Origin of the sequence: Aminobacter sp. UC22_36, from assembly GCF_044056035.1 — a bacterium.
Lineage (GTDB): Bacteria > Pseudomonadota > Alphaproteobacteria > Rhizobiales > Rhizobiaceae > Aminobacter.
Map to the genome: position 1 here is coordinate 3809756 of NZ_CP171996.1, position 452478 is coordinate 4262233.

The window sequence follows — 452478 nt, forward strand, 5'->3', positions numbered from 1 at the left end:
TGAGTTCCCTGCCCGCGAACGATGCTGCCATTTTCGACCAGGCCACCGAGACGAATGCGCTGGCCTGGCTGCAAGGTCGCCGTCTGCAAGTCGCCGGGCATGTAGAAATAGGATGCCTTCTGGCCGAGCGCGTAGAAAGTCAGCGCCGTTGCCGCGCCCAAAAAGGCCAGCGCGCCAGCGATCACCGAAAGCCGCTTTTGCTTGCGCGTCATCGTCTACTCCGTGACCTTCAGGCCAAGCGACCCGGCCAGTTCCGTCAGCTTGCGGCCGTCCTCGCTGTCGCGGCCCAGAGCAGCATATGCCCGACCGAGCGCAGCCTGGGCCAGGTCGGTCTTGCCGAGCACCTGATATGAACGCACCAGCCGCAGCCAGCCTTCCGGATCGCGCGGGTTCTGGCGCAGCTTCTCGTCCAGCGTCGCCACCATGCCCTCGATCATCGCCGTGCGGTCGCCCGACGCCATGGAGGCAGCGGCATCGATATCGCCTTGGTTCGGGCCGGGCGCGCCAGCCGCCTCGTTTGGCAATGCCGTGCGTGCCGCGGCCTGGGCAATTGCCTGGTCAGTCGCGGGCCGCCATGGCGAGTCAGCCGGCAGGCTTTCGGCCAGTTGGCGCCAGGCCTTGGCTGCGTCGGCAACCTTGCCTTCCTGGGCGAGCGCCAGCGCCAGGAAGTAGCGGGCCTTAGGATTGGCAGGCTCCAGCTTGAGCGCGGTCTCAAAGGCCAAACGCGCGTCTGAAGTAACAATCCCGCCCGAAGCCCCGGCGATCGCTTCGCCAAAGCCGGCCTGGCGCGCAGCGGTCGAGCCCAGGATGCGGATTGCGTTACGGTATGCGGTGACGGCATCGTCTGCCCGCCCGATCCTGAGATAGACGGGCGCGAGTACGTCCCAGCCACGGCCGTCCGACGGGTTTGCGACAAGATGCGCCTCGGCGCGAGCGATCAATTCATCAACCGAACTGTCAGCCGGCTTCTGCGCGAGGCGTGCGCTCAATGGCTGTGAGGGCACGTCCGGCGAGCCGATCATCGTGTAGATGCTCCAGCTCAGCAGAGGAACGGCAAGCACGGCGATGACGCCGACAAGCCGCGGCACAAATTGAGATGCCGTTTTCGGCTCCCGCGCGCTCTCGGCATCGAGCCTGATAATACGGCGCGCGATCTCGGCACGCGCCTGCTCGGCATCGGATGGGGCAATCAGCCCGCGCGCCGCATCCTTGTCGACTTCGCCAAGCTGGTCGCGATAGACTTCAAGGTCGTGGCTGGTGTCAGCTTCGCCTTTGGCCTGCCGCGTCAACGGCAACAAAACGGCAAGGCTCGCACCAAGCGTCAGAACAGCGGCTATGACCCAGAACAGCATGTCACCTAAATAGCCAGCAGCCACCAAGCTGCCAACATCTCCGTGCTGCGGCTTATTGACGGTTCAGGCGCCTTTGCCAAAGCAACAACGCGTGAGAACTTAGGTCAGTGGCGTCCAGCTGCCATCAGCGTTGCGGCAGGCCGTTCCACGCGCCGTCAGCGGCGTTCCGGTCGTAAACACGGTCTGCGAATACTGACGGCAATCCTGCGAGCCGACGCGATAGGGCTGCGCGGCAACAACCTCTCCCCGAACGGCCTTCGCCTTTCCAGGCAACGGCTTGTCCACCCTGACCGTATTCCAGCGCGCGATACTCGGCCTCCAGCGCCTTGCGCCGGTCGCCGTCGTTCAGGCCGCCACCGATCGAACCGCCGATCAGGCCGCCATCCATCGCGTTGATGATGCGCGTTGCAACCTTGCCGCTGGAGGCGCCATCGCCGCCGCCGAGCGACGGTACAACGCCGCCGCCGCTGCCCAGACCGGTGGTTGTGCAACCTGAGCCGGCAAGCAATCCCGCAACCAGTGCCACCCGAAGTCTCATGCTCATCACCGGTCCCGAATTTGCGTCCGCTTACAAGGGCTTGGCGCCGCGTTAGATTGCATCTTTGGCCGAAATGGGGCCGATTCGGCCAGCCATTTCTCCAGCTGTTTCTATTGCACGCCGCGCAACTCAACGACGGCCTTCAATCCGCCCATCGTCGAGCGTTCCAGTCGAAGCGTACCGCCATACTCCTTTACCAGATCGGCGACGATGGCTAGTCCCAATCCGGTACCCGGCTTGGTCTCGTCGAGGCGCTTGCCGCGCTGCAGGGCCTCGCGCGCCTTTTCCTCCGGGATCCCGGGCCCGTCGTCTTCGATCAGGATCGAAAAGCGTGGTGGCTCCTCGGCCACTGGCGCCGCCATCTCGACGGAAACCCTCACCGCACTGTGCGCCCATTTCATCGCGTTTTCGAGCAGGTTGCCGACAACCTCTTCGAGATCTTCGCGCTCACCGGCAAACACGACCTCGCTTGCCGGCAAGTTCAGCGAGAACGTCGCACCACGCGAGAGCTTTTCCATCACCCGCACCATGCGCTGCAGCAGCGGCCCAACTGGCGTGCGATAGACAACACTTTCGCGCTGTGCCGCCACCCGCGCGCGCTGGAGATAGTGGTCGATCTGCTTTTGCATTGCCGCCGCATGGTCGGCGATGAGCTGCCCCTTGGTGCCGCCCAGTGCTCGCCCCTCGTTCAGCATCACCGCAAGCGGTGTCTTCAGCGAATGCGCCAGATTGCCGACCTGGGTTCGCGACCGCTCGACGATGCGGCGATTGTTTTCGATCAGGGCATTGGTTTCGTTGGCGAGCGGCTGAATCTCGGCGGGGAACCGCCCGGTCAGGCGTTGCGCCGTGCCCTCGCGCACCATGGCCAACGCATTGCGCACACGTGTCAGCGGTTGCAGGCCAAGCAGAATCGCGATCGCGTTGATCGCGATCATGCCCAAACCGAACAATGAGAGGTAAGTGAACAGGCGCCACTCGAAGCCGCGGATCTCGTCTTCGAGTTCGGTGCGGTTACCCATCACCCGGAAACGCGCGATGCGGTTTTGCGAATCGAGCACGAACTCGGTCTCGAAGACTTCGAGTTCTTCGCCGATGATGCCGCCGATACGGTAATGCCGCTGAAACTCGGCGTTGAATGGCACGTCGGCGACTTCAGGCGAAGCAATCGGCTCGGTCATCGAGGACGACCTGAGCTGCCCGACAAGCCCCTTGGAAACCGGCTCGACAGACCAATACCAGCCCGATTCAGGTTCGGAGAAGCGGAGGTCGCCGAGGTCGGGACCGCCGGTCAGCGTGCCGCTGTCTGACACACCGACAGAGCCAATGAGGTTGAAGAGATGCGCCGACAGCAGACTGTCGAAGCCGCGTTCGCTGGTCTGGCGATAGAGTGAACTGATGACGGTGAAGATCAAAGCAAAGGCCAGGATCGCCCAAACCGTCGAAAACGCGATGACGCGAAACGCCAGCGACTGCGGTCCGAGCCCCAGCGCGTAACGCTTCCAGCGCCCCAGTCGTTTGCTGAACTTTTCCGCCTTACGCCTCCGGCTCGCGCATGCGGTAACCCATACCGCGGACGGTTTCGATCATGTCGATGCCCATCTTCTTGCGAAGGCGCCCGACAAACACCTCGATGGTGTTGGAATCCCTGTCGAAATCCTGGTCATAGAGATGCTCGACCAGCTCGCTGCGGGATACCACCTCACCCATGTGGTGCATGAGGTAGGCCAGCAGGCGGAACTCGTGCGAGGTGAGCTTCAGCGGCACGCCATTGACGTCGGCCTTCGACGCCTTGGTGTCGAGCCTGAGCGGCCCGCAAGACAACTCGGACGAAGCGTGACCGGCGGCGCGGCGGATAAGCGCCCTCACCCGCGCCAGCACTTCTTCGATATGGAACGGCTTGGTGACGTAATCGTCGGCACCGGCATCGATGCCGGCAACCTTGTCGCTCCAGCGGTCGCGCGCCGTCAGCATCAGCACCGGCGTCTTGCGGCCCTCGCGGCGCCAGCGCTCGACGACGCTGATACCGTCCATCTGCGGCAGGCCGATGTCGAGCACGATCGCGTCATAGGGCTCGGTATCGCCGAGGAAATGCCCCTCCTCGCCGTCAAAGGCCTTGTCCACGACATAGCCGGCGTCGGTCAGCGCCTCTGATATCTGGCGGTTCAGGTCCTTGTCATCTTCGACGACGAGTATGCGCATGCGGTTTTGCGACCAGTGGAAAGATGACAGAGATATAGGCGATTCCGGCGTTACGGGAAATCCAGCCTAGTTGGCCGGCACGACGACCTCGACGCGACGCGGACGCTGGCCGTCCTTGGCGGGAACCAGCACCACGATCACGCAGACCGACTGTCCGCCCTGATTGGATTCGGACGCCCGTGCCAAGGTGCCGCCGTGCTGGTCGGCCACCTGTTGGCCAATCGAATAACAATCCGCGGCAGCCACAATGATCTCGCCACTTTCCGCAGAGCGCATGGGTGCTGCTGCCACTGAGGTGGCAAACAGACCAGCCGCGCAAAGCGCAGTCATGGCAGGCCGGAATATGGAGCGAAACGTTTTCATGCCCGGATTTCTAATACAGCAGTGCTGAACGTGGAATGAACGATGAATTCATGCAAACGCCCCCGATTGCAAGCCTGCTAGTTCTTGCCCATCCGTTGCTTGGCCGATACCGCATCGACCTTCGTACTCTCAACTCTCAAGCAGGACGCTCAGCGCGTGCCATCGCTCGTCCGCTTTTGCGACCAACGAAACCTCCATGTAGATGATTTGGGGATTTGACTGCCGGCGCGGCCCGTTTGGCTACACTTCTTTGACGATAGCCAGGCACTATCAAATGCGTTTTTCTTATCCCGTTGGTGTGTCCAACTTGCTCTTGTCGCGGCAACAAAAATCGGTGACAAGTCGGACATGGGCCGAGGGACGCGCGCCCTGAATTCGCCAGCAAAAGTGTTTTGGTATAAGCTGCAATCACGTGCCGGGCTCGTCTCGAATGGAAAATCCCATCGAACCACGCAAGAAGAGAGGCCGCATCGCGGCCGGCCTGCTGGCACTTGATGCCTGGCTCGACTCTTCTTTGTACGAACTCCGCTTCAGGGCGCAGCAGTTCTCGGGAAAGCTCCACCATCTTCTTCCGCCGTTTCCGCGTCAAAGGCTGGCGCCGCGGTGTCATCGAGGTCTTGAGCGAGTCATTCACAATGGCTGCCGGCGGTTCGGTGGTCATGCTGGCGCTCGCCATGCCGGCCTTCCAGGAAACCACAGGTAACTGGCGTAACCAGGACGACTTCGCCGTCACCTTCCTTGACCGCTATGGCAACGAGATCGGCCAGCGCGGCATCATCCAGCGCGACTCGGTCCCTGTTGACGAGATGCCGGATCATGTCATCAAGGCAGTGCTGGCGACCGAGGACCGGCGCTTCTTCGAACATTACGGCATCGACTTCCTCGGCCTTATCCGCGCCATGTCGGAAAATGTGCGCGCCAACTCGGTCGTCCAGGGTGGCTCAAGTCTCACCCAGCAGTTGGCCAAAAACCTGTTTCTTACCAACGAGCGCACCGTCGAGCGCAAGGTCAAGGAAGCCTTCCTGTCGATCTGGCTAGAATCGAACCTTTCGAAGAAAGAGATCCTGCAGCTCTATCTCGACCGCGCCTACATGGGCGGTGGCACGTTTGGCATCGCGGCCGCGGCCGATTTCTATTTCGGCAAGCAGGTCAAGGACCTCAACCTTGCCGAAGCGGCTATGCTGGCGGGCTTGTTCAAGGCGCCAACCAAATATGCCCCCCACATCAATCTTCCGGCCGCCCGCGCTCGTGCCAACGTCGTGTTGAGCAACCTCGTGCAGGCAGGCTTCATGACCGAGGGCCAGGTGCTGTCGGCGCGCCTGCATCCAGCAGACATCGTCGACCGTGGCGACCGCAAAAGCCCCGACTACTTCCTCGATTGGGCCTTCGACGAGGTCAAGAAGATCGCGGCGAAATCCGGCATCCACTCGCTGGTCGCCCGTACGACGATCGACATGAACATCCAGAAGGCGGCTGAAGAGTCGGTCGAGTTCCACCTGCGCCAGTTTGGCAAGGAATATCACGTCACCGAAGGTGCGGTGGTCGTCATTGAGACCAACGGCGCTGTCCGCGCCATCGTCGGCGGACGCGACTATGGCGCCAGTCAGTTCAATCGCGCCACCAGGGCGCAGCGCCAGACCGGCTCATCGTTCAAGCCCTACGTCTATGCCACCGCCATGGAAAACGGCTTCACCCCGGAATCGGTCATCTCGGATGGGCCGATCAGTTGGGGCGCCTGGTCGCCGAAAAACTACACCCGCGGCTATTCCGGGCGCATGACGCTTTCGACCGCACTGATCAAGTCGATCAACACCGTTCCGGTGCGGCTGGCCAAGGATCACCTGTCGATCCCGCCGATCAAGGCGATGGCCGAGGCTATGGGCGTCGAATCTCCAGTGAGTTCGCACAAGACGATGGTGCTCGGCACGTCCGGCCTGACGGTCATGGATCAGGCGACCGGCTACAGCGTGCTGGCGCAGGACGGCATGGTCGGTACCCGCCACGGCATCACCCAGCTCGTCACCCATTCAGGCCAGCTCATCTACGACTACAGCAAGGACGCGCCGCCGCCACACCGTGTGCTGTCCGAACAGGCGGTGGCTTCGATGAACTCGATCATGGTGCAGATCCCCGAGGTCGGCACGGCGCGCAAGGCAGCGCTTCCCAACATCCGCTCCGCCGGCAAGACGGGAACCACGCAGTCCTATCGCGACGCCTGGTATATCGGCTTTACCGGCAACTACACGGCCGCCGTCTGGCTCGGTAACGACGACTTCTCGACCACCAACAACATGACCGGCGGTTCGCTGCCAGCCATGGTGTGGCAGCGTTTCATGGCCTATGCCCACCAGAACATCGACCTGAAGCCGATCCCGGGCATCAAGGCTCCCTTCGTTGATCCGGCCGCAATCGCCAAGGCCGAGGAGGCCGCGAAGACCGGCCCGCAGCAAGCCGCAGATACCTCCGATCGCCCCCCGGTCCTTTCCAGCACGACCACGCGTGCTCTGCGTGACATCGCCGACTTCTTCGAAAAGGCGCCGGCAATCGCTGCGCCGCCCGAACCCGAGACGCTGTCTGCGTTGTGACGTCGCAAAGGTCAGGCCAGCACGTGTTCACCCAACAGTTGCAGCCTCTCCCCGCTTGCCTTCCAGTCAAAGAGCAGGATATTCCTCCGCCAACTCCATCCTGCGGCGGCTCATGCTGAAACAATCGCTCCTGATAGCTCTGGCCCTTGCCGTCGCGGTCGGCGGTGGTGCGGCAAGCGTGGGCATGGTGCTCAACTCACAAGAAGGCATCGGCGCCGTATCTGTCGGCCCATGGACGGCTTTTCCCGATATCGGCACGCCTGAAGCCGATCCCTACTCCAAGGCGCGCGTAGCGCGCGACGGCGTTCTTGCGCTCGGCCGCGCGGAAGGTCTCAGTTTTGTCGCGGATCGCGACTCCACCGGTGTCACGCTGAGAAGCGAATGCAGCTATCGCCTCGAGGGATCGCTGCCGGTTGCCAGGTTCTGGACGCTTTATGCGACAGACAGGGCGCATATGGCACTCAAGTCGGGGATACGTCGCGACGCTTCGTTGCATTCGCTGGAGGTGCTGCGCCAACCCGACAATTCCATCAGCGTTTCAGTCGGCGTACGGCCTGAACCGGGTAACTGGCTCGCAGTCGGAGGCGTCGGCGCAATGAACCTGGTGCTGACCCTCTATGACACTCCCATTGCCAGCAGTACTGGCCTGTCCGGCATCGAAATGCCGCGCATCGTCAGGGTTCAGTGCAATGCGTAGGCTTCTTCATGCACTGGCGATCGGGCTGTTAGGCGCAGGCATCGCCCACATCGTCATCCTGCTTTTGGTGCCCAGCTTTTCAGAAAGAGATGCCTGGTCGCGCCTGGCCATGGTAGCGGGCCCCAACAAGGTTGTCCGCCTCGACCAGGAGATCGGCGGGATGCCGGTGGTGAAGGCGCTCGATCCGTCCTTCTATGAAGCCGCCTGCCGCTTCGATCTCAATGAAGGTGTCGTGCGCATCGATAATGCCGGCAAGGTCCCCTACTGGTCGGCCTCGGTCTATGACCGTAGCGGGCAAAACATCTACAGCTTCAACGACCGCACCGCGACCGACGGCAACCTTGATTTCGTCGTGTTGACGCCGGCGCAGATGATCGACTTGCGCAAGGAATTGCCGCCGGAGTTCGAGAAATCGATCTTTGTCGAAACACCTATCGACGAAGGCATCGTCGTCGTCCGCGTCTTCGTTCCAGACGACAGCTGGAAGCCGATGGTTTCGCGCTTCCTTGACGGCATCAACTGCGACATCCAGTAAAAAGCCGGCATCCAGTCAGGCGCGCAATGCCTGCGCAGCGCAACCTACTGCCGCCGTCAGTGTCGCGGCAGCGGATCGTTGCGGCGGGATGCGTCGTTTCGCAACTCGCCTGCACTGGCAACCGGGCCCTTGGTTCGCTCGTAGCGTACGCCAGGAAAGATGATGATGGATGCTGAAGTTTCCGCTGTCCGGGGAGACCGGCGGATGGCCGCACGACGCGGCATGAATGACACAACGCTGCCCATGGTTCGCGATTTCCCTCTCGGTTCGACCGGAGTAAGCACGCAACGCCTCCGCCTCGATAAGGCCAGCAGAGAGTTAACAGTCCGTTACTGCCAAAGATTTGATTCAACTCCTGGCGTTGCCACTGCGTCTTTGGCACCCCCTTGATATCCGAGTGGCGTTAGAAGCGCGTGAAAGCAGCAGCATTGCCAATGCCGCGACCACGACGAGGTCCATTTGGTGAGCCTTGATAAAAAAACCTCGTAACTGATTGGTAACAAATGGATTCCTTAACGCGAGAGTTAACAGTGCGCTAACAAATCCTCGCTAAGTTTATATTCACCTTAGGGAGCCACGACGCATCCGCGTCCGACCGCTTCCAAGGCAGTGTCGAGTTTTTGTCAGGCGTACCCGTTCGTGTCAGCATCGGACTTCAGGCAAATTGCCATTGGACGCGAAACCGGGAAGCCAGAACGGCTGTTCCGGGCGGCGGTCTCGGCATTCTGCGCCCTGCCCCGGCCTTCACGCCGCGAGATCGCGCAACTGGAGGACCTCACACTCCCGCTGTTCGACAAGGTGTCGGTCGAAGCCCGCCGGTTCGTTGCCGCAGCGTTTTCCGAAAGCGAATACGCACCGTTTGGTCTGGTGCGAAAACTCTGTGACGAAAGCGTCGACATTGCAGCCCCGCTGCTTATCCGTTCGCCGCTTCTCTCAGATGTGACGCTCATCTCCTTGATCGGTCGCCACGGCCTGCCGCATGCACGCGTTATCGCGCGCCGTCCAAACCTGCACAAGACCATCGCCGACCTGATCAGGGTGCTCGAGCGCCCGCGCCTGGTCTATCCCGAGACAGCGGCGCTGGACGAAGCGCCGGCAGCCGCGGAAACCGGTTTGGCAGCAACTGCCCCGGCCGCGGCCATGCCCGGCGACCTCGTTCCTGGGCAACTCGCAGAGAATGTCCGTCGCCGGCTTCGCTCGATGATGGCGCCCAACGCTGCGCTTCAACCGGGACCGAACGAAGAGCAAGAACGCGCGCCGGCCTACGACACGCTCAGGGCGACCGCGCTCACAGGCAACGACACTTTTTTCCAGACCGCGCTTGCCAGTGCGCTGGAGATCGATTTTCAGACCGCCCGCTCGATCACCGAAAAGTCCGGATACTCTTCGCTTATCGACGCGCTCAAGGCGCTGGACCTTGCCGAGGAGCAAGCGTTCCTGCTCGCAGCCACGATCTTTCCAGGCCAATTCGCCCATGCCGAGTCGATCAGGCTGTTCCTCGAGCGCTACCGCGTTCTGCATCGCGATGTGGCGCTCGACCGCGTGCGTGACTGGAAGGCGGCGTCAGTCGGCGCCCGTATCCGCAGCAATGCCGAGCAGCCCAGAACCAGGTCTACCGGACCGAAAGGCAACCAGCTCAGGGCGTCGTAAGCGAAACCAGGTCTTTGATCTCGGTCTGGCCCGGCTCGATTTCGATCACCCAGATGTCGGGATCGAAACGGCGTTCGCGCTCGAGCCGCTTTTCAATCGCCGTTCCATCATCGTCGCTTTCAAGCAGGCTGAACTGGCGTTCTCCTGGCCGCGCCATGTCGTAGCTGGTCTGTGGTGCTGGTCCGTACAAATTCGAGCGGCCGAAGCGATCGCGGGTCAGGATGAAGACCGCGCCTGCCTCCAGCGCTCCACGATTGAGGATCGCTCCAAAGCCACCCTCGCCAAACACCCGACGCAGCAGGGCCGACACCCAAAAATCAGTGGTTAGACGCATAAGCCCGGCCCGCTCGCAGTTTCGACGAGGCCTCTATAGCGAGTTGAAATGCATGCGGACAGGGCAATCCGGCCCGAAGCCACCTGGCATCAGTTGGTCAGGCCGATCTCGCGCATCTTGACGTAGACGCCCGGATCGGGCTCGCCCGTTTCAGGCAAGCCGAAAAGGGTCTGGAATTCACGGATTGCCGCCTTGGTCCTTGCGCCGGGAACGCCATCGATCTCGATGCCGTCATTGCCAAAGGCCTTGAGCCCGGCCTGGATCTTCATGATCCGCGCGCTGATGCTGGCATCGGTCGTCGGTTCGAAGCGCGCAGGTACCGGAGCCGCTGCCGTCTTCGGCGTCGGCGCAGGCGTCGCTTGTGCGCGCGGCGTCGGCTTGGGCGCAATACCGGCGGTGGTTTCGGCAGCGCCGAGCTGTTGGAGCAGCGACGGATCGATCTCGCCAGTCGCGGCCAGACCGACTTTCTTCTGGTAGGCCTGGATGGCGCCGCGTGTCGCTGGCCCGTTCAGCCCGTCAACCGCCCCATCGTAAAAGGCAAGATCCTTCAGGATGCTCTGGACCTGCTCGATCCGTGGATCGCCCTGCGGCCTCACGACCTCAACAGCTTCCTGCGGGCGTTCGATCTTGATCGTGGTCTCGGGTGTATTTTCGTTCATGTCGGGAAACTCGACCGCTTCGCGGGTCGAGAAGAATGCGCCCTTGTGTGCATATGGCTGGTACCACAACGCATTCGCCGAGACATAAAACAGCGCCACCAGAAAGGCCGTCGAGCCGCCGACCAGAACCGGATTGCGTGCAATCAGTCCGCCAAGCGCCACGACGCCATCCTGCAGCGGGCTGCGCTCTTCAATGACCTGCCGTTTAGCTTGCTTTGCGGAGCGGGCCACTGCGCATCTCCTTGTTCCTGCCGGCAGGAAGCCTCATCAGCTCGCCCTTCGCAGGTTCAGGCCGGAAGGCCGGTCCCTCGATCGGCAGGCTGATGGTGACAGTCGTTCCTTCGCCCAGCGCACTCTCGATCGACATGGTGCCATCGTGCAGGGCAACCAGCCCCTTGACCAGCGACAGCCCAAGGCCTGTGCCTTCGAAGCGGCGCGTATAGTCGTTCTGGATTTGCATGAAGGGGGTGCCCAACCGCGACAGGTCATCCCGGGCAATGCCGATGCCTGTGTCGGACACCCAGAAGTGCAGACGCGAACCAAGACGCTTGGCGCCAATCTCGACCCTGCCGCCATCGGGGGTGAACTTCACCGCATTGGAAACCAGGTTGATCAGCATCTGCTGCACGGCGCGCCGGTCGGCCTTGACCTCGCCCGTGCCGGCAGCCACTTCGACAGCCAGGTCGAGCGCCTTGGCCTGAGCCTGCAATGCCAGCATAGAGGCGCACATGTCGACCGCCTCGCGGAACTTGAAAGGCTCCGGGTTGATCGCGTAGCAGCCCGACTCGATCTTGGTGACGTCGAGGATCGAATTCACCACGTCGAGCAGATGCTGGCCAGAATCGCGGACGATGCCGACATATTCCTTCTGGCGCGGCTCCTGAAACCCGCCGAACATCTCGTGCAGCAACATGTCGGAAAAGCCGATGATCGCGTTCAGCGGCGTGCGCAGCTCATGGCTGACGGCAGCGAGGAAGTTGCTCTTGGCAAGCTCTGCGCCTTTGACCGCGTCGGCTGCCTTGGCCAGTTGGTCACGCAGCTCCGCGACAGTGTCGTTGTCACGAATGATCGCAACAATCGCCTGACCTTCGGCCTTCATCAACTCGAGTGCAAATGGCCGGAAATTGTCGCCGGCATCGCCTTCATTCTGCCTGGGCAGGCGCAAGCGCAGTTCAACCTCGCGCAATTGGGCACCGTCGCGCATGTCCGCGAGCGCGCAGAGATAGCCGACACGATCCGCCACATGGATGCGGTCGAAAAGAGCCGTTCCCAGCAAGAGTTCCGGCTGCAGCCGCAGCATGGTCCGTGCCTGATCGGACACGTCGGTCACGTCGCCATTGTGGGCAACGCGCAGCACAACCGCCTTGAGGACCTTTTCCAGCATATCGGCCGGCGCTTCGTGCTGTTCAACGCGGCGATTCAGAAATGCAGCTGCGCGAGCAGCAAAAGTGGCAAGCCAGGCAACCGGCAGAAGCCAATGCCAGGCAGATATCGCTGCCCCCTCGGCGAAAGGCATGGCATCAAGGAAACCTTGAGACAGCAGAGCTACGACGGCTGCAATTGCTCCAAACATCGTCGCCTTGCGCGTACGCCACACCCACATCGCTTCCAGCGGAAGTGCTGCGACCAGAAGCGTCGCCGGCGAGGTCAGTCCGCCCGCAGCAGCTACGATTGCAGCGATTGCGGCCGTTGCGACAACCAGGGATGCCGCACCGATCTGCGTGGCCTTGCCCGTAGCGGCAATCAGCAGTGCAGCAAGCCAGCTCAGGCTGAAGGCGGCGAAAATGACAGCAAAGGTGGGCGCCGCGCCGAGAGTCGCTGAAACCGAGTCACGCCCGCCCCAGCCACGAGAAACGGGGCCGCCAGCAGCAGGCCGACGAGGCGTCTTTGGCGCGAACGCTCGGAGCCATCGGTCGACGGATGGACCAGCCGATCACAGCCGCCGGCCATCGCGCCGGAAAACTCACCGTATCTGGTCATGACAAAACTCAACGCTACGCACTCTTCCGTGGCTCGCTTTGCGGCTCTTCTGTAGTTGTCCCCAAACTCGCACCGAGCCTTTAATGAAGGGATAAAGCTGACCGACCGAAACCCGGCCACATGGCGAATATCGGGATCACAACGCCGACATTCGAGAACAGTTCTCGCCATGGTAAACGGGGGGTTATTTGCCGACTTGGGCCCGTCGAATCTGTCCCAAGCTCGCCCTCAGGCAGTTTCGCAATTTAAATCAATTGCTTACGAGTCTTGTGAGACATTGCCTTGGCGAACGGGCCCGCAGGCTGGGCCAGTCCGTTAAACTTTGGTGAAAAGCCTTCGCAAAATACCACCTTTTGCAGCAATCGCTCCTTCGTTCCTTCATGGCATTGTCGGCCCAACAAGATGTGAGGCCGCGAAACACAAACCGGCCCGCCAGACCACAAGAGGCACACCATGGGCTTTCTCATCAGGACCGCATTCTGGTTCTCGCTCGTCCTGCTCCTGCTGCCGCTGGGCACCGGGCCCGATGGCGAGAACAGCGTGAGCCCATTGCAGGCCATTTTTGCCGCGCGCGAGGCGGTCGGCGATATCGCCGGCATTTGCGAGCGCAAGCCCGACGTTTGCGAGACCGGCAAGGCGGCAATGCAGACCATCGGCGTCCGGGCCCGCGAAAGCGCACGCATCGCTTATGAGGCACTCGACCAGCAGTTCGGCAAGCCTGACACCGCCACTCAGACCGGCAGCGTGCCGGAAGTCCACAACGATCAGGTCGTCCAACCCGTGGCGCCGGCCAACTGATTCCTCTTTCGTCCCGCCCCCGCGCGCCAACGACACGCCACCAATTTTGGATCTGCCGTCGGACTTGCCAATATCGACCCGATTTGGCACCGACACGCCAGGCCCCACCGCAGGTCGCCCGCCTCTGGCGCCTGTGGTGTCTTTCTTTTTTCGTGACGGGCAGCGGCGCTGCCACTATATCCAAGGCATCATGACGACCTCGATCGACACCATCCGCGACGACTTCTCATTCCTCGACGAATGGGAGGACCGATATCGCTATGTCATCGACCTGGGCGAAGCGCTTCCATCGTTCCCTGAAAGCGCCCAGACCGACACCAACAAGGTCCAGGGCTGCGTCAGCCAGGTCTGGCTGGTGACCCATCAGGGCGACGGCGCCGACCCGGTCATCCGCTTCGAGGGCTATTCCGATGCCCATATCGTGCGTGGACTCGTCGCCATCATGCTCGCGCTGTTTTCCGGCCATCGTGCCAGCGAGATCAGGGCCATCGACGCCGAGGCGACCCTGAAGGAGTTGGGCCTCAACGAGCACCTGTCGCCCCAGCGCGCCAACGGCCTGCGCTCGATGGTCAAGCGCATCAAGCGCGACGCCGAGGCAGCGCTCCACCAGGTCGCCTGAGCCCCTGTCATCACAATCCGGGGCAGCCCTCCCCAACGCAGCATCTTGCGGTCCCGACCAGCGCCGTCGCCTGGATTGCAGTGACGTGCCAGCACGCAATGCAGGGTCCTTCAGAGGAAGTTGTAGCGTCAATAATAAGAGGCACCCTGAGCGAGCTTACCAACGCTCGGCAACGGGCTGCCTTGCAGCGCTGCTGCGGGATCGCGCTTTCGAGTGGATTTCGAGCAGAGCCGGCATAGGCATTGGGCCCTGCTCAAGCGGCTCGAGCGGGTAATCGCCTGCGAGCGGTTGAGCGGCGTTGATCGCCGCCGGAGCTATGAACTCAATCACCTCATGGCGCTCAAGCAGTGCGACCGGCTCAAGCGCGTCTTTCCTGGCCACCGGCAAGGCTGTCGCTGCTGTCGCGCCGTATCAGGCCAAAACGCAATGCGGCGCCCGAAGGCGCCGCAAGCCGAAAATCTTTCGAAGAGCGTTACTTGGTCTTGCGCTTGCGGCCCAGGCCCATCTTCTTGGCGAGTTGCGAACGCGCAGCCGCGTAGTTCGGCGCCACCATCGGATAGCTGGCGTCGAGGCCCCACTTCTCACGATACTGGTCCGGGGTCATGTTGTAGTGCGTCATCAAGTGACGCTTCAGGGATTTGAACTTCTTACCGTCTTCAAGGCAGATGATGTAGTCGTCATGCACCGAGCGCTTCGGATTGACGGCCGGCTTCTGCTTGTCGGCAGGCGGCGTCTCGGTGACATTGCCAACGCGGCCAAGGGCTGCGTGGACATCTGCGATCAGGCCCGGAAGTTCTCCGACCGGAACTGGATTGTTGCTGACATAGGCGGCCACCACATCGGCGGTCAACTCGATCAGCGTGTCGTTGTTGGTTGCAGGCGTTTCGGAAGTATCCATATGCTTAGGCCCCAATGTGACTGGATGTTTTTTTGCCCGATGTTGCGACCGGGATGCGGTGCGTTCTTGTATCGCAAATTGCCTTTGCGACTCGCACTCCATCACTTTAATGAGCCTGTCCACAGAACAAGTCAATTCACTATTCTTTGTGAACTACAATAACAATGGCTTCAACACATCTCTAACAAATGAACCTTTTTGATACGGTATCGTTATCGCATGAGATCAATTTGGACAACGCTGAAAGTTGTCCCATAGGGTCATTGTCAACGATCAGCTCCAATCGGGCCGTTCTTCTTTGACTCCGTTACCGTTTCAGCCAAATCGTCGTTCACAGAGCCTCGCCACATGCGATAACCCGCCGAATAGGCCGCCTTTGCAAGCAAATGTGCAGCGATGGGGGCAGTCAGCAAAAAGAACACAACACCAGCCAGCGCACGTAATGTTGTGGCGAATTCGCCGATATGCACAGCAAGTGCAATCAACATGAAGCAGGATCCCAATGTACCGGCCTTCGAGGCTGCATGCATCCGCGTATAGACATCAGGAAGGCGTAACAATCCGATAGACGCGGTCAGTGCAAACAACGCGCCGACGATGATGAGAGCTCCGGCTAGATAGTCGCCAACGCCATCGATCATGGCCGCTGCTCCTTGGCTTCTTCTTTTTGAGCGTCGACGCCACCACTCATCACAAAACGGGCGAAGGCGACGGTGGCGAGGAAGCCGACGAGGCCGAGCGCGATGGCGACGTCGACATAAAGTGTGAAGCCGGAACGCACGCCGAGTACGGCAATAAAACCGATAGCAACGGCAACAAGCATATCGAGCGCGAGGATCCGGTCGGGCAGCGACGGCCCCCCTCACGACGCGGACCACCACCAGCAGAAACGAGATGGTGAGAATGCCAAGCGCAAAGATCGCGCACATGTTCAAGAAAGCAGCTCCAGACATTATCGGAATGCCTCCAGTATTCTGCGCTCGAAACCCTGACTGATGTCGCGCCGCGCCTGTTCAGGGTCAGAGCAGTCCATTCCGTGCACGAACAGCGTGCGCCGATCATCTGAGACATCGACCGACAGCGTGCCAGGCGTCAGCGTGATCAGATTGGCGAGCAGGGTGATTTCGAAATCCCGGTCGACCTTCAAAGGATAAGCAAAGATGCCAGGCTTGATGTCCATGCGAGGCGACAGCACCACCCTTGCAACCCTGAATGCCGACAGGATCACTTCCTTGATGAACAGCGCTATGAGCAAAAGCAACGCGATGGGGCGGATGACGGCCTTTGTGGCCTGAAGCTGGTCGCGCACCAGAAACAAGACAATCCACCCGATTACAAAACCAAAGACCAAATTGGGGATCGAGTAGCTACCCGAGATGGCGACCCAGAAAAAGGCCAGTATCAGTTCGTTGCGGAACGGAATCATGATCCTGTCCCCGTCGGGAAGACCGCATGTACATAGGCCGATGCGTCAAGCAATCCGCTGGCGGCGGCCGTTGCGATGCGGATGAACGGCTCTGGGACAACCCCCATCGCAAGCATCGCCAAGGTCAGCCCCCCCAAGGCACTGCAACCGAGCACCGACATCGAGCCTGTAGCCGCCGTTTGTGCACCGGGAACCTCGATACGCCAGAATGCCAGGATGAATACGCGGCCGAGTGCGATGGTGGCCAGGAACCCGCTCAGCAGGATCGCTGCGGCGATCTGCCATGCGCCGCTGTCGAGTGCCGCCCGCACCAGCATCACCTTGGGCCAAAGCCCAGAGCCAGGCGGCAAGCCGGCGACCGCCAGCGAGATGATGAAAGCAAGCAAGGCGAGAAGCGGGCTCGCACCGTAGAGCCCTGACAGCTTGTGAAGCGAAAAGCTTCCGCCACGCTGGCGCATCAAACCGCCAAGCAAATAAAGCGCCGACAGCGCCAGCATCGAATGCAGCGCGTAGAATATCGCCCCTGAGAGCCCGCCATTGCTGCCGAGCGCGATGCCAGCGAGCATGATGCCGACGCCTGAAATGACCAGGAACCCGGCGATCCTGCGGATGTCGGACTGCGCCAGGGCGCCGAGCGCGCCGATCAGCATTGTCGCAACCGCCACCCAGCCGATCACTCCGGCGAGCGCCGCGCGCTCGACAGCAAAGATCATCACCAGCGTGCGCAGCAACGCATAGATGCCAACCTTGGTCAAAAGCCCGCCAAACAGCGCGCCGGTGATGACCGGCGGCGTATGGTAGGAGGCCGGCAGCCAGAAGTTGACGGGAAAGGCCGCCGCCTTCATGCCGAAGGCGAGCAGGAAGAGCGTCGCCAGCGTCATCAGCGGGGCGGCTTCGCCGATCTGTCCTGCCTTGGTGGCAAGGTCCGCCATGTTGAGCGTCCCGAAGGTTCCATAGAGATAACCGGTGGCGATCAAAAACAGCGTCGTGCCGACGAGATTGAGGATCGCATATTTGGTGGCGCCGTCGATCTGGGCCTTTTCGGATCCCAGGATGAGCAGGCCAAAGGACGAGATCAGGAAGACCTCGAACCAGACATAGAGGTTGAACATGTCGCCGGTCAGGAAAGCGCCGCTGACGCCTGCCATCATCAACATCAGGAATGGATAGAAGCCGTAGCGGCGGCCCGGTGTGTCGACATCGCGCACCGAATAGGCGCAGCAGACAAGCGCAACGAGCGCCGCCGTCAACGAGAAAGCAGCGCCCAACGCATCGACGGTGAAAGAGATGCCGAACGGTGGCAGCCAGCTTCCCATGGTCATGGAGATGGGCCCCTCGCCCAGCACACGCTGCAGCAAAAGACTGTTCGTGCCTACCATGGCCGCGAGCACGGCAAGCGCCAGCAACGCATGCCAGCGAATGTTGTGCCGGATCATCAGCAGCACCGCACCCGCAACGATCGGCAGCAATACCGGTGCGATGATCAGCCAGTCGGCCGCGGCCACCGGCCCGGCAATCATCGCTGCGGCCTTGTCGACGACCTCGCCTTGCACAGCCATTCGTTCAATACCCCATCGGCGGCAGGCCATCGTCGGCCGGTTCGGCAACACGCATGCCGTCGGTGTCGTCGGTGCCGATCTCCTGGTAGGCGCGATAGGCAAGCACCAACAGGAAAGCGAAGAACGAAAACGAAATGACGATTGCTGTCAGGATCAGCGCCTGCGGCAACGGGTTGGCCACGGCACCTGCCGGCACATCAAGCCCCTCGGTGATGATCGGCGGCACCTCGCGCATGAGGCGGCCGTTGGTGAAGATCAGCAGATTGACGGCGTTGCCGAACAAGACGACGCCGAGAAGAATGCGAATGATGTGCCGCGACAGCATCAGGTAAATGCCGGCAGCGAAGAACAGGCCAACGAGGATTGCGAAGACGGCTTCCATCAATCGTGCTCCCTGTCTTCGAGGGCGAGCGCGATCGAGGTGAACGATCCGACCACAACGAGATAGACGCCGATGTCGAAGACCATGACCGTCGACAGGTCGACGCTGATGCCGAAGAGGCTTGGCGCGCTCCACAATCCCGTCAGGAATGGCACGCCAAACAGCAGCGACGGCAAACCGGCAACAGCGGATGCAAACAGCCCGAAGCCGGCAATTGCCATGGGATGGAAATAGAGCGCGCGACGTACGGCAGGCACACCGAAAGCAATGCCGTGGATGGCGAAGGCCGATGCCGCGATCAGGCCGCCGGTGAACCCGCCGCCGGGCTCGTTGTGGCCGCGCAGCAGCACGAACACCGAAAACATCAGCATCAGGCCGGTGAGAAAGGGGGTCGCGGTCCTGAAGATCAGCGTCTGCATGCTACGCCTCCTCGGCCACGGTCGCGCGCACTTCCGTCTTCTTCGAGCGGATGCGCACCAAGGCCAGGATCGCCAGGCCAGTGACCATCACCACCGCGATCTCGCCCAGCGTGTCGAGGCCGCGGAAGTCGACAATGATGACGTTCACGACGTTGCGGCCATGGGCGATCGTCTTGGAATAGGTGCTGAAGAACTGCGACAGCCGGTCATCGAACGGCAGTTGCGTCACTTTCAACAGCAGCAAGGCGAAGCCAACGCCGCATGCGCCGGCGATGATCATGTCCGCCAGCTTCTGCCCGAACGGCCGGTGATCGGTTGGCGCCAGCCTGAGACGCGTCATCACCAATGCGAGGATGACCACCGACAGCGTTTCGACCATGAACTGGGTGAACGACAAATCCGGCGCGCCAAACAGCATATAGAGCAAGGCGACCGCAAAGCCCTGGATGCCAAGTGAGACGATCGCCGTCAGGCGACTGCGCGCATGAACCACGGCCGCAACGCCAATGACCGCAATGGCCAAGACACCCCATTCATAGAAGCGGAACTCGGGGATGCCTGGCATCGACGGTAGTTCGTCAAACAGCATCATCGGCAACAAAAGCGCCACCGCCACCGCCGCGAAGGTGACGGTCATGTAGATGTCGAGGCGGCCATTGTGGATGACGCGGGTCAGGCCAGTGGCGAGGCGCAGCAATCCGCGCAGCACCTGGTCGAAGCCCTGGTCCGGTCCCCCAGCCGATGATCCTGAGTACGCCAGCCATTGCTGCGCGCAGCCGGTCAAGCCCGAGATAGGCTGCGATGCCCAGCGCAACGGTAAGCCCCGAAAGCAGCAGCGGCACGCCCGGGTGCGGAATTGTCGAGATCGTGACGTCGATAGCGCTTCCGGCAACGGCACTGGCAGTCGGCGATGAGAAGAACGGGTGTACAATCGGCGAGGCAAGTGCTGCCGCAAGTCCGGCGACACCAAGCACGACCGGCCCAAGCCACAACGATATCGGCCCCTCATGCGCGGCCTTCGGCGTTTTTGCCAACTCGCCGATGAACGGCCGAAGCGCAACCGCAAAGCCGATGGCAAACATCAGCGCATTGCCGCAGATGGCAACGACAAGCAACGCGGCCTGCCAGCCTTCGGGCGAACCAAGTGCGGCGTAAATCTCTTCCTTGGCAAGGAAGCCGAAGAACAACGGCAACCCGCCCATCGAAAGCGCTGCGAGCATCGCCGCCGTGAAGGTGATCGGCATGGCTTTGCGCAGACCGCGCAACCTTGTGATGTCGCGTGTACCCGTCTCATGGTCGATCAGACCGGCGACCATGAACAGCGCGCCCTTGAACATCGAATGCGCGATAAGATAAAGCGCCGCCGCCTCTATCGCCTTGTCGGTGCCAAGACCGGTCAGCATCACCAGGAGCCCGAGCGAGGCGACGGTGGTGTAGGCGAGCATCAGCTTGAGATCGGTCTGGCGCACGGCCAGCAGCGTGCCAATGGCCAGTGTGACACCGCCAAACAGCGGCAGGATCGTTTCCCAGGCCGCTGTATCCCCCATGACCGGGTTGAGCCGCATCACCAGATAAACACCGGCCTTCACCATGGTTGCCGAGTGCAGATAGGCCGAAACCGGCGTCGGCGCCTCCATGGCGTTTGGCAGCCAGAAATGGAACGGAAACTGCGCCGACTTGGTGAAAGCGCCGCCGAGCACCAGCGCAAGCGCAACAAGATAGAGCGGGCTGTTGCGCAGGATATCGCCGGAGCTGAGCAGCGACGAAAGCTCGTTCAAACCGGTCACCTGCGCAATCACCAGCAAGCCCGCCAGCAGCGAAAGCCCGCCCAGGCCGGTCACCAGCAGCGCCTGCAGCGCCGCGCGTCGCGAGGCTTCCCGGGCATGGTCGAAGCCGATCAAAAGGAACGACGTGATCGACGTCAACTCCCAATAGACGAACAGCATCAGGAACGAATCCGAGACCACCAGCCCCAGCATCGCACCCATGAACAGCAGGATGAACGAGAAAAACCGCCCCTGATGCGGGTGGCCTTTGAGATAGCCGCCGGAATAGATGACGATCAGCGTACCGATACCCGAGATCAGCAGCGCAAAGGTCAAGGACAGGCCGTCGAGATACCAGGAAAAACGCAGACCGAGGCTTGGCGCCCAGTCAAACCCAGCTGAAACAGCAAATCCGGAGCCGACAGTCCCAAGCATTCCGGCGAAATGCACGAACACAAGCAATGGAACCGCAGCAAGCACCCAGCCGGCATTGTGTTTCATCACGCGGGTCAGGAGCGGAGCGAAAAGCGCGCCGACAAATGGCAGCATGAGGATAAGGAAGGTCAGCGCGCAGGCCCTCTTAGTGTCTCACGTTATTACAGCTAGGGCATAGACTCCCGGCCACGTGGGGGCAACCCTGAACGGACCTTGTCAACGACAAGTGTCGCCTTCAGCCGACCCGGAGCTGGACTGTCGTCAACATCCGGTCAATACGGCGTGATGTACTTGCCGTAGACCCAGCCGGTCACGAAATGTCCGTTCTGGGCAGGGTCATGCCAGACCTGGCACCAGCGATAGCGGATCCGCTGCTCCTGCTTCCAATCAGGCAGATGCGAGATGTCCCGCAGATCGACGCCGCCTGTGCATTTGCCGGTCATCTGCAGCACCATGCCATTGGGATAGGCAGCCTGCTTCTGTGAACCGTTGGAAGGGTATTTGCGGATGTTGAGTGTGTCGCCAAACGGAACATCGGCCACCTGCCAGGCGGCAAACGCCGCCGCATGGGATTGGCCGGCCAGCAGCCCGACAGTCGAGGCAACGACAACTGCTGCGGTAGCTTTCAAGAACATGTTCATCTCCCTCCGGCAGGACCGGTCAATTGAAACGTTGACGAACACTGCAACTCAGCCCTTGAACCCGCCCTGATCGGCGTGTTCATTCGCCATTCAAGATTCACCCATGCGAGACGTAATGACCAGACCTGCCATTTTCGCCGATATCGCCCCTCCTTCGACGGAGAAACGACCCGTTTCCGACACGCATCACGGCATCACGCGCGTGGACGAATATGCCTGGCTGCGCGCCGACAACTGGCAGGAAGTTTTCCGCGATCCGAGCCTGCTCGACCCTGATATCCGCAGCCATCTCGAAGCGGAAAACAGCTATCAGGCGGAGTTGATGGCCGACACCGCCGAACTCAGGAAGAAGCTCTTTGAGGAGATGAAGGGCCGCATCAAGGAAGACGACTCCTCGGTACCGATGAAGGACGGCCCCTTCGCCTATGGCTCTTCCTTCAAGAAAGGCGGCGAGCAGCCGCGCTACTTCCGCGTCTCCAGCGAAGGCGGCCCCGAAGAAATCATCCTCGACGGCGACAAGGAAGCCGACGGCCATGCCTATTTCCGCCTCGGCGGGCTGGACCACTCCTCCGACCACCAGCGCTTGATCTGGGGTTTCGACGACAAGGGTTCGGAGTTCTACACGCTCAGGGTCCGGGACCTCGCCAGCGGTGCGGAACTTGCCGACATCGTTGGCGACACCGGTGGTTCGGGTGTCTGGGACGCCGCCAATGCCGGCTTCTTCTACACTCGCCTCGACCCCAATCACCGGCCGTCGAAGGTCCTCTACCATGCGCTCGGCACCGAGCCCGGTTCGGACCAGCTGATCTATGAAGAAACCGATCCCGGCTTCTTCATGAATGTCGGCGGCACCCGCAACAATGACTGGATCATGATCTCGATCAGCGATCATGAGACATCCGAATACCGCCTGTTCCCGGCCGCCGATCCGCTGGCGGCACCAAAACTGGTGGCAGCGCGCGAGATCGGCCTGCAATACGACCTCGAAGAAGGCGGCGACATCTTCTTCGTGCTGACCAATGCCGACGGCGCCAAGGACTTCAAGATCATGACCGCGCCGGTCAGCGATCCGGTGCGCACGAACTGGAAGGAACTCGTCGCCCATGAACCGGGCCGGCTCATCCTGTCGGTGATCGGCTTCAAGGATTTCATGATCCGCCTCGAGCGCAAGGAAGGGCTGCCGCGGATTGTTGTCCATGAGCGCGCCACCGGCGCCGAGCACCACATCTCCTTTCCCGAAGAGGCATTCTCCCTCGGCCTGTCAGGTTCTTACGAATACGACACCGACATGATGCGGTTTTCCTATTCGTCGATGACGACGCCGACGCAGTTGTTCGACTACAATATGCGCACGCGCGAACGGGTTCTGCTGAAAACCCAGGAAGTGCCTTCCGGACACAATGCCGACGAGTATGTCACCCGGCGGCTGATGGCCCCTGCAGCGGACGGCGAACTGGTGCCGATCTCGCTGATCCATCATCGCGACACGCCGCTCGATGGCACCGCACCATGCCTGCTCTACGGCTACGGCTCTTACGGCATGACCATTCCGGCGTCGTTCAACACCAACTGCCTGTCACTGGTCGATCGCGGCTTTGTCTATGCCATCGCTCATATCCGTGGCGGCAAGGACAAGGGCTACGCCTGGTATGACGACGGCAAGCGCGCGACCAAGACCAACACCTTCGCCGACTTCATCGCCACGGCTCATCACCTTGTTGCCGAGCGCTACACCTCGCACGACCGCATCGTCGCCCAAGGCGGCTCGGCCGGGGGTATGCTGATGGGAGCGGTCGCCAACATGGCGCCGGAGGCCTTTGCCGGCATCATCGCCGAAGTGCCCTTCGTCGACGTGCTGACAACCATGCTCGACGACACCTTGCCACTGACGCCGCCGGAATGGCCCGAATGGGGCAATCCAATCGCCTCGGAGGACGACTACAGGACCATCGCTGCCTACTCGCCCTACGACAATGTCGCGGCACTCGACTATCCGCCGATCCTGGCGGTTGCCGGCCTGACCGATCCGCGCGTTACTTATTGGGAGCCGGCCAAGTGGGCGGCGCGCTTGCGCGAACGCAAGTCGGGCAGCAGCCCGGTGCTGTTCAAGATCAACATGGATTCGGGCCATGCCGGCGCCTCGGGCCGCTTCTCACGGCTTGAGGAAGTCGCCTTCAATTATGCCTTCGCGCTGAAGGTGGTCGGGCGTGCCTAGCCATTGAAATGGGACCGGCGGCCTCTGGTCGCCGGTTTACTCAACCGGCCGGCTTTGGCTGTTGCGCTGGGTAGCCGTTGGCATGCCCGGGGATCGCCTTGAGGTAGGCGGCGATCGCCTCACGGTCCTCGGCGGTCAGCCTGGCCATGTTCTTCTGCACCTCGACCATGGTGCCGCCAACCGAATCGAACTCCGGCGTGAACCCGGTTTCGAGATAGCTGGCGATATCGCCCTCCGACCAGCCACTGATGCCCTTGCCTTCGGGTGTGATGTTCGGCACGACACCGTCGCCTTCGGCGGCTTTTGCACCGGCCAGCCACTGGCCCTTCTCGGATCCGCCGGCAAGACTGCGCGGCGTGTGACATTCACCGCAATGCCCTGCCCCTTCCACGAGGTCGCGTCCAAGCAAAACGTTGTCCGGCGTGCCGTCAGCAAATGCGACAGCGGGCTCGTTGCTGAGGTAAAGCAGCTTCCACAACCCCAATCCTCGACGGACGTTGAACGGGAAAGCGAGATCGTGGCCCGGCGCCATGCCGGCCACCGGTGGCAGTGACTTCAGGAAGGCATAGAGATCGGCAACGTCAGCAGGCTTCATCCGGGCATAGGATGCGTAGGGGAATGCCGGATAAAGATGCTGCCCTTGAGGCGATACACCCTTCAGCATGGCGTTGGCGAAGTCTTCGAGCGACCAGTTGCCGATGCCGTCATTGGGATCGGAAGAAATGTTCGGTGCCACGAAGGTGCCGAATTGCGTCTTGAGCTCGACACCGCCTGCAAGCTGCAGGCGGGCATCGCCTTCGGATTTCGGCTTGGCGTGGCATGAAGCACAGCCGCCGGCATCGAAAATGCGCTGCCCACGGGTGGCATCACCTGTTCCCAATGCCGCCAGAGCCTCCGGCCCCAGCTTCTCTGGCACCGTCAGCCACCAGAAGATTGCGGCCCCGGCACCGCCAAGCGCCAGAGCCGCAACAGCGAGTTTCCTGAAAACAGCCATCCCTAGGGGATCAGCCCTTCTTCACGCGGAATGCTTCATGGCAAGTGCCGCATGTCTGGCCAATCGTGCCCACTTGCGCCTTCAGCGCATCGATATCAGCGGCCGGACTTGCGACCGCAGCGGCCGTGACGGCCTTGAACTTGTCGACCTGAGCCTGGAACCCGGCCAGGTCTTCCCAGATCTTGGGCGAAGCGGTGGTGTCGCCCTGGTCGCTCCCGGCGGGGAACGATGCTGCCACATCGATCTTCTGGACGTTGTTATTGAGAGCCGTCAGGGCCGCGACAACCGCCGCCGCATCGAACGGCGTTTCGCCCTTCACCATTTTCACCAGTGTGCCGACTTGCTTCGCATTCTCCTTCATCACCGCCTGGCGATCAGCAATCACATCGGCGAATGCTGCGGTGGTAGCGAGCGCGAGCGCTGCAACGGCAAACACAATCTTTTTCATTAGGTCCTCTCTGGGTTGCAAATGCTGCCTAGGGCCAACGGCGAAACTGGCCGAATTCGTCCAGAAATTCTCTTCACGCTTCCGTGACTGTTAGTCTTTTTCAGACATTGTCACCCAAACGCAAAAACCCCGGCGCTGGCCGGGGTTTTCGTTCGCAACATATGAACCGAGGTTAGGCTCAGGCCTTTTCGTAAAGCTCGAGCACGTAATCCCAGTTGATCAGGCTGTCGACGAACGCCTCGAGGTATTTCGGGCGGGCGTTGCGATAGTCGATATAATAGGAATGTTCCCAGACATCGACGCCGAGGATCGGGGTCGCGCCGTGAACGAGCGGGTTCTCGCCGTTCGGGGTCTTGGAGATGGCGAGCTTGCCATCCTTGACCGACAGCCAGGCCCAGCCCGAACCGAACTGGGTCGTGCCAGCGGCGATCAGATCAGCCTTGAACTTGTCGTAGCCACCGAGGTCGGCATCTACAGCCTTCTGCAGCGCGCCAGGCAGCTTGGTGCCGCCGCCGCCCTTCTTCATCCACTTCCAGAAGTGGACGTGGTTGTAGTGCTGGGCCGCGTTGTTGAACAGGCCGGCGTTCTTGCCGAACGACTGCTTCACCACCTCTTCCAGCGACAGCTTGTCCATACCCGCTTCGGCAGCCAGCTTGTTGCCGTTGTCGACATAAGCCTTGTGGTGCTTGTCGTGGTGATATTCGAGTGTTTCCTTCGACATGAAGGGCTGCAGCGCCTCGTAGTCGTAGGGCAATTCGGGCAATTCAAAAGCCATGGATCATACTCCCTTGCTGGCAATTTCGCGGCATGACTATGCCGTCTACAGATAGGTCGTCATCATCGTGGAAACAGATGAGAGGTACTGTTTTTTCTTCGCTGCACTCAAGCCTTGCCGGTAGAGTGCGCCCACTCCCAATATAGCTCGCGCGATTTTTTTGCTACCGGTCCCGGCTGCAGATTTCGATCTTCGATGCGCGTCACCGGAACGACCTTGGAGTGGTTGCCGGTGGAGAAGATTTCGTCCGCTTCGAGGAACTCGCGCACCGACAGCGTCTTTTCGACGACCGTGTAGCCGCGGTCGGCAAGAAGCGACATTGTGCGGCTGCGTGTGATCCCGGAAAGAAAAGTTCCGTTCGGTGCCGGCGTGAAAACCTGGCCGTTCTTGACAAGGAAGATGTTGGACGAGCCGGTCTCGGCGACATTGCCCAGCATATCGAGCACCAACGCGTTGTCGAAGCCGCGCATCTTGGCGTCGAGAATTGCCCTGCCGTTGTTGGGATAGAGACAGCCCGCCTTGGCGTTGGTCGGCATGGTTTCCATACTCGGGCGGCGGAATGGCGACAGGCCGATCGAAAATCCCGTCGGTGGCAGCATCGGTGATTCGTAAAGGCACAGGCAGAACCTGGTCGACGCCGGGTCGGCCGGCACGCCCATATAGCCGCCATGCTCGGCCCAATACATCGGACGGATGTAGACTGCCGTCTTGCCGTCGAATTTCTTGAGCCCGTCCCAGGTCAGCCCGATGATCTGCTCGGGGCTCATCGTCGGTTTCAGACCCAATGCGATGGCCGAGGAATTGACGCGCCGCGAATGCGCTTCAAGGTCCGGCGCCACGCCCTCGAACCAGCGACCGCCGTCGAAAACGCTTGAGCCAAGCCACATGGCATGACTGCGCGGGCCAATGATTGCAACGTTGCCCTCATGCCAGTCGCCGTCGACATAGGTCCAGGTCGTCGATTGTGCAGCCGCCGCGAGCGTCATGATTTGGTTTCCCGTCGCATCTTGTTGACCGCGGCATCGAAAAGGCTTTGGCAGGCCTCGTCAACCAGCACGGGGCCGAAATGTTGGAGCCAGATGCTGGTTGCGCTTGCACTCGGCACGAAGCCGTCGGAAAACCATTGGCATGCGCCACGCCGCCTACATATTCGATGCCTATGGCACGCTGTTCGACGTCCACGCGGCTGTTCGCCGCCATGCCGCCGACATTGGTCCTGATGGCCAGCTCCTGTCCGAGATCTGGCGGGCCAAGCAGCTCGAATATTCCTGGGTCCGCACCTTGATGGGCGCCTATCTCGATTTCTGGCAACTTACCGAGCAGGCGCTCGACTTCGCCTTCAGCAAGGTTCCGTCAGTCGATCCGGCGATGCGCAGCAAGCTGCTCGACGCCTATTGGCAGCTCGACTGTTACCCTGAGGTTCCTGCCGTCCTGCGCAATCTGAAAGACAATGGCGCGCGGCTGGCCATCCTGTCCAATGGTTCGCCTGACATGCTCGAAGCAGCCGTGCGCTCGGCAGGGCTCGACCTGATCCTCGACGAAGTGTTCTCCGTCGACAGCGTCCGCCGCTTCAAGACGGACCAGTCGGTCTACGACCTCGTCGCCAGCAGTTGGCGCCTCTATCCCGAGGCAATATCGTTCCAGTCGTCCAATCGCTGGGACATTGCGGGAGCGGCAAAATTCGGCTGCCGTACCGTCTGGATCAATCGCTCCGACCAGCCGGACGAGTACCGCGACTTGCCTCCTTCCCTGATCCTGCCGTCGCTAGAAGGTTTAGTTACAATTGGTTAGCTAACCATAGGTCAGCTATGTTGCCATAACGCAACAGTGATTGGCGCGTCACAGCTTCGCCATGCTTTGTCCACCCTAAGGTCAGATTTTGACCGGCCTATCTCCGTGAGCGTTAAGGGGGCGCCGACCGTTTCCCTTGAATTCACCATTTCTTTCGAACTGGAATCCTAGATCGCAGCCATGCCCACATTCATTGATTCATCCCGCCCCCTCAGCAGGCGCGGCTTTCTCAACCTGGCGGCCGCAGGTGCTGCCACGGCAGCACTTTCCGCCTGCTCGACCGTCAGCGGAGGCGGCCAGTTTGTTGACGCACCGCAGATCGTCCCGCCGACACCAACCATCGACCCGGCCTTTGGCGACTATGTCAGCATGTATGGCCCCGTCAGCGACGAGGGTTATGAGGTTCCCGGCATTCCGATCAAGAAGGTGAAGCCCCAGTTCCTTCGCCAGGTGGTCGCCGATCCGACTGGCGAGCGCCCCGGCACACTCGTCGTCGATACCTCATCGCACTTCCTCTACCTGGTCCGCGAAAATGGCGAAGCGATCCGCTATGGTGTCGGCCTGGGCCGCGCCGGCTTCGCCTGGTCAGGCCGCGCCGTCATCCAGTGGAAGCGCAAGTGGCCGAAGTGGACCCCGCCGGACGACATGATCGGCCGCGATCCGAAGCTTGAGAAATACAGCGTCCGCAATGGTGGCATGGCGCCTGGCCTGAACAATCCGCTCGGCGCGCGTGCGCTCTACATCTTCCAGAACAACGAAGACACGCTCTACCGAGTCCATGGTTCGCCGGAATGGTGGACGATCGGCAAGTCGGTGTCGTCGGGCTGCGTGCGCCTGATGAACCAGGACATCATGGATCTCTACGATCGCGTACCGTCCAAGACGCCGATCCTGGTCACCAACGGCCTCGGCATGGCCTGACCTTGGGCTAACTCACCAACAAAGACGGCGCGTCATCGACGCGCCGTTTTGCTTTGGGCTGTCTGGGACTGGCAGGTCAGAAGCCCTTCTTCAGGCTGCCTAGAATTCCGCGCACCAGCGCACGGCCGACCGACGAGCCGACCGAGCGCACCACCGACTTTAGCGCTGCTTCGGTCACCGTCTGCCGGTTCGAGGTCCGCGGCCTCGGTGCATTGCCGGTGTTGCGGCCGCCGGAAGCCGGTGCGTCATTGCCGAAGCCCGGAATGGTCCAGCCACTGCCGCCGCCGGTGTTCGCCTGCTGCGCCTCTTCCTGGGCCTTTTGCGCCTCGAGCGCCTTTTTCTGCAGCATTTCGAAAGCCGATTCGCGATCGACCGTCTGGTCGTATTGACCAGCAACTGGGCTCTCGTTGATCAGCTTTTGACGCTCCTGCGGGGTGATCGGTCCAAGCCGGGATGCCGGCGGACGGATCAGCGTCCGCTGGACCATGGACGGAACGCCCTTGGCTTCGAGCGTCGACACCAGCGCCTCGCCGGTGGCCAACTGGGTGATTGCCTTGGCGCAATCGAAATCCGGGTTGGGGCGGAACGTATCCGCTGCCGTCTTCACCGCCTTCTGCTCGCGTGGCGTATAGGCACGAAGCGCGTGCTGGACGCGGTTGCCGAGCTGCGCCAGCACGGTTTCGGGCACGTCGAGCGGGTTCTGGGTGACGAAATAGACGCCGACGCCCTTCGAGCGGATCAGGCGCACGACCTGCTCGACACGGTCGACGACGATCTTCGGTGCTTCGTCAAACAGCAGATGGGCCTCGTCGAAGAAGAACACCAGCTTCGGCTTGTCGGGGTCGCCGATTTCCGGCAGCACTTCGAACAGCTCGGAAAGCAGCCAGAGCAGGAAGGTCGCGTAAAGCCGCGGGTTCATCATCAACTTGTCGGCGGCAAGCACGTTGATGGCGCCACGACCGTCACGCGTGGTGCGCATGATGTCGGCGATCTTCAGTGCCGGTTCGCCGAAGAAATGGTCACCGCCCTGCTGTTCCAGCACCAGCAGCGAACGCTGGATCGCACCGACCGACGGCCGCGTGACATTGCCATAGCGCGCGCCGATTTCTTCGGCACGCTCAGCGATGTTTGCCAGCAACGACTGCAAATCCTTCATGTCGAGGAGCAGAAGCCCTTCTTCATCGGCAATGCGGAAGGCGATGTTCAACACGCCTTCCTGTGCGTCGGTGAGGTTCATCAGCCGCGAAAGCAGCAGCGGACCCATCTCCGAGACGGTTGCGCGGATCGGATGCCCCTGTTCGCCAAACAGGTCCCAGAAGATCACCGGAAATTCCTGGAACTCATATGGATCGAGCTTGATCGCCTGGGCCCGCGCGGTGAGGAAATCCTTGGCCTCGCCCATCATGGCGATGCCCGAGAGGTCGCCCTTGATGTCGGCGCAAAACACCGGAACGCCGGCGTTCGAAAATCCCTCGGCGAGAATCTGCAGCGTCACCGTCTTGCCGGTACCCGTTGCACCGGTAACCAGACCGTGGCGGTTGCCGTACTTCAGCAGCAACTCTTCCGGTCGTTGATAGCTATCGTCCGGCTTGCGGCTGGCACCAATGAAAATGCTCTCGTCCTGCGCCATAGGCCGACTCTCCGGCAATGCTCTGTCACGACCGCATCTGCAGTCAAACGAAAGGTATAGTGGCGGCTTTGCGGTGCGACAATGGCGGTCGCCAAAATGAGATGAACTTGCAGACCAGCAACCGCTCACGCACCTGGAAAGCCATTCGCGCTAGCCTTGGATCGCCGCGCCTCACCGAAGATGGCAACAAATCGCCAAGAACCATCCATTTGTCGACGGCGACAAATGAACGGCATTTGCCGCAGAACGGCTTAAGTGTCGAAGCATCATAACAGGACGCCATCCAGTTCGTGCTGATGGTCGCAGCCGGTGCCACGGCCTTCTTCCGCGATCACACGGGTCCGATCCAAGCCTAGCTGCCGAGCTCGACGATTTCCCACTCATGGCCATTGACCGAGGCTAGGTCGCCGACGGACTTGCCAAACAGCGCTATCGCCATGGGCGAGGCATGGGAGATACGGCCCTTGGCTGCGTCAGCCTCGTCCTCGCCAACGATCTGCCAGACGTTGCGCTTGCCATTGTCATCCTCGACGATGACCTTCATGCCGAAGCGAACAACTGTGCTGTCGGGCTCGGGAATGGAAACTTCGGCGGTTTCACGCCGTGACTGCCAATAGCGCAGGTCGCGCGACACAGTCGCGATGCGCTCTCGATCCGCGTCGGCCTCAGCCTTGGCCAGATCCTCGCGCAGGCTCGCAAGCTGGGTCTCGATATGAACCAGCCCCTGCTCGGTTACCAGGTTTCGCGACGCGCTGACCGGCCGCTCGCCAATGTCGGCGATTACGTTTTCGCTATCGTCTTCGCGGGTAAAAGCTCTGCTCATCAATCGAACCTAGGTGTTCGCTGCATGGATAACAAGCCAGCCAGGCTGACCCGCCCTTTGCGCCCTCAGCCGAATGCAGCGCTGGGCCGAAGCGACGCAACTTCAATGCCGTTCCAGTTTTTGAGCACAGGATTGGCAGCCTTGATCATGCTACCCGCCAGCACTTCGTCATCAGCCAGGAGCCTGGCCAGGACCGCCGCGATCATGATCTCGGCCGCCCTGCCCGCGCCGTCGTCGCATTTGAGCGCGATGCCAAGCCCGAGTTCGGGCACAGCCGCGCAGAAAACGCCTTCGGCGCCAACCTTGACGAAGATCCGTCCGGGTGCAGTCTGCATCAACTCCGTATCGGCCCTATCGGTTCCCGCGACCAGAAAAGGTTCGGCCATGCAGGCTGACATCAGCCGGCGCGCCGCCTTTGCCCTCGCCTCTCCAAGGCTATTTCCAGTGACCATCCGCGCAAAGCCAACGGCAAGGTTTTGCAGCGGCACCGCAAAGGTCGGGATCGAACAGCCGTCCGTGCCGCGATTGTCGTCGCTGTGGCGAGCCCCGGTCACGGCTTCCATCGTTTCGCGGATCATCTGCTGGAAACGATGTTCCGGCCTGACGTAACCCTGATGGGCGATACCAAGATGGCGGCAGGTGCAGACGAAAGCCGAGTGCTTGCCCGAACAATTGTTGTGAAGCGCACTTGGCGACGCGCCATTGCGCGCCAGCGCGATCGTGGCAGCATGGCTCGAGGGCCAGTGCGCGCCGCACTCCAACGCATCGACTTCAAGGCCGGCCTTGGCCAGCATGGCGTTGGCGAGTTTGGCATGCGCCTCTTCACCGGAATGCGACGAGCAGGCAAGGGCCAGTTCGCGATCGCCGAAGCCATAAGCGTCAGCCGCGCCGCTCTCGACAAAGGGCAGTGCCTGGATCGCCTTGACGGCCGAGCGCGGGAACACTGGTTGTTGCGTGTCACCGATTGACCAAACCTGCTTGCCAACGCTGTCAACGACGGCCACCGCGCCACGATGCACACTTTCAACGAGGTCGCCGCGCAGCACCTCTACAAGAACCGGATTTGTCATTGTTAACGAGCCTTCATGCGCTTGCGGACGATTTTGCCGGGCATGCCACCTGCCACACTAGCAGTGCAGCATCATGCCCTATCTCCCGATAGCGCGGCGGCAAGGAATCCGCCATCCACCGCAAGTGTATGGCCGTTGATATAACTCGCTTCGGGGGAGAGCAGGAAGGCGACCGCGGCGGCTATTTCTTCCGGCTCGGCATAACGTCCCTGCGGCATCAGGCGCGGTGCGATCCCACCGCCATTGGCTGATGCCTCGATCTCGGTCGGCCCGGCTGCAACGGCGTTGACACGAACACCGCGATTGCCAACCTCCAGCGCCAGCACCTCGGCCATCAGCTTGAGCCCGGCCTGCGATGCGGCAACGGCAAGCCTGCCACGATGGGCGCGCATGCCAGCGACCGAACCGACATTGACGATGGACAAGGAAGCGCCCATCCGCTCGAGCGCGGCACGTGCTGCAATGAACGGCCCAACCAGGTTGATGTCGAGCGCTTCGCGTAACATTTCAGCGCTGGTATCTTCGGCACTTGCATGGCGGTCGAAGCTGGGCACGGCCACCAACCCGCCGACGAGGCCGAGACTATCCACCACCTGGTCGAAAGCTTCGGCGACATTGTCCTCGTCGGTCGGATCGGCTTCGATGAAGACGACATCGTCATTGTCGATAACGTCTGCCGCCGCGGCAAGGGCCGCGGCATCGCCATCGATGATTGCCACCGGCCAGCCATCGGCAACCAGGCGTTCGGCCACAGCAAGGCCGATGCCCGACGCACCGCCGATGACGACGGCCGATTGCCTCATCTGATACGGTCCAGGATCGACACGTAGTTGGCGACCGCAGCCCCACCCATGTTGAAGATGCCGCCGAGCTTGGCGTCCTTGACCTGGATGCCGCCGGCCTCACCGGTAAGCTGCATGGCGGTCAGCACGTGCATCGAAACGCCGGTCGCACCGATCGGATGCCCCTTCGACTTGAGACCGCCGGAGGGATTGACCGGCAAGCGTCCGTCCTTGGCTGTGATGCCTTCCGTGGCGATCCGGGCGCCCTCGCCGCGTGGCGCAAGTCCCATGGCCTCGTACTCGATCAGCTCGGCAATGGTGAAACAGTCATGCGTCTCGACGAAAGACAGATCGTCGAGGGCCACGCCCGCCGACTTCAGCGCCTTGTTCCATGCAACCTCGCAGCCTTCGAACTGCAGGATGTCGCGCTTCGACATCGGCAGGAAATCCTGGACGTGCTCGTTGGCACGGAAGGCGACGGCGCGGCGCATGCGCAATGCCGTCGTGCTGTCGGTCAGGACGAGCGCTGCGGCCCCGTCAGACACCAGCGAGCAGTCGGTGCGCTTCAAAGGTCCGGCGACAAACGGGTTCTTCTCGCTTTCCTGGCGGCAGAAATCGAAGCCGAAATCCTTGCGCATCTGGGCATAAGGATTGTCGACGCCGTTCTTGTGGTTCTTTGCGGCAATCATCGCCAACGCATCCGACTGGTCGCCATAGCGCTGAAAATAGGCTTGCGCGATCTTGCCGAAGACGCCGGCGAAGCCGGCTGGCGTGTCGCCGTCTTCAGGCAAATACGATGCCTTGAGCAGGTTCTTGCCGATTTCAGGCCCTGGCGTCGTCGTCATCTGTTCGGCGCCAACCACCAGCACGATGCGCGAGCCGGTGTTCACGGCGCGGATGCCCTGTCGCACGGCTGCCGAACCGGTAGCACAGGCATTTTCGACGCGTGTCGCCGGCTTGAAGCGCAGCCGGTCGTCGGCCTGCAGCACTAGGCTGGCGGTGAAATCCTGGGCGGAGAAACCTGCATTGAAGTGGCCGAGCACGATTTCGTCGACGTCATCAGGACCAATGCCGGCATGCTCGAGCGCCTCGCTGGCAACCTTAGTGATCAGGCTTTCCAGCGTTTCGCCTTCAAGCTTGCCGAAGCGCGAATGCGCCCAGCCAACGATGCATGCGGTCATCACTGCCTCCAATCGCAGGGCGCATGTTGCGCCATTTCAGGGGTGAATCCAACGCCCCTATTAAGTTCAATATTGAACAAATCTCAACCAGTTTCAATGTCGTTCAACGTCGGAAATGGGGTATTACGCGGCGGAGTTTTTATTGATTGATGCGTCAATTAAAAATAGATTTGCCGGTGGAGGTTGCTGAATGCCCAAGGTCGGAATGGAACCATTGCGCCGCAAAGCGCTGATCGACGCGACGATCTCGGCGATCGGCGAGCGTGGCACGCTTGACGTGACAATGTCCGAGATCGCCGGACGTGCCGGCGTGTCCTCTGCGCTTGCCCACCACTATTTCGGCGCCAAGGAAGACCTGCTCGAAGCAACCATGCGCTATCAGCTGACGGAGTTGAATGCCGACGCCCGCATGGCACTCAAGTCAAGCATGACCGCACGGGCACGTGTTTCGGCCATCATCGCCGTCAATTTCTCCGAAAAGCAGTTCCAGCCCGAGACCATTGCCGCCTGGCTGGCATTCTATGTCGAGGCGCAGAAATCGCCCGCGCTGCGCCGCCTGCTGAAGGTTTACGCGCGCCGCCTTCATTCCAATCTGATGAGCGGACTTGCCGCCCTTCTGCCGCGCTCCGAGGCCGAGCGGGTCGCCGAAACCACCGCCGCGCTGATCGATGGCTTCTACATTCGCCGGGCCCTCAAGGACGGCGTGCCGGATGCGGCGACGGCCGCAGCGCTGATCGAGGACTATCTCGAAGCCAAGCTCAAGCACGCGAAGGTCTTGTGATGACCGAGAGGCCCAACATCCTGATCGTCATGGTCGACCAGTTGGCGGGGACGCTGTTCCCGGATGGCCCAGCCGATTTCCTGCACGCCCCACATCTCAGGGCGCTGACCGCGCGGTCGGCACGGTTCAGGAACAACTACACCGCCTCGCCGCTTTGCGCGCCGGGGCGTGCCGCCTTCATGAGCGGGCAGTTGCCGTCGCGCACCGGCGTGTATGACAACGCCGCCGAATTCGCTTCGTCGATCCCAACCTACGCGCACCACCTGCGCGCTGCCGGCTACCACACCTGCCTGTCAGGAAAGATGCACTTCGTCGGTCCCGACCAGTTGCACGGCTTCGAGGAGCGGCTGACCACCGACATCTATCCGGCCGACTTCGGCTGGACGCCTGATTATCGCAAGCCTGGCGAACGCATCGACTGGTGGTATCACAATCTTGGCTCGGCCGCCGGTGCCGGTATCGCCGAGACCTCGAACCAGATGGAATATGACGACGAGGTCGCCTTCCACGCCATCCAGAAGCTCTACGACTTCGCCCGTGTCTCCGATCAGGCGGAGCGGCGGCCGTGGTGCCTCACCGTTTCCTTCACCCATCCGCACGACCCCTATGTCGCGCGGCGTCAATATTGGGACCTCTACGAGAATTGCCCGGCGCTCGACCCGGAAGTCGGCTTCATTCCCGCCGAGCAGCAGGACCCGCATTCGCAGCGGCTCTATCTCGCCAGCGACTATGCCAGCTTCGACATCAGTGCCGAGCAGGTGCGCCGTTCCAGGCGCGGCTACTTCGCCAACATCTCCTACCTCGACGACAAGGTCGGCGAACTGGTCTCGGTGCTCGAACGGACCCGGATGCTCGACGACACGATCATCCTGTTTTGCTCCGACCACGGCGATATGCTCGGCGAGCGCGGCTTGTGGTTCAAGATGTGCTTCTTCGAAGGATCGGCGCGCGTGCCGCTGATGATGTCGGGCAAGGGTGTTCCCGCCGGGCTGATCGATACGCCGACCTCCAATCTCGACGTGGCACCGACACTGTGCGACCTCGCCGGCATCGACCTTTCTGCAATCATGCCATGGACGGACGGCCAATCGCTCGTCCCGCTGGTCAATGGTGTGCACCGCACCACACCCGTCCTGATGGAATATGCCGCCGAGGGTTCCTACGCTCCGCTGGTCGGCATCCGCGAGGGCCGTTTCAAGTTCGTCCATTGCGAGATCGACCCGCCGCAACTGTTTGATCTGGAATCGGATCCGCTCGAGCGCATCAACCTCGCCACCGATCCGTCCCATGCCAATCTGATCGCTGACTTCACGGCCAAAGTGCGAGCACGATGGGACATGGCAGCCTTCGACGCCGCAGTGCGCGAGAGCCAGGCGCGCCGCTGGGTCGTCTATCCCGCGCTGCGCAACGGCGCCTACTACCCATGGGAATTCCAGCCGCTGCAAAAGGCTTCCGAGCGCTACATGCGCAACCACATGGATCTCAATGTGCTCGAAGACAACAAGCGGTTTCCGCGAGGCGAATGATGACAAAGACGACGGTTCCGACGCTCGATCACCTCAGGCGGGCATATGCTGAAACGTCCCGCGCAACGCAGCTCACCCCGCTGCTGGAGTCGGCGGCATTGGCGCGTGAGACCGGTGCTGCGCGCGTCTTCGTCAAGGCGGAGTCGCTGCAATGGGCAGGCTCGTTCAAGGCACGCGGTGCCTATTGGCGTTTGAAGACTCTGTCGACTGAAGAAGCGCGACGCGGCGTTGTCGCCTACTCTTCAGGCAACTTCGCCCAAGGGCTTGCCGCTGCCGGGCAGGCGCTCGGCATCCCGGTCACCATCGTCATGCCGATCGACGCGCCTGCTGCCAAGCGCGAGGCGACCAAGGGGTATGGCGCGCGCGTCGTGCTCACCGACCACGGCGAGCGCGCCCGCGAGGAGGTTGCCTCCGCCAGGGCGCGCGAGATTTCACAGACCGAAGACCTTGTTCTTCTCCATCCCTTCGACGATCCCGAAATCGTCGCTGGACAGGCGGGTGCCGGGCTTGAAGCGCTCGACCAGCTTGCCGCCAAGAGTGTTGGCGCCGACATCGTGCTTTGTCCGGTGGGCGGCGGCGGACTGATCGGCGGCGTTGCGCTGTCGTTTCACTACCTGTCGCCGCAAACGCAGGTCTTTGCCGTCGAGCCGGAAGGCTTCAACGGCTTGGGCACCTCGCTGGCTCATGGCGCCCAGGAGACAATGCCGCTCGGCCCCAAGTCGATTTGCGACGGCTTGATGGCACGCCGGCCTGGCGATGCTCCTTATGCCGCCGTCATGGCCGCGAATGTGCGCGGCCTCACCGTTGACGACGCAGCCGTCCGGCGCGCCATGAAAGTGGCGTTCGAGCGACTGAAGCTCGTACTTGAACCCTCCGGCGCCTCATCGCTCGCCGCCTTGCTGGAAAACAAGGTCGATGTGTCAGGCAAGACCGTCCTCCTCGTTGCCACCGGCGGCAATGTCTCGCTCGCCGATTTCATGGTCCATGTGAACAATGCTTGAAGCAGATTACGTCATCATCGGCTCCGGCTCGGCCGGCGCGGCCATGGCCTACCGCCTGTCCGAGGACGGCAAGAATTCAGTGATCGTCATCGAATATGGCGGCACCGATTTCGGCCCGCTGATCCAGATGCCATCGGCGCTGTCGATCCCGCTCAACATGAGCCGCTACGACTGGGGTTACTCCAGCGAGCCGAACCGCATCTTGGCGGGCGCGTACTCGCGACCCCGCGCGGAAAAGTGCTTGGCGGCTCGTCCTCGATCAACGGCATGGTCTATGTCAGGGGCCACGCCCACGACTTCGACCATTGGGCCGAACAGGGTGCCGCCGGCTGGGGTTATGCCGACGTGCTGCCCTACTTCAAGCGCATGGAGCATGTCAGCGGCGGCGAAGATGGCTGGCGCGGCACGTCAGGCCCGCTCAACGTGCAGCGTGGCCCGCGCAAGAACCCGCTCTACCAAGCCTTCGTCGAAGCCGGCGAGCAGGCTGGATTCGAACTCACCGACGACTACAACGGCTCCAAGCAGGAAGGCTTCGGCGCCATGGAGCAGACCATCCACGGCGGTCGCCGCTGGTCGGTGGCCAACGCCTATCTCAGGCCTGCCCTGAAACGCGGAAATGTCCGTCTCGTCAATGGCTTCGCCCGGCGTGTGGTGATCGAGAATCAACGCGCGGTCGGCGTTGAGATCGAAGCTCGCAGAAAGATTCAGGTCGTTAAGGCACGACGTGAAGTGATCGTCGCTGCCTCCTCGATCAACTCGCCCAAGCTGCTGATGCTGTCCGGCATCGGCCCTGCGGCCCAGCTCAAGGCGCATGGTATCGATGTCGTCGCTGACCGGCGTGGCGTCGGCCAGAACCTGCAAGACCATATGGAGCTCTACATCCAGCAGGAGGCGACCCAGCCGATCACCTTGCACTCGGTCTTCAACCCGTTCTCCAAGGCGCTGATCGGTGCCGAATGGCTGTTTTTCAAGACCGGCCTTGGCGCCACCAATCATTTCGAGGCAGCCGCCTTCGTGCGCTCGAAAGCCGGCGTCGACTACCCCGACATCCAGTTCCATTTCCTGCCAGCAGCTGTACGTTATGACGGCAAGGCAGCGGCCAAGTCGCATGGCTTCCAGGCTCATGTCGGACCGATGCGGTCGAAGTCGCGCGGTGCGGTCACGCTGCGTTCGAACGATCCGTGGGCGAAGCCGGAAATCCGCTTCAACTACATGTCCCATCCCGACGACTGGGAGGACTTCCGCCACTGCATCCGGCTAACCCGCGAGATCTTTGCGCAATCGGCGTTCGACCCGTTCCGCGGCCGCGAGATTTCACCGGGCAAGGACGTTGCCAGCGACGAACAGCTCGACGCCTTCATACGCGAGCACTCCGAAAGCGCCTATCATCCCTGCGGCACCTGCCGCATGGGCCGCGCCGACGATCCGACGAGCGTCGTCGATCCCGAATGCCGTGTCATCGGCGTCGATGGTCTACGGGTCGCCGATTCCTCGATCTTCCCGCGCGTGACCAACGGCAACCTCAACGGCCCCTCGATCATGACTGGCGAAAAGGCTGCCGACCACATCCTTGGCCGCACACCGCTCGCCCCATCCAACCAGGAACCCTGGATCAATCCGCGCTGGCAGGTCTCAGACAGATAGAGCATCATCCGGCCCGACCGGATATGACCGCCACGACATACCAAACTGGAGCAGACGCATGCGCGCCCAACCCAAAGCTTCGCACTATGTAAATGGCCGCTTCGTCGACGATGAACGCGGCGCGGCGATCCCGGTCATCTACCCCGCGACAGGCGAAATCATCGCCTCGCTGCACTCAGCCACCGCCAACATCGTCGAACTGGCCGTCGAGGCTGCCCGCGAAGCACAGCCGGCCTGGGCGCGGCTGAAGCCGGTCGAGCGCGGTCGCATCCTGCGCCGTGCAGCCGACATCCTGCGTACCCGCAACGCCGAGCTTTCGCGGCTGGAAACGCTCGACACCGGCAAACCGATCCAGGAAACGCTTGTGGCGGACGCCGCTTCGGCCGCCGACAGTCTTGAGTATTTCGCCGGCGCTATCGCCGCCTTCAATGGCGAATATGTCGATCTCGGCGGTCCCTTCGCCTACACCAAGCGCCAGGCGCTCGGCGTCTGCGTCGGCATCGGCGCGTGGAACTATCCGATCCAGGTTGCCGGTTGGAAATCCGCACCAGCGCTCGCCATGGGCAACGCCATGGTGTTCAAGCCGTCCGAAAACACGCCGCTCTCAGCACTGGCGCTGGCCGAGGTCTATTCAGAAGCGGGCCTGCCTGACGGTCTGTTCAACGTCGTCCAGGGTTACGGCGACGTCGGTGCCGTCCTTGCGTCGCATGAGGCGGTCGACAAGATCTCGCTCACCGGCTCGGTGCCGACGGGCAAGAAGGTGCTGGCGCTCGCCGGCTCGCACATGAAGCACGCGACGATGGAGCTCGGCGGCAAGTCGCCGATCATCGTCTTCGACGACGCCGACCTCGAAAACGCCATCGGCGGCGCGATGCTCGGCAACTTCTATTCGACGGGTCAGGTCTGCTCCAACGGCACCCGGGTGTTTGTCCAGAAGGGCCTGCACGACCGCTTTGTCGAACGCCTCGTCGAACGCACCAAGACCATCCGCATCGGCGACCCGCTCGATCCGGAGACCCAGATGGGGCCGCTCGTCAACAAGTCGCAGCACGACAAGGTCACCGACTATATCGCTGTCGGCAAAGCCGAAGGTGCAACGCTGCAGACCGGTGGTGGCGTGCCTTCGCTGCAGGGTTTCGAAGGTGGTTTTTTTGTCGAGCCGACGGTCTTCACCGGCGTCACCGATAATATGCGCATCGCCCGCGAAGAGATCTTCGGCCCAGTGATGAGCGTGTTGTGCTTCGGCAGCGAAGAAGAGGTCGTTGCGCGTGCCAACGACACCGAATTCGGCCTCGCCGCCGGCGTCTTCACCAAGAATCTGCCGCGCGCCCATCGCGTTATCGCCGAACTACAGGCCGGCACCTGTTGGATCAACACCTACAACCTGACGCCGGTGGAACTGCCGTTCGGCGGCTTCAAGCAGTCGGGTATCGGTCGCGAAAACTCGCTCGCCGCCCTCCAGCACTACTCCCAGCTCAAGTCGGTCTATGTCGAGACCGGCGACGTGGCGAGCCCCTACTGACCTCTCAACTGAGCCGGTTAGGCTGCCGGCTCAGTTGGCAAACTCTTCGGTCTTGTCGAGATACTGCGTCAACGCGGTCACCAGGTGATAGAAGATGCTGGCCGGGACTTCCTTGGCCAGCGAGCGTCCGCGCTCGTCGATCTGGTCGATCCACAACCCTTGTGGCGCCGGATCGATGTGCCAGCGGAACAGGCGGCCGACTCGCGCCTCGATCTCGGGCTTGAGGTCAGGCCCACCAGTGCCGTCGAGGGCGACAGCAGCCTTGATGGCTTCGGTCTGCGGCCAGCTGCGCGAGATATTGTCGAGAGGCAGGCCCTGCCGCGACACGGCGCCGTAGGCGAGACCGGTTGCCCTGTTGAGGCCGTTGGCGACGGCCGAAGCGTAGAGCTTGCGGCCGTAGGCGACCAGATCCTTCTGGCCACTCTTGTCGGCGAAGTCGACCAGCAATGACGCCCATTCGAAGTGGTGTCCAGGCTCCGTCCACTGACCCTTTTCACCAGCGGCAGGACGCCAGTCGCGGTCAAAAAACTCGCCAAGCGTCCAGCTGTCGACTTCGAAGAAATGGCTACGGAACAGGTCAATGATGCGCGCAGCACGGCGCAGATAGGCACGGTCGCCCGTCACCGCGTGCCAGGCGAGAAACGCTTCAAGCAGGTGCATATGGGGGTTGGAGCGGCGCACGCCCTCTCCATCGGGGCTTTCCATGAAGCCGGTCATGCGCTCGTCCTCAAGATGCTGGTCGAGGAAAGCGAATGTTTCGGTGGCTAGCCCCAGAGCTTCGGCGTTACCCGAGCGATGGGCATGGGCAAGTGCCAGAAGCACACAGGCATGGTCGTATGCGTCTTCAACGGCGTCCAGGACACTGCCGTCGGGGTTCAAGGTGCGGACCCAGCCGCCGCGTTCGGTACGGCCCTTGTCGGCCATGAAGCGGATGCCATGGTCGATCAGCGCATCGGCCCTGCCGTCCCAACCGCGCTGCTTGGCGACAGAGAAGGCATAGACCTGCCGCGCCATGGTGCGCATGCGTTTCGGCTTGCTGAGTGGTCGTGCGTCGAAGCCAAGCGCTTCGTGGAAACCGCCAAACTGATCGTCGACACCAACAGTCGACCACAGCGGCAGTGTTTCCTCCATCAGCCAATGCTGGACACGACGGCGCCATGAACCGTTGGCCAGCACGCGACCGTGCGCGGGCGTGAACTTCGTCTCAAGGCGGCCGCTCTTTTCGAGCTGTTCGACGATCTTCTTGACGTTCTGGCTATGGCTGACCGGCGCAACGAAGGTCGCGTCCGAGGTCGAAACGATCGCCACATCCTTCAACCCGATTGCCGACAGCAGCCGACCTTCGCCGCGCAAATAGGAATTCTCGCAATCGATGGCGACGACGTCGCCCACGATCACGTTGCCATTCTTGTCGGAGGGGCTGACATCGAGCAGCGACTGCCACGAACCGAGATCGTTCCAGCGGAAGCTCGCCGGCACCATGGCAATGCCGCTGGTGCGCTCCATGATCGCGTAGTCGATCGAAATCGACGGAATGGCCGAATAGAGCTCGAGCGGCATGTAGACGCCGGAAAGATCGCTGGTCGCCGCCGCGAACGCGGCTTCGGCCTTCTGCCAGATTTCAGTCTGGTGCTTGAGGAAGGCGTCGCGCATGGCGCTCGCCTTGAACAGGAAGATACCGGCATTCCAAAAGAAGTTGCCAGCAGCAAGGTAGGCTTCGGCGGTCGCAAGGTCAGGCTTTTCGACAAAGCGGGTGACGTCGGCGACATCGCCGCTTTCGCCCCCTGCCTCGATATAGCCGTAGCCGGTCTCCGGCGTCGCCGGCTTGATGCCAAACACGACAAGGCGCCCCGCATCTGCTGCGGGCACGCCGCGCTCGACCGTGTCCCAGAACTGGCGCTGGGTCGAAATCTCGTGGTCCGAAGGCACCACGAGCACGATGCCGTCGCCGTAAGCCTTGATCGTCTGCAATGCGGCGATTGCCACGGCCGCTGCCGTGTTGCGGCCGGTCGGCTCGAAGATTGCACCGCCACCTGAGAGGTCGATTGCCGCGAGGTCGGCACGGACGCGAGCCGCATGGCGTTCGGAGGCGATCAGATAGATCGGTGTCTCACCCTCGTCGCGTGCAGCCAGGCGCTTCAGCGTCTTGACCAGCATCGAACCGTCGCCAGCGAGGTCATGAAACTGCTTGGGATTGTCCTCGCGCGACAATGGCCATAGCCGCGAGCCGACACCGCCGCTCATGACAAAACTGACGATCCTTTCAGCCATGCCCGCCCCTCTCAAAATGTCTGGTTGTAGGCGCCGACCGACGGATTGCGTCTCAGCACCTCATCCACACCTTCAAACATCTCACGTCGGCGTTCCGAAGACACAGGGCTTTCGACAACCACCACCAGTTCCGGCTTGTTGGAAGAGGCCCGCACCAGGCCCCATGTGCCGTCTTCGGCCACGACACGCACACCGTTGACGGTGATCAGATCGACAATCTTCTGGCCGGCGAAGATTTCACCGTCGCGTTTCATCGCCTCGAAGTCGGCGACCACTTTGTCGACGACGCCGTATTTCAACTCGTCGTCGCAATGCGGCGACATTGTCGGCGTGCCGTAGGTCAAGGGTAGCGCGCGATAGAGATCGGCCATCGACTTGCCGGGATTGCGGTCGAGCATCTGGCAAACGGCAATTGCAGTGACGATACCATCATCATAGCCGCGTCCGATCGGCGGATTGAAGAAGAAATGGCCGGACTTTTCGAAACCGGCGATAGCGCCGAGTTCGGCGACACGGCGCTTGAGATAGGAGTGGCCGGTCTTCCAGTAATCGGTCCTGGCACCGTTTGCGGCGAGGACCGTGTCGGTATTGAACAGGCCGGTCGACTTCACGTCGACGACAAAGGTGGAGTTCGGGTGGAGCGCCGAGATGTCACGCGCGAGCATGACGCCGACCTTGTCGGCGAATATCTCATTGCCCTCATTGTCGACGACGCCGCAGCGATCACCGTCGCCGTCAAAACCAAGGCCGACATCGGCACCCGTCTCCAGCACCTTGTCCCTGATGGCATGCAACATCTGCATGTCCTCGGGGTTCGGGTTGTAGCGCGGGAACGAATGGTCAAGCTCGACATCGAGCGGAATGACCTCGCAGCCGATGCGCTCCAGCGCCTCCGGCGCGAACGCGCCGGCCGTGCCGTTGCCACAGGCGGCAACCACCCCGCAGCTTGCGGCCGATGCGTTTGCCGGCAACCAGATCGTCGAGATAGGTCTTGCGGAAATCCAGGACGAATTCGTAGGAGCCGCCACCGATCAACTCGAAATCGCCATCGAGCACGATCGCCTTGAGCGCCGACATTTCATCTGGCCCGAAAGTCAAAGGCCGCGCGGCGCCCATCTTGACTCCGGTCCAGCCATTTTCGTTGTGCGAAGCTGTCACCATGGCGACCGATGCCGTATCGAGCGCGAACTGAGCGAAATAGGCCATCGGCGACAGCGCAAGACCGATGTCCTTGACGCGTGCGCCAGCCGCCATCAGCCCCGAAACCAGCGCCAGCTTGATCGACATCGAGTAGGAACGGAAATCATGCCCGACAACGATGTCAGGCCCTGCACCGAGACGCCGGATCAACGTGCCAATGCCCATGCCCAGCGCCTGGACGCCGATCAGGTTGAGCTCCGGCTCCTTGGTCGAATCCGGATGCCCAAACCACCAGCGCGCGTCGTACTCGCGAAAGCCGGTCGGCTTGACCAGGGCGCGCGTCTCGAATTCGAACGTATTGGGAGATGCTTGGGCAACAGGCTTGATATTCACGACTGCACTCCGGCGCGCCAAAGCCGCGCATAAATTCTATTCGGGATCGAATACCGCAAGATTGAGGCAGTGTCCCCTCCCGCCGTACAGGAACAAAGCCGAAAAAGCTCAACAAGATAACTCACTTGCGAAAAATTGCGCCAGTCAATCCTTTGCCGCTTGCAGGAACCAGAACCGGCAGCTATAAGCCCGCCCACTGGTCACGGAGTGTAGCGCAGCCTGGTAGCGCACATCGTTCGGGACGATGGGGTCGGCAGGTTCGAATCCTGCCACTCCGACCAGAAAATCCCGAAATCTCAAGTCTTTAAGCCTGGCGACAGGCGCTAGCCTTTTCTTGTGCTGGGTAACCTGTCGCGACAGCCAGTCAACGTCCGTGCTCATCTTAAGCAACGTTTCGCAATGGGCGTCTACAGGCTCATGCAGCGGCATCGAGAGTTGCGGTTTTCTTGCTGCTCCGGAGTAGACACTTTTCACGACGGCGCGAATTCTAACAACAACGACGATTCTCATACATTTCGCAGAATATTTTAAACGAATTTTAATATTCGAATTGAGCCTTTCTTGGTCATTTTCCACATCGAGGCGGCATATTAGCAAATCGATAATCTTCTGAGGCCACTCTGGCGTTGATCTTGTTCAACTCTGATCAGCGGGACAAAGATCTTGGCAGAAGCCAAACAGGTGGCATATGATTGAGCATAAATACTTTGCATGCATACAATATTTCCAAGGACTTTCAGCCTTTGCGGCGAGCAAGAACCCAAGGGTGCGACGTGCGTCCCGCCAGCGTCACAAACTAGGAGCAGACGGATCCGAGCCCTTTGCTGAACGGATCGGCTTCCTACGCAGATGGGATAGACCTCTGCGTCGTGTTCGCCCACCTGATTCCAGCCGTTTTCTTCACTCTAACTCCGGCACATCGGCAATCGAATTTGCAATTGTCGCGCCGATCTTCATCCTTCTTGTCTTTGGGATGATTGCATACGGCATTTACTTCGGCGCCCTGCATTCCGTCCAGCAGATGGCAGCCGACGCAGCCCGAACCGCGATCGGCGGGCTCAATGAGACCGAGCGCAAGACGCTTGCGCAAAGATACATCGATCTCAATGCCGACGGTTACGTCCTTATCGACAAGACAAAGCTGACAGTCGACGTCAAAGACAATGTCAACGACAGCGAGCAATTCGTTGTCTCGTTGAGCTACGACGCCCGCCAGCTTCCGATCTGGAACCTGCTTCCGATGCTTCCAATGCCGGAGCAGACCATAAAGCGCACTTCGACAATTCGGGTGGGGGGCATCTGAATGTTTTCGACTGTTCTCAACAAGCTACGCAGTTTCCGCGGCTCGAGAAAAGGCAACATGGCAACGATGTTTGCGCTGTCGCTGCCGATCGGACTGGCGGCCGCGGCGCTGGCGGTCGATGAAGGCTCGCTTTATGTCGAGCGTCGCGAGGCGCAATCGGTCACTGACCTTGCCGCGATCTACGCCGCTGCCAACATCGCCAAGGCCGACGCGGCCGTGTTGAAGGTGTTCAACAACAATCGGCAAAACAATGTGGTCCTGGTCGGCGATTCCAACGCCCAATCGATGACCGTCTGCTATCAGCGAGTGCTTGTAGAAAAAGGACGTTATGCGGCCGACCCGACGGTGGCAGCCTCGACACGCTTTGTCGTCGGCGCAACGCCGCCCAACGCGGTGCGTGTCACCTACTCAAAGGACGGAACCACCTTTTTCGCCAATATGCTGATTGGTGACCGCAAGATCGTCACCAGAGCCGTCGCTACGGCCCCGGCAGAGGCGGCATTCTCCGTCGGCTCCAGGCTTGCCAGTCTCAATGGCGGCCTCCTCAATGACGTTCTTGGCGGCTTGTTGGGCACCACCCTCTCGCTCAACGTGATGGATTACAATGCGCTGCTGGGAGTCGACGTCAACGCGTTGCAGTTCATCGACGCCCTGAAAACGGAACTGAACCTGACGGCTGGCACTTACAGCGAAGTTCTGCAGGCTGAGGCGGGTGTCGGGCAGATATTGTCCGCCCTCGCTACGGTGACCAAAGACCGTGACGCTGATATCGCCCTGGCGAAGCTGTTGGGCGCGCATATCCCAAGCTCGCTCAAGGTGCCGCTATCGAACTACATTGATCTCGGAGCTATCGGCAAACTCTCGACCGGCCGTGGTGCCGCAGGACTGGATGCCAATGTCGGCATCATGGAGTTGTTGGGTGCCGCGGCAGCGATCGCGAACGGCAAGAACCAGGTGGCTGTCGACCTTGGCGCCGACGTACCAGGACTTCTCGGCGTCAAGCTGAACGTTGCCATCGGCGAACCGCCGCAAGGCTACAGCTGGTTTGCTGTCGGCGAGCCGGGCAAGATCGTCCGGACAGCCCAGACCAGGCTGCAACTGGTCGTCACTGTCGGCGGCTCTGGCGGACTTGTCGACAGCGTGCTGGGCGGTTCGGTCCGAGTGCCGCTTTATGTCGAACTGGCCTATGCCGAAGCTCAGCTGAAGAGCGTCTCTTGCCCCACCGGCAAGCCGGCGAGTGCCATCGTGACGGTTGCTGCCCAACCCGGTGTCGCGGAAATCTGGCTCGGTGACATCAATCCAGCCGACCTCAAGATCTTTACCAAGAAGCCAGTGGTGCAAGCCGCGCAACTGGTAAAACTCAACCCGGTCGGGCTCAACGTCCTCACCGTCGACGTGAAGGGTGCCGCCAATGTGCGGATCGGCAACCTGACGCCGACGACGCTCACCTTCAACAAGAGTGAAATCGACGCCCGCACCATCAAATCGGCGTCGACACGAAACCTGACGCAGTCCCTGACCGCCTCATTGCTCAGTGGATTGACGCTCAATGTCGAGCTCAAGGTGCTGGGCCTCGGCCTTGGCTTGTTCGTGCCATCCGATGCGGCGGTCAAAGCCGCAATTGTCGGGCTGCTGTCGGGGGTCACTGCACCTATCGACGATCTCCTGCATAGCGTCCTGACGCTCGTGGGTGTGAAAGTCGGCGAAGCGGATGTCCGCGTCCACGGCGTAAACTGCGGCCGTTCCGTTCTTGTGCTCTGAACACAAACCGGCCCGGAGATCATCGATCTCCGGGCCGGTTTGTCATTTTTTCTGGCACGATGCCTTTGCCGATCAGGCCGACAGACGGAACTTGGTCTCGTCGATGGCTGCCGCCATCAAGGTCTTGGTGTAGGCTTCGCGCGGGGCGCCGAAGATCTCCTCGGTCAGCCCCTCCTCGACGATCTTTCCCTGCTTCATCACGATGATGTAGTCCGACATGGCGCGAACCACCGCCAGATCGTGGCTGATGAACAGGTAGGAAAGATCGTGATCGGCCTGCAGCTTGCGCAACAGTTCGACGATCTGCTTCTGCACCGATCGGTCGAGCGCCGAGGTCGGCTCGTCGAGTACGACGACCTTGGGCTTGAGGATCATCGCGCGCGCGATCGCGATGCGCTGGCGCTGGCCGCCGGAGAACTCGTGCGGATAGCGGTTGCGTGTTTCGGGCGAGAGCCCGACCTCGCGCAAAGCTGCCACCGCGCGTTGGTCGCGTTCCTTGGTCGACAGCGACGGCTCGTGCACGAGCAGGCCTTCGGTGATGATCTGCCCCACCGTCATGCGTGGCGACAGCGAGCCGAACGGATCCTGGAAGACGAGCTGAAGCTCCCGGCGCAGCGGGCGCATCTCGGCACGATCGGCCTTTGACAGATCCTTGTCGCCGAAGCGGATCGTTCCCTGGCTCGGCAAAAGCCTGAGCAGAGCGCGGCCCAATGTCGACTTGCCCGATCCTGATTCACCAACGATGCCGATCGTCTGGCATTGCTTGAGCGTTACCGAAATGCGGTCGACCGCACGCAACAGCATGGGCGGACCGGCAAGAAAGCCCCCACCGATCTTGAACTCCACCTCGACATTGCGCCCTTCGAGAAGGATCGGCGCAGTGTCCACCGGCGCTGCCTTGCGACCGGTCGGTTCTGCGGCGAGCAGCATCTTGGTGTAGTCGTGCTGCGGGTTGGCAAACAGCTCGTCGGCCTTGCCCTCCTCGACCACTTCGCCATAACGCATGACATAGACCCGGTCGGCAAAGCGCCGGACGATGCCAAGATCATGGGTGATGAAGACGATCGCCATGCCGAGCTTGCGCTGCAGTTCGGCAAGCAGCATCAGGATCTGCGCCTGGATCGTCACGTCGAGCGCGGTGGTCGGCTCGTCGGCGATCAGGATGTCAGGGTCGTTGGCAAGCGCCATGGCAATCATCACGCGCTGGCGCTGGCCACCTGACATTTCGTGCGGATACGACTTCAGACGGCGCTCGGGGTCTGGAATTTTGACCAGTTCGAGCAGCCTGAGGGCTTCGGCACGCGCCTCCGCACCGCTCAACCCGCGGTGCTTGCGGATCGGTTCCATCAGTTGGTTGCCGATGGTGTAGAGCGGGTCGAGCGACGTCATCGGCTCCTGGAAGATCATGCTGATCTTGCGGCCACGGACCTTGTTGAGTTCCGATTTGCCTAGCGTCAGCAGGTTCTTGCCGCGATAGTCGACAACGCCTGACGCCTCGCCATTGGATGCCAGCAGGCTCATCGCCGCCATCATCGTCTGGCTCTTGCCGGAGCCGGACTCGCCGACCACGGCGACCGTCTCACCGGCGTCGACGTGAAGGTTGATGCCCTTCACCGCTTCCACCACGCCGTCAAGCGTGCGGAAGCGGACGCGCAGGTCCTTGACCGAAAGAATTGTTTCGCCAGCCATCTCACCTGTCCTTCGGATCGAGAGCGTCACGCAGGCCGTCGCCGATGAAATTCAGCGCAAACAGCGTCGAGACCAGGAAGAAGGCCGGGAACAACAGCAGCCAGTTAGCGGTGCCGATGTTCTTTGCGCCCACCGATATGAGCACGCCCCAGCTGGTCATCGGTTCCTGCACGCCGAGCCCCAGGAACGACAGGAAGCTCTCCAGGATGATGACCTGCGGCACCAGCAAGGTCATGTAGATGACCACCGGCCCGAGCAGGTTGGGGATGACGTGCCGCTGGACGATGCCGCGCGACCCGACGCCGAGCGCCTCCGCCGCCTGGACATATTCCTGCCTGCGGATCGACAAGGCCTGGCCACGCACGATGCGCGCCATGTCGAGCCACAGTACCGCCCCCACCGCCAGGAACATCAGCACGAAGTTTCGTCCGAAGAAGACGACAAGCATGATGACGAAGAAGATGAAAGGCAGCGAGTAGAGCACATCGACGATGCGCATCATCACCTCGTCGGTCTTGCCGCCCATGAAGCCAGCGGTGGCGCCATAGACGACACCGATGACCACGGCGACGATACCGGCCAAAAGGCCGATCGCCAGCGAGATGCGGCCGGCCATAAGCGTTCGCGACAACAGGTCCCGACCGGTATTGTCCGTGCCGAACAGGAAATACTTCTGCTTGATCGAAGCGCTCATCACCGCCGTCAGCCCGTCGGCGGAGGTGCTCTCGAGCTTGCCGTTGTCGAAGGTGTCGGAACGGTCGAGATAGCGGATGTTGCGTTCGTCCAGCGGCTTGGCCGACGTCACGGTGATGAACACGCGTTCGCCTTCCTGGCGCCACTCCTTGACGTCGACACGCATGCGCTTGACGGCATCGTTCATGGCGGTTTCGATCATCTCCGGCTTTGGATAGGCCGAGAGACTTGGCGGGGTCCTGACGTAATCGGCGTAGATCGTGGTGTACTGATGCGGCACGAAGAACGGCCCAACGATACAGACGGTTGCCATGGCGATCAGGTAAAACAGGCTGAACATGGCAGCCTTGTTGCCCTTGAGGCGTGCCCAGGCATCGCCCCAGAGCGACCGCCCGACGACTGGTGCAGTGATGGCTGTATCAGTCATAGCGCACCCTCGGATCAAAGAAGGCGTAGAGAATGTCGACGATCAGGTTGAAGGCGATCGTAAACATCGCGATCACCACCACCGTGCCCATGACGAGCGTGTAGTCACGATTGAGTGCCGCATCGACAAAGTAGCGGCCGATACCGGGGATGGCGAAGATGGTCTCGACAATAATCGAGCCGGTGAGCAGCGCGGCAGCCGCCGGACCCGCATAAGACACGATGGGCAGCACAGCGCCCCTCAGCGCATGCTTGACCACAACCGACCAGTCGGACAGGCCAAGCGCTCTCGCTGTCCGGATGTGATTGGAGCGTAGCGACTCGATCATCGAACCGCGCATCAGGCGCGCCACGATGGCGATCTGCGGCAGCGACAGCGTCAGGATCGGACCGATCTTGTTGATCCAAGCACCGTCCCCCCATCCGCCGATCGGCAGCAGCTTCCAGGTCAGACCGAACAGCAGCTGGATGACCGGTGCAATGACGAAGGTCGGGATCGTGCTGCCGGCAGTAGCGAGCGCAATCACCGAATAATCGCCAAGCTTGTTCTGGTTGAGGGCGGCGACGATGCCGAGCACCGTCCCGACGGCAAGCGCCAGAACAAGGGCCGAAAGGCCAAGCTGAACCGAGATCGGCAGGCCGTTGGCGAACAGTTCGGTGACGGTGAAGTCGGGCAGGTTGTAACTGGGTCCGAAGTTACCGTGCAGCAGGTTCTTGAGATAGTTGACGTATTGAAGCCAGATCGGATCGCTGAGACCGAATTGCGCTTCGAGGTTGGCCTTGATCTCGGGACTGAGACCGCGCTCCTGATTGAATGGGCCGCCTGGGGCGACGCGGATCAGGAAGAAGGCCAGCGTGACGATGACGAACATCGTCGGGATGGCGGTCAGAAGCCGCCTGAATACATAGAGAAACATAGCTACCACGCCTTCGCAGGTTAGCCGGGACCGCCGCCCCCTTTGTCAGGGGGCAGCGGCAGAGCCGGGACTAGTCCTTGCTGACAAAGCGCGAAGGATGAACGTCCATGACGTTCTCGTCGAAGCCCTTGATCTTGGGCGAAACGAGGTTCTTGTAGCTATAGTAGAGCAGCGGGATCTGGCCGACATCGTCGATCAGGATGCGTTCTGCTTCTTCGAGGTCCTTGAGGCGGAGCTCCGGCTTGCCGCCATCGGCAGCAGCCTTGTTCATGGCCTCTTCAAACTTCGGGCTGTTGTAGTTCGAGTAGTTGTTGCCGGAAGCCTTGCGCGAGATACCGAGGAAGCTTTCCGGATCCTTGTAGTCGGCAATCCAGCCGGCACGAGCGACGTCGAAGTCACCCTTCTGTTCTAGGTGGCCATAGTGCGTCTTGGTGTCGGTGTTGAGCAGCGACACTTCAATGCCGAGCGGCTTGAGCTGTTCCTGGATGGCAACCGCGGTGTTCTTGTGGTTCTCCGACGTGTTGTAGCGGATTTCCATCTTCAGCGGCTTGTCAGGACCGTAGCCGAGCTTTTCGAGGACCTTCTTGGCCTCATCCTCACGGTCGATCTGCGACATCTCGGCGAACTTGGCCAGCGATGACTTGTAGCCGTCGATGCCCGGAGGCACCATCGAGTAGCCGGGCAGCATCGAGTTCTGCCAGACCTTTTCGGCGAGGAAGTCGCGGTCGATTGCCATCGAGACCGCATTGCGCAGCTCGACATTATCCCACGGCGCCTTGTCCGTCTTGATCGCGTAGTAGTAGGTACCGAGATAGGCACCGATGCGCAGCTGATCGCCGAACTTGGCCTTCAGGTCAGCCATCTGCTCGGTCGGGATATCGTCGTTGGAGTCGAGCTCGCCAGCCTCGAAGCGCTTGATGGCGGTCGAGCGGTCTTCCGTCGGGAAGTAGTTGACGGCGTCGAGCTTCACATTGGCCGCGTCATGGAACTTCGGGTTCTTGACGAGCTTGATGTGATCGTTCGGGACGAATTCAGCCAGCGTGAACGCGCCATTGGAAACCAGGTTGCCCGCCTTGATCCAGTCGGCACCGAGCTTTTCGATGGCAGCCTTGTTCACCGGATAGGTGGACTGGTGCGTCAGCATCTCGAGGAAATAAGGGGTCGGCGACTTGAGGGTCACTTCGAAGGTATTGGCGTCGACTGCCTTGACGCCGAGCTCCTCGGGCTTGGCCTTGCCGGTATTCACTTCTTCGGCGTTCTTCACGACATAGAGCATCGAGGCATACTCAGCGGCGGTTGCCGGGTCCTCGAGGCGGCGGAAGGAGTAGACGAAGTCTTCGGCAGTGACCGGGCTGCCATCCGACCAGGTGCCGCCCTGGCGAAGCTTGAAGGTGTAGACGGTGCCGTCGTCCGAAACGGTCCAGCTCTCGGCCGCGCCCGGAATGACTTCGGCATTCTGGTCCTGCATCACCAGTCCTTCGAACAGATCGCGCAGGATGTGAGCTTCGTAAACGGTCGATGTCTTGTGCGGATCAAGCGATTCCGGATCGGCCGAATTGCCGCGATTAAAGACGACCTCCGCAAAGGCCGGAACGGACAACGCTCCAGCAGACAGCGCAAGCGTCGTAGCGAACACTGTCGCTTTCAGCATGTTCTTCAGCATGTGTACTTCTCCCAAATAGGCGTGTTCCCCGTAAACACGGCCTCGCCTGGTTAGCGCCCGAATGCCGGATTTTTCCGGTTTCGTTGAGCGAGCCGGCAGCTCCCTACCGCCAGCGGTGGCTGACACTAGACACGACTTTTTTTATTTTCAACACGACTCGTGCTCACCTAAAGTCAACTTGAGCGACTTCAAACCAAGCGCCCGATAAAGTAATCGAGCGGGGCCAAGGTGATACGGTCTTTTTCGAGATCACCTATTGCTCCGGGAAACTCGAGCTGGGTCAGGCCGCCAAGCCTTGCCGGAATTGGCCATGACGCAGTTTTTTCAGCAAAATTGAAAACACACAGCAGCCGTTCGTGCTCCGCTTCACGGACGAACGCGAGCACATCGTCGCCGGCGTCCAGCAGGGAAATCGACCCGTGGACAAGTGCTGGAAGCACCCTGCGAGCCTCAAGCACCGACCGGTAGCGAGCCAGCACCGATTCCGCGTCCAGTTGCTGGCGATCGACCGCCAGGGCACGATGGTCGGCCGAAATCGGCAACCACGGTTTGCCATCAGAAAAACCGCCATGCTCCGCCTGAGCCTCCCACACCATCGGCGTGCGACAGCCATCACGCCCCTTGAAGCCAGGCCAGAAGCGGATGCCGTAGGGATCGCGCAGATCCTCAAAAGCGAGTTCGGCTTCCTCCAGGCCAAGCTCCTCGCCCTGGTAGATGCAGATCGAGCCGCGCAGACAGGCAAGCAGCGCAACCGAGAACTTCGCCACAGCCTCCGGATCGTCGCCGGGCCTCGTCCAGCGCGTCACGTGGCGGATCACGTCGTGGTTGGAAAAAGCCCAGCAGACCCACCCATCAGTCACCGCCGTCTCGAAATCGGCGATGCATTTGCGGACATGTTTGGCCGAGAATTTCGGGCCAAGCAGATCGAAAGTGTAGCACATATGGAGCTTGTCGCCGCCTGACGTATAAGCCGCCACGGTCTGGAGCGAACGCTCGCCATCTCCGACTTCGCCCACTGAACTGCGGTCGCCATACTCGTCGAGCAATGAGCGGAATCGCTTGAGGAAAGCGATGTTTTCCGGCTGCGTCTTGTCGAACAGATGGTCCTGGTACTCGTAGGGGTTGGGCTCCTCGTTCTCGCCAGCAAGGCTCTTCGGCAGGGGCGGGTTGTCGCGCAGCCACTTGTCGTGGACGTAGAAGTTCACCGTGTCGAGCCGGAAGCCGTCGACGCCGCGATCGAGCCAGAAGCGCACGGTCTCCAGAAGAGCGTCCTGCACCTTCGGATTGTGGAAGTTGAGATCCGGCTGCGAAGCGAGGAAGTTGTGCTGGTAGTATTGCTTGCGCGTCGAATCCCACTCCCAACCCGGACCGCCGAAGATCGACAACCAGTTGTTCGGAGCGGTGCCGTCGGGTTTGGGCTGCGCCCAGACATACCAATCCGCCTTGGGATTATCGCGGCTGGCGCGGCTTTCGACGAACCAGGGGTGCTTGTCCGACGAATGCGACAGCACCTGGTCGATGATGATCTTGAGCCCGAGCCGATGCGCCTCTGATATCAGCACATCGAAGTCGGCCAGCGTGCCGAACATCGGATCGACATCGCAATAATCCGAAACGTCGTAGCCCATGTCGGCCATGGGCGACTTGAAGAAGGGCGACAGCCAGACAGCATCGACGCCGAGCGAGGCGATGTGTGGCAGGCGCCTGACAATGCCGGCAAGGTCGCCGCTGCCATCGCCGGTACTGTCCTGAAACGAGCGCGGATAAACCTGATAGATGACACAGCCGCGCCACCAGTCGGCGTTAGGCCCCACATACTGGTTCATGGCTGATCTCCTTGGCTGTCGGCCAAAGGCCGTTCGATCGCGAATGCAACACTGCGCACTGGCACAGCGAGGCAGCCTCCACTCGGCTTTGGCCCGTTCGTCGCCGGCAGCCAGTCGAAAGCCGTACGCGCTGGCAGGGCAAAATTCGCCTCGCGCCGAGTGCCGTTGATCATGACAGCGAGCCGGCCGCCGGAGGCGGCGCCCTTTCCAAGCAGCATCGTCAGGCGGTGGCGGTCCGGTTCATGCCAATTGGCATCGGTCATGGGTCGGCCAGCCTCGGTCAACCACTCGACATCAGGCACCGCTCCGTCGCGGGGCACGGCTGCGAAAAAATCCAGTTCCGCCAGCGCAGGCACCTCTCGTCTCAGCCTGGACAGACCGGCGACGAAGTCTTCGAGCGCCGTATCGCGCTCGGCCCAGTCAAGCCAGGTCAAGTCGTTGTCTTGCGCATAGGCGTTGTTGTTGCCGCGCTGGCTCCGGCCGAATTCATCGCCGGCCGTCAGCATGATGGCACCTCGCGAGGCAAAAAGCGTGGCCAGCATGGCGCGGGCGTCGCGGGCGCGGTCGGCCACAATATCCGGATCGCGGCTTTCGCCCTCAACACCGTTGTTCCAGGAGAAGTTCTCGTTGTGGCCGTCGTGATTGTGCTCGCCATTGGCCTCGTTGTGCTTGCGCTCGTAGCGCGCGACGTCTGCGAGCGTCATGCCATCATGGGCAGCGATGAAGTTGACAGTCCGCGTGCCTGCGCCGGCGCCGAAAATGTCCGACGATCCGGCCAGCCGCGTTGCCAGTGCTCCTACCATTCCTCTGTCGCCGCGCCAGAAGCGCCTGACGTCGTCGCGGTAGCGGTCGTTCCACTCGAGAAATTCCTTGGAAAAGCCACCGAGCCGATAGCCGTTGTGGCCGATGTCCCAGGGTTCTGCGATCAGGATGCGGTCGCCAATGATCGGGTCGTTGCGCATTGCCTGAAGCAACGGCGCATCAGCCCGGAACTCGCCACCGACGCGCCCCAGCACCGGGGCCAAATCGAAGCGAAAGCCGTCGACGCCGGCATGGACGACAAAGTGCCTGAGACTATCAAGCACAAGTTGCTGTGCTGCCGGATGATCGCAGGCAAGCGTGTTGCCGGTCCCGGTGTCGTTGGCGTAACGACCTGGATCATCGACTGCCTCGCGATAATAGGCGCGGTTGTCCAGCCCGCGCAAAGAAAGCGTCGGTCCGATCTCGTCGCTCTCGGCAGTGTGGTTGAAAACGAGATCGAGGATGACGCCGATACCGGCCTCGTGCAGCGCGGTCGTTGTCGCGCGCAGATCGTCGATGCCATCAGGCGCCAGTCGCGGGTCGAGCGCCATGAAGCTCACCGGATTGTAGCCCCAGGCATTGGTCAGGCCGAGACGCGGCAAATGGCGCTCGTCCATCGCCGCGGTCACCGGCATCAACTCAACGGCGGATACGCCCAGCTTCAGCAGATGCTCGATGACGACAGGTTCGGCCAGCGCCCGGATCGTGCCGCGCAGGCGCTTGGCTACGTCAGGATGCGCCATCGAGAAGGCACGGACAGGCACCTCGTAGATGAGCCCACCGTGCCGGAAGGCCGGCGGCGCTGACGGCGCGCTCTGAAGTGCGGTCGCTACTGCCTTCGGCATCAGTTGGGCGGTATCGACGCCCTGCCCGCGTGCTGCAGCCAACCGAGCATCGTACCGATAGGCACGGTCGATGCGGCCGGCATATGGATCGACCAAGAGCTTGTCGGGATCGAACCAGAAGCCCTCGTCTGGCGCATATCGCCCGTCGGCGCGGAAGCCGTAGCAGGTACCTTCCGGCAGGCCCGGAACCGACAGCACGAAAACGCCATCGCTTTCGCGCTGAAGCTCCAGCCGGTCTGTCTCCGCCTTACCGTCGGCGCTGAAGATCGACACCCACATGCGTTCGGCGGCACCGGACCACGCGGCAAAACGGATGCCGCTGTCGGTAACGGTCGCGCCGAACCGCGGCCGATATGCAGCCGCCCGGTCCTTTGACATCAGGTGATGACGCTCGGCTTGTCGCGGCCAGTGTGACTGCGGATGCCGGCAATGTCCTCGGCAGCCTGGATCAGGTAGGCAAGCGCTGCCTGCGTGTCGAGGCCATGGCGGGCTGGCTCGGGCTCGTAGCGCTCGATATAGACGCGCAAGGTGGCGCCCGACGTTCCAGTGCCCGACAGACGGAAGACGACACGCGAGCCGCCTTCGAACAGGACACGAATGCCCTGGTTCTTGCTCACCGAGCCGTCGACCGGGTCGTGGTAGGCGAAGTCGTCGGCGCTTGCGATCTTCATGCCTTGCACGCTCGTGCCGGGCAGCGATGCCAGCTTGCCGCGCAACTCATCGACTAGTGCGTTGGCGCGGTCGGTCTCGACCTCTTCATAATCGTGGCGCGAGTAATAGTTCTGGCCGTAGGTCGCCCAATGCTTGGCAACGATGTCCTTGGCGCTCTCGCCACGCACGGCAAGGATGTTGAGCCACAGCAGCACCGCCCACAGCCCGTCTTTCTCGCGGACATGGTCGGAGCCGGTACCGGCACTCTCTTCGCCGCATATCGTCGCCATGCCGGCGTCGAGCAGATTGCCGAAGAACTTCCACCCGGTCGGCGTCTCGTACATGCCGATGCCCAGCTTTGCAGCGACACGGTCGGCGGCCCCGCTGGTCGGCATCGAGCGCGCAATGCCCTTGAGCCCGGACTTGTAGCCCGGCGCGAGATGGGCGTTGGCAGCCAGCATTGCCAGCGAATCCGAAGGCGTGATGAAGATGCCGCGGCCGATGATCAGGTTGCGGTCGCCGTCGCCGTCGGACGCCGCACCGAAATCCGGGGCGTTCGGCCCCATCATCTCGTCATAGAGTTCCTTGGCATGAACCAGATTTGGATCCGGATGGTGGCCGCCAAAATCCTCGAGCGGCACAAAATTGCGCGCCGTGCCTTCAGCGGCACCCAGCCGGCGCTCCAGGATCTCCTTGGCATAGGGCCCTGTTACAGCGTGCATGGCGTCGAAGCGCATGCGGAAGCCCGATTTGAACAGCGCACGCAACGCGTCGAAGTCGAATAGCGTTTCCATCAAAGCGGCGTAATCGGCAACGGGATCGACGACCTCGACCTTGATGCCGCCGACCTCGAACGTACCAAGCTTGTCGAGATCGACCGCGCCGATATCGGCTATCTTGTAACTCGAGATGACCTTGCTGCGGGCGTAGATCGCGTCAGTCATTTTTTCCGGCGCCGGGCCACCATTCTCGGCGTTGTACTTGATGCCGAAATCTTCGCGGGGTCCGCCCGGATTGTGGCTCGCCGACAGGATCAGGCCACCGAACGCCTTGCGCTTGCGGATCAGGTTCGAGGCCGCCGGCGTCGACAGGATGCCACCCTGCCCTACCACCACGCGGCCGAAACCGTTGGCCACTGCCATGGCGATGACCGTCTGGATCACCTCGCGATTATAGAATCGGCCGTCGCCACCGACCACCAGCGTCTTGCCGGCGAAACCTTCGAGCGAATCGAACACCGACTGGATGAAGTTCTCGGCATAGTTCGGTTGCTGGAAGACGGGCACCTTCTTGCGCAGGCCTGATGTGCCAGGCTTCTGGTCGTCATAGGGCGAGGTCGAGACGGTGCGAATCATTCAGGCATCCCTTTTTGAGAGAAGCTTGCGGTAAAGTGCGGCATATTTCTGGGCGCTTCGATCCCAGGAGACATCCGATTTCATGCCTTGCCGCTGCAATGACGCCCAGACCGTTGGGTCGGCATGGAGCGCATTGGCGCGGAGGATGGCGTGGTGGAAATCGCCCGCATTCTCCGGTGTGAACTGGAAACCCGTCGCAACACCAGCCGCGACCGCCGCTTCGTTAGCATCGATGACCGTGTCCGCCAGCCCACCGGTCCGCGCGACGATCGGCACGCAGCCATAGCGCAGGCCGTAGAGCTGGGTCAGGCCGCACGGCTCGAAGCGCGACGGGATCAGGATGCCGTCGGCGCCGCCCTGCAGCAGATGCGACAGGCCTTCGTCATAACCGATGACGACACCAACCCGGCCGCGATGGCGCGCAGCAGCGGCCAGCAGCGCGCCTTCCAGGCCGGCATCGCCCGATCCGAGGATCGCCAGCCGTGCGTCAGAGGCAACGATCGGATCGATGATGGAGGCGAGGATGTCGATGCCTTTTTGCCAAGTCAGGCGGCTGACGACGCAATAGAGCGGACCGTCGTCGCGATCGAGCGTCATGCGCTCTTCAATGGCGCGCTTGTTGGCCTTGCGCCCCTTCAGGGTCTTGGCGGTGTAGGTGGCGGCGAGATGACTGTCCGTCGCGGGGTTCCAGATATCGTTGTCGATGCCGTTGACGATGCCATGCAATTCGCCAGCGCGCAGGTTGATCAGCCCGTCGAGGCCCATGCCGAAAGCCGGCATACGTATCTCCTGCGCATAGGTCGGGCTGACCGTGGTGATCGCCCAGGCTGCCTGCAGGCCAGCCTTGAGGAAGCCGACGCCGCCATAATACTCGATACCGTCGAGCGCCATCGCCTGCTGCGGCAGAGCCAAACCGGCAAAGATGCTGGAAGCGAACTGGCCCTGGAAGGCCAGGTTGTGAACCGTCATCACCGACGGCACATTCGCCGCCTCGCCGTAGCGCATGTAGGCGAGCGTCATCGCCGACTGCCAATCGTGGGCATGGACGATATCTGGCTTGTATTCCTTGACCACACCGGCAGCGATGTCGGCGCCAACACGGCCAAGTGCCGCGAAACGCCGCCAGTTGTCCTGCCAGTCCGCACCCGTCGCATCGCCGTAGGGACCGCCCGGTCGGTCGAACAGATGCGGCGCGTCGAGCACCAGCAGGTCGAGGCCAGCCACCTCGGCAGCATGGAGCGTTGCCTTGCCGCCTTGCAGTGCCGTGTATTGATGAACCGCCTTTTTCTTTTTCAGCGCGCTCATCACCACGGGATAGCCCGGCACAAGGCTGCGCGTCTGGACGCCGAGCCCGGCAAGCGCTTCCGGCAGCGCACCGGTGACGTCGGCCAAACCGCCAGTCTTGATCAACGGGAAAATCTCGGGCGTGACCGAAAGCACCTGCACCAGTTACAACTCCAGTCTGTTGATCATGTCCTGGGTGATCAGGCAGATGCCCTTCTCGGAGACGCGGAAGCGCTTGGCATCCAGCACTGGATCCTCACCGACGACCAGCCCCTCGGGTATCTGTACACCATGGTCGATGACAACTCTTTTGAGCCGTGCGTTGCGGCCGACGTAGCAGGCCGGCAGCATCACCACATCCTCGAGCGTCGAGTAGGAATTGATGCGTGCGCCGGTGAAGATCAGGCTGCGCTTGAGCGAGGCACCCGAGACGATGCAGTCACCGGAGACGAGCGAGGAAATGGCGGACCCGCGCCGGCCGTCCTCGTCATGGACGAATTTGGCGGGCGGGGTCAGTTCCGAATAGGTCCAGATCGGCCAGTCGCGGTCGTAGAGGTCGAGTTCGGGCGTGATGTCGGTCAGGTCGATATTGGCTTCCCAATAGGCGTCGACGGTACCGACATCGCGCCAGTAGGCCTCGCCTTCCATGCTCGAGCGCACGCAGGACTTGGCGAAACGATGCGCCACGGCTTTGCCGTGCTGGACGATGTAGGGAATGATGTCCTTGCCAAAGTCGCGGCTCGATTCCGGCTCGTTGGCGTCGCGGCGCAACTGCTCCATCAAGAACTTGGTCTTGAAGACATAGATGCCCATCGAGGCCAGCGCATAGTCCGGCTTGTCGGGAATGCCGGGCGGATCGGCCGGCTTTTCGATGAAGGAAATGATGCTGTCCTTCTTGTCGACATGCATGACGCCGAAACCCGTCGCTTCCATGCGCGGCACCTCGAGGCAGCCAACGGTGACGTCCGCGCCGGCGTCGACGTGCTGACGCAGCATCAACTCGTAATCCATCTTGTAGATATGGTCGCCGGCGAGGATGACCATGTATTCGGGGCCGTAGGCCTCGATGATGTCGATGTTCTGGTAAACCGCGTCGGCGGTGCCCTCGTACCACTGCGTTTCCGAGACGCGCTGGCTTGCCGGCAGGATATCGAAACTCTCATTGCGCTCCGGCCTGAGGAAGTTCCAGCCCCGCTGCAAGTGACGGATCAGCGAATGCGCCTTGTACTGGGTGGCGACGCCGAGGCGGCGAATGCCCGAGTTCAAGGCATTGGACAGTGCAAAGTCGATGATGCGGGTCTTGCCGCCGAAATAGACGGCAGGCTTGGCGCGCCGGTCGGTCAGTTCCTTGAGCCGGCTGCCGCGCCCGCCGGCAAGCACATAAGCCATGGCATCGCGCGCCAGCGGCTGGTTTCTCTTCAGTTCCATGCCATCCTCCCTGCTCAATCCGCCACAAACTCAAGCATGACCGTCGCCAGTGGCGGCAGAAGCAGTGTTGCCGCTGCCCCTCCTCCATCCACCTGCCTGGCCGTGACCATGCCGCTGTTACCCTTGCCCGACCCGCCATATTCCAACGCGTCGGAGTTGAAGATTTCCCGCCACCTGCCGGCCTGCGGCAGTGGTATGCGATAGTTGTCGCGCAGAACCGGGGTGAAGCTTGAAATGACAGCGATCGGCGCAGCGCCCGGCGCCTTGCGCAGCCAGGCGAAAACCGAATTCGCCGCATCGTCGGCGATCAACCACTCAAAGCCCTCCGGCTCGCAGTCGCGTGCATGCAGTGCCGGGCGCGAGCGGTAGAGATAGTTGAGGTCGCGCACCAACTGTTTGACGCCGCGATGCGGGGCAAAATCGAGCAGGTTCCAGTCCAGCGCCCTCGCCTCACTCCATTCCGAGCGCTGGGCGAATTCCTGGCCCATGAATAAAAGCTTCTTGCCGGGGTAGCCCCACATGAAGCCGTAATAGGCGCGCAGCGTCGCGAACTTCTGCCAGTCGTCGCCGGGCATCTTGCTGAGCAGCGTGCCTTTGCCGTGCACGACCTCGTCATGCGACAGCGGCAGAACGAAATTCTCGCTGAAGGCGTAGAGCAGCCCGAAGGTGATCTCGCCGTGGTGGTGCTTGCGGTGGACCGGCTCCTTGGAGAGATACTCCAGCGTATCGTGCATGAAGCCCATATTCCACTTGAAGCCGAAGCCGAGCCCGCCCTCGTGAACCGGCTGCGACACCTTGGGCCACGAGGTCGATTCCTCGGCGATGGTCATGACGCCGGGATGGGCACCGTAGACGGCGGCATTCATCTTCTGCAGGAAACGCACCGACTCCAGGTTCTCGCGGCCGCCGAACTCGTTGGGGATCCACTCGCCTTCCTTGCGCGAATAATCGAGGTAGAGCATCGACGCCACCGCATCCACGCGCAGGCCGTCGACATGGTATTTCTCGGCCCAGAACAGCGCATTGTTGACCAGGAACGACACCACTTCGCGGCGGCCAAAATTGTAGATCGCGGTGTTCCAGTCGGGATGGAAACCCTGGCGCGGATCGGCGTGTTCGTAGAGTGCCGTACCATCGAAATGCGCAAGTCCGTGCTCGTCGACTGGGAAATGCGCCGGCACCCAGTCGAGGATGACGCCGATACCGGCCTGATGGGCGCCGTCGACAAAGCGGGCAAAGCCATCCGGATCGCCGAAACGGGCCGAGGGCGCATAAAGCCCGGTGGTCTGATAGCCCCATGAGGGGTCGTAGGGGTGCTCCGAAATCGGCAGGAACTCGATGTGGGTAAAGCCCATTTCTGCCGTATATGGGATCAGGCGGTCGGCCATTTCGTCCCACGACAGGAAAGTGCCATCGTCGCGCAATTGCCACGAGCCGGCATGCACCTCGTAGATGCTGACCGGTTCGCGCCGATGGTCGGCCGCTCTCCAATGGGCGCGGTGCTTGTCGTCGCCCCACTCATGAGCCTGCGGCCTGTCGGTAACTGACGCGGTGGCCGGCCTGAATTCCGAACGGATGGCGTAGGGGTCGGCCTTGAGCGGCAGACGCACGCCGCGGGCGCCGATCAGTTCGAACTTGTAGGGCCGGCCCGGACCGATGTCGGGGACGAAGATTTCCCAGATGCCGGTGTCCTGGCGCAGCCGCATCGGGTGGCGGCGGCCGTCCCAGTCGTTGAAATCGCCAACCACCGAGACGCGATGGGCGTTGGGCGCCCAGACCGCGAAATGCACACCATCGACACCTTCATGCGAAATCAGATGCGCACCGAGCTTGTCGAACAGCCTGAGATGCGACCCTTCTGAAATGAAATAGTCGTCCATCGGCCCAAGCACCGGGCCGAAACTGTAGGGATCGGTGATCCACCAGTCGCCGCCGGCATTGTGCGCATGCAGCCTGATCGGCTGGCGCTTGCGGATCGTCAGCTTGCCTTCGAAGAAGCCGACGTCATTGCGGCGCGTGAGCTCGCCGCAGGCCTTGCCCTCAAGCGTATGCGCGGTCACCGTTTCGGCGTGGGGCACAAAACAGCGCGCCTGAAAACCCTTGCCCACCTGCTGAAGCCCGAGCACGGCGAACGGATCGCCATGGGTTCCGTTGACGATCGCCTCGATATCGCCTTCCGTCGCCCTTTCGAGCTCCGGTTTGGTTTCGGCGGCCGCGCCCGGCTTCAACATGGTTCGGTGTCCCCTCCCAGGGCTGCTTTGGCGGGTCAGTTCATGCAATCACATCAGGCCGGTACGTTCCAGATTTCTTTGGCGTATTGGCGGATGGTGCGGTCTGAAGAGAACCAGCCGACGCGCGCCACGTTGCGAATGGCACGCGCGTACCAGTCCGGACTGTCGCGCCAGACAGCGTCCACCTGCCGCTGGGCTGTAGCATAAGAATCGAAATCGGCCGCGACCATGAACCAGTCGTGCTGATAGAGCCCATCCATCAGTTCGCGATAGCGGCCTGGATCGTCTGGCGAAAACACGCCCGAGGAGATCGCGGCCACCGCCTGCTTGAGTTCGGGCGAACCGTCGATCACCGCGCCCGGCTGGTAACCGCCGCTGCGACGCTGCTCGACCTCTTCGGTGGTCAGGCCGAAGATGAAGATGTTGTCGTCGCCGACATGTTCCTTGATCTCGACATTGGCGCCGTCGAGCGTGCCGATGGTGAGTGCACCGTTGAGCGCGAACTTCATGTTGCCGGTGCCCGACGCTTCCATGCCTGCGGTCGAGATCTGCTCCGACAGGTCGGCTGCCGGCATCAGGATTTCGGCGGCACTGACGTTGTAGTTGGGAACGAAGACGATCTTCAGCAGACCACGTACCGAAGGGTCGCTGTTGATCACCCTGGCAACGTCGTTGGCCAGTTTGATGATCAGCTTGGCGTTGTGGTAGCTCGGTGCCGCCTTGCCGCCGAAGAACTTGACCCTCGGCATCCAGTCGCGTTCGGGATGCGAGCGGATCTGGTCGTAGAGCGCCACCGCCTCGATGATGTTGAGAAGCTGGCGTTTGTACTCGTGGATGCGCTTGATCTGGATGTCGAACAGCGCCGACGGATCGACCTTGATGCCCAACCGCTCGGCGACGAGGTTCGACAGCCGCACCTTGTTGGCGCGCTTGACGCCAGCAAACTTATCGCGAAACGCAGCATCCCCGGCAAAACGGTCGAGCTCGCGGATCGCCTCGATATCGTCAAGGAACCGGTCGCCGATCGCCTCGCGTGCCAGGCCGGTCAAACCAGGGTTGCACTGGATCAGCCAGCGCCGCGGCGTGATGCCGTTGGTCTTGTTGTTGATGCGGTCGGGATAGAGGCTGTGCAGGTCGGCGAACACCGTTTCCTTCATCAGCTCGGTATGCAGCGCCGACACGCCATTGACGCTGTGCGAGCCGGCAAAGGCGAGATTGCCCATGCGGACGCGGCGCTCGCCATTCTCCTGGATCAGCGAAATGCGGCTGATCTGCTCGCCATTGAAGCGGCCTGTGGCTCGTGCCTCCAGAAGCACCTCGGCATTGATCGCGTAGACGATCTGCATGTGGCGCGGCAAAAGCCGCTCGAACAACGGCACCGGCCAGCTTTCGAGTGCCTCGGGCAGCAGCGTATGGTTGGTGTAGGCGAAGGTGCGCTTGGTGATGTCCCAGGCTGCGTCGAAGTCGAACCCATGCACGTCCATCAGCAGACGCATGAGTTCGGGCACCGCCACCGCCGGATGGGTGTCGTTGAGGTGGATCGCCGCCTTGTCGGGCAACGACTGCAGATCGCCATACTTGCTGACGTGGCGCTGCAGGATGTCCTGCAGCGAGGCGGTCGAGAAGAAGTATTCCTGCCGCAGCCGCAGTTCCTGGCCAGCCTTATGGGAATCGGCGGGATAGAGCACGCGCGACAGCGCATCCGCCTTGTTGCTCTCGGCCAGCGCACCGATGTGGTCGCCGGCGTTGAACTTGTCGAGCAGGATCGGGTCGAGCGGCATGCCCGACCACAGCCGCAGCGTATTGACCCGCGCGCCGCGCCAACCAACCACTGGCGTGTCATAGGCAACCGCCAGCACGCGGTCGATGGGCTTCCAGACGTGCCTTTCAAGCCGGCCATCCGGCGCCGTGATCGACTCGACCGAACCGCCGAAGCCGACTTCGAAGGCGCGCTCACGCCGCTCGAATTCCCATGGATTGCCATGCTCCAGCCAGGTTTCGGGCAGCTCAACCTGCCAGCCGTCATGGATTTCCTGGCGGAACATGCCGTTGGCGTAGCGGATGCCATAGCCGTGCGCGGGAATGTCGACGGTTGCCATGCTTTCCATGAAGCAGGCGGCAAGACGGCCGAGACCGCCATTGCCCAGTGCCGCATCAGGCTCCAGCTTGGCGATGATGTCGAACTCGACGCCCAGCGAGGCGAGCGCTTCGCGCATCGCTTCCATCAGGCCGAGATTGGAAAAGGCGTCGCGCATCAGGCGGCCGATCAAGAACTCCAGCGAGAGGTAATAGACCCGCTTGGCGCTCTGGTCGTAGGCTTCCTTGGTCGAGGAGATCCACTCGTCGACGATGCGGTCGCGCACGACCTTGATCGACGCGGTCAGCCAGTCATAGTCGGTGGCAACGGTGGCGTCCTTGCCGAGGCGGTATTTGAGCGCACTCAGGATTTCGGCGGCAAGTGCCTCAGGGCTGGTGTCGCCAAGCGGCGGATGGGGGATTTTCGGGGTCACTGCGCGGGTCATGTCGCCTCTCGCATCGTAAGCCTGTTTGGCCACAGTTTCACTAGCCTCCCTCGCCGACACCTAGCCTCCCGGTCTCATGTTAGCCATTTGGAATGCGATCTCAATCGATTTAAATCTCCGCGTCAATAGCTCGCGACGCGGAGACTTAGGGTTGTAGCCGGGCGGTCAGGCGGCGATCGCCGCCTCGGGTGGCGCCTTGGCTCCGGTCATGAAGGCCACGGCATCGGACATGGTGTATTCCTTCGGATTGATGACCGTCAGCCTGCGGCCGAGGCGGTGAATGTGGATCCGGTCGGCGACCTCGAAGACATGCGGCATGTTGTGCGAGATGAGCACGATCGGCAGGCCACGCCGCTTCACGTCGAGGATCAGTTCGAGCACGCGGCGCGATTCCTTGACGCCAAGTGCCGCTGTCGGCTGATCCATGATCACGACCTTGGAGCCGAAGGCTGCGGCACGCGCCACTGCCACGCCCTGGCGCTGGCCACCCGAGAGGGTCTCGACTGCCTGGCTGATGTTCTGAATGGTCATCAGGCCAAGTTCGGTGAGCTTTTCGCGCGCCCGCTTTTCCATCGCCGTCCGGTCGAGCATGCGGAACCAACTGCCCATGATGCCCGGTTTCCTGATCTCGCGGCCAAGGAACATGTTGTCGGCGATCGACAGCGCCGGCGACAATGCCAGGTTCTGGTAGACGGTCTCGATCCCGGCGTCGCGGGCTTCCATCGGCGCCTTGAAATTGACCACCTTGCCTTCGAGGCGGATCTCGCCTTCATCAGGGGTAATGGCGCCCGAGATCGCCTTGATGAGCGACGATTTGCCGGCGCCGTTGTCGCCGATGACGGCGAGGATTTCACCGGGATAAAGGTCGAAATCGGCCTGGTCGAGGGCGGTGACGCGGCCATAACGCTTGACCAGGCCGCGTGCGGTGAGAAGAGGTTCGGTCGACATTAGCCTGCAACCTTTCTGATCCACTGGTCGATGGCGACTGCGATGATGATGAGCGCGCCGATCAACAGATAGGTCCATTGCGGATCCGTGCCGATCAGGCGCAGACCGAGCGAGAAGACGCCGACGATCAGCGCCCCGAACAACATGCCGAGGATCGAGCCGCGACCGCCAAACAGCGAGACGCCGCCGATCACCACGGCAGTGATGGATTCAATGTTGGCGAACTGGCCGGCGGTTGGTGAAACCGAGCCGATACGTCCGATGAGCACCCAGCCCCCGAGCGCACAGATCAGCCCGGAAATGACATAGACTGAGATCAGCACCCGGTTGACGCGCACGCCGGAGAGCTGGGCCGCCTCGGGATCGTCGCCAATGGCATAGACATGCCGGCCCCAGGCGGTGTGGTTCAGGATGTACCAGAGGACCATGACCAGCAGCACCATGGCGACGACGCCGAAGGTGAAAACAGCACTGCCGATCCTGAAATTCTCCCCGAACAGCTGCAGGATCGGCGCCTGCGTTTCGATGTCCTGAGAACGAATGGTCTCATTGGCCGAATAGAGGAAGTTGGAGGCCAGCACGATCTGCCACATGCCGAGCGTCACGATGAATGGCGGCAGCTTCATGTAGGCAACCAGGACGCCGTTGACCCAGCCGCAAAAGGCGCCAACGGCAAATCCGCACAGGATCGCCAGCGACGGCGGCAAGCCGTAGCGGAAGGTGAATTGGCCCATGACCACCGACGACAGCACCATGATGGCGCCAACCGACAGATCGATGCCGGCCGTCAGGATGACCAGCGTCTGGGCTGCGCCAATGATGCCGACGATCGCGACCTGCTGGAGGATCAACGTCATCGAGAAGGCGGAGAAGAACTTGCCACCGATGATGATGCCGAAGGCGGCGAGCGAGGCGACGAGTACGATCAGCGGCACCGCCGCCGGATTGGAATGCAGGAAGTGCTGGACCTTCTCGATCGGTGAGCGCGTATGCGTATCGAAGCTTGCCACTGAGGTGTCGCTGGCCGAGAGAACCTTCTCGAACTCCTGCGGCCGCCTGGCATCTGCCGAAGCGTCAGTCATGTCGATTTCCTCCCACGAGGGATTTCTATCCCACTTGTAGGAAGGGCGACCAAGGGGCCGCCCTTCGTCTGCAAGAGAGTGTCACGCCGTCAGGCGGTCAGATCAACCCCAGCACTTCTCAAGGCCGGTCTTGACGTCGATGGATTCCACGCCTGCAGCAGGCTTGTCGGTTACCAGCGAGACACCGGTGTCGAAGAAATCCTTGCCTTCGGTCGGCTTGGGCTTCTCGCCGGAGTCGGCGAACTTCTTGATCGCCTCGATGCCGAGTGCCGCCATGGCGAGCGGATACTGCTGCGAGGTCGCGCCGATGACACCGTCCTGGACGTTCTTGACGCCTGGGCAGCCGCCGTCGACGGAAACGATCAGCACGTTCTTTTCCATGCCGACCGCCTTCAGAGCTTCATAAGCACCGGCTGCGGCAGGTTCATTGATGGTATGGACGACATTGATGCCGGGGTCCTTCTGGAGCAGGTTCTCCATCGCCTTGCGGCCACCTTCTTCGTTGCCGTTGGTGACGTCGTGGCCGACGATGCGCGCATCGTCTTCGTCGCCGATCTTGTTGGCGTCCTTCACATCGATACCAAAGCCCATCATGAAGCCCTGGTCGCGCAGGACGTCGACTGTCGGTTGCGACGGGGTCAGATCGAGGAAGGCTACCTTGGCCTCCTTGGCCTTGTCGCCAAGGGTCGCAGCGGCCCATTGGCCGATCAGCTTGCCGGCGAGCAGGTTGTCGGTGGCAAACGTTGCATCAGCCGCATCGGCTGGTTCAAGCGGGGTGTCGAGCGCAATGACCAGAATACCCGCATCGCGCGCCTTCTTGATCGCCGGCACGATGCCCTTGGTGTCGGACGCCGTGATCAGGATGCCCTTGGCGCCGTCGGCAATGCAGGTTTCGATCGCTGCGACCTGGCTTTCGCTGTCACCGTCGATCTTGCCGGCGTAGCTCTTCAGCGTCACGCCGATCTCGGCTGCCTTGGCGGTCGCACCTTCCTTCATCTTGACGAAGAACGGATTGGTGTCGGTCTTCGTGATCAGGCACGCGCCGACATCGGCGGCCGATGCCGGTGCAGCAATGCTTGCGAGCGCGGCAACGGCCGCACCAAAAACAGTCGTCTTCAGAACTGAAAATTTCATCGGGCACTCCTCCCAAAACAAAACCATGCGACCCCGGTCAGCGGGTGTCGTTCCGGATGCTCGTTCACTCTTCCCAGTCGAGTATCCGGCCCTGACGAAACACCAATCGGCACCCCGAGTCAATAATTAAATCACTCTTATTTATTATTGACAGGATTGCGGACGGCCCGCATTCTGTCCCAAAAGAAAAATGCGGATTTCCAGAGAGAACCGCTGAGCGGATCTCTAGAGAAAACCGCTGAGATGACGGGAGGAAGCCGGTGGAGGCCGGGAGTTCGAGGCACGGTTCGCCAGATGCCGCAGAGAGCCAGCAGTTGCGTGGCACCAACCAAAGCGGCATGCGCGATCACAACGAGCGGCTGGTGCTGTCGCTGGTGCGGCAGAGTGGTGCGTTGGCAAAATCCGACATTGCGCGGATGACAGGCCTGTCAGCGCAAACCGTCTCGGTGATCATGCGCGAGCTGGAGAACGAGGGCCTGCTGCTCCGGCAGGCGCCGGTGCGCGGCAAGATCGGCCAGCCCTCGATCCCGATGGCGCTCAATCCTGACGGCGCCTTCTTCATCGGGCTCAAGGTCGGGCGGCGCAGCGCCGAGCTGGTGCTCATCGACTTTCTCGGCAAGACGCGCGCCATGCTGCAGAACTCATATCGCTACCCGACCCCACGCGACACGATCGCGTTCGTCAATTCGGGCATCGCCCAGATGCGTGCCAGCCTGACGCGCGAGCAGGACAAGCGCATCGCAGGGCTCGGCATCGCCATGCCGTTCGAACTCTGGAACTGGGTCGACACCGCTGGTGCGCCACGCGAGGTGATGGAGGAGTGGCGCAATCACGACATCCGCACCGACTTGCAGGCGCTGTTTGCCTTCCCCGTCTATTTGCAGAACGATGCCACCTCGGCTTGCGGCGCCGAGCTGGTGTTTGGCGATATCGGCGGCTTGCGCGACTTCGTCTATTTCTACATCGGCGCCTTTGCCGGCGGTGGTGTCGTGCTGAACGGCAGGCTTTATAGCGGCCCGACCGGCAATGCTGGCGCGCTCGGTTCGATGCCGGTGCCAGGCCCGGGCGGCAGGCCGACCCAGTTGATCGATGTCGCGTCGATTGCCGTGCTTGAAAAATCGCTGAATTCACGCGGCGTCGATGCCTCGCATCTTTGGTCCTCGCCCGAGGAATGGGGCGACCTCGGCCCGGATCTCGGCATTTGGATCGCAACCGCCTCCGACGCACTGGCCTACGCCATCGTCGCCTCGGCATCGGTCATCGATTTCGAATGCGCCGTTATCGACGGCTGGATGCCGCCGGCGATCCGCGCCCGCATCGTCGCAACCGTACAGGCCTCGATCGGCATGATCGATATCGAAGGGCTGCGAGCCCCTGCCGTGCGCGAGGGCACGGTGGGCATCCATGCCCGCGCGCTAGGGGGTGCCAGTCTGCCGCTGTCCGAGCGTTTTCTTATCGGCTCGACCGCGCCATCACGAGGGGTCTGAACATGCTCATCGGCATCCCGCCCCTTCTCGGCCCGGAACTGCTCTTCACCTTGCGCGCCATGGGCCATGGCGACGAGATTGCCATCGTCGACGGCAACTACCCCGCCCTCGAACATGGCCGCCGGGTCATCCGCGCCGATGGCCTTGACCTGATCCCCGTTCTCGATGCCGTGCTGCAGGTGTTGCCTGTAGATGACTTTGTTCCGCAAGCGATCTTTCGCTCGTCGGTGAAGGGTGATCCAGCCGTCATCGATCCGGTGCATGAAGAGATCGAAGCCGTGTGCACACGCCATGCGCCAGGATCTGCCGTCGTGCCGCTCGCCGGCGACACGTTCTATGGCCGGGTCAAGGCGGCCCACACCATCATTGCCACCAGCGAGCCACGGCTCTACGCCAACGTCATCGTCCGCAAGGGCGTCATCTATCCGAAGGGAAACGGCAAGCCATGATCCTGTGCTGCGGCGAAGCGCTCATCGACATGCTGCCACGGCTAAGCCCGGCCGGCGAACCGGCCTTTGCACCTTATGCCGGCGGTGCGATCTTCAACTCGGCGATCGCGCTCGGGCGCCTGGGCGTACCCACGGAGTTCTTTTCCGGCCTGTCATCCGACCTGTTTGGCCAGCAGATTCGCGAGGTACTCGCCGCAAGCAACGTCGGCTCGCTCTATGCCGACCTGTCGAGCCGACCAACAACGCTGGCCTTCGTCCGCCTCGACAACGGTCATGCGACCTATACGTTTTATGACGAGAACACGGCCGGACGCATGCTCACCGAAGCCGATTTGCCAGTGCTCGGCAACGACATCGATGCGATGCTGTTCGGCGCGATCAGCCTCATCCCCGAGCCTTGCGGCTCGGCCTACGAAGCGCTGATGAAGCGCGAACACGAAAACCGCGTAACGATGCTCGACCCCAACATCCGCCCCGGTTTCATCCAGGACAGGCAGGCGCATCTCGAACGGATGCACCGAATGATCGGCATGGCCGACATCGTCAAACTTTCGGACGAAGACCTCGCCTGGTTCGGCGAAACCGGCGACCACGCGGACATCGCAGCCAGTTGGCTGGACAAAGGCCCGAAACTGGTCATCGTCACCAAGGGCAGCAAAGGTGCCACCGCCTACAGTTCCCGGCATACAGTTTCGGTGACACCCGAAAAGGTGACCGTGGTCGATACGGTCGGCGCCGGCGACACCTTCAATGCGGGCCTGCTGGCCTCGTTGCACGATCAGCACGTCCTGACCAAGAGCGCGATCTCGGAGCTTTCGGAATCAGCCATCGAAACGGCACTTTCGCTCGGCGCGCGGGCCGCCGCTGTGACCGTGTCGAGGGCCGGCGCAAACCCGCCCTGGCGGCGTGAACTGGCCTGAATCGGGCGTTTTCCGGCGATTTCGCCGATCACTTTATGTTTCGCATCGCCAAGCCGGCTTAGCCGCACCAACCGAGAAAACCGCTGTTTTCCGCCATTTTCGGCGCGAAATTGTTGCAACCGAAAGTAACAAGAACCGCAGCCGCGCCCTGCATGCCGCAGGGTGCTCGGCTTTTTCGGACTCATCAACTCTGCTATCAGCGGCCCGAAGAAACGAATGGGTTTTGGGGCCAAAATGCAGTTTATCGATCTCGGCGCGCAGCGCGAACGAATCCGCGACCGTCTGAAGGCGGCTATCGACAAGGTTGTCGACGAAGGACGCTACATCCTCGGCCCGGAAGTTACCGAATTCGAAAACCAGCTCGCCAAGTATGTCGGCGTCAAGCATGTCGTGGCCTGCGCCAATGGCACCGACGCGCTTCTGCTGCCATTGCTGGCTTCAGGCATTGGCCCGGGTGATGCGGTCTTCGTGCCCAGCTTCACCTTCGCTGCGACCGCCGAAGTGGTGGCACTGGCCAAGGCCGAGCCAGTGTTCGTCGACATCGAACCCGACACCTACAACATCTCGATCGAGAGCCTCGAAGCCGCGATCGCCATGGTCAAAGCGGAAGGCCGCCTCAAGCCCAAGGCGATCATCCCGGTCGACCTGTTTGGCATCGCCGCCGACTATGCCGCCATCGACGCCATCGCCAAGCGCGAAAACCTGCTGGTCATCGAAGACGCCGCCCAGTCGATCGGCGGCTCGCAGGACGGCAAGATGTGCGGTGCCTACGGCCATGTCGCCGCCACCAGCTTCTATCCGGCCAAGCCGCTCGGCTGCTATGGCGACGGCGGTGCGATGTTCACCAATGACGACGAGTTTGCCGCGAAGCTGCGTTCGTTTGCCTTCCACGGCAAGGGCGAAACCCAGTACGACAACATCCATGTCGGCCTGAACTCTCGTCTCGACACGCTGCAGGCGGCGATCCTGATCGAGAAGCTGGCGATCCTCGAAGACGAGATGCAGGCTCGCGCCGTCGTAGCCAAGCGTTACGCCGACGGCCTGGGCGATGTGGTCAAGGCATCGCGCGCGCCCGAAGCCGGCCGTTCGGCCTGGGCGCAGTATGCCATAGAGACCGCCGACCGCGACGGGCTGAAGGCTCATCTGCAGGCGCAAGGCATCCCTTCGGTCATCTACTACGTGAAGCCGCTGCACGTGCAGGTCGCTTATCGTGACTATCCGCGCGTGCCGGGCGGTCTGCCGGTGTCGGAAGCGGTGCCGGGCACCATCCTGTGCCTGCCGATGCATCCCTATCTCAGCGAAGCCGACCAGGACCGGATCATTTCGACGATCCGCAACTATGTCGGCTCGAACTCGGCCAAGATCGCGGCCGAGTAAGCAGGACTTTTCTGATCAGAATATGAAGGCCGGGTCGATGATCCGGCCGCTTGAGACGAAATGCGGATTGGCGAAGTCCGCATCGTTTTCCTGGTTGCGCTTGCCATAGACGAGCGGCGCACCGTCAAGCGTATGCGTGGTGCCACCCGCAGCGCGCAGCACCGCATCGCCGGCCGCCGTATCCCACTCCATCGTCCGGCCGAAGCGCGGATAGAGATCCGCCTCGCCGCTCGCCAGCAGGCAGAATTTCAGCGAAGAACCGACCGAGACGATCTCGGCGGCATGCACCCGCTTGATGAAGGTTTCCGTCTCGGGGGTCAGATGCGAACGGCTTGCGACGATGGTCAGCGGCTCACGCCCCTCGCGCACATGGATCTGGCGGCGCCCGAAAGCCTTGCCTTCAGTGATCTCGTAGGCTTCAGCCTTTCCAGGCCTGCCAGCAAAGAACCGGCCAGTACAGGGCGCGTAGACGACGCCGATTTCAGGGGCTCCGTCGCGGACCAGTGCAATGTTGACGGTGAAGTCGGTGCGGCGCTTGACGAACTCCTTGGTACCGTCGAGCGGATCGATGACGAAGAAGGCGCGACCAAGATCCGGTGGAACCACGCCTTCGGCGGTTTCCTCCTCGGCAACGCATGGCACGTCCGGAAAGGCCGCCCTCAAGCCTTCGAGAATGATCTTCTCGGCAGCCCTGTCGGCCTGCGTGACGGGCGAGGCGTCGGCCTTGTCCGTCACGGTGATTTCGGAATTGTAGACTTCCATGATCGCCTGCCCGGCTTGCACCGCCAGGCGTTCGAACACTGCAAGAATGGCTTCGTCAGATACCGCCGCCGTCGTCGTATTGATGCTCTGCAATGTCTCGCTCATTCAGCCAGGTCTCGACCGTCTCGACCATCTCTTCAGGGGTCTTGCCGAGTGTCTGGAGATGAATCTCAGGATTCTCCGGCGTTTCATAGGGCGAATCGACACCGGTGAAGTTCTTTATCGCGCCAGCCAGCGCACGGGCATACAGCCCCTTCGGATCACGCTTGGCGCATTCCTCGAACGGCGTGTCGACAAACACCTCGACGAACTCGCCCTGCCCCATCAGTTCGCGCGCCATGCGGCGTTCGGCACGGAACGGCGAGATGAACGAAACGATGACGATCAGGCCGGCGTCGGCCATCAGCTTGGCGACTTCGGCGACACGGCGGATGTTTTCGACGCGGTCCTCGTCGGTAAAGCCGAGATCGCGGTTGAGGCCGTGCCGCACATTGTCGCCGTCCAGCACATAGGTGTGGCGGCCGGCGGCGTGCAGCTTCTTTTCAAGCAGGTTGGCGACGGTCGACTTGCCCGAACCGGACAGGCCGGTGAACCACAGCACCGCCGGACGCTGGTTCTTGAGGTCGGCGCGGGCGTGACGGGTCACGTCGAGCGACTGCCAATGGATGTTTTCCGATCGCCGCAGCGGATGCAGGATCATGCCGGCACCGACGGTGGCGTTGCTGATCCGGTCGATCAGGATGAAGGCGCCGGTCGTGCGGTTGTCGGCAAAACTGTCGAAGGCCACCGGCGACTGGGTCGAGATGTTGCAGACGCCAACCTCGTTCATCTCTAGCGACTTTGCCGCCTCATGGGCGAAGTCGTTGACGTTGATGCGGTACTTCAGCTCGGTGACCGTCGCACTGGCCTGGTCGGTCTCGGTCCGCAGGATGTAGGAGCGCCCGGGCAGCAGCGCATGCTCGTCGAACCAGACGACATTGGCGGCGAACTGGTCAGCGACATGCGGCCGCGCAGCTGGCGCCACCAGCAGATTGCCGCGGGAAACCTCGACTTCGTCTTCGAGCACGATGGTGATGGCCTGGCCGGCGACTGCCATGCGCAGGTCATCGCCATGGGCGACGATGCGCTTGACCGTCGACGGCTTGCCCGATTTGGCGACGACGATCTCGTCGCCTTGCGAGATCGAACCGGACGCGATGGTGCCGGCGAAGCCGCGGAAATCGAGATTCGGCCGGTTCACATATTGCACCGGGAAGCGGAACGGACGCTCGACCGCCTCTTCTTCGACCACGACGGTCTCGAGATGCTCGATCAGCGTCGGGCCAGAATACCAGCCCATCTTGTCCGAGCGCCGCGTGACGTTGTCGCCAAAGCGCGCCGACATCGGGATCGGCACGATCGACTTGAAGCCGAGGCTCTCGGCAAAGGCCGCGTACTCGGCGGTGATGCGCTCGAAGATCTTCTGGTCGAAGCCGACAAGGTCGATCTTGTTGATCGCAACGACGATGTTGCGGATGCCGAGCAGCGAAGCGATGATCGAATGGCGCCGCGTCTGGCGCAGCACGCCCTGGCGAGCGTCAACCAGCACAATCGCGAGATCCGCCGTCGAAGCACCCGTTGCCATGTTGCGGGTGTACTGCTCGTGGCCGGGCGTGTCGGCGACGATGAACTTGCGCTTTGGTGTAGCAAAGAAGCGGTAGGCGACATCGATGGTGATGCCCTGCTCGCGCTCGGCCTCCAGCCCGTCGACCAGCAGCGCGAAATCGACGTCCTCGCCTGTTGTGCCGTGCTTGCGCGAGTCGCGCTCGAGCGCGGCGAGCTGGTCCTCGAAGATCTGCTTGGTGTCGGACAGAAGCCGGCCGATCAGCGTCGACTTGCCGTCATCGACCGAGCCGCAGGTCAGGAAGCGCAGGAGCGACTTCTGTTCCTGGCCGGCGAGATATTCGCGGACGCTTTCGGCGGCCTCAATTTTAGTGGCCATGGCGTGGCGCATTCTCAGAAATACCCTTCGCGCTTCTTCTTTTCCATCGAGCCGGCTTCGTCGCGGTCGATGAGGCGTCCTTGCCGCTCGGAGGTGCGGGCGGTCAGCATCTCGCTGACGATGCCTTCAAGGCTGTCGGCGTCGGATTCGATGGCACCGGTCAGCGGGTAGCAGCCGAGCGTGCGGAAGCGCACGAGCTTGTTTTCGACCACCTCGCCCGGCTTGAGCTTCATGCGGTCGTCGTCGCGCAGGATCAGCATGCCGTCGCGCTCGACCACCGGCCGATGCTTGGCGAAATAGAGCGGCACGATCGGGATATTTTCCTGCAGGATGTACTGCCAGATATCGAGTTCGGTCCAATTGGACAGCGGAAAGACGCGGATCGATTCACCGGCGGCGACGCGGGTGTTGAAGATCTTCCACATTTCCGGGCGCTGGTTCTTCGGATCCCAGGCATGCTGCGCGTTGCGGAAGGAGAAGATGCGCTCCTTGGCGCGCGACTTCTCCTCATCGCGGCGGGCACCGCCAAAGGCTGCGTCGAAGCCGTATTTGTCGAGCGCCTGGCGCAGGCCGACCGTCTTCATCACATGTGTGTGGGTGTTCGAGCCGTGATCGAACGGGTTGATGTTGTCGCGGACACCGTCGGGATTGACGTGGACGAGCAGGTCGAAGCCAAGCTCGCGCGCCATCGCGTCGCGGAACTCGATCATCTCACGGAACTTCCAGGTCGTGTCGACATGCAGGAACGGGAACGGCGGCTTGGCGGGGTAGAACGCCTTCATCGCCAGATGCAGCAGGACCGAGGAGTCCTTTCCCACGGAATAGAGCATCACGGGCTTGGTGAAAGTAGCAGCGACCTCACGGAAGATGTGGATCGCCTCCGCCTCGAGACGGTCCAGGTGAGTCAGTCTGGCAAGCATTGAAAAGCCTTCGGAAATCGTTCCTTGGCCGCGGTTTTTGAGCCGAAACGACCGATTGGCTGCAGTGTCTCACAAATTAGCTGTGTCGCAAGCAGCCCACGACCAAAATGCACGGCCAGCACAGTCAGTTTTTGCCCGTGTTCCACATCTTCTGGAATGCAATTCCATCGCGCAGTCAGACGGCTGCTCTTGGCGCCAAATTTGTCCACGGACAGACAGCCCGTCGCGACCTGGCAAGGCCAGCGATTCCTGTCGGCTCGAAGCGTGGATAGCCACGGCCGTTTTTCCACGCCCTTTCGAGTTGCCGTCCTGCGACGGAGGACGCGCTGCATCGTGAAGGGTCTGGAGATCCTGACGACAACGAGCGGCTTCGGGCTGAACGCGGAAGGCGGTGTGTCTGTGCAGCATGAGCTTCACTGGCTCGGCCACAGGTGTGCCCGCTACAGCGCAACGCTCAATGGCGTGGTCACGCCGTGGGCGGCGGCGCGACCTGTTTGCCGGGCAAAGCTGCAGGCAACATCGCCACAGGAGGTCAATCTGCCTAAGCCGTCGCCTTGCTATTGGACGCGGTAGTACCTGCCGTACCAGTCAACGAAACGGACCAGCCCCTCTTCAATCGGCGTGTGTGGAAGCTCGCCGATCAATGCTTCGAGGTCGCTGACATCGGCCCACGTGCTCAGCACATCGCCCGGCTGCAGCGGCATGAAATTCTTCACCGCCTCGCGGCCGGTCGCGCGTTCCAGAATGCGGATCATCTCCATCAGATGCTCCTTGCGGCGGTTGCCGATATTCATCACGCGGTGCGGCGCCCAGCTGCCAGAGGCCCCGCCAGTTGCAATGTCATAGTCAGGATCGGCCTTCGGCGGCTGATCAAGCAGGCGCATGATGCCTTCGACGATGTCGTCGATGTAGGTGAAGTCACGGTACATATCGCCATTGTTGTAGATGTCGATCGTCTCGCCGGCGAAGATGGCGCGCGTGAACTTGTAGTAGGCCATGTCGGGCCGGCCCCACGGGCCGTACACGGTAAAGAAGCGCAGGCCCGTCGCTGGAACGCCGAACAGATGGCTGTAGGTGTGCGCCATCAGCTCATTGGCCTTCTTGGTCGCAGCATACAAGCTGACTGGATGGTCGACGCCATCACGTGGCGAATAGGGCTGCTTCTTGTTGCCGCCATAAACCGAACTCGACGAGGCATAGATCAGGTGCTTCGGCGGCGTCGCGCGGCAATTTTCGAGGATGTTGAGAAAGCCGGTGATGTTGGCGTCGACATAGGCTTGCGGGTTGTCGAGCGAATAACGCACGCCGGCCTGGGCCGCGAGGTTGATCACGATCTCGGGACGGCTTTCGAACGCCGATTTCACTGCCGCCGCGTCGGCGAGATCAGCCTGGATGAAACGGAAATCGCTGTGTTCGGCGAGCATTTCCAGCCGCGCGCGCTTGAGCGTGGTGTCGTAATAGTCGGTGACGCTGTCGAAGCCGACGACCTCGTAGCCCTCGGCCAACAGCCGTTTGGCGACATGGAAACCGATGAAGCCGGCCGTGCCGGTGACGAGAACGGTCATGAATTCACTGCTCTTCAAATGCAAACGCCCCGGCCTTTCTAAGGCCGGGGCGTTGCTAAAACCAGTGGTCGGTTGCGAGCGGATCAGCCCTTCTTGGGCAGCAGCGCCCAGATGGCTGGCACAGCCGCAGCAGCCAGCGCCACCTTGATCAGGTCCGGCACGATGAACGGCACGACGCCGAACTGCCACGACTTCTCGGCACCGATCAGCAGCGACAGCCAGGAGAAGCCGAGCGCCATCATGACGACTTCGGCGACGAGCATCGCGCCGAGCATCTTGACGATGCTGCGGCCCCAGCCGCGGTCGACGGCCCAGCCGACGATTGCCGCCATGGCCACGAAGCCCAGCAGATAGCCGCCGGTCGAGCCGAGCATGTAAGCGATGCCGAGGCCTTTTTCAGGCGTGCTCTGGAATACAGGATAGCCCATGGCGCCCTGCGCCATGTACAGCAGCAGCGTCGCAACGCCGAGGCGCAAGCCATAGGCCGCGCCGATGCCGAGCACGGCAAGCGTCTGCAGCGACAAGTCGACCGGTCCGAGCACGACCTTGGTCTTGGCCGAAGCGATGAGCAGCAGCGAGCCTGCAACGGCCAGCAAAAGCTGGGTCGCCAGACGCATCGCGCCCTTTTCAGGCAATGCCGCAGAGATAAGCGCGGTGGAACTGGATGCAGCAGCCATGTAAATCCCCTTGTGGTATGCGTGCCGAGGCACGCCAAACATGGTTTTCCCTATATTGTCTTCCATGCTAAGCGGCAAACGAATTTGCCTAGGGCACCTCGAACTCACAGATATCGGCTGGCCATGTCTCTCGATTTCGATACACGTTTCGAACCCGCCTACGGCCAGCCAGTTGCTGTCGCCGACGGCGTCGTGCGGGTGACCGCCAACAATCCAAGCGCTTTCACCTTTCGCGGCACCAACAGTTATCTCATCGGCCGCGACACGCTGGCCGTTCTCGATCCTGGCCCCAACGACGACGCCCATCTCGAAGCCCTGGTTCGAGCCATCGCCGGCCGTCCAGTCAGCCACATCTTCGTCAGCCATACCCATCGTGACCACTCGCCGCTTGCTGCACGCCTGAAGCTGCTGACTGGCGCCGTCACCGTCGCCGAAGGCCCGCACAGGTCGGCACGCCCGCTGCGAATCGGCGAAGTTGCCCCGCTCGATGCGAGCAGCGACACGGACTTCGCCCCCGATCTGGTCGTAGCCGACGGACATGCTGTCGATGGCGACGGCTGGCGTATGCGCGCAGTGCTGACGCCGGGCCATGCGGCGAATCACGCGGCGTTTTCGCTCGAAGGCACAGGCATCCTGTTTTCGGCCGACCATGTCATGGCCTGGTCGACCTCGATCGTGGCACCGCCCGACGGGGCGATGTCGGATTACATGGCCTCGCTCGACAAGCTGATCGAACGCGACGACCGCATCTATCTGCCCGGCCATGGCGGTCCGGTCGCCGAGCCGCAAAAATTCGTGCTTGGATTGAAAGCACACCGCCAGATGCGCGAGCATGCGATCCTCGAGCGCCTTGCAGCCGGCGACAACTCAATTCCGGATATCGTGCGCGCGATCTATCGCGACACCGATCCCAGGCTTTACGGTGCCGCCGGGCTTTCAGTGCTCGCTCACCTTGAGGATCTGGTCGGGCGTAGCCAGGCGATCAGCGACGGCCCGCCTGCGATCGACACCATCTATTCCCTGCCCAAATAGACCTACGGCTGGGGCGTCGCCGTCGTCGCCGTTCCGGCCTGGTTGGCGATCTCCTGGTCGAGTTCGGCCAGGAAGCCTGTGATGCGTTCCGCATTGTCGCCGAGGTCGTGTCGGCCATAGCGCGAGGCCGAGCGCATGTCGACGAAGGTCGAATCGCCGTCATCTACCAGGCGGATCACCACGTCGGAGGGCAAGGCGAGGATAAAGGTACGCGCCACCGCTTCGATGTCGACCTCGCCCGCAGCCTGGTCGGCGGCCGGCGGCGGCACCACGATCTCCCAGCCCTGCCGCCCGAGCACGGTCGAAACACTTTGCAGCACCTGGTCGAGCGACAGGTCGTAGCGCCGGCCGGCAACCAGCGGATAGGCCTGGGCCTGCAAGGTGCGTTCGCCGGCCGATGGCATCTCCAGCCTGTTCATCGCCGGCGTGCGCAACGACATCGCCGCTGTCAGCGCCGGCGGATCTTCGACATCGGTCGAGATATCGCGCAGCATCGGCAAGGTGGCGATCTGATAGGCAACGAAACCAAAGGGCGCGAGCACTGCGAGCCCCAGCAGGGCCCCGATGGTCAGATCGTGCCCGCCCCGGTCGCCGAACTTCCACAGCCGCGAAAAGGCGAAGCCGGACAAAAGCAACGCGAAGGCAGCGAGCAATGCGACGATGCCCAGAACCCAGAAGAAGGCCGTGGTGTCGACCAGGCCGCGGCGATGGCCGAGCACCGCAGTAATCAGCAGGACCACCGAAAACGACGCCATGCCCCGCGAAAGCCCCGCCGAGCGCGTGGTACGCACTTCATGATATCTCGACTGATATTCGGCCATCGAACCCCGTTACCCACCCAATAGACATGGCAGCACTGCCGTCCCCACGGCAGAAAGTCGCTGCGCGTTCAAGCTAGAGGGTTTCCTGCCGCGGTTGAAGCGGAAAGGCGGCTTGTGCCCCCTTCCCGCACATGAACTTGTCTACCCAGCGGTGTCGGTCGGCAGGCGATAATCCTTGAACTTCTCGCGCAGCGCCGTCTTCAGGATCTTGCCGGTCGCCGTGTGGGGAATCTCGTCGACAAAGGCGACATCGTCCGGCATCCACCACTTGGCGACCTTGCCGTTCAGGAACGCCAATATGTCGGCCTTTTCAGGTTCCTTGCCCTGCTTGCGCACGATGACCATCAGCGGACGCTCCTCCCAGCGCGAGTGCTTGACGCCGATCACCGCCGCTTCCTGGACATCTGGGTGTCCGACCGCCAGGTTTTCGAGCTCGATCGAAGAAATCCATTCGCCGCCCGACTTGATCACATCCTTGGAGCGGTCGGTGATCTGCATGTAGCCATTGGCGTCGATATGGGCGACATCGCCGGTGTCGAACCATGCCTCGGTGTCGAACTGTTCGGCGCTGGCACCGCCGAAGTAAGAACCTGAGACCGCCGGACCACGCACCTTGAGGCGGCCGAAAGTCTTGCCATCCCAAGCCAGTTCATTGTTATCGTCGTCGGTGATCTTCATCTCAACGCCGAACGGCGTGTAGCCCTGCTTCTGCTGGATGTTCAGCCGGTCGTCGCCCTCGAGGTCGTCATATTCGGGCTTGATGGTGCACAGCGTACCGAGCGGCGACATCTCCGTCATGCCCCAGGCGTGAATGACCTCTACGCCATAATTGCGCTCGAACTTCTCCGTCACCATACGCGGGCAGGCTGAGCCACCGATCACCACCTTGTTGAGGTGCGGCAGTTTCTTGCCGGTTTCCTCCAGATGCTGCAGCAGCATCAGCCACACAGTCGGCACGGCTGCGGTGAAGGTAACACGCTCGCTGTCGAGCAGTTCGTAGATCGAAGCGCCATCCATCTTGCCGCCGGGCATAACGAGCTTGGCGCCCACCATCGGTGCGCTTTGGGCAAGCCCCCAAGCGTTGGCATGGAACATCGGCACGACAGGCAGGACGACGTCGCGAACCGAAATGCCCATGGCGTCGGGCATCACCGCGATCATCGCGTGCAACACGTTGGAGCGGTGGCTGTAGACGACACCCTTGGGGTCGCCTGTCGTGCCCGAGGTGTAACACATGCCCGCCGCCGCATGTTCGTCGAGCACCTTCCAGGCATAATCGCCATCGGCCTCGGACAGCCACTCCTCGTAGGCGACGACATTTGGCAGGGTCGTCTGCGGCAAGTGCGCGGCATCGGTCAGCACGATGACACGCTTGAGCGACGATACCTGTGGCGCGATCTTTTCGACCAGCGGCAAAAATGTCAGGTCAACGAACAGTGCCTGGTCCTGCGCGTGGTTCATGATCCAGACGAGTTGTTCGGGAAAAAGGCGCGGATTGAGCGTGTGATAGACCGCCCCCATGCCCATGATGCCGTACCACGCTTCCATGTGGCGGGCTGAGTTCCAGGCCAGCGTCGCGATACGGTCGCCGAGTTTGTAGCCGTCGCGCTCCAGCCTTTGCGCAACCTTCAGCGAGCGCGTGCGCAGTTCGGCATAGTTGGTGCGGACAATCGGCCCTTCGATCGACCGCGACACGATCTCCCGGTGCGGGTGCTGCCGTGCGGCATGGTCAATGATCTTGTGGCACAGCAGCGGCCACTCCTGCATCAGTCCGAGCATGTGGATCCTCCCAGATCGTACCAGGCCATTTTGGGCGCAATACGCGGATTGTCCAGCCTGACCCCAGGGAAGCCAAGCCGGCAAAATGCCAGTGGCCATATTGCGGCCACGGTCCCGGTTAACCTTTGTTACCGGCTGGTGTGGGTGGGTAGATTAATGTGAGGGTTCACATGGAAACGCAGCCCCGCGCGGAGGACGAAGTCCTGTCGCAGCATGACGCGCAATCTGAACAGCTTGTTGCCCCCGAGACATCCGAAACGGATTCCGGTGGTGAGACAGCTACAGACGAAACAGCTACAGGCGAAGAGGTCGTTTTGGCGACTAGCCCCGAAGTCGAAGCAGCCTCGGGCATCGAACTTGCCGACGAAGCCGAAAATGTCGAACTGTCAGCCGAAGAGTTGGCCAGCGACACGCCGACGGAGCTTGATGCCGTGGCCGAGGAGTCGCCAGAAATGGCAGGTTTTGAAGCACAGGCCGCCGCCATCGAAGAGACGCCTGCCAATGAGCCGGCCGTCGAGCTTTCTTCAGAAGAACTCAGCGTCGATGCCACCGAAGCGAGTGCCGAGACCGTCATGCAAATCGACGCTCCACCGATCATTGCCAGCGACGTATCGGAGGCGGAATTCACGCAACTCGTCGACGATGCGCTCGAAGCAGTTGGCGGCATCCTGTTGTTCAAGATGCGCCTCGATGAAGACGGCGACGACAAGCATGTCGCCGCGGCCTCGATCGGCGACGGGGGCCGGCGTCAGTTCCTGCTGCTCTCGCTTCCCGTCACCGGCGGCAAGCTGAAGGTGGAATCGGCCTCGCGCAGCAATAGCCCGCTGGCCAAGCTCGCCGAGGCCTATGTCGGGGTCGTCGAAGCGTTTCGCGCGGCAGCCTGAGCGGCAGCAGCGCGTTACGCACCTCGCTGCAAGTTTTCAGTTCGTGGTGTCGTCCGTGCCGTCGTCGTCGACGTCGTCCAGGCGAACGAAGGCGTAGCCTTTTTCCTTGAGCCTCAGCAGCCCCTTGACCAGTCCGCCACCGGCAGCGTGGGTGGGCTGGTTGATGTGCGCGATAATGACATCGCCATCCTTGGCTGAGGAAACGCGGCGTTCGGTCTCGCGCGCGCCGAGCAGCGAACCGCCGTCGCCATTGATCGAAAAGCCGGCAATCCTGAAACCCAGGCTGCGGATCAGCGCTATCGATGACGGGCTGTATTGCGCCGTTGCACCGCGAAACCACTTTGGCGCCGGCTCGCCGCGGTCAGTGAGCGCAAGCGCGCCTGCTACCACCTCAGCCTGCACCGCTTCTGCACTGCCTGCACTTTTCAGCCCGTAGATGCTGCGCGGCGTGTCGACAGCCGGGACATGCTCGGCGCCATGGTTCTCCAACTCGAACAGTTCGGGATGCGCCCTCATGATCGCGAGCGCCTCGGCGTTGCGCTTCAGCCATTTGCCGGTAACGAAGATCGTCGCCGGTATCTTGTTGTCGACGAGTGCGGAGAGAATGCGGCCGTCAGTCTTGCCACCGCATGCGTCCAGCGTCAGTGCCACGCGCGGGGCAGTTTCGGGAGAGGCTTTGAGATGCAGCCGGGGTTCGAGAAGTGCCGCCGAGGCTGAAGAACTCACCAGCGCCGCGAAACCGACGCCAATCAAAAACCTGCCAAGCATGCGCATGCGAACTTCCGGGAATTACAGTCTGGGACCGCGGCCACTGGCACCCGGATTTGGGCGCGAAGATGACGGCCGGGGACGCTGGGCAGCGGGCAAAATGGGGTGAGGCAATCGACGCGTCGCTCAGACAGCGGCCTCAATCGAAACAATGCTTGGCGAAGTCGCCTGACACCGACGGTTATACCCAAAACGCATTCTGGGTATAACCAGTGAAATCAACCCTTTGCGCCGTTACCGCTTCGCCTTGACCGCAGCCTGCGCTGCCGCCAACCGCGCAATCGGCACGCGGAAAGGCGAGCACGAGACATAGTCGAGCCCGACACTCTCGCAGAAGTGGATCGAAGCCGGGTCGCCGCCATGCTCGCCGCAGATGCCGAGCTTGATCTCGGGCCGGGTCGCCCTGCCCTTCTCGGCGGCAATCTTCACCAGTTCGCCGACACCGTCGATGTCGAGCGAGACGAACGGGTCCTGCTCGATGATGCCCTTCTGGCGATAGGTCTCCAGGAACGACGCCGCATCGTCACGCGAAATGCCGAAGGTCGTCTGGGTCAGGTCGTTGGTGCCGAACGAGAAGAACTCGGCCGCCTCGGCGATGACATGCGCGCGGATCGCCGCACGCGGCAGTTCGATCATCGTGCCGGTCAGGTAGTCGATCTTGGTGTCCTGCTCCTGCATCACGCTCTGGGCGACCGCATCGATGCGCGCCTTGACGAAGTCGAGCTCCTTCATCAGGCCGACCAGCGGCACCATGATCTCCGGCACTACGGGGCTTCCGGTCTTCTTGCCGGCCTCGACAGCCGCCTCGAAGATGGCGCGCGCCTGCATCTCGGCGATCTCCGGGTAGGAGACAGCAAGACGGCAGCCGCGATGGCCGAGCATCGGGTTGAACTCGTGCAATGCCTCGGTGCGCTGGCGCAGCTTGTCGGCCGACACGTTCATCGCAGCCGCGACCTCGGCGATCTCTTCTTCGGTCTTGGGCAGGAACTCGTGCAGCGGCGGGTCGAGCAGGCGGATCGTTACCGGCAGGCCGGCCATGATCTCGAACAGCTCGATGAAATCAGAACGTTGCATCGGCAACAGCTTGGCAAGTGCCGTGCGCCTGTCCTTTTCCGTGTCGGCGAGGATCATCTCGCGCATGGCGACGATGCGGTCGCCGTCGAAGAACATGTGCTCGGTACGGCACAGGCCGATGCCTTCGGCACCGAAGGAACGCGCCATGCGTGCATCCGCCGGTGTTTCGGCATTGGTGCGCACCTTCATGCGCCGCGCCACATCGGCCCACTCCATGATCGCGGCAAAATCGCCGGAAAGTTCCGGCTGCAGCATCGGCACCGAGCCCTTCAGCACCTGGCCATTGGAACCGTCGATGGTGATGATGTCGCCCTTGCGGAACGTATGGCCCATGGTGATCAGCGTGCCGGCGCGATAGTCGACGCGCAGCGAACCGGCGCCCGAAACACAAGGCTTGCCCATGCCTCGGGCAACCACCGCCGCGTGGCTGGTCATGCCGCCGCGCGTCGTCAGGATGCCTTCGGAGGCATGCATGCCGTGGATGTCCTCGGGACTGGTCTCGATGCGCACCAGAATGACCTTGCGGCCGGCCGACTTCAGCTCCTCGGCCTCGTCGGACGAGAACACGATCTCGCCGGTAGCAGCACCAGGCGATGCCGGCAGGCCAACCGCGATGACCTCGCGCTGCGCCTTCGGATCGATCGTCGGGTGCAGCAACTGGTCGAGCGCCGACGGGTCGATCCGGCAGATCGCCTCATCCGTGGTGATCAGCCCTTCGCCGGCCATCTCGGCGGCGATCTTGAGTGCTGCCTTGGCGGTACGCTTGCCCGAACGGGTCTGCAACATCCACAGCTTGCCGCGCTCGATGGTGAACTCGAGATCCTGCATGTCGCGGTAGTGCTGTTCGAGGCGATTGGAGATCGCCACGAATGCGTTGAACGCCTCCGGCATCAGCTTTTGCAGCGACGGTTTGTCGGAGCCGGCGGCAATGCGCGCGCCCTCAGTGATGTTCTGCGGCGTGCGGATGCCGGCCACCACGTCCTCGCCCTGGGCGTTCACCAGGAACTCGCCATAAAGCATCTTTTCGCCGGTCGACGGGTTGCGCGTGAAGGCAACGCCTGTCGCCGACGTCTCTCCCATATTGCCGAACACCATGGCCTGGACGTTGACCGCCGTGCCCCAGCTCTCGGGAATGTCGTGCAGGCGGCGATAGGTGATGGCGCGGTGGTTCATCCAGCTCTGGAACACCGCACCGATGGCGCCCCACAGTTGCTCATGCGGGTCCTGCGGGAACGAACGACCAAGCTCTTCCTCGACCTTGGCCTTGTAGAGCGCAATGACCGCCTGCCACTGGACGGCGGTGAATTCGGTATCGAGCTCGTAGCCGAGACGCGCCTTTTCCTCTTCGAGCAGTTCTTCGAAGACCTCGTGGTCGAGGCCGAGAACGACGTCGGAGTACATGGTGATGAAGCGGCGGTAGCTGTCATAGGCAAAACGCGCGTCGCCGGCATCCGCCGCCAGCGCCTCGACGGTGACGTCGTTGAGCCCGAGATTGAGCACCGTGTCCATCATGCCCGGCATCGAGGCGCGAGCACCGGAGCGGACCGAGACAAGCAGCAGGTTTTCCGGGTCGCCGAACCTACGGCCGGTGATCGCGCCGACATGGTCAAGCGCGGCGCGAACATCGGCTTCAAGCGTGCCCGGATAGCTGCGGCCATTGGCATAAAACCAGTTGCAGGCCGCGGTGGTGATGGTGAAACCGGGCGGCACCGGCAGGCCGAGGCTGCACATCTCGGCGAGGTTCGCCCCCTTGCCACCGAGCAGGTCGCGGTCGCTTGCGCGCCCCTCCGCTGCACCGTCGCCAAAACTGTAAACCCACTTGGTCATGCCTTCTCCTCGCCGACTGAGTGTGGAGCAAGACGGTGGCCGCCGCCCGCTTCTGGGCCGAGCGATATGATGCTGCGCTGCGAAAGGCAAGGCGCAGTTCCGCCACGGAACGTCCTACAATCGATTAATGAACTGGAGCCACCGCAGCCTTGCAGCAACCAGTCCCCTCATATAGAACATAACAAGAACAATCATGGGAGATGACAATGCGCAAGACCGGCAAACTCGACTATATCGAACTGGCGGCGGTTGGCGGCACGCTCGACCACGTGAAGTCCTTCTACAGCGCGGCCTTTGGCTGGACCTTCACCGACTACGGTCCCGACTATTCGGCCTTCGCCGAAGGCATCGATGGCGGTTTCCAGGCCCAGGTGCCGGCCAAGCCACTGCCGATTCTCTACTCCGAAGCACTGGAAGAGACGGCTGCAGCGGTGGAAGAGGCTGGTGGCACCATCGTCAAACCGATCTTTTCCTTCCCCGGTGGGCGACGCTTCCACTTCGTCGATCCGGCTGGCAACGAACTCGCCGTCTGGGGCGAATAGTCAGCACTTTGAGCTGGAAAAGCAGCAACGGCGCGATTGTGCTTTTGCCGCGCGCTGCATATAAGGCGGCTGTCGATTGAACTCGCCTGCGGCTCAATATTGCAAGCCTGCGGCTTGTTGGGGCGTCGCCAAGCGGTAAGGCATCGGTTTTTGGTACCGACATTCCCAGGTTCGAATCCTGGCGCCCCAGCCACCACCTGCTCCACATTCGTTTAGCTGCTGCCGTCACAAGCAGATCGCTTGCGCCATCGAATTCGCCTGCTGTGGGCTGGCATGCAACTTAGAAAAAAGGCCCCGGATTTCTCCGGGGCCTTTTTCATTTCACATCATCAGCTCAGTGATGAGCGGGTTCCGCCATCTGTGCTGCGTCAGGCTCTTCGACGTGAACCGCCAGATCCTTGCGCGAGATGAAGGTGTAGAACATCGGCACCACGAACAGCGTGAAGATCGTGCCGACGATCACGCCGCAGAAGATCACCAGGCCCATCGAGTAGCGCGCCGCAGCGCCCGCACCCGAGGCGATGATCAGCGGCACCACGCCCAGCGCCATCGCCGCCGTCGTCATCAGGATCGGCCGCAGGCGAACCTTGGCCGAAGCGATGATCGCCTCGCTGCGCGACAGCCCATGCTCCTCACGCTGCTGGTTGGCGAATTCGACGAGCAGAATGCCGTGCTTGGTGATCAGTCCTATCAGTGTGATCAGGCCGACCTGGGTGTAGATGTTGAGTGTACCGAGGCCCAGATTGAGCGGCACGATGGCGCCGAAGATCGACAGCGGCACCGACATCATAATGATGAACGGGTCGCGGAAGCTTTCGAACTGTGCCGCCAGAACCAGGTAGATCACAACAATGGCCAGGCCAAAGGCGATCAGGATGGTGCTGCCCTGCTCGCTTTCCAGGCGTGACTGGCCGGAATAGTCGACGAAGAAGCCGGCCGGCAGCAATGGCCGGGCGATGTCCTCGATCACCTTCAAGCCGTCACCGGTGGTGACACCGGGCACAGGCAGTGCCGCGATCGTCGCCGAATTGAGCTGGTTGAACTGATCGATCGAGGCCGGCGACGAGTTGGTCTTGATCGTCACCACCGCCGACAACGGCACCATCTGGCCATCGACGCTGCGGACGAAGAACTCGCCGAGCTTCTCCGGATTGTTCCGATACTCCTCCGGCACCTGCATGATGATGTCGTAGCTGTTCGAATCGCGGTCGAACTCGGCTATCGAACCGCCGCCGACAAGCAGGCTCAGCGTCGTGCCGATGTCACGCACCGACAGGTTGAGGGCTGCGGCGCGATCCCGGTCGATGGTCACAGTCACCTGTGGCGCGTCGAAGGACAGCGAGTTCTGCACGACGATGAAGCGTCCGGAGGCCTGCGCCTTCTGCTTGATCTGCTCGGCCACCTCGAAGACCTGGCTTGGATCGCCGGTCGACTGGATGACCATCGAGATCGGCAGACCACCACCGGCACCCGGCAGTGAAGGCGGTGCAAAGACCAGAGCTTCCACGCCACTGACCTTGGACAGGCGTGCCTGGATGTCGGCCTGGATCTCCTTTTGCGACCGCGTGCGATCAGCCCAATCCTTGAGCACCCAGACGGAGAAGCCTGAATTGGTGCCGCCGCCCATGCCAACGATCGAGAAGCTGGTCTTGAGCTCCGGCAGATCCTTGGTCAGGTCGCGGATCTGGTCGGTATAAAGACTGGTATATTCCGTAGTCGCGTAGCGCGGCGCCGTCACCAGGGCGAACAACGCACCGGAGTCCTCTTCGGGCGCCAGTTCGTTTGACGTCTTGAAGAACATGAAGCCGGTCACGCCGACGAGGGCGATGACGATCAGCAACGTCACCGGCCGATACTTCAGCGAGCCCGCCACCAGCCGCTCGTAGCGGTTGGCGATGCGCTCGAAAGTGCGGTCGACGGCCTGCGCGAAGCGGCTGTGGTTGCCGGACTTGAGCATGCGCGCCGACATCATCGGCGTAATCGTCACGGCGATGAAGCCGGAGAGGACGACAGCACCTGCAAGCGTGACCGCGAACTCACGGAACAGCGACCCGGTCAGGCCGCCGGTGAACATCAGCGGGGCGAACACCGCAGCAAGCGTGATGGTCATGGCGACCACCGGCCCGAAGATCTCGCGCATGCCCTTGAATGCCGCCTGCATGGGGGACATGCCGTCCTCGATGTGGCGATGGATGTTTTCCACCACCACAATGGCATCGTCGACGACCAGACCGATCGCCAGCACCATTGCCAGCAGTGACAAAAGGTTGATCGAATAGCCCATCATCAGCAGGATGAAACAGACGCCGATCAGCGATAGCGGGATTGTCACAACCGGCATCAGCACCGACCGGAACGAGCCCAGGAACAGCAGGATGACGACGATGACGATGGCGACGGCTTCGGCGATGGTCTTGAACACCTCGTCGATCGACGCGCTGATGGTTTCGGTCGAGTCATAGACCATGGTGATGGTCATGCCCTCGGGCAGGCTGGCACTGATCGCCGGCAATTCCTTGATCACCGCCGCTGCGGTGTTGAGAGGATTGGCCGATGGCGTCGGGAAGATGCCGATGAAGGTGCCCGGCTCGCCGTTGAAGTTGACGACGGTGTCGGTGCTTTCGGCAGCCAGCTCGACATGCGCGATATCGCGCAGCCTGACGACGTTGCCGTTTTCAGACTTGAGCGGCAGTTCGCCAAATGCCTCGGGCGTCTGCAGCGTCGACTTCATGGTGATCGAGTAAGCGACATACTCGTTCTTGGTCTTGCCCGGCGCCGACAGGAAGTTGGAGGCGTTGATCGCCTGCAGCACTTCGGCGGCGGTCAGGCCGCGTGCGGCGAGTTTCACCGGATCGACCCAGACACGCATCGAATAGTTGGCGGCGCCCAGCACCTGGACCTCGGCAACGCCCTCGATCGTCGACATGCGCGGGCGGATGACGCGCTCGATATATTCGGTCAGTTCTTCCGAGCTCATGTTCGGGTTCTGCATCGCCAGATACATGATGGCGAACTGCATGCCAGTGCCCTTGACGATCGTCGGGTCCTTGGCGTCGCTCGGCAGCTGGCCGCGCACCTGCTGGACCTTCGACATGACTTCGGTCAGCGCCGTATCGGGATTGGAGCCAAGCTCCATCTGCACGGTCACCGTGCTCGACGACGGCCGGCTCTGCGACGTCACGTAGTCGATGTTTTCGGTCGTCGCCACCGCAGCGGCGATCGGCGCGGTGATGAAGCCCTGGATCAGGTCGGCGCTGGCACCGGGATAGACGGTGGAGATGGTGATCACCGTCTCCTCGACCTCCGGATATTGCCGGACCGACAGGTTGAACAGCCCCTGGAAGCCCAGGAGCAGGATCATGAAGGCGACCACCGTCGAAAGGACGGGGCGGCGGATGAAGATATCTGAGAAAACTCATTTTGCGGCCGCCTTAGCGTCAGCGGAGGTAGTCGGCGAAACCGTGTTGTCGACCTTGACAGGGGTGCCGTTGGTCAGCCTGTTTTGGCCGGCGATCACCAGTTCGTCGCCAGCCTTGACGCCTTCGATGATCTCGACGCGACCTTCCGAACGGCGGCCGACCTTGACGAAGATCTGGTTGACGACAAGTGCCGGCTCAGCCTGTGGCTGGGCTGGCGCTGCCGACGCAGCGGCAGGAGCTGGTGTCGCTGCGGCTTCGGTCTTGGCCCCGGCGGGGCGCACGACATAGACATAGTCGCCGTAAAGGCTGGTGGTCAGCGCGGTCTGCGGCACTGCCAGCACGCCGTCTTCCCTGGGCAATTCGACACGCACGCGGACGAACTGGCCGGGGCTCAGCTTGCCTTCCGGATTGGTGATTTCAGCGCGCACCGAAACCAGGCGGCTCTGCGGGTCGACCTTCGGATCGATGCCGACAACTGCGCCCTTGAACGGCATGTCTTCGGCGGTCACGCCAAAGGTCACCGGCTGGCCCATTTTCAGCAGGCCAAGCTGCTGCTCCGGAACCGAAAAATCGGCCCGCATGGTGTCCAGATCCTGCAGCGTCGCAACGATGGTGCCGGGAGCGAGATACTGACCGTCATCAACCTTCGGAATGCCGATCGTGCCGTTGAACGGCGCGCGCAGCTGCTTCTGATCAAGCACCGCCTGCAGCTTCTGGACCTGCGAGGCCGATGTCGAGGCCGTTGCGCGGGCCGCGTCGAGCGCAACTTCGGAGCCAACGCCACGACGCTGCAGCTCGATGGCGCGGTCGAGCGACTGCTGGTCGAGTGCTGCCTGCGTCTTGGACGCAGCCAGGTCCGCCTGCTGGACCGTATCTTCGAGCTGGATCAGCACGTCGCCTTGCTTGACGCGCTGGTTGGCTGCGAAATTGATATCCTTGATGATACCTGCCTGCTCGACAGTCAGGTCGACGCCCTTCGAGGCGTTGACCGTGCCGATCGTTTCGATGCCTGGCGTCCACGGAGCCGGGTCGATCTTGTCGGTCGCCACGGTCACCGATGCGACCGGCATGTTGGCGAAGAATTGCTGGATTGCATTGTCGCGGAACATGTTGAATCCGACGATTCCGCCGCAAACAAGGACAAGCAATACGAGAGCGATGATGAGACGCTTAATCAAAGGAGATCCCCAATCGGTAAGGAATCGGCATCCGGAAGGCCGCGATGCACAGTGAACCTGTTTCTTGGAAAACCCAAGAGCGGCGGGCTTACTGTACCGTCTGGACGGTATTGTCAATCCACGATAATGTGATCCCAAGGAGGCACCACAATGTCGGGCCACAGACCAAGCTCTCGCGAAAAAATCCTCGCCGCAGCCAGCGAACTGGCCGACATTGTCGGCCCGGGCAACCTGTCGCTTGATGCGGTGGCGCAGCGCGCCGGCGTATCGAAAGGCGGACTGCTGTACAATTTCCCGACCAAGGCCAAGCTGATGCAGGCGCTGGTGCAGGACTACCTCAAAAGCTTCGAGGATGCGCTGGCGGCCGAATCAGCCAAGCGGAGCGATACACCCAAAAATAGCCTGATTGCCTACATTGAACTGTCCGCGCAGGAATGCGAACAGAAGCAGCCATCGGCCGCCGGCGTCCTTGCTGCGCTGGCCGAAGATCCCGATTTTCTCAAGCCGGTCAGAGAGTTCAAGCGCCAGCTGCTCGACCGGCTGAAGTCGGAAACAACAGATACCGCCAAGCTGATGGTGGCGTTCCTGGTGATAGAAGGGCTGCGCAGCATGAAGCTCTTCGACATGGACATATTGCATGACGACGAGCGCAACATGGCGCTTTCTTACCTGCTCGCCGAAGCTGCCGCCTCTTAGCCCGGAGCTGTCGACCGGGCGCGGCGTTTGCGGTATGCGCCATTTTCCTACTGTACGTTGCGTCCAGTTTATGAGATGCAACCACCGCACAAAATATCGTTGCATTCGGATGCGAGGCCATGTTGCCCAATGGTTGCGCGTAGTTTAGCGGTACACGCATATAAGTGAGCCACTACATGACTTCGTCGTTACCGGTCACGCTCATCGTGACAGTCGATGCCGAAGCTGGGCCCCGTCGCAAATCGGCGCACGCACAGCTTTCAGCGCTTTCGTGGCCTTTCGCGTTCGTCGAGGGCCTTACCCCTCAGTGCGCTGAAACAATCGACCTTTATGACGCCAAGCAGAACCGCAAGCGTTCAAAGCGCCCATTGGCGCCGGCAGAAGTTGCGGCCTATGCCAGCCATCGCAAGGCCATGCGCGCTTTCCTGGAAACAGACGAGCCGATGGCTCTCATCCTTGAAGACGACTTCCGCCTGCTGGAACCCGCTGCCTTTGCCGCGCGTATCGCAGCGCTGCAGCAGGCACCGGTCGAGTGGGACATCCTCAAGCTGTTCGACTTCCAGGATCGGCCAGTCGTGGAATCGGTCGCGGTCGCCGACATCGCGATTGTCTCGCATGGCAGCCCGACAGCCGGCATGGTCGGCTACCTGATCACGCGGCGCGGCGCTGAAAGCCTGCTGAGCCGCCCGACGATCTATCGCCAGATCGACGAAGACATAAAGTTCTTCTGGGAGCTGAAGCTGCGGGTTTTGTCGGTCAAACCCAATCTTGTGACCGATGTCAGTGCGGAACTCGGCGGCAGCCTGATCGAGGCCGATCGCAACGAGATCAAGCTGAAGCGGCACTGGACCGTTTCGGTCAAGGCGCTTGGCCAGACCGCTCTGCGCCAGATCAACTACCGGCGCCACCGCAAGCACTACAGCCTCAAGCTCAAGTAACGCCGTTCAAGATCAGCTTGCTTCGCGCAGGGTTTCGGCGACCTGGAGATCGACTGATACCAGCTGGCTCACGCCCTGCTCCGCCATGGTGACGCCGAACAGGCGGTTCATCCGCGCCATGGTGATCGGGTTGTGGGTGATGACGACGAAACGCGTCTCGGTCGACGCCGCCATCTCGTCCATCAGGTTGCAGAAACGCTCGACATTGTGGTCGTCGAGCGGTGCGTCGACCTCGTCGAGCACGCAGATCGGCGCCGGATTGGTCAGGAACACCGCAAAGATCAACGCCATCGCCGTCAGCGCCTGTTCACCGCCTGACAGCAGCGTCATGGTCTGCGGCTTCTTGCCGGGCGGACGGGCCAGGATTTCGAGGCCGGCTTCGAGCGGATCCTCCGACTCGATCAGTTGAAGTTCGGCAGTGCCGCCACCAAACAGGTGGGTAAACAGGCGCTTGAAATGGCCGTTGACCAGATCGAACGCTGCCAACAGGCGCTCGCGACCCTCGCGGTTCAGCCCCTGGATGCCCTGGCGCAGCTTGCGGATCGCTTCGATGATGTCCTCGCGCTCGGAGACGATTGCCTCCAGGCGGTCCGAAAGTTCCTTCTGCTCTTCTTCGGCGCGCAGATTGACCGCGCCAAGCCGCTCGCGTTCGATCTTCAGACGCTCCAGCGTCCGTTCTATCTCGGCGGGGTCGGGCATTGGATCGTCGGCTTCAAGACCGGTATGGCGGATCACCAGGTGCGGCGGTGTCGCCAGCACTTCCTGGATACGCGCTTCGACCTCGCGACGGCGTTCGTCGGCGGCGGTCAGGCGCTCTTCGGCACGGGCGCGGGCTTCACGCCCCTCGGCCAATCCCTGAATGGCGGCAGTCGCAGCCTTGTCGAGAACTGACTGCTTGTTCTCGGCATCCTGGAGACGGTCGGACGCCTCCTTGCGCAGCGCTTCCGCCTGCGTCAGCTGCGACATCAGCGCCCGGCGACGTGCGTCAAGCTCGTCAGGCGCCTCGGCCAGCACCTCGCGTTCGGCAGCGGCTTCCTCGCGCCGTTCGGCCAGCGCTTCAACCTGCTCGGCGGCACTTTCTGCGCGAAAGACCCAGCTCTGGCGTTCGGCGGCGATTGCCGCCAGACGACGCACCCTCGCCTCAGCTTCGCGGTTGAGGCCGTCATGGACGGCACGGGCGTCGGCGACCGCCGAGCGGTCGCGCGCGACGGCACCGGACAGTTGCTCGAGCCGCAGCTGAAGGTCGGCGAGATCAGGCGCCGAGCCAAGCATGTCCTCGGCTTCGACGTAGCCGGCCTGCGCCTCTTCATGTGCATCGGCGACGCGCGCACGCGCCTCTTCCAGGGCTGCGCGGCGGCTGGTCAGTTCGCCGGCAGCCTTTTCGGCCTGGGCCAGCGCATCGCGCGCAGCACCAACACGGTGCTGAGCGTCGCGCCACGCCTGGCGCGCCTGGCGCTCGGCCTCGGTGTTTTCGCGCACGGCATTTTCGGCGCGTGCCAGTGCTTCTTCGGCGGCCCGGACCAAGAGAGTCGCCTGGATTGCTTCGGCATCGAGTTCGGCAAGCCGGTTCTTCTGAGCAAGGCGCTGCGCTGCGGCCGTCGGGGCGTCGGCACTGGCTGTCAGTCCGTCCCAGCGCCACAGTCCGCCCTGCTTGCTCACCAGCCTCTGGCCGGGCGCCAGCAGCGGCTGCAACCTTGCCGCATCGGCGGCTTCGACGACACCGATCTGCGCCAGACGGCGCGCCAGTTGCTGCGGCGCGCGCACGACCTCGGCGAGACTGCGCAGGCCTTCGGGCAGCTTCGGGTCGCCCGCAGCAACTTTGGCATCGCCCCAGTGCACCGGCGCTGCGCGGTCGAGTGCTGCTTCGAGGTCGTCGCCAAGTGCGGCACCCAGGGCAGTCTCGAAGCCGCGCTCGACGCCAATCTGCTCCAGCACCGCCGGGAAAAGGTCGCCTGATGCCGCGTTGATGATCTTGGCCAGCGTGCGCGCTTCGGTCTCGATCCGCGCAAGCTCGGCCTTGGCCTCCTGCAGTGGCGTGCGCGACGAGGCCTCGGCCTGGCGTGCCTCGGTGACGGCGCGCTCGGCCTCGGTGGCGGCGAACTCGGCTTCTTCAAGCGCTTCCTGTGCCGCCTCGGCCAGCATCTGCTTTTCTACCGGATCAGCCAACGCGGAAATCCGCGCCGCAATCTCACCGGCTTCGCGGTCGAGCTCGCTTAACTGGCGAGCGAAGCGGTCGCGGCGTTCGGCGGCGTCGCGCATGGCACGCTCGGCCTGGGTGCGACCGGCGGCCGCTTCGGCGCGCTCGGCGGTCAGGCGGCCAAGCTCTGCCTCGGTCAGCGCCAGCGTCGCCATCGCCTCCTCGAAGGCGGCACGCGTATGCGTCTCGCGATCGGTCGCGCCGGCATTCTCGTCGTTGAGCGCCTTCTCCTCGGCATCGAGACGCGCCAGGATCGCGGCATTGTCACCGATCATGCGCTGCTCACGCGCAATGTCGGCGTCGAGTTGCTGCAGGCGCCGGTCGAGTTCGCTCTGGCGCGAATTGATGCGGCCGGCTTCTTCTTCGAGCTGCGAGCGGGCGATGGAGAGCCGCTGGAAGGTCGCCGCAGCTGCGGCAGCGGCATCGCGCATTTCCGGTAGCTTGTGGGCGCCGATGGCCTGGTCCTTGGCGGCCGCCATCTGGGCGGCGGCGCGGTCGCCGACAAGTGCCGTGGCAGTCGCAAGCGCCGACTGCGCTTCGCCCTCCTGCCCCTTGGCCAGCGTCCAGCGCAGATGCAGCAGCATCGCTTCGGCCTTGCGGATGTCGGCCGACAGGTTCTTGAAGCGCGACGCCTGGCGCGCCTGGCGCTTCAGGCTTTCGATCTGGCTTTCGAGTTCACCCACGACATCGTCGAGACGCTCGAGGTTCTGCTCGGCGGCGCGCAGGCGCAGCTCGGCCTCGTGGCGGCGTGTATGCAGGCCAGAAATGCCGGCCGCCTCTTCAAGCAGCGCGCGACGCGCCTGCGGCTTAGCCTGGATCAGTTCGCCGATGCGGCCCTGCCCTACCATCGACGGCGAACGCGCACCGGTCGACTGGTCGGCGAACAGCAGTTGCACGTCCTTGGCCCGCGCCTCCTTGCCGTTGATGCGATAGACCGAGCCGGCCTCACGCTCGATGCGGCGCGACACCTGCAATTCGTCGGCATCGTTAAAGGAAGCTGGCGCAGTGCGGTCGGTATTGTCGAGGAACAGCGTCACTTCGGCGGTGTTGCGGGCCGGTCGCGTGCCGGAACCGGAGAAGATAACGTCGTCCATGCCGGAAGCGCGCATGTTCTTGTATGAGCTTTCGCCCATCACCCAACGCAACGCTTCGACCAGATTGGACTTGCCGCAGCCGTTCGGCCCGACGATGCCAGTGAGGCCGCGTTCGATGACGAACTCGCCGGGCTCGACAAAGGATTTGAAACCGAGAAGGCGGAGGCGCGAAAATTTCATTCGCGCCAGTCCGCACGGAAGGGTGCACCGAAGCTGCGTGGCCTCGGTGCCATGAACCTATCAGAGCATGCCGTCGATAACCGCCGACATTTCCTCAATCGTCATTGCCCCCTTGTAGACTTTCCCGTTGATGAAGAAGGTCGGCGTCGAGTCGACCTTGAAATCGTTCTCGCCGCGGGCACGCACAGCCCTGATATCGTCCAGAAGCTTCTGGTCAGTCAAGCAGGCCTCGAACGACTCCTGTGTAAAGCCGGCGAGCTTGGAGATCTGCAGCAGCGCATCCTTGGGGTTCTGCGAACCGGCCCAGCTCTGCTGCTGCTTGAACAGCACGTCGACCATGGGGAAGTAATTATCCTTCGAGCAGCGCGCAAGCATGAAGCCTGCCTCGGCCAGCGGGTCGAAGGGGAACTCGCGATAAATCAGCCGCGCCTTGCCGGTATCGATGTACTTGGTCTTCAGCGCCGGCAGCGTCGTCTCGTGGAAATGCGCGCAGTGCGGGCAGGTCATCGAGGCGTATTCGACGATGGTGACCGGCGCATCGGCCTTGCCAATGATCATGTCAGGCAGGCTGCCGGCTTCAAGCAGCTTGGTCATGTCGACCGTGCCCTGTGCCTCAGGCACCTTCACCGCCTGGGCTGGCGTTGCCGGAGCGGCCGGCGTTGCAGCCGGGGTCGCCGGTTCGGCAGGCTTGGGCGTCGCAGCGTTGGCCTGCTCGCCGGAGTCGCTGCAAGCGGAAAGCAGCGCCGCTGCCGAAACGGCAGCCAGCCCGGTAAGTGCGGTCCTGCGAGAAATCGAACGAAGCATACGAATCACCTGACGATGGTTGGATTTTGCAATGTGCGGTTACGTGAAAGCGATAGTTGGCGCGAATTAAGGCATGGCTGTCCCCAAACCAATCGCAATTTGCCGCACTTTCAATCACGAAAGCGCGAGAAAGCCGGCATTTTCTACTTTCGGCTGCCCAGGATGCTCGCGCCCAGCTTTTCGAGCGATGCTTTCAGTCCTTCGTCCTCGATGAACCTTACTGCACCAGTAAGCTTGCCCTGCTCGGCATCGGTGAGCTTGCGCAGCCGCGGACGTGGCTTGGCGGCCGTGTTCGACACCGGCTTCTGCACGATGCGGATGCGTCCGATGGCGTTGAAGCCGAGATAGGAATTGACCCGGCCGATGATCTCGCCGGTCTCGTGCTGGAGATGAAGTGCCGCCGGTCCCGAGCAGGCGACGATCAGCACGGCCGGCTCGAACGGATCGTCCTCGTGCATGCGCCGCGGCCACTGGATCTTCTCCGGGCGGGTATTGTGGGCCAGGCGCGGACCGACGATCTCTTCCCATGACTGGACAAGCCCGACGGAGATGCCGGTGCGCTTGCGCAGGACGGGATCGAGAATGGCGTTTGCCAGATCGCTGACCGGAACGGGATTGCCCGTCCACCTTTTCCCTGCCATGTCGTTCTCCAGAAGTACCCCTGTCGACACGCAACGCCGAAGGCAATCCAGTTCATCAATGGCATCCCCGACCGACAGCCGCAAGCTCGCCACTGATGTCGACGGCAGGATCGCGACACTGCTGCTCGAATGGTATGATGCTCACCATCGCGAATTGCCTTGGCGCACGCCGCCAAGCGACCTGAAGCGCGGCATCCGCCCCGACCCGTACCGGGTCTGGCTCTCCGAAATCATGCTGCAGCAGACCACCGTCGAGGCGGTAAAACCCTATTTCCGGGCGTTCCTCGAGAAGTGGCCGGATGTCGCCGCACTGGCCGCCGCCGAGACCGAAGACCTCATGAAGGCATGGGCGGGGCTCGGCTATTACTCCCGCGCCCGCAATCTCAAGGTCTGCGCAGAGACTGTGGCACGCCTGCCAGGCGGCCGATTTCCCGACAGTGAAGATGGCCTGCGCGCCTTGCCCGGCATCGGGCCCTACACGGCGGCAGCGATAGCCTCGATCGCCTTCAACCGGCCAGCGGCGGTTGTCGACGGCAATGTCGAACGTGTCGTCACGCGTCTCTTTTCCATCGCCACGCCCTTGCCCCAGGCCAAGGTGGAAATACGCGCCCATGTCGCGCGCATGCTGGCTGCAGCGCGGCCCGGCGATTTCGCCCAGGCGATGATGGATCTCGGCGCCACCATCTGCACGCCACGTCGGCCGCGCTGCATGCTGTGCCCGTTGCGTTCGGACTGCAGTGCAGTCGTCTCAGGCGATCCTGAATTTTATCCGGTCAAGCCGGCCAAGGCGGAACGACCGCAGCGTCGCGGTGCTGCTTTCGTCGCCGTCAGGGGCGATGGCGCGGTGCTTCTGCGCAAACGCCCGGGCAAGGGCCTGCTTGGCGGCATGACCGAGGTGCCGACGACCGATTGGACCTCGCGCGTCGATGGCGCGACCGGCATCGGCAGTGCGCCCTTTGTCGCAAAATGGCAGCCCGCGGGCACCATCACTCACGTTTTCACCCATTTTGCCCTCGATCTCGACGTGTTTCGCGCCGAAGCGACGTCGGATCAGGCGCCCGACGGCCACTTCTGGTCGGCCGCCGCCGACCTCGCTGGCGAAGCCTTGCCAAGCGTCATGAAAAAAGTCATCGAGGCTGCCATACCGGGCGCAACGAAACGAGGACGTTAGCGAAACCATGAGCGAAATCCGCCACATCGTCTATGACATCGGCAAGGTCCTGATCCATTACGATCCCGACATTCCCTACAGCCGCATCATCCCTGACCCGGTCGAGCGCCGCTGGTTCTTCGATAATGTCTGCACCAGCGAGTGGAACATCGAGCAGGATCGCGGCCGCAGCTGGGAAGAGGCCGAGGCGTTGCTGATCGCCGACTTTCCAGAGCATGAAAGCAGCATCCGTGCCTTCCGCCAGCACTGGCACGACATGGTACCGCACCACTACGAAGACAGCGTCGCGCTGATGGAGAGTCTGGTCGCCGCCGGCCATGACGTGACCATGCTGACCAACTGGGCCTCGGACACGTTCCGCGAGGCACGCGGGCGCTTTCCGTTCCTTGAAACACCGCGTGGCGTCACGGTTTCGGGCGATATCGGCCTGATCAAGCCAGACCGCCGCATCTACGATCATCACGTCGCCTCCTTCGATCTCGACCCGAAGGCTTCGCTGTTCATCGACGACAGCCAGAAAAACGTCGACGGCGCCATTGCCGCTGGCTGGCAGGCGGTGCTGTTCACAAATGCGAAAACGCTCGAGGCGGACCTCGAGCGTCTCGGGATCGGACGGTGACTGGAAACCGGCCGATCTGCGAAATCCGGACTGGCTAGGTTGGCTGCCGGAATTCAAACTCTATGACAGGATGAGGATAAGCTCAGAAGGTCCAGAGCGCGCTACAGACGATGCCTGAACCAGCGCGCCGGTGCTTTCTCAAGCCCGGCGCGTGGTTGATCTCTCAGGCGCCCGCCTTTTCCATGCCGACGCGGACGATCCGGCGCAGTTCGTCGATCTGGGTCAGGCCCCCGGCCCGCTCATAGTGCCAGAAGGTCCAGCCGTTGCAGGCATCGAACCCTTGGACCGCGGCACCGACACGGTGAATCGATCCGGCAGTGTCGCCGCTCGCCAGCGTGCCGTCGGCGCGAACCTTTGCCGACCAGCGCTTCTTGGCGTCGTAGAGCGTCGTGCCAGGCGCCAGCAGGCCCATGTCGAGCAGGCTGCCGAAAGCGACGCGTGGCTCGGCACGCTTGCCGGTCAAGACGGTGAGCGACGGACCATCGAGCGGCCGCACCGAAGCGATGCGCTCATTGGCGGCGTCGATATAGGCCTGCTCGCGCTCGATGCCGACGAAGTGGCGGCCAAGACGCTTGGCAACAGCACCCGTCGTGCCCGAGCCGAAGAACGGATCGAGGACCACGTCGCCGGGCTTGGTCGAGGCCATCATGATGCGGGCGAGCAGTGCTTCCGGCTTCTGCGTTGGATGCAGCTTGTTGCCGTCGTCGTCCTTGAGGCGCTCGCCGCCGGTGCAGATCGGAAACAACCAGTCCGAGCGCATCTGGACGTCGTCGTTGGACGCCTTCAGCGCGTCGTAGTTGAAGGTGTAGTTCTTGCCCTTCTGGTCGCGCGAAGCCCAGATCATCGTCTCATGGGCGTTCTGGAAACGACGACCGCGGAAATTCGGCATCGGGTTGGTCTTGCGCCAGACGACATCGTTGAGGATCCAGAAGCCGAGATCCTGCATCGTCGCGCCGACACGGAAGATGTTGTGATACGAGCCGATGACCCAGATCGTGCCGTTGGGCTTCAACACGCGGCGGGCGGCAAGCAGCCAGGCGCGGGTGAATGCATCGTAGGCGGCGAAGCTCTCGAACTGGTCCCAGTGATCGTCGACCGCGTCGACCTTCGACTGGTCCGGACGATGCAGGTCGCCCTCAAGCTGGAGGTTGTAGGGAGGGTCGGCGAAAATGATGTCGACCGAATTGGCCGGCAGCTTGTCGAGTGCCGCGACGCAATCGCCCTTGATGATGGTGTCGAGCCATTCGGACGGCTTGGGCGTGCGGGAAAGCTGGTCGAGAGGACGCACTGCTGACATTCTGATACCCGGGATGACGCGTTACAATTTACTCGCCGTTATGGTTACCGATCAGCGTAAACAATTGATGAAGCGGGCGTTCTAATTTGCGGATCGGGCCAGAATGGTGTAATCGCCGCGCCTTGAACTTTTCCGCCAGCGCCCTTGGCGCCGCCCCAGTTTCCGGACCGTCATGACCCATCCAGACCTAGTGATATTCGATTGCGACGGCGTGCTCGTCGATTCAGAAAATCATCGCCGCCCGCGTCGAAGCGGAGCTCCTCACATCGGCCGGCTTCGAGATATCAGCCGAAGAGATCGCCGAAAGCTATGCCGGGCTGACTTTCAAGGACATCATGCTGAAGATCGAGGAGAAGGCGGCCATCCCCTTCCAGGCCTCGCTGATCAGCCATGCCGAGGAACTCGTCGACCGCAAGCTGAAGACAGATGTGCGTGCCATCGACGGCGTCCACGAGGCGGTCGCAGCCGTCACGACGCCGCGCTGCATCTGCTCCAATTCGACCAGCGAGCGCATCGAGATGATGCTTGAGCGCACCCGCATCCTGCCGCTGTTCAAGGGCCGCATCTTTTCGGCGCTGGAAACACCGACCAAGAAGCCGAAGCCGTCGCCCGACGTCTTCCTGCACGCCGCAAATACCTATGGCGCCAGTCCGGCCAAAACCTTCGTCATCGAGGATTCGGTGCATGGCATCGCAGGTGCGGTTTCCGCCGGCATGCGCGTCATCGGCTTCACCGGCGGTGCGCACAGTTATCCCGGCCATGCCGACATGCTGACCGAAGCTGGTGCTGAAACAGTGATTCGCCGCTGGTACGATCTTGGCGGCGTGCTCGAAGCACTCAGCATGTGGTCGGAGCACGCGTAGTTCGCGCGGTCGCGTTATGACCAAGCGGCTGTTGCTCATCAGCGAAAGCGTGGGCACGCCGACGCCGGCACGCGGCATTCTCAACTACAGTGCCGGGCTCCTTGCCTGCTGCAAGCGCCTTGGTGTCGAAACGACGCTGCTCGTCGAGACGCCCGAAGCCACGACGTCATCGCCTGAGCAGCTTGTTCGCTTCCTTGTCGAAGGCACTGTCGATGGCGCGATCCGCCATAAGCCGCATTGGAAGCATCTCTACGTCAAATACATCCAGTCGCTGCTGGAGCGCACGCGCCCTGCGGCGCTTGGCCAGTCGCCAGTGCGCAACGTCGTCACGTCAGGCATCACAGCCCCGCCACTTGCCGCGCCACACCTGGCCTGGATCGATGCCTTCATGCCCGTCGCACGCTTCTACAGCGACAGCACCTTGCGGGCATCCTACGGTTTGGCGCCCCCGATCGTCGACGCGCGAGGTTTCGATATTGTCGTGATGGACGCGTTTCACCACGCGCATCCAGTTACCGACCAAGGCGCCCGGGTCGCGCTCGTCATCCACGACCTCATTCCGCTCGACGAGCTCTCGGGGCGCTACAGACTAGCCTTCGACCAGAAGCTCAAAACCGCGCTTGAACAGGCAACCGAGTTGATCTTCGTGTCGGCCGCAACAGAAAATGAATTCGGCCAACGCTTCCCCAACCATGCCGCACGGCCCTCGTCAGTCTTTTCTCCGGTTATCCGGCCCGATTTGCTGGCGGCCTCAGCGGCCGCAAACCAGACGCCGAAAGCCGAACGACCAACAGTCGTCTCGATCCTTTCCGACGAGCCACGCAAGAACATCCCCCTTCTGCTCGAAGCCTTTGCCCGTGTGGGCGACAGGGCCGATCTGGTGATCATCGGCAACGTCGCGGCCAGCCGCTATCCAGACGCCCATTCGAATGTCCGCTTCGTTGGTCAGATCACGGAAACCGAGAAGACCGAGTTATTGCGTTCGGCCGTGGCCCTCGTTTTTCCAAGCCTGAGCGAAGGCTTCGGCATTCCCATCGTCGAAGGCGCATTGTTCGGCCTACCCGTGATCTGTTCAGACCTGCCGGTCTTCCACGAAATATCAGGCGGATTGGCCACCTTTTTCAACCCGAGCAGCGTCTCGGCGCTTGCCCAACTGCTGGACGAGGTCATCTCGAACCCCGATAGTTTCCAGTACAAAGCAAACGCCCTGCGCGAGCGCTGCCTGGCGACCTACGGAATCGACACGGCGACGGCGAGGCTGGCTCAACTTCTCGCGTCGGCACCGGCCTGACTAATTGTCCGCGCGCCAGATCCGATCGATGAAATCGGCGATCAGTGGCGCGATTTCGGGCAGGTTTTCCTCAAGCGCGAAGTGCCCGGTATCGAACAGGTGCAGTTCCGCGCTGGGCACATCGCGGAGATAGGCCTGGGCACCCGGTTCGGGGAAGAAGGGATCACCCCTGCCCCAGACAATCAGTGTCGAAGGCTGATGTTGCCGCAACCAGTCCTGCCATTCGTCGTAGCGCGCGACGTTGCTGTGATAGTCGAACGCCAGATCGACCTGCGGCTGCTTGCGGCCAGGCAGATCGAGGAAATGCTGATCGAGCGTCCAGCCATCCGGTGCCAGCAGTTCCGGGTTGTCGATACCGCTTTCATACTGGAAGCGCGTGCCCGAAAGGGTCAGCAGATCGTATATCGTCTGCTCGGCATTCGGCTGCTCACGCCTGAGCGCGATGAAGTCGCGCGCGCCGTCCGACAGCCCCTCCTGATAGGCATTGCCGTTCTGGACGATCAGCCCGGCGAACCATTCGGGATGCCGCGTAGCCAGGCGAAAGCCGACAGGCGCGCCGAAATCGAACAGATAAGCCACGAAGCGGTCCAGCCCCAACCCTTTGACAAACCCTTCCATCGTGTCGGCAAGCTGGTCGAAGGTGTAGGCAAAGGTCCCGCCCGCGCTTGCCGGCAACGGCACCTCGCTATGGCCAAACCCCGGGTAATCAGGCGCGATCACCCGGTAGCGGTTGCCAACGGCGTCGATCAGGCGACGAAACTGATGCGAAGCCGACGGGAAGCCGTGCAGCAACAGCAGCACAGGCGCGCCCTGGCCGGCCTCGGCCGGGATCGACTCGCGATAGAAGATGCGCACACCATCGACGTCGAGATAGCGATGGATCACGCGAGGGAATGCCTGGATTGTCATTTCACATGCCTTTGATGTATGTTTATGCATTAGCAACATCCGGCAAATTGACTAATGTGTCAATTGTATTTTTTGGAGTTAGCATGAATGCAGATATCACGCCGCTGACCGGCGAGCCGCTTGGGCTTGATCTGGTCAATACGCGCGCCCGCAGCGGAGCCGACAGCGTCGACCATCTGGCGACGCCGGCCGGCTTGCGGGCATGGATCGCGCTGGAGGCAGAACGGTTGCAGGATTTTGGCGGCGATGCGCTGGCAACGATCTCGCAGGCCGACCTTGCCCTGATCCAGGCGGTGCGCGAATGCGCCACCAGCGCCATCGACCACGTCCGGCAAGGCAGGACGCCACCCACCTCAACCCTGCGCGGGCTCAACCAGGCGCTGGAAGCAGCCCCGCTGCATCTTGAGCTTCAGTGGAACGGAACGTCGATGGCAGCGCTGCCACGGCGCACCGGTTCGGTCATCGCCGATCTCGCCGCCTGCCTGGCGGAAGCGGTGGCGAATGTGCTTACCGATCCCGCCGTCGCCAGCATCCGCAAATGCGAAGCCGAGGACTGCACCATGCTGTTTTTGCCAGCAAGCCCGCGCCGGCGCTGGTGCGCGGCAGCGCGTTGCGGCAATCGCGTTCGCGTCGCGCGCTATTACCAGCGCCACAAGGACAGCTGACCGTCATCGAGCCCGTCAACGCTCCTGGGACAGCGCATCGAGTAGCCATTCGCTCAGCATGCGAACCTCGGGCCGCGCTGTCTTGGGATGGACGAGATGAAAGTCGTAGCCGTCAATGACGTGCTCGAACGGCTGGACCAGAACCCCTGATGCCAGATCGTCGGCGACGAGCACGAGACTGAGCAGCGCAACGCCCTGGCCGGCAACGGCCGCCTGCACGGCATGCCCGTCATCGTTGAAGCTGATGCCGGCATCAGTGTCGATGCCCTGCATGCCGACCGCGTCGAACCACCGGCGCCAGGTCGGCGTGTCGGCGTTCGGATGCCGCCATCTGGAATGAAGCAGCGTGACATGCCGCAAATCTTCCTGCGTCTTCAAACCGAGGCGCGCGCTGCACACCGGCGCGAAACGGTTGGCCATCAGCCATGTCGAATTGAGATCCGGATAAGGTCCACGCCCATAACGCACGGCTGCATCGGCGATGCCGGTGCCGAAGTCGACAGGATCATCCGAGGCATGCAGGCTAAGATCGACATGCGGATACCGCGCGCGAAACGATGCCACACGCGGTACCAGCCAGCGCGCAGTGAATGAGGTCGTCGCAGAAAGCGTGACCACGCTGCGGCGCTTTTCCGAAATGCGGTTGAGCGCTTCGGCAAACGCATCAAAGCCGTCGCGCAACACCGGATAGAGTTCACGCCCTTCGCGTGTCAGTACCACCTGCCTGGTGCGGCGATCGAACAACCTCAGCGCAAGCGTTTCCTCCAGCAGCCGGATCTGGTGGCTGATAGCCGTCGGCGTGACGCCCAGTTCCTCGGCCGCGTGCTTGAAGCTCGCATGACGGGCGGCGGCTTCAAACGCGCGCAGCGTCGCGAGCGGCGGTAATTGGCGACGCATGAACTGACCTCATCCATTGCATGACGAATTCGATTTCGCCGTCCAGCCTATCACCCATTACTTTCATGTGGAACGCAATCGATACCTCAAAGGATCGCGCGCATTCGCATGAATTCACCTACCTTATGGGATAATTTGAAATGACCAACATCCTGCATATCGATGCAAGCGCCCGCCCGCATTCTTCAGCTGAAAATCCGTTCGGATCGCACAGCCGCCGCCTGAGCGAACGCTTTGCACTGAGATGGCGCGAGGCGCATGGCGGAGACGCCAGCATCGTCTACCGCGACGTTGGTCAGCAGCCACCACGGCCGGTGACCGGCAACTGGATCCACGCCGCTTTCACCAAGCCGGAACAGCGACTGCCCTGGATGACCGAAACGCTCGGCGAAAGCGACGTGCTGGTCGATGAGTTGCTGGCAGCCGACATCATCGTTGCCGGCGTGCCGATGTACAATTTCGCGGCCCCTGCGCAGTTCAAGGCCTGGATCGACAACATCGTGCGGGTCGGACGCACCTTCGGTTTCGACAGGTCGCGCGCTGGTGATCCCTACTGGCCGCTGCTGGCCAATGCCGGCAAGACGCTGGTCATCCTGTCGTCGCGCGGCGACCATGGCTATGGCAAGGGCGGCAGGATCGAGGCGCTGAACCACGTCGAAGCAAGCGTTGCGACGGCCTTCAACTATATCGGCATAACCGACATCAGGTCGGTGGCGGTCGAGTTCGATGAGTTTGCCGACGCCCGGCTGCGGGCGTCGATCGAAAAGGCCGAAGCCGAAGTCGACATGCTGGTCGAAGCACTGGTCAGGGAGCGCCAGGGGCGAAACGCCGCCTGACGCGGCGCCGGCCTAGAGCATCCTGAAGCCCGATTCCGATTCAATCGGGATGAACAGGCGCTAGTTCTTCGCGGGCTTCTTGGCCGGACCTTCGTCGTAGCCGACATAGATCACGATGTCGCGCGCGGTCGGGTTGGGAATCGTGATGTTCGGGACGGTGAACACCCACTGCGTCGCCGTCGCCGGATCGGTTACCTGCACGGCGTTCTTGTGCAGTTCGGAGTAAAGTACCTCTTCACCGCGGGTCACCGCAACGCGGATCGGCATGGTGATCGCGCCAGCACCGCCGGCAGGACCGACCACCACCTTGCCGGCAACGCCGACCTTGATGGTCATGGTGCCGTCGGCGCGCGTGCAGCTGCGGGTGACATCGGTGATCGCCGACTGATGCACAAGCTTGGCCGGATCATCCTGGCCGCCCTTGGCGTAGCTGTTGAAGAATGCCGTGCCGTCGCGCAGCGTGACATTCGGGCAATAGGCGAGCAGTTCGCTGGCCAGGATCTTGCCTTCGTCGGCAGCAACCTGCTTGGGATCCTTCGGAGTAGGACTTAAAAAGCTGCCGCTGCCGCCTGATTGGCAGCCTGTGACGGCGAGCATAAAGCCGGCGGTCGCCAAAGCCGTCAGAAAACGGCCGTCGATCAAACGAAACACCATGAACTGCACTTCCCTCTCGCAAAGCAGTCGTTCTATATCAACCGCGCGGCAAAAATGCGACTGACGGAGCGCAGTTTTCCCGTCCTGCCGACAGGCAGCAGGTCGCATCGCCTTGGATTGGACAGATATGCACTATGTCAGCACCCGTGGGGAAGCGCCCACGCTCGGATTTTCTGATGCTGTACTTGCCGGCCTTGCCCGCGACGGCGGCCTCTACCTTCCGGCGGAGTGGCCGACTTTCAGCGCCGCTGAAATCCGCGCCATGCGCGGCCTCAGCTATCCCGATCTCGCAATCAAACTCCTGACCCCGTTCCTCGGTGACGAAATCAAACCCGACGTCTTCAAGGCCCTGGTGCGCGAGGCCTATGGCACCTTCCGCCATGAAGCGGTGTGCCCGCTGGTCCAGACCGGCGCCAACAGCTTCGTGCTTGAGCTGTTCCATGGTCCTACCCTCGCCTTCAAGGACGTCGCCATGCAGTTGCTGGCGCGACTGATGGATCACGTACTTGCCGAACGCGGCCAGCACGCGACAATCGTCGGCGCCACCTCGGGCGACACCGGCGGCGCTGCGATCGAGGCTTTTGCCGGGCGCGAACGCACCGACATCTTCATCCTGTTCCCGCATGGCCGCGTCTCGCCGGTGCAGCAGCGCCAGATGACAACGTCCTCGGCAGCCAACGTGCATGCGCTGTCGATCGAAGGCAACTTCGACGACTGCCAGGGCCTGGTGAAGGACATGTTCAACGATCACGGCTTCCGCGACCGCGTCCAGCTGTCTGGCGTGAACTCGATCAACTGGGCCCGCATCATGGCCCAGATCGTCTATTACTTCTCTTCTGCGATCTCGCTCGGCGCGCCTGACCGGTCTGTGTCATTCACCGTGCCGACCGGCAATTTTGGCGACATCTTCGCCGGTTATGCCGCCAAGAAAATGGGCCTGCCGATCGACCAGCTGGTCATCGCCACCAACGACAATGACATTCTGGCGCGTACGCTCAAGAGCGGCGAGTACCGCCAGACCGGCGTTGTGGCGACTACTTCGCCGTCGATGGATATCCAGGTGTCGTCCAACTTCGAGCGCCTGCTGTTCGAAGCATCCGACCGCGATCCCGCAGTGGTGCGCCGCTACATGGCCAGCCTCAAACAGTCGGGCGCCTTCACCATCGAAGCGCAGGCGCTGGCCAGCATCCGCGGCGAATTCGGCGCCGGCCGCGCCGATATGGACGAAACCGCGGCGACCATCCGCGCAACGCTTGAAAAGAGCGCCTACCTGCTCGACCCACACACCGCAACCGCCGTCCATGTTGCTTCAGGCCTGCCCAAAAGCGATGTGCCGATGGTGGTGCTGGCCACCGCTCATCCGGCAAAGTTCCCGGCTGCGGTGAATGCAGCCTGCGGCATCGAGCCCGCTTTGCCAAAATGGTTGTCCGGGCTGATGGAACGTAAGGAAAAGTTCACGGTACTTCCATCAGAGATAAAAATGGTGGAAGATTACATTAGCCGCCGCACACGAGCGGCGGGTTAGGGAGTACGCTTAATGGGTGTTGAGGTAAGCCGTCTGTCGAACGGCCTGACAGTGGCCACTGAAACACTTCCAAGCGTAGAGACTGTAGCTCTCGGGACATGGGTCAAGTCAGGCGCGCGCAACGAGCGCGATGACGAGCACGGCATGGCTCATCTGCTTGAGCACATGGCGTTCAAGGGCACCAAGAACCGGACTGCCTTCCAGATCGCATCGCAAATCGAAAATGTCGGCGGCGAAATCAACGCCGCCACATCGGTCGAGACGACGTCCTTTTATGCCCGCGTACTGGCCGACGATGTTCCGCTGGCGGTCGACATCCTTTCGGACATCCTCCAGGATTCCGAGTTCGATCCGAACGAGCTCGAGCGCGAACAGCATGTCATCCTGCAGGAAATCGGCGCTGCTCACGACACGCCCGACGACATCGTGTTCGACCGCTTCACCGAAACCGCCTTCCGCCACCAGACCATCGGCCGCTCGATTCTCGGCACGCCCGAGACGGTGCAGTCGTTCACCTCGGCACAGCTGCACGATTTCATGACCCGCCAGTATGGCGCCGAACGCATGGTCGTGGTCGCTGCCGGCGACGTCAAACATGACGAATTCGTCCGCCACGTTGAAAAGCGGCTCGGCAATTTCCGCCCCAAGGCCGAAAGCGCAATCCCGCAATACGCGCAATATGTCGGCGGTGACTTCCGCGAGGACCGCGACCTGATGGACGCGCAGATCGTGCTCGGCTTCGAAGGCCGCGCCTATCATGTGCGTGACTTCTACGCCTCGCAGGTGCTGTCGATGATTCTCGGCGGCGGAATGTCGTCGCGCCTGTTCCAGGAAGTGCGCGAAAAGCGCGGCCTGTGCTACTCGGTCTATGCCTTCCATTGGGGCTTCTCCGACACTGGCATTTTCGGCATCCACGCCGCCACCGGTCAGAGCGACATCGCCGAGCTGATCCCGGTGATCATCAACGAATTGCAGCGAACCGGCGAAAACATCCTGCTCGAAGAGCTCGACCGTGCCCGCGCGCAATATCGCGCCGGCCTCATCATGTCGGCCGAAAGCTGCTCCAGCCGCGCCTCGCAGATCGCCCGCCAGCTTCTGCTGTTCGGCCGCCCGATCGCCAAGGAAGAGCTGATGGAGCGCCTGTCCGCGCTCACCGTCGAGCGCCTGACCGACCTGTCATCGCGGCTGTTTTCAACCCGCCCGACGATCACCGCCGTCGGTCCCGTCGGTACGCTTGCGCCTTACGAATCGATCCTGGACTCGCTGCCGGGCGCACAGGCGACCGCCCGCAAGCTCGCCGTCTGAGCAGCTTTTGCACGCATGTTTTCGCTCTCGCTTTTTCGCCGCGACACCCCGGCACTGAAAGGCGAACGCGTCAACCTGCGCATGCCAAACTGGCGCGACTATCACGAATGGGTCGCGTTGCGTGCTGAGAGCCGCTCGTTCCTCGAACCGTGGGAACCGCGCTGGGCGGCCGACGAGTTGGATCGCTCGGCTTGGCGCATTCGCCTCGCCCGCTACCAGGACGAATTTATCCAGGGCACGGCGGCCGCCTTCTTCATCTATGACAACGCAAGCGGCAAGCTCGTCGGCGGCATCACGCTCGGCAACATACGCTACGGCGTCGCCCAGACCGGGCACATCGGCTACTGGATCGGCGAACGTTATGCCGGCCGAGGGTTGATGGTCGACGCTCTCAGGCTGGTGGTGCGGCATGCCTTCGATACGCTTCGGTTGCACCGGATCGAGGCTGCCTGTATCCCCGACAATACGCGCTCGGTGCGCGTGCTTGAAAAAGCCGGATTCCGGCGCGAAGGACTTTTGCGATCCTACCTCAGGATCAACGGCGAATGGCATGACCACTACCTCTACGCACTGATCGCGGACGACCCGCAAGCTGTCACCATGAAGGCCTGAACTTGTCGAAGCATTTCCTGCTGGCGCCGTTGTTTGCGCTCATCGTTTCCATTGTCGCGAGCGTCTGCGCCGTGTCGCAGGCGCTGGCCGTGGAGCCGATCAAGATCTCACGTGACGACGTCGCGCTCAATCTCACCGGCGCCGTCGAGATCTACCGGAATCAGGGCGAGAACTTCCAGGTTTCGACGGCACCGGGTCTCGATGGCATCGTTCGCCGCATCGAGGTCGAGGCTAACGACAAGCGCCGGTCGACCGGTGACTGGGCCGTGTTCGCGCTTGCCAACACCACCGACCAGGTCATCGACCGCCTGATCGTCGCCCCGCACTTCCGCCTCGTCGGTTCCGGCCTGTTCTGGCCCGACCTCGGTTCAAGCCGCATCGCCGCCATCACGCCGAGCGAAGGCTTCGCGCTCGACCGCCAGGCTAGCCCCGATGCCGACGTGTTCCTGATCACGCTCAACCCGAACTCGGTGGTGACCTTCATCGCCGAGCTGGCCTCGCCCAAGCTGCCGCAGGTCTATCTGTGGGAACCCGAAGCCTACAAGGACACGGTCAATTCCTACACGCTGTTCCGCGGCATCGTCATCGGCATTGCCGGCCTGCTGGCACTGTTTTTGACCATCCTGTTCGTGGTCAAGGGAACGTCGATGTTCCCCGCCACAGCAGCACTTGCCTGGGCGGTGCTTGCCTATATCTGCGTCGACTTCGGTTTCCTCAACAAGGTCATCGAGGTCTCGCCCGGCAATGAGCAGATATGGCGAGCGGGCACGGAGGTGGCGCTCGCCGGCACCTTCGTGGTATTCCTATTTGCCTATCTCAATCTCAACCGCTGGCACGGCCATTTCAGCTACGGCGCCTTCGTCTGGGTCATCGGCCTACTGCTCATCGCCGGCGTCGCCATCATCGACCCGGCCGTTGCCGCCGGCATTGCGCGCATTTCATTTGCCGCGACCGCGCTCACCGGCCTTGGCCTGATCGTTTATCTCAGCATTCGCGGCTACGACCGCGCCATCATGCTGGTACCCAGTTGGGCGATGGTGCTGATCTGGCTCAGTGGCTCGTGGATGGCGATCACCGGCATCCTCGACAATGACATTGTCCAACCGGCACTCGGCGGCGGCCTGATCCTGATCATCCTTTTGATCGGCTTCACCGTCATGCAGCATGCATTTGCCGGCGGCGGCGCGCATCAGGGCCTGTTCAGCGACATGGAACGTCAGGCGCTGGCGATCTCCGGTTCGGGTGACATCGTCTGGGACTGGGACGTGCTGCGCGACCGCGTGGTCACCCGTCCAGACGTCTCGATCCAGCTCGGTCTCGCGCCCAACAGCCTGGGTGGTGCGGCGCGCAACTGGCTGCCGGTGCTGCACTCCGACGACCGCGACACCTTCCGCACGACGCTCGACGTGGTGTTGGAACACCGCCGCGGCCGTGTCTCGCAGAGCTTCCGCCTGCGCGGCGCCGATGGCCACTACCACTGGTTTTCGCTCAAGGCGCGGCCGGTGATCGGCTCGGACGGCGAAGTGATCCGCTGCGTCGGCACCATGGTCGACGTCACCGAACAGAAGAAATCCGAGGAGCGCCTGCTGCACGACGCCGTGCATGACAATCTGACCGGCCTGCCCAACCGCGAGCTGTTCATGAACCGGCTGGAGGCGATCATTTCCATCGCCCGCACCGAAGAGAAGGTGCGCCCGTCGGTATTCGTCATCGACATCGACCGCTTCAAGCTGGTCAATGACGGCCTCGGCATTTCAGCCGGCGACACGATCCTCCTGACCATCGCACGTCGACTGCACCGCCTGCTCAAGCCAAAGGATTCGCTGTCGCGCTTCGCCGGCGACCAGTTCGCGCTGATGCTGCTGTCGGAACAGGACCCCTCGCGCATCGCAGCGGTGGCCGATGCCATCAAGCAGGCGATCAAGGCGCCGATCACCTTTGCCAAGCGCGAGATCGTGCTCACCGCCTCCGTCGGCCTGATCACCTGGACCACGGCCCAGGCAACAGCCGAAGACATGGTCAAGGACGCCGAACTTGCCATGCACCAGGCCAAGCGTTTCGGCGGCGACCGCATCGAACCGTTCCGCCCCGCCTTCCGCACTGTCGGCACCGATCGCCTGCAGCTTGAATCAGACCTGCGCCGTGCCATCGAGCGCAAGGAATTCACCCTGGCCTACCAGCCGATCGTGCGGCTGGAAGACGGCAGCGTCGCCGGCTTCGAAGCGCTGCTGCGATGGGATCACCCACGCCGCGGCATGATCCCGCCTGGTGATTTCATCCCGGTTGCTGAAGGTTGCGGCCTGATCGTCCAGCTCGGCCTGTTTGCCATGCAACGTGCCGCCGAAGACCTGGCCGAATGGCAAAAGCAGATCAGCGATGCGCCGCTGTCGGTGTCGGTCAATCTGTCGAGCCGTCAGCTCATTCGCCGCGACCTCGTCAGCGACGTCCGCTCGGTCATCGCCCGGGCCAATCTCAAGCCGCGCTGTTTCCGCCTGGAGCTCACCGAGTCCCTGGTCATGGACAATCCCGAGCAGACCAACCACGTGCTGACCAAGCTCAAGCAGCTCGGCATCGGCCTGTCACTCGACGATTTCGGCACCGGCTATTCGTCGCTCGCCTATCTCACCCGCTTCCCGTTCGACACCATCAAGATCGACAAGAGCTTTGTCGACGACACCTCACCCAAGCGCGCGGTGCTGCTCAAGTCGATGGTCAACATGGCGCACGAACTCGGCCTATCGGTGGTCGCCGAGGGCATCTCCGATGAGAGCGATGCGCTCGAGTTGCGCCAGATGGGTTGCGAGTATGTGCAGAGCTTCATGTTTGGCGCACCGGTTCCCGGCGACCAGGCCCTGAAGATGCTGAAGGAGCAGTATCCGCTTGCTCAGGCGTGACCGGCAGCACTGCTGAGCCGCGCAAGGTCGATGCCGAGCGTGGCGAGGATGCGGTCGTATTTGCGGTCGATGTCGGTGTCGAACAGCAGCTCCGACGTCGCCGGGCAGGTCAGCCAGCCATTCTCGGCGATCTCGCTTTCAAGCTGCCCCGCGCCCCAGCCTGAATAGCCCAGCGCCATCAGCGCGTGGCGCGGCCCACGTCCGGCGGAAATCGCCCGCAGGATGTCGACTGTTGCGGTCAGGCAGATCTCTTCCGATACCGGCAGCGAGGATTCGACCTTGTAGTCGTCGCTGTGCAGCACGAAACCGCGGCTGCGGTCGACTGGCCCGCCATTGCGGACGATGAAGTCCTTGGCCTTCATCGGCAGCCGGATCGCCTCCTGCTCGTCAAGGATGCCGAGTTGCACAAGGAGGTCGGGAAAAAGCAGTGGCTGGACCTGGTTGATGATCAGCCCCATGGCACCTTCGTCGCTATGGGCGCAGATGTAGATGACGGCGCGCGAGAACCTGTCGTCCTTCATCCCCGGCATGGCGATGAGGAACTGATCGTCGAGAAAACCGCGCTGCGAGGCGCCCTTTTTCTGGCGTATGAGGTCCATGGCAAGAAGGTAACGCGTTTCAGGCTGTCTTGAAAGATGGCTCTCGAGACCATGCGTTCATCTTTTGACAGGCAACGTCACGCAAAAATGATGCGATGTGTTGGCGCCCCCTGTTGCGGACGCTGCGGGAGGCTATCAAATCACCGCCATGAAAATTGCGTTCAGTTCCGCGATCTGCCTCGGCACCACGCTGTTGGCCATCGCCCCGGCCCATGCGTCCTCGTCAGCCTGGTTCGAGGCCGAAGGCGGCCGTTTCCGCCTCGTCACATCAGGAGCGCCGGATGCCTCAGGCAAGCTGCAGGGCGTGCTCGACATCGAGCTCAAGCGCGGCTGGAAGACCTATTGGCGCGATCCCGGCAATTCCGGCGTGCCGCCGCAGATCGATGTTTCGGCAAGCCGCAACGTTTCTGGCGCCGAGTTCTCCTACCCTGCCCCGCAGCGGCATGATGACGGTTATTCCAAATGGGCTGGCTACGACCATCCCGTGCGCCTGCCGGTCAGCTTCACCATCCCCGCCCCCGGCGAGCCGGCGACAATCGCCGCCAACGTCTTCCTCGGCGTCTGCGAAACGATCTGCGTGCCAGTTCAGGCGCGGCTCCAGGTCGACCCAGGCGCCGATCCCGACAATCCCGGCGATGCCATCGTGGTCAAGGCTGCCACTGCCGCCCTTCCCGCCTCGGCACAGCCTGATTTCGGGGCGACGCTGGAAGCAGGTGAAGGCGAGCATGTCTTGATCGTGGCAACGGCGCCGGGCGCCCCGGAGGCCATCGACGTCTTCGTAGCCGGCATCGACGGCTACGTCTTCGGCACCCCTGAGCGCCACGTGGAAGCCGGAAAAGCGGTATTTACGGTCAAGGTGCTCGAACGTCCTGATACAAAGCCCTCAGGCCAGGGCCTGCCCTACACGCTGACGAGCGCAGCAGGCGCGGTGGAAGGTTTTTTGCCTTATCCTTGAACAAGGTGCAGTCAACTCCCTACATCCGTCCTGCCATTGGATAAAACCCTGATCTGAGATAGTTGGGGTGCGCGTTCATCTTGGATCATTCAACCACACCGCTTACGAGGAAATTCATGACCATTTCGATCGGCGAAAAGCTGCCCGCGGCAACCTTCAAGACGATGACCGCCGACGGCGCCAAGAGCGTCAGCACCGAGGAGATCTTCGCTGGCAAGAAGGTCGTTTTGTTTGCGGTCCCAGGCGCCTTCACACCGACCTGCAGCAACAACCACCTGCCCGGCTATGTCGAAAACCATGACGCAATCATCGCGCGCGGCGTCGACACCATTGCGGTGGTCTCGGTCAACGACGTCCATGTCATGGGTGCGTGGGCGCGTTTCAGCGGAGGCGAAGGCAAGGTGCAGTTCCTCGCCGACGGCAGCGGCGATTTTGCCCGCGCCATCGGCCTCGATACCGACCTCTCGGCTGCCGGCATGGGCCTGCGTTCGAAGCGCTACTCGATGATCGTCGAAGACGGCAAGGTTGCCCAGCTCAACCTCGAGGGCGCGCCCGGCCAGGCCGTCGATTCGGGTGCGGCCCGCATTCTCGAACAGCTCTGACGACTGCTCTTCGGCGGGGGCTGCTCGGCCCCTGCCTGCGGTGCGCCAGCAGGGTCAGAGAGGGGCAATCGGCAGGAACCGACAGCCGTTCGACTTCAGCCCTTGCCGCGACCGCCCTTGAAGGGCGCCATGCCCTCACGCGCCAACTCGTCGGCCCGTTCGTTTTCGACGTGGCCGGCATGGCCCTTGACCCAGTGCCACGTCACCTTGTGACGTTTGTTGGCCTCGTCAAGCGCCTGCCATAGCTCGCCGTTCTTCACCGGCTTCTTGTCGGCGGTCTTCCAGCCATTCTTCTTCCAGCCGTGGATCCACTTGGAGATCCCGTCCATGACGTATTTGCTGTCAGTGTTCAGGTCGACCGTGCATGGCTCTTTCAGCGCGTTCAGCGCCGAGATTGCCGCGAGCAGTTCCATGCGGTTGTTGGTCGTCTCGGCCTCGCCGCCGCAGAGTTCCTTGGTCTTGCCGTTGTAGCGCAGGATCGCGCCCCAGCCGCCAGGGCCCGGATTGCCCGAACAGGCTCCGTCGGTGAAGATCTCGATATGCTTGGTGGTCATTTCAGTCCGTATTCCTGGACGGATTTGATCGTCCGGTGGAACCGCATGCGGCGGATGTACTCCGACGGGTCACGCTTCATCACCAGCCCGCCGTCCGGAACGGTCAGCCAGTCGTAGAGCCGCGTCAGCATGAAGCGCAGTGCCGAGCCCCGCGCCAGGATCGGCAGCGCCGCCTTCTCGTCCTCGCGCAGCGGCCGCACGCTCTGATAACCGTCGAGCAGCGCCGTGCCCTTGGTCAGGTTGAAGGAAAAATCCTTCTCGAAGCACCAGGCGTTGAGGCAGGTGGCAAGGTCGTAGGCATAGGCGTCGTTGCAGGCGAAATAGAAATCGATCAGACCCGACAGCTTGTCGCCGAGGAAGAAGACATTGTCGGGAAACAGGTCGGCGTGGATCACCCCTGACGGCAGGTCCTTCGGCCAGTTCTTCTCGAACTCGGCAAAGTCGGCGTCGACTTCGCTGGCGAGCCCCGGCTCGACCTCGTCGGCGCGCGGGTGCGCGGCATCCCACAGCTTGCGCCAGCCGTCGATGGCGAGCGAATTCGGCCGCGTCATTGCGAAATCCTGGCCGGCAACATGCAGTTCCGCCAGCGCCCCGCCCACCTCGCGGCAATGCACCACCTGGGGCCGGCGCAGCCACATGCCTTCAAGGAAAGTAATGATCACGGCCGGACGGCCGGCCAGCGTGCCAATGACGTTGCCGTCCTTGCCGTCGACCGGCAGCGGACAGGACAGACCCTTGTGGGCGAGATGCTGCATCAGGCCGAGGAAGAACGGCAGGTCGGACTTTTCGACCCGTTTCTCATACAGCGTCAGGATGTACGACCCAGTCGTCGTGTGCAGCAGGAAGTTGGTATTTTCGGTGCCCTCGGCAATGCCCTTGTAGGACAGAAGCTCGCCCACCGGATAGTTGCTCAGGAACGCTTCGAGCTCGCCCTCGCCGACGTCGGTATAGACAGCCATCAGCCGTTACCGTTGACGAAGGCCATGTCGGCTGGCGTCAGCTCGACGTCGCGCAATACCCGCATCACCGGAAAGTCCTCCGTCTCGGTCGCCGTGATGGCGAGTTCCACGTTCACCTCGAAGCGCTCGCGGAAGGCGTTGATGATCTCGTCGACGATGATCTCTGGCGCCGAAGCGCCTGCCGACAGTCCCAGCGTAGCGATGCCGCCGATATCGTTCCATGGGATCTCCGACGCGCGCTGAACCAGCAGCGACATCTTGGCTCCTGCCCGCTCGGCGACTTCGACCAGGCGGCGCGAATTGGACGAGTTGGGCGCACCGACGACAAGATAGAGGTCGGCACCCGGGGCCGTCTCCTTCACCGCGTCCTGGCGATTGGTCGTGGCGTAGCAGATCGATTCGGCGGCTGGCGCCTGCAATGCCGGGAACTTCTCCTGCAGAGCCCTGAGGATACCTGCGGTATCCTCCACCGAAAGCGTCGTCTGGGTGACGAAGCCGAGCGCCTCGGGATCGGCCGGCGTGAAATTCTTCACGTCGGTCTCGGTCTCGATCAGCGTGACCGCGCCATCGTCCAATTGCCCCATCGTCCCGATCACTTCCGGATGGCCGGCGTGACCGATCAGCAGCACATGACGTCCTTTGCGCTGGTGGCGCATCGCCTGCTTGTGCACCTTGGAGACCAGCGGGCAGGTCGCGTCGAGATAGAACAGATTGCGCGCCACAGCATCCGCCGGCACCGACTTCGGCACGCCATGGGCTGAAAACACCACCGGCGCATCGTGGTGCTCGGTCGGGATTTCGCTCAGCTCTTCGATGAACACCGCGCCAAGATTCTGCAGGCCCTCAACGACGTAGCGGTTGTGCACGATCTCATGACGAACATAGACCGGCGCGCCATATTTCTTGAGCGCCAGTACGACGATCTGGATCGCACGGTCGACACCTGCGCAAAAGCCGCGCGGCTGGCAGAGCCTGATCGTCAGGGGCGGTTTGGTCAGCGTCTGGAGCATTTAATCCGGTTCTTCGTTCAGTGCCGAAATGATGTCTGTGCCCCCTTGCTGTCAAGGGAGGCTACAGCGCAGCGCGTCCTTTTGGGCGCGCAAAGGACGCAGTAGCATTTTGATCCTGGTGCATGATCCCGTGGCGAAAATCGCTGCCGATTTTCCGGGTCATGCACCGGCTCTCATTTGCCTTCGGGCCGGCGCAGCAGCCAGAAGCCCATGACACCCAGCAGCGCCGCCGCGAGCCCATACCATGTCACCGCGTATTGCAGGTGGTTGTTGGGCATGTCGACCATGGTCACGCCGCCTACCGGCAGGCCGCCAGGGTTCGGCGTCTTGTCGGCATCGATGAAGAACGGCACAACGAGCGCGCCTGCCGGCAGACCGGCGGTCGCCGCCATCACATCGCGGTCCTTCCAGTAGAAGACGTTCTTGACCGGATCGTTGTCAGGCACCAGTGAGCCCGGCTTGCCGTCGAGCGGATTGCGCGCCAGCCCAACGATGCTGACTGGCCCCGACACCTGGCCCACCGGCCGTTTGGCCGCATCCTTGAAATCGTAGGGAACAAAGCCGCGGTTCACGAGGGCAAAGCGGCCGTCGTCGAGCTTCAGCGGCGTGTAGACGTAAAAGCCCGACTGGCCTTCCCAGGTGGCGAAGAAGTGCCGCTCGCCTTCATGCATGAAGGTTCCGCTCAACCTCACAGGCCAATAGTCGACATCGCCGGTCGCGCGGTACTTCACTTCCATCTCGGACAAGGGCAGCGGCTGGGACTGGGTGCGCTCTGCGATCTGGGCGACCAGTTCCTCTTTCCAGTAGAGGCGCTGGACCTGCCAGCTACCAAGCGCGATCAAGAGTGCGAACGCGATCGTGCCGAGCACGAGCATCAACACAAGCCCCGAGCGGCGTGCCGGAGCCGGCATGGTTCCCTGTTCGCTCATTCGCCCTTGTCCAAACGCCCTTCGGCAGCCTTGTTGCGATATTGCAGCGTGATCAGCACGCCTTTGATGAGCCGAAGCGAGCCTAGGCTGAGAACCAAAGTCAGCGGTATCCATAAAAGCAGGTGCAGCCACAGCGGCGGCGCCAGGTTCACCTCCGTCCACAGCGCGAGACCGACCACGACGAAGCCGATGATCAGGATGACGAACACCGCCGGGCCGTCGCCGGCGTCGGCGAAGGAATAGTCGAGCCGGCAAACGCCGCATTGCTTGCCGACAGACAGGAAGCTGGAAAACAATTTGCCTTCGCCACAACGCGGGCAGAGCCCCTTGAGCCCGGCCGCAATCGGCTCGACCGGCGGCCAGATCGCCTGGTCTTCGCTCATGGATTTATCTCAATGGGAGTGCCGTCTTCGACCATCTGCCAGATCTCCGCCATGTCCTTGTCGGTAACGGCGATGCAGCCATTCGTCCAGTCGAACATCTGCAACAGCCACGACCACCATCCATACCCGTTAGGTTGACCGTGGATCATAATCATTCCGCCTGGATCGACACCTGCCCTCTTTGCCGCAGCGACATCGTGGGCATTGGGATAAGAGATGTGGATTGACCGATAATAGCCGCTGCCTGGATTGCGCCAATCGAGCACGTAGCGGCCTTCGGGTGTGCGCTCGTCGCCTTCCTCGCGCTTGTGGCCAACAGGGCTGGCACCAAGAGCCATGGCGTAGCTGCGCACCACCTTGTCAGCGGACAACAACTCCAGCCGGCGCTCCGACTTGTCGACCCGCACCAGGTCGACGGTGGCGGCGACAGCAGGCATCGTTGTGGCAGACAGGGCGATCATGAAACAGGCAAAGCGGCTGGTCGGCATGGCGGATGATTGCCGCACGAAAGCGCCCAAAAAGAGAAGGCGGTCGCGTTGCCGCGACCGCCTTGCAACAGAAACCGGAACGATCAGTGACCGGCAGCGATGGTGCCGCCCGCCGAACCCCAGATATAGATCGCGGTGAACAGGAACAGCCAGACCACGTCGACGAAGTGCCAGTACCAGGCAGCCGCCTCGAAACCGAAATGCTGCTTGGCATTGAAGCCGCCGGCCATGGCACGGAACAGGCACACCAGCAGGAAGATCGTGCCGATGATGACGTGGAAGCCGTGGAAGCCGGTCGCCATGAAGAAGGTCGCGCCGTAGATCGAATCCTTGAAGGCGAACGGAGCGTGGATGTACTCGTAGGCCTGCACGAAGGAGAACAGGATGCCGAGACCAACGGTGATCGCCAAGCCGTTGACCAGGCCCTTGCGGTCATTGTGCAGCAGGGCGTGGTGAGCCCAGGTCACCGCCGTGCCGGACAGCAGCAGGATGATGGTGTTGTAGAGCGGCAGGTGGAAAGGATCGAGAATTTCGATGCCTTTCGGAGGCCAGACGCCGCCGGTGAACTCGGCGCGCATTACCTGGTGAGCTTCGTTCGGGAAAAGTGCCGCGTCGAAGAAGGCCCAGAACCAGGCAACGAAGAACATCACCTCGGAGGCGATGAACATGATCATGCCGTAGCGCAGGTGCAGCGACACGACGCGCGTGTGATGTCCCTCATTGCCTTCCTTGATCGTGTCCGACCACCAGCCATACATGGTGTACAGCACGATCAGCAGGCCGATCGCGAAGATCCAGTAGTTGGCATCAGCCATGTTGAACCCGAAGATCGGGAAAACGCTGCCCTTCAGGTGCTGCATCCAGGCGACGCCGCCGAAAGCCATGATGAGCGCACCCAGCGAGCCGAGGAACGGCCACGGGCTGGGATCGATGATGTGATAGTCGTGTTGTGGTTTCGCGTGCGCGTCTGCCATATCAGCCCCCGGCTTTTCCGTCGGAATTAACATTTTTCGCTTCGCCGTCAACCTTGGGCGCGACAGCAACAGACTTCTCCCCGGCAATGGGGAAGAATGTATAGGACAAGGTGATCGTCTTGACGTCCTTCATTTCAGGCACGTTGACGATTTCCGGATCGACGAAGAACACCACCGGCATGTCGAGCGTTTCGCCCGGCTTCAGCGTCGTGTCGGTGAAGCAGAAGCACTCGACCTTGTTGAAGTAGGCGCCAGCGATCTCCGGTGTGACGTTGAACGTCGCGCGGCCCTGGGTCGGCGTATCGAATACGTTCTTCGCCGTATAGTGAATCTGCTTCGTCTCGCCGATCTTGATCTGGACGTCGCGGGCCACGGGCTTGAATTCCCACGGCAGGCCACCCGACACATTGGCGTCGAAGCGAACGGTGATCGTACGATCGAGGATCTTGTCGGAATACTGCTCGACGCGCTGCGTCGTACCGCCATAGCCGGTGATCTGGCAGAACATGGCGTAGAGCGGCACCGCGGCGTAAGCCATGCCGACCATGCTGCCGACGAAGGCGACGCACATGCCCGCAACCATCCGGTTGGAGCTCTGCTTCTTGGGATCGACGGCCTGCTTGTCGTTGGTCATGCCACTGCTCATAGCGGCCGATCCAGAATGCCCGGGCCCATCCTTGCGAAAGTCCCGATGTAGAAGATGATGACCAGCGCCCCAAGCGCCAGACCGATCGCGATGTTGCGGCTGCGGCGCGCCTTCTTCTGCTTTTCGGTGAGCGTCACCAGTTCATTATTGTCCGACATCATGCACCTCCAAGCGCAAAGACACGCTCGATGACGCTGTCTGCCAGATAAGCAGCGAAGATCACGAACAGGTAAAGCAGTGAATAGGCAAAGAGCTGCTTGGCGGGCTTCATCACACGGTCGCTGTCGGGCATCTGGAGAACCTTCCAGGCGTACCAGACAAAGCCGATGCCGAGCGCCAGCGAAACGGCGCCATAGCCGATGGTGGTGTAGCCGAGCAACCAGGGCGCCACGCCAACGGGCGCCAGCAACAGCGAATAGGCAAAGATCTGGCGCCGCGTCGAAGGCTCACCGGCGACGTTCGGCATCATCGGGATGCCGGCGCGTTCGTAATCCTGCGACTTGAACAGCGCGAGCGCCCAGAAGTGCGGCGGCGTCCACAGGAAGGTGATCAGGAAGAGCACGATGCTCTCGAAGCTGACGGTGCCGGTCACGGCAGCCCAACCGATGATCGGCGGCAGCGCACCGGCCGCGCCACCAATGACGATGTTCTGCGGCGTCCAGCGCTTGAGCCACATCGTGTAGATGACGGCGTAAAAGAAGATGGTGAAGGCGAGAAGTGCCGCCGACAACCAGTTGACGAGGACGCCGAGCGTCATCACCGAAAGAACCGACAGCACCAGGCCGAAGGTCAGCGCCTCATGCGGCGTCACCTTGCCCGACGGCACCGGCCGGCTGGCGGTACGGGTCATGACGGCGTCGATGTCGGCGTCGTACCACATGTTGAGGGCACCTGAAGCGCCGGCGCCGATCGCGATCGCCAGGATCGCGACGACGGCGAGGAACGGATTGATGGTCTCGGGCGCGGCAACCATGCCGACAAAGGCCGTGAAGACGACCAGCGACATGACGCGCGGCTTGAGCAGGGCGAAGAAATCGCCCGCCGTCGCTTCCGACATGCGGATGGTTTGATCTTCAAACCGGTTGTGGACAAGGGCCATGCGTACTTACGTCCAGTCGTTCCGTTTGGCCGAAACCGCCGGATATGCCGGCGGCTTCGTAGTTCAATCAGTGCCTTACTTGATCTTCGGCAGCTGTTCCCACTGATGGAAGGGCGGCGGCGAAGGCAGCTGCCATTCGAGCGTGGTCGCACCATCGCCCCAGGGGTTGGCACCGGCGATACGCTTCTTGGAGAAGGCTTCGAAGACACCGAACAGGAAGATCAGCACGCCGACGGCGGAGATGTAGGAGCCGTAGGACGACACCATGTTCCAGCCGGCGAACGCATCGGGATAATCGATGTAGCGGCGCGGCATGCCGGCAAGGCCGAGGAAGTGCTGCGGGAAGAAGATCAGGTTCACGCCGACGAACGTCACCCAGAAGTGGGTGTTGGCGATTGCCGCCGAGTACATGTAGCCGGTCATCTTCGGGAACCAGTAGTACCAGGCCGCGAAGATTGCGAACACGGCACCGAGCGACAGCACATAGTGGAAGTGCGCGACGACATAGTAGGTGTCGTGCAGCGAACGGTCGAGACCGGCGTTTGCCAGCTGCACGCCGGTGACGCCACCGACGGTGAACAGGAAGATGAAGCCGATCGCCCACAGCATCGGCGTCTTCATCGAGATCGAACCGCCCCACATGGTGGCGATCCACGAGAAGATCTTCACGCCCGTCGGAACCGCGATGACCATCGTGGCGAAGACGAAGTAGCGCTGCGTGTCGAGCGACAGGCCGGTGGTGTACATGTGGTGAGCCCACACGACGAAGCCGACGGCACCGATGGCGACCATGGCGTAGGCCATGCCGAGGTAACCGAAGATCGGCTTGCGCGAGAAGGTCGACACGATGTGGCTGACAATGCCGAAGCCAGGCAGGATCAGGATGTAGACTTCCGGGTGACCGAAGAACCAGAACAGGTGCTGGAACAGGATCGGGTCGCCGCCGCCTTCAGGCGCGAAGAAGGTCGTGCCGAAATTGCGGTCGGTCAGAAGCATGGTGATGCCGCCTGCCAGAACCGGCAGCGAAAGCAGCAGCAGGAAGGCGGTGATCAGCACCGACCAGGCAAACAGCGGCATCTTGTGCAGCGTCATGCCCGGAGCGCGCATGTTGAAGATCGTTGTGATGAAGTTGATCGCACCGAGGATCGACGAAGCGCCGGCGATGTGCAGCGACAGGATCGCGAGATCCATCGCAGGCCCAGGCTGGCCCGAAGTCGACAGCGGCGGGTAGATCGTCCAGCCGCCACCGACGCCATGGGCACCCGGCGCGCTCGGCATGAAGGCCGAGATGACGAGCAGGATGAAAGCCGGCGGAAGCAGCCAGAACGAGATGTTGTTCATGCGTGGGAACGCCATGTCAGGCGCGCCGATCATGATCGGAACCATCCAGTTGGCGAAGCCGCCGATCAAAGCGGGCATGACCATGAAGAAGATCATGACTAGGCCGTGCGCGGTGGTGAACGCGTTGAACATGCTCTTGCCGGCGTCGATCGCCGCATCGCCTTCAACGCCGTAGACCATCGAGGCCAGGCCGTGGAAAATCTGGATACCCGGCTCAGCCAGTTCCCAGCGCATCATGACGGACAGGAAGCCGCCGACGCAGCCTGCCATGATCGCGAAGATCAGGTAAAGCGTGCCAATGTCTTTGTGGTTGGTCGAGTACACCCACCGCACCCAGCCCTTCGGCTTGTGGTCGTGATGGTCGTGAGCTGCAGCGCCTGCCATGTTCCGCTCCGTTCCCTGATCCCTATTCGACCGTGGCTCAGTTGCCAGCGGCCGCGACCTTGGCCGCACCGTCCGTCTCGGCCATCAGCGCCTTGTTGGCGCCCGGCAGGTCGGACTTCGCGGCAGCCAGCCACGTATTGTACTGTGCGTCGGAGACGACGCGGATTGCGATCGGCATGTAGGCGTGGTCCTTGCCGCAAAGCTCGGAACACTGGCCGTAATAGAGGCCTTCCTTCTCAGCCTTGAACCAGATCTCGTTGATACGGCCCGGCACGGCATCCGTCTTCACGCCGAAGGCCGGCATGGCGAAGGCATGGATGACGTCGCTGGCGGTGACGAGCACGCGAACCAGCGTGTTGACCGGAACGACAACCTCGTTGTCGACGGCGAGAAGGCGCGGATAAGCGGCCTTGTCTTCCTTGCCGGCAGCGGCGCGATCACCCTCAGCCAGCAACGCCGAGTTGAAGGAGAGCGGCTCGGCGTTCTGGTACTCGTAGTCCCAGTTCCACTGGTTGCCGGTCGCCTTGATCGTCAGCTTTGCATCTTCCGGCGGCGAGTACTGCGCAGTGAGAAGCTGGAACGACGGAATGGCCAAAAACAGCAGGATGACAACCGGACCGACGGTCCAGATGACCTCGATCAACGTGTTGTGGCTGGTGCGCGAAGGCACCGGGTTGGCGCTCGCGCGGAAACGCCAGATGCAATAGGCCAGAAGCGCGAGCACAAACAGCGTGATCGGCACGATGAACCAAAGCGTGTAGCGCTCGAACCAGGTGATCTGTTCCATGATGCCGGTCGCGGCCGGCTGGAAGGTGGCCTGCCAAGGCGTCGGCTGTGCCGCATAGGCCGCGACGCTGGCAAGGGAAGCAGTCGCCGCGACGGCGCTAGCAAAGATCTTTCTCATCGCCCTCTGTATCTCCCATTTCCGTGCGGGCGTAGCCGCAAGGACATCGTGCCGCTCCGGGACGGAAATCCCAGAGACGTTCGGAGGTTCAAACCATACTCTCTTTGTAACCGCAAGGAAGCAGAGGCCTAACCCGTGCGGCATTTTTGCGCGCAGGCACGGAGGCTGGCGCCGCGACGCGTTTGGCGCTAGTTGAAGAACGCGCAGGCGTACGGGGCATTCGCCCGCATTGTGCTGCTATGCTCTTAAAAGGCGTCGCAATTCGGGCCAAATTGGCCTCGAATGTCTGGAAAACCTGAGATTGCGGGATGGCGAAGGCGCCGTCTTGTTATTTACTTGCTGCCTGCACGACCTGAATTGTCGTGATTCGCAATGGAGCCGTCATGAAGTCTGGGCTTTTGAAAACCGTGGCGAAGATGCTGGTCGCCGCTGCCTGCGTGGTTCCCATGCAAGCTGGCGCGCAGCAGAGCGGCACGGTCAAGTCCACCCATGGCGCCTGGTCGATCATCTGCGACACGCCCGCGGGCGCCACCAACGAACAATGCGTGATGATGCAGAACGTCATCGCCGAGGACCGCCCCGAGATGGGCCTCTCGGTGGTCATCCTGCGCACCGCCGATAACAAGGCCGAGATCCTGCGCGTACTCGCGCCGCTCGGCGTGCTCCTGCCCAACGGCCTTGGCCTCAACGTCGACCAGAAGGACATCGGCCGCGCCTATTTCGTGCGCTGCTTCCAGGATGGCTGCTACGCCGAGGTGATCCTCGACAAGACGCTGCTCGACACGCTGAAGACAGGCAAGTCGGCAACCTTCATCGTCTTCCAGACCCCCGAAGAAGGCATCGGCATCCCGGTCGATCTCAACGGCTTCGGCGAAGGTTTCGCCGCGCTGCCCTGAGCCAGACGCTGTTGACAGTTCGACTGCTCGCTCCCGACGACTACGAGGTTTTCAAGCGTATTCGCCTGGAAGCGCTGCGCACTGCTCCCGAGGCTTTTGCCAGTAGCGCCAGCGATTGGGAAAAGCTGCCCGACGACGAGTGGCGGCGGCGTATCGAAAACAATTCGGTCGTGGTCTGCTTTCGGCAGGACGAGCCGGTCGGCATCATGGGGCTGATGCGGCAGCAATCCAGCAAGATGGCTCATCGCGCCAGCCTCATCATGGTGTATATGCGCCCAAGCGAGCGCGGTGGCGGACAAGCCGCGGCAATGCTCGGCCTGCTTCTCGATCATGCCAGAGCCAGCGGCATATGGCAGGTCGAACTCGCGGTGAGCGCCGAAAATCCCGCAGCCATACGCTTCTATCGGCGCGAGGGTTTTGATGAGATCGGCCGCATCCCGGCTGGTTTTCTTCATGAAGGGCGCGAGATCGACGAAATCATGATGGCGCGGCGCTTGACCTAGACCAGCCTTTTCATTGCGATGATTGCCGAACGCTACCTTTGCACCTACATGCCCGTAAACCGGATATTGAAGAGCACGCCATGACCAGCCTTCTCAGCCAGTTCGACATATCAGAAGAGCGCGTGCGCAAGATCGTCGCCGAGACGATCGAAGGCGCCGATGACGGCGAGCTTTTCCTCGAACATAGCGAGGGCGAGGCGCTGATGTTCGACAATGGCCGGCTGAAGACGGCGAGCTTCAACACCGATCAGGGCTTTGGCCTGCGTTCGGTCGCCGGCGAAGCGACCGGCTATGCGCATTCGAGCGACCTGTCCGAGGCGGCATTGCTGCGCGCCTCCGACGCTGTCTCCGCCGTCAAGGGCGGCTATTCCGGCACGCTTGCTGCAGCACCTGCCCGCACCAATACTCATCTTTATGGCGATGAAAACCCGATTTCCTCACCCTCGTTCGAGGCCAAGGCCAAGCTACTGCAGGAAATCGACTCATGGCTGCGCGACAAGGACCCGCGCGTCCGCCAGGTGACGGCGTCGCTTACCGCGTCGTGGCAGCATGTCGAGATCCTGCGCGGCGACGGCCAGGTCGTGCGTGACATCCGCCCGCTGGTGCGCATGAGCGTTTCGGTGATCGTCGGCGACGGCGACCGACAGGAAAGCGGCTCCTACGGGGCTGGCGGACGCAAGAGTTTCGACGAGTTCCTGACTGACGAAAGCTGGAAGAATGCCGCCAGCGAAGCCCTGCGCCAGGCACTGGTCAATCTTGAGGCCATTCCCGCCCCTGCCGGCACGTTCGACATCGTCTTGTCGAGCGGCTGGCCCGGGGTGATGCTGCATGAAGCCGTTGGCCATGGCCTCGAGGGTGATTTCAACCGCAAGAAGACCTCGGCCTTCGCCGGCCTGATGGGCCAGCAGGTCGCTGCCAAGGGCGTTACCGTCGTCGACGATGGCACCATCGCCGAACGCCGCGGCTCCCTCACCGTCGATGACGAGGGCACGCCGAGCGGTCGCAATGTGCTGATCGAGGACGGAAAGCTTGTCGGCTACATGCAGGACCGCCAGAACGCGCGCCTGATGGGCATGAAGGCGACCGGCAACGGCCGCCGCGAAATCCTACGCGCACCAGCCGATGCCGCGCATGACCAACACCTACATGACCTCCGGCGACATGACGCCCGAAGAGATCATCGCCTCGGTCAAGAATGGCATCTACGCCGTCTCCTTCGGCGGCGGCCAGGTTGACATCACCTCAGGCAAGTTCGTGTTCGGCTGCACCGAAGCCTACATGATCGAGGACGGCAAGGTGACCAAGCCGATCAAGGGCGCGATGCTGATCGGCAACGGCCCCGACGCGATGCATCGCGTCTCGATGGTCGGCAACGACATGAAGCTCGACAACGGCATCGGCATGTGCGGCAAGGCCGGACAGGGCGTGCCCGTCGGTGTCGGCCAACCGCATCTCAGGATGAACCAGATGACGGTCGGCGGCACGCGCGTCTAAAGTTGGGTAAGGTGCGCCTTCATCGCCGCTTCTTCGGCTTTTCCAGAAACGCCACCGCCTCTACGTGGTGCGACCAGAGGAACTGGTCGATCGGCGTCACGGTCCTTAGCGCATAACCGCCGTCGATCAGGATGCGCAAATCCCGCGCCAGCGTCGCCGGATTGCACGACACGGCCGCGACATAAGGCACGTCCGAACGGGCGATCTGCTTGCACTGGTCCTCGGCGCCGGCACGCGGCGGATCGAAGACGATGCCGTCGAAGGCGTTCAGTTCCTTGAAGGTCAGCGGGCGCCGGTCGAGGTCGCGGCGCTCGACGGTGACGCGCTTCAGACCGTTGGCAAAGCGGAAGCCGCGATCAAGTGCCGCCAGCGCCGGCCCGTCGCCCTCCACGGCATGAACCTCGGAGTTTGCCGCGAGCCTGAGTGCGAAGGTGCCACATCCGGAGAACAGGTCGGCGACCTTCTTGGCCTTGCGCATGTGGCCGGCCACGAGCGACGCCATCGCGCCCTCTGCCTCGGCCACGGCCTGGACGAAGGCGCCGGGTGGCGGCGTTATCGTCGCATTGCCGAATGTCAGCATCGGCTTGACCGGTTCGACGACGATCTCGCCGTCGATGGAAAGCCTGGCGATCTTCGACCTGATGACGAAATCGGTCGCGGCACGACGGATCGCTTCGGTTGGTTTGCCGCAGTCGCTGGCTGCAATATCAAAACCCGACTCGGTGGCGGTGACCAGGAACCTGAACGGCTTCGACGTGTTGGCGATAATCCCGGCAAGGTGGCGCAGGATGCCAGCCGCCTCAACAATGGACGGCAGCAATACCGGGCATTCCTCGATGTCGACGAGGGTGTGGGAAAACGCCTTGTTATAGCCGAGGTGGAGCCCGGTTTCGGTGTTGCGCGCGGTAAAAGCCGCGCGCCTGCGGCTGTGCGGCGGGCATGCAACCAGTTCGCCTACCGCAGCATCGATGCCCCTCGCCTTCAGCGCATGGGCCACCAGGCCGCGCTTCCAGTCGCGATAGGCGCTGTCTTCCAGATGCTGGATGGCGCAACCGCCACATTCGGTGAAGTGCTTGCAAGCTGGATCGATGCGTTGAGCCGAGGGCTCGATCACCGAAATCAGTTGAGCGCGGTCCTTTTCGCGCGCAGCGGTCACCGTTTCGCCAGGCAGCGCGAACGGGATGAATATGTGCCCGCCATTGGCATCGACGACACCATCGCCATGCGCGCCCAGCCGCGCAATTTCGAAACGAGTCGTCATCAATCTTTCACTCCACCGAGCAGATATTCACGGTTGCCGTCGCCACCTTCGAGCGGCGATGGGCAGATGCCGAGCGCACGCCAGCCCGGAACAGCGTCAAGCCAAAGGCGCAATTCTTCGGCCATGCGCGGGCCGTCTTCAGCGTTCTTGAGCAGGCCGCCCTTGCCGATCGCCTCGCGGCCGGCTTCGAACTGTGGCTTGACCAAGAACACGCCCTTGGCTCCCGGTGCGGCCAGTTCGAGCGCATTGGGCAAGGCAAGGCGCAACGAAATGAAGCTGACGTCCGAGACCAGGAAATCCGGCTTCCGGCCGCCAAGATCGTCAAGCGTCAGGTTGCGGGCGTTGAGCCCTTCCAGGCAGGTCACGCGCGGATCGGCACGCAGCTTCTGGTCCAACTGGCCATGGCCGACATCGATCGCCACGACATGCGCGGCAGCGCGTTCGAGCAGCACTTGCGTGAAGCCGCCAGTCGATGCGCCAATATCCAATGCCACGGTTCCAAGTGGGTCGAAGCCGAAATGGTCGAGCCCGGCGACCAGCTTCAGTGCGGCGCGAGAGACATAGGCCTGCGCCGGGTCATCGACCGTGATGGCGACGCCTGTGGCGACGGTCTGTCCCGGCTTCTTCGCCGGCTGGCCATCGACGGTCACGGCACCGCGCGCCACCGCATCGCGGGCCCGCGAGCGGCTCGCAAACAAACCACGGCTGACGAGCAATTCGTCGAGCCGCAGGCTGGCCCCGGAGCGCTGCGCGTCCGTTTGGACGCGCAGCGCTCCAACTCCTTGTATCTGCGCATCGTGCTTTCCGAAGATCGACTTCGATTTTCGGGTCGATGCGCGCGCTTGCCTTGAGATTTCCATGGCTTTCAATGGCGAATGCGGGCCTGCAAGGCAAGCGCTCACTCGAAAGCTCAGGCGCGGACGGCCTGGGCCGACTTGCCGAGCGCTGCGAAGACGGTACGCACGATGCCACCCGAATCGAGGCCGGCATCGACATACATCTTGTCGGGATTGGCGTGGTCGACAAAGCTGTCGGGCAACGTCAGCGGACGTACTTTCAAGCCATTGTCGAGCAGCCCGTTACGGGCGAGGAAATCGAGAACCTGGCTGGAGAAGCCGCCAACCGAACCTTCCTCGACCATGACAAGCACTTCGTGCGAGCGCGCGAGGCGGCGGATCAGATCTTCGTCCAGCGGTTTGGCAAAGCGCGCATCGGCGACCGTTGTCGACAAGCCAGCGGCACCGAGTTCTTCGGCGGCGAGCAAGCAGTCCTTGAGCCGCGTACCGAAGGACAGCAGCGCCACCTTGGTGCCTTCCTTGACCACCCTGCCCTTGCCGATCTCCAGCGCCAAGCCGCGCTCGGGCATATCGACGCCGACGCCGTTGCCTCGGGGATAGCGGAACGAAATCGGGCCGTCGTCATATTCGACGGCGGTGCGCACCATGTGGCGCAATTCCGCCTCGTCGGCCGCCGCCATGACGACGAAACCGGGCAGCGAGGCGAGATAGGCGGTGTCGAAGGCGCCGCAATGGGTGGCACCGTCGGCGCCGACGAAGCCGGCGCGGTCGATGGGAAAGCGCACCGGCAGGTTCTGGATGGCGACGTCATGCACGACCTGGTCATAGGCGCGCTGCAGGAAGGTCGAATAGATGGCAACGAACGGCTTGTAACCTTCGGTGGCAAGCCCAGCGGCAAAGGTCACCGCGTGCTGCTCGGCGATACCGACATCGAAGGTGCGCGACGGGAATGCCTGACCGAACAGGTCGAGGCCGGTGCCCGACGGCATGGCGGCGGTGACGGCAACGATCTTGTCGTCGTCGCGCGCTTCCTGCATCAGGCTTTCGGCGAACACCTTGGTATAGGCGGGCGCATTCGCCGGCGCCTTGGCCTGGGCGCCGGTGATGACGTCGAACTTGTTGACACCGTGATACTTGTCGGCGGCGGCTTCGGCTGGGGCGTAGCCCTTGCCTTTCTGGGTCACGACATGGATCAGCACCGGGCCGGTGCCGTTGTCACGGACATTCTTCAGCACAGGAACCAGGTGTTCGAGATTGTGGCCGTCGATCGGGCCGATGTGGAAAAAGCCCATCTCCTCGAACAGCGTGCCGCCAGTCACAAAACCACGCGCGTGCTCGACGGCGCGGGTAATGGCGCGGTCAACGCGGCGGCCGAGATAAGACGTCAGCTTCTTGCCGAGCTCGCGCACACCGGCATAGGTGCGGCCGGAGGCAAGACGCGCCAGATAAGCGCTCATCGCGCCCGCCGGCGGAGCGATCGACATGTCGTTGTCGTTGAGGATGACGATCAGCCGCGCGTCGAGCGCGCCGGCATTGTTCATCGCCTCATAGGCCATGCCGGCTGACATGGCGCCGTCGCCGATCACCGCAATGACGTTGTTGCGGCCACCTTGGAGGTCACGGGCGACGGCCATGCCGAGGCCAGCGGAAATCGAGGTCGAGGAGTGCGCCGCACCGAACGGATCGTATTCGCTCTCAGAGCGCTTGGTGAAGCCGGAAAGACCGTTCTCCTGGCGCAGCGTGCGGATACGGTCGCGCCGCCCGGTCAGAATTCTTGTGCGGATAAGCCTGGTGGCCGACGTCCCAGATGATGCGGTCGTCGGGCGTGTCGAAGACATAATGCAACGCCACCGTCAGCTCGACGACGCCGAGACCAGCGCCAAGGTGGCCACCCGTCTGCGACACCGCGTCGATCAACTCGGCACGCAATTCGCTGGCCAGTTGCGGCAACTGGGTTTCATCGAGCGTGCGCAGGTCTGAGGGCAGGCGGACCTTGTCCAGCAGAGGCGTTTCAGGTTTCGCGTTCATCAATCCGCACTAACTCGGTTAACCACCCGGCAGATACGACCGCATGCTTGGAAAGTAAATGCGTGGCGGTGACGCGGGCCCAGCCAGGATAGCCTATCAGCTCTCGGGAAGCGGGATGAATTCGTCCTCGTCGCCCGGAACGATATCGAAGCGGCCGGTCTTCCATTCGTTCTTGGCCTGCTCGATACGCTCCTTGGAAGACGAGACGAAATTCCACCAGATGTAGCGCTTCGATCCAAGCGAGGCGCCACCGAACAGCATGAAGTGCGCGCCGGTTTCGGAGCTGACGACGATCTCGTCGCCGGGCTTGAACACCAGAAGCCGCTCGATCGGGAAGCGATCGCCGAGGATGTCGATTTCGCCGCCCAGCGTGTAGATGGCACGCTCCTCGGCATCGGCCGGGATCTTGATCCTGGCACCCGGCGCTAGCCTGATGTCGGCGTAGAGCGTGTCGGATGCCTGGCGCACCGGCGACTTCAGGCCCTTGAACTCGCCAATCACCAACCGGCCGCTTATGCCATCGGCTTCGAAGGTGGGAAGCTCCATCGCCGCCGTGTTCTCGAACAGCGGCGCGACCTCCTCCTTGCCGTCGGGCAGTGCCAGCCAGGTCTGCAGCCCCGACACCGACATCGGCGCGCCGCGCAGCTCTTCCGGCGTGCGTTCGGAATGAACGATGCCACGCCCTGCCGTCATCAGGTTCACGTCGCCGGGTGAAATGACCATTTCGGTGCCGAGCGAGTCGCGGTGCCTGATCTTGCCGTCGAACAGGTAGGTGACGGTCGCAAGCCCGATATGCGGATGCGGCCTGACGTCGAGCGCGTGGCCTGCCCTCAGGATCGCCGGGCCCATGCGGTCGAAGAAGATGAACGGCCCGACAAGCCGGCGTTTTGCCGTCGGCAATGCCCGACGCACCTCGAAGCCGTCAATATCCTTGGCATTGGGAATGACCATCAATTCGATCTGGTCACAGGAAAAGGCATCGCCCGGTGTCGGGTCTTCGGCTGGGAAGAAGCTCATGATTGTATCCTAGAGCGATTGGAGCGCTGCTGTCATCAGAGCTGTTGCTCTCAGGCAAACCTCAGCGCCGAACGTGCCTTCGCCTTGGCGGCTTCTTCCTCGCGGTTGCGCGGGTGCTGGTGGGTTTCCATCGCATGCAGCAATTCGTGCGCGGCTTCGGCGATCGTGTCGACCGCGCGGTTGAACGCCTCCTCATTCTTCTTGGAAGGTCTTGTCGAACCGCTCAGCTTGCGCACGAACTGCAGCGCCGCGTCGCGGATCTCGTCATGCGTGGCCGGTGGATCGAAATTGAACAATGTCTTGATGTTGCGGCACATCGCCTGCTCCCGGGCTTGCAACCTTGTGGGTGCCCATTAACTGGGCGCAACGTGCCGCGAGGTCAAGCCATTCGGCTGCCTGCAGGTTCATCCAAACATCAGGGCGGCGGCCCCGGCCAGCAGGGCGCCATAGGTTCCAACCATACCAGGCGCGCTCAATGGCGTGCGCCCTGTCAAAATCCCCGCGATATGCAGGCAACGGCCGACAACCAGTAAACCGGCGATGGTCCAAAGCATCGCCGCCGACGCCTGGCGGTACTCAGCCAGCGCGAGCAGGATAAGGGCGAGCGGGACGTATTCGATGAAATTGCCCTGAGCACGGATGCGCCGCATCAGCGCAATGTCCTCGCCGTAGCCGATCCTAACCCCGACTTTCTTGCGATGCAGGCTTACCGTGATGCTCAGGACGACCAGGGCGACGGCCGCGAGCGCGGCGGTGGTCGATGTGATCGGCAGCATGGCCTTGTTCTCCCCTACTGGATCTCGCCCACCAAGGTAAGCATTTCTTACTTGCATTTTGCAAGTTAAAAATTCACATTGCCGCCATGACCCAGTTTCGCTCCGCATGCCCCATCGCTTCGGCGCTCGACATCGTCGGCGACAAGTGGTCGCTCGTCATCATTCGGTCGATGGTGGTGGGGGCGACAAGCTATTCGGATTTGCTGTCGACGCCGGAAAAGATCTCGACCAACATCCTGGCCGAAAGGTTGCGGCGCCTGGAAGACGCAGGCCTCATCATTCAGGCACAGCCACGCCAAGGCTCGATTCGCGGCGCCTATGCCCTGACCGCGAAGGGTGCAGCGCTCATTCCAGCCCTGCAAGAACTCGCCCGCTGGGGCGAAACCCAGATACCGGGGCCGCTGGGCGCCGCCGGAACGCTTCTACGCGGCGCGACCCGGCGATTTTGCCGCCCGCGACGGCGATGCAATCGCGGGCTGAATTCGACTGCGATCACTCTCCGTCGAGCGGCTCGGTGCCCATCGGCTTGCCGTCGCGCGACAACCGGATCTTTTCGACCTTGTCTTCGGCTGTTTTCAACAGGCGATCGCAATGCGCCTTCAGCGCTTCGCCGCGCTCGTAGATCTTGATCGACTGGTCAAGCGGCACGTCGCCACGCTCGAGATCGTCAACGATCTTTTCCAGTGCCGCAAGCGCCTGCTCGAAGCTCATCGCCTTGATTTCGTCATTGGGCTCAGCGGCCATGGTTCATCCTTTCATGAGGCGAGAAACGTGGGCGGCCACGGAGAATGCCAGCCCCTGAAGATCGTAGCCGCCCTCGAGCAGGCTGACGAGACGATGCGATGAATGGCGCGCGGCAGCGTCCATCAACTGCCCGGTCGCCCAGTCGAAATCGGCTTCGGTGAGGTTGATCTCGGCCAACGGGTCGCGGTGATGCGCGTCGAAGCCGGCCGAGATGATGATGAGGTCGGGCGCAAAGTTCTCCAGTGCTGGCAAAACACGCGCGCGGAACGCCTCGCGGAAATGATCGCTGCCGGTATCGGGCGCAAGCGGCGCATTGACGATGTTGCCGACGCCCGTCTCGCTTTTCGCGCCCGTGCCCGGAAACAGCGGCATCTGGTGTGTCGAGCAGTAGAGCACCGACGGGTCGTCCCAGAAGATGTCTTGCGTGCCGTTGCCGTGATGGACGTCCCAATCGACGATCGCCACCCGCTCGGCGCCGTGCGTACGCTGGGCATGGCGCGCCGCGATCGCCGCGTTGTTGAACAGGCAAAAGCCCATCGCCGTGGTTTTTTCGGCATGGTGCCCCGGCGGCCGCGAGGCAACAAAGACATTGTCGATCTTGCCAAAAAAGACATCGTCGACGGCTGCATTGGCCGCACCGATCGCGGTCAGTGCTGCCTGCCAGCTTTTTGGGCTCAACGTGGTGTCGCCGTCGATCCTGGCCAGCCCTTCCACGGGCACCTGGCGACGGACGCTTTCGACAAAATCCTCGGGGTGGACGTAGAGAATCGTACGTTCGTCACCCATCGGCGCCTCGACGCGATCGAGCATCTCGAATGCCTCGTCGTCGAGTGCACGCTCGATGGCGCGCAGCCTGTCGGGCCGCTCGGGATGCCCCGGCGTCGTCAGGTGTTCGAGGTAGATCGGATGCGTGTAGAGCCGCGTGGTCATCGCCGCACCTTATCAGCAATGGCCGGCCAGACCACGCATAGCTGTCAAAGCCCTGGGGAAAACGGCAGCCTGGTCATGAACGAGCCCCATGGCGAGGTCGCCAACAAAGAGCCGAGCAACGCAGCACCCGGCATGTCCAGCCACGGCAGAGAAGATCAGCTGGCGGGCTTGCCGGTCACCAGCAGGCCTTCCATCAGCGCGCGGAAAGCTTTCACCGCCTTTATCGACGTCGCGCCAGGGTCGTCGGAATTGGCAATCCACTGGGCGGCATAAAGCGAGGCGCCGCTAATCAACCGCGCCATCGCTTCCGGATCGATGTCGCGGACAAGCCCCTCCGCCTTCAGCGCGACGAGGTTCGCCGTGATGGCCGAAATACAGGCGTTGGCGTTGGGCCATTGCGCCGGATCGCCGAGCACCGCCGGCCCGTCGCGCAGGACGATGCGCTGGATTTCCGGCTCGAGCGCCATTTCGACATAGGCGATGTTCTCGTCGAGAAAGCCTTGCCAACGCGTCTCGGCCCTGGCCGAGATTTCATTGAGGCGCGACAACATCTCCTGATCGATCTGGGCGAGCACAGCCTCGAACAGTCCCTTCTTGTCGCCAAAGTGGTGATATAGCGCCCCGCGCGTCAGCCCGGCCTCAGCGGTGAAATCATCCATCGACGCATTCGCATACCCCGTCGTCGCAAATGCCCGGCGTGCGGCGGCGATCAGCTTGGCGCGCGTTTCGGCAATCATCTCGCTGCGGGGTTTGTGTGCCGTCTTCATCGCCTTTTCCTTGCCGCGCCGCCATTCACATACGTCGCGTATATTTTTCTCGACATGACTCCCACGGTAATTGACATACGCTGCGTATGCAATTATTTCATTGACATACGTCACGTATGTAAGTGGCGCATCCTCGAAATTCCAGGAGTGCTCCCATGCGCAATCCTTATGCTGAGATATTCAGAGTTCCCGGGACCAAAGGCTTCGCAGCGGCGGCATTCATTGCCCGCCTGCCGATCGCCATGGCCCCTATCGGCATCGTCGCAATGCTGTCCCAGACGCACGGCGAATATTGGCTGGCCGGCGCAGTCTCGGCCATCTTTGCGCTTACCAACGCCTTTGCCGCCCCGCTGATATCGCGCCGGATCGACAGGCTCGGCCAGACATCAGTCGCTCTCCCCACCACTGTCATCTCCGTCCTCGCCTTTGCCGCATTGCTCATTGCAACCCATTACGACTGGCCGGCATGGACGCTGTTCGTCTCGGCATTCATCGCCGCGGCAATGCCGAGCATGCCGGCCATGGTGCGTGCCCGCTGGACCGAGATCTTCCGCGACCGCCCCGAACTCAACACCGCCTTCGCCTTTGAATCTGTCGCCGACGAGATGGTCTACATTGCCGGTGCCTCGCTTTCCGTAGGCCTGAGCGTCGCCTTGTTCCCGGAAGCGGGCATGGTGGTCAGCACGCTGTTTCTGGCCTTCGGCATGGCGGCCTTCATCCTGCAACGCTCTAGCGAACCCAAGGTCAGAGCGCCTGAACTCGCAAGTGTTGGTTCGGCTATCGCGCTGCGCCCTGTCCAGATCATCACCTTGGCGCTCATCTTCGTCGGCTCGATCTTCGCCACCGCCGAGGTCAGCGCCGTGGCGATCACCAAGGAACTAGGCCAGCCCACCGCAGCCAGCCTTGTCATCGGCGTCTATGCCGCCGGTTCGCTCATCGTCGGCCTGATCGTCGGCGCGCTGAACCTCAAGGCACCGAAGCAGCGCCTGCTCGCCATCTCGATCGCCATAGTCGCGCTGACCACGCTGCCCTTGCTCGTCGCCGACACGGTGCCGCTGCTGGCGCTCGCCATCTTCGTCAGCGGCGTTGCGATCTCGCCCACCTTCATCATGGCCTTCGGTCTGATCGAGCGGCGGGTGCCGGAAGCCATGCTGACCGAAGGCATCACCTGGGTGATGACCGGCATCGGCATCGGCATGGCGCTGGGTGCCTTCGTGGCAGGCTGGGTGGTCGACAATTTCGGTGCGCAGAACGGCTTCTGGGTATCGGTGGCCGCAGGCACGATCTCGTTCCTGATCGTCCTTCTCTCGCAGAAAGCACTCGCTGGCGAGCACGAAGTCGAGCTGCAGCAAGCAGCGCCACAAGCAGCGGAATGAGGCAACACACCCCAGTCGAAACCTCTCCCGCCTGTGCCAACGAGCCGCCTCTTCAGGCGGCTCGACTATATATGAAATCTCAGATATCTCCCTACCCGGTGAATCCAATGCGTAATCCCTACAACGAAATCTTCAAGGCGCCCGGCGCCAAGGCGTTCTCCGCCACAGGCTTCATCGCACGGCTGCCGCTGTCGATGATCACGCTCGGCATCGTCACGATGCTGTCGGAAACCCACGGCGAGTACTGGCTTGCGGGCGCGGTAGCCGCGACATTTGCGTTTTCCAACGCGCTGATCGCGCCTCAGGTGTCGCGCCTCGTCGATCGCTACGGCCAGCGCCGCATCCTCATTCCCGGCACCATCGTCGCCGTCGCGGCGCTGAGCGCCCTGATGCTCGCTACCCGCCATGGTGCGCCCAACTGGGCCTTGTTCCTGTTTGCCGTCCTCGCCGGCACCATGCCGAGCATGAGCGCTTTCGTGCGCGCACGCTGGACCGAGATCTATCGCGGCTCGCCGAAGCTGCACACCGCCTTTGCTTTCGAATCCGTCGTCGACGAGGTCATCTTCATGACCGGCCCGATCGTTGCCATCGGCCTCAGTGTCGGGCTCTTTCCGGAGGCCGGTCCGCTTGTCGCAACGACGCTTCTTGCCGTCGGCAATTTCCTCTTTGCGGCCCAGAAGTCGACCGAGCCGCCGGTCCACGCCCAGGACAAATCAGGCGGCAAGTCGGTCATCTGGCTCGGCTCGATGCAGATACTGGTGCTGACGCTGATCGCCATCGGCGCCATCTTCGGCACAGCGGAAGTGACGGCAGTCGCGTTTGCCGAAGCTCAGGGCGACAAGGCCTCCGCCGGCTTTGCGTTGTCGGCCTATGCCGCCGGTTCGCTCATCGCCGGCCTTGCCTTCGGCGCCCTCAAGCTCAAGCTACAGCTGCCGCGGCAACTGCTCGTGGCCATCGCCTTGGCGGCACTCACCACCTTGCCGCTGATGATCGTCGGCGACATCCCCACACTTGCCGTGGTCCTGTTCATTGCGGGCGTTGCCGTCTCGCCGACCATCATCATCTCGATGGCGCTGGTGGAAAAGCTGGTTCCTTCATCCAAGCTCACCGAAGGCATGACCTGGGCGATCACCGGCATTGGCATCGGCATGGCGGTCGGGTCCTCGGCATCGGGCTGGTTCATCGATCAGTTCGGCCCGACCAGCGGCTTCTTCGTCTCGATGCTCGCCGGCTTCATCGCCCTGCTCGTCACGCTTCTTGGGCAAGGCAGCTTCCGGCGATCGACACCAGGCCTGGCCCCGGTTCCGGCTGAGTAAGGCAGACATGGCGCGGTGCGCAGCAGCGGCTGCGCCATGTCAGACGTTCTTCGCAGACCCGTCCCAGCGCGACGCCTCGCCTGAACCGAAGGCCTTTTCCTTCAGTTCACGGAACTTCGACGACGTTTCTTCCAGCTTGCGGTCCCATTCGGGGTTGGGCACCTGGCCCTCGATGACCTTGAAATAGACCTGCATCAACGAAGCGACGGCAAACGGTTCGATCAGCGCCGACTTGAACGCCCAGGCAAAGACGATCGCCAGCACGAATGCCCAGCCGCCAAGCTCGCCCGGCATGAAATAGAGAATGGCGCCGGCCGGCGCGAGCATGAACAGGAAGATGAAGAGCGACACGACCCAGACCACGAGCGACAGCCAGATGGCGTTCTTGACCATGGTCTTGCCGTTCTGGGCGTAAAGCACGACGCCCTGCCGCGCGCTCTGCCACGGCGACGTGCTGCCGATACGGATGTTGTAGCCGAGGATGATCTCGTCGACATAGGTCAGCGACATGCGGACAATGGTGTTGAGGAACCGGACCAGGCCATCGAGGCCGGGGATCGGTAAGAAGGCGGCGATGCCGCCGATCAGACCGGTGATCGTACGGATCACGCCCTTCACCAGTTGATCGAGGACGAACAGGATGCTCGCCTCGCTGAAGCGTTCGGTGACGACCTCGCGCGCATAGGAAATCTGGTTCTGTCCGCCGGGTATTTGCCGCCCGTCGATCAGGTGGACCATCACAGCGATATGGCCGGCCTTGACGATGTAAAGGATGTACTCGCGGATCCAGTAGACCGCGACCGACACCACGCCGAACCCGGCGATGCCGCCCCACAGCGCGAATGAAACCGGCCCGTCGGGGTCCGTCGCGATATGTCCGACCCCGTAGCCGACGCCGGCACCTGCCCCCATCGCCACGATGTAGGCAAGCGTGATGCCGAAATAGACAACCATGCGCAGCACGATGAACGGCCAGGTGCGTGCCATGATCGCCAGGCTCTGGCCTATGCTGAAATCCCACATACCCGACTCTCCCCAAAGAGATGGGCAGGAGGATGCGCCGCAACCAGCGGAAGTCAATCACCCCCGAGGTGGGACAATCACCCCCGCAGGTGAAGCGAAGTCAGCGGATTTCGGTCTTGGCGATGCGAATGCCGAAGCCCTCGAGACCGACATAATGGCGCTCGCGCGAGGCCACCAGGTTGATCGACGAGATGCCGAGATCCTTGAGGATCTGCGCGCCGAGACCGATCTGACGCCATTCGTCCTCGCGGCGGCGGGCTTCTTCATGATCCTCGCGCTCGGCGACCGGGCGGTTGCGGCCGAGATTGGAAACGCCGACCGAACCTTCGCGCAGATAGACAATGACGCCGCGCTTGCACTCGCCAAACGTCTTCATGATGTCGCCGAGGCGGTTGCTGGTGCCGAACACGTCAGTCACCACGTCCTCGGTGTGCAGGCGTACCGGCACTTCCTCGCCGTCGCGGATGTCGCCGAAAACAATGGCGAGATGGTGCATGACATCCCAGGGCAGCGTGTAGGTAATGGCTTTCGCCTTGCCGGCCGGGGTGTCGATGTCGAAGCTGTCGACGCGCTGGATCAGCGTTTCCTGACGCTGGCGATAGGCGATCAGATCGGCGACCGAAACCTGCTTGAGCCCGTTCTTCTCGGCAAAGGCCGCAACCTGCGGGCCGCGCATGACCGTGCCATCGTCGTTGACCAGCTCGGAAATCACGCCCACCGGTGGCAGGCCGGCAAGCTTGCACAGGTCGACAGCGGCTTCGGTATGGCCCGACCGCATCAAAACGCCGCCCTCGCGCGCGATCAGCGGGAAAATGTGGCCTGGGCGGACGAAATCCGAGCCGCCGACATTGCCGTTGGCAAGGTTGCGCACGGTCAACGTGCGATCCTCGGCGGAGATGCCGGTCGAGGTGCCATGCTTGAAGTCGACGGAAACGGTAAAGGCAGTGGTGTGGGCGGAATCGTTGTCGGCGACCATCGGCGTCAGGTTGAGCCGCCTGGCATCTTCCTTCAACATCGGCGTGCAGACGATGCCCGAGGTGTGGCGCACGATGAAGGCCATCTTCTCGGCCGTACAGTGGACGGCGGCGACGATCAGGTCGCCTTCATTCTCGCGCCCGTCATCATCCATGACGACCACGATCTCACCGCGCTCGAAGGCCCGCAGCGCTTCGACAACTTTCTTCTGATCGTAGGCCATGGCTGGGTCACTCGGTGCGTGTGTTTGTTCTGGAGCAGAGTAGGGCATTAGGGCAGTAAGGCAGTAGCCTTTTTTGCATGCAGAGCGAATTGCCCTACTGCCTGCCCTAGACCCGTCCCGTCTGTCCGCGATGGCGGAGATAGTGGTCGGCAATGGCGCAGGCAACCATCGCCTCGCCGATCGGCACAGCCCGGATACCGACGCAAGGATCGTGCCGGCCCTTGGTCATCACATCGACGTCCTTGCCGTCGATGTCGATCGACTTGCGCGGCGTCAGGATCGACGAGGTCGGCTTGACGGCGAAACGGGCGATCACCGCCTGCCCGGTCGAGATGCCGCCCAATATACCGCCGGCGTGATTGGACAGGAACACGGGCTGGCCGTCATTGCCCATGCGCATCTCGTCGGCATTCTCTTCGCCTGTTATGCGTGCGGCCTCAAAGCCGTTGCCGATCTCGACGCCCTTGACGGCGTTGATCGACATCAGGTTGGAGGCAATATCCTGGTCGAGCTTGCCGTAGATCGGCGCACCCAAACCCGCCGGCACACCCTCGGCGACGATCTCGATGACAGCGCCGACCGACGAACCCGATTTGCGGATACCGTCGAGATAGTCGGCGAAGACCTGGACCGAACCGGCATCAGGCGTGAAGAACGGATTTTCGGCACTGCCGATGAAGTCCCAGTCCCAGTTTGCGCGGTCGATCGATTTCATGCCCATCGATACCAGCGCGCCGCGCACCACCAGTCCAGGCACGATCTTGCGGGCGATGGCACCGGCGGCGACACGTGCCGCGGTTTCGCGCGCCGAAGAGCGTCCGCCGCCGCGATGATCGCGCAGACCGTATTTGACGTCGTAGGTATAGTCGGCATGGCCTGGGCGATACTGCCGCGCGATCTCGCCATAATCCTTGGAGCGCTGGTCGACATTCTCGATCAGCATCGAGATCGGCGTTCCCGTGGAAATGAGGGTCTCGCCATCCTCGTCCATGATGACGCCCGACAGCACCTTGACCTCGTCGGGCTCACGCCGCTGGGTGACGAACCGCGACTGGCCCGGCTTGCGCTTGTCGAGCTCGTCCTGGATGTCCTTCAGCGTGAAGCGAATGCCGGGCGGGCAGCCGTCGACAACGCAGCCAAGCGCCGGCCCATGGCTTTCGCCCCAGGTGGTGACGCGAAACAGATGGCCGAAGGTGTTGTGCGACATGCAGACGGGCCTTTCCGGGTATTGCCGCGTTCTAGCGCATGCCCCCGAAAAGTAAAATTGCTTTTCGAAGAAGGATCATGTGCCGGTTCAAAATCATCAGGCTTTTGCGGCATGCTTTTGGGCGAGGTAGGCTCAATTTGCCGTTTTAGCAGTGGTCAAACCGTGATCGGAGCCGATTTAGTTTTGACACATTCGGTTGGTTTCTGCTTCCCTCCGACCGCCCGTTAATCGTTTGTCCCGCGTTGCGCGGGGCGCAGAGAAAAAGAGGACGACAATGCGTACCCTTATTGGCGCCGTTGCCGCCGTGCTCATGATATCAGGCGCAGCACTGGCAGCCGAGGCCGAAGGCCAGGTCAAGTCGATCGACAAGGACAAGGCCACGATCACGCTCGACAACGGCAAGTCCTACAAGCTGCCGGGCGAGTTCGATGTCGAGAACATCAAGCCGGGCATGGAAATCCTGCTCGCTTATGACGTGGTCGAAGGCGAGAACCTGATCACCGACATGGAACTGCCGCAGTAATACCGAAAATTCGAGCCGTCACAGCCAATCCAGGCGGCCGTTTTCCACTCTCAGCACGCGGTCTTGGGGGATCTCCAGGGCCGCGGCTTTGTTTTTGGGCAGATCTTCCACCAGCCTGAAGATCGCGCGCAAGACACCGCCATGCGTGACGCAGACCGTCGGCCGCGTTACCTCCACCAGCCAGGGGCGGATACGGCGGGTGAGCATCTCGTAGCTCTCCGCATCCTCGCCGGGTGGGACAAAATCCCATTTGTCGAGTTGCCGCGCACTGCTGACGCCAGGTTCGTGCGCTTCAAGCTCGGCGAAGGTAAAACCCTGCCAGTCGCCGAAGTTCACTTCGACAAGGCGCGGATCCGTCCGATAGGCCACGGGATCCAGCCCCATCGCCGCCCGCGCGCGTTCCATCGTCTCACGCGTGCGCCGCATCGGGCTCGCCACGAAATCGAAACCTGCAGGATTGGGTATGAGCTTAGCGAGCCGGCGACCGTTGCGGTCAGCCTGTTCGCGCCCAACCGCGTTGATATCGATGTCGGCCTGCCCCTGCAGCCGTTGCTCGGCGTTCCAGGGCGTCTGGCCATGGCGCACGAAGTAGATGAGCGGGGTCATGGCCAGGCTGCGCGAGAAGGATCAGTCCTTCACGGATGCAATGTCAGGCGCATCGACAGCCTTCATGCCGACGACATGGTAGCCGGAATCGACGTGGTGCACTTCGCCAGTGACGCCGCGCGACAGGTGCGACAGGAAGTAGAGCCCGGAGTCACCGACCTCTTCGATCGAAACGGTACGGCGCAGCGGGGCGTTGTACTCGTTCCACTTCAAGATGTAGCGGAAGTCGTCGATTCCCGACGCGGCAAGCGTCTTGATCGGGCCTGCCGAGATGGCGTTGACGCGGATGTTCTTTGGGCCGAGGTCGACGGCGAGATACTTCACGCTTGCCTCGAGTGCTGCCTTGGCAACGCCCATGACGTTGTAGTTCGGCATGACCTTTTCGGCACCGTAGTAGGTCATCGTCAGCATCGAGCCGCCATCGGTCATCAGCTTCTCGGCGCGCTGGGCGACAGCCGTGAAGGAATAGACCGAAATGTCCATCGTGCGCAGGAAGTTGGCATGGCTGGTGTCGACGTAGCGGCCGGTCAGCTCATCCTTGTCGGAGAAGCCAATGGCATGGACGAGGAAGTCGAGCTTGCCCCACTTCTTTTCCAGCGTCTCGAAGCAGGCATCGATGGTCGCCATGTCGGTGACGTCGCAATGACCGCAGACGAAAGCACCGATTTCGGCGGCCAGCGGCTCAACGCGCTTCTTCAGGGCATCGCCCTGATAGGTGAAGGCGAGCTCAGCGCCCTGGTCGGCGCAAGCCTTGGCGATGCCCCAGGCAATCGATCTGTTGTTGGCGACGCCGAGAATAAGGCCGCGCTTGCCGGCCATCAGGCCCTGTCCACCCGCCATGTGAGCGCACTCCAATGCATGAATTGTTCGGGAGAGCCTATCGCATAGGCAATCTGTGCCTTCAAGCCGTGAAACGTCGACGAGATCAAAGCCGGCACTGTTGTGCCGGCCGGCTTTCAGTCGCCGGACTTGCGCATCAGCTCTTCAAGTGCCGCATCACCACCCTCGGGCAGCATGACCCTGACATGGACATAGAGATCGCCGTGACCGCCTGCCTTTTCTGGCAGTCCGCGGCCCTTGAGGCGCAGGACCTTGTCCGAACTCGACCACTCGGGAACTTTCACCGCCAGCCGGCCTGTAGGCGTCTCCACTGCCGCCTTGGCGCCGAGCACCGCCTCCTTGAGGCTCACCGGGAGGTCGACATGCAGGTCCCTGCCCTCCAGCCGGTAGCGTGGATGACGGCGGAACCTGATCTTGACCAGTGCGTCGCCCGCGCCACCAAGCCCCTGCTCGCCCTGCCCCTTGAGCCTTATCGTCTGGCCGTCTTCGACATACTCCGGCAGCTTCACCGCCATCTTGCGCCCGTCAGGGAACATCGCTGTGACCTTTGGCGCGGTCGCGGCTTCCTCGATGGTCACGTCGAGTGTGACATTGACGTCGGCGCCCGGTTGAGCGCGCTGAGCGCCTGGGCCGCCGCCCATACCAGCGCCCGCAGCTGCGCCAGGTCCGCGCTGGTTGAAAGAATCACCAAAGATCTGGCTGAAGATGTCGCCGGCATCGAAGGACCCGCCACCTGGCCCGCCTGAACGGAACTCGAATCGCGATCCACCCGGTCCGGCCTGCTGACGACGGAAGCCGCCAAACGGATCGCCGCCAGCGCCGCCTTCAAAACCGTGGAAGCGGGCCTTGCCCTCGGCGTCTATTTCGCCGTGGTCGAAGGCGACCTTTTTCTTCTCGTCACCAAGAATCTCATAGGCCTGATTGGCTGCGGCAAAGCGTTCCTTTGCCTTCGGATCGTCCGGGTTCTGGTCCGGATGGTGCTTCTTGGCGAGCTTGCGGTAAGCCGCCTTGATGTCTTTGGCCGAGGCGTTCTTGGCAACGCCCAGCACCTCATAGGGGTCGCGCATGCGTCATTCCATAACAGAGAAAAGGGTTGGTCCCTTCCTATATGCGCTTGGCTAGGAAGAAATTCCAGAGGCGGAAAGCCGCAACCGTCAGGCCGGCTCGAAAGACAGCATCTGCCAGGCGCCGGACCCCGCTGCGCAGATTTCACCCTTGAACAGGCTGACACCGTCGAAACTTTCGCGCGAAACGGCAAAGCCGCGGCATAAAACGCCACGCTCGGTGCTTTCGACGAGCGCGCTGATGGCGCCGCGCGATCCTGTCTCGGCATTGGCCCAGGGAATCGCCTGACCTTTCAGCTCGGCAACGTCGGCGGACGAAACCGCGTTGCGGATCGTCGTCTCGTCGGACAGGCGATTCGCATCGGTAGTCCTGTTGATGTCGTCAGGAACCTTGCTGGTCACGAGGCTGCGGTCCACCTCGGCCTTTTCCAGGCTGAAGCCGCCAGCACCGCAGGCGCTGATCGTCGTCAGGCTCAGCAGCAGCACCACCTTGAAGGATCGGAACCCGAATTGTGGGAGGCAATGGCCCTCAAAGGCTTGCGCGAAGCGCGACAATAGGCATTCTCCCGGTCGGAAATGGCAGGTCGAGTAAAAGCTATGACGGACACAGAGTTAACAAGCGGTGACTTCACGGAGGCTGCTGAGCCTTTCCAGCTCTTTGCCACGTGGCTGAAGGACGCCACGGCCAGCGAGCCGAACGATCCTACCGCATTGGCGTTGGCGACTGTCGATACTGACGGTCTGCCTGACGTACGCATGGTGCTGCTCAAGGGATTCGACGAACATGGCTTCGTCTTCTACACCAATTTCGAGAGCGCCAAGGGCCGCGAAATCCTCGCGACGATGAAAGCGGCAATGTGTTTCCACTGGAAATCGCTGCGCCGCCAGGTGCGGGTGCGTGGTCCGGTGGAAATCGTCACTGACGCGGAGGCCGACGAATATTTCGCCTCGCGTCCGCGCGGCAGCCGGATCGGCGCCTGGGCCTCGAAGCAGTCACGCCCGCTCGAAAGCCGCTTCGCGCTGGAAAAGGCCGTCGCCGAATACACCGCACGCCATGTCATCGGCGAAATCCCGCGCCCGCCGCACTGGTCGGGTTTCCGCATCGTGCCGAGCCAGATCGAATTCTGGCACGACCGTCCCTTCCGGCTGCACGACCGCGTCGTCTTCAGCCGCACCGCTGACGGCGTCTGGGAGAAGGACCGGCTGTATCCGTAAGGGGTTCCCCTCCCCGCAAGGGGGAGGGTAACGGTCAGCCCTTTTTGCGCGACATGAAGGCAACGAGTGCCGCGCGCGCTTCGTCGGACTTGAGCCGGGCGCGGAAATGCGCGCCCTCTTGCTTGATGCGCTCGACGAGTTCGGTTCGGTCGCCGCGCATCAGGTCGCGCGCGATCTTCAGCGCTTCGGGCGGCTTTGCCGCGATCTCGCGGGCAGCGGCAAGCGTCGCCACCTCCAGTTCGTCTTCGGCGACGACCTTGTAGATCAGCCCTGCAGCCTGGGCACGTTCGGCCGCAAAACCTTCGCCCAGACCGAGCAGGGCAAAGGCCCCCTGCAGGCCCAGCACCTGCGGCGCAAGCAAGCTGGAGCCTGCCTCAGGCACGAGCCCGAGGTCGACGAACGGCGTGCGGAACACCGTGCGCGGCGTGGCAAAGGTCAGATCGCAATGCAGGTTGATTGTCGTGCCGATGCCGACGGCAATGCCGTCGACGCCCGAGACGACAGGCTTTTCGGTCCGGGCCAAAGCGAGCAGGAAATCCCATACCTCGCCGCCACCCTCGCCGCCCGTGGCGATCGCCATGAAGTCGGCGAGATCGTTGCCGGAGGAGAACGCACCCGGCACACCGAGAAAGACATGGCAGCGCACTGCTACGTCCTTGTCGCCTTCGACCAGTGCTGCCGCCATCTCGGCATACATGGCGCGGGTGATGGCGTTCTTCTTGTCCGGACGGTTCATCCGGATGATCTGCACGGCGCCTTGCCGCGAGATGAGAATGTGGTCGGTCACGTCAGTCCAGTCCCCCAGAAAAATTACGCCGAGATCAGCGCTGTGGCGGCGGCTGCAAGGCTTGCCGTGCCGCCGGTGATGCGGTCCTTGAGTGCGGCCGTCTCGCCAAGCAGGTTTTCGGCAAAGAAACGGCACAGCGCGATGCGCCGCTCGTCGGCGAGTGCCGCGCGCGCCAGATAGGCACCGCCCGCGACCAAGGAGAACAGCCTGAGATAGGGCGTGGCGCCGGCCAGCACATCGTCCGTTCGGCCGTCGCCAAGCTGCTTCTGCAGATGGCGCGTAACGCCCTGGAGATCGTCGAGCGCCTGTTCGAGAATGAGCGCCGTGCGGCCATAGGCTTCGCTGTTCATCGCAGCCACCGCGATGGCGACACCGTCGAGTTCGCCGATGTAGCCGAAGGCATGCTCGCCATTGCCGAGCGGCAGCTTGCGGGTGACGAGGTCGATGGCCTGGATGCCGTTGGTGCCCTCATAGATCGGGGCGATGCGGGCATCGCGCAGAAGCGCTGCGGCGCCGGTCTCCTCGATGAACCCCATGCCGCCATGGATCTGTACGCCAAGCGAGGCAACATCGACGCCGACATCGGTGGAGAACGCTTTCGCCAGCGGCGTCAGCAGATTGGCGCGGTCCTGCCAGTGAGCCTTGTCAGCGCCAGTCGACACGCGCGCCATGTCGATGGCATGGGCGCAGGAATAGGCGATGGCGCGTGCGGCCTGGGTCAGCGCCTTCATCGTCAGCAAATTGCGCTGCACGTCGGGGTGATGGACGATCGGTGCCATGCCTTCGCCGGCATAGGACGACGCCTTGCCCTGGCGGCGCTCATTGGCATAGGCGAGCGCCTTCTGGAACGCCGTCTCGGCAACCGCCACGCCTTGGATGCCGACCAGAAGCCGGGCATTGTTCATCATCGTGAACATGCAGGCGAGCCCGCGGTTTTCCTCGCCAATCAGCCAGCCGACGGCACCTGGTTCGCGGCCCTTGGCGAAGCCGTCGCCATAGATCATGGTGCAGGTCGGCGAGGCGTGGATGCCCAGCTTTTCTTCGATACCGGAGCAGAACACGTCGTTGCGCGCGCCCGGCGTGCCATCCTCGTTGAGCAGGAATTTCGGCACCAGAAACAGCGAGATGCCGCGTGTGCCGGCGGGCGCATCGGGCAACCGCGCCAGCACCAAATGGACGATGTTGTCGGTCAGGTCGTGCTCGCCATAGGTGATGAAGATCTTCTGGCCGAAGATGCGGTAGGTGCCGTCGCCGGCGCGCTCGGCGCGGGTGCGCAACGCTGCCAAGTCCGAGCCGGCCTGCGGTTCGGTCAGGTTCATGGTGCCCATCCACTCGCCGGAAACCAGCTTGGCGAGATAGGCGGACTTCAGATCCTCGGAGGCATGCTTCTCCAGTGCTTCGACCGCGCCCATCGACAGGGTCGGGCCAATGCCGAAGGCCATCGAGGCCGAGTTCCACATTTCGAGCGCCGCCACGCCCATCATCGTCGGCAGGCCTTGCCCGCCAAATTCCTCGGGGCCGTTCAGGCTGTTCCAGCCGCCTTCGGTCCAGTGCTTGTAGAGTTCCTTCCAGCCCGGCGGCATCGTCACCTTGGCGTCACTGAGCTTGGCGCCCGTGCGGTCGCCGACTGTGTAGAGCGGCGCCACCTCTTCGCTAGCGAAGCGCCCGGCCTCTTCAAGGATGGCGTCGACAAGATCCTCGCCGAGGTCACCGAAGCTGCCGGCATCGAGCGCCGCCTTCAAGCCGGCGACATGCTTCAGCGCAAACGCAATCTCTTCCACCGGGGCGCGGTACATGACGCTTCCTCCTGCTGACCTGACGATCTGCTGTTGCGGCCTCACCACCGCCTGGCGCGTACACTAGCCAACTTCCTTCTCCAAGGGGAAGTGACTTTTTACGTAAACGTCAACTTTTTGGCGACCCTTTGCACCAAAGCCCTGGCTTGGTAGAACGACCAAATCAACGAGGACAACAAATGCTCGCCCGGCCCGACGCCTACAGCTGCATCGAATGCGGCCTGCCCTACCGTTCCGAAGGCTTCTGGTATCACGGCGGCAAGATCGAGGACGGCGCCGCCTACTGGACGGATCGCGGCATCTTGTGCTCGCCGAAATGCTCGCTCGCCCATTACCGCAAGCGCGCGGCCGACGGCACGCTGCCGACCGAACCCGCGCCCGACCCGTTCGGGTGATCTGTCTCGACGCCGGCAAACTGTCGTTTTCAACCTAGAGGCGGTAGAGACGCATCAGCATTTCCTTAACCATGGCGGTCCACGATCGGTCATCGATCATTGAGGATCGCCTTTTGAGGGGATTGGCGTCTAAGTTTTACCGTCTCGCGCTCGCAGCGCTGACCGCTGCTTGGGCAGTCCACATCTCCGCGCAGGCCTCAACCTCCGACTTCTCCGAGCCATGGAAGAAGGTCGACCGGGCGCTGGTCATCGACGCTTACGAATACAACTCCATCGATTGGCAGAAGCTGTCGGGCGACAAGCGCATCGTCGGCTTCATCAACAAGGCCTCCGACGGCCTGCCGCCACCTTATTCCTGCTCCGGAGAGGAAACGGCCTACAAGCTGTGCAAGGCGCTGTGGAAACGCCATGCGGTTGCCCGCGAACTGTTTCACACCCGCAAGATCGTCGCCAAGGCGCTCGGGCTCAAATGGGGCGCCTACCACCTCGCCCGCCCCGGCAATCCGATCGAGCAGGCCGACAATTTCCTCGACTTCGCCGAACCAGGCCCAGACGACCTGATGGCGATCGACATCGAGGAAAACGACCCGACGAAATGGATGTCGCTGGAGGACGCCGAAGCGTTCGTGCGCCATATCTTCCAGCGCACCGGCCGCTACCCGATCCTCTACACCAACGGCACGACCTCCAGATATATCGCCGACAACCGCTACCGCTACAGGCTGCTGTCGCGCCTGCCGCTGTGGTATGCGCGCTACAAGCCCGAGATCGGCATCCATTTTCCGAAAGGCAACTGGCAGGGCTACTCGCTGTGGCAATTCTCGGCGCAGGCCAATTGCGGCAAGAGCCGCTGCCCCTACCGCGTTGCCGGCACGCCCAATGACATTGACGTCAATGTCGCGCCGATGGATGCCGCTGGATTGCGCAAGGTCTGGCCATTCGGCCAGCTGATCGAGTCGACCGATGACTTCATGCTCAATGTGCCGGTGCCGATCGCCAGGGATGACGGCCTGAAGGGCGAAAGCCGCATCACCTATGCCTCGGTCGCCTATCCGGTGCGCCTCGACCTACTTGCCAAAACGCTGCGGGCGAGCTGGGACACGGCCATGCTCGGCACCGTGCCGGCCATCAAGGCGCCGGCCAGCCGCTACATCAACGGCATGGCTGAATTTGTGGCGCTCAGGCGCGACCAGCTGGTTCGCGTGGATAGCCGCAGCCCTCGACTCGACCCTGTCGCCACCGCCTCGACCGAGACTGATCGGTCAGCACGCTAGGCCTGCTGTTCACGCTCGACAGCGCGCCAGCCGATGTCGCGACGGCAAAAGCCTTCCGGCCAATCCAAGGCATCGACAGCCGCATAGGCCTTGCGCTGCGCGTCGCTGACATTGCGGCCGGTCGAGGTGACGTTCAGCACACGCCCGCCATTGGCGATGATCTTGCCGTCGTTGACGGCCGTACCGGCGTGGAAGACCTGGGCGCCAGCGGCCTCCGCCTTGTCGATTCCAGAGATGACCGAGCCCTTTTCCGGCGCGCCGGGATAGCCTTCGGCTGCCATCACCACCGTCAACGCCGCCTCGTCGCGCCAGCGCGCAGAGACATGCGCCAACTGGCCATCAGCGGCAGCATTGAGCAGCACGAGGAGGTCCTCCTTCAGCCGCATCATCAGCACCTGGCATTCGGGATCGCCAAAGCGGGTGTTGTATTCGATCAGCTTCGGGCCCTGGTCGGTCAACATCAGGCCGGCAAACAGGACACCGGCAAAAGGCGCGCCCATCTCAGTCATGCCACGCATTGTCGGCTCGATGATCTCGCGCATCGTCTGCTCGATCAGTTCGGGCGTCATGACAGCAGCAGGCGAATAGGCACCCATGCCACCGGTGTTGGGACCGACATCGCCGTCGCCGACGCGCTTGTGGTCCTGCGCCGTACCGAACGGCAACGCCGTCTTGCCGTCGCAGAGACAGAAGAAACTCGCCTCCTCGCCGGTCATGAATTCTTCGACGACAACCGATGCGCCGGCACCGCCAAACGCGCCTTCGAAGCAGGCATCGACAGCTTCCAGCGCTTCGTCCAACGTCATCGCAACGGTCACGCCCTTGCCTGCGGCGAGGCCGTCGGCCTTGATGACGATCGGCGCGCCCACTTTCTCGACATAGGCGCGGGCATCGCCTGCGTTGTCGAAACGGCCATAGTCAGCGGTCGGAATGTCGTAGCGGGCGCAAAGGTCCTTGGTGAAGCCCTTCGAACCCTCGAGCTGGGCAGCTTTGCCGGAAGGGCCAAAGACCCGGATGCCGGCTGCGCGGAGGTCGTCGCCGATGCCGGCAACCAGCGGCCCTTCGGGGCCGACAACGACGAGATCGATGCTCTTGTCCTTGCAGAAAGCAGCGACAGCGGCATGGTCGGCGATGTCGAGCGCCACAAGTTCCGCTTCCTGGGCGATGCCCGGATTGCCGGGCGCGGCATAAAGCTTGGTCAGCATCGGCGACGCCGCAAGCTTCCAGGCCAGCGCGTGTTCGCGGCCGCCGGAGCCAATCAGGAGAACATTCATGCGGCGCATCCCTTTCCTGCAATCCCGTCTCGCGCTCCCGGTATGGCGCATGGCCCTCCGGGTCAAGCTTCGTTGAGGCTTGTCACGGACAAATCGTCCGCTTGACGCCCGCTCGCGCCGCTGGCACTCCCAACGCATGGAACAAATCCAATCGAAAGCCGGCCAGGGCCGGGTCGCCGACGCCCCCAGCGGCCACTGGGTTTACCGCGCCTTGCCGCGCGGCCTGTGGCCTTACGCCCAGCTTGCCCGCTGGGACCGGCCGATCGGCTGGTGGCTGCTGTTGTGGCCGTGCTGGTGGTCGACGGCGATGGCGGCAAGCGCTTTTGCGCGGCCCGGCGACAGCCTGATGTCGTTGCTGCCCTCGCCGTGGTTCCTGGCGCTATTCCTGATCGGCGCCATTGCCATGCGTGGTGCCGGCTGCACCTACAACGACCTTGTCGACGAGGGCATCGACGCTCAGGTCGAGCGCACGCGTTCGCGCCCGCTTCCTTCCGGTCAGGTCAGCCGCCGTCAGGCGTGGACCTTCCTCGTGCTTCAAGCACTGGTCGGGCTTGTCGTGCTGCTGCAGTTCAACAGCTTCGCTGTCCTGCTTGGCATCTCGTCACTGGTGATCGTTGCGATCTACCCGTTCATGAAACGTATCACCAACTGGCCGCAATTCGTGCTCGGCCTCGCCTTTTCCTGGGGCGCACTGATGGGCTGGGCGGCCGAGTTCGGCGACATCGACGGCCCGGCGGTGCTGCTCTATTTCGGTTCGATCATGTGGGTGATCGGCTACGACACGATCTACGCCCACCAGGACAAGGAAGACGACGCGCTGGTCGGCGTGAAATCGACTGCCCGTTTCTTCGGCGAAAACACCAAGTCGTGGCTGGTTGGGCTTTATGCAGGGGCGCTGATGCTGTTTGCCACCGCCTTTGCCATGGCCCAGGTGCCGATGCCGGCACTCGCTGGCCTTGTCGCCGCTGGCGCGCACATGATCAGGCAGATCGCGACGCTCGACATCGACAACCCCGACCAGTGCCTCAGGCTGTTCAGGTCGAACGGCCAGGTCGGCTGGATCATCTTCATCGGCCTGATCTGCGGCGGCGCCTGGGTGGCGCTGAAGCCGCTGATCTAGACTTGCACTACGCCCGGGCGATGATCTCTTCGCCGTTGATGACGAGACGGACACCAAGCGTGCCCGACTTGCGGCGGGCAAGGAAACGCGGCCTGCGCATCCGTGACACCCGGCCCTTGCGGCGCTCCTGCGCCGGCATGGTCTTGATCGCAGCGCCGAGCGACTCCTCGAGCGTGCGGGCAACGCCATCCGCCTCGATCAGCAGCATTGGCAGGTTGTAGTAGTCGGCCCAGGCGCGCCAGTCGGCGGCGACGTCGTCGAGATCGTCAGCAACCAGCAGCGGCACCGAAAGCATCGGATCGTTGTGCAGGAGCTCGAGTGTCACCGTGACGTTGAAATCCTCGTCTTCCATCGCACGAGCCGCAACGCCACGGAAAGCGCGTGCCGGCAGCGCAATGGTCGCCGGAAGCCCACTGAGCGCCAGCAGGCGGCGGATCACCGCGCCACGGTGATCGATGGTGAAAGTGACGTCGCCAAGGTCGTCACGCGTCGCGTAGCTGACCATCTGCGGCAAGCGGAACGGGTCGAGGCGCATGTTGCGTCCCGCCCAGACTGGCTTCAGTCCGGTGTTCATGTTGTGCCTTCCTGTTATCTCCTGAGAGCCGGTTTCCGGTCTCTCCGGACCAGTTTTCCCGGTCTCGTTAGGAAGGACACTAGCGGGATGACCTTACCGCCCAGCTTAAGAAAGTCGGTTAAATTTTGCTGATCTCGGCGATGGTTATCGGAATACAACCAGAGACGTTCAAATCATCTTGCCGGGGTTCATGATACCCGCAGGATCGAACACCGCCTTGACCCGGCGCATCAGATCGATGGCGATGGGTGGCGCGGTGGCAATCAGCTCGTCGCGCTTGAGTTGGCCAATGCCATGCTCAGCCGATATCGAACCGTTCATGGAGCGCACGACATCGTGCACCGCCTTGTTCATGTCGCGATACAGCGCGAGGAACGCGGCGCTGTCCATGCCGACAGGCTGCGAGATGTTGTAGTGCAAATTGCCGTCGCCCATATGGCCGAAGCAGACCACCCGCGCCTCGGGACAGACACGCGCCACAGCAACCGCTCCTTCGGCGATGAAGGCTGGAATGCTGGCGATCGGCACCGAGATGTCGTGCTTGATCGAAGCACCTTCGACTTTTTGCGTTTCCGGCAGCATCTCACGCAGGCGCCAGAATTCGTTGGCCTGGCCGACGCTCGCGGCAATCGCCGCATCGCCGACCTGTTCAGCCTCGAAGCCCGCCGAAAGAACGTCCTCGATCAGCGTGCGCGCGTCCTCGGCTGAGCGGCCCGACGAGATTTCCATCAGCACCTGCCAGGGCCAGTCGCCTTCCAGCGGCGGCCGGGCGTCGGGAATGTGGCGCATGGCGAATTCCATCGGCAGGTGCCCGATCAGCTCGAACGCGGTCAGGGCACTGCCGCCAAGGTCCTGAGCGCGATCGAACAGAGCCAGCGCTGCCTCAGGCGATGACAGGCCGACCCAGGCGACCTCGCGGCCCTTTGGCTTGGGATAGAGCTTCAGCACCGCCGCTGTGATGACGCCGAGCGTGCCTTCGGCGCCGACGAACAGGTTCTTGAGGTCGTAGCCGGTGTTGTCCTTCTTGAGCTTGCGCAGGTCGTCGAGCACCTCGCCGGTCGGCAGTACCACCTCGACGCCGAGGCACAGTTCGCGCGCATTGCCATAAGCAACCACACCTGTGCCACCGGCGTTGGACGACAGGTTGCCGCCAATCTGGCAGGAGCCCTGCGACGCCAGCGACAAGGGATAGAGCCGGTCGACCTCATCGGCTGCCTTGTGCAGCACATCGAGCACGACGCCCGTTTCGGCGATCACCGTATTGGAAACCGGATCGATCTCACGGATGCGGTTGAGGCGCGACAGTGACAGCACGATCTGGCCACCCGAGCGGTCGGGCACCTGGCCGCCAACGAGGCCGGTATTGCCGCCTTGCGGCACGATCGGCGTACGGGTTTCGGTGGCGAGCTTCATGATGGCGCTCACTTCCTCGACGCTCCCTGGGCGCAAGACCAGCGAGGTCGCCCCTGTGAACAGCCCGCGCGGTTCATGCACGTACGGTTCGATGTCGGTTTCCGAGCGCACGGCATAACGCGCGCCGACGATGGCAGCAAAGCGCTCGGCGAGCGCAGGATCGAGGCGAGCGAGGTTCTGGGTCATGTGATGAAAGCTAAGTTCAGATGTGGGGAATGTCACGCGGTGCTGCGGCGCGGGCCAGCCGGTCGTTGATCGCCTCACCGAGTTCGTCGAACGGTATCGGCTCGACGGCAATCAATTGGGCGCCGCTATGGTCGAGCGCCTGAAGATGGGCAAAGAGATTTGTCGCGGCTTCACGCAGGTCGCCAGCTTCGGAGAGATTGAGGAAGGCGCGAGCCTGCTGCCAGCCTTCGGCGCGGCACGGACCAAAACCCAGCAGCGCCTCTTCTGCCCCGACACTTTCCGCATTCAGGCGCATCTGGGCACCGGGGGCATAATGTGAGGCGAGCATTCCAGGCGCCTCGATACCGGCAGTCATGCCGCGCAGCAGCGGCGCGCCGCAGACAGCTTCGATGTCGCCTGCCGGAACACCACCCGGGCGGAGCAGCCGCACACGGCCATCCTCGACCTTGACGATCGTCGACTCGAGCCCGACCGGCGTTGCGCCACCATCGACGACAAGCGGGATGCGTGCCCCAAGATCGCTGGCGACCGCTTCACCGCTTGTCGAGCTGATCTTGCCCGAACTATTGGCGCTGGGCGCTGCCAGCGGCCGTCCAAGCCTCGCGATCAGGGTGCCGCCAAAGCCCTTGGGCATGCGCAGCGCAATGGTGTCGAGCCCGGCCGTGACCAGCGGGTGGATACCTGACCCCGGTCGAAGCGGCACCACCAGCGTCAACGGCCCTGGCCAGAATTTCTCGGCAAGCTTGCGCGACAGCGGATCGAACACGCCGATGCGTTCGGCCATGGCCATGTCGGCGACATGGGCGATCAGCGGATTGAAGCGCGGCCTGCCCTTGGCCTCGAAGATGCGCGCGACGGCTTCGCCATTGGTGGCGTCGCCGGCGAGGCCATAGACGGTCTCGGTGGGAATAGCGACGACCTCGCCCGCGCCAAGCAGCGCCAGCGCTGCGTCCATCGCCTTGTCCGCTGCGATCAGCTCCGCCACGTCATAGCTTCCAGTTGCATGCCCGGTCCCTACCCCGCGCGGCACGATGCGACAAGTGTACCGCCCAAGAATCCTGGCATTGCCTAAAATGCGCTGCATCTTCGCAAACCGGTTGCAACGGCCTGTCAGCTACATTGCGCTTCAAGGTTGATTCAACTCTGGGGGCCAAATGCGCCTGTTTGCTGCGTTTCTTGTTGCCGGCGTTGCTGTGTCCGGTTCGGTACACGCCTCGTCGATCGTCATTGTCGAGGGCAGCGCGGCCAGCCCGTCGTCGGTCGCCGTCGACGCTCCGAAATCGGCCGCAAGCTCGATCGTCGCGATTGGCGCTCCCTCGGTCGATACCGGCAAGGTCGCGGCAATTGACACCAGGCCCACAAGCATCAACCGGAAGATGGGGCCCGAATTGATGGTCATCCGTGGTGGCGAGGTCGGCAGCGCATCGCCGGAACCGGCAACGATTGCGCCTGCATCTCCCGATGTCGCACCGACGCAGCAGGCTGCAGCCGAGGGCCAGACACTTCTGCCGCCATCGAGCGACGGCACCGTCGGCGAACCGGCCCAAGCGGTGGTGCCAACCGAATAGGCGGCTTGACCGCACCTGAGCTGGCGTGCACCGTCGCGGCAGCATGCCAGGCCGCGTTGCGTTCTGGCACTTGAGCTGGGCAAGGGGTTGATCCATGAAGACTGTTCGCACCATCGCTGCGGGGCTTGTCGCCGCGCTTCTCCTGGGCTCGGGCGCAGCGCAAGCCGATACGCTGCTCGGCACCTATGTCGCGCGGATCTCGGAGAAGGATCATCTGGCCAGCGACGGCTACGTGCTCGACAGCGCGGCCCAGGTCGTGCGGCAGGATCGCGCCAATGTGCATAAGCACATCCAGACCGACGAGGAAGACGACATCGACGACTGGTTCACCACCAATGCCAAGCGCGCTCGCTTCGAGCAGTTGCTGAACAAAGCCGACGCGATGAGCAATTCGACCCGCAGCGCGATCCTTCACGGCGAGCCGCTGATCGAGGTCCAGGTCTACAGGCAGAGCGTCAAGGTCCGCCTGCTCGACTGACGCGTGTATCGGGCGGCTTTGCGCCGCCCTCGCATTATCCCGCGATCTTGGAGAAGTCGGCGACCTGATCGGTCGCCGCGCGGATGCGGGCGAGCAACGCCAGACGATTGGCGCGCACGGCGACATCCTCGTCATTGACGAGAACTTTCTCGAAGAATGAATCAACCGGTTCACGCAACACGCTAAGTGCACGCATGGCGGCCGAAAAGTCTTCATTGCGAATCGCTTGGCCGGCTTCGCTGACAGCCTGATTCACCGGCGCGAACAGCGCTTTCTCGGCCTCCTCGCGGAACAGGGCCGGGTCGACGGCTGCCGCAACCGCAGTGCCCTTCTTCTCCTCGGCGGCCAGGATGTTGGCCGCGCGCTTGGTGCCGGCGAGCAGGTTCTTGCCATCCTCGGTGTCGAGGAATTTGCCGAGCGCTTCAACCCGACGGGTGATGGTTAGCAAATCATCGGCCTCAGGCGTGATCACCGCATCGATCAGGTCGTGGCGGGCGCCGAGCTCGCGCAGATAGACCTTGAGGCGATCATGGAAGAAGGCGATCAGGTCGGCCTTGAGCGGGGCAGCACGGTCGATCGTTTCCTTGCGCAGCTCGGCCTCATAGGCGGCAATCGCGTTGTCGACATCCTGTTCGCCATCGACATCGCCGCTGTCGATCGCTGCCTGCGACGCCTCGAAGGCGGCGAGACGGCGCTGGACAGCGGCCTCCTCGAGTTGCCGCAGCGCCGCGTCGAACAGTGTCTGCAGCGGCAGCCGGCCGCGCGCCGAAAGGATGATCCTGACGATGCCAAGGGCGGCGCGACGCAGCGCGTAAGGATCCTTCGAACCCGTCGGCTTCTCGTCGATGGTCCAGAACCCGACGAGCGTATCGAGCTTGTCGGCGAGCGCCACCGACACCGAAACCGGATCGGCGGGCACGCGGTCGGACGGGCCCTGCGGCTTGTAGTGTTCCTCGAGAGCGGCAGCGACCGCCGGGCTTTCGCCCTGCAGCAGCGCATATTTGCGGCCCATCGCGCCCTGCAGTTCAGGGAACTCGCCGACGACTTCGGTCTGCAGGTCGGCCTTGGCCAGCACCGCCGCACGGTCGGCGAGCTTCGGCTCGGCGCCGACCAACGGTGCGATCTCGCGCGCCAGCCCGCGGATGCGCTGGACACGCGCGCCCTGCGTGCCGAGCTTGGCGTGGAAGGTCACGCCGAGATGGTCGAGGCGGGCCATGCGCTGGTCGAGCGGCTTCTTGAGGTCGAGGCCGAAGGCTTCGGCCGACCGCTTCAGCGTATCGAGGTCGGGCAAATCGCCCTGGTCGGTGTTCCAGAAATAGAGCGCGTCTGACAGGCGCGCACGCACAACCTTACCGTTGCCGTGGGCGATCTCCTTGCCACCATCCTTGGCCTCGATGTTCGAGGTCAGGACGAAGTGGTTGGACAATGCGTCTTCGCTGCCCTGCGGGCGCGTGACGAAGCACTTCTGGTTGGCGCGAATGGTCAGCCGGATGACCTCGGCGGGAATTTGCAGGAACGCGTCCTCGAACGTGCCCATCAGCACGACCGGCCATTCGACAAGGCCCGAAACCTCTTCGAGCAGTCCTTCGTCCTCGACAAGGTCGAGGCCATTGGCGAAGGCGAGATTGCGCGCGTCGGCCGAGATCATCTCCTTGCGGCGCTCGGCATCGATGACGACCTTGGCGGCCTCCAGCTTGGACGCGTAGTCTTCGAAGCGCCTGACCTTGATGGCCTCTGGCGCATGGAAGCGATGGCCGTAGGTGACGTTGCCAGAGCGGATGCCGTCGACCTCGAAGTCGATGACCACGGGCTCCTCGGTCTCGGGGCCGAAGGTGCAGACGATCGACTGCAGCGGGCGCACCCAGCGCAGGCTGCCCGGCTTGGCCGAGGCGGGGCCCCAGCGCATCGACTTCGGCCATGGGAAGCTCTTGACGATGGCCGGCACCAGTTCGGCGATGATTTCTTCTGCCGAACGGCCTGGCTTGGAGATATGGGCGACATAGAAATCGCCCTTCTTGGGATCGCTATGGACATGCGCCTCGGCAATCGAGTTCAGGCCGGCGCTGCGCAGGAAGCCCTGGATCGCCGCTTCCGGCGCCTTGGTGCTCGGGCCCTTGCGGTCCTCGTGGATATCCTTGGAGCGTGCGGTCAGCCCCCTGATGTCGAGCGTCAGCCGGCGCGGCGTCCAGTATTCGCGCGCCGCCTCATAGGTCAGACCCGCCTCGACAAGACCGTCGGTCAGCATCTTCTTGAGATCGCCCGCCGCCTTGCGCTGCATGCGCGCGGGGATTTCTTCGGAACGCAACTCTAAAAGCAGATCGGGCATCGGACGGGCTCACGCGGAAATGGTCCGCGCGGCATAGCAACTCAGCTGCCCGCTGTCACCTTCCCGAACGCGTTCGGCAAAATTCCATCCTCTGTCGGGCATCGGTCAATCAAATCGTCCTTGGGATGAAGATTTCCATGAACCGGATGCTGCGCTGGAGCGACCCACGCTCAGACAGACACCTATTGGCCGAACAACGATGAAAACCGCCACCGCCCTTGTCCAGATCCTCAGCCTCAGCGCCCTGCTCGCCATGCATGTGGCGGCCCCGGCCGAATTCAGGATGCCCGGCGTGCGCAAGGCCCTGCAGACGATCAATGGCGAGACCCTGCAGCCGCGCCTTCCGGAAGGGCTGGAACTCGCAGTCGTCGGCTGACCCAACAGGAATCGATCGAGACATCCGTTAGTCCCACCCGCCGCTTCGCGGCGACCTCCCCCATCGAGGGGAGGTAGATCAAGCCGCCAGGCCGCCCGCTTCGGTCAGCAGGAACGCCTCGCCGCAGGCCTTGGACAGGTTGCGGACGCGCAGGATGTAGCTCTGCCGTTCAGTAACCGAGATCACGCCGCGTGCATCGAGCAAGTTAAAGACGTGGCTCGCCTTGATGCACTGGTCGTAGGCAGGGAACACCATCTTGTGCTGGGCGTGATTTCCACCTTCGACCGGCGCGCCGGCATCGAGCAGCGCCTTGCACTCGGCTTCGGCATCCTCGAAATGCTTGAGCAGCATCGCCGTATTGGCGTGCTCGAAATTGTGCCTTGAATATTCCTGCTCGGCCTGCAGGAAGACCTCGCCATAGGTGACCTTGTCGTCGCCTTCGAGGCCGTTGAAATTGAGATCGTAGACATTGTCGACGCCCTGCACATACATCGCCAGGCGTTCGAGACCGTAGGTCAGCTCGCCGGCAACAGGCGCGCATTCGATGCCGCAGACCTGCTGGAAATAGGTGAATTGCGACACTTCCATGCCGTCGCACCAGCACTCCCAGCCAAGCCCCCACGCGCCCAGCGTCGGGCTCTCCCAATCGTCCTCGACGAAGCGGATGTCATGGACCAGCGGATCGATGCCGATCGCCTTGAGCGAGCCGAGATAGAGTTCCTGGAGATTCGACGGGTTCGGCTTCAGGATGACCTGGTACTGGTAATAATGCTGCAGCCGGTTGGGGTTTTCGCCGTAGCGGCCGTCCTTGGGGCGGCGTGAAGGCTGTACATAGGCGGCGTTCCAGCGCTTGGGTCCAAGCGCCCGCAACGTCGTTGCCGGGTGGAACGTGCCCGCGCCCACTTCCATGTCGTAGGGCTGCAGGATGATGCAACCCTGCGCGGCCCAGTAATTGTGCAGCGTCAGGATCAGCGCCTGGAAAGAGCGGCTGGGGTGCATGTGGGCGGGCATCTGGTCGGTCACGGGCGAAGCTCGATCATTGGCGCGCCCCGCAAGAAAACGGGGCCAGAGAAGGCCCCGTCCTATTCCGCCCGATTGTTAGGGTCAAGCTACGGTGCAAAGACGACCGCCGCGCAACAAGCTCACTTGCCCGGCAGTTGAAGCTCCTGACCCGGCGCCAGACGCGCGGGATCGCCGCGCAGCTGCGGGTTGAGATCGAGGATCTCGCGATAGCGGTCGCCATTGCCGAGCACGTCATTGGCGATCGACCACAGCGACTGGCCACGCTGCACCTTGTAGGCGGCAGGGATCACCTGGACGGCAGGTTCAACCGCCGGCATCTCCAGTTCGCTCTTCTTCTGGCTGTCCGGTGCCGGTGTTACCGGCTTGACCACAATCGGCTTGACCGGAGCTTCGAGCGCGGTCGGCTTCTCCGGCAGTTCCGGCAAGCCCTTGGCGAGCTTCAGTTCGACGTCGGCCAGGATCTTCGGCTCCGGCTTCATGTCGCGTGCATGGCTCCACTGGAAGGTCGCTTCGAGCTTGCGCCCGACACGCCAATAGGCATCACCGAGATGGTCATTGAGCACTGCGTCATCAGGCTTGAGCGATACGGCACGCTCGAGCTCGCGCACCGCGTCGTCGAACTTGCCGAGGCGGTAATAGGCCCAGCCAAGCGAATCGATGATGTAGCCGTCGCTCGGACGCAGATCCGCCGCCTGCTTGATCATCCCGAGGCCCTCCTCGAGATTCATGTTCATGTCGACCCAGGAATAGCCGAGATAGTTCAGCACCTGCGGCTGGTTGGGGAACAGCTTGAGCGCCTCGCGGAAATTCGGCTCGGCCTTGGGCCATTCCTTCAGCCGCTCATAAGCGATGCCGCGCTGGTAAAAGACGTTCCAGTTGGCATTGGTCGGCGTCTTCAACACACCGACTGCCTTGTCGTAGATCTCGGCGGCGGCGCGGTAATTGTCGGTCGCAGCGTAAACACCGCCGAGCGCGAGATAACCGCGCATGTCGTCGGGATTGGCATCGACAAGCGCCTTGAGATGCTTGATCGCCTCATCGTGGCGTTTCAAGTCGGCCAGGTTGAGGCCGAGCTGCAACTCCGACAACCGCTTGAGCGGCGAGGCCGCCGGCACGCGGCGGTACAGCTCGATCGCCTCTTCGCCGTTCTGCTGCTGCTCGGCGATCGCTGCGAGCTGCACCAGAAGCTCGTCGCTCTCAGGCTTCAGCGCCAGCGCATATTGCAGGTAAAGCCTGACGAACGGCTCGCCGCCGCCGCGGTTGAGCGCGGTCGACAGGTTGAGCAGGATTTCGGCAGCACCGTCGTTTGGACCGGACACCAGCGGCGCGATCTTCTCGCCTTTGGCAATCTTGTCGCGCAAGGCTGAAATCGGCAGCTTGCCGGGAGCGAACTCATCGGCGCGGTCGAGAATGGCCAGCGCCTCGGTCTTCTTGCCAGAGCGTGCGAGGAAGCCGGCATAGGCCTCGGCGGCGCGCATCCAGGTTTCGGGTGCGGCACTGCCGGCACCGAGATTGTCGATGGTGGCGCGGTAGATCTCGTCGGCCTTGGCATTCTGGCCAGCCGTTTCGGCGATCAGGGCGCGGTGATAGGTCTTGAACAGCTCGTACCATTCGGGACCGTCAAGCTTGTCGAGGAACTGCAGCCCGTCGCCGGCCTTGCCCTCACCCAGCTTTGCCCAGCCAGTCATGACGCCGGTGATCAGGCGGTCGAGGTCGGATTCGAGCGCCAGCTTGAGCCATTTCTCGGCAGCTTCGTAGTCCTTCTTGCGGAAGGTATCGACGGCCAGCGCCAAACGCGAGAAGCGCTCGACGTCTGGAACGGTCTTCAGCATCTGGGCGTAAGGCAGCGACTCATCGAAACGGCCTTGCGCGATCAGCGCCAGCATCAGGCTCTGCTGCAGGGCAGCGTCTTCGGGATCGAAGGCCAAGGCGCGCTTGTAATAGGCAATCGCGCTATCGAGGTCGTCGTCGGCCTCGGCGGTGCGTGCCGCCAGATACGCGCCGGAAAACGAGCTGATCTCGACCGGCTCGGTGAGCTGTTTGGCATATCCGGGCTGGGTCAGGGCGGTAAAGCCCGCCAGAGCCGCCATGCCCATCAGCCAGATCGCGCGTCGCTGCCGCATGAAAATCCTTCCTACCAAGGTCGTACGGTCGTCCTGACACCAGCAAGCCGGGTCACAACCGCTTGTCGATGCCAAGCATGGCCTTTTTGGGGTCGCGCTTCAATCCGCACCCGCTCCACAATCCGACAACCGGCTCACGGAATTCACAAGGCAGGTCCAACAGCGCGGCGAATCCCGGCCTCAAGCGACGCGGCTGATGCAGAAATCGATAACGTCGAGCAAGGCAGCCTTCTGCGGCGTCTGTTCTAGCGGCGCGAGTGCGTCGCGAGCAATCTCGCCGAAATGGCTGGCACGGCCGATCGTGTCGGCGATGGCACCATGGCGGACCATCAGGCCGACGGCCTTTTCCAGTGCAGCCTCATCCGTTGCGCCATCCTCGATCGCGCTCTTCCAGAACGCGCGTTCGGCAGCGGTGCCGCGGCGATAGCTCAGGATCACCGGCAGCGTGACCTTGCCCTCGCGGAAGTCGTCGCCGACATTCTTGCCAAGGTCCTTGCTCGAGCCACCGTAGTCGAGCGCATCGTCGATGAGCTGGAAGGCAAGGCCGAGATTCATGCCATAGGAGCGCAGTGCCGCCTTGTCGTTCTTCGACGCGCCGGCGATGACAGGCCCGACTTCGGCAGCGGCCGAAAACAGTGCCGCGGTCTTTGCCTTGATGACGGCGAAATGCTCATCCTCGGTGGTTTCGAGGTTCTTGGCGGCGGCCAGTTGCATCACCTCGCCCTCGGCGATGACCGAGGCAGCCGACGACAGGATGTCGAGCGCTTCGAGCGACCCGACTTCGACCATCATGCGGAAAGCCTGGCCGAGCAGGAAATCGCCGACGAGCACGCTCGCCTGGTTGCCCCAAATGGTGCGCGCCGTCTTCTTGCCGCGGCGCAGGTCGCTTTCGTCGACGACGTCGTCATGCAGCAAGGTTGCGGTGTGCATGAATTCGACCGATGTCGCCAGCCGCACGTGGTTTTCGCCGGAATAGCCAAACATCTGGGCGGCTGCGAGCGTCAGCATCGGGCGCAGGCGCTTGCCGCCCGAAGAGATCAGGTGGTTGGCCACTTCCGGGATCATCTCGACATCGGAGCCGGCCTTCGACAGGATCAACTCGTTGACCCGCCCCATGTCGGCCGAAGTCAGGTCGATCAAATCCTTGATCGACGCGGCGCCCCGCTTTCCCTTCTCGATGTTGAGAACGACACCCAAGGCCAACACTCCCAAATTACACAGGCGCGTGGTCGCGCGCGTAGCTCTTAGGCGATTCTAGGGCGGCATGCACCGTGCCCGCAAGTGGCGAATTGGCGCGGTGCAACAGGTAGCGTTTACTTCGCAGCCCCAAACTGCGAATTTCGTCGCATGATCGAACTCATCCGCACCAACGACGCCGTCATCATCTCCTTTGTGGAATCGCTGCTGCGCGACTCCGGCATTGGCTGCTTCATCGCGGACCAGAACATGAGTGTGCTCGACGGCTCGATCGGCATCCTGCCGCGCCGCATCATGATCGACGAGGACGACGCCGACGAAGCGCGGCAACTGCTTGCCGACGCCGGCATCGAGCACGAAATCCGCCAGAAGTGACAGCCGAGCCAACACCCGCCAAAGAGCTGGAATTGCCGCCGCATTCGGTGGATGCCTTCCATCGCGGCGACTTCTGGCTGGTGCAGCCCAGGGAAAGCGGCCACCGCGCCGGCATGGACGCGCTGATGCTGGCCGCCGCTGTGCCGGGTTTGTTTGCCGGCCGCCTCGCCGATTTCGGCTCTGGTGCCGGTGCCGTCGGCCTGGCAGTCGCCGCGCGCTGCAGGCAGGCAAAGGTGCTGCTGGTCGAGCTCACGCCCGAGATGGCGCGCTTCGCCGAGGCCACGCTGGCCCATCCCGGCAATGCCCAGCTGAGTAGCCGCATCTCGATGCTCGTTGCCGATGTCGGCCTTTCAGGCAAGGCACGCACCGAGGCAGGGCTAGCCGACGGCTCGCTCGACTTCGTCGTCATGAACCCGCCCTTCAATCCCGCGCATCACCGACAGACATCGGACGCGCTGAAGCGGCAGGCGCATGTCATGGGCGACGGGCTGTTCGAAAGCTGGATCAGGAGTGCTGCTGCCGTGGTCAAACCGCGCGGCGGGCTGGCCATCATCGCCCGGCCGGAGCAACTCGCCGCCATCCTGACGGCCCTGGACGGTCGCTTCGGCAAGGCCGAGATCGTTCCGGTGCATCCGCGAGCGGACGCCGCCGCCATCCGCGTCATCATTCGGGCGGTGCGGGCTTCGCGCGCGCCATTGGCGCTGTGCCCGCCGCTGGTCTTGCGTGATGCCAGTGACAGGTTCTCGCAACGCGCCGACGACATAAGCAACGGCCGCGCGTCGCTTTTCAGCGATTGAGCAACGCTTGAGCATTGCGGTTGTCGCAGGAATGCATACATCCCGCATGACACAGACCGGAGAGACCAAGTGAAGAACCTGTTCCGCCGCTTGCTGCCGAAATCGATGCGTGGTGGCGAGATCGTCATCCCCGTCATCAGGCTGCAAGGCGCGATCATGTCTGGCGGCGGCCAGTTCCGGCCGACCCTTTCGCTGGCAACCACAGCCGGGGTGATCGAAAAGGCGTTCTCGATCTCCAGCGCGCCGGTCGTCGCCATCTCGATCAATTCGCCAGGCGGTTCGCCGGTGCAGTCGCGGCTGATTTACAAGCGCATTCGCGATCTTGCCGCCGAGAAGAACAAGAAGGTGCTGGTCTTCGTCGAGGATGTCGCTGCCTCGGGCGGCTACATGATCGCGATCGCCGGCGACGAGATCATCGCCGACCCCTCCTCCATCGTCGGTTCGATCGGTGTAGTGTCGGCGTCCTTCGGCTTCACCGACCTGATCAAGAAGATCGGCGTCGAGCGCCGCGTCTACACCGCCGGCGAAAACAAGGCGACGCTCGATCCGTTCCAGCCGGAAAAGGCAGAAGACGTCGAGCGGCTGAAGAAGCTGCAGCTCGAAGTGCACGAGACCTTCATCGACATGGTCAAGGAGCGCCGCCGCGGCAAACTCAAGGACGACCCCGATTTGTTCACCGGCCTGTTCTGGTCGGGCAAGAAAGGCCTCGAACTCGGGCTCATCGATTCGCTCGGCGACATGCGAACCGTGCTCAAGGACCGTTACGGCGCCAAGGCCGAACTCAAGCTGATCACCGCACCGCGCGGCTTGTTCGGCCGCCGGCTCGGCCTCGGATCGTCAGCCCTGGGCTTCTCGCCGAGGTCGTGGGTGCGGCCGCCTCTGGCCTGGTGGATGCGGCGGAAGAACGCGCATTGTGGAGCCGGTTCGGCCTTTGAAAAGGCCATAACCGCGGACTATCATCCGGGGCTGGCTAGCCGGAGACGCCGGCAACCGAAGGGAGGAGAATGGAAATGCCGCAGCTCATCTTTTTCGCGCTTATCGGCGTGGTGGGATATATCGGCTATCGCTCCTTCGTCCGGGAGGCGGAGCGGGTGACGGCAAAGGTACGGCGCAACGAAAAGCAGCGCCAGACCGGCGCCAACGGCACGCTTGTCAAGGACCCGGAAACAGGCGAGTACCGGCTCGAGAAAGACTGACGACCAACCCGTGACCTTCAACAGCGTTCCGCTCGCCGAACTCGCCCCAGCCAAGATCAATCTGGCGCTGCACGTCACCGGCCGGCGCGCCGACGGCTACCATCTGCTTGAAAGCCTTGTCGTGTTCGCCGAGCTCGGCGACCGCATCACCGTTGCCGCATCTGCGGAAGACAGCTTCCTTGTTGTCGGTCCATTTGCCGGCGATGTGCCGCTCGACAGTGGCAATCTCGTTCTGCGCGCCCGCGACGCGCTGCGGAGTGCCTTCCCCGAAAGCACCACCCAGCCGGTTTCGATCGCGCTTGAAAAGAAGCTGCCGGTCGCCTCGGGCATCGGCGGCGGTTCGAGCGATGCGGCAGCAACCATGCGCGCGCTGAAGCGCCTGTGGCGTATCCCCACCGACGTAGCGGCGCTCGGCCGCCTCGCCTTGCCGCTCGGTGCCGACCTGCCGATGTGCCTGGCCGGACATCCGCTCGTTGCCCGCGGCATTGGCGAGGAGCTTGATCCGGTCAGCCATTTCCCCGCCTTGCCGATGGTGCTGGTCAATCCGGGTATCGCCGTCGAGACGCCCAAAGTGTTCCGGGCGCTGGCGTCGCGTGACAACTCCGCGCTTGCGCCGCTCGACAGTGCCGACACAGTGCTCGACTGGCTGGCCATGAGCCGCAACGACCTTGAACCGGCGGCGATTTCCATTGAACCCTCGATCGCTGAGGTGCTTGCCGCCCTTCGCGGCTCGGGGGCTGCCTTCGCCCGTATGTCGGGCTCCGGCGCCACCTGCTTCGGCATCTTCGACAGTGCTACTGCCGCCGCGCGCGCTGCCGCCACGATCGCAAACGAACATGCCAAGTGGTTCAGCGCCGCCACCACGACCCGGACCTAGGAGCCCAAAATGGCAAAAGAGCCCCGCCTTTTTGTGCCTGTCCGCATCGCCGTGCTCACCGTCTCCGACAGCCGCACGCTCGCCGACGACAAGTCCGGCCAGACGCTCGCCGACCGCATCACTGCTGCCGGCCATGTGCTGAAGGCGCGTGACATCGTCACCGACGACAAGGACAAGATCCGTCAATGCGTCACTGCATGGTCGCTCGATCCCGAGATCGATGTGATCATCACCACCGGCGGCACCGGCTTCACCGGCCGCGACGTCACACCAGACGCGCTGGAGCCGATCTTCGAGAAGCGCATGGACGGCTTCTCGGCCGTGTTCCACCGCATCTCCTACGACAAGATCGGGACGTCGACGATCCAGTCGCGCGCCACCGGCGGCGTGCTTAACGCCACCTTCGTCTTCGTGCTGCCGGGATCGCCAGGTGCCTGCCGCGACGCCTGGGACGGCATCCTCAAGGCGCAACTCGACTATCGCCATATGCCATGCAACTTCGTAGAGATCATGCCCCGGCTCGACGAGCACCTGAGGCGAGGCGGCGCGAAGCCAGCCTAAGCCTTAGCGTTGCGCGACGACGATTTCCGCGTCGAGCGTCTTCATCGCGAGCCCGCGCGCAATGCCTTCAGCATCGGCACCGTTGCGACCCAGAACCGCCGCCTGCTTCCTGGTGATGACCAGCCCCTGCTCCAGCGCACGCGGCCTTGAGGTCACGCGCTCCCAGAACTGCCGGCTGCTTGCCCGCGAACGGGTGAAGCGCGCCGCCATCGTCAACCGGCTCATGTGGCGCACCGCATCCTCTGTCCAGCCCTCGGCCAGCCGGGCACCGGGTTCAATCAGCAAAAGCCAGTCGCTCTTGGCCTGCGCGATGCCCGCCTTGATGCCGCCGCTGGCGAGGTAGGCGCAGCCGGCATGTTCGGCGACATAGTGGGTCTGGTCGGTCGAGCCGAGGTCGCAGACGATCACTTCGCGCACCACACCCTCGACGGCGGCGCCAACCAGCGAGGCCAGCGTGCGTGCCAGCCCCTCCTCGTCGTCCCTGGTCTCGATCAGAACGCTCAGCATAGCTAGCCGCATATCCGAAAGCCGGCCAAAGCGCCAGCTTCGACGCGCCGCCAACAAAGTTCTTGCTTTGTTCTCATTTGCAAAATAGGAATAGTTTCATGCCGAACGAATCGACGGGCGGCCTCTTTCCCTTCGGGAGACAGTGAAATGGAACCCATTGCACGGGCCGATATTGCCGCTTTCAAAGGTGGTGGAGCCGGAATGGCCAACGCCATGATCGAGGAAAGTGGCCTGCGCATCAACCATGAGCGCAGACGCGGCCGCGGTGCGGGCGTCAACCCATCGGGACGTTACGAGCCGGTCAGCCGTCACGTCTTCGACGATGGCTGGAGCACGATCGAGGAGCTGCCGCCGTTCAAGACCGAAGTCCAGGTCGAGAAGCCGCGCACCATCATCACCCGCAACGAGTCGCCCGACATTTCCTTCGACCGCTCGATCAATCCCTATCGCGGCTGCGAGCATGGCTGCGTCTATTGCTTCGCCAGGCCGACGCACAGCTACATGGGCCTGTCGGCCGGGCTCGACTTCGAGTCCAAGCTGTTCGCCAAGCCCGACGCCGCCCGGCTGCTCGACCGCGAATTGTCGAAGGATGGCTACCAGCCGCGTACCATCGCCATCGGCACCAACACCGACCCCTACCAGCCGATCGAAAAGCACTGGCGCATCATGCGCGAGGTGCTTGAGGTGCTCGAAGCGCGCAACCATCCCGTCGGCATCGTCACCAAGTCGGCAATGGTCACGCGCGATATCGATATCCTCTCCCGCATGGCCGAGAAGGGCCTTGCCAAGGTGGCGCTGTCGGTGACGACGCTCGACCGCATGCTGGCCCGCACGATGGAGCCACGTGCCGCGACCCCGACCAAGCGCCTTGAAGCGATCAGGCAGCTCTCCGACGCCGGCATCCCGGTGTCGGTGATGGTGGCGCCGATCATCCCCGGCCTCACCGACCAGGAGATCGAGCGCATCCTCGACTCGGCAAAGGCCGCTGGTGCCACCGGTGCCGGTTACGTCATCCTGCGCCTGCCGCTCGAAGTCAGCCCGATCTTCAAGGATTGGCTGCTGCGCCATTACCCTGACAGCTATCGCCACGTGCTGTCGCTGATCCGCTCGATGCGCGACGGCAAGGACTACGATTCGGAATCGGGCAAGCGGATGAAGGGCAAGGGTCCTTATGCCTGGCAGATCGGCCGCCGTTTCGAGATCGCGGCCCAGCGCCTCGGCCTCAATTCCGTGCGCACGCCGCTCAGGACCGACCTGTTCGAAGCCGCGCCCAAGGACCAGTTGCAGCTGACGCTGCTTTGAATGTCAGGGCGGACAAGCTTTGTCCGCTCTGTGCAAGAGATCCCGTCCGGCCTCTCCCCGTGGCCAGCTGACGGTGCCTTCCCGAACCGCCGCCCCAATCGGTCGGGAAGGACTTGCGGAGAATCGGGACCGATGCGAGCATCGCCGCACTATGGCTCGCCCGCGTTCCGATTCTCCGCCCCTCTTCGAATTCATCGACAAACCCGACTTCGCCTTCGAAACGAAAGCGATATCAGGTGGCCTGTGGCCATGCGCGGGCCTCGACGAAGCCGGGCGCGGGCCACTCGCCGGCCCGGTCGTTGCCGCAGCGGTGGTTCTTGATCCCGGCAACATTCCAACTGGATTGGACGATTCCAAGCGGCTGACCGCCGCGCAGCGCGAGGCGCTGTTCGACGAGGTCCTGCGCAAGGCGCTGGGCGTCGCCGTTGCCTCTGTCTCGGCCGACAGCATCGATCGTAGCGACATCCGCAAGGCGAGCCTGGAAGCGATGCGCCGCGCGCTGGCGGGTCTGCCTGTGACGGCCAGATCGGCCCTTGCCGATGGCCGCGACGTGCCGCCCGGTCTCGCTTGCACTTGTCGCGCCTTGGTCAAGGGCGACCAGCGCTCGCAATCCATCGCCGCCGCCTCGATCGTCGCCAAGGTGACGCGCGACCGCATGATGTCGGCCTGCGGCTCCAACGACAATCGCTATGGTTTCGAAGTCCACATGGGCTATGCGACCGCCCGCCATCGCGCGGCGATCGTCGAGCACGGCGCATCGCTTCGCCTGCACCGCATTTCCTTCGCGCCGTTCAGGGACTAGCTCCGACAGAAAATGCGGGCGCTAGCTCTGCTGGCTCTGAAGCGATGGCTTCTCAAGCCTGCCGTGAAGTTCTTCGAAGGCTGAAACAAACCAGATCGACTTGCCCTTGTTCGTTTCGCGCACAAAGTCTCGCAGTGCTCCGCTACTGTCGAGCGCTTGGGTGATGTCACCGACGATGGCGCACCCTAGACCGTAATTCACGAACTTCTGAAACACCTCGCCGGCAACGCCGGTGCTAAGTTTGAGAAAATCCGGGCCGAGCAGCGCCACGGGGATGGCGAGGAAGTCGGCCTCGTTCGACCATGCCGCGCTGATGAAGTCGTTGGCATCGGCAGCTGTCCGCAGGATCTGACCTTGCGGGCTGAAGTGGAGTACCCGTGAATTCCCAATTTCAACGATCTGAGTCATGTCGCCGGACTAGCAGCGGCGGATTTAAGCCGCAAGCCACGTCGAAGCAGTTCCTGACAAGCGCCAGGTGGCAGTCCACCAGATGTCCTGAAAACAAAAAAGCCGCCGGAATGTCCAGCGGCTTTTTCATATCTGTCAGGCTTGCTCAAACTAGTTGAGCTTGGCCTTCAGTTCCTGCACCGACCCCTTGAACAGGTCGGCATTGGTCTTGGCGTCAGCCTTGCCGGCGAAGATCTGGCGAGCCGCTTCGACCGCAAGGTCGACGGCATTGGCGCGAACTTCGTTGACGGCTTCGCGCTCGGCCTGGCCGATCTTCTGTTCGGCAAGTGCGGTCCGGCGAGCAACGTACTCTTCGGTCTTCTTGTGCGCTTCTTCGGCGAGAAGGGCAGCTTCGCGCTTGGCCACCTCGACGATGTCGGCAGCCTCCTTCTCGGCTTCCTTGCGCTTGCGCTGATACTCGGCGAGCAGCTGCTGGGCTTCTTCACGAAGCTTGCGTGCGTCTTCGAGTTCGGCGCGGATACGGTCGGCGCGCTCGTCGAGCGACTTCGACAGCATGCCCGGCACCTTCAGGTACAAGACAACGCCGACAAAGATGACGAGAGCGATTGTGGCCCAGAATGTTGCGTCCATGGCCTCTCTCCTACTTGCCCGCGGCCTTGACGGCAGCGGCGATGTCGGCCTTGTCGACCTTGCCGGTACCCAGGGCCTGGACGATCGCCGCAGCGGTGTCCTCGGCGATGGAGCCCACTTCCTTCATGGCGTTGGCCTTGATGGTAGCGATACGGGCCTCAGCCGTGGTCAGCTTCTGGTCGAGCCCGGCTTCGATTTCCTTGCGCTTGGCTTCGGCTTCCGCCTTGGCCGCGTCGCGTGCTTCCTGGCCGATGGCGTTTGCCCTGGCTTTCGCCTCGGCAAGCTCCTGTTCGTATGCGGCGACTGCCGCATCCGCCTCGGATTTCATCCGGGCAGCCTGGTCGAGATCCCCGGCGATGCGGTCGCGGCGCACCTCGAGAATGCCGCCGACACGCGGCAGCACGACGTTCTTCAGGAAGAGATAGAACAGGCCGAAAGTGATCGCGAGCCACAACAGCTGCGACGGATAGTTCGACGTATCGAAAGGCGGAAACAAGCCTCCACCGCCATGCTCCGCACCCGTTTCCGTGTGCGCTGCAGTACCGGCGTCGGTATGTGCTTCCCCAGCCGCAGGTGCGACTTCCTCGGCGTAACCCGGCGTGACAAACATCTCTTTCCCCTGTCATCCCACCGGCCGCGACACGCGGCCGGTCAACTCGCTTGCGCGGCTCTTATGCGAAGAGCAGGAGCAGAGCGACGAGGAGCGAGAAGATGCCCAGAGCTTCGGTCACGGCGAAGCCGAAAATCAGGCGGCCGAACTGGCCGTCAGCTGCCGACGGGTTGCGCAGGGCGCCCGACAGGTAGTTACCGAAAATGGTGCCCAGGCCGATGCCTGCGCCGCCCATGCCGAGACAAGCGATGCCTGCGCCGATTGCCTTTGCTGCTTCAACTTCCATTGTCCAACTCCTTGTGGATCGAAATTTAGTTACGGTATCCAGGACGGCGGCAAGCCGCCGACGAATTCTTAGTGGCCCGGGTGCAGGGCGTCGTTGAGGTACATGCAGGTCAGCACCGCAAACACATAGGCCTGCAGGAACGCGACCAGGACTTCAAGACCGGTGATCGCGACCGTCATGAACAGCGGCAGGATCGAGCCAACCACGCCGACAGCGCCGAACGCGCTGAGCGAGGTGACGAAACCAGCGAAAACCTTGAGCGTGATGTGGCCGGCCAGCATGTTGGCGAACAGACGAACCGACAGGCTGATCGGACGCGACAGGAACGAGATCACTTCGATCAGAACGACCAGCGGCACCAGGATGCCAGGCACACCCTGCGGAACGAAGAGCTTCAGGAACCCGAAGCCGTGCTTCATGAAGCCGTAGACGATGACCGTACCGATGACCAGCAGCGCCAGCGCGAAGGTGACGATCAGATGGCTGGTGACGGTGAAGAAGTAAGGGAACAGGCCGATCAGGTTGGCGACGAGCACGAACATGAACAGCGAAAACACCAGCGGGAAGAACCGCATGCCTTGCGAACCCGCCGCGTCTCGTAGCATCGAGGCGACGAACTCATAGGACATCTCTGAAACCGACTGCAGCCGGCTCGGCACCAGACCGCGGCTCGACGTCGTCAGGAACAGGAAGGCGCTGGCGACGATCACGGTCGCAACCATGAAGGCGGACGAATTGGTGAAGGAGAAGTCGAGGCCGCCGATCTCGATCGGAATCAATTTCGAGATCTGAAACTGATGAATTGGATCGTTGGCCACGCTGGCCCCCCTTCGCCTAAATTGCGCCTTGCGACGCTGCTATTTCTTTTCCGGTTCGTCAGGCCGCTTATCGGGCGACCGGATGCCGGCGTCAGTAACCATTCCTGCCGAGCGCAGGACATTGAGCACACCAGCACCAAAGCCGAGCAGCAGAAACACGATCAAGCCCCAAGGCGACGTGCCTGCCACCCGATCGATGATCCAACCCAGACCGACACCAACCGCGATCCCGGCGATGAACTCGCTGGACAGCTTGAGTGCCTGGCCGTAGCCGGTCACACCATTCGACCCTGTACCCTTTTCCCCCTCGCGGGCAGTCTGGCGTCTTGTCGCAAGCGTTGCTTCAAGCTGTTGCCGACGGCGCTCGAGTTCGTCATCGCGGCGATCGTTTTCGGCTCGATTTTCCGGCCGGGTGTTTCCAGTTCCGCCCGGCCCCGAAGGCTTGGCCATTGCAAACTCCCACCCGGTCCGAGCGTATCCGTTCGTCCGCTTCAAAGTCGCCGGCAACATAGTTAGAGGGCCCCTGCCCGTCAAGCCACGGGGAGGCCCATCTAACCAAGTATTTTATATAAGAAAATCAGTTGGTTGGCGAAGTGCGACATCCTGCCCGCGACTCCATCCGGCGATCACTCGCCGAATCCCGGCGCAATCTGGCCACTGGCCGACTCCGCGAGCCTGGCGCGGACGCGATCAGCTCCAGCCGCCGCCATAGGTGCGGTAGAAGATATGCAGGCCGATCTTGGTCATCTTCTTCATGCCGCGCGCCCAGCCAGGGTTGACGTAGTTGGCGTAATAATGGGTCGACGAGCCGACTTCCGGGATGAATATCTTGCCGGCGGTGACAGCCATGGCGACATCCTGCGCGGTCTTGTAGTGCGAGGCGCTGGCGACGCGGTCCTTGATGCCGTCGCAGGCGAACGAGAACTGGCAGCGGTTGAACCAGCCGTCATTCTGGTAGACGACGCCGCAGATGGTGCCGGGATAGGCCGGGTTGCGGACGCGGTTGAGGATGACCTGGGCGACAGCTGCCTGGCCGCGCAGCGATTCGCCGCGCGCTTCGAAGTAGATGCCGTTGGCGAGGCACGTTTGCTCGGCCTTGGAGAACACGCTCGCCGGCAGCGGGTTGGCCAGCCACCAGTGGTCACCCTTGCCCATCGGCGGCACAAAGCGACCATCCGCCTGGTCGTCGCTGCGCAACAGCGCCTCGAAGGGCGAAGCCTTGGCGTAGTCGGGCTCGGGCGGGGCATAGGCGGTGGCCAGGATGTCGGCCTTGTCGTTGTTGACCAGCGACGCCAGCATCGCCGGCACGCCGGCCGCAGGCCGCTTGGGTTCCTTGACATGGAAGGCGGCGGCGATCTCGACTTCCTTGCCCTTGATGTCAGGCTTGGCGAAGGTCAGCTTGAGGCCGCTGTCGAGTGCCGGACGCAGGAGCGAGCTGGTGCGCTCGAAGACCGAGCCGGCGGTGAAATTCTTCGGCGGATTGACCCTGGAAACGTTGACGATACGGCCCTTCTTGTCGACGCGGACGATGCGGTCCTCATCCGGCAGGTCGGACGAACCGAACTTCTTGCCGCGGAACGAGACCGTGCCGACGCCGGCGATCTTGACGCCCGAACCGGAGATCGGGCCGGTGATGATGCCGTCGACGAAAGGCATTTCGGCGGCGTGAACCGAACCAGCCGCGGCTTTCTCGACGTAGGAGCTCCAGCGGGTGTTCTGGCTTTCCAGGCCGGAGACCAGGCTTGTCATGTCCTGATAGGCGGCGACTGTGGGAAAGCCGAGCCAGATTCCGAGCCCGACGACGGCGGGCGCCAGGAACGAACGTCTGCCCTCGCGGGCAGCAGCAAACCGCCGCTTCAAAACACCTCGATGCACAGAAACTCTCCAGGACGCAACACACCCTACTGGAGAGGAAAATGATGCATTAACCTTGATGGAGCGTTAACGCGCGCAATGCTGCGGCAATGTAAAAAGGGCCCGCGCGAGGCGAGCCCTTTGATGTGTTTCATTTCCTCTTTTTCGCACGCCCGGCAAACGGATTGTCGGAGGTGCGCAGCGCCATGCGGATCGGCACGCCAGGCATGTCGAAGGACTCGCGCAGGTTGTTGACGAGATAGCGCACATAAGACTGCGGCATCGCATCGGGGCGCGAGCAAGACAAGACGAAGCCAGGCGGCCTGGTCTTTGCCTGGGTGATGTACTTGATCTTGAGCCGGCGGCCAGCGACGGCGGGCGGCGGATGATGCGCAAGGATGCCTTCGAGCCAGCGGTTGAGCTTGCCGGTCGACACGCGGCTGTTCCAGACCCTGTGGGTCTTCATCACCGCATCCATCAGCTTCTCGAGCCCGCGCCCGGTCTCGGCCGACATCGGCACGGCCTGCAGGCCACGCGCCTGCGGCAGCAGCCGCTCGGTCTTTTCGCGCAGTTCGGCAAGCGCTTCCTGCGGGTTGTCGATGAGGTCCCACTTGTTGAAGGCGATGACCGGTGCCCTGCCCTCGCGGATGATCAGGTCGGCGATCTGCAAATCCTGCTTTTCGAACGGGATCGTCGCGTCGAGCACGATGATGACGATCTCGGCGAAGCGGATGGCGCGCAGGCCGTCCTGCACCGACAGCTTCTCGAGCTTTTCCTGCACCCTGGCCTTGCGGCGCATGCCGGCAGTATCGAACATCTTGATGCTGCGGCCGTGCCAGTCCCAGTCGACCGAAATCGAATCGCGGGTGATGCCGGCTTCGGGCCCGGTAAGCAGGCGTTCCTCGCCGATCAGCGCATTGATCAGCGTCGACTTGCCGGCATTGGGCCGGCCGACAACGGCGATGCGCAGCGGCTTGGTCTCGTCGTATGCATGGACGTCCTCGGCGTCGGGATCGGCGATGTCCTCGCCGATCAGCACGTCGCTTTCAGCGATGTCGTCGGCTTCGTCCTCGTCGTCGGCGAAGACACGCTCCTTGCCGAGTGCCTCGACGACGGCGTCGCGCAGGTCGGGCATGCCTTGGCCGTGTTCGGCAGAAATCTGCACCGGCTCGCCGATGCCGAGTTCCCAGGCTTCGAGCGCACCGCTCGATGCACCGCGCGCCTCGGATTTGTTGGCGACGAGCACCACCGGTTTGCCGGAACGGCGAACGATCTCGACGAAGGTACGGTCGTCAGGGGTCAGGCCAGCCTTGGCATCGACCATGAAGAAGATGAGATCGGCTTCCTTGATGGCGATCTCGGTCTGCGCCCGCATGCGACCTTGCAGGGTCGCGGCAGCTGCATCCTCAAAGCCAGCCGTGTCGATGACGTCGAAGACGAGATCGTAGAGTTTCGCCGCATGGACGCGGCGGTCGCGCGTCACGCCGGGCGTGTCGTCGACAAGGGCGATCTTCTTTCCAACCAGGCGGTTGAAAAGGGTGGATTTGCCGACGTTGGGCCGGCCGATTATCGCGATCTTGAAAGCCATCGGGCCCGCATCACGTCGCGTTGCCGGAACCGCGGATCAGTTCGGCCAGGAGGTTGGAGCGCTGACGCGCATTGCGCGGCGCGCCTTCGTCGGAGGAAATCTGCTCGAACAGCTTGAGCGCATCGGCGAGCTTGCCTTCCTTCCAGGCGGCAAGGCCGAGTGCCTCGCGAGCCGAATGGCGCAGCGGATTGGTATCGTTGGTCAGCGCTTCGACGCGACCCGACACATCGGCATAAGAGCCGTGATCGACGAGCAGCAGGGCGGCGCGCAGACGGGCGACGTCGCGAATGACGTTGGGGATCGAGCTGTCGGCGGCCACTTCGTCGAAGCCGGCAACGGCCGCCTTGAAGTCGCCCTTGTCGGCCTGGACGGTGGCGGCGCGCATGCGAGCGAGCAGCGGATAGGCGCCGTAGCCGTCCTTCTCCAGCGCATCGAAGGCGGCAAGCGCTTCGTCGGCCTTGCCGGAATTGGCAAGCGTCAGCGCCTGCGAGAACTGGTCGCCGGAATTGTTGGCCTTGCTCTCGACCCAGTATTCCCAGGCCACGAACAGGCCGGTGCCGATGACGACCAGCACGGCGATGACGATGGCTGCGGGGCCATAACTGTCCCACAGGGCCTTCGCCTTGTCCTGGCGAATTTCCTCGTTCACCTCACGAAAGAAACTGTCGTCCGACATACTATCCAATCACCTTTGCCCCTCGGGGGCCGTTTGAGCCTGCGTTTTAGCGGAATTTTGCCGCCATGGAAGGGGGCGGGGCGGAAATTCGGTGGGAGGGGGCTCGCCCCGTTCACAGGGAGAGGGTGGCCCGGAGGGCCGGGTGAAGGACAGAGCCCATCCTCGCGTCAGTTCGCGCCGCCCCTCATCCGCCTGCCGGCACCTTCTCGCCGTATTGTGACGGGGAGAAGGTGCACGCTTGTTTACCGCCACGCGCCGTTGCCGGGTCTGGCCATTGCTTGTGAAAAGTTCGGGAAGCGGTGCGCGAGGCCGTGCCTCCTGCTTGGTCTCTGTCCCGAGGTTGGCCGGTCACCGCGCAGCTCCACGGATATTCCATGGACGATCGCCGCGGCTTCTCCGCATTCTCCCGCCGCGCAGCGTTCCATTTGCGGAAGCTGCGCCGGAAAACGCCGACCAAGGGATGCGGCGGGCTTGGTGCCCTACGAAGCAAATCTTCGACGTCGTGATCCTTCGCACCCCCCTCTGGCCTGCGGTGCGAAGGAATGAGGGGCAGCAGAAGGTGAGATAGGAGACCCCGTGGAACCCCTTTCCCACTAGCCCAAATGGACGCATAGGCGGCGGGACGCATCCGTGCCACATTTCGGCCCTAACCGGCTGACGTCGCCCAAACCTCCTGACAAGCCCCCCGAAATTGCATCGAAGTTCGACATGACCAAAGCGTTCCCAGTCCTCGTCTCCGCGTCGTTGATCGCGTCCTCCGCGATGGCCGGGCCTGCGCCCAAGGTCGAGGACGTCAAGACACCGCAAGTGGTGCTGATCTCCTTCGACGGTGCCCACGACCTCGCGCAATGGCAGCGCAGCCGTGAGCTTGCGGCGCGCACGGGGGCGCGCTTCACCTACTTCCTGTCCTGCGTGTTCCTGTTGTCGCGCGAAACGCGCGGCGCATATCAGGCGCCGGGCAAATCGGCCGGCAAGTCGAATGTCGGCTTTGCCATGACCAAAATGGAAGTTGTCGACCGGCTCGGCCAGATCAACCTCGCCTCAGCCGAAGGCCACGACATCGCCAGCCACGCCTGCGGCCATTTCGATGGCGGCAAGTGGAGCAAGGCCGAATGGACCAAGGAGTTCGACGCGTTTTCGACAATCATGCGCGACGCCTACAAGATCAACGGCATATCGCCCGAGCCATCCGGATGGGCCAGGATCGCCGCCTCGGTCAAAGGTTTTCGCGCGCCCTACCTCTCCGACAGCAAGGGCCTCTCTGCGGCCCTGCACGACAAGGGTTTCGCCTACAATGCCAGCGGCGTTTCGCGCGGGCCGGAAGAACCCAAGCTCGACGGCACGATGATGGAGTTTGCCCTGCCGTTGATTCCCGAGGGCCCGTCGGAACGGCAGATCATCGCGATGGACTACAATCTGTTCGTCCGCCACTCCGGTGGCATCGACAAGCCTGAAGAGGCAGCAAAATATGAAAACCGCGCCTATGGCGCGTTCCGGAAGGCCTTCGACACACAATATGCGGGCGACCGCATTCCGCTGCAGATCGGCTTCCACTTCACGCTGATGAATGACGGCGCCTATTGGCGGGCGCTGGAGCGCTTTGCCGGTGAGGTCTGCGTGAAATCAGATGTCGAATGCATCAGCTATGCCGACTATGTGGCGCGGCGCAACGAGGCGCCGGTGCAGACCGGCGGGTGACCAGCGATTGCCAGGCTCTTGCCCGTGAGGCATGGGTGCTGCGCCACTAGCTAGCGCGCCAATCCTGCACCGCTGCTGATTTCGTCTTCGTCACGGCATGGATTCCCGACAGTTGCGGCTCGTTCCACGCGCTCACGAGGTCGGCAATGGCGGGTTGCGAGGGGTGTCACCAACGTCGCGGCTGGCCGACATCTCGTCCCCAAAAAATCACCCCACCGGCTGATCTTCCGGCTTCAAGCCACCCTTTTCGCGTTCGAGGTAACGCTGGTCGATATCGGGCAGTGGTTCGCCCAACAGCGTCGCCTCGAAGGCGCGCAGGCGCTTGTAGACCGACAACAGCTCGACGATCGTCGACCAGGAATTGACCAGGAACTGAAACGAACTGGTGACCTGCGAGAAGGCATAGCTGATCTGGTTCATCAGGCCGAGCGTCAGCTTCTGCGCGGCGATCGAAGGCACCATGACGATCAGCGAGAAAATGTTGTTGGCCTGGAGGTAGGTGTAACGAACGACGTTGAAATAGACGTAGTGGAAATAGAGCCGGAAATAATTGCGCCGCACGTTGTTGAAGAGTTCGGCGACCGTCCCGGGTTGGGCGCGATCCTCATGATCCTCGCCATAGACCAGTTCCTTGCGGTAGGCCGCCTCGACGCGCTGATTGCGGAATTGCAGCCCCGGCAGCTTGTAGCCTGCAAGGATCAGGCTGATTGTCCCGAACACCGACCAGGCAAGGGCCGCGACCAGCAGTGGCTGCTTGATTTCGCCCAGCAACGGCAGGTGGGTGATGTGCGTCGACAGCTGTATGAGCACTGGGGTGAAGGCAATCAGCGTCATGATCGAATCAATGAAATTGACGCCAAGCCCTTCCATGATCTGGGCGAAGCGCATCGTGTCTTCCTGCACACGCTGCGAGGCACCTTCGATACGACGCAACCGGGGCCAATGCTCCATGTAGTAGCCGTTCATCGCCATGCGCCAGCGGAAGATCCAGTGGCTGACGAAGAAGGCGTTGACGACCGAAATGTTCATGCCGAGCAGCGCCAGACCGGCAAAGCTGGCGACCTGCCAATAGAGCTGCTCGTCGGTTGCCGTCGTTGTCTTGGACAGGATGTTCTGGATCAGGTCGAAGAACGGGCCGTACCAATTGTTGACGGCGACGCTGACCTGGACCTGGAAATAGACGACGAACAGGATGAGCGCGGTGCCGAGGACCGACCAGCGCTGCCAGGGATGCGGCGAGAACCAAGCCCAGAAGGCGTAAAAGATCATCACGCCGACAAAGAAGTAGATATAGAACCACAAGAAGGGCGGCGACCAGAACACCGAGATGCCGATGATCTTGGGCGCGTCCGCCGCTGCCGGACCCATGCCGAAGACGGCTCCCAATTGTTCGCCCCCGAAGAACCACGCCAGGACGAGCGCAAGGCTCCACAACGCTGCCGAGGAGAAAAACAGCTTCGGCTGCGGGAAGAAGGAGATGAACACGGTTCCGGGTTCCTTTCGGAGACGGTGGCATTGCCAGTTGGCCGCATGAAGTCACACTTCGTGGCACAAGGGAATCCCCTGCGGCGCCCGGTTATGGCAATGCGTGCCGGATCGTGGCGATTTTCCGCACCGGAATATTACAGTTTGGTCATTTAGACAGTCGGGTAGACAGTCGGGGGGCAAGATGAACCAGTCGGCATATGCGGCAGCGGCGCTTTATGCCGCGCTCAACACCCTGATCCTTGTGTGGCTGACGCTGGCGACAGCGCTGGTCAGGCGCAGGCACATGGTGCTGATCGGCGATGGCGGCGTGACCCATCTTGGCCGGACGATGCGCGGTCATGCCAACGCCATCGAGAACATTCCAGTGATGCTGGTGCTGCTGGGCTTTGCAGCAGCGCTCGGTGCGCCTGTTGTCGCGATCCATGTGCTGGGCGCGGCCTTCACCTTCGGCCGCGCGGTTCACGCCTGGCATTTCACCCATGAGCGGGCGGCGCAATGGCAGCGCGCGACCGGCTTCGTGCTGAGCCTGGCGACGCTGGCAGCAGCAGCACTCGGCGTGCTCGGCCACGCCATCATGTTGCTTTTCATCCAGACATGATCACCTGGGGATCATGCCTTAAGCCCTGCAGGCTCCCTCGCCTGGCACCGGCAGGGCCGGCCTGAAGCCGCGGCCAAGCGGCAGGTCACCGAGCTCGCGTGCATCCATGCGCGCGATGTCAGGGTGGGAAAGCGGATCGCGCAGCCAGGCGAGAAAACGCTCCGTGTCGATGCCATGGCTGTCACGTCGGCCCTGAAGCAGGTTGGAAAGGCTTGAGAAAATCTTCATCCGACTTCTCCTGAAGCATTGATCCTTTCACAGTATTTTCGCTACAAACGCGCACTCTTCAATCAAGAATGTCGCGGACGGAGTTTAGAAAATCTCAAGTCAGGCACTCAATCGCGTGCATCTGAACGGGCTCCGCGCGGTGGAGAGCGTCGCGCGCTGCGGCTCGCTGGTCAAGGCGGCAGAAGAGCTTGGCGTCTCGGCCAGTGCGGTGAGCCAGCAGATCGGCCGCACCGAGGCGCAATTGGGCCGCGCCATCTTTCAGCGCACCGGCACCGGGTTGGCGCTGACGGCCTTCGGGGCGGAGTTCTGCGCCAAGCTGACCAGCGGCTTCCAGGAGATCGGGCGCGCGGTGGCGCTGGCTGACGAGACGGCCACAAACGTGCTGGTGGTGTCGGTAGCGCCGGCTTTTGCCTCGCGCTTCCTGGTGCAGCGGCTCAGCCGCTTCAACCAGCGCCATCCCGAGATCAAGCTGAGGATCGACGCCTCGACCGGGCTCGTCGATCTCGACCATTCCGACGTCGACCTGGCGATCCGCATGGGCGACGGCAAATGGCCTGATGTGCGGGCAGAGCTGCTGTTGGCGCAGGAGGTGTTTCCGGTCTGCGCGCCGGCGCTTGCCGCAAAGCTGAAGCAGCCAGCGGACCTGGCACATCTGCCCGTCATCGCCGACGAGAGCACGATGATCAGCTGGGAGCGCTGGTTCGAGGCCGCCGGCTTGCAAAAGCCATTTCCGGTGCAGCCGGCGGGGCCTTCCTTCACCGACCCGATCCTCGGCATCGACGCGGCGGTGGCCGGCCAGGGCGTGGCGCTGGCCTGGCAGCTGTTGTCGGCCGATGCGCTGGCCGACGGGCGACTTGTGGCGCCGTTCGGCATCACGGTCGCCAGCGGGCTCGGCTACTATCTGGTCAGTTCCAGGCTGGAGCGGCCGGGCCGCAAGGTGCGCGACTTCTCGACCTGGCTGCGCGAGGAGGTGGCAACGACGATGGCGCGGTTCGGCACGCGGGCCGGTTAGCGAGGGGCGCGTCAACCCCGGGGGATCGTCACCCCGGGGATTTTCACCCCGGGAATACGGCCTCATAGGCCTCCGGCTTGAAGCCGACGATGCGGCGGCTGCCGAGGTCGAGCATCGGGCGCTTGATCATCGAGGGCTGGGCGAGCATCAGGGCGATCGCCTTGTCGGCATCGAGGCCTTCCTTGTCGGCGTCGGGCAACTTCTTGAAGGTGGTGCCGGCACGGTCGAGCACCGTCTCCCAGCCGAATTCCTTGACCCAGGCCTCCAGGCTTTTGCGGTCGATGCTTGATGCCTTGTAATCGTGGAAGTCGTAGGCGACACCGTGGCCTTCGAGCCAGGTCCGGGCCTTCTTGATCGTGTCGCAGTTCTTGATGCCGTACATTTTGATCGACAAGGCCGGGCCTCCGCAAGCGCGCGGCCGGCCGGGCGGACCCGACTCGGCCAATTTCAGGTGGCGGCTAGGTTCTACACCGCGCCCCGGTTTGGCAAGCGCGTGGCGCCAGGCAACCGCCTCGACCTCGACCATGATCTCGGGCAGGACGAGCGCTGTCACGACCATGGCGCTGGCTGCCGGCGGGTTGCCGGCGAAGATGCGGTTCTTGACCAAGGCGTAAGCCTGATAGGCGTCAGCGCTGGTCAGGTAGCAGCGCAGCGATACGACATGGGCGAGCGTCAGTCCGGCTTCGGCCAGCACCGCCCCGATGTTGCGGAACACCTGCTCGGTTTGCCCGGCCGGATCGCTGGCGCAGACGATCTGACCATCCTTGAGCGCCACCTGCCCGGAGACGAGCACGAAGTCGCCGCAGCCGACGGCCTGGCTCATGCCGGGGAAGGCCATGCCGGGCGGATTGAAGCGTTCGACGCTGGAGGTTTCGCTCATGGCCGTCCGGCTCCCCGTACAATGGCGCGGACAATGTCGATGCGCCCTCCCCTGAGTTTGGTCGTGACCTCGGGGGCGTGATGCGGGGCGACGCAGATGAACAGGTCGCGGCCATCTACGCCGCCGAGCATGCAGGCATAGGGGTTGGCATCAGCGATGACGACCCGCTCGACGATCTCGCCTGCCGGGCTGATGCGCAGCACCGCCTTCTCGTAGGGCGAGGCCGCCCAGACATGACCCTCGGCATCGAGGCAGATGCCGTCGGGCACGTGGCCATCAACGGCCGCGAACAGGCGGCGGTTGGAGAGGTTTCCATCCGCGCCGATGTCGAAGGCGGTGAGACGGGCGGCCATCGACTCGGCGATGATCAACGTGCGTCCGTCGGGCGCAATCACAGCCCCGTTGGGGCACATCAGGCCATCGGCGGCAATGCCGACCTCGCCATCCGGCGCGATCGTGGCAAGCACAGTCGGTGCCGGCGGCTGGCCGGCATAGAAGTCGAAGCCGATGTTGCCGACATAGGCGCGCCCCTTGCTGTCCACGACCATGTCGTTCGAATGGAACGGATGGACGCTGGCGAGATCGGCGTGGAGCGTGAGCTTGCCGTCGCGGCTGCGCCGAAACAGCTTGCGGTCATTCATCGACACGACCAGCAGGTCGCCATCGGGCAGCCAGCCCATGCCGGAAGGACCGCCCGGCACGGCAAAGCTGTCGCGGCGCGTGCCGTCACCGTCCAGCACATGGACGAGACCGTCATGCTGGTCGGCGAACCACAGCTGGCCGTCATGCCAGCGGGGGCATTCGGGATAGACGAATCCCCCCGCGATCGTGCGAACAGAAAGGGTCATGCCGCAACCCTGGCGCAGGCGCTGAGGATTTCGCCGAGCTTTTTGATACCGCGTTCAATGATGTCCTCGCTGACATGGCTGTAGGCAAGGCGCAGGAACTGGCGGCCATCGCTCTCGCCCATGAAACGCTCGCCGGGGCGGAAGAAGATACCTTCCTTGGCCGACAGCTCGGCGGCGCGCTGCCAGTCGACGCGTTCGTCGATCTCGAGCCAGAGGTAGAAGGAGCCTTGCGGCATGCGGAAGGTGACGTAGTTGCCGCAATGATCGCGCACGGCGCGCGCCGCCGTCTCGGCCTTGCTCTTGTAGACCTTGTTGACCTCGACGATGTGCGCGTCGAGCAGACCTTCTGATATGTAGGATGTCATGACGCGGGCGTGCCACTGGCCGACGCCGAGATCCTGGCGGACGGCGGCGATCGGTTCGATGGCCGCAGCCGGACCGGCGATCCAGCCGAGACGCAGCGCGGGCGCCACGATCTTGGAGAAGCTGCCGCACTGGATGACGCGGTCGTCGGTGTCGAGGCTGAGCAGTGTCGGCAGTTCCTCGCCGGCAAAGCGCAGATCGCCATAGACATTGTCTTCGATGATGAGGAAATCGTGCTCGCTGGCGAGCTTGAGCAGCTGACGCCGGCGCGGCACCGACATCTCGGTACAGGTCGGCGTCTGGAAGGTCGGAATGGTGTAGACGACCTTGACCTTCTTGCCCTCGGCCTTGACCCGCTTGAGCAAGGCCTCGAGCGCATCGATGTCCATGCCGTGGTCGTCGACCGCAACCGTGCGCAGGTCGCCGCCCGCCATCTGCATGAAGCGCAGCGCATAGGGGAAGGACGCGGCCTCGGCGACGACGACATCGCCCCGATTGACGTAACCGTTGGCGGCAAGTGCAATGCCCTGCACCGAGCCGGAGGTCAGGATGACGCCAAGCGTGCCCAACTGCTTGCCCTGGGTGCGCTCGATGCGGTCTGATATCTCTTTGCGCAGGCCCTTGAAGCCGTAGACCAGTTCCTCATAACCGGTTGCCGGGTCAAAGTAGTCGAGCACCTTGGCGCCGTGCTCGTCGAGCGTCTTGCGGGCGAGACGGACCAGGTCCTCGCTCGGAAAGGTCTCGGGCGCTGCCAGCCCCTGGTCGAAATTGAAGATCGCCGGCACTTCCGGATCGGGGAAAAACAGGGCGGGTCCTGAGCCGGAAAGCCTGGCACGCAGATGATCGACAGACATAGTTTCCTCCTTGGATTGTTGTTTTCAGCTTGTCGTGGTGTCCGGGGCGAAGGTGCCCGAGGTAACAGGGCTCTCGCGGTTGCGACGCTTGAGCGAGCGGGCGAGCGTGCCGCGGAAGGCCGTCCAGCGTTCGCGCCAGCTGGCGGCAAGGCCAGCCTGCACCACCCGCAGCGCGCCATGGTCGGGAAACGGCTGGGCCGTCAGGGCCAGGCCAGCCAGCCGCCACAGCACGGAGCGTTTCTTGGTGCCATGGTCGTCATGCATGGCCTCCAGTTCGGCGACCGTGAACGGCTCTTCGTGGAGATAGCCGGCAACGATCGCGTCCTCGATCAGCTGCCTGCCGCGCACAGTGCGGGCGATATGCATGTTCCAGCCGTCGCCGGCCTCGCGATGGCTCGGCTTGCCGTTGTCCATGACCCAGCAATCGCCGGCGACGACATCGGCATGTTCGCCTGTACCATCGGCGCAGATCTTGCAGCGGAACATCAGCTCGTAGGTGAGGTTCGAGAACCAGGTCTCGTCGTAGCTCTGGCGGTGCTCCCTGCCCTGGCGCGTTCGGACATAGGTCGGCCCTGGCCAGCCGTGGCCGCGATAGCGGAACTCGTCGACGTCGCGATGGTCTTCGCCGAAGCGGCGGACGATGTTGTAGGTGGCAACGATGCTCGGACTGCCGCCGCAGAACATTGCCAGCATGCAAGGGATCTGCGTTTCGACGCGCGGGTCGACCCGAGCCAGATTGCGCAATGTCGCGACATCGCAGGGCTTGCCGATGAAGGCGAAGCGCCTGCCGCTGTCGAGCATGGCTCTGATGTCCCTGAGTGGCGCTGTCGGCCCGTAGCGGGAGCCGGACGAGGCGACGATCTGCTCGCGGGTGGTGTTGAAGCTGACATCGTTGAGCAGCGGGTTTTCGCTGGAGACGCCGACCTGGAGGACGCCGTCGACCTCGCCGCTCTCGACAAGATAGACCGCGAGCGCCGTCAGCACGCCGCCGGTGGCGCTTCTGAAGCGGATTTGTTGATCGATCGCGTGGCCCTTGGCCAGATGCAGAATCGGCCGAAGATTGGGTGCGGTTCGGCATCTTCGTGCGCGGGCCCGGTCTGCCGGCTTGCGGTGCAGACCTGCATGACCGCGCCTTGTTCGACGTCCTTGAGCGGGCGGCGGCGGCGAGGCCGCATGAACCCCTCGGGGGAAAGATCCATGCCGAGCACGTCGTTGCCCAGCAGGCTTGCACAGGCGCCGCAGCCAGTGCAGAGCCCGCGTTCGACAATCTGCTCGATGCTCCCGGCAACACGCATGCGCCATCCTCCCCGGCAACGGCTTGCGGCCATCGCCCTAGCGACAGGTCTTCGATTTCGGCTGTTGGCCCCAGTTATAGGTTGGCGGTGTCAGGCGGGGCAAATTGCCATTGCGAATGACCGACATCAGCCGAAATGATCCTGGCCGGCTGCCACGCCGGTATCAGGCAACGGGAAGCAGTCGTCGAGCGCGCCGCGAACCCAATCATGGGCGGGGCTGCCTTCCGACGCCGGGTGCCAATAGAGCCAGGTCTGCAGCGGCGGCATGCGAAACGGCCTCGGCAGCGTGACGAAACCATCCTCGGGCAGGAAATGCCTGACGAAGGAGGTGGGAATGGTGAGACACAGGTCGCTGCGCGACAGGATGGCAGCAGCGGCCAGACAATGTTCGAGATGCACCGCCACCTGCCGTTTCAGCTTGAGCCGGGCGAGCGCGCCATCGACAAGATTGGCGACGCGCGGACGGTTGGAGATATGCAGGTGCTTGAGCGTGAGATAACGCTCGATGGTGAAAGGCTCGATGGCCGCTGGGTGTCCCCGGCGCATGACGCAGACGAAATCGTCGCTGAACAACAGCCTCTGCCCGAACCCGTCCTCGGCAAGGGGATGCGACTCGACGGCGAAGTCGATCTCTCCTGAAGCCAGCCCGGGGAACAGGTCGCGCTCGGCGAGGAAGCGGTTGCGGACCGCGAGCCTCGATCCGAGCCGGTTCAGTTCGCCAACGAACGGCCCGAGGACGACGGCCTCGGCATAATCGCTCATGCTGAAGCAGACGATGCGCTCGGAGCCGAGCGGGTCGAACCTTTCGTGCCGGGCCAGCGTCCGGTCGAGTGCGGTCAGCGCCTCTCGGACCGGGCCGATCAGCGTTTCGGCGAGCGGCGTGGGGGCGATGCCTTGTCGTGCCCGGACAAACAGCTGGTCGCCGAAGATGTCGCGCAAGCGCGCCAGACTGTTGGAGACCGCGGGCTGGGTGACGTTGAGCGTCTCGGCGGCCCGGGTAATGCTCGCCTCGCTGTAGACGGCCTCGAAGACGTGGAGGAGATTGAGATCGAGCTTCGCCAGATTGCGCAGGACCATCACATACTCCCTGATCTCCGGCCCCGGCAGCAGCCGCACCATTCGGCGCCAATGAGCATTACGTCGCGCAGGGTCGGCATTAGCCTCGTCCGAAGGGACTAGGCGGCGGTTCTTGTCGCAGTCACCTCCATGAATTACATAGGTAGCTAATGGTATTCATAAAAATAATTAAGGGAACAACATGAGCGCCGATGAACTGAAGAGCGCATTCTTCGACGAGCTGCTGAAGGTCAACCGCAAGCTCAGGACGATGTTCGACGCCCGGGTGAAGAAGCGGGGGCTGACGCTGGCGCGCGCCCGGCTGATGATGCAGATCGCCGAATGCGAAGGCAAAACACAGGCCGAGCTGGCCGAGCAGATGCATATCGAACAGCCGTCGCTGGTCGGCCTTATCGACGGGCTGGAAAAGAAGGGCATGGTGGTGCGCTGCACCACCGACGACGACAGGCGCGCCAAGCGCATCTTCCTGACGCCGACTGCTCGCCGCGAGGCCGACAGCATGATCGCCTATGTCGCCGAACTGCGCAGTCAGGTGCTGACCGGCGTCGCCGACGCCGACATCGAAAGCGCAACGCGCGTGCTCGCCATCCTGAGCCGCAACATCGGCGAGGCCGCGGGGGAGTAGTCTCATTTGCAAACAGAAAGGGCGCCGTCCATTTTGGCGCACGATCCTTCCGAAAATCGCTGACGATTTTCGGGGTCATGCGCGGACAGCGCCCTTTCCGTGCAAGGCGTCGGGGGCTTACGCCTTGCGATGGGTCGGGTAGGCCGACGAGAAGATTTCCTCGACGGGCGGGTGGTTGAAGGTGCGCAGCGGGTACTTGGCGACAACACCTTCGAACTGCGTCTGCGCGCGCTTGCGGTATTCGCGGTCGTCGACGCCAGGGATGATGCCACCTTCCATGACGAAGCGACCGGCGATCATGACAGTTGAGACCGATTGCGCCGAGGCGTTGAGCATCAGCGTCTGGATCGGGTCGATGGTCTGGCCCATGAACGGATCGTCGAAGTCGACGACGATCAGATCGGCGGTCGAACCAGCCTGCAGACGGCCGAGATCGGGACGGTTGAGCGCGTCGGCGCCGCCAAGCGTTGCGGCATCATAAAAATCCTCGGAGCGGCAGCCGTCGGTGCCGCCTTCCTCGATGCGACAGAGCATCATACCGACCTGCATGTTGAGGAACATGTCTGGCGGATAGGTGTCGGTACCGAGGCCGATGCGGATGCCCATGTCGCGATACTTGCGGAACGACTGCAGCGCGTTGCCGTGGCGGGCCGAAACCAGCGGGCAATGGGCGATGGTGCCGCCGCCGTCACGCAAGATCTCGAGGTCCCTGCCGGGCCGCTCGATGCCGTTGCGGCCACTGACATGGGTGCCGTGCGGAAGGATCGCGCGCGGCGACAGGAAGTCCAGGCTTTCCAGCCATTCGGCCGGGCTCATGCCGCGCAGCCTGAGCACGCTCTGGTACTCGAAGGGCGACTGGCAGCAATGCAGCCGGATCGGCACGTCGAGTGCTTCGGCGGCAGCGGCCGAAGCCTTGAGCAGTTCGGGGGTGCAGGTCTCGATGCGGTCGGGCGCCAGCATGGTGCGGATCAGGCCATTGGCCTGGCCTTCGAACTTGCGGCAGTAGGCAACCGCATCGGCGAGGCCGTCGAGACCGAGCTCCTCGTCGAAGTGGAAATCGATGCTGCCATCGCGGCGGACGAAGCTGTTGCCAGAGCGATAGGCGGGGCCGAGATAGACGCGCAGGCCGAGGTCGCGCGCGGCTTCGGCGGCGGCGCTGAACTCGCCCACCGTCTCGCCCCACTGGCGGTAGAACAGCGAGGCGATGGGCAATGCGGTGGTGATGCCGGAGCGGATCAGGCGCGAGAAAGCATAGCGCTTCTGGAACGCCAGTTCTTCCTCCGAGTACATCTCAAAGGGGCCGCTCTCCATGTAGGTCTCGGGCCAGATCCGGCCCTTCTTGACCGCCGGCTGATTGTCGTAGCCGAGCACCGTGGTGTCGAGGTCGGACAGCGCGTCGAGATCGACGAAGCCCGGGCCGATCAACGCGTTGCCATAGTCGATGCGGCGCGCGACGGGCCCCTCATAGCCGTGGCCGACGAAGAGCACGCGGTCACCTGACACGACGACCTCGCCGTTGGGATAAAGCGCGTGCCGGCCGTCGACATGGCCGACGACCCAGCGGGCGGTGATAAGCAATGGTTCGGTCATTTCAAATTCTCATTCGACTCTGAAAAGGGCCTTGCCGTCGCGCACCACCGGCTTGCCGCGCTTGAGCACCAGCTTGCGTTTCGGACGTGCGGCCACCGCCTCCGGCACGGTCTCGGCGTCGAGCACGATGTCGGCGAAAGCACCCTCGCGCAGGCCGTAGTCCTTGAGCTCCATGACGTCGGCGCCGCCCGTTCTTTGATTTCAGCACCGCAGGCATTTCGGATTTCGGTGATGCCGGGCTGAACGTCCGGCGCATTTTCTCGGTCAGCCGGCGACCTTCTGTGGCTTCGATACGGCATATCCCGCCACTTCCTCGTGATGGAGAAGCTCGAGTGGGGCGCTTGAGCACGAACTGGTTGTCGGCGACGATGTAGTTGTCGGCATGCAGCCGCGCGATCGGCTGATAGATCTCGGGCCGGACGTAGCGGCCACGCTCGTCGAGGCATTCGTCGCGGACATACATCTGCACGACCTCGCCGATGACGATGGTGCGGCGTCCATAGTCGAGGATCTGCGACACCTTGCACTCCATGGCACAGGGCGATTGCTCGATGCGGGGTGCCGCAACCTTGACCGACGGCGTGCTGGTCAAGCCGGCAAACTCGATCTCGTCGACGTCGCTGGGGAAGTTGATACCGGTGACGATCATCTCGTTGGCGATCGCCATGTCGACCATGTGGACGACGAACTCGCCCGAGCGCCTGATATTGGCGACGGTGTCCTTGGCGGTGCCGTCGGGTCGCGTCTGCATGCCCAGGATGAGCAGCGGCGGTTCGTGCGAAAAGACGTTGAAGAAGCTCATCGGCGCGGCATTGTTGCAGCCATGCTCGTCGATGGTGGTGACGAGTGCGATCGGCCGCGGCCCGACAAAGTTGGTGAGCAGCCGGTAGCGGTCGGTTTCGGGCAGCTCGGCGAAATCGAAATCCATTTTTTCTCCCTCAGACCGCTGCCTGCAGCGACTGCGCGGCACGTGCCTGTGCCATGATCGGCTCATTGCCACGCCCTTCCTCGACCGCATGGCAAGAGGCGCGCACATCCCCATCATACACGTGAAGCACCGGTGCCTCACGCCGGCAACGCTCATTGGCGAGCGCGCAGCGCGGATGGAAATGGCAGCCCGGCGGCGGGTTGATCGGGTTGGGCACCTCGCCAGCGGCCGGCTGGCGGTCGCGCTTCGACATGCCGAGATCGGGGATCGTGTCGAGCAGCAGCCTTGTATAGGGATGCTGCGGATTGGCGAAGAGTTCGGCTGCGGGCGAAACCTCGACGAGGCGGCCGAGATACATGACGCCGATCCAGTCCGACATGAAGTTGACCACCGCAAGGTCGTGGCTGATGAACAGGTAGGTCAGGCCGAGCTCGCGCTGCATCTCGCGCATCAAATTGAGGATCTGCGCCTGGACCGAGACGTCGAGCGCGGAAGTCGGCTCGTCGCAGACGAGGAATTCCGGCTTGGTGGAAATGGCCCGCGCAATCGAGATGCGCTGGCGCTGGCCGCCGGAGAATTCATGCGGAAACTTGTCACCGTCCTTGGCGTTGAGGCCGACGAATTCGAGCAGGCGGTCGACCTCGCGGCGTTCCTCCTGGCGCGAGGCGCACAAGCCGTAGGTCCGCAACGGCTCGGCGATGATATCGGCCACCCGCCAGCGCGGGTTTAGGCTGGCATAGGGATCCTGGAAGATCATCTGCATGCGGCGGCGGATGTCCGCGGGCTGGCCTGCCGGCGCACGCGAAATGTCAGCGCCATCGAACAGGATCGAGCCGCCGGACGGATTGGACAGGCCCATGATCAGGCGGGCGACCGTCGACTTGCCGCAGCCGGACTCGCCAACGAGGCTGAGCGTCTGGCCGCGCGGGATCTCAAGGTCGAGACCGTCGACAGCCTTGACCGTCTGCAACTCGCCGCCCTCGAGCAGACGGTTGAGGAAGGGCTTGGCCATGGCGAAGTGCTTCTTGAGGCCATTGACCTGAAGCAGCGGGGCTTCGCCGGTCTTGAGCTTGATCGGTGTGGGATTCATTGCGTCACCCCTTCATAGAGCAGGCAGGCAGCGGCGCCGTCAGCGACCGGGCGCAGTTCGGGCCTGACCCGGTGGCAATCGGCAAAGACCTTAGGGCAGCGCGGGTTGAAGGCGCAGCCGCTCGGGATGTCGGTCAGGCGCGGCATCGAGCCCTCGATCTGGATCAGTCGCTCGGGCCGTGGCCCGACGCGCGGGATCGAGCCCATCAAGCCAGCCGTATAGGGATGGCTCGGCTTCTGCAGAACATGCGCGACCGGGCCGATCTCGGCGAGGCGCCCGGCATACATCACCGCGACCCTGTCAGCGGTCTCGGCGATGACGCCCATGTCGTGGGTGACGAGGATCGCGGCCGCATTGCGTTCGCGGCAGACCCGCTTGAGCAGCGCGATGATCTGCGCCTGCACCGACACGTCGAGTGCTGTCGTCGGCTCGTCGGCGATGATCAGCCGCGGCTCGGCGCACAGTGCCAGGGCAATGACGACGCGCTGGCGCATGCCGCCGGAGAACTGGTGCGGATACTGGTCGAAACGCCGGTCGGGTGCAGGGATGCCGACCTCGGCGAGCCAGCCGATGGCGCGCTTCCTGGCTTCCGCCGCCGACATCGGCAGATGCGTGCGGATCGTCTCGACCAGCTGCTCGCCAACCGTGAACAGCGGGTTGAGGCTGGTCAGCGGGTCCTGGAAGATCGCGCCGATGTGGCGACCGCGGATCTTGCGCATCTCGTCGGGCGAGAGGTTGTCGATGCGCTTGCCGTCGAGGCGGATCTGGCCGCCGCCGATGCGGCCGGGCGGTTCGAGCAGGCCGATGACGGCAGCACCGGTCATCGACTTGCCGGCGCCGGATTCACCGACCACGCCCAGGATCTCGCCCTGTTCGACGGTGAAGGAGACGTTGTCAACGGCGGTGAGAACGCCCTTGCGGGTGGGGAACTCGACTTTCAGATTTTCGACTTCGAGCAGGGCCATGGCCTTACCTCAGCTTCGGATTGAGAGCGTCGCGCAGCCAGTCGCCGATCAAGTTGACGGCGAGGACCAGCACGGCAAGCGTTGCCGACGGGAAGATGACAACCCACCAGATGCCGGAGAACAGGTATTCGTTGCCGACGCGGATGAGCGTGCCGAGCGAGGGCTGCGTCGCCGGCATGCCGACACCGAGGAAGGACAGCGTCGCTTCCGTCAGCACGGCCATGCCGAGATTGATGGTGGCGATGACCAGCACCGGGCCGAGCACATTGGGCAGGATATGGGTGAGCATGATGCGCAGGCGCCCGACGCCGATGGTGCGGGCAGCCTGGACGTATTCGCGCTGGCGCTCGACCAGCGTCGAGCCGCGCACCGTGCGGGCATATTGCACCCAGTTGGTGAGCCCGATGGCCAGCACGAGAACGAGGATGGCCGCGCTCTCGTGCTGGTTGGCTGGGAGGATGCCACGCATGACACCGTTGATGAGCAGTGCAACGAGGATCGCCGGGAAGCTCAGCAGGACATCGGCAACGCGCATGATGACGGCGTCGACGATGCCACCAACGAAGCCGCCGACAAGGCCAAGGAAGACGCCGAGCACGGCAGCCAAGATGACCGAGGCGAAGCCGACGAAGAGCGAGATGCGCAGGCCATAGAGGATCGACGACAGCACGTCGCGCGCCTGGGTGTCGGTGCCGAGCCAGTAGGCCGGGTTGGCACCTTCCATCCAGGCCGGCGGCAATTCGCTGTCGAGCAGGTTGAGATGGGCGATGTCGAACGGATCAAAGGGCGCGATGACAGGTGCAAAGACCGCGCCGATGAAAAGCAACAGGAGCGCTGCCGCAGCAATGACCGTCGTCTTGGAACGGCGGAAGCTGTAGAACAGGTCGCTATCAGCGAAGCTGCGCAGACGTCCGGTGAAGGAGGTGTCACTCATGGTCATGGGTTCCCGTCAGGCGCCCTTCCCGGAGGCCCGGGTCGGATCGGTGCGAAGGCGCGGATCGATGACGTTGTAGAGAAGGTCGACGCTGGTATTGATGATGACGAAGATCAGCGAGACCATGACGAGATAAGCCGCCATGACCGGCACGTCGGTGAAGTTGACGGCCTGGATGAACAGCGCGCCCATGCCCGGCCACTGGAACACCGTTTCGGTGATGATGGCGAAGGCGATGAGGCCGCCGAGCTGAAGCCCGAAGATGGTGACGACCGGGATCAGCGTGTTCTTGAGCGCATGGCGAAAATGGATGGCACGGTTCTTCAGGCCGCGCGCCTTGGCAAACTTGATGTAGTCGGCGCGCAGCACCTCCAGCATCTCGGCACGGACCAGCCGCATGATCAGCGTCAACTGGAACAAGCACAGCATGAAGGACGGCAGGATCAGCGCCTTGAGGCCGGAGGCGGTGAGGAAGCCCGTCGACCACCAGCCGATGTCGATGACATCGCCACGGCCGAAGGACGGCAGCCAGCCGAGCCAGACCGAGAATACAAGGATCAAAAGGATGCCGGTGACGAAGGTGGGCAAGGAGATGCCGATCAGCGACATGATCTGCAAGCCCTGACTAAGCACGCCTCGGGGTTTGAGTGCGGTGTAGATGCCAAGCGGGATGCCAAGCACCAGAGACAACACTGCGGCAACCAGCACCAGTTCGGCGGTTGCGGGAAAACGCTCGGCGAGCAGCGCGCTGACCGGACGGCTGTTGCGGTAGGAGACGCCGAAGTCGCCCTGGGCGGCATTGATGACGAAACGGCCGTACTGGATGGCCATCGGGTCGTCGAGACGCAGGCGCTGCCGCACCTCTTCGCGCTGGGCCTGGGTCGCGTCCTGGGAGACGATGTTGTTCACCGGATCGCCGAGATAGCGAAACATCAAGAAGGCGATGAACGCCACGGCCAGCATGACCATGACGGCCTGCAGCAGACGGCGGACGAGGAATACGAACATCGTCGCAACTCCCTTGGAGGTGGCCCCGCTTCGTGGCGGCGGGCTTGCCGTTAGCGAAAGGCCCCTGCCCTGGTTGGACAGGGGGCTGGTTCGACTTACTTGACGTTGACGTACCAGAGGCGGAGCAGATCGTCGGCGGTCTGGACGACCTCGACATTGTCACGCACCGCCCAGGACAGCGGCTGCTGGTGCAGCGGCAGCCAGGCGACTTCCTGCTCGGTGATGCCGAAGGCCTCGACCATCATCGCGCGGCGCTTGCTCTCGTCGAGCTCGACGTCGATCTTCTTGACCAGCTCGTCGACCTTGGCGTTCTTGTAACCGCCGGGGTTCCAGGTGCCGAGCTTCTCTTCCGGCGAGTGCAGCATGGCCGACAGCACGGAGAAGCCGTCGAGCATCGGCAACGTCGCCCAGCCGATCATGAACATGTCGGTCTGGCCTTCTTGCGCCTTCTTGAAGTGCAGGGTGCGGGCTTCGGCGACCAGCTTGGCGTTGAGCCCGACCTGGGCCAGCATCGCCGTCATCGCCTGGCAGACTTCCTCGTCATTGACGTAGGCGTCGTTGGGGCAGTTCATGTTGAATTGGAAGCCGTTGGGATAGCCGGCCTCGGTCAACAAAGCCTTTGCGGCCGCCGGATCGTAGGGGAAACGCTCGTTGAGCTTGGCATCGAAGCCAGGCACCTCAGGCGCGATCTGCATGCCGGAAACGCGCGACTTGCCACGCATGATCTTGTCGCGGACAAGGTCCATGTTGATGGCCTGGTAGACGGCCTTGCGGACACGCACGTCCTTGAACGGATTGCCCTCGACATTGCCGTCGACAAGCTTGTCGCGCATGTTGAAGTTCATCATGATCGTGCGCAGGCCCGGGTTCTCCAGCACCTTGGTGCCCGGATTGGCGGCGATGCGCTTGGCATCCTGCAGCGGCGACGGGGTGATGATGTCGACCTCGCCCGACAGAAGTGCCGCGACGCGGGTGGCGTCGGAGGCGATCGGGGTGAAGATGACCTTGGTCAGATTGTGCTGTGGCTTGTCCCACCAGCCTTCGTTGGCGACCAGCACGGTCTGGGCGTCGGGGCGGCGGCTTTCGAGCTTGAAGGGGCCGGTGCCGTTGGCGTGGGTGGAGGTGTAACCTTCCTGGCCGAGCTCGGCGTTGATCGGCTTGACCGCGTTGTTCTTCTCCAGCCAGCCGGAATCGAAGACCGCGATGTTGGTGAGGTAGTTGTTGAGCAGCGGCGTCGGGCCGGCAAGATGCAGATCAACGGTGTAATCGTCGATCTTCTCGACCGATTTCAGCGCCGGCAGGTTGCCCTTGATCGGCGAGTTTTCGTCGATGGCGCGCATCAGCGACATGACGACGTCGTCAGCACTGAAGTCGGCACCGTCATGGAACTTGACGCCCTGGCGCAGCTTGAAGCGGACGACGTCGGGCTTGACGACTTCCCAGGACAGGGCCAGCGCCGGCTCGATCTTCAGTTCCTTGTTGTAGCGGACCAGCGGCTCGTAAATGTGCGCCAGGAAATTGTTCGAGAAGCTGTCGGTCATCGAATCCGGGTCGAGCCCGTAGATGTCGCCGGCGGCGGCGTAACGCAACTCGGCTGCGCTCGCATTGCCCATCAAGCCAAGCTGGACCAAAGCCGCGGCGGTGGCCGCGAGCAGGAACTTCTTCATGTAACTCCTCCCATTTAAGAACCGTGGACCCGCGCCTTTACGTCTGCAGGGCGCCTTTAGGCTCCATCCACTTCACGCTGACATCGTATCCAATTATTGTCAACAATCATTGTCGACAAATTTGTTGACTTGTGCCCAATTTGAGATTCAATAGGGTTCAGGGCTGGGTGTCTGGGCCCACTGGGAGGAGGGTTGGATGGACATTGAGGCCGGAAAGCGACACGCTACCGATCAGGAAATCTACGAAAAGATCTGGAACGCCATCGCCGAGCGGCAGGTAGGCCCCGGCACACGGCTCAAGGAAGAGCAACTCTCCGAGATCTTTTCCGCCAGCCGGGCGCGCATTCGCCAGGTTCTGCAGAACCTCGCCCGAGACGGCCTGATTACATTGGTTCCAAATCGCGGCGCGTTTGTATCCAAACCTTCGATCGAAGAAGCTCGTGATGTCTTCTTTGCCCGCCGCACTATCGAGGAGCGGCTTGTCGAGCGGCTGTGTGCGACCATCGACGACGACGGGATCGCCAGGCTGGGCGAACATGTCGACCAGGAACGCCAGGCGCATCAGGGCGGCGATGTCGCCGGCGCCATTCGCCTGTCGGGCGCATTCCATATGCTGATCGCCGAACTGGCGCAGTCGCAGATCCTCGCCACCCTGTTGCGCGACCTGGTTTCGCGGACGTCGCTGATCATGGCGATGTACCAGCAAAAAGAGGTACTGAACTGCGGTCCCGACGAGCACGCGGCGATCGTCCAGAGCATCACCGAACGCGACTCCAAGGAGGCGCTCGCCGTCATGCACCACCACCTCGCCCATATCGAAAACCAGCTCGACCTCGAGAGCGACCGCGTGTTCGCACGCGACCTGGAAGACATTCTCGGGCTCTAGTGCCCCGTCAAAGCGTGATCCCCGGTTCCCGCCTTCGGGATCACGCGCTGAAGACATTTGGAAAGCAGACCCCATGACAGACATACTCGTGCGCAACGTGACAGCGATTACCGTCGACCCGGAACGCCGGGTGATCGACCGCGCCTGGATCGCGGTCACCGGCGACCGCATCAGCGCCATCGGCACGGGACACGACGCCGAGCCGACCGGCGCCAGGGAGATCATCGACGGCACCGGCATGGTGGCGCTGCCCGGGCTGATCGACAGCCACTCGCATGCCGGCCACGGGCTGGTGCGCAATGCCGGTGCCGGCGTCGACACCTGGTTCGAGGCCTGCGAGGAGATCTATGCGCGCGGCTCGACGGCGGCTTTCTGGCGCGCCGAAGCGCGCATGACCCAGCTCGAAAGGCTGCGCGGCGGCATCACCACTGGTATGACGCTGCTCGGCGGTGGCGCCGACATCTACCGCACCGACGACCCGGCCTTCGGCGATGCCCATAGCGGAGCGACTGCCGAGTCCGGCCTGCGCACCTTCATGGCGGTGGGTCCGGGCCGGCCGCCCTTCCCGCGCAGCTATCGCCACTTCTCAGAGACCGGACAGCCTAGCGATGTGACCGTCACGTTCGAGCGCCAGCTCGAAGTCAGCGAGCTCCTGATCGACCGCTGGAACGATGTGCTTGGCCGCGGCACCGGCGTGTGCCTTGTCATGCCGGTCTACTACGCCGCCCAGATGGCCGATGCCGATGCCCGCCGGCAGGTCGTCGAGATGGGCGAAGCGGTCATGGATCTGCGCCGTCGCAAGAATGTGCTGTTCACCCAGGACGGCCATCGCGACGGTTCGATCGCGCTGGCGCGCGATCTTGGTGTCCTCGGTGAATTCGCGCTGTTGGGTCACAGCGTCGACCTCACCGAGGATGATTTTGCTGCGCTGAAGGAGACGGGCGCGTCGATCATCCACAATCCGAGCGCCATCATGTCGGTCTATGGCCGCTGCCCGGTGCCGGAGTTGATCGAGGCCGGCATCAATGTCTGCCTCGGTTCGGACGCGGCAGCGCCCGACCGCGGCTACGACATGTTCCGCCACATGGCGCAGTGCATGCACTATCACCGCCGCCACTTCCGCGACCCGGCCTATCTGCCGCCCGGCAAGACGCTGGAGATGGCGACAATCGACGCAGCCAAGGCGCTCGGGCTGCAAAACGAGCTTGGCTCGCTGGAGCCAGGCAAGAAGGCCGACATCGTGCTTGTCGACATGCGCAAGCCGCATCTCTACCCGCCCGTCATGCCGGTGACGCGCATCGCCCATTTCGCCAACGCCGCCGACGTCGACACCGTCATCGTCAACGGCAAAGTGCTGATGCGCGACCGCAAGACCGACCATCTCGACGCCGACGACATCCTCGCTGACGCCGCCGAACAGGCCACGCTGGCCTTCGAACGCGTCGGGCTCACCCACCTGCTCGAAGAACCGCAGGAGTTCTGGCGCAACGCCCGCCAGCCACTGCCAGCGAGCTGAGATCAGCAGAGCAGCGGCCAACGGCCAGGGTGGAGATAAATCCCCTGGCCGACCAGGCTATGGACGAGGGCTAATTCGCGCACGCGCCAGGTAACCGGTTGTTCGAGTCTCGTCGCCGGCACGGAGCTGCGGCCGTAGAGCAAGGTGCAATGCGGTTCGAAGCAGGCGCGCGAGGAAATGTTCAGCCCGACGGCTCCAAGGGCAGCACCAAGCTGGTGCTGCAATGCCATCAGTTCGGCTTTGCCGCCGTCACAGAGCAGTACGAGCGGCTGCCGGTCGCGACTCCTGAAGCTGACGAACCGGTCGAAGGTCAACTCGAACGGTGCCGCCGTGACCGCCCCGCCGGCCCGCGTGGCGATATTGAGCAGCCACGGGGACAGTCCGGCATGCTTGCCAAGCGAGCACAGCGAGACATGGAGCCGGTTGGCTGCCTGAAGCTGACCGGTCACGCCATGCTGCAAGCAGAGGCTCCGCGCCAAGGCGGTCGTGCGGGCCGCATCGTCCGGGCCGGCAAGCAAGCAGAAGAACAGATTGTCGCTGCGTTGGCGCGGCGGCGGCAGGCCAAGATCAAGCGACAACTGCTCGGCGCCACCATGTATTGCGCCAGACGATTTCTTGCTCGCCGACATATGTTGAACTCGCCTCACCTTGAGAACAAAACGAGATCAAACGTAAGTATTTTTTCCTACTCTGCAAGCCTTTGCGTTGGCAATCTTGGCGTGAGATGACGACGACCGGCGCGTGACCTCTCCTTGCGGTTCACCGCAACAGATGCAGCGCCGCGTATTGCAGCAGCATGATGGTCTTGGCGTCGCAGATGCGGCCGTCGGCGACCATGGCCAGCGCCTCTTCAATATCCACCTCGATCACTTCGATGTCTTCGCCCTCGCCGACATGGCCGCCGCCCGATGAAACGCGGTCGCCGGGCTCGTAGCGGCCGACGAAGAAATAGATCCGCTCGGTGACAGCGCCGGGGCTCATGAAAGCTTCGAAGACGCGGCGTACGTCACGGACGCGGAAACCCGTCTCCTCCTCGGTCTCAGCCCTGATGCGCTCTTCCGGGCTGGCATTGTCGAGCAGCCCGGCAGGCGTTTCGATGAGAAAATCATCGTAGCCGCTGACAAAGGCCGGATAGCGGAACTGCCGGACGAGAACGACCGTGCGGCGCGTGGGATCATAAAGCAAGATGGTCGCGCCATTGCCGCGATCATAGGTCTCGCGGCTCTGGCTTTGCCATTGGCCATCGTTGCGGCGGTAGTCGAAGACGGTCTTCTTCAACAGGTACCAGTCGTCGGACAGGACCTTGACGTCCTTGACCCGGACGCGATTGGCAATGCTCATGGCCACACTCTTAGTTGGGCTCCTGACGAGGAGCGGGGATTCGTGCGGCGCAACATAATCGGGGCCGCACCAAGGCGCGACCCCAGGGTGAGAAAGGCGTCAGCGCACCGGCGGGGCGTACATCAGGCCGCCGGCGTTCCACAAGGCGTTGATGCCGCGGTCGATCTTGAGGTCGCTCGACTGGCCGAGATTGCGCTCGAACATCTCGCCGAAATTGCCGACCTTGGAGATGATGTTGTAGCTCCAGCGCGGGTCGAGGCCGAGCTGCTGGCCGCTGTCGCCTTCGGCCCCCCAGGAAGCGCTTGATGGCCGGGTTTTCCGAGGTCAGGCCGGCTTCGGCATTGTCCTTGGTGATGCCGAGCTCTTCGGCCTCGAGCAGCGCGAACAGCGTCCAGCGGACAATGTTGAACCACTTGTCGTCGCCCTGGCGCACGGCGGGCCCAAGCGGCTCCTTGGAGATGATCTCGGGCAGAACGATATAGGCAGCGGGATCGGTGAGCTTGAGGCGTTGCGCGTAAAGCGCCGAGGCATCGGTGGTGTAGACGTCGCAGCGGCCGCCGTCGAAGGCCTTGATGATGCCGTCGGCGGAATCGATGACGACAGGTTCGTATTTCATCTTGTGGGCGCTGAAATAGTCGGCGACGTTCTGCTCGGTGGTGGTGCCCTGCTCGGTGCAGACGGTGGCGCCGTCAAGCTTGAGGGCGCTATCGACGCCGAGCTCCTTGCGCACCATGAAGCCCTGGCCATCATAATAGGCGGTGCCGACGAAACGGATGCCGAGGCTGGAATCGCGCGACAGCGTCCAGGTGGTCTGGCGCGACAGCACGTCGACGCCGCCCGACTGCAGCGCGGTGAAGCGCTCCTTGGTCGACAGCGGGACGTAGCTCACCTTTTCCGGATCGCCGAGCACGGCGGCCGCGACCGCGCGACAGAAATCGATGTCGAAGCCGGACCACTTGCCGGCATCGTCGGGCGCCGAGAAGCCGGCAACGCCCTGGCTGACGCCGCATGTGACCTTGTCGCGCTGCTTGACGATGTCGAACGTGTCGGCCGCCGCAGGCATGGCGATAACGGCCGAGCCGAGCAGAAGCGCCGTGGCGCAGATTTTCCTCATGTCTTCCTCCCTGGTGTTCGAGGCAAAGCCTCTTTCTGCCGCCGGCGCATGGACGCCGGAAGTTGGTGAATTCCCCTGTCGTTCAAGTTCCTCGCGCGAGGTCGTCGCGCGGGTCTGCTACGCGCCTTCGGCCGATGCTGCAGCGAAGGTATCCTCAAGCACGCCGACCAGATGGTCGGCATCGGTACGGCTGAAGATCATTGGCGGACGCATCTTGAGCACGTTGTCATGCGGGCCCTCGGTGCCGATCAAAACGCCGCGCGCCCTGGCTCCGTCATTGACCTTGCGGGCGAAGGCCGTGGCCGGAGCCTTGGTCTTGCGGTCGCTGACCAGCTCGATGCCGAGGAACAGGCCCTGCCCCCTGACGTCACCGATGACATCGTAGCGCGCCTGCATCTCCCTGAATCGGGCGACGAGGTAGGCGCCAATGTCGGCGGCGTTGTCGCGCAGCCGGTCGCGCTCGATGACATCGAGCACTGCAAGGCCCGCAGCACAGGACACCGGGTTGCCGCCGAAGGTGTTGAAATACTCCATGCCGTTGTTGAAGCGGTCTGCGATCTCGCGCGTGGTGACCAGTGCCGACATCGGGTGGCCGTTGCCGATGGGCTTGCCCATGGTGACGATGTCCGGGACCACGCCTTGCGTCTCGAAGGCCCACCAATGGCTGCCGACGCGGCCGAAGCCGACCTGCACCTCGTCGGCGATGCAGAAGCCGCCGGCGGCGCGGACCATGGCGTAGACTTCTTTCAGATAGCCCTCGGGGAGGAAAATCTGGCCGGCGACGCTGGGGATGGATTCGGCAATGAAGAAGGCCGGCGCGCGGCCTTGCTTGCGCATCGTCTCGATCTGCTCGGCGATGCTGTCGGCAAAACGCCTGGCATGCTCCTCGGCGGGCCAGTCAGCCGGCGCGCGGTAGCTGTCGGGGATCGCCGCCTCAAAGACATGGGCGGGCCGGCCCTTGCCGCCCTTGCGCTTGTATTTGTAAGGGCTGAGGTCGATCAGCTCCTGGGTGGTGCCGTGATAGGCCCAGTCGAGCACCAGCGCGTCGTCGCTGCCGGTCAAGGTGCGCGACATGCGCAGAGCGAGGCTGTTGGCCTCGCTGCCGGAGCAAGCGAAGGAGGCAACCGACAGGCCCTCGGGCAATGTCGCGGTCAGCCGCTCGGCATAGGTGACGATGGAGTCGTGCAGGTAGCGTGTGTTGGTGTTGAGCCTGGCCGCCTGACGGGCGATGGCTTCGACGACGTCAGGATGGGCATGGCCGAGATGGCAGACATTGTTGAAACAGTCGAGATAGGCGCGGCCACGGTCGTCGATCAGCCAGGCGCCCTCGCCACGCACGAACTTGATCGGCTCGGAATAGGAGATCGACAAATTGGGCAGCAGCGACGCCTTGCGTGCGGCGACGATCTCGGGGCGCGTCCGGCCGGTCTGGACGAAGGTCTCCGGCGGGATGCCGGCGAGTCCGGCGGCGTCTGGAAACAGCTCGCGCCAGACATCGAGGTAACGCGCCTCGCCCACGCCCAAGATATCGCGGGCGGCGAGTTCCGGATCTGCCGAGATCTGGAAATGCAGATGCGGCGCCCAGCCGCCGTTTTCGGCGGGGGGCGCCCATTTCGCCAACGAGTTCGCCGGCTTCGATCTTCTGCCCCGGCTGCAAGCGCGCCATCGCCTCATGCGCCATGTGGCCCCACAGCGTGACAAAGGGCGGGCAATCCTCGGGCTCGTGCAGTAGCGCTACGAGGCAGCCATAGCCGAGCGGATCCTCCTCGATCTCGACGCTTTTGACGGTGGCGGCGAGCGGCGTGAAAACCCTGGTGCCTGATGGCATGAACAGGTCGAGGCCAAGGTGATGCACACGCCGGGCGCCTTCGACGAAACGCGACCAGAAGATATCGGAGGTGTAGACCGTGCGCGCCTCGCCCCATGGGCCGATGCCGAGCGCGATGCCATGTTCGGCGCACCAGGCGTCCCACCAGGCGGTGGCCTTGTCGGGCTGCTGGCCGGCCGAGGTAACGGTCATCGGATGGGCCGGATCGCCGTAGGGCACAAGTGCCTTGGCAAGCGTCGCCGGATGCCGCTCGAGAACCGGCGCAAAGCCCTTCCTGTTGGCCTCGATCCAGGCGGTAATGGCCCGGGCGCCCGGTGCCGCGTCGAAACCGCAGGCGTGGCGCAAGATGGCGGTGGCGAAACGGCGGTTCATCGCGCCGAGGCGACGCAGCAGCCGCCAGGCCGGCGCCTCGGAGATGGCGAGATAGGGGTTTGCGCCGGTCTTTTCCTTGCGCTGCGCCGACAGCGTGACCGAGATGACCAGGCGCATGGCGATGAGGTCGAACAGGACGTCAAGCTCTTCCTCGCGCAGCGGATACTCGGCGTGGAAGCCGGCAGCCAAGGTCGCGGCGGCGCCGATCGGGTCCTCGACATCGAGAATGGAGTAGGCGCATGCGACCGCAACCTCGGCGATCACGGGTGAATAAAGCGCGTCGCCGAAATCGATGATGCCGGCGATGCGCTCGTGGTTGTCCTCATCGACAAGGACGTTCCAGTCATTGGCGTCGTTGTGGATGACCTGGGCGCGCAAGCCGGCCAGACGGGGTGCGACAGCGGCGTCGAAATGATCGAGCAGGCCACGCAGAAGCGCACGATCCGCGACATCGGGGATATGGTGCAGGCGCTGGCGCGCCGCGCCGGCCTGGCGGATGTCCCAGTCGAACGAACGCAACGCGCCGGGATGGATGAAACCCTGCAGGGCGCTGTCGAGCTGGCCAAGGGCGCGGCCAAGGTTTTCAAGCAGCTTCGGGGTCCGTGCTGCCTCGGCCAGAGGCAGGCCGGGCAGCCACGACACCAGCCGCAGCGCGTGACGCTCGCCGGCGGCATTTGTGGCCTCGGCCAGGGCAGTGCCGTTGGCGCAAGGTTTGAGGCGCGGTGCGGCGACGCCGGGGCTGGTGCGCGCGAGGTGATCGAGCAATGCGACCTGGAATGCGCTTTCGGAGGCAGGCTCGCTGGCGTTGACGACCTTGAGGATCCACTGCGAGCCATCGTCGGCCGACAGCTTGAAGTTCTGGTCACGCTCACTGTCGAGGGCTGTAACGCGACCACCGACGCCGAACCGGCTCGAAGCCAGGTCGGCGGCTTCGCCAAAGGAGAATGTGGGCGCGGGATGGGTCACGTCGGTCATGGGCTATCCGGAATTGCTGTCATTGGAGCTTGGCACGGGTCGAAAAATCGGGCATCCGGCAAAGCGTCGGTTGCACCGGCACTATGACTGCATGGACCGGCACTTTAACGGCGCGGATCGGAACCAGGCGATGAAGGAACTCGACGCCAAGGACAGGGACATTCTGGGCATCCTGTCGAAGGAGGCCCGCATCCCGCTGAAGACGCTTGCCGGGCGCATCGGGCTGTCGCGAAGTGCCACCAGCGAACGTGTCGCGGCGCTGGAAAAGAGCGGCGTCATCCGCGGCTATCGCGCCGATATCGGCCAGATGGACACCAACCTGGTCTCGGCCTTCCTGCTGGTGACGCTGGTGTCGACGCCGTCGATCGGCGTGCTCGACCAGCTGGCGCGCTATTCGGAGGTGCGGCGGGTGTCGTCGGTCACCGGCCAGCTCGATTTGATGGTCGAGGTCGAAGTGCCGTCGATCGACCGGCTGAACACGCTGCGCGACATCATCGCCACGCATCCAAGCGTCCAGGATCTGACGACGCTGATCGTGCTGCGCCGGGACATCGAGCGGCGGGAGTAGGCCCGGCGGACGCGGATGCCGCCGGGGGGCTGAGGTGGTCAGTCGGCCTGCAGGACGCGCCGGAGCGCCGATTTCCAGCTGGCGATGAAGTTGACCGAGATGCGCGCCGCAGGGACCATCGTGTCGAAGCCGTGATAGGCGCCAGGCACCACCGACATCTCGACCGGCACGCCGGCCTCGACGAGACGCGCAGCGAAGGCCATCGATTCCTGGGCGAACAGATCGAGCGTGCCGACACCGATCCAGGTCGGCGGAAGTCCGTGCAGGCTCTCAGCGCGCGCCGGCACCGCCCCTTCAGGCGCCGCATCCATCACAGGCTTGCGCCCGAGCACCGAAGCCCAGCCGAAGGCGTTGGACTGCCAGTTCCAGATGAAGGTCCCGACATGCGCCGGCGGCGTGTGCAAGGCGGTGCGGTCGTCGAGCATGGGATAACGCAGCGCCTGGAAACGGATCGGCAGTACATGACGCGCCTTGAGCGACACTGCGGCGGCAAGACCGGCGCCGGCACTTTCGCCGAGCAACGCGATACGCGCCGGGTCGATGCCGAGTTCTTCGGCCGATCCATGCATCCATACGAGCGCGGCATAGGCGTCATTCAGGCCGGCGGGGAAAGGATGCTCGGGCGCCAGGCGGTAGTCGACCGAGACTACCAAAGTGCCAAGTTCGGCCGCCAGTTGCTGCAGTTCAGGTATCGCCACCTCGGGTTTGCCGACGACCAAACCGCCGCCATGGATGTGCAGGATCGCCGGCTTGTTGTTGCCCTTCGGCGCAGGGTCGATGACCACGACACGCAGGCGCGGATTGCCGGCGCCGCCCTGGATGAAACGGTCCAGCGGCTGGATCGCCGGCAGCGACAGCGCCGGCGGAAACTGGACGCTGCGAACCGCCTGGAGATTGTCCATGCCGAGATCGAGCGGCGGGATCTGTTCGAGGATCGGGCGCAGTTCGGGATCGACCAGCGCCATCGGATCAAACGTGGCACCGGCCGATTCGAGCGTCGACGAGGTCGTATCGGCGTGGGCACCGGAGGCAAGGAAGAGTGCGGAGAAGGACATGGCGGCGAGGTCTCTGCGGTTGAGGCGCATCTTGGTCTCCTGAGGTGTGAGTTACTGGCCAGCCGAAGCGGCTTGGCGCGACGAAGGGGAAAAGAGGAAGAAACCAGCGACGGCGCCGACAAGCAGGATGACGGCGGCAGTCGTGAAGGTCGTGATGTGGGTAGCGGCCGTTGCAGCCGGCACCGCGGCGGTGACGGTGATCAACAAGGCCAGGACCGAAGCGCCGCCCATCTGCAGCGAGGTGTTGGCCAAACCGGAGACCATGCCGGCCTCGCCCTTGCGGGCCGAAGCGGTGGCGGCCTCGGTCAGGCTGACGAAGGAAAACGACGAACCGAAACCGCCGATGGCAAAGGCCGCTGTCGTGAGTAGCAGGTAGGGCCTATCCGCAGCGACCGGCAGGAAGGACAGTGCGAAAGCCGACAAGCTCATCAGGACAAAGCCGATGGAAGCGATGCCACGGGGGGCGATATGGGCCATAGCGACCGGTGCGGTACGGGCGCCGACGATCGAAGCGAGCGCGAAGGGCAGGAACAGCAGCCCGGTTTCGAGCGGCTGGAGGCCGCGTACCTGCTGGAAATACAGCGAGCCGAAGAACAGCGACGTCAGCGGGCCGGCGGAATGGACAAAGATCAGTGCGTTGGCGACGGCCACCGGGCGGTTGCGCAGGACGTTGAGATCGAGCAGCGGTGCAGGGCTGCGGCGCTCGACCACGACAAAGACAATGAGCAGGACTGCCGCTGCGCCCCACCAGACAAGGGTGGCGGGTGACGGCGCTGATGTCTGGGCGATGGCCAGCGTGAGTGCGCCGAAGCCGAGGGTTGCTGTGGCAGCCCCTGCCCAGTCCATGCGGGTGGCTGGGGCGACTTCGTCGCGGGCTTCGCCGGCCGCGAGTTTCGTCGACCAAGCCATGGCGAGACCGAGCGGCACGTTGATGAGCAGCACCGATGACCAGCCGAAGGCGCCGGTCAACAGGCCGCCGAGCAAGGTCCCGGAAGCGACGCCGACGGTGGCGGAGGATGCAAACAGGCCAAGCGCACGGAGTCGGGCCGGACCAGTGGGGAAGTGCAGCGTCAGCAAGGCCAGCGAATTGGCGGCGAGCATGGCCGCGCCGACGCCCTGCAACGCACGGGCGGCGATCAGCATCGGCATCGAGGTGCTGAGGCCACCAATGAGCGAGGCGAGCGCGAAGACCAGCGCGCCGGCGGCAAAGATATGGCGATGGCCGAGGCGGTCGCCGGCGCGGCCGGCAAGCAGCAACAAACCGCCGAAGGCAAGGGCGTAGGCGTTGAAGACCCATTGCAGGTCGAGTTCGGTCGCACCGAGCGCTTGCGCCAGCGCGGGGCCGGCAACCATGAGGACTACGACATCGATCACCACCAGGAATTGGGCGGCGCAAATGACGAGAAGCATCAGCGTCGCGGATTGTGCCGGCGTGCCGGCTTTGGGCGAGGAATTTGAAAACATCTGGTTCATGGGGACAAGATAGATTATCCCTTGAATTGGCATAATTCTTGAAAATTGGATTTAGAATCTACAATGGTAGATAATCGAAGCAGGACCAACAGCCCGACGGTCGAGCGGCTGCCGCCGGTCGAAGCGGTGGTGATCTTCACCCGCGTGGCGGAGACCGGCAGCTTCACCGCCGCGGCGCGATCGATGGGCGTGCCGCTGGCGACCGTCAGCAAAAGGGTAGCTGAGCTTGAGGAGCATCTCGGCGTCAGGCTGATCGCCAGGACGACGCGGCGTTCGTCGCTGACCGAGCCGGGCAAGCGCTTTCTCACCCACGGACGGCTGATCATCGATGCGCTGCAACGCGCCGCCGACGAAGCGGCGCATGCGGTGGCCGAACCGTCGGGCGGGCTCAGGCTGACGATGTCGTCGGTGCTCGTCGAGGCCGGGCTGGGGCGGCTTGTGGCGCGCTTCATCGCGGCCAATCCGAAGCTGCGCTGCGAGATCGACGTGTCGGACCGTTATGTCGACCTCGTCGCCGAGGGCTACGATCTCGCCATCCGGGTCGGCAAGCTCAAGGACTCGACGCTGATCGCCAGGAAGATCGGCAGCACCGAAGCCTCGATGTTCACGGCACCGTCGCTCATCGAGGCGCGCGGCCTCCCGTCAAACCCTAAGTCGCTCGATGCCTATCCGCTGATCGGCGAGCAGATTTCGCCCTCAGATACGCAGCAATGGCTGCTGCACCATGCGACCCAGCGACCGGCAAAAGTGGAGTTCAAGCCACGCATATCGGCCAACAGCGTGCGGGCCATCGCCGAAGCGATAGAGGCGGGACTGGGCATCGGACGGTTGCCAACATTCATCGGCCGGAAAATGGTCGAGGAGGGCCTAGCTGTGCCGGTGCTGCCTGAATGGGCCGGGCCAGGACTGGACATCTCGCTGGTCTACGCCGCCCATCGTGGCATGCTGCCTGGCGTGCGGCTTTTGATCGACAGGCTGAGCAACGAGGCCGGCGCAGTGCTGGCCGGGCACGCGACGCTGGAAGGGCGGTGACTTTCGCGCTATGGCGCCTGCGGATTGCTGCCCGAGGCGGAGAACAGACGTGACGATCCGTACAATCGTAAAATTTCCCGACCCGCGCCTGCGCCTGATCGCCGAACCTGTTTTGGTCTTCGACCAAGAGCTGCACCAACTCGCGGCCGATCTGCTCGACACGATGCGCGCGGCACCGGGCATCGGCATCACCGCGCCGCATATCGGCGTCTCCAGGCGGCTGGTCGTGCTGCAACTGGACGGGGGCGACAGCGCACGGACCTACGTCAATCCTGAGATCACCTGGGCATCGGAGGAGATGCTGATGCATACCGAAGGCAGTGTCTCGATGCCGGGCGTGACCGACGAGATCAGGCGGCATGCACGTCTCCGCATCGCCTATCAGGATCTCGACGGTACGGAACACACCGAAGAGGCGGAAGGCTTGCTTGCCGTCTGCCACCAGCACGAGATCGATCAGCTGGACGGCATCTTCTGGATCCAGCGGCTGTCGAAGCTGAAGCGGGACAGGCTGGTCAAACGCTATGAGAAATTGCAGCGGGCCTAGCAGCGCCTGATCCAAGAGATGCCGACAGCCCAACAAGGCCGCCGGCTGTCACATCCTGAAGCCGACGCCGATGTCTTGGCGGGCGCACCAGTCCTAGGCGGTAACCGGCCATTTCGGCAGCTTGATCCTTGTGTAAGGCAGGCTGGCGAGGTTGGAGGTGACGGTGCCCTCCGTCGCAGCATAGATGACGGCGCTGGCGATCTTCTCGTAGGACGCGCGGAAGTGCTGGGTGGACTTCACCACCACGATCCTTTTCTCGCTGAGGTCGCAGCCGATGCCGGTGAACAGGTCGGTGTCGATCGCCTGCGACCGCTCGGAGGCCAGAAGCACCTGGACACCGCCGCAGTCTACCAAAGCGCAATCGCCCATCGGCGAGGGAACGCCGCCGAGGCCGGTCATGACGAGGCCGCGCTTCAGCGCCACGACGCGGCAGGTGACGTCGACCGGATTGCCCGAGCGCGGGCCGACCTTGCCGCCGACACGCAGCGGCAACACGGCGCCCTCGCCCGCTTCGAAGACCAGGCGCACGGCGATCGGGTCCCACAGCGGGCCGATGACGGCGTCGGAGATGCCGCGCTCGATCATGCGGGCGAGGAAGAAGGTCGAGTCGCTGGCGGCACCGCCGCCGGCATTGTCGGCGGTATCGGCAATGACGACGGTTCCGGCGGGGGCAGCAAGCGCCTGGTCGAGCGCCTCGTCGACGCCGGGCATCGGCGGCACGATCTCGGCGCGCATGGCGTAGAGGTCGCCGGCAAGCCGCTGGGCCAGCGACTGCGCCAGGTCCTGATTGGCGTCGGTGTAGACAACGACGCGCGTGCCCATTTCCGGCACGTCGGCCCAGGGGAAGCCTTGCGCGATCGACACCGACAGCACCTTGTCCTTCTGCTCCATGGCGCGAATGCCGCGGATGATCGACAGGCCGGGCTCGGTTGTGGTGCGGATGAAAGTGACCATGCCGGTATCGACAAGGGCCGCCGTCGGCTTGATCTGGCCGGTGGCGATGCGATGGCAGAGATCGACGAGCTGGACACCGCATTCATAGACGTCGGTGTGGGGATATTCCTTGTAGGTCAGCAAGATGTCGACACTGTCGATCATCTCCGATGTCATGTGGCAATGCGGGTCGAGCTCACAGCCAACGACCGTATCAGGGCCGACGATCTCGCGGATGCGGGCGAGGATGTCGCCTTCGCAGTCGTCATAGCCTTCGGCGACCATGGCGCCGTGCAGCGACATCAGCACCATGTCGACGGGCAGGACGGCGCGGAGGTCATCGAGCAACTGGTCGCGCAACGTCTCATAGGCATGACGGGTTGTCGTTCCGCCCGGCTCTGCCGATGCGCTGAGACCTTCAAACAAGGTCCAGCCCTCGCGGCGGCCACGTTCGCGCGCCGCCCACAGCTGGCCGCCATAAAGCGTCATGTGATCGGGATGCTGGCCGGCGGGATAGTAGTCGCCACCCTCAACGAAGGCCGTCAGGCCAGTGGGGATGGGCGAGAACGTATTGGTCTCGGTCGCAAGAACGGCACTGAACACGCGCATGATGGGACAACTCCGGTTGCGGGTTATGAGGTAAAAATTTCGGAGAGCCGGGCATGCGCCGTCTCGGTGTCGATGACGCTGGCTTCGCCGATCAGGACAAGGCGGCAGCCGGGTTCGAATTTCGGAAACGGGCGCAAGGTGGCGCGGCGGCCGACCATCTGCAGCAGAAAACTCTGTCCGGGCCGCTCGATGAAGTTGACGATACCCTTGGCGCGGATGAGCCGTGGTGCAAGCTGATCCATGCCGGCCTGGAAGCGGTCGAGCGAAACCGGGTTCGACGACTGCCATTCGATCGAGGTGAAGCGCGATGCACTGACCTTGGTCTGGCCGGATTGGGCCGAAGGCCGGTCGGTCACAAGCAATGCTTCGATCGGCATGGCGTCGCCGTCGGTTTCGAAGACCAGCGTCTTGTTGAGCCAGACGAGTTCTGCCCGCAGGGTCTCGCCCGAGCTTTCGCTCAGCCCGGTCTTGGAAAGCGCGATGAAATCGGCAGCCTCGACCTGGGCGCGCCAGAGATCGTCCCGCATGCGGCCGGGGTTGGCCGCAACCTCGTCGGCATCGACGACGGCAACAACCGCATCGAGGCGGATGTCGTGCCACAGGATCGGGTCCATCAGGGTTTCGGTGATGCCCCTGGGATCGGCGACGCCCGATGCCTCGATGACGATGTGGTCGGGGCGGACGGGCTGCGACAGCACCAGCTTCAACGTCCGCAGCAGATCGCCTTGCAACGAACAGCAGATGCAGCCGTTCTTCAACCCCACCACCGTGTCAGCGGCGTCGGCGATCAGCTCGGCGTCGATGTTGATGGCGCCGAAGTCATTGACGATGGCGCTGATGCGGCGGCCTTCGGAACGCACCAGCAGCTGGTTGATGAATGTCGTCTTGCCGGCGCCAAGAAATCCGGTGACGACGAGGACCGGGACGCTCACGCATCACCTCGCCTGATCGGGCGGCCGGGGGCCGCGACCTCATCCAGCACACCGTCGCGGATGACCTGCTGACCGTTGACCAGCACATGGCGCATGCCTTCAGCCGGCAGGTTCATCTCGGCAAAGGTGGCGCGGTCGGCGATCGTTGCGAAGTCAAAAACGACGATGTCGGCATCGCAGCCCGGCTGCAGCCGGCCCTTGCGCTTGAACAGCGGCGCGCAGCTTTCAACGATTTGGGCCGGAATCAGCGTGCATTTGGCGATCGCCTCGACGAGCGGGATGGCGTCGCGCTCACGCACCCATTGGCGTAGGAAGCGGGTGAAGGTTCCCGACGAGCGCGGGTGCGCCGTCTTGTCTGCGCCGAGCGGCCACTCGTGCCCCTCGTAAGGCGAACCATCGGGCTGGCTCCACGGCATCGCGTCGGAAGCGATGGCACCGCCAGGATACATCACCGAGACGTCGAGCAGCGCGCGATGGCGCGGGTTGTCCTCGGTATCGAGGAAGTGCCAGAGCACAAGCGCCGACGGATCGGCCTGCCTGATTTGCTTGAGGTCGTCGATGCCGTCGAGGCGGCGGTGCGTGGCGACAAGCTCGATCGCATCGTAGCCGGTGCCGGTGCGGGCCGAAAACGCCGGATCGACAAAGAAGCCGGCGCTGACGACGGTCGAGCCGGTGCCATAAGGATAGGCTTCGGTGGTGATCCTGAGCCCTTGCGCCTGCGCCCTGGCGATGATCCCAGCGGCGCGCTCGACATCCTGCAGGCTTGTCGAGTTGAGGTGGCAGATGTGCATATGCGCGCCGGTCGCGCCGGCCAGCCCGATGAGGGTGACATAGGCCTCGATCGAGCTCTTGGGGTCGATGTTCGACATCTGCGCGATGTGGGTATAGGTCGGCGTGTCGGTCCCAGCGGCCAGGTCGCAGATCAGGCTCATTTCCTTGGCGCCGGCACCGGGCGCATAGCCGGCGGGAATACCGATGCCGAGCGCCCCTTGCTCGATGCCTTGGCGGGTGAGCGCGACGATCTCGTTTGCCTGCGCTTCGGTGGCGGCATCGGTCGACCAGCGCGGATCGTCGAAGCCGCGCCCCATGACTGATATCGGCGCTTCGCCCGGCTTGAGCTCCAGCCCGATCATCACCGCCTTGCGGGCGAAGATCCAGGCAGAGGCGGTGCCGTAGTTGAGCACGCGTGCGGTGTTGGCCTGCGCCTCATACCAGCCAGCGACGGGCAAGGCACCGACTTCCAATTCGAGTGCCGTTGTCACGCCATCGAAGGCCTGCATGCGGTCGGCCGGCAGGGACTGGCCATGCGCGTGCAGGTCGATGAAGCCGGGCGCAACGATCAAACCGGACGCGTCGATGACCTGACGCGCGGGTCCGAGATCGGCGCCGATGGCAGCGATCTTGTCGCCCGATACCGCGATGTCTGAAATCTCGTCACGGCCGGTCTCGGGGTCGACGACGCGCCCGCCTTTGATCACGATGTCATGCATGGACGACCCTTTCGGCGGCGCGGCGCTTCTTGCCCGGGACGGCGTCGATCAGCCGGCGGGTATAGTCGGACTTTGGCGTGCGGAAAATCTCTGATGTCGGGCCGACTTCTTCCAGCACGCCTCGGTTCAACACGCCGACGCGCTGGCAAAGATGATCGACCACCGACAGGTCATGCGAGATGAACAGCATCGCCAGCCCCTGTTCGGTGCAGATCTTGCGCAGCAGTTGCAACACCTGCGCCTGGCTGGAAACGTCGAGTGCCGAGACCGGTTCGTCGGCGATCAGCAGTTTCGGCCCGGAAGCGAGGGCACGAGCGATGGCGATGCGCTGGCGCTGGCCGCCGGAGAACTGGTGCGGGAAGCGCTCGAGCCAGTCGGGATTGAGGCCAACCTGCTCCATCAGTTCGGCGGCGCGTGCCGTCAGCGCGGCCGCCTTGAGGTCAGTGTAGGATCTGAGCGGCTCGGCCAGGATGTCGCGCACGCGCCAGCGCGGATCGAGCGAGGCATAGGGGCTCTGGAACACCATCTGCACGTCGCGGCGCTTGTCGCGCAGCGCCTTGCCGCGCAGAGCGAGCCAATCGCCGCCGTCGAAGCTCACCGAACCGGCGCTTGGTTCGGTCAGCCTGGCGATGATGCGGCCGATGGTCGACTTGCCCGAACCGCTTTCGCCAACCAGCCCGAAGGCTTCGCCCCGACCGATGGAAAAGCTGACGTCGTTGACCGCCGTCAGCTGGCGCGGCTTTTCGAACAGCCGGCCTGACAGGGTGAAGTGACGGACCAGCCCGCGCACTTCGAGCAAAGCGTCATCAGCCATGGCTCACCTCACCCTGCATGTGACCGGCGCCGAAGCTCGGCCGCGCGTTGAGCAATTGAAGGGTATAGGCATGTCTGGGTCGGGTCAGCACATCGTCGACCGGACCGGCCTCGACGATGATGCCGTCCTTCATCACCACGACATCCTCGCAGACGTCGCTGACGACATCGAGGTCGTGGCTGATCAGGATCATCGCCGTGCCCTGCTCACTGCTCAGTTCCTGCATCAGGCGCAGGATCTGAGCCTGCACGGTGACATCTAGCGCTGTGGTCGGCTCGTCGGCGATCAGCAAGGCAGGCTTGAGCGCGATCGCCGCCGCGATGACCACACGCTGGCGCATGCCGCCCGACAATTGATGCGGATAAGCGTCGATGCGGCGGGAGGCTTCCTGAATGCCGACGCGTTCGAGCAGGTCGAGGCTGGCTGAGCGGATCGCCCGGCGCGACATTTCAGGACGATGAAAGCGGAACACCTCGGCGATCTGGTCGCCAACCCGCATGACCGGATTGAGCGTCGCCATCGCATCCTGGAACACCATGGCGATGCGGTCGCCACGCAGCTTGCGCCAGTCACGGCCCGACAGGGCAAGCAGGTCGCGGTCTTCGAAGGTGACCGCGCCGCCAAGCGTGGCCCGCGACGCATCGGTAAGCCCCATCAGTGCATAGCCGATTGAAGATTTGCCCGAGCCGCTTTCACCGACGACGCCGAGCACGGACCCGGGAGCGACGGAAAAGCTGACACCATTGACGGCACGGACCGGGCCATGGCGGCTGGGGTAGTCGACCGTCAGGTCGCGGACCGACAACAAGGCAGAGGCTGTCATGGTCACATCCTCTCCAGCCTGGGATCGAAATAGTCGCGCAGAAAATCGCCGAACAGGTTGATGCCGACCGAGGAGATCAGCACGGCAATGCCGGGAGCGATGACGATCCATGGCTGTTCGTAGAGGAAATCGCGCCCTTCCGAGATCATCACGCCCCACGATGCCGTTGGCGGCTGCACGCCAAGGCCGAGGAAGGACAGAGCGGCCTCGGAGATGATGACCAGGGCGATGTCGAGAGTGGCGACGACAAGCACCGCCGGCAACACGTTTGGCAAGACGTGGGTGAAGATGATGCGCATCTGCGACACGCCCATGGTGATGGCTGCATCGACATAATCGAGGGTGCGGATGCGCATGGTTTCGCTGCGCACGATGCGGGCGAAATTGATCCACAGCGCAAAGGCCAGCGCCATGACCAGCGTGGCAAACCCCGCCCCTAGCACCGCCATGAAGATCAGCGCCAAAAGCAGGAACGGAAAGGCGAGCTGGAAATCGACGATGCGCATGATGATGGTGTCGACGATGCCGCCGAAATAGCCGGCCAATGCGCCGAGCGTCGAGCCGACAACAAGGGCTATCGACACCACGATCAGCGCCACCTGGATCGAGACCTGTGCGCCCATGATGGTACGGCTGAGGATGTCACGGCCCATATTGTCGCCGCCGAGCAGGTTGGTGGTGGTGCCGCCATCTTGCCAGACGGTGGGGGCATAGCGCCATTCGATCACCTGCTGGGCATGATCATGCGGAACGAGACTCGTCGCGAAGATTGCGCACAAGACAACGATGGCAATGAGGAACAGGCCTGACACGCCCTTGGCGCTTCGGCTCAAAGCGCTGAGGAAACGGCGTTCGCCGATTGCCTTTGTGGCGGCGGGGACGATCACGGCCTCAGTCATCACGCACCCTCGGGTCGATGAAACGATAGAGAATGTCGACGATCAGATTCAGAGAGATGAACAGTGCTGCCGAAATCAGCACCACCGCCTGGATGATCGGATAGTCGCGGACCTGGATCGAATCGACGGCGAGCCGGCCGATGCCGGGCCAGGCGAACACCGTCTCGATGACGACCGTGCCCGAGAGCAGCGCGCCCATCTGCAGGCCGGCCAGGGTGACAATCGGCAGCAGCGCATTGCGCAGCGCGTGTCGCAGGATGATGGTGAGGCGCGGCACGCCCTTGGCGGTGGCGAAGGTGATGTAGTCCTGTTGCAGCACCTCGAGCATGGCCGAACGGATCAGCCGCGCATTGACCGCGACCAGCACGAAGGCAAGCGAGATCGAAGGCAGGACGAAATAGCGAAAGGCATTCCAGAAAATGGAGAAGTCGCGTTCGACCACTGCGCGGCCAATACTCGTCAAGGCCGATCCGCGATAGCCCGAGGCGGGCAGCCAGCGCAGCTCGATCGAAAACCACAGGATCATCAGCACTGCGAGCAAAAAGCCCGGCATCGACACACCGAGCACGGCGACGAAGGTGCCGGCGTAATCGAGCCAGCTGTCGCGCTTGAGCGCTGTGACGATGCCAAGCGGGATGGCGATGGCGAAGGCCAGCAGCAACGTCCAGAAAGCAAGCTCGCCGGTCGCCGGCAGGCGGTCGGCGATCAGGCTGGTGACCGGAACGCCCTGGCGGATCGAGTTGCCGAGGTCGCCCTGGACGGCCTGGCCGAGATAAGCGACGAACTGCTCGGGCACGGAGCGCGTCAGCCCCATTTTTTCGCGCAGCGTGTCCATGTCCTGGACGCTCATGCCGGGATTGCCGGCGGCAATCACGTCGACCGGATCGCCCGGCACGAGCTTGACCAGCGAGGCCACCACAAGGATGACCCCAAGCAGGATGACGGCCGCATAAAGCAGCCTCGATACCAGCAGCCTCAGCATCAATCGGCGCGGGTCACGAGGTCATGCCGAGCTTGTCGATGCGCAACTCGCCGCCGGCATTCATGCGAGCGTCGACGACGTCCTTGGCGACGACGGCAAAGTTGAGCGGCTCGAACAACGGCTTCCAGTAAGCTTCGGAGACGACCTTGGCCTGGATCTTGTCGAGTACCGCCTGACGTGCAGCCGGGTCTGATGTCACGCGCTGCTCGGCGATCATGCCATCGAGCTCCGCATTTTCGTGGAAGGCCCGGTTCAGCGCGCCCTTGGTGTGCAGCACCGGATAGACGATGTCAGCATCGGTGTAGGAATAGGTTGAGATGACCATGTCCTGCCCGCCCTGTGCGGTGATCGCCGCCCATTGCGCGATCGGCAAGGTTTCGATCGCGATCTCGACGCCGATCTCGCGCAGCTGTGCCTGGATCACCTCGGCGGTGCGCCGGATGACCGGCGTGTCGTTGGCGACAAGCTTGACCTTGAGGCCTTGGGCAAGACCGGCTTCGGCCAGCAGTGCCTTGGCCTTCTCCGGATCGTAGCCGTAGGACAATTCGGCGGTCTTGGGCGAATAGCCCGCGATCGAACTCGCAATCGGCGAGGTCGCGGGCACGGCGAAACCGTCGAGCGCAAAGGCGATCAGTCGCTTCTGGTCGATGGCGTGCGCGAAGGCCTGGCGCACCTTCGGATTGTCGAACGGTGCGCGCTTCTGGTTGAACACCAGCGCGCGCATCATCTGGGCCGGGCGCTCGATCATGATCGCATCGGGATTGCCACGCAGGCGCCGCACGCTGTCCAGCGGCACCGAGGCACCACCGTACATGGCATTGATTTCGCCCGTTTCAAAGGCGGCGATGCGGGTCGAATCCTCGGGGTAATGGAACAACTCCACCGCATCGATGCGCGCAAGCGGGGCAACCGGGGCATAGTCGTCGTTGCGCTCCAGGCGCATGCCACGGTCGGTCGACCATGACACGAACTTGAACGGACCAGCGCCCACCGGCTTGCGGCCGAACTGGTCGCCGGCGGCTTCGACGGCGGCGCGCGAGATCGGTGCGGAATAGCCGAGCGTCAACCCGACCCAGACGGCGACGAAGGGCTCCTTGAAGTGATAGGCGACGGTCAGCGGGTCGATGACCTCGGCACGCTCCAATGGGCCAAGGAAGAAGGCGCTGGGCGACGCGGCTTCCGGCGCCAGATGGCGCGAAACGGTCCAGGCCACCGCCTCGGCATCGCATGGCGTGCCGTCATGGAACTTGACTTCAGGCTTGAGCTTGAAGGTCAGGGTCTTGTTTTCGTTGCTGAAGCCCCAGCTTTCGGCGAGACCCGGCAGGACCTCGCTGTCGTAGCCGGCGCGCGCCAGCGGCTCGTAGATCATGTCCATCGTGGTCGAGGACACCGACAGCGTGGTCTTGTGCGGGTCGAGCGTGTCGGGCTCCTCCGAGCGGCCGACGCGCAGCGTGCCGCCGGTCTGCTGGGCCAGCGCCTTGCCGGGCATTCCAAGCGTGGCAGCTGCCGCAAGGGCCGCCGCACCACCCAAAAAGCCGCGCCGCGACAGCGTTGCCTGCTTGAAATAGGCGCGTGTCAGCGCGTCGAATTCCTTGGGGGAGAGATTTCGAAGAGACATTGTAGACCTCGCCGTAAGTTGGTTGATCAGGCTCGCTTGAAGGCCAGTTTCTTGATGCGGTCGGAATTCATTTCAAAGCCTTCGGCGGTCACCGACAGCGTCGCATTCCATGGCAGGCCAGGTCGCATGTCAGTGCCGGGCTGCAGCAGGAACCACAGGTCGGCATCGGCGGCGACGATGGGGGCTGCCATGGCCCCGAGCCCCGAGCGCAGGCGGAATTCGCCCTTTTGCGTATCGCCGGTAACTTCCACCTCGATGCCCTGCGCCGGGTTGACATAACGCCCGACCAATGGACGCGCGGCAGTGGCGTTGGCTTGAAGCGGCGCATAAAGGCGCGGCGTGCCGCAGAAAGTACCGTCGACCTTGCCGTCGGCGCGCGGGCTCAGCACCAGATCGGTGATCGCGCGCTCGGGCTTGGCGCCGCCCTGATGGCCGAAATCGAAGCCGCCGACGCCGCCGGCATTGAGAAAGGTCGGCATGCCGTCCTTGGCGACGATCTCGAAGACGTCAGGGCCACCCTCCTGGCGGTAACGGCCAGGGGCGAGTGCGATCGGCGCAGGGAATTCGTCGCCGAAATAGATGTCGGCGATGCGCCGGCCGAGGGCGAAGGAGGCGACCTGGTCGTTGTTGGCGATGATGACGACACCGAAACCGTCGTCAACGAAGCGGGTCGATTCCGACTTGCCGCCGGCGACAGTTCCGCCATGACCGACAGCACGGCGGCCGCGATAGACGTCGGTGACGAGGCCGAGGCCGTAGAAGCCGGTGGCGCCATTGTCGAAGATGCATGGGGTGGCCATGCGCTCGTACATTTCCGACGTGCCGACCTTGGGATCGAACATGTTCTGCTGCCAGACGATCATGTCGTCGAGGGTCGAGATCATGCCGCCCTCGCCGCCGAGATCGAGACCCCAGTTGAGATTGGCCCAGCCATCAGTGCGCCTGGTGTAGTGCGCGGCAAGCCGCTTCATCGCAGCTCCATCACGGATCAAGAGCGAGGTGTCGTCCATGCCGAGCGGGCCGGTGATGCGCTTGCGCAGCACTTCGTTAAAGGTCGCGCCCTCGATCTGCTCGATGATCTCCGACAGCATGAAGAAGCCGGCGTTGCAGTAGGTCATGGCGCTGCCGGGCTTGAAGTTAAGCGCATCCTGGCGGGCAATGACATCGCGGCCGGTCTGCCGGTCTGACGGCGTGAAGATCGACAGGCCAGCGAAGATCATGGCCTCGAGATGGTCGCGGAAACCCGAAGTGTTTGACGCCAGATGCGCGAGCGTCACCGGCTGTTCGAGACGCGGTACGTATGGCAGGTGCTCCTGCACCTCGTCGGACAGGCTGAGCTTGCCCTCGGCTTCGAGCATCAGGATCAGCAGAACGGTGAACTGCTTGGTCTGCGAGCCGATGCGGATGATCGTCTTGCGGTCCATCGGCACTGAATCGTTGATGTTGGCGAGACCGTAGGTGTTGGCGAAAATCTCACGCCCCTTCTCGGTAACCGCAACGACGGCGCCCGGGCTATCGGGGCCAGTGAAATCCTGAAACAGCGCATCGATACGCGTAGCGAAATCGGCCGGTGCCTTGGTCATGCCGGTCACTCCCTACCAGTTGTCGGATTGCCGGCAGTGCAAAGCACTGAGCCGGATGTGCGTGGAAAGACGTTGCCGCAGCCCATTCCGCCTGGCGCCGACGCCGTGCCGTCAAGATGTCTGTCGCAACGCATGGTCCTGCCCTCCCGCAGTGGCCCTGGCAGTCCGCTGATGGCGTCCTGCGACGCAGGGAAGCCCTGCGAACATCAAAGTTTTTGCCGTTCCCGCTTTTTTGTGATGCAATCGGTAAGATTTCTTTTTGCATACGTCAAGTCGTTTGCGTAAACGCTAAATGCTTGCCATTTTCAGAAAATACAGCGCGCTCATGCCGCCAAAACCGGAGACCATGTGACCCACCAACCGCGACTGAGCGAATGCTTGCGCGCCATGCGCCAGCGCCATGGATTGAAATTGCAGGAGGTGAGCGAGCGCACCGGGCTGGCGCTGTCGACGCTGTCGAAGGTCGAAAACGACCTGATGTCGCTGACCTATGACAAGATCCTGCAGATCTGCACCGGGCTCGACATTCCAGTCACGGAATTGCTCAACTTCGAGCCGGCCAAGGGCGTGGAGCGGACAAGGCGCTCGGTCGTGTCAGGCACCAACACGCTGCAGCTGGCGACACGCAATTACGACTACCGCTATCTGTGCACCGACCTGATCAACAAGCGCATGGTGCCGATCATCGCCAGGATCCATGCCCGCACGCTCGAAGAATTCGGCCCGCTGGTCCGCCACGTCGGCGAGGAGTTCGCCTACGTCCTGGACGGCGAGATCGAGATCCATACCGATCATTATGCGCCGACGCGGCTTGGCGCTGGGGACGGCGTCTACATCGATTCGACCATGGGCCATGGCTACGTCTCGGTCGGCGCCGGCGAGGCGACGATCCTGTGCATCTGCTCGGCACCCGAATCCGGGCTGGAACAGGTGCTCATCGACCAGGCGTGAGTGGCGGTCGGCGCCAGGTCGCGCGGCGCGACATGATGGCGTAGACGGCAAGGCCACCTATGACGGAGACATGCTCCAGCGCTACCGTCATGTCGCGCAAGGCTTGCTCGCCCGCCTTGACCTAGAACGGATGGGCGATCGGAATGGTCAGCACGTTGAAGATGGCGAGCGCCCCTGTGGCGAGCCAGGTGCCACGGTCGAGGATGATCATCAGCGAGGCGCCGATCTGCAAGGCCAGCGTGGCTGCGTTGAACAGCCAGCCTGGCGTGAGCCCGAAGCCTTCCATGACGGCCGCGTTGCCGCCGAAGTCGATGAGCTTGGCCAGTCCGCTCGTCCAGAACATGAAGGTGAGAAGCACGCGTGCCAGGATATCGAAGGCAGCGCTGTCGAGGATCGCTCCGATAGATTTCGGCATGTCAGCCCCTCCTTCCGGTCAGGCGCACGACGCGAAGTGCTACCAGCACGCAGAGCGCGGGAGCGATTGCGAAGATCACCCCCAACCAGGCGGCGGCGTTGGCTGCACCGTCTGTCCCGCCCGGATCGGCGATGCCCGCGAAGTTGGCAACCATACCGGCGCAGGCGGTGCCCAGGGCCATGAAGAACAATTGCACTGTCGTCATGCCGCCGGCGGCGAGATCCTGCTCGGTGGGCGGGGCACTCTGGAAAATGCGGGTGACGAGCCCTGGCCAGGTGACGCCGATGCCGAAGCCGACGAGCAACAGGCCAAGGCCGATCGGCAGGAGCAGCGACCAGTCGCCGGCGCCGTTGATGGGCATGAACAGCGCAAACAGCAGCAGGCCGGCGAGCACGAGAACAGGGCCAAGGACGATGAGGCGATCGCCATGGGCCTGCCAGCGTGAGCTCAGGAATGACGCCAGGCTCCAGCCGATGGACATGATCGCCGCAAGATAGCCTGCCCAGAGCGGCGACTGGGCATGCAGGTTCTGCAGCAAGTAGGGCACGAAGATCTCGGGCTGTATCGCCAGCATCAGCAGGGCGATGGTGAGATAGAGCGCGCCCAGCGGCGTCGAGACGTTGAAGGCCCTTCTGGGCAGGAGGCGCGCTTTAGCACGCGCCTCGACGCCGGCGATCAGCACGATCATGGCGAGGCCGGCGCCGAGCCCGGTCAGGTTCCACGCCATCCCGGATGACAGGCTGCCGGCGGAAACCGCAAGTACAGCCGTCGTGAGCAAGGCAAGCTGCAGATAGGGAACGGCGACGCGCTCGTCGGAGTCCCAGCTTTTCCCAGGCAAAGTCATGTAAGCGAGGACGGCGAAGGCAACCGAGAAGGGCAGCAGCGACGAGAACGCCAGGCGCCAGGCACCATACTCGGCAAAGATGCCGCCTATGGCAGGACCGACGAGTGTGGCGATGCCGAACATCGCCGACACGAGCCCGATGGCGCGGGCCCAGAGCTGTTCGGGCAGGACGATGCGCGTCAGGGCATAGGCAAGCGCGAACAGGAAGCCGCCTCCGAGACCCTGGATGGCACGGCCGACGAGCATGACCAGCATGCTGGGTGCGATCGCGCAGGTCAGCGCGCCCAGCGCGAAGATCGACGTCGCGAGCACATAGGCGCCGCGTGGCCCGCTGCCGTTGAGCAGCTTTGCCGTCAGCGCCGAGCCGAGGATCGAGGCGACCACGAACAGGGTCGTTGCCCAGGCATAGAAGTCGAGCCCGCCGATGTCGGCGACGACCGACGGCATGGCCGTCGTTGCAATGTATATGTTGATGGCGTGCAGCGTGACGCCGCCAGCAAGCGCGAATGTGTAGATGCCATGCTTGCCGCTGAAGAGATCGCCCCAGCCGGCGGGTTTCGGTGCGACGGCAGCCGCCGCGTTGCCGGCCACGGCAGCCGGCTGTTCAAGATCGAAGTCCATGTCGGCCTTTCCATTTTACGAGCCGACACGATCCATAAAACCTCAAGCGCAATTGAGGTCAACAGAAGAAAAAACAAATGGAATGCGGCATGTTGGCAGGCAAGAGCGCGTCAGGCGAGCCCGAGATAGGTGGCAAGCTCGCGCGCGGCGGCCCCGCCGGCCCTGTTGGCGCCGATTGTCGAGGCTGACGGGCCATAGCCGACAAGGTGGATGCGCGGGTCCTTCGAGACCTGTGTCGCCAGGCGGCCGGACATGGTGATGCCGCCGCCCTCCTCGCGGATCTGCAGCGGTGCCAGGTGGTCGAGCGAGCTGCGGAAGCCGGTGTTCCACAAGATGACGTCGGCGTGCTGCACGCTGCCGTCGGGCCAGCGCACGCCGTCCCCGGTGATCTCGCTGAACATCGGCAGGCGGTCGAGCACACCACGGTCGCGAGCAGCCTTGAGGGCCGCCGTCCAGGGAATGCCGGTGACCGAGACGACCGAGCCCGGAACGAGACCCCGCCGCACCCTGTCCTCGACGATCGCCACGGCGGCACGGCCGTCGTCTGGCGTGAACGGGCGGTCGCGGAACTGCGGCTCTCGGCGGGTCACCCAGGTGGTGGTGGCGACGCGCGAGATCTCGTCGAGCAGTTGCAACGCGGAAATGCCGCCGCCGACGATGACGACGTGCTGGCCGGCGAATTCCTCGGCATTGCGGTAATCGCGGGTGTGGAGCTGGCGCCCCTTGAAACGCTCGGCGCCTGAAAAGGCAGGGATGACGGGCGTTTCCCAAGTGCCGGTGGCGTTGACGATGCCGCGCGCGGAAAAGGTCTCGCGGTCAGTCTCGACGCGCAGCCGCTCGCCGCGGTCGCAGACGACCTTGACCGTCACCGGGCGGTAGACAGGCAGATTGAATTCGCGCTCGTAGGCGGCGAAATATTTCGGCACGGCAACCGACGCCCTGACCTCGGTTGCCCCCTCCTCGACGACGTCGGCGAATTGCATGCCGGGCAGGTCGTGGATGCGGTTGACGGTCGACAGCGTCAAGGACGGCCAGCGATACTGCCAGGCGCCCCCGGCCTCGGGCGACTTGTCGAGGATGATGAAGTTGCGCCCTGGCTGAAGGCCGAGCTTTCCCAGATTGTAGGCAGTGGATAGGCCCGCCTGGCCCGCGCCGATGACGACGATGTCGGTCTTGTAGGCAGCACGGAGATCGCCCGTTGCGGGCGATGGTTCGGATGTGAGGCTTTTGGCATCTTGGTCGGACATGGCCTGGCAGAAATAGGCAGCCGCAGCGAACGGCGCAACGGTCCAGTCATCGTCGCCTTTGCGTCAACGCGATGCTTCAAGCATATGGCGAACATTGCCGCAACGCGACAACCATCGCTGATGCATTATCATTTCGCATGCGATTTCAATGCGTTGTCGGAAACCAATTGTGAACCATTTGGGGCCTGGCCAGCGGCAAGAAGCATTCGCCGGCCGCTCGTTGCGCAAGCCGACAGCCGCGCTCGCAATTGGAGCAACTCACTGACCCGCCAGGACGTAGCCGCGGCCGAATAATCCCGGCGCTAGTCCGTATGACGGATGACCTTTCCCGGCACCGGTTCGATCTGGTGACAGGCACTCTGCCGCACGGGCGCCTGCCATCCATCGAGCCGGGGCCTACACCATGACATCATACCACCAAGACGGGCGCCCCGGCGTGATGAGCGAGCGCCGCGTCACCATCGTCGGCGCCGTGCTTGCAGGTCTCGGTCCTGCCTCTCTGTCACTGTTCACGCCAGCCATGCCCGAAATCGTCCATGCCTTCGGCACCACCGAAGAGGCGGTGAAGATGACGCTCGGGCTCTATTTCGCCGGCTTTGCCCTGACCCAGCTGGTTTGTGGTCCGCTGTCCGATGGCTATGGCCGCAAGCCGGTGACGCTGGCCTTCCTCGGCATCTACCTGATCGGCAGCCTGGGTGCACTGGTTGCCCCCTCCATCGAGGTGCTGATCCTGTCGCGACTGCTGCAAGGCGCGGGTGCCGCGGTCGGCTTGTCGCTGTCTCGCGCCATCGTGCGCGACCTGTTCGCTCACGAGCAGTCGGCGCGCATCCTCAACCTCATCACGCTGATCCTGGCGCTCGCCCCGGCCATCGCACCGACGGTCGGCGGGCTGGTGATGCAGGTCGCAGGCTGGCATGCGATCTTCTCGATCATGTTCGTGATGGGGGTCGCGTCCTTGCTCACCGTCAGGTTCGCGCTGGTCGAAACCGTCGAGCGCGATCCGAGCCGGGTGCGGCCGAAGGTTGTGATCCAGACCTACGGAAAGCTGCTCGGCAGCGGCTATTTCCTGTTTTCCAGTCTGGTCATCGCCGGCACGCTGGGCGCCTACTACACGCAGGCCACCGTGTTGCCCTTCATCCTGATGGACCGGCTCGGCCTTACCCCGGCGCAGTTCGGCCTGGCAATGCTGTTCCAGTCGGTCAGCTTCATCTCAGGCTCGCTGGTCATGCGCAGCCTCATGCCACGCTACGGCGCCTATCGTATGGTGCCGGTCGGCCTGGCGGTCAGCGGCGCGGGTGCGGTGGCCATGGCGATCTTCCTGGGGCTGTACGAGCCGACCTTCGTGTCCGTCATGCTGCCGATGGCGATGTTTGTCTTCGGCAACGCCTTTGTCATGCCGGCCATGTCGGTGGCGACAGTCGCTGCCTTTCCCGACAATGCCGGCGCCGCTGCCTCATTGAGCGGGTTCCTGCAAATGGGCAGCGGCCTTCTGGGCACGGTCGTCGCCGGCATCCTCGGCGACGCCATGCTGGGCATGTCCGTGGTCGTGCCGCTGATGGCCCTGGGCGCGGTGCTTGCCTGGCTGGCCTGGCGCAAGCTGCCGGAGCCTGCACTGGCGCGTGCCGTCGCCACCAAGACCGCGCCGCACTGAGCCCGGCACTGCGACGCGTCGGTTGTTGGCACCAACTAAACGAATTCAGCAGCTCTACCCCCTCCATCGTCCAAGCGGACGATGTTCCGGACACATGGCCGTGACTGGTTGTCGGTCGAAGTAAGCGGAGGAGAAACGCATGAACTTCCAATGGAATAATTCCATTACACGTCGTATGGCCGTCGGAATGGTTTCGGTGGCAGCCCTTGCCCTGTCATCAGGCATTTCGCAAGCCGAAGAGACCATCAAGATCGGCGGCATCATGTCGATGACCGGTGGCGGCGCGTCGATCGGCAAAACGGCCGAGGTGGGCTGGAAGCTGGCCATCGAAGACATCAATGCCGCCGGCGGCATTCTCGGCAAGAAGGCCGAGCTGGTTCTCGGCGATACGATGACCGATCCGACCCACGCGGTGAGCGAAGTGCGCCGGCTGATCGAAAACGAGAAGGTCCAGGTGCTGGTCGGCCCCGCCACCAGCCAGGAGACCATCCCCGTCGTCCCCGTCTCTGGCGAAAAGAAGATCGCTCAGATTTCCTCGGCAGCATCGACGCAATTGACGCCTGAGGCAGGTCCGTTCCACTTCTCGGGTTCGGTCACCGGCCTGAACCAGATGAAGCCGAACATCGATTTCGCCATCGACGTGCTCAAGCTCAAGAAGCTGGCGCTGATCTCCGACAATGGCGGCATGTCCAAGGCTGCCGTGGTCGAGATCGTCGACTACCTGAAGTCCAAGGGTGTCGAGCCGACCGCCGTGCAGGAATTCGCCTTCCGCACCGAGGACATGACCCCGCAGCTGTTCCAGATGCGCAGCTCGGGTGCCGAGGCGATCCTCTTGATCAACTCGATCGGCGACGACTCGCGCAAGCTGCTCGAAAACCGCGCCGATATCGGCTGGGACGTGCCGGTGCTGGCCAACCAGACGATGACCAACTATGCGGTCGGCAACGCCGCGGTGGTCGGCGAAGAAGCGTTCAAGGACGTCTACAGCGTCCAGTTCGTCGGCATGACCTATTGCCCGAGCGATGCTGTCGGCGAGAATGCCTTCGCCAAATTCGTCAAGCGCGCCAAGGAGCAGGTCGCTGACGTCGACCGCATGGGCGGTGCCTCGGCGCTGATCCCCTACTACATCCAGCCGGTCGTTCTGGCGGCTGCGATCAATGGTTCGGGCAAGACCGACGGCGAGTCGATCGCAGCCTGGCTGCAGGCCAATGCCTCCAAGGTCGAGATGCTGACCGGTCCGATCCAGGCCAGCGCCAAGAGTCACTTCTTGCCAGCGCCCGAGTCGATCAAGGTCGTCAAAAACCCCTACAAGCCGCGTGAAGACGGCCTGGTCGAGCGCGCCGACTGCGGCGCCTGAGACTTTCAGCCATTTCCTGAACAAACGGGCCGGGTCGCAAGACCCGGCCCGTTTCGTTTGCAGCCTGGCTACACGGCAGCAATACTGACACTGTGTCAAAAATTCTACGCCATGCATTTCGGATTTGACGAGGTGTCAATTTAGTGACATAAACGTCGAAGTTAATCATTTCGCATTCGGGAGGAAGCGCGATGACCGGTTCAAGCATCATCAGCATGACAGCGGCGTCGTCGTCCGTCCGGCACCTCGCCCGACGTGGTTTCCTCCCGCCATCCTGATACGTCGAGCCTGGGCCGGCTGCGGCCCTCGCCACAAAGATCCAGCCTTATGACCCCGGCGCACTGTCGTCGGGCACCGGTCCCGCACGCCCCCGTGCGGCGGATATTGGGAGCACCTGCCTTGACCTTTCACGCCAGATCGATCGTCGAATTCGGCCACTTCCTCAATCGCGTGTCGGACAGCCTGATGAACGGCAAGCCGCTGCGCACCTCGCTCGAGCTGGTCCGCGAGCAGTTCGATGCCTATGCCGCCGTTCTCGTGATCGAGGATCGCCTGCGCACCGGCGAGACCTACTACGCCTTCACCGAGATCGACGAGCAGATGAACGATACCGCAGGCGCTGCCCTCGCCCGCCCGGCGCAACTGGCCTATCTCTCGGAGCGCTGCCAGCCCTTGTCGGCGACCCATGTGGCGGCCGACGACACCGCCCGCTACACGCTGTGGCTCTTCCGCGACCGTGCCGGAGCCAAGTTCGACGACGACGCCGCCTCGGTCTGCGAAATCCTCGTTTCCCAGCTGGCGCGCGGCGTGGAAACATCCTGGCGCATGGGCGCCACCGAAGTCGAGCGCCGGCTCTATTCCGACGTCATGGACAAGCTCTATGTCGGCGTCGTCATCCTCGACCATTCCGGCAAGATCATCCGTGCTTCGGATGCAGCGAGCCGTTTGCTGAAGCCCGCGACGGTCTGCAGATCCAGGGCAACAAACTGCGCGCCACTTCGGCCAAGGAAGACCGCGACTTCCAGACCGCGATCAAGGCCGCCATGCAGAGCGCTGCCGACGACGAGGGTACGAAGTCCCGCGGCCTGTCGCTGACCAAGCAGTCGGGTTCGCGCAACCTGGGTGTCATCGTGCGGCCGATCCGTGGCAGCAAGGACAATGCCGCGGCAGCCAGTTCGGCTGTCGCCGTCTACATCCGCGATCCAGAGGCCAATCTGGAGGTCGAGGGCGATCTGGTGCGCCAGCTGTTTGACCTGACGCCAGCGGAAGCCGCCGTCGCCCGCCGCCTGACCGCCGGCCTGTCGCTCGAGGATGCCGCGACCTCGCTCGACATCAGCCGCAACACGGCGCGCGCGCATTTGCGCTCGATCTTCTCCAAAAGCGGTATCACGCGCCAGACAGAACTGGTGCGGCTGGTGCTCAACAGCGCCGTCATCCTCGGCCACGGGCCGCGCCAGGCGGCCTGACCGACCATCCTCCCAACTCTCCCTGTGACCAAGCTGAAAGCGCCGTGGATCCTGTCCCCGGCGCTTCTTTTTTGCATTCATTTCCCGAACAGCGTTCCTGCCTTGCGCGGAAGAAAGGCGCCCCGGTTTATCGGCGGGGCGCGCCATTCCGTGGTCAGAACAGCGACCTCAGCTGTTCCTTGGAATAGCCAACACCTTCATCAGTCCGGCCTTGCTTGACCTTCACCGCCCAGGCCGGGTCGGCCAGCAGTGCACGGCCGACGGCAAGGATGTCGAACTCGCCGCGCGCAAGCGGCTTCTCGATCACGTCGAGCGGCGCGACTTCGGCGGCGTTGAGACCCGGCCGGTCGAGGCCGACGCCACCGACGGCGATGACGGGCAGCCCGGTGATCTTCTTCGTCCAGCCGGCGAGCGTCATATCGTTGTCTGCCGCGAAGCCCGGCTCCCACATGCGGCGCGTCGAGCAGTGCATGATGCTGACGCCCGCGTCGACCAGCGGTTCCAGCACTTCGGCCAACTCGCCAGGGGTTTCGCCAAGCACCGCCTTGTAATCCTGCTGCTTCCACTGTGAGTAGCGGAAGGAGATCGGGAAATCCGGGCCGACGCGGCCGCGCATCGCCTCGATGACCTCGACCGCGAAGCGTGTTCGCTCGCGGCGGTTGCCGCCGTAGCGGTCGGTGCGGCGGTTGGACGTCGACCAGAAGAACTCGTCGATGAGATAGCCATGCGCGCCATGGATCTCGACGCCGTCGAAGCCGAGCCGCCGTGCGGCCTCGGCTGCGTCGGCATAAACTCGATGACCTCGAAGATTTCCTTCTCGGTCATCGCCTTGGTGGGTTCGGAGTGACCGGTGAACGCATTGAGGTTTTCCGATGGACCGACGCCCGGAACACCCGGCTGAGGCGCCATGGCCGAATTGCGGAAGCTGCCGGTATGCCAGAGCTGCGGGAAGATCTTGCCGCCGGCGGCATGCACGGCGGCACGTACCTTGGCCCAGCCGGCCAGTGCTGCCTCGCCAGCGAAATACGGCACACCCTCGTAGCTCGGCGCCGTCGGGTGGCCAATGTAAGTCGCCTCGGTGATGATCAGTCCGACCTGGTTCAGCGCCCGCCGCGCATAGTAGCTCGCCACCTTCTCGTGGGGGGTGCCATCGGCGCAGAAGTATCGCGACATCGGCGCCATGGCGATGCGGTTGGAAAGCTCCAGCCCGCCGAGCTTGATCGGCTGGAACAGCTTGTCGGCGATCAGCCCATTGGCAGTCAGATTGTCAGCGCACACGGTTGCCACGGATCTCATTACCTCTGCGCATGGTTTCGATGAAAGCTTCGAGCGCTGCCGGCTCCGGCAGCGCTTCTTCGGGACCCGAGCGCGCCCAGAACTCCTTCCAGGACGGGAACAGGTCGTGGAATGAACCCTCATAGGGTTCGCGACCGGGCCAGCGCATCTTGCGCGAGCCGACAGGCGGCTTGTTGAGGTCGGTGGCGTACCAGTAGAGCGGCTGACGGCGGCGGAAGCACCAGCGGCCGTCGATGCGCTCGTAGCGGTCATAATACATCATCTGCATGATGACCCACTCGGCACCGCACTCGTGCTCGTTCTTGGAATAGACGACACCGACGGCATTGTCGGCATCGATGAACTCGATGATCGTCGAGCCGACATGATGCGAGGTGCCGTCGAACTGCTTGCGCATGGTTTCGTCGAGCCAGTCGCGAAGTGACGCCCTGCCCGACTTGCCGCCGCCGACCTTGACGTCAGGCGCGAACAGCGAGGCCATCGCGCTCATGTCGCGCATGTCGAGTGCCAGCGAATATTTCGAGATCAGCTGGCGGATCTCGTCACGCGAACTCAAGCCTGTCCAGCCGCGCCAGGATCTCCGCCTGGGCGTCGCTCGTCTTGTCCATTTTCACCTCCGTGGCTGAGGCGCCACGCGCCTCAGAAGTAGTAGCGGCCAACCATGTCGGCGACGCAGCCCGGCTTGGCCGAACCTTCGATTTCGATGGTCACGCGAACCGTCGTCTGCACGGCATTGCCGGCCAGCAACTCGGCATTGACCAGCTCGCCGACCGCCCTCACCTTCGAGCCAACCGGCACGGGTGCCGGAAAGCGCAGTCGGTCGCAGCCGTAATTGATCCCCATCTTCATGCCCTCGGCCATGAACAACTCGGGCAGGAAGCCGTTGATCAGCGAAAAGGTCAGGCAGCCATGCGCAACCGTGGTGCCGAACGGGCCGTCCTTGGCGCGCACGGGGTCGACATGGATCCACTGCTGATCGCCGGTCGCCTCGGCAAAGGTGTCGATGCGCTTCTGGTCGATCGTCAGCCATTCGCTGGCGCCAAGGTTCTGGCCGATCGCCGCCACGGCTTCTTCCGGCGAGGAGAAGACGAGCCCCATCGTCAGGCCCTCTGGCTGGAGACGGAGACGATCTCGCCGACCATGTAGCCGGCATAGTCGCTGGCCAGGAACATCATGACGTTGGCGATTTCCCAGACTTCCGCAGCGCGGCCGAAGGCCTCCTGGCTTGCCAGCGCGTCGAGCTGCTCCTGCGGCGCCGAACGCCTGAGGAAATCGTGCATGGCGATCGACGGCGACACCGCGTTGACGCGAATGCCGTATTCGGCGGCTTCCACCGCCGAGCAGCGGGTGAAGGCCATCACGCCGGCCTTTGCGGCGGCATAATGCGACTGGCCCTTCTGAGCGCGCCAGCCCAGCACCGAGGCGTTGTTGACGATGGCCCCCTTGCCGCGCGGCTGCATCTTCTTGAGTGCTGCGCGCGTCATCCGCATGGTGCCGGTCAGCGTGACGTCGAGCACCAGGTTCCATTCGTCGTCGGTCATCTCGACGACCGGTTTGAGACCGCCGAGGCCAGCATTGTTGATCAGAACGTCGATGCCGCCGAGCTTTGCTTCGGCCGCGTCGACCAATGCCTGGACCTGGGCCTCGTCGGTGACGTTGCAGAGCTGGCTGTAGATCTCGACGGAAGGCGAGACCTCGCGCAGCTTTTCGGCAGCTTCCGCCAGGCGGCGCTCGTGCACGTCCGAGATCATGATGGCGCGGCAGCCTTCCTCGATCGCCTTGCGGGCGGCAGCGAAGCCGATGCCGACACCGGCGGCCGCGGTGATGAGCACCGAGCGGCCCTTGAGCAGGCCGTGGCCTTCGACATAGGGCGGAACGGGAAGGATCTTGGTGGCGGTCATGTCGGAGCGTCCTGGTCTGGTTACTTCTTGAAGTCGGCGTCGCGCTTGCCGACGAAGGCGTCGCGCGCCTCCTGCGATTCCTGGGTCAGGTAAGCCTGGGCCGTAAAACCCTGCTCCCAGCGGTACTTCTTCTCGAGATCGCCGTCCTCGATGCCGTTCAGCGCTTCCTTGGCGAGGCGGATCATGATGCCGCTCTTGGCGGCAATCTTGCGAGCGAGTTCGATGGCCGCGTCGCGCAGTTCCTCGCGCGGCACGATCTTCTCGACGGCGCCGAGACGGTAGGCTTCGGTCGCATCGATCGGCTCGCCGGTGAAATACATCTGGCGCACCTTCTGCACCGGAAACAGGCGCTGCAGATGGGCGCCGGCGCCAAGCGCGCCACGGTCGACCTCGGGCACGCCGAAGGTCGCGTCAGGCGAACAGATGATGATGTCGGCCGAGCCGCAGATGCCGATGCCGCCGCCGAGGATGTAGCCGTGCGCGGCCACAATCACCGGCTTGAGGCCGCGATGCACGGCGCGAAAAGTTTCCCAGTTGCCGGCATTCACTTCGGGAATGCGCTCGGGATGTTTCTGCAGCTCCTTGATGTCGACGCCGGCGCAGAAGCCGCGCCCCTCGGCGCGGATGACGATCACGCGCACGTCGGCATTGGCGTTGAGCGCGTCGATCTCCTGCGACAGCTTGCGCCAGCCGATGCTGTCGAGCGCATTGACCGGCGGGTTCTCGATCACCAGCTCGGCGACGCCTGCTTCGATCTTGGTCCAGAACTGTTCGCTCATCGTTGGATATCCCTCACTTCGCGGCGACGAGCGCCGAAATTTCCCTGAGCCGCGCTTCGGCCTCGGCAACGATGCGCGTAATCAATTCTTCGCAGCTCTCGAGCTTGTCGATCATCGCCGCAGCCTGGCCGGATGGCAGCAGGCCGGTTTCGGTATTGCCCTCGACCACGCCGCGCTGCACCAAGGTCGGCAGGTTCGGCGCCATCACCGTCTGGGCGAAGCTGTTTTCGCCGCTCGACAGCACCTTGAGGCCAAGCTTGGCCATGGCGATCGGCCCAAGGCCGGATTCCTTGCCCCACTGACGGGCATATTTCATGCTCATGGCGAGGCGAGCCGGCAGGCCCATGCCTTCGAGACGCCTGATCTCGGCATTCTCGATGAAGCGCTGCGGCAGGCCATCGACGGCAGTCGTGGTACGGATCAGCGTCGGGTCCTTGGTGGCGAGATAGCGGTCGAGCGCCGAACGCGGCACCGGCGATTCCTTGGTCATCAGGAAGCGCGTGCCCATGGCGATGCCGGCTGCACCATAGCCGAGCGCTGCGGCCAGGCCGCGACCGTCAAAGAAGCCGCCAGCGGCGACGACCGGCACTTTCACCGCATCCAGCACCTGCGGCAACAGGATGGTTGTCGGAACGGCACCTGTGTGTCCACCGCCTTCGCCGCCCTGGACGGTGATGATGTCGGCACCTAGTTCCACCGCTTTGACCGCGTGCTTGACCGCACCGACGGTCGGCATGCAGACAACGCCAGCGTCCTTCAGGCGCTTGATCGTCTTGGCATCAGGGCCGCGACCGTAGCTGACGGCGCGGACCTGGTGCTTGATGACCGCCGCGATCACCTCTTCGGCGTTGGGCTGGAACATGTGGAAGTTCACGCCGAACGGACGGTCGGTCTTGGCCTTGATGGCGAGGATCTGGTTTTCGACATCGCCCGGCTCGGTGGTGGCGCCGGCGAAGAAGCCGAAGCCGCCGGCGTTGCAGGTCGCTGCCGTCAGATTCGCGTCGGCAACCCAGCCCATGGCAGTCTGCACCACCGGGTAGCGGCTGCCGAGGCGTTCGCACAATACGGTATGCAGGGACATGGGCATTCTTCTCTCGCTGGAAGTTCCGGCGACCGCCCATCGGCTGGTGGCATAAGGGCGATCGCACTGTCTTGTTTCAAATGATGCGCCGCACAAACCGGAACATCGTCTGAATGAACTAACGAAAACGATCAGTAGAAGACGCGTCCGCCGTTGACCATCAGCGTCTGGCCGGTGATGAAGCGCGACTTTTCGCTCGACAGGAAAATCACAGCGTTTGCAATGTCTTCCGGCTCGCTGAGTTCACCGAGCGGGATCATGTTCTTGGCCCGCTCATAAGCATCCTTGGGGATGCGCTGCATGGCGCGGGTGTTGGTCGGCCCCGGGCAGACGGCATTGACGTTGACCTTGAACGGCCCGAGCTCGCGGGCAAGCGCGCGGGTGAAGCCGAGCACGCCAGCCTTGGCTGAGGCATAGTCGACAGTGCCGATGTCGCCATTCATCGCCGAATCCGACGAGATCGAGACGATCTTGCCCGAGCGGCGCTCGCGCATGTCTTCGACGACCTGGCGCGTGCAGGTCAGCGTGGTCATCAGCGACACGCCGACGACGAACTGCAGCGTCTCGGGCTTGGCCTGCCAGAACTCCGAGTAATTCTCGCGCGCGGTCTGGCCGATGTTGTTGAGCAGGATGTCGACCGGGCCAAGTTCGCGCTTGATGCGGGCGAAGCTGTCGACAACCACCTCCAGGTTCATCATGTCGCCCACCAGCGGTAGCGCCTTGACCTTGTGGGCCCGCACCATCTCGGCGGTTTCGGCGAGTGCCTCGGCCTCGCGGTCGAGGATAGCAAGATCGGCGCCCTCCTGGGCGTAGGCGATGGCCGCCGCGCGGCCGATGCCGTTGCCGGCACCTGTCACCACCGCAATCTTGCCTGTGAATTGTCTTTGGTCAGTCATGCTTTCCCTTCCTGCGGAAATCGTCGTCTGAGAACTGCTTTCGGCGTCAGCCGTGGCGGCCGAAAAGCGTCAGGACCTGATAGGACAGGTCGTCGGGTCCTGGTCGGCCCGGCGGGCTGCCGGCGGCGAAGTCGCGGTAGGCGCCTGCGTCGACGGCGCGCTTGGTCGACCAGTCAAGCGTGATCGAGCGCCCGAGGAAGCGCCACGCGCCATCGTCGCGCTTGTAGCGATCGAGGCTGCGGCTGCCAGTGATCACTTCGTGCGCATCGGGCCCGTGCGTGCGGTGATAGTTGATCTTGTAGACCTCGCCTTCGGCTTGATCGCCTTCGATCTCGAAGCTGGTGTTGACCACGTAATGCGCTGTTGCCGCATAGCTGGACAGTGCCTTTTCGACGAAGGCCATGTATTGGTCAGGCCCGCCGGTGAACATGTCGCCATGCTCTTCAAATGCCTCGTCGTGGTAGAGGCTGCGCAGCAGCTTGAAGTCACGCCGGTCGACCGCTCGCGAGTAGGCGGTGACAAGCCGTCGCAGCGCGTCGCGCGCCGCTAGTTCGCCCAGATCCACTTCACGAATACCCATAAAGGTCCTCCCAAACCTGTGCGCCCAAACAGCCGCGGCCGTTACAGCTTGCCGCGCTGCTCCCTCGGCATGCCGAGCCCTTGTTCGGCGATGATGTTGAGCTGGATTTCGTTGGTGCCGCCATAGATCGTGTCGGCGCGGGCAAACAGGAACATCTGCTGCAGCCGCTCGCGGCGCGGATCGTCGGAGACGACGTTGCCGTCCTTGCCCAACACGTCCATGGCAAGCCTGCCGAGATCGCGATGCCAGTTCGACCAGTGGTATTTGTAGCCGAGCGCTTCCCGGCTTGTGTCCGCAGACGGTTCGTCGCTCAACACGCGCATGGCGAGATAACGCATGGCACGCAGTCCGACCCAAGCACGCGCGACGCGTTGGCGGATCGCTGGCGAGCGGTCCGAGCCGTTCTCCCTTGCGATTTCGACGATCAGGTCGAGTTCTTGCTGGAAGCCCATCTGCTGGCCGAGGGTGGAGATGCCGCGCTCGAAGCCGAGCAAGGCCATGGCGATCTTCCAGCCGTCGCCGGGCTGGCCCACGACATGTTCGGCCTTGGCGCGCGCGCCATCGAAGAACACCGAATTGAACTCGACGCCGCCACCGATCTGCTTGATCGGATGGATCTCGACGCCAGGCTGATCGAGCGGCATCAGCAGGAAGATCAGCCCGTTGCGACCGACCGAGTCCTCTTCGCAGCGTGCAACGACGAAGATCCAGTCGGACAGATGTGCAAGCGAAGTCCACACCTTCTGGCCCGACACGATCCAGTCGCCGGTCTCGGGCTCCTGCCTGGCACGGGTCTTGATGTTGCCGAAATCGGAGCCTGCACTTGGCTCGGAATAGCCCTGGCACCAGAACTCCGTGCCGTTGAGGATGCCGGGCAGGAAGCGTTTCTGCTGCGCCTCGGTACCGAAGGCAATCAGCGTCGGCCCCATCAGGCCCTCGCCGATATGCCCGATGCGGCCGGGGCCACCGGCTCGGCTGTATTCTTCCTGGAAGGCCACCTGCTCGGCAACGGCAAGCCCGCGCCCGCCATGCTCCTTCGCCCAGCCCGGGCAAGTCCAGCGCCCGGCGGCCAGCTCGCGTTCCCACTCCTTGCGCAATTCGGGCAGCGCGTCACCTTCGCCTGAACCGCCGCGGAATTTCAGCGCGGCAAACTTGCCAGTGAGATGGCTTGCCATCCACTCGCGCACCTCGGTGCGGAAAGCCTCGAGCCCGCTCATTTCAGGCCTCCATTGCCGAAGACAGATGCGGCAATGCGGTCGAGATGCACCTCGCGCGAACCGAGCAGCACAGAACTCGCCTGCGCTCGCTTGAAGTAGAGATGCGGGTCGTATTCCCAGGTGAATCCAACGCCGCCATGCAACTGGATCGCTTCCTCGGCAGCCAGATACTGCACGTCGGACGCGACAACGCGTGCACCGGCCACTTCGAGCCCACTCTCCTGAGGGTCGGCACTGCCAACTGCTGCAGCAGCGCCATAGAGCAGCGAACGCGCCTCGGCGATATCGACAACCAGCCTGGCGCAGCGATGCTTGATCGCCTGGAACGAGGCGATCGTGCGGCCGAACTGGACCCGCTCGGAAATGTAGGCGAGCGTGATGTCAAGCGCACCTTGCGCCGCCCCAACCTGCTCGGCGGCGAGGCCGAGATTGGCGAAGGCAAGTGCTGATTGCACTGCCGCATCGGTAAGCCCGCCAATGTCGATGCGCTGTGCTGCCGACACTGCAACGCCTGACAACTCAAGCGAGGCAATCGGGCGCGTGCCATCAATCGCCTTGAGTGGAGCGATCCTTTGTCCAGCGTCGCGTTCGAGCGCAAACAATGCCACCGTGCCGTCGTCAAGACGTGCCGGCACAAGCACCAGATCGGCTACCGCAAGGTCGATCACCTGCGCCACCTTGCCGGTCAGCATGTAGCCGTCCAGCGATTTCACCGCCGTGACCGAAACGGTGGCCAGCGGGTCGGCCGCGGAAAGATCGCCAAAAGCGACAGTCGCAGCCATCTCGCCCGCAGCGATGGCGCCAAGATATCGCGCCTTGGCATCCGCGCTTCCGGCCGCCTCGATGAGTGGTGCCGCCAGGCACACCGTCGACCAGAACGGGACGCAGGCGAGTCGCGAACCGGAGAGTTCCATGAGGATGGCCACCTCGGTCGCGCCGAGGCCGAGTCCGCCGAACGCCTCGGGGATTGCCATGGCGCACCAGCCGAGTTCGCGCGAAATGCTGTTCCACAGTTCGGCATCGTGGCTGGCGCCGGTGTCGACGACCCGGCGGATGGCTTCGGAAGACGACCTTTCCCGCAGGAATCGTGCGGCCTCCTCGCGGATCATCTGCTGGTCGGGTGTGAATTCAAGGATCATGCGGGTCCATCGGCGCGTCAGATGCGGCTTCAAGCGATCAGCTTGGCAATGAATGCGAAAGCGCTTCATGCCGGATGCCACCGCTGGGCGCCAGCAACATCGTCCGAATGTGGGATGCCGGTGCACCATGGCGGCTACTCTATTCCGACTTGGCGCAAATCGGCATCAAGCGACCGCGATTGAACTGGAGGACACAATGGGGCTCAAGCGTTTCGACAACAAGGTCGTGCTCATCACCGGAGCGGCGACCGGTATCGGCCGCGCCATTGCTCTTCGTCTCGCCGCCGAAGGTGCGACGCTGGTTCTCGCCGACCGCAATCTCGAAGGTGCACACCAAGTCTGCACCAGAGCCGCCGAAGAATTCGGTGTCCGCGCGGCTGCGATTGCCTATGACGCTGCCGACGCCGCTTCGGGCCGCCGCATGGTCGACGATGCGCTTGCCCTGCATGGCCGCCTCGACAGCCTGATCAACAATGCCGGCATCTATCGCCGCGATCATTTTTCGAAGCAGACCGGCGATGAGTGGTCGCTGGTCTTCGGCATCAATCTGGAAAGCGTCTTCCACATCGTCCACCAGGCCCTGCCGGCGTTGATCGCTTCGCGCGGCAACGTCGTATCCACGGCCTCGACTGCCGGCCTGGACGGGATCGCCTATGCCGCCGCCTATGCCGCATCGAAAGCCGGTGTCATTGCCATGACGAAGTCGCTCGCGACCGAATACGCACCGAAGGGCGTCCGGTTCAACGCCGTCTGCCCCGGTCGGGTGCGCACCGAGATCGGCACCGGCCTGTCGCCGATCGAGGACCAGGATCCCGCCATTTCGGTCCGCCCCTCGAAGCTGTTGGGCAAGATCGAGACCGGCGAGCCCGAGGACGTTGCCGGTGCCTTTGCCTATCTCGCTTCGGACGATGCCGCCTATGTATCCGGCGCGATCCTCGTGGTCGACGGCGCCCAGACCGTCGGTTGACACTCAGCTCGCACGAAAGGTCATGTCGGTGCGCCGGTGGACGAACCGCCAGCCATCGTCGGTGCGGACAAAGCGGTCGAAATAGCGACCGACGACGCGCGGTATCGTCGCTTTCGGGTCGTCGCGGCGGGTGCCGTAATAAGCGAAGGTGGCGACGCCGGTGGCATTGTTCGCGTCGACAACATCGATGACGATATTGTGCGCCATGTGGATCGTCGTGTCAGTCTGCGGCTTGGCGTCGAGGTAAGCGAGCATTGCGGCATGGCCGCTGAGCGGCCCCTTCCAGGTCTCCCATAGCCCGTCTCGTGCCCACAGCGCGACCAGCTCTTGGTGCCTGAAATCGTCGACAAGGATGCAATAACGCTGCACCAGCTTGGCGCATTCGTGTTCGATGGCGATCCGTTCTGCCAAGTCCATTCCAGTCCTCCCCTTGTCGTCCAGCGCTACCGTCGCGGTAGGGAAAAGCCGTTTCATCCTCCAAACGAACGATGGCGGACGCGTCAGGCCCGGCAGCTATGGGTCGACAGCGGAATTTGGAGGACAGCATGTCGGATATCGAAGCAAGGTTTGCGGCGCTCGAAACGCGCATCAAAGGCCTGGAGGACCAGCTCGCCATCTACCAGCTCTTCGCGACCTACGGACCTTCGGTCGACAGCCGCAGCGGCAGCGTCACCGCCTCGCTCTGGGCCGACGATGGCGCCTATGATTTCGGTGGCGAGCCGCTGGTCGGCGCGGAAAAGGTCGGCTCGCTGGTCAATATCGAACCCCATATCCACTACGTCGCCGATGGCTGCGCCCATGTGCTGAGCATGCCGTACATCTCCGTCGACGGCGACAAGGCAGTGGCGACCGGCTATTCGCGCGTTTACCTCAACCAGGACGACCATTGGCGCGTCGAGCGTGCCAGCGCCAATCGTTGGGAACTTGCCCGCACCGCAGCAGGCTGGCGCGTGCAGAACCGCGTCAACCGCTTGCTCAATGGCCAGGCAGAAGCGCGCGACTTGCTGTCGAGCGGCATCAAGCCGGTCGACTGAATCGCCCGGCAGGGCCAAGCGCCCGCTCCGGCATCGTCCGAATGTGGGATGCACTGGTCGTACCACACCGTCATGCTGGCTCGTCGAGAGGACAGGCAATGAAATCACTTGCAGGTAAGGCAGTCGTGATCACCGGTGCAGGCTCCGGCCTGGGCGCCGCCTATGCCCGTCACGCAGCCGCTTTAGGCGCGTCGATCGTGGTCAACGACATTGGCGCGCCTGCGGCGCAAGCGACTGTCGATGCCATCGTCGCCTCCGGAGGTACAGCCGTTGCCCATGCCGGCGACATCTCGTCCTGGAGCTACGCCCAATCGCTGGTCGACGCCTGCATCGACGCGTTCGGCGCCATCACAGGCATCGTCAACAATGCCGGCATCTTGCGTATCGGCAAGATCCTCGACCTCACCGAGGCCGACCTGCGCCGCATGATCGAAATCAATTTGATCGGCACGGCCGCCTGCGCAAGCCACGCAGCACGGCGCATGCTTGCCGCCGGCAAAGGCGGATCGATCGTCAATGTCGCCTCCGGCTCGCAGGCCGGCGATGTGGCGCTCGGCGGCTATGGCGCGACTAAAGGCGGAGTGGCTTCCCTCACCTACAGCTGGGCGATGGAACTGCGTGGTTCGGGTGTCCGCGTCAACGCGCTCTCCCCGCTGGCGGAAACCGCAATGGCCGCCCAGAACAAGGCACTGATGGCCGAGCAGGCAGCCAGCCGCGAGGTCCACTACGCCACCCTGCCCGACCCCGAGAGCAACGCACCGGTGGTCAGCTTCCTGCTCTCCGACGCCGCCGAAAAGATCAACGGCCAGGTCGTGCGCATCGCCGGCAAGCAGCTGTCTTTCGTGACCCATCCGCTGATCGCCGATCCGGTTGTTGAGGGCAACTGGAGTTTCGAGACGGTGAACGCTGCCTTCGCCGACACGCTGATCGGCCAGCAGCAACCACTTGGCCTCGGATATGCCAGGAAACCGAATTGACCAGCACGTTGAAAGACCGACCCGTGGCGGTCGTGACCGGCGCGAGCCGTGGCCTTGGCCGCGGCATCGCCATTGCACTCGGCCAAGCCGGCTTCACCGTCTATTGCACCGGCCGCAGTGACCGCAAGGCCATCGGTCCGTGGGGCGGAACCGTCCGCGACACGGCAGAAGCGATCGACAAGGCAGGTGGCAAGGGCCTCGTCGCCATCTGCGACCATCTCGACGATATCAAGACCGAGGCGCTTTTCAAGCGCGTCGATGCCGAGCAAGGCCGGCTTGACCTCCTCGTCAACAACGCCTTCGCCATGCCCGATTGGGCCGTACCCGACGGCAATTTCTGGGAACGTCCACTGTCGCTTTGGCGCGACATGATCGACGTCGGCCTGCGCTCGAGCTATGCGGCGAGCCATTTCGCCGCTCCGATCATGGTACGCCAGCGTTCAGGCCTGATTGCCAACACCTCGGGCCCCGGCGGCAAGATCTATCGCCACAGCCTGCCCTACGGAGTCGGCAAGGCCGGGCAGGACAAGCTTGCTTACGACATGGCGCATGAGCTGCAGCCGTTCAACGTCGCGGCGATCTCGCTGTGGCCGGGGCTGATCGGCACCGAACGTACCTTGGCTGGCATCGCTGCCGGCGGCGTGGTCGGTGACAATGCCGGCAGCCTGCCGCATATCGAAACGCCGTACTTCATCGGCCGCGTGCTTGCAGCCATCCACGCGGCCGGCGATGCCATGAGGCTCAGCGGCGGCACCTTCTATTCGACCGAGTTGGCCGACCGCTACGGCGTTGTCGATGCCGATGGCCGGCTGCCTGTTTCGCGCCGTCCGATGTTCGGTAACCCACTTTATGCGCCGCTCTCCGGCGAGGCCGTCGGGGCAATTTCATGAAGCATTCGTTTGATGACACAAATCCTGCATCGCAACGGGCTTACAGAAGCGCGAACCGTATTATATTCGGTTTGAGCAGTGGCTCCGGCTTTGGACGATTCGACCCTCGGTTGCTGAACAAACAAGCGCGGCGTCGGGCACAAAGCTTGGGGGTTCGGCCTTGAGCAGGATAGCGCGTATGGCACAAATGGATGGCGGCGCAGGCGCAGACTATCTCGATCGCGATGCTTCGGCCCGCGCGGCGACCAATCCGCGCAAGGAATTGGTGCGCGAACAGCTGATCGACATCGCTGCCGAGCTGTTCGACAGCAAGGGTTATGTCCAGACCAGCATCAACGACATTGCCCAGGCACTCGGCCTTGGCCGCTCGGCTGTCTATCACTACTTCCGCAACAAGGAAGAAATGCTGGCGGCCCTTGTCGAGTCGGAGGCGCTGACACCGTCGCACCGCCTGCAGGAGCTGATGGCCGAGCCCGGTCTGTCGGCTTCCGAACGGTTGCGCCGCGCTATTGTCGACGGCATCGTCAGGCGTTTATCGTCCGGCGCGCGCTTCATCCTGTTGTCGCGGCTTGAAACCCAGATTCCGGAAGCACTTGGCCCGCTCTACAACCAGGGCCGCCGCCACATCTACGATTTCTATGTCCGGTGCATTTCCGATGGCATCGCCAGCGGCGAGTTTCGCACCGTCGACCCCAAGGTCACCGCCTTCGCGGTGATCGGCATGGCCAACTGGACGTCGCGCTGGTATTCGCCGTCGGGCGCCAAGACACCCCAGGAGATCGGTGAAATCATCGCCGACATGGCGCTTGCCGGCCTGCGTGCCCATCATGACCGCCCGCGCGACGCCGAGGCCGTTCGCCAGACGATTTCAGGCTTGCGCCAGCAGATCGACGAGCTGGAAAAACTGGTCAAATAGAAACGGCCGCCGGTTTGCCGACGGCCACCGCAGTTTCAAAGCTTCTGACTAGTCGAACGTCACGCCGGCATGTTGGATGAAGGCGCTATAGGTGTCGAAGCGGATGATCGGATGAGCGCCCGTGTAGTCGCGGATATGTTCGAGCACGGCCTGGCGCGAACGCCGCCACATCGGTGGCACGATCTCCAGCATCGGCCCGTAGAGATCGGGCGAGCGGTAGTAGAGGATCGATTGGTCCTGGCCGGCGACGCGGATTTCGTAGTCGCGCTCGTATCCGGCAGCTTCGACCCGCGCGGTCGCCTCGGCGTGATCATGCACCCAGAAGCCGAGATGCTGCAGGCCTTCGCGGCCAGCCGCAAGGAAATCCGTGTAGGGCGATGATGCGTCGTTGGTCTGCTCGATCAGCTCGATCTGCACGTCGCCCATGTAAGCGAAGGCCAGGCGCAGTTCGACCTCAACCGGCTTGCCGCGATGCCAGGTGGTGCTGACCGGCTGGCTGACGCCGCGTTCCATGAAGATGAAGGGACCGACGCCGAACACGTCGATCCAGTGGCGCATCGCCCTTTCGATGTCGCGGACGACAAAACCGAGCTGGGTTGCCGGTCCCAGGATGGGCCTGAGGCCCTGTGCTAAGCCCAACTCCGTCATTGTCCGCTCCCCGCAATGCCTGATCAGTTGAAGATTTCGAACAGGCCGGCAGCCCCCATGCCGCCGCCGACGCACATGGTAACGACGCCGTATTTCACGCCACGGCGACGGCCCTCGATCAGGACGTGGCCGGTCGTACGAGCACCTGTCATGCCGAAGGGGTGGCCAACAGCGATGGCGCCACCATTGACGTTGAGCTTGTCCGGGTCGATGCCAAGCGTGTCGCGGCAGTAGACGGCCTGGCTGGCGAAGGCTTCGTTGAGTTCCCACAGGCCGATGTCGTCGATCTTGAGGCCATGCTTCTGCAGCAGCTTCGGCACGGCGAAGATCGGCCCGATGCCCATCTCCTCCGGTGCGCAGCCAGCCACCGTCATGCCACGATAGGCGCCAAGCGGCGTGAGACCGAGCTGTTCGGCGCGCCTGGCGTCCATGACGACCAGCGCGGCCGCACCGTCCGAGAGCTGCGAGGAATTACCGGCGGTGACGTATTCGCCAACCCTGATCACCTCGCCGTCGGCGAAAACCGGCTTGAGCTTTGCCAGGCCCTCCAGATTGGTGTCGGCGCGAAAACCTTCGTCCTGCGTCAGCGTCACGTCCTGGAAGCTGGTCTCGTTGGTTTCCTTGTTGACCACCATCTTGCGCGAGGCCATCGGCACGATCTCGTCGTCGAAGCGGCCGGCCTGATGTGCCGCTGCGGTGCGCAACTGGCTCGACAGTGAGAACTGGTCCTGGGCATCACGGCTGATGCCGTACTTCCTGGCGACGATCTCGGCGGTCTCGATCATCGTCATGTACATATGCGGCCACTGCGCGGTCACCGCCTGCGAGCGGGCGCGGTAGCTGTTCTTGTGCTTGTTCTGGGTCAGGCTGATCGATTCGACGCCGCCGGCGACGACCGTCTCCATGCCGTCGACGATGATCTGCTTGGCGGCGATCGACACCGCCATCAGGCCCGACGAGCACATGCGGTCAATCGACATGCCCGGCACGCTGTCCGGCAGGCCAGCGGCGGCGGCGGTCAGGCGACCGATGTTGTAGCCCTGCGTTCCCTGCTGGGCCGAGCAGCCCAGAATGACGTCTTCGACGGCGTCTGGTGCGATGCCAGCGCGCTTGACGGCTTCGCGAACCGCATGGCCCGACAGCGCCGGCGCTTCGGTGTCGTTGAAGGCGCCGCGAAAGGCCTTGCCGATGGGGGTACGGGCGACGGAAACGATGACGGCTTCACGCAAAGGATTGCTCCAGAACAGTTGTTTTCGGCGGGAACCGGGCAAGCAACGCACAGTCATTTCTGCTGCGCAGCGTCCGGAACCGAAGTTTTCCAACTACTTGCTAGGAGCGGCAGGGCGGCCGAACATCGTCTGAAAAGACTAACGGCGGGTCCGCGATACGCATCGATTGCGAAGCCCGAAGCGCAAGAGGCAACGGCGCAAGCAATGGAGCCCGGGCCGCAGAAGCGGTCAGACGTGATAGCCGCCATCGACATTGATGACCTCGCCGGAGATGAAACCGGCGCGGCTGGAGGCCAGGAACGACACGGCCTCAGCAATGTCGATCGCCTTGCCGTTGCGGCGCAGCGGCGTGTTCATGGCCGCCGCCTGCATGTATTTGTCGTCGATGTAGCCGAGCTTGCTCAGTTCGGTGTGCTGGCCGGTTTCGATGATGCCGAGCGCCACGCCATTGGAACGGATGCCATAGCGCCCCTCCTCCTTGGCCACACCTTTCATCAGCGCATGCACCGCCGATTTCGGCACGACGGACAGGCCGTCAGCCGCGGCGAAGCGGTATTGCGCCGAGCTCTGGCAGGCGACTACAGAGCCGCGCGCCTTGCGCAGATGCGGGATGGCGTAATGGACGACGTTGAAGAAGCCGAAGGCGTCCTGCATTAGGTGCTTACGCATCTGCTCGGGTTCTATCTTGCTGAGATGGATCAGCGGCACCAGCGGCCCGGCGGCGTAGACGATTGTGTGGATGCCGCCGGCAGTTTCCGCCACGCCATCGATGAAGGCGCGGGTCGCTTCGACGTCCTCGATGTTGAGCTTGTGGATCGAAGCCTTGCGGCCTTCGCCGCGGACAGCTTCGGCGGCGGCTTCGGCCTTGGCCTGGTTGCTGTGGTAGGTCAGAGCGACATCGCAGCCGTCGCGTGCCAGCACCCGGCAAATCTCGGCGCCGACGCCGCCGCTGCCGCCGATGACAATGGCCGTTCCTTCAGCCGGGTAAAGTCCGCTCATCTCCGTCCTCCCTATGATTTCATCGCCAGTTCGGCGTACTGCCACCCAAGCTCGGCCACTGGCCGTGCCAGCGCGCCGGCCTCACGGGCATGCGCGCTCGCCGCATTGCCATCGACCACGCGCTTCATGATGCCCTGGCGGATGCCGGCGACGCGGAACAGGCTATAGGCAAGATAGGCGTACCAATGCCGATCCGACACGCCTTCCTGCCCTGTCGCTTTGAAATAGGTGTCGCGATAGCCGCGCTCGTCAGGAATGCCGAGTGCGGCGATGTCGAGGTCGCCCAGGCCGCGATAGGGCTTGTTGGGCAGGCGCCAGGTCAGCATGTGATAGGCGAAGTCGGCCATCGGTTCGCCCAGCGTCGACAGCTCCCAGTCGACAAGTGCCACGACGCGCGGCTCGCTCGGATGAAACAGCATGTTGTCGATGCGGAAATCGCCGTGGATCAGCGACGTGCGGGTTTCGGGCGGAATGTTGTCAGGCAGCCATTCGATCAGCCGCTCCATCGCCTCGATGGTTTCGGTCTCCGAGGCGCGATACTGCTTGGACCAGCGCGCCACCTGGCGCGCCACGTAGTCGCCGGGCTTGCCAAAGCTTTCGAGCCCGCGCGCCTTGTAGTCTGTGTTGTGCAGCGCTGCGGCGACGCGGTTCATCTCCATGTAGATGGCGCGGCGCTCGGCCGGCGACTGCTCCGGCAGTGACGGCGCCCAGAAAGAGCGGCCCTCGACGAAATCCATGACATAAAACATCGCGCCGACGATGGTTTCGTCATCGCAGAGCAGCCGTGCGCCAGCGACAGGCACGTCGCTGTCGCGGAGCGCGCTGATGACGCGGAATTCGCGGTCGACCGCATGCGCTGACGGCAAAAGCTTGCCGTCAGGCTTCTTGCGCAGCACAAGGCGGCGCTGGCCGTCGAAGGACAACAGCATTGTCGGATTGGACTGGCCGCCGCGGAACCGCTCGACAGTCAATCGACCTTCGCAGCCTTCGATGTTGGCCTTGAGGTAGGCGTGCAGGCGCGCGACGTCGATCTTGCTGTCGGCGGCGAGCGGCTCGGTGCCGACGAAGCGGCTGGCATCCATGGCGCGCCCCCGGTCAGTCGGCGTATTTGGCGAGTTCGATGCGCCCGATCTGGTTGCGATGCACCTCGTCGGGGCCGTCGGCGAAACGCAGCTTGCGGGCATGCGCATAGTAGTTGGCGAGCACGAAGTCCTGCGACACGCCGGCAGCCCCATGCGCCTGGATCGCCCAGTCGATGACCTTGCAGGCCATATTGGGGGCAGCGACCTTGATCATGCCGATCTCTGCGCGCGCCGCCTTGTTGCCGACAGTGTCCATCATGTAGGCAGCCTTCAGCGTCAGCAAACGCGCCTGGTCGATCATGATGCGGGATTCGGCGATGCGCTCCAGCGTCACCGACTGTTCGCCGATCGGCCGACCGAAGGCGACGCGGTTCTTCACGCGCCGGCACATCAGTTCGAGGCAACGTTCGGCCAGGCCGATCAGGCGCATGCAGTGATGGATGCGGCCGGGTCCGAGCCGCCCTTGCGCGATCTCAAAGCCGCGCCCTTCGCCGAGCAGCATGTTGGCAACAGGCACGCGCACATTCTCGAAGGTCATGTCCATATGGCCGTGCGGCGCGTCGTCGTAGCCGAACACCGTCATCGGGCGCAGCACCTTGATGCCAGGCGTATCCATCGGCACCAGGACCATCGACTGCTGTTGGTGCTTGGCAGCAGTTGGATCGGTCTTGCCCATGAAGATCAGCAGTTCGCAGTGGCGGTCGCCGACACCCGATATCCACCACTTGCGGCCGTTGATGACATAGTCGTCGCCGTCGCGGACGATCGAGCTCTGGATGTTGGTGGCATCGCTCGATGCGACGTCAGGCTCGGTCATGGCGAAGGCGGAGCGGATCGAGCCGTCGAGCATGCCCGGCAGCCAGCGCGCCTTTTGCGCCTCGGTGCCGTAGCGTTCGATGGTTTCGATGTTGCCGGTGTCAGGCGCCGAGCAATTGAAGATCTGCGATGAGAAATGCACCCGGCCCATGACCTCACACAGCGGTGCGTATTCGGTGTTGGTCAGGCCTGCGCCGTGTGAGGAATCCGGCAGGAACAGGTTCCACAGCCCGGCCGCCTTGGCCTTGGCCTTGAGTTCTTCCAGCACCGGCGGATGGCCCCAGCGGTCGGCCTCGACCTCTTCGTGGTAGCGGCGTTCGTTGGGATAGACATGCGCGTCCATGAAGGCATTGAGCCGTTCAAGCAGGCTTTTCGTCTTGTCGCTGTATTCGAAATCCATCTCGCGTCCGCCACTGCCATTCCAGGAAAGAACCGCCGGCAAGATTTGGATGCCGGCGGCTGGTGTCGTCACGCGGCGCGGACGCCGGGCGGATTACCCTTCAGCACGGTGGCGCGGACATTGTGCGGGTCGAGCTTGGCGATGATCGCCATCTGCTCTTCGGTCGGTGCCGCGGTGGTGGTCATGCCTTCGGCGCGCAGCAGCGGGAAGCCGGTGGCGTCCTGCACCTGCTCGAAGGTCACGCCAGGATGCAGCGACAGCACCTGGGCTGCATGGTTCGGCCCATTGAAGTCGAACACGCAGAGATCGGTGATGACCACACCGAGCTTGACGTCGGCGGGCTTGGCGCCTTCGGGCCAGTTCTTGGCGTTGAAGCCGACGCTTGCCACCACATCAACCTCGCCTTCGACGAAGGTACGCTTGCTGTGATTGGGCAGGAACATCGAGTTCTTGTGGCAGATCGAGTTGCCGGGGAAGCCGCGAACGCCAAGCATGGCAACCTTGGGCTTCTGGAACTCGCCGCCAAGTGCGGAGATGTTGCCCTGGCCGTAGCGGTCGACCTGCACCGGCGTCACCATGGCGTGGCGGCGGCCGCTCCAGACGCTGTCGAAGACGCGGCTATAAGGCATCCAGCCGGAAAGCTTCGGCTTGTAGTCGCCGCGCGGTCCGAGCGGGATCGGGTCTTCGACGAGATAGGCCTCGCCGTCGGTCATCATGATGCCCGGGGCACAGGTGAGCTTGGCAAGGCCGGCCGCGAGGCGCGGCAGCGGGCCGATGCCGGTTGCCAGAACCTCGCCGTCGGAAGCCCATGCCTGTGCGCCAACAGCGACGATCAGTTCGGCAAGCGTGAATTCTTTTGCAGTCGTCATGTCGTGTCCGATCAGAAAATGGGGAGCGGCAGGGCGCGGATCTTGGCTTCACCGCCAACGCTCGCGGCGTAGCCGGCCTCGTCGCCCTTCACATATTGGTCGAAATAGCGCTGCCAGCCGCCCTCTTCGCCCGCCGATGCGGCATAGTCCTTGAGGTGACCCATGTCCCAGCCATAAGCGTCGTGTGCTGCGGTCGGGTGTGCGCCGAGCGGTGCTGATACCACGCCGGTGACCAGGCAGCGTTCGAACAGCTGCTGCTTGGCCTGGTCGGAGTACTCGGCGTCGATGCGGTCGACCAGCACCTCGGTGGTGACGAACACCTTGTCGGCGGCACGGGCGAATAGCCCGTCAAAGAACGGATCCGGGCCGTCGGTCTGGGTGTTGCCGAGACGGTCGGCGCGGCTGGTGTGGATCAGCGCCACGTCGAGCTTGATCGCCGGCATGGCCAGCAGCGTCTCGCCATCGTCATAGGGCGACTTCACCGTCTTGAAGTGCGGGTTGTACTTCATGACGTCGGAGCCGAGGCCGACGCGCGTTGCCGCGAACGGCAGATTGTGGCCGGCAGCCTGCAGGCCGAGCAGCAGCAGGCCCTCGTCCAGTTCCGAGACCTCGACCGCGCCGGCTTCGCGCGCCTTGCGGAAGTAGGGCTCGATCGGCATCGCATCGAGCGAGACGAAACCGTAGATCAGCTTCTTGACCTTGCCCGAGGCGCACAGCATGCCGATCTCCGGCCCGCCATAGGCAACCAGCGTCAGATCCTTGAGATCCGAGCGCAGGATCTCGCGCACCAGCGCCATCGGCTTGCGCCGCGGACCCCAGCCGCCGAAGCCGATCGTCATGCCGTCGCGCAGCTGGGCGACGACCGCTTTCAGGTCCATTTCCTTGTTCATAGCATCCTAGTCCGTCTGTTCTTCATTCTGGTTCGGCAGGATACGGCTCAGCCGTAGAAACCCCTGCCCTCGACAACCAGCCGCTCGATCAGCGCGGCCGGCTTGAAATACTGATCGCCAACGAGGCCCGCATATTTGTCGAGCGCCGCCTTGACCTTCGGCAGGCCGACCTGGTCGGCATGAACATCGGTCCGCCCAGATAGGTCGGGAACCCGAAGCCGTTGGTCCAGATGACGTCGATGTCGCCAGGCCGTGCGGCAGCACCCTCGTCGAGGATCCTCGCCGCCTCGTTGACCATGGCAAACAGGCAGCGTTCGAGGATTTCCTCGTCGCTGATGGCGCGCGCAGTGAAACCCCGTTCGCGGCGATGCGCGTCGAGCAGCTCGTCGACTGCAGGGTCGTGCGAAGCCTTGCGGTTGTCGTCATAGACGTAGTAGCCCGCACTCGACTTCTGGCCGAGCCGGCCGGCCGCGACCAGCCTGTCGACGATGTTGCACTGCTGCTCGCGTGGCGACATGCGGGCGACGCGTGCCGCCCGTGCTGCGGCCATGATGTCCATGCCGGCGAGATCGGCCAGCGCGAACGGGCCGATCGGGAAGCCGAAGGCGGTTAGCACGCGGTCGACCTGTTGCGGCGTCGCACCGTCCTCGAGCAGGAACTGCGCCTCGCGCGTGCGCTTGGAGAGCATGCGGTTGGCAACGAAACCTTCGGAGCGTCCGACCATGACAGGCACCTTGCCGAGGCGCTTGCCCAGCGCCGTGGTGGTCGCGAGCACATCGGGAGCCGTCTTGGCCGCCCGCACGTTTTCGAGCAGCTTCATGACATTGGCCGGGTTGAAGAAGTGCATGCCGGCAATCCGGGTCGCATTCTTGCTGGTCGCCGCCAGTTCCTCGATGTCGAGGAACGAGGTGTTGGTGGCGATGATGGCGTCGTCGCGCAAGACAGCGTCGAGCTTGGCGAACACCTCCTTCTTGACGTCGAGCTGTTCGGTCACGGCTTCGATGACCAGATCGACGTCACTGATGCCGTCATAGGCGGTCGTGGTGGTCAGCAGCGCCATGCGCCGCTCCATTTCTTCCGCCGTCAACGAGCCACGCTTGACGCTGCCCTCGTAGATCTTGCCGATCGCCTTGACGGCGGAAGCAAGCCCCTCATCCGTGAGGCCGATCAGCGTCACCGGAATGCCGATGTTGACGAAGCAGGAAGCGATGCCACGGCCCATCGTGCCGGGACCAACGATGGCGACCTTCTTGATGTCGCGTGGCTTCACCTCGGCATCGACGCCGTCAATCTTAAGCGCCTCGCGTTCGGCCGCAAAGATGTGGCGCAGCGCCTTCGACTGCGGCGACACCAGCAGCTCCTTGCAGGTCTTGTATTCGAGCGCAATCGCCTCGGCGACCGGCGTCTCGGTGACCATCTTGATCAGATCGACCGCAACAAGAGGTGCCTTGAAGCCCTTGTACTTCTTGGCCAACGCCGCGCGGCTGGCTTCCAGTGCAGCCGGATCGAAGCTTGGCACCGGCAGATCGGTCGTGCGGCGAACCTTGCCGCCGTCAGCGACGACCTTCGCGGCGAAAGCAACCGCCGCAGACCTGAGATCGCCTGACACGACTTCATCGACGATGCCCTTCTCGCGGGCGTCGCGCGCCGGAATCTGGCCGCCTTCGCTGATCATCGCCAGCGCCTGTTCAACGCCGGCGAGACGCGGCAGGCGCACAGTGCCACCTGAACCCGGCAGGATGCCGAGCTTGACTTCGGGCAGGCCGACCTTCGCGCCATCGAGTGCGATGCGGTAGCTGCAGGCGAGCGCCACTTCGAGGCCGCCGCCGAGTGCCGTGCCATGGATCGCGGCGATGATCGGCTTGGTGGCGGCGTCGAGCGTGTCGATCACTTCGCCCAGCAGCGGCGCCACCATCGGCTTCTTGAATTCGTGGATGTCGGCGCCAGCGATGAAAGTGCGGCCTTCGCAGACAATGATCATGGCGCGCGCCGCGGCATCGCCTTCGAGCGCCTTGACGGCTTCAATCAGTCCCGCCCGCACCGAATGCGACAGCGCATTGACCGGCGGGTTGTCGACGGTCGCGACCAGTATGTTGCCTTGCTTGGCGACCGAAACGGTCCTTGCGAGCAGCTCGGTCATGCCGGCACTCCTTCCCTGCTATTCACATTATTTCCGGTGACCAGCACCACTTTGCCCTTCACGGCACGTTCCATCACCACGTCCAAAGCTTCGGCGAAGCGGTCGAGCGGATATTCGGCCGAGATATGCGGCCTGAGCTTGCCCTGGGCGAACCAATCCATCAGTTCGGCAATGTTGGCCGCGTTCTTCTCCGGTGCCGAGCGCGCATAAGCACCCCAGAACACGCCGATCAGCGCCGACTGCTTGAGCAAAAGCAGATTGAGCGCAATCTTCGGGATGTCGCCGGCGGCAAAACCGATCACCAGATGACGACCAAACAGCGCGAGATTGCGCACCGCCGTCTCGGTCAGCGCACCACCAACCGGGTCGTAGACCACGTCGACGCCCACCCCGCTGGTCAGTTCCTTGAGCCGCTGGCGAAGGTCCTCGGTCGAATAGTTGATCGTCTCGTCGGCACCGTACTCCCGACACAGCGCGAGCTTCTCGTCGCTGGAGGCCGCGGCGATGACGCGCGCCCCCATCTGCCTGCCGAGTTCGACTGCGGTCAGGCCCACGCCGCCGGCAGCACCCAGAACCAGCAAGGTCTCGCCCGGCTTGATCTGCGCCCTGTCCTTCAACGCATGGTGCGAAGTGGCATAGGTGATGAGGAAGCCGGCCGCCTCGACGAAGCTCATCTCGGCGGGGATCGGAAACACCTTCCAGGCATCGACCGCGACCTGCTCGCCATAGCCGCCGATGCCGGCGAAAGCCAATACGCGCATGCCGACTTTCAGGCGCTCGACACCCTCGCCGATGGCAATGATGACGCCCGCGGCTTCGCTGCCCGGCGTGAACGGCAGTTCGGGTTTGGTCTGGTACTTGCCCTCGACCATCAGGCCGTCGAAGAAGTTGACGCCGCATGCCTCGATGCGGATGACCACCTGGCCCGGTTTCACCACCGGTTCAGGGACCTCTTCGATCCTGAGCTCCGCCCTTGGGGCGAACTCCCTGCAGATGACTGCCTTCATTTCCATACGCCGCTTTTTGCTGCCATTTCGGCACTGACAAATTCTTCAATCGAGGCAAGGAATGGGACAGGGGCAGACCGCTAACATCGTCTGATGAGACTAGTCGCGAGGAACCCCGTCTTTTGCGGCTGAAACGGCGGAAATGCCCAGCAATCATAGTCCCTTCGGACGATGTTGCCGACGTCCACGCGCGCAGGTTCGCCGGTACATTTCAAGGAGATCATCATGGCCCGTCTGGCAGGCAAAGTGGCATTCATATCAGGCGCGACCGGCGGCATCGGCGAGGCCGCGGCAAGGCTGTTTGCCAGCCAAGGCGCCAAGGTCGCGGTCGCCGGCCGCAGCCGTGACAAGGGGGAAGCGATCGTTGCCTCCATCAACGCTTCGGGTGGCACGGCACTCTACGTCGAAACCGACGTCACCGAGCCCGACAGCGTCGAAGCCGCGTTCAAGGTCGTGATGGACGCCTGGGGACGGCTTGACGTGCTCTACAACAATGCCGGCGGCTCGAGCTCGGCCGACGGTCCGGTGACGGTGGCGCCGTTCGAGGAATTCTGGCGCTGCATCAAACTCGACCTGTTCGGCACCTGGGTGTGCTGCCGCAACGCCATTCCGCTGATGCAGAAGTCGGGCGGCGGTTCGATCGTCAATTGCTCTTCCATCGTCGGCGTCATGGGCATTCCCAACCGCGATGCCTATTCTGCGGCCAAGGGCGGCATCATCTCGCTGACCCGGTCGATGGCCGTCGAGTTCGCCAAGGACAACATCCGCGTCAACGTGCTTGTACCGGGCGCGGTCGCGACCGACCGCGTGCTCGGATTTTTCGAGCGCGAGCCGCACCTCAAGGCACAGTTCGACGCCTATCTGCTCGGCATCGCCGAACCTATCGATGTCGCCAACGCGGCCCTTTACCTGGCCTCGGACGAATCGCGGAAGATGACTGGTCACCAGTTGCCCATCGATGGTGGCATCCTGATTTCGTGATAACGCTCGCCGTGACCGAAAACGAGTTCGTTCGAAAACTCGCTCCGCCGGGGCGGTTGGTGCGGCTTTCGAGAACCGGAGCGCAGCGGACACTAAGGTCCGCGAGCACCGGAAGCGGAGAAAGTCGCGGCAGACGCCCGGCGGAGTAGAGTTAGCGCGCGCGGGCTCGTAGTCTGTGCAGACGATGTCCGCATGGGCCTGCGGGTCTTGAAGTCGCTTCGGAATCCCAATTCGACTGCAGGAATACGAGCATGGAAATCCTGAGCCAGGTGCTGGCGCGAAACGCGCGACTCATCGGCGAGCGCAACTTCATCGTCACCGACAAGGAAACGATCACTTATGCGCGCTTTTCCGAGCTGACGGCGCGGTTGGCCAACGTGCTCAAGGCGCGTGGCGTGGCCAAAGGCGACCGCGTCGGGCTCTATCTGCCGAGCACGCCGATGATGGCGATCGGCTTCTGGGCCTGCCAGCGCCTCGGCGCGATCCCTGCCCCGCTCAGCGCCATGTTCCGCCACGCCGAACTGCGCAAGATCGTCAGCCAGACCGGCATGAAGGCGCTGATCGCTGACGGGTCGACCTGGCCCTATTTCTCGGAGATCAGAGCCGAGTTTGCCGATCTTGCCCATTGCCTGGTTGTGTCAGGCGATGGCGGCGCCGACGACCTTGCCACGTTGATGGCCGCAGCGCCCACGACGTTCGAGGACGCAGCCTGCCACATCGACGACATCTGCGCCCTGTTCTTCACTTCGGGCACCACGGGCGCCCCCGAGGGCGCGGCGCAATCGCAGTTCAACCAGTGCTCGACGCTGCGTGACATGATGGTGTCGCACCGCACGCGCTTCGCTCAGGAAACCTATCTCTGCGCCGTGCCGCTGTTCACCAATTTCGGCCTGACCGTGACACTCAACCTGTGCCTCTACACTGGCGGCACCATCGTGCTTCATGAACGCTGGGACACGCAGCGTGTCCTGACCGATATCGGCCGCTACCAGGCCACCTATTTTGGCGGCACGCCGACCATGTATGTCTACATGGTCAACGAGGTCGATCCCGCCAGGCACGACCTGTCGTCGCTGCGCATCTGCACCACGGGCGGCTCACCGGTGCCGCAGCCGGTCATCCGCCGCTTCGAGGACCTTTCAGGCGCCCGCGTCACCCAGGTCTACGGCTCGACCGAGACGAGCGGCCAGAACGTCATGGAACCGACAGCAGGCATCCGCAAGCCGGGATCGGCGGGTCTTGCAGTCGGCAGCTCGCGCATCTCGATCGTCGACGACGAGGGCCACGCCGTGCCGCAGGGCGAGATCGGCGAGGTCATCATTTCAGGGGATTGCGTCGCCCGGGGCTACTGGATGGACGACAAGGCGTCTGCCGAGGCGTTCGGCAATGGCGGTTGGAAGTCGGGCGATCTCGGCTATGTCGACGAGGACGGCTACCTGTTCATCGTCGACCGCAAGAAGGACGTCATCATCGCCGGCGGCCACAATGTCTATCCGCTGGAGATCGAGGCGCTGCTCTACAAGCACCCGGCGGTCGCCATGTGTGCGGTGGTCGGTGCGCCCGACGAGAGCAAGGGCGAAATCCCGGTCGCCGTCATCGTCAAGGCCGAGGGACAGGACGCGACGGCGGACGAACTCATCCGCTACTGCCGCGAAAGCCTCGCCGCCTACAAGGCCCCGCGCGCTGTCCACTTCATCGACAACATGCCCGTCGAGGCAGCCAAGATCCGCAAGCGCGAGCTGGTGCTGGCGTTGCGCGAAAACCGCATGGACGATTTCAGGAACAAATGAGCCTTACAAACTTCAAAACAGAAAAAGCCGCGCACTGCGCGGCCTTTTCTTGATCTGCCAGCCTGTCAGGCTGTCGCCACGTCCCCGGCGCCGCCAAAGGCGCTCCAGCCACCGTCGACCGGCAGCACCGTTCCGGTGATGTAAGACGCCCAGTCGGACAACAGGAACACCGCCGCCTGCGCAATCTCCTCCGGCAGCGCCAGCCGACCGAGCGGCGTGCGTCTTTCCAGGATCGTCGGGTCGAACGCCTTGCGCTCGAGCAGCGCCTGAACCATCGGCGTGCGCGTGTAGGCCGGCGCGATCGCGTTGACCCGGATGCCCAAGGGACCCCATTCGCAGGCCAGCGTATGCGTCAGGTGGTTGATCCCGGCCTTGGCCGCTGCATAAGCCGAGCGGCGCGGGAAGCCGCCGAGCCCGACGATGGACGACACATTGACGATAGCGCCACGCTTCTGCGCCAGCATCGGCCGCGATGCCGCCCGGCACATCAAATAGGTGCCACGCAGGTTGACGTCGATGACACGCTGCCAGCGCTCCACCGACTGCTCGTGCACCGGCACGAGGTCGTCGCCGATGCCGGCGGAGTTGAAAACAAGGTCGAGCCCGCCGAGCACCGCGATCGCCTCCCCGACCATGCGTTCGGCATCCGCTTCGCTTGCAACGTCGCCCTGGGTGATACCGGCTGCTCCAACACGCTGTGCCGCCGGATCGAGTTGTTCGCGGTTGAGGTCGGCAATGACCACGCGTGCGCCGAGATCGGAGAGCAGTCTTGCCACCGTTTCGCCAATGCCGCTGGCGCCACCAGTCACAAGCACGCGCTTGCCGTCGAACCTGATCGCCGGCGCGCTCATGCGTCGGGATCCCCGCCGTCGTCGACATCCTGCTTGAAGTGGAAATCCGGCTGCCACTTCTCGCGCGGCTGTAGGTGAAGCTTCCAGTAGGCGTCGGCGACGAGGTCGTGGTCGTAGGCCGTTCCGGCCTGCATCGTGCCGTGGATGGCGACGGTCGAGACATGGATACCGGCGGGGGAAAGTTCCTTCTCGAGCGAATGGCCGAGGCTGCGCAGGGCTGCTTTGCCGAGCGAGGTCACCCCCCATTCGATCCACGGGCCAAAGGCAAGCACACCGCCGGTGAGCAGGATGGTGCCGCACCCGCGGTCGATCATCCCTGATACCACCGCCTGCGCCGCATGCAGCGCACCCGCCACGTTGGTCCGGAACGCGTCGACGACATAATCGATGCTGGCTGGCTCGCCGTGCGACTTCCAGCCGTCGGCGGTGCCGTATTTCACGTCGCCGAGCCGCGACGGCGTGACAAACCGCGCCGGCTCGATGATGGCGGCGTTGTAGATCAGCGCCTCGGCATCGCCATGTCGCTCGCGGATCGCGGCATGGACCTTGTCCATCTGGTCCGGCTTGCCGGCATCGCCGACGAAGCCGGCGACGTCGAGACCCTCAGCCCTCAGTTCCTGCTCGTAGCGCGCTATCGCCTCGGCGCGGCGGCCGACGAAGGCGACCCGGTGGCCTTCACGGGCGAACTTCCTGACCAGCGCCTTACCAAGCCCAGGCCCCATGCCAATGACAACAGTCGATGGCGCGTTCATTGCGCCACCTTTGCCTTGGCCCGGACCAATGTGCGGTCGGCGCTCTGCTGGGCCTTGCGCTCGGCGCGGTTGGCCAGGAACTCTTCAAGCGTGCCGACGATACCCTTGCGCAGGAACAGCACGCACAGCACGAAGATGACGCCCTGCACGACCACCACCCAGGCGCCCAGCGTCGCCAGCTCGCGCTGCAGCGTCACCAGCACGGCCGCACCGACCACCGGCCCGAGCAGCGTGCCGACGCCGCCGATCAGCGTCATCAGCAAAACGTCGGCCGAGGTCATGAAGAACACATCGGCCAGTGACGCCAGCTGGAAGATGATTGCCTTGAGACCACCCGCAACGCCCGACAGCATTGCCGACAGCGTAAACGCGATCAGCTTGAAGCGGTCAGCGGAATAGCCGAGCGAAATGGCGCGCGGCTCGTTCTCGCGGATCGACTTCAGCGTCTGGCCGAAAGGCGAATGGATGATGCGGTAGACAAAGGCGAAGCCTACCAGGAACACGGCAAGCGTCACGTAATACATGTTCAGCGTGTTCGAGAGATCGATGACGCCGAACAGCGTGCCGCGCGGCACCGACTGGATGCCGTCTTCGCCGTGGGTCCACGGTGCCTGCACGGCGTAGAAATAGATGATCTGCGCCAGCGCCAGCGTGATCATGGCGAAGTACAGCCCTTGGCGACGGATCGCCAGCCAGCCGAACAGCGCGCCGATCGCGGTAGCCACCACGACGCCCAGGAGAATGCAGAGCTCGGTTGGCAAGCCCCAGGCCGAAGCCGCATGCGCCGTCACGTAGGCCGACGCGCCGTAGAAGGCGGCATGGCCGAAGGCGAGCAGGCCGACATAGCCGAAGATCAGATTGTAGGCCAAGGCGAACAGCGCCAGCACCAGGATCTTCATGCCCATGACCGGATAGACCAGGAAGGGCAGCACCACGCCGCCAACACTGAAGATCGCCAGCCACAGCCTGCCGTTTTCAAGGAAGCTGCCGGAGCGGCCCGACGAGACGTCGGCGACCGAGTGGCTTGATGTTTCCTTGCCGAATAGGCCGGCCGGGCGGAAGATCAGCACCAGCGCCATGATGATGAAGATCACCGTCGCCGACGCCTGCGGATAGAAGACCTTGGTCAGGCCTTCGATCACGCCGAGCATCAGGCCGGAGACGATGGCGCCGAAGATCGACCCCATGCCGCCGATGACCACAACCGCGAAGATGGTGATGATGATGCCCTGCCCCATCTGCGGGCTGACCTGATAGATTGGCGCCGCCATGACGCCAGCGAAACCGGCGAGGCCGACGCCGAAGGCATAGGTCAGCATCAGCAGCCTGGGCACGTTGATGCCGAAGGCGCGCACCAGATCGGGGTTTTCGGTCGCGGCGCGCAAATAGGAGCCGAGTTTGGTGCGCTCGACCGTGTACCAAGTGCCAAAGCACACGATGATGGCAGCAACGATGACCCAGGCGCGGTAGATCGGCAGGAACATGAAGCCGAGATTGATGCCGCCCTTGAGCGAATCCGGCACGCCGTACATCTGGCCGGCGGCGCCATAGTAGACGTTGAAGGCGCCTTCGATCGCCATGGCGAGGCCGACGGTCAGGAGCAGGCCGTAGGCATGGTCAAGGTCATAGACGCGGCGGATGAAGACGCGCTCCATCAGCGCGCCGATCACGGCGACCACCAGCGGCACGATGACCAGCGCCCACCAGTAGCCGATGGACGGCAGGCCAAGGCCGGGGAACAGCTCGGGCAGGCGCAGCAGATACCAAGCGCCGAACGCACCCAGCATGTATTGCGCGCCATGGACGAAGTTGCCGATGCGCAGCATGCCGAAGATGATCGCCACGCCGAGGCTCATCATGGCGTAGAACGAGCCGTTGATGAGGCCGACGAGCAGCTGGCCGAAAAGCAGTGCAGGCGGAACGCCAATCAGGTCCATCATGGCCATCACACCCCGAGATAAGCTTGGATCTTGGCTTCGTTGTCGGCGAGTTCATCGCGACTGAAGCGTTCGACGACCTTGCCGTGGTCGACGACGAAATGCCGATCGGCGAGTTTTGCCGCGAAGCGGAAATTCTGCTCGACCAGAAGGATGGTGAAGCCCCTCGCCTTCAGCTTTTCGAGCACGACAGCGATCTGCTTGACGATGACGGGCGCAAGGCCCTCGGTCGGCTCGTCGAAAATCAGCAACTTGGCCCCCGTGCGCAGGATGCGGCCGATGGCCAGCATCTGCTGCTCGCCGCCCGACAGCTTGGTGCCGGGGCTCTGCCAGCGCGCCTTGAGATTGGGGAACAGCTCGAGGATTTCGTCGACCGTCATGCCGCCCTTGGCAATAACAGGCGGCAGCTCGAGGTTTTCAGCCACAGAGAGGCTGGAGAAGATGCCGCGCTCCTCCGGGCAGTAGGCGATGCCGCGACGGGCGATGATCTCGGGCGCTCTCGCGGCGACATTTTCGCCGCGATAGGTAATGGCACCGGTCTTCTTGCGCACCAGGCCCATGATGCAGCGAAGCGCAGTGGTCTTGCCGGCGCCGTTGCGGCCGAGCAGCGTCACGAGTTCGCCCTCGCGGATGTCGAAATTCATGCCGTGAAGCGCTTTGCTCTCGCCATACCAGGCATGCAGGTCGGCGATGTCGAGCACCACCTTGGAAGTCTCAGTCATCTGCACCACCGATATAGGCTTCGATCACGCGCGGGTCGCGCGACACGGTCTCGTAGTTGCCCTCGGCGAGCACGCGTCCCTGTGCCAGCACGGTGATGGTGTCGGAAAGGGCGGCAACGACAGAAAGATTGTGCTCGACCATCAGGATTGTGCGGTCGGCCGAAACCTTGCGGATCAATTCGGCGATGCGCTCGACATCCTCGTGGCCCATGCCCGAGGTTGGTTCGTCGAGTAGCAACATCTCGGGATCGAGCGCCAGCGTCGTGGCGATCTCCAGCGCGCGCTTGCGCCCGTAGGGCAAGTTGACTGCGACGTGATCGCGATCATTCAGCATGCCGACGGAATCGAGCAACTCGTCGATGCGGTCGTTGAGCACGCCAAGCGTACGTTCGCTTTGCCAGAAGCGGTAGGACGAGCCTGTTGGCCGCTGCAGCGCCATGCGCACGTTTTCGCGCACACTCATGCGCGGAAACACCGCCGAGATCTGGAACGAGCGAACGATGCCCTTGCGCGCCACCTCTTCCGGCTTCAGCGCGGTGATGTCCTCACCGTTGTAGCGGATGGTGCCTTCGCTCGGCGAAAGGAACTTGGTGATCAGGTTGAAGGTCGTCGTCTTGCCGGCACCATTGGGGCCGATCAGGGCGTGGATGGTATTGCGCCGGACCTTGAGGTCGACGTCCTTAACGGCGGCGAAGCCGTAGAAATACCGGCTCAGTCCGGACGCCTCGATGATGTAGTCGTCCGCAGTGCCTTGTTGCACCTTGTCCTCCACGTTCTCTAGGAAATGCGCGGCACGGGTCGCCCGTCATGCGTCGACGAGAATGCCCTTGCCGCGTGATGCCAGCTGCCGCAGCGCCACCACCTTCTGGTAGTCGGCCGAATTGTAGAAGCGCCGGGCATCTTCGGTGGTCGGAAACTCGACCACCGAGATCGAGGCCGGCCGCCAGCCGCCTTCAAGGCTTTCGATGCGATCGCTCGACAGGACGAAGCGCCCGCCGCCGGCGGCCATGATCGGGCCCGCGACCTCGCGATAGTGCTGCCAGGCGGCGGCGTCGGTGATTTCGATCTCGAAGATCAGATAGCCGGGCAAGGTACGCTCCCCAAGGACGTTGCCGGGCCATCGAACGACGGCCCGGCAATCAACCTCAGCTCTTGCCCAGCTTGCAGGCGCTCTTGTCGATGGAGCGGAAGGCCTGGTCGGCCGGGACGGTGGTCACAACCTTGAACACGTCCTGCGCGTCGGCCGCCTCACCGGGCGCACGCACTTCCAGCAGTTGCATGTCGTGCGCCAGGCGGCCGTTGGGCAGCAGCGTCGCGTTCTTGGCGAACAGGTCGTTGATCTTGCCTTCGCGCAGCTTGGCCAGCACGGCGGTCGGCTCATCGGTGCCGGCAGCCTTGACGGCGTTGAGGTAGTTGGTGGCAGCCGAATAGGCACCGGCTGCGACCCAGCCCGGCGCATTGCCGGTCTTCTTCTGCATCTCTTCCTTGAAGTGCTTGGAAGCGTCGTCGGTGTTCCAGTACCAGGCAGCGGCGAACTGGATGCCCTTCAAAGCCTCGAGCCCGATGGCGCGTGCGTCCGACTGGTGCAGCACGGTCACCGCCACGCGCATGCCCTGGTCGATCAGGCCGAACTCCTGAACCTGCTTCAGTGCGTTAATCAGTTCGGGGCCGTTGACGGTCAGCGCCAGCACCTTGGCGCCCGATGCCTGCGCCTGCAGGATGTAGGACGAGAAATCGGTGGTGCCGAGCGGCGCGCGTACCTGGCCGAGGATCTTGCCGCCTTCGTCTTCGACCGCTGTCTTGACGCCGGCTTCCATCACCTTGCCGGCCTCGTAGTCGGGCGACAGGATGAACCAGGTCTCGCCACCTGCCTTGAGCTGGGCGCTGACCGACGAGCGCACCTGCGAATAGGCGTCGTAGGCCCAGGCCAGGCCATAGCCATTGCAGTCGGCCTCGGTCATCTTGTCGGTCATCGGCGAGACGAAGAAGCCGAGCTTCTTCTGCTCGCCGAGCAGGTTGTTGACCGAAAGCGCGATCGCCGAGTTGGCGACGTCGAACAGCGCATCGACATTGTCGCGCTCCAGCCATTCGCGGGCGATGGACAACGCAATCTCGGGCTTGTTCTGGTGATCGGCCGACACCAGTTCGATCGGCTTGCCCAGCACCTGGCCGCCGAAGTCGGAGATGGCGAGCTTGACCGCTTCGGTCACCTCGGTGCCGCCGAGCGCAGAGAAGGACGAGCTCTGGTCGTTGAGCACGCCGAGCTTGACGCTGGCATCCTGTGCGGCGGCGGTCAGCGCGGTCGACAGCAGCAGTGCTGCCGCGAGAATGGATTTCTTCATGTCATTCCTCCCCAGGAACGTAGGCTTTGCTGCCGGTCTGGATGCGCGCCGGCGCTCATATGCGCGCAAGGCCGCCACGCTCGTTGGCGTGGAGACTCCTCAGAGTGAAATCACAGGATGCGCGAAGGCCGAACATCGTCCATGCGGACTAGCGCATATGCTGGCACAGCTGGACGCGGCGATCTTCGCCTGGGCTAGTTCGTTTGCGGGATGCGAGCAGTCGGTCTCGCCTTCGACATCGCGGCATGAGCGAATTCGATACCATCATCGTCGGCGCCGGCTCGGCCGGTTGCGTTCTGGCCAATCGGTTGAGCAAAGACCCGGGGCATCGCGTGCTGGTGTTGGAAGCCGGCCCCTCCGATCTGCATCCGCTGGTGCGCATGCCCCGGGGCTGGGTCAAGCTCACGAAGCACCCCCGGCGCTCTTGGAATTTCCCCGTCGAGCATGAAGAGGGTCGGCCTCGGGGCGAAACTTGGGCACGCGGCCGCGGGCTCGGCGGATCGAGCTCGATCAACGGCATGCTCTATTGCCGCGGTGCGCCCAAGGATTACGACGGCTGGGCAAGCTTCGGCGTGAGCGGCTGGAGCTGGTCGGACATGGCACCGGTCTTCCGCAAGATGGAGAACCACCAGTTCGGCGGCAACGCCATCCGTGGTGGCGACGGCCCCTTGCAGATCAGCGTCCGCCCTCTCGCCGATCCGCTCGGTCAGGCGATCCTGGATGCCGGCGCCTCACTCGGTCTCGACCATCTCGACGACCTCAACGGCGACAGGCGTGAAGGTGTCGGCACTTACACGCATACGCTCGACCACAAAGGGCGGCGCATGAGCGCTGCCCGGGCCTTCTTGCGCCCTGCCATGCGGCGCGGCAACCTCGTCGTGCGCACTGGAGCTCAGGTGCGACGCATCCTCTTCGAGGGCCGGCGGGCCGTCGGCGTCGAATATTTTGCCGGCGGTATGAAGCGCACAGCGCGCGCGGCACAAGAAGTTATTGTCGCCTGCGGCGCGATCCAGTCGCCGCAGCTGCTGCAGGTCTCGGGCATCGGCCGGCCAGAAGCGCTGTCAAGGGCCGGCGTCGGCATCATGGCCGAACTGCCCGGCGTCGGGCGGAACTTCGCCGAACATCTTGTTGTCGCGCTGCCCTATCGCCTCGCCGGACTCGATGGCCACAACCGCCGACTCAGCGGCCTGCGCCTCGTCGGCGAGGTGCTGCGCTACTATCTCGCCGGCGCGGGGCTGATGAGTTTCGGCGCGTCGGAGATGGGCGGCTTTGTCAACTCCTCGCCTGACGTCGCCTATCCGGACCTGCAGCTGTCGCTGTCGCCCTACACCTTCGCCCGTGGGCTGTTGCAAGGCAGGCTGAGGCTGGAGGACCAGCCCGGCATCACCATCATCGGCTACGCACTTCGGCCGGAAAGCCGAGGCGAAATCACGATCCGCACACCCGACATGCGCGACATGCCCTCGATCCGGCCGAACTGGCTGGCGACCGAGCATGACCGGCGTGCCGCAGTCTCGATGATGAGGATCATGCGCGACTTCGTTGCCCAGCCGTCCTTGCGACCCTTCGTCAAGGACGAGCTTTGGCCGGGCAAGGCTCTCCAAACCGACGACGAGTTGCTCGCCGCCTTCCGCTCGACCTTCGTGTCGGGCCTGCATGCGGTCGGGACCTGCCGCATGGGCACGGACGCAAACGCCGTGGTCGACGAGCGGCTGCGCGTCCACGGCGTCGAAGGCCTGCGCGTCGTCGACGCCTCGGTGATCCCGGCACCGATCTCGGGCAATACAAACGGTCCGGTCATGGCGCTGGCCTGGCGTGCTGCTGACCTGATCCTCGAAGAAAGGCGCTGAACTCTCAGAAGTCGAAGAATTCAGAGCGCGTGCTGCTGAATGCCTTTTCAAGGCGATGCAGCATGCGCCAGCCGGTTTCAGTCCTGCGGTAACGCACATCGTACTGGCCGCAAGCCGTGCGGCTCATGCTGTGGTTGGCAGCGATCCGGCCAATGGCGACGAACTGGAAATGCAGATGGCCCGTCGCCTCGTCGCCCTCGATTTCGAGCAGCGGCAGGCCCGGTACATGCACGCCTGTGAACTTGGCCGTGAACTCCCGGCAGAAGTCCGACAGCTGGTCCCTGCCCGCCACCATGAGCGGTGGACGATCTCCAACCGCAGCGATCTCGAACACGCCATCCTCGGTGAAGACGTCGGCCCAGGCATTACCGTCGCCGCTGTCCCAGGCGCGGGCATAACGCGCCTCGAGCGCGATGATGTCGAGCATAGCCTCGGCGCGCCCCAGCCGTGCTTCCAGCATGTCAGCCCCTCGCCGCAAATGCGTCGCGCAGCCGCGTGCCGCCATGATCGATGGCCAGCCTCGCCTTGCCGATCAGGCCGACCATGCTGGCAAAGCCGTGCGAGACGCCGTCATAGCGCCGCGCCTCAACGTCGGCGCCTGCCTCAATCAGCGCCGCACAGAATGCCTCGACCTCGCTGCGCAGCGGGTCGAATTCGGCAATGGCAATCGTCGTCTGCGGCAGCTTTGCAAGATCGTGCGACCGCAGCAATGCGACACGCGGGTCGGTCAGTTCCTCCGGTTCGCCGAGATACTGGCGCCAGTACCAGCGCATCATCCCGGCACTGAGGAACGGCGTCTGCGGGAAGGTTTTGTAGGTTTGGCCGGAAGCCGTTGGGTCAGCGGCGGGATAGAACAGCAAGACGTGCCGCAGCACCCGGCGAACATCAGGCGATGCATGCAACGCCGCTGCTGCCGCCAGATTACCGCCGGCGCTGTCGCCGGCAAGCGCCAGCCGCTGCGGATCGCAGCCCAGTGAGGACGCGTTGACTGCGGCCCATTCAAGCGCTGCCAGCGTATCCTGGTAAGCTGCAGGGAACCTGTGCTCGGGGGCCAGCCGGTAGTCGACCGAGAGCACCGCACAATCGCCCGCCGTGGCCAAGGCCCGGCAGAAATTGTCATGGGTGTCGAGCGAGCACAGCACGAACCCACCGCCATGGCAGAACACCAACAGCGGCAACGCCTCGTCACGACGCGGCTTGTAGAGCCGCGCCGGTATCGTACCGGCGCCACCGGCGACACCAATGTCCTCAACCGAAGCCATTTCGGTGCTTTCAGTCGGCCATCCCGCGGCGTTCACCGCCGCGCGCAGGGCAGGAATGTCGACATTGGCGAGGTCGAGCGGCGGCCGCCTGGCGATGATCTCCGCCATCTCAGCAATGTCCGCATCGAGAACCATGTCCATCGCCAACCTCCCTGGCAGTCTCCCAGCAGGATGAAGGCCTGACACGAGGCCCAGATACATCGTTCGATCGGGTGAGCCGACGAAAAAGGCGCCGCCGGATACCGGCGGCGCCTTCAAAGACGAGCCGTCGCTGCCTACTATGGGCAGTCGGCGCGCTCAACGAGGCCATCGTCACGTGGCTGGTCCGGGTTCTTGACGATCTTCAGGCTGGTCGCAGGTGGCAGAAAATGGTTACTCGTGCTGGCCGACAGCCTGCCAACGATCGTGTCGACCGTCTGAACGTTGTTTTCCAGCCAGGCAGTCAGCGACGGACCGTCGGTCTTGCCTGAGCCATTCATCGCAGCAGCCAGCAGATAGGGCTGGATGTAATAGAGCTGAAGCGAAGCCGGCCCGCCGATACGTTCGAGATCCGGGACTGCAGCCTTGGCGCGCTTGGTGTATTGCGCGAACAACGACCCGCCAAGCGGATCTCCATCGCAATAGGTCAGCCCTTCGAACTGCAGGCTATAGACACCCTCGAACGGCTCGTGTCCGATGACGGTTGCGTTGCCCACGGCAGTCGTGGTCATGGCCGGGCTGGCCAGCACCGGCACGTCCCAGCCGATATCCATCCGGTTTTCGAGGAACTTGCGGGCATCGTCTCCGGTCGAGTTCATCAAGACCAGCACTTCCGCCCCGGAACCGCGTAGCCCCAGCAGTTGAGGTGTCATGTCTTCGGTGCGGAAGGTGAACTCCTGCACGCCAGCAGGTTCGACGCCTTTGTCCTTCATGTAGGGAACAATGTCGGCGATGGCTGATTTCGCCGCCCCGCCATTGTCGGAGATCAACCCGATCCTGGTGACCTTCAAAGTGTTGAGCGCATATTCGATGCTGGGAATGAGCTGGTTGGCACCGCGTGGCGAGGTGGTGAAATGATATGGCGCCGTTTCGACCGTGATCTGGGTCGACGCCGCAGTTGAAATCTGCGTCACCTTGCCTTCTGTGGTCACTGCAAGTGTCGGAACCGTTTCCTGGCTTGTCGCCGGACCGAGCACGGCATCCACCTTTTCGCTATCGACCAGGCGTCGCGCCTCGTTCAGGGCATGCGTCGGATCACTCATCGTGTCGGCCATGACCAGTTCGAGCTTCTTGCCCAAGACACCGCCCGATGCATTGATCTCGTCGATCGCCAGCCTCCAAGCAGTCTCGGCGATCTTGCCGATCGATGCTGCGCCTCCGGTGACCGACACCAGGCCGCCGATCTTGATGGTGTCCTCGGCCTTGGCGCTTCCGACAGCCAGCATCGTTGTCGACAAAAGTGCAAGCGCAAGTGGATGTAGCGCGGCTTTCCTAAAAGCGGTTCCAGGCATTGCAACTCCTCCAATTTGCATGATTGCGTCTACGATGTTCCCCACCCGACAGCCCGATGGCCTACCGGTCGGTTTCCATGATGTTTGTTGCTTGAAGCCCCCGTTCAGCGGGCCAGAAACCCGCCATCGACCGGCAGGCAGACGCCGTTGACGTAGACGGCGGCAGGCGAGCACAGCCATACGACAGCTTCCGCCAGGTCGTTCGGCTGACCGAAGCGTGATTGCGGGATCGTTGCCAGTGCCGCGCGGCCAATATCGGCATTTTCGAAAAAGCGTCTGGTCATGGGCGTTTCGACCACACCTGGCGCAACCGCGTTGCAGCGGATGTTGCGCCCGGCATATTCCTCGCAGACCACCTTGGTAAGGCCCAGCACCCCATGCTTGGCCGCGACATAGGCTGCGATGTTGGGACTGCTGCGAAACCCCATGATCGAGCTCGTGTTGACGATCGCCCCGCCACCGCTCTCCAGCATCAGCGGGAGCTCGTATTTCGTGCAATAGAAAACGCCTGACAAGTTGACGTCCATGACCTTGCGCCAGACATCGAGATCGTAGGCAGCAACATCGGCGCGGTCTGGTCCACCGCCGGAAATGCCGGCGTTGTTGAAAGCCATGTCGAGGCGACCAAAACGCTGGCGTGTGACCTCGACCATGTTCTTGCACTGCTCGGCATCGCCAACGTTGGTCAAAACCGCAATCGCCGCGCCGCCCGCCTGGTCAATTTCATTGGCCAGGGCACGAATGCCGGCTTCGTCCGTGTCAGCAAGAACCACCGACGCGCCCCGGCTGGCGAAAGCGAGTGCCGTGGCGCGGCCGATTCCGTTGGCAGCGCCGGTCACCAGCGCCACCTTGCCCTTCATTTCGGCCATCAACTCCCTCCCTGATACCTGGCTTCGATTGAAGCCAACCAGAGGCGTTGCAGCATCGTTCGATCGGGTGAGCCCACGAAAAAGGCGCCGCCGGATACCGGCGACGCCTTCACAAGTCGACCTGTTTTCTGCTTACTGCGCGCAGTCGGCACGCTCGACGAGACCGTCCTCGCGCAGCTGGTAGGGGTTCTTGACGACCTTGAGGCTTTCCACCGACGGCAGGAAGTGGTTGTCGGCGCTGGCCGCCAGCTTGCCGGTCAGTGTCTTGATCTCGCCGGCATTGGCCTCGATCCAGGCAGCGACCGACTTGCCGTCGGTCTTGCCCGAACCGTTCATGGCGGCGGCCAGGATGAAGGGCTGGATGTAATAGGGCACCAGCGCCGATGGCCCGCCCATGCGGTCGAGATCGGCGATGTCGGCCTTGGCTTTTTCGGCGAATTTGGCGAATGCCTTTTCACCGAGCGCATCACCCGGGCAATAGGTCATGCCTTCGAACTGCACCGAATAGACGCCTTCGAACGGCTCGTTGCCGATGGTGGCGGCGTTGCCGACGGCATAGTTGGTCATGGTCAGGCTCGCCAGAACGGGTACGTCCCAGCCGATATCGTAGCGGTTTTCCAGCATCTTGCGGGCGTCGTCGCCGATCGAGTTGATCAAGAGCACCGCCTCGGCATCGGAGTTGCGCAGCGAAAACAGCTGCGGGGTCATGTCCTCGGTGCGGAAGGCAAATTCCTGCACGGCTACAGGCTCGACGCCCTTGGACTTCATGTAGTTGGTGATATCGGAGACGGCGGCTTTCGACATGCCGCCATTGTCCGAAATCAGCGCCAGCTTGGTCAGCTTCAGCGTGTCGAGCGCATAGGCGATGTTGGGGATCATCTGGTTCTCGCCGATCGGCGAAGTCGAGAAGTGATACGGGCCGACCTCAGGTGTCAGTGCTGTCGACGCGGCGCTCGAAATCTGGGCGATGTTGGCCTCGGTGCCAATCGGCATCAGCGGCGTCGTTTCCTGGCTGGTCGCCGGGCCGACAACCGCCTGCACCTTCTCGCTTTCGATCAGGCGACGCATTTCGCTCACGCCATGCGTCGGGTCGGTCATGGTGTCGGCCAGCACCAGTTCGACCTTCTTGCCCGAAAATGCCGCCGGCCGCGTTGATATCGTCGATGGCGCGCTTCCAGGCCACTTCGGCATTCTTGCCGATCGAGGCGCCCGCGCCGGTCAGCGACATGATACCGCCGATCTTGATCGTCTCCTCGGCCTGGGCAGTACTGATACCCGCCAGGGCGGTGAACGACATCAGGGCGGCGACGAGCGCACGCCGGCTGCGAATGCTGGAAGTCATAGTCTGGTCTCCACGGAAATCGATGCCGCCGTTTCGGCCTAACGCGATTGCCACACATCGTCCATAAGGACCATTGAATTGAGCCAGCGGGTTTCGGTGCTGGCCCAACATCCCGTCCATTGGGGAAACGCCCTCACCCGATCGAACGATGAATTTCCGGGGCTCCCGCCTGAGGATCGTGCCCATGCCGAGAGGGCATTTGTCTCAAGCGGAGGAGCTTGCCAGTGAAATTTTCCATGATCTACGAGGCACAGATCGCCGAAACCCACCGCGAGGCCGAACAGCAGGTGTTTCGCGAGATGGCTGAACAATGTGTCCAGCTCGACAAGCAAGGCTTCGACGGCGTCTGGTGCGTCGAGCATCATGGCCTGACGCAGTATTCGCACATGTCGGCGCCCGAGACGTTCCTCGCCTTTGTCGCCGGCCAGACGAAAAGGCTCGAGATCGGCCACGGCGTCGTCTGCCTGCCACCGGCGATGAACCATCCGATCAAGGTCGCCGAGCGTATCGCCATGCTCGACATCCTGTCGAACGGCCGCGTCAATTTCGGCGTCGGCAAGGGCGGCAGCCAGCAAGAGGCCGGTGCCTTCGGCTATCAGCTTTCCGAACTGCAGCCGCTGATCGACGAGAGCATGTACCTGATCCCGCGCCTCTTCACCGAAGAGAGCGTCGAACATGACGGCCAGTACATCAAATTCCCCGCCCGCCCGGTGCACCCTAAGCCTCTGCAGGATCCGCATCCGCGCATGTACATGGCCTGCACGCGTTGGGAAGCGGTGGTGACTGCAGGCTCGCGCGGCCTTGGTGCGTTGGTCATGGGCTTCGGCGGACCGGACGAGATCAGGACCAAGAGCGACGCCTATCGCAAGGCCTTTGCCGAGCGCAAACCAGAGGATCAGGTCGGTTTCCGCCCGACCGAGCATCTTTCGGCACTGTGCCCTGCCATCGTCATGCGCGACCGCGACAAGGCCCGGCGCATCGGCCTGCGCGGCCAGCGCTTCTTCGCCGAGGCGCTGTCGCATTGGTACCAGGGCGGTCCCAGGCCGAAGGTCGATGATATGAGCCCGCAGGAACATCTGGCTGCGCTCGACAAGGTGCGCGAGCACAAGTTCGCCAAGCTCGGCGAAGACAAGATCGCCTACAATCCCCAGGCCTATGGTTATCTCGACGACATCAACGATGCCTACGGCACGCCGGAAGACTGCATTCGTTATGTCGAGCGGCTGTTTGAGGCTGGCGCCGACGAGATCATGTTCCTGTCGCAAATGGGCACGGTTCCGCACGAGGCGATCATGGAAACGATCGAGCTGATCGGCAGCGAGGTGATCCCATATTTTCACGGCAAGAAGCTGCGCGTCGCTGCCGCCGAGTGATCCGTACAGGCGACCGGCACATCCAGCCGGCCGCTTCTCTCTGCCATCAAAACGAAAAGGCCGGCACTTGGTGCCGGCTTTTTTCGTTTCCATGGGTCTTACGAACCCATGGTCACATGGCGAGATGAGCCCCGACATAGCGGGCGTCGGCATAGATCAGCGGTTCGATGCTGCCAAACAGCGCCACATCGGTGACCCGTCCAACGAACACGCCGTGGGTGCCGTAATAGAACTCGCCGTCATTGGCGCAGAAGATGTTGGCCTGGGCATCGCCGAGATAAGGAATGCCGTCACGCTCGCGCCAGTCGCCTTCGGCAAAGCGCGCCTCGCCCTTGACCTGGCCGCCGCAGCGTTGCGCCAGCGCCTCGTGCGTACGCGCCAGTATGTTGACGCAGAAAGGCGACTTGGCCTGGAAGGCGGCAAAGATCGACGCGCTGCGATTGACGCAGGCAAGCAGCGACGGCGGCTCCATACTGAGGCTGTCGACAGCGGTTGCCGCCATGGCCAGCCGTTGACCATGGTAATTCGTGGTCAGGATGACGACCGATTTCGCCAGCCGGCGCATCGCCGCCCTGGTGTCGGTCACCAGTTCGTTGATCTCAATGGACATTGCGCGCTCCTCCTGCCGACGTCCTTCAATGATTGGATCATCGCGCAGGGCTCGCTTTGCGGCATCGTTCGAACGGGCGAGCCAAGCAATTCCAGGACAAGTGTGACGCGGTTTTCCCTCCGGAATTGCGTCAGAGCAACAAGCCAGAGCCTTTCCGCGTTTCGCAGAAAAGTGGAAAGGCTCTAGCTCAGTTCGTCGACCGAACGCAAAAGCAGTCGGACCAGCTCGCTCTGCCTGGAAACGCCGGTCTTGGAAAACACCATACGCAGATGCGCCTTGGCCGTGTTCTTGGTGATGCCGAGCGCTGCGCTGGCGTCATTGAGGTCGAGGCCCTGCCCCATCAATGCGGCGAGTTCGGCTTCGGCCGGCGTCAGCCCGAACAGCCGGACAAGGATAGCCGGATGCGGCGCCACCGTGCTGCCGGCGTCGGCGATGATGACGAGTGCCGCCCCGCGCAACGGCGCTTGCAGCTTGGCAGAATGTGGCGCCGGCCGGACCACCAGCCCGAGCGCTTCGCCGCTGGAACGGTGGATCGAAAACGCCCGCGAGCCGGCAAACGAGGCGGGGTCCGCTTCCGCGATCTCGGCTACAGCCGCAGTGAACTCGCCGCTTGGCCCTGCCTCATCGAGCAGGCGCAGCCGGCCACGGTCGTTCTTCAGCACGTCCTTTTCGGCGAGGATCGCCTCTGCCTGCGGCGTCGCCTGCAGGATGCGGCACTCCCTGTCGACGATGATGGCGCCGACGGCCAGCCGCCCCAGTGCGCCGGCAAAAAGCTCGCGTTCGGATTCGAGACTGTTGAGCCGCAGGAACAGGCTCATCGCTTGCGTCAGATGCGGCAGCAGCCGCTGGAACGTCTCGCGCTCACTAGTGCCGAAATTGTCGCGGCCCAGCACCCGCGTTGCGCGCATCCGCACCCTTGCGCCCGACGCCTCCACAATGTCAGCGCCAACGACATGCATCCAGCCAGAGCCGGTCATGAAACCGGTCATGAACTCTGAACGCGAAAAGCCTTCCTCGCCGACGAGCTCGGCCAGCGTCGTCACCGTGCCGAGCGGCAGGTCGATGAATGGATCCTGCTTGTAGAGGGCGTTGTAGCGGGCGATGCGCTCTTCGGAGGCCGCGCCAGAATAGATGGCGCCCGGCCTGTCGCGGCGCTGGCGCTCGATGATCAGCGTACTGCTCTCGGCGTCGACCGTCGCGCGCAATGCCTTGAGGAAGCCGTCGAACGGACTGGCCTCGCTGATACCGGCATAAAGCAACGCGACGAGCCGGTCATGATCGGGCCCGGCGCCGTGAGCTTCCGCCCGATCGGCCACGGTCAGTTCGCGTCCGGGGCGTAACGCTTGATGAGGTCGAGAAACAGCGGCGTCTCGCCGCCGCCATGCACCTCGAGCGTCGCGCCGGTGACGAAGGTTGCGGTCGGGCTGGCGAGATAGAGTGCTGCACGTGCGATGTCGTCGCCGCGCCCCATGCGCCGCATCGGCACCGATGCGGCAATCGCCTGCTGGGCTTCGCGCGAACCGTAGGTCTCGTCGGCCTTTTCGGTTTCGATCAGGCCGACGATGATGGCGTTGACACGCACCTTGGGCGCCCATTCCTGGGCAAGGCTGGTGGTCAGGCTGAGCAGGCCGGCCTTGGCTGCACCGTAGACCGATGTGCCCGGCGACGGTCGCCGGCCGGAAACGCTGGCGATGTTGATGATATTGCCACCTTCCGGCAGCTTCGCCATCCAGTGATAGACCGCCTGCGACAAGTAGACCGGCGCCATCAAGTTGAGGTTGACGATGGCGTCGGAGAAGCGTGGCGACACGGTCGCCGCATCGACATGGGGCGAGCCGCCGGCATTGTTGACCAGGACGTCGATCCGGCCATGTTCTTCGCCGACGCGATCGACAAGTTCCTTGCAGGCCTGTGCGGTGCGTACGTCGCACTGCATGAAGATCGCCCGGTGTCCGTTCGAATGTGGCAGGCTGTCAGGCTCGGTGCGGGCGCAAACGACGACAGTGGCACCCGCGCCCAGGAAGCCCTCGGCAATCGCCCGGCCGATGCCCTTGGTGCCACCGGTGACGAGGACCACCCTTCCCTCGAAGGTCGCCAAGGCCGGTTGCGGGGCATTGCTCATGTCGAAACTCCAGGCTGCTCGGGCGTCGTCGCGCATCTGCCGTTGCGCGCAGTTCTACACGGCTTTAAGTCGATCTTTGGCGGGATTATTCGTCCCTTCGGACGATGCTGGGCGGCCTGCCATGCCTATGTTCCGGCAAACTAGCCCGGTTGGCACACAAGCGCCCAGCCAAATCGTCGTATCGGCCCGCGCCCGACAGGTAACCAGATGATATCAGAAGACGCCGACTGGAAATTCACCACCATTCCAAATCTCTGCGCGCGCGCCGCCGAAGTCTACGGCACGCGAACGGCGGTCGAGGATGGCGGCGTTACGCTGAACTTCGTCGAGCTCGACGCCATGCGCCGCCGCGTCGCCAAGGCAATGATCGCCGCTGGCGTGCAGAAAGGCGACCGGATCATGATCTGGGCGCCCAACACCTGGCAATGGTTCGCCACAGCACTCGGTCTGGTGACGGCAGGCGCTGTCCTCATTCCCGCCAGCACCCGCTTCAAAGGCGCCGAGATCGCCGAGCTGGTCAAGCGCAGCGGCACCTCCATGCTGTTTTCTGCCGGCACGTTCCTGGGGACCTACTATCCGGACCAGCTGAAGGCCGAAACGCGCGACACCCTGCGCCAGGTCGTGGTCATCGGCGAAACACGCGGCGACAACAGGAGCTGGGACAGCTTCGTTGCATCAGGCGACAGCGTCAGCGACGCTGAACTTGCCGAGCGCGAGGCCGCGGTCGGCCCGGACGACCTGTGCGACATGCTCTTCACCTCTGGCACCACGGGATACCCAAAGGGTGTCATGTACGGCCACCAGCAGTGCCTCAAGGCGATTGACGCATGGGCCACCCGCGTCGGCATCCGCGAGCACGACCGCATCCTCGTCATCCCGCCCTTTTTCCACGCTTTCGGCTACCGCTCGGGTGCCATCGTTTCGATGATGCGCGGCGCCGTGCTGATGCCACATCTCACCTACGATGCCGGCGAGATCCTGAAGCGGGTCTCGGAGGAAAAGATCAGCGTCATCCCCGGTCCACCTGCTATTTTCCAGGGCATGCTGCAGCATCCGGAACTGGCGAAGTTCGACACATCGAGCCTGCGCCTCGGTGTCACCGGCGGCGCCGTGGTTCCTTCGATCCTGATCCGCCGCATGCGCGAGGAACTCGGCTTTGCCGGCGTCGTCAACGGCTACGGCCTGACCGAATGCGGCGGCTACGGCACCATGTGCCTGGCGACCAATAGCGACGACGTCATTGCCAATACCGCCGGCAAGGCCGCGCCCGGCGTCGAAGTCCGCATCATGGACGACATCCGCAATTTCCTGCCCGACGGCCAGCCGGGCGAAGTTGTGGTCCGCGGCTACATCGTCATGAAGGGCTATTTCAACGATCCCGAGGCAACCGCCAAAACCATCGATGCCGAGGGCTGGCTGCACACCGGCGATGTCGGCTACTTCGACACCGACGGCAATTTGCGTATCGAAGATCGTCTCAAGGACATGTACATCACCGGCGGTTTCAACTGCTATCCGGCCGAGATCGAACGCATGCTGAGCACGCATCCTGCGATCGGCATCGTCGCCGTCATCGGCGTGCCTGACGAGCGCCTTGGCGAGGTCGGCAAGGCCTATGTCGTGCTGCGGCCAGGCACCAGCGCGACCGAAAAGGAGATCATCGACTGGTCGCGCGCCAATATGGCCAACTACAAGTGCCCGCGCAGCGTCGAGATCCGCCCGTCGCTACCCACCAGCCCGCAAGGCAAGGTGCTCAAGAACCTGTTGCGCGATGAGGCTCCCCAAGCGGCATGAGTTACCGCTCCTCCCTCCGATCGGGCGGCAGGCGACAGAAATCCGGACCGGAAGATTGCGGCGCTTCGGCGCCGTTTTCTTTCGGCCGAGCCTGCCGCGCGTTGGGCACAGCGAGACCTTATCGAAGGCAAAAAGGGCGCCGGTTGCCCGACGCCCTCTTCAGGTCCTTGCGGATGCTTGGCTTATGAACCGTAGACTGGCTTCGGCTCTGGCCGTGTTATCACCAGTTCGCTGATCTTGTCGCCAAGAGCCGCGGCATCCCAGCGGCTGCCCTTGTCGAATTCGGGCCCGTCGTTCCAGCCGAGGCAAACCCGGATCTTGCCACCGATCAGCTCGAAGATCTGGCCGGTGACGTCGGCCGAGGCCGCGCTGCACAGCCAGGCAACCAGCGGCGCGGTATTCTCGGGCGCGAAGATATCGAACTCGCCGTCCTTGGCCTGCATGGCGTCGGCAAAGGCGGTCTCTGTCATCCGCGTGCGGGCGTTGGGTGCGAGGCCGTTGGCGGTGATGCCATAGCGGCGCAGCTCGGCCGCCTGCACCAGCGTCAGCGAAGCGATGCCGCCCTTGGCCGCCGAATAGGCGCTCTGGCCGACGCTGCCCTGCAGGCCCGCGCCCGACGAGGTGTTGACGATGCGGGCATCGACCTTTGCGCCGGCCTTCTGCTGGGCGCGCCAGTAGTCGACGGCATGGCGGCTGACACAGAAATGGCCGCGCAGATGCACGCGCAGCACCGCATCCCATTCCTCGGGCGTGCACGACACGAACATGCGGTCGCGCACGAAACCGGCATTGTTGACCACCGCATGCAGGTCGCCAAAGGTGTCGAGTGCTGCCTTGACGATGCGCCCGCCAGCCTCGAAATCGGTGACGTCGTCATAGTTGGCGACGGCCTGGCCGCCCATCGCCTTGATCTCGTCCACCACCTGCTGCGCCGGCGTTTCCGTTGTCGCATCGCCATGGGTGCCGACGCCGAGATCGTTGACCACGACCTTCGCGCCTTCCGCCGCAAGACCGAGCGCATAGGCGCGGCCGAGGCCACGGCCGGCGCCGGTGACGATCACAACCCTGTTTTCGCAGATCCCTGCCATGTCAGTCCTTCTCACTTTGTCTTTGTCGACAGCCGTACGGCACGCGCCTGCCCGGCATTGCGCTTGCGGTCGGGCTCTGCCGTGCGGAGCGGTTCGCATTCCACGAGATCGGCAAGCGACCGGTCGGCCAGCCGCTGGTACTCGCCGTCGCCATTGTTGCGCCAGATGATCGCCGCCTCGGGCATCTCCTTGATCACCCTGGCCGGATTGCCGGCGATCAGGCTGCGCGGTGGCGTCACCACCTCGTTCTTGACCAGGCTGAGGGCCGCCACCAGGCTGTCGTCGCCGATGACGGCACCATCGAGCACCACCGCATTCATGCCGATCAGCGCGTTTTTCGCCCACCGTGCAGCCATGCAGGATGGCGCCATGGCCGACAGTCGCTCCGCGGCCAACGATACAGTCGGAGCCCGCCCCGGTATGCAAGGTGCAATTGTCCTGCACGCTGGCATCGCCAATCACCGTGATGCGGCCAAAATCCCCCCGGAGCGAAGCGCCCGGGCCAATGTAGCAGCGCGGCCCGATGGTCACGTCGCCGATCAGCACGGCCGTCGGATGCAGATAGGTCGAGGGTTCGACCACCGGCACGATACCCTGGAAGGAATAGACCGGCATGGTCAGAGCCTTTCGATAATGGTCACATTGGCCTGGCCGCCGCCTTCGCACATGGTCTGCAGTGCGTAACGGCCGTTGCGGCGCTCGAGCTCGTTCAGCATTGTCGTCATGATGCGCGCGCCGGTAGCGCCAAGCGGATGGCCGAGCGCGATCGCGCCGCCATTGACGTTGACCTTGTCGCGCGGGATGCCAAGGTCCTTGATCCAGGCGAGCGGGACCGACGCAAAGGCCTCGTTGCACTCGAACAGGTCAATGTCGTCGATCTTGAGCCCGGTCTTCGCCAGCGCATGACGGGTCGCCGGGATCGGAGCGGTCAGCATCCAGACGGGATCGTCGCCGCGCACGCTGATGTGGTGGATGCGGGCGCGCGGCTTGAGGTTGTGGTCCTTTACCGCCTGCTCAGAGGCGATCAGCAGTGCCGCCGACGCATCGGCGTTCTGGCTGGCGACACCGGCATGCACGCTGCCGCCTTCGATCAGCGTCTTCAGCGTCGCCATCTTCTCGAGCGAGGTGTCGCGGCGCGGAGTCTCGTCGACGGCGAAGTCGCCAACGGGCACGATCTCGCTCACAAAACGGCCCGCGTCTATGGCGGCAATCGCGCGCTGGTGGCTTTCGAGCGCAAACTGCTCCATCTCGTCGCGGCTGCACTGCCACTTCTCGGCGATCATCTCGGCCGATCGGAACTGACCGACCTCCTGGTCGCCATAGCGGGCGAGCCAGCCCGGCGAGGTGCTGAACGGATCGGGGAAGCCGAACTGCGGCCCGACCAACATGGCCGACGCCATCGGGATCATGTTCATGTTCTGCACGCCGCCGGCAACGACCAGGTCCTGCGTGCCGCTCATCACCGCCTGGGCGGCGAAATGCACCGCCTGCTGGGCCGAGCCGCACTGGCGGTCGACGGTCACGCCGGGCACATGGTCGGGCAGGCCCGCCACCAGCCAGCAGGTGCGGGCAATGTCGCCGGCCTGCGAGCCGATCGTATCGGTGCAGCCATAGATCACGTCGTCGACCGCGTTCGGGTCGATGCCGGTTCGCGCCATCAGCGCCTTGATCGGCTGGGCACCCAGATCGGCCGAATGCATCTGCGCGAGCGCGCCCTTCTTGCGGCCGACAGGCGTGCGGACGGCGTCGACGATATAGGCTTCAGGCATTTTCGGCCTCTCTGGCAAAGGTGTGTTCAGGTCCGAGCGGACGCGCGAAGACGCGGCGCGCGACGCGCTCACGATGAAATGCGGTGCCGCCCCACCAATTGGTCAGCGCGATGCCGCGCTTGAGGAAGAAGTGGACATCCACCTCCCACGAATAGCCCATGGCGCCATGCACCTGGATCGAGGTGCGGGCAGCGACGTCGGAGGCGTCGGTGCAGGCGAGCTTGGCCTGCGAGATGCGGGCACGGCAGTAGAGGTCGCCCTGTTCGAGCAGCGCGGCGGCGGCATGCAGCACCGGCCGAGCGAACTCGATCTTGACCTGCGCCGTCGCGAGATGATGCTTGACCGCTTGGTACGAGCCGATCGGCTTGCCGAACTGCTGCCGCTCCTTGGCATAGGCGACACCGAGGTCGACGCAGCGCTGGGCGATGCCCTGCATCTGCGCGGCGGCAAACAGCGCGCCCCGGTCGAGCGCGGCAGCGAGCGGAGCCGCAGCTTCGTTGGCTTCGGCGATCAACGTCTCGGCGCTCGGCTCGGACTCGACAGTGAACAGCCGGCGGAACGGATCGACGCTCGGCTGCGCCACGATCCTTGCCTTGGAGGTCTCGACCAGATGCACAGCACCATCGCGCACGACGAGCACGGCTTCCGCCGTGTCGGCGTCGGCGACGAACGGATTGGCCGGATGGGCAACTGTGATCGTCACCTCACCGGCAAGCGCCCGTTCGAGTAAGGTAGCGGCGCGGGCATTGTCGGAGAAGGCCGCGAGCAGCGGCAAAGCGACACCGGCATTCTCGACCAGTGGCTCGGGCAAACAGGCATAACCACAGGCCTCGGCGATCTGCACGAAGTCGATCGCCGACAGGCCGAGCCCGCCCTTGTCTTCGGCCACCAGCGCGCCGGCAAGGCCCATCTCCAGAATCTTGGCCCAGCGGGCCTCGTCGCGGGCAGCGCCCTCGCCCATCAGCCGGCGCAGGTCGGCCGGCTGGCAGACGTCGGTCAGCAGTTCGCGCACCACGTCCGCCGTCATCGTCTGTTCTTCGGAGAAACGGAAATCCATCTGTCGTCCCTCCCTCAGGCGCGCGGCAGGCCGAGCATACGCTCGGCGATGATGTTGCGCTGGATCTCGTTCGAGCCGGCATAGATCGGCCCGGCCAGCGAGAAGAAGTAGCCGTCCAGCCAGCGCCCAATGTCGCCGGCCTCTGGCGCACTGCGCAACAGCTCCGCGCGGGCGCCCAGGATCGACAATGCCGCCTTGTGCATGGCGATGTCCATTTCCGACCAGAAGATCTTGTTGGTACTGGCCTCGGCGCCGATATGGCCGCCTGCGGCAAGCCGCGATGCGGTGGCGTAGATCGACAGCGCGTAGGCCTCGGCATCCATCCAGGACTGCAGCACCGCAGCGCGAACCGTCGGTTCTACTTCTGCCTCATGCGCCTTGAACAGCTCCACCAGCTTGCGCGCCGCCACCTGGAAGCGCGCTGGGCTGCGCAGCATCAGCCCACGCTCGAAGCCGGCGGTCGCCATGCAGATGTTCCAGCCCTCGCCCTCGCCGCCAAGACGGTTGAAGGCGGGCACGCGCACATCGTCGAGGAATATTTCGGCAAAGCCGGTCTCGCCGTCGATCTGCGGGATCGCCTGCACCCGCACGCCGGGCGCATTGAGCGGGAAGAAGATCAACGACAGTCCCTTGTGGCGCTGCGAAGCCGGATCGGTGCGGAACAGGCCGAAAGCCCAGTCGGCGAAGACGGCGCGCGACGACCAGATCTTGTGCCCCTTGAGCACATATTCGTCACCTTCCAGCACGGCCGTGGCGCGCACGGCAGCGAGGTCTGAACCGGCTTGCGGCTCTGACCAGGCCTGCGCCCAGATCTCGTCGCCCGAAGCCATCGCCGTGAGGAAGCGTGCCTTCTGCTCGTCCGTGCCGTACTCCATCAGCGTCGGGCCGAGCAGGAAGATGCCGTTCTGGTTGACACGCAGCGGCGCTCCGGCGCGGTAATATTCTTCCTCGAAGATCAGCCACTGGATCAGGTCGAGCCCGCGCCCGCCATAGCTTTCCGGCCAGGTCACCATGCCCCAGCGACCGTCGGCCAACACGCGCTCCCAGGCGCGATGCGCCTCAAACCCCTCGCGGCTGGCGTCGAAGGACGGCAGCGGCTTGCCGGGCACATGCTTTTCGAGCCAGGAGCGCACTTCCTGGCGGAAGGCCTTCTGCTCTTCGGTATAGTTCAGATCCACGCTTGGAAATTCCCGTTGGTCGGCAGCGGCAGGCTCAGGCCTCGCCGGCCTGCTTCTTGTTGGCCGCGGCCATGCTCTTGGCGTCCTGCCCGCCCAGCGTGTTGCCGGTTGTCAGGTCGTTCTGGGCATGGGCGAAATGATGCATGTGGTAGTGCGCATCCATGGCGGTGCGCTTGCCGCGCAGGTCCTCGACATGGTTGATCGCCTGCTTGGACAGCCAAAGGCCAAGGCGCGGATATTGCGCCAGCTTCTCGGCCATCGCCCGGCCGGCCCCTTCGAGCTCGTCGCGGGTCACGACCTTGTTGACCATGCCGTACTGTTCGGCCCGCGCCGCCGGCATGCGCTCGCCCATCATCAGGAATTCCTTGGCAATGCGCGGCGGCAGCTCGAAGGCATGCGCGAAATACTCGACGCCGGGAATGCCCATGCGCACGACCGGATCCTGGAAGAAGGCGTCGTCGGTCGCCACGATGAAGTCGCAGACCCAGGCCAGCATCAGCCCGCCGGCGACGCAGGCGCCCTGCACCAGTGCGATGGTCGGCTTGGGCAGATCGCGCCAACGCCGGCACATGCCGAGATAGACTTCATGCTCCCTGGTATAGAGCATCTCTGCCGCCGGCTTGTTGGTGTGGTCTGCCCACATCAGGCGGCGGTCGAAGGTCTTGTTGACGTCGCGGCCCGGCGTGCCGATGTCATGTCCGGCCGAGAAATGCTTGCCCGCACCGCGCAGGATGATGACCTTCACCGCATCATCGTCGACGGCGCGCTTGAAGGCGTCGTCGAGCGCATAGGTCATCTGCGAGTTCTGGGCGTTGTTGAACGTCGGACGGTTCATCGTCACCCAGGCAATCGGACCCTCGGTTTCGAACAGAACCGGCTGATCCGTCTCATAGGTGATGTCTGCCGTGCGCGGCTCAACCAGATCACTCATTTCAAGGGTTTCCGCTGACAATTCAACTCAGTAGCTGACGGGAAACTACGTTCCCCGCCAAGCGGTGCAATCGTCCAAAGGGACTAACGCATGGGCGGCGCTGAGCACCGTCCCATCATTTGCAGATCGTATCGATCTCGGCGAGTTCTTCCGCTGACAGCTTCCACGACGCCGCCGCTGCATTGGCCACCACCTGCTCCGGACGGGTTGCACCGGCAATCACGCTGGACACGATCGGCTGGCAGGCCAGCCAGGAGAACGCCAGCTCCAAGATGGCGCGCCCGCGCGCCGCGCTGAAGGCGATCAGCTTCTCGACCTTGTCGAGATTGGCGTCGGTCAGGCCAGACTTGAAATAGGCCATGTTCATGCGCGTGTCCTCGGGCAGCGCCTGGCCCTTGCGGTACTTGCCGGTCAGAAGGCCGCTCGCCAGCGGGAAATAGGGCAAAAGCGTCATGCCGGTGCGGCGCATTGCCGGGAACAGCTCGGTCTCGGCCGCGCGCGAGATCAGATTGTATTCGGCCTGGGTGGACTGCAGGCTGTGCAGATTGTGGTGGCGAGAGGTCCAGCTGGCATCGACCAGCATCCACGCCGGCAAGTTCGAGCAGCCGAGATAGCGAACCTTACCCTGCTTCACGAGATCGTCCAGCGCCCTGAGCGTCTCTTCGATCGGGGTCAGCGCATCCGGAAAATGGTACTGGTAGAGATCGATGTAGTCGGTCTTGAGCCGGCGCAGGCTGTCCTCGACCGCACCCATGATGTAGCCACGCGAGCCGTTGTAGCGGTTGCTCTTCTCGCGGTTGAGCGGCGAGGCGAACTTGGTCGCCAGCACCATGTCCTTGCGCCGGTCGCCAAGGATCTCGCCCAAGGTGGTCTCGGAGCCGCCGTTGACGCCATAGGAGTTGGAAGTGTCGAGCAGCGTGATGCCGGCATCGAGTGCGGCGAACACAACCTTGCGGGCGCCTTCGGTATCGAGGCTTTTGATCATGCCGCCGAAGTTGTTGCAGCCGAGGCCGACCACCGAAACCTCGAGGCCCGAGCTGCCCAGAACGCGCTTTTCCATCTCGCTACTCCATCATCATCAGTGGCTAAACAATCGAATTCGTTGGGCTATGCAGCCGCCTTGATCATGTCGGCTGCCTTCTCGGCGATCATGATTGTCGCCGCATAGGTATTGCCGTTGACCAGGACGGGCATGACAGACGCATCGGCAACGCGCAGCCTGTCGACGCCGCGCACACGCAATTGCGGATCAACCACAGAATCCGCGTCCGCACCCATCCGGCAGGTGCCGGCGGCATGGTAATGCGTCACCGCAGTCGCCAGGATGTCCTCGGCGATGTCGTCGAGCGAACGGATCGGCCGCGCGGGCAACAGCTCCTTGTCGAGCGCGCCGCGCAGTGCCGGCTGGTTGACGATCGCGCGGGTCCGGTCGGCTCCCTCGGTCAGGATGCGCAAGTCGCGCGGATCGGAGAAATAGTTGGGCAAGATCGCCGCATGCACCAGCGGATCGGCCGATTTCAGCATCACCTGCCCACGGCTGTAGGGCGAACCGTGGTTGAGCAGCAGGGTGAAACCGTGTTCCCTCGGCAGGATGCCGAGCACGCCCTGGCCGCGCCGGATCACCGTTGCCGGCGCCATGCAGACCTGGATCTCGCTACCCGGGTCGCCTTCGATGGCGTGGAAATAGCCCGACGTCGGAAACAGCCCGCGGCTCAGCACACCGCGGCGCTGGAACAGGTATTGCGCACCAGCCTTGAGCGCACCCCATGGCCTGACGTGGCTGTAGGCACTGACCGGCTTGGTCGTCGTGTACATCAGCCGATACATCGGGTGGTTCTGCAAATTCTGCCCGACCTCGGGCCTGTCGGCGGCGACCTTGATGCCGATCTCCTGCAGTCTCTGGGCGTCGCCGACGCCCGACAGCATCAGCAACTGCGGCGAGTTGACCGCACCGCCGCTGAGGATTACCTCCTTCACCGCCCGCGCTACGCGCGTTCGACCTTCATGCCCGAACTCCACGCCGGTGGCGATGCCCGCCTCGATCACCACGCGCTTGACCGGTGCATCGACAATCAGGGTCAGGTTCGGCCGTTTCAGTGCCGGGTGGAGAAAGGCTGCGGCCGTACTCGACCGCTTGCCGCGCCCGATAGTCAGGTCGACATGGCCGAAAGCCTCATGCGCGTCCTTGTTGAGGTCGTCGGTCAGCGGCAGGCCTTCCCCAGCGGCCGCATCGAGGAACATGTCGCAGACAGGTGCCGTGCCCTGTCCCTTGGAAACCTGCAGCGGTCCATTGTCACCATGGATGTCGCTGGCGCCGCGCTCATTGGTCTCGGATTTCTTGAAATACGGCAGGACGTCGTCATAACCCCAGCCGTCGCAGCCAAGTGCCTTCCAGTTGTCGTAGTCGCGCCGGTGCCCACGCATATACATCATGCCGTTGATCGAACCCGACCCGCCCACAATCCTTCCCTGCGCCCAGTAGAGCTTGCGTCCGCCCAGAGCCGGCACCGGCTCGCTTTCATAGCTCCAGTTGTAGGCCGGGTGCGTGCCGGTCACGACATTGGCGCCGGGGATGCGGATCAGCATGCCCTTGTCGAGCCCGCCGGCTTCGATGACCGCAACCCGTACATTCGGGTTCTCGGAAAGCCGGGCAGCAAGCACACAGCCGGCTGCGCCCGCGCCGACGATGACGTAGTCGAATTCGAGATCGGCGCTGAAACTCACGGCTATTTCCTGAAATCGCGCCGCACGACACCCTTCGGCCAAGGCAGGCGCTCATGTTCCCAGGCGAGCCTGGTCAGCGGATCGGCAACGCCGGGTTCGACGATCCTCACCGCCTTGCGCACCCGCAGGTCGACATGGATCGACAGCCCTTCCACCGTCGCCGCGCGGTAGTTCTGGTCGACATTCCACAATTCGTGGAAATGGTGGACGCGCTTGAGGTCGGTCCAAAGCACGTAGCTTCGTGCTTCGAGCCGGGCATCGGGCATCAGTTCGCGTTCATAGCGAACGCTCTTTTCGAGACGGAAGAAGCTGTAGTTCGTGCTGCGGATGTAGTCGTCATGGATGCCGAACACTTCAAACAGGTCGCTTTCGGCGATGTCGAACACGTGGTCGTACCACGACACATTCATGTGCCGGTTGACGTCGAGCCACAGCGGCTCGACCCTGCCGCGGAAGCTGATATAGGGGCCAAACACGTCTTCGGCATCCCGGGCATTCGCGCCCGACACCCCGTCCCTGGCCGCACCGTCGTCGTTCATCCGCCCTTACTCCGCGGCTGCAGCCGACGGCGCGCTGAGCTTCTCGTCGAGTTCAGAAGCGAGGCAGGAGAACTTGACCTGGCCACGTTCGATGATCATCGCCCGGTCGGCGTAAGGTGCCGTCACCGCGAGATGCTGTTCGACGATGACGACTGCCGTGCCGGTCTGTGCCCAGCGGCGCAGGAAGGCGAGGATCGGCGGCAGCAGCGCCTGGGCGAGGCCCATCGAGGGCTCGTCGCAGAGCAGCACCTTGGGCTGGGCGATGAAGGCCTGGCCGAGCGCCAGCATCTGCTGCTGTCCGCCCGACAGGTCGCGGGCGTAGAGCTTCTGCTTCTCCTTGAGGATCGGGAAGACCGCATAGATCTCCTCGACCGCATTGTTGAAGCCGGCGCGGTCGCCGCGCCGTGCCGCAGCCCCCATGCGCAGATTGTCGAACACGCTGAGTTCGGGAAACACCCGGTGCCCGTCAAGCACCAGGCGCAGACCCGATTGCGCCACCTTCTCGGGGGCCTGCCCAGCGATCGGCTTGCCGTCGAGCATGATCACGCCGCTGTCGGGCTTGTTGAAACCGGCGATCGCCCGCATCAGCGTCGACTTGCCAGCACCATTCTCGCCGCCGATGAGCAGGATTTCGCCTGCCTTGGCGGCCAGCGAGACATCCCGCAGCACCGGGATGGTGCCATAGCCGGCAACCAGATTCCTGACCTCAAGCATGGCGCGACCCCACAAACATATGCTGCACTGCCGGGTCCTTGGCGACCACATCAGGCTTACCGGACGACACCACGCGCCCCTGCTCCAGGACCGTGATGGTGTCGGCAATACCCCAAACCAGATCGAGGTCGTGCTCGACGAGGATGACGGTCTTGCCCATCTGGCGGCTCAGGAACCTGACGAGATTGGCGAAATTGGTGCGCTCGCCCTGCGACAGGCCGGCGGCCGGCTCGTCGAACAAAACGATGGTCGCTTCCTTCAGCACCGTACGCATCACTTCCACCAGGCGGCGTTGGCCGTGCGACAACAGGTTGGCGCTGTCCTGGCCGAAGCTATCCTCCATCGCCTTGGCGAGCGCCGTGATGTCGGTGCTTGCCGGACCGACGCGGGCATCCATGCCGATCTTCAGATTGTCCCACAGCGACAGCTGGCTGAAGATGCGCGGCGCCTGGAAGGTACGGCCAAGGCTCATATTGGCGATACGGTCGGCGGCCATGTTGGTGGCATCGACGCCGTTGATCATGAACGAGCCGGAGTTCAGCCGGGAAAGGCCGCTCAGCACGTTGAGCAAGCTGGTCTTGCCCGAGCCATTGGCACCGATCAGGCCATGCACCTCGCCCTTGCGGACCTTGAGGTCGACAGCGCTGACCGCAACCACCTCGCCGAATTTCTTGGTGCCGTTGCGCACCTCGACAGCGATCTCCTCGCTCGGCTCGCTTGCCACCTTGCCCGACTGGAGGTTGGCCAGGAAACCATCGATGCGGAAGGCCTGCTCGCCACCACCTGATTGCTTGCGCTTGGCGCGCAGCCGCTCGATCGAGCCGACGATGCCATCGGGGAAAATCAGCACAGCCAGCAGCGTCAAGGTGCCGTACATCAGCAGGCGGTATTCAACGAATTGCGCCAGCAGGATGTTGGGCAAGATGAAGACGATCCAGATGCCGATGATCGGCCCGAGCATCTGTCCGCGTCCGCCGACGACGACAGCGAAGAAGAACACGAACGACAGCTCGATGTTGAAGCCCTGCGGACTGACGAAAGCAACCGTCGGCAGATAGAGAACCCCGCAGATGCCGGTGCCGATCGAAGCGACGATGAAGGCGATGAAGCGCATCACGCCTGGCTTGATGCCTAGGGAACGCGCGGCCTCCGGGCTCAGGGCCGCCACGAACATGCTGCGCCCGAGCTTCGAGCGGCGGATCAGGTAATGCGCTGCAAGAGCGATCATCGGAAACACCGCGACCGCGATTGCCAGCGGCGACATGCCGAAGACGGCAGGATTGGTCAGCTCAGGGACGGAAACGCTGATGCCGTTGATGCCGTTGGTCCACCTGTCGAGCGTGACCAGAAGCTGCGGGAACACGATTGCCGCGCTCATGGTGACGAAGCCGAGGTGGAAGCCCTGGACGCGAAGCGCCGGCAAGGCAAACAGCAGGCCGCCGAGCACCGCGGCAACGATGCCACCGACCGAAGCAGCCGCGAAGGACCAGCCATGCAGACCGTAGAGGATCGCAGCTCCATAAGCCGCAAGGCCGAGGATCGCACCCTGGCCGAACGACTTCTGGCCGGCATCGACGAACAGCATGTTCTGGAAGATCGCCGCGGCGATGTAGATGTTGACCAGCTGGAATGTATGGATCCAGTAGGAGTTGCCCAGGATCACAGGGCCGAAGCCGGTGATGGCGATCAGCGCCACGCCGATCCAGACCTGCGTCAGGTCGGAGTTGAAGCGGCCTTTCGGCTTGGTCTCGGCCATGGCAATGGGTCCGGTCTGCACGTTTGTACTCGCCTGCATGGTCACACCCGCCTCGCGCCGACGCGGCCAAACAGGCCCTGCGGCCGGAACATCAGGATGATTACCAGCACCAGCAGCGAAGCCAGGTCCTGGTAGGCACCGCCGACCTTGTAGGCCGTCAGCATGGCGACCACACCGACCAGCGGACCGCCAATCAGCGTTCCAGCGTTGGAGCCGATACCGCCGACCACAGCCGCAACGAAGCCGTTGAGCACGTATTTCAGGCCGGCATCGGGGCTAACCGAAATCACCGGCGCCACCAGGAAGCCGACAGTGCCGACCATCAGGCCGCTGATGGCGAATGAAATCAGCTGCAGTCGGCGCACCGGAAGGCCGGCGGCACGGGCAGCATCAAAGTCTTGCGACAACGCGCTGATGGCGAGGCCGATGAAGGTCTTGCGCAAGAAGAAGCGCAGCGCGAAAAACCAGAAGATCATCGCCGCGATCGCCAGCGCATAGGCGCCTGGCGTACGTGTGCCAAGAATGCGGAAGCTCGGCACCACACTGGACACCGAATAGGCGAACGGCCCTTGCGTGATCATCAGCAGCGCCGCGACGATGACCGAGACCGAAACCGTCGAGATGAGCCAGCTGTCCTGCTCGACGGACGAGCGCAACGGCAGAAGCGTGATGTAGCCTTGGATGGTGACCACAGCGGCGATCAGCAGCCCGCTCAGCACCAGCATCAGCGTCCATTGGCCGAAGCCCACCTGGTTGGCCAGGAAATAGGCCGCGAAACCGCCCAGGATGAACATGTTGCCCTGGGCAAAATTGAAGATGTTCGTCGCGCCGTGTACGATGTTGAAGCTCATCGCGATGGTGGCGAAGATCGAGCCTATGGCGATCCCGCGTATCACGATGATCAGTATTTCACTGAGCATAAGCTCGCCTCCCTGACCACACTTATGAACCCGTCCCTGCCGGCGCAGGGCAAGCCCGAACGCATGATGAGGGATGGGTATTTTGGGACGAGCTTATGCGGTGTGACGGCCACCGCAACATCGTTCGAACGGACTAACGGACGGACGCGAATTTGGGGCAGCAAAATCAGTCACGAAAACCCTGGAGCGTGCGTCTAGAGCCTGTCGAAACAGCGGCTTGCGCTCGACAGGGATACTTTCGCTGCCTCCTGAAGTTCGCGCGCCAACTGCTCGGAAGAGATGATCTCGACGCTCAAAGGGACTTCGACGCCCATGCTGTCGAGTGTGCCGACAAATGCCTCCAGGTCAAAGGCGCCCTGTCCACACAATCTGCGGTTCATCGTGTCTTGGGCAAGCGTTCCTGTCGGTTGAGCATCGGCGTCGTTGACCTGCACGCAAAGCACGCGTTCAGCCGGAATCCGCCTCAGGTCGCCCAGCGGCACGCCGGCGCGAAAGACATGCCAGGCGTCGATCGCCAGCCCGGCGTTGGCAACACCATCGATGATGTGTAATGCGGTGTCGACGTCGCGGACATTTCCCCAGGCGACCAGTTCCAGCGCGATGGCGATGCCACGCTGCGCGGCACGCGCGCAAAGTGCCGCAAACCGCTCATGCATGATTTCCACGGGAACGTTGCGGCCGACCAGATCGGGCCCGACATTGAGCGATGTGGCGCCAAAGGCCGTCGCCGCCTGGAACGCCAGCACCTCGTTGCGGCGTGCGATCTCGCCTGCCTCGCCATCGATGAACCAGTCGGTCAGGAACTCGACCGAGATGTGCTTCATGCCATGCTGATTGAGGGCGGCGCGCAATTCAGCATCGCTGACGCCCGCCTGCCGCTGCTCGGCATAGTCGCGGAAATGCAGGCACATGCCGGTGTAGCCAGCGGCAGCGCATGCCTCGACCCGCGCTGCAAAACCATGGCGCGATGCCACTGCGCTGCCAGGAGCAACGCCGCTGATGGTATGCGAGCTGCAGATGTATTCGCGGATCTTCACAGATCGGGCTCCGGCATCCGTCCTTGTTCGTTGCATGAACAAATGTCGACGCCGCCACCCGATCAAAGGTCCGTTCGGACTATCTATGCCTGGTTGGCTTCGGCCGCGCTACACAGTGGCGGCCGAACGCCATATTCCCACTCGGATATTCTTGGTCATGCTAACCAATTGAATTTATTATTGAAAATGTTTTTGCGCTCAAGAACTTCCGGCCTGAGACCCGTCAGATAACTACGTTCTTGATTTCGCTAGAGAATTTCCGACAGCGCCTGCAACACGTCGATCGACGACTATCGGCACTCGACGTGCACGTGACGCGTGATGCGTCCTGAGATCATGATCTCGTAATCTCCACTCCCGCTTTAGCGGCACTAGACCAACACGAGCCCCTGCCGCATCGCTGTGGCGATGGCATCAGTGCGGTTGGCCGCGCCGAGCTTCACTAGGATCGCCGCAACGTGGAACTTGGCGGTATGTACGGAAATGTCGAGATGCCGCGCGATCACCTTGTTCGACGCGCCCTCGGCAAGCAGTGCCAGTACCTCCGCCTCGCGTGGTGACAATCGGATCGGGGAAGCTTCGTGATCTGCCTCTCCACCGGCCAGCAGACCGCCACCCAGACGGTCATCGGTCGCGCCACCGCGCCCATCGATTTCAGCTGACGCATGAGCAATGTGATAGCCCGCAGCAGCAAGCCGTGCGGCCGCCGCGATCAGCGCCGTGTCCGCGTCCCGCGGCAGCACCGCCCCGATAGCGGCCGGCCGCTGCGTCGCTTGGGAGCCGAGGACAAGTAACGGTACGCCTTGTGCCCGCACGCGGCCCACGGTTTCGTCATCGACGATCGCCACGTCGGCGTGATCGCCTTCCGCCAGGTCCTCGGCCGTCACCGGCACCAGCCCGTCGTCCTCCGACAGGCGAAGGACAAGCTGCTCGCTCGACGCCGCGTCGCCGAGTGCCACCAGAACGAGCAGCCTGTATTGTGTCTCCGGCATAGCCAGCACCCGGCCCTGTCAGATCAGGGGTTTTTCGCCGATCGTGACCGCCACGTCACGCGCCTCGCTGCCGCGCAAGATCTTCAGCGTCACCGCCGTGCCTGCGCTATCTGGTCCCAGCCGAAGGATCAGTTCGCGCGGCCCGCGCACCGGCTCTCCGTTCCAGGCGGTAATGATGTCGCCCAGCGCAATGCCGGCGGCCTTGGCCGGCCCTTCATCGTCGAGCCCCATGACCATGGCGCCCTGCACTTGGCCGTGGTGGATGGGATACAGACCGGCGCCGAGATAGCCACGCAGGACATGGCCTTTCTCGCGCAATGTCGCAACGGTACGCTCGATCGTCTCGTAGGGGATGACCAACGCCCGACCGCGCGGTCCGAAAAGCAGCATCCCGACCAGTCCGCCACTGGCGTCAAGCACCGGCCCCCCCTCGAACCGAGCGCCCGCCATCACCGCAAGGTTGATGCGGCGGTCGATAGCGCCGCCGCGCCGCGAACGCCACATCGGCCCGACCTCGCCCACAGTACCGAACACGGCAAGAGGCGAAGCGCCGTCACGCCCGGCCGCGACGACGACGTCGCCGAGGCGAACCGGCCCGGCCTTTTTGAAGCTTGTTCCGATGGCTGCCGTCGAAGGCTTCAGCAAGGCTATGCCGGTCGAGGGGTCGCGACCGATCAGTTCGGTCTTCACGGATTCGCCGCTGGGCAGGGCAAGCTGCAATTCCTCGTCTGGTTCGACAGACTCCTCGGCGGCGACATAGAGGCCCTCTCCCCAGCGGAAGGCCGTCGCGGTCCGACCATGATGGGTCAGAAAGCTCGCAGTCTCAGACGCCGCTTGTCCGGCGATGTCGGCGACTGCATTGGAAAAGGCGGCAAGGTCGAACCTGGTCATCACGCACTCCTGGGTTGGGCCGTTTAGGGGGCAGGCCGTTTGTGGCTTCCTGAACCCAGATATTGCCGCATCGCATCGCACTTCCAACTGGCCTGACGGCTAGGGACCGCATTCACTAGCCATCAGGTCAGGTCGCGCCGCGCTGTGGCACGCAGCACATATAGGCATTGATTGTTCTACTGACATGGAGGCTTCCAATGGCCCTGCCAGCGACTGACCCACAATCCCACGATGCCGGCCTGCTAGACGCTTACTCTTCCACCGTTGCCGATGCAGTCGACCGCATCGGCCCGGCCGTGTGCCGTATCGGACCGGTGGCCGACGGCCGCCGCGCCGCCGGCCAGGGTTCAGGCTTCGTCATCTCGCCGGATGGGTTGATCGTCACCAATTCCCATGTTGTTGGCGAGGAACGCGCCCTGCGTGTCGCGATGCCCGACGGCACGTCCACGGAAGGGCGCGTGCTTGGCCGCGATGCCGATACCGATATTGCCCTGGTGCGTGCCGACGGGCATTTCCCCGACTTCGCCCCGCTCGGAGATTCGAAGCGCCTGCGCCGCGGCCAGATCGCTATCGCCATCGGCAATCCGCTCGGCTTTGAATGGACGGTGACGACCGGCGTCGTCTCGGCCCTTGGTCGGTCGATGCGCGCCTTGAGTGGCCGGCTCATTGATGACGTGATCCAGACCGACGCCGCGCTCAACCCAGGCAATTCCGGTGGACCGCTGGTATCGTCCGCTGGCGAGGTGATTGGCGTCAACACCGCCACGATCCGCGGTGCCCAAGGCATCGCTTTCGCCGTCGCCTCGAACACCGCCAATTTCGTCATTGCGGAAATCATCCGCTTTGGTCGCGTGCGCCGGGCCTTTATTGGCGTGTCGGCCGACACGGTCGCCCTGCCGCGCCGCGTGGCACTGCTTGCCAGGGTGACCAGCCGGGCAGCGGTGCGGTTGCGCTCCGTCGAGGCGGGCGGGCCGGCTGCGAAGGCCGGGTTGAAGGAAGGCGACATCATAGTCGCCATCGACGGCCACGCCGTCGGCGGCGTGGACGATCTGGTGCGGATGCTGAACGCCGAAAGGATCGACAGGGAAACGGTGTTTGCGGTGGTCGGTCGTTCCGGAGTCAGCCAAGTGACAATGACGCCGGCTGCACGGCCGCTGACGTAAAGGCTTGCGGATCTCGCTGCGCTTCGGTCGGTTTGTCGCGTGGGGCGGCGTCGGCCGCTGCATTGCGGCAACTCTCCGCTGCTGTCCCGTTCCCGAAAGCATCGTAGTGAGACGGCGCCGCATCAATTGCATGCGGGCAGGCTCTCTTCACGGTTGGCAGGTGCTGTAGCTCGGTTTTGACATGCATCTCTCCGAGAGCGAACTGGACACGCCCGACGCCACCGAAGATCAGCCGCCTGCCCGCACGACAAGTGGACCCGCGATAGGAAGCTACTTCCTCGGCCCAATGCGCTAGGCCTCGCTGCGCTCCATCGCCAATTCTGCCGTGAGGCTTTCCAGGTCTCGGAAGATAGTGGCGACCGCCAGCGTGCGTCCGCCGCGCTTGAAGCGCAGGAGGCAGTCCCTGGCGGCAATATCGCCCTCGACCTCGATTGCGTCCCATCCCTCGGCATGGCCGACATAGTTGATCGGAACATCGTAGTGCTGGCTCCAGAAGAACGGCACATCTGTGAACGGCTTCTGCTGTCCGAGCATGTTGAGCGCGGCAGTTGCGCCTTGACGCTCCGCCACCACCCAATGCTCGACCCGGATGTTTTCGCCGCTATGGGGATCCGGCCAGCGTGCAATATCGCCGGCTGCATAGATGCCCGGCATGCTGGTCTCGAGATAGGCGTCGACCAACACGCCGCGATCTATGGCGAGACCGGCCGCCTCGGCGAGACCGATCCGCGGGCGCACGCCAATGCCGGCCACGACCACATCGGCGGCCACGGTTCCACCGCTGCTCAGTTGCACGTCCTTTGCATCGATGCTCGTCGCGGTATTCTCAAGGTGGAAGATGACGCCATGCTCCTCATGCAGGGTACGAATGAAATCGCCCATCTGCGGGCCGAGCACGCGTTCCATCGGTCGTTTGTCGGGCGCCACCACATGCACTTCGACCCCGCGGGTCCGAAGGGCAGCGGCGACCTCAAGGCCGATGAAACTCGCGCCAAGCACGACGGCGCGGCGGGCCGTTCCGGCTTGGGCGATGATGCTGCGGCTGTCGGCCAGCGAGCGCAAAGTGTGGACATGGGGCTGGTCGGCGCCGGGTATGGTCAGCCGAACCGGTTCGGCACCGGTCGCGAGCAGCAGCTTGCCGAAGGCGACCCTGGTCCCATCGGCGAGCACGGCTTCGCTGGCGCTGACATCGAGGTCGGCAACCTTGGCTCCGAGACGCAGATCGATATCGTTCTTGGAGTAGAAGCCCTCCTTGCGTAGCGGGAGCCAATCCTCTGGCGCCATGCCGGCGAGGAAGTCCTTGGAAAGGTTGGGCCGGTCGACTGGCAGCGCTGCGTCATCGCTGAGCATGATGATCGAGCCCTGATATTGCTCGCGCCGCAACCTCTCAGCGGCGGCAAATCCGGCGGCACCACCGCCGACAATGACGATATTCTTCGGGGTCTTGGAGTCGCCTGCGCTGGGAGCAAGCGAGAGCTTCTTGCGTTTCTCGCCGACGATTATCCTGTCGCCCTGTTGCTCGACCGACCAACAGGCAAGAGGCGTGAGGGCCGGCGCACGCAACGCCTCTCCGGTGCGCAGGTCGAAGCAGGCGTGGTGCCAGGGGCAGCGGACTGTGTCGCCGACGACGAGGCCTTCGGCGAGTGGTCCTCCATAGTGCGAGCAGGCAGCAGCGACAGCGAATATCTCCGCACCGCAGCGCACCAGCAAAACAGGTTCGCCGTCGCGATGGCCGAGAAACCTGCCGCCATCGGGAAGATCGGCGATCGCAATGCCTTTGGCGAGATCGGGTCCGCTCGCATCTGAATGACTGCCGGCCATTTTCTCCCTCCTTCAAAGGGGCGGCTGCCGGAGTGGTCAGGTGACGCTGGGCTTGCCCAGCGGGGCAGCTTCCTGGAGTTTTCCGCCTTTCCATCCGGCAGGCAAATGAATTCAGCCTGCTGTCGAATGCAATCTATTGAGATATGCGCGCCTGAAACCATGCGCTTACGATTTGGCAGCCGGGGCGTCAGCTGCCGTTAGGAGGATATGGCCCCTCGAAGTGGCCGCCGCTGGTGATCTTGGACATCCGATCGACGCAGCGGTCACTGGGGCGTTCCGGGAGACACCTCCTCCTTGCTGCATTCGACCGAAGAGATCGGAATTGGTGGGCGCGCAATCGCGTGTCGACGGCAGAGAAGGCGCTCATCGAAGATTTGCCATCTGGGAAGCTTCAGGTGCTCTGGAGGCCCTTGGATGTTGATGCGGCGATGGGCCAGACGTGTGAATGTCGGGAACCGGGCCGGACTCGGACTGTCTGCTTCTGGTGGCAAGTCGTCGGAAGACAGATCCGCCGTTGTCGACCTCTAGTTAGTCATTCAGACTTGTCCGTGCGCTACTTGAAACCGGACGCTGGCCGGATCGGGCAGCCCGATCTGGTCAGACTATCACCATTCCGAGTCCGCAATGGTAACAGCCAGCCACACACCCTCCGCTACATCCCCTGCGTGGGTAACGTCGGTGGGCTGTTAGGATGAGGCAGATAAGGCTTGCTGGCGCAGGTGGCATAGGCTTCGGGTACGGCATTCTGCGCGAGCGCAGAAGGATGCCTCTAGTGCGCGGCCCAGTCGTACCCGTGCCCCGAACGCTCGACCTCCAGCGCGAAATTTTCAGTAGACGCCGCCGCCTTGCTGGCAGCATAGGCCGAGAGCATTGGCAACGGCTTCAAAGTCACAGCTGATGACATATTGACGATCACGCCCGCGCTCAGCGACGCGACTGAAATCTAGCCTCTATCTTGATCGTCGGCCGATGATTTCATCGGTATTCGCCAAAAGCTTGCGGACCGCATTGCGCGCGGCATTTGGCTTCTGCAGCCGAATGCACTTCTCGATGTTCTCGTGAAGTTTCTGCGCGCGAAGCAGGCTGCTGTCTTCGCGGGTCACGTGAACAAACAGGTGGTTCAACGCGGATTCAATCAGGACACCGAGTGGTACCAAAAGGTCGTTGCCCGAGGCGCGCAGGACCGCCATGTGAAAACGTGTGTCGGCCTGTGTCCGCTGCTGCAGTGAAGCGGCATTGCCCATCTCGTGCAGCGCCTGGCTTATCTCTGCCATTTGCGCTTCGGTCCGGCGTTCGGCAGCCAGTGCCGTCGCTTCCGGCTCGATGATGTGGCGGAATTCCTGCACGGTCCTGAGAAAGCCCTCGCGATCCGGCGAGGCGGCGTACCAGCTCAGCACGTCGCGATCGAGCAGGTTCCAATGTTCCTTGGGCTCCACCCAGCTGCCGATCTTGGGGCGGGACGCAAGCAGGCTCTTGGCCATCAGCATCTTGATCGCCTCGCGCACCGCCGAGCGGCTGACGTCGAAGATCTCGGTCCACTTGGCCTCGTTCGGCAGGATCGTTCCAGGCGGGTAGTCGCCACGGACGATCCTGAGGCCGATCTCGCTGGCAAGTGAAGCGTGCACGCTCGACCCGGTGATGCGGGTGGCATTCGCCCGGCGGCTCGTAAGCGGCTTGTCCTCAACAGATACGCCGGTCTGGCTTGTTGGCACCTTTGATTTCCGCTCCGGCATATTCCCTCGTTCTTCCTGCTGTTGCCCGCCGGTAGCATGGTGCGCCACCCATTCTCTCTTTGTCAGTCGCCGTTGCGAAAGCTGTCAATCAGCCTGGGATACATATTTCCGCCAGCTGTGCTGGCTGCGAAAACCGAGAACCTCCTTGGCCTTGCGGTTGGAAAGCAGAGTCTCGAACTCGCCAAGTTCGTGCTTCAGCGGTACGCCAGGATAGAACCGGTCAATCAACTCCCTGGTCGGCAAATCTGACGAGGTGTCGTCATTGGCCGCATTGAAGACCTGATAGCCCAGACCATCCTTCTGGACCGCGAGATCGGTGATCTGCCCGAGGTCGCGGGCATCGATGTAGCTCCAGGCGATGCGCATGCGGAAACCCGGATCGGCAAACCATTTCGGAAACAGCTCGTACTCGTGCGGCTCGATGACATTGCCGATGCGCAAGGCATAGATGTCGAAGCCGCTGCGCAGGGCAAAGGCGCGCGCCGTCTTTTCATTGACGACCTTGGACAGGGCATAACTGTCCATCGGATCGACGTCATATTCCTCATCGAGCGGGAAGTGGCTGGGGTTCCGCGGTTCATTGGCGAAGACCAGCCCATAGGTCGTTTCACTCGATGCAATGACGATCTTGCGGATGCCGAGCTTCACCGCAGCCTCGATGACATTGTAGGTGCCGAGCGCGTTGATGCGGAACACCTCGTTGTCAGGGGTGAGCATGATGCGAGGAATGGCGGCGAAATGCACGACGGCATCGACCGGCTGGGGCCGCAGCGACGGATCAAACTCGTGCAGGCCCATATAGCTCGACAGCGCGTTGAAGACCTGGCCGCTGTCGGTGATGTCGGTGATCAGCGTCCGCACCTTGGGATTGTGGAGCGGCTTGCTGTCGAGATTGAGCACCTGATGCCCCTGGTCGATCAGGTACTGCACGACATGCCGTCCGGCCTTGCCGCTGCCGCCGGTGAACATGATCCGCTTTGACATTTTGTCCTCCACATTCTGCCAGATCGGTGGATATTGTCAGACAATATCATCGGTGACGACAGCGCTGTATTCAACCTGCGAACAGATGGGCACGAAAGATGGCAACGAGCACGAATGCAAGCGAGCAGATCGGTTTCATCGGCCTTGGCCTGATGGGGCACGGCATTGCCAGGAACATCGTCGAAAAGGGATATCCGCTGACCTTTCTCGGCCGCCAGAACCGCGGCCCGGCAGAGGACATGATCGCGCGCGGCGCCGTCGAGGTCTCGACCGCGGCCGAGGTCGCCGCCCGCTCGACCGTCATTTTCATCTGCGTTACTGGTTCACGCCAGGTCGAGGAAGTCATTCGCGGCACAAGGGGCCTCAAGGAAGGGCTGAAGCCGGGATCGGTGGTTGTCGACAGTTCGACTTCCGACCCCGTTTCGACGATGGTGCTGGCGGCCGAGCTTGCCGCCCTCGATGTCACACTGGTTGACGCGCCGCTGAGCCGCACGCCGAAAGAAGCGTGGGAAGGTACGCTCGACACGATGGTCGGCGCTTCCGACGCGATGTTCGCCAGGCTGTTACCGGTACTTGAAACCTGGGCAGGGCGTGTCGTCCATGTCGGCCAAACGGGCGATGGCCACCGCATGAAGCTGTTGAACAATTTCCTGTCGCTTGGCTATGCCGCGCTCTACTCCGAGGCGTTGGCGCTTGCAGGCAAGGTTGGCATTTCGCCCGCCCGTTTCGACAGCGTCATCCGCAACGGCCGCATGGATTGCGGTTTCTACCAGACCTTCATGCGTTGGACGCTGGAAGGCGACCGCGACGCCCACAAATTCTCGCTCGCCAACGCCGTCAAGGACCTGACCTATCTGGAATCGATGGCCGATTCCGTCGGCATGGCGAACCCGCTGGGCAATGCGGCCAAGAATTCGTTCGCAAGTGCCGTTGCCGCCGGCGGGGCCGAACTCTACGTGCCGATGCTGGCGACGCATGTCGGGCGCATCAACGGCGTCGACCTGACGCCACCGGAAAAGACCTGATTCAACCCGGCTTGGGACAGGCGCCTATCTTCCCGAACGGGCGATCACTTCGTCGGTATTTGCCAGCAGCCTGTGCACCGCGTTGCGCGCCGCCTTGGGGCGGCGCAGCCGGATGTTCTTCTCGATCGCTTCATGCAGGCTTTGGGCGTACGAGTCCTGGCCTTCACGCGTGACGAAGGCAAAGAGGTGGTAGAGCGCGGATTCGATCAGCACACCCAGCGGCACCAAAAGGTCGTTGCCAGATGCACGCAGTATGGCAAGGTGGAAGCGGGTGTCGGCCAGGGTGCATTCCTGCAATGATGTCGCTTGGCCCATTTCCCGGCAGCTCTGGCTGATCTCGTCCATCTGCGCTTCGCTGTGGCGTTCAGCGGCGAAGGCGGCAGCTTCCGGCTCGATGATGTGGCGGAACTCCTGCACGGTGCGCAGAAAGGTTTCGCGGTCGGGTGAGGCGGCATACCAGCTCAGCACATCACGATCGAGCAGGTTCCAGCGCTCCTTCGGTTCGACCCAGCTGCCCACCTTGGGGCGCGATGCCAGCAGGCTCTTTGCCATCAGCATCTTGATCGCCTCGCGCACCGCCGAACGGCTGACATCGAAGGTTTCAGACCACTTCGCCTCGTTGGGCAGAATGGTACCCGGTGGATAGTCGCCGCGCACGATCCTGAGACCGATCTCGCTGGCGAGCCAGGCGTGCACGCTCGAGCCGCTCATGCGCGCGGCGTTGGGGCGGCGCATCGCCGGTGGGCGGTCGGCGGCCGTTTCCTGAGGCCTTTTGGAAGTTCCGTCTGCCATAGACCGAGTTGATCTCGTCTCGACCAGTTCCGTTCTGATTGGTGTGCAGCAAAAGCCGGCGCGTGCGGCGGAACCGTCCGCGCTCCACGTCAACCCCATAGGCTTGTCGGAGCGCCGGTGAGCGGGCGCTCCGACCTGCAACCCCTACTTCTGAATGCAGGTATCGACCGTGTCCTTGGTGCATTCGTCGAGGCCGGTGAAGACCGGATCCTCGACCTTCTTGCCTTCGATCAGGTCGATCATCACTGTTGGTGCCTTGTAGCCCATTTCGAACGGCCGCTGGCCTACCAGCGCAGTGACAAGACCCTCCCTGGCGATTGCCACTTCGTCGCCGATCGTGTCGGCAGCGCCGATGACGAATTCGTTGCTGGCGATCTTGTCGGCCATCGGCTTGAACAGGTCGCGATAGGGCTGCGGTGCGCCAAACAGCGGCCAGCCGCCCATGATGCCGAAGGCGTCGAGGTCTGGATTGGCAGCCAGGATATCGGTCATCGCCTGGACGCCCTTGGCACCGTCGTCATTGGTAAAGACCGGGCAGCCGGCGACTTCGGTCCAGCCGCCCTCACCCTTCAATTCGGTCAGGCCCTTCTGACCGGTCAGCGTGTCGCGCATGCCCTGGGCACGGCGCAGAATGTTGTCGGCGCCTGGATTGCCTTCGATGGTGCAGATCTTGCCGCCATCGGGCTTGGCCTTCTTGATGTACTCGCCGATGCGAGCACCCATCAGGTAGTTGTCGGTGCCGAGATAGGTCTTGCGCAATGCCGCGTCTTCGGCGGCCAGGTCAGCGTCCAGCGTCATGACAGGAACCGTGGGGTTCGCGGTCTTGATCGTCTGGGCGATCAGCTTGGCGTTCGAAGGCGAAATGGCAATCGCAACGGTATCGGCCTTGCCTAGCATGTCTTGGACGATCTGCGCTTCGCCGGCCTCATCCGAGGTCGACGCCGGGCCAGTGTAGAAGCATTCATATTCCGAACTGGCGTTTTCCTTGTTCCACTTCTGGCAACCCTGGTTGATTGCTTCGAAGAACGGGTTGTCAAGGCCTTTGACGACGATGACGAGTTGCTTCTTGGCCAATGCATTTCCAGCACTGAGTGCCAGGACTGCTGTAGCAAGCAATAATGCCTTCCTCATTGTTTCCTCCCTTTTGAACAAGCGGGCACAGCGTGCCCGCGACGAAATCAACCCGGATACCAGACAGTGCGAGGATCATTTTCCGAACGCTCGTATTGCCAGGCCGAGTCGATGAGCATTTCCAGGTCGTATTTGGGTTGCCAGCCAAGCAGGTACTTGGCCTTGGCATTGTCCATCCAGTTCGAGTGGTACTGGCTCGGCATGTCGACGGAGCCGAGGTGACGGGTTCGGGCGAGATGGTCGGCGACCTCGCCATAATCGACCGGACGATCCATGCAGACGTTGAAGAGCTGTTGGTTGGCGCGCGGATTGTCGATCGCGGCCAGGATGGCTGACACCAGATCGTCGACGTGGACGAAGTTACGTTTCAGTGGCTGCCCGTCCGCGTCACGCAGCAGTGGCACGGTGCCTTCGCTGGCATAGCGCCTGGCGTCTGCCTCCGGCACCAGCTTCTTCCAGGCTGGGCCGCCAAAGACGTCGTCACCGAAGGACAGCGTGTACCGGAAGTCGTCCTTCTCCATGATCCAGGGTGCGCGCAGGCAGCACCAGTTGATGCCGTACTGGATGCCGAACTGCTCCAGCATGACCTCTTCGAGAACCTTCGACAGCGCATAGCTGCCGGGATAGGCCCGATGCCGTGCCGCTTCGGTGAGTGGCGCATCGTTGCGGTAGTAGAAATGGCCGATCGCGGCGTCGCCGCCGATGAGGATGAACTGTTGAGCGGTTGGACTTGGCCGAAACTCCTCGAGCAGCCAGAACAGTCCCTTGACTGTGACGTCCATGACGTCGCTTGGCGTTTCCTTGCATGTGGCGAGGTGCACGACGTGGGTGACGCCGACGAGGGCGTTGGCCACGACTTCGCGATCGGCGATCGAGCCGCGGGCCATCTCGACGCGGTCGGTTTCATCGCATGAGCGGTTGTGACAAAGCGCGCGGATGCGAGTGTTGGAAAATCGCGGATCGTCAAGCAGCCCGGCGATGAAGTGCTGCCCGACCTTGCCCGTTGTACCGGTAACAAGGATCAGCATGCTCTTCCTCCGATGCTTAGCTAATATCCGCGCGCCGTTGTCGTCAATTGCTATTTGTCCGACAAAACAGATTTTTGAGACATTTATGCCGAGTTCGCCTGACAATCGATTGACGCTGTCGAGACGTTTTGCATAAATGCAGTCTTGGCGCTTCATGGGAGGAAATTGGGAGCGTGAATTCGCAGAGCCAGACCGAGACGATTGCGGGACGGCTGCGAGGCTTGCATGTTTCGGGAGGCTAGAGGCTGGTGGCAGTTCTCGAACTCGCCAACATTTCCAAGCATTTCGGCGCCATCCAGGCGGTCAACGACGTTTCGTTCTCACTCGAGGCGGGACAGGTCGTCGGCCTGATGGGCGACAACGGCGCCGGCAAGTCGACCTTGGTCAAGATGATCGCCGGCAATTTTCGGCCGAGCCATGGCACCATGCGGCTCGACGGTTCCGAACTGATCATGCATCGCCCGGTGGAAGCGCGGCAGCATGGCATCGAGATCGTCCACCAGGATCTCGCACTGTGCAACAATCTGACGGCGGCGGCGAACGTCTTCCTTGGGCGCGAGCTGCGCCGCGGCTTCGGACCGCTGCGCGTGCTCGACTACAAGACGATGTACAAGCGGGCAGGCGAGATTTTCAGGGAACTGAAGTCCGAGACGCGGCCGCGCGACCTGGTACGGCAGATGTCGGGGGGGCAGCGGCAGGCGGTAGCCATTGCCCGGACCATGCTTTCCGAGGCAAAGATCGTGCTGATGGATGAGCCGACGGCGGCGATTTCGGTTCGCCAGGTGGCGGAAGTCCTCAACCTGATCCGCCAGTTGCGCGATCGCGGCATCGCAGTCGTGCTGATCAGCCACCGCATGCCTGATGTCTTCGCGGTGGCCGATCGGGTCATCGTCATGCGGCGCGGCAGGAAGGTTGCCGACAAGCCGATTGCCTTGAGTTCGCCGGAGGAGGTGACGGGGCTTATCACCGGTGCCATCGAACAGGTATAATCAATCCTGCCGGTCGCATCGGAACGAAACGAAGGTCGACGATGGCTATTACCCTTGACCAGACGATTTCGCAGAAACAGCAAAGCTGGCTGGCTACGGTTCTCGGCAGCCAGACCTTCTGGGTCCTCATCGCCGTCGTCCTCGCCTGCATCTTCCTGTCCTTCGCTACCGATTCATTCGCGACGACGAAAAACCTCTACAACATCACCCGAAACGTCACCTTCGTCGCGATCATCGCGCTCGGCATGACCCTGGTCATCATCACAGGCGGCATCGATCTCTCGGTCGGTTCGGTGCTGTGCCTGTGCAGCATGGTGCTGGCGGTGGTCATGCATGCCGGATACAGCATCGAGGTCGGCATTGCGGCGGCCATCGGCACTGCGCTGGTGATCGGGGCGTTCAACGGCATTTTGATCGCCTATCTCGACTTTCCACCATTCGTGGTCACGCTCGGCATGCTGTCGATCGCGCGCAGCCTAGCCATGGTCGCATCCAACAACACGGTTGTCTTCCAGTTCGGCCCCGACCACGACAAGCTTTTGGCGCTGGGAGGCGGCGCCTGGTTCTTCGGCATCGCCAATCCGGTGCTCTACATGATCGTTTTGGCGCTGCTCACCGGTTTTGTCCTGCGCTGGACCAGATTTGGCCGCTACGTCTTTGCCATTGGCGGCAATGAGCACGCAGCGACTCTGACCGGCGTTCCGGTACGAAAAATCAAGGTCGCGGTCTATATGATCTCGGCGCTGTCAGCTGGTATCGCCGGCATCATCCAGACAGGCTGGCTCGGCGCCGTCACCACCAACATTGGCGCCGGCATGGAACTCCAGGTGATTGCAGCCGCCGTCATCGGTGGCGCCAATCTGGCCGGCGGGGTGGGCACTGCCTTCGGTGCCATCATTGGCGCGGCGCTTATCGAAGTGATCCGCAACAGCCTCGGCCTTCTCGGCATCAATGCCTTCTGGCAAGGCACATTTATCGGCAGCGCCATCGTGCTTGCCGTGCTGTTCGACAGGATCCGAAATTTCCGACTGAGCGAATAGGGGTTCTGTGGGAACTGACCCTCTACTACCGACATGGCGCGCGTTGCCGAACTGGGGCCGGTCGCAGGCGGCCTGTCGGTGTATACTACGGCAAGTGCCTTAATACCTTCGACAAGCCGCCAATCGGATTTCGACATCAATCGGCGGTCATGCCGCCAAGCAATCGTTCTCCAACACGCCGCACGCAAGAAAAAGTACCGTCAAGTCGGCAGTTCATTGCCACGATTTGGGCTGCCCCAAGAGGGCGCGGCTAGGCAACCTTCGCTCCTTGGAACGGTCGACGTATCGCTTCGACGTCGTCGATAAGGTCTTAACCCTTTACGACAATGCCTTAGGTATCCACGCTGCGGCAGCCCTCTACCACCTCACAGGTGTCATTCGGGTATATTAGTCGCTTCTGGCAGAGCTGTTTCAATTGCTGTACGCTCTGCCACGGAGGAACGAGCGCTGGCGCAGCCGGCGCCATAGGCCGACGAATCTGGGAGGGTTCATGGTCGAAATCATCTCTAAGCGGGATGGCCCGCGGCGCGAGGATGTGCAGATCAAGCGATTGGTCGAGCAGAACCGCGCCACGATAACGCGCCTTGCCGACCAAATCAGTTCCGGTGCCTATTCCGCCAGCAAAGCTCCGCGCGAGGCGCCTAAGGTTCGGGGTCTGATCTTCCATCACGTCACCGTAGGCACCTCGCCCGCCGAGGCTGATCCGCACGTTCGGGTAAGCCTCAACGGGCGCGTCATCGTAGTCGATCAGACCTCCGGCAAGCAGCTTCACCACATTGGAGAAATTCGCGTCAGGAATGGCGTCGACGTCTTCGTTCTCGCCACCAGTGCCAACGGTTTCTTTTCCCCTTTAGACGGCGTCATTGCCGAGGCATTGTCCGAACTGGACGGCATGGCAATCGCCGGCGATGGCGGTGAAGAGCAACTTGCCGCCACGATTGGTGCCAGGTTGGGATTTCCCTGACATGCCAGGCAACAAGATCATGCAACAACTTGGGGCCCATGATGTGATCGCTGGATGAAAAAAGATACCGGCCAAGACGAAATCCAGGTCGCTGCCCGCCCTTCGCGCTCAAGGTCGGGCCCAGGAAGCATAGTCCCTGTTGGAGCGGACTATGACGAGCGCATCACGATGCGCGCATGGGAGACGTTGCTGTCAGGCGAAATCGGCGACGCACGCAATCGCTTTCCCGTTCGTTCACTGATCCACGATTCCTGGAGCCGCTGCGCCATTGGCGGGATCAATGCCCAGCAGGGTGAAGCTCCCATCAACAGCGGCAAGGATGAGATCGAACATCTCACCCGCGTCAACAACGACCTGCTCGCCGCCGCGCGCCGATCGTTCGCCACCATCGGCCGTCTTCTCGACGGGACAGGCGCGATGCTGGTTTTGGCCGATGGCGACGGAATGCTGATTGACGTAATCGGCGACAAGAAGACCATGCATGATGGCATGGATATCCACCTCGCCATTGGCGGCAAATGGACCGAGGACGTCGTCGGCACCAACGGCATCGGCACGGCACTGTGGACGGGCGAGCCCGTCTTCGTTCATGCCGCCGAGCACTTTTGCGCAGGCATAAAATCGTGGACCTGTGCCGGCTCGCCGATCCGCGACCCGTACGACGGAACAGTCATCGGCGTGGTCGACCTTTCCGGCCACCCCGACATCTTCCGCCCCCACAACACGGCGCTTGTCACCGCAGCCGCCCGCGAAATCGAAAAGGCTCTTGCCGACCATCAGAATGCCGAGCGCACGCGGCTGCTCGAAGCGTTTATCGCTTCCGCTCCGCACTACCGCCGTTCCGACGGCCTGATGATCGTCGATCGACGCGGCCGCACGATTTATTGCAACAATCTGCCGGACTACGCCGCCGGCAATCCGCTCCATGAGCAATTGCCACAAGGCCGGGGTTGGCGCCTGCAATTTCCAGAGGCGGACACCGTCGCGGCGCTGGCCAACGCCCTGCCCCAAGGCCTGCAGGCATGCAATATCAGCCCGCTCAATCTCGACGGCGATCTTCGCGGCGCAGCTCTTGTCTTTCCATCGGGCAGGATTGCGCGCCGCATACATCCCTCACGACCGGCAGCACTTCACCTGCGCGAAGCCGCGGCAGAGATCGTCGGGGAGAGCGATGCGCTGCTGGCAGCCATCGACGTCGCTTGCCGCGTTGCGCAATCGAAGGAAGTCACCTCGGTGCTGATCGAGGGAGAGACCGGTGTCGGCAAGGAGTTGTTCGCGCGCCTGGTCCACGCCGGCTGCCGACGCACACCCAACGACCCGTTCGTCGCCTTGAACTGCGGCGCCATCACAAGGGAACTGTTCGGCAGCGAATTGTTCGGCCACGTCGCCGGCGCTTTCACCGGCGCCAGCCGCGAGGGCAAGCCGGGCGTCTTCGAACTGGCCAATGGCGGCGTGCTCAGCCTCGACGAAATCGGCGAGATGCCGCTGGAGATCCAGCCCTTCCTGCTGCGCGTTCTGGAGGAACGGGTTGTCCACCGCCTCGGTGATAGCCGCGGCCGCCCGGTGGACGTGCGCCTGATCGCTTCGACAAATCGCGACCTCAAGCAGGAGGTCGCCGCCGGCCGCTTCCGGCGCGACCTCTACTACCGCATAGGCACCGTATCCATACATGTGCCGCCCCTGCGCGAGCGCGGTGACGACTTGCTCTTGCTGCTCGACCACTTCAATCGCAGGATTGCCGACCGGATCGGCGGCACGCTTCTGGAATTCTCCGACCCCGCGTTTGAAGCATTGCAGGCCTATCAATGGCCCGGCAACGTACGTGAGCTGCGCAACCTGGTCGAACGGCTGCATGTGCTTTCGCGTGGCAACCTGGTGGAGGTTGCGGACCTGCCCGAGGAGATAGCCTCGCCTCTGAAGCCTGAAATGCCTGCGAAAATCGCGGAATCAACTGCAGTGCCGGTCATCAGTTTCGAGGACGCCGAGCGTCAGGCAGTCCTATCCGCGCTGGCAGCCGAGGGCGGCAACCTCAGCCGCGTTGCGCAGAGGCTCGGCATTTCGCGCCCCACGCTGTACCGCAAGCTCGACCAGTTCGGCATTCGCCGCGGCTTCGTCTGACTGTCAGTCCAATCCGTGTCGGCAAAAAGAACCCCATGGCGTGAGCCATGGGGCGGGGGAAAAGCGGCGCGTAGCCGCACGCTCTCAGGCGGCTTGAGCGGTAGTGTCGCCGATAAGAATGGCGCGGTTGCGCAGCAGGAGGCCAGCTGCGGCCGCGCCAAGGCACGGGGCAACGATGTAAAGCCATAGCTGCGACATTGCGGTACCGCCGGCAAACAGCGCCGGCCCGAGCGAACGGGCTGGATTGACCGAGGCGCCTGAGACCACGATGCCGGCGAGATGGATCGCCACCAACGTCAGCCCGATCGCCAGTCCGGCAACCGGTCCGGCACTGCCCTGCGACGTTGCGTTCAGGATCACTGTGACGAACAGGAACGTTGCCACCAGTTCGAACAAAAAGGCCGAGACAACGGAATAGGCTGACCAGCCGTTCTGGGCAAAGCCGTTCGCCGCCACGTCGAAGCCGGAGACCTTGCCCTGCGCGATGACATAGAGAACGCCGGCGGCGACGATCGCCCCGAAACACTGGGCGATGACGTAGCCGACAAAATCACCCGTGCCGAGACACCCGGAGACCAGAAAGCCAAGGCTGACGGCAGGGTTGAGGTGTGCGCCGGAAATAGGGCCGATCGAATAGGCCATCGCCACAACCGACAGGCCGAAGGCAAGCGCCACGCCGAGTAGCCCGACTTCAGAGCGCATGAATAGAATGGTCGCGCAGCCGAAGAAGACCAGCGCGAAGGTACCGATGAATTCGCAGACGTATTTGTTCACTTTCCACTCCCTGGGTTGATTTGCCGGATCGGCCGTCTTTTTCTGTTGGGCCGACCGATCACGAGGACCTCGTGATCGTTTGCCTTCGATAAGCGCCTACGCGCGGCCGAGATTTTCGGCGCCGCCGCCCAGCGCCGGGCCGGCTGTCGGGTCTTCGTTCTCGGCTATGTCGCCGACGAGCGTTTCCGTCGTCAGGATAAGCACGGCGACCGACGCGGCATTCTTGAGCGCCGTGTAGGTGACCCGGACCGGATCGATGATCCCTGCTTCGTACATGTTCTGGAATTTGCCGAGGGCGGCGTTGTAACCGTATCCGCCATTGACCCGCGACACCTCCGCCACGACAGCTTCCGGGTCGCCGCCGGCATTGGCGACGATGCGCCAAAGTGGTCGCGTCAGGATCGACTTGACCAGGCGCACGCCCTCGGCGACATCGCCTTCCACCGCAGCGAGCACCTCGTCGAGCACCGGCGCGATCTGCGCGAGTGCAGAGCCGCCACCTGCAACGACGCCCTCTTCGGAGGCCGCTCTGACGGCGTGCAGGGAATCCTCGATCAGCTGGATGGTTCGCTTCTGCTCGACCGGGGTTACGCCGCCGGCATAGAGCACGGCCGTGCCGCCGGAGAGTTTTGCCAGACGTTCGCGCAGCTTGTCCTGTTCGATATTAGGCGGAGCCGCCTCGTATTGGCGCTGCACCTGGGCGCGCCGTGCCGCGATCGCTGCAATGTCGCCGCCGCCGCGGATGACCGAAGTATAACTTGCACTGGTCTTGACACGCTCGGCCGTGCCGAGGTCTTCCGCGGTGATGTCTTCGAGGCGTCCTCCAAGGTCACGCGCCATCACTTTGCCACCGGTGAGGATGGCGAGATCCTCCAGCATCGCCTTGCGCCAGTGACCGTATTCCGGCGGGTGGACCACGAGATACTTGCCCGGCCCGTTCTTGCCGAGCAGCGTGATCACCACCTCCGGTGACACTTCTTCCGCCACGATCAGCAACGGGCGGCCATCCTCGTCGGCAATGCGACGAACCGCATCCAGCGCCGCCGGATCCTTGATCTTGAGATCGGTCATCAGGATGTATGGCCGGTCGAGCACCGCCTCCATCCTCTCCTGGTCGGTGACCATGTGGTGGGAAAGATAGCCGCGCTCGAAGGACATGCCTTCGACCACTTCGAGAGTAGTCTCCGTCGTCACGCTGAAGTCGGTGGTAATGACGCCTTCGGCGCCCACGCGCTCGTAGGCCTCGGCCACCAGTGCGCCGAGTTTGGGGTCGGTGGCGGCGATATTGGCGACCGCCGCCAGATTGCCGTTGGCCTTGGCCGGCTTGGCCGAAGCCTTCAACGCTTCGACGACCCTCGTCACGGCAAGGTCGATGCCCTTGCACAGGTCGACGGACTTCGCGCCGCGCTCATTGGCCTCGACGCCCTTTTGGATCAGCGCATTGGCAAGCACGATCGCGGTTGTGGTGCCATCGCCAGCGACTTCGTTGGTCTGCATCGAAACTTCGCGCACCACCTGTGCGCCCATATTCTCGAAACGATCGTGGAGTTCGATCTCCGAAGCGATGCTGACGCCGTCACGGGTGACCATCGGCGTGCCGATCGGCCTGTCGATCATCGCATTCATGCCTTTCGGTCCGAGCGTCGGCTCGACAGCGGCCGCGAGTTGGAACACGCCGCGTGCAAGCGCACGTCGGGCATGGGAATTATGGATCATAATTTTAGGCATGACTCCTCCTTCCGCCTTACGGGCGGTTTGTTGATTAGGGGCCTCGTGCGAGGGAGGCCGTTGTCTCAGGTCAGCGTCGGTTGGGTTGTCCGTGCCTTGTCCGGAATCCGATCCAGGATGAAATCGACAAGGGTGGGTTCACCGTCGACGACATCCGTTTCCTTGTATCGCGTGTGCTTGAGCCCCCGGCACAAGGCGCCGTTGAACTCCATGTTGATGCGAACCCCGCGCAGTTCCGCGAGATAGGCGCTCAATGCCGAGGTCGGGATGCCAGCCCCTTCACAGGTCACGAAGACCGGATCCTCAGGCCGCCGCTCGGGAAAACGCTCGAGCAGCGCTGCGCGGTATCGCGGCTTTTGCCTCGCCGCCTCACCCGGCTCGAACCGGACGACATCGAGTGCTGCCAGGTCCATGCCGAGGATTTCCCGATCTGTCAGGCCGTGCTGCCGCAGGCCGCACAGCACCGCTTCCTGGCGCCGCTTGAAGGCCTTCATCCTGAAGGTCTCGCGCAGGCTTTCGAGATCCTGGTCGCCAGAAAGCTCGCCGAAGATCTGGCCAAACGTCTTGCCGGCCTCGATGCCACGATTGACCTCGTCGGCGAACATGTGGTCGTGCAGCCAGACGCGATAGGCCGGCGACCACGAGAGCCCGTCGAGCGCCTTACGGATGCCGTCGAGCATGAGATAGGCGAAGTTGGGTGAGCACCAGTAGGTCGGCAGGCGGAAGTCGACCTCCACGCTGCCGTCGCCCTTGACCTCGGCCCGCTCGACGAACCCCATCTCGGTGACGGGTTCGTCGAGTTCAGGATCGTTCACCTGTGCGAGAAGCCGCCGGAGTTCCTCCTCGCGGCTGATCGAAACGCCGGCGGTTGCCATGGCCCCTACTCCGCTGCGATGCTGAACGGAGAACGAGCGAAGGCCGCCTTCTTGGCCTCGATGTCGATGTCGTAGAGCCGGGCCGCGTTCAGGCCAAGGATCTTCTCCTTGATCTCAGGCGTGAGGTCGACGCCCCGTTCCTTCTTGATGTCTTCCGGCAGTTCGAAGGCCCAGAACTTCTCGACCAGCCAGCGCGGCGTCCAGATCGCGTAGTCGGAGCCGAACAGAATCTTCTCCGGGCCGGCCCAGAACAGCAGTTCGGAAATGACCTCGGCGAAATAGCGCGGGCGCGAGTGGATGAAGGGCAACGCCACGGCGAGGCCGCCATAGACATTGGTCTCCTGCACGGCGATCCAGCAGAAATCATCGAGGCGCGGCAGGCCGCAATGTTCGACGATCCAGTTCAGGTTCTGGAAATCGGTCGCCGCGTAGTCGACGTCATGGACGTCGAACGCATCCTTGTTGAGCGGGATGATTGTCGGCCCCTTGTGGACATGGATGTTCTTGATGCCAAGCTTCTCGCAGAGCTCGAAGCATTTGTAGGCCTCGGGGTCGTTGAGCCGCCATCCCTTGGAGGCGCCGTTCCACTCGGCTGTGTACATCTTCACGCCCTTGATGTCGTAGGTCTCCTTCATGAAGTGGATGTATTCGAGCGCCTTTTCGCCATCGCGCGGATCGAAGGAGCCGTTGACGATGAAGCGCTCAGGATAGCGCTTGGCCATTTCCGAATTGCGCTCGACGGTGTTGAAGCCATTCTTGTAGAAGTCCTTGAGGTAGGTCGACTGCACGATGGCGACGTCATCCGGACCGTCGATGAACAGGTCGCGGTAGAGGTCATCGGCGCTGTACTTCTCGAACTTGCTCTTCTCCCACAGCTGTTCCTTCGGGCTGAGCGCCGTGTGATATGCGTAGAAGCACTCGACGAACTGCTTGCCGTGGATGTTGCGCTGATTTTCCGGGCTGCCATCCCAGAAGTGGGTGTGGCCGTCGACGACGAAGATTTCCTTGCCTTCAGGTGTGATGAACATTGCTGCCTCCGCAAAAGTCGCGTTGATCGGGCCGGCGCGCCAGTGCCTGGCGCGCCGGATCTGCCGCGTTTCCTCAGATGTATTCGAAGACCTCGTCCATATCGCCGAACAGGATGACCTCGTTGTCGTCGATGCGAACCATCCGGCCGTAGTGGGTGGAGGTGTTGACCTCGAAGATTTCGGCCGTCATCTCGCGGCCGAGATATTCGCCGATTTCGTCCATCTTGAAGATCAGCTTGCCGTTGCCGTCGATGCGGATCATCGCCGGCTGGTAGGTGACTGTGACCCCGGGCTTCTTGCCCATGAACTCGGCAATCGCCCGCGCTTCGACGGAGTCGTTCATCGTAACCCCGCACTGATGCGAGATCGTCTGCTCGAAGGTGATGTCCTTCATCGACTTGAAGATGTTGGACTGTGAGGCGTCGCGTGCTGCAGTTGACATGGCAATTGCTCCTTGTTCAGCGCTTGAGGCCGAGTTCGCCGAGGATCTGGCCAATCCGTTCCTCGGACTGGGCACGAACGTCCGCGAAGGAAATCGGCTTGGAATGCGGCATCGACCAGATCGGCTGAAGGCCGATGGCTGCCTTGTCGGCGAGCGCGCTGTGCTTCTTGACCCAGCCCTGGAAGAGCTTCTTGTTGGCCGCGCCGTGCTTTTCGTCGTTGGCCAAGAGGTAGATGAGGTCGATCGTGTTCGCGAGATTGCGCTCGTAGTCGGCTTCCGCCGCCGAAATCACCGGCGGCGTGATGAAGTCGTGGTTGGCGGCAGCCGCTTGCATGAGGAAGCCGGAACGAAAGAGTTCGCCGACCAACGGCTCGAAGATGATGTTGATGGCGAAGTACTGCTCGAGATAGTCGGTCGCTCCCATAATGGTTTCGATCGCCTCACGCGTTCCCTGCCAGATGCCGTCCTCGAGCCAGTGCTTCTTGCCGAGCTCATCATCCCAACCGGCGATGTCCATGCCGATCTCGGCAAGGTAGAGCGTGATGTCTTGGGCGAGGCGCAGCTTGTAGGACGAGTTGGTCAGCGTCGCGTTGTTGATCATCTGGGTGTAGCCGTAGCGCTGTGCCTGCATCAGCGACGTGCCGAGGCCGAACTCGGCATGCTTCCAGGCACCCAGATGCGCCTGCAGGATCTTGACCCAGACCTTGTCGAAGGTTTTCGGTGCGCCAGCCCTGCGAGCGTTGGTGATGACGCTCTGGACCATCGTCTCTATCTTGGACTGGCGCTGGTAATGCGTGCGCTCCCATTCCTGGTCGGGCGCACGGAAGGCATGCCAGTTGGAACTCTGTGCAGCCGTGTTGTCCTTGATGTAGGCGCCCTTGCCATTGGAGAAGGAGATGATCCAGTCCTGGATCAGGTAGCGCTCAGGATCGGGCTGAACGTCGACGGTGACGTCCTCGTAGTGGGTGGCGCGCTGGCCTTTGGGGTCGAAGTACCGGTACTTCCGGCTGTCGGAGTCGGCGAAGATCGCCGCCCCGGCGGCCCCCGATCCCACTGAACTCGAAGTTGCTGGCATGGTCTCACTCCCTTGTTGCAGTTGCTCTGGTATTGTCCGGTTCCGGTCCGGCTCAGTGAGCCGATGTGCCGCCGGACGATGTGGTGAACTTGTCGAAGAAAATGCGCTCCAGTTCGAAGCCGTTCATGAACAGGACCGGCTGCAGCGCATCGATCATCGGCGGCGGGCCGCAGGCATAGACATCGCCCTGTCCGTCGACCGCGAGTTGCTTGAGCTTGGCGTCAACGCTCTCGTGCACGAAGCCACGCTCGCCATCCCACGCCTCACCGTTGACGTGCGAGAGAACCGGGATGAAATTGACATCTGCATGCTGGCCGACGAGTTCGGCGATCCTGTCGAGATAGAACAGGTCGTCGGGTGTACGGGCGCCGTAGAAGAAGTAGACCGGTCGCCTTTCGCCGCTCTTGAGGTGATCATTGAGGATCGACCAGACCGGCGACATGCCGGAGCCGGCGCCAACCAGGACTAGAGGTCCTTCGCGCTCTTCCCGCCGAAAGCAGGTTCCATAGGGTCCGACGACGGTGACCTCGGCTCCGACCTTGATGCCTCCGGAGTCGAGCTCTCCGGAGAACTTTCCTTCGGGGTATTTCTTGATGATGAAGGAAAGTTTTTGGGTTTGGTCCGGCGTATTTGCCATGGAGAACGAGCGCGTAATCGTCTCCCCTTTTTCCGTGGTGACCGTGATGTCGACATATTGCCCCGCCCAGAACTTTATCGGGGAGCCGAGCTCGATCTCGATGCCGCGAATGTCATGGGTCAGCCGCTCGATATGAGAGATCCGACCCGCGAATGTTTTCACGGCAATCGATTTCGCCAGAACCTCCTCGTCATAGTTGAGAAGTTCGACTTCCATGTCGGAGTAGGCGATCGCCCGGCACAGCAGGATGTGGCCGGTGTCCTTCTCCATGTCGTTCAGCGCGAAGGTCGAGTATTTGAGCATGTCGACTTCGCCGTCGAGCAGCACGCATTTGCAGGCTGAGCACTGTCCTTCCTTGCAGCCATGCGGCAGCGCAATGCCTTGGCGAAACGCCGCGTTCAGCACCGTCTCCCCGTTCTCGACCTCGAACTCGACGCCGACGGGCTCCAGGCGCACTGTGTGAGCGTCACTCATTAAACTAACCTCCCGATAGCGAGTATCTTCACTGGTGCTCTTGGTTTCTGACCGAGCGAGCCCTTGTAGCCGGCCGTCACCTTTCTCCAGTCGTCGGCGGGCGGATGGGCCCCTGTGACGGTGAAGACGGTTGCGGCGATTGCAGCCCAGGCCGCGATGGCGATGGGCAGGGCGAAGCGGGCGCGTGTCATGTCGACCACCAAGCGGTGGGCGGGCCGGCGGTGGCCGGCCCGCCTGACCGTCAATTGAACGGCGAGATGGTGAAGCCAGCGCGATACTCGGCGAGGTGCTTTTCGCGATCGGCCGGCGACATTGCGCGGAGCGCGTTCAACGGCGATCCGAGGGTGTGGCCGCGCACGTCATCGAGCGTCCACATCTCCTTCGGGTCGAAGCGCAGATGCGGCTGCGGGACAAGCGTCTTGCCATCGGAACGGACGAAGTTCAGGTCCTTGATCGCATCGGCCAGATCCCAGCCATCATAGAGCGTCTCCCACTCGCGCTTGCCGCTGAAGCGGCCCATCGCCGGCGTCGGCCGGCCCTGGTACTCGTCGGCGAAGGCCTCGACGGCCGTCCAGCGGTCGAGTTCATGGGCGAAGGTGTGCAGCTTACCGTCGATCTCATCGACCACCATGTCCTCGCGGATGAGGCAAGGCACGAGGCAGCTCCAGCAGCGGTGCGGATAGACGTAGCCGACGTCTTCGTTGAAGGTGATGATCTTTTCGCCGCGATGGCTGAGCTTGTCGTACCACTTCCAGAAGTCGCCGAACTGCGCGTACCAGCCCGGATACTTCTGTTCGAACCACTCGAAGTCCTTGTCGGTCTGGGCTTCGATGCGCCAGAAATTCACCGGCCAGCCGACCGCGAAGAACTGCGCGACCTTGTGGACGTAGAGCTTCTTGGTGATGCGGTTCCACGCTTCGTGGACGTCATCGTGATGGATCTTGATGCCGTACTTCTCCAGCGGCAGCATGTAGGTGCGGTAGTAGTCTTCGAAGATCCAGCGGTGCCACATCTCCGCATAGGACTCCTTGTCCTTGTCGCGGTTGGTGGTGCCGTATTCGATGAAGGTGCCGATCGCGGCGTCGACAATGGCGTGGTTCTGCCAGAAGGCGTAACGCAGGTCGCGCTCGAGCAGGAGATGGTTCTCCGGCTCCTTCAGCGCAGCCATCAGCAGCGAGTGACCATTGCCGATATGCCGGCTCTCGTCGGACTGAACCGACAGGAACACTGTCGGTAGCGCATAGTCGCCGTTGCGGGCGGCTTCCGAGGGCATTGCGACAAAGAGCGTGTTGGTGAAGGCGGTCTCGGCGACCACCGTCAGGTACATACAGGCCGAAGTCATCGTGTCGCCGGTGATGAAACCTTCACCGAACTGACGGCCAATCGTCGTGGCGTAGCACTTGCCGAAGGCTTCTTCCGTAATGTCGAAGCCGGCCGGATCGATGTAGTTCTCCATGTACCATTTCTTCAGATTCATCTGGATGGTCGAGTGACGGAACTCATCGACCATCTGCATGGTGAAGCCGGTACGCAGGTCTTCGCCGGGGGCCAGGCGCGCCACCATTGCCATGGAGCGGGCGGCCGAGATTTCCGGGAAGGGGATGATGGCGAGGAAAAGCTTCATCCACTCGACCCAACGCGGCTCGACGTTTCGGAACATGTCGCCGCGCAGTGCTGCGTCGAGCGCGCCGTAAACGCGATTGTCTTTTTCTTCCTGCATCGGGAAATAAGACCGCAGCACCTGCTTCATCGGATCGCGCGGTGCCTTGGCAATCTTGTAGTCCGTCGGAAACGTCATCGCTTCCTGGACGTAAGTCGGGTTCCAACCAAGGTCGGATATCTTCTTTGTCGCCTCGCCCACGGAGATGCCGCGTTGCGAGGTAATCTTGTTGAGCGTCAAAGACGTCATAGCAATAAGCCTCCACCAGGTTTGAGCCGCAGGTCACCTGACCCGGGCATGAAGCGGCGCTCTGCACCGCCAGCGAGATTTCGAGCGGCATGACAAAGGGATGCGCATTCAGGCGCGACCCGGGTCCGGCCGTTCAAGTGGATCGTGGCAAAGGTGCCGGAAGAGCCGTTCGGCAACCCGCTGACGCCGCCCGCATCATGGGCGTACTATCGCTCGGGACTGACCGAAACCTGCCTCCTCCATTCCTTCGTTCTTGTGGCACCGCGTCGATGCGGCGGGCTTCTTATGCGAAAGTACTATGCAAGGGGTGTGCCAACTCGGCGAAACGCCCGATGGGCCGCCTAAACGCGGCCCAGTGACTGCAGGCAAAGGATTGAGGCAACGAAAGTGTAACGTTATTTTACATACGTAATTTACATGTGTAACGAACGTTTATATTTCGCATTTGCAGTATCATTTGTTCGCAAACGCACAACAACCATCAATAGACATCAACCGTTATTTGGAATATCTAGACCGGATCGCGAGCAATGGCTCGCTGCTTCATCTGGAAATGACCATGACGGACAAGGATGGACTGCCGGAGCCGCTAGGCCACGATCAGGACGTGGCAACTGATCTGGTCCGCCTGATGCCGCGCGACCTGATCTTCACCATGCGGTTCCTCGGCGAAAGCCAGCATCGGCTGCAACGCCATTTCCAGGATTTCATCGAAAACGAATTGGGTTCAGCCGGCATGACCCCGCAGACCCATCCGATGATCCATTCGTTCATCGAACGCCATGCCATCATGCTGCGCGACTTCGTCTTTTCAGGTGTCTCGCTGTCGCGTCAGTTCCATGTCGATGAGATCGAGCGGCTCATCGGCGACACCACCTCGTTGCTTCGCGTCGACATCTGGGATGATCTCAAGAGCCACATCGAGGCGGCGGAAAAGCAGGTCAGGTCACAGGTTCCAGGTCTGCCAAATCTGCTGTCCAGATGGGAAAGCCCGACGTCCAACACTCCGGAAGACGGGCAATGACAAGCCTTTCAGTGCCGGACGCCGCCGCCTTGCCACGCGCCCGGCATCGACACGGGGCTTTCGCGCAGCGGCTTGTGGGCATCGGCCATCAGGCTGGCCAGCATATCCGGATCGAGGGCGGCGAGTGTGGCTTGCGCCTCCACCGTAGCGTCCCCGCCACCCTCTCCCGCCGCCCGTTCAATCGCAGCGAGGCAAGGATGTTCGCGTCCCAGTCTTGGTTCGGCAGCCGCGCGCAGAGCCTCGAAGAATGGCTTGCCGATCGTATCGAACATTCCGCCGCCTCACCTTCCACCGATCCGGGCCCGTCCTCGCATTCAGTTCGTAACGATAGGGGATTGCAATGAACGATCAAGTTCCCTCCGCGACCGAACTGCTCCAGCAGCGCCTGATGCTGGTCGGCGAGATTTCGACACTCAACGCGCAGGCGCTGAAGCTTCTCCAGTCGCTTGCCGGCACCGAGATGGAAATGCTGCGCATCGAGCTTGAAATCGGCAAAACGGGTGCCTCCGCCCAACTGGTGCGGGAATTGCATAAGGCAGGGAAGAACGCCGAGGCGATCCGGGCCACGCAGACCGAATGCGACGATCGGATTTCCGATGCCGAACGGGAGGTCGCCGAACTGGACCACCTGCTCGCGACGGCGCAACAGACCTGACGGGAGGAAGACATGAACCAGCAGACCATTCGCAACTTGACCCTGTTCGAGCTCCTGGCGCGCAGCTGGAAGCGCCCATCTCCTATCGCCGATGTCCGCTTCAGCGCCGACGGGACGGTCGTTGCGTTTTCCGGCACCGATGGCAGCGTGGCCATCGCGCCAACCACTGATACCGAGCCGCCTGAGGAGCGGATCAGGGTCAGTGCCGATCTCGGCCAAACGACGATCAGGCCGCGAAAGAACCCGCCCGCGCCAATCATCGCCGCCACCATTCGCAACGATGGCGATGCCCCTCTTGCAGCATATCGAGGGTCGGGATTTGTCTGCGGTGGCGGAACCGGCGACGTCCTGTGCCTGAGCCACTCGGGCGAGGTTGAGAGCACGTTGTTTAGGACAGAGAATGGCCCGATCATAGCGGTCGACCATTCCGAGCAGACCGGCATCACGGTCGCGACCGACGGCGACCATCTCTATCTTTCGCGCGGATCGGGCGACATTGCGCGCTATGGACGCGGCCCCGGTTCGCACATAGAGGCGCTCGCCATATCCCCGGACGGGAACCAGGTCGCCGCATCGTACGCCGACGGCCTGTCAATCTGGAGGCTCGAAAGCGGGGCGGCAGCACTGCAGGAAATCAGCCTGCCCTCGCGCCCGCATTCATTGCGATGGAAGGCTGATGGCACGACGCTTGCCTGCAGCCTTGAAAGCGGCGGCTTCGGCTTCGTCGACCTATCCGGCGGACACGTCGAGGTGATCCCCGACTTCCCTGCGACGGTGCGAACCCTGTCCTGGAGCGGCCCGGCAAACGCGCTGGTCGCCTCGGGTGCGTTCCGCATCGCGGCATGGTCTTCGGGAGCGCCGCGGACCGGCGACGGCCGCGCAGCGCTGGCGACCGGCCGCCCTGGCCTCGTGCTGGTCGAGGCCGTGGCTGCCCACCCGAAAACCGGGCTCGTGGCAGCCGGCTACGCCAATGGACAGATCGTGATTGCCCAGATCGGCGGGCGCGACGAAATGCTGGTCCGGCCCGCAGGCAGCCCGGTCACGGCAATGGCCTGGTCTGCGGACGGCAGCCACCTCGCTCTTGGTGACGCCAGCGGCACCGCCGCGCTCGTCACCTTCCCTCATCAGATGTTCAAGTAACACGCAACCAGGAGGAAACAATGCAAACCCAACTCACCACTGATGAACAGAGCAAGGACGAGTTCTTCCAGCAGCTCGCAAAACTATCCGAGGACATGGTGGCGAAGCATGGCAAGGATTTCAGCATGGGCGCGCTGGTGCTGGCGGCACGCTGGATCGCCGAAAACCGGATCGGCGAAAATCGGGCCGGCGAGGCCAAGTCGAACTAGAGCATCATCCCGAGCCGCAGGTCCGCGTCGCGAACAACGGCAACCGGTTTTCAGATGAGATCATGTTCCGGGAAGAAGTACAGAGCCTCGTTCCGATTCAATCGGAACGAAGCTCTGGGGCACCAGGCGGACTGGCGAACAGGTCATGCCCGAGCCTGCCGCCCGTCTGCACTCCCTGCCTGTTCCCTCTGATGGAGCAGGCAGACCGTCCGCAACATCGATGCGAGGTTCGATACGCCCTCATGGATTTCGACAGCTTCATCGTGCAGCGCAGAGATGAGCTTCGAGGTCGACAACCCCTCGCCTCGGGCGATCTCGTCGAGCACGTTCCAGAAGGCCGATTCAAGCCGGATGCTGGTCGAATGGCCGGCAATCCGGAGCGAGCGGCTCACCTGCTGGAATCGCTGCGGCGCCTGGGTTGCCAGGACTCTGCAGCATATTGGTCTCTCCCACCTGTGTCTTCCTCCCGTTGCAACACAGTCGTTGGGCGCGAGCGCTGTTGCCGGCTCGCCGGCGCGCCGTCGCCCGAGCGCTCCGCCGCCGGCCCTACATCCGGCAGCGGAACTGTCGATCTCTCGGCCAGGCCTGGAGCCGCGCCGGCAAACAACCTTACGGGATCAGCACGGCGCGGCCGTGGATCTTGCCGTTGTTGAGGTCGTGCAGCGCGCGGTTGGCATCGGCGAGCCGATACTCGACAGTCGTCAGTTCGACGAGGCCGCGGTCTGCAAGCGCCATCAATTCGACCAGCTCGGCCCAGGTGCCGACCAGGTTGCCGATGATGTTCTTCTCGGTAATCACCATGTCCACCGTGGGCACGCGGATGTCCTCGCCATAGCCAACAACATAATAGCTACCCATCGACCGCGTCATGGCGAGACCCTTGGTGGTGGTGCCGCGCTCGCCGACGAAGTCGATGACGGCCTCGGCACCTTGCCCCTCGGTCAAGGACAGGACAGCCTCGACCTGGTTGCCATCGGCAAGGACCAGCTTGTCGGCGCCGATCTTGGCAGCCAGAGCCAGCGAAGCTTCGGACTTGTCGACGACGATCACATCTGCCGCACACATCGCCTTCAGGCACTGGATGCCGATATGACCGAGGCCGCCGGCGCCGATGACGACACAGGCCTCGCCTGGCAGAAGATGGCGTGTCGCCTTCTTGACCGCACGGTAGGCCGTCAGGCCGGCGTCGGCATAAGGAGCGACTTCCTTGGGCGACAGCGTCTTCGGCAGCGGCACGATGTTGCGTTCGGAGGTGCACAGATACTCAGCATAACCGCCGTTGCAGTCGAGCCCGGGGAACTTGCCCGGCCCGTGCATGTCGAAGCCGCGCCGGCATGCCAGGCAGGTGCCGCCCGAAATCTTGGGATGAACGATCACCGGATCACCAACCTTGATGCCTTCCACTTCCTTGCCCACCGCCTCGACCCAGCCGGCATTCTCGTGGCCCATGATCAGCGGCAACAACTGGCTGCCGTTGGGATCCATATGCGGACGCCAGACGCCCTCGATGATGTGCAGGTCGGTTCGGCACACGCCGGCGCCGCCGATACGGACGATCACGTCGGTCGACTTGTTGATCTTCGGGTCGGGAACATCCTGAAGCGACACCCACTGGTCGGCCTTCAGGCTGTCGTCGTAGTTGGTCAGAACCTGCGCTTTCATCTTTCTCTCCCTTGCAGCCGGAAACCTTGGTCCGGCCGTCGCCAAGATGCGACGCAAGTCATGTGCCAACTGCACATCGGCAATAGAATCAATACGTTGTGCGAAAGGCACCGTTTCGCATCCGTCCATCGAATGAACGGTCGAACCGACAAACTGTTCAGTTTCTGGCTACCGCAAACCCGCAGTTCCGGCCGGGCCTTCTGGCCGGCAAAATCATCTGGGAAGAACCATGCAACACCTGTCCGGAATTGACCGCGCCCGCGCAGCGCTCGAACGAGGCGACCGCTTTCCCGCCGGCGCGCTGTCCCCGGCCGTTGCCGAAAGCTGGCTGCGCTGCCGCGACCTCGGCCTCGATCCACGCGCCACGCCGCAAGGCGGAGTGATCGCCTTTGTCGACGTCAATCGCCGGCGCGAGGCGAGTGCTGCCCTGCGGCGCCTGGCGCTCGCCGAAATGCAGCTCCTGCACTCCCAGATTGCCGGCTCGAATTTCATGATCGCGCTGGGAGACGCCGACGGCGTGGTACTCGACACGATCAGCGACCAGCGCTTTGCCGACAGCGCAGCCGGACGTTCGATCATCCCCGGAAGCGTCTGGAACGAAAGCGATCGCGGCACCAATGCGCTTGGCCTCGCCGCGTTGAGGCGCGAGCCGGTCGCCATCTATGGGCGCGAGCATTATTTTTCCTGTCACGGGCATCTGAGCTGCATGGCAGCGCCGATTCTCGATTCCGGCGGCCGCACTCTCGGATTGCTCGACGCGTCCTGCTCCGAAGAGGCACGCCAGCAGCACACGCATGCGCTGGTCAGGATGGCCGCCTCGCAGATCGAGAATGGCTTGATCTTCCAGGAGCGTGCGGAAAGCTTCATCTTCGCCTTCCATCCGCGAGTGGAGTATCTCGACACGTTGTCGGCAGGCCTTCTGGCCGTATCCAAGGACGGCGAGGTCTTGTCGCTCAACCGCCCCGCCACCAGCCTCCTTGCCGGGCTGTCGACAGCACTCGGCGTGCATTTCGACGCCTTGTTCGAAGCGGGTTTCGGCGCGGCGATGGACGGGCTTCTGAATGGCGGCGTCATTCGGATACGCGACCGCGCCGGCAGCTGCGTGTTCATGGTGTGCCGACAGATCGGCCAGCGCGGCACCATCGAAACGCCGTGCCGCAGCAGCACAGTGACAGCGTTGCTTGCCTCGCCAGGCGCGCCGAACTTCGTATGCGAGGATCACGAACTCAAGCGAGCAACGGCCGAGCTTGCAGAGGCCGTGGCGCTGCGCATGCCCGTCCACGTGACCGGTGAAACCGGCACCGGCAAGGAGTTGATGGCGCGGCATGTCCACGCCCTCAGCGGCCGCAAGGGTGAGTTCGTGGCACTGAACTGCGGTGCCGTGCCCGAGGCTCTTTTCATCGCGGAGATTTTCGGCCACGAGCGCGGCGCCTTCACCAATGCGCGTGCGGAGGGCGCACTGGGTCTTGCCCGCACGGCCGACCGCGGCACGCTGTTCCTGGATGAGGTCGCCGACATCCCGCCTTCTGCGCAGACGGCCCTGCTGCGATTCCTCGACAGCATGGAGCTACGCGCGGTCGGCGGCCAGAAGACGCACAAGGTCGACGTGCAGATCGTCTCGGCGACCAACCGCAACCTTGAGGAGATGGTCGCATCACGCGCTTTTCGCGCCGATCTGCTTTATCGTCTCAACGCCTATACCGTCCGCATGCCGCCGCTGCGATCTCGGTCGGATTTCGCCTTGGTCGTCCAGCATCTCATGCAGAAGATCGCGCCGGGTACTGCCATCACCGATGCCGCGATCGCGCGGCTGTCGCGGCGCAGCTGGCCGGGCAATATCCGCGAGCTGCATTCGGTCCTGCAGCGCGCGCTGGTGCGGCGGCATCTCGAATTCGTCGACGAGGAATCCTTCGCTGACCAGGAGAAGGCGGCCGAAGACTGTTGTGAAGATTGCCGCGACCATCCGCTGAGCCGGCACAAATGCCGCGAGATCAGAAGCGCGTTTCGCGCTGTGGGTGACAATGTTTCGAGGACTGCGCGGATGCTTGGCCTCTCCCGCACCACTGTCTACAAGCACGTCCGCTGACCTTTGGTAGCCGGCTACTACCCGTAGGGACAATGGCTCGCGCGGCCTAAGCTCGGAAGCCCCTGGATCGCTATGCGCCATCAAGGCTACGACAATGGAGTCCGACGACCATCGTCGAAGACGAGGAGCCGCGGTGCCTCGAGGCCGGCATACTCGTCGATCCACTTATTGAACGCCGAGCGGCCGCCCGCCACTTTTTTGCCTGATTGACGCTACGGAATGTCATCAACGCTTGCCCGCAAATAAGCAGGCGACAAAGGGAGAAAGTAATGAGAGCTCAGGCCTTCGACCGCTCCATATTCGTACGTGATGCAAGCAACTCGAATTCGTGAGATTGAGTGCATTGGCGATGCTCTGGCCTTCCTGGCCTCGTGGCCGGAAAGCAGGCGCGGACCGATCTATCAGTCCGCCTATCGTGCATGTCAGGCCGTGCGCGAGAACCGACTTCACCTCGACGGTGCTCGGAATGCCCTGCACTGCTTTGCGCGTTCGGCAGGCATCCTGGAACAGGCGCCCGTGTCAATCGAGCCATGGATGATCATGTCTCGAAACGGACGCGGCGGCATTCTTGCCTGAGGAACCCTGAAGCCAGTCGTCAACGATATTTGCAAAGAGGCTGTCGGCAATTCCTGTCGGCGGCGCAACCGCGTGGCAGTTCCGATCCGTGGGCACTAGGGAGCAGAAACGCTGCGGCACGCAGTACAAATCCGCGGAATTTCAATCTCTCCCAGCATGGTTTGCTTTCGGTTGGCAGGCGTTGACAGTTTCCAATTTCGCCCGGGAGGCCATCCCGTGGCAGGGACAAAACGCCGAGCGGTGATCGATGCCACGCGTTGAAAACACCGTCAGACGACAGCTAACGCCTGCGTAAGGTCGGCGACCAGGTCGTCGGGGTGCTCGACGCCGATCGACAGCCTTATTGTCGATTTCAAGAACGCCGATCCGTTCCCGGACGTCTTTGGGCACACCCGAATGGGTCATCGCGGCCGGGTGGCTCGCCAGTGATTCCGTGCCGCCGAGGCTCACGGCAAGCTTGAATATCTGCAAGGCATTGAGAAAGGCGAACGCTGCGGCCTGCCCACCGACAATGTCGAACGAGAACGTCGACCCGGCGCCTGTGCATTGTGTCTTGAAGACATTGGCAGCGGGGGTGCCTTCGCCGAGGAACGGCAGATAGGCCACCCTTGCGACCTTCGGATGCTCTGCCAGGAATTCGGCGGCGATGCGGGCGTTGGCGTTGGCCTTCTCCATACGAATGCTCAGCGTTTCCAGCGAGCGGCCGAGCATCCAGCAAGAGTGGGGATCGAGTTGCGTGCCAATCGCTCCCCTGAGTGCCTTGATCGGTTTGGTGACGGCCTTGCTGCCGAGGGCCGCCCCGGCGATCAGGTCTGAATGGCCGCCAACATATTTGGTCAGGGAATAGACCGAAATGTCGACACCGTGGTCGAGCGGGCGCTGGAACACCGGTCCGAGCAACGTGTTGTCGCACACGATGACTGGGCGATGGCCCTGTTTGGCGGCGATCTCATCGGCGATGCGTGCGACAGCCAAGAAATCGACCAGCGTGTTGGTCGGATTCGACGGCGTTTCGATAAAGATCACCGAGACGCGGCCTTGCTGGCAGCCTTCATCCGCCGCCGCGCGAATGGCGGCTTCATCAACACCGTCGGCGAAGCCAACAGCATGAATGCCGAAATTGGCCAAGGTTTTAGCAAACAGCGTTTCGGTGCCGCCATAAAGGGGCTGTGAATGCACGATGGCATCACCCGGACGCGCGAAGGCCAGCAAGGTGGTCGCGATCGCTGACATGCCGGACGAGAACAAGATGCAGGCCTCAGCACCTTCGTAAATGGCCAGGCGATCCTCGACGATTTCGCTGTTGGGATGATTGAAGCGCGAGTAGACGAGTCCGGCTCCGGTTCCGCTCGGCGGCTCCTTGCGGCCGGAGACGAAATCGAAGAAATCGCGCCCCTCTTCGGCTGATCTGAACACGAAGGTCGAGGTGAGGAACACCGGCGGCTTTACCGCTCCTTCCGACAGTTGCGGATCAAAGCCGTAACTCAGCATCAACGTTTCGGGATGCAGCCGATGGTTCCCGATGTGTGTCTTGGAAGGTCGTGGGGCGGTCATGGCGGTCCTCGAGCTTGAAGCCTCAGCCGCATTTTATATCAGTGCCGCAGCACTTTTGATGCCGGCACCGATCAACTCCTTGGCAATCGCCATGTCGACCATATGGACGAAGCTGACGAAGAGGTCCGCGCACTGGCCCGTCTGCATGACATGCTCGACATAGAGGCTCTGGGGCCACCTTGCATATCCGGCACAGGCGGGTCCAGCGCTAACGCCGACGGGCGTTCAGTGACGGTTCTCGACGTCGAGTTCGATCATGTCACCATTCTCGACGAGTGCCAGCCGGCCGCGGCCACAGGCGTCGCAAGCAGCACGACCGTGCCGAAAGCGGTACCGGACATGCGTGCATCGGGGACGCGGACCATGTGGCGCACGCCCTTCTCCAGCAGAAATGGGGCGCGAAGCCGTCCGTCCCTGCGGTTGCCGCATCTCCTGCGCTCGTCAGGCAAAAAATGCAGGATGATCAGCCGCCGCCGGCATCGAGCGGTTGAACTGCTGCCCCCGGGAATATCTTCTGGAGGTTGCCGGAAATGATCTTGTCGCCTTCCTTGATGCCGGTGGTCAGCGTCACGAGATCGCCGTCGGTGGGGCCCAGGGCGACGACGCGCTGTTCGACGAGGTTGTCCTTGCCGACGACATAGACATATTTGCCGAACTGGCTGGAGCCGAGGGCCGTCTGCGGCACCATCAGCGCGTTCGGCAATTCCCTGATGTGCAGGCGGATGCGGACATATTGGCCGGGCAGCAGCGACAGGTCGAGGTTGTCGATCGTCGCGCGGGCGGCAATGGTGCCGGTGTTGCGCTCCACGGCATTGTCGATGAAGGTCAGCTTGCCTTCACGCGGCTTGCTGTCGCTGCCGGGGATGATGACCTCGGTTTCGACAGTGCCATTGGCAAAGGCCTGCTGGATCTCGGCCAGTTCGGTCTCGCCAGGGTTGAAGGTGATGTAGATCGGCGAGAGCTGGACGAGATTGTTGAGCGGCGTGCCGGCTGAGCTGGTGACCAGCGTGCCTTCCGGCGCCTGGTTGCGTCCGAGGCGGCCGGCGAAGGGGGCACGGATCTCGGTGTTCTTCAGATTGATCTCGGCGGTCCGCAAGGCCGAACGTGATATGGCAAGTGCTGCTTCAGCCTGTCGCACCGCGCTCCGGCGTTGGTCGAAGCCGTCCTTGGCGAGATAGCCGTTGTCGGCGAGCTTGTTGCCGCGGGTGAGGCTCGACTTGAGGTATTCGAGCGATGCCTGGTCGCGCTCGATCTGCGCCTTGGCCTGATCAAGTGCTGCCTGATAGTCCGAGGCCTCGATGCGGTAGAGCAGGTCGCCCGCCTTGACGTCGGTGCCATCAGATACCGGCTGTGCCTGCAGATAGCCTGACGCCTTGGCGCGCAGCGTGACATTGCGGATGGCTTCGGTGCGCGCGGCATATTCGAGATAGATGGGAATTGTCTTCTTCACCACGCCGACCACCGGCACCGGCATGGCCTGGGGCGCCGGTGCCGATGGGGCGGCGCCGGCAGTCGTGCTGCCGACGTTCCAGCCAGCGAGGAGGTAGCCGCCCGCCACAGCCAAAGCGAGAAGGCTGCCGTTCAGACCGAGTTTGAAAATGCGCATCTGGATACTCCTGATTATTCGGCCGGCTCGACCGCCTGGGTGGGCAACGAGCGGCGCGCGAAACGTTCACGCCAGGTTTCGAGGACGACGTAGAAGATCGGAACGAAAGCGAGGGTCAGCACGGTTGCGATCAACATGCCGCCGAAGACGGTGGTGCCGATCGACTGCCGGCTTGCCGCGCCGGCGCCTGACGCCAGCATCAGCGGCACGACACCGAGGATGAAGGCGAAGGCCGTCATCAGGATCGGGCGCAGCCTGAGGCGCGCGGCTTCGACGGCCGCAGCGACGATTTCTACGCCTTCCTCGCGCCTGCGCTTGGCAAACTCGACGATCAGGATCGCATTCTTGGCGGCGAGGCCGATCAGCATGACGAAACCGATCTGCGAGTAGACGTCGACCTGCAGGCCGCGCACCCAGATCGCCAGCAATGCGCCGAGCAAGGCAAGCGGCACGGCGAGCAGCACGACGAAGGGCATCGACCAGCTTTCATACTGCATGGCCAGAACCAGGAAGCAGAAGACGATCGCGAGACCAAAGACGAGGTTGGCGATCGAGCCGGCCCGGATCTCCTGATAGGTGATGCCGGTCCATTCGAAGGAGAAGTCCCTGGGCAGGGCGGTTGCCGCGACACGCTCCATGGCAGCGACCGCCTGGCTCGAACTGTAGCCTTCGGCTGCCGCACCATTGACGAGTGCCGAGGGATAATTGTTGTAGTGGGTGACCGTTTCCGGTCCCGAAACCGCCTTCAGCGCGCCCAGCGTGCTGAGCGGTACCATGTCGCCTGTATTGCTGCGGACATAGAGCCGTGAAATGTCGGTGGCCTCAGCGCGCGCCTGCTGTTCGGCCTGAAGGGTGACGCGGAAGGTGCGGCCGAACAGGTTGAAGTCGTTGACATAGAGCGAGCCGAGATAGATCTGCAGCGTCGAGAAGATGTCGGGCAGGTTGAGGCCGAGCAGCTTCGCCTTGTTGCGATCGAGGTCGTAGGAATATTGCGGGGTCGAGGTGCTGAAGGTCGTGAACAGGGTGAACGGGTTCAATTCCGGCTGCTTGCGGGCCTCGGCAAGCAGGGCCTGCGTCGCCTCGTCGAGTGCCGTGGCACCGCGGCCGGTCAGGTCCTCGACCTGAAACTCGAAGCCGCCGGTCGCACCCAGACCCTGGATGGAGGGCGGGTCGAAGGCGAGAACCAGCGCTTCCGGAATCTGGATCAGCTTGCCCTGGGCGATGTTCTTGAGCTCGGTCGCACTTTCGCCGGCGCCGCGCTCGTCCCACGGCTTGAGCACGGCGAACTGGACGCCGGCATTCGACTGGTTGGCGAAGGTGAGGAAGGAGAAGCCGACGACGGAGCCGACGGATTCGACGCCGGGCAGCTCGCGGAGAATCGCCTCCGACTTCTTGGCCACCGCTGCCGTGCGTTCCACCGACGCACCGTCAGGCAATTGTAGGACGACGAAGAAGTAGCCCTGATCTTCGACCGGCAGGAAGGTGGAGGGAATGCGCTGGGACAAGGCGTAGGTTGCGTATAAGGCGAGCCCGAACAGGCCGATGAACGCCCAGCGCCAGCGGACGAAGCTGCGAATGCTGCCGGCATAGGCGTTCGACAGCCAGTGGAAACCGGCATTGAACCAGCGGAACAGGATGAATTTCGGCGCGCCGCGATGGCGCAGGAACACCGCACTCAAGGCCGGGCTGAGCGTCAGCGAGTTGAAGGCCGAGATGGCGAAGGAGATCGCAACCGTCAGCGCGAACTGGTTGTAGAGCTGGCCGGCGACACCAGGTATGAAAGCGACGGGGACGAAGACGGCGAGCAACACGCCCGTCGTCGCGATGATCGGGCCGGTGACCTCCTTCATCGCGATTTTTGTCGCTTCCAGAGGCGGATGGCCGTCTTCGAGCTGGCGTTCGACGTTCTCGACGACAACGATCGCGTCGTCGACGACCAGGCCGATCGCCAGCACCATGCCGAGCAGCGACAGCATGTTGAGCGAGAAGCCGAGCAGATACATCACCGTCAAGGTGGCGATCAGCGACACCGGAATCGCGATGATCGGGATGATGGTGGCGCGCCAGCTCTGAAGGAAAATGAAGACGACAAAGACGACGAGCAGCAGCGCCTCGACGAGCGTCTTGACCACGTCGTCCATGGCAGCGGAAACGAAGCGCGTCGTATCGTAGAACATGTTGTAGGACATGCCGGAGGGGAAGCGCTGCGACAGCTCGTCCATCTTGGCCTTGACACTGCTCTGCAGGTCGAGCGCGTTGGAGCCCGGGGCCTGAAGCACCGCGAGCACGACGCTGTCCTCGCCGTCGAGGCTGAAGGACGAGGAGTAGGACAGCGCGCCGAGTTCGATACGCGCCACGTCGCGCAAATGGATTGCGGCCTGCGTTTCCGGATCGACGCGAAGGATGATCTCGCCGAACTGCTTGGGGTCGCTCAGGCGGCCGACGGCACTGACCTGCATCTCGAACGGCGTTCCTGATGGCGCCGGCGACTGGCCGATCTTGCCGGCCGCGACCTGGATGTTCTGCTCCTGGATGACGTTCTGGACATCGACGGCGGTGACGCCGAGGCTCGCCATCTTGTCGGGGTCGAGCCAGACGCGCATGGAATAGCGGCGCTCGCCGAAGAACTGGACGTCGCCGACGCCGGGCAGACGCTTGATCGGGTCGAGGATCTGCAGATAGGCGTAGTTCGACAGCGTGGTGAAGTCGACCGACTTGTCAGGCGAACTGAGATTGACCAGCACGTTGAAGTTCGGGTTCTGCTTGATGACGGTAACGCCGGCCTGGTTGACCAGGGCGGGCAAAGAGGGGGCTGCCTGCGAGACGCGGTTCTGGACGTCCATGGCGGCGATGTCGACGTCATAACCGACCTGGAACGAGATGATGATGCGCGCCGACCCGTCGTTCGAGCTCGTCGAGGACATGTAGAGCATCCCGGGCACGCCGTTCAGCTGTTGCTCCAGCGGGGTCGTCACCGTATCGGCCACGACCTGCGCGCTGGCGCCGGGATAGTTGGCGGCGACCACGATCTGGGGCGGGGTGATGTCGGGAAACTGCGCGACGGGCAGAAGGAAGTAGGAGATGGCACCTGCCAGCACCATGATGATGGCGATCGCCGAAGCGAAGATCGGCCGCAGGATGAAGAAGTTGACCATGATGGCTCTCTCCGAGGCGGCTCGTGATGGTCGATGGCTGCCTTGGGGACGGCAACGAAAAACCGTTGCAGCACACGGAACCGTGCGCTGCTCCTGAACAACCCGATATTGACTTCAGAATGTGGATGTTACTATCTAGTAACAGGATAAATGTTACGGTTCGGTAACATTGTCAAGAGCGTTCCAGCGACAAGATTGGAAGCGAGGAAACGTTGATGACAGCTGCTGTCAGATGTCCACCACGGGAACGGATCATCGACGCTGCGCGCGACCTTTTCAGAAAGCATGGCATCAAGGGCATTGGTGTCGATGCCATCGCCGAGGCCGCAAGCAGCAACAAGATGACGCTCTACCGCCACTTCGGCTCGAAGGACGACCTGGTGTTTGTCTGCCTGCAGGAGGCAGCAAGCGAAGCTGATGCCTTCTGGGAGGGCATCAAGGCCGCCAATCCCGGTGATCCCAGGGCGCAACTGAGCGACTGGGTCCGCCGCGCCGGTGAATTCGTCACCGTCGAACATTGCAATTGCGAGCTTCTCGATGCCGCAGCCCAACTGGTCGAGATCGACCATCCCGCGCGGCAGTTCGTCGAGGACCTTCGCAGCCTTTACCGGGAGCGATTGATCGAGCTCTGCAGTGCCGCCGGCGCCGCCGACGCCGAACTGCTGGTCGATGCGTTGACACTTCTGGTCGAAGGCGCGCGGACGAACTGGCGCAGCGCCGGGCCAGGCGGCGCCGCGACGCGCTTCGTGAAGGTTGCGGATATGATCGTCGGCGATTTTTTGATCTAGCATGGCGGTATCCCGGCGCCGACGGCCGGCCGCCTGGAACCTCGCATCAGATGTCTGCTCCTGATGTGACGGTCCGAGAGGCGCGGTCATTTTCGGGTCTCAGCCGTCACCTCCGCTCTTGCGCGGCCGCCGATGGCGTGAATCCGGAGCCGCGGCCAGACTCTCTGCCTAGCCCGCCTGCTGGTCGCCCTCAAACGTCATTTTGGTCATTTGGCAGGAGCTGCTCGCTGAATACCGATGTGGTTGTTTCGGCGGCATCTGGCCGCCGCAGGCCTGAATGGCAGAGTGATCTCAACCGGACAAGCCTAGCCCTGCTGTCCTTCCGCGCCCGCCTTGTCGCTGAGGTCGAACATCCACAGACCGCCATCGTCGATGTGAGGCGGATGATAAGGACGGTCGGCCGGGATGGGCTCGAGTTGCACGCCGGTTTCGTCGGCCAGGTAATCATAGCCGATGGCCTGGTCGCGGCTGTCAGGATCGAGAAAGCTGTAGAGATCACGCCGCGCGCTGCGCCGCGCCGGGTCGATCATCTTCAGATGATAGAGATTGAGCCCGCTCTGCAACTCCCTGAAGCCGGCGTTCTTGGGGTACCACAAATCATGCAGGCCGGTGTCGGTCCGTTCGGCCGGGTCGAAGGCCCGGAACAGGCAATGGCGGATCTTGGTCCCCCAGATCCCGTCGACGCGGTAGCTCAGCGGTGCATAAAGCTCGCGGAAATTGAAACCCCAGGCGATGCGCCCCTTCTTCCTGGTCAGGTCCGACATCTCGGCTGCCACGGCGGTTTCAAAGCGTTCGTCGGGATCGACGGCCAGGATCCAGTCGGCGCCGGCCTGCCGCGCCGCCTCGAGCAGGCATCGCCGGCGCCCGACCTCGCTGCTGAACACGCCGGTCGAGGCACGGTCGTCGAAGGCCACCCAGCCGTCGACGAAGGGATCGATATTGGCGAGCAGGTCGGGGACCAGATGGGCGTCGAAGCGGTAGCTGAAGACGGCGATCACCCTTTGCTTGCGCCGCAACAGCGTCTTCCAGCGCGGCAGTTTCGGCTTGATTTCGCAGGAGATCATCGAGGGGCGGCCTGTCGCGCGGTGATGGCTGAGATGGCTGGATGTGGCCTGTCGGCAGACCATTGCGACACCAGCACGCCGCCGGCCTTGGCGGCCAAGGTGAGCCAGAAGATCGGCATCGACAGCCTGACATAGGTCAGGTCGCTGCCACTGAGGCCGGCGCGCGCAAGGGTTCGTGCCGGCCGCCACTGGCGCAACACGTCGCGGGCAATCCTTGGATGAGACTTGCCGAGGATCCGGCGCATGTCGCGGCCATAGCGGATGCCGCGCCGGAACTGGTCGACCATCAGCCGCATGAGCCGCGTTTCGTTGAGGTGGATGGTCTGGACGCTCGGCTCCCAGACGGGCTGCAGCTCAGGCGGCAGCCGTTTCAGGAACTCGGTGTCCTCGCTTGCCGGAACGGATTCGTCAAACCGGCCGAAGGCGTCGAACAGCGCGCGGTCGAACGAGGCGCCGAAGCGGATCGCCATGGTTTCAGGCAGGCCGGGCAGGCGCCGCATGAACATGCCGATATAGGCGGCACAGGCGACCAGGTTGCGCGGGTGGCTGTTGGCGATGGCGCTCGCCACCGCGCGCGCGCCGGAGCGGTGGCGGACCAGGCGCTGTTCCACCCAGCCGGGACAGGCGCGACAATCACTGGCAAGGAAGGCAATGAAGGGGGCCTTGGTGTTGTCGATGCCGCGATTGCGCGCCGCCCCGACATAAAGCCGTTCGGGATACTCGATGCAGGGGACGGTGATGCCTGCGCGCCTCAGCACGGCGTCGACATTGCCGCCGCCGGAATTCACCACGACGATCTCCGTCGGCAGGTCCTGGTCGAGCAACGAGCGCACGGCGCCGACGACGTCTTCCGACGCCTTGTAGCAAAGCACAATTGTTGCAAGTTCGATCTGTTCAGCAAGCACGCGCAATAAGCTCCGGGGGACAGCCTGGATAGGCCGCCCTTTTAGCCAAAACAGCGCAATCTGCAATAGGTATCGGACGCAACCTGAAATCAATCATTGGTTGTGGTACAGCGAGAAGCGACGCGTTCCCGTCGGGCCGCCGCGGCGCTCACAGGGCCTAAACCGGTTGCAAAGTCGCAGTGGTTTTGCGTTGCGCCTGCTGCTGCCGCGATGCAGGATGCGGTCGGTCGGCCTTTCTCAGGGAGCCTTTGCGTGGCGCGCTTCTTCTTTGGCATGAACCAGTCCCTGGATGGCTTTGTCGATCATGATCGTTTCCCCTACGCCCCGGGGCCGGAGCTCTATCGCCGGTTCGTCGACCAGACACAGAACCTCGCCGGCAGCCTCTATGGCCGCCGCCTCTACGAGACGATGCGCTACTGGGACGAGGATCAGCCCGGCTGGGATGCGGAAAAGCGCGCCTTTGCAGCGGCGTGGCGCAAGAACCCGAAATGGGTTGTCTCGCGGACGCTGAAGGCGGTCGGGCCCAATGCAAGACTGCTCGGCGCCGATACCGAAGCCGAAATCCGCCGGCTCAAGGGCGAACTGGAGGGCGAGGTGGAAGTCGGCGGCCCTGAACTGGCGCGTTGCCTGACAGCATGGGGCCTGATCGACGAATACAGGATCTACCTGCACCCGGTCGTGCTCGGCCACGGCACGCCCTTTTTCGCCGGCCCCCGGCCGCCGCTGCGCCTGACCGGCACCGAGCGCTTCGACGGCGACGTCATCCGGCTGAGCTATGTGCCGGCCTGACTGGGCGGCAGGTCAGTTGCCCGCGTTGGATGGCGCCGGGCGCAAAAGCCGCACATAATCAAGACACGCCCGAACCGTTGCCGAACCAGCAGAAGACAGCGTCAGGGCTCTGGATGATCGGAGACGCGCCATGGATATTCGGTCGCAGCTGGGCGAGCTGAGCGACGCTTTCAACGCGCATGATCTCGATCGCATCATGGCGCTTTTTGCCGATGATTGCGTTCTGGAGATGCCGAGGGGCAATGCGCCGTGGGGCGCACGGTTCGAGGGCAAACTGCAGGTAAGACAGGCACTGGCATCCCGCTTTGAAGGGCTGCCGGACGTTCACTACGGCAATACCGAGCATTTCGTCGATGCGGCCGCCGAAACCGGCATGTCGAAATGGACCCTGACGGGCACGACCCGCGACGGCGTTCGAAAGCAAGTCCGCGGCTGCGACTTCTACACTTTTCGCAACGGGAAAGTGATCCGCAAGGACTCTTACTGGAAGATTCTGGAGTGAAGCCGGCGGCGTGCCAAGTGCCACGCAGAGCCACCGCTGCCGAGCCCCGGCACCGCCCTGGACGTCCGGATCAAAGGGCAAGGGCGGGATATGTTCAGGATTTTCGCAACCCGGACACATCGAAGCTGCCTTGATGTGATGGCGAAAGGCAGCGGACCAGGGTCATGCCGTCGCGCAGTACAATCTTGGTGCCGTTTTTTACAATGGGATCGATGTGGAACGGGACTATGAAGAGGCGGCTCGCTGGTTCAGCAAGGCTGCGGCTCAAGGTGATGCTGACGCACAGGCACGCTTGAATTGGATGAAGGAAAGAGACCTGATCCGGTCGCAAGACACGCTGTAGTTCTTGTTGGGGCCTTCCGGGTCGATCAGGCGATCTTGGACCGCATCCTGACGGCACGCTCTCGGCAGCGCCGCGAACGAGTCTCCTGCCGACTACTGCGTCTGCCATTGCCAGGGGCAACAGGGACTGGAGTGGGGCCGTGGGCTGACAGTCCGGTTTCGAGCCTCTGATGTGGGATAGCTGCCGGCAAAAAAAGCGCGTCGATCCCAGAGACCGCTTCCGCCCCACAGACAGCAATAGCTGCCATTCCTCTCCCCCACCCCATTCTCGCCGAACCATGCATGGTTAAACGATCAGACAGCAACCCATCTCATTCGGCACCTGTACTGTAGTCGCAATTACGTACCGCAGAATGTCTGGAGGACGCGCTCTTCGTCTGCTGGTGGCCGCGCGTATTCCTCGATCTCGGGCTGCTCGTCGAACGGGCGCGCCAGGACGGCGAGCAAGCTCTGGAAAGGGCCAAAATCGCCTTCATCGGTGGCGGCGGCGATGGCAGCTTCGACACGGTGATTGCGTGCTATGTACTTCGGGTTCACCGTGCGCATCCGAGCAGCGCGGTCGGCTGCATTCTCCGGCTCGAGAGCCAGCCGTTCACGCCAGCGCGAAGCCCAGCTATCGAAAGCAGTAGGGTCGATGAAGTGGTTGCGCAATCGGCCGGCGCCGTCGACCTCATGAGCGAGATCGCGAAATGTAAGGGTGAAATCCGCCCCGTTGCGCGCCATCAGGTCAAGCAGTCCGGCAGCAAGGTCAAGGTCGCCCGGCTGTTCGGTAAACAGCCCGATCTTGTGACGGATGCCTTCATTAAACGCAGCCTCGTAGCGTGCCTGGAACGATCCGATCGCCGCTTTCGCCTGCTCAAAGCCTTCATCGTCTCCGCCTGCTTCGCTTCCCAAAATGGGCAGCAGCGCTTCGGCCAGTCGCGCCAGGTTCCAGACGGTGATGCGGGGCTGGTTTGCAAACGCGTAGCGGCCTTGATGGTCGATGGAACTGAACACAGTCGCCGGATGATAGGCATCCATGAACGCACATGGACCATAATCGATCGTCTCGCCAGAAATTGCGACGTTGTCGGTATTGAGGACGCCATGGATAAAGCCGACCAGCATCCATTGTGCCACCAGCTTCGCCTGCGCTGCTACAACGGCATTGAGGAACTCAAGGTAGCGACGGGGGATTTCGGCGAGATGCGGATAGTGCCGCGCAATTGCGTAGTCCGCCACCGCCCTCAGGCCGTCGATGTCTTCCCGTACGGCAAGGTACTGGAACGTGCCGACGCGGATGTGGCTCGCGGCAACGCGCGCTATCAGCGCCCCGGGAAGCCTGGTCTCGCGGTAGACGTGCTCGCCAGTGGCAACCAGCGATAGGGTTCGCGTGGTTGGGATGCCGAGTGCGTGCATCGCCTCGCTGACGATGTACTCGCGCATCATCGGTCCGAGCGCAGCGCGCCCATCGCCATTGCGGGAAAACCGGGTCGGACCGGAGCCCTTCAATTGAACGTCGCGCAATTGGCCGCTGGTATCGAGCAACTCTCCGACGAGGACGGCACGACCGTCGCCAAGCTGCGGCACGAAGTTGCCAAACTGGTGACCCGCATAGGCCTGGGCGATGGGGCGCACGTCAGCGGGGAAGCGGTTGCCGGCCAGCATTTCGATACCGTCATGGCTACGCAACCAGCCGATGTCGAGGCCTAGTTCCGTCGCCAGTGTTTCATTCAGTTCAACCAGACGCGGTGTCGCAACCGAGGATAGATCCGGACTGCTGTAAAGCCGTTCGGGGAGGTCGGCGGCATAAGTGTGTTGGAACCGGGGACTGCGCATGACATCTCGGGGCTTGTTCAGGTTACCAGCTAAATAAGGATGCCGCAGGTCGCGGACCAACAATTTGAGAGGGGCTGTTGGGTCGCAACCCAATCGCAGTTTTTGATATTGGACGTCCAGCCAGGAAGCTGCTGTCAGTTGTCGCCGTTAGTGCCATTCCATATCCAGAAGGAAGCGAACGGCCAAGGGTCTGATGGGTACTCTTGACCTAGTCCTCGTTCTGGGTCCCCAAGCGCGGGCCAACGACTCCGAAGTCAGCATCTCGCCAGTGTCAGCGAGGGCTGATAGTTCTGGGCTCTATGAACACGCTCGGTGTGATTTCAGATACTCACGGCCTTCTGCGTGAGGACGCTGTTGCGCTTCTCCAAGGCGTCGACCACATCGTCCATGCGGGTGACATTGGAAACCCCGCCATCATCGAGAGATTGGAGCGCGTTGCGCCGGTCTCGGCAATTCGCGGCAATGTCGATGTCGAGCCGTGGGCGTCTATGTTTCCAGATACCCTTCAAGTGACGCTGTTCGGGCAGAAGATATTCGTGATCCACGACCGAAAGGATATGACGTTTACTCCAGCAATGATGGGCATCAATCTCGTGATTTCTGGTCATTCTCATCGTGCCAGTATCGAGAGCTGCGATGGCGCTATTTATCTCAACCCGGGCAGTGCAGGCCCGCGCAGGTTCAGGTTGCCCATCACATTGGCAATGGTCCAGATCATCCACGGGCGATTGGTGCCCAAGATTCACGAGATTGCCTCAGATCTTCACTGAAGCCGTCAGCATGTCTGACAAGGGGCCGCAAGCAGACCCGCTTTTGCGCACGTTGTTCTACGCCAGGGCTCCCGCCCCTTGAGGCGACTTTACATCATCTCGAAAATCGGCGCAGATCGAACTGGCAAGGCAGAGATGGAGAACGCCAATTCACCGGAATGAGCTATTCAACGACATTGCGCGACGGCTGAATTCGCCGCCGAAACTACGCTGTCGCCGCCGTTTGCACGCTCACTCCCACTCTATTGTTCTTAACCCAGCTAGGTCATTGATCTAGCTGGGTTTTTTCTTATTTATGACCGCCAACACCGCCCCGAAGGCCATCAAAAAATTACGGTGTTGAATTTAAAGGGAAATTTTCGCGAATTTTTTTTCGTGGGTTCAGCATCAATCGAGACCAATCGCCTTTCCGGTCGACTTTCGTGCCGGTATCTCGTCCGCGCCAGTCTGAAAAAGTACCGTCAGCGCCCCTTCATCAGCATCTCCTCGAACAGGCGAATTCGAGGTTTACCAAACATCCTCCAACCACAGGAGGAAAGACATGAGTAAGAAGCCAAGCCGCGTACGCGTCCTGATGATGCCCTATCATGATGACGGTGACAAAGATCCAGTTGGATATTCGGGTCCCGCAACCGTCCTAACGGGCCTGCCGCGAACGATCAGGCGGCACGAGTTGCGGCTCATCGTGCCGCTCGCCGACAGCACCATTTACGAGATGGAGAAGCGCGGCGAATTCCCTCGCCGCTTCAATCTCACGCCGCGATGCGTTGTGTGGGATCTGGAAGAGGTCGAAGCATGGCTGGAGCAGCGCCGCCAGGCTTATATCGAGGGTCGCGCGAAGATCGCGCCGGGGCCCGACGTCCATCGGCGCAAGAGCCGCCCGGTTAAACGGACCGACGACCGGTCAATCTGAAACGGAGGACCATCGCGTCGGCACGGGTGCGATGGTCCACTCATCACGACGACAAGCCACCTAGCTCGAACCGCCTCCGTTCCTTCAAAGCCAAGTGTTCGCGCATTTCACCTGAAGGAAGGATCGAGAGGCACCCCGACGTTCCCTCGCTACGTTGGGTACCACCCCCTAACGGGAGGATTCTCATGTCGTACCGAACGGATGCTCGCGGAGTTCACGAAGGCGCTGACGACGCATGATGTCGAATGCGAAATCGTTTGTGCGCTTACCCATGACATCAAGCCGGGAGCGCTTCAGACATGGATTAGAGAACGACTGCCATGGGGCCGGGAGCGGACCGACAGCTTCGGCTCTCGGATTTTAGATAGCAGACCTTCAAGTCGGCGCGAGGATTGTCTTGACCTGACCCTGAGCTGCGGCTGTCCGATAGCCGGCATTCGTACCTTGTGAGAGTTGGCCTGGCCGCGCCGCCGCACACGACAGACAGACCTCGACAAAACGGACCGCCGCGAGCTGTCTCACTGATTGCGGTAATCAGCCAGCAAAGACAAGCAGCCGCTCGTCCGGCAGCTCCACACGCATCGAAGCACCCACTGCGATGCCGAGCCTGCGAACTGCGTTGATCGAGAAATCGGCAACCAGCTTGTGCTGGCCAAGTCGGTTGGCGACGAGCCGCGTCCGCCAGAAGGCGCCGAGGAACTCCATCTCGGTGACGGTGACGTCGATCAGATTGCCTGGGTTTATCGTCTCGTTGGCGCCGCCTGGGGCCTGGGGGGATAATATCTACGGGTCGAATGACCGCTACGGCCGCAGCTCCGGAAGGCAGCTCATGCGGCGCGCAATCTAATACGGCTCCGGCGATCGCCACCTCACGCGCCGACACGATCTCGACGGGAAACTTGTTGGTTTCCCCGATGAAGTCAGCGACAAACAGCGACCTTGGGTGGCGATATACCTCTATCGGCGTACCCACCTGCTCGATGACGCCCTGGTTCATCACCACAATGCGATCCGCCATCGACAACGCTTCTTCTTGATCGTGCGTGACCATGATCGTCGTCACGCCCAGTTTTCGCTGCAACTCCTTGATTTCGTGACGTAGATGCACCCGCACCTTTGCGTCGAGCGCCGAAAGCGGCTCATCAAGCAGCAACAAGCCCGGTGAGATTGCTATCGCGCGGGCCAAAGCGATGCGCTGCTGCTGGCCACCGGAGAGCTGTGCCGGATACTTCTTGGCTTGAGCGGACAGGCCGACAAGGTTCAGCAATTCGCCAACCCGCGCCGCGATCTCGGCGCGCGGACGCTTGGTGTTTTCCAGGCCGAAGGCGACGTTCTTCTCGATCGTCAGGTTAGGAAACAGCGCATAGGACTGGAAGACGATGCCATAGTCACGCTTGGAAGGTGGCAGTGTCGAGATGTCCTTGCCACCTTGCTGGATCGTCCCGCGAGACTGCAGGTCCAGACCGGCAATCGCGCGCAGCAGTGTCGTCTTGCCACAGCCGGAAGGACCCAGAAAGCAGATGAACTCACCCTGCTCTATGGCCAGCGAGACACCCTTGATGGCCTGGAACTCGCCGAACGACTTCCAGAGGTCCTTGATCTCCAGATAGACCGCAACCGTATCATTCCCGACTATGCTCACGAGCGCCCCGTTGTTTGCTCTGGCTACCGGCAAGCTCAGATGGCTCAGCGCACGGCTTCGCTGATCGTCCGTCCGAGCTGTTCGAGTTCCGCAGCTGCCAGTTTGCTTGTGTAGCGTGCTCTCAGGAAGCCATGCATTGCGCCTTCGACGCAGCGATACTGGACCGATACGCCCGCCGCCTCCAGCTTCCTGGCGTAGATTTCGCCCTCATCCATGAGAGGGTCATGATCGGCGGTGACGATATAGGCCGCAGGCAAGCGCGAATAGTCCGGGCAACGCAACGGCAGTGCATAATAGTCGTCAAGATCGTAGCGACCACCCAGATAGTCCTTCCAGAAACCCATCATCTGCGAGCGCTTCAGGAAAGGGTCGTTTTTGTTTTCAACATAGCTGCGCAGGTCGAAGTCAGTGTCCAGGCAAGGAAAGATCAGATATTGCAGACGCACGACGGGCCCATCCTTGTCCCGGGCCTTGAGGGCGCATGCGGCAGCCAGATTTCCGCCCGCGCTGTCACCGCCGATGACAATGCGTTCGGGGTCGATCCCCATCACGGCACCGTTCTGCGCAAGCCACTCGAGCGTGAAGTAGCAATCATCGAGAGCTGCCGGATACGGGTTTTCCGGCGCGAGGCGGTAGTTGACGCTGATGACTTGCAGGCCAGCCGTTTCGGCTATGCCGGCCGCATAGATGTCATGGGTGAAGACACTTCCGGAAACAAAGCCGCCGCCGTGAAAGAACAAGACTGCGCCGCCGCCTTCCTGCCAGCCGGCAGGTCGATAGATGCGGATGCCGATCTGCCGGCCCGGCGCCTCGATGAAGCGGTTGTGGATCGTCATGCCGGCTGCAAACCGCGTCGGAAAAGACTCCATCAGCGATTCACGAAACTCCCTGTGTCCAGCGGCGCTGTCGGGCGCTGCCATCCTGGAAAGAGTGCTGTTGACCTCGTCAACATAGGCCTGAATTCCATGCTCAAGCATGTCTTTGCTCCGTCTGTTGGGCGCGTGGAAGCGGCCGACGATGTCGACACAACCCGCGGTCTTGCTGGATATTGGTGGGTTGCGCCGAGGGCGGCGCAACATTTTGCAGGAAGCGGCGAGCCGTCTTAGGGCTTGGGTTCGGACTTGACGCCGAAGCGGTCCTGCCATTGCTTCAGCACGGCATCGCGGTGCTCGGCGGCCCAGCGGAAGTCATTGTTGATCATCAACTTGTCGGGCGCGTCGCGAAGACCTTCCACCGTCCCTTTCAGCTCTGGCCGGCCGATCACTTCCCAAAGCCCGGCATAGACCTTGTTGGCTTCGACGCCGACTGCCCAGTCCATGAACTTCTTCGCAGCTTCCGGCTGCTTCGACGACTTGAACATCGCTGCCGACGAAAGAGCCCAGCCGACACCTTCGGTGGGCATGACGACCTCGATCGGCGCGCCGCGCTTCTTGAGCTGCAGGGCCTCAGAGGAGAAGGAGATGCCTACGGGAAACTCACCGCTTGCCGCCTGGATGCACGGCTTGGATCCGGAATGCGTGTACATGGCGACATTGTCGTGAAGGCCGGTCATGAACGTCCAGGCCTTCTCTTCGCCCAGTGTCTGGAGCCATCCCGAGACCGAGATGTAGCCTGTGCCTGACGAACTGGGATTGGGCATGACGATCTTGCCCTTGAAGCGGGGATCGAGAAGATCTTCCCAGGACTTGGGCAAAGGCAAACCGGCCTTCTCCGCTTCGATCGTGTTGAAACAGATCGCGGCCATGTATGCGAATACACCAGACCAATGCGGCGGTGTCTGATTGTCCTTGAACTTAGGATCGAGGCCCTGATAGCCGGCCGGCTCGTAAGGCTGCAGTAAGCCTGCCTTGTCGAGCTGGATCACATTTTCCGAAGCAAGTGAAAAGACGATGTCCGCCGGAGTGTTCGCACCCTCGGCCAGAAGTTTCGCTGCAATCACCCCGGTCGAATCCCGCACCCATTTGATGGAGATTTCCGGGTTGGACGCGCGAAAACTCCGCTCATAGATCGGCAATTGTTCGGGTGCCACCGTGGTGTAAACGGTGATGGTTTCGGCGGCCTGTGCCGCCGTGCTCAGGGCCGGAGCGATCGCGAACAATCCTGCGACCAGCGCTGCCGAGATAGCTGTTTTCTCTTTTGACATCCTCAACTCCCATTGGTGGTTGGTCGTGCTTTTCTTGGTGGCGGTCTGGCCTTGCGAGCCGGCAGGCTCGGAACTGGCGCCAGAGACCCGTTCACCACAAAACGGTACTACCGATTTGCGACCGTTACAATGTGGTTTTTGATTATTTCTGGACAGTTCGGTAATTTTCGGTCATCTGTATGACCAATCGGGCTTCCGAAATGGCCGACTTGCATCGATAACGGGGAAATGCGCAATGAGCACTTTGGACGGAATGCCTGGGCTGTTTGAGAGCAGGAAAGCACGTGCCATGAGCACCGACGAACGGTTGATGCGCTGGATCTGCTGGGCCTTCGTCGCCTTTTTTCTCTGTGCCTATCTCATGCCTCTGGCAGCGCTTTTTTCAAAAAGCCTGATGACTTCGGACGGCCTGTTTGCAGGCGCGGCCAATTTCGCCACTTATCTGGCCACGCCGGCGCTCGGCAGCTCGATCACCAACAGCCTGCTGCTCGCGCTCACCGTATCGACGATCAGCACGGCGCTGGCCTTTGCCTATGCTTATGCCTTGACGCGCAGCTGCATGCCGATGAAGCCTCTGTTTCGCACGCTGGCGCTGTTTCCGCTTTTCGCACCCACCATGATGCCTGCGATTGCCCTGCAGTACCTGCTCGGCAATCAGGGCTTTGCGAAATGGCTGCTCGGCGGCTACAGCGTCTACGGTGCGATCGGCATCACCATTGGCCACGTCGTCCTGATATTTCCGGTGGCCCTTCTGATCTTGACGACCGCCCTGCGCACCGCCGACGCTCGCCTCTATGAGGCTGCGTGGTCCTTGAGGACCAGCAGGTTTCGCATCTTCTGGAACGTCACTCTGCCGGGGGTAAGATACGGCTTGCTCAGCGCATTTACCGCCGGTTTCACCATCTCGATCACCGATTTCAGCATCCCCAAGATCATCGGTGGTGAGTTCAACGTGCTGGCGACGGACATCTACAAGCAGGTCGTCGGCCAGCAGAATTTCGAGATGGGGGCGGTTGCGGGTGTCTTCCTGCTGATCCCGGCCGTGCTGGCATTCTGGGCAGATCGGTACATCACCCGCCGGCAGGCATCGACGCTGGGAGCGCGGACCGTGCCGCTTCAGCCAAAGGCCAGTCTCTATGGTGACGGTGCAGCGCTGCTCTACTGTTCGGTCATTGGCGGAATGTCGGTGCTGATGGTCGGCACCTGCGTTTACGCATCGCTGGTCGGCTTCTGGCCTTACGATTTGTCCTTCAGCCTGGCGCATTATGATCTCAGCGCGTCCAGCGGCCAGGGCTGGGAAGTCTATGTCAATTCGCTCATTCTGGCTTCGGCAACGGCAATCATCGGAACGGCCATCGTCTTTCTTGGGGCGTACCTGGTCGAAAAAGGTCAGAACAACACGGCGGTCCGCCAGCTTATCCACTTTTCGGCGACACTGCCGATGGCGATTCCCGGCCTCGTTCTGGGCCTGAGCTACATCTTTTTCTTTTCCAGTCCGCAGAACCCGCTGAATTTCTTCTACGGCACGATGGCGATCCTAGTCCTGAGTTCCATCATTCATTATTACCCGGTCTGCCACATCATCGCATTGACCGCTCTGAAGCAGATCGACCCGGAGTTCGAATCCGTATCGGCCTCCCTTCGCGCGCCCTTCTACAAGACGTTCTTGCGGGTGACCGTGCCGATCAGCCTGCCCGCGATACTGGAGATTTCGTCTTACCTGTTCATGCATGCCATGACGACGACATCGGCCGTCATCTTCATCTACACGACCGACACGATGTTATCTTCGATCGCGATCCTGAACATGGAGGAGTTCGGCTACACGCAGAGTGCGGCCGCGCTTTCGGTGCTGATATTCCTCAGCTCGTTGTCGATACGCTTCGTCTTCGATCGCCTCTCCAGGAGGCTGATGCTGCGCACGCAGCGCTGGCGCCTGGCATAGCGTCCGTCGCGGGCACAAGCTTGACCGAAATATGCCCGATCGGGCATACGAGACCAAACTGCAAAGGGTCGTGATATGAGTCTGACCGAACAGCGCTGGGACCGTATCCTTTCTGTCGCGGCCGAGCGTCAGAAAGTGACGGTGAATGACCTGGCGCTCGAACTCGATGTTTCGCGCGAGACCATCCGCCGCGACCTGTCACAGCTCGACGAACGTGGCCTGCTACAGAAGGTTCATGGCGGCGCCGTACATGTGCACTCCGCATCCGAAGGCGCTTTTCGCAAGCGCCAAGGGCAGAACGCCAAGGAAAAAAATACCATCGCCCAGCTGGTCAATGATCTGTTGAAGCCGGGCGAAAGTGTCATGATGAACGCGGGGACCACCGTCTATGCCGTGGCCAATGCCATTGCCAGCCGTGACGACCTGACAGTGATTACCAACTCGCTGGACATAGCATCACGGCTTCTGCACGGACATGGCGGCAACAGCGTCGTGCTCTTGGGGGGCAATCTCGGTCGGGATTCCCAGACCTATGGCGAAATGACCATGGAGGAAATCCGCCGCTTTAGGGTCGACCATGCCGTGCTGACCATCGGTGCCATGGACACGACCTCCATCTTCTTTGACTTCTCCATCGAGATTGCGTCGGTGGCGCGGGCGATGATGCAGCAGGCGCGGCAGACGACGATTGTCGCGGACAATCAGAAACTCGGCCGCACCGCTCTTGTTGAGCTCTGTAAGATCAAGGATCTCAGCAGGGTGGTGACGGATGCGCCGCCAAGCGCTGAAATGAGCCGGGCATTCGCCGAGGCAAAAGTGGACGTGATATTCCCGGACGGCAGCTAGAGTTCACTCGAGGCTATTCTCTTCTGTCGACATCATTGCGCGGCCCAGCCCAATAGCTCCTAGTCCCAAAGGGGCCGGAAGCGGACTGGCAGTTCTTCAGAAAAGCGGGCCATCAAGCGGGCGTTTGCGCACTGCCCAACAGCAATTATTGGTACGAGATCTTCGATCGGATCGTTGCCGGTCGGTCGTTCAATCACCAACCCTACGCTATATAGCGATAGCTGAAGTCTGGTCGCGGGGGACTACCCATCACACTGCTTGGGGTCACCCAGAAAATCACGCACTAATCACTTGTTCCTACTGCTTGCCGCAAGATAAGTATTTGTTCTAATTTCGTTCATATGCAATGGCGAGCGCTGATTTGACCACCGAACCGACATCGATCGACGTTGTTCGGGCATCACGCGACGGCCATCAATTTCATGAGGCGTGGGCGGCACGGATTGCGCTTGAGTTGCTGCCACCGGACACGAGCCTGGCCGCAATCGCGATCGAGGGGTTCGCGGTCGAGGACGCAGCGGAAGTCTCCGACGCCGCCCACGAGATTGCCGATCTGGTCCGCTATCGTGGCGGCCAAACGCTGGCCACCGCGCACCGGGTGGAGACGCTACAGTTCAAATATTCGATCGCTGCCGTCGATCGACCAATGCGCGCATCGGAAATGACGAAGACGTTGCGGAAATTTGCAAGCGCCGACGTCGACATTACCAAGGCGCGACGTGATGCGCCCAATCTGGCGCATTTCGAACTCGTCACGAATCGACCGATCGATGCGGACACACTCATAGCGCTTGCCGCGCTACGCGGCGGCGACCATCTTGAGGGACGCGCAGCGGATCAAGCAAGCCAGATTGCGGCTGCGACGGCTCTTACGGGGGCGGCGCTGCAGGCCTTTGCAAACAAGCTGACCCTCACTGGTGCTGGGGGCGAATTAGCGCGGGTCGAACACGTCAATCTTCGTACGCTAGCCTCCTGGTCCGGTGCGACCGATAATCTCAGCCATGCGCGGCTCGCCAATTTGCGCAGGCTCGTACGCGACCGCGCAGGCAGTCGGGGCCAGAGCGACAACCGGATCGGTCGGGTCGATGTGCTGGGCGCTCTCGATATCGCGCATGAGCGTGAGATCTATCCGGTCCGAGCTGCTTTTCCGGTTGTTGAAGCCCAGATCGAGCGGCCCGTTCTCGACGAGATTATCGATCTCGTGTTCGCCGACCCGCGAGCGCTGCTGATCCATGCGGTGGGCGGTGTCGGCAAGACGGTGCTCATGCAAGCCTTGGCGGACAAGCTCTCGGCGAACCATTGTGTCCTGCTATTCGATGGCTTTGGCGCCGGAATGTGGCGTGAGCCGTCCGATGGCCGGCATCTCCCGCGAAAGTCGCTGCCGCACCTCGCCAATCTGCTCGCCGCCAATGGCCTGTGTGACATCATGCTTCAATCAAGCTATGTCGAAGAGAGCCTCGCAGCACTGCGTGAACGGCTTGCGGCAAGTGTGGCGACGCTGCGCCAATTCGATGCCAATGCCAATGTCGTCCTCGTGCTCGACGCCATCGACCATTGCGGCATGCAAGCCAAACGAACCGGGACGGCATCGTTCGGCCATATGCTACTGCAGAGCCTCAACATCGCCAGCATTGCTGGGGTTAGGGTCGTTGCTTCATGCCGCACGCATCGCCGCCATGACGCGCAAGGCGACGCGCGGTGCCGCGAGTTCGCGGTACCGACCTTCTCCCGAGAAGAAACGGCAGCGCTGGTGCAGAAGCGCTACCCTTCGGCGACGTCGAACGATGTGACGGTCTTGCAACGCCGGTCGAACGGGAACCCGCGGTTGCTCGACCATCTTTTGCGGCGAGGCGCACCGTTCGATGTGGCGCAGCCGGGCCAATCGTCGGAAACGCTTGAACAGCTTCTTCGCGAACAGATCGGGGCCGCCGAGGAACAGGCCATCGATCGCGGCGCGACCGCGAGCGAGGCGCGCGGCCTGTTGGCCGGCATGGCCATGCTGCCGCCGCCGGTGCCGGTCGACGAGCTGGCGCCCGCCCTCGGACTTTCGCAATCGGACGTGGAAAGCTTCGTCACCGATCTGTTCCCTCTTATTGAACTTACCCCGACCCGGGCTGATCTTCCGCGATGAACCGACCGAGACGCTCGTGGTCGAAATGATCGGTGCCGATGTTGCGGCGCGCGCTGACCTGCTTGCGAGGCTCGATGCGCGGCAGGCGCACTCGATTTACGCTGCGCGCGCGCTGCCCGGGATCCTCGCTGAAGCAGGCGAGGTCGATGCGCTGGTCACCTTGGCGTTCGACGCGCGGGCAATGCCGAACCTCAGCCGAGTCGCGCATCGCTCCATTCGGCTCGCACGGCTCAGCGCAGCAATCTCGGCGTGCGCGACCGCCGATCGGGTCGATGACCTGACGAAACTTATGCTGGAGGCCGCTCGCATTTCGAGCGCGACCGAACGAAGCGATGCCTACCTGCGCGCGCACCCTGATCTGGTCGCCTTGAGCGGCGATGCGGAGGCGATCCGGCGATTCCGCGACGATCGATCGACTTGGGCGGGTCGTCGCCATGCGTCGTTGGCAATGCTCGACAGCTTTGGCGGGGACCAGCACGCTGCGGCACTGGAATCGGATCGCGCACTGACTTGGTTTGATTGGTCCTTGCGCGAGAAGCGTGAGGGTCGCGGGACCGATCGCCGCGATTCGGGTAGCCTCGAGGCAGATGCCATCTTTGTGCAGCTGTTGCGCGGCAATGCAGTCAGGATCGACCGCTGGCTGGCGAAGCTCGATGATCGCCACGCTTTCGGAATCGCGGAGAAGATGCTCGGATATGCTGATCGGCTCGGACGCCTCGGCACCGAAGGTGAACCCGCGCGGCAAGTCGTGCGCGATCTGACGCATTGCCGAACCGAATCACCCTCCGTGATCGCAGCCATTGCCTCGCGCCTTGAACTCGATCCGCAGGTTCGGCGAACCTTGTATCGGCGGCTTGCGAGTGTGAAGGCGGAGCCCGCCGAACTCGGCAGCTATCATGATTATCGCCGGGAAAACCAGCTGACAGACGGGCTGCTCGATGCTGCAGGCCAAGCCGTTGCGCTTGGCCTGGTACGCGATGCACAGCAGATCGTCGCGCATGCCGCGAGCCCAGCGCTCAGAGCCTATCAGCTAGATGATCCCTGGCCGCTCATTGGCGGCCAAGTTGCGCAACATCTAAAAATTGCCACGGTCGCTGCGGCAGCGCGACGGCGCAATACGCATGTGACGGACCTGCTACCGGGCGATATGGCGGAGCTCGTGCCGCTGACGGTGCGTCGACGTGGCCCTGTCGCGTTCGAGCGCAATCTCAGACAAAAAATCCAGGCTGCCAAGAACGAGCGCAAGAAACGTCCGGGCAAGCGGCCGATCGATGCGGAAGAGGCGCGGCGCTGGGAACAATGCTTGGCAACACGCCTTGCGCCACTGCCGCAATTCGTGGATCAAGTCGTTGCGATCCTCAAAAACCCCAATCCCGCACCTGCGATTGCAAATGCGTTGGCGGTTGCGACCACCGCAATCACATCGGCTGAAACCTACCCGTACCGGGATCAGCCACGCTTCTTAACGCGGCTCTACCTCGATGTCATTCGCTGGGCGGCATCATGCCGCGCGCCCTTGGACCAGGCAAGCGGGGCCGGACTGGCCGCGTTTCTAGAGGCATCGCAAACGCAGTTCGTCGCGGACTGGATCGGAATGATCGCCTTACTGGCGCGCACCCCAGCATCGCAGGCCTCGGCACTGCGGCTCGCCCGCTTGGCCGAACCGATCATTCGCGCAGACACCGACGTCTCGGCACAGATCCAGGGCTATGGTTCGCTGGCGCGGGCGCTGTTGCCGATCTCGGCGGAGGAGGCTCGGCCCTATTTCCGCATTGGCCTCGAACTGGCGGATGCGGTGGGGTCTGATGATCAGGAACGGATCGGCGATTTTGTTGAGTTCGCCGGGCAATATTCCGGTGAACCGTTGTCGCCGGAGACTGCGCACGCCTTTGTGCGGCTGGTCGAGCTCAATATCCCGGATGAGGCGGAGGCGTTCGACTGGCGCCGGTTCACAACCGCGCTGACCAACATCGCGGGATTGGCAGGTCTGGCACCGCTGGCGCGCATGGCCCATCGTGAGAAGATCGGGTTGGGATGGACCTTGCCGCCGATGCTCAAGGCGCTTGTCCTACGAAACCGACTGACGCCCGCGCTTGCCGCTGGTCTTATCGGTGTCGCGCAATTTGAAGCAACCTGGAACTGGTTTCCCCCTCAGGTTGCGCAGGTCATCTTACCGCGTCTTGCAAACCCTGCACGCGAACGCTTTGCGCAGGCCTTGCTCGTCGAGCTCGATCGTGATGATGGTGCGGCCGTTCGTTCCGAGGTCCTCGACCAGTACAAGCGCCTTTTCGATGCCGAGCTACCGAGCGACTCGCCAGTGCGCGCGCGGATTGACGCGTTTGTCGCCGCCAAGGTACGCCAATTTCGCTTGCCTGAGGCAACTGCGCTTGAGCGGCCGGGCGAAATGCCCGCATTTCTGAGAGATGTGACCACGGTTACGCCGGCCGCGCTACGTGCCGCGATCAACGAGGCGGCAGCGACGTTCAGCGGGAACCGACCGACAGACGGCTTCATCCTGCAGAACTTCGTGCCGTCAACGATCGACCCGGTACCCCGCATGGCCCTGCTGAATGCAGTCGCCGCTGATGACCTCCTGCGCTTCCAAGACAAGGTGTGGTTTCTAGAGGGTGCGCGCGAGCACTGGTATGGCACCTCGCGCGCACTGGATGAGGCGCTTGATGACACCGCGATCCGCGTCGCGTTGCGGCACATCGATGACGTCGTTCGATCGGGCGACAGCTGGCGGCGCCCCTTGGCGCAGATCTCCAATCTCGCGGGCGCCCAGCGCGACGATCTGGTTCGAGAGGTGCTCAAGGCGCTGCCGGTTCAAGGCGTGGATATCTCCAGCGACTTCTGGATGGCCGGCGCCATCATTCTGGCTAAGTCGGCTTCCGCGCAGGCGATTGGAGATGCGCTCGCTCGTTATGCCGCGCAATCAACCGCGCTCTTCCCGGACCCGATAGGCGATGGACCCTATTCGAGCAAGTTAGCGGTCGACGGCGGTGCGCCAGCCCTCGTTGCCGACCTGCTCTGGATGCGATTGGGGTCACCCGATGCCGGCGATCGCTGGCGAGCGGCGCACGCGGTCCGGGCGCTCTGTGCAGAAGGTGAGCATCAAATTCTTGCGCATTTGTTGAGCGGTATCGAGAGCAGATCGGCCGGCGCCTATCAAGATCAACCCCGGCCATTTTTTCATCTCCACGCTCGTACCTGGCTGCTCGCTGCGGTTGCTCGCATCGCCGCGGAGACGCCTGTGGCAGTCGCATCGCACCGCACCACCCTTGAGGCGATCGGCACGAGCAACGCCTTTCCCCATGTGCTGTGCCGCCATTTCGCGACGGCGGCGCTGCGTGCGCTGGCGGCAAGCGGTCACATCGCCAACGCCGCCTCATATGCCGCATGGCTCGATACGCTCAACCGACCCGGGCTTCCCCCGCAACGGCGCACCTCGCACCGACCCAGCTTCTACAGCGCGCGTCCTGACGACCGGCCGGAGCCGCAGCCGCGCTTCCACTTCGACTATGATTTCGACAAGTATCAGGTCGACTCTCTCGCCAGTGTGTTCGGTCTGGCCAAATGGGAAGTTTCCGACGCCGCCATTGCCTGGATCCGCCACTACGACACGACGGTCGGATCGATGTATGATGGACCGAGCAGTCGGTCGGGCGACGACCTGCGCTACGGGTCGAGCACCTTTCCGCCGGTAGACTTGCATGGTGGCCAGTTGGCGTGGCACGCCCTCCTGCTTGTCGCTGGCCAATTGGCACGTGAGCGTCCGGTGAGCGGCGAAGCGTGGGAGCGAGCACCTTGGGACAGCTGGCTGTCGGAGCGCTTGCTCTCGCGCGACGACGACCTCTGGTTGTCTGACGGGACCGATTTGTTCCCAGTCGAAATCGCCGAGCCAGTTTTGCGGTGCGAATCGAAAGCAGACGGCCGGGTGTTGGTGCCGCCGCATCCCCTCGACCTTCTCTCGCTCGCCAACTTCGATGACACGCTGATTACGCCAGAGCGCTTTCTGGTGAGTGCAAGCTGGGAGTCGTGTGACGGCCTCGATGTCACGATCGGATCGCAGTTGGTTGATCAAGCAAGAGCTCGTTCCGTTGCCCATGCGGTCTACTCGGCTGATCCCTTCTTCGCGTATCTTCCGGCCGACGACGAAGCAGAAGAGGCACATGATCGGCGCGGTCCGAGTGAGCGCACGTTACTGACGCGATGGCTATCGAGCGGCGAGCACAGTTACACCAAGCTCGACGGCCGCGACCCCTACGGCTTCGCCACGGCGCTGCAACGCGCACGCCCATCCGCGGCGACGGTGGCCAAGATGCGGCTCCAGCAGGCGGATCCGTTTGCTCGTCGTTGGATTGACCCGGCAGGCAAGACGATCTTCACCGCCGAGTCCTGGGGAATGCGCTCAGGTCGCGGACGGCATGAGACCGAATGCGGCGGCACGCGGCTTTCCGTTGATCGAGACGCGCTGGCGGCGATGCTGAAGGCGCAGGATCAGGCATTGCTGATGCTGATCAAGGTGCGTCGCTATGTTGAGAAGGATCCGAATAATGACCATTTTCGACACCAAATGCTGGCGGTGATCGTTCCGCCGGAGGAACCGCTCGAACTCGTGTTTACCGTTCCACCGCGATTACGAGCCGCCCTTTCGAAGCTCGAGCATTATGAGCGCGGCGAGTTCGCCGATCGCTTCGCAGCGGTGGAGGTGCTCGGCGTGCCCCGTCGACAATCCTGGCCGCGCGGCCGCGCGCGGCGCGCGAGACCGCTGGCCGGAAGCTGAGCACTGCATGCTGCAGATCAACACAGGGAAGCTCTTTGCGCGCGGCATGGGTCGGACCAACCAACTCCGCGGCGTGCTCTATTCCAACCTCGAACTCTGCTATGGCTATGACGTGGCGACAGCTGCTGGGACGCTGCGGGAAACCGACGGCATGCGCGGCAATCGCGCGATCGTCTATGAGATTGAAGAGCGTATCGAGCAGGCGGAAGTCGGCCCTGGCTTCCTGATCTCGCACACAATTGGCCCTTTCCTGACCGACTTTGCCGCTTTGGCGACATTTGGCCTGCGTGCGATCGTCTCTCCCGATCCAGCGGTGGTCGACCGGCTGACATCGAAGGCGCCGGGTCTTGCATCGTACGATCCGCCGAGCAAGTTCATCCGGCGATATTTCGATGAACGGATCGCACTGCAGGAAGTCGAGATCGCGCCCTTCAAGGAACTGGTCGATCAACTGCTCGCGCTGGATCGACGCCATTTTCTTGGCGCGATGCGCGCGATCCGGACTTTCGTAACCGCGCTGCACCGCATGCGCGATGATCTGGCGCTTGCGTATACGTTGCTCGTCTCAGCGGTGGAATCGCTCGCGCAGGAGTTCGATGGGTACACGACCAACTGGAAAGATGTCGACGAACGCAAGCGTATACCTGTGGACCGGGCTTTGGCAAAGGCGTCAAAGCGTACCGGAAGCGCAGTTCGCGAGGCTATACTTGGTTCGGAGCACGCGTCACTGGCACGGCGCTACCGTGCCTTTGTTCTCCATCATGTCGATCGCGACTATTTTCGCGCGCCGGACCTAATCGGAGGCGCTGCCATCGCTCGGCATGAATTAGGTGAGGCGCTGCGTCAGGCTTATGTGCTCCGCTCACGCTATGTCCACAATGTCCGCCAATTGCCGGACGCAATTACGCTGTCGGACAGCGATCGCGAAACGGCCGAGGTGGATCGTCGCCCGGTACTGAGCTTCCAGGGGCTAGTCCGCCTTACTCACCATGTGATCACCGCGTTTGTCGCCAGCGGTCCGACGACCACACACGAGCCTTATGATTATGCGCGTGAGCAAGCCGGGGTGGTCACGGTCCCGCTTGCCCCGGAGATGTGGGTCGGCATGCCGCTCATGAACGCGAAGCAAGCTCGACAACGGCTTGAAGGGCATCTTGAGCAGCTTGTGCCTGTGCTCATGAACACGCCAAACGCGACCGTAACGGATCTTCGACCGATCTTTCCCGACATGGAGCGGCTGGCAAAGTCCTGCGCCAAGCTGGAGCGCTGCCAGCTGCTGACGCTGTATGCACTATTTGCGCGTCTGCTTCCGAAGCATGATCGCTCCGCCAAGCTGGACGTTTTGATCGAGCAGCACATGGATCTCATCGGAGCGCCAAGCAGCGAGGCGCTCATCGCTCGTACGATCTTCGGCATGCTTGAGGGTTGGTCGATCGATGTGCATCGTGAGGCACTAGACAAGTATTTTGCTGCCCGCGTGAAGCCTTCAGGATTGCAGGCGCCGCGAATTTTGGAGGCGGCTATGTGTTTGGCGCTCGCTGAACGCTTTCGCGTAGCGCGTCGTTACGAGGAAGCGCGGGAATGGATCGGACTTGCCGTCGAAGTTTGCCCAGGACACGAAGCCATTCGCGATCTTGAGGAGCGGTTCTCGTATCGCAAGCGCGTTGACTGGCAGACCGCGTTGATGCCGCGTTTGGCGCTTCCTCGGACAGTAAAGCACAAGCGAGGCCCTTCGGCGATTGGTGATAGTTCCTCCGAGCCATAGCAAGTGAATTCTTGATCGAGGAGACGACTCGTCAGCCTTCGAAGTTGAGCTCTCGTGCGCGGGCAAACATGTCCGAGCTCGCGCAGTCTCAAGACGAACGACGCAGTCGTAACCAACGGCCGGTTTCAGGCAGTCAAAATGCGCGCCGGAACGGCCGAAATGGGGCGCGAAGCGGACGTCCAGCTGCGGCCGCGCGCCGGCTTTATAGAGCGCCCGGGTTTCGTCGTAGGCAAAACTCCGCTACCGGAGCTTGGTATCCGAGTACTCTCCGGAGGTGATGTGATGACTGAAGTATTGCTAAAGCCCAATAACCAGCTGATTGAGCTCACTGCCGATATCGTGGCGGCCTATGTTTCGAACAATCCAGTCCCGGCCGGAGAACTGCCTGGCTTGATTGCCCAAATCCATTCCAGCATCAGCAATCTTGGTGTGGCGGTAGCGCCGCCGGAAGAACCATTGACGCCGAGGATATCGATCAAGAAGTCCGTCACGCCCGACTATCTGATCAGCCTTGAGGACGGGAAGCGATACAAGACGCTGAAGCGTCACCTTACCATTCGCGGTCTGACGCCTGACCAGTATCGCGCCAAGTGGGGGCTGGCGGCGGATTATCCAATGGTTGCGCCTAGCTATTCGGCCCATCGATCACAAATGGCCAAGAGCCTTGGTCTTGGCCGCAAGCCGGCTGAAAAGATGCCGGTAAAGCGGGCTGGACGCAAGACGAAGGCGTAGCTGCGTCTCCCACGTACTCGGGTCCTCTCAGGATGCAGCACCACAGCCAGGTCGCTCGTTGGTGATCTAGGCGCCAGGCCGGAAATCGCGCCTGTTTGTCAGCGCCTGGCTTCGATAGTTCTGGTTCGAGTACAGATTCAGGGGAAATAGCCGGAACGCTGCCCGGCCAGGATTAGCTGGGCTGAAAGGCTAGGCATTCGCAAGTTGCGCTAGATCTCGCCTAAGACACGCTTGCGTTGGTTGACCTTGCGTTAGCTGTGACTAATTTGCGGGCAGGCTCCTGCCGCCCCCCCCAAGGCAACACACGAGCTTAGCGCCAGCTGCGGCTAACCCCCACCCCGCCCGGCTGCAGTTGGCGCGCCCTAGGCCCCTTAGCAAAATACATGTCGAGGCCCCCGGAAGGCGAGCGCCGACCTTGTTGCCAGAGCAACCCGGTTGCTCACGGCTTACTATCGGCCTAGCGGGTGCGAAGCTGCTTCGTGTCCGTCAAACGCTGGAACGCCGGACAAGGCGCGCGCCAGCTCCACCGCCGTTTTCGGGGATGAATTTGATGCCGGCTTTGACCAGGGCATTGATTATCTTGGCAATAGTATCAGGGCGACCACCAAAAACACCATCCTAAGCCGCCATTTGTATTTCCTTCGTGGTGTTGCTAGCTATCATAACCTGTCGAATACCTATCAACGACGGATGAGCAAGAATTAACCATCGTTAAAACATTTGTATATTTGCCAAACTCGTTAGATTTACCTTGGCGATAGCCGATGGATACGACCACGTACCGCTCGCCAAACAGCGAACTGATCAGGGGGTTAGTCAAAAATGGATGGTTCCAGCGAGCTATGACGCAGCAATCAGGATGCTCAGTCAGATACGTTGAGGCGTCTGACAGATCATTGAGGTCTTCAGGAAATTTCCCTCGCCTAGCCTCATCAAGGAGCGCTGTCGAGATTAAGTGAGTATCTGAATAAAATTCACAGGAACTGTAGCAATATCCATACAATTTTAACGAGTACAGCAATAGCGCTGAGAAGCCAGAAATTAAGAATGCGCTAATATAAAGCCATCTGGCCATGTACATAACTTCCTGCAATGCAGGCTGTATTTCTAGTCGCAAACCTGCGCCCAATCTTTTTGCTTCGCAATAGGTGAACGCGAAATATTGCGCCCCCGAGCCTTCAACGGATTGGGGTCATGCGACGGCTCTGTCATGGTGAGTATGGCGTGGTGCCTTTGAGTTTAGCTAGCATTCATCACCGCCGCTGCGGGAGGACGTCTTCGTCCGCCAGAGCGAGCGGTTGACAGCTCGGTCTGCGGTTAGACCGCGAGCATCGATGGTCTAGGGCATGCTTCAGTGCCGACGGCATCATCCTCAAAGCAATCGATTTTGCGGGACACGAACATGAGTTAATGCACGGCGAATAGGGATGACACTCGCATCTGGCGGCGCGGGCGCCGCACGAAGCGAAGCAGACGTGAGTATGTCCGCTTTCAAGGATAGGTCAGGACTTCCGGATGACCGAGATGGGGCGCAAAGCAGACCCGCCATTGTGCACGCTACTCTACTCCACGGCACTCCCGCCCCTTGAGGCGACTTTACATCATCTCGAAAAAAGGCGCAGATCGAACTGGCAAGGCAGAGTTGGAGAACACAAACTCAGAGGAATGAGCTATGCAACGACACTTCGCGACGGCGGAATTCACCACCGAAACTACGCTGTTGCCGCCGTCTGCACTCTCACTCCCACTCAATTGCCAAAAGCAGCCCTAAGCTTCTGATTTTGCAACGAATTTCTCCAGCAAGCGCAAGTAAATCCTGACAGTCGGGCCGTCAAATTGTTACGCTGTTGATTTCATTGAGGATTTGCCGAAAACTTTTTTTGTGAATATTCGGCGTCTGTCGACATCAATCGCCGAGTTTGCTCGCAAGTCCAGTTCCTCGCATCCAACGACTTGCAAGAAAAAGTACCGTCACTCCGAAACCTTACGCCCTTCCCTCTTCAAGGATGCCGGCCGGGACCTTACGCACCCGACCGGCCAGTCAGCGATCACTTGCTGGTGTTGATTGTGATGCGCTTGGCGTTCGCCCGCGCCCTTTCCGTCTTGGGCAGGGTCACGGTGAGAACGCCGTCCTTGAATGCCGCCTCCACCTTATCCTCATCGACTTCGCGACCGAGAGCAAGGCGCCGCTCGAAACGCCCATAATAGCGTTCGCTGAACTGACGATCTTTGTCTTCGGTTTCCGATTTCTTCTCGCCACGAAGTGTGAGAACACCGTCTTCAAGCAGAACCTCGACGTCGTTCTCGTCGAGCCCGGGCATTTCCGCGACCAACCGGATCTCCTTGTCATTCTCCGAGAGTTCGACGTTTGGCCAGGCGCCATTGCGAGCCGCCATGCGGCCAAGAACCGACGGTGTGTCAACCCCCCGGAACACCTCGTCGAACAGCCGGTTGACGTTGCGATGCAGCGACATGAACGGATCCATGTCTTCGCTGCGGTAGATCGTCGGAGCCTGGTTGTTGCCACGGTTCCATGGAATCAGGTCACGTACACTCATTGTCTTTTCCTTTCGCCTTTCCTGGTTGTCCTTTCTCGTTAGGTCGCGACGACACCCCACCCCAGATGGGGTGTCGCACTGGCCGGTTCAGGTAAGATCAGGCTGCTACGTTGCCTTCGATCCGCTTCGACGCAGACTTGTCAGCGTCGGCGTTAATCGCGATCCGTCGCGGCTTCATCTCCTCGGGAATTTCCTTCTTGAGGTCGATGATCAGCAGGCCGTTCTCGAGCTTGGCACCCATGACACTGACATGGTCGGCGAGTTCGAAACGACGGTCAAAGGTCCTCATCGCCAGTCCATGGTGGAGATACAAAACCTCGCCATTTTCTGTCTTCGAGCCGTTGATGACGAGCAGGTTCGGCTCATGGGTGATCGAAAGCTCGTCTTCTGCGAACCCAGCTACCGCAAGCGCGATGCGATAGGTGTCTTCACCGAGCTTGACGATGTCATAGGGCGGCCAATTGTCGGCCTGCGGTGAACTGGATTTCTCGAGCAGATCAAAAATCCGGTCGAAGCCGATGCTCGACCTATAGAAGGGAGAGAAGTCCATATTTGTTCTCATAGCTACATCCTCCTTGGAGCAACATAGGTACGAGGAAGCGCCAAGAAGCCTGGCGCTCCCTGACCGTGCCGGCCCTTTGCAGCGGCCGACGAATTATGAGTTGGGAAGCGATTTGCGCTACGTCAAGGGGCGAGCAATCGAGCCGACATTTTGACGGCGTGGTGGTGGATTCACAGGCCGAGGCGGCTGGAAAGCGCTCCGTCCAATGCCCATCTAGTTCGCTGGCGAATCGATGGAGGCAAGCAATGACCATGACGCGGGAAGACGTTGTCTCGGTCCTCGGATCGGTGGACGATACGATGATTGCAGAAGTGATCCTGTCGGGCGCTTCGCTCGATGAACTCAGGGAGGCGTCGGGTTGGGCTTTCGGCGACGACGCGTTGATGAGGCAAGGCCGCCCTCTGCCCGGAACGCGGGTAGCGGCACTGATTGACTTGATTGATCCCGACGACGAGATAGAGGGCCCGGCTGCACCGGGCCCCGGTGCTCAGTGAAATCGTAAACACCCCGTCCACTGCCTGCCATTCTGCAGGTTTGATCAGGCGGTGGTGGGCAACGCGCACGGAATGGAGCGCGCCTTCAAGTTCCTGTTCCCAGTATCTCAGGAAAACTTTCAGCGTCGGGAATTCCGGTGCCAGGTCGTATTCCTGCCAGACAAAAAGTTGCAACAACCGCGGGTAATCAGGAAGGTGATAATGAATCTCCGCGGTCGTGAGGCCGTAACCCTCCATCTGCAGCCGGAATTCTCTGCTGAGCACAAGCTTGTTCTCGGTCACCATCAAGCGTCCAATCTTTCCGGACGTTCGCGGTTGCCGCCCTGGTCGAATTTGGAGGCGACGTCGGCGCCGATTTCATCGAGCCGGCGAAGCGCATCCATGACGTCATCGAAAGTCATAGGGGACGCAACGCCTGGTGGCTTGCGCAGGGCCGGTATGGATTCGACTGCGCATGCATCCGATGCCCAAGAGGCAAGAATGGCGCGCTTTTCCTGAATGTCGAGTTGATCGTCCGTTATCACATCGTCGGGATGGCTGAAGAACCGGGCCGGGAAAAGCAGACGGTCCAGTGACAGATCCGTGGTTTCAGGGGCGATCGAGGGGATGATCGTCGGGACAGTTCGTTCCATCGATGGTCCTCCGTTACAAAAATCTCCTTTACGTTGACGTTCCGACGGGTCCCTGGGCGGATCATCGTCGGACAAAAATTTTGGAGGATTCGAACGAAATTTCAAGCCCCCTCAATCACGCATTCGCGGCGGATAGCTGCATGAATTCAGCGCGCTAGCACTCGGCATGCCCGAGTGCCAAAATTTTTGCAGCCACCTCTTGAAACGCAAAAGCACCTTACCCAGATCGATTGCGCACGATGCCGAAGAGGGTCGCGCACCCCGCGCCGGATCCGCTTCGGATGCGGCGCGGAGGAACCTCAAAAATCTGTTTGTCCATGAGGAGAACGACATGACGTTCCGTCCATTGCACGACCGTATTCTGGTCCGCCGCATCGAGGCCGAGGAAAAAACGGCCGGCGGCATCATCATCCCCGAGACCGCCAAGGAAAAGCCGCAGGAAGGCGAGGTCATCGCCGTTGGTCCGGGCGCCCGCGACGACAGCGGCCAGTTGCTGTCGCTCGACGTCAAGGTTGGCGACCGCATCCTGTTCGGCAAATGGTCCGGCACCGAGATCAGGCTCAACGGAGAGGATCTCCTGATCATGAAGGAGTCCGACGTTATGGGCGTGATCGATGCCGCGGCCCAGGCCAAGAAGGCCGCCTAAGGTGGCACCCGGCGTTTAAGAAGGAGCAAGAAAAATGGCTGCTAAGGAAGTCAAATTCCATACCGAAGCCCGCGAGAAGATGCTGCGCGGTGTCGACATTCTCGCCAACGCTGTGAAGGTCACGCTCGGTCCCAAGGGCCGCAACGTTGTGATCGACAAGTCGTTCGGCGCCCCTCGCATCACCAAGGACGGCGTCACCGTCGCCAAGGAGATCGAGCTGGATGACAAATTCGAGAACATGGGCGCGCAAATGGTGCGCGAGGTCGCGTCCAAGACCAGCGACATCGCCGGCGACGGGACCACAACGGCGACAGTGCTTGCCCAGGCGATTGTCAAGGAAGGCGCCAAAGCTGTCGCTTCCGGCATGAACCCGATGGACCTGAAGCGTGGCATCGACAAGGCGGTCGACGCCGTGGTCGCGGAACTCAAGGTCAATGCTCGCAAGGTCACCAAGAACGACGAGATCGCCCAGGTCGGAACCATCTCGGCCAATGGTGACGCCGAAATTGGCCGTTTCCTCGCCGAGGCGATGCAGAAAGTCGGCAACGAGGGTGTCATTACCGTCGAGGAGGCAAAAACCGCCGAAACCGAACTCGAAGTCGTCGAAGGCATGCAGTTCGATCGCGGTTACCTGTCCCCCTATTTCGTCACCAACCAGGACAAGATGCGCGTCGAGTTGGAAGAGCCTTATGTTCTGATCCACGAAAAGAAGCTGTCCAACCTGCAGGCTTTGCTTCCGGTGCTTGAGGCGGTCGTCCAGTCTTCCAAACCGCTGCTGATCATCGCAGAGGACGTCGAGGGCGAGGCGTTGGCTACCCTTGTCGTCAACAAGTTGCGAGGCGGCCTCAAGGTCGTTGCCGTCAAGGCGCCTGGCTTCGGTGATCGCCGCAAGGCGATGCTGGAAGACATCGCTATTCTGACCGGCGGCACGGCGATCTCGGAAGATCTCGGCATCAAGCTCGAAAACGTGACGGTGAACATGCTCGGCCGCGCCAAGAAGGTGGTTGTCGAGAAGGAAAACACCACCATCGTTGACGGCGCTGGCTCCAAGACCGAGATCCAGGGGCGTGTTGCCCAGATCAAGGCTCAGATCGAGGAGACCACCTCGGACTACGATCGTGAGAAGCTGCAGGAACGCCTGGCCAAGCTCGCCGGGGGCGTCGCCGTCATTCGCGTCGGCGGCTCGACCGAGGTCGAGGTGAAGGAGCGCAAGGATCGCGTCGATGACGCCATGCATGCCACCCGCGCCGCAGTTGAAGAAGGTGTGTTGCCGGGCGGCGGCGTTGCCTTGCTGCGCGCAGTAAAGGCGCTCGACAATGTCCAGGCCGATAATTCCGACCAGAAACATGGCGTCGAGATCGTGCGGCGCGCGCTCGAAGCGCCAGTGCGACAGATCGCGGAAAACGCTGGCGCCGAAGGCTCGGTCATCGTCGGCAAGCTGCGCGACAAGGCCGAGTTCGGCTATGGCTGGAACGCACAAACCAACGAGTTTGGCGACCTCTACACACAGGGCGTCATCGATCCGGTGAAGGTGGTGCGTACGGCCCTTCAGGACGCTGCGTCCGTCGCTGGCTTGCTGGTTACCACCGAGGCGATGGTGGCCGAGAAGCCCAAGAAGGACGCGCCGCTGCCAGCGATGCCGGGCGGTGGCATGGACTTCTAAGAAGACAGAGAGGCTGTGTCTGCGTCCATCCGGGCGCGGACACGGCCCCAGACGGGTGATGACATGGATGCGATCAACATCAACAAGATTGCGCCGCCGCAACGTGCGGCGACCGAACTGAATTATGAAGCCGATCTGAAAACCGTGCTGGAGCCAGTACTGACCGAGGTGCTCGACATGGCTGAGTCCGCAGGCTGGGACCGGCAGAAGGCAGCGTACACGGTGATGTTCTTGGCGGCGCGGCAGCTGTCCGACGCAAAAGCGAACCCGAAAACGGATGTTTGACGCGGTCGCAAACTGAAACTGGCGTTAGCCGGCAATCGAGAGGAACGGACAATATCGTCCGTTCACGGTAGACCCGCTGTCTTTGGGCACAAAACTGTTGCTCCTTTTGAATTTGCTAATGAAATATGGCGTCTCGTCGCAATCAACGTGGCATGCATCCCGCCAGCGAGCGGCTGACCGGTTAACTTCCGGAGACGCTGGCTAGCTTTCCCATTTGTGCGAGATTCCCGCCAGCGACCGGCGAAACGTTCGATGACGCGCATGATCGCTGTGACCACGAGGGCCATGCCGAAATACATGAACAGCAGCATCGTGTAGATCAGCGTGCTGTCCTGGGTGAAATTACGTATCTGTTCGGCACGGAAGGTCAGGTCGCCGAGGCTGATCAACGACACCAGCGCGGTGTCCTTGAGGTTGGGCTGCATAGGCTCTCTGCCATGTACAAGGCCGACTTCATGCCCTGGAGCAAAAGCTGGCATTGCGCCAAGCCTACGGGCCGGCTCTGCGGAACGCGCACCTGGCGACCCTGTGAGAGAATGGCGCTTAGCGATTGACGCAAACATGTCGGCATCGCGATACGCTCGATCGTAGATCGAGGGCGCGTAAGTGCAACTACCCTATGAGATCGCCGTTTCTGTTGGATGGATATGGTCCCAGCGCTAAAAGTAAGGATTGGAGGGATCACGATCCTTCACATCACAACCTTCCAGGAAGCATCTCAGTTTCTTGAGGAATGGGACACTGGTGCTCGCAACGCATTCTACTATCTCGCGGCAGATGCGCTTGCGGGGTTCGATGAGGGGATTGTACCGCCCGAAGTGGCACGACTGGCGTTCGAAACTTTCTGCCGCGAGGTCGGCATTCTCAGCGTTCAGCCGTGAATCGGAATTGATCTCCTCTGTCACTATTTTGACGAAATGACGTAAGGGAATACATGGCAGGCCCGCCGCAAGGACAAGAAGCGGGCCACGGGAGAACGTCATGAGAGCTCAGGTCTTTGGCCGAGCGGTGTTTGTCCGCGACGGCGCTCACATTCGCGAAATCCAAGACATTGCAGATGCGCTGGCGTTCATGTGCGCGTGGCCACCCAGTCGCCGCGCTCCGATCTATGAGTCGGCCCTTCGTGCATGTCAGGCAGCGCAAGCGGGGCAGTTTCACGCCGACGGCGCAAGCGATGCCATACGTGCCTTCGCACGTTCCGCGGGCATCCTGGAACAAACGCCCATTGCAATCGACCCATGGGTGATCGCTGCCCAAACCAGGCGCGGCGCACCTGTTTGATCAGAGCGCAGCAGGCTGAGATTGCGTTACCCCTTTGGGGAATCCTTCGACACTCGCCTGTCGCAGGAACTCTTCGGCGACTGATCAGTTACCGATCTGCTCTCGACACGAAGGAGCCGCGGAAACGCTGCTCGACTAGGCGGCAATGCGCGCGCACCCACAGCCAGGGAACGAATACCTTGGAGTAAGTCCGATGTTGCTGAATGGAAAGCTTGTCGAGCTGGATCAGCCAGCCACCTTCTACGAAAACCGCTTCAATCACGGGACGTTCTTCCCCCACCTCTCCCAAGCCGTCCGCCACGCCATATCAATCCCATCGGCAAGACACAGGGAAGCTGCGAGCATCGTCACTCAGTCAGGCGAGCAGTTTGGGTGGGCGGAAATCAGCTTGCTGAACGACCACATCCGCACCGCTGAGCCCAGACAACGGATGTAACCAGATAGGCATAGGAGGATCCTATGGAACAGTTCAAGATGGTACCATTTGAAGGATCGGTGACCGTGTTCTTTGCGGATTCGGTAATAGCATCTACGGCAAATGCCATGGTGCAGTCAGGTTATGGCGGGCCGGACGTTTTCTACATTCCTATCAAGGACATCTACTTCGAGTTTCTGACACCGATGAACAGGAAGGTTGATCGGCCGGGTTGGGGCGTTGCCAACTCATGGCGTGTGTCGGCCGCCGGCGAAGCTGCTCAGGACTTCATGTGGACTGTCGTGGATCCAGACGTTTCAGTGCTGACGGAACATGGCACCTTCAACCCCGAGATTGCTCGCATTGAAGCCACTTCCGCCGGAAACCGTGTTCAGATGCCGGCAATGGCCACCGACGACAGCTTGGTAAGGCACTTGGTTGAGACCTCCGACCTTTCGCCGCTACAAGCACAAGAACTTGTTCGTCGTCACGGGCACGATAGGGCCAAGCTCGAAGAGATTGCCAGGACGTTCAAAGCCGAAAGCTGACATCGACACCTGTTCACTGGCGCGCCAAAGATCGGAACCTCCCTGGTGGTGAGATGTTACCTCCTCATGTCCCAGCAATGGAGAAGCGTCATGATACGACGACTATCAGCTGCGGCCATTCTGGTCGCGATGACAGGTTCCGGCCTTTACGCAGAGACCATAGTGCTCGAACCTGAGCAGCAGACGATCGTAAGGGAGTATGTGATCGCCCACCCTGTCACACCCGTCCAGCCGCCCCCCGACTTCCAAGTAGTAGTGGGCGCAGTTGTGCCTGACATTGTCGAGATCACGCCTCTCGACGCGCCGGACCTAGGTGCAACTTACAGCTATGTGGTGATCGACCAGCAAACTGTCCTGGTCGACCCGGGCACGCGCAAGATCGTCCAGATCATCCAGTAGCGGGTGATGTCGGGGGCCCATCGAATAGGATGGGCCCTTCTTTTGGCATGCGGACAGCCTAGCGTGCCGGGTGTCCTTCGTTCCGGGCCAGCCATTTGCCCGCAATAGCTTCCTCCGGGTCCATCCATTTGTTGCCGCGGGTCCTGATCGAACCGAGTTGCGATTGCAGTTTCCCTGCAGACCAGGATTGGATCACCCCCGGATGAATGTAGCCCTTCCTGCAAACAGCTCGCGTGTTGCCGAGACGAAGCGCCACCTGATCGATGACCTCATTGGAAACAAGGGCGGCCGCTCGTTTGCCTGCTGGCAGAGAGCGGTCGGCAAACAGCGTCAGCGCCCTTACGGTGCCGCCCCAGGTTCGAAAGTCCTTCGATGAAAACGGCCCGCATGCAGCCTCGCGGATGTAGTCGTTGACTTCGTCGGAGTTGACGGCCGTTCGTTGGCCATTGTCGCCCACATACTGAAACAAGCTTTGGCCCGGCAGCTCCTGGATCTGTCGGATGACGCGCGACATCCGACGATCACTGAGCTTGACCAGCCATTCCCTGCCGGACTTGCCCTTGAAGGCGAATTTGAGCTTCGATCCTTCAATTTCGACATGGCGGTTGCGGAGCGTCGTCAGGCCGAAACTGCCGTTGTCGCGGGCATACATGGCGTTGCCGATCCGGATCATCGCATTGTCGAGCAGCCAAACGATCGCCGCGAGAACCTTATCGCGTGGAAGGCCGAGCCTTCCGAGGTCACGATTTATCCGTTTCCGCAGTCGTGGAAGTGCTTTGGCAAAGGAAGCGAGACTGGCAAACTTTGCCTGACCGCGGTTCTCCGACCATTTGGGGTGATACCGGTATTGCTTGCGGCCACGCTGATCGCGTCCGGTAGCCTGGATGTGTCCTTTGGCATCCCGGCATATCCACACATCCGTCCAGGCTGGGGGGATAGCAAGCGTATCGATCCGATGAATGACGGCAGCCTCCGTCAACCATTGCCCGCTGGCGTTCTTATAGCGGAACCCCTTGCCTGAACGGTGGCGTGAGAAGCCTGCTTCTCCGTCATTCACATATCGCAAAGAAGCGGCCGCCGCCGCGTCCTCCCTTGGGTGCTGAATCCGGTTGTCCACGCTGGCGCCAGGCCCCGCGGCCGGCAAACGCCGGCCGATCAGATCACATTGGAAGCTATTGCTCGCTATGCCGCCCGTGCTGCGGTCGTGGACTTGTTGATGGTCGTTACAGCCAGATTCGTCAGCTTGTTGTTGGTCGCTTTTTCCTGATCGAGGATTTCAGTCAGCAGCGTATGGGCTTCCTCGTGGCCGAGGTCCTTCGCCCATTCGCGAAGGGATCCATAACGCGAAATCTCGTAATGCTCGACAGCCTGGCAGGCGGCGAGAAGCCCCGCATCCAGCGCGGTGCTTGAGGCTTCCTTCATCAGTCCGTCGGCTTCTTTGATCAGGCCCTCAATCGCATCACACTTCTCGCCCGATGCTTTCTTCCCGATCGACTTGAAGACCTGCTCGAGCTTCTTAATTTGCCCCTTCGTTTCCTCGAGGTGATCCTCGGCCGCCTTTTTCAGCTTGGTGTCCTTTGCCGCCTTCGCCACTTTCGGGAGAGCCTTGGTGATCGCGTTTTCGGCGAAGTACATGTCCTCGAGGGTATGCTCGAAAATCTCAGCCAGCGTCTTCATGGTGGGAATCCTCCTGCCGGAATTGGCAGGTATGAATGGATCAGGCGGGCAGATGGTTCCCCTCCCCAGGCATCGTAGTGAACCTTCCGCGCATTGATGCGTTCCCGTCTCGCTGCGGGTGTGTCAACCGGGCCTGACGGTACGATGAACAGGAAGTCTTTTTCCCGGTTTCTCCTCCTGGCCAACGAAATGGCAGACGAGCATCTACCCCGTCCGACCCGTAGCACTCATCGGGTGCACGTTTGCAGCCCAGGGAACGATGGTGCTGACCCAGCGTTCGCAAGCCAACAACAAGGGGAAGTCTCATGTTGCGCCTCGTTGCCCTGCTACTGTTCGGATACTGCACGTACCGTATCGGCCGCGAGTTCATTGACAGCGTTCCGGACGAATTCGAGCTCGAGGGTGAGCCTCGCGCGCTGCTGCCGTCGCCAGAGCGACAAAAGCACGATGCCCACGTTGCCCGCAAAAGTCGGGCACTGCGGAAACGGCGCTAGGTCTCAGACGCTGTCGATCACTTTTTTCCTGTGCTGCAACCCCGACGCGCCGACGGCCATTTCGTATCACTGACTTCGGGAGGCTCAGATGGCCAGGCAGCCAACGTTCCACACTGTTTCGTGCAAGGAAGGGTGGAGGGTGAAGGAGGGCGGCGAGGTCCTATCCACCCATCTGACGCAAAAGGCAGGTTGGGCAGCAGCGATTAGGGCAAGCCGACTTACCCTCGCTCAAGGCAAGCGATGCAAGGCGATCCTTCACCGCATCGACGGGTCCATTCGGGAAGAACGCGCCTATGGGCGTGCGCTTCCATGAAAGCAGGATTCCCAATGCAGAAGTCCAATCTCGCCTATGCATTCATCGCCATTGTGGCGGCGGCCATCATCGGGCTGTTCACCGTCGGAGCGTTTGATGAGGCGAAAGACGGTCACACTCCGGCAAACGGCGCGTTGAGCTGAAGCTGGATTAGCCGCGCGATCACATTTGCATTCCGTTCGGAACGGATTGCCAGTTGAGGGGTTGGTCGAACTCACCAAACCAAGGAGTTAGTGATGGACCATACAAATCACGTACGTCTCACCGAGGCAGAGCTCACTCCCGACATCTTGGAGAACGCGACAGTCTATGGGCTCGATGACGAGGACATCGGATCGGTTTCGCACGTGCATGGCGCGGGTAGCACCGCCCAAGTCGTCATCGATGTCGGCGGTTTCCTCGGCATCGGCGCGAAACCGGTCGCGGTTCCCGCGAGCCAGTTGGATTTCATGCGGGACGAAGATGGCGAAGTTCACGCCGTAACCTCGTGGACGAAAGAGCAGCTCAAGGACATGCCTGAGCACATCGACTGACACGAAATGGAGGCTGCCATGCCGCGCGGTGACATGGACAAATACACCGACAAACAGAAGCGTAAGGCCGAGCACATCGAGGAAAGCTACAAGGAAAGCGGTGTGTCTACCGACGAAGCCGAGCGTCGAGCCTGGGCAACCGTCAACAAGGACTCCGGTGGCGGCAACAAGTCCGGTTCCGGCAGGGGCAAGCCGGACACCAATGTTTCCGCAAAGAAGGGCGGCCGCTTGGGTGGCGAAGCGGCCGCCCGGCGGCCCGCCGCGGCACGTTCTGCGTCGGCAAAGAAGGCCGCGGCTACGCGTAAGCGCAACGAGGTTCACTGAGTAATTGGAGACGGCGATGTCGGCGCAGGCAGAAGCGAAGAAGCAGCGGTCGATCCAGCGGAGGGTGGCAAAGGATGACCGCAGCGATCGGAAAATCGACGGCAAAGCCATGCAAGCGGGCGCCAGGCTCTATCCCGTGCCGCCTTACCCGAAACAGCAGCTCCCCAAACCCGGGCAAGAGGCGAAGGTTAAGCCCGCGCCTCTGTTCGATGCCCCCTATTACAAGGGCTCCGAAAAGCTCGCCGGCAAGGTGGCCCTGATCACAGGCGGAGATTCCGGTATAGGACGAGCCGTCGCTGTGCTCTATGCGCGCGAGGGCGCGGACATCGCCATTAACTACCTCAACGAGCACCAGGACGCGGAACGCACCCAGGAAGCAGTCGAAGCTGAAGGCAGGAGATGCATTCTCCTGCCTGGAGACGTAACCGACAGGACGATCTCCCGGAAAGTCGTTGCGGACACTATGAAGACGTTTGGTCGGCTCGACGTGCTCGTGAACAACGCCGCGTTCCAGGTTCATTCAAGCGATTTCGCCAACCTGACCGAAGAGCATTTCGACACGACGCTCAAGACCAACCTGTACGGTTACTTTCACATGAGCCAAGCGGCCATTGCGCATATGGAACCCGGCTCGGCGATCATCAACACCGGATCGGTGACCGGGATCCGTGGCAGCAAGGAACTCGTGGACTATTCGATGACCAAGGGTGGCATTCATGCTTTCACTCGGGCGCTTGCCGCCAACCTCATCGACCGCGGCATCCGCGTTAACGCGGTAGCTCCAGGACCTGTCTGGACACCATTGAATCCTTCGGACAAGGAGCCGGAAGACGTGTCCACGTTCGGTGCGAAGACTCCGATGAAGCGCCCGGCTCAGCCCGAAGAAATCGCGCCCGCCTACGTCTTCCTCGCCTCGCCACATTGTTCCAGCTACATCACTGGAGAGATCCTACCCATAATCGGCGGGTACTGAAGATCGTCCAGCGGCCGCTCCATTCAGGCGATAGGACGCATTTCGATACAACACGCGAGGTTACTGCCGCCTCAGCTGTAGTCTGATGTAGCCGTCGCGGGGGTAGGCAGCGTTTCAGGCAGCTGCGCACATTACTCCCGCGACAGCAGATGGGTCTTCAGGCGGGAAATTCTAGGTCGTGCGATCTCGGCCAAAGGGATCGCCAAGCACTGACTCCGTATGTAGGGCAGCAAGCCACTCACCATCTTGGCGAATCCAAGTCGTGGCATCGGCTGCCCTCAAAGTCAGTGGCTTGCCCTCAACTTCCATATCCTCGGTCACCGTATAGGCAACAACGGCGACATCCGTGGATGGGAACATCACCTTAATATCGTCGAGTTGGAAGGCCTTCAGTTGCCACAGGCTATCCCCTTGCCTCGCCATGCCACGATAATCGTCATGGGTGAGCATTGCCGTACCCTGAGCTCCCGCAACGATGGACTCGTCGGCCAGCATCGCTACCGAACCTTCGATGTCCTTATCCACCATTGCCCGCCAAAATTTTCGTTCCAGATCGATGATTTCTTGGGGGTCATGTTGTTCCATCGTTCGTCTCCTCGGGGTGGAGTATGATGAACTATGTGTTGAGCGGAAAAGTTCCCGGCCGGGCAGCCCGCCGTTGGACCGTTCTCCTATCGCCGTGGGATCGCCAGGAGAATTCTAGACTGCCCGGACGCTTTGCCTCGGCAGCGCTCGCGCTACTGAGAAATCCTGTCCGCTGAAACACAATGAGGCCAGAGGGAGATCGTCGTCGATGCGATATCCAACGCGCTCAAGCAGTCTGCTGCACGACCAGCGTTAGAACGTCATCCTCACTAAGCCCTGCTGCCACCACTTGGCTGGGGTCAAGTCCGGCCGAGGCCAACGTCAATACCGCCCGCCTTGACTGCCCGATTGTGTCCTGCATTCCCTTGAGATCGTCTGCGGAAGTTTGATCGATGATGTCCTCGACCTCATGCTTGGCAGGCAGCTCCAAGGTTTCCACCGCTCGGCGCTCGTCGGCGGAGATTTTCCGTCGCATGATCGTGAATGGCGCCGCAGCGATGGGGGCTACGCTGGACACCGAGGCGCGGGCGCAACTAACCCTCCGGCAGCAGATCGCGACCGATGTGGTGCGTCGCTATTTTGATGCGGGCTTCACCGTGGTCTACCAGGACATTCTCATCGGGCATGACCTTGTCGCTGCTGTCGAGCGCCTTTGCGACCTCAATCCGCGGGTGGTGGTGCTGGCCCCTTCGGTGGAAATATTGGCTCAGCGTGATAGAGAGCGGCCAAAGACCGGCTACTCCGATGGGTTCCCTCCCTCCGTCCTTGCCGGTGCCCTTGCCCGCGAGACGCCACGCATTGGTCATTGGATCGATTCCTCGGCTTTGGACGTGGAGCAGGTGGTAAACACCATACTCTGCGATTGAAGCCCGCCGGCCTGCGCTGTCGTCTTACGTGCTGTTGCGGTTGCAGAAGAGGATTTGAACCTCGACCGATGAGGCTGGCGAGCTAGCCTGCTCCGTAGACAGGAACCTTACTCGACACCGCAGGTTGCCGTACAAACTTGAAATCGCAACTCGCAAGCAAGCGCGAAACTTCCGCGGCCCCAATGACAACGTAGGCCGCCGAAAACAGGAGCTCTGCGGACAAGGACGGCAGCACTGAGCCAGTTGATGAGACCAACGAAAAGACGCGTCGCTCAGGCGGTAAAAATGCGCCAGGTTTGGCGACGCCCTGCGGCAGACGGCCTGGCTACCGGATGAAACGGGCCCGCTTTTGGCAATCTTGACGCCTGGATCGACCGGTCCATGATGTCCAGCCCGTGCTTTCACTCCAGCTTTGTGGTCTGCCAGGATGTGAAGCATCGCCAAATCCTTGGCGAAATCCCAGCCTTGGATGACTGCGTGGCTGCAAACGAGGTGGGTCTGCTCACTCCACAACTTGTGGAGTGTGCTGCCGATCTTCCTTAGGCACCGCCTCTATACGGGCGCGCTTGCTGTCAAAGGCTCCATGCCGCGCGATCATAGCGGCTTGCGGTTCGGGCGTTTCATAGGCCCACATGAAGTTTTCCGCCGCTTCGCCTACCGCATTGACACTCCAATAGCCGACGCTGCCGAGTTCCGTCTGAAAGGTCGTGGTGTTGGTTTTTGCGAGAAAAGAAAGTCGAAATAAATATCTTCAAACGGGATGAAGAACACCGAGTCCTTTCCCGGCTGCAACATCATCATCGCGTTCTTTGTCGACGCGATCATGGCATCTGAGAACGAAACGTTCACGGTTCCATCGAAAGGTTTAATCGTCGTTTGCACATCCATGGGGTCGGCCATCTGAATCATCCTCATTGTAATCGCGCGCGGCCCTCGTTTCGCGGTCGAGGACCATCATAAACCCTGGAACGGCCAAGACAGGGAAAGGTTCATGAGGCCCAAATTCATCTCAATCGTTCATCTTCGCTTCGGCCAGAATGCCTGCTTCACGGCAAAACAACTCAAACACCTCGCCCGCCTCATGGGGATCGATCGAACCCGCGGCTGCTGATTGAAGGCTGTTTGAGGCGAGATAAAAGAAGGGCCCTCGCCTGTTTGGCGGCCATGCGGCGAGGAATTCGAGCGCTTCGGCAAGGGAACTGATAACGCAGATCGCGAGATCGCTCTCCTTCACCCAAATATGTGACCTGAATTCCATCAAATCCAACGCGCGTAAAGAGATTTTGGTTGCGTCATTAGGCCTTCCAGATCGAACGGCTTTTGAACGTGCGCGCGGCCCTTGGCGTTGGCGGCGGGTGCACAACGCAAAGCCTACGTCCTCGGCGGCGGCGATCCCGCACCGGCGATCGTCACCTTCACGACCGAGATGGCCTCGGTGGCCGTCGAGTATCCTTGCGCCCCCAGGACCGGCGAGCGGAACAAATTGTAACAAAACGCGTTGGGGTCCGTTCAAGTGAGGCAGGAACGGAATGAATGAAGGACCGCAGGCGAGCGCCATCGCCTCTAAGGCACCGGAAATGTCCGGTGAAGATAGTCGGGACTTCGATTATCAGGATTTTTTCGAGAACGGGGCGGTCGCACTCCATCTGGTGAACGCAGATGGGGTGATTCTGCATGCCAACAGGGCTGAGCTTGACCTTCTGGGCTATCCAGCAGAGGACTACGTCGGCCGGCACGTTGCCGAATTCTATCCTGACAGGGCCGTGATCGACGACATTTTGGAACGGCTCGCGCGCGGCGAGCGGATCGCGAGATATCCGGCTCGATTGAGAGCCCACGACGGATCAATCAAGCATGTCGAGATCACGTCGAGCGGCCATCTTCGGGATGGCAATCTCATCAACACCAGATGCTTCACGGTTGACGTGACCGACCTTGAACGGACACGCACGGAGCTAAGGCAGCAAGACAATACCTATCACCAGATTCTCGACGGCCTTCCGGTTGCCATATACACGACCGATCGGCACGGGACGATCACCTACTATAACCGCGCCGCCGCCGAGCTTGCCGGTAGGGAGCCGGAGCTCCGGAAGGACAAATGGTGCGTGACGTTCAAGTTGTTCACTCCCGACGGCAAGGAATTGCCCCATGACGAGTGCCCGATGGCGATCGCGCTCAAGGAAAACCGGCCGGTTCGCAACCAGGAAGCCATAGCCCAGCGTCCAGACGGATCCTTCTTTCCGTTCCTGCCCTATCCGACACCGATACAGGATGAGGACGGCAATCTGATTGGTGCCGTCAACATGTTACTGGACTTGACCGACCGGCACCGAGCCGAAGAGACCAGCCAGCATCTGTCAGCAATTGTGGAGTCCACGTTCGACGCAATCGTCAGCAAAGACCTCAACGCCGTCATAAAGAGCTGGAACCATGGCGCCGAACGGCTATTCGGCTACACCGCCGACGAGGCGATAGGCAGGCCGGTTACCATGCTCATCCCAGATGACCACCAGGATGAGGAACCTCGCATCCTCGACCGCATTCGCCGTGGCGAGCGGGTGGAAACATACGAAACAATTCGTCAGCGTAAGGATGGCAGCCTGGTTCCTGTCTCGCTTACGGTCTCACCCGTACGCAACGCAAGCGGACAGATCATCGGCGCATCGAAAATTGCCCGGGATATCACCTCGGCAAGGGAAAACGAGCATCGGATTCGCTTGCTGATGCGCGAGGTCAACCATCGCGTCAAAAACCAGTACGCCGTCATCATTTCGATGATCCGCGAGACAAACAAGCGGGCGGAAACTCTAACCGAGTTTGAACGACAGCTTCGCGAGCGGATCATGGCTTTGTCGCGCTCGCACGACCTGCTCGTCTCCGAAGACTGGAAAGGCGCCACGGTTTTCGAACTCCTATTGGCACAGGCCAAACCATTCGGCAACGAAGAGCGAATTTCAATGTCCGGACCATCAGTCGTCCTCAGCCCCAACGCGGTCCAGTATCTCGGGATTGCATTCCACGAACTCGCGACAAACTCGGCGAAATACGGGGTGCTTTCTGGTGACGAGGGCCAGATTTCCGTCAGATGGAACATCACCGGCTCTGGCGCCTCCAAGCTATTTCACATGACCTGGGACGAAACAGACGGGCCGCAAGTTCAGACCATCGGACAAGGCGGCTTTGGAACCGTGGTGCTGAAGCGGGTGGCGCCTGCGGCAGTCGGCGGAAAAGGAGATCTCGAGCACGGCTCGCATGGAATCACTTGGAGCTTGCGGGCACCGTTGGCTGAGGTGGAAGCGTCTGTCGCGCACGAAGCCTAGAAACTTTGAGAGGCTCCTCACCGCCCTCGACATTTGCCACATTGCCCACGCTGCTCCGCAGGGCACTTGTCAATGAGGCTACCCGCCCGTTCCTCCTAAGGGCGGAGCAGCCCCCGGTTTGTTTGAGCACGGCGCCCAAGAGCACCGCCGCAGAGTGTCGGTACTCTTGAGCGCGCTGCTCAGAGGTCGCGGCGCTTCTGTTCTTCCTGCGTGAAGCGCGTCAAGCGCCATTTTCTCCATTAGAACAGCCCGCTCCCCGATTACCCGGAGTGCAACGCGGAAAGCCTCATCGACAGAACCCTCCTGCTCGTTAGCCAAAGCTTCGGCGGTGTAACGATGACCCACCTGACAGCGGAAACGTAGCGGCTGCCAGTGGCGTTAGTTCGCTGCGGCAGCAGCCGACCGTTTGAAAACGATAGCTACCCGGGTTCCCTCCGTGGCACTTGAGTTGACGTCGAATTCCGCCTTGGCATTCTCAGTCAGCGAGTGCGCAATCAGCGCCCCCAGCTTACCACGCTTGGGCCAGCTCTCCCCTTCAGGCAGCCCGATCCCGTCGTCCGCAACGACGACCCTGCAACCATCGCCGTTGACGATGCTGTGGAGGGTTATTGTGCCACCGTCACGCCCGCGGAAGGCATGTTTGAGCGAATTGGTCAGCAGCTCGTTTACCACCAGCCCTGTCGGCATGGCGACGTTGATTGAAACTGGATATGTATCCACCTTCATGTCGAGGCGAATGCCCTCGACCGCATGCGAGGTCATCACCGCTGACGCGATCTGGCTGAGATAGACGCCGAGATCGACCTCATCATTCTGCTCGTCAGCTGACAGCGTCTGGTAGAGGATCGCGAGTGCGTCGACGCGGCCTGCGAGTCTTTCGAAACGCTTCTGATCCGGCTCGGTGGCATTTCGGGTTTCCAGACGGATCAGCGCGGTGATCATCTGCAAATTGTTCTTCACACGATGCTGCAACTCGCGCAACAGCGTGTCCTTTTCGCGCATGCGCTCGTCGACCGTGCGCGGATCCTCAGTCTCGCCATGAGCGGACACGTCGACAAGCGCCACGAGCCGAAAGCAAATCTTGCCGTTGTCGTCCTCGATAAGATTGGAATAGACGTCGACAAGCGCCTGCTTGTCCTCGTCGCGCTCCATCCGAAAGGTGCCGACGAAATCGGCTTCCTCGATCACGGCCTCGGCCAGTGGCCGGTCCTTTTGCTGGTGGAGGCCGACGCCGGAAAGTGCGGACCAGTTTTGCCGGGTAAGGCCGGCCGCCGTCAGGCCCGAGAGTTTTTCAAATTCGGGATTGGCATAGACAACGCGCTCCTTCGCCTTAAGGTCCGAGACCGCTATGGCAATCGGCACCTGGTCGAGAAATTTCTTGAACTGTTCGCTTTCCAGCGCAGTGGCAAGGTCAGCTGTATCGAGCAGTTGCTCGACAGCCTCGGCTTTATCTGCATCGGATGTCATCTGCGGCGCCTGTTCTGGAAATGGGCGACATCAATACCAGCGATACGGTACTCCCGCTATTGCCAAAGCAAAAGGCGGCAAGGCCCCCGGTCAGGATTAGGAGGCCTGGTGTCGCGGAGCGGCAGGAGTGAAATGCAGTCTCTCGCGGTCGTAATTCAGTTCGACTTTTCCGTCGCATTGCAGGACAATCGTCCATGGGCCGAACGATTTAGTTGGTGCCAGCTTGGCTGAATACAACCGTTCCGTCGTCCTTGCGCACCTCCACCGCTACGATACCCTCCTGCTTTCTAGCGGAGAAGGCCGCCAGCGCGTGGTCCCGTGCGGCCTTCTCGGCGTCGAACGGCACTTTCTCCACAATGCCGTGTTTGCCGTACCAAATGAGCGTATAGGCCATTGTTGGGACGTTCCTTTTCAGTCGTTTTCTCCAGCGCGGTGGGCCGCTGGATTTGAAACATCCCGCGCATCAGTCTCACATTGCGTGACAGATTTGCTTCTGGCGGCGCCGATCTCAACTACTCTGAAAGCACCCTCGGTGCTTGCTTGGGGCACTGAGGCAGCGGCACTACCCAGCGCCCCCGTCTCGATTCGTCCTGGTGGCCGCCGCTGACAATGTTGCGAGCGCTTCAGCCTCAGATGATCCAAGAGGCCATCAAAAACTCGGCGCCCATTCAAAAATGCCAGCAACTCCTCACTGCTTGGCTCTTTCTCGCACGAGACGATGCCCCCTTAGGGGAACCGCACCTGGCAACCGAAGGACCCGCGGCTCGTTGTCAAGCCGCGGGTCTTCGGACTTATTTAGCTGCTGCCACAGGCGCCACCAACGGCGTGATGCGACGGACAGCAACGCGCCGATTTTGGCGGTTGGATTCCTCGGTGTTCACCTTGAGATACCGCTCCCCATACCCCTGTGGCGCCAAGTTCTCCGGTGGGATTGCGAAGCTGTTCGTGAGCGCCTCGGCGACCGCTTCTGCACGCCTGTCCGATAGGGCCAGGTTATCGAGGTCGGAACCCACGGCATCGGTGTGGCCTTCGATTAGGAAGGTTTCCGCCGGATTCTTCTCAAGCAGCCTTTCCATCGCCTTCGCGACACCTTCCAGCTTGACGACCTCGCTCTGAGGGATTTCCGCGGAACCAAACTCGAACGTCAGGGTGTCGAGATCGACGCGGCGGGCAATGTCACGGACACGAGCGGAGCGCTTGACCTCGTCGATCGAATAGAGCCTTTGCACTCGCTCTACCGGTGGTTTTTCAAGGAACTCATAGTAGTCATCCGGTTCCTGGACGTTCGCTGCCACCAGGATGTATTCGTTGGCCGGAATGGTTAGGTGGATCGGTCCCAAGTCAAGACCCGGATCGCGCCAGTCCCCGACTCGATCGTAATTGAGCTCATCGACGTAAACGAGCACGTATTCGCGGCCATCTGGGGTGATCCGGGAGCGGCGGATGACGTCGCCATATCGGTTGCGTATGGTAACAATCTGCGTCCCGTTCTCGCGCACGATCGTTTCGCGTGTCCGTCCGCGCGGCAGGTCCTCATAGTAGACCTCGCGCGCGCCCCGGCTCATACGCGGCCGGTCATTGCTCTCGACGATCACCTGATTGTTGATCTGGATGATGATGCGGTCGCCAATCTCACGCAGGACATCGACGCCTTCTGGCCTTTCCCGACGGCGCATATCTTGGTCGGACGCTCGCTCGACGCGAGTACCCTTTTCGACCGTGACTGGTTGGATTTCCGCCGGCTGTGCGGCTTCGGTGGCGGCCGCGTCGGATGCGGGCGGCGGAGCCTGATCCAGCTGTGGGGCCGGCTGAGCTGCCTTGTCCCCAGCCTGGCCCAGTTGGCCACCGCCTTCTTCCGCTGGGGCTTCCTTTTGGCTGTCAAGGAGCGGTGCTGGATTTGGATCAGCGGGCTTTTCGCCCGATTGCGGAGCTTGACCTCCAGTAGTCGGCTGCACAGGTTGGTTGGCCGGAGCCTCCGGAACTGATGGCCCAGCGGCAGGCTGCTCCGCTGGTGGCTGATCCGACGGAGCCGGTGCGGGTACCGCCGCAGGGACCTCTGGAACTGGTTGCTCAGCGGCAGGCTGCTCGGCCGGTGGCTGATCAGACCGGACCGGCGCGGGTTCGGCCGCAGGCGCCTCAGGCGCGGGCTGATCAGACGCCGGAGCTTCCGGCGACGGCGTTGCCGGCGCTTCAGGCGCAGGGTTTGTCTCCGGCACCGGGGCGGGCACCTGTTCAGCTGGAGCCCCTTGCCGCAGGCGCAATGCACACGCTTCCGCTGTCTCGCCCTCGAGGCAATCGGCTTGAACCACCATCTCCAGTGTTCTCGTCAAGTTCGGCGAGGCTGCCAACTCGTTGCCAATCGACATTGCACCCGATTGCGAAGAGGCCATCAGCAAGCTGAGTGCAGTCCCCGCCAGAATCCTGGGGTGGAATTTCATTATCAATCTCCAGCAAAAATAGGTCCCGTCCGTGTCGTAACATCTCTCAGACGCGATGGTTCCGCTGGACCGAGTAGGCATTCCTATCGAATTATTCTCTTTCAGCGCCGTTCCACCGAACACTGCTGCAGCCGCCGCCTGGGAGGCGCAGCGGTCGGGTGGTGATGCCTCCTCCTAAGAAACCGCAGAAGGTCCTGCTTTGACCGATTTCGAGGTATGGCGGCGCCACCTACAGCGCAGCACGGTTCACAGGCGGGTCAGGCCAAGCAAGCCTTTTGCCAATTTGCTCCCGGTAGCGGAATTCGTGCAGAAATCGAGCCTGCTTGAGAGGCCGCCCAGCTACCTTTGATACACCTGTAAGAAAAGGGGCCGCCAATGGCGGCCCCATAACCACTATCTTACAATGTAGACAATCTGGCGGGACTTAGCGTCCACCAGTACCGGCTGTCCGTTCACATAAACATACCGGTACTCGTAGTCGGGGATTTCTCGAAGCTCCACCGTCTCGGGCAGGCCTGCACCGACCACCACTTCGCCGTCTAGGTAGATGGGGTCGATCTTGTTTGTGGTGACATAGGTCCGCACCTTCTCCGGCGGATCGATTACTGTGCCCGCAGCACCTCCGGCAACAACACCGGCTGCGCCGCCAACTGCAGCGCCTACAGGCCCGGCAATCAGTGCGCCTGCTACGGCTCCCGTTACCCCACCCGCGACTGCCCCTGCATCCCCGCCGCCCTTGTCGGCCGGCTCAACAACCTTGACTCCTGAGTCAGCAGGACGCTCCGTCACGATAACTTGGGTGCCGCCGAAATCCCCGGTCAGGTAATCGGAGTAAACCCAACCTTCCCCGTTGGCGGTTGCCACCGAGCACCACTTGCCACTTTTGAGGCAGCCATTGAGGGTCGTCGACTTCCCTGCTCCGATCACGCCTATTACAGGGTGTTGGGGCCCCGGGCCAGCTCTGACATTTAGATCCGTTGTTGCCGAGACACTTGTCTGGGCGACTGAAATTCCCGAAAGCGCCAGTAGCGTTGCCGCAGCAGTAGCGGCGATTGCGAAATTGCTATTCATTTCAATTCTCCATTCGACGTCCCTTCCGCAAGAACGGAACGGGCTGACTTCCGTTCCGCAGAAATAAGAGCACTACCAAAAGACCCCGAGGCCAAAGACCACGGTGCCGCCGTACAGAATCAGGAGGGCTCTAGGGACAAGAAATTAGCCAGCCTTGCTCTGCCTCGACCGACCTTCGGCACTGGCGGCAATGGCTCGGTACTGATCAGAACGCCGGCAATTCTGGCGAAGCTGATAAAGGCCTGTCGTGCCTGTTCGACGGATATTTGCCCGGCGATTTGCCGCATTGCAGCTTCTCTCGGCGCAGGTGAACACCGGCGTGTCAGCGGCTCCGTCATCGACTCCTCCTCGTCTGAAGCACGGGCTGCCCGACCTTCCACTGTCGAAGCGCTCCAACCAGGCCGCTCATGCTAAGATGACTGGCGTAATGCGAGCCCCAGCCGCCTGATCCTGATAGCGCGATTGATCTCGCCGCCAAATATAAGGACCAGCGCTGCCAGATAGAGGAAGTACAACGCCGCGATCACCCCCGCGATCCCGGCATAATAGCTCGCATAGTTCCCAAAAATTGTCAGGTACCAGGAGAAGGCGATCGCCAACATCAACCAGACCAAGACGGTGAACAGCACCCCCGGCCACATGTTTGAAAATCGTGTTCGACGTGCTGGAAGAAAAACGTGGGCTGCGAACAGCGCGATCATCAAAATAATGGCCGCGGAGGGATATCGAACAATATCGAAGATGGAAAAGGCAGGCTGGATTCCAGGAAAAAGGCGATGAGCAATCAGACCAACAAGGGGAGCCGCTACCAGGAGAAAGGCGACGATGACGAAAGTCAGCCCGCCTCCAAGCACAACCAACACCTGAGTGACGAAGACGGCAAGCATGGAGCGGTCCTCTTTGACGTCGTAGGCGCGGTTGAGCCAGACGACAGGTGGATGTTCTAGACCATCTGCAGCAAAAACCCGCGTCGCTTGGTGGTCAGCTACCGGTTGATCGCCCTTTGAGACGAGAGCAAGGGCTGCGTGCGAGCGTGAGAAACGATCAGTTGGTTGTGCTCGGACTGTTGGGTCTCAATCGGATTTACTCTCCTGGTCTGCAGCGGCCATCCGAACAGCGAAATCGACGACCTCGTGCCCTGGGACTAAATCGTCGACCAGGGAACTAAAGGCCGTCGCCTGAGAACAGCGCTCACCATTCAACGCTCCGCCTTCAAGATCCTCGCCTCTCGCAACAATGACGCACGATCAGTGCCAACCATCTCGATCAGTTTTCGCGCCTGAGCCTCGGTGATACCCGTTTCCCTTGCCAGGAAACGGGTAAGAAAGTCTTCTTGCTCCTCCCTGTGTCCACGATCGCGCCGTTTCTCATCGGCGATGTAGGACGACTTGGGCTGCTCTACCGAACGGAGCGATGGGGCGTCGCCATCGCGTTGAACGCGTTGCACGTTGAGGCCAGCCTCATGCGCGGCTGCTAAAAATGCGCGGCGGGCATTTTCAACATCGTCCGCGGTAGACAGTGAGCCACTGCAGGCCTGCAGCGCGTCCCGGTAGCTTGAGCCGTGCTCCTCGGGCCACTTCTCCATCATAAAGATGGCAGCCTCGGAAGCACTGCGCAGCGTACGAGTATCGCCAGATGCCAACTGAACTGTCACTGGAATTCTGAAGAATGCATCGTGCATGGTGTCACCCCGTACCTGCCCAACTCAGCAAACGGCGTGCGACGTCATTCGTTCCACGGACAGTGTAGTGCAGTTTTGTAATCAGGTGGCCGGACGCTCACAATGATTCCGGCATGTTGTCCGGAGCTTACGTCCGATCGGCGCGGCGATGATGGGCCGGCCTCGATGAAAGGTTCTTCCTGACGCATCCATCGGTGACTTGAGACGTTGAGACTCACGTCAGCACGCTATCTATCGAAGTAGGTAGCCGACGATTGGCGCAATTTCGGAGATTCCCATGATTATTCCCAAAGGCGCCATCGTTGCAGTTGCTGACGGCGAGAGGCTCAACTTGTTTCGCAACTCAGGAGACGAAGCCAATCCAAAACTCACTGCTTCGGCAGTGGAAGACGTAACCAACAGTAACAAGGGGTCCGGGGCCCGTCATCAGAGCAGCTCCGGCAATCCAGACAACAGTCAAATTGACGAAGACAGTTTCGCAGCCGGGACTGCCGACATGCTCAACCGACAGGTTCTCGGCGGACAAATCTACAATCTGATCATCATCGCCGCTCCTCGAACGCTTGGGGAACTGCGTAAGCATTATCATCAGAAACTATCGGCGGTGCTTGTTGGCGAAATCGCCAAGGATCTCACGGGCCATTCGGCCCAGGAGATAGAGAAAGCAGTGGCCGGCGCCTAGACGCGCGAACAGGCCACCTACACCCCGCATATTCTCACGCCTGCGCTGATTGAAGTATCGCGCATGCTAACCTGAAAGATTCAATCATGACAAAAACCCTTTGGCTACTGGCCGCAGCAACGCTTTGCATCGCGGGGCCTGCGCATGCCGCCGACGGCGCCTTTCTGAAATCGCTCGCTGGGAGCTGGGTTGGCAAGGGCATGGTCAAAGTCGATGCTGATTCCCAGCCCATCAAGATCAACTGCAAATTTGCGTCTGACGCTACTGAGAGCTCGTTGTCACTTGATGGCAAATGTACAGGTTACGTGGTCTTCTCGCGAGCGATCGGCGCCGACGTCAAGACCAATGGCAAAACCTATACGGGCACATACACTGGATCGAGCACTGGCCCTGCCGGCCTCAGTGGCAAGCGCTCAGGTAACGCCTTGGTTCTTGGCATACACTGGGCGAAAGAAGTCAATGGCGACCGGGCAGCCCAGTTGAGGCTAGAAAAGGTTGGAGCCAATGGCATGCGTCTGACGACGATTGATGAGGACCCTGCGACCGGCAAAAGCATTGTAATCAGCAAGATTGACCTCAGCCGTTCCTAGTGTTTTTAATCGGTCAGGTTCGGGCGTTAAGATAGCGGCCGCGCCGTATCGCGGGCCGCAGCGGCTGTCATTAGGCGTCGTGCCAGACGCCGCCGCTACAATTCGGACACGGCGTAATGACCTGGTCGGCAGAGCTCTCGGTCATGGTCGCGCATCGAGCGCACGCCAGCCGGCCTTGTCGAGGCGACGTGTTGCCAGCATGTACCTTCCGGGGTTCGCTTACGTCCCAGGGAGGTTGGATGGAAAGCCCTGGCCGATTGGTGTCAGTTTCGAACTTGAACACTGAAATCGCGCCACTCGTTTCCAAGTATGCGCCGCGCACTTGTCCCAGATGCGCGACATCCTTCAATCGGAGCTGTTCAAAAAGCTCGTCATGTCCAAGATTCAGGGCTTGAAGCACGCGGTAAGCGATAACTCCATCTCGCACAACCTCGACGCTTTTTCCCTCGATCACGTCTTCCAGTACCGGGTTTCGTGCCACAAGATAGGCCAGCCCTTTGTCGAGCAGCACGACCAAGGTTATGACAACGAGGCCATGGACCAGCGGCACATCGGGATAAAACATTGCATCGCCGACGGCGGAGCCCAGCGCAATCACCAACAGGAACTCGACGAGCGACAGCTGTGCGATCGATCGACTTCCAATCCATCGGATCAGGATCAGCGTGTAGAGGTAAATTACGACTGTTCGGAAAGCTATTTCCAAGAGGAACAGAGGCGGCTCATCGCCCAAAAGCATCCGCCCCACATCGAATGCAATGACGGGTTCGTTCATGCAATCCCCCTTAGGGACCCCTTGCGGATCGCAAAGACTGGAGCATCCAGGGGTAACATTGAAAAAATCGATACTGCAGATGCCGCGTCAGCAGCTTGGTTGAACGCAACGTCACTAACTCTCACGTTGACTAGCTAGCGAGGTATTCTAATCCGAGCACCTCCAACGGTCATTCCAACGAGCCAAGGCGATGGCAAATGAGCCTTCATTTCCTCGCCTCTTTTCCGCTCAGCTTGCCTGCCCGCCGTGGTCCTTGCGATATACAGCCATTACCTAACTCGAGCAGCACGTCCTCCCGCCGCGATCTCGTGCCCGGATCCTCGGCGCTCCAGCAAGGTCAGCGACTGGAGCACCGACCTTGCCTAAACTAATCGTCCGCCCGGGGGATGTGATCGGAGGCTACGGTGCCTTTTCCACCTGCCCCCTGATTTCCCCATCGGGGAACTTCTGGGTATGGATGTTCAGGTACCATTTGCCCGCCTGCAGATCTGCCAGTTGCTGATCCGTTATGTCCGCCGTCCCACTGGCAACGGCCGCTGAAATGTCCACTACGGGATCCGCTTTTTCACCCGCTGCCGCAGGGCCGTGGAAATGCGCAGCTGTTGCGTCCCCGGTCAAACCGCTCGAGGTAACCGTCCATGACAGTTTCTTGGTAGTTGTATCCACCGTGACGTCTGCCGAGCCAGTGCCACTGCTGTCGGTCGGCGGAACCTCGCTCGCAGCCTTCAGATCAGCCTTGAATTTCATTGTCTCCGCATACAGAGGGCTGCTCAAGAATGCTGTTCCCAGTATCAATGCGACCGTAAGTTTCTTGAAAGGCGACATCATTTCCTCCCTAAGAGCGGCTCACCCTTAGAGCTCGCTTGTTCGGTAGAAACGCGAAGCGCACCGGGCAGTTCCGGAGATATTATGCTTTGGCCCTCGTTGGTGAGCAGAACTTTTGAAGCAGAGCGATTCCGTCACGCTGAGACGGGTTGGCAACGAGAAGGGCCCGCCCACCTTTCGGCAGCGGGGCAATATGCGGGTGCTATTGGTCAGGGTAGTTTGGCGTCTCCGCCCCAATGAAGGCGACGGTCGTCTCGCAAGTGAACGCAGATTGTCTCCCCATCGTCCATGACGGCCTGCAAACCTGATTGGCAGCGCGCGAACCTCACAACGTTTTCCGATGGAACCTTTTATCGTGCCGCGCGCTTTTGGTCTTGCTCCTTCACGCCTCCGTGAAGTGCAGCATGCGCACATAGATGCGCTCCCAAAAGGAAGCCCCGCTCCCGAAAGGAAACTCCCCATGCCCAAAGATAAGACACTCGAAGTGCTGTTTCACGACACTTTGAAAGACATCTACTATGCGGAAAAGAAGATCCTGAAGACGCTACCGAAGATGGCACGGGCCGCGCAGTCCCCCAAGCTCAAGGCGGCGTTCGAGAAGCATCGCGACGAAACCGAAGGACACGTCGAACGCCTGCAGCAGGTGTTTGAACTGATGGGCAAACGCGCGCAGGGCAAGACCTGTGATGCCATCGAAGGCATAGTCTCCGAAGGCGAAGAAATCATCGACAATTTCAAGGGCATGCCGGCGATCGACGCTGGTTTGATCTCGTCGGCCCAGGCCGTCGAGCACTACGAGATTACCCGGTATGGAACCCTGAAGCGCTGGGCTGAAGTGCTTGGGATGGGTGACGCGGCCAAGCTGCTCGGCCAGACGCTTGCCGAAGAATCGAAGACGGATGAAGCCCTGACCGGGCTGGCCGATTCCTTCGCCAACGACATGGCCAAAGCGGCCTGAACCTTCGCAGCCATCGGGGCAACGCCCCGATGGCTGCTTCAATTTCAAGTTTCATCTGACAGGAGGCCCCCATGGGTCGCGGTATCTTGCTCTGGCTGCTCGGCATTCCAATCCCGATCATCATCCTCATTCTTCTTTTCGTTCGGTAGGAGACTTCCATGCAAACCAACGTATCCCCCGTGGACGTTTCCACTCCGGTAGAATCCTCCGTTCCCGCCGTCAGCTGGGGCCCGGTCATTGCCGGTGCTTTCACTGCTGCGGCAATCACGCTCATCCTGATGCTGCTGGGCTCTGGGCTCGGCCTGACGATGATCTCGCCTTGGTCCAGCCAGGGCGTTTCCGTCACCACCTTCGCCGTCTCCACAGCCATTTGGCTGGTCGTGGTGCAATGGCTGTCGGCAGGGTTGGGCGGCTACCTGACCGGCCGGCTGCGCACCAAATGGGTCGGGATACATACCGACGAGGTGTATTTCCGCGACACCGCTCATGGCTTCCTCGCCTGGGCCCTGGCGACGCTTCTGGTCGCCGGCGTGCTCGGTTCGGCACTGTCCGCAGCCGTGGGTGGCGGAGTTCAGGCCGCATCGAACGTTGCATCGGGCGCGGCCATGGGCGCGGCCGCAAATGTAGGATCCCAGACAGCTGACAGTGCTACTTCCTACTTCGTCGACACGCTGTTCCGTCCGTCGGATCCAGCCAGGCTTGCCTCCGCCAATGCCGCTGATTCCGAACAAGCCACGATGCAGGCGTCTCGGATCCTGGTTGCGAGCGCGGCTTCCGGTGAGGTCTCGGCCGCGGATCGTACCTACCTGTCGCAGTTGGTTGCTGCCCGCACAGGCTTGTCGGAAACCGACGCTCAGGCGCGGGTCGATGCCATGATTGCCAGCGTCAACGACGCCAAGGTCAAGGCACAGGAAGCTGCAGACACAGCGCGCAAGGCCAGCGCCACATTCGCGCTCGTTGCAGCACTGTCGCTCGCCATTGGCGCGTTCATCGCCAGTGCCGCAGCCACATTGGGTGGCAAGCAGCGCGACGACGAAGAGACGGTCTACCTGTCGCCCCGATGAACTCGGACTGATCGGCCAAGACTTCGTTCTGCAGCAAGGCCTGTTGGGGTGGCATCCTCAGCGGGCCTTTTTCGTGCCTGCGAGGCTGGCAACTGAGCCGCGCGATTTATTGTGCAGTGCAGCAACGATAGGTGCTCATCGACGTTGTGGAAGGCGCGCTCTCCGGTTCGGACTGCGAAAACAGGACACCCCTCATGAGAAACCTATCTGACACGATCTCGCGCCTGGCCGCACGCCGCGTGCAAATGGTCGAGCCTCAGCGGCATAACGACCACCTGCTTTCGGATCTGGTCAACTTCGGCTCAAACCCTGGTGCCCTGCGAGCCAGAAGCTATGTTCCGGAGAACCTGCCCGGGTCAGCGCCGCTGGTCGTCGTGCTTCATGGCTGCACCCAGACCGCGGCTGGCTACGACAATGGCGCTGGCTGGTCCGCACTTGCCGACAGCCAAGGCTTCGCACTGCTGTTTCCAGAGCAGCAGCGCGCCAACAACCCCAATCTCTGCTTCAACTGGTTCGAGCCGGGCGACATGATCCGCAATGGCGGCGAGCCTCTCTCGATCCGGCAGATGATCGAGGCGATGGTCTTGGCCCACGGGCTGGATCGCAGTCGGATCTTCATCACGGGGCTTTCGGCTGGCGGCGCGATGACCTCGGTAATGCTGGCGACCTACCCGGAGGTCTTTGCGGGCGGCGCCATCATAGCCGGACTGCCCTATGGTACAGCCAATTCGATCCCCACGGCTTTCGACCGCATGCGGGGCCACGGCGGCCCCTCGGTGGCTCGGCTTCAGCAACTGCTGCGCGCAGCGTCGCCCCACACAGGCCCATGGCCCACGATATCCGTCTGGCACGGGTCATCCGACCAGATCGTCGCTGGATCGAACGCCGACGACATCATTGGGCAATGGCGGACCATTCACGGAATTCGCGGTGGGTCGACGCCATCCACGACCATAGTGGACGGCCACAGCCGTAGCGTTTGGAAAGACAGTTCAGGACGGGACGTCATGGAACAGTATCACATCAGGGGGATGGGGCACGGCACGCCGCTGGCTACAAACGGCATCGGGGCAACAGGTCCGTTCATGATCGACGCCGGCATCTCGTCAACGCAGCGCATCGCCCAATTTTGGCTAATCGCAGATCCGGAACGCGAGGTCTTGATACCCAATCAACGAGAAAGAGCTCCAGCTCCCGCCAAACCCGCTCCAGCAGACGGAATAAGGAAAACGATCGAAGATGCGCTTAGATCAGCAGGGATTCTGCGCTAACTTCCGGTCCCAACGGGCACCGAGCGCGCACCGGCAAAGAGAGAGCGGGCTATCGGGCCCGCTCTCTCGCTTTCCATAAGGCTTGGCTCAGCGAGCTTTGAGAGAAGGTTCTCGGCTCCACATCCGCAGTTTTCCCAGAGCCTTGACGAAGGCTGGCATATCCTGGGGCGTCGAGAGGCGAATGATGCCCTCGTCCAGCGCCTCGCTACCGCAGACCTTCTCCAGTAGCGCGTTGGCCGCCGTGACATGCCCGATGAACTTGCTGTGCACGAAGGCGTCGGAAACAAAATCGCGGACAGCCGGATCGTTGGCAATGGCCGCCGTTGCTTTCTCCGCAGGCAGTAGCGCGACTGCGTCATAGAGCACGGAAGGCGCGCCACCGATCATCTGATCAGCCGCGACGACACTGCCATCGCTCAACTTGGCACCACCGACTTTTGGCGCGATGATCTCGCAGCTGGCACCCGCTTTGGCAAGCGCGTCCTTTAGGGCGGAAAGCAGTTCTGCATCGGTGCCATCGGTGACAAGAATGCCGAGTTTTCGTCCTTCGAAACGCTCCGGTCCTTTGGCAAGAATGCTGAGTGAAGCTGCCGGCTCGAGATCCTGGCGCGTTGCCACCGCGGCATCAGCTGCCTTGGGCATCGCCTTGAGGCCCAGATCGGCGGCTACAGCGTTTGCCAGACCCCGATCGATGTTGAGCAGATGGGACACCATTCGCTCACGGATGACTGAGGTCTTGACCTTCGAAAGTTCAAAGGTCAGCGCCGCCGCGATATGGGCCTGCTCCGGCGGGGTCTGGCTCAGGTAAAATTGTCGTGCCTGGCTGTAGTGATCGGCAAAGCTTTCGGCGCGTATCCGCTGTTTGGGACCGTCCTCGAGGTCGGCAAACGAGCGGAACCCGGCTTGAGGAGATTCACGCGGCCCCTCGCCCCAGGAATTTGGCTGGTAGTTGGCGCGGCCGACCGGGTTGCGCATGGCCATGTGACCGTCCTGCTGGAAGTGATGGAACGGGCATTTGGGCGCGTTGATCGGGATATGGGTGAAATTGGTGCTGCCCAGCCTTTTGATCTGGGTGTCGAGATAGGAAAAGTTGCGGCCCTGCAGCAGCGGGTCGTTGGAGAAGTCGATGCCGGGCGGCACGTTCTGCGTCATGAACGCGACCTGCTCGGTCTCGGCAAAGAAATTGTCGGGCATGCGATCGAGCACCAGGCGGCCAACCGGGATCGGCGGCAACAGCTCTTCGGGAATGAGCTTGGTGGCGTCGAGCACGTCGAAGTCGAAACTGTCGGCGAAATCCTGGTCAAACAGCTGGACCTGCAGTTCCCACTCAGGGAAATTGCCTGCCTTGATCGCGTCCCAGAGGTCGCGGCGATGGAAATCGGGATCGGCGCCGTTGATCTTGACCGCCTCGTTCCAGACCACGGACTGGAGGCCAAGCTTCGGCTTCCAGTGGAACTTGACGAAGGTCGATTCATCCTTGGCGTTGACCATCCGGAACGTATGGACGCCGAAGCCTTCCATGAACCTGAACGAACGCGGGATCGCCCGATCGGACATGACCCACATGATCATGTGCATGCTCTCGGGCGTCAGCGAAATGAAGTCCCAGAAATTGTCGTGGGCCGATTGCGCCTGCGGAAAGCCACTATCCGGCTCGGGCTTCACCGCATGGATGATGTCCGGAAACTTGATCGCATCCTGGATGAAGAACACCGGAATGTTATTGCCCACGATGTCCCAGTTGCCCTCCTGGGTATAGAGCTTGACCGCGAAGCCGCGGACGTCGCGCGCCAGATCGACCGAGCCCTTGCTGCCGGCAACGGTGGAGAACCGGACAAAGGCTGGGGTCTTTTCCCCGGCACGCTGGAAGATGTCGGCGCGGGTGTATTTTGCCAATGACTTGTAGGTCTCGAAATAGCCATGTGCGCCATAGCCGCGGGCGTGGACCACGCGCTCGGGAATGCGCTCATGGTCGAAATGGAAGATCTTCTCGCGCAGGTGGAAGTCTTCGAGTGCCGTCGGTCCGCGTGAACCGATCTTCAGCGAGTTCTGGTCATCGGCGACCGGGCCACCCTGGGCGGTGGTGAGCACCGGGGTCGCGCCTTCGGCCAGCTGGTGCAACTCGCCGCCTTCGCCGCGCTGAAGTTTCTGATCATGGATCGTGGCAGGCTTGCCCGACGAGCGGTTCGTTGACTGGGCCATGGCTGGTTCCTTGGAGAGGGGGTGCGGTTCCGCACATCCTCATCAATGCCGCCGCGTCGGTGCGGTTCCATTTTGATTAATTAGTGCCCTCGCCCCCCATCCACAGCGTCAAGCTCATGGACTAAATCCGGCCGGTTGTGGAACCTTTCTTCCTCTCGGCGGTTCTCCTGTTGGCAATTTCACGGAGAAAATAATGAAAAATCTGATACTTAGCGCAGCGCTTCTCGCTGCCACGGGTTTCCATGCCCAGGCGCAAACCCAACCGTCAGCCGATCCTCAGACGCCGGCTGTTGCCACGCCTGACACTGTCAATCCGACGGCTCCGGTAGCCGGCGCCAACAGCTTCACCGAAGCGCAAGCCAAGGCCAAGATCGAAGAAGCGGGCTTTCAGAACGTGACGGCACTGATCAAAGCCGACACCGGAATCTGGCAGGGCAAGGCCACCAAGGACGGCAAGGCAATAGCCGTCTCGCTCGACTACCAGGGCAACGTCGTCGCCCAGTAATCGCGCCCAACAATCTCATCCCATCATTTCACGACGTAGAAGGAAGATCACAATGGTAAGTGTGACAGGACTGTTCGACAACTATTCCGACGCGCAAGCGGCGGTTGAAGAACTGCAGCAAGCCGGAATTTCGCATGACGACGTCAGTGTCGTGGCGAGCAACGCCGATGGCTCTTATGATGCGGACTCGTCGGAGACGGCCGAGGCAGCCGGCACCGGAGCGGGCATCGGCGCCCTGGTTGGCGGCACAGGCGGCTTGCTCACCGGCCTCGGCGTCATGGCAATTCCTGGGGTTGGCCCGGTGGTGGCAGCCGGGTGGCTGGCAGCGACCGCCGCAGGCGCTGCGGCCGGTGCATTGGCAGGTGGTGCTACTGGCGGCCTCATCGGGGCACTGACTGATTCCGGCATCCCCTCCGACGACGCCCATGTTTACGCCGAAGGTGTCCGACGGGGCGGCACGCTCGTGACGGCACGGGTCACTGAAGGCGCTGAAGAAGACACCGCAAGGTCCATTCTGCACAACGCCAATCGGGTCGATATCGGCCAGCGTCGGGCTGCATATGCTGACGATGGGTGGACTGCCTTCGATGAGACAGCCGACCCCTTCTCACCACAAGAGATTGACGAAGAACGCCGGCGTTACGCCTCACGCATCCCGCCGGTCGTTTAAGCCTGAAACGCTGCAGTCCGCTCTTCGACCGGCGCCAAAACCATAGAGATGCTGACGGCCCGATCCGGTATTCCGGTCGGGCCGCTTCGCTATGGTAGCACCCGCTTGCCTCGTGAGGGATCGAATAGTCCGAACGCGCGTTTTAACATTTTCTAATGCAGGAGGCCGACGTGCCAGACGACCCAAAGAAAACCAAGCAAGACCGCAAGCTCGTTTCAAGGCAGGAATATGAGATCGAGGAATTTGCGCGCAAGTATGACCTGATGCGCGGAGAAGCTGCAGCGATGATAAGGCGATACGGCCCGTCCCGTCGCAAACTTGACGCGATAATAACTCAGCGTCCTCGCGGGTAACAGATCAGCGCAGGTCTGCCTCAAGAGGCGTGCATGTCATGCATGGACGGCCCAACCCACCCGCGTTTGGCGTCGGCGAGACAGTGAGTTTTGTTTCTCGCTCTGGATTGTCACCGGGCACGCGAGTCACCTTCACCATCATAACAATTCTGCCAGGCGACGACGGCCAAACTCAATATCGGATCCGAAGTATGGACGAACCATTCTACCGGATCTCGCCGGAGTCATTCGACTTCGAAATTGCCCTCGGCGCCTTGCGCCGGATATCCCCATTGCCAACCGACTTTCGTGCGCTGGCACCAGGATTGATCACTGAGTTTTGTCCCGACGAGACGTACCCGGATGAGCTCGTGGATGCGTTGGTTAAGCTGTTGCAACCCAACCTCAAGCTATTCGTCGGTACGCCGCAGAATAGCCAGGTGTTGTTCGACATGCGATTCCCCGACAACAGGATATCTACGTCATCCAGCCAGCGATACGTATCCTTAACAGCCCGAAGTTTCAGCGTCACTCAGGTGATTGCTGGGTGTAGTCATTGAATTCTGCCTATCGTGTGCGCCTGTTGGCGTGGCAAGAAAATAGGCACCACAAACCCGCGCGGAAAACGGCCCCCCCGAAGGCTCAAGGCTCGAATGGTAAGTTCAATGAAAAAGGCCTGCCGGACGGGTACATCCTGGCAGGCCCGCTGCAGAGCATCGGCCGGAGGGGGGATGGCCATGCTCTCAAAGGCTAGAACTTTCATCGCCTTAATAAGTTCCAACCGCGATGCCGGAGGGCGACCTCGGCAGTACACTCTGCTAAGCGCCTGACGGTTCGGGTTGTTGCTGCCGTGCGCTCCAAACCCAAAACGCCTCGCTGTGACTGTCGTTCCTAAGTCGAGAATAGACCTGTCGGAACTCCGGCAGGTCTATTCGACAGCGGATGAGGGATCCGCAGACGTAATTTACTGAGCCGGGGCGGCTGGCGCTGCCGGAGCAGGTGCCGGTTCCGCTGGCGCAGCCGGTGCGGCGGTGGTCGGCGCTGCGGGTGCTGCAGGCGCCGCCGGAGCGGCGGGGGCAGCTGGTGCGGAGGGTGCTTCGATCTTCACATCGACATCTCTACTACCGCCCCAATTTCCTTGGGTGAAGACGAAAAATGCGACCACTGCGCCGATAATGACGATAATAGCAACCGCCCATCCTGCTCCGCCGCTTCCTCCAGAATTAACTACAGTGGGTCCATCGGCCATAACTTGGTTCCTCCGTTTCAAGTAAAAATAACGCCAGCCGTGAAAATGGCGGCGCAAATTCCGAATATTGGCGCAAGTATCCATCGCGCCTGATGCACGCTTTGGTCCATTAGGACCTCCTGAATTTATCTATGTATTTGAACGGCTTCTTGCGCGTTTGGTTCCACGGGCCCGGTGCCTAAGGAAATCACTGGCCTGCCCGAGAATGCCACAGAGCGTGGAAAAGCCCCGTCGGGTTGCCCGGCGGGGCTTCTAAGGGCGTGGAGAAAAGGAGTGAGCCACGCCGTGGCCTCTCAGAAACAAACGGACGAACCGATGTAAGGTTCCTTGTCAGCACGAGGCCTGCCGGTATCGCGGGCGACAACGGCAGGCCCGCTGCTTGGAACGCGGCTGAGGGGCACGCGCTCCGCTACCACAATCGCCCTACTGCGCCATGGTTCCGGACCATCGCGCTCTTACGCACAGCGCACCCGCTTCGGCCTTTGGCTAATTCAACTCTTGCCCATCACTGAATTTTAGCGCTGTCTAATATCGATTGAGGGATATTCCACCAGGAGCACTGCCATGAGGCATCGCGAGGTCCAGGAGCAGCTAAGGGTTGTCGGAATTTTGCTCAGCAAGAAAGGCGGTAGTTTTCGGGTCAACCATTTCGGGGGCGGACCTGACACTGCATACTTCGCTTCCGATTTAGAGGAGGCGCTTCGCATAGGCCTCTCCATGGCTAAACCAAAACATCTGCCCAAGACTTGGTGCTCTCGGCGCTAAGCCATGAAAGTGTGGGCCTCGCCACTTTTTCGGTAACAGGGGGATTGGGTGGTTGGCGATATGCCCCGGTGCGAGCTAGGCGAACGCTCATGAACCCTTTGCCTTCTCCATTGCCGCAATGGCGATTGCAGGCTTTGCGATCTGGCATCGCTCCTTCATCGGCTTGGCCATTGCGGCCGGCGCTAATGCGACAGCTATCTGGCTGATGTGGCCAAACCTCCAACCGACAAAAAGGCCCCGCCAGCCGAAGCCAGCGGGGCAGTACAGTAAGAGAATTGCCGACTTCCTGCAGTGCGCGGAATGTCGGAGAGCTCACCAATACGGCCGTGCTCCGTAGTAGTCATAGATCCGCCGATTGTTGTCGTCTGACCAATCGTATTCCGTATCGGCGGTGTATCGGGGGGCCTCTTCAAGCTCATCTTTAGTGATGTCGATCTGGAATCCCCCAAGGCCTTCATTGTAGCTGAGTTTGCTCCATGGCACAGGATAGTAGTCCTCGCCCATCCCAAGGAAGCCGCCGAAACCCAGCACAGCATGAGCCACTCGGCCGCCAACCTTCTCCAGCACCAACCGCTTCACTTCACCGATGTGAGCCTCATCAGGGCCATACACTTCCGTCCCGATGACCTTGTCGCTCTCGATCAGATTATTCATTTCTCGCTCCTGCGGATTCGAATGACGTACAGGATGCGCCAACGCGTCGTGGAGCGAGTGGTTCCGAGATCGCGCGGTAAACTCTTTCCTGACCTCAACCGACTGATCACGTGGAGGGGCGGACGGTACCGGGCTAGAATTTCAGCACTCTCTCACCGAACATTCCACCCCTGCAAACTGGCTGAGAATGCCGACGATCAGCCATATGACCAACCCGCCGACGGTCATGGTCGCGACGGCGAGTTTCATGGCGCGACAGGGCCAATGGGCCTCAGGGCCCGAGCCCATCTGAGTGATCGGCTCTCGCGGTTGCCGAAAATTCCTAGCACTCGGGTGGAGGGTTGCCGGCGTCTGTTCGATAGATGAAGTCGTGGAGGAGCCCCGCGCCCGGCGGAACGGTTTTGTCTCGGGAACGAACCCCTGTTGTAGGGAGGTAATCGGGCTGTTTAGGGAGGCGAAAATGACGACCGACCTGAAGTCGTCGCGGAGCCAAGTTGACTGTCGAAGACGTGCAGTTGATCTCCGTGGTTCTGGGTGCTCTCGTAACGACCAAATGGCTCCTGTCGGCCATTTGAGCGACATTCCAGGGCCACTATGGACTGACCTGTTCTACGTCGCAGTCGCGTTTGGTACGGCGAGCGGTATTTTCTGGTTGGCCGGCTATTAGGCAGGTAGCCTCGGTGGCAGCGCCGCCAGCTACATGTACCGAAGCACCGCACGACCAGCTGGGCCAGATGCCACGCGACACCGGTGGAGCCCGATCACCAGCGCCGCCCCACAGTTGGGAACCATTCTGCCCATTGCGATATCCTTGATTAGATGCGATTAATTTAGCGACCGCGGGGGCGTTGAGCTGGAGTTGCTTTGATGAGCGACCGACCCGTGAGCGCAGGTGGCCATGTCCTTGTGCGGCTTGAAGTAACCCACCGACTGAACGACGGCTATCTGATTGTGGCGAGACCTGGCGTCAGGCCGATAACCGTTCATGAGGACGACGTTCTATCAGTTGAGGCAGTGCCGGAGAGGCGCGCGAAGGCAAAGCCTTCCAGACTAACTGCGGTTGGGTAATCCACATCTTGACGATGGCAGAAGCTCGGTTCCTGGTCCTAAGGTCCGAGCTTGCCCACAAACCAGAACAGAGGGTGTGTGGCAGCGTGGCAACATTTGATGACCCAAATATCACTTCAAATATCGGTTTAAGTATACTCTTCAAGGATGTCTGTTATGTTTTAGCGGGGGCTAAAGTGGAGCGTTACCGTGAAAAAACTGTTCCTGACTTCCGCTTTCCTGCTCGGTCTTTCCGGCATCGCTTCGGCGGCCGATGCAGTCGTTCTTGAACCGACACCAGAAGCGAGCCTCGCTCCGGTTTTTACCTGGACCGGGGGTTACGTTGGCTTGCAGGCCGGCTACCTGTGGGGCGACGGACACAGTTCATATCCTACCGGAGCATTCGCAGACCCTGACATCGACGGTTGGCTTGTCGGCGGATACGTTGGCTACAACTATCAAATGGCCAACAATATCGTGCTAGGCATCGACGCCGATCTGGCATGGAGCAATGCAGACGGGTTTGGCGACGGAATGCTGGCGGGCGGGGTTCCAGTTGGGCCGGGCAGCGGTGATCTCTACGAACTAAACTGGTCCGGAGCCGCTCGTCTCAGAGTGGGCTACGCCATGGATCGGTTCCTCCCGTATCTTGCAGGCGGGCTAGCCTTTGGCGACGTTGACGTTACCCCGTTCACCGCTGGCGTTGCAGGCACTACGGTTGGAGACACCATGGTCGGATGGACTGTCGGCGCGGGCGTTGAATACGCATTCACCGACAATCTGATCGGTCGGGCGGAATATCGCTACACGGATTTTGGCGATTTCGACATTGCGCCCGGTGCTACGGCGGAATTGACGACACACGACGTTCGTCTCGGCATCGCGTACAAATTTTAACCGGGACGTTCCCTGCCCGGGCCGCAGCCTAGTGGCAGGAACATGCTCGTGCAGAAAGGCCTGCCGGACGGAACGTCACAGGCCTTTCTGCACGGGGCGTGAGCTGGAGGGGTATGGCCATGCCCCAGGAGGCTCCAGGTCTTGGCGGTCATCATGCATCAGGTGGTGCGCTTACGTGTCGCCGTGCGACCGCACGGGCAAGGATGGGAAAGTGCGCCTGAACTGTCCCCGACCAAGAGTGAGAGAAGGGCGGACAATCGATGACGGGTTGAGGTCGGAGGAGAGGCTTCCGGCGCCGTCATGGAGATTGTGCCATGAACACGCAAGTTCTCGGTGTTACTCACAAGGTCGATGGTAGCTTCAAAGTGGATGTGTCCCGCGGCGAGCGCATCGGCCGTGTCTCGTCGGAATGGTTCTCGCGGCCCGACGACGAGCGCTTTTTATCTCTGAACGAATTGGCACGCACGGTTCGCGCGCGGGCCGAAAGCAGCAGCACTCGCAACATCGAAAGTGAGAGCATCCGAGTCGAGGCGAGCCGTGGCGATCCGGAACGGCTGACGCTCATTCTCCCCGGCGCCGAAGCACCCGTCGCCCCAACGCACTGGAGTTTCGGACAACTGGCAAGCCTCGTCGGCGCGCCTGCGGCCTATCTGCGCCAACTCCCCGCATCGCTGGCCGGCATCAATCTGCAATACGGGCTGGCAACGCATCGCGCAGAGCAGCTCAAGACCCTTGAGACGGGCGACGGTCGCATCGAACTGCGGGCCGTCACCGGCCCGGACTACGGCCGCATCTACGACCACGAACTCATCGAGGCCGTCCAGCGTATCGCCGGCAACGGCACCGGCGACACCCGATGGAAGGTTCCCGGCGTGCTCGACTGGTCGACCGGCGTCTACAATCCCCGTGTCGACATCACCAAGGACACCACAACGCTTTACGCCTCGGACCGTGACGTCTTCATCTTCCTTGTAGACGATCTCAATCCGATCGAGGCAGGCAAGCTTCCGGATGGCTCGCCCGACCTCTATTTCCGTGGCTTCTATTGCTGGAACTCCGAAGTCGGCGCAAAAACGCTGGGAATTGCAAGCTTCTATCTCCGCGCCGTGTGCCAGAACCGCAACCTCTGGGGGGTCGAGGATTTCGAGGAGATCACCATCCGACACTCGAAATATGCCGCCTCCCGCTTTGCCCATGAGGCAGCACCCGATCTGCTCAATTTCGCCAACTCCTCGCCGATGCCCTTCATCAATCGCATCAAGGCATCGCGTGAACGGATCGTCGCGCGCATTGACGAGGACCGTACCGAATTCCTGCGCCGGCGCGGCTTCTCCAGGGCCGAGACGGCGAAAATCATCGATACTGTGCTAATCGAGGAAGGCCGCCCGCCCCAGAGCATTTTCGATTTCGTGCAGGGGATCACGGCCGTCGCGCGCGACAAAACCCATCAGGACGCCCGCCTCGATATGGAGGCGAAGGCCAAGAAAATGCTCGATCGAGCCGCCTGATCGTTACTGCAATCCCGGAGGCAAGGTCCCGCTCTCCTCCCCTTGTGTTTACGGGTTCGCCGGATGTGTGGTGCCGCCCTCCAGAGGAAAAGGGCGGCGCTTCGCTTCGTGACGGATTTCAGATCCGAGAGAGACGCTCTCGGGGTCCGTCGTGGAGAACCACCATGGCCAAAGCTGCCAAGAAGAAGTCCTCCGTCGCGATGATGATCGTCTTTTCGCAGTCGCGCGACATTCCGTTCAACCGGATATTCCTGTCGGACAGCAACGTGCGTGAGATCAACGTCGAAGAAGGTCTCGACGAACTCACCCATGATATCGACCGCCGCCAGGACATCCTGCAGGGTCTCAATGTCCGCGCCATTGTGGACGCCGACGGCAACGAGACGGCGATTTCGAGACACCGGCGGGTGGGCGCCGTTACAGGGCAATCGCGCGACTGGTGGAAGCCGGCCGCTTTCCGGCCGACGGTCCCGTCCCATGTCTCGTCAAGAAGGCCAACGCGAAGACATCCGCCGTCGATGACTCGCTGGCGGAAAACACTGTGCGCCTTGCCCTGCACCCTCTCGACCAGTTCAAGGCGTTCAAGCGCATGCTGGACGGTGGCATATCGAAAGAGGAAATCGCGGACGCCTATCGCACCACGCCGCGCTACATTTCCCAGCGCCTTCGTCTCGTTGCGGTTGCCCCATCCCTGCTCGAAGCGTATGCGCGCCAAGAAATGACGCTCGCGATGCTGGAGGCATTCACCGTCAATCCCGATCATGCGCGACAGGAGCAAGTCTGGGAGCGCATCTGCGGCTCCTGGCAGAAGGAGCCTTGGCAGATCCGCCGCCTACTCACCGACACGACGGTCCCAACGACTGACAAGCGTGTTCGCTGCATCGGCATCGATCCATACAAGGCTGCCGGCGGTATCGTCCTGCGAGATCTCTTCTCGGACGACGACAGCGGCTGGTTGGAGGACGTCCCTCTCCTCGACCGCCTCGTCGACGACATGCTGCAAGGCACTGCAACCGAACTGGCCAAACAGGGCTGGAAGTGGATCTCAGCATCCGTTGAGCTGCCTTATGGCCACGCCAACGGCCTACGTAAGTTGGCCGGCGTGACTGAGGCACTCAACGAAGAGGAGAGCTTAACCCGCGAAGCCTTGCGCAACGAACAAGAAAAGCTCGAAGCCGAATACAGCGAAGCCGACGACCTGCCCGACGCCGTCGACCAGCGGCTTGCCGAGATCGAAGCGGCACTCTCGGCCTTCGAGAATAGGCCTGTGAGGTTCGATCCCGCCGAGATCTCGCGCGCTGGGGTCTTCCTCAGCATCAATCGTGAAGGCGAGCTTGTGGTCGACCGTGGCTACATCAGGCCCGACGACGAGGCCCCGATCGTCTCCGACGGAGAAGAACACGGGGATGGCGACGAGGATCACGCCTTGCGAGAGGTCGACCGCGACGGGCCTCAGCGCACCGTCATCTCCATCGGCGGCCAATTGGTCGATAAGGAGGAAGTGGACGACGAGGTCATCAAACCCCTTCCCGAGGGCCTGGTCGGCGAACTTACCGCCCACCGCACGCTCGCGCTGCAGAACGCACTCGCCGGCAATCCCCATGTCGCAATGACGGCGCTGCTGCATCGCATGGTGATGGAGCGCTATCATTTTGCGGCTCCCACCGGATGCCTGGAAATCTCGGTGCGCCAAGCCTGCTTCTCGGCGCAGGGCAAAGATCTCAAGGAAACGCAATCGGCCAAGGCGGTCAGCGAGCGCTACGATGCCTGGAGGGCCGACCTGCCCTCAGACGAAAGCGCACTCTGGGATTGGATCGCCGCATGCAGTGACTCGAGCCGGATGGCTCTGCTCGCTCATTGCGTCAGCTACGGTGTCAACGCGATCCAGGAGCGCCCAAACCCTTATGGCGGTTCCGGCCCAACCCCGCACAGCCTCAGCTGCCGTCTCGCTGGCGCAGACCGCCTGGCGCGCGCTACCGGATTCGACATGGTGAGCGACGCCAACTGGAAGCCGACCGTCGAGAACTATCTCGGCCGGGTCACCAAGGCGCGGATCCTTGCAGCCGTCCGCGAAGGTGCAGGTGAGCGCGCCGCCTCGCTTATTCAGCATCTGAAGAAAGGCGACATGGCGCAGGAAGCTGAACTCCTTCTTAGCGATGCTGGATGGCTGCCCGAACCGCTGCAACTCCTCGCGACAGACGTCGAGGAATTGGCGGCAAACGGTGGCGCAACGGCTATCGGCGAAGATGACGACATGCATGACACTGGGACCGACGAGGTTCCTCCCATCGCGGCCGAATGAAGCCACCCTGCCCCCAATACCTGGCCCGCCGGCGACGGCGGGCCAAATCTTTTGAGGTCCATCATGGCTGAGACACCACGCGATCTCGCTGCTCGCCTGGCAGATCGGGCTGAGGCGGTGTGCCGGCACTATCTGTCAAATGGGCGTCGTCAAGGCCGCTACTGGCTTGTTGGCGATGTCCGAAACAGTCCCGGCCGCTCCATGTTCGTCCGTCTGAAGGGACCGGGATCAGGAAAAGGAGCTGCGGGAAAATGGACGGATGCCGCGACTGGCGAGCATGGTGATTTGCTCGACGTCATCCGCGAAAGTCTTTGTCTCGTCGACTTCAGGGACGTTTCCGAGGAGGCAAGGTCCTTCCTCTCCATGCCATATTCTGACCCGGGCAACTGGCTCGGCGGTCACATGCCAGCACCGCGGGGATCGACAGAGTCCGCATGCCGCCTCCTTGCCATGACGCAGCCTATCGGAGGAACCCTCGTCGAGGAATATTTGCGTAATCGCGGCATTACGGCCCTGGGCGAAACCGGTGCCCTCCGCTACCACCCACAATGCTACTACCGCGCAAACGACTACGCTCCGACCGAAACCTGGCCGGCGATGATCGCTGCCGTCACCGACCTTTCCGGCAAGCTGACGGGTGCACACCGCACGTGGCTCGATCCCAGCGGCTTCAGCGAAGCCGATCTAGGCCGAGCGCCTCTCTCTACGCCCCGGCGCGCCATGGGCAACCTGCTCGGTCACGCAGTCCGTTTCGGCGCAGGCAGCGAAGTCATGGTGGCCGGCGAAGGCATCGAAACGACATTGTCGGTCAAATCCGCGTTGCCTCATGTAGCTTCGATGGCGGCGCTTTCAGCCGCACACCTATCTGCAATCGTCTTTCCACACACGCTACGCCGACTCTATGTCGCTCGTGACAACGATCCGGCAGGCGACAATGCGATAGCAACACTGCTCGAGCGCACCGGTGTGGTCGGGATCGAGACTATCATCCTCACGCCTCGGCTTGGTGACTTCAACGAAGACCTCAGACTGCTCGGTCACGAGGCATTGACTTCACGGTTGAAGTTGCAGGTCGCTCCTCAGGACATCGCACGCTTCATGTCCTCGGCCGTTTGACCAGTACGGGATCGAGGGCGGGACCACGGCATCGTGCGCTGTCGCGTAGCGGACGCCAGCCTCACCACTGCGAGGCCACATCTACGGCCTTCGAAAGGGCGATCGGGCGTCAGTCGTGTCGGACAGGCAATGGCTTCGTCCGACGATTTTCCGGCGCGCCTCGACGAGGCGCTTTCCATCGCGAAACAAAATCGTCGGCCGTCGCCATCCTCCACTGCGTTCCGGCCTTCCACTGCGCTCCAGGTGCAGGTCCATCCCGGCCGACGCCTTCGTCGCCAAGAAGGCCGCGTTGGGCGTGGCCACGAGCGAAGGAAGACCTCCATGACCGAAGAGCACGACACGGCCAACGAGCCGCACCACACCTCCCCGACCGAACACGTCCTCCAGGAACTTCAGCTCTACGGCTACCGTCCCTTCGAGGATGAACCTGACCCACGTCCACTTCCCGAAGGCCACGTCGTCTCTGGCAGCGTTGCCGACATCTTCGACGCCCTTGTGGTGGCACTTTCCGATACCCGCCTCGAACCCGACCTCGAAGAACTACTCTGGGGCACGGTCAATCTCTTTCACCGCGCAGTCGGCCGAATTGAACGCGAGCTCGACGACAACGAAGTCGCCCAGCACCGCCTCCAGCGCGAACAGGACGGGTCCGAGGTGAAATCGGTCGAACTCGAACGCCTGACAGCACAGGGTCAAACCGTTCTAGAGAGGCGCAATGTTTTCGAGCTGATGCGCGACCAGGCAGCCGAACATTTCGAACGCTCCACCCACTCGATCTGGCGGCCGCGCACTGGCTCGATGGTCAATCATCGCAACCTTACCGCAGCGCTGATCGACAGCCGGGACTTCATTGCCGCCAAGCGGCGCAGCGAGAACGAGACACTCCTGCCGCCCGGCCCCAAAATTGCCTTCACTGGCGGGCTCGACTTCAACGACCATCACCTGATCTGGACCAAGCTCGACCAGGTCTATGCCAAGCATCCTGACATGGTGCTGTTGCATGGTGGAAGCCCGAAGGGCGCCGAACTCATTGCCGCCAAATGGGCCACCCATCGCAAGGTTCCGCAGATCGCCTTCAAGCCCGACTGGACCAAGCATGCCAAGGCAGCGCCGTTCAGACGCAACGACGCCATGCTCGAGGCGATGCCGATCGGCGTGATCTGTTTTCCGGGTACCGGAATTCAGGACAATCTCGCAGACAAGGCTCGCAAGCTCGGCATCCCCGTCATGAGATCCAGCGGCACATGAGTGCCGCTTTTGCCTTTCCCGATTACAAGACAAGTCCCATCTTGTTAGCCGCTCGAGTCGCGAGCTTCTTGGCCCCGCTATCATTTGGATGAATCTCATCATGCCAAAGTCGGCCGATGGTGTTTCGGAAATCCACGACCATCGCCCGACCTCCGCTCCCGCTGGCAACGCTTAGCAGCGCATCGTAGAAGCGGTCCACGAGGACCTTGACTATTTCGCGGGGCAAACGAGTGGCGGTGTCAAACCCCAACTCCTCAAACCTTCGCCCGAGATACTGCCCCCCGGGTTTTGGGATGGAATAGTCGTATCCATGCATGACAAGCTTGGTACGCTTCGGTGCACTCCACGTTATCGTCTCGCGAAGAACGGTGCGATAATCGCGGGCTACTCCACGGAGAAAGTAATCGAACTCATCCTTGACATAGGTTTTGGCGTCTTTGGAGCCGCTCCCTTCGCTATGCGGGCGCACAAAATTCTTCATGGCGTCGCCGCCAAAGAAGTCGACCCCGCCACCCGAAAAGACGAAGAAATCGAACGTTCCCGCGCTCAGCGGCTGCTTGTACTGCTTAGCCCCGAACGTCTCTCGAAACGTATCTCCAGGCCAGCCAATATTGTTTACATAGTACTTTTTCGCGATCACATCGACGAAGGTGTCAGGCTGCCCTGGGATATCTGTAAATATATTTACCCATGAATCGCCCTCAGCCAAGATCCTCTTCTTGGTCGAATATGCTCGATCGGGCTTGTCACTGAACGCCCTCTCGAAAATGGCTTGGTCAGAGGCATCTTGATGCTCTTTTTCAACACGCTTCTTGCGGCGGATCGTCAACATGAATGCGTGATCTGGGTGTGGAACTACCTCAACCCCTGATGCAATTATCTTCGCACGCTCTTCATCATAAGCAGCCATCGTTAATCCCCCCCAATTGTGAAATTCACGGCAAGTATATTGTCTCCAAATATTTGAGATGTGAAGCACCCATTCGGAACCAATCGGCACGTTGCTGGGTAGTTGCGCCCGTTCAACGGATGGTGGGCAGAACATTCTGAGCAGACCTCACCATCCTTCATCGTCATAGGTTTGCGCAAAGAGACCGCATAGAGTTCCTGCCATCAGCTGGAGTTCCAGAGGAGCCGCAGCCTCACCGGGCATTCTCGGTTATTTCGAGCGACGACAGCAGGGCAGCCACAGTCCCAGAGACTCGTGTGGTGTTGGCAAGTGGCGCGAACACGTTTGACGAAGCTTTGAAACGGCCGGAACCGCAGAGCTTCAAACGACGCGCAAGCGCAGTGTTGGCGGCGAGAGATCAGGATGGCACGAGGTTGCCAGAGCTCCCCCCTTGATCCATCAAACTGACGCGCACCAAAGCGGTCTCATCGATGGGTGCTTTTTGCCTGGGGCCGGCTTCGCCTGATCGCCTTCGGCGCAATGGCTTGTCGCGACTTTCTTCCCCTGCCGCTGCGCGCCATTCCTCGCGGGCAACAAAGTCACGCCAGCGCCATCCTCCGCGTCCGCTTCGGCCCCATGGGTGCGCCGTCGATCGCCTCCAGCCTGTCGATCACCATCGAGACCGCAATGGTGCGGCTCGAAACAGACTGGATCAAGGAGAACCACCATGGCTACCATCGGCACCTTCAAGAAGTCCGCCAACAACGAGTTCACCGGCGAAATCGTCACCCTCAGCGTTCAGGCCCGCAGCGTCCGCATCGTCCCTGAAACCCGCGCCACCGGCGACAACGCCCCCAGCCACCGGGTCTTCGTCGGCCGTGCCGACATCGGCGCCGCCTGGACCAAGCGCTCCAACGAGGGTCGCGACTACCTGGGCCTCAAGCTCGATGACCCGAGCTTCAATGCTCCCATCTTCGCCAACCTCTTCAACGACGAGGAAGGTGAAGGATACAGCCTCATCTGGTCTCGCCCGGGTCGCCGCAAAGGCGAGTAATGCCCCATCAAGCCCCGCCCGGATCATCCGGGCGGGTGCTTTCCGCTCAAAACAGCCAATGGCCAAATAGTCGCCTGGCGTCGGAGAAGATGGGTGCCGGCAATTTCCCGCTACCGATCAGCAACAAACTTTTTCAGAAGTTCGGACACGTCACAGGATAAGACGATTTCCGTCCCCAACCGTCCGGCGAAAGAGCAACCAGAGCTCTCAAAACCACAGCGGCGATAAAGCCGGAGCGCGCTGGAATTTTCCTCGTTGACGCTCAACGTTAAAGCGGAGCTCCGTGGACGATGCACAGCGATCCAAATCGCGGCAAGTGCGATAGCGGCGGTGCCGAAGCCCCTCCCCTGCGCCTTACGGCTGATGCGGAAGTTGTGCAGGCTGATTGAACCAGGGTTTCCCCAGTACGGCAGCGCTGGTCCCTCTCGCAGCATCAGGAACCCCACTGTCGCGCATTCCACCGTCACGATGAATGGATGGCACGAACTTAGTTCGGGCCGCCGCCTCAGCCTCTTGTAGATCGTGGCCATGCTGCCGCCGGCGAGATCTTCGTCGTGCTCATCCAGTTCGATGCCCGTCACCGAAGCAACCTCATCGACCTGGAGCAGTTTGAGAGCGATCTTCATGCGCCCGCACCGGCCAACGCGCTCGCGTTTCCAAGCCCGTAGGCAACGCGAGTGGACTGCAGTGCGCCTCCGTCGACATCGATGAGAAGAGCAACAATCCTGCCGTGAGGATGATCAAGGACCTCGCCAAGGCGGGTAACCGACCAGCCAAGCTGTTCCAGCCGTGCCGGCCAGAAGTCCTCACACACGACACTCAGCTTGGCTATCCCTAACCTCAGGCATGCTTCGAGAAGCCCGCACAATACGATGCCGGCTGCTTGTGACGATCCACCCGTCATTCGCAAAGATGGCACGATGAAAAATCGCGTCCATTCATAGAGATCGGCGTCTCTCGGCGGTGCACCTCTGGCAAGCATTGGGAAGACATCCGAAAGCAAATGCGGTTTCGTCGTCGGCACCAGACGAGACCCAGCGACTATGTTTTCGCTGCCGGCTATTCCGAGCAGGTAGATAGCGTCCCTGGTATCGAACGCGTCGATCTCCAATGGAATTGGCCTGTCGATTTCCTGCCATTTTCGGCCAATGACGTAGATTTCATATCGAATGCGAAAATAGCGTTCGAGATGATCCTGATACATCAGGCGGTTTGACCAATCGACGATATGAAGTTTGAACATGGTACGCACCAGAGGACGCGTACCCCAGCTGCCCAGGCTGGACTATTGCGGTTTTCTGGTATTGTCAGGGATAGATTTCGCCTCGCCGCACGGCTTCCATAGCCGCCTGGATCGTATTTACCGCGTCGCACTTATCTCTGACGTTGCTCAGATGTCGCTCGACCGTGAATCTCGAAATCCCAAGAATGCAAGCTACGTCCTCAGCTGCCTTGCCGGCTGCTATCCAGGTCAGCACTTCTCGCTCTCGATCAGTCAGGTTGATCTGAGGTGATTGCTCACCTCGGTCACGCAGCCGGCGAAGCGCGCGGTAGGCATGCACGCATACCGTTTCAAGGATTGGAATGTCTTCGGGCAAAACCTCGATACGTTCGCCCGCGGCGGTCACGACCGAAGGAGATCTTCGAGGCTCATGGACAGGAACGCACAAGCCATTCCTCAGTCCGAATTCTGCGGCCTCGCCCATGACCCGCAGTTGTCCAGTGGTCATCTCTTTGGGCGACAAGTCATGCCAGACAAAGGGCTGGCCAACCATGCGGCTGCGCGAAGCACAAGGATCTTGGGTGAAATGCTCGCTGGCCAGGTAATGCTTGAGCCATTCCACTGGCCAGCCGTCATAGAGGATTTCGCGCTGCCACGGCCCAATCTGCGGTGAAGGCAGGCCTGTTATGAGCAGATGACGAAAGCCGAAGGGGCGCAGGATGCCAAGCAGTTCTTTCAAAACGTCCGCTGGTGCAACTGCGGCGTCAATTCTCGCGAGCGCACCTGTGAGCCTTGCGAACACATCGGGGTTCATCACCCACGCTCCAAAACCGCTGAATATGCAACCAGCCCGCATCGATGATGGCAGGGCAGTTCAGCCTCGTCAGGCGAATTCAGCGTTTTGCATGCAGATTGCTAACTATAATTTTCATTTGTCGGCGCTTTGAAAGCTTTCGCCTAAATGCCCGCCTGAGGACCGCGCTATCTCGGTTCCGGCCTGGTTTCCGGATCCTTCAGAAGGTCCGCAGGCTCCACCTCCAGCACCGTGGCCAGCGCCTCCAACATGTCGAGCGTCGCATTGCGGCGCCCGGCTTCAGCACCGCTGAGGTAAGCTCGGGCGCAACCGGCGAGATGAGCCAATTGCTCTTGCGACAACCGCTGTTCCCGGCGCAGCCGCTGCAGATTCAGACCGAATATTTTGCGAAGGTTCATCGCGTGATCTTGCCGAATGTGCACTATAATGCAACGCACTATAGTGCACATTTTCGTTGACACGCGCGGCATATGCTGTTTGATCGGCTGCGGAAACCAGACCCGAGACAGGGACCCGGAGGCGTCCGGATAGTCGCTAGCAGCCTGATGCCACAAGCAGCGTTCGGAAGGCCTTCTCTCCAATCATGCCGCCCGACAGACCAATATTGCGTAGACGGAGCTTTCGACCACATGGCGACTATTTCCGGATACAGCTGCATCCGATGTGGCTCCGAACATGCAAGCGACATCAGGATAGATTCCAGAGGCTGTCCCAGGTGCGTTGAACAAGCCCCGGCAAACCTCCAGCCGATCTATACGCGCGGTGCAGATGCGGTTGACGACCAGGCCGAGGGGAGCGTTCTCCGCAGTTCCCTTTGGCGTTACGGATCATTTCTGCCGCGCCCTAGCGGTCCGGTGGTGTCCTTGGGAGAAGGTTTGACCCCACTGCTGCCAGCAGAGCGACTTGGGGAAGCTTTGGGCGTCCCTCAGCTCTTCATCAAGGATGAGGGGCGCAATCCGACCGGATCTCACAAGGATCGATTTTCCACAGTCGCGGTGTCGATGGCGCGCGGTCAAGGGGCAAGGGTGCTGGCGACGGCGTCATCAGGCAATGCCGGCGCATCGCTGGCGGCCTACGCAGCCAAGTCTGGGCTCGGCTGTGTTGTCGCGACATTTGCCGGAGCCGCTGGTCCGATGTTGTCGCAGATTCATGCCTATGGGGCTTCCGTGATCCCGATGGCCGACAAGAGCGACAGGTGGAAACTTCTTGAGAAGGCTGCCGATCGTCTCGGCTGGTTTGTTACCTCCCCCTATCAGCACCCCGTCGTCGGCAGTCACCCTCTTGGCATCGAAGGTTACAAAACGATCGCCTATGAGATTGCGGAGCAGGCGGACGGGCATCTGCCAGACTGGTGTGTGCTTCCCGTTTGCTATGGGGACGCCCTCGCAGGAGTAGCGGCCGGCTTCCACGACCTGCGTAGCAGGGGCAAAATCGCAAGAGTACCAAGGCTGGTTGCTGCTGAAGTGCATGGCTCGCTTTCAAAAGCCCTCGAGAATGGCTTTGACCGGATCGAGGAGCAGGAACCTTCCTTCGAAACAATTGCTCTCTCAATCGGCACGACGCGCAGCACATACCAGGCGGTGAAGGCACTGCGCGACACCGGGGGCCATGCTGTCTGCGTATCCAACGAGAAGCTCATCCGCATGCAAAAGACGTTGGCTGCCAGAGAAGGTCTTTTCGTAGAACTGGCTTCGGTCGCACCTCTGGTCGCAATCCAGGATTTACGCGATCGGCAGATCATAGTGCCGGGGGATCGGGTGGTGGCAGTGGTGACTGCCACCGGCCTGAAGGACCTCGACATTTCTGCCAATCCGGCTGCCACCCAAGCTCCATTTGAGAGTGTCGAGGCAGCGTGGCAGTGGGCAACGGGGAGACACGGCGCAGAACCGGCTGCTGCGTGAGACTTGATAGACTTCCGATTGCAGATGTTCAGCCGTGCCCGAGCGGCGGTGGCAAGGCGTGGTCCAGCAACCTCCTTGAACAATCGGACCGCTTCCCATCCCACGGGAGGTTCGATTGTGACATCGGCGCAGCAACTATCTCGTTTCCCGTCCCGCTGCCGGATCCTTCAGCAAATCCGCAGGTTCTACCTCCAGCACGGTCGCCAGCGCCTCCACCATGTCAAGAGTTGCATTGCGGCGCCCAGCTTCTGCCCCGCTGAGATAGGCCCGAGCGCAACCGGCAAGATGAGCCAGCTGCTCTTGCGACAACCCGCGTTTACGACGCAGTCGCTGCAGGTTCAGACCAAATGCATTGCGAAGGTTCATCGCGGGAATTTGCCGAACGTGCATTGAGCGGGGATGGCAACAAATTGTTCGCCGGCAATAATCCCCAGCAGCCACGACATATGGCGTCTGGGCAGCTCAACTGCCGCTAAGCGAATGTTCCGTCCAATAGGACCGCCACCAAGTTGGCGTGGAACCTGAATGGCAGTGGCTAAGTGGAACAGCTTCTTCCGAGCAGAACACGACCTGAGACTGGCCCGCTTTCGGTTGCGTTGTTTTAGCTTGTCACTAATGGCCGCGGAACTTCGTCCAGCAATCTCCTGGACCACTCGAACCGCGTCCATTCCCATTCGTCACGCGGCTCGATTGTAAAAAGGGTTTCGGGTTCGCGAACGGGAGGACACGGCCAACCTGGGAGTGCAGCCAACCATTTGTCGTCATAGACCGTGTTGGCATGACGATGTCCTTCATCGGGCATGATGACGGCGACGACTGAACCCGGGTTGGTTCGGCCGATCCATTCGCCGACGAGAGCCGCAGCTCCGCTCGTCGGCCCCATGAATATCCCCCGGTTGCGAAAGAGCGAATGGGCGGAATGATAGGCGGCATAGGCACCAACCCAGTGTACTTCGTCGACCAGATGATGCCGGACATTTGCCGGAAGGACGCTATTGCCCAGCCCGCGCAGCATTCGTTTGCCCAGGGGTTGCCCGAACAGCACGCTGCGATGCGTGTCGACAGCGACAATCTTCAGATGCGAATAAACCTGGCGCAGGAAAGTACCGGTCCCGCACAGCGAGCCGCCGGTGCCAATGCAACCGACAAGCCAATCAACCTGGCCCATCGAACGAACGAACAGTTCGGCTAGGCGGGCATAGGATTGCCAGTTACCCGGACTGTCGTACTGGCGCGTCCAGAAAGTGTCCGGCTCATTCTCCATGACCGCCCTGAGATGTGCCAATCTACCAGTCTGGCTCCCATCGCCGCGCTCGTCCGCAAGTGCGATCACCTTCGCGCCCAATCGTTCCAGCCTTTCCTGATACGTCTGATCGATTAGGGTCGCCGCGGTCACCAGCGTCAGCCGAAAACCACGTGCTGCGGCTAGAAGGGCTACGGCCATGCCGAACGTGCCCGAGGTTGTCTCGACAATGTGGGCGCCGGGCTTCAGCTCTCCCGACTTCTCGGCCTGGTCGAGGATGAAGCGAGCCGGCATCAGCTTCATCAAAGGGAACGCCGCCGCAACGACGTTTGAGCCAAGCCGAGCAAGACGCGGCGTTTCCAGCGCCCTGAAGTAGTCGACGTCAAAGGACATGGGCGGCCTCCTCCGCATTGATTGGGAAGATGCCGATGTCTTGGAACCCGCGGCTCCCCAACGCAGCGATGATTGTATGAATACTCTCGCGACTGGCTGATTGGGCATCGAGCATAAGCCCGAACAGGGATCCGCTATGCGCCACCTGGATCCCGTAAGCATGATGGTGAGCTGCGATATCAACGACGACATCGAAATATGGTTTGGGAAGGTGCCTCTGGCTGATACGCGCACTCATTGTCGCCGCCTGGCCAAGCAGGTGCGCATCCTGATAGCGCACGGAGCGTGCAACCATCCCTCGAAGAACGCGGAAGAGCTGGATTTCCTCGGAGCTGTACCGTGCCGGAACCAGTTCGAGCGTATCGACCCCAGCAGTAGCGTCTCCCTTGAAACCTACGAGGACAAATGGCGGCAACGAACCGCCGAAGTGCTCGAGCACCACCCCTTCCCGTTGCGCGAATAGCAACGCCTCAGTTTCAAACGCGATCGCGTCTGACGCAACTTCAGCGGCGACCGCCAACCGACTGCTCGTCGAGGGCAGCAATCTCGCGCCCAACGCGGCTGCCACCGCTCGCACTGAAGCGACGACATCGGCCGTGGAAGAGCCATAGCCATGCCCCACCGGAATATCGCTCTCGATCTTGAGACGCCCACCAAGGGAAGGATACCCGAGATGCGCCAGCGCCAGTTGCGCAGCACGTAATGCTTTTTCCCGGCTTGGCGGCTCGACGCCGAGATCGCCGCTCTCATCGAGCACAATCCACGCAGTGGACCGAAGACTATCAATTGGAAGGGTTACCAGGCCACGGTGCAAGCGCCCAAATTCATCCTCAAATACGCCCTGAAGGAGCTCGCCGTGATGGCCATATGCATGACCTTTTGCCGGCTTGGCCAGCATCGTACGTTCTGAATCGTTGGCGACAAGGGGCATAGACCCACCTCCGAACGACTGGTGCGGTTCGAATGATGGACTAAGGTTTCGGCGTGTCACTTCCTGGAAACAGGTATTGACCTCACTTGCGTCCGTTTTCCGCTCGAACACACAAGCTCGAAATCTTGGTGTCGATGCGGGAAATGCCTTTGAGCCATCCGAAGCGACGGACGCAGACCCAAAACAGCCCGGCCGCTCAGGTGGGGCACGAACTGCTCTGCGCCCCAACCAGGACGTTCAGGCAAACTTTGCCTTCGCTCAAAGGCGGACGTGACGGCTGAGACCCGTGAATGGTCGCTTCGCGCCCCATGACGGTCGTTCACGCCGAGTTAGCCAACTTCCATAACCGGACATCGCCTGCGATACATTTAGCGCCGTCCGGCGGCGATGACATTGCTACGGTGGTACGCTTGGATCCGGTAACCAGGAGGGGGACAGATGCACGATTACCGTGAGGCTATCAAAGGATATGTGGATCAAGAGGCGGTGCTATTTTTCTGCCTGTTCTCACGCATTGAGTTCGCGTTGAAGAGAGGCGGCTTCTTGAGGGGCCAGGTGGGTGACAAGGCTGAACCACATTGGGATGGCTTCGCGAACGCACTGGGGAATGATTTCTTTGACGAGCTGGCCAAAGCCCCTCAGGTGAGCATCTTTTTCAAACAGCAACCAAAGCGCCTAGTTGTCAAAGCCGCCAACGAGGTGGAGTTCGTCAAGCCAGCCGACATCAAGAACCTCCAGATGCTCTTCGAAGCCGTCCGATTGGTTCGCAACAATCTGTTCCACGGCGAGAAAGTCTATGTCAGCCAGCGCGACCTGGACCTCATGGAGGCATCGATATTCATTCTTAACGCCGCGATTAACGCCTGTTCTGAAAACGATCAGTGTAAGGCGGTGCCCGTCGCCTTCATGTTTGCGTCAGTGGCGGGATACCCATAGGTGATAGCTTTAGCGGCTGCCGTTCTGGTCGGCCGTTGGGCAATCCCGGCGGGGTTAGTTTCCCTAAATCAAACCGAACCTCCGTAATTCACCGATCTATTCATTTCGAATGAAGACAAGACGCGAAATTGTAGTACTGCTGCATTAGGGGGGACATCAAATGATACTTGCCGATAATGAGACCGCCGTCGATTACCTCTACTATGAGACGGTAGCAAAGACAGTCGTCACGCTGATAAGAGCAACGTCAGGTGAGCCCTTGACGATTGGGCTTCACGGGGACTGGGGTGCTGGTAAGTCTAGCACGCTGTTGATGATCGAAACCGCGTTCGGCGGTGATGACCGAACGCTTTGCGTTCGATTCAATGGATGGCTCTTTGAGGGTTACGAAGACGCCAAGGCGGTGCTGATCGAAACCATCGTCGCGGAGTTGTTGAAGAAGCGTTCGGGCATTACGAAAGTCGCCGATAAAGCAGCCGACGTTCTGAAGAGCGTGAACTGGTTCAAGGTTGCGCGCACGGTGGGTGGCGCGGCTCTAAGCTTCGCAACCGGCTTGCCCAATCAAGATATTGTTCAGGGCATTAGCAGCGTCGCCAAGGGCATCATTGCGAATCCGTCGGAAGTTTTGACGGGTGAGATGTTCAACAAAGTCCTTTCAGACGCAGCCGATCATTTCAAGGCGGTGTCTCCGGGCGAGACCGCTCCGCAACGCATGCATGAATTCCGCGAGGATTTTGCGGAACTTCTTGAACGTGCGGACATCGATCGGCTGATCGTGCTGATCGACGATCTCGATCGCTGCTTGCCGACCACAGCGATAGCGACCTTGGAAGCGATACGTCTATTTCTATTCGTCCCCAATGCGGCGTTCGTCATCGCAGCGGACGAGGGCATGATCGAATACGCGGTCCGCAACCATTTTCCTGACCTACCGGCTTCCACCGGGCCGAACAGCTACGCCCGCGGTTACCTGGAAAAATTGATTCAGGTGCCGTTCCGGATGCCCGCGCTCGGGTCTGCCGAGACGAAAGTTTATTTGACGCTGCTACTCTATCTGAGCAACGGCGTAGATCCGTCCTCAGCCCAGTTCGAGGCAGTCTTGCTGCAGGTGGCCTAATCCAGGGGTTCCTGGTATGTAATTAACAGCAACGCGAATTTCTGCCATAATTAGTTTCAATTCTATTTGAAATTATATTTGTACCTTACAGATACAGACCCACCTGCATTCCATCTAAAAGAAAATGTCTGAGATTCTGCAAGCATCCAGATAGAAATTGACTCCACGCCTGCTTTGTATAGAAGTCCATTTCTCTTAATTGACCAATTGGAGGATAGAAGAATATCACTCTTCATAGAATGCGTTTTCAAGAATGACGCACGAAACCCTCGCTGGATCAGCCAATCCTTCATACCTATGTGACCAAGGCTGGTAGCGAGGGCGTGCATACAGCCTATGGCTTGTTCATTTGACCGCACTGATTTCCATAGTATTTCCGTTTTGGCCGGATCGGCGTGACGAGTTATGGCTTCAGGAGGGCATGCCATAATATTTGCATCCGCTCGCCTAGCGTCGATTTTCGCCAGTTGAAGTGCATCATCACTCGTTTGCGTGCCAGGCGAGGAATGAAATCCGGCGAGAACTTGGCCTGCGGCCGCGGTCTGAAAAGCAGTAGTGCTTGGTGACTGCGCTAGCCCAGGTTCCGAGCCAACTGTCGCGCACAACAAGATTAGCAGAACTATTTCTCGAGGGCTCAGTGTATCGTTCTCCAGCTTGTTGGCGAGGCCATGAGTCGCGACCGTTAGTGTAACGTTCATGATATGGTGTATATGTCAAGCCTAAATAAGGAATCACGTGGATTAATAGTTGCGCTCTGCGTGGACATACTACATTTCCTAAATTATGCACCACAGCTAATGTTGGCGACATTCCGTAAAATTAGCGGGAAAACCAGATCAGGATTTCAAAGTGAGCAGGCCAATGGAGAAAATTTGATCGGGCGAATTGGCATGAAGGAACCCCAAGACAGTATGCCGATCCGTTGTCACGACGACGACGGACAGTTCAAGCAAGCTCTCTATGTCGAGCTGTTAAGCAGGTCTGTCTCGGCTCTCCAGTTCACGGAGATGGTCAATAGCCAAAACAACAGGATCGCAGCTGGCGTCGCTATTGCTGCACTTGGCGCAGCGGTGGCAGTGCGCGCCAACAACGATTGCGGGGGGCTGGAAGCCATCGCCAAGCTGTTATTAAGGGGCTGATTGGGATGCCTTCTACAATCAGTACGGTCAAATTGTCTGGGCTTGTCGAGAGATGGCCTCGGATCGCTTCACCTGCGACACGAGCTGCTCTGGCAAATCCCAGTCTCATTGGCAGTGGCCGTCAAAGTACGTCTGAGGAGGCGCTAGGCATGGCGCCTGGTGGTCTGCTTCCTCATCCAATCACCCAGAACCGGACCGACCGTAAACGGCCCCCGTCATCGCCGACGGCAATCGGGCCGTCAACGGTGATGATTCCTTCCTCCGTATAGGTAGCTTTGCCATTGGTTACGTCCGAATAGCTGGGAGGGGCAGCAGCCAGCTGCTGCCCCCGCCGATCAATCAAGCGTGGGCAGATCGAGACCCCGCACTTTCCAGGGGCATCTCGCCGTCCTGTACCAGGATGTCTTTCTTCCGAGCAAAGGCGGCGAAGACACCCCTGGCTGTCTCAGCGTCAATGTCTCCAGACAATGCAGCTTTACAGGCCTTGATTGCCGCTCGCTGCTCAGGACTATTCCCGCACCACTCCATCGCGAATTGAAAGGCATCGACGACGGTATTGAGTCGGCGAGGGAAGCCAAGCCCGACCCAAACACGGATGGGCTTTTCGAAAGATTGTGCGAGCATCGCGCGTCCTCCGCTTATGCACCGAGACCGCTTGCGCCAGCCTTTCCCCCTGTCATCCATGGCAGCGGGATGCTGACCTCTTCGAGAATGTTGGCGGATTTGGCGAAGCCGCAGAATGCTTGTCTAGCGGCGCCTAGGGGGTAGTTGCTATCAAAAGCTCGTTGACACGCGCGGAGAGCCTCTCGTAAATCGTGCCGCGTCGGTTCTTTGGCCATTCGTAGAGAAATTCGAGGGCGTCCTCCAGACAAGCTATTTCCTCGATAAGGCTGTTTCCGGACTTTACGAAAACAGGGCTGTCGAACATCCGATCGCTCATCAGATCCTCCAAGTCGAACGAAAGATTGCGGTTTTGAATAGGCCGACGCCGACAGCGGCAGCGACCCGCAATCGATATGTGTCGTCAGATTTCCGGTTTCAAGATCAGTTCGACTCAGGGGTCAGCAATGGAGCAATGTCGGGTGCAGCACCGCCGGCTTAGGCGATTTTCGCAAGAATTTGGGCATCGATACAGAAATCAAGAAATGCCTGGCGAGCTTCTGTGGTGAAAAGCGGCGAGGCCCGATCGGCAGCGAGTGCCCCCCAGCGTGCAAAATTCCCTCTTCCCGCCCTCCACGCTCCACGATGTATGAAATGAATGGCCGGGGTTGGTTCGAGACCTCGGTCATACTTGAATTGATGTCAGCTATCGCTTCTGGTCGGCGGAAGCTGCCTGTCCGCAAGCGGCCCCAGACCAGCCGTTCACCGCAATATCGCGAGGCGTCCGCAATAGCTGGATAGCAAACAGCAGAGCTAAGCCAATCCTTGAGCCAGCATCGGCAGACTGATAGCACTTGCGCGCGGAGGGCAGTCTGTCCGCAGGCCGGCGCAACTTTGGAAGACTTCAGCCGGGAGGCGCCGGCCAAGTTGGAGCGCCGCATGCAGGACCGCCTCCAACCGACAACTGATTGTGGTTGCCGCCTTTGAACGCTCCGGGGACCGTGCATGTCACTCGAACCTACATTAGTACGACTAATGTTCAGGCTGAGTTCAAACCCTTGCCGCCATTCCCCCCTAGCCTTGGCTGCTGAGCCCAGCGCCCGCGCTTTAGCCGCCAACCCCTCCAAGGTGGGCGCACCCTTTTGTGATTCTCGTTGTTTGCTCCACCCTTGCCCATCAGTTCATTTTAGTGCTGACTAACTTTGCTTTGGGGCATTCACGCAATGGCGGGGAGTACAGCCAATGAAATATCGCGAGGTGCAGGAGCAGCTAAGGCTTGTCGGCATCCTGATCAGCAAGAGAGGCGACAGCCTTCGGGTCAATCATTTTTCTGGGAGCCCCGAAACGGCATACGTAACATCAGATTTGGAAGAGGCACTTCGGGCCGGCCTCACCATGGCCAGACCGAAACATTTGCCCGCGAACTGGTGCGCGCAACGCCACGCATGAGTAATCGATGCCCGCCATCTCACGATGACGGGGCGCGAACGTTGTTGCTCATTCTCGGCCCAAATAGCCCTCGAATAGCCGATCGAATGGCTCAATTGGTTGAGGACGAAGGATACATAACGCAAGCCGCCATAGGTGGACCATTCGTCGGAGGTGATCAGGCCCGGTTCCCGCGGCGCGGCGCTATGCTGAACCTCCTTAGGTCACCTTGTTAACCGAGCGAATTGGCCGCGAATTTGCTTCGACCTCGTCCCGGCATTGCTGCTGTCGGACGGTCCGGGGTCTTTGCTTTATGCGCTGCGTCTTATGAGGTCGGTGTGAACAGGCGTATCCGGTACGGCCCTCCATTCACTGGTGCATTACCGCCATCCAGCTACGCTCAACCTTAGCCAGTTGTTTGAGACCGGCCGCGCGGCCTTAACCCCGGACCGCCGGCTTGGACGTGCTCCAATTGAATCTTACCCGCTCAAGCTCTGTCATAGTTCCTCTGGACTCCATCTAGTAGGTAGCTTGCTCAGCAACTTCACGACACATTTGTGTTTCGCTGTTGACAAAAGTCCGCTACCGAAACGGCATGACGGTTTGGCCCCGGAGGTGATGTGATGACTGAAGTATTGCTAAAGCCCAATAATCAGCTGATTGAGCTCACTGCCGATATCGTAGCGGCTTATGTTTCGAACAATCCCGTCCCGGCGGGAGAATTGCCTGGATTGATTGCCCAAATCCATTCCAGCATCAGCAATCTTGGCGCGCCGCTAGCGCCGGTCGAAGACCCATTGACACCGAGGATATCGATCAAGAAGTCCGTCACGCCCGACTACTTGGTCAGCCTTGAAGACGGCAAGCGATACAAGACGCTGAAGCGTCACCTCACCATTCGCGGTCTGACGCCTGACGAGTATCGCGCAAAGTGGGGGCTTGCCTCGGATTATCCAATGGTTGCGCCCAGCTATTCCGCCCGTCGATCACAGTTGGCCAAGAGCCTTGGTCTTGGCCGCAAGCCGGCTGAAAAGAAGCCGGTGAAGCGGGCTGGACGCAAGACGAAGGCGTAGCTGCGACTCCCACTTACGCGGGTCCCCTCAGGATGCAGCACGTCAGCCAGGTCGCTCGTTGATGATCTAGGCGCCAGGCCAGAAATCGCGCCTGATTGTCAGTGCCCGGCTAGTTCCGGTTCGAGTACAGATGTAGGGGAAATCACCGGAACGGTGACCGGCCAGGATTAGCGGGTCTGAAAGCCTAGGCATTCGCAAGTTGCGCTAAATGTCTCGTCAGACACGCTTGCGTTGGTTGACCTTGCGTTAGCTATGGCTAATTTGCGGGCAGGCTCCTGCCGCCCCCCAAGGCAACACATGAGCTTAGCGCCAGCTGCGGCTCACCCCCACCCCGCCCGGCCGCAGTTGGCGCGCATCTGGATGGATTAGGTGTGCTGACTACACCGGCCGATTTTTTGATAATCGAATCCCGTTGTCAGGTAGCAATTCCACACCAGCTCTTTCCAACGCTCCAGCCATACTTTTGAGGTTGTTCACGATGGGAATCCGAGCACCTCGTTCATAGTCTGCGACTGTCTGTCGAGATACATCTGCCGCCTGCGCCAAATCCTCTTGGCTCCAGCCAAGCATCGCTCGAGCGCCGCGGCACTGCTCCATCGTCAAAACTGGCGATTTCAACTAAACATTCCGATTGACATCAATCAATTTGTATAAGAACTTGCCCCTGAAGACGGCCGAGTAGTTGCTGGAACACCTACTCGGCCTGACCAAACCCAAGCTGGTTGGAGCTCGGATCATGGCTGATTCCGACAATACCACAGCTTTGCCTTTCGTCATCCAAGGGGGACGAAGGAAGAGCTGTGCTGTGGATGACGTTACGAGAAGTAACGACGCGACACGCGCCGAGCGTCTCCTTACGCCGGTCGACCCGTGTGTTGTTCTTCTGCAGGAGTGGGAGCAGGCCCACCACATGGCGGTGGTTTTGTGCCGACTACAGCAGCGCCTAGAGATCAGGATCAGGAACGCCCTGCGGACTGCCTCGGCCCATGGCGAAGCGGATGCCACATCAGCTGCTGAGGCAGTGGCACCTGTAGACCGTCAGACACGTTGGGACGAGTTCGACCAAGAAGTTGGATACTCGCGAGCTCGTGCCGCCGAGGCGCAGGCCGTTGAGGCTGAAGAAGAGATCCTCGACGCTGTTGCGGCCACTCCCGCCCAGTCACTCGCCGGCTTGGTCGCCAAACTGAAGATCATCGTCGGCGGTGGCGACAGCATGGGGGACACGTCGGCATTCCCCTGGCCGCAAATCCAGTCGGTTTTGGTGGATCTCAATGAACTGGGCGACGTGGAAGTGCTGCCGCGCTCAAAGGACGGCCGGCCCTACTCTGGCAGCGGCTGTGGCCTGGACGGTTCTGCCAATCGCGTTCGCCCGTCCATATCAGACGGCAACTTTGCCGTCGAAAGTCATCCACGGCGAAGCTGACCGCACGCAGGATCACGGGAGGTGAGACTGCGATGGGTGCGTGGCCACGTGCGGCGCCCCCACGTCGACCGCCGACGCAACCTTGTACAACAATGGGAGAGAGAGAATGAGCTTTAGAAGTCCTATACGCCTGCTGCTTGCATCCACGTGGAGCGCATTGGTCGCACTCATCGTCGTCATGCCTAGCGGTACGGCCATTGCCGAGACCACCAAGGAGCGCGTTCTGCGCGAGGGCAAGATCGTCATTGGCATCCACAACCGGACGCCATGGGGCTTTCGTGATGAAGCCACGGGTGAGGCAAAGGGATGGCATCCGGACCTATTGAGAGCTGCGTTCTCAGAACTTGGCGTCAAGGAGCTCGACATCAGGGTCACCGAGTTCGGCGCCCTGATCCCTGGGCTGCTGGCTGGCCGCTTTGACGCCGTGGCCTCCGGTCTTTCCATCACCCCGGAGCGATGCCGGCAGGTCGCCTTCGGTGCACCCGATCTGAAGGTGCATGACGCAGCCATCGTGCTCACTGGTAATCCAAAACAGATCCATGGCTTCGACGATATCGTCAGGCAGAAGATCATCATGGGTGCCGGCCGCGGCAGTGTGTCGGTCAGGAATGCAACTGCGGCTGGTGTGCCCGAAAGCAACATGCTGCTGTTCCCCGACATCGAGGCAAACATCTCGGCCCTGCGCTCGGGCCGCATCGATGTGACGGTGCTGTCGTCTCCCACCGCAATCGGGCTGTTTGCGAGCGGGAAGCTTCAGGGCCTGGAGAGTGCCAAACCCTTCGTGACGACAGACGAACAGGCAACTTATGCCGCTGTCGCCTTCCGCAGCGAGGACCAGGATCTGCGGGCACTCTGGGACGAACGGCTTGTTGCCCTGACGAAGGACGGCACGGTCACCAAGGTCATGGCCAGATATGGCTTTGGCGAGACCGAGATCGTGCCCGATACCGTGACCGTCGAGAAGCTGTGTGGCACGGCTGGTGCCGGCAAATGACCATCCTCGAGATATGGCTCGGTATCCTGCAGGGATTTCGCGTCACCGCTCTGGTGACGCTCTATGGCCTTGTCTTTGCCATTCCCTTCGGACTCATCTTCGGCGTTGCCCAATACATGACCACCGGCCCGGTGCGGTTCGTGGTGACCTCGGTCATCGAGTTCTGGCGCAGCTCCGCCGTCATCATCCTGCTCTTTGTGTTCTATTACGCTTTGCCCATCGCCGGTCTGGCACTGTCGGCGATGACCGTCAGTGCCATGGTGCTGGGGCTCAACATTGGTGGTTATGCCAGCCAGGCCGTGAGAGCCGGTCTGCAGGCACTGGACCGTGGCCAGAAGGAAGCTGGCCATGCGCTTGGACTGTCGCGCGCCACCATCCTGTTGCGCATTGAACTGCCCCAGGCGCTGGTGGCGATGAGCCCGACCTTCATCAACCAGCTCATCCAGCTGGTGAAGGCGACATCGCTTGTCTCGCTGGTCACGCTCACAGACATGACCTTCCGCGCCAAGGAGATCTCGCAGATCGAGTACGATCCGGTACCGATCTACACCTCGCTGCTGCTTGCCTACTTCATCGTCTGCTATCCGGTCGCCCTGTTCGGGCGCTGGGTGGAACGACGCATCAACCCGGCAAGGGAGGCGCGTCGTGCAGTTTGATTTAGCCTTTGCGCTTTCGATCGCGCCAACCATCCTTGGCGCCATCGGCATGACGTTGCTTGTCGCGGCAGTCAGCTGCGTCGGAGCCTCGGCAATCGGCTTCGGCTTCGAGCTCGTCCGCCGCTCCGGAGGCTGGGGCGGGCTGTTCGTCGGCTTTGTGATCGACTTCATCCGGGCGACGCCGGTGCTGGTCTGGCTCTACTGCCTGTATTTTATTCTGCCGTTCTACGGCATTCGCCTTGGCGCGCTTGCCACAGGCATGATCGGGCTCAGCCTCTATTACAGCGGTTATCTCGCGGAGGTGTTCAAGGCGGGCATCGATGCCATCCCCAATGGCCAGGCGGAGGCCGCAAGAGCACTGGGTCTCGGCAGGATCGATATGACCGTCTTTGTCATCGCCCCGCAGATGCTGCGCAACATCGCTGCACCCATGGGCAACTACTTCGTCTCTATCCTCAAGGCGACACCCTATCTCGCCGTGCTCGCGGTGCCGGAGATGCTGGGCCGTGCCTTTGACATCGCATCCGACACCTACCGCTACGCCGAGCCACTGACGGTGGCCGGCCTGATCTTCCTCGGCCTCGCACTCGTCATCTCGCAAGCCATCAAACGGCTCGAGATCAGGCTGCTTGGGCCGACAGCCAGGTAGCCGAGCGACCGGCAGCCCGCCGGCTGATCACGTCCTCACAAAACCAGACACTGAGATCGCTGCCTTCAAGCGAACTGTAGAGAGACCCCATGACCCATGCAGACGACAAACCTGCCGTCCAGATATCCTCGCTCAACAAGTGGTACAGCGCCTTCCATGTGTTGAAGGAGGTCAACCTCACCATTCCAAGCGGATCCCGCTTTGTGATCTGCGGACCCTCCGGTTCGGGAAAGTCCACCCTGATCCGCTGCCTGAACGGGCTTGAAGCCTACCAGCAGGGAACCGTGACGCTGGGCACCACCCGGCTGGGCGATAATGCCAGGGAGACAGCACTCGCCCGCCGGCAGACCGGAATGGTGTTCCAGAGCTTCAACCTGTTTCCGCATCTGACGGTATTGTCGAACTGTACGCTCGCCCTTCGCCGCGTCCTTCGCATGCCACGCAACGAAGCCGAGAGCCTGGCGCGGCATTTCCTGGAAAAGGTCCGCATTCCCGAACAGGCCAACAAGTATCCCGCACAGCTCTCAGGCGGACAGCAGCAGCGGGTGGCGATCGCGCGTGCGCTCTGCATGAACCCGCGCCTGATGCTGTTTGACGAACCAACCTCCGCGCTCGATCCCGAAATGGTCAAGGAGGTGCTCGACGTCATGACCGGACTGGCTCACGAGGGCATGACGATGATCTGCGTCACCCATGAGATGGGTTTTGCCCGCGAGGTTGCCGATCAGGTCGTGTTCATGGATCAGGGCAGTATTGTCGAACAGGCTTCGCCAGTAGCGTTCTTTTCGACACCCAACCATCCCCGCGCCCGGTCCTTCCTCAACACGCTGCTGCATTGAGATGAAGATGTCGCCGGCGGGCGAGACGCGCATCTGGACAACTCTTGACTTCGACCGGGATGGCAAGCAGCACGATTGGCTGCGATTGCCGTTTTCGACAGACCTGTCCGCCTATGGCGTCATCCCGATCCCGATCACCAACATCAGGAATGGGGCCGGGCCGACCGCACTTTTGATCGCCGGCAATCATGGCGATGAGTATGAGGGCCAGGTGGCACTGGGCAAGCTGGCCCGGCAGGTCGAAGCCCGCGACGTGCGCGGCCGTATCCTCATCCTGCCTGCGCTGAACTATCCCGCCGTCGTTGCGGGGCGACGCCTCTCCCCGCTCGACGAAGGCAATCTCAACCGGCTGTTCCCGGGCGAGGCTAACGGCACCCCAACCCAGATGATCGCCCACTATGTCAGCTCGGTTCTGCTTTCGATGGCCGACATCGTCATTGACCTGCATTCAGGCGGCAGATCCCTGTCGTATCTTTCCTGCTGCCTGATACGCGTTGGCAAAACGGGGGCCGACACCGCAAGGCTCATGGAACTCATGCAGGTCTTCGGCGCTCCCATCGGATCCATTAGCGACGGCAGCGGTGGCGGAGGGGCAACCACTCTTTCTGCAGTTGCCCAGGCTCTTGGCGTTCCAACCCTCACAACCGAGTTGGGAGGAGGCGGCACCTTCTCAAGTGCTGGCGAGGCCATCGCCAGCCAGGGTATCTACCGCGTCCTCAAGCACATCGGCGTCTTGCCCAATGCCGAAGCCAAACCGGCGTCGCCTGTCCGGCTGATGCGGGTCGCCGGGAGGGGCGCGTTCACCTATGCCCCCATTCATGGCATCTTCGAACCTGCTGTCGAACTCGGCGACTCTGTCGACACCGGTCAGACCGCAGGCTTCATTTTTCCTGTCGAAGGCTCCCAGAAGCCGCCCGAAGAAGTCTGCTTTTCTCAGCCAGGCCTCGTGGCCTGCCGCCGCGCGCCGGCCCTTGCCGCCCCCGGAGACTGCCTGTTCAAGCTCGTGACCGATGTCGGGGCGATGTGAGTGGCCAGCACATGACAAAGCCTCAAGATAAAACATGGTGGTCGGGCGGCGACTTCATCCCACGGCCCGCGTAAGCGCACAGCCCATCAATCACTTCCGGTCAATCCCGGTTTTTTCGGGATTCTCTCTGCTTTTCCACTGCTTTACGCGGATGGTCCGCAAATCGCAGGAGGATGCATGAAGCCGGATTCGTCTGAGTGGCGTAGCTCGCAGGCCTATGATTTCATAAGCAACGTGCCTCCAGATGCCCTCGCCTGGGAATTCCTCCGCCGCAATCCAGCCTATCAGCGTGAATTCGCAGACATGCAGCAACTCAACCCTACGCCGAATTCCCTCTCCCCGAACGAACTGCGGTCGCAGTGGGGGCTTCGATTTTCCAGCAAATCCTGATCGCCCGGCAACCAAGCAGCCGGTTTACTGGACACCCGAGGTCGATCCGGGTGTTATCCTGCTCATCAACACGCCGCCGCTGCTGGCAGACGACGCGGACGTCGTCGCCGCTTTGCCGCCGGCGGTTTCAATGCGTGACGAGCTCGGCGAGCATCTGCGTGCCATCTCGACAGCAAATAGCTGCCAGATCACGCTGCTTTACGGCACCGACTGCGCGCATCCTCTGGCTGCGATAGTACCCCTCGACGGCAAGGCCTCCGAACGGCTGTCATCCCTGGATAGATTTATCAGATCGTCCATGGGAAGCAGCGTTCCCGACAAACGGCTGACATCGTCGCAACGCACGCGCCTCGGCCATATGCTTCGCGCTCTCGACGGCCGAATCGAAGGCGCTTCCCATTTCGAAATAGCCCACGCCCTGTTCGGTCCCCGCTTCATCGTCGCTGAAGAGTGGCAGGATTCGCCATTTCGTTACACGACGCTGCGCCTGGTTCGCGATGGCCACAGAATGATTGACGGCGGCTACCGACAGCTCCTTCGGTTCCGGCGGCGCGAAGCCTGAATGCCAGTGCACATGTCCGGCGGCAATGTGCCTGTCCGTGCGAAATAGGCTCCATCCATTTCGCACCTGAACAACGCCGGAGCCCTTCTCCATCATCGCCCTTGTCCGCCGCTTTATCCCTGCGGCTCTCACAAACGCGATGGAGATATCCCGATGAACGGTCGAAACGCCGGCTTGCCACCGCGCTTTCTGCGCACCAAGGAAGCCGCTACGTTTCTAAGCCTGTCGGCAAGGACGCTCGAAAAACACCGCACCTACGGGACAGGCCCCGGCTATCGCAAGCTCGGCGGCCGGGTCGTCTACTCCATCGACGATCTCCAGGCCTGGGCAAATCGCGGAGCCATGACCTCAACCTCCGACCCGCGAGGTACCGTCCTGCCGGCCAAACGCCATTCTCTCATCCCCGCGGCACATGCCGGCCGATTGGCCCGCTGATCGCTCGGCTCTTCCCCTTGACGGCGCGTACTTGTCCACCTTCGGAGCGCGGACAGCTTGACCTGTTCCATGCGCTCCCCGGCGACTTCGCTCCCCGCGATGCACAGGATCTCATGGCCTATCCATTCTTTTCCCTCGCAAAATCCCGACGCACGGCACCCATCGATTTCAAGGCCGGTGGCGTAACGATCAGGGTGGAAGCCATACCAGATCATGGCATGGCAACGATCTGGGACGCAGACATTCTGATCTGGGCGGCCAGTCAGATCGTCAACGCCCGTGACGCCGGACTACGGACATCACGACTGATGGCTGCGACACCCTATGAAATCCTGACCTTTACCGGGCGCGGCGTCAGCTCACGCGACTATCAGCGCCTGAAATCCGCGCTTGATCGTCTGCAGTCGACCACAATCGCGACCTCCATCCGCCAGCCAGCCGAGGGCCGGCGCCATCGCTTCTCCTGGCTCAACGAATGGCAAGAGCGGACCGACCGGGATGGACGGCCAGTCGGCGTCGAACTGATCCTGCCGGATTGGTTCTATCGCGCGGTCCTAGATGATGCGCTCGTGCTAACCATCGACCGGACCTATTTCGATCTTACCGGGGGCCTCGAGCGTTGGCTTTACCGCATCGTGCGCAAGCATGGCGGACACCAGCAATACGGCTGGAGGTTCGATTTCGCCCATCTGCACCATAAGTCCGGCAGCCTCTCGCCGCTCAAGCACTTTGCATACGACCTGCGCGACATCGCCCGACGACAACCCCTGCCCGGCTACCGCCTCGGCATCGAACACCAGGTCGACGGTCCTGATGTCCTCACCTTCGTCGCCACCAATCCGGCCGCTTTCACCTCGCCACGCCCGGCTCGGAAACCATCAACCCGCTTCGGGGACAAGCTGTGAATATGCTCGTGCTATCGGGGACGACCCCAGTCGTGCCATCGGGGACCCGACCTTCGTGCTATCGGGGACCGGAATTGACGATTCCTCGTCGGATTCCAGTGCCTTGCGGCCGCCGTAACGTCTCTAACCCAGATTCTTTCAGAATCTTTCTAACGCACCCCTGCCTTCGCCGGCATGAGGATGACTGCCCCACAACTGCGGGGAGCTCGTCATGAACGCAGCGCTCCTCACCCATGTCGAACTTACCTTTGTCGAGAAGAGGATCGAGCATTGGATCCGCTTCGGTCGGGCAGCGCACGAACAACGTATCGATCGCCGCCGTCGCATCCTCTCCTTCCAGCCCGGCACGATCTTCGCCTTTGTCCGTTGGGCTTCCAATGACTTCGGCACAGTGATCTCACGGATCGACATTGTGCGTGCGGTCGCCCGCGGCGAAGCCTATCAGACGCTGCCATTCGTGCGTCCAGGCGGCGACATCCTGCTCAAGATCGACAGCTGGCCCAAAGTCGAGCGCGTGCTTCAGGCGATTGATGCGATTGAACGTCTCGGCATCGATCCCGAAGCCGTATCGCCCGATCACTGGCGACACATCCACAACCGAATGACAGCGGGCCAAGAGCCACGGGCGTACACGCTCGACCAGCATCGTGGCTTCCTTCTGCGCCTGAAAGCGAAGCCATGAGCCGCCTCGGCATCGTCCTGGCAACCGCACTCGCGGCGACGGGCATCGGCTATCCGGCGCTCACGCCGATGCCGATCAGGCTGATCTGGAATGTCTCGGCCAGTGCACCGATCGGCCTTTACTTGATCGACTTCGACAGTCCTCTCGAAGTCACTGATCTTGTCGCCGTCGACGCGCCGGAGCCGCTCGCGATCTTCTTCGCCGCGCGCAACTATCTGGCCAAAGGCGTTCCGCTCCTGAAGCGCGTTCGCGCGGTCTCCGGGCAAACCGTCTGCCGTTCGAACGTTCTCATCACAGTCGAGGGCATCGAGGCTGGCACCGCGCTCGAGCACGATCGCGCGGGCCGTACACTGCCGACATGGAGTGGATGCCTGCGCATCCCCGCTGACGAAATCTTCCTCATGAACTGGGAGGTCCGCGACAGCCTCGATGGTCGCTACTTCGGCCCCATGTCCATCGACCGCATCATCGGCCGCGCCATCCCTCTTTGGACCGACGAGGAGGGTGACGGTCGCTTCGAATGGCGCGCGTCAACGCGGTGAGCGCGCCATCGGCAGCGCACGTCTCGCCGCCGCCCCCTACCACCGCCGAACTAGCAAGGAGTTACCCATGCCACAGATCGGACTGTTCACGCGCGAAGGAGACAGCTACTCCGGCCGCATCTACACATTCACGCTCGACCTCGAACTCACCATCGTACCGGTCGAACCGGGCGACGGTGACAACACACCCGACTATCGCGTGCTGCGCGGCATCGATGACGGCCAGGAGGTCGGAGCAGGCTGGACACGCACCAGCGACAAGGCCGGGGAGTATGTTTCGTTGCAGCTCGACGACCCGACCTTCCACGAGCCGATCCGCGCACGCCTGTTCCGTAATAGTGACGACCCAACCGCATGGTCGTTGCACTGGAGCCGTCCACGCGACCGCAGCGAGACGGCTTGAGACATGCCCTGTCGCAACGTTCCAATCGCTTGTCGGCTGCGCCCAACGCGCAGCCGATTGGTCGCCCGACAGCGACAGCCGGTTCGCCGGTTCGCGCTTCGTCTTCTTTCCGGCCTCCTTTTGTCGGCCTGCTCGGTGGGCCCGTGCATCGCGCAAGCCAACGCGGTACATCAATCGGAGCCCAGTGATCCTTATGCCGCCCACATCGCCGAAGCTTCTCGACGCTTCGCAGTTCCGGCTGCCTGGATACGCGCCGTCATAGGCAAGGAAAGCGCGGGCGACGAGCGCGCCGTGTCCAGCGCCGGCGCGCTTGGTCTGATGCAGATCATGCCTGGCACTTGGTACGAGCTACGTGCTCGATGGCCGCTCGGACAGGACCCGTTCGATCCCCGCGACAACATCCTGGCGGGCACCGCCTATCTGCGTGAGATGCACGATCGCTTCGGATCGCCGGGGTTCCTCGCCGCATATAATGCCGGCCCGGCACGCTACGAAGCCTATCTCGCCGGACGCCCTTTGCCGGCCGAAACCCTGGCCTATGTCGAAACACTTTCCCCTCTGATCGGCGCCGGTCCGCTCGCGGAGCCGGCGTCGACGCCGGTGGCATCTGGCGGTGCGGCAACGCTGCCGTGGCCCAGCTCGCAGCTTTTCGTTCGAGCCGCCGCCGGCACTGGGCCGACGCCGTTCGAGCGCGAGAATAGTGCAGCCGCGGAGCGCTCCGTTATGCGCGATGCCGTTGCCATCAAGCCGCGCTCGGACGGCCTCTTCGCCGCGCGCACCGGTAAGGGAGACCCGTTTTGACTGTCGTCGTAGAATGGCGATGTCTGGCGGGCATCCGGCAGCGCTGGGCAAGGTACGGCGTTGGTGCTGGAGAAAACGACAGAGGACGGCGAGATAAAAGCGCATACCCGAAACGCGTTAAGCCATTGGCATGGCTTGCGTTTTCCGGTGCATGCAGGTCGGTCGCGGGCATATAGCCCGATTTTTTCCAATACTTTCAATGCTTCGACATGCACGACCAGCCTCCGGTCACAACCTCCGGCACAGTCATGAGAGAGGTTGACCGCGACTTCCTCATCAAGCCAGGCCGTATCCGTTCGACGAAGACGCCGAAGGCCAAGAGCTTCGTCAGTCAGGTCCTCGCCGCGGCCAAGCGCGCCGGTCACACCTCTGGCGGCGCTCCATCGGGCAAGCCGGCCCCCGGGCTCGGCCACTCCACCTTCGGACGCGGGCGCAACGTCTTCGGACGATCCCGCATCTTCTCCTCGCACCGCCGCGTCGTCATCAAGGCGCGTGTCGCTCGCCATCAGGGGCGGGCATTTCGTTCAGCACCGCTCACCGCCCATGTCTCCTATCTCAAGCGCGAAGGCGTCAGCCGAGATGGCGAGAAGGGCGTGATGTTCGACGCCAACACCGACCGTGCCGACGATCTCGCCTTCGCCAATCGCTGCAAGGACGACCGGCATCATTTCCGTTTCATCGTCTCGCCGGAGGACGCAGCCGAGATGACTGACCTCAAGGCCTTCACCCGAGATCTAGCGCGCCAGATGGAAGCCGATCTTGGTACGCGCCTCGACTGGATCGCCGTCGACCACTGGAACACAGACAACCCGCATGTGCATCTGCTCGTGCGCGGCGTCGACGAAGTCGGCGCCGACCTCGTCGTCTCTCGCGACTATATCAGCCGCGGCTTGCGCTCCCGCGCCGACGATCTCGTCGACATCGAGCTCGGCCCGAAGCCGGAGCACAAAATCCGAAGTGCACTTGAAAAGGAAATCACTGCCGAGCGTTGGACGCGGATCGACCGAGAGATTCAGCGCGCCGCCGATGAGACCGGCTATGTCGATCTCAGGCCAGACCGATCCGCCCCAGCTGATCCGGAACTACGTCGCCTCATGATCGGCAGGCTCCAGCATATCGAGAAGTTGGGGCTCGCCATCCGGGGCGATCCAGGACATTGGGTGGTTGGTCTCGAAGCCGAACGCACGCTGCGCGATCTCGGCATGCGTGGCGACATCATCAAAACGATGCACCGGGCCTTCACCGAGCGCGGCCATGATCGCAGCGTTGGCGATTATGTGATCGACGGCGGAGCCTCTGGCTCGCCCATCGTCGGGCGCCTCGTCGATCGCGGCCTCTACAACGAACTGACCGGCGAGGCATACGCCGTCATCGACGGGGTCGACGGACGCGCCCACCATGTCCGCTTCCGGGGGGTCGAGGCATTCGAACAGGCGCCCGCAAATGGTGGCATCGTCGAAGTCCGTCGCTTTGGAGGTACGGACGACCAACGCCCGACATTGGTGCTTGCGATGCGATCTGATCACGATCTTCAAGCGCAGATCACAGCGCCGGGTGCTACCTGGATCGATCATCGGCTTGTGGAGCGAGATGCCATATCGCTGTCGCAGGCCGGTTTTGGCCGCGAGGTACGCGAGGCCATGCAGGCGCGGGCCGAACTTCTCGCCGATCAAGGACTCGCCCGGCGCGACGGCCAGCGTATCATCATGCAACGCGAACTCCTCGCCACGCTTCGACGCCGCGAGCTCGAGGCCGTCGGCGAGAAGCTTTCGGCCGAGACCGGCTTGCCGCATGTGAAGACGCAAGCCGGGCAGCGCGTCGCGGGCGTCGTGCGCCAGCGCCTCGCCCTCTCCTCCGGCCGCTTCGCAATGATTGAAGACGGTCTCGGCTTCCAGCTCGTGCCCTGGTCGCGTGATCTCGACCGCAAGCTCGGACAGCAAGTCGCCGGCGTCGCGAAGGTGGCCGGCGGCATCGAACTGTCGGCCGGACGCAAGCGCGACCTCGGCCTCTGACAACGACGGAAAAGGATCACCCATGTCAGCCACCAAAATCCTCTGGGGCCAAATCACGGTGGTCTTCCTGATCGTGATCGCCACCACCTGGGCCGCAACCCAATATGTTGCCTGGCAGCTTGGGTACCAGGCACAACTCGGCACGCCCTGGTTCAGTCTCGGTGGTGTGCCGATCTACTATCCGCCCGCCTTCTTCTGGTGGTGGTATTTCTTCGACGCCTACGCGCCTGAAATCTTCAACGAGGCTGCATTTATTGCCGCCTCAGGCGGCTTCATTGCGATCGCCGTCGCCATCGGCATGTCGGTCTGGCGCGCTCGCGAGGCCAAGAATGTCCAGACCTACGGCTCCGCACGATGGGCCCAAAAGAACGAGGTGGAGGCCGCAGGGCTTTTCGGCTCAGACGGAGTCGTACTTGGCCGGTTCGACAACGACTATCTGCGCCATGACGGACCCGAGCATGTCCTGTGCTTTGCGCCGACACGTTCTGGTAAAGGCGTCGGCCTTGTGGTGCCTACGCTCCTGACCTGGCCGGGTTCGGCAATCGTTCACGACATCAAGGGTGAAAACTGGCAACTCACGGCCGGCTTCCGCGAAAAGCATGGTCGCGTGCTGCTCTTCGATCCGACCAATCCAAAATCAGCCGCCTACAATCCCCTGCTCGAGGTTCGTCGCGGTGATTGGGAGGTGCGCGACGTGCAGAACGTTGCCGATATCCTCGTCGACCCCGAAGGCTCACTCGACAAGCGCAACCACTGGGAAAAGACCAGCCACTCCCTTCTCGTCGGCGCGATCCTGCATGTCCTCTATGCCGAGGCGGAAAAAACACTCGCCGGCGTCGCAGCCTTTCTCTCCGATCCGCGCCGTCCGATTGAAGCGACACTCGCCGCGATGATGACGACGAGGCATCTCGGAGAGGCCGGCCCGCATCCCGTTGTCGCATCGACGGCACGCGAGCTCCTCAACAAATCCGACAACGAACGATCAGGCGTGCTGTCGACCGCCATGTCTTTCCTCGGCCTTTATCGCGATCCCGTCATCGCGGAAGTGACTGGGCGTTGCGAATGGCGCATCGCCGATCTCACCTCGGACGCAAGGCCGACAACGCTCTATCTGGTCGTCCCGCCCTCAGACATCTCCCGAACAAAGCCGCTGATCCGCCTCGTCCTCAACCAGATCGGCCGAAGGCTCACCGAAGACCTGCACGCCACGGAACGCAAGCACCGCGTCCTTATGATGCTCGACGAGTTCCCGGCGCTTGGCCGCCTCGATTTCTTCGAGTCCGCGCTTGCTTTCATGGCCGGCTACGGCATCAAGAGCTTTCTCATCGCCCAGTCGCTCAACCAGATCGAAAAGGCCTACGGGGCCAACAACTCGATCCTCGACAATTGCCATGTGCGCGTGAGTTTTGCGACCAATGACGAGCGGACAGCCAAGCGCGTGTCCGATGCTCTGGGCACAGCCACCGAAATGAAGGCGATGAAGAACTATGCCGGCCACAGGCTCTCGCCATGGCTTGGGCACCTGATGGTCTCGCGTTCGGAGACGGCTCGCCCCCTCCTCACCCCAGGCGAGGTTATGCAACTTCCACCATCCGAAGAAATCGTCATGATCGCCGGTACGCCGCCGATCCGGGCCAAGAAGGCACGCTACTATGAGGATGTCCGCTTCCGCGAGCGTGTCATGCAGCCGCCGGATCCATCCCAATTGGGCAGGACCCCTCGCAGCGACACTTGGTCGACAGTCCTGCCGCAGAAGGCCGATCCAGTGTCTTCAGCCGCTGAAGTATCTGACAGCGCCAATGCCGGCCTACGTCGCGAACCGGAGCTTCCCGAACATGTCGCTATCGCAAAGGAAACCGCGGACCAAAAGCCGGCCGAGGAGTTCGCGCATATCCTCGACGACGATCCGGAGGACACCGCTCGCCAGCGTCAGGCATTGCGGCGCCAGGTAACTGGTCTTGCGCGCCAGGTCGCACTCGACCCAGCCGATGGGATGGAGCTCTAAGGCCATGCGCGACCGTCTTAATCTTACCCTGCCAGTGGAGCTTATCGGCCGCATCAACGAGCTTGCCGACCGCAAGAAATTGCCCAGGTCGGCCATCGTGGAGGCGGCCGTCAGTTCGTTCCTGTCGCCCGATCACGCCGATGCGCGCGAAGCAGCCTTTGCACGCCGGCTCGACCGACTGTCCAGGCAGATCCAGCGGATGGAGCGCGATCTTGGCGTCACCGCGGAAACACTCGCCCTTTTTGTGCGCTTCTGGTTGTCGATCACCCCGCCACTCCCGCCGGAGGCGCAAGCCGCGGCTCAAGCCAAAGGCCGCGAGCGTTTCGACGGCTTCGTCCAAACGCTCGGCAAGCGGCTTCAGAAAGGTCAGAGTTTTCTGCGAGAGATTCCCGATGATGTTGAACAACGTCACACGACGGAATGAATGACGCGAAGCGCCCCTGTGGGTGTCACGCCGCAGCATCTGGTTTCGTCGTTCCGCAAGCACATCGGCGTCGCACCGGTGCGCTATCTCTGGCAAGTCAGGGCCTCGCGCGGCCACTTCCTGCTGCTGCAGACCGGCCTGCCGATCTCCGACATCGCCTATCAGTGCGGCTACAAGAACCCGTTCCACTTCTCCAGGCCGATATCCGACCAGTTCGGCATGTCTCCGCGCCAGGTTCGCGAAAACAAGGGCTACCGCATGGCAAACGACGTCGCAGAAGGCGCCGGCGACACCGCCTATCGCATGGCGCTTCCCGACACGACGGTGCTCCAGCCCGAGACGTCACCGACGACGACAGTTGAAATCCGGCCGGCTCAACGGCTCCCTGACAACGCCAGGGAGCCGACAGCGAACTTGCCAGACTCGAATGCCCGAAGCTGACCTCCAGGGCTTGCGACCGCCGCATGGGGGCAACCGGCATCGTTCATGGCTTCACGCTGCTGCGCGGGCTGAGTGGGCTCACCAAGGGACAGCATCATTGGCCCAGTTGAAGAATGCCGCACCGTTGATCACGCCGACGACGGCGATAGCAGAGCGACTTGCCGCCGCCGGTCGGCATCAGCACGAAGGCAATTGTTGCCTGCAATGACATGCTTGACGATCCGCGCCTGCGGTCCCCTGAACGCATCATAGCCGTAGACGGTCTTGACGATGTCGAGAGCGTGGCGGTCATCGGGCAGCTCGGAGAATCGTCTTGACCTCGTTCATAGCAGCTTCGCCGCTGACGATCATTGCCGCGCTTTTTTGTCGGTCTGCCTGTTGGCACCGGCTTGGTGTCACCAGCCTGTTCATCTGCGCCCCTGGGCAAGCCGCCACCCCAGGCGCCGGCCTTTTCTCCCGGTTCCCATTCCTTCCTGGAATACCGTTAGTCCCAGTCGCTATGCGCGATGCACCCTCGATGCTGATAGCGTGTCCCCATTCCCATTCGACCGACCCAACCGATCTACCTAACTGATCGACCCAAACTGATCGACAAAGTCCGATGCCATCGCTTCAAAAACTGATCGTCCTGAAGAGGATCTTCGCCGAATTGCTCGGCGCCTGCATGCGCGAACGGTATCATCCGGAACGGCACTATATGCGTGGCCCCGGCCCAGCCACCTTGAGCAAGGCGATGTCGGCCGACATTCCGTTTCGACATGGTCCGCGACAAGCCGAACAGGCCTAGCAGCCATTGATATCGAGCACCTCAAGCTGGGTCCCGAGCAGCCATTTCATGAGAAGTATCGCGGGTGGGCACTATCTCCCGATTGCTGAGATGTCGGTCAATGTGTTCGTGCTCCTTGCGATGGGCGCGGCGGTCGGCTTCCTGTCGGGCATGTTCGGGGTCGGTGGCGGTTTCCTGATCACGCCGCTTTTGATCTTCTACAACATCCCGCCTGCCATTGCGGTTGCCACCGGTGCCAACCAGGTCATCGCCTCGTCATTCTCCGGCGCACTCGCCCATCTCAAGCGCGGCACGCTCGACTTCAAGCTCGGCACCGTGCTGTTGATCGGCGGCATCGCCGGTTCCACCGCCGGCGGCTTTGTCTTTGCGCTGTTGCGCGCGCTTGGCCAGCTCGACCTGTTCATCTCGCTGCTCTACGTCGTGTTTTTGGGCACCGTCGGCGGGCTGATGCTGATCGAAAGCGTCAACGCGCTACGCCTGACCAAGGGTGGGGTGCCGCCGGCTTTGAAAAAATCGGGCCAGCACAACTGGATCCACCGCCTGCCCTTCAAGATGCGCTTCCGCACCTCGAAGCTGTTCGTCTCGGTCATCCCGGTGCTCGGCATCGGCGCCGGCATCGGCTTCCTCTCCGCCATCATGGGTGTCGGCGGCGGCTTCATCATGGTGCCGGCGCTGATCTACCTGCTCAAGGTGCCGACCAATGTCGTCGTCGGAACCTCGCTGTTCCAGATCGTCGTCGTCTCGGCCTTCACCACGCTTGTCCACTCCTCGACCAACCAGACCGTCGACATCGTGCTGGCGCTGGTCTTGATGGTCGGCGGCGTGGCTGGCGCCCAATACGGCGCCAAGGCTGGCCAGAAGCTGCGCGGCGAACAGCTGCGCGCGCTGCTCGCACTGCTGGTGCTGGCTGTGGCCTTGCGCCTCGGCTTCGACCTGTTCGTCAAGCCGCAGAACCTCTATTCGCTGACCGGCGTGAGCGGGCTTCTGTGATGCGGGTCGCGGCATGTCTCGCAGCCCTGATGCTCGCGGCAGCCCTTCCGGCGCGCGCCCAGGAAGCAGCCCATCCCGAAAGCATCCAGATCGGGCTCTCCACCGACCGCGTCGCCATCACCGCCGACTTCTCGGGCGCCGACCTCACCATCTTCGGCGCGCTCGAAAACGCCGACCCGCTGATCAACCGCCAGGGCCGCTACGACGTCTATGTCGTGCTCGAAGGCCCGGCCCGGCCTGTTGTCGTGCGGCGCAAGAGCCGCGTGCTCGGCATGTGGATCAACACCCAGTCCGAAACCTTCGTCAACGTGCCGGTGTCCTATTCGGTGGCGACCACCCGCCAGCCGCAGGACATCACCGATCCCAACAACTACCGCCAGCTGTCGCTGGGTGCCAACAACATCTACATGGAGCCCGAGGACAAGCGCGACAGCCCGCTGACCATCCAGGAGTTCACCGATGCGCTGCGCGAGCGCAAGCAGGCGATCGGGCTCTACTCCGACAATATCGGCGGCGTGCAGTTCCTGTCGCAGAGCCTGTTTCGCGCCACATTGCACCTTGCCCCCAACGTGCCCGTCGGCACCCACAAGGCACGCGCCTTCCTGTTTCGCAACGGCATCTTCATCAAGGAAACCTCCGCCCAGCTTGCCATCGTCAAATCCGGCTTCGAGCAGACCATCTACCGCTTCGCCACCGACCACGGCTTCGGCTACGGCCTGTTCGCCATCGGCCTCGCCATGCTCACCGGATGGCTCGGAAGAATCGTGTTTAGGAAGGATTGAAGGGGCGCGTCTGTCGAGCGCGCAACCGCGCGCCAGTGCCGCGATCGCCCTTAAAGCGTTTCCGCTTTTCGTCGAATCAAGCAATCTCTCTATCTTCTTGTTTCTGCGCAATTCCGGACGGAAGCCGCTTCCTGGAATTGCTTTAGCCGTTGGCGCGGATGAAGGCGTCGATTTCCGCCCGCGTCGGCATGGAAGGCGCCGTACCAGGCTTCTGCACCGAAAGTGCCGCCACCGCTGCGCTGAAGCGGACGGCATCGACCGGGCTGCTGCCTTCGGCAATCGCAACGGCGAAGCCGCCGTTGAACGCATCTCCTGCCCCCGTAGTGTCGACGACCTTGGTTACCTTGAAAGCCGGGACGAAATACGTGCCGGCCTCGCCGTGCAGCAGCGCCCCCTTGGCGCCCAAGGTGATGAGCGCGTTGCGGGCGCCACGCTTGACCAGGCTGGCTGCCGCCTGCAGGGCGCCCTCGTCCGTTGCCGTGTCGATCCCGGTCAAAGTCGCGGCTTCGGTCTCGTTTGGGGTGACGAAATCGCAATTGACGTAGATGGCGTCGTCGACCGGCAGCGCGGGCGCCGGATTGAGGATGGTGGTGACGCCGTGGCTGCGTGCCAAGCGAAGGCCCTCGATGGCCGTTTCGATGGGCTGCTCGAACTGGGTGACGAAGACCCTGGCGCCGCTGATCAGCCCTTCCGCGGCGCGGACATCGGCGGGGCTAAGGTTGGCAGCAGCACCGCTCTCGATGATGATCGCGTTGTCGCCTGTCCGCGAGGAGACGAAGATGAACGCCGCCCCCGTCGGAGCGGCTTCGTCGATCAGTACGTGCGACGTATTCACCCCATCCCGCGACCAGGTCTGCTTGGCCATTTCACCGAAAGAATCCTGCCCGACACGAGTGATCATGGCGGAACGTGCGCCGGCGCGTGCAGCGGCGATCACCTGGTTGGAGCCCTTGCCACCCGGCCCCATGGCAAACCCCTGGCCAAGCAGCGTCTCGCCGACGACGGGCAGCCGCTCGGCCTTGAAGGCCAGGTCGGCGACAAAGGTTCCAAGCACGACGATATCGGCACGATCCATCACATTGTCTCCCATACCAAACATGAAAATCAGCTGAGAAATCTGGCCGCAGCCAGCCGCAGGCATTGCTCGAACGCCTGATGGTCGGTGTACAGCGCCTTTGCCGCAACCTCGCGTGTCACGATGGCGCCGCCACGCGCCTCGATGCCGCCGTCGAGCATGAGATTGTCGATCATCTCGAAATCTTCGACGGCCAGTCCATCCGGCCCCCGAGGCCTGCCCTGAGCGTCGGCCTCGATGCGCCCCTCATAGAGCCCCGCGACCCGTGCATAGTGATCGCCAACCGTATTGGAAAACGCATAGGCCGGGCAGCCGCGGGCGCACATGAAGCCAAGCTCGAATGCCGTACCGATATCCGCCGCGATGCCCCGAAACGGTGTCAGATTGGCGATGATCATGTCGGCGCTCATCATCAGGCGCTCGTTGATCGAGCTGATGGCAAGCCCCTTCGCCCTTTTGGTGTCGGTCGCCGGCACTTCGAGATCGCCGGGAGAGACCGCGACGAAGCCGTAGCGCCTGGTCAACTCGATCTTGCGATCAAGCACTTCGCGCGCATTGGACAGGAAGACTTCGGGGCCGGCAAGATAGATTTTCATGAATGCTTGCTCTTGGACTGGAGATGATTTGCGCGACGTCAGGAGAGGAGGGATTTAGGGGAGTAAGGGAGTAGGTCAGTATGTTTTTGTGCTGCCCTATTCCCTTACTCCCCTACCGCCCTTACTGCTTCAATCGCCGTATGGGACCCAGACGTTCTTGACCTCTGTCGCGCGGCGGAGGAAGGCTTCGCCCTGGGCTGTCGGCCAGTCGAGGCTGCGGCCGTGACCGGTCCAGACGCGCTTGAGATTGCCGGTCGATTCAGCTTCAGCCTTGGCGCAGATATCGGCTTCGGCGACGACCCACAGGCCATCGACGTCGTCGTGCTTGGCGAGCACTGCCGTGAGTTCCGCCGTGTGGCCGGTGACGATGTTGATCGCGCCTGCCGGCACTTCGGAATATTCGATCACCTGATAGAGGTCGGTGGCGACAAGCGGTGCAGTGGTCGACGGCACCAGCACCACCGTGTTGCCCATGGCGAGTGCGGGGGGCGAGTAGCGAGATCAGACCGAGCAGCGGTGCTTCGTCTGAGGCAACGATGCCGATGACCCCGACAGGTTCGTGCAGCGCAAGCGTGACCGCACGTGCCGGCGGCTGGTGCATCCGACCCTCGAACTTGTCGGCCATGCCGGCATAATAGAACAGCCGCTCGATCGACAGTTCGACTTCCGCTTTCGCGACCTTGTGGCTGGCACCGGTGAGTTCGACGATGCGGGCAGCGAAGTCTTCAGTGCGTCCCGACAGGTTCTCGGCGAGGTAATAGAGCACCTGCGCCCGGTTGTAGGCGGTAGCCTCCGACCAGGCTTTGCAGGCTCTGGCTGCCCGAGACCGCGTCGCGGATGTCCTTGCGGCTGCCCAAACCGATCTCGCCCGCGAGCTTGCCCTTGGGCGTCAGAACGGCAATCGAATAGTTGCCGTCGGGGCGGACCTGCTTGCCTGCGATGAACAGCTTGGCGGTGCGGTCGATGCCGTTGCTTTCGCCATTGTCACGCGCGGCTTGCCTCGGTGCTGAAGCCTGCTTGATGGCCGGGCCATGCGGCTCGCTCGGCTCCAGATATTCCTCCAGCCCCTCGCGCCCACCCTCGCGGCCGAAGCCGCTCTCGCGGTAGCCGCCAAAGCCGCAAGATGCGTCGAACATGTTGGTGCCGTTGACCCAGACCACGCCGGCCTTGAGCTGTGGGGCGACATGCAGCGCGAGGTTGACGTTTTCGCTCCACACCGAGGCGGCAAGGCCATAACGCGTGTTGTTGGCGAGCTCGACCGCTTCTTCGGTGTTGCGGAAACTCATGGTGGCGAGCACCGGGCCGAACACCTCTTCCTGGGCGAGGATGTTGGCGGGTGCCACACCCGTCGCCAGCGTCGGCAGGTGGTAGTAGCCTGATGTTGGCACGTCCTGGTCGGGCTGCCAGCAGACCGCCCCCTGCCTCGCACCTTCCTCGACCAGGCGCCTGACGCGGTCGAGCTGGGTCTTGTCGACCAGCGGGCCGATGTCGGTGTTCTTGTCCAGAGGAGAACCGACCCGCAGCCGGCTCATGCGTGTCTTGACCTTGGCGATGAAGGCGTCGGCGACGCTCTCCTGCACCAGCAGCCGCGAGCCGGCGCAGCAGACCTGGCCCTGGTTGAACCAGATGCCGTCGACAAGCCCTTCGACGGCACTGTCGAGATCGGCGTCCTCGAAGACGATGAAGGCCGACTTGCCACCAAGTTCCAAGGACAGCTTCTTGCCCGAGCCGGCGGTCGCCTTGCGGATGATCTTGCCGACCTCGGACGAGCCGGTGAAGGCGATCTTGTCGATGCCGGGATGGTTGACGATGGCAGCCCCTGCCTCGGGTCCGCCCTGGACGATGTTGACCACGCCCCTGGGCACGCCGGCGCGTTCGCAGATCTCGGCAAACAGGATCGCCGTCAGCGGCGTGAACTCGGCCGGCTTCAAGACCACCGTGCAGCCGGTGGCCAGAGCAGGTGCGATCTTCCAGGCCAGCATCAAAAGCGGAAAGTTCCACGGGATGATCTGGCCGACGATACCGGCTGGCTTGCGGCCGGGAAACTCACGGTCGAGCGACTGGGCCCAGCCGGCATGGTGGATGAAGTGGCGGATCGCCAGCGGCACATCGATGTCGCGGCTTTCGCGGATCGGCTTGCCGTTGTCGAGGGATTCGAGCACCGCAAACAAGCGCTGGTGGCGCTGCATGGCGCGGCCGATGGCATAAAGCACCTTGGCGCGCTCGTAGCCTGAGGCAGTGCTCCACTTGGGCAGCGCCTTGCGGGCTGCGACTACCGCTGCCTCGATGTCGGCGGCACCGGCATCGGAGACTTTTGCCAAGAGCTTGCCGCTGGAGGGATCTTCGGTGTCAAAACTCTTGCCGTCGACAGCGGCGCGCCAGTCGCCCGCGATGAACAGCGACTTCGAGAAGTCGCGGCCAGCAAGCCAGGCATCGGCTTCGCTGCGAGCCTCGGGGGCTGGGGCATAATCCATGGCGTGGTATCGTTCGAGGATGTTCATGAGAGGCTCTCCCTTACCCTCCCCCTTGTGGGGAGGGTGGCCCGAAGGGCCGGGTGGGGGTCGTTGATCGGTTACACGGTGGAAACTAGGTCTGCTGTCGGGCTTCACCCCCACTCCGCGCCTGCGGCGCGACCCTCCCCACAAGGGGGAGGGTAGGGGGAAAGCCTCACGCCATGGCGTGGCGGTGATTGGCCGAGTAGCGGCCGCTGACATGGTGTTCGAGCTGGCGCTCGATGTCGGTCAACAGGCTCGACGCGCCGAAGCGGAACAGCTCGGGCTCGAGCCAAGGTCGGCCGAGCTCTTCCTTCATCAGCACCAGCCAGTCGAGCGAGACTTTTGCCGTCGAGATGCCGCCGGCCGGCTTGAAGCCGATGAGGTAGCCGGTCTGCTCATGATAGGCGCGGATCGCCCTGACCATGGCGAGGCCGACCGGCAGCGTCGCGTTGACGCTTTCCTTGCCGGTCGAGGTCTTAATGAAATCGGCGCCCGCCATCATCGCCACCATCGAGGCGAGCGTGACATTGCGCAGCGTCGCCAGATCGCCGGTGCCCAAAATGACCTTCAGATGCGCCTCGCCGCAGGCAGCGCGGAAGGCCTTGATCTCGTCATAGAGCTCCTGCCATTTGGCGCCAAACACCAGCCCGCGCGGGATGACGACGTCGATCTCGTCGGCGCCATCGGCAACCGAGGCCTCGATCTCGGCAATGCGGGTCGACAGCGGCGCGAGGCCATGCGGAAACGCCGTCGACACCGCAGCGACATGGATGCCGGTGCCCTTCACCGCCTCGACCGCTGTGGCGACAAACGGATGATAGACGCAGACCGCGGCCGGACGGATCACGGTGTCGCCCAGCCCCAGTGCTTCGACCAGATCGCGGCGCAGCGGGTAAACCGCCTTGGCGCAGAGCCGGCGCACACGCTCGTCGGTATCGTTGGAGTTCAGCGTCGTCAGATCCATCAGCGAGATCGACCTGAGCAGCCACGCCGCCTGGTTGTCGGCCTTGATCGAACGCCTTTTGGTCAGCGTGCCGACCCGGCGCTCCAGCGCCGAACGGTTGACGCTGCGCATCGATTCGACAAAGCCAAGATCCAGCGCCATGCCGGGATTGCGCGCAATGGCGTGCGTCTCGGCGGCATTCGCAGCCATCCGCGACGGCATGGGTGTAACAATGGCGGACATAGAAGCATCTCCAACCATCTCAGCGTCAGCCTCCAAGTGAGCCCAGGATCGTCCGGCGGAACAGCTGCGCATAACGTTCGCCATCGACCGCCAGCGCGACATCCACAGGCTGCCCGATGCTTGCGCCATTCAGCTCGGATTCGCCACGATGGGCGCGGCGGTCGACGATCGTCTGGCCGCGCGAGCGCGATCCGTCCGTACAGACGCTGACCGGGAACCGGCGTATCGTCAGGCCCTCCGGATCAACCACGGCGCAAACCGTACCGGCATCGCCCAATGCTGCGATGGTACCGGCAGGGATGCGTTTCTGGCCAGTATCCTTGATCGCCAGATGCCGGAAGAGCTTCGCGCACAACTGCGCCACCAGCCGGCTCGATCCTGCAAGTGTCGCGACATCGTCTTCCGACACGGCCGCGCTGTAGAAGACGTCAAGCCCGTACATCATCGTCGGAATGCCGCTGTCGACGACGATCGCCGCCGCTTCCGGATCGGCCCAGCTATTGAATTCGGCGACCGGCGTGGCGTTGCCGACGCTGGCGCTGCCGCCCATGAAGACGATCCGCTCGAGCCGGGCGGCCACTTCAGGATACATGCGAAGCAGAAGCGCCACATTGGTGAGCGGCGCCAGCGCAATCAGCGTCGGCGGTGTCGGGCTGGCCAGTATCTGCTGGCGCATGAGCTCGACGGCATGGATGTCGCTGCCGCCCTGCTCCGGGACGTCGAGCTCAAGCCCGGCGAGACCGTTATGGCCGTGGACATGGGCGGCATCGCGCGGGGCTGCGATCAGCGGACGGGAGGCGCCGCGGGCGACGGGAACGTGTCCTGCGCCGGCAATGGAAAGGACAGCACGGGTGTTGCGGTAGACGTTGTCGAGCGAGGCGTTGCCGGCAACACAGGTCACTGCCCGCAGGTTGATATCAGGGTGGAGTGCCGCAAATGACAGCGCCAGCGCGTCATCGACGCCGGTATCGACATCGATCAGAACTTCGACGAGATGTGCCATCACTCAGTGCTTTCCATTGCTTCAGCTACGTCCTCGATCAGCGGCTGGTCGAGGAAGTCTATGGTCAAGGTCTCAAACGACCGCCCGCGGTAGGCGAAGTCGGCAGGATAGGCGCTGGAAACCCTGTCGGCCGCATCCGCGCCGACATCGATCCCCCAGAACGACAGATGTGCGGCGGTCACGGGAATACGTGCCGACCCTACCCTCTGGCGGCCATGCAGCAAGACGATTTCGGCAGAATGGCCGTTCCTGTTGTGGAGAGCAAATCCGGCCTCGCATGTCCCCGAGGGCAGGACGGCATCGGCGACACAGACGACACGGTGGCCGAGTTGCACATGTTCGAAGCTCAGGCGCCCGTCCCTGACATAAAGCACGTAGCCGCCTTGTGCGTCGCCACTCGAGACCAGCACGCCGTCTTCGCCGGCGGCGCGATCGCGGAACGATGCAGTGACGACCATGGATCGTTCCGAACCCGCGATCATGCTGCTGATCGGCACATGGCTCTGGGCAGGGCGGAAGACCAGCCTGTTGCGTGACATCAGCCCGATAGGCGGCCGGGCGCGCAGCAGTTGCACCAGCGTGCGGTCATCGAGCGGCAGCACGTTGTTGGCCTCGGCTTCCTGCCACCAGCGGCCGATCATTTCCTTGAGCAAATCGGGCTCCTGCCCGGCGCAATCCTGCGATTCCGAAAAATCGCCCTCGGTGTCGTAGAGCCGCCAATTATCGTCTTCATAAGCATCGCCCTGGCGATGCTCGGTGACCGCCCGCCAGCCTTCATGCCAGATCGCGCGATGACCGAGGTTCTCCCAATATTGCGTGGCCCGCGGCGCCGGTGCATCGGCAGCCGCAAAGGTCGATGCGATGCTGCGGCCGTCACAGGGCAACGGATGGTCGAGGCCGGCCAAGGACATGATTGTCGGCGCGAGGTCGATGACATGCGAAAACTGCGTCCTGACTTCGCCTGTCGAGGCAATGCCGCCGGGCCACGACACCACCATCGGCGAGCGTACGCCGCCAAGATCGACATGCTGCTTGTAGCGGCGGAAGGGCGTGTTGCCCGCCATGGCCCAGCCTTGCGGATAGTGCGCGCCGCCGTGACGGGTGCCGATATGGTCGAGACGCTTGAGCTGTTCGTCGACACTCTGCGGCAGGCCGCTATAGGGTGCGTTGGTGTCGACCGCACCATCCTTGCCGCCTTCGCGGCTGGCGCCATTGTCGGAGAGCACGATGATCAGCGTGTTGTCGAGTTCACCCAGTCTTGCGAGCTCATCGACCAAGCGGCCGAGATGCAGGTCGGTGTGCTCGAGGAAGCCGGCATAGGCTGCCTGAAGATGTGTGTAGAGCAGTTTCTGATCGCCGGAGAGCGTGTTCCAGGCCGAAACCTCTTCGTTCCGCGGCGCGAGTTCGGTCTCGGCTGGTGCGATGCCAACCACCTTCTGGCGCTCCAGCCGGTCTTCCCGCGTTGCGTCCCAGCCCTTGGCGAAGACATCGACATAAGGTTCGATGAAGGAACGTGGTGCCTGGAACGGTGCATGGGTGGCGCCGAAGGCCAATTGCAGGAAGAAGGGCTCCTCGTCGCGGAAGACGGTGTGGTCGCGGACATAGGAGATCGCCCGGTCGACCAGGTCCTCGGTGAGGTGGTAATCGTCAGGAAATTCGCGATCGACCTGATGGTTGTCCTCGCACAGCTCGGGTGTCATCTGGTCGGTGCATCCGGGAAGGAAGCCATAGAACCGGTCGAAGCCGCGGCCGAGCGGCCAGTTGTGATAGGGTCCGGCCGGCGAAATCTCATGCGACGGCGTCAGGTGCCACTTGCCGACGAGGTAGCTGCCATAACCTTGCTCGCGCAGCATGGCCGGCAAAAGCGCCACGTCGCGGTCGATGCAGCCGCGCGAATTGGGGAAGCCGGTGTCGGTGTCGGACAGAAACCGCATGCCGACGGCGTGATGGTTGCGTCCGGTCAGCAGGCAGGTGCGCGTCGGCGAGCAGAGCGGGGTGACGTGAAAATTGGTATAGCGCAGCCCGCGTGCCGCCAACCGGTCGATTGTCGGCGTGTTGATCTCCGAGCCGAAGCAGCCGAAATCGGCCCAGCCGGTGTCGTCCAGGACAACAACGACGATGTTGGGCTTCTGTTGCTTGTGGTTGCGGCTCGTCGGCCACCAGGGCGTCGACTCCGCGACGGTGCGGCCGACATGGCCCGGAAACTTGTCATGTTTCATTGCAGTTCCTCGAAATCAGAAAGATCCGGCTGATGGCGCCGGCATGTCAGCTGTGCATCGAAAGCCAAGGTGGCTCGAGGCTGCGTCGACGGCGTTGGAGGTGCGCGCCGAGACGCGATAACGATTGCAGTGGCTGCGGTGGCAGAGATAGGAGCCGCCGCGCATCGCTTTCAGCTGAGGCTGGCTCGCCGACCAGCTGTCCGACGTCCATTCCCAGACATTGCCGACCATGTTGAACAGGCCGTAGCCGTTTGGCTCGAAGGCATCGGCAGGCGCTGTCGAGAGGAAGCCGTCCTCGGCCGTATTCTCCCGGGGGAAGCGCCCCTGCCAGATGTTGCAGCGGTGCCTGCCCTGCTCCAGGAGCTCGTTGCCCCAGGGATAGATCTTGTCTTCAAGCCCGCCTCTGGCAGCGATCTCCCATTCGCTCTCGTTCGGCAGCCGCTTGCCGCTCCAGAGCGCGTAGGCCGCAGCGTCGTTCCAGGAAACGTGCACGACCGGATGGTCGTCGCGGTCGCGCCAGTCGGTACCGACGCCGTCGGGCCTCGACCAGTTTGCGCCGCGCACCGGCAACCACCATTCCGGCGATCCGGTCTGCAGCGAAAGCACGTCCTTTTCAGCATGGGGATGAAGCTGGGCGTAAAAGACGAAGGACCAGCCGATCCGTTGCGCTTCGGTGACATAACCTGTTGCCTCAACGAAGCGGGCGAAGGCGCGGTTGGTCACCGCCGTCCTGTCGATCAGGAAGCCGGGGCTCGCGACCATCCGCCGGGGGCCTTCGCCGTCCTCGGCATAGGCTTCGGGTCCGTCATAGCCGATGCGCCGGATGCCGGCGGGGACAGCGACCATGCCGGAGATGTCTGCGCGACGAGGCGCTGGTGTGGCCGCATATGAAGGGGCCAGTTGCAGCTCGCTTTCCCGGACGGGTGAACAACACGACATCGAGGCATTTCCTGGTGATGCCTGGATTTTCAGCTCCAGGCGATGACCGGATTATTTGACAAAGCCCTGTCCGGAGCCAATACATTTAGGCTTGAAGGTAATTCCAATAGGTTATGAGTCAGGCTCCCGCGATGTCGTTCGAAGTCCCAAATCTGACGCTGCTCAAGCACTTCGTCACGGTCGCAGAGGACAAGGGAATATCAAAGGCTGCAAAGCGGCTGCGCATTTCCCAGCCGGCGCTCTCCAAGAACATCAAGCGGCTGGAGGAGATGCTCGGCACGCGCCTGTTCGAGCGTCATTCCGGCGGCGCGGACCTGACGCCGACCGGTCAGGCCTTCTTCAACCGGGCCCAGATCATCGGGCTCGAGTACGAACATGCGGTGCAGGAGATACGCAACCTTTTGTCCGAGCAGGATGCCACGATCAGGGTGGCGGCGGGCCCGATCTGGTCATCGACGATCCTGCCGCCGGCCGCCTCGCGCTTTCACCGGCGTTTTCCCAGGCATCGGCTTTCGGTGCAGACCGGACCCGTCGACCAGCTGATCGAGGATCTGCGGCTTGGGCGGGTCGACATCTTCGCTGGCGCGGTGATTGCCAAGAGCAGGCTGCCGGGCTTCACGTCGCGCCGGGTCGCCAAGGCGCAGATCGGCATCATGTGCGCCGAGCATCACCCTCTCGCCAAGGTGGAAGGACCAGTCGACCCCATGGAGCTGGTCAAATACCCGTTCGTCTCGTTCAACCTGAACAGGGACGTGCTGAAGATGCTGTCCGACTGGCTGAAGGACCGGGGGGCTCCCCCTGCCCGCTACCTGCTTGAAACCAGCTCGATCTTCACCTGTGCCGAGCTGGCACGCTCGGGCGACTATCTGTTCTTTGAATCGACGATGGTGGCCAGCAGCCCGATCGGACACGGTCTGAAGGTGCTCAAGACCGACAAGGAAATCTTCCAGTACGATCTGGGCTTCGTGTTCCGGGAGGGAATGGACCGTCTGCCCGCCCATAGCGGACTGATGAAGGCGATGGTCGAGGTGTTCGAAAACAAAGGCCTGCGCACCCCGCAGAGCGCCGCCGATTAGGCGGCGCTCCAAGAGGCGTCAGTCGATTTCGCCACTGGGGGGCACGATCTCGCGGTCATCGCCAAGTTCGATCACGAGCCGGTGCAACTTGCCGGTGAAGCGGAATTCGCCGTCGATCCCATCACAGACAGGCGGTAAGCCGCTGCGGCCGATAAACATCGGCGCCAGCGCAATGCGCAACAGGGTCTGGTGCTCGCGGTCGCCGGCTTGCCGCTCGCCGTTGACGAGAAGGGCACCGATGCCCTTGAGCAGACCGGTCTTGCGGTACTCGAAGCCGAGGGAAATCGAGCCGAATGCGGTCAGCGGCGCGGATGCCAGACGCATGATCTCGCCGACATGGTTGTAGCTATAGTTCAGCCTGCCGTCCTTGAGGTAGAGCACATAGCCGCTGCCATTGTTGCCATAACTGACAAGCGTGCCTTCCGAATGTTGGTCGATCGTCACCTCGGCAGTGATCCGGTGCGAGGTGTCCTGGGTCAGCGGTGCCGCTGACGACGGGATGGATTCGAGCTGCGGATAAAAGACGTAGCGGCTGCGCGACCGGATGGAGTCGGGCTTCGCCTTGGCACGGAAACGAACCTCCCGGTCGTCGAGAGGCATGACGTCGTACCGGCCGGCTTCCGCCCACCAGCGTTCCGTCATCTCGCGGAGCTTGGCCGGGTTCTCCCTGGCCAGATCGCGGGTCTCGTTGAAATCCTCGTCGAGCTTGTACAGCTCCCAGTCGTCGAGATCGAAATCGTCGCCGCGCCTGTGCTTGGTGACGGCTTTCCAGCCCTTGTGCCAGATGCCGCGGTGGCCGAACATCTCGAAATACTGCACGTCCTTGCGCGTATCCGCGTCAGGCGCATCGAATGTGTAGGCAAAGCTTGTGCCGTGCACCGGCATCTGGCCGACGCCCCTGTAGACGTCGGGGGCGGTGACGCCGCACACCTCGAGCACCGTCGGGGTGATGTCGACGACGTGATGGAACTGATGACGGATGGCGCCCTTGTCGGCGATGCGCCTGGGCCACGACACGATCATCGGGTCACGCACGCCGCCGCCATGGGTGAAGGACTTGAACAGGCGCAGCGGCGTGTTGCTGGCCTGGGCCCAGCCCCATGGGTAGTTGCTGTTGCTCCTGGGGCCGCCGATCTCGTCGATTTCGGCCAGGTTGCGTTCGAATGATTCCGGGATCTGGTTGAAGCGCCTGAGCACGTTGGTCGTGCCCTCGGGGCCGCAGTCGATCGATGCGCCATTGTCGGAGATGACGACGATCAGCGTGTCGTCCAGCTTGCCTGTCGTCTCCAGGAAATCGAGCAGCCGGCCCAGTTGCTCGTCGGTGTATTCGAGGAAGCCGGCATAGGCCTGCTGCAACCTGACAGCGACCTTCTTCCGGTCGGCAGAGAGCAGGTCCCAGTTCTCGACGCCGGGGGCGTCGGGCGGCAGTTCGGTCGACGCCGGCACCAGGCCCATCGCCTTCTGGCGTTCGAGCCGCCGCTGCCTGATAACGTCCCAGCCGCAGTCCCAGACGCCGTCGTAGCGGTCCATATAGGCCCTGGGGACCTGATGGGGAAAATGCCCTGATGAAAAGGCGAGGTTCAGGAAAAACGGCGTGTCCGGGGCGAGCGAGACATGCGTGCCGAGCATCGCCATCGCCTTGTCCACCAGGTCGGCGGTCAGGTGGTAGCCGTCTTCGGCCGACTTCGGCTGGGCAACCGGGTGATTGTCCTCGACGAGCTCGGGATGATACTGGTCGGTGCTGCCATTCATGAAGCCGTAGAAGCGATGAAAGCCGCGGCCGAGCGGCCACTGATCGAAGGGGCCGACGGCGGTGATCTCGTCGGTTTGCGCGACGTGCCACTTGCCGACCGCAAAATTGGCATAGCCCGCACTGCCCAACATTTCGGCGATCGTCGCTGCCCGATGCGAGATCGAGCCGCGCCCGTTGCGGTAGCCGAAATCGAAATTGGCCAGGCAGCGCATGCCGACGGCGTGATGGTTGCGCCCGGTCAGCAGGCTGGCCCGCGTCGGCGAGCACATGGTGGTGGTGTGGAAATTGCTGTAGCGCAACCCCGCCTGGGCAAGCCGGTCGAAATTGGGCGTGCGGATCTCCGAACCGAAGCAGCCCAGGTCGGCGAAACCGACATCGTCGAGAATGACGTAGATGACGCTGGGGCTGCCCGGCGCCGGCATGGGCCTGGCTTCAAACCAGCTGTCTGACTCGTGATAGGTGCGGCCGATACGGCCTGAATTTTGGTCGTTGGACATTGGGGCGCCTCGGAATTCGGATAAACCGGAGATGCCGCATCTCGCTCACCGACCATGCCGCATCGATCGGGACCCGGCGCCCTGGGGCAGGCCGGGTCTGTGGAGACTACATTGCCGCGCCGGGATCCCAGCGGATGATCCACTTCTCGAGCATCGAGACGATCGCGAAACCGGTGATGGCGATGACCGACGCGGTCAGGATCGTCGCAAACAGCCGCGGCGCGTTGAAGTCGAACATGCTCTGCAGCAGGAGATAACCGATGCCCTGGTTGGAGCCGATCCATTCGCCGACGATCGCGCCGAGCACGCACATCGTCACCGAAATCTTGAGCGCAGAGAAGATGTAGGGCAGCGCGCTGTAGATGCGGATGCGCAGGAAGACCTCGGTCTTGGAAGCCGACAGGACATGCATAAGTTCGAGCAGTTGCGGATTGACCGAGCGGAAACCGCGGACCGAATTGACCAGCGTCGGGAAGAAGCAGATCAGCGCCGCGATCACGATCTTGGGCTCGATTCCGTTGCCGAGGATGATCTTGAGCACCGGTGCAATCGCCACGATCGGGATCGTCTTGATCAGGATCGCGACGGGATAGAACATCTCCTCGACGACCTTGTTGTAGACGAAGGACACCGCCACCAGCAGGGCTATGGTGTTGCCCAGCAGAAAGCCCAGAAAGGCTTCGGTGATTGTTGGAACGGCCGCTTCCAAAAGCAGCGGCAGATCCCGGGAAAGCGCACCGGCAACGTCGGTCGGCGCGGGCACCAGATAGGACGGCACGCCAAACAGCGTGACGATGAGCTGCCACAGCACCAAGGTGAGCGAGAGACCCAGCACTGCCATGCCAAGCGCGCGCATAACTTCGGGGCTTGGGAGGATGCTCCAGATGCGCGGCAAGGGCGCGGCGGTTTCAATGGAACGATCAACGCTCATGGCTTATCCAGCTCCCAGCATGTCGCGCAGCCTGGCGACGTGACGGCCCAGTTCCGGGGCATCCTTCAGGGCAAGGTCGCGCTCTTCAGGAAGGTCGATTTCGAGAACTCCCCCGATCCTCGAGGGCCTTCGGCTCATCACCACGACGCGCTGCGATAGGAACACGGCCTCGTGCAGCGAGTGCGTGACAAAGACGATCGTCATCCCGCTCTGTTTCCAGATCCGCAATAGCTCGACGTTCAGCGTGTCGCGGACAAGCTCATCAAGCGCGCCGAAAGGCTCGTCCATGAGCAGGACCTTCGGCCGGGTCACCAGGGCGCGCGCGATCGACACCCGCTGGCGCATGCCACCCGACAGTTCCGACGGCAATGCGTCCTCGAAACCTTCCAGTTCGACCAGCTTCAGGGCCTCATACGGGTCCATGAAGTTGCCAGCCTTCGGATTGGCCCCGCCGACCTCGAAAGGCAGGCGGACATTGTCGATCACCTTGGCCCACGGCATCAGCACCGATTGCTGGAAGACCATGGAGAATGTGCGCGAGGCACGCGCTGCCGATGGCGTTCCGCCGAATATGGCAACCTTGCCTTCGGTCGGCGCAATGATGTCGGCGATGGTGCGCAGCAAGGTGGATTTGCCGCAGCCGGAATGCCCGATCAGGGAGACGAACTCGCCTTCGCGGACCGTCAGCGAGACGTTGTCGATGGCTCGCACCGCCCGCGAACTGCCGCCAAACGTCACCGCGACGTTGTCGATCTCGATGGCGTTGCGGGCCGAGGAGATACCGACGTCGCCGGGGTCGGCGGCCATTGTCGCCATCACGTTCACCGCTTCGTCCTTTGTGCTGCCGCGAGGATGCTGCCGTCGAACACGTCGTCCGCCGTCAGTTCGGATTTGATCTCGCCGATCTTGGCGTAGGTCTGCAGCGTCGCGTCCCAACGGTCCTTGCTGATATTGGCAAAACCGTGCTCGCGCGTTTCGTCGGTGTAGATGAAATCGGCCACGATCACCTTGAGCGAGGCGAGTTCCTTGTCCTTCTCGATCGCGCTCGACATCGAAGCAACCATGTCGATCGCTTCTTCGGGATGGTCGGCGGCATAGGCCCAGCCCTTGTCGCAGGCCTCGAGGAACTTCACCAGCATGTCGCTGTCGGAGCCGATCAGGTCGGTGCGGGCGATGTAGTAGTTGGACTGGAACTGCAGCCCGTTGTCCCAGATGCTCTGCGTGTTGTAGCCGCTGGGATGCTGCAGGATCGGCTGGTTCTGGGCGACATTGGTCGGCCAGGAAGCAACGACGTCGACCTGATCTTGCAGCAGGCCGGGAATCTGGGCCTGGATGAAGGTGATGTCCTCAAACTTCAGGCCATTGTGGTCGAGCACGGCCTTGACCTGGGCGGTGGCGCCTTGACCAGCGCCGATGCGCTTGCCCTTCCAGTCGGCAATCGACTTGATGTTGGATTCGCCGAGCGAATAGAAGGTCAGCGGCGCCTTCTGGAATGCTGCGCCAAAGGACTTGATCGGCAGTCCCTGGTTTGCGGCATACATGATCTCGGGTGCGTAGGCGGTAGCAATCTGCGCTACCCCGGAGAGCGTTTCCTGCACCGTGTTGGAGTTCGGTCCGCCGGGAAGGATCTCGACCTCGAGGCCCTTTTCAGCGAAAAACCCCTTCTTCAAGGCGACGATTTCGCCAGCGGCGGCTCCGTTGTAGAGCCAGGCGAGTTGCAGTTTGACCTGCTTCTGCTGCGCATGGGCGGGAACCACGCCTCCAAGCCCCAGCGCGGCAAGCGACATGATGCTGGCAGCTGCCAGAAGTGAACGTCGGCTGACCATCTATATCCTCCAATCAGACAAGACCAACGACCTAATTGCGATGAGGATAAACCGCGTGCAGCGGCTCCACACCATAACATGCTTCTGCGAACTCATTCCATGTGGTTATGGACCTACATGCGGAACGGGCATGGTCGGCAGCTGCCCTGCAAGGTCGCCGGCACAGCGAAATCCGAGATGGCTCGAGGTCGCGCCATGATGGTTGCCGGTCCGGGCCGCAACCCGATAACGGTTGCAATAGCTCGCATGGCACAGGTAAGAGCCGCCGCGCATCGCCATCAATCCGGTCGGCTCGCCCGACCAAGGCGACGCGGTCCATTCCCAGACATTGCCGAGCATGTTGTAGAGGCCGAAGCCGTTTGGCGGAAAGCTGCGCGCCGGCGCTGTTGCGAGATAGCCGTCCTCGGCGCTGTTGCTGAGCGGAAAGCGTCCTTGCCAGATGTTGCACATATGACGGCTGCCAGGGTGCAGCTCGTCGCCCCAGGCGTAGATCGCCCGCTCAAGCCCGCCACGCGCCGCGGCTTCCCATTCGACTTCCGTCGGCAATCGCTTGCCCGCGAAGCTCGCGAAGGCGACGGCATCGTTCCATGAGACATGAACGACAGGATGGTCGTGCCGGTCACGCCAGGTGGAACCCATGCCGTCTGGCTGATACCAGCAGGCGCCGCGAACCGGAGCCCACCGAGTCCGGCGCGCTGGCGTTGGCGTCCGTTGCAATCAACGCGTCAGGATGGATCTGGGCCATGAAGACGAACGACCAGCCCAGCCGCTCGGCCTCCGTCACGTAGCCGGTGGCGCCGACGAAGGCCGCAAAGGCCTGGTTGGTCACCGCAGTCTTGTCGAGCAGTAACGCCGGAAGTTCGACCGGGCGCACCGGTCCTTCGCCGTCGTCAGGATTGGCGATCGAACGATCCTCCCCCAGAAGCCAGCGCCCAGCCGGTATCAGCGCCATTTCAGGCTGGCTGCGGGCATCGAGCAATGCGGGCTCCGTCACCGGCCTGGTGACATGATCGTTCTGTGATCGGCCCGGAGAACAACACGTCATGGCGCTTTCCTGTCGAAAAATGGTTCGGCCGAGTTTGACTCTTTCATGATCCTGCGTAAAGGTAGGACGTCCTACCTCTTGGAGGAGAGAGCGATGTCGGGAACTGCCGCCGAACGTGTCATGCAGTATATTCGCCAGCAAAAGCTGGTCGCCGGCGACCGCTTGCCGGCGGAAATCGACATTTCCCGGATACTCGGCCTGAGCCGCAATTCACTGCGCGAGGCCTATGCCGACCTGATGGCCAAGGGCCTGCTCAAGAACAAGCATGGCGTCGGCACCTTCATCGCCAACCCACCGATCCTCAACGCCTTGACGGGCTCCGCCGGCTTCTGGAACCTGATCGAAAATGCCGGAATGAAGGCATCGTTCCGCGAGATCCAGCGCGATCAGGTCATCGCGCCTAAGGAGATCGCGGTCATCCTGGGCGTGGCAGCCGAGAAGCCAGTCCATCGTTTGCGCTGGCTGTTTTTGGCCAACGGTCAGCCCTGCATTCTCGTCGACCACTATCTTGCCCGCGGCGTACCGCCCGGCGCCTTCAACGAGAGCACGGAACACGACGCGCTCGCTGCCATTGCCCCGTTCACCGTCATCGACGGCGCATCACTCTCGACCCGCACCTCGGCGATCAATGCCACGGCCGACGTCGCCGAGCTGCTCGAGGTCAGCGAGGGGGACGCGCTTCTGTGGAGCATGGCGCTCGTACACTCAGGCAATGGCAGCGTGCCGTTGGCCTCGCGCTCCTGGATGGTGCCGCAGCTTCTCGCCAGCCATCAGATGATGGCGCTCGCACCCGTTCATTTTCAGGGCAGTTCAGCCCTTTCGCCGGAGGACGAACCGAAATGACCCGCTTCAAAAAGATTGTCCTGAGCCTCGCATCGGGCCTCATGCTCCTCTCGGCCGGGACGGCCGGGGCGCAGACCCTGGAGCCTGTGCGCTTCGGCGTCGATGCCTACACCACCGGCTCCCAGATCTGGGTCGCCAAGGAAAAAGGCTTTTTCGAAAAGGAAGGCATTGACGCCCAGATCACCACCTTCGCCACAGGCGTCGAAGCCATCGACGCACTGCTGATCGGTCGCGCCGACATGGCGGTCGGGCTCGATTTCCCGATCGTCTCGCGCATCCAGGGCGGCAAGCTTACCGTCCTTGCCGGCATCTTCCATTCCAAGCCTGGCTTCCACAAGCTGGTGGTCAGCAACGACATCAAGGACGCCAAGGACATTGCCGGCAAGAAGATCGGCATTGCCACCGGCACCGCCCAGCACCTGATCACCATGAAGTATCTCGAAGAGAACGGCATTGCCGAGGACAAGGTCGAGATCGTCGGCTTCACCAGCCTGCTCGAGATCGTCGCTTCGCTCCGCTCCGGCCGCATCGACGCGGCCTTCGTCTGGGCCGACGGCACGCAGAAATCGACCGACGGCGGCAACCACTATGTGCTGACCGACGATGCGGCAGCCAAGCGCAACAGCAGCGCCTACATCGCCGCACAGACCGAGTTCACCGAAAAGCATCCGGAACTGACTGTCGCGACGTTGCGTGCGCTCAATGCGGCAAGCCAGTTCATCGCAACCAACAAGGACGAGGCGGCAGCCCTGATCGCCAAGAACACCCGCGCACCGCGCGACACGGTGCGCGACCTGCTCAATTACAACGAATTCGCCCTGGCGCTGACCGACTATGAGCGCGCCGGCTTCAAGGAAGTCGCCGACTTCCTCGCCAGGACGAAAGCCCAGCCGGTCAGCTTCGAAACGGGCGTCAACCCGAAATTCCTTAAGGAAGCCGCCCCCGACCTGGTCAAGCTGAGCAACTGAGCGACCTGCGATGACAAACAATCAAACAAGCGCGGCCGCACCCGGAGGTGCCATGCCTGCGGTCGTCTTCGACAAGGTCGGCATGGCCTATCCCGGCCAGAAGGCGGGCAGCGAGCTGATCCTGGCCGACCTCTCCGTGACAGTCGGGCAAGGCGAATTCTTCGTGCTCGTCGGCCCCAGCGGCTCGGGCAAGTCGACATTGCTCAAGATCGTTGCCGGGACCGAAAAGCAAACCGAAGGCCGCGTGTTCGCCAATGGCGAAGCAATCGCCGGGCCCGACCGGCGGCGCGGCATGGTGTTCCAGTCGATCGAGGAGCCGCTGTTCCAGTGGCTCACCGTGGCCGAAAATATCGGCTTCGGCCCGAGCGTCGCGGGCAAGCCGCGCGCCGAATGCCGCGAGATGGCGCAGCGCTATATCGACCTCGTCGGCCTTCGCAGCCACGAGGAGAAATTCCCGCACGAGCTGTCCGGCGGCATGAAGCAGCGTGTGCAGATCGCCCGCACGCTGGCCGCCGAACCTGAACTGATCCTGTTCGACGAACCGTTTGCAGCGCTCGACGCGCTGACGCGCCGCGTCCTTCAGAAGGAGCTGACGCGAATCTGGCGCGAGACCGGCTGCACCATGGTCTATGTCACCCACGACATTCGCGAGGCCGTGCTGCTTGGCCAGCGTGTTGCCGTGATGAGCCGGGGCCCGCGCGCCAACATCACCCGCATCTACGACATCGACCTGCCCTATCCGCGCGATGACCTCGACAGCCGTTTCGCCGATGCGGTCAAGGCGATCGAGGGCGACATCGAAAGGGAGGCGGCTTCGCAATGGGAGCAAAACTGATGCCATCCTACGCCTGGTCGGCGCTCAGCGTCGCTATCGTCGTGATCTTCTGGCAGATGGCCTCGACCTGGCTGGTCGATCCCATGTTCCTGCCTGCACCGCTCGCCGTCCTCAACGGCGCTGGACAGATGCTGGCCGAGGGCACCCTCACCCAATCCATCCTCGTCTCGATGATGCGCATTCTCTCGGGCTGGTTTCTCGGCAGCGCCATTGCCATTCCGATCGGGCTGGCGGTCGGAGTCTCGCCGGTGGCGCGTCACCTGGTCGACCCGTTCATCCACTTCTTCCGCTTCGTTCCGGCCATTGCGCTGGTGACCTTGTTCATCATCTGGTTCGGCGTCGGCGAGATGTCGAAGATCATACTGATCGCCTATGCGACGGCCTTCATCGTGATGGTCAACACGGCCAGCGGCGTGTCCTCGATCTCGCAGGACAAGCTGAATGCCGCGCGCTGCCTTGGCGCCAATGAGCGGCAGGTGTTCTTCAAGGTGATGATCCCGGCCTCCCTGCCCTCGATCTATGTCGGCATGCGGCTGGCGCTCGCCTCGTCCTTCCTGGTCATCGCGGCCGCCGAGATGCTCGCCGCCGATGCCGGCCTCGGCTACATCATCTGGACCTCGCGCCTCTACTTCCAGGTCGACTGGATGTTCGCGGCGATCATCTCGCTCGGCCTTCTCGGCTTTGCCACTGATCGGCTGTGGCGGCTGCTCGGGCGGACGCTGCTCAAGCGCTACCTGCGCGGCGTCACCGGCTACTGATCCATCGGCCGGGCCGTCCTCTCGTCGCGGCCCGGCGACCATCTCACACGATCGGGGTAGAGTATGACTTCCGAATTTCGCGGACACATCGGCCGCACACACCACGAATCCGAGCGCGACTATGCCGACATTCCCGTCGGTCCCGCCGGCAAGCCGAACGTCATCTATGTCGTGCTCGACGACGTCGGCTACTCCGACCTCGGCTGTTTCGGCTCGTCCATCGACACGCCGAACTTCGATTCCCTGGCCGACAACGGCCTGCGCTACAGCAATTTCCACACCACCACATTGTGCTCGCCGACACGCGCCTGCCTGCTGACCGGGCGCAACCATCATTCGGTCGGCATGCGCTATCTGGCCAATGCCGACATGGGCTGGCCTTCCGGCCGCGGCGCGATCAGCCACCGCGCCGGCACGCTCGCCGAAATGCTCAAGCTGCAAGGCTACGCGACCTATGCGGTCGGCAAATGGCACCTTGCGCCGACCGAAAACGCCAATGCGGCCGGCCCCTTCGATCAGTGGCCGCTCGGCCGCGGCTTCGAGCGCTTCTATGGCTTCATGAATGGCAGCACCGACCAGTTCCATCCGGAACTCTGCCAGGACAACCAGCAGATTCCGCCGCCGGCGACGCCTGAACAGGGCTACCATCTGTCCGACGACCTTTCGGACCGCGCGGTGCGCTACATCGCCGACAAGATGGCGATCTGGCCGGACAAGCCGTTCTTCCTCTATCTCTGCTACGGCGCCGGACATTTCCCGCACCAGGCGCCCGCATCAACGCTGGCCAAATATCGC

415 protein-coding genes, 2 tRNA genes and 25 pseudogenes (2 of these 442 only partly in view) are annotated in these 452478 nt (G+C 62.3%); 172 read left to right on the forward strand and 270 right to left on the reverse strand.

What is annotated here, in order from left to right:
- From ccmE to ACHMW7_RS22115, 6 genes and pseudogenes are all read right to left on the reverse strand, one after another.
- Positions 1 to 212 (reverse strand): annotated as a pseudogene (gene ccmE, locus ACHMW7_RS22090) (cytochrome c maturation protein CcmE) (it extends 230 nt beyond the left edge of the window).
- Between the two features lie 3 nt (positions 213 to 215).
- Positions 216 to 1352 (reverse strand): c-type cytochrome biogenesis protein CcmI, encoded by a 1137-nt coding sequence (gene ccmI / locus ACHMW7_RS22095; RefSeq protein WP_395451409.1) that lies wholly within the window; start codon positions 1350 to 1352, stop codon positions 216 to 218.
- Positions 1353 to 1451: 99 nt separating this feature from the next.
- A pseudogene (locus tag ACHMW7_RS22100) lies at positions 1452 to 1890 on the reverse strand (hypothetical protein).
- Between the two features lie 110 nt (positions 1891 to 2000).
- Entirely contained in the window at positions 2001 to 3377 is a 1377-nt protein-coding gene (locus ACHMW7_RS22105; protein WP_395451410.1) for an ATP-binding protein, read from the reverse strand.
- 46 nt (positions 3378 to 3423) lie between these two features.
- The gene (locus tag ACHMW7_RS22110; RefSeq protein WP_395447603.1) at positions 3424 to 4089 is read right to left on the reverse strand and encodes a response regulator transcription factor; all 666 of its coding nucleotides are present in this window, start codon (positions 4087 to 4089) and stop codon (positions 3424 to 3426) included.
- Between the two features lie 66 nt (positions 4090 to 4155).
- Positions 4156 to 4452 (reverse strand): hypothetical protein, encoded by a 297-nt coding sequence (locus ACHMW7_RS22115; protein ID WP_395447604.1) that lies wholly within the window; start codon positions 4450 to 4452, stop codon positions 4156 to 4158.
- 430 nt (positions 4453 to 4882) lie between these two features.
- On the opposite strand from ACHMW7_RS22115, the pseudogene ACHMW7_RS22120 reads away from it, so the two are divergent.
- From ACHMW7_RS22120 to ACHMW7_RS22135, 4 genes and pseudogenes are all read left to right on the forward strand, one after another.
- Positions 4883 to 7037, forward strand: a pseudogene (locus ACHMW7_RS22120) (transglycosylase domain-containing protein).
- Between the two features lie 112 nt (positions 7038 to 7149).
- On the forward strand, positions 7150 to 7734 hold the full coding sequence (locus ACHMW7_RS22125) for a DUF1214 domain-containing protein (protein ID WP_395447605.1): 585 nt from the start codon (positions 7150 to 7152) through the stop codon (positions 7732 to 7734).
- On the forward strand, positions 7727 to 8269 hold the full coding sequence (locus ACHMW7_RS22130) for a DUF1254 domain-containing protein (protein ID WP_395447606.1): 543 nt from the start codon (positions 7727 to 7729) through the stop codon (positions 8267 to 8269). Before ACHMW7_RS22125 ends, ACHMW7_RS22130 begins: the two co-directional genes overlap by 8 nt.
- Before the next feature lie 639 nt (positions 8270 to 8908).
- Positions 8909 to 9919 (forward strand): hypothetical protein, encoded by a 1011-nt coding sequence (locus ACHMW7_RS22135; RefSeq protein WP_395447607.1) that lies wholly within the window; start codon positions 8909 to 8911, stop codon positions 9917 to 9919.
- On the opposite strand, the gene ACHMW7_RS22140 is transcribed toward ACHMW7_RS22135, so the two are convergent.
- From ACHMW7_RS22140 to ACHMW7_RS22150, 3 genes are all read right to left on the reverse strand, one after another.
- A complete protein-coding gene (locus ACHMW7_RS22140; RefSeq protein ID WP_395447608.1) occupies positions 9906 to 10253 on the reverse strand; it encodes a DUF1491 family protein in 348 nt (115 codons plus the stop codon). The two genes, ACHMW7_RS22135 and ACHMW7_RS22140, sit on opposite strands and share 14 nt — an antisense overlap.
- Before the next feature lie 89 nt (positions 10254 to 10342).
- Positions 10343 to 11143 (reverse strand): peptidoglycan-binding protein, encoded by an 801-nt coding sequence (locus tag ACHMW7_RS22145; protein ID WP_395447609.1) that lies wholly within the window; start codon positions 11141 to 11143, stop codon positions 10343 to 10345.
- Complete coding sequence (locus tag ACHMW7_RS22150; protein WP_395447610.1) at positions 11118 to 12296, reverse strand: sensor histidine kinase; 1179 nt, start codon at positions 12294 to 12296, stop codon at positions 11118 to 11120. Before ACHMW7_RS22150 ends, ACHMW7_RS22145 begins: the two co-directional genes overlap by 26 nt.
- A gap of 1049 nt (positions 12297 to 13345) precedes the next feature.
- Between ACHMW7_RS22150 and ACHMW7_RS22155 the strand changes: the two genes are divergently transcribed.
- Positions 13346 to 13690 carry a DUF5330 domain-containing protein gene (locus ACHMW7_RS22155; RefSeq protein WP_395447611.1) on the forward strand — a complete coding sequence of 115 codons (345 nt, stop codon included), beginning with the start codon at positions 13346 to 13348 and terminating at the stop codon, positions 13688 to 13690.
- A 190-nt stretch (positions 13691 to 13880) separates the two neighbouring features.
- Positions 13881 to 14309 (forward strand): SufE family protein, encoded by a 429-nt coding sequence (locus ACHMW7_RS22160; RefSeq protein ID WP_395451411.1) that lies wholly within the window; start codon positions 13881 to 13883, stop codon positions 14307 to 14309.
- 472 nt (positions 14310 to 14781) lie between these two features.
- Here the strand turns inward: ACHMW7_RS22160 and ACHMW7_RS22165 are convergent, their stop codons facing one another.
- The 9 genes and pseudogenes from ACHMW7_RS22165 to ACHMW7_RS22205 all read right to left on the reverse strand — a co-directional run bounded on the left by ACHMW7_RS22165 (position 14782) and on the right by ACHMW7_RS22205 (position 21835).
- The gene (locus ACHMW7_RS22165; protein WP_395447612.1) at positions 14782 to 15207 is read right to left on the reverse strand and encodes a MucR family transcriptional regulator; all 426 of its coding nucleotides are present in this window, start codon (positions 15205 to 15207) and stop codon (positions 14782 to 14784) included.
- A 266-nt stretch (positions 15208 to 15473) separates the two neighbouring features.
- Positions 15474 to 15848 (reverse strand): monovalent cation/H(+) antiporter subunit G, encoded by a 375-nt coding sequence (gene mnhG / locus ACHMW7_RS22170; protein WP_395447613.1) that lies wholly within the window; start codon positions 15846 to 15848, stop codon positions 15474 to 15476.
- Positions 15845 to 16160, reverse strand: a pseudogene (locus ACHMW7_RS22175) (cation:proton antiporter). The gene mnhG and the pseudogene ACHMW7_RS22175 overlap by 4 nt, the downstream one beginning before the upstream one ends.
- Positions 16160 to 16633, reverse strand: a complete 474-nt coding sequence (locus tag ACHMW7_RS22180) for a Na+/H+ antiporter subunit E (RefSeq protein ID WP_395447614.1) — start codon at positions 16631 to 16633, stop codon at positions 16160 to 16162. The pseudogene ACHMW7_RS22175 and the gene ACHMW7_RS22180 overlap by 1 nt, the downstream one beginning before the upstream one ends.
- On the reverse strand, positions 16630 to 18192 hold the full coding sequence (locus ACHMW7_RS22185; protein WP_395447615.1) for a Na+/H+ antiporter subunit D: 1563 nt from the start codon (positions 18190 to 18192) through the stop codon (positions 16630 to 16632). The genes ACHMW7_RS22180 and ACHMW7_RS22185 overlap by 4 nt, the downstream gene beginning before the upstream one ends.
- A 4-nt stretch (positions 18193 to 18196) precedes the next feature.
- Positions 18197 to 18574 (reverse strand): Na+/H+ antiporter subunit C, encoded by a 378-nt coding sequence (locus ACHMW7_RS22190; RefSeq protein WP_395447616.1) that lies wholly within the window; start codon positions 18572 to 18574, stop codon positions 18197 to 18199.
- Positions 18574 to 18993, reverse strand: a complete 420-nt coding sequence (locus ACHMW7_RS22195) for a Na+/H+ antiporter subunit B (protein WP_395447617.1) — start codon at positions 18991 to 18993, stop codon at positions 18574 to 18576. The genes ACHMW7_RS22190 and ACHMW7_RS22195 overlap by 1 nt, the downstream gene beginning before the upstream one ends.
- Before the next feature lies 1 nt (position 18994).
- Positions 18995 to 21308 (reverse strand): annotated as a pseudogene (locus ACHMW7_RS22200) (putative monovalent cation/H+ antiporter subunit A).
- Between the two features lie 158 nt (positions 21309 to 21466).
- Positions 21467 to 21835 (reverse strand): SH3 domain-containing protein, encoded by a 369-nt coding sequence (locus ACHMW7_RS22205; RefSeq protein ID WP_395447618.1) that lies wholly within the window; start codon positions 21833 to 21835, stop codon positions 21467 to 21469.
- Between the two features lie 115 nt (positions 21836 to 21950).
- Here ACHMW7_RS22205 and ACHMW7_RS22210 point away from each other — a divergent pair, with 115 nt between their 5' ends.
- Entirely contained in the window at positions 21951 to 24050 is a 2100-nt protein-coding gene (locus ACHMW7_RS22210) for a S9 family peptidase (RefSeq protein WP_395447619.1), read from the forward strand.
- A gap of 40 nt (positions 24051 to 24090) precedes the next feature.
- Here the strand turns inward: ACHMW7_RS22210 and ACHMW7_RS22215 are convergent, their stop codons facing one another.
- From ACHMW7_RS22215 to ACHMW7_RS22230, 4 genes are all read right to left on the reverse strand, one after another.
- The gene (locus ACHMW7_RS22215) at positions 24091 to 25044 is read right to left on the reverse strand and encodes a c-type cytochrome (RefSeq protein WP_395447620.1); all 954 of its coding nucleotides are present in this window, start codon (positions 25042 to 25044) and stop codon (positions 24091 to 24093) included.
- A gap of 10 nt (positions 25045 to 25054) precedes the next feature.
- Entirely contained in the window at positions 25055 to 25492 is a 438-nt protein-coding gene (locus ACHMW7_RS22220; protein WP_395447621.1) for a c-type cytochrome, read from the reverse strand.
- 178 nt (positions 25493 to 25670) lie between these two features.
- Complete coding sequence (locus ACHMW7_RS22225) at positions 25671 to 26267, reverse strand: superoxide dismutase (protein WP_395447622.1); 597 nt, start codon at positions 26265 to 26267, stop codon at positions 25671 to 25673.
- Positions 26268 to 26374: 107 nt separating this feature from the next.
- Complete coding sequence (locus ACHMW7_RS22230) at positions 26375 to 27253, reverse strand: branched-chain amino acid aminotransferase (protein ID WP_395447623.1); 879 nt, start codon at positions 27251 to 27253, stop codon at positions 26375 to 26377.
- Positions 27254 to 27395: 142 nt separating this feature from the next.
- Here ACHMW7_RS22230 and ACHMW7_RS22235 point away from each other — a divergent pair, with 142 nt between their 5' ends.
- Entirely contained in the window at positions 27396 to 28058 is a 663-nt protein-coding gene (locus ACHMW7_RS22235; RefSeq protein WP_395447624.1) for a haloacid dehalogenase type II, read from the forward strand.
- A 180-nt stretch (positions 28059 to 28238) separates the two neighbouring features.
- Positions 28239 to 28979 carry a L,D-transpeptidase gene (locus ACHMW7_RS22240; RefSeq protein WP_395447625.1) on the forward strand — a complete coding sequence of 247 codons (741 nt, stop codon included), beginning with the start codon at positions 28239 to 28241 and terminating at the stop codon, positions 28977 to 28979.
- Between the two features lie 76 nt (positions 28980 to 29055).
- Here ACHMW7_RS22240 and ACHMW7_RS22245 read toward each other — a convergent pair whose 3' ends face one another.
- From ACHMW7_RS22245 to ACHMW7_RS22265, 5 genes are all read right to left on the reverse strand, one after another.
- Positions 29056 to 30609 (reverse strand): helicase HerA-like C-terminal domain-containing protein, encoded by a 1554-nt coding sequence (locus ACHMW7_RS22245; protein WP_395447626.1) that lies wholly within the window; start codon positions 30607 to 30609, stop codon positions 29056 to 29058.
- A 352-nt stretch (positions 30610 to 30961) separates the two neighbouring features.
- Positions 30962 to 31432, reverse strand: a complete 471-nt coding sequence (locus ACHMW7_RS22250; protein WP_395447627.1) for a GreA/GreB family elongation factor — start codon at positions 31430 to 31432, stop codon at positions 30962 to 30964.
- A gap of 65 nt (positions 31433 to 31497) precedes the next feature.
- Complete coding sequence (locus ACHMW7_RS22255) at positions 31498 to 32502, reverse strand: asparaginase (protein WP_395447628.1); 1005 nt, start codon at positions 32500 to 32502, stop codon at positions 31498 to 31500.
- A gap of 71 nt (positions 32503 to 32573) precedes the next feature.
- Entirely contained in the window at positions 32574 to 33305 is a 732-nt protein-coding gene (locus tag ACHMW7_RS22260; RefSeq protein ID WP_395447629.1) for an SDR family NAD(P)-dependent oxidoreductase, read from the reverse strand.
- Entirely contained in the window at positions 33302 to 34465 is a 1164-nt protein-coding gene (locus ACHMW7_RS22265; protein WP_395447630.1) for an acetyl-CoA acetyltransferase, read from the reverse strand. The genes ACHMW7_RS22260 and ACHMW7_RS22265 overlap by 4 nt, the downstream gene beginning before the upstream one ends.
- Positions 34466 to 34655: 190 nt before the next feature.
- Between ACHMW7_RS22265 and betI the strand changes: the two genes are divergently transcribed.
- The 5 genes and pseudogenes from betI to betB all read left to right on the forward strand — a co-directional run bounded on the left by betI (position 34656) and on the right by betB (position 40939).
- A complete protein-coding gene (gene betI / locus ACHMW7_RS22270; protein ID WP_395447631.1) occupies positions 34656 to 35246 on the forward strand; it encodes a transcriptional regulator BetI in 591 nt (196 codons plus the stop codon).
- Entirely contained in the window at positions 35246 to 36772 is a 1527-nt protein-coding gene (gene betC / locus ACHMW7_RS22275; RefSeq protein ID WP_395447632.1) for a choline-sulfatase, read from the forward strand. Before betI ends, betC begins: the two co-directional genes overlap by 1 nt.
- Positions 36772 to 37773: a threonine/serine dehydratase gene (locus ACHMW7_RS22280; RefSeq protein ID WP_395447633.1), complete on the forward strand. Its 1002-nt coding sequence runs from the start codon at positions 36772 to 36774 to the stop codon at positions 37771 to 37773. The genes betC and ACHMW7_RS22280 overlap by 1 nt, the downstream gene beginning before the upstream one ends.
- Positions 37766 to 39417, forward strand: a pseudogene (gene betA / locus ACHMW7_RS22285) (choline dehydrogenase). The gene ACHMW7_RS22280 and the pseudogene betA overlap by 8 nt, the downstream one beginning before the upstream one ends.
- Positions 39418 to 39475: 58 nt before the next feature.
- The gene (gene betB, locus ACHMW7_RS22290) at positions 39476 to 40939 is read left to right on the forward strand and encodes a betaine-aldehyde dehydrogenase (RefSeq protein ID WP_395447634.1); all 1464 of its coding nucleotides are present in this window, start codon (positions 39476 to 39478) and stop codon (positions 40937 to 40939) included.
- 30 nt (positions 40940 to 40969) lie between these two features.
- Here the strand turns inward: betB and ACHMW7_RS22295 are convergent, their stop codons facing one another.
- Both ACHMW7_RS22295 and ACHMW7_RS22300 read right to left on the reverse strand, forming a co-directional pair.
- A complete protein-coding gene (locus tag ACHMW7_RS22295; protein WP_395447635.1) occupies positions 40970 to 43210 on the reverse strand; it encodes a mannose-1-phosphate guanylyltransferase/mannose-6-phosphate isomerase in 2241 nt (746 codons plus the stop codon).
- A gap of 11 nt (positions 43211 to 43221) precedes the next feature.
- Positions 43222 to 44743 (reverse strand): annotated as a pseudogene (locus ACHMW7_RS22300) (phosphomannomutase/phosphoglucomutase).
- A 203-nt stretch (positions 44744 to 44946) separates the two neighbouring features.
- On the opposite strand from ACHMW7_RS22300, the gene ACHMW7_RS22305 reads away from it, so the two are divergent.
- From ACHMW7_RS22305 to ACHMW7_RS22315, 3 genes are all read left to right on the forward strand, one after another.
- A tRNA-Pro gene (locus ACHMW7_RS22305) sits at positions 44947 to 45024 on the forward strand.
- 407 nt (positions 45025 to 45431) lie between these two features.
- On the forward strand, positions 45432 to 46046 hold the full coding sequence (locus tag ACHMW7_RS22310) for a TadE/TadG family type IV pilus assembly protein (protein ID WP_395447636.1): 615 nt from the start codon (positions 45432 to 45434) through the stop codon (positions 46044 to 46046).
- A 57-nt stretch (positions 46047 to 46103) separates the two neighbouring features.
- Complete coding sequence (locus ACHMW7_RS22315) at positions 46104 to 47807, forward strand: pilus assembly protein TadG-related protein (RefSeq protein WP_395447637.1); 1704 nt, start codon at positions 46104 to 46106, stop codon at positions 47805 to 47807.
- A gap of 72 nt (positions 47808 to 47879) precedes the next feature.
- On the opposite strand, the gene ACHMW7_RS22320 is transcribed toward ACHMW7_RS22315, so the two are convergent.
- The 14 genes from ACHMW7_RS22320 to ACHMW7_RS22385 all read right to left on the reverse strand — a co-directional run bounded on the left by ACHMW7_RS22320 (position 47880) and on the right by ACHMW7_RS22385 (position 69302).
- Entirely contained in the window at positions 47880 to 49496 is a 1617-nt protein-coding gene (locus ACHMW7_RS22320; protein ID WP_395447638.1) for an ABC transporter ATP-binding protein, read from the reverse strand.
- Position 49497: 1 nt separating this feature from the next.
- Positions 49498 to 50616: an ABC transporter permease gene (locus ACHMW7_RS22325; protein WP_395447639.1), complete on the reverse strand. Its 1119-nt coding sequence runs from the start codon at positions 50614 to 50616 to the stop codon at positions 49498 to 49500.
- On the reverse strand, positions 50609 to 51532 hold the full coding sequence (locus tag ACHMW7_RS22330) for an ABC transporter permease subunit (RefSeq protein WP_310323227.1): 924 nt from the start codon (positions 51530 to 51532) through the stop codon (positions 50609 to 50611). The genes ACHMW7_RS22325 and ACHMW7_RS22330 overlap by 8 nt, the downstream gene beginning before the upstream one ends.
- Positions 51533 to 51602: 70 nt before the next feature.
- Positions 51603 to 53195, reverse strand: a complete 1593-nt coding sequence (locus ACHMW7_RS22335; protein ID WP_395447640.1) for a peptide ABC transporter substrate-binding protein — start codon at positions 53193 to 53195, stop codon at positions 51603 to 51605.
- A 188-nt stretch (positions 53196 to 53383) separates the two neighbouring features.
- Positions 53384 to 55021, reverse strand: a complete 1638-nt coding sequence (locus ACHMW7_RS22340) for an alpha-glucosidase family protein (RefSeq protein ID WP_395447641.1) — start codon at positions 55019 to 55021, stop codon at positions 53384 to 53386.
- Entirely contained in the window at positions 55018 to 57045 is a 2028-nt protein-coding gene (glgX, locus tag ACHMW7_RS22345; protein ID WP_395447642.1) for a glycogen debranching protein GlgX, read from the reverse strand. Before glgX ends, ACHMW7_RS22340 begins: the two co-directional genes overlap by 4 nt.
- Positions 57045 to 58673, reverse strand: a complete 1629-nt coding sequence (locus tag ACHMW7_RS22350; RefSeq protein ID WP_395447643.1) for an alpha-D-glucose phosphate-specific phosphoglucomutase — start codon at positions 58671 to 58673, stop codon at positions 57045 to 57047. The genes glgX and ACHMW7_RS22350 overlap by 1 nt, the downstream gene beginning before the upstream one ends.
- Positions 58674 to 60119: a glycogen synthase GlgA gene (glgA, locus tag ACHMW7_RS22355; RefSeq protein WP_395447644.1), complete on the reverse strand. Its 1446-nt coding sequence runs from the start codon at positions 60117 to 60119 to the stop codon at positions 58674 to 58676.
- 3 nt (positions 60120 to 60122) lie between these two features.
- Positions 60123 to 61385: a glucose-1-phosphate adenylyltransferase gene (glgC, locus tag ACHMW7_RS22360; RefSeq protein ID WP_395447645.1), complete on the reverse strand. Its 1263-nt coding sequence runs from the start codon at positions 61383 to 61385 to the stop codon at positions 60123 to 60125.
- Between the two features lie 14 nt (positions 61386 to 61399).
- On the reverse strand, positions 61400 to 63616 hold the full coding sequence (gene glgB, locus ACHMW7_RS22365) for a 1,4-alpha-glucan branching protein GlgB (RefSeq protein WP_395447646.1): 2217 nt from the start codon (positions 63614 to 63616) through the stop codon (positions 61400 to 61402).
- Positions 63617 to 63669: 53 nt separating this feature from the next.
- Positions 63670 to 66138: a glycogen/starch/alpha-glucan phosphorylase gene (locus tag ACHMW7_RS22370; RefSeq protein WP_395447647.1), complete on the reverse strand. Its 2469-nt coding sequence runs from the start codon at positions 66136 to 66138 to the stop codon at positions 63670 to 63672.
- Positions 66139 to 66303: 165 nt separating this feature from the next.
- A complete protein-coding gene (locus ACHMW7_RS22375; protein ID WP_395447648.1) occupies positions 66304 to 67086 on the reverse strand; it encodes an ATP-binding cassette domain-containing protein in 783 nt (260 codons plus the stop codon).
- Entirely contained in the window at positions 67086 to 68168 is a 1083-nt protein-coding gene (locus ACHMW7_RS22380) for an ABC transporter permease (protein WP_395447649.1), read from the reverse strand. The genes ACHMW7_RS22375 and ACHMW7_RS22380 overlap by 1 nt, the downstream gene beginning before the upstream one ends.
- A gap of 102 nt (positions 68169 to 68270) precedes the next feature.
- Positions 68271 to 69302 (reverse strand): sugar ABC transporter substrate-binding protein, encoded by a 1032-nt coding sequence (locus ACHMW7_RS22385; protein WP_395447650.1) that lies wholly within the window; start codon positions 69300 to 69302, stop codon positions 68271 to 68273.
- Between the two features lie 260 nt (positions 69303 to 69562).
- On the opposite strand from ACHMW7_RS22385, the gene ACHMW7_RS22390 reads away from it, so the two are divergent.
- The 4 genes from ACHMW7_RS22390 (at position 69563) to ACHMW7_RS22405 (ending at position 73535) form a co-directional block, all read left to right on the forward strand.
- A complete protein-coding gene (locus tag ACHMW7_RS22390; RefSeq protein WP_395447651.1) occupies positions 69563 to 70789 on the forward strand; it encodes an ROK family protein in 1227 nt (408 codons plus the stop codon).
- A gap of 2 nt (positions 70790 to 70791) precedes the next feature.
- A complete protein-coding gene (locus ACHMW7_RS22395; RefSeq protein WP_395447652.1) occupies positions 70792 to 71238 on the forward strand; it encodes an RbsD/FucU family protein in 447 nt (148 codons plus the stop codon).
- Positions 71235 to 72158, forward strand: a complete 924-nt coding sequence (locus tag ACHMW7_RS22400; RefSeq protein WP_395447653.1) for a carbohydrate kinase — start codon at positions 71235 to 71237, stop codon at positions 72156 to 72158. The genes ACHMW7_RS22395 and ACHMW7_RS22400 overlap by 4 nt, the downstream gene beginning before the upstream one ends.
- Positions 72159 to 72392: 234 nt before the next feature.
- The gene (locus tag ACHMW7_RS22405; RefSeq protein WP_395447654.1) at positions 72393 to 73535 is read left to right on the forward strand and encodes a DegT/DnrJ/EryC1/StrS family aminotransferase; all 1143 of its coding nucleotides are present in this window, start codon (positions 72393 to 72395) and stop codon (positions 73533 to 73535) included.
- Positions 73536 to 73550: 15 nt separating this feature from the next.
- On the opposite strand, the gene cysQ is transcribed toward ACHMW7_RS22405, so the two are convergent.
- From cysQ to ACHMW7_RS22430, 5 genes are all read right to left on the reverse strand, one after another.
- The gene (gene cysQ, locus ACHMW7_RS22410) at positions 73551 to 74402 is read right to left on the reverse strand and encodes a 3'(2'),5'-bisphosphate nucleotidase CysQ (RefSeq protein ID WP_395447655.1); all 852 of its coding nucleotides are present in this window, start codon (positions 74400 to 74402) and stop codon (positions 73551 to 73553) included.
- Entirely contained in the window at positions 74353 to 76290 is a 1938-nt protein-coding gene (cysN, locus tag ACHMW7_RS22415) for a sulfate adenylyltransferase subunit CysN (protein WP_395447656.1), read from the reverse strand. Before cysN ends, cysQ begins: the two co-directional genes overlap by 50 nt.
- 2 nt (positions 76291 to 76292) lie before the next feature.
- Entirely contained in the window at positions 76293 to 77198 is a 906-nt protein-coding gene (gene cysD / locus ACHMW7_RS22420) for a sulfate adenylyltransferase subunit CysD (RefSeq protein WP_395447657.1), read from the reverse strand.
- A 557-nt stretch (positions 77199 to 77755) separates the two neighbouring features.
- Positions 77756 to 78763 carry an NAD-dependent epimerase gene (locus ACHMW7_RS22425; protein ID WP_395447658.1) on the reverse strand — a complete coding sequence of 336 codons (1008 nt, stop codon included), beginning with the start codon at positions 78761 to 78763 and terminating at the stop codon, positions 77756 to 77758.
- Between the two features lie 83 nt (positions 78764 to 78846).
- Complete coding sequence (locus ACHMW7_RS22430; RefSeq protein WP_395447659.1) at positions 78847 to 79440, reverse strand: biotin transporter BioY; 594 nt, start codon at positions 79438 to 79440, stop codon at positions 78847 to 78849.
- Between the two features lie 123 nt (positions 79441 to 79563).
- Between ACHMW7_RS22430 and ACHMW7_RS22435 the strand changes: the two genes are divergently transcribed.
- On the forward strand, positions 79564 to 80472 hold the full coding sequence (locus ACHMW7_RS22435) for an MBL fold metallo-hydrolase (protein ID WP_395447660.1): 909 nt from the start codon (positions 79564 to 79566) through the stop codon (positions 80470 to 80472).
- 2 nt (positions 80473 to 80474) lie between these two features.
- On the opposite strand, the gene ACHMW7_RS22440 is transcribed toward ACHMW7_RS22435, so the two are convergent.
- Both ACHMW7_RS22440 and ACHMW7_RS22445 read right to left on the reverse strand, forming a co-directional pair.
- Complete coding sequence (locus ACHMW7_RS22440; protein ID WP_395451412.1) at positions 80475 to 81227, reverse strand: DUF1499 domain-containing protein; 753 nt, start codon at positions 81225 to 81227, stop codon at positions 80475 to 80477.
- 207 nt (positions 81228 to 81434) lie between these two features.
- Positions 81435 to 83072 carry a fatty-acid--CoA ligase gene (locus tag ACHMW7_RS22445; protein WP_395447661.1) on the reverse strand — a complete coding sequence of 546 codons (1638 nt, stop codon included), beginning with the start codon at positions 83070 to 83072 and terminating at the stop codon, positions 81435 to 81437.
- 170 nt (positions 83073 to 83242) lie between these two features.
- On the opposite strand from ACHMW7_RS22445, the gene ACHMW7_RS22450 reads away from it, so the two are divergent.
- Complete coding sequence (locus tag ACHMW7_RS22450) at positions 83243 to 83956, forward strand: hypothetical protein (RefSeq protein ID WP_395447662.1); 714 nt, start codon at positions 83243 to 83245, stop codon at positions 83954 to 83956.
- A 36-nt stretch (positions 83957 to 83992) separates the two neighbouring features.
- On the opposite strand, the gene ACHMW7_RS22455 is transcribed toward ACHMW7_RS22450, so the two are convergent.
- Together ACHMW7_RS22455 and ppdK are read right to left on the reverse strand one after the other, a co-directional pair.
- Positions 83993 to 84730: a polysaccharide deacetylase family protein gene (locus ACHMW7_RS22455; protein ID WP_395447663.1), complete on the reverse strand. Its 738-nt coding sequence runs from the start codon at positions 84728 to 84730 to the stop codon at positions 83993 to 83995.
- Between the two features lie 228 nt (positions 84731 to 84958).
- Positions 84959 to 87625, reverse strand: a complete 2667-nt coding sequence (gene ppdK, locus ACHMW7_RS22460) for a pyruvate, phosphate dikinase (RefSeq protein WP_395447664.1) — start codon at positions 87623 to 87625, stop codon at positions 84959 to 84961.
- A gap of 206 nt (positions 87626 to 87831) precedes the next feature.
- Here ppdK and ACHMW7_RS22465 point away from each other — a divergent pair, with 206 nt between their 5' ends.
- Together ACHMW7_RS22465 and ACHMW7_RS22470 are read left to right on the forward strand one after the other, a co-directional pair.
- Positions 87832 to 88167, forward strand: a complete 336-nt coding sequence (locus ACHMW7_RS22465) for a VOC family protein (RefSeq protein ID WP_395447665.1) — start codon at positions 87832 to 87834, stop codon at positions 88165 to 88167.
- Positions 88168 to 88285: 118 nt separating this feature from the next.
- Positions 88286 to 88360, forward strand: a tRNA-Gln gene (locus ACHMW7_RS22470).
- A 141-nt stretch (positions 88361 to 88501) separates the two neighbouring features.
- On the opposite strand, the gene ACHMW7_RS22475 is transcribed toward ACHMW7_RS22470, so the two are convergent.
- The gene (locus tag ACHMW7_RS22475) at positions 88502 to 91528 is read right to left on the reverse strand and encodes an efflux RND transporter permease subunit (protein WP_395447666.1); all 3027 of its coding nucleotides are present in this window, start codon (positions 91526 to 91528) and stop codon (positions 88502 to 88504) included.
- Between the two features lie 54 nt (positions 91529 to 91582).
- Positions 91583 to 92764 carry an efflux RND transporter periplasmic adaptor subunit gene (locus ACHMW7_RS22480; RefSeq protein WP_395447667.1) on the reverse strand — a complete coding sequence of 394 codons (1182 nt, stop codon included), beginning with the start codon at positions 92762 to 92764 and terminating at the stop codon, positions 91583 to 91585.
- A gap of 150 nt (positions 92765 to 92914) precedes the next feature.
- Between ACHMW7_RS22480 and ACHMW7_RS22485 the strand changes: the two genes are divergently transcribed.
- On the forward strand, positions 92915 to 93460 hold the full coding sequence (locus ACHMW7_RS22485) for a TetR/AcrR family transcriptional regulator (RefSeq protein WP_395447668.1): 546 nt from the start codon (positions 92915 to 92917) through the stop codon (positions 93458 to 93460).
- A 176-nt stretch (positions 93461 to 93636) separates the two neighbouring features.
- Complete coding sequence (locus tag ACHMW7_RS22490) at positions 93637 to 94398, forward strand: glycosyltransferase family 25 protein (RefSeq protein ID WP_395447669.1); 762 nt, start codon at positions 93637 to 93639, stop codon at positions 94396 to 94398.
- Positions 94399 to 94410: 12 nt separating this feature from the next.
- Here the strand turns inward: ACHMW7_RS22490 and smc are convergent, their stop codons facing one another.
- From smc to ACHMW7_RS22505, 3 genes are all read right to left on the reverse strand, one after another.
- A complete protein-coding gene (smc, locus tag ACHMW7_RS22495; protein WP_395447670.1) occupies positions 94411 to 97869 on the reverse strand; it encodes a chromosome segregation protein SMC in 3459 nt (1152 codons plus the stop codon).
- Between the two features lie 60 nt (positions 97870 to 97929).
- A complete protein-coding gene (locus tag ACHMW7_RS22500; protein ID WP_395447671.1) occupies positions 97930 to 98673 on the reverse strand; it encodes a DsbA family protein in 744 nt (247 codons plus the stop codon).
- Positions 98674 to 98816: 143 nt separating this feature from the next.
- On the reverse strand, positions 98817 to 99314 hold the full coding sequence (locus tag ACHMW7_RS22505; protein ID WP_192565285.1) for a DUF721 domain-containing protein: 498 nt from the start codon (positions 99312 to 99314) through the stop codon (positions 98817 to 98819).
- A gap of 58 nt (positions 99315 to 99372) precedes the next feature.
- Between ACHMW7_RS22505 and mutY the strand changes: the two genes are divergently transcribed.
- Both mutY and ACHMW7_RS22515 read left to right on the forward strand, forming a co-directional pair.
- Positions 99373 to 100485 carry an A/G-specific adenine glycosylase gene (mutY, locus tag ACHMW7_RS22510; RefSeq protein WP_395447672.1) on the forward strand — a complete coding sequence of 371 codons (1113 nt, stop codon included), beginning with the start codon at positions 99373 to 99375 and terminating at the stop codon, positions 100483 to 100485.
- 7 nt (positions 100486 to 100492) lie between these two features.
- Positions 100493 to 101104: an HAD family hydrolase gene (locus ACHMW7_RS22515; RefSeq protein WP_395447673.1), complete on the forward strand. Its 612-nt coding sequence runs from the start codon at positions 100493 to 100495 to the stop codon at positions 101102 to 101104.
- A 163-nt stretch (positions 101105 to 101267) separates the two neighbouring features.
- Here the strand turns inward: ACHMW7_RS22515 and ACHMW7_RS22520 are convergent, their stop codons facing one another.
- A complete protein-coding gene (locus tag ACHMW7_RS22520) occupies positions 101268 to 102401 on the reverse strand; it encodes a site-specific DNA-methyltransferase (protein ID WP_395447674.1) in 1134 nt (377 codons plus the stop codon).
- A gap of 172 nt (positions 102402 to 102573) precedes the next feature.
- On the opposite strand from ACHMW7_RS22520, the pseudogene ACHMW7_RS22525 reads away from it, so the two are divergent.
- Positions 102574 to 103264: pseudogene (locus ACHMW7_RS22525) on the forward strand (HAD family hydrolase).
- 16 nt (positions 103265 to 103280) lie between these two features.
- Positions 103281 to 104555, forward strand: coding sequence for a glycosyltransferase family 4 protein (locus ACHMW7_RS22530; RefSeq protein WP_395447675.1), 1275 nt, complete (start codon positions 103281 to 103283; stop codon positions 104553 to 104555).
- Here ACHMW7_RS22530 and ACHMW7_RS22535 read toward each other — a convergent pair whose 3' ends face one another.
- Positions 104556 to 105356, reverse strand: a complete 801-nt coding sequence (locus tag ACHMW7_RS22535; protein WP_395447676.1) for an alpha/beta fold hydrolase — start codon at positions 105354 to 105356, stop codon at positions 104556 to 104558. It lies immediately after the preceding gene.
- A 191-nt stretch (positions 105357 to 105547) separates the two neighbouring features.
- On the opposite strand from ACHMW7_RS22535, the gene ACHMW7_RS22540 reads away from it, so the two are divergent.
- Complete coding sequence (locus ACHMW7_RS22540) at positions 105548 to 106129, forward strand: CGNR zinc finger domain-containing protein (protein WP_395447677.1); 582 nt, start codon at positions 105548 to 105550, stop codon at positions 106127 to 106129.
- 15 nt (positions 106130 to 106144) lie between these two features.
- On the opposite strand, the gene gcvA is transcribed toward ACHMW7_RS22540, so the two are convergent.
- Positions 106145 to 107026: a transcriptional regulator GcvA gene (gene gcvA / locus ACHMW7_RS22545; protein WP_395447678.1), complete on the reverse strand. Its 882-nt coding sequence runs from the start codon at positions 107024 to 107026 to the stop codon at positions 106145 to 106147.
- A 140-nt stretch (positions 107027 to 107166) separates the two neighbouring features.
- On the opposite strand from gcvA, the gene ACHMW7_RS22550 reads away from it, so the two are divergent.
- The gene (locus tag ACHMW7_RS22550) at positions 107167 to 107862 is read left to right on the forward strand and encodes an FMN-dependent NADH-azoreductase (protein WP_395447679.1); all 696 of its coding nucleotides are present in this window, start codon (positions 107167 to 107169) and stop codon (positions 107860 to 107862) included.
- Positions 107863 to 107922: 60 nt separating this feature from the next.
- On the opposite strand, the gene ACHMW7_RS22555 is transcribed toward ACHMW7_RS22550, so the two are convergent.
- Positions 107923 to 108516 (reverse strand): hypothetical protein, encoded by a 594-nt coding sequence (locus ACHMW7_RS22555; RefSeq protein ID WP_395447680.1) that lies wholly within the window; start codon positions 108514 to 108516, stop codon positions 107923 to 107925.
- Between the two features lie 127 nt (positions 108517 to 108643).
- Between ACHMW7_RS22555 and thrC the strand changes: the two genes are divergently transcribed.
- Genes thrC through ACHMW7_RS22575 form a run of 4 tightly spaced genes read left to right on the forward strand, consistent with a single transcriptional unit; the run spans position 108644 to position 114852 of the window.
- Positions 108644 to 110041, forward strand: a complete 1398-nt coding sequence (thrC, locus tag ACHMW7_RS22560) for a threonine synthase (RefSeq protein ID WP_395447681.1) — start codon at positions 108644 to 108646, stop codon at positions 110039 to 110041.
- A 12-nt stretch (positions 110042 to 110053) separates the two neighbouring features.
- On the forward strand, positions 110054 to 111346 hold the full coding sequence (locus ACHMW7_RS22565; RefSeq protein ID WP_395447682.1) for a M16 family metallopeptidase: 1293 nt from the start codon (positions 110054 to 110056) through the stop codon (positions 111344 to 111346).
- Between the two features lie 15 nt (positions 111347 to 111361).
- The gene (locus ACHMW7_RS22570) at positions 111362 to 111958 is read left to right on the forward strand and encodes a GNAT family N-acetyltransferase (protein ID WP_395447683.1); all 597 of its coding nucleotides are present in this window, start codon (positions 111362 to 111364) and stop codon (positions 111956 to 111958) included.
- A gap of 2 nt (positions 111959 to 111960) precedes the next feature.
- Positions 111961 to 114852 (forward strand): EAL domain-containing protein, encoded by a 2892-nt coding sequence (locus ACHMW7_RS22575; protein ID WP_214387505.1) that lies wholly within the window; start codon positions 111961 to 111963, stop codon positions 114850 to 114852.
- Here ACHMW7_RS22575 and ACHMW7_RS22580 read toward each other — a convergent pair.
- Positions 114843 to 115451 carry a YqgE/AlgH family protein gene (locus ACHMW7_RS22580; protein ID WP_395447684.1) on the reverse strand — a complete coding sequence of 203 codons (609 nt, stop codon included), beginning with the start codon at positions 115449 to 115451 and terminating at the stop codon, positions 114843 to 114845. The genes ACHMW7_RS22575 and ACHMW7_RS22580 overlap by 10 nt on opposite strands.
- Before the next feature lie 148 nt (positions 115452 to 115599).
- Here ACHMW7_RS22580 and ACHMW7_RS22585 point away from each other — a divergent pair, with 148 nt between their 5' ends.
- Positions 115600 to 116406 carry a protein-disulfide reductase DsbD domain-containing protein gene (locus ACHMW7_RS22585; protein ID WP_395447685.1) on the forward strand — a complete coding sequence of 269 codons (807 nt, stop codon included), beginning with the start codon at positions 115600 to 115602 and terminating at the stop codon, positions 116404 to 116406.
- 116 nt (positions 116407 to 116522) lie between these two features.
- Complete coding sequence (locus ACHMW7_RS22590; protein ID WP_395447686.1) at positions 116523 to 117008, forward strand: peroxiredoxin; 486 nt, start codon at positions 116523 to 116525, stop codon at positions 117006 to 117008.
- Between the two features lie 95 nt (positions 117009 to 117103).
- Here the strand turns inward: ACHMW7_RS22590 and rnhA are convergent, their stop codons facing one another.
- From rnhA to coxB, 12 genes are all read right to left on the reverse strand, one after another.
- Positions 117104 to 117562 carry a ribonuclease HI gene (gene rnhA / locus ACHMW7_RS22595; protein ID WP_395447687.1) on the reverse strand — a complete coding sequence of 153 codons (459 nt, stop codon included), beginning with the start codon at positions 117560 to 117562 and terminating at the stop codon, positions 117104 to 117106.
- Positions 117559 to 118521 carry a homoserine kinase gene (locus ACHMW7_RS22600; RefSeq protein ID WP_395447688.1) on the reverse strand — a complete coding sequence of 321 codons (963 nt, stop codon included), beginning with the start codon at positions 118519 to 118521 and terminating at the stop codon, positions 117559 to 117561. Before ACHMW7_RS22600 ends, rnhA begins: the two co-directional genes overlap by 4 nt.
- Entirely contained in the window at positions 118521 to 119531 is a 1011-nt protein-coding gene (gene ispH, locus ACHMW7_RS22605; protein WP_395447689.1) for a 4-hydroxy-3-methylbut-2-enyl diphosphate reductase, read from the reverse strand. The genes ACHMW7_RS22600 and ispH overlap by 1 nt, the downstream gene beginning before the upstream one ends.
- A 173-nt stretch (positions 119532 to 119704) precedes the next feature.
- Positions 119705 to 120460, reverse strand: a complete 756-nt coding sequence (locus tag ACHMW7_RS22610; RefSeq protein WP_395447690.1) for an SURF1 family protein — start codon at positions 120458 to 120460, stop codon at positions 119705 to 119707.
- Complete coding sequence (locus ACHMW7_RS22615; protein WP_395447691.1) at positions 120457 to 120843, reverse strand: DUF983 domain-containing protein; 387 nt, start codon at positions 120841 to 120843, stop codon at positions 120457 to 120459. Before ACHMW7_RS22615 ends, ACHMW7_RS22610 begins: the two co-directional genes overlap by 4 nt.
- On the reverse strand, positions 120840 to 121331 hold the full coding sequence (locus ACHMW7_RS22620; RefSeq protein ID WP_395447692.1) for a murein L,D-transpeptidase family protein: 492 nt from the start codon (positions 121329 to 121331) through the stop codon (positions 120840 to 120842). The genes ACHMW7_RS22615 and ACHMW7_RS22620 overlap by 4 nt, the downstream gene beginning before the upstream one ends.
- Before the next feature lie 83 nt (positions 121332 to 121414).
- Positions 121415 to 122305 carry a cytochrome c oxidase subunit 3 gene (locus ACHMW7_RS22625; protein WP_395447693.1) on the reverse strand — a complete coding sequence of 297 codons (891 nt, stop codon included), beginning with the start codon at positions 122303 to 122305 and terminating at the stop codon, positions 121415 to 121417.
- A gap of 1 nt (position 122306) precedes the next feature.
- Positions 122307 to 122939 carry a cytochrome c oxidase assembly protein gene (locus tag ACHMW7_RS22630; protein ID WP_395447694.1) on the reverse strand — a complete coding sequence of 211 codons (633 nt, stop codon included), beginning with the start codon at positions 122937 to 122939 and terminating at the stop codon, positions 122307 to 122309.
- 8 nt (positions 122940 to 122947) lie between these two features.
- Positions 122948 to 123109 carry a hypothetical protein gene (locus ACHMW7_RS22635; RefSeq protein ID WP_395447695.1) on the reverse strand — a complete coding sequence of 54 codons (162 nt, stop codon included), beginning with the start codon at positions 123107 to 123109 and terminating at the stop codon, positions 122948 to 122950.
- A complete protein-coding gene (locus ACHMW7_RS22640; RefSeq protein ID WP_395447696.1) occupies positions 123109 to 124050 on the reverse strand; it encodes a heme o synthase in 942 nt (313 codons plus the stop codon). Before ACHMW7_RS22640 ends, ACHMW7_RS22635 begins: the two co-directional genes overlap by 1 nt.
- A 75-nt stretch (positions 124051 to 124125) precedes the next feature.
- Positions 124126 to 125775 carry a cytochrome c oxidase subunit I gene (gene ctaD / locus ACHMW7_RS22645; protein ID WP_395447697.1) on the reverse strand — a complete coding sequence of 550 codons (1650 nt, stop codon included), beginning with the start codon at positions 125773 to 125775 and terminating at the stop codon, positions 124126 to 124128.
- 37 nt (positions 125776 to 125812) lie between these two features.
- A complete protein-coding gene (gene coxB, locus ACHMW7_RS22650) occupies positions 125813 to 126679 on the reverse strand; it encodes a cytochrome c oxidase subunit II (RefSeq protein WP_395447698.1) in 867 nt (288 codons plus the stop codon).
- Between the two features lie 383 nt (positions 126680 to 127062).
- Here coxB and ACHMW7_RS22655 point away from each other — a divergent pair, with 383 nt between their 5' ends.
- The 3 genes and pseudogenes from ACHMW7_RS22655 (at position 127063) to tldD (ending at position 129572) form a co-directional block, all read left to right on the forward strand.
- Positions 127063 to 127575, forward strand: a complete 513-nt coding sequence (locus ACHMW7_RS22655; protein WP_395447699.1) for an invasion associated locus B family protein — start codon at positions 127063 to 127065, stop codon at positions 127573 to 127575.
- A gap of 11 nt (positions 127576 to 127586) precedes the next feature.
- Positions 127587 to 128078 carry a GNAT family N-acetyltransferase gene (locus tag ACHMW7_RS22660; RefSeq protein ID WP_395447700.1) on the forward strand — a complete coding sequence of 164 codons (492 nt, stop codon included), beginning with the start codon at positions 127587 to 127589 and terminating at the stop codon, positions 128076 to 128078.
- 80 nt (positions 128079 to 128158) lie between these two features.
- Positions 128159 to 129572: pseudogene (gene tldD, locus ACHMW7_RS22665) on the forward strand (metalloprotease TldD).
- Between the two features lie 19 nt (positions 129573 to 129591).
- Here the strand turns inward: tldD and ACHMW7_RS22670 are convergent.
- From ACHMW7_RS22670 to ACHMW7_RS22695, 6 genes and pseudogenes are all read right to left on the reverse strand, one after another.
- Positions 129592 to 130833: a class I SAM-dependent RNA methyltransferase gene (locus tag ACHMW7_RS22670; protein ID WP_395447701.1), complete on the reverse strand. Its 1242-nt coding sequence runs from the start codon at positions 130831 to 130833 to the stop codon at positions 129592 to 129594.
- Positions 130833 to 131564, reverse strand: coding sequence for a TlyA family RNA methyltransferase (locus ACHMW7_RS22675; RefSeq protein WP_395451413.1), 732 nt, complete (start codon positions 131562 to 131564; stop codon positions 130833 to 130835). Before ACHMW7_RS22675 ends, ACHMW7_RS22670 begins: the two co-directional genes overlap by 1 nt.
- Before the next feature lie 179 nt (positions 131565 to 131743).
- Positions 131744 to 133658, reverse strand: a pseudogene (dxs, locus tag ACHMW7_RS22680) (1-deoxy-D-xylulose-5-phosphate synthase).
- Positions 133659 to 133754: 96 nt separating this feature from the next.
- Positions 133755 to 134675: a pirin family protein gene (locus tag ACHMW7_RS22685; protein ID WP_395447702.1), complete on the reverse strand. Its 921-nt coding sequence runs from the start codon at positions 134673 to 134675 to the stop codon at positions 133755 to 133757.
- Between the two features lie 50 nt (positions 134676 to 134725).
- Complete coding sequence (locus ACHMW7_RS22690) at positions 134726 to 134992, reverse strand: DUF2277 domain-containing protein (protein WP_395447703.1); 267 nt, start codon at positions 134990 to 134992, stop codon at positions 134726 to 134728.
- Between the two features lie 87 nt (positions 134993 to 135079).
- Positions 135080 to 135451 carry an MAPEG family protein gene (locus ACHMW7_RS22695; RefSeq protein ID WP_395447704.1) on the reverse strand — a complete coding sequence of 124 codons (372 nt, stop codon included), beginning with the start codon at positions 135449 to 135451 and terminating at the stop codon, positions 135080 to 135082.
- Positions 135452 to 135621: 170 nt separating this feature from the next.
- On the opposite strand from ACHMW7_RS22695, the pseudogene ACHMW7_RS22700 reads away from it, so the two are divergent.
- Positions 135622 to 135783, forward strand: a pseudogene (locus ACHMW7_RS22700) (winged helix-turn-helix transcriptional regulator); the annotation flags it as partial.
- A 160-nt stretch (positions 135784 to 135943) separates the two neighbouring features.
- On the opposite strand, the gene ACHMW7_RS22705 reads toward ACHMW7_RS22700, so the two are convergent.
- The 3 genes from ACHMW7_RS22705 to ACHMW7_RS22715 form a co-directional block, all read right to left on the reverse strand.
- The gene (locus ACHMW7_RS22705) at positions 135944 to 136195 is read right to left on the reverse strand and encodes an exodeoxyribonuclease VII small subunit (RefSeq protein ID WP_395447705.1); all 252 of its coding nucleotides are present in this window, start codon (positions 136193 to 136195) and stop codon (positions 135944 to 135946) included.
- 3 nt (positions 136196 to 136198) lie between these two features.
- Positions 136199 to 137125 (reverse strand): histone deacetylase family protein, encoded by a 927-nt coding sequence (locus ACHMW7_RS22710; RefSeq protein ID WP_395447706.1) that lies wholly within the window; start codon positions 137123 to 137125, stop codon positions 136199 to 136201.
- Between the two features lie 155 nt (positions 137126 to 137280).
- Positions 137281 to 137892, reverse strand: a complete 612-nt coding sequence (locus ACHMW7_RS22715) for a TetR/AcrR family transcriptional regulator (protein ID WP_395447707.1) — start codon at positions 137890 to 137892, stop codon at positions 137281 to 137283.
- 155 nt (positions 137893 to 138047) lie between these two features.
- On the opposite strand from ACHMW7_RS22715, the gene ACHMW7_RS22720 reads away from it, so the two are divergent.
- Both ACHMW7_RS22720 and ACHMW7_RS22725 read left to right on the forward strand, forming a co-directional pair.
- Positions 138048 to 139268 carry an MFS transporter gene (locus ACHMW7_RS22720; protein ID WP_395447708.1) on the forward strand — a complete coding sequence of 407 codons (1221 nt, stop codon included), beginning with the start codon at positions 138048 to 138050 and terminating at the stop codon, positions 139266 to 139268.
- A 107-nt stretch (positions 139269 to 139375) separates the two neighbouring features.
- Positions 139376 to 140584, forward strand: a complete 1209-nt coding sequence (locus tag ACHMW7_RS22725; RefSeq protein ID WP_395447709.1) for an MFS transporter — start codon at positions 139376 to 139378, stop codon at positions 140582 to 140584.
- 39 nt (positions 140585 to 140623) lie between these two features.
- Here ACHMW7_RS22725 and ACHMW7_RS22730 read toward each other — a convergent pair whose 3' ends face one another.
- The 3 genes from ACHMW7_RS22730 to aroC form a co-directional block, all read right to left on the reverse strand.
- A complete protein-coding gene (locus ACHMW7_RS22730; protein ID WP_395447710.1) occupies positions 140624 to 141607 on the reverse strand; it encodes a hypothetical protein in 984 nt (327 codons plus the stop codon).
- 100 nt (positions 141608 to 141707) lie between these two features.
- Positions 141708 to 142805: a 3,4-dihydroxy-2-butanone-4-phosphate synthase gene (ribB, locus tag ACHMW7_RS22735; protein WP_395447711.1), complete on the reverse strand. Its 1098-nt coding sequence runs from the start codon at positions 142803 to 142805 to the stop codon at positions 141708 to 141710.
- Positions 142806 to 142911: 106 nt separating this feature from the next.
- On the reverse strand, positions 142912 to 144012 hold the full coding sequence (gene aroC / locus ACHMW7_RS22740) for a chorismate synthase (protein ID WP_395447712.1): 1101 nt from the start codon (positions 144010 to 144012) through the stop codon (positions 142912 to 142914).
- A 274-nt stretch (positions 144013 to 144286) separates the two neighbouring features.
- On the opposite strand from aroC, the gene ACHMW7_RS22745 reads away from it, so the two are divergent.
- Positions 144287 to 144535 carry a DUF1344 domain-containing protein gene (locus ACHMW7_RS22745; protein ID WP_395447713.1) on the forward strand — a complete coding sequence of 83 codons (249 nt, stop codon included), beginning with the start codon at positions 144287 to 144289 and terminating at the stop codon, positions 144533 to 144535.
- An 18-nt stretch (positions 144536 to 144553) separates the two neighbouring features.
- Here ACHMW7_RS22745 and ACHMW7_RS22750 read toward each other — a convergent pair whose 3' ends face one another.
- The 4 genes from ACHMW7_RS22750 to ACHMW7_RS22765 form a co-directional block, all read right to left on the reverse strand.
- Complete coding sequence (locus ACHMW7_RS22750) at positions 144554 to 145141, reverse strand: histidine phosphatase family protein (RefSeq protein WP_395447714.1); 588 nt, start codon at positions 145139 to 145141, stop codon at positions 144554 to 144556.
- 21 nt (positions 145142 to 145162) lie between these two features.
- Positions 145163 to 145981 (reverse strand): enoyl-ACP reductase FabI, encoded by an 819-nt coding sequence (fabI, locus tag ACHMW7_RS22755; RefSeq protein WP_395447715.1) that lies wholly within the window; start codon positions 145979 to 145981, stop codon positions 145163 to 145165.
- Positions 145982 to 146097: 116 nt separating this feature from the next.
- The gene (locus ACHMW7_RS22760; RefSeq protein WP_395447716.1) at positions 146098 to 147048 is read right to left on the reverse strand and encodes a DnaJ C-terminal domain-containing protein; all 951 of its coding nucleotides are present in this window, start codon (positions 147046 to 147048) and stop codon (positions 146098 to 146100) included.
- A gap of 87 nt (positions 147049 to 147135) precedes the next feature.
- Positions 147136 to 147600 (reverse strand): RT0821/Lpp0805 family surface protein, encoded by a 465-nt coding sequence (locus ACHMW7_RS22765; protein WP_395447717.1) that lies wholly within the window; start codon positions 147598 to 147600, stop codon positions 147136 to 147138.
- 42 nt (positions 147601 to 147642) lie between these two features.
- Here ACHMW7_RS22765 and pdxH point away from each other — a divergent pair, with 42 nt between their 5' ends.
- Positions 147643 to 148260 (forward strand): pyridoxamine 5'-phosphate oxidase, encoded by a 618-nt coding sequence (gene pdxH, locus ACHMW7_RS22770; RefSeq protein WP_395447718.1) that lies wholly within the window; start codon positions 147643 to 147645, stop codon positions 148258 to 148260.
- Between the two features lie 34 nt (positions 148261 to 148294).
- Here the strand turns inward: pdxH and ACHMW7_RS22775 are convergent, their stop codons facing one another.
- The gene (locus ACHMW7_RS22775) at positions 148295 to 149047 is read right to left on the reverse strand and encodes a crotonase/enoyl-CoA hydratase family protein (RefSeq protein ID WP_395447719.1); all 753 of its coding nucleotides are present in this window, start codon (positions 149045 to 149047) and stop codon (positions 148295 to 148297) included.
- Positions 149048 to 149070: 23 nt separating this feature from the next.
- A complete protein-coding gene (locus ACHMW7_RS22780) occupies positions 149071 to 150843 on the reverse strand; it encodes an acyl-CoA dehydrogenase (protein ID WP_395447720.1) in 1773 nt (590 codons plus the stop codon).
- A 179-nt stretch (positions 150844 to 151022) separates the two neighbouring features.
- Between ACHMW7_RS22780 and ACHMW7_RS22785 the strand changes: the two genes are divergently transcribed.
- Together ACHMW7_RS22785 and ACHMW7_RS22790 are read left to right on the forward strand one after the other, a co-directional pair.
- Positions 151023 to 151238, forward strand: coding sequence for a hypothetical protein (locus tag ACHMW7_RS22785; protein WP_395447721.1), 216 nt, complete (start codon positions 151023 to 151025; stop codon positions 151236 to 151238).
- 122 nt (positions 151239 to 151360) lie between these two features.
- Positions 151361 to 152512, forward strand: coding sequence for a glycoside hydrolase family 25 protein (locus ACHMW7_RS22790; RefSeq protein WP_395447722.1), 1152 nt, complete (start codon positions 151361 to 151363; stop codon positions 152510 to 152512).
- Here ACHMW7_RS22790 and purD read toward each other — a convergent pair.
- On the reverse strand, positions 152509 to 153786 hold the full coding sequence (gene purD, locus ACHMW7_RS22795) for a phosphoribosylamine--glycine ligase (protein ID WP_395447723.1): 1278 nt from the start codon (positions 153784 to 153786) through the stop codon (positions 152509 to 152511). The genes ACHMW7_RS22790 and purD overlap by 4 nt on opposite strands.
- 136 nt (positions 153787 to 153922) lie before the next feature.
- Between purD and ubiA the strand changes: the two genes are divergently transcribed.
- Complete coding sequence (gene ubiA / locus ACHMW7_RS22800) at positions 153923 to 154906, forward strand: 4-hydroxybenzoate octaprenyltransferase (RefSeq protein WP_395447724.1); 984 nt, start codon at positions 153923 to 153925, stop codon at positions 154904 to 154906.
- A 7-nt stretch (positions 154907 to 154913) separates the two neighbouring features.
- Here the strand turns inward: ubiA and ACHMW7_RS22805 are convergent, their stop codons facing one another.
- From ACHMW7_RS22805 to ACHMW7_RS22815, 3 genes are all read right to left on the reverse strand, one after another.
- Positions 154914 to 155480, reverse strand: a complete 567-nt coding sequence (locus ACHMW7_RS22805; RefSeq protein WP_395447725.1) for a DUF6101 family protein — start codon at positions 155478 to 155480, stop codon at positions 154914 to 154916.
- 168 nt (positions 155481 to 155648) lie between these two features.
- On the reverse strand, positions 155649 to 157079 hold the full coding sequence (locus tag ACHMW7_RS22810; RefSeq protein ID WP_395447726.1) for an FAD-binding oxidoreductase: 1431 nt from the start codon (positions 157077 to 157079) through the stop codon (positions 155649 to 155651).
- A gap of 16 nt (positions 157080 to 157095) precedes the next feature.
- Positions 157096 to 158034: an L-threonylcarbamoyladenylate synthase gene (locus tag ACHMW7_RS22815; RefSeq protein WP_395451414.1), complete on the reverse strand. Its 939-nt coding sequence runs from the start codon at positions 158032 to 158034 to the stop codon at positions 157096 to 157098.
- 199 nt (positions 158035 to 158233) lie between these two features.
- Here ACHMW7_RS22815 and ACHMW7_RS22820 point away from each other — a divergent pair, with 199 nt between their 5' ends.
- Both ACHMW7_RS22820 and ACHMW7_RS22825 read left to right on the forward strand, forming a co-directional pair.
- A complete protein-coding gene (locus tag ACHMW7_RS22820) occupies positions 158234 to 158647 on the forward strand; it encodes a hypothetical protein (RefSeq protein WP_395447727.1) in 414 nt (137 codons plus the stop codon).
- A 94-nt stretch (positions 158648 to 158741) separates the two neighbouring features.
- Positions 158742 to 159125, forward strand: coding sequence for a hypothetical protein (locus tag ACHMW7_RS22825; RefSeq protein WP_395447728.1), 384 nt, complete (start codon positions 158742 to 158744; stop codon positions 159123 to 159125).
- Positions 159126 to 159159: 34 nt separating this feature from the next.
- Here ACHMW7_RS22825 and glyS read toward each other — a convergent pair whose 3' ends face one another.
- Positions 159160 to 161451: a glycine--tRNA ligase subunit beta gene (gene glyS, locus ACHMW7_RS22830; protein WP_395447729.1), complete on the reverse strand. Its 2292-nt coding sequence runs from the start codon at positions 161449 to 161451 to the stop codon at positions 159160 to 159162.
- A gap of 199 nt (positions 161452 to 161650) precedes the next feature.
- Here glyS and ACHMW7_RS22835 point away from each other — a divergent pair, with 199 nt between their 5' ends.
- Positions 161651 to 161827 (forward strand): hypothetical protein, encoded by a 177-nt coding sequence (locus tag ACHMW7_RS22835; RefSeq protein ID WP_395447730.1) that lies wholly within the window; start codon positions 161651 to 161653, stop codon positions 161825 to 161827.
- Positions 161828 to 161905: 78 nt separating this feature from the next.
- On the opposite strand, the gene ACHMW7_RS22840 is transcribed toward ACHMW7_RS22835, so the two are convergent.
- From ACHMW7_RS22840 to ACHMW7_RS22850, 3 genes are all read right to left on the reverse strand, one after another.
- Complete coding sequence (locus ACHMW7_RS22840; RefSeq protein ID WP_395447731.1) at positions 161906 to 162850, reverse strand: glycine--tRNA ligase subunit alpha; 945 nt, start codon at positions 162848 to 162850, stop codon at positions 161906 to 161908.
- 119 nt (positions 162851 to 162969) lie between these two features.
- Positions 162970 to 164973 carry a tetratricopeptide repeat protein gene (locus tag ACHMW7_RS22845; RefSeq protein ID WP_395447732.1) on the reverse strand — a complete coding sequence of 668 codons (2004 nt, stop codon included), beginning with the start codon at positions 164971 to 164973 and terminating at the stop codon, positions 162970 to 162972.
- A gap of 180 nt (positions 164974 to 165153) precedes the next feature.
- A complete protein-coding gene (locus ACHMW7_RS22850; RefSeq protein WP_395447733.1) occupies positions 165154 to 166170 on the reverse strand; it encodes a polyprenyl synthetase family protein in 1017 nt (338 codons plus the stop codon).
- Positions 166171 to 166320: 150 nt separating this feature from the next.
- On the opposite strand from ACHMW7_RS22850, the gene ACHMW7_RS22855 reads away from it, so the two are divergent.
- The 6 genes and pseudogenes from ACHMW7_RS22855 (at position 166321) to moaB (ending at position 169976) form a co-directional block, all read left to right on the forward strand.
- Positions 166321 to 166545 (forward strand): DUF2007 domain-containing protein, encoded by a 225-nt coding sequence (locus ACHMW7_RS22855; protein WP_395447734.1) that lies wholly within the window; start codon positions 166321 to 166323, stop codon positions 166543 to 166545.
- Positions 166542 to 167342, forward strand: coding sequence for a tRNA1(Val) (adenine(37)-N6)-methyltransferase (locus tag ACHMW7_RS22860; protein WP_395447735.1), 801 nt, complete (start codon positions 166542 to 166544; stop codon positions 167340 to 167342). The genes ACHMW7_RS22855 and ACHMW7_RS22860 overlap by 4 nt, the downstream gene beginning before the upstream one ends.
- Positions 167343 to 167447: 105 nt before the next feature.
- Positions 167448 to 168277: pseudogene (locus ACHMW7_RS22865) on the forward strand (S49 family peptidase).
- Between the two features lie 75 nt (positions 168278 to 168352).
- Entirely contained in the window at positions 168353 to 168538 is a 186-nt protein-coding gene (locus ACHMW7_RS22870; RefSeq protein WP_395447736.1) for a hypothetical protein, read from the forward strand.
- Positions 168539 to 168548: 10 nt separating this feature from the next.
- Positions 168549 to 169415, forward strand: a complete 867-nt coding sequence (locus tag ACHMW7_RS22875; RefSeq protein WP_395447737.1) for a 4-(cytidine 5'-diphospho)-2-C-methyl-D-erythritol kinase — start codon at positions 168549 to 168551, stop codon at positions 169413 to 169415.
- A 9-nt stretch (positions 169416 to 169424) separates the two neighbouring features.
- Positions 169425 to 169976, forward strand: a complete 552-nt coding sequence (moaB, locus tag ACHMW7_RS22880; RefSeq protein WP_395447738.1) for a molybdenum cofactor biosynthesis protein B — start codon at positions 169425 to 169427, stop codon at positions 169974 to 169976.
- A 3-nt stretch (positions 169977 to 169979) separates the two neighbouring features.
- Here the strand turns inward: moaB and ACHMW7_RS22885 are convergent, their stop codons facing one another.
- Positions 169980 to 170483 (reverse strand): glycosyltransferase, encoded by a 504-nt coding sequence (locus ACHMW7_RS22885; protein ID WP_395447739.1) that lies wholly within the window; start codon positions 170481 to 170483, stop codon positions 169980 to 169982.
- 147 nt (positions 170484 to 170630) lie between these two features.
- Here ACHMW7_RS22885 and ACHMW7_RS22890 point away from each other — a divergent pair, with 147 nt between their 5' ends.
- Both ACHMW7_RS22890 and ACHMW7_RS22895 read left to right on the forward strand, forming a co-directional pair.
- Complete coding sequence (locus ACHMW7_RS22890; protein WP_395447740.1) at positions 170631 to 171785, forward strand: PA0069 family radical SAM protein; 1155 nt, start codon at positions 170631 to 170633, stop codon at positions 171783 to 171785.
- Between the two features lie 151 nt (positions 171786 to 171936).
- Complete coding sequence (locus ACHMW7_RS22895) at positions 171937 to 172587, forward strand: ribonuclease HII (RefSeq protein WP_395447741.1); 651 nt, start codon at positions 171937 to 171939, stop codon at positions 172585 to 172587.
- A gap of 21 nt (positions 172588 to 172608) precedes the next feature.
- On the opposite strand, the gene ACHMW7_RS22900 is transcribed toward ACHMW7_RS22895, so the two are convergent.
- From ACHMW7_RS22900 to ACHMW7_RS22940, 9 genes are all read right to left on the reverse strand, one after another.
- Positions 172609 to 172995 carry a DUF4180 domain-containing protein gene (locus tag ACHMW7_RS22900; protein ID WP_395447742.1) on the reverse strand — a complete coding sequence of 129 codons (387 nt, stop codon included), beginning with the start codon at positions 172993 to 172995 and terminating at the stop codon, positions 172609 to 172611.
- A gap of 150 nt (positions 172996 to 173145) precedes the next feature.
- The gene (locus ACHMW7_RS22905) at positions 173146 to 173625 is read right to left on the reverse strand and encodes a F0F1 ATP synthase subunit B (protein ID WP_395447743.1); all 480 of its coding nucleotides are present in this window, start codon (positions 173623 to 173625) and stop codon (positions 173146 to 173148) included.
- 10 nt (positions 173626 to 173635) lie between these two features.
- The gene (locus ACHMW7_RS22910; RefSeq protein ID WP_395447744.1) at positions 173636 to 174235 is read right to left on the reverse strand and encodes a F0F1 ATP synthase subunit B; all 600 of its coding nucleotides are present in this window, start codon (positions 174233 to 174235) and stop codon (positions 173636 to 173638) included.
- A gap of 61 nt (positions 174236 to 174296) precedes the next feature.
- Positions 174297 to 174521 carry a F0F1 ATP synthase subunit C gene (locus tag ACHMW7_RS22915; RefSeq protein WP_182575428.1) on the reverse strand — a complete coding sequence of 75 codons (225 nt, stop codon included), beginning with the start codon at positions 174519 to 174521 and terminating at the stop codon, positions 174297 to 174299.
- Between the two features lie 68 nt (positions 174522 to 174589).
- Positions 174590 to 175339, reverse strand: coding sequence for a F0F1 ATP synthase subunit A (locus ACHMW7_RS22920; RefSeq protein ID WP_395447745.1), 750 nt, complete (start codon positions 175337 to 175339; stop codon positions 174590 to 174592).
- A 39-nt stretch (positions 175340 to 175378) separates the two neighbouring features.
- The gene (locus tag ACHMW7_RS22925; RefSeq protein WP_395447746.1) at positions 175379 to 175789 is read right to left on the reverse strand and encodes an AtpZ/AtpI family protein; all 411 of its coding nucleotides are present in this window, start codon (positions 175787 to 175789) and stop codon (positions 175379 to 175381) included.
- 240 nt (positions 175790 to 176029) lie between these two features.
- Positions 176030 to 177214, reverse strand: a complete 1185-nt coding sequence (locus ACHMW7_RS22930; protein WP_395447747.1) for a cell wall hydrolase — start codon at positions 177212 to 177214, stop codon at positions 176030 to 176032.
- Positions 177215 to 177344: 130 nt separating this feature from the next.
- Entirely contained in the window at positions 177345 to 178781 is a 1437-nt protein-coding gene (gene der / locus ACHMW7_RS22935) for a ribosome biogenesis GTPase Der (protein WP_395447748.1), read from the reverse strand.
- A gap of 10 nt (positions 178782 to 178791) precedes the next feature.
- The gene (locus ACHMW7_RS22940) at positions 178792 to 179457 is read right to left on the reverse strand and encodes a tetratricopeptide repeat protein (protein ID WP_395447749.1); all 666 of its coding nucleotides are present in this window, start codon (positions 179455 to 179457) and stop codon (positions 178792 to 178794) included.
- 708 nt (positions 179458 to 180165) lie between these two features.
- Between ACHMW7_RS22940 and ACHMW7_RS22945 the strand changes: the two genes are divergently transcribed.
- Positions 180166 to 181155, forward strand: a complete 990-nt coding sequence (locus ACHMW7_RS22945; RefSeq protein WP_395447750.1) for a polysaccharide deacetylase — start codon at positions 180166 to 180168, stop codon at positions 181153 to 181155.
- A gap of 207 nt (positions 181156 to 181362) precedes the next feature.
- On the opposite strand, the gene sbmA is transcribed toward ACHMW7_RS22945, so the two are convergent.
- Positions 181363 to 182640 carry a peptide antibiotic transporter SbmA gene (sbmA, locus tag ACHMW7_RS22950; protein WP_395447751.1) on the reverse strand — a complete coding sequence of 426 codons (1278 nt, stop codon included), beginning with the start codon at positions 182638 to 182640 and terminating at the stop codon, positions 181363 to 181365.
- A gap of 184 nt (positions 182641 to 182824) precedes the next feature.
- Here sbmA and ACHMW7_RS22955 point away from each other — a divergent pair, with 184 nt between their 5' ends.
- Positions 182825 to 183241, forward strand: a complete 417-nt coding sequence (locus ACHMW7_RS22955; protein WP_395447752.1) for an MAPEG family protein — start codon at positions 182825 to 182827, stop codon at positions 183239 to 183241.
- A gap of 18 nt (positions 183242 to 183259) precedes the next feature.
- Here the strand turns inward: ACHMW7_RS22955 and ACHMW7_RS22960 are convergent, their stop codons facing one another.
- Entirely contained in the window at positions 183260 to 183469 is a 210-nt protein-coding gene (locus ACHMW7_RS22960) for a hypothetical protein (protein WP_395447753.1), read from the reverse strand.
- Positions 183470 to 183584: 115 nt separating this feature from the next.
- Between ACHMW7_RS22960 and ACHMW7_RS22965 the strand changes: the two genes are divergently transcribed.
- Positions 183585 to 184481: a LysR substrate-binding domain-containing protein gene (locus ACHMW7_RS22965; protein ID WP_395447754.1), complete on the forward strand. Its 897-nt coding sequence runs from the start codon at positions 183585 to 183587 to the stop codon at positions 184479 to 184481.
- A 43-nt stretch (positions 184482 to 184524) separates the two neighbouring features.
- Here the strand turns inward: ACHMW7_RS22965 and ACHMW7_RS22970 are convergent, their stop codons facing one another.
- The 7 genes and pseudogenes from ACHMW7_RS22970 to ACHMW7_RS23000 all read right to left on the reverse strand — a co-directional run bounded on the left by ACHMW7_RS22970 (position 184525) and on the right by ACHMW7_RS23000 (position 189798).
- Complete coding sequence (locus ACHMW7_RS22970) at positions 184525 to 184875, reverse strand: ArsC family reductase (RefSeq protein ID WP_395451415.1); 351 nt, start codon at positions 184873 to 184875, stop codon at positions 184525 to 184527.
- Between the two features lie 168 nt (positions 184876 to 185043).
- Positions 185044 to 185361: pseudogene (locus ACHMW7_RS22975) on the reverse strand (RidA family protein); the annotation flags it as partial.
- Complete coding sequence (locus tag ACHMW7_RS22980; protein WP_395447755.1) at positions 185358 to 186209, reverse strand: SMP-30/gluconolactonase/LRE family protein; 852 nt, start codon at positions 186207 to 186209, stop codon at positions 185358 to 185360. The gene ACHMW7_RS22980 and the pseudogene ACHMW7_RS22975, both read right to left, overlap by 4 nt.
- Positions 186206 to 187426, reverse strand: a complete 1221-nt coding sequence (locus ACHMW7_RS22985; protein ID WP_395447756.1) for a PLP-dependent aminotransferase family protein — start codon at positions 187424 to 187426, stop codon at positions 186206 to 186208. Before ACHMW7_RS22985 ends, ACHMW7_RS22980 begins: the two co-directional genes overlap by 4 nt.
- Positions 187427 to 187450: 24 nt before the next feature.
- Positions 187451 to 188410 (reverse strand): Coenzyme F420 hydrogenase/dehydrogenase, beta subunit C-terminal domain, encoded by a 960-nt coding sequence (locus ACHMW7_RS22990; RefSeq protein ID WP_395447757.1) that lies wholly within the window; start codon positions 188408 to 188410, stop codon positions 187451 to 187453.
- Positions 188404 to 188721, reverse strand: a complete 318-nt coding sequence (locus tag ACHMW7_RS22995; RefSeq protein ID WP_395447758.1) for a hypothetical protein — start codon at positions 188719 to 188721, stop codon at positions 188404 to 188406. Before ACHMW7_RS22995 ends, ACHMW7_RS22990 begins: the two co-directional genes overlap by 7 nt.
- Positions 188722 to 188847: 126 nt before the next feature.
- Positions 188848 to 189798, reverse strand: coding sequence for a LysR family transcriptional regulator (locus ACHMW7_RS23000; RefSeq protein ID WP_395447759.1), 951 nt, complete (start codon positions 189796 to 189798; stop codon positions 188848 to 188850).
- 181 nt (positions 189799 to 189979) lie between these two features.
- Between ACHMW7_RS23000 and ACHMW7_RS23005 the strand changes: the two genes are divergently transcribed.
- On the forward strand, positions 189980 to 190423 hold the full coding sequence (locus ACHMW7_RS23005; protein WP_395447760.1) for a MarR family winged helix-turn-helix transcriptional regulator: 444 nt from the start codon (positions 189980 to 189982) through the stop codon (positions 190421 to 190423).
- Positions 190424 to 190540: 117 nt separating this feature from the next.
- Here ACHMW7_RS23005 and ACHMW7_RS23010 read toward each other — a convergent pair whose 3' ends face one another.
- From ACHMW7_RS23010 to ACHMW7_RS23045, 8 genes and pseudogenes are all read right to left on the reverse strand, one after another.
- Positions 190541 to 192013 carry an amidohydrolase family protein gene (locus ACHMW7_RS23010; protein WP_395447761.1) on the reverse strand — a complete coding sequence of 491 codons (1473 nt, stop codon included), beginning with the start codon at positions 192011 to 192013 and terminating at the stop codon, positions 190541 to 190543.
- A gap of 9 nt (positions 192014 to 192022) precedes the next feature.
- The gene (locus ACHMW7_RS23015; protein WP_395447762.1) at positions 192023 to 192187 is read right to left on the reverse strand and encodes a hypothetical protein; all 165 of its coding nucleotides are present in this window, start codon (positions 192185 to 192187) and stop codon (positions 192023 to 192025) included.
- A 90-nt stretch (positions 192188 to 192277) separates the two neighbouring features.
- Positions 192278 to 192941: pseudogene (locus tag ACHMW7_RS23020) on the reverse strand (flavin reductase family protein).
- A gap of 10 nt (positions 192942 to 192951) precedes the next feature.
- Positions 192952 to 194031, reverse strand: a complete 1080-nt coding sequence (locus ACHMW7_RS23025; RefSeq protein ID WP_395447763.1) for an ABC transporter ATP-binding protein — start codon at positions 194029 to 194031, stop codon at positions 192952 to 192954.
- Positions 194028 to 194996: an ABC transporter ATP-binding protein gene (locus tag ACHMW7_RS23030; RefSeq protein WP_395447764.1), complete on the reverse strand. Its 969-nt coding sequence runs from the start codon at positions 194994 to 194996 to the stop codon at positions 194028 to 194030. Before ACHMW7_RS23030 ends, ACHMW7_RS23025 begins: the two co-directional genes overlap by 4 nt.
- A 4-nt stretch (positions 194997 to 195000) precedes the next feature.
- Positions 195001 to 195936 carry an ABC transporter permease gene (locus ACHMW7_RS23035; RefSeq protein WP_395447765.1) on the reverse strand — a complete coding sequence of 312 codons (936 nt, stop codon included), beginning with the start codon at positions 195934 to 195936 and terminating at the stop codon, positions 195001 to 195003.
- Between the two features lie 9 nt (positions 195937 to 195945).
- Positions 195946 to 196938, reverse strand: coding sequence for an ABC transporter permease (locus ACHMW7_RS23040; RefSeq protein WP_395447766.1), 993 nt, complete (start codon positions 196936 to 196938; stop codon positions 195946 to 195948).
- 95 nt (positions 196939 to 197033) lie between these two features.
- Positions 197034 to 198605: an ABC transporter substrate-binding protein gene (locus tag ACHMW7_RS23045; RefSeq protein WP_395447767.1), complete on the reverse strand. Its 1572-nt coding sequence runs from the start codon at positions 198603 to 198605 to the stop codon at positions 197034 to 197036.
- 196 nt (positions 198606 to 198801) lie between these two features.
- Here ACHMW7_RS23045 and ACHMW7_RS23050 point away from each other — a divergent pair, with 196 nt between their 5' ends.
- Together ACHMW7_RS23050 and ACHMW7_RS23055 are read left to right on the forward strand one after the other, a co-directional pair.
- Positions 198802 to 199491, forward strand: coding sequence for a GntR family transcriptional regulator (locus ACHMW7_RS23050; protein ID WP_395447768.1), 690 nt, complete (start codon positions 198802 to 198804; stop codon positions 199489 to 199491).
- 73 nt (positions 199492 to 199564) lie between these two features.
- On the forward strand, positions 199565 to 201007 hold the full coding sequence (locus tag ACHMW7_RS23055; protein WP_395447769.1) for an amidohydrolase family protein: 1443 nt from the start codon (positions 199565 to 199567) through the stop codon (positions 201005 to 201007).
- Between the two features lie 2 nt (positions 201008 to 201009).
- Here ACHMW7_RS23055 and ACHMW7_RS23060 read toward each other — a convergent pair whose 3' ends face one another.
- From ACHMW7_RS23060 to ACHMW7_RS23075, 4 genes and pseudogenes are all read right to left on the reverse strand, one after another.
- Positions 201010 to 201585, reverse strand: a complete 576-nt coding sequence (locus ACHMW7_RS23060) for a 2'-5' RNA ligase family protein (protein WP_395447770.1) — start codon at positions 201583 to 201585, stop codon at positions 201010 to 201012.
- A 181-nt stretch (positions 201586 to 201766) separates the two neighbouring features.
- Positions 201767 to 202348, reverse strand: coding sequence for an NUDIX domain-containing protein (locus tag ACHMW7_RS23065; RefSeq protein WP_395447771.1), 582 nt, complete (start codon positions 202346 to 202348; stop codon positions 201767 to 201769).
- Positions 202349 to 202447: 99 nt separating this feature from the next.
- Positions 202448 to 203462: pseudogene (locus ACHMW7_RS23070) on the reverse strand (amino acid ABC transporter substrate-binding protein).
- Positions 203463 to 203579: 117 nt separating this feature from the next.
- A pseudogene (locus tag ACHMW7_RS23075) lies at positions 203580 to 206637 on the reverse strand (aminotransferase class III-fold pyridoxal phosphate-dependent enzyme).
- Between the two features lie 130 nt (positions 206638 to 206767).
- On the opposite strand from ACHMW7_RS23075, the gene ACHMW7_RS23080 reads away from it, so the two are divergent.
- Positions 206768 to 207205, forward strand: coding sequence for an Lrp/AsnC family transcriptional regulator (locus ACHMW7_RS23080; RefSeq protein WP_395447772.1), 438 nt, complete (start codon positions 206768 to 206770; stop codon positions 207203 to 207205).
- 38 nt (positions 207206 to 207243) lie between these two features.
- On the opposite strand, the gene ACHMW7_RS23085 is transcribed toward ACHMW7_RS23080, so the two are convergent.
- Positions 207244 to 208290 (reverse strand): alpha/beta hydrolase, encoded by a 1047-nt coding sequence (locus tag ACHMW7_RS23085; RefSeq protein WP_395447773.1) that lies wholly within the window; start codon positions 208288 to 208290, stop codon positions 207244 to 207246.
- 21 nt (positions 208291 to 208311) lie between these two features.
- The gene (locus ACHMW7_RS23090; RefSeq protein WP_395447774.1) at positions 208312 to 209724 is read right to left on the reverse strand and encodes an MFS transporter; all 1413 of its coding nucleotides are present in this window, start codon (positions 209722 to 209724) and stop codon (positions 208312 to 208314) included.
- A 72-nt stretch (positions 209725 to 209796) separates the two neighbouring features.
- Between ACHMW7_RS23090 and ACHMW7_RS23095 the strand changes: the two genes are divergently transcribed.
- Together ACHMW7_RS23095 and ACHMW7_RS23100 are read left to right on the forward strand one after the other, a co-directional pair.
- Positions 209797 to 210765 carry a LysR substrate-binding domain-containing protein gene (locus ACHMW7_RS23095; RefSeq protein WP_395447775.1) on the forward strand — a complete coding sequence of 323 codons (969 nt, stop codon included), beginning with the start codon at positions 209797 to 209799 and terminating at the stop codon, positions 210763 to 210765.
- Positions 210766 to 210814: 49 nt separating this feature from the next.
- Positions 210815 to 211312: a peptide deformylase gene (locus tag ACHMW7_RS23100; protein ID WP_395447776.1), complete on the forward strand. Its 498-nt coding sequence runs from the start codon at positions 210815 to 210817 to the stop codon at positions 211310 to 211312.
- Positions 211313 to 211405: 93 nt separating this feature from the next.
- Here the strand turns inward: ACHMW7_RS23100 and ACHMW7_RS23105 are convergent, their stop codons facing one another.
- From ACHMW7_RS23105 to ACHMW7_RS23145, 9 genes are read right to left on the reverse strand one after another with little or no spacing between them, the layout of a single operon-like run.
- Positions 211406 to 212854: a M81 family metallopeptidase gene (locus tag ACHMW7_RS23105; RefSeq protein WP_395447777.1), complete on the reverse strand. Its 1449-nt coding sequence runs from the start codon at positions 212852 to 212854 to the stop codon at positions 211406 to 211408.
- 23 nt (positions 212855 to 212877) lie between these two features.
- Positions 212878 to 213786, reverse strand: a complete 909-nt coding sequence (locus ACHMW7_RS23110; protein ID WP_395447778.1) for a CobW family GTP-binding protein — start codon at positions 213784 to 213786, stop codon at positions 212878 to 212880.
- On the reverse strand, positions 213783 to 215276 hold the full coding sequence (locus ACHMW7_RS23115) for an amidohydrolase family protein (protein WP_395447779.1): 1494 nt from the start codon (positions 215274 to 215276) through the stop codon (positions 213783 to 213785). Before ACHMW7_RS23115 ends, ACHMW7_RS23110 begins: the two co-directional genes overlap by 4 nt.
- Positions 215269 to 216090 (reverse strand): ATP-binding cassette domain-containing protein, encoded by an 822-nt coding sequence (locus ACHMW7_RS23120; RefSeq protein WP_395447780.1) that lies wholly within the window; start codon positions 216088 to 216090, stop codon positions 215269 to 215271. Before ACHMW7_RS23120 ends, ACHMW7_RS23115 begins: the two co-directional genes overlap by 8 nt.
- Positions 216083 to 216913, reverse strand: coding sequence for an ABC transporter ATP-binding protein (locus ACHMW7_RS23125; protein ID WP_395447781.1), 831 nt, complete (start codon positions 216911 to 216913; stop codon positions 216083 to 216085). The genes ACHMW7_RS23120 and ACHMW7_RS23125 overlap by 8 nt, the downstream gene beginning before the upstream one ends.
- 2 nt (positions 216914 to 216915) lie before the next feature.
- Positions 216916 to 217812 carry an ABC transporter permease gene (locus tag ACHMW7_RS23130; protein ID WP_395447782.1) on the reverse strand — a complete coding sequence of 299 codons (897 nt, stop codon included), beginning with the start codon at positions 217810 to 217812 and terminating at the stop codon, positions 216916 to 216918.
- Entirely contained in the window at positions 217805 to 218794 is a 990-nt protein-coding gene (locus ACHMW7_RS23135; RefSeq protein WP_395447783.1) for an ABC transporter permease, read from the reverse strand. The genes ACHMW7_RS23130 and ACHMW7_RS23135 overlap by 8 nt, the downstream gene beginning before the upstream one ends.
- Before the next feature lie 13 nt (positions 218795 to 218807).
- Positions 218808 to 220412, reverse strand: coding sequence for an ABC transporter substrate-binding protein (locus ACHMW7_RS23140; protein ID WP_395447784.1), 1605 nt, complete (start codon positions 220410 to 220412; stop codon positions 218808 to 218810).
- Positions 220413 to 220438: 26 nt separating this feature from the next.
- Positions 220439 to 221995 carry a serine hydrolase domain-containing protein gene (locus ACHMW7_RS23145; RefSeq protein WP_395447785.1) on the reverse strand — a complete coding sequence of 519 codons (1557 nt, stop codon included), beginning with the start codon at positions 221993 to 221995 and terminating at the stop codon, positions 220439 to 220441.
- A gap of 348 nt (positions 221996 to 222343) precedes the next feature.
- Here ACHMW7_RS23145 and ACHMW7_RS23150 point away from each other — a divergent pair, with 348 nt between their 5' ends.
- Positions 222344 to 222946 carry a helix-turn-helix domain-containing protein gene (locus ACHMW7_RS23150; RefSeq protein WP_395447786.1) on the forward strand — a complete coding sequence of 201 codons (603 nt, stop codon included), beginning with the start codon at positions 222344 to 222346 and terminating at the stop codon, positions 222944 to 222946.
- Between the two features lie 121 nt (positions 222947 to 223067).
- Here the strand turns inward: ACHMW7_RS23150 and ACHMW7_RS23155 are convergent, their stop codons facing one another.
- From ACHMW7_RS23155 to ACHMW7_RS23165, 3 genes are all read right to left on the reverse strand, one after another.
- Entirely contained in the window at positions 223068 to 223361 is a 294-nt protein-coding gene (locus ACHMW7_RS23155) for a DoxX family protein (RefSeq protein ID WP_395447787.1), read from the reverse strand.
- Between the two features lies 1 nt (position 223362).
- Entirely contained in the window at positions 223363 to 224826 is a 1464-nt protein-coding gene (locus ACHMW7_RS23160; protein ID WP_395447788.1) for an MFS transporter, read from the reverse strand.
- Between the two features lie 110 nt (positions 224827 to 224936).
- Positions 224937 to 226073 carry an NAD(P)-binding domain-containing protein gene (locus ACHMW7_RS23165; protein WP_395447789.1) on the reverse strand — a complete coding sequence of 379 codons (1137 nt, stop codon included), beginning with the start codon at positions 226071 to 226073 and terminating at the stop codon, positions 224937 to 224939.
- A 403-nt stretch (positions 226074 to 226476) separates the two neighbouring features.
- Here ACHMW7_RS23165 and ACHMW7_RS23170 point away from each other — a divergent pair, with 403 nt between their 5' ends.
- From ACHMW7_RS23170 to ACHMW7_RS23185, 4 genes are all read left to right on the forward strand, one after another.
- A complete protein-coding gene (locus tag ACHMW7_RS23170; RefSeq protein ID WP_395447790.1) occupies positions 226477 to 227724 on the forward strand; it encodes a multidrug effflux MFS transporter in 1248 nt (415 codons plus the stop codon).
- A 139-nt stretch (positions 227725 to 227863) separates the two neighbouring features.
- Entirely contained in the window at positions 227864 to 229081 is a 1218-nt protein-coding gene (locus ACHMW7_RS23175) for an ABC transporter substrate-binding protein (RefSeq protein ID WP_395447791.1), read from the forward strand.
- A 399-nt stretch (positions 229082 to 229480) separates the two neighbouring features.
- A complete protein-coding gene (locus tag ACHMW7_RS23180) occupies positions 229481 to 230176 on the forward strand; it encodes a hypothetical protein (RefSeq protein WP_395447792.1) in 696 nt (231 codons plus the stop codon).
- Positions 230125 to 230547, forward strand: coding sequence for a helix-turn-helix transcriptional regulator (locus tag ACHMW7_RS23185; protein WP_395447793.1), 423 nt, complete (start codon positions 230125 to 230127; stop codon positions 230545 to 230547). The genes ACHMW7_RS23180 and ACHMW7_RS23185 overlap by 52 nt, the downstream gene beginning before the upstream one ends.
- A 154-nt stretch (positions 230548 to 230701) precedes the next feature.
- Here ACHMW7_RS23185 and ACHMW7_RS23190 read toward each other — a convergent pair.
- From ACHMW7_RS23190 to ACHMW7_RS23235, 10 genes and pseudogenes are all read right to left on the reverse strand, one after another.
- Positions 230702 to 231843 (reverse strand): annotated as a pseudogene (locus ACHMW7_RS23190) (NADH:flavin oxidoreductase).
- Positions 231815 to 232399, reverse strand: a complete 585-nt coding sequence (locus tag ACHMW7_RS23195; RefSeq protein ID WP_395447794.1) for a nuclear transport factor 2 family protein — start codon at positions 232397 to 232399, stop codon at positions 231815 to 231817. The pseudogene ACHMW7_RS23190 and the gene ACHMW7_RS23195 overlap by 29 nt, the downstream one beginning before the upstream one ends.
- Positions 232400 to 232482: 83 nt before the next feature.
- Positions 232483 to 232941, reverse strand: coding sequence for a MaoC family dehydratase (locus ACHMW7_RS23200; RefSeq protein WP_395447795.1), 459 nt, complete (start codon positions 232939 to 232941; stop codon positions 232483 to 232485).
- A 2-nt stretch (positions 232942 to 232943) separates the two neighbouring features.
- Positions 232944 to 233744, reverse strand: coding sequence for an SDR family oxidoreductase (locus ACHMW7_RS23205; protein ID WP_395447796.1), 801 nt, complete (start codon positions 233742 to 233744; stop codon positions 232944 to 232946).
- A gap of 20 nt (positions 233745 to 233764) precedes the next feature.
- Entirely contained in the window at positions 233765 to 234523 is a 759-nt protein-coding gene (locus tag ACHMW7_RS23210) for an enoyl-CoA hydratase family protein (protein WP_395447797.1), read from the reverse strand.
- Positions 234524 to 234536: 13 nt separating this feature from the next.
- On the reverse strand, positions 234537 to 235604 hold the full coding sequence (locus tag ACHMW7_RS23215) for an NAD(P)H-dependent flavin oxidoreductase (RefSeq protein ID WP_395447798.1): 1068 nt from the start codon (positions 235602 to 235604) through the stop codon (positions 234537 to 234539).
- Positions 235605 to 235735: 131 nt separating this feature from the next.
- Positions 235736 to 236500: an SDR family NAD(P)-dependent oxidoreductase gene (locus tag ACHMW7_RS23220; RefSeq protein WP_395447799.1), complete on the reverse strand. Its 765-nt coding sequence runs from the start codon at positions 236498 to 236500 to the stop codon at positions 235736 to 235738.
- Positions 236501 to 236546: 46 nt separating this feature from the next.
- Positions 236547 to 237080: a nuclear transport factor 2 family protein gene (locus ACHMW7_RS23225; protein WP_395447800.1), complete on the reverse strand. Its 534-nt coding sequence runs from the start codon at positions 237078 to 237080 to the stop codon at positions 236547 to 236549.
- Between the two features lie 41 nt (positions 237081 to 237121).
- Entirely contained in the window at positions 237122 to 238297 is a 1176-nt protein-coding gene (locus ACHMW7_RS23230; protein WP_395447801.1) for an acyl-CoA dehydrogenase family protein, read from the reverse strand.
- Positions 238294 to 239436 carry an acyl-CoA dehydrogenase family protein gene (locus tag ACHMW7_RS23235; protein ID WP_395447802.1) on the reverse strand — a complete coding sequence of 381 codons (1143 nt, stop codon included), beginning with the start codon at positions 239434 to 239436 and terminating at the stop codon, positions 238294 to 238296. The genes ACHMW7_RS23230 and ACHMW7_RS23235 overlap by 4 nt, the downstream gene beginning before the upstream one ends.
- A 196-nt stretch (positions 239437 to 239632) precedes the next feature.
- On the opposite strand from ACHMW7_RS23235, the gene ACHMW7_RS23240 reads away from it, so the two are divergent.
- Positions 239633 to 240403, forward strand: coding sequence for an SDR family NAD(P)-dependent oxidoreductase (locus ACHMW7_RS23240; RefSeq protein WP_395447803.1), 771 nt, complete (start codon positions 239633 to 239635; stop codon positions 240401 to 240403).
- A gap of 3 nt (positions 240404 to 240406) precedes the next feature.
- Here ACHMW7_RS23240 and ACHMW7_RS23245 read toward each other — a convergent pair whose 3' ends face one another.
- Entirely contained in the window at positions 240407 to 240820 is a 414-nt protein-coding gene (locus ACHMW7_RS23245; protein WP_395447804.1) for a nuclear transport factor 2 family protein, read from the reverse strand.
- Positions 240821 to 240948: 128 nt separating this feature from the next.
- Between ACHMW7_RS23245 and ACHMW7_RS23250 the strand changes: the two genes are divergently transcribed.
- From ACHMW7_RS23250 to ACHMW7_RS23265, 4 genes are all read left to right on the forward strand, one after another.
- Complete coding sequence (locus ACHMW7_RS23250) at positions 240949 to 241437, forward strand: nuclear transport factor 2 family protein (RefSeq protein WP_395447805.1); 489 nt, start codon at positions 240949 to 240951, stop codon at positions 241435 to 241437.
- 98 nt (positions 241438 to 241535) lie between these two features.
- Complete coding sequence (locus ACHMW7_RS23255; protein ID WP_395447806.1) at positions 241536 to 242414, forward strand: SDR family NAD(P)-dependent oxidoreductase; 879 nt, start codon at positions 241536 to 241538, stop codon at positions 242412 to 242414.
- Positions 242411 to 243304 (forward strand): SDR family NAD(P)-dependent oxidoreductase, encoded by an 894-nt coding sequence (locus ACHMW7_RS23260; protein ID WP_395447807.1) that lies wholly within the window; start codon positions 242411 to 242413, stop codon positions 243302 to 243304. Before ACHMW7_RS23255 ends, ACHMW7_RS23260 begins: the two co-directional genes overlap by 4 nt.
- A gap of 178 nt (positions 243305 to 243482) precedes the next feature.
- Complete coding sequence (locus ACHMW7_RS23265) at positions 243483 to 244220, forward strand: TetR/AcrR family transcriptional regulator (RefSeq protein WP_395447808.1); 738 nt, start codon at positions 243483 to 243485, stop codon at positions 244218 to 244220.
- 48 nt (positions 244221 to 244268) lie between these two features.
- Here the strand turns inward: ACHMW7_RS23265 and ACHMW7_RS23270 are convergent, their stop codons facing one another.
- The 9 genes from ACHMW7_RS23270 to ACHMW7_RS23310 all read right to left on the reverse strand — a co-directional run bounded on the left by ACHMW7_RS23270 (position 244269) and on the right by ACHMW7_RS23310 (position 254300).
- Entirely contained in the window at positions 244269 to 244868 is a 600-nt protein-coding gene (locus tag ACHMW7_RS23270) for a VOC family protein (RefSeq protein ID WP_395447809.1), read from the reverse strand.
- 23 nt (positions 244869 to 244891) lie between these two features.
- Positions 244892 to 246097, reverse strand: coding sequence for an acetyl-CoA C-acyltransferase (locus tag ACHMW7_RS23275; protein ID WP_395447810.1), 1206 nt, complete (start codon positions 246095 to 246097; stop codon positions 244892 to 244894).
- A gap of 228 nt (positions 246098 to 246325) precedes the next feature.
- Entirely contained in the window at positions 246326 to 247096 is a 771-nt protein-coding gene (locus ACHMW7_RS23280; RefSeq protein ID WP_395447811.1) for an SDR family NAD(P)-dependent oxidoreductase, read from the reverse strand.
- 11 nt (positions 247097 to 247107) lie between these two features.
- Positions 247108 to 248178, reverse strand: coding sequence for a phosphotransferase family protein (locus tag ACHMW7_RS23285; RefSeq protein WP_395447812.1), 1071 nt, complete (start codon positions 248176 to 248178; stop codon positions 247108 to 247110).
- Between the two features lie 13 nt (positions 248179 to 248191).
- Positions 248192 to 249394 carry an acyl-CoA dehydrogenase family protein gene (locus tag ACHMW7_RS23290; protein WP_395447813.1) on the reverse strand — a complete coding sequence of 401 codons (1203 nt, stop codon included), beginning with the start codon at positions 249392 to 249394 and terminating at the stop codon, positions 248192 to 248194.
- A 68-nt stretch (positions 249395 to 249462) separates the two neighbouring features.
- Entirely contained in the window at positions 249463 to 250263 is an 801-nt protein-coding gene (locus ACHMW7_RS23295; protein ID WP_395447814.1) for a CoA-transferase subunit beta, read from the reverse strand.
- Between the two features lie 11 nt (positions 250264 to 250274).
- Complete coding sequence (locus ACHMW7_RS23300; RefSeq protein ID WP_395447815.1) at positions 250275 to 251141, reverse strand: CoA transferase subunit A; 867 nt, start codon at positions 251139 to 251141, stop codon at positions 250275 to 250277.
- A gap of 100 nt (positions 251142 to 251241) precedes the next feature.
- Positions 251242 to 253293: a 3-hydroxyacyl-CoA dehydrogenase NAD-binding domain-containing protein gene (locus tag ACHMW7_RS23305; RefSeq protein ID WP_395447816.1), complete on the reverse strand. Its 2052-nt coding sequence runs from the start codon at positions 253291 to 253293 to the stop codon at positions 251242 to 251244.
- A complete protein-coding gene (locus ACHMW7_RS23310) occupies positions 253290 to 254300 on the reverse strand; it encodes an NADPH:quinone oxidoreductase family protein (protein WP_395451416.1) in 1011 nt (336 codons plus the stop codon). Before ACHMW7_RS23310 ends, ACHMW7_RS23305 begins: the two co-directional genes overlap by 4 nt.
- Before the next feature lie 225 nt (positions 254301 to 254525).
- Here ACHMW7_RS23310 and ACHMW7_RS23315 point away from each other — a divergent pair, with 225 nt between their 5' ends.
- Together ACHMW7_RS23315 and ACHMW7_RS23320 are read left to right on the forward strand one after the other, a co-directional pair.
- The gene (locus tag ACHMW7_RS23315) at positions 254526 to 255281 is read left to right on the forward strand and encodes an SDR family NAD(P)-dependent oxidoreductase (RefSeq protein WP_395447817.1); all 756 of its coding nucleotides are present in this window, start codon (positions 254526 to 254528) and stop codon (positions 255279 to 255281) included.
- Between the two features lie 251 nt (positions 255282 to 255532).
- Complete coding sequence (locus tag ACHMW7_RS23320; RefSeq protein WP_395447818.1) at positions 255533 to 257071, forward strand: class I adenylate-forming enzyme family protein; 1539 nt, start codon at positions 255533 to 255535, stop codon at positions 257069 to 257071.
- 65 nt (positions 257072 to 257136) lie between these two features.
- On the opposite strand, the gene ACHMW7_RS23325 is transcribed toward ACHMW7_RS23320, so the two are convergent.
- From ACHMW7_RS23325 to ACHMW7_RS23360, 8 genes and pseudogenes are all read right to left on the reverse strand, one after another.
- Positions 257137 to 257922: an SDR family NAD(P)-dependent oxidoreductase gene (locus ACHMW7_RS23325; protein WP_395447819.1), complete on the reverse strand. Its 786-nt coding sequence runs from the start codon at positions 257920 to 257922 to the stop codon at positions 257137 to 257139.
- Entirely contained in the window at positions 257919 to 258674 is a 756-nt protein-coding gene (locus tag ACHMW7_RS23330; protein ID WP_395447820.1) for an SDR family NAD(P)-dependent oxidoreductase, read from the reverse strand. The genes ACHMW7_RS23325 and ACHMW7_RS23330 overlap by 4 nt, the downstream gene beginning before the upstream one ends.
- The gene (locus ACHMW7_RS23335) at positions 258671 to 259579 is read right to left on the reverse strand and encodes a branched-chain amino acid ABC transporter permease (RefSeq protein ID WP_395451417.1); all 909 of its coding nucleotides are present in this window, start codon (positions 259577 to 259579) and stop codon (positions 258671 to 258673) included. Before ACHMW7_RS23335 ends, ACHMW7_RS23330 begins: the two co-directional genes overlap by 4 nt.
- Before the next feature lie 126 nt (positions 259580 to 259705).
- A pseudogene (locus ACHMW7_RS23340) lies at positions 259706 to 260614 on the reverse strand (branched-chain amino acid ABC transporter permease); the annotation flags it as partial.
- A gap of 5 nt (positions 260615 to 260619) precedes the next feature.
- Positions 260620 to 261333, reverse strand: coding sequence for an ABC transporter ATP-binding protein (locus tag ACHMW7_RS23345; protein WP_395447821.1), 714 nt, complete (start codon positions 261331 to 261333; stop codon positions 260620 to 260622).
- Positions 261326 to 262093 (reverse strand): ABC transporter ATP-binding protein, encoded by a 768-nt coding sequence (locus ACHMW7_RS23350; RefSeq protein ID WP_395447822.1) that lies wholly within the window; start codon positions 262091 to 262093, stop codon positions 261326 to 261328. The genes ACHMW7_RS23345 and ACHMW7_RS23350 overlap by 8 nt, the downstream gene beginning before the upstream one ends.
- A gap of 45 nt (positions 262094 to 262138) precedes the next feature.
- A complete protein-coding gene (locus ACHMW7_RS23355; RefSeq protein WP_395447823.1) occupies positions 262139 to 262423 on the reverse strand; it encodes a DUF1330 domain-containing protein in 285 nt (94 codons plus the stop codon).
- Positions 262424 to 262478: 55 nt separating this feature from the next.
- Complete coding sequence (locus ACHMW7_RS23360) at positions 262479 to 263675, reverse strand: ABC transporter substrate-binding protein (RefSeq protein ID WP_395447824.1); 1197 nt, start codon at positions 263673 to 263675, stop codon at positions 262479 to 262481.
- Between the two features lie 245 nt (positions 263676 to 263920).
- On the opposite strand from ACHMW7_RS23360, the gene ACHMW7_RS23365 reads away from it, so the two are divergent.
- A complete protein-coding gene (locus tag ACHMW7_RS23365) occupies positions 263921 to 265525 on the forward strand; it encodes a GMC family oxidoreductase (protein ID WP_395447825.1) in 1605 nt (534 codons plus the stop codon).
- 4 nt (positions 265526 to 265529) lie between these two features.
- Here the strand turns inward: ACHMW7_RS23365 and ACHMW7_RS23370 are convergent, their stop codons facing one another.
- From ACHMW7_RS23370 to ACHMW7_RS23390, 5 genes are all read right to left on the reverse strand, one after another.
- On the reverse strand, positions 265530 to 265985 hold the full coding sequence (locus ACHMW7_RS23370; RefSeq protein ID WP_395447826.1) for a nuclear transport factor 2 family protein: 456 nt from the start codon (positions 265983 to 265985) through the stop codon (positions 265530 to 265532).
- 1 nt (position 265986) lies between these two features.
- A complete protein-coding gene (locus tag ACHMW7_RS23375) occupies positions 265987 to 266928 on the reverse strand; it encodes an alpha/beta hydrolase (RefSeq protein WP_395447827.1) in 942 nt (313 codons plus the stop codon).
- 137 nt (positions 266929 to 267065) lie between these two features.
- Entirely contained in the window at positions 267066 to 268277 is a 1212-nt protein-coding gene (locus ACHMW7_RS23380; RefSeq protein ID WP_395447828.1) for an ABC transporter substrate-binding protein, read from the reverse strand.
- A gap of 104 nt (positions 268278 to 268381) precedes the next feature.
- Positions 268382 to 269146, reverse strand: coding sequence for an SDR family NAD(P)-dependent oxidoreductase (locus ACHMW7_RS23385; RefSeq protein ID WP_395447829.1), 765 nt, complete (start codon positions 269144 to 269146; stop codon positions 268382 to 268384).
- Positions 269147 to 269278: 132 nt separating this feature from the next.
- Positions 269279 to 270337 (reverse strand): ABC transporter substrate-binding protein, encoded by a 1059-nt coding sequence (locus ACHMW7_RS23390; protein ID WP_395447830.1) that lies wholly within the window; start codon positions 270335 to 270337, stop codon positions 269279 to 269281.
- Positions 270338 to 270712: 375 nt separating this feature from the next.
- On the opposite strand from ACHMW7_RS23390, the gene ACHMW7_RS23395 reads away from it, so the two are divergent.
- Positions 270713 to 271861, forward strand: a complete 1149-nt coding sequence (locus ACHMW7_RS23395; RefSeq protein WP_395447831.1) for an LLM class flavin-dependent oxidoreductase — start codon at positions 270713 to 270715, stop codon at positions 271859 to 271861.
- Between the two features lie 112 nt (positions 271862 to 271973).
- Here ACHMW7_RS23395 and ACHMW7_RS23400 read toward each other — a convergent pair whose 3' ends face one another.
- From ACHMW7_RS23400 to ACHMW7_RS23410, 3 genes are all read right to left on the reverse strand, one after another.
- Positions 271974 to 272471, reverse strand: coding sequence for a flavin reductase family protein (locus ACHMW7_RS23400; protein WP_395447832.1), 498 nt, complete (start codon positions 272469 to 272471; stop codon positions 271974 to 271976).
- 182 nt (positions 272472 to 272653) lie between these two features.
- Positions 272654 to 273787, reverse strand: a complete 1134-nt coding sequence (locus tag ACHMW7_RS23405; RefSeq protein ID WP_395447833.1) for a helix-turn-helix transcriptional regulator — start codon at positions 273785 to 273787, stop codon at positions 272654 to 272656.
- A gap of 2 nt (positions 273788 to 273789) precedes the next feature.
- Positions 273790 to 274593 (reverse strand): SDR family oxidoreductase, encoded by an 804-nt coding sequence (locus tag ACHMW7_RS23410; RefSeq protein ID WP_395447834.1) that lies wholly within the window; start codon positions 274591 to 274593, stop codon positions 273790 to 273792.
- A gap of 207 nt (positions 274594 to 274800) precedes the next feature.
- Here ACHMW7_RS23410 and ACHMW7_RS23415 point away from each other — a divergent pair, with 207 nt between their 5' ends.
- Complete coding sequence (locus ACHMW7_RS23415; protein WP_395447835.1) at positions 274801 to 276387, forward strand: FadD3 family acyl-CoA ligase; 1587 nt, start codon at positions 274801 to 274803, stop codon at positions 276385 to 276387.
- A gap of 182 nt (positions 276388 to 276569) precedes the next feature.
- Here the strand turns inward: ACHMW7_RS23415 and ACHMW7_RS23420 are convergent, their stop codons facing one another.
- The 16 genes and pseudogenes from ACHMW7_RS23420 to ACHMW7_RS23495 all read right to left on the reverse strand — a co-directional run bounded on the left by ACHMW7_RS23420 (position 276570) and on the right by ACHMW7_RS23495 (position 291983).
- Positions 276570 to 277475, reverse strand: coding sequence for an SDR family oxidoreductase (locus ACHMW7_RS23420; RefSeq protein ID WP_395451418.1), 906 nt, complete (start codon positions 277473 to 277475; stop codon positions 276570 to 276572).
- An 11-nt stretch (positions 277476 to 277486) separates the two neighbouring features.
- Complete coding sequence (locus ACHMW7_RS23425; protein WP_395451486.1) at positions 277487 to 277831, reverse strand: hypothetical protein; 345 nt, start codon at positions 277829 to 277831, stop codon at positions 277487 to 277489.
- A 172-nt stretch (positions 277832 to 278003) separates the two neighbouring features.
- Positions 278004 to 278090: pseudogene (locus ACHMW7_RS23430) on the reverse strand (phenylacetic acid degradation protein PaaY); the annotation flags it as partial.
- A 2-nt stretch (positions 278091 to 278092) separates the two neighbouring features.
- Complete coding sequence (locus ACHMW7_RS23435; protein WP_395447836.1) at positions 278093 to 279244, reverse strand: acetyl-CoA C-acetyltransferase; 1152 nt, start codon at positions 279242 to 279244, stop codon at positions 278093 to 278095.
- On the reverse strand, positions 279237 to 280301 hold the full coding sequence (locus tag ACHMW7_RS23440) for an acyl-CoA dehydrogenase family protein (RefSeq protein WP_395447837.1): 1065 nt from the start codon (positions 280299 to 280301) through the stop codon (positions 279237 to 279239). Before ACHMW7_RS23440 ends, ACHMW7_RS23435 begins: the two co-directional genes overlap by 8 nt.
- A gap of 14 nt (positions 280302 to 280315) precedes the next feature.
- Positions 280316 to 281479, reverse strand: a complete 1164-nt coding sequence (locus ACHMW7_RS23445) for an acyl-CoA dehydrogenase family protein (protein ID WP_395447838.1) — start codon at positions 281477 to 281479, stop codon at positions 280316 to 280318.
- A gap of 34 nt (positions 281480 to 281513) precedes the next feature.
- Positions 281514 to 282410 (reverse strand): enoyl-CoA hydratase, encoded by an 897-nt coding sequence (locus ACHMW7_RS23450; protein WP_395447839.1) that lies wholly within the window; start codon positions 282408 to 282410, stop codon positions 281514 to 281516.
- Positions 282411 to 282525: 115 nt separating this feature from the next.
- Positions 282526 to 283470, reverse strand: a complete 945-nt coding sequence (locus ACHMW7_RS23455; RefSeq protein WP_395447840.1) for an aldo/keto reductase — start codon at positions 283468 to 283470, stop codon at positions 282526 to 282528.
- 47 nt (positions 283471 to 283517) lie between these two features.
- Positions 283518 to 285134 carry a GMC family oxidoreductase gene (locus ACHMW7_RS23460; protein ID WP_395447841.1) on the reverse strand — a complete coding sequence of 539 codons (1617 nt, stop codon included), beginning with the start codon at positions 285132 to 285134 and terminating at the stop codon, positions 283518 to 283520.
- Positions 285135 to 285136: 2 nt separating this feature from the next.
- Positions 285137 to 285673 (reverse strand): thioesterase family protein, encoded by a 537-nt coding sequence (locus ACHMW7_RS23465; protein WP_395447842.1) that lies wholly within the window; start codon positions 285671 to 285673, stop codon positions 285137 to 285139.
- A 6-nt stretch (positions 285674 to 285679) separates the two neighbouring features.
- Positions 285680 to 286387, reverse strand: coding sequence for an ABC transporter ATP-binding protein (locus tag ACHMW7_RS23470; RefSeq protein ID WP_395447843.1), 708 nt, complete (start codon positions 286385 to 286387; stop codon positions 285680 to 285682).
- Positions 286380 to 288164 (reverse strand): ATP-binding cassette domain-containing protein, encoded by a 1785-nt coding sequence (locus ACHMW7_RS23475; RefSeq protein WP_395447844.1) that lies wholly within the window; start codon positions 288162 to 288164, stop codon positions 286380 to 286382. Before ACHMW7_RS23475 ends, ACHMW7_RS23470 begins: the two co-directional genes overlap by 8 nt.
- Positions 288165 to 288184: 20 nt before the next feature.
- Positions 288185 to 289063 (reverse strand): branched-chain amino acid ABC transporter permease, encoded by an 879-nt coding sequence (locus ACHMW7_RS23480; RefSeq protein WP_395447845.1) that lies wholly within the window; start codon positions 289061 to 289063, stop codon positions 288185 to 288187.
- Positions 289064 to 289257: 194 nt separating this feature from the next.
- The gene (locus ACHMW7_RS23485) at positions 289258 to 290100 is read right to left on the reverse strand and encodes a sugar phosphate isomerase/epimerase family protein (protein ID WP_395447846.1); all 843 of its coding nucleotides are present in this window, start codon (positions 290098 to 290100) and stop codon (positions 289258 to 289260) included.
- Between the two features lie 371 nt (positions 290101 to 290471).
- Positions 290472 to 291092 carry a LuxR C-terminal-related transcriptional regulator gene (locus ACHMW7_RS23490; RefSeq protein ID WP_395447847.1) on the reverse strand — a complete coding sequence of 207 codons (621 nt, stop codon included), beginning with the start codon at positions 291090 to 291092 and terminating at the stop codon, positions 290472 to 290474.
- Positions 291093 to 291110: 18 nt separating this feature from the next.
- Positions 291111 to 291983: a S1C family serine protease gene (locus ACHMW7_RS23495; RefSeq protein ID WP_395447848.1), complete on the reverse strand. Its 873-nt coding sequence runs from the start codon at positions 291981 to 291983 to the stop codon at positions 291111 to 291113.
- 197 nt (positions 291984 to 292180) lie between these two features.
- Here ACHMW7_RS23495 and ACHMW7_RS23500 point away from each other — a divergent pair, with 197 nt between their 5' ends.
- Positions 292181 to 293146, forward strand: coding sequence for a S1C family serine protease (locus ACHMW7_RS23500; protein ID WP_395447849.1), 966 nt, complete (start codon positions 292181 to 292183; stop codon positions 293144 to 293146).
- A 291-nt stretch (positions 293147 to 293437) separates the two neighbouring features.
- Here ACHMW7_RS23500 and ACHMW7_RS23505 read toward each other — a convergent pair whose 3' ends face one another.
- The 4 genes from ACHMW7_RS23505 to ACHMW7_RS23520 all read right to left on the reverse strand — a co-directional run bounded on the left by ACHMW7_RS23505 (position 293438) and on the right by ACHMW7_RS23520 (position 297684).
- Complete coding sequence (locus ACHMW7_RS23505; protein ID WP_395447850.1) at positions 293438 to 294967, reverse strand: FAD-dependent oxidoreductase; 1530 nt, start codon at positions 294965 to 294967, stop codon at positions 293438 to 293440.
- Positions 294968 to 295736: 769 nt separating this feature from the next.
- Complete coding sequence (locus ACHMW7_RS23510) at positions 295737 to 295871, reverse strand: hypothetical protein (protein WP_395451419.1); 135 nt, start codon at positions 295869 to 295871, stop codon at positions 295737 to 295739.
- Positions 295872 to 295917: 46 nt separating this feature from the next.
- On the reverse strand, positions 295918 to 296700 hold the full coding sequence (locus ACHMW7_RS23515) for a FadR/GntR family transcriptional regulator (RefSeq protein ID WP_395447851.1): 783 nt from the start codon (positions 296698 to 296700) through the stop codon (positions 295918 to 295920).
- A gap of 84 nt (positions 296701 to 296784) precedes the next feature.
- The gene (locus ACHMW7_RS23520; protein ID WP_395447852.1) at positions 296785 to 297684 is read right to left on the reverse strand and encodes an NAD-dependent epimerase/dehydratase family protein; all 900 of its coding nucleotides are present in this window, start codon (positions 297682 to 297684) and stop codon (positions 296785 to 296787) included.
- Between the two features lie 98 nt (positions 297685 to 297782).
- On the opposite strand from ACHMW7_RS23520, the gene ACHMW7_RS23525 reads away from it, so the two are divergent.
- On the forward strand, positions 297783 to 298709 hold the full coding sequence (locus tag ACHMW7_RS23525; protein WP_395447853.1) for an NAD(P)-dependent oxidoreductase: 927 nt from the start codon (positions 297783 to 297785) through the stop codon (positions 298707 to 298709).
- A gap of 24 nt (positions 298710 to 298733) precedes the next feature.
- Here ACHMW7_RS23525 and ACHMW7_RS23530 read toward each other — a convergent pair whose 3' ends face one another.
- From ACHMW7_RS23530 to ACHMW7_RS23540, 3 genes are all read right to left on the reverse strand, one after another.
- Positions 298734 to 299501: a FadR/GntR family transcriptional regulator gene (locus ACHMW7_RS23530; RefSeq protein ID WP_395447854.1), complete on the reverse strand. Its 768-nt coding sequence runs from the start codon at positions 299499 to 299501 to the stop codon at positions 298734 to 298736.
- A 144-nt stretch (positions 299502 to 299645) separates the two neighbouring features.
- Positions 299646 to 300632: a substrate-binding domain-containing protein gene (locus ACHMW7_RS23535; RefSeq protein WP_395447855.1), complete on the reverse strand. Its 987-nt coding sequence runs from the start codon at positions 300630 to 300632 to the stop codon at positions 299646 to 299648.
- A gap of 47 nt (positions 300633 to 300679) precedes the next feature.
- On the reverse strand, positions 300680 to 301660 hold the full coding sequence (locus ACHMW7_RS23540) for an NAD-dependent epimerase/dehydratase family protein (protein WP_395447856.1): 981 nt from the start codon (positions 301658 to 301660) through the stop codon (positions 300680 to 300682).
- Between the two features lie 245 nt (positions 301661 to 301905).
- On the opposite strand from ACHMW7_RS23540, the gene ACHMW7_RS23545 reads away from it, so the two are divergent.
- From ACHMW7_RS23545 to ACHMW7_RS23560, 4 genes are all read left to right on the forward strand, one after another.
- Entirely contained in the window at positions 301906 to 302649 is a 744-nt protein-coding gene (locus tag ACHMW7_RS23545) for an ATP-binding cassette domain-containing protein (RefSeq protein ID WP_395451420.1), read from the forward strand.
- 41 nt (positions 302650 to 302690) lie between these two features.
- Positions 302691 to 303689: an ABC transporter permease gene (locus tag ACHMW7_RS23550; protein ID WP_395447857.1), complete on the forward strand. Its 999-nt coding sequence runs from the start codon at positions 302691 to 302693 to the stop codon at positions 303687 to 303689.
- A gap of 490 nt (positions 303690 to 304179) precedes the next feature.
- Complete coding sequence (locus ACHMW7_RS23555; protein WP_395447858.1) at positions 304180 to 304653, forward strand: hypothetical protein; 474 nt, start codon at positions 304180 to 304182, stop codon at positions 304651 to 304653.
- Between the two features lie 54 nt (positions 304654 to 304707).
- A complete protein-coding gene (locus ACHMW7_RS23560) occupies positions 304708 to 306771 on the forward strand; it encodes a sigma-54-dependent Fis family transcriptional regulator (RefSeq protein WP_395447859.1) in 2064 nt (687 codons plus the stop codon).
- Between the two features lie 84 nt (positions 306772 to 306855).
- Here the strand turns inward: ACHMW7_RS23560 and ACHMW7_RS23565 are convergent, their stop codons facing one another.
- The 7 genes from ACHMW7_RS23565 to ACHMW7_RS23595 all read right to left on the reverse strand — a co-directional run bounded on the left by ACHMW7_RS23565 (position 306856) and on the right by ACHMW7_RS23595 (position 313804).
- A complete protein-coding gene (locus ACHMW7_RS23565; RefSeq protein ID WP_395447860.1) occupies positions 306856 to 307545 on the reverse strand; it encodes an aquaporin in 690 nt (229 codons plus the stop codon).
- A 96-nt stretch (positions 307546 to 307641) separates the two neighbouring features.
- On the reverse strand, positions 307642 to 309273 hold the full coding sequence (locus tag ACHMW7_RS23570) for a molecular chaperone GroEL (RefSeq protein WP_395447861.1): 1632 nt from the start codon (positions 309271 to 309273) through the stop codon (positions 307642 to 307644).
- A gap of 65 nt (positions 309274 to 309338) precedes the next feature.
- On the reverse strand, positions 309339 to 310148 hold the full coding sequence (locus ACHMW7_RS23575; RefSeq protein ID WP_395447862.1) for an iron-sulfur cluster assembly protein: 810 nt from the start codon (positions 310146 to 310148) through the stop codon (positions 309339 to 309341).
- A 5-nt stretch (positions 310149 to 310153) separates the two neighbouring features.
- Positions 310154 to 311176 (reverse strand): amidohydrolase family protein, encoded by a 1023-nt coding sequence (locus ACHMW7_RS23580; protein ID WP_395447863.1) that lies wholly within the window; start codon positions 311174 to 311176, stop codon positions 310154 to 310156.
- A gap of 73 nt (positions 311177 to 311249) precedes the next feature.
- Positions 311250 to 311618, reverse strand: a complete 369-nt coding sequence (locus ACHMW7_RS23585) for an MmoB/DmpM family protein (protein WP_055978152.1) — start codon at positions 311616 to 311618, stop codon at positions 311250 to 311252.
- 16 nt (positions 311619 to 311634) lie between these two features.
- Entirely contained in the window at positions 311635 to 312693 is a 1059-nt protein-coding gene (locus ACHMW7_RS23590; RefSeq protein ID WP_395447864.1) for an aromatic/alkene monooxygenase hydroxylase subunit beta, read from the reverse strand.
- Positions 312694 to 312745: 52 nt separating this feature from the next.
- Complete coding sequence (locus tag ACHMW7_RS23595; RefSeq protein WP_395447865.1) at positions 312746 to 313804, reverse strand: NADH:ubiquinone reductase (Na(+)-transporting) subunit F; 1059 nt, start codon at positions 313802 to 313804, stop codon at positions 312746 to 312748.
- Between the two features lie 114 nt (positions 313805 to 313918).
- On the opposite strand from ACHMW7_RS23595, the gene ACHMW7_RS23600 reads away from it, so the two are divergent.
- Positions 313919 to 314053, forward strand: a complete 135-nt coding sequence (locus tag ACHMW7_RS23600) for a hypothetical protein (RefSeq protein WP_395447866.1) — start codon at positions 313919 to 313921, stop codon at positions 314051 to 314053.
- Here the strand turns inward: ACHMW7_RS23600 and ACHMW7_RS23605 are convergent.
- Positions 314046 to 315713 (reverse strand): aromatic/alkene/methane monooxygenase hydroxylase/oxygenase subunit alpha, encoded by a 1668-nt coding sequence (locus ACHMW7_RS23605; protein ID WP_395447867.1) that lies wholly within the window; start codon positions 315711 to 315713, stop codon positions 314046 to 314048. The two genes, ACHMW7_RS23600 and ACHMW7_RS23605, sit on opposite strands and share 8 nt — an antisense overlap.
- Positions 315714 to 316272: 559 nt before the next feature.
- Between ACHMW7_RS23605 and ACHMW7_RS23610 the strand changes: the two genes are divergently transcribed.
- Entirely contained in the window at positions 316273 to 316737 is a 465-nt protein-coding gene (locus tag ACHMW7_RS23610) for a hypothetical protein (protein ID WP_395447868.1), read from the forward strand.
- 8 nt (positions 316738 to 316745) lie between these two features.
- Here ACHMW7_RS23610 and ACHMW7_RS23615 read toward each other — a convergent pair whose 3' ends face one another.
- Positions 316746 to 317009: a hypothetical protein gene (locus ACHMW7_RS23615; RefSeq protein ID WP_395447869.1), complete on the reverse strand. Its 264-nt coding sequence runs from the start codon at positions 317007 to 317009 to the stop codon at positions 316746 to 316748.
- Positions 317010 to 317077: 68 nt separating this feature from the next.
- On the opposite strand from ACHMW7_RS23615, the gene ACHMW7_RS23620 reads away from it, so the two are divergent.
- The 3 genes from ACHMW7_RS23620 to ACHMW7_RS23630 are packed head-to-tail and all read left to right on the forward strand — an operon-like array spanning position 317078 to position 318741.
- Positions 317078 to 317392 (forward strand): hypothetical protein, encoded by a 315-nt coding sequence (locus ACHMW7_RS23620; RefSeq protein WP_395447870.1) that lies wholly within the window; start codon positions 317078 to 317080, stop codon positions 317390 to 317392.
- A gap of 12 nt (positions 317393 to 317404) precedes the next feature.
- Positions 317405 to 318532, forward strand: coding sequence for a hypothetical protein (locus ACHMW7_RS23625; protein ID WP_395447871.1), 1128 nt, complete (start codon positions 317405 to 317407; stop codon positions 318530 to 318532).
- 20 nt (positions 318533 to 318552) lie between these two features.
- Positions 318553 to 318741 (forward strand): hypothetical protein, encoded by a 189-nt coding sequence (locus ACHMW7_RS23630; RefSeq protein WP_395447872.1) that lies wholly within the window; start codon positions 318553 to 318555, stop codon positions 318739 to 318741.
- Positions 318742 to 318884: 143 nt separating this feature from the next.
- Here the strand turns inward: ACHMW7_RS23630 and ACHMW7_RS23635 are convergent, their stop codons facing one another.
- Both ACHMW7_RS23635 and ACHMW7_RS23640 read right to left on the reverse strand, forming a co-directional pair.
- Positions 318885 to 319133, reverse strand: coding sequence for a ribbon-helix-helix domain-containing protein (locus tag ACHMW7_RS23635; protein WP_395447873.1), 249 nt, complete (start codon positions 319131 to 319133; stop codon positions 318885 to 318887).
- Positions 319134 to 319350: 217 nt separating this feature from the next.
- Positions 319351 to 320403: an NAD(P)-dependent alcohol dehydrogenase gene (locus tag ACHMW7_RS23640; protein WP_395447874.1), complete on the reverse strand. Its 1053-nt coding sequence runs from the start codon at positions 320401 to 320403 to the stop codon at positions 319351 to 319353.
- Between the two features lie 229 nt (positions 320404 to 320632).
- On the opposite strand from ACHMW7_RS23640, the gene ACHMW7_RS23645 reads away from it, so the two are divergent.
- Positions 320633 to 322489 carry a sigma-54-dependent Fis family transcriptional regulator gene (locus ACHMW7_RS23645; protein WP_395447875.1) on the forward strand — a complete coding sequence of 619 codons (1857 nt, stop codon included), beginning with the start codon at positions 320633 to 320635 and terminating at the stop codon, positions 322487 to 322489.
- Between the two features lie 309 nt (positions 322490 to 322798).
- Complete coding sequence (locus tag ACHMW7_RS23650; RefSeq protein ID WP_395451421.1) at positions 322799 to 323065, forward strand: DUF982 domain-containing protein; 267 nt, start codon at positions 322799 to 322801, stop codon at positions 323063 to 323065.
- A gap of 269 nt (positions 323066 to 323334) precedes the next feature.
- On the opposite strand, the pseudogene ACHMW7_RS23655 reads toward ACHMW7_RS23650, so the two are convergent.
- From ACHMW7_RS23655 to ACHMW7_RS23665, 3 genes and pseudogenes are all read right to left on the reverse strand, one after another.
- A pseudogene (locus ACHMW7_RS23655) lies at positions 323335 to 324619 on the reverse strand (cystathionine gamma-synthase family protein).
- Positions 324620 to 325082: 463 nt separating this feature from the next.
- On the reverse strand, positions 325083 to 326225 hold the full coding sequence (locus tag ACHMW7_RS23660; RefSeq protein ID WP_395447876.1) for an efflux RND transporter periplasmic adaptor subunit: 1143 nt from the start codon (positions 326223 to 326225) through the stop codon (positions 325083 to 325085).
- A 14-nt stretch (positions 326226 to 326239) separates the two neighbouring features.
- Positions 326240 to 329380, reverse strand: coding sequence for an efflux RND transporter permease subunit (locus ACHMW7_RS23665; protein WP_395447877.1), 3141 nt, complete (start codon positions 329378 to 329380; stop codon positions 326240 to 326242).
- Positions 329381 to 329595: 215 nt separating this feature from the next.
- Here ACHMW7_RS23665 and ACHMW7_RS23670 point away from each other — a divergent pair, with 215 nt between their 5' ends.
- Positions 329596 to 330168 carry a TetR/AcrR family transcriptional regulator gene (locus ACHMW7_RS23670; RefSeq protein WP_395447878.1) on the forward strand — a complete coding sequence of 191 codons (573 nt, stop codon included), beginning with the start codon at positions 329596 to 329598 and terminating at the stop codon, positions 330166 to 330168.
- A gap of 305 nt (positions 330169 to 330473) precedes the next feature.
- Here the strand turns inward: ACHMW7_RS23670 and ACHMW7_RS23675 are convergent, their stop codons facing one another.
- Positions 330474 to 331232, reverse strand: a complete 759-nt coding sequence (locus ACHMW7_RS23675) for a hypothetical protein (RefSeq protein WP_395447879.1) — start codon at positions 331230 to 331232, stop codon at positions 330474 to 330476.
- Positions 331229 to 332137, reverse strand: a complete 909-nt coding sequence (locus tag ACHMW7_RS23680; protein ID WP_395447880.1) for a glycosyltransferase family 2 protein — start codon at positions 332135 to 332137, stop codon at positions 331229 to 331231. Before ACHMW7_RS23680 ends, ACHMW7_RS23675 begins: the two co-directional genes overlap by 4 nt.
- A 252-nt stretch (positions 332138 to 332389) precedes the next feature.
- Between ACHMW7_RS23680 and ACHMW7_RS23685 the strand changes: the two genes are divergently transcribed.
- The 3 genes from ACHMW7_RS23685 (at position 332390) to ACHMW7_RS23695 (ending at position 333771) form a co-directional block, all read left to right on the forward strand.
- The gene (locus ACHMW7_RS23685; protein WP_395447881.1) at positions 332390 to 332926 is read left to right on the forward strand and encodes a dihydrofolate reductase family protein; all 537 of its coding nucleotides are present in this window, start codon (positions 332390 to 332392) and stop codon (positions 332924 to 332926) included.
- A 130-nt stretch (positions 332927 to 333056) separates the two neighbouring features.
- Positions 333057 to 333428: a nuclear transport factor 2 family protein gene (locus ACHMW7_RS23690; protein ID WP_395447882.1), complete on the forward strand. Its 372-nt coding sequence runs from the start codon at positions 333057 to 333059 to the stop codon at positions 333426 to 333428.
- Positions 333429 to 333642: 214 nt separating this feature from the next.
- Complete coding sequence (locus tag ACHMW7_RS23695) at positions 333643 to 333771, forward strand: hypothetical protein (protein ID WP_395447883.1); 129 nt, start codon at positions 333643 to 333645, stop codon at positions 333769 to 333771.
- A 338-nt stretch (positions 333772 to 334109) separates the two neighbouring features.
- Here ACHMW7_RS23695 and ACHMW7_RS23700 read toward each other — a convergent pair whose 3' ends face one another.
- Positions 334110 to 335588 carry a YdiU family protein gene (locus ACHMW7_RS23700; protein ID WP_395447884.1) on the reverse strand — a complete coding sequence of 493 codons (1479 nt, stop codon included), beginning with the start codon at positions 335586 to 335588 and terminating at the stop codon, positions 334110 to 334112.
- 299 nt (positions 335589 to 335887) lie between these two features.
- Between ACHMW7_RS23700 and ACHMW7_RS23705 the strand changes: the two genes are divergently transcribed.
- Both ACHMW7_RS23705 and ACHMW7_RS23710 read left to right on the forward strand, forming a co-directional pair.
- The gene (locus ACHMW7_RS23705; protein WP_395447885.1) at positions 335888 to 336358 is read left to right on the forward strand and encodes a metallophosphoesterase family protein; all 471 of its coding nucleotides are present in this window, start codon (positions 335888 to 335890) and stop codon (positions 336356 to 336358) included.
- 541 nt (positions 336359 to 336899) lie between these two features.
- Positions 336900 to 337271, forward strand: coding sequence for a helix-turn-helix transcriptional regulator (locus ACHMW7_RS23710; protein ID WP_395447886.1), 372 nt, complete (start codon positions 336900 to 336902; stop codon positions 337269 to 337271).
- A gap of 534 nt (positions 337272 to 337805) precedes the next feature.
- Here the strand turns inward: ACHMW7_RS23710 and ACHMW7_RS23715 are convergent.
- From ACHMW7_RS23715 to ACHMW7_RS23725, 3 genes and pseudogenes are all read right to left on the reverse strand, one after another.
- Positions 337806 to 338913: pseudogene (locus tag ACHMW7_RS23715) on the reverse strand (putative 2-aminoethylphosphonate ABC transporter ATP-binding protein).
- A gap of 44 nt (positions 338914 to 338957) precedes the next feature.
- Positions 338958 to 339890 carry an alpha/beta hydrolase gene (locus tag ACHMW7_RS23720; protein ID WP_395447887.1) on the reverse strand — a complete coding sequence of 311 codons (933 nt, stop codon included), beginning with the start codon at positions 339888 to 339890 and terminating at the stop codon, positions 338958 to 338960.
- 125 nt (positions 339891 to 340015) lie between these two features.
- Positions 340016 to 341056: a putative 2-aminoethylphosphonate ABC transporter substrate-binding protein gene (locus ACHMW7_RS23725; RefSeq protein WP_395447888.1), complete on the reverse strand. Its 1041-nt coding sequence runs from the start codon at positions 341054 to 341056 to the stop codon at positions 340016 to 340018.
- Between the two features lie 289 nt (positions 341057 to 341345).
- Here ACHMW7_RS23725 and ACHMW7_RS23730 point away from each other — a divergent pair, with 289 nt between their 5' ends.
- From ACHMW7_RS23730 to ACHMW7_RS23755, 6 genes are all read left to right on the forward strand, one after another.
- A complete protein-coding gene (locus ACHMW7_RS23730; protein WP_395447889.1) occupies positions 341346 to 343001 on the forward strand; it encodes a putative 2-aminoethylphosphonate ABC transporter permease subunit in 1656 nt (551 codons plus the stop codon).
- Between the two features lie 75 nt (positions 343002 to 343076).
- Positions 343077 to 343847, forward strand: a complete 771-nt coding sequence (locus ACHMW7_RS23735; RefSeq protein WP_395447890.1) for a DeoR/GlpR family DNA-binding transcription regulator — start codon at positions 343077 to 343079, stop codon at positions 343845 to 343847.
- A gap of 361 nt (positions 343848 to 344208) precedes the next feature.
- The gene (locus tag ACHMW7_RS23740; RefSeq protein WP_395447891.1) at positions 344209 to 345978 is read left to right on the forward strand and encodes an NACHT domain-containing protein; all 1770 of its coding nucleotides are present in this window, start codon (positions 344209 to 344211) and stop codon (positions 345976 to 345978) included.
- Between the two features lie 16 nt (positions 345979 to 345994).
- The gene (locus ACHMW7_RS23745) at positions 345995 to 350764 is read left to right on the forward strand and encodes a hypothetical protein (protein WP_395447892.1); all 4770 of its coding nucleotides are present in this window, start codon (positions 345995 to 345997) and stop codon (positions 350762 to 350764) included.
- 7 nt (positions 350765 to 350771) lie between these two features.
- Positions 350772 to 352529 (forward strand): hypothetical protein, encoded by a 1758-nt coding sequence (locus tag ACHMW7_RS23750; protein ID WP_395447893.1) that lies wholly within the window; start codon positions 350772 to 350774, stop codon positions 352527 to 352529.
- A gap of 282 nt (positions 352530 to 352811) precedes the next feature.
- Positions 352812 to 353261 carry a MucR family transcriptional regulator gene (locus ACHMW7_RS23755; protein ID WP_395451422.1) on the forward strand — a complete coding sequence of 150 codons (450 nt, stop codon included), beginning with the start codon at positions 352812 to 352814 and terminating at the stop codon, positions 353259 to 353261.
- A 2048-nt stretch (positions 353262 to 355309) separates the two neighbouring features.
- On the opposite strand, the gene ACHMW7_RS23760 is transcribed toward ACHMW7_RS23755, so the two are convergent.
- The 4 genes and pseudogenes from ACHMW7_RS23760 to ACHMW7_RS23775 form a co-directional block, all read right to left on the reverse strand.
- The gene (locus tag ACHMW7_RS23760; protein ID WP_395447894.1) at positions 355310 to 355819 is read right to left on the reverse strand and encodes an Hsp20/alpha crystallin family protein; all 510 of its coding nucleotides are present in this window, start codon (positions 355817 to 355819) and stop codon (positions 355310 to 355312) included.
- A 97-nt stretch (positions 355820 to 355916) separates the two neighbouring features.
- Positions 355917 to 356381, reverse strand: coding sequence for an Hsp20 family protein (locus tag ACHMW7_RS23765; RefSeq protein WP_395447895.1), 465 nt, complete (start codon positions 356379 to 356381; stop codon positions 355917 to 355919).
- 494 nt (positions 356382 to 356875) lie between these two features.
- A pseudogene (locus ACHMW7_RS23770) lies at positions 356876 to 357139 on the reverse strand (usg protein); the annotation flags it as partial.
- A gap of 20 nt (positions 357140 to 357159) precedes the next feature.
- Positions 357160 to 357612 (reverse strand): hypothetical protein, encoded by a 453-nt coding sequence (locus ACHMW7_RS23775; protein ID WP_395447896.1) that lies wholly within the window; start codon positions 357610 to 357612, stop codon positions 357160 to 357162.
- Positions 357613 to 357838: 226 nt separating this feature from the next.
- Between ACHMW7_RS23775 and ACHMW7_RS23780 the strand changes: the two genes are divergently transcribed.
- The 3 genes from ACHMW7_RS23780 (at position 357839) to ACHMW7_RS23790 (ending at position 360101) form a co-directional block, all read left to right on the forward strand.
- Positions 357839 to 358153, forward strand: coding sequence for a co-chaperone GroES (locus ACHMW7_RS23780; protein ID WP_310325987.1), 315 nt, complete (start codon positions 357839 to 357841; stop codon positions 358151 to 358153).
- A 34-nt stretch (positions 358154 to 358187) separates the two neighbouring features.
- Positions 358188 to 359816 (forward strand): chaperonin GroEL, encoded by a 1629-nt coding sequence (gene groL / locus ACHMW7_RS23785; RefSeq protein WP_395447897.1) that lies wholly within the window; start codon positions 358188 to 358190, stop codon positions 359814 to 359816.
- 63 nt (positions 359817 to 359879) lie between these two features.
- Positions 359880 to 360101, forward strand: a complete 222-nt coding sequence (locus tag ACHMW7_RS23790) for a hypothetical protein (protein WP_395447898.1) — start codon at positions 359880 to 359882, stop codon at positions 360099 to 360101.
- Positions 360102 to 360163: 62 nt separating this feature from the next.
- Here ACHMW7_RS23790 and ACHMW7_RS23795 read toward each other — a convergent pair whose 3' ends face one another.
- Complete coding sequence (locus tag ACHMW7_RS23795; RefSeq protein WP_395447899.1) at positions 360164 to 360526, reverse strand: hypothetical protein; 363 nt, start codon at positions 360524 to 360526, stop codon at positions 360164 to 360166.
- Positions 360527 to 360748: 222 nt separating this feature from the next.
- On the opposite strand from ACHMW7_RS23795, the gene ACHMW7_RS23800 reads away from it, so the two are divergent.
- The 5 genes from ACHMW7_RS23800 (at position 360749) to ACHMW7_RS23820 (ending at position 362744) form a co-directional block, all read left to right on the forward strand.
- Positions 360749 to 360982, forward strand: a complete 234-nt coding sequence (locus ACHMW7_RS23800) for a DUF982 domain-containing protein (protein ID WP_395447900.1) — start codon at positions 360749 to 360751, stop codon at positions 360980 to 360982.
- A 100-nt stretch (positions 360983 to 361082) separates the two neighbouring features.
- Entirely contained in the window at positions 361083 to 361382 is a 300-nt protein-coding gene (locus ACHMW7_RS23805; protein WP_395447901.1) for a DUF982 domain-containing protein, read from the forward strand.
- A gap of 193 nt (positions 361383 to 361575) precedes the next feature.
- On the forward strand, positions 361576 to 361818 hold the full coding sequence (locus ACHMW7_RS23810; RefSeq protein WP_395447902.1) for a hypothetical protein: 243 nt from the start codon (positions 361576 to 361578) through the stop codon (positions 361816 to 361818).
- A gap of 23 nt (positions 361819 to 361841) precedes the next feature.
- Positions 361842 to 362345: a DUF427 domain-containing protein gene (locus ACHMW7_RS23815; RefSeq protein ID WP_395447903.1), complete on the forward strand. Its 504-nt coding sequence runs from the start codon at positions 361842 to 361844 to the stop codon at positions 362343 to 362345.
- Between the two features lie 90 nt (positions 362346 to 362435).
- The gene (locus ACHMW7_RS23820; protein ID WP_395447904.1) at positions 362436 to 362744 is read left to right on the forward strand and encodes a DUF1236 domain-containing protein; all 309 of its coding nucleotides are present in this window, start codon (positions 362436 to 362438) and stop codon (positions 362742 to 362744) included.
- 58 nt (positions 362745 to 362802) lie between these two features.
- Here ACHMW7_RS23820 and ACHMW7_RS23825 read toward each other — a convergent pair whose 3' ends face one another.
- Positions 362803 to 363861: a DNA topoisomerase IB gene (locus ACHMW7_RS23825; protein ID WP_395447905.1), complete on the reverse strand. Its 1059-nt coding sequence runs from the start codon at positions 363859 to 363861 to the stop codon at positions 362803 to 362805.
- Positions 363862 to 363926: 65 nt separating this feature from the next.
- On the reverse strand, positions 363927 to 364421 hold the full coding sequence (locus ACHMW7_RS23830; protein ID WP_395447906.1) for a ferritin-like domain-containing protein: 495 nt from the start codon (positions 364419 to 364421) through the stop codon (positions 363927 to 363929).
- Positions 364422 to 365003: 582 nt separating this feature from the next.
- Between ACHMW7_RS23830 and ACHMW7_RS23835 the strand changes: the two genes are divergently transcribed.
- The 5 genes from ACHMW7_RS23835 to ACHMW7_RS23855 all read left to right on the forward strand — a co-directional run bounded on the left by ACHMW7_RS23835 (position 365004) and on the right by ACHMW7_RS23855 (position 367058).
- The gene (locus ACHMW7_RS23835) at positions 365004 to 365228 is read left to right on the forward strand and encodes a DUF2188 domain-containing protein (protein WP_395447907.1); all 225 of its coding nucleotides are present in this window, start codon (positions 365004 to 365006) and stop codon (positions 365226 to 365228) included.
- Positions 365229 to 365242: 14 nt separating this feature from the next.
- A complete protein-coding gene (locus tag ACHMW7_RS23840) occupies positions 365243 to 365371 on the forward strand; it encodes a hypothetical protein (protein WP_395447908.1) in 129 nt (42 codons plus the stop codon).
- Between the two features lie 93 nt (positions 365372 to 365464).
- Positions 365465 to 365761 (forward strand): PRC-barrel domain-containing protein, encoded by a 297-nt coding sequence (locus ACHMW7_RS23845; protein WP_395447909.1) that lies wholly within the window; start codon positions 365465 to 365467, stop codon positions 365759 to 365761.
- Between the two features lie 18 nt (positions 365762 to 365779).
- The gene (locus ACHMW7_RS23850) at positions 365780 to 366085 is read left to right on the forward strand and encodes a plasmid stabilization protein (RefSeq protein ID WP_395447910.1); all 306 of its coding nucleotides are present in this window, start codon (positions 365780 to 365782) and stop codon (positions 366083 to 366085) included.
- 16 nt (positions 366086 to 366101) lie between these two features.
- Positions 366102 to 367058 carry an SDR family oxidoreductase gene (locus tag ACHMW7_RS23855; RefSeq protein WP_395447911.1) on the forward strand — a complete coding sequence of 319 codons (957 nt, stop codon included), beginning with the start codon at positions 366102 to 366104 and terminating at the stop codon, positions 367056 to 367058.
- Between the two features lie 171 nt (positions 367059 to 367229).
- Here ACHMW7_RS23855 and ACHMW7_RS23860 read toward each other — a convergent pair whose 3' ends face one another.
- Entirely contained in the window at positions 367230 to 367643 is a 414-nt protein-coding gene (locus tag ACHMW7_RS23860; RefSeq protein ID WP_395447912.1) for a nuclear transport factor 2 family protein, read from the reverse strand.
- A gap of 226 nt (positions 367644 to 367869) precedes the next feature.
- Positions 367870 to 368118: a hypothetical protein gene (locus tag ACHMW7_RS23865; protein WP_395447913.1), complete on the reverse strand. Its 249-nt coding sequence runs from the start codon at positions 368116 to 368118 to the stop codon at positions 367870 to 367872.
- On the opposite strand from ACHMW7_RS23865, the gene ACHMW7_RS23870 reads away from it, so the two are divergent.
- Positions 368117 to 368509 (forward strand): phosphotransferase, encoded by a 393-nt coding sequence (locus ACHMW7_RS23870; protein WP_395447914.1) that lies wholly within the window; start codon positions 368117 to 368119, stop codon positions 368507 to 368509. The genes ACHMW7_RS23865 and ACHMW7_RS23870 overlap by 2 nt on opposite strands.
- Positions 368510 to 369011: 502 nt before the next feature.
- Here the strand turns inward: ACHMW7_RS23870 and ACHMW7_RS23875 are convergent.
- From ACHMW7_RS23875 to ACHMW7_RS23885, 3 genes and pseudogenes are all read right to left on the reverse strand, one after another.
- Positions 369012 to 369188, reverse strand: a pseudogene (locus ACHMW7_RS23875) (DUF427 domain-containing protein); the annotation flags it as partial.
- Positions 369164 to 369409 carry a hypothetical protein gene (locus ACHMW7_RS23880; RefSeq protein ID WP_395447915.1) on the reverse strand — a complete coding sequence of 82 codons (246 nt, stop codon included), beginning with the start codon at positions 369407 to 369409 and terminating at the stop codon, positions 369164 to 369166. The gene ACHMW7_RS23880 and the pseudogene ACHMW7_RS23875, both read right to left, overlap by 25 nt.
- 109 nt (positions 369410 to 369518) lie before the next feature.
- Positions 369519 to 370067 carry a DUF982 domain-containing protein gene (locus ACHMW7_RS23885; RefSeq protein WP_395447916.1) on the reverse strand — a complete coding sequence of 183 codons (549 nt, stop codon included), beginning with the start codon at positions 370065 to 370067 and terminating at the stop codon, positions 369519 to 369521.
- Between ACHMW7_RS23885 and ACHMW7_RS23890 the strand changes: the two genes are divergently transcribed.
- On the forward strand, positions 370039 to 371832 hold the full coding sequence (locus ACHMW7_RS23890) for a PAS domain S-box protein (RefSeq protein ID WP_395447917.1): 1794 nt from the start codon (positions 370039 to 370041) through the stop codon (positions 371830 to 371832). The genes ACHMW7_RS23885 and ACHMW7_RS23890 overlap by 29 nt on opposite strands.
- 378 nt (positions 371833 to 372210) lie before the next feature.
- Here the strand turns inward: ACHMW7_RS23890 and ACHMW7_RS23895 are convergent, their stop codons facing one another.
- From ACHMW7_RS23895 to ACHMW7_RS23920, 6 genes are all read right to left on the reverse strand, one after another.
- On the reverse strand, positions 372211 to 373299 hold the full coding sequence (locus ACHMW7_RS23895; RefSeq protein ID WP_395447918.1) for a sensor histidine kinase: 1089 nt from the start codon (positions 373297 to 373299) through the stop codon (positions 372211 to 372213).
- Positions 373300 to 373507: 208 nt separating this feature from the next.
- Positions 373508 to 373693, reverse strand: coding sequence for a hypothetical protein (locus ACHMW7_RS23900; protein ID WP_395447919.1), 186 nt, complete (start codon positions 373691 to 373693; stop codon positions 373508 to 373510).
- Positions 373694 to 374090: 397 nt separating this feature from the next.
- A complete protein-coding gene (locus ACHMW7_RS23905) occupies positions 374091 to 375737 on the reverse strand; it encodes an OmpA family protein (protein ID WP_395447920.1) in 1647 nt (548 codons plus the stop codon).
- A gap of 393 nt (positions 375738 to 376130) precedes the next feature.
- Positions 376131 to 376808: a DUF1236 domain-containing protein gene (locus ACHMW7_RS23910; protein WP_395447921.1), complete on the reverse strand. Its 678-nt coding sequence runs from the start codon at positions 376806 to 376808 to the stop codon at positions 376131 to 376133.
- 410 nt (positions 376809 to 377218) lie between these two features.
- Positions 377219 to 377695, reverse strand: coding sequence for a YihY/virulence factor BrkB family protein (locus tag ACHMW7_RS23915; protein ID WP_395447922.1), 477 nt, complete (start codon positions 377693 to 377695; stop codon positions 377219 to 377221).
- 311 nt (positions 377696 to 378006) lie between these two features.
- Positions 378007 to 378489 (reverse strand): DUF982 domain-containing protein, encoded by a 483-nt coding sequence (locus ACHMW7_RS23920; protein ID WP_395447923.1) that lies wholly within the window; start codon positions 378487 to 378489, stop codon positions 378007 to 378009.
- A 277-nt stretch (positions 378490 to 378766) separates the two neighbouring features.
- Here ACHMW7_RS23920 and ACHMW7_RS23925 point away from each other — a divergent pair, with 277 nt between their 5' ends.
- Both ACHMW7_RS23925 and ACHMW7_RS23930 read left to right on the forward strand, forming a co-directional pair.
- Complete coding sequence (locus ACHMW7_RS23925; RefSeq protein ID WP_395447924.1) at positions 378767 to 379171, forward strand: host attachment family protein; 405 nt, start codon at positions 378767 to 378769, stop codon at positions 379169 to 379171.
- An 86-nt stretch (positions 379172 to 379257) separates the two neighbouring features.
- Positions 379258 to 379761 carry a hypothetical protein gene (locus tag ACHMW7_RS23930; RefSeq protein ID WP_395447925.1) on the forward strand — a complete coding sequence of 168 codons (504 nt, stop codon included), beginning with the start codon at positions 379258 to 379260 and terminating at the stop codon, positions 379759 to 379761.
- A 70-nt stretch (positions 379762 to 379831) separates the two neighbouring features.
- Here ACHMW7_RS23930 and ACHMW7_RS23935 read toward each other — a convergent pair whose 3' ends face one another.
- Both ACHMW7_RS23935 and ACHMW7_RS23940 read right to left on the reverse strand, forming a co-directional pair.
- Entirely contained in the window at positions 379832 to 380536 is a 705-nt protein-coding gene (locus tag ACHMW7_RS23935; RefSeq protein WP_395447926.1) for a DUF421 domain-containing protein, read from the reverse strand.
- A 399-nt stretch (positions 380537 to 380935) separates the two neighbouring features.
- The gene (locus ACHMW7_RS23940; RefSeq protein WP_395447927.1) at positions 380936 to 381361 is read right to left on the reverse strand and encodes a CHRD domain-containing protein; all 426 of its coding nucleotides are present in this window, start codon (positions 381359 to 381361) and stop codon (positions 380936 to 380938) included.
- A 460-nt stretch (positions 381362 to 381821) separates the two neighbouring features.
- Between ACHMW7_RS23940 and ACHMW7_RS23945 the strand changes: the two genes are divergently transcribed.
- From ACHMW7_RS23945 to ACHMW7_RS23955, 3 genes are all read left to right on the forward strand, one after another.
- A complete protein-coding gene (locus tag ACHMW7_RS23945; protein WP_395451423.1) occupies positions 381822 to 382319 on the forward strand; it encodes a ferritin-like domain-containing protein in 498 nt (165 codons plus the stop codon).
- 158 nt (positions 382320 to 382477) lie between these two features.
- The gene (locus ACHMW7_RS23950) at positions 382478 to 383383 is read left to right on the forward strand and encodes a hypothetical protein (protein ID WP_395447928.1); all 906 of its coding nucleotides are present in this window, start codon (positions 382478 to 382480) and stop codon (positions 383381 to 383383) included.
- 194 nt (positions 383384 to 383577) lie between these two features.
- On the forward strand, positions 383578 to 384654 hold the full coding sequence (locus ACHMW7_RS23955; RefSeq protein ID WP_395451424.1) for an alpha/beta hydrolase family esterase: 1077 nt from the start codon (positions 383578 to 383580) through the stop codon (positions 384652 to 384654).
- Between the two features lie 87 nt (positions 384655 to 384741).
- Here the strand turns inward: ACHMW7_RS23955 and ACHMW7_RS23960 are convergent, their stop codons facing one another.
- Entirely contained in the window at positions 384742 to 386856 is a 2115-nt protein-coding gene (locus ACHMW7_RS23960; protein WP_395447929.1) for a catalase, read from the reverse strand.
- A 193-nt stretch (positions 386857 to 387049) separates the two neighbouring features.
- Here ACHMW7_RS23960 and ACHMW7_RS23965 point away from each other — a divergent pair, with 193 nt between their 5' ends.
- The 3 genes from ACHMW7_RS23965 to ACHMW7_RS23975 all read left to right on the forward strand — a co-directional run bounded on the left by ACHMW7_RS23965 (position 387050) and on the right by ACHMW7_RS23975 (position 388923).
- Positions 387050 to 387361, forward strand: a complete 312-nt coding sequence (locus ACHMW7_RS23965; RefSeq protein ID WP_395447930.1) for a PepSY domain-containing protein — start codon at positions 387050 to 387052, stop codon at positions 387359 to 387361.
- A gap of 52 nt (positions 387362 to 387413) precedes the next feature.
- Positions 387414 to 388031 carry a general stress protein gene (locus ACHMW7_RS23970; RefSeq protein ID WP_395447931.1) on the forward strand — a complete coding sequence of 206 codons (618 nt, stop codon included), beginning with the start codon at positions 387414 to 387416 and terminating at the stop codon, positions 388029 to 388031.
- 544 nt (positions 388032 to 388575) lie between these two features.
- Positions 388576 to 388923 carry a hypothetical protein gene (locus ACHMW7_RS23975; protein ID WP_395447932.1) on the forward strand — a complete coding sequence of 116 codons (348 nt, stop codon included), beginning with the start codon at positions 388576 to 388578 and terminating at the stop codon, positions 388921 to 388923.
- A gap of 1766 nt (positions 388924 to 390689) precedes the next feature.
- On the opposite strand, the gene ACHMW7_RS23980 is transcribed toward ACHMW7_RS23975, so the two are convergent.
- Entirely contained in the window at positions 390690 to 391031 is a 342-nt protein-coding gene (locus ACHMW7_RS23980; RefSeq protein ID WP_395447933.1) for a PRC-barrel domain-containing protein, read from the reverse strand.
- Between the two features lie 1257 nt (positions 391032 to 392288).
- Here ACHMW7_RS23980 and ACHMW7_RS23985 point away from each other — a divergent pair.
- The 5 genes and pseudogenes from ACHMW7_RS23985 to ACHMW7_RS24005 all read left to right on the forward strand — a co-directional run bounded on the left by ACHMW7_RS23985 (position 392289) and on the right by ACHMW7_RS24005 (position 399149).
- On the forward strand, positions 392289 to 392975 hold the full coding sequence (locus tag ACHMW7_RS23985; RefSeq protein WP_395447934.1) for an outer membrane protein: 687 nt from the start codon (positions 392289 to 392291) through the stop codon (positions 392973 to 392975).
- Between the two features lie 314 nt (positions 392976 to 393289).
- On the forward strand, positions 393290 to 394483 hold the full coding sequence (locus ACHMW7_RS23990; protein WP_395447935.1) for a DUF932 domain-containing protein: 1194 nt from the start codon (positions 393290 to 393292) through the stop codon (positions 394481 to 394483).
- Positions 394484 to 394647: 164 nt separating this feature from the next.
- Positions 394648 to 396785: pseudogene (locus ACHMW7_RS23995) on the forward strand (ParB/RepB/Spo0J family partition protein).
- Positions 396786 to 396848: 63 nt separating this feature from the next.
- The gene (locus ACHMW7_RS24000) at positions 396849 to 397901 is read left to right on the forward strand and encodes a toprim domain-containing protein (protein WP_395447936.1); all 1053 of its coding nucleotides are present in this window, start codon (positions 396849 to 396851) and stop codon (positions 397899 to 397901) included.
- 321 nt (positions 397902 to 398222) lie between these two features.
- Positions 398223 to 399149: a DUF2493 domain-containing protein gene (locus tag ACHMW7_RS24005; RefSeq protein ID WP_395447937.1), complete on the forward strand. Its 927-nt coding sequence runs from the start codon at positions 398223 to 398225 to the stop codon at positions 399147 to 399149.
- Between the two features lie 22 nt (positions 399150 to 399171).
- Here ACHMW7_RS24005 and ACHMW7_RS24010 read toward each other — a convergent pair whose 3' ends face one another.
- On the reverse strand, positions 399172 to 400059 hold the full coding sequence (locus ACHMW7_RS24010; protein ID WP_395447938.1) for a hypothetical protein: 888 nt from the start codon (positions 400057 to 400059) through the stop codon (positions 399172 to 399174).
- A gap of 706 nt (positions 400060 to 400765) precedes the next feature.
- On the opposite strand from ACHMW7_RS24010, the gene ACHMW7_RS24015 reads away from it, so the two are divergent.
- Entirely contained in the window at positions 400766 to 401092 is a 327-nt protein-coding gene (locus tag ACHMW7_RS24015) for a DUF736 domain-containing protein (RefSeq protein ID WP_395447939.1), read from the forward strand.
- A 110-nt stretch (positions 401093 to 401202) separates the two neighbouring features.
- Here the strand turns inward: ACHMW7_RS24015 and ACHMW7_RS24020 are convergent, their stop codons facing one another.
- The 4 genes from ACHMW7_RS24020 to ACHMW7_RS24035 form a co-directional block, all read right to left on the reverse strand.
- Complete coding sequence (locus ACHMW7_RS24020; protein WP_395447940.1) at positions 401203 to 401718, reverse strand: GNAT family N-acetyltransferase; 516 nt, start codon at positions 401716 to 401718, stop codon at positions 401203 to 401205.
- Entirely contained in the window at positions 401715 to 402335 is a 621-nt protein-coding gene (locus tag ACHMW7_RS24025; RefSeq protein ID WP_395447941.1) for an acyl-homoserine-lactone synthase, read from the reverse strand. The genes ACHMW7_RS24020 and ACHMW7_RS24025 overlap by 4 nt, the downstream gene beginning before the upstream one ends.
- Positions 402336 to 402399: 64 nt before the next feature.
- Positions 402400 to 403128, reverse strand: a complete 729-nt coding sequence (locus ACHMW7_RS24030; RefSeq protein ID WP_395447942.1) for a LuxR family transcriptional regulator — start codon at positions 403126 to 403128, stop codon at positions 402400 to 402402.
- A 167-nt stretch (positions 403129 to 403295) separates the two neighbouring features.
- Complete coding sequence (locus tag ACHMW7_RS24035; RefSeq protein WP_395447943.1) at positions 403296 to 403526, reverse strand: helix-turn-helix domain-containing protein; 231 nt, start codon at positions 403524 to 403526, stop codon at positions 403296 to 403298.
- Between the two features lie 477 nt (positions 403527 to 404003).
- On the opposite strand from ACHMW7_RS24035, the gene ACHMW7_RS24040 reads away from it, so the two are divergent.
- Positions 404004 to 405029 carry a pyridoxal-phosphate dependent enzyme gene (locus ACHMW7_RS24040; protein ID WP_395447944.1) on the forward strand — a complete coding sequence of 342 codons (1026 nt, stop codon included), beginning with the start codon at positions 404004 to 404006 and terminating at the stop codon, positions 405027 to 405029.
- Positions 405030 to 405164: 135 nt separating this feature from the next.
- On the opposite strand, the gene ACHMW7_RS24045 is transcribed toward ACHMW7_RS24040, so the two are convergent.
- The 3 genes from ACHMW7_RS24045 to ACHMW7_RS24055 form a co-directional block, all read right to left on the reverse strand.
- Positions 405165 to 405395, reverse strand: a complete 231-nt coding sequence (locus tag ACHMW7_RS24045) for a helix-turn-helix domain-containing protein (protein ID WP_083948795.1) — start codon at positions 405393 to 405395, stop codon at positions 405165 to 405167.
- Between the two features lie 235 nt (positions 405396 to 405630).
- Positions 405631 to 406665, reverse strand: a complete 1035-nt coding sequence (locus ACHMW7_RS24050) for a PLP-dependent cysteine synthase family protein (protein WP_395447945.1) — start codon at positions 406663 to 406665, stop codon at positions 405631 to 405633.
- The gene (locus tag ACHMW7_RS24055) at positions 406655 to 407596 is read right to left on the reverse strand and encodes a kinase (protein WP_395447946.1); all 942 of its coding nucleotides are present in this window, start codon (positions 407594 to 407596) and stop codon (positions 406655 to 406657) included. Before ACHMW7_RS24055 ends, ACHMW7_RS24050 begins: the two co-directional genes overlap by 11 nt.
- A gap of 438 nt (positions 407597 to 408034) precedes the next feature.
- Here ACHMW7_RS24055 and ACHMW7_RS24060 point away from each other — a divergent pair, with 438 nt between their 5' ends.
- From ACHMW7_RS24060 to ACHMW7_RS24070, 3 genes are all read left to right on the forward strand, one after another.
- Entirely contained in the window at positions 408035 to 408532 is a 498-nt protein-coding gene (locus ACHMW7_RS24060) for a hypothetical protein (protein ID WP_395447947.1), read from the forward strand.
- Between the two features lie 160 nt (positions 408533 to 408692).
- Positions 408693 to 409649: a P-loop NTPase fold protein gene (locus ACHMW7_RS24065; protein ID WP_395447948.1), complete on the forward strand. Its 957-nt coding sequence runs from the start codon at positions 408693 to 408695 to the stop codon at positions 409647 to 409649.
- 890 nt (positions 409650 to 410539) lie between these two features.
- Positions 410540 to 410788 carry a hypothetical protein gene (locus ACHMW7_RS24070; RefSeq protein WP_395447949.1) on the forward strand — a complete coding sequence of 83 codons (249 nt, stop codon included), beginning with the start codon at positions 410540 to 410542 and terminating at the stop codon, positions 410786 to 410788.
- Between the two features lie 339 nt (positions 410789 to 411127).
- Here ACHMW7_RS24070 and ACHMW7_RS24075 read toward each other — a convergent pair whose 3' ends face one another.
- Together ACHMW7_RS24075 and ACHMW7_RS24080 are read right to left on the reverse strand one after the other, a co-directional pair.
- Entirely contained in the window at positions 411128 to 411472 is a 345-nt protein-coding gene (locus ACHMW7_RS24075; RefSeq protein WP_395447950.1) for a DUF982 domain-containing protein, read from the reverse strand.
- Positions 411427 to 411627, reverse strand: coding sequence for a DUF982 domain-containing protein (locus tag ACHMW7_RS24080; protein WP_395447951.1), 201 nt, complete (start codon positions 411625 to 411627; stop codon positions 411427 to 411429). Before ACHMW7_RS24080 ends, ACHMW7_RS24075 begins: the two co-directional genes overlap by 46 nt.
- A 1003-nt stretch (positions 411628 to 412630) precedes the next feature.
- Between ACHMW7_RS24080 and ACHMW7_RS24085 the strand changes: the two genes are divergently transcribed.
- Both ACHMW7_RS24085 and ACHMW7_RS24090 read left to right on the forward strand, forming a co-directional pair.
- Positions 412631 to 412837: a hypothetical protein gene (locus tag ACHMW7_RS24085; RefSeq protein ID WP_395447952.1), complete on the forward strand. Its 207-nt coding sequence runs from the start codon at positions 412631 to 412633 to the stop codon at positions 412835 to 412837.
- Positions 412838 to 413439: 602 nt separating this feature from the next.
- On the forward strand, positions 413440 to 413889 hold the full coding sequence (locus tag ACHMW7_RS24090; RefSeq protein ID WP_395447953.1) for a MucR family transcriptional regulator: 450 nt from the start codon (positions 413440 to 413442) through the stop codon (positions 413887 to 413889).
- A gap of 378 nt (positions 413890 to 414267) precedes the next feature.
- Here ACHMW7_RS24090 and ACHMW7_RS24095 read toward each other — a convergent pair whose 3' ends face one another.
- Positions 414268 to 414486: a helix-turn-helix transcriptional regulator gene (locus ACHMW7_RS24095; protein ID WP_395451425.1), complete on the reverse strand. Its 219-nt coding sequence runs from the start codon at positions 414484 to 414486 to the stop codon at positions 414268 to 414270.
- Between the two features lie 139 nt (positions 414487 to 414625).
- On the opposite strand from ACHMW7_RS24095, the gene ACHMW7_RS24100 reads away from it, so the two are divergent.
- From ACHMW7_RS24100 to ACHMW7_RS24200, 21 genes are all read left to right on the forward strand, one after another.
- A complete protein-coding gene (locus ACHMW7_RS24100; RefSeq protein WP_395447954.1) occupies positions 414626 to 415312 on the forward strand; it encodes a hypothetical protein in 687 nt (228 codons plus the stop codon).
- A 106-nt stretch (positions 415313 to 415418) separates the two neighbouring features.
- Positions 415419 to 416306, forward strand: coding sequence for an ectoine/hydroxyectoine ABC transporter substrate-binding protein EhuB (gene ehuB, locus ACHMW7_RS24105; RefSeq protein WP_395447955.1), 888 nt, complete (start codon positions 415419 to 415421; stop codon positions 416304 to 416306).
- On the forward strand, positions 416303 to 416962 hold the full coding sequence (locus tag ACHMW7_RS24110; protein WP_395447956.1) for an amino acid ABC transporter permease: 660 nt from the start codon (positions 416303 to 416305) through the stop codon (positions 416960 to 416962). Before ehuB ends, ACHMW7_RS24110 begins: the two co-directional genes overlap by 4 nt.
- On the forward strand, positions 416952 to 417611 hold the full coding sequence (locus ACHMW7_RS24115) for an amino acid ABC transporter permease (RefSeq protein ID WP_395447957.1): 660 nt from the start codon (positions 416952 to 416954) through the stop codon (positions 417609 to 417611). The genes ACHMW7_RS24110 and ACHMW7_RS24115 overlap by 11 nt, the downstream gene beginning before the upstream one ends.
- Positions 417612 to 417700: 89 nt before the next feature.
- On the forward strand, positions 417701 to 418450 hold the full coding sequence (locus ACHMW7_RS24120; protein ID WP_395447958.1) for an amino acid ABC transporter ATP-binding protein: 750 nt from the start codon (positions 417701 to 417703) through the stop codon (positions 418448 to 418450).
- 7 nt (positions 418451 to 418457) lie between these two features.
- Positions 418458 to 419477, forward strand: a complete 1020-nt coding sequence (locus ACHMW7_RS24125; protein WP_395447959.1) for a succinylglutamate desuccinylase/aspartoacylase family protein — start codon at positions 418458 to 418460, stop codon at positions 419475 to 419477.
- Between the two features lie 177 nt (positions 419478 to 419654).
- On the forward strand, positions 419655 to 419867 hold the full coding sequence (locus ACHMW7_RS24130) for a transcriptional regulator domain-containing protein (protein WP_395447960.1): 213 nt from the start codon (positions 419655 to 419657) through the stop codon (positions 419865 to 419867).
- A complete protein-coding gene (locus ACHMW7_RS24135) occupies positions 419767 to 420429 on the forward strand; it encodes a DUF2285 domain-containing protein (protein ID WP_395447961.1) in 663 nt (220 codons plus the stop codon). Before ACHMW7_RS24130 ends, ACHMW7_RS24135 begins: the two co-directional genes overlap by 101 nt.
- A gap of 153 nt (positions 420430 to 420582) precedes the next feature.
- On the forward strand, positions 420583 to 420864 hold the full coding sequence (locus ACHMW7_RS24140; protein ID WP_067965069.1) for an AlpA family transcriptional regulator: 282 nt from the start codon (positions 420583 to 420585) through the stop codon (positions 420862 to 420864).
- A 17-nt stretch (positions 420865 to 420881) separates the two neighbouring features.
- Positions 420882 to 421769, forward strand: coding sequence for a replication initiator protein A (locus ACHMW7_RS24145; RefSeq protein WP_395447962.1), 888 nt, complete (start codon positions 420882 to 420884; stop codon positions 421767 to 421769).
- A 211-nt stretch (positions 421770 to 421980) separates the two neighbouring features.
- The gene (locus ACHMW7_RS24150) at positions 421981 to 422451 is read left to right on the forward strand and encodes a DUF2840 domain-containing protein (protein ID WP_395447963.1); all 471 of its coding nucleotides are present in this window, start codon (positions 421981 to 421983) and stop codon (positions 422449 to 422451) included.
- On the forward strand, positions 422448 to 422993 hold the full coding sequence (locus tag ACHMW7_RS24155) for a S26 family signal peptidase (protein ID WP_395447964.1): 546 nt from the start codon (positions 422448 to 422450) through the stop codon (positions 422991 to 422993). Before ACHMW7_RS24150 ends, ACHMW7_RS24155 begins: the two co-directional genes overlap by 4 nt.
- Before the next feature lie 67 nt (positions 422994 to 423060).
- The gene (locus ACHMW7_RS24160) at positions 423061 to 423396 is read left to right on the forward strand and encodes a DUF736 domain-containing protein (protein WP_395447965.1); all 336 of its coding nucleotides are present in this window, start codon (positions 423061 to 423063) and stop codon (positions 423394 to 423396) included.
- Positions 423397 to 423531: 135 nt separating this feature from the next.
- Positions 423532 to 424197, forward strand: coding sequence for a lytic transglycosylase domain-containing protein (locus tag ACHMW7_RS24165; RefSeq protein ID WP_395447966.1), 666 nt, complete (start codon positions 423532 to 423534; stop codon positions 424195 to 424197).
- A 248-nt stretch (positions 424198 to 424445) separates the two neighbouring features.
- Entirely contained in the window at positions 424446 to 426209 is a 1764-nt protein-coding gene (locus ACHMW7_RS24170; protein ID WP_395447967.1) for a relaxase/mobilization nuclease domain-containing protein, read from the forward strand.
- Positions 426210 to 426231: 22 nt separating this feature from the next.
- Positions 426232 to 428214, forward strand: coding sequence for a conjugal transfer protein TraG (locus ACHMW7_RS24175; RefSeq protein WP_395447968.1), 1983 nt, complete (start codon positions 426232 to 426234; stop codon positions 428212 to 428214).
- Positions 428215 to 428218: 4 nt separating this feature from the next.
- Entirely contained in the window at positions 428219 to 428638 is a 420-nt protein-coding gene (locus ACHMW7_RS24180) for a ribbon-helix-helix protein, CopG family (RefSeq protein ID WP_395447969.1), read from the forward strand.
- On the forward strand, positions 428639 to 429079 hold the full coding sequence (locus ACHMW7_RS24185; protein WP_395447970.1) for a helix-turn-helix transcriptional regulator: 441 nt from the start codon (positions 428639 to 428641) through the stop codon (positions 429077 to 429079).
- A gap of 601 nt (positions 429080 to 429680) precedes the next feature.
- Positions 429681 to 429866, forward strand: coding sequence for a hypothetical protein (locus ACHMW7_RS24190; protein WP_395447971.1), 186 nt, complete (start codon positions 429681 to 429683; stop codon positions 429864 to 429866).
- 48 nt (positions 429867 to 429914) lie between these two features.
- A complete protein-coding gene (locus ACHMW7_RS24195; protein WP_395447972.1) occupies positions 429915 to 430856 on the forward strand; it encodes a sulfite exporter TauE/SafE family protein in 942 nt (313 codons plus the stop codon).
- Entirely contained in the window at positions 430856 to 431638 is a 783-nt protein-coding gene (locus ACHMW7_RS24200) for a TIGR02186 family protein (protein WP_395447973.1), read from the forward strand. The genes ACHMW7_RS24195 and ACHMW7_RS24200 overlap by 1 nt, the downstream gene beginning before the upstream one ends.
- A gap of 142 nt (positions 431639 to 431780) precedes the next feature.
- Here ACHMW7_RS24200 and rbsK read toward each other — a convergent pair whose 3' ends face one another.
- From rbsK to ACHMW7_RS24235, 7 genes and pseudogenes are all read right to left on the reverse strand, one after another.
- Positions 431781 to 432713 (reverse strand): ribokinase, encoded by a 933-nt coding sequence (rbsK, locus tag ACHMW7_RS24205; RefSeq protein WP_395447974.1) that lies wholly within the window; start codon positions 432711 to 432713, stop codon positions 431781 to 431783.
- Positions 432714 to 432742: 29 nt separating this feature from the next.
- Positions 432743 to 433309, reverse strand: coding sequence for a nucleoside 2-deoxyribosyltransferase (locus ACHMW7_RS24210; RefSeq protein WP_395447975.1), 567 nt, complete (start codon positions 433307 to 433309; stop codon positions 432743 to 432745).
- Positions 433310 to 433438: 129 nt separating this feature from the next.
- Positions 433439 to 435810 (reverse strand): annotated as a pseudogene (locus ACHMW7_RS24215) (aldehyde dehydrogenase family protein).
- A gap of 166 nt (positions 435811 to 435976) precedes the next feature.
- A complete protein-coding gene (gene deoC, locus ACHMW7_RS24220) occupies positions 435977 to 436990 on the reverse strand; it encodes a deoxyribose-phosphate aldolase (protein ID WP_395447976.1) in 1014 nt (337 codons plus the stop codon).
- Between the two features lie 25 nt (positions 436991 to 437015).
- Entirely contained in the window at positions 437016 to 437993 is a 978-nt protein-coding gene (locus tag ACHMW7_RS24225) for a nucleoside hydrolase (protein ID WP_395447977.1), read from the reverse strand.
- Complete coding sequence (locus tag ACHMW7_RS24230) at positions 437993 to 440212, reverse strand: arylsulfatase (RefSeq protein ID WP_395447978.1); 2220 nt, start codon at positions 440210 to 440212, stop codon at positions 437993 to 437995. Before ACHMW7_RS24230 ends, ACHMW7_RS24225 begins: the two co-directional genes overlap by 1 nt.
- A 15-nt stretch (positions 440213 to 440227) precedes the next feature.
- Positions 440228 to 441058 carry a formylglycine-generating enzyme family protein gene (locus ACHMW7_RS24235; protein ID WP_395447979.1) on the reverse strand — a complete coding sequence of 277 codons (831 nt, stop codon included), beginning with the start codon at positions 441056 to 441058 and terminating at the stop codon, positions 440228 to 440230.
- A gap of 224 nt (positions 441059 to 441282) precedes the next feature.
- Between ACHMW7_RS24235 and ACHMW7_RS24240 the strand changes: the two genes are divergently transcribed.
- Positions 441283 to 442227 (forward strand): LysR substrate-binding domain-containing protein, encoded by a 945-nt coding sequence (locus tag ACHMW7_RS24240; RefSeq protein ID WP_395447980.1) that lies wholly within the window; start codon positions 441283 to 441285, stop codon positions 442225 to 442227.
- A gap of 18 nt (positions 442228 to 442245) precedes the next feature.
- Here ACHMW7_RS24240 and ACHMW7_RS24245 read toward each other — a convergent pair whose 3' ends face one another.
- The 6 genes from ACHMW7_RS24245 to ACHMW7_RS24270 form a co-directional block, all read right to left on the reverse strand.
- Positions 442246 to 444477, reverse strand: a complete 2232-nt coding sequence (locus ACHMW7_RS24245; RefSeq protein ID WP_395447981.1) for an arylsulfatase — start codon at positions 444475 to 444477, stop codon at positions 442246 to 442248.
- Positions 444478 to 444583: 106 nt separating this feature from the next.
- The gene (locus ACHMW7_RS24250) at positions 444584 to 445408 is read right to left on the reverse strand and encodes an ABC transporter permease (RefSeq protein ID WP_395447982.1); all 825 of its coding nucleotides are present in this window, start codon (positions 445406 to 445408) and stop codon (positions 444584 to 444586) included.
- A 3-nt stretch (positions 445409 to 445411) separates the two neighbouring features.
- Complete coding sequence (locus ACHMW7_RS24255) at positions 445412 to 446224, reverse strand: ABC transporter ATP-binding protein (RefSeq protein ID WP_395447983.1); 813 nt, start codon at positions 446222 to 446224, stop codon at positions 445412 to 445414.
- A gap of 5 nt (positions 446225 to 446229) precedes the next feature.
- Positions 446230 to 447234, reverse strand: coding sequence for an ABC transporter substrate-binding protein (locus tag ACHMW7_RS24260; RefSeq protein ID WP_395447984.1), 1005 nt, complete (start codon positions 447232 to 447234; stop codon positions 446230 to 446232).
- 105 nt (positions 447235 to 447339) lie between these two features.
- Positions 447340 to 447873, reverse strand: a complete 534-nt coding sequence (locus ACHMW7_RS24265; RefSeq protein WP_395447985.1) for an SUMF1/EgtB/PvdO family nonheme iron enzyme — start codon at positions 447871 to 447873, stop codon at positions 447340 to 447342.
- Positions 447854 to 448279: an SUMF1/EgtB/PvdO family nonheme iron enzyme gene (locus ACHMW7_RS24270; protein WP_395447986.1), complete on the reverse strand. Its 426-nt coding sequence runs from the start codon at positions 448277 to 448279 to the stop codon at positions 447854 to 447856. The genes ACHMW7_RS24265 and ACHMW7_RS24270 overlap by 20 nt, the downstream gene beginning before the upstream one ends.
- A 93-nt stretch (positions 448280 to 448372) precedes the next feature.
- On the opposite strand from ACHMW7_RS24270, the gene ACHMW7_RS24275 reads away from it, so the two are divergent.
- The 5 genes from ACHMW7_RS24275 to ACHMW7_RS24295 form a co-directional block, all read left to right on the forward strand.
- Positions 448373 to 449122 carry a GntR family transcriptional regulator gene (locus ACHMW7_RS24275; RefSeq protein WP_395447987.1) on the forward strand — a complete coding sequence of 250 codons (750 nt, stop codon included), beginning with the start codon at positions 448373 to 448375 and terminating at the stop codon, positions 449120 to 449122.
- Complete coding sequence (locus ACHMW7_RS24280) at positions 449119 to 450090, forward strand: ABC transporter substrate-binding protein (RefSeq protein ID WP_395447988.1); 972 nt, start codon at positions 449119 to 449121, stop codon at positions 450088 to 450090. Before ACHMW7_RS24275 ends, ACHMW7_RS24280 begins: the two co-directional genes overlap by 4 nt.
- Positions 450091 to 450142: 52 nt before the next feature.
- Entirely contained in the window at positions 450143 to 450925 is a 783-nt protein-coding gene (locus ACHMW7_RS24285) for an ABC transporter ATP-binding protein (RefSeq protein ID WP_395447989.1), read from the forward strand.
- Positions 450925 to 451683 carry an ABC transporter permease gene (locus ACHMW7_RS24290; RefSeq protein ID WP_395447990.1) on the forward strand — a complete coding sequence of 253 codons (759 nt, stop codon included), beginning with the start codon at positions 450925 to 450927 and terminating at the stop codon, positions 451681 to 451683. Before ACHMW7_RS24285 ends, ACHMW7_RS24290 begins: the two co-directional genes overlap by 1 nt.
- A gap of 63 nt (positions 451684 to 451746) precedes the next feature.
- Positions 451747 to 452478 carry the 5' end (the start) of an arylsulfatase gene (locus ACHMW7_RS24295; RefSeq protein ID WP_395447991.1) on the forward strand. Its footprint extends 1503 nt past the window's final position, so the window shows 732 of its 2235 coding nt (coding positions 1-732); its start codon is at positions 451747 to 451749; its stop codon lies off the right edge, out of view.

Excerpts from the sequence above, each read along its gene's own strand:
- ACHMW7_RS23145 (WP_395447785.1), bottom strand. The coding sequence starts at position 221,995 with ATGACCAAGGCACCGGCCGATTTCGCTACGCGTATCGATGCGCTGTTT.
- ACHMW7_RS23845 (WP_395447909.1), top strand. The coding sequence starts at position 365,465 with ATGGACCATACAAATCACGTACGTCTCACCGAGGCAGAGCTCACTCCC.
- ppdK (WP_395447664.1), bottom strand. The coding sequence starts at position 87,625 with ATGACCAAGTGGGTTTACAGTTTTGGCGACGGTGCAGCGGAGGGGCGC.
- ACHMW7_RS24250 (WP_395447982.1), bottom strand. The coding sequence starts at position 445,408 with ATGAGCGTTGATCGTTCCATTGAAACCGCCGCGCCCTTGCCGCGCATC.
- ACHMW7_RS22835 (WP_395447730.1), top strand. The coding sequence starts at position 161,651 with ATGAAAACCGCCACCGCCCTTGTCCAGATCCTCAGCCTCAGCGCCCTG.
- ACHMW7_RS23135 (WP_395447783.1), bottom strand. The coding sequence starts at position 218,794 with ATGCTGAGGCTGCTGGTATCGAGGCTGCTTTATGCGGCCGTCATCCTG.
- ACHMW7_RS24090 (WP_395447953.1), top strand. The coding sequence starts at position 413,440 with ATGACTGAAGTATTGCTAAAGCCCAATAATCAGCTGATTGAGCTCACT.
- ribB (WP_395447711.1), bottom strand. The coding sequence starts at position 142,805 with ATGGCCTACGATCAGAAGAAAGTTGTCGAAGCGCTGCGGGCCTTCGAG.
- ACHMW7_RS23140 (WP_395447784.1), bottom strand. The coding sequence starts at position 220,412 with ATGTCTCTTCGAAATCTCTCCCCCAAGGAATTCGACGCGCTGACACGC.
- ACHMW7_RS22890 (WP_395447740.1), top strand. The coding sequence starts at position 170,631 with ATGGAACCCATTGCACGGGCCGATATTGCCGCTTTCAAAGGTGGTGGA.
- ACHMW7_RS23360 (WP_395447824.1), bottom strand. The coding sequence starts at position 263,675 with ATGAAGAAATCCATTCTCGCGGCAGCACTGCTGCTGTCGACCGCGCTG.
- ACHMW7_RS23830 (WP_395447906.1), bottom strand. The coding sequence starts at position 364,421 with ATGAAGACGCTGGCTGAGATTTTCGAGCATACCCTCGAGGACATGTAC.
- ACHMW7_RS23650 (WP_395451421.1), top strand. The coding sequence starts at position 322,799 with ATGCAAGCAACTCGAATTCGTGAGATTGAGTGCATTGGCGATGCTCTG.
- ACHMW7_RS23940 (WP_395447927.1), bottom strand. The coding sequence starts at position 381,361 with ATGTCGCCTTTCAAGAAACTTACGGTCGCATTGATACTGGGAACAGCA.
- gcvA (WP_395447678.1), bottom strand. The coding sequence starts at position 107,026 with ATGCGTCGCCAATTACCGCCGCTCGCGACGCTGCGCGCGTTTGAAGCC.
- ACHMW7_RS22295 (WP_395447635.1), bottom strand. The coding sequence starts at position 43,210 with ATGGCTGAAAGGATCGTCAGTTTTGTCATGAGCGGCGGTGTCGGCTCG.
- ACHMW7_RS24195 (WP_395447972.1), top strand. The coding sequence starts at position 429,915 with ATGAGAAGTATCGCGGGTGGGCACTATCTCCCGATTGCTGAGATGTCG.
- ACHMW7_RS24030 (WP_395447942.1), bottom strand. The coding sequence starts at position 403,128 with ATGAACCCCGATGTGTTCGCAAGGCTCACAGGTGCGCTCGCGAGAATT.
- coxB (WP_395447698.1), bottom strand. The coding sequence starts at position 126,679 with ATGAGAAAGATCTTTGCTAGCGCCGTCGCGGCGACTGCTTCCCTTGCC.
- ACHMW7_RS24225 (WP_395447977.1), bottom strand. The coding sequence starts at position 437,993 with ATGGCACATCTCGTCGAAGTTCTGATCGATGTCGATACCGGCGTCGAT.
- ACHMW7_RS22610 (WP_395447690.1), bottom strand. The coding sequence starts at position 120,460 with ATGAGCGAACAGGGAACCATGCCGGCTCCGGCACGCCGCTCGGGGCTT.
- ccmI (WP_395451409.1), bottom strand. The coding sequence starts at position 1,352 with ATGCTGTTCTGGGTCATAGCCGCTGTTCTGACGCTTGGTGCGAGCCTT.
- ACHMW7_RS23330 (WP_395447820.1), bottom strand. The coding sequence starts at position 258,674 with ATGAACGCGCCATCGACTGTTGTCATTGGCATGGGGCCTGGGCTTGGT.
- ACHMW7_RS23450 (WP_395447839.1), bottom strand. The coding sequence starts at position 282,410 with ATGAGTGATCTGGTTGAGCCGCGCACGGCAGACATCACCTATGAGACG.
- ACHMW7_RS23455 (WP_395447840.1), bottom strand. The coding sequence starts at position 283,470 with ATGGAAAAGCGCGTTCTGGGCAGCTCGGGCCTCGAGGTTTCGGTGGTC.
- ubiA (WP_395447724.1), top strand. The coding sequence starts at position 153,923 with ATGGAACAAATCCAATCGAAAGCCGGCCAGGGCCGGGTCGCCGACGCC.
- ACHMW7_RS22220 (WP_395447621.1), bottom strand. The coding sequence starts at position 25,492 with ATGAAAAAGATTGTGTTTGCCGTTGCAGCGCTCGCGCTCGCTACCACC.
- ACHMW7_RS22505 (WP_192565285.1), bottom strand. The coding sequence starts at position 99,314 with ATGGCAGGGAAAAGGTGGACGGGCAATCCCGTTCCGGTCAGCGATCTG.
- ACHMW7_RS22245 (WP_395447626.1), bottom strand. The coding sequence starts at position 30,609 with ATGGCGCAGGACGAGAGCATTTTCATTGGTGCCAGCCGCAAGCCGGAC.
- ACHMW7_RS23155 (WP_395447787.1), bottom strand. The coding sequence starts at position 223,361 with ATGCCGAAATCTATCGGAGCGATCCTCGACAGCGCTGCCTTCGATATC.
- ACHMW7_RS23660 (WP_395447876.1), bottom strand. The coding sequence starts at position 326,225 with ATGCGCATTTTCAAACTCGGTCTGAACGGCAGCCTTCTCGCTTTGGCT.
- ACHMW7_RS22425 (WP_395447658.1), bottom strand. The coding sequence starts at position 78,763 with ATGACCGTTCTCGTCACCGGCACGGCCGGCTTCATCGGTTTCCATGTC.
- ACHMW7_RS23820 (WP_395447904.1), top strand. The coding sequence starts at position 362,436 with ATGATACGACGACTATCAGCTGCGGCCATTCTGGTCGCGATGACAGGT.
- ACHMW7_RS23245 (WP_395447804.1), bottom strand. The coding sequence starts at position 240,820 with ATGGACTTGGCAGAACGGATCGCCATCGAACACGAATGCGCCAAGCTG.
- ACHMW7_RS23210 (WP_395447797.1), bottom strand. The coding sequence starts at position 234,523 with ATGAGCGAACAGTTCTGGACCAAGATCGAAGCAGGCGTCGCCGAGCTG.
- ACHMW7_RS22730 (WP_395447710.1), bottom strand. The coding sequence starts at position 141,607 with ATGTGGGATTTCAGCATAGGCCAGAGCCTGGCGATCATGGCACGCACC.
- ACHMW7_RS22445 (WP_395447661.1), bottom strand. The coding sequence starts at position 83,072 with ATGCTCGGACTGATGCAGGAGTGGCCGCTGCTGTGCCACAAGATCATT.
- ACHMW7_RS23435 (WP_395447836.1), bottom strand. The coding sequence starts at position 279,244 with ATGCCTGAAGCCTATATCGTCGACGCCGTCCGCACGCCTGTCGGCCGC.
- ACHMW7_RS23765 (WP_395447895.1), bottom strand. The coding sequence starts at position 356,381 with ATGAGAACAAATATGGACTTCTCTCCCTTCTATAGGTCGAGCATCGGC.
- ACHMW7_RS22395 (WP_395447652.1), top strand. The coding sequence starts at position 70,792 with ATGCTCATCGGCATCCCGCCCCTTCTCGGCCCGGAACTGCTCTTCACC.
- ACHMW7_RS23515 (WP_395447851.1), bottom strand. The coding sequence starts at position 296,700 with ATGCCGGAGCGGAAATCAAAGGTGCCAACAAGCCAGACCGGCGTATCT.
- ACHMW7_RS23805 (WP_395447901.1), top strand. The coding sequence starts at position 361,083 with ATGAGAGCTCAGGTCTTTGGCCGAGCGGTGTTTGTCCGCGACGGCGCT.
- thrC (WP_395447681.1), top strand. The coding sequence starts at position 108,644 with ATGCACTATGTCAGCACCCGTGGGGAAGCGCCCACGCTCGGATTTTCT.
- ACHMW7_RS22785 (WP_395447721.1), top strand. The coding sequence starts at position 151,023 with ATGCTCGCCCGGCCCGACGCCTACAGCTGCATCGAATGCGGCCTGCCC.
- ACHMW7_RS22685 (WP_395447702.1), bottom strand. The coding sequence starts at position 134,675 with ATGAGCTTCTTCCCAGCCGAAGACCCGACACCGGGCGATGCCTTTTCC.
- ACHMW7_RS24100 (WP_395447954.1), top strand. The coding sequence starts at position 414,626 with ATGGCTGATTCCGACAATACCACAGCTTTGCCTTTCGTCATCCAAGGG.
- ACHMW7_RS24280 (WP_395447988.1), top strand. The coding sequence starts at position 449,119 with ATGACCCGCTTCAAAAAGATTGTCCTGAGCCTCGCATCGGGCCTCATG.
- rnhA (WP_395447687.1), bottom strand. The coding sequence starts at position 117,562 with ATGACCACCAAGCATATCGAGATCTTCACCGACGGAGCCTGTTCGGGC.
- ACHMW7_RS22565 (WP_395447682.1), top strand. The coding sequence starts at position 110,054 with ATGGGTGTTGAGGTAAGCCGTCTGTCGAACGGCCTGACAGTGGCCACT.
- deoC (WP_395447976.1), bottom strand. The coding sequence starts at position 436,990 with ATGTCCGCCATTGTTACACCCATGCCGTCGCGGATGGCTGCGAATGCC.
- ACHMW7_RS22260 (WP_395447629.1), bottom strand. The coding sequence starts at position 33,305 with ATGAGGCAATCGGCCGTCGTCATCGGCGGTGCGTCGGGCATCGGCCTT.
- ACHMW7_RS24020 (WP_395447940.1), bottom strand. The coding sequence starts at position 401,718 with ATGAAGATCGCTCTCAAACTGCTCCAGGTCGATGAGGTTGCTTCGGTG.
- ehuB (WP_395447955.1), top strand. The coding sequence starts at position 415,419 with ATGAGCTTTAGAAGTCCTATACGCCTGCTGCTTGCATCCACGTGGAGC.
- ACHMW7_RS23050 (WP_395447768.1), top strand. The coding sequence starts at position 198,802 with ATGGACATTGAGGCCGGAAAGCGACACGCTACCGATCAGGAAATCTAC.
- ACHMW7_RS23930 (WP_395447925.1), top strand. The coding sequence starts at position 379,258 with ATGACAAAAACCCTTTGGCTACTGGCCGCAGCAACGCTTTGCATCGCG.
- ACHMW7_RS22485 (WP_395447668.1), top strand. The coding sequence starts at position 92,915 with ATGTCGGGCCACAGACCAAGCTCTCGCGAAAAAATCCTCGCCGCAGCC.
- ACHMW7_RS24235 (WP_395447979.1), bottom strand. The coding sequence starts at position 441,058 with ATGGTCGCTGTCCCCGCCGGCATCCGGCGCATCGGCTATGACGGACCC.
- ACHMW7_RS23610 (WP_395447868.1), top strand. The coding sequence starts at position 316,273 with ATGACGGACAAGGATGGACTGCCGGAGCCGCTAGGCCACGATCAGGAC.
- ACHMW7_RS22280 (WP_395447633.1), top strand. The coding sequence starts at position 36,772 with ATGACAAAGACGACGGTTCCGACGCTCGATCACCTCAGGCGGGCATAT.
- ACHMW7_RS23185 (WP_395447793.1), top strand. The coding sequence starts at position 230,125 with ATGCAGAGCGCTGCCGACGACGAGGGTACGAAGTCCCGCGGCCTGTCG.
- ACHMW7_RS23560 (WP_395447859.1), top strand. The coding sequence starts at position 304,708 with ATGAAAAAAGATACCGGCCAAGACGAAATCCAGGTCGCTGCCCGCCCT.
- ACHMW7_RS23495 (WP_395447848.1), bottom strand. The coding sequence starts at position 291,983 with ATGACCAGGTTCGACCTTGCCGCCTTTTCCAATGCAGTCGCCGACATC.
- ACHMW7_RS23525 (WP_395447853.1), top strand. The coding sequence starts at position 297,783 with ATGGCAACGAGCACGAATGCAAGCGAGCAGATCGGTTTCATCGGCCTT.
- ACHMW7_RS23225 (WP_395447800.1), bottom strand. The coding sequence starts at position 237,080 with ATGGGTATTCGTGAAGTGGATCTGGGCGAACTAGCGGCGCGCGACGCG.
- ACHMW7_RS22845 (WP_395447732.1), bottom strand. The coding sequence starts at position 164,973 with ATGCGGCAGCGACGCGCGATCTGGCTGATGGGCATGGCGGCTCTGGCG.
- ACHMW7_RS22705 (WP_395447705.1), bottom strand. The coding sequence starts at position 136,195 with ATGGCCGCTGAGCCCAATGACGAAATCAAGGCGATGAGCTTCGAGCAG.
- ACHMW7_RS23160 (WP_395447788.1), bottom strand. The coding sequence starts at position 224,826 with ATGGACTTCGATCTTGAACAGCCGGCTGCCGTGGCCGGCAACGCGGCG.
- betC (WP_395447632.1), top strand. The coding sequence starts at position 35,246 with ATGACCGAGAGGCCCAACATCCTGATCGTCATGGTCGACCAGTTGGCG.
- ACHMW7_RS23290 (WP_395447813.1), bottom strand. The coding sequence starts at position 249,394 with ATGGATTTCGAATACAGCGACAAGACGAAAAGCCTGCTTGAACGGCTC.
- ACHMW7_RS23490 (WP_395447847.1), bottom strand. The coding sequence starts at position 291,092 with ATGCCGGAGACACAATACAGGCTGCTCGTTCTGGTGGCACTCGGCGAC.
- ACHMW7_RS23365 (WP_395447825.1), top strand. The coding sequence starts at position 263,921 with ATGAGCGAATTCGATACCATCATCGTCGGCGCCGGCTCGGCCGGTTGC.
- ACHMW7_RS22940 (WP_395447749.1), bottom strand. The coding sequence starts at position 179,457 with ATGTCGGACGACAGTTTCTTTCGTGAGGTGAACGAGGAAATTCGCCAG.
- mnhG (WP_395447613.1), bottom strand. The coding sequence starts at position 15,848 with ATGATCGATGGCGTTGGCGACTATCTAGCCGGAGCTCTCATCATCGTC.
- ACHMW7_RS23015 (WP_395447762.1), bottom strand. The coding sequence starts at position 192,187 with ATGGAGCTCAAGGACTACGGCCTGCGCGAGGGTGCTTTCGCCGACATC.
- ACHMW7_RS23370 (WP_395447826.1), bottom strand. The coding sequence starts at position 265,985 with ATGCTGGAAGCACGGCTGGGGCGCGCCGAGGCTATGCTCGACATCATC.
- ACHMW7_RS24050 (WP_395447945.1), bottom strand. The coding sequence starts at position 406,665 with ATGTCCTTTGACGTCGACTACTTCAGGGCGCTGGAAACGCCGCGTCTT.
- ACHMW7_RS24285 (WP_395447989.1), top strand. The coding sequence starts at position 450,143 with ATGCCTGCGGTCGTCTTCGACAAGGTCGGCATGGCCTATCCCGGCCAG.
- ACHMW7_RS22140 (WP_395447608.1), bottom strand. The coding sequence starts at position 10,253 with ATGCGTCTAACCACTGATTTTTGGGTGTCGGCCCTGCTGCGTCGGGTG.
- ACHMW7_RS22955 (WP_395447752.1), top strand. The coding sequence starts at position 182,825 with ATGAACCAGTCGGCATATGCGGCAGCGGCGCTTTATGCCGCGCTCAAC.
- ACHMW7_RS22455 (WP_395447663.1), bottom strand. The coding sequence starts at position 84,730 with ATGCGCATGCTTGGCAGGTTTTTGATTGGCGTCGGTTTCGCGGCGCTG.
- der (WP_395447748.1), bottom strand. The coding sequence starts at position 178,781 with ATGGCTTTCAAGATCGCGATAATCGGCCGGCCCAACGTCGGCAAATCC.
- ACHMW7_RS22915 (WP_182575428.1), bottom strand. The coding sequence starts at position 174,521 with ATGGAAGTTGAAGCAGCAAAGGCAATCGGCGCAGGCATCGCTTGTCTC.
- ACHMW7_RS23885 (WP_395447916.1), bottom strand. The coding sequence starts at position 370,067 with ATGGCGCTCGCCTGCGGTCCTTCATTCATTCCGTTCCTGCCTCACTTG.
- ACHMW7_RS23670 (WP_395447878.1), top strand. The coding sequence starts at position 329,596 with ATGACAGCTGCTGTCAGATGTCCACCACGGGAACGGATCATCGACGCT.
- ACHMW7_RS24255 (WP_395447983.1), bottom strand. The coding sequence starts at position 446,224 with ATGGCGACAATGGCCGCCGACCCCGGCGACGTCGGTATCTCCTCGGCC.
- ACHMW7_RS23760 (WP_395447894.1), bottom strand. The coding sequence starts at position 355,819 with ATGAGTGTACGTGACCTGATTCCATGGAACCGTGGCAACAACCAGGCT.
- ACHMW7_RS23800 (WP_395447900.1), top strand. The coding sequence starts at position 360,749 with ATGGTCCCAGCGCTAAAAGTAAGGATTGGAGGGATCACGATCCTTCAC.
- ACHMW7_RS22315 (WP_395447637.1), top strand. The coding sequence starts at position 46,104 with ATGGCAACGATGTTTGCGCTGTCGCTGCCGATCGGACTGGCGGCCGCG.
- ACHMW7_RS24240 (WP_395447980.1), top strand. The coding sequence starts at position 441,283 with ATGTCGTTCGAAGTCCCAAATCTGACGCTGCTCAAGCACTTCGTCACG.
- ACHMW7_RS23310 (WP_395451416.1), bottom strand. The coding sequence starts at position 254,300 with ATGAAGGCAGTCATCTGCAGGGAGTTCGCCCCAAGGGCGGAGCTCAGG.
- ACHMW7_RS23120 (WP_395447780.1), bottom strand. The coding sequence starts at position 216,090 with ATGGCTGATGACGCTTTGCTCGAAGTGCGCGGGCTGGTCCGTCACTTC.
- ACHMW7_RS23960 (WP_395447929.1), bottom strand. The coding sequence starts at position 386,856 with ATGGCCCAGTCAACGAACCGCTCGTCGGGCAAGCCTGCCACGATCCAT.
- ACHMW7_RS23945 (WP_395451423.1), top strand. The coding sequence starts at position 381,822 with ATGCCCAAAGATAAGACACTCGAAGTGCTGTTTCACGACACTTTGAAA.
- ACHMW7_RS22335 (WP_395447640.1), bottom strand. The coding sequence starts at position 53,195 with ATGCTGAAGAACATGCTGAAAGCGACAGTGTTCGCTACGACGCTTGCG.
- ACHMW7_RS23505 (WP_395447850.1), bottom strand. The coding sequence starts at position 294,967 with ATGGCCGGCAGTCATTCAGATGCGAGCGGACCCGATCTCGCCAAAGGC.
- ACHMW7_RS23810 (WP_395447902.1), top strand. The coding sequence starts at position 361,576 with ATGTTGCTGAATGGAAAGCTTGTCGAGCTGGATCAGCCAGCCACCTTC.
- ACHMW7_RS24130 (WP_395447960.1), top strand. The coding sequence starts at position 419,655 with ATGAAGCCGGATTCGTCTGAGTGGCGTAGCTCGCAGGCCTATGATTTC.
- ACHMW7_RS22190 (WP_395447616.1), bottom strand. The coding sequence starts at position 18,574 with ATGGAAGCCGTCTTCGCAATCCTCGTTGGCCTGTTCTTCGCTGCCGGC.
- ACHMW7_RS22475 (WP_395447666.1), bottom strand. The coding sequence starts at position 91,528 with ATGATCCTGCTCCTGGGCTTCCAGGGGCTGTTCAACCTGTCGGTCCGG.
- ACHMW7_RS23975 (WP_395447932.1), top strand. The coding sequence starts at position 388,576 with ATGGACGAACCATTCTACCGGATCTCGCCGGAGTCATTCGACTTCGAA.
- ACHMW7_RS23955 (WP_395451424.1), top strand. The coding sequence starts at position 383,578 with ATGAGAAACCTATCTGACACGATCTCGCGCCTGGCCGCACGCCGCGTG.
- smc (WP_395447670.1), bottom strand. The coding sequence starts at position 97,869 with ATGAAATTTTCGCGCCTCCGCCTTCTCGGTTTCAAATCCTTTGTCGAG.
- ACHMW7_RS23320 (WP_395447818.1), top strand. The coding sequence starts at position 255,533 with ATGGAAATCCTGAGCCAGGTGCTGGCGCGAAACGCGCGACTCATCGGC.
- ACHMW7_RS22235 (WP_395447624.1), top strand. The coding sequence starts at position 27,396 with ATGCGCCACGCCGCCTACATATTCGATGCCTATGGCACGCTGTTCGAC.
- ACHMW7_RS22150 (WP_395447610.1), bottom strand. The coding sequence starts at position 12,296 with ATGCTGGAAAAGGTCCTCAAGGCGGTTGTGCTGCGCGTTGCCCACAAT.
- ACHMW7_RS22905 (WP_395447743.1), bottom strand. The coding sequence starts at position 173,625 with ATGGACGCAACATTCTGGGCCACAATCGCTCTCGTCATCTTTGTCGGC.
- ACHMW7_RS24000 (WP_395447936.1), top strand. The coding sequence starts at position 396,849 with ATGGCTGAGACACCACGCGATCTCGCTGCTCGCCTGGCAGATCGGGCT.
- ACHMW7_RS23080 (WP_395447772.1), top strand. The coding sequence starts at position 206,768 with ATGAAGGAACTCGACGCCAAGGACAGGGACATTCTGGGCATCCTGTCG.
- ACHMW7_RS24080 (WP_395447951.1), bottom strand. The coding sequence starts at position 411,627 with ATGGCCAAAGAACCGACGCGGCACGATTTACGAGAGGCTCTCCGCGCG.
- ACHMW7_RS24025 (WP_395447941.1), bottom strand. The coding sequence starts at position 402,335 with ATGTTCAAACTTCATATCGTCGATTGGTCAAACCGCCTGATGTATCAG.
- ACHMW7_RS23105 (WP_395447777.1), bottom strand. The coding sequence starts at position 212,854 with ATGCGCGTGTTCAGTGCCGTTCTTGCGACCGAGACCAATACGTTCTCG.
- ACHMW7_RS22250 (WP_395447627.1), bottom strand. The coding sequence starts at position 31,432 with ATGAGCAGAGCTTTTACCCGCGAAGACGATAGCGAAAACGTAATCGCC.
- ACHMW7_RS23300 (WP_395447815.1), bottom strand. The coding sequence starts at position 251,141 with ATGGACCTGAAAGCGGTCGTCGCCCAGCTGCGCGACGGCATGACGATC.
- ACHMW7_RS23790 (WP_395447898.1), top strand. The coding sequence starts at position 359,880 with ATGGATGCGATCAACATCAACAAGATTGCGCCGCCGCAACGTGCGGCG.
- ACHMW7_RS24155 (WP_395447964.1), top strand. The coding sequence starts at position 422,448 with ATGAGCCGCCTCGGCATCGTCCTGGCAACCGCACTCGCGGCGACGGGC.
- ACHMW7_RS24265 (WP_395447985.1), bottom strand. The coding sequence starts at position 447,873 with ATGGGTTCCACCTGGCGTGACCGGCACGACCATCCTGTCGTTCATGTC.
- betI (WP_395447631.1), top strand. The coding sequence starts at position 34,656 with ATGCCCAAGGTCGGAATGGAACCATTGCGCCGCAAAGCGCTGATCGAC.
- ACHMW7_RS23665 (WP_395447877.1), bottom strand. The coding sequence starts at position 329,380 with ATGGTCAACTTCTTCATCCTGCGGCCGATCTTCGCTTCGGCGATCGCC.
- ACHMW7_RS24035 (WP_395447943.1), bottom strand. The coding sequence starts at position 403,526 with ATGAACCTTCGCAAAATATTCGGTCTGAATCTGCAGCGGCTGCGCCGG.
- ACHMW7_RS24065 (WP_395447948.1), top strand. The coding sequence starts at position 408,693 with ATGATACTTGCCGATAATGAGACCGCCGTCGATTACCTCTACTATGAG.
- ACHMW7_RS23605 (WP_395447867.1), bottom strand. The coding sequence starts at position 315,713 with ATGACGTCTTTGACGCTCAACAAGATTACCTCGCAACGCGGCATCTCC.
- ACHMW7_RS22110 (WP_395447603.1), bottom strand. The coding sequence starts at position 4,089 with ATGCGCATACTCGTCGTCGAAGATGACAAGGACCTGAACCGCCAGATA.
- ACHMW7_RS23890 (WP_395447917.1), top strand. The coding sequence starts at position 370,039 with ATGAATGAAGGACCGCAGGCGAGCGCCATCGCCTCTAAGGCACCGGAA.
- betB (WP_395447634.1), top strand. The coding sequence starts at position 39,476 with ATGCGCGCCCAACCCAAAGCTTCGCACTATGTAAATGGCCGCTTCGTC.
- ACHMW7_RS22375 (WP_395447648.1), bottom strand. The coding sequence starts at position 67,086 with ATGTCGACCGAACCTCTTCTCACCGCACGCGGCCTGGTCAAGCGTTAT.
- ACHMW7_RS24270 (WP_395447986.1), bottom strand. The coding sequence starts at position 448,279 with ATGACGTGTTGTTCTCCGGGCCGATCACAGAACGATCATGTCACCAGG.
- ACHMW7_RS23250 (WP_395447805.1), top strand. The coding sequence starts at position 240,949 with ATGTCGGATATCGAAGCAAGGTTTGCGGCGCTCGAAACGCGCATCAAA.
- ACHMW7_RS24095 (WP_395451425.1), bottom strand. The coding sequence starts at position 414,486 with ATGGAGCAGTGCCGCGGCGCTCGAGCGATGCTTGGCTGGAGCCAAGAG.
- ACHMW7_RS23025 (WP_395447763.1), bottom strand. The coding sequence starts at position 194,031 with ATGAATCCCACACCGATCAAGCTCAAGACCGGCGAAGCCCCGCTGCTT.
- ACHMW7_RS22810 (WP_395447726.1), bottom strand. The coding sequence starts at position 157,079 with ATGACCCAGAACCTCGCTCGCCTCGATCCTGCGCTCGCCGAGCGCTTT.
- ACHMW7_RS23915 (WP_395447922.1), bottom strand. The coding sequence starts at position 377,695 with ATGCTTGCCGTCTTCGTCACTCAGGTGTTGGTTGTGCTTGGAGGCGGG.
- ACHMW7_RS24070 (WP_395447949.1), top strand. The coding sequence starts at position 410,540 with ATGAAGGAACCCCAAGACAGTATGCCGATCCGTTGTCACGACGACGAC.
- ACHMW7_RS23220 (WP_395447799.1), bottom strand. The coding sequence starts at position 236,500 with ATGACTGACCAAAGACAATTCACAGGCAAGATTGCGGTGGTGACAGGT.
- ACHMW7_RS23385 (WP_395447829.1), bottom strand. The coding sequence starts at position 269,146 with ATGGCCGAAATGAAGGGCAAGGTGGCGCTGGTGACCGGCGCTGCCAAC.
- ACHMW7_RS23465 (WP_395447842.1), bottom strand. The coding sequence starts at position 285,673 with ATGAACGACGACGGTGCGGCCAGGGACGGGGTGTCGGGCGCGAATGCC.
- cysQ (WP_395447655.1), bottom strand. The coding sequence starts at position 74,402 with ATGAGCGAGACATTGCAGAGCATCAATACGACGACGGCGGCGGTATCT.
- ACHMW7_RS23580 (WP_395447863.1), bottom strand. The coding sequence starts at position 311,176 with ATGTTCATCACACCTGAAGGCAAGGAAATCTTCGTCGTCGACGGCCAC.
- ACHMW7_RS22720 (WP_395447708.1), top strand. The coding sequence starts at position 138,048 with ATGCGCAATCCTTATGCTGAGATATTCAGAGTTCCCGGGACCAAAGGC.
- ACHMW7_RS23090 (WP_395447774.1), bottom strand. The coding sequence starts at position 209,724 with ATGTTTTCAAATTCCTCGCCCAAAGCCGGCACGCCGGCACAATCCGCG.
- ACHMW7_RS23880 (WP_395447915.1), bottom strand. The coding sequence starts at position 369,409 with ATGGCCGACCCCATGGATGTGCAAACGACGATTAAACCTTTCGATGGA.
- ACHMW7_RS23045 (WP_395447767.1), bottom strand. The coding sequence starts at position 198,605 with ATGAAGAAGTTCCTGCTCGCGGCCACCGCCGCGGCTTTGGTCCAGCTT.
- ACHMW7_RS22515 (WP_395447673.1), top strand. The coding sequence starts at position 100,493 with ATGAGCGAAATCCGCCACATCGTCTATGACATCGGCAAGGTCCTGATC.
- ACHMW7_RS23990 (WP_395447935.1), top strand. The coding sequence starts at position 393,290 with ATGAACACGCAAGTTCTCGGTGTTACTCACAAGGTCGATGGTAGCTTC.
- glyS (WP_395447729.1), bottom strand. The coding sequence starts at position 161,451 with ATGCCCGATCTGCTTTTAGAGTTGCGTTCCGAAGAAATCCCCGCGCGC.
- ACHMW7_RS23920 (WP_395447923.1), bottom strand. The coding sequence starts at position 378,489 with ATGCACGATGCATTCTTCAGAATTCCAGTGACAGTTCAGTTGGCATCT.
- ACHMW7_RS23815 (WP_395447903.1), top strand. The coding sequence starts at position 361,842 with ATGGAACAGTTCAAGATGGTACCATTTGAAGGATCGGTGACCGTGTTC.
- ACHMW7_RS24245 (WP_395447981.1), bottom strand. The coding sequence starts at position 444,477 with ATGTCCAACGACCAAAATTCAGGCCGTATCGGCCGCACCTATCACGAG.
- ACHMW7_RS24120 (WP_395447958.1), top strand. The coding sequence starts at position 417,701 with ATGACCCATGCAGACGACAAACCTGCCGTCCAGATATCCTCGCTCAAC.
- ACHMW7_RS23970 (WP_395447931.1), top strand. The coding sequence starts at position 387,414 with ATGGTAAGTGTGACAGGACTGTTCGACAACTATTCCGACGCGCAAGCG.
- ACHMW7_RS23795 (WP_395447899.1), bottom strand. The coding sequence starts at position 360,526 with ATGCAGCCCAACCTCAAGGACACCGCGCTGGTGTCGTTGATCAGCCTC.
- ACHMW7_RS24230 (WP_395447978.1), bottom strand. The coding sequence starts at position 440,212 with ATGAAACATGACAAGTTTCCGGGCCATGTCGGCCGCACCGTCGCGGAG.
- ACHMW7_RS23035 (WP_395447765.1), bottom strand. The coding sequence starts at position 195,936 with ATGACCATGAGTGACACCTCCTTCACCGGACGTCTGCGCAGCTTCGCT.
- ACHMW7_RS23895 (WP_395447918.1), bottom strand. The coding sequence starts at position 373,299 with ATGACATCCGATGCAGATAAAGCCGAGGCTGTCGAGCAACTGCTCGAT.
- ACHMW7_RS24150 (WP_395447963.1), top strand. The coding sequence starts at position 421,981 with ATGAACGCAGCGCTCCTCACCCATGTCGAACTTACCTTTGTCGAGAAG.
- ACHMW7_RS23710 (WP_395447886.1), top strand. The coding sequence starts at position 336,900 with ATGAGTAAGAAGCCAAGCCGCGTACGCGTCCTGATGATGCCCTATCAT.
- ACHMW7_RS23175 (WP_395447791.1), top strand. The coding sequence starts at position 227,864 with ATGAACTTCCAATGGAATAATTCCATTACACGTCGTATGGCCGTCGGA.
- ACHMW7_RS23170 (WP_395447790.1), top strand. The coding sequence starts at position 226,477 with ATGACATCATACCACCAAGACGGGCGCCCCGGCGTGATGAGCGAGCGC.
- moaB (WP_395447738.1), top strand. The coding sequence starts at position 169,425 with ATGGCAAAAGAGCCCCGCCTTTTTGTGCCTGTCCGCATCGCCGTGCTC.
- ACHMW7_RS22205 (WP_395447618.1), bottom strand. The coding sequence starts at position 21,835 with ATGAACATGTTCTTGAAAGCTACCGCAGCAGTTGTCGTTGCCTCGACT.
- ACHMW7_RS22265 (WP_395447630.1), bottom strand. The coding sequence starts at position 34,465 with ATGACCGCATGCATCGTTGGCTGGGCGCATTCGCGCTTCGGCAAGCTT.
- ACHMW7_RS23725 (WP_395447888.1), bottom strand. The coding sequence starts at position 341,056 with ATGTCAAAAGAGAAAACAGCTATCTCGGCAGCGCTGGTCGCAGGATTG.
- groL (WP_395447897.1), top strand. The coding sequence starts at position 358,188 with ATGGCTGCTAAGGAAGTCAAATTCCATACCGAAGCCCGCGAGAAGATG.
- ACHMW7_RS23840 (WP_395447908.1), top strand. The coding sequence starts at position 365,243 with ATGCAGAAGTCCAATCTCGCCTATGCATTCATCGCCATTGTGGCGGCG.
- ACHMW7_RS23850 (WP_395447910.1), top strand. The coding sequence starts at position 365,780 with ATGCCGCGCGGTGACATGGACAAATACACCGACAAACAGAAGCGTAAG.
- ACHMW7_RS22500 (WP_395447671.1), bottom strand. The coding sequence starts at position 98,673 with ATGCTTCGTTCGATTTCTCGCAGGACCGCACTTACCGGGCTGGCTGCC.
- ACHMW7_RS23520 (WP_395447852.1), bottom strand. The coding sequence starts at position 297,684 with ATGTCAAAGCGGATCATGTTCACCGGCGGCAGCGGCAAGGCCGGACGG.
- ACHMW7_RS22225 (WP_395447622.1), bottom strand. The coding sequence starts at position 26,267 with ATGGCTTTTGAATTGCCCGAATTGCCCTACGACTACGAGGCGCTGCAG.
- ACHMW7_RS24260 (WP_395447984.1), bottom strand. The coding sequence starts at position 447,234 with ATGGTCAGCCGACGTTCACTTCTGGCAGCTGCCAGCATCATGTCGCTT.
- ACHMW7_RS22255 (WP_395447628.1), bottom strand. The coding sequence starts at position 32,502 with ATGACAAATCCGGTTCTTGTAGAGGTGCTGCGCGGCGACCTCGTTGAA.
- ACHMW7_RS24045 (WP_083948795.1), bottom strand. The coding sequence starts at position 405,395 with ATGAACCTTCGCAATGCATTTGGTCTGAACCTGCAGCGACTGCGTCGT.
- ACHMW7_RS23595 (WP_395447865.1), bottom strand. The coding sequence starts at position 313,804 with ATGAGTGACGCTCACACAGTGCGCCTGGAGCCCGTCGGCGTCGAGTTC.
- ACHMW7_RS23980 (WP_395447933.1), bottom strand. The coding sequence starts at position 391,031 with ATGAATAATCTGATCGAGAGCGACAAGGTCATCGGGACGGAAGTGTAT.
- ACHMW7_RS23295 (WP_395447814.1), bottom strand. The coding sequence starts at position 250,263 with ATGACGACTGCAAAAGAATTCACGCTTGCCGAACTGATCGTCGCTGTT.
- ACHMW7_RS23690 (WP_395447882.1), top strand. The coding sequence starts at position 333,057 with ATGGATATTCGGTCGCAGCTGGGCGAGCTGAGCGACGCTTTCAACGCG.
- ACHMW7_RS23625 (WP_395447871.1), top strand. The coding sequence starts at position 317,405 with ATGAACCAGCAGACCATTCGCAACTTGACCCTGTTCGAGCTCCTGGCG.
- ACHMW7_RS22400 (WP_395447653.1), top strand. The coding sequence starts at position 71,235 with ATGATCCTGTGCTGCGGCGAAGCGCTCATCGACATGCTGCCACGGCTA.
- ACHMW7_RS23645 (WP_395447875.1), top strand. The coding sequence starts at position 320,633 with ATGCAACACCTGTCCGGAATTGACCGCGCCCGCGCAGCGCTCGAACGA.
- ACHMW7_RS22585 (WP_395447685.1), top strand. The coding sequence starts at position 115,600 with ATGAAAATTGCGTTCAGTTCCGCGATCTGCCTCGGCACCACGCTGTTG.
- ACHMW7_RS23415 (WP_395447835.1), top strand. The coding sequence starts at position 274,801 with ATGATATCAGAAGACGCCGACTGGAAATTCACCACCATTCCAAATCTC.
- ACHMW7_RS23500 (WP_395447849.1), top strand. The coding sequence starts at position 292,181 with ATGGCCCTGCCAGCGACTGACCCACAATCCCACGATGCCGGCCTGCTA.
- ACHMW7_RS22330 (WP_310323227.1), bottom strand. The coding sequence starts at position 51,532 with ATGTTTCTCTATGTATTCAGGCGGCTTCTGACCGCCATCCCGACGATG.
- fabI (WP_395447715.1), bottom strand. The coding sequence starts at position 145,981 with ATGGCGGGTGGACAGGGCCTGATGGCCGGCAAGCGCGGCCTTATTCTC.
- ACHMW7_RS23705 (WP_395447885.1), top strand. The coding sequence starts at position 335,888 with ATGAACACGCTCGGTGTGATTTCAGATACTCACGGCCTTCTGCGTGAG.
- ACHMW7_RS23950 (WP_395447928.1), top strand. The coding sequence starts at position 382,478 with ATGCAAACCAACGTATCCCCCGTGGACGTTTCCACTCCGGTAGAATCC.
- ACHMW7_RS23855 (WP_395447911.1), top strand. The coding sequence starts at position 366,102 with ATGTCGGCGCAGGCAGAAGCGAAGAAGCAGCGGTCGATCCAGCGGAGG.
- ACHMW7_RS22600 (WP_395447688.1), bottom strand. The coding sequence starts at position 118,521 with ATGGCTGTCTATACCGACGTCGGCGAGGGCGAGCTCGAAGCGTTCCTG.
- rbsK (WP_395447974.1), bottom strand. The coding sequence starts at position 432,713 with ATGGATCGTGCCGATATCGTCGTGCTTGGAACCTTTGTCGCCGACCTG.
- ACHMW7_RS23900 (WP_395447919.1), bottom strand. The coding sequence starts at position 373,693 with ATGGCCTATACGCTCATTTGGTACGGCAAACACGGCATTGTGGAGAAA.
- ACHMW7_RS22855 (WP_395447734.1), top strand. The coding sequence starts at position 166,321 with ATGATCGAACTCATCCGCACCAACGACGCCGTCATCATCTCCTTTGTG.
- ACHMW7_RS22320 (WP_395447638.1), bottom strand. The coding sequence starts at position 49,496 with ATGGCTGGCGAAACAATTCTTTCGGTCAAGGACCTGCGCGTCCGCTTC.
- ACHMW7_RS23000 (WP_395447759.1), bottom strand. The coding sequence starts at position 189,798 with ATGGTCCTGCGCAATCTGGCGAAGCTCGATCTCAATCTCCTCCACGTC.
- ACHMW7_RS22910 (WP_395447744.1), bottom strand. The coding sequence starts at position 174,235 with ATGTTTGTCACGCCGGGTTACGCCGAGGAAGTCGCACCTGCGGCTGGG.
- ACHMW7_RS23640 (WP_395447874.1), bottom strand. The coding sequence starts at position 320,403 with ATGAAAGCGCAGGTTCTGACCAACTACGACGACAGCCTGAAGGCCGAC.
- ACHMW7_RS22625 (WP_395447693.1), bottom strand. The coding sequence starts at position 122,305 with ATGGCAGACGCGCACGCGAAACCACAACACGACTATCACATCATCGAT.
- ACHMW7_RS23420 (WP_395451418.1), bottom strand. The coding sequence starts at position 277,475 with ATGGCAGGGATCTGCGAAAACAGGGTTGTGATCGTCACCGGCGCCGGC.
- ACHMW7_RS22195 (WP_395447617.1), bottom strand. The coding sequence starts at position 18,993 with ATGCAGACGCTGATCTTCAGGACCGCGACCCCCTTTCTCACCGGCCTG.
- ACHMW7_RS22635 (WP_395447695.1), bottom strand. The coding sequence starts at position 123,109 with ATGTCGGACAATAATGAACTGGTGACGCTCACCGAAAAGCAGAAGAAG.
- ACHMW7_RS24125 (WP_395447959.1), top strand. The coding sequence starts at position 418,458 with ATGTCGCCGGCGGGCGAGACGCGCATCTGGACAACTCTTGACTTCGAC.
- ACHMW7_RS23235 (WP_395447802.1), bottom strand. The coding sequence starts at position 239,436 with ATGATCCTTGAATTCACACCCGACCAGCAGATGATCCGCGAGGAGGCC.
- ACHMW7_RS22350 (WP_395447643.1), bottom strand. The coding sequence starts at position 58,673 with ATGATTCGCACCGTCTCGACCTCGCCCTATGACGACCAGAAGCCTGGC.
- ACHMW7_RS22185 (WP_395447615.1), bottom strand. The coding sequence starts at position 18,192 with ATGGCTGTGCAAGGCGAGGTCGTCGACAAGGCCGCAGCGATGATTGCC.
- ACHMW7_RS24010 (WP_395447938.1), bottom strand. The coding sequence starts at position 400,059 with ATGGCTGCTTATGATGAAGAGCGTGCGAAGATAATTGCATCAGGGGTT.
- ACHMW7_RS24175 (WP_395447968.1), top strand. The coding sequence starts at position 426,232 with ATGTCAGCCACCAAAATCCTCTGGGGCCAAATCACGGTGGTCTTCCTG.
- ACHMW7_RS22325 (WP_395447639.1), bottom strand. The coding sequence starts at position 50,616 with ATGACTGATACAGCCATCACTGCACCAGTCGTCGGGCGGTCGCTCTGG.
- ACHMW7_RS23925 (WP_395447924.1), top strand. The coding sequence starts at position 378,767 with ATGATTATTCCCAAAGGCGCCATCGTTGCAGTTGCTGACGGCGAGAGG.
- ACHMW7_RS23200 (WP_395447795.1), bottom strand. The coding sequence starts at position 232,941 with ATGGGGCTCGTCTTCTCCTCGCCGGAAGAAGCCGTGGCGGCGATCGGC.
- ACHMW7_RS23585 (WP_055978152.1), bottom strand. The coding sequence starts at position 311,618 with ATGTCAACTGCAGCACGCGACGCCTCACAGTCCAACATCTTCAAGTCG.
- ACHMW7_RS22230 (WP_395447623.1), bottom strand. The coding sequence starts at position 27,253 with ATGACGCTCGCGGCGGCTGCACAATCGACGACCTGGACCTATGTCGAC.
- ACHMW7_RS23730 (WP_395447889.1), top strand. The coding sequence starts at position 341,346 with ATGAGCACCGACGAACGGTTGATGCGCTGGATCTGCTGGGCCTTCGTC.
- ACHMW7_RS24110 (WP_395447956.1), top strand. The coding sequence starts at position 416,303 with ATGACCATCCTCGAGATATGGCTCGGTATCCTGCAGGGATTTCGCGTC.
- ACHMW7_RS23590 (WP_395447864.1), bottom strand. The coding sequence starts at position 312,693 with ATGCCAGCAACTTCGAGTTCAGTGGGATCGGGGGCCGCCGGGGCGGCG.
- ACHMW7_RS24005 (WP_395447937.1), top strand. The coding sequence starts at position 398,223 with ATGACCGAAGAGCACGACACGGCCAACGAGCCGCACCACACCTCCCCG.
- ACHMW7_RS22530 (WP_395447675.1), top strand. The coding sequence starts at position 103,281 with ATGACCAAGCGGCTGTTGCTCATCAGCGAAAGCGTGGGCACGCCGACG.
- ACHMW7_RS23615 (WP_395447869.1), bottom strand. The coding sequence starts at position 317,009 with ATGTTCGATACGATCGGCAAGCCATTCTTCGAGGCTCTGCGCGCGGCT.
- ACHMW7_RS23550 (WP_395447857.1), top strand. The coding sequence starts at position 302,691 with ATGGCTATTACCCTTGACCAGACGATTTCGCAGAAACAGCAAAGCTGG.
- glgC (WP_395447645.1), bottom strand. The coding sequence starts at position 61,385 with ATGGAACTGAAGAGAAACCAGCCGCTGGCGCGCGATGCCATGGCTTAT.
- aroC (WP_395447712.1), bottom strand. The coding sequence starts at position 144,012 with ATGTCGCACAACACCTTCGGCCATCTGTTTCGCGTCACCACCTGGGGC.
- ACHMW7_RS23700 (WP_395447884.1), bottom strand. The coding sequence starts at position 335,588 with ATGCGCAGTCCCCGGTTCCAACACACTTATGCCGCCGACCTCCCCGAA.
- ACHMW7_RS23010 (WP_395447761.1), bottom strand. The coding sequence starts at position 192,013 with ATGACCGAACCATTGCTTATCACCGCCCGCTGGGTCGTCGGCCATGTC.
- ACHMW7_RS22550 (WP_395447679.1), top strand. The coding sequence starts at position 107,167 with ATGACCAACATCCTGCATATCGATGCAAGCGCCCGCCCGCATTCTTCA.
- ACHMW7_RS22760 (WP_395447716.1), bottom strand. The coding sequence starts at position 147,048 with ATGCGCGACCCCTATGAGGTGCTGGGCGTTGCCAAGAACGCCTCGGCC.
- ACHMW7_RS24140 (WP_067965069.1), top strand. The coding sequence starts at position 420,583 with ATGAACGGTCGAAACGCCGGCTTGCCACCGCGCTTTCTGCGCACCAAG.
- ACHMW7_RS23865 (WP_395447913.1), bottom strand. The coding sequence starts at position 368,118 with ATGCGACGGAAAATCTCCGCCGACGAGCGCCGAGCGGTGGAAACCTTG.
- ACHMW7_RS23410 (WP_395447834.1), bottom strand. The coding sequence starts at position 274,593 with ATGAGCAATGCCCCGCAACCGGCCTTGGCGACCTTCGAGGGAAGGGTG.
- ACHMW7_RS24210 (WP_395447975.1), bottom strand. The coding sequence starts at position 433,309 with ATGAAAATCTATCTTGCCGGCCCCGAAGTCTTCCTGTCCAATGCGCGC.
- ACHMW7_RS23965 (WP_395447930.1), top strand. The coding sequence starts at position 387,050 with ATGAAAAATCTGATACTTAGCGCAGCGCTTCTCGCTGCCACGGGTTTC.
- ACHMW7_RS22405 (WP_395447654.1), top strand. The coding sequence starts at position 72,393 with ATGCAGTTTATCGATCTCGGCGCGCAGCGCGAACGAATCCGCGACCGT.
- ACHMW7_RS23470 (WP_395447843.1), bottom strand. The coding sequence starts at position 286,387 with ATGCTTGAGGTCAGGAATCTGGTTGCCGGCTATGGCACCATCCCGGTG.
- ACHMW7_RS23935 (WP_395447926.1), bottom strand. The coding sequence starts at position 380,536 with ATGAACGAACCCGTCATTGCATTCGATGTGGGGCGGATGCTTTTGGGC.
- ACHMW7_RS22310 (WP_395447636.1), top strand. The coding sequence starts at position 45,432 with ATGATTGAGCATAAATACTTTGCATGCATACAATATTTCCAAGGACTT.
- ACHMW7_RS23040 (WP_395447766.1), bottom strand. The coding sequence starts at position 196,938 with ATGTTCGTATTCCTCGTCCGCCGTCTGCTGCAGGCCGTCATGGTCATG.
- ACHMW7_RS22980 (WP_395447755.1), bottom strand. The coding sequence starts at position 186,209 with ATGACCCTTTCTGTTCGCACGATCGCGGGGGGATTCGTCTATCCCGAA.
- ACHMW7_RS22430 (WP_395447659.1), bottom strand. The coding sequence starts at position 79,440 with ATGGCTGCTGCATCCAGTTCCACCGCGCTTATCTCTGCGGCATTGCCT.
- ACHMW7_RS22725 (WP_395447709.1), top strand. The coding sequence starts at position 139,376 with ATGCGTAATCCCTACAACGAAATCTTCAAGGCGCCCGGCGCCAAGGCG.
- ACHMW7_RS23065 (WP_395447771.1), bottom strand. The coding sequence starts at position 202,348 with ATGAGCATTGCCAATCGCGTCCGGGTCAAGGACGTCAAGGTCCTGTCC.
- ACHMW7_RS24015 (WP_395447939.1), top strand. The coding sequence starts at position 400,766 with ATGGCTACCATCGGCACCTTCAAGAAGTCCGCCAACAACGAGTTCACC.
- ACHMW7_RS22490 (WP_395447669.1), top strand. The coding sequence starts at position 93,637 with ATGACTTCGTCGTTACCGGTCACGCTCATCGTGACAGTCGATGCCGAA.
- ACHMW7_RS22540 (WP_395447677.1), top strand. The coding sequence starts at position 105,548 with ATGAATGCAGATATCACGCCGCTGACCGGCGAGCCGCTTGGGCTTGAT.
- ACHMW7_RS23215 (WP_395447798.1), bottom strand. The coding sequence starts at position 235,604 with ATGTCCCTGCATACCGTATTGTGCGAACGCCTCGGCAGCCGCTACCCG.
- ACHMW7_RS23125 (WP_395447781.1), bottom strand. The coding sequence starts at position 216,913 with ATGACAGCCTCTGCCTTGTTGTCGGTCCGCGACCTGACGGTCGACTAC.
- ACHMW7_RS23555 (WP_395447858.1), top strand. The coding sequence starts at position 304,180 with ATGGTCGAAATCATCTCTAAGCGGGATGGCCCGCGGCGCGAGGATGTG.
- ACHMW7_RS23390 (WP_395447830.1), bottom strand. The coding sequence starts at position 270,337 with ATGCCGAAGTGGCCTGGAAGCGCGCCATCGACGATATCAACGCGGCCG.
- ACHMW7_RS22155 (WP_395447611.1), top strand. The coding sequence starts at position 13,346 with ATGGGCTTTCTCATCAGGACCGCATTCTGGTTCTCGCTCGTCCTGCTC.
- ACHMW7_RS22555 (WP_395447680.1), bottom strand. The coding sequence starts at position 108,516 with ATGGTGTTTCGTTTGATCGACGGCCGTTTTCTGACGGCTTTGGCGACC.
- ACHMW7_RS22215 (WP_395447620.1), bottom strand. The coding sequence starts at position 25,044 with ATGGCTGTTTTCAGGAAACTCGCTGTTGCGGCTCTGGCGCTTGGCGGT.
- ACHMW7_RS24075 (WP_395447950.1), bottom strand. The coding sequence starts at position 411,472 with ATGGATGACAGGGGGAAAGGCTGGCGCAAGCGGTCTCGGTGCATAAGC.
- ACHMW7_RS23480 (WP_395447845.1), bottom strand. The coding sequence starts at position 289,063 with ATGCTCAGTGAAATACTGATCATCGTGATACGCGGGATCGCCATAGGC.
- ACHMW7_RS22630 (WP_395447694.1), bottom strand. The coding sequence starts at position 122,939 with ATGACCAACGACAAGCAGGCCGTCGATCCCAAGAAGCAGAGCTCCAAC.
- ACHMW7_RS23285 (WP_395447812.1), bottom strand. The coding sequence starts at position 248,178 with ATGGATGCCAGCCGCTTCGTCGGCACCGAGCCGCTCGCCGCCGACAGC.
- ACHMW7_RS23510 (WP_395451419.1), bottom strand. The coding sequence starts at position 295,871 with ATGTCATCAGCTGTGACTTTGAAGCCGTTGCCAATGCTCTCGGCCTAT.
- ACHMW7_RS23265 (WP_395447808.1), top strand. The coding sequence starts at position 243,483 with ATGGCACAAATGGATGGCGGCGCAGGCGCAGACTATCTCGATCGCGAT.
- ACHMW7_RS22465 (WP_395447665.1), top strand. The coding sequence starts at position 87,832 with ATGCGCAAGACCGGCAAACTCGACTATATCGAACTGGCGGCGGTTGGC.
- ACHMW7_RS24185 (WP_395447970.1), top strand. The coding sequence starts at position 428,639 with ATGACGCGAAGCGCCCCTGTGGGTGTCACGCCGCAGCATCTGGTTTCG.
- ACHMW7_RS23230 (WP_395447801.1), bottom strand. The coding sequence starts at position 238,297 with ATGAGCGGGCTCGAGGCTTTCCGCACCGAGGTGCGCGAGTGGATGGCA.
- ACHMW7_RS23535 (WP_395447855.1), bottom strand. The coding sequence starts at position 300,632 with ATGAGGAAGGCATTATTGCTTGCTACAGCAGTCCTGGCACTCAGTGCT.
- ACHMW7_RS22670 (WP_395447701.1), bottom strand. The coding sequence starts at position 130,833 with ATGACGACTCGTTTCGAAATTGCGCGGCTGGGCGCGCATGGCGATGGT.
- ACHMW7_RS23835 (WP_395447907.1), top strand. The coding sequence starts at position 365,004 with ATGGCCAGGCAGCCAACGTTCCACACTGTTTCGTGCAAGGAAGGGTGG.
- ACHMW7_RS23345 (WP_395447821.1), bottom strand. The coding sequence starts at position 261,333 with ATGACTGAGACTTCCAAGGTGGTGCTCGACATCGCCGACCTGCATGCC.
- ACHMW7_RS23205 (WP_395447796.1), bottom strand. The coding sequence starts at position 233,744 with ATGACCGCCACCAAGATCCTTCCCGTTCCGCCCTATGTCGAAGGCCAC.
- ACHMW7_RS22960 (WP_395447753.1), bottom strand. The coding sequence starts at position 183,469 with ATGAAGATTTTCTCAAGCCTTTCCAACCTGCTTCAGGGCCGACGTGAC.
- ACHMW7_RS22210 (WP_395447619.1), top strand. The coding sequence starts at position 21,951 with ATGACCAGACCTGCCATTTTCGCCGATATCGCCCCTCCTTCGACGGAG.
- ACHMW7_RS23530 (WP_395447854.1), bottom strand. The coding sequence starts at position 299,501 with ATGGCAGACGGAACTTCCAAAAGGCCTCAGGAAACGGCCGCCGACCGC.
- pdxH (WP_395447718.1), top strand. The coding sequence starts at position 147,643 with ATGACGGACACAGAGTTAACAAGCGGTGACTTCACGGAGGCTGCTGAG.
- ACHMW7_RS22745 (WP_395447713.1), top strand. The coding sequence starts at position 144,287 with ATGCGTACCCTTATTGGCGCCGTTGCCGCCGTGCTCATGATATCAGGC.
- ACHMW7_RS22435 (WP_395447660.1), top strand. The coding sequence starts at position 79,564 with ATGTCTCTCGATTTCGATACACGTTTCGAACCCGCCTACGGCCAGCCA.
- ACHMW7_RS23055 (WP_395447769.1), top strand. The coding sequence starts at position 199,565 with ATGACAGACATACTCGTGCGCAACGTGACAGCGATTACCGTCGACCCG.
- ACHMW7_RS23440 (WP_395447837.1), bottom strand. The coding sequence starts at position 280,301 with ATGGATTTCCGTTTCTCCGAAGAACAGACGATGACGGCGGACGTGGTG.
- ACHMW7_RS23780 (WP_310325987.1), top strand. The coding sequence starts at position 357,839 with ATGACGTTCCGTCCATTGCACGACCGTATTCTGGTCCGCCGCATCGAG.
- ACHMW7_RS22590 (WP_395447686.1), top strand. The coding sequence starts at position 116,523 with ATGACCATTTCGATCGGCGAAAAGCTGCCCGCGGCAACCTTCAAGACG.
- ACHMW7_RS22995 (WP_395447758.1), bottom strand. The coding sequence starts at position 188,721 with ATGCGTGTTGCCGGGAGCATCGAGCAGATTGTCGAACGCGGGCTCTGC.
- ACHMW7_RS22570 (WP_395447683.1), top strand. The coding sequence starts at position 111,362 with ATGTTTTCGCTCTCGCTTTTTCGCCGCGACACCCCGGCACTGAAAGGC.
- ACHMW7_RS23305 (WP_395447816.1), bottom strand. The coding sequence starts at position 253,293 with ATGACCGAGCTGCTCGCAAGGACCGTTTCGGTCGCCAAGCAAGGCAAC.
- ACHMW7_RS23095 (WP_395447775.1), top strand. The coding sequence starts at position 209,797 with ATGGTAGATAATCGAAGCAGGACCAACAGCCCGACGGTCGAGCGGCTG.
- ACHMW7_RS22160 (WP_395451411.1), top strand. The coding sequence starts at position 13,881 with ATGACGACCTCGATCGACACCATCCGCGACGACTTCTCATTCCTCGAC.
- ACHMW7_RS22715 (WP_395447707.1), bottom strand. The coding sequence starts at position 137,892 with ATGAAGACGGCACACAAACCCCGCAGCGAGATGATTGCCGAAACGCGC.
- ACHMW7_RS23030 (WP_395447764.1), bottom strand. The coding sequence starts at position 194,996 with ATGGCCCTGCTCGAAGTCGAAAATCTGAAAGTCGAGTTCCCCACCCGC.
- cysD (WP_395447657.1), bottom strand. The coding sequence starts at position 77,198 with ATGCTTGCCAGACTGACTCACCTGGACCGTCTCGAGGCGGAGGCGATC.
- ACHMW7_RS22640 (WP_395447696.1), bottom strand. The coding sequence starts at position 124,050 with ATGGCCCTTGTCCACAACCGGTTTGAAGATCAAACCATCCGCATGTCG.
- ACHMW7_RS22870 (WP_395447736.1), top strand. The coding sequence starts at position 168,353 with ATGCCGCAGCTCATCTTTTTCGCGCTTATCGGCGTGGTGGGATATATC.
- ACHMW7_RS22440 (WP_395451412.1), bottom strand. The coding sequence starts at position 81,227 with ATGGCGTCGTTTTCGGTGGTCCTGCTGATTACTGCGGTGCTCGGCCAT.
- ACHMW7_RS23755 (WP_395451422.1), top strand. The coding sequence starts at position 352,812 with ATGACTGAAGTATTGCTAAAGCCCAATAACCAGCTGATTGAGCTCACT.
- cysN (WP_395447656.1), bottom strand. The coding sequence starts at position 76,290 with ATGCGCCACGCCATGGCCACTAAAATTGAGGCCGCCGAAAGCGTCCGC.
- ACHMW7_RS24180 (WP_395447969.1), top strand. The coding sequence starts at position 428,219 with ATGCGCGACCGTCTTAATCTTACCCTGCCAGTGGAGCTTATCGGCCGC.
- ACHMW7_RS22985 (WP_395447756.1), bottom strand. The coding sequence starts at position 187,426 with ATGTCTGTCGATCATCTGCGTGCCAGGCTTTCCGGCTCAGGACCCGCC.
- ACHMW7_RS23165 (WP_395447789.1), bottom strand. The coding sequence starts at position 226,073 with ATGTCCGACCAAGATGCCAAAAGCCTCACATCCGAACCATCGCCCGCA.
- ACHMW7_RS23335 (WP_395451417.1), bottom strand. The coding sequence starts at position 259,579 with ATGGGCATGAAGATCCTGGTGCTGGCGCTGTTCGCCTTGGCCTACAAT.
- ACHMW7_RS23570 (WP_395447861.1), bottom strand. The coding sequence starts at position 309,273 with ATGCCTAAAATTATGATCCATAATTCCCATGCCCGACGTGCGCTTGCA.
- ACHMW7_RS23425 (WP_395451486.1), bottom strand. The coding sequence starts at position 277,831 with ATGGCTGCACGGTGGGCGAAAAACGCGCTGATCGGCATGAATGCGGTG.
- ACHMW7_RS22615 (WP_395447691.1), bottom strand. The coding sequence starts at position 120,843 with ATGAGCGAAGACCAGGCGATCTGGCCGCCGGTCGAGCCGATTGCGGCC.
- ACHMW7_RS22780 (WP_395447720.1), bottom strand. The coding sequence starts at position 150,843 with ATGTACCGCGCCCCGGTGGAAGAGATTGCGTTTGCGCTGAAGCATGTC.
- ACHMW7_RS22240 (WP_395447625.1), top strand. The coding sequence starts at position 28,239 with ATGCCCACATTCATTGATTCATCCCGCCCCCTCAGCAGGCGCGGCTTT.
- ACHMW7_RS23575 (WP_395447862.1), bottom strand. The coding sequence starts at position 310,148 with ATGGCAACCGCCGGCGTTTCGATCAGCCGCGAGGAGGAACTCCGGCGG.
- ACHMW7_RS22710 (WP_395447706.1), bottom strand. The coding sequence starts at position 137,125 with ATGACCACGCGGCTCTACACGCATCCGATCTACCTCGAACACCTGACG.
- ACHMW7_RS22165 (WP_395447612.1), bottom strand. The coding sequence starts at position 15,207 with ATGGATACTTCCGAAACGCCTGCAACCAACAACGACACGCTGATCGAG.
- ACHMW7_RS22900 (WP_395447742.1), bottom strand. The coding sequence starts at position 172,995 with ATGACTCAGATCGTTGAAATTGGGAATTCACGGGTACTCCACTTCAGC.
- ACHMW7_RS22895 (WP_395447741.1), top strand. The coding sequence starts at position 171,937 with ATGGCTCGCCCGCGTTCCGATTCTCCGCCCCTCTTCGAATTCATCGAC.
- mutY (WP_395447672.1), top strand. The coding sequence starts at position 99,373 with ATGGCATCCCCGACCGACAGCCGCAAGCTCGCCACTGATGTCGACGGC.
- ACHMW7_RS23270 (WP_395447809.1), bottom strand. The coding sequence starts at position 244,868 with ATGACGGAGTTGGGCTTAGCACAGGGCCTCAGGCCCATCCTGGGACCG.
- purD (WP_395447723.1), bottom strand. The coding sequence starts at position 153,786 with ATGAATGTTCTCCTGATTGGCTCCGGCGGCCGCGAACACGCGCTGGCC.
- ACHMW7_RS23005 (WP_395447760.1), top strand. The coding sequence starts at position 189,980 with ATGAGCGCCGATGAACTGAAGAGCGCATTCTTCGACGAGCTGCTGAAG.
- ACHMW7_RS23315 (WP_395447817.1), top strand. The coding sequence starts at position 254,526 with ATGGCCCGTCTGGCAGGCAAAGTGGCATTCATATCAGGCGCGACCGGC.
- ACHMW7_RS22115 (WP_395447604.1), bottom strand. The coding sequence starts at position 4,452 with ATGAAAACGTTTCGCTCCATATTCCGGCCTGCCATGACTGCGCTTTGC.
- ACHMW7_RS22655 (WP_395447699.1), top strand. The coding sequence starts at position 127,063 with ATGAAGTCTGGGCTTTTGAAAACCGTGGCGAAGATGCTGGTCGCCGCT.
- ACHMW7_RS24055 (WP_395447946.1), bottom strand. The coding sequence starts at position 407,596 with ATGCCCCTTGTCGCCAACGATTCAGAACGTACGATGCTGGCCAAGCCG.
- ACHMW7_RS22805 (WP_395447725.1), bottom strand. The coding sequence starts at position 155,480 with ATGAACACCGGACTGAAGCCAGTCTGGGCGGGACGCAACATGCGCCTC.
- ACHMW7_RS23630 (WP_395447872.1), top strand. The coding sequence starts at position 318,553 with ATGCAAACCCAACTCACCACTGATGAACAGAGCAAGGACGAGTTCTTC.
- ACHMW7_RS22180 (WP_395447614.1), bottom strand. The coding sequence starts at position 16,633 with ATGATTCCGTTCCGCAACGAACTGATACTGGCCTTTTTCTGGGTCGCC.
- ACHMW7_RS22130 (WP_395447606.1), top strand. The coding sequence starts at position 7,727 with ATGCGTAGGCTTCTTCATGCACTGGCGATCGGGCTGTTAGGCGCAGGC.
- ACHMW7_RS23905 (WP_395447920.1), bottom strand. The coding sequence starts at position 375,737 with ATGAAATTCCACCCCAGGATTCTGGCGGGGACTGCACTCAGCTTGCTG.
- ACHMW7_RS24160 (WP_395447965.1), top strand. The coding sequence starts at position 423,061 with ATGCCACAGATCGGACTGTTCACGCGCGAAGGAGACAGCTACTCCGGC.
- ACHMW7_RS23750 (WP_395447893.1), top strand. The coding sequence starts at position 350,772 with ATGCTGCAGATCAACACAGGGAAGCTCTTTGCGCGCGGCATGGGTCGG.
- ACHMW7_RS23870 (WP_395447914.1), top strand. The coding sequence starts at position 368,117 with ATGATCGTGAATGGCGCCGCAGCGATGGGGGCTACGCTGGACACCGAG.
- ACHMW7_RS23540 (WP_395447856.1), bottom strand. The coding sequence starts at position 301,660 with ATGCTGATCCTTGTTACCGGTACAACGGGCAAGGTCGGGCAGCACTTC.
- ACHMW7_RS22580 (WP_395447684.1), bottom strand. The coding sequence starts at position 115,451 with ATGGACCTCATACGCCAGAAAAAGGGCGCCTCGCAGCGCGGTTTTCTC.
- ACHMW7_RS22340 (WP_395447641.1), bottom strand. The coding sequence starts at position 55,021 with ATGAACCAGTATGTGGGGCCTAACGCCGACTGGTGGCGCGGCTGTGTC.
- ACHMW7_RS23280 (WP_395447811.1), bottom strand. The coding sequence starts at position 247,096 with ATGAGCGGACTTTACCCGGCTGAAGGAACGGCCATTGTCATCGGCGGC.
- ACHMW7_RS23325 (WP_395447819.1), bottom strand. The coding sequence starts at position 257,922 with ATGAGCGCGCCGGCGATCAGGTTCGACGGCAAGCGCGTGCTTGTGACT.
- glgX (WP_395447642.1), bottom strand. The coding sequence starts at position 57,045 with ATGTCAAAGGACCGGGCGGCTGCATATCGGCCGCGGTTCGGCGCGACC.
- ACHMW7_RS22450 (WP_395447662.1), top strand. The coding sequence starts at position 83,243 with ATGGAAACGCAGCCCCGCGCGGAGGACGAAGTCCTGTCGCAGCATGAC.
- ACHMW7_RS22925 (WP_395447746.1), bottom strand. The coding sequence starts at position 175,789 with ATGGCCAAGCCTTCGGGGCCGGGCGGAACTGGAAACACCCGGCCGGAA.
- ACHMW7_RS24085 (WP_395447952.1), top strand. The coding sequence starts at position 412,631 with ATGAAATATCGCGAGGTGCAGGAGCAGCTAAGGCTTGTCGGCATCCTG.
- ACHMW7_RS22620 (WP_395447692.1), bottom strand. The coding sequence starts at position 121,331 with ATGCCGACCAGCCGCTTTGCCTGTTTCATGATCGCCCTGTCTGCCACA.
- ACHMW7_RS23860 (WP_395447912.1), bottom strand. The coding sequence starts at position 367,643 with ATGGAACAACATGACCCCCAAGAAATCATCGATCTGGAACGAAAATTT.
- ACHMW7_RS23735 (WP_395447890.1), top strand. The coding sequence starts at position 343,077 with ATGAGTCTGACCGAACAGCGCTGGGACCGTATCCTTTCTGTCGCGGCC.
- ACHMW7_RS24170 (WP_395447967.1), top strand. The coding sequence starts at position 424,446 with ATGAGAGAGGTTGACCGCGACTTCCTCATCAAGCCAGGCCGTATCCGT.
- ACHMW7_RS23380 (WP_395447828.1), bottom strand. The coding sequence starts at position 268,277 with ATGCCTGGAACCGCTTTTAGGAAAGCCGCGCTACATCCACTTGCGCTT.
- ACHMW7_RS23620 (WP_395447870.1), top strand. The coding sequence starts at position 317,078 with ATGAACGATCAAGTTCCCTCCGCGACCGAACTGCTCCAGCAGCGCCTG.
- ACHMW7_RS24290 (WP_395447990.1), top strand. The coding sequence starts at position 450,925 with ATGCCATCCTACGCCTGGTCGGCGCTCAGCGTCGCTATCGTCGTGATC.
- ispH (WP_395447689.1), bottom strand. The coding sequence starts at position 119,531 with ATGCTCCAGACGCTGACCAAACCGCCCCTGACGATCAGGCTCTGCCAG.
- ACHMW7_RS23720 (WP_395447887.1), bottom strand. The coding sequence starts at position 339,890 with ATGCTTGAGCATGGAATTCAGGCCTATGTTGACGAGGTCAACAGCACT.
- ACHMW7_RS24190 (WP_395447971.1), top strand. The coding sequence starts at position 429,681 with ATGCCATCGCTTCAAAAACTGATCGTCCTGAAGAGGATCTTCGCCGAA.
- ACHMW7_RS22815 (WP_395451414.1), bottom strand. The coding sequence starts at position 158,034 with ATGGACGCAGCGCTGGCGCTGCTTGGCGCGGGCGAGGTCGTCGCTATT.
- ACHMW7_RS23400 (WP_395447832.1), bottom strand. The coding sequence starts at position 272,471 with ATGTCCATTGAGATCAACGAACTGGTGACCGACACCAGGGCGGCGATG.
- ACHMW7_RS22750 (WP_395447714.1), bottom strand. The coding sequence starts at position 145,141 with ATGACCCCGCTCATCTACTTCGTGCGCCATGGCCAGACGCCCTGGAAC.
- ACHMW7_RS23240 (WP_395447803.1), top strand. The coding sequence starts at position 239,633 with ATGGGGCTCAAGCGTTTCGACAACAAGGTCGTGCTCATCACCGGAGCG.
- ACHMW7_RS22370 (WP_395447647.1), bottom strand. The coding sequence starts at position 66,138 with ATGACCCGCGCAGTGACCCCGAAAATCCCCCATCCGCCGCTTGGCGAC.
- ACHMW7_RS22125 (WP_395447605.1), top strand. The coding sequence starts at position 7,150 with ATGCTGAAACAATCGCTCCTGATAGCTCTGGCCCTTGCCGTCGCGGTC.
- ACHMW7_RS22520 (WP_395447674.1), bottom strand. The coding sequence starts at position 102,401 with ATGTCAGCAGTGCGTCCTCTCGACCAGCTTTCCCGCACGCCCAAGCCG.
- ACHMW7_RS24275 (WP_395447987.1), top strand. The coding sequence starts at position 448,373 with ATGTCGGGAACTGCCGCCGAACGTGTCATGCAGTATATTCGCCAGCAA.
- ACHMW7_RS23910 (WP_395447921.1), bottom strand. The coding sequence starts at position 376,808 with ATGAATAGCAATTTCGCAATCGCCGCTACTGCTGCGGCAACGCTACTG.
- ACHMW7_RS23115 (WP_395447779.1), bottom strand. The coding sequence starts at position 215,276 with ATGCATGACATCGTGATCAAAGGCGGGCGCGTCGTCGACCCCGAGACC.
- glgB (WP_395447646.1), bottom strand. The coding sequence starts at position 63,616 with ATGTTGAAGCCGGGCGCGGCCGCCGAAACCAAACCGGAGCTCGAAAGG.
- ACHMW7_RS22385 (WP_395447650.1), bottom strand. The coding sequence starts at position 69,302 with ATGAAATTTTCAGTTCTGAAGACGACTGTTTTTGGTGCGGCCGTTGCC.
- ACHMW7_RS24060 (WP_395447947.1), top strand. The coding sequence starts at position 408,035 with ATGCACGATTACCGTGAGGCTATCAAAGGATATGTGGATCAAGAGGCG.
- ACHMW7_RS22380 (WP_395447649.1), bottom strand. The coding sequence starts at position 68,168 with ATGACTGACGCTTCGGCAGATGCCAGGCGGCCGCAGGAGTTCGAGAAG.
- ACHMW7_RS23675 (WP_395447879.1), bottom strand. The coding sequence starts at position 331,232 with ATGATCTCCTGCGAAATCAAGCCGAAACTGCCGCGCTGGAAGACGCTG.
- ACHMW7_RS22885 (WP_395447739.1), bottom strand. The coding sequence starts at position 170,483 with ATGCTGAGCGTTCTGATCGAGACCAGGGACGACGAGGAGGGGCTGGCA.
- ACHMW7_RS22825 (WP_395447728.1), top strand. The coding sequence starts at position 158,742 with ATGAAGACTGTTCGCACCATCGCTGCGGGGCTTGTCGCCGCGCTTCTC.
- ACHMW7_RS23375 (WP_395447827.1), bottom strand. The coding sequence starts at position 266,928 with ATGGACATGGTTCTCGATGCGGACATTGCTGAGATGGCGGAGATCATC.
- ACHMW7_RS22695 (WP_395447704.1), bottom strand. The coding sequence starts at position 135,451 with ATGCTGCCGATCACATCGACCACCGCCGCGCTCGCGGCCGTCGCCCTG.
- ACHMW7_RS23255 (WP_395447806.1), top strand. The coding sequence starts at position 241,536 with ATGAAATCACTTGCAGGTAAGGCAGTCGTGATCACCGGTGCAGGCTCC.
- ACHMW7_RS22690 (WP_395447703.1), bottom strand. The coding sequence starts at position 134,992 with ATGTGCCGCAACATCAAGACATTGTTCAATTTCGATCCACCGGCCACG.
- ACHMW7_RS23085 (WP_395447773.1), bottom strand. The coding sequence starts at position 208,290 with ATGCGCCTCAACCGCAGAGACCTCGCCGCCATGTCCTTCTCCGCACTC.
- ACHMW7_RS22820 (WP_395447727.1), top strand. The coding sequence starts at position 158,234 with ATGCGCCTGTTTGCTGCGTTTCTTGTTGCCGGCGTTGCTGTGTCCGGT.
- ctaD (WP_395447697.1), bottom strand. The coding sequence starts at position 125,775 with ATGGCAGGCGCTGCAGCTCACGACCATCACGACCACAAGCCGAAGGGC.
- ACHMW7_RS23130 (WP_395447782.1), bottom strand. The coding sequence starts at position 217,812 with ATGACTGAGGCCGTGATCGTCCCCGCCGCCACAAAGGCAATCGGCGAA.
- ACHMW7_RS24200 (WP_395447973.1), top strand. The coding sequence starts at position 430,856 with ATGCGGGTCGCGGCATGTCTCGCAGCCCTGATGCTCGCGGCAGCCCTT.
- ACHMW7_RS22945 (WP_395447750.1), top strand. The coding sequence starts at position 180,166 with ATGACCAAAGCGTTCCCAGTCCTCGTCTCCGCGTCGTTGATCGCGTCC.